The organism is Methylobacterium sp. CM6257 (genome assembly GCF_054611515.1).
In genome coordinates this window covers 5,707,904-6,158,996 of record NZ_CM137735.1, presented here as the reverse complement: position 1 = coordinate 6,158,996, position 451,093 = coordinate 5,707,904, and the positions used below count along the sequence as shown (strand labels likewise).

The window sequence follows — 451,093 nt, the reverse complement described above, 5'->3', positions numbered from 1 at the left end:
GCCTATAATCAATCTACCAATGATATTGGGAGGGAACACCATGCAAATCGATATCGCCGCAGCCGAATCAACTCCTAGTGCTGATCTTCACGGCCCTCCACTGACCGAGAATGTATGGTTGAGAAGCCTCGATAATGTAATCGGCTACATCGTCGAAATTCCTGCTGCACTGCTGGTGTTGGCTGAGATCATTGTGCTGCTCGCCGGCGTAGTAAGCCGCTATGTATTTCATGCGCCGCTGATATGGTCGGACGAATTGGCTAGTATTCTATTCTTGTGGCTCGCCATGCTAGGCGCAGTCGTCGCCTTTCGCCGCTCCGAGCATATGCGCATGACGGCTATCGTTGCTATGGCCAGACCGCGAATTCGCGCCTTCCTGGAGACGATTGCGCTAGTCGCCGGTCTGATCTTCGTCGCCTTGATGCTACACCCGGCCTACGAGTTCGCAGCCGAAGAGATGTTTGTTCAGACGCCTGCGCTGGAACTCAATAACGCGTGGCGGGCAGCGGCCTTGCCGGTCGGGCTTGGGCTGATGCTCATAATCGCAATCTTGCGCCTTCTCGAAACGACTGACTGGCGCCTGACGCTAGCCGCTCTGGTCCTTGGGATAGGCGCTGCAGCCGGACTTGTCGCTCTGCAGCCGCTGCTGGTTAGTCTCGGCAACCTCAACCTGCTGCTGTTCTTCGTCCTAGGCGTCGGCCTTCTGGTCTTCTCGGGCGTGCCGATCGCCTTTGCGTTCGGACTCTCCACCTTCGCCTATGTAACGCTGACCACGAAGTCACCATCCATGGTCGTTGTTGGGCGCATGGACGAGGGCATGAGTCACCTGATCTTGCTGGCAGTGCCGCTCTTCGTGTTCCTCGGCTTGCTGATCGAGATGACCGGCATGGCTAAGGCGATGGTCGGCTTTCTGGCCTCGCTGCTCGGTCACGTCCGCGGCGGCCTGCACTATGTGCTGGTCGGGGCGATGTACCTCGTCTCGGGCATCTCCGGGTCCAAGGCTGCCGACATGGCCGCAGTCGCGCCTGTGCTCTTCCCCGAGATGAAGGCGCGAGGCGCCAAGGAGGGTGACCTCGTGGCGCTGCTGGCCGCCACAGGCGCCCAGACTGAGACGATCCCGCCCTCGATCGTACTGATCACCATCGGCTCAGTCACCGGCGTGTCGATCACCGCCCTCTTCACCGGGGGTATGGTGCCGGGCTTCGTGTTGGCTGTCACCCTCTGCGCTCTCGTCTGGTGGCGCTACCGTGGCGAGGACTTGAGGCACGTCGCTCGACCCTCGGGTCGGGTCATCGGCAAGGCCCTCGTTGTAGCCTTGCCGGCCTTGGCACTGCCCTTCGTAATCCGCTTTGCGGTGGTCGAGGGCGTCGCCACAGCCACTGAAGTCTCGACCATCGGCATCGTGTACGCCGTATTGGCTGGCCTCTTGATCTACCGCCAATTCGACTGGCGGCGGCTCTACCCGATGCTGGTGACCACCGCTGCCCTGTCGGGGGCGATCCTGCTGATTATCGGGGCGGCGAGCGGTATGGCCTGGGCGCTCACGCAGTCCGGCTTCTCGCAGACGCTCGCGGTGGCGATGAAAAGCCTACCAGGCGGGGCGCTCGGCTTCCTGTCTGTTTCGGCGGCCGCCTTCGTCGTCCTGGGCTCGGTTCTGGAGGGCATCCCGGCCATCGTGCTGTTCGGCCCTCTTCTGTTCCCTATTGCCAAGGAAGTCGGTGTTCACGAGGTGCACTACGCAATGGTGGTGATCCTCGCGATGGGTGTCGGCCTGTTCGCCCCGCCCTTCGGCGTCGGCTACTACGCTGCTTGTGCAATCAGCCGGATCCATCCCGACGCCGGCATGCGACCGATTATTGGCTACATCGTTGCGTTGCTCGTCGGCCTCCTGGCAATCATCCTTGTGCCCTGGTTCTCGACTGGATTTCTTTGAAAACTTGTTACGGCGCAAATACTGCCGGGGCAACGCGGCTGGCTCGATGAGGGCGACGGGATGACAGCTGGCCCAGTCGAAACGCGCAAGCAGGACACACCGCGCTCGATTGCTACGGTAACGCGTGCAGCCGCCTTCGAGGCCCATGGCAACGCGATCATCACCGACCCTGACAAACGTGAACAACTTCCGCGCGATCTTGATCGCCTGACGCAACTCCCACAGAGGCGGCCGTCCGCGGCCGAGCCGACCATGCGCCGTCACCGCCATGCCAAGATCATCGCCACAGTCGGTCCCGCCAGTTCCTCGCCCGAGATGCTGCACGCCCTGTTCCTGGCCGGGGTCGACACCTTCCGGCTGAACTTCAGCCACGGCACCCAGGACGACCATGCCAAGGTCCACGCTGCCATCCGTGCCCTGGAGCAGGAGATCGGCCGCCCGATCGGCATCCTGCAGGACTTACAGGGCCCGAAGATCCGCGTTGGCACCGTGGCGGGAGGCCGGCTCGACGTGACACCGGGTGAGGTCATCCGCTTTGTCCTGGAAGGCTCTGACGGCGACAAGGGTGCGATCCCGCTGCATCACCCCGAGATCTTCGCCGCCGTTGCACCGGGCCAGGAGCTTCTGATCGATGACGGCCGCGTTCGCGTGAAGGTGGTTGGCCTCACCTCCGACAGCATCGATGCGGAGGTGGTGATCGGCGGGGTCATCTCGAACCGCAAGGGCGTGAACCTGCCCGGCACCCTTCTCGATCTCTCGCCGCTGACCGCCAAGGACCGTGCCGACCTCGCCTTCGGCTTGGAGCTCGGCGTCGACTGGGTGGCGCTCTCCTTTGTGCAGAAGCCCGCCGACCTGATTGAGGCCCGCGCCTTGATCGAGGACCGCGCTGGGGTGATGACCAAGGTCGAGAAGCCGCAGGCGCTGGAGCGGATCGACGACATCATCGGCCTTTCCGATGCCGTGATGGTCGCTCGCGGTGATCTCGGCGTCGAGATCCCGCACGAGGACGTGCCCGGCCGTCAGAAGGAACTGATCCGCGCCTGTCGCCTCGCGGTGAAGCCGGTCGTGGTGGCGACCCAGATGCTCGACTCGATGGTGGCGGCCCCGACCCCGACCCGGGCCGAGGCCTCGGACGTGGCGACCGCGATCTACGACGGTGCCGACGCGGTGATGCTCTCGGCCGAGTCCGCCACCGGCCGCTTCCCCGTCGAGACGGTGTCGATGATGGATCGCATTATCTGCCGGACCGAGGGACACAAGCTGTATCGTTCGCTCATCACTGCCTCGGGGCCAGGCGAAGAGGAGACGCCGCCGCATGCGATCGCGACCGCCACGGCGAGTCTGGCGGATGCGATCGGGGCGGCGGCGATCGTGGCCTACACGCTCAGCGGCACTACCGCCGCCCGCGTCGCGCGCAAGCGGCCGGCCGAGCCGATCCTGGCGCTCACGCCTGATCTCGCGACCTCTCGCCGTCTGTGCCTGCTCTGGGGTGCGCACAGCGTCCGGGCAGACGAGGTGAGCTCCTACGAAGAGATGGTGACGAACGCCGTCGCCCACGCGGTGGACGAGGAGTTCGCCAAGCCCAACGACCTCGTGGTCGTGGCCGCCGGCATTCCCTTCGCGGTGGCCGGGAACACCAACAACATCCGGATCGCTCAGGTCTGACCGGCTTGCCGATCTCTGTTCAACGACGAACCGGGAGAGAACCATCATGACCGCGATCACCAATATCAGCGCCCGCGAGATCCTCGACAGCCGCGGCAACCCCACGGTCGAGGTCGACGTGATCCTGGAGGACGGCTCCTTCGGACGCGCCGCGGTCCCCTCGGGCGCCTCGACGGGCGCGCATGAGGCGGTGGAACTGCGCGACGGCGACAAGAATCGCTTCCTCGGAAAGGGAGTGCTGAAGGCGGTCGAGGCGGCCCAGACCGAGATCCTCGACGCGATCGGCGGCATGGAGGCCGAGGATCAGGTCGCGGTCGACGAGGCGATGATCGAGCTCGACGGCACCCCCAACAAGGCGCGCCTCGGGGCGAATGCCATCCTGGGCGTGTCGCTGGCGGTGGCGAAGGCCGCGGCCGAGGCCTCCGGGCTGCCGCTCTACCGCTATGTCGGCGGCGTGCAGGGCCGGGTGCTGCCGGTGCCGATGATGAACATCATCAACGGCGGGGCGCATGCCGACAACCCGATCGACTTCCAGGAATTCATGATCATGCCGGTGGGCGCGGACTCGCTCGCCGAGGCCGTGCGCATGGGCTCCGAGGTGTTCCACACGCTCAAGAGCAAGCTGAAGAAGGCCGGCCACAACACCAATGTCGGCGACGAGGGCGGCTTCGCCCCGAACCTGCCGTCGGCCGAGGCCGCCCTCGACTTCGTGATGGACGCGATCAGCGCCGCCGGCTTCAAGCCGGGCCAGGACATCGCCCTGGCGCTCGACTGCGCCGCCACCGAATTCTTCAAGGACGGCGGCTACGCCTACGAGGGCGAGGGCACGACCCGCACCATCGAGGCGCAGGTCGACTACCTCGCCCAGCTCGTGGCCAACTACCCGATCGTCTCCATCGAGGACGGCATGTCGGAGGATGATTGGGCCGGCTGGAAGCTCCTGACCGACAAGATCGGTGACCGGTGCCAGCTCGTGGGCGACGACCTGTTCGTCACCAATGTCGAGCGCCTGTCCCGCGGCATCGCGGAGGGCACCGCGAACTCGATCCTGATCAAGGTCAACCAGATCGGCTCGCTCACCGAGACGCTGGCCGCCGTCGATATGGCCCAGCGCGCCGGCTACACCGCGGTGATGTCGCACCGCTCCGGCGAGACCGAGGATTCCACCATCGCGGACTTGGCGGTCGCCACCAATTGCGGGCAGATCAAGACCGGCTCGCTGGCCCGCTCGGACAGACTGGCCAAGTACAACCAGCTGATCCGCATCGAGGAAGGTCTGGGCCCGCAGGCGCTCTACGCCGGCGCGGCGGCGCTCAAGCAGCTCGCCCGCCGCTGATAAGCTCGATCAAGCGTTTGCCCTCAGCAACACTTAAAGGGCCAGCGTCCCAATAGGGCTTACGTTCATCGACCGTCCAACTGGCGTGAGCTACCTCGTCGGAGAAAACTATGGAAAGCCGACAGGTCGGTCAAACCGTATGTGGTGGGCCTGAAGCAGGCCAAAAGTGTCTGGAGAGCCTGTCGAGCAATCAAATGTCCGGAGAACGCTCTTACCCGGACGCTTCTCCCGCGCGCTGCGGAGGTCGGGGGGCAATCTGAGGCATTAAGTTCGACCGGTCCGAATGTCGGCTTACCTATGATCTGCTCCCCTAAGCTGACGGGCGGCTTCCGGCCAAGTTCGGTTATTCAGGGCCGCTCAGACTACCGGCAAGCAGACATTGCGCAGGTCTGAGACGGGTCGTGAGCGGGCGGCGCAGTGACGTCCGCTTTTCCAATACCCTGTCCAGAAGCGGACGAGCCTCAATCGGCCAGTCACGGTCGCCCTTGAGCGCCAGCGCAAGTGTCTCAGATGAATGGAACTGCGCCGGTCCGCTCTCGGCATCGTATAGCTGAAAGCAGACCTGGGGGCCGAAGATCACGATCCGGCGTACTGTCCTTCGGTGACCTGCTCCATCCATGTCACGGCCTTACCGTCCAACCGCTCCTGGATCGCGATGTGCGTCATCGACGCGGTCGCGGTGGCTCCATGCCAGTGCTTCTCGTTCGGCTCGAACCAGACGACGTCGCCGGGCGAGATCTCCTCGATGGGTCCGCCCTCGCGCTGAACCCATCCGCGCCCGAACGTGACGATCAGCGTCTGGCCGAGCGGATGCGTGTGCCACGCCGTCCGCGCACCCGGCTCGAACGTCACGCTCGCCATCGCAACACGGGCGGGGTCGGGCGCGCTGTGGAGCGGGTCGATCCGAACCGTGCCGGTGAACCACTCGGATGGTCCCGGGCCTGAGGGCTGGCTTCCGCTGCGCTTGATGTCCATTCGCTTGTTCCTCCGTCGTTTCGGAAACGCCGCTCAGAGCGACCAGCCGCCATCGACCGAGATCGACGCGCCGGTCACGAACGCACCGAGGTCCGAACACATCCACAGGACGGCCTCTGCAATCTCTTCGGGCTTACCCAGCCGCCCGACCGGCTCAAGGTCGATCGCCTTCTGGATGTCACCGCCCGTGAACCGGTCCATCATCGGCGTCTCGATGTTCCCGGGCAAAACGGCGCTCACCCGGATGTTCGCCTGCGCATAGTCGAGGGCGGCCGACTTGGTGAGGCCGATCAGGGCGTGCTTCGAGGCGGCGTAGCTCGCCCCTCCCGCCACACCTCTGACGCCCGCGCCGGACGACGTATTGACCACCACGCCGCCACCCTGGCGCAGCATCTGGCCGATCTGGTGCTTCATGCACACGAACGTGCCGCGCAGGTTGATGTCGAGGATCCGGTCCCACTCGTCGAGGGCGATCTCGTGGACGGGAGCGGCCTTGTTCTCGACGCCCGCGTTGTTGAAGGCGCAGTCGAGGCGGCCGAACCGCTCGACGGTGCGGGTCACTGCCGCTTCCACTTCCTCCGGCACCGACACGTCGCAGCGGATCGCCAACACGTCGCCGCCATTCGCTTCGATCTCGACGCGAAGTTGTTCCAGCGGAGCCTCGGTACGGTCGGTGATCGCCACTCGTGCGCCTTCCCGCGCAAAGGCGATGGCAGCGGCGCGGCCGATGCCGCTGGCCGCGCCCGTGATAAAGGCGACCTGCCCTGTGAAACGGCGCATGTCTCGATCTCTCCTCTGGCCTCGGTGAGGTGCCAGACGTAGACATCGCGTGAGCCGCGGATCAGCCGTTTGTCCCTCAACGGAACGATGAGCGGATCTCATCGTCGGACGATGGGGCTCCTACAGGCCGAGCGGCTTCACCTCCCGGATCAGGTCGATAAGGAGCCGCAATCCGGTCGGCAATTGGCGGCGTCCGGGATAGTAGAGGTGGAAGCCGGGCCCCATCGGTGCCCAGTCCGCCAGCACGACGCGAAGCTCGCCGCGGGCCACCGAGGGTTCGACACACGGCTCGGGAAGATAGGCCAGCCCGCCGCCCGCCACCGCCAGGGAGAGGGCGAACTGCGTGTTGTCAATGGTCACCGCACCGGGAACGTCGAGCGCGATCTGCTCATCCGCTCTCGCGAACTCCCACCGATAGAGGCTGTCGTCGCCGAGGCGGATGCGCAGGCATCGGTGAGCCGCGAGGTCGCGCGGGTGGACGGGCGTCCGATGCCGGTCGAGATAGGCTGGAGCGCCGACCACGACCCAGCGCAGATCTGCCGACAGGCGCTGCGCCACCATGTCCTGAGGGACCGTTCCGCTATATCGGATGCCCGCATCGGCTCCGGCATCCACAACGTCGAGCAGATCGTTGGACACTCGAACGTCAATCTCGACCTGCGGGTGGCGCTCGTGGAAGAGAGGCAGCACGGGGGCGAGCAACAGCGTGCTCGCATGTTCGAGCACGTTGAGGCGGATGCGCCCGGTCGCCTTCGTCGGTGCTCGGTGCTGGTTGAGTACGTCGAGCGCGGAGCCGATCGCCGCGAACGGAGCATCCAGCGAAGCGAGCAGATCTTCTCCCGCCGCCGTGAGCGTGACGCTGCGGCTGGTGCGGTTGACGAGGCGCACGCCGAGGCGCGCCTCCATCGCCTTGAGCGCGTGGCTGAGCGCGGAGGCGCTGACGCCAAGCTCCAAGCCCGCCCGCCGGAAGCTGCGATGGCGCGCGATGGCGAGGAAGGTCCCGAGATCAGCCAGTTCGGTTCGATTGATCCGCATCGAGGCAGTGGAAGGTCTGCTCGCGGGAAAGCAACCCGTCTCGGGTCATGACCGCGTCGGGCCGCTGCAGGGCCGTCCGCTTTTCCGGCAGCCCTTCTCCGAAGCAGCCATTTCGCTTACGGCCAGACTACGTCACACCGGATCGCCATCGCTCGCAGAATCGAAGGTTCGGCTTCGCGCCCATTTTAGCCGATACGGCAAGGTCCGCGCGCTCCCGATGGTGTCGAAAAACTCGGAAGGAGCGCCTCAGGCATTATCCAAGGCATCGATCTGGGGAATATTCATCTCTCGTCCGCGACACCGAACAACGATCGCGGCGGCTTCTGAGCAACGCAATAGCAGAAGCTTCTCCAGTTGCCTTTGTCGGCACCGCTGCTTCGACCCGCTTTCGAGTTTTTCAACACAATCTCCCGGAAGCAGACGTTAGAACTGAGACACCGGTAAGCCGCCCCATCGTCCCGAACGGGAGTCCAGCCAAATACGCGTTTCTGCGAGAATTTCGTCCGAAAGTGCTGGCTCTTCGCTAGGGCGCGACAGGACGCGATTTTCGACGGGAGCGGACCAATCACCAATAGAGGCACGCCGTATCGCCTGCGGATCCTTCAACTTGGCCTCCGGGCAAGCAGCTCGGTCTGGCTGTCTTAAGTCCTTCGTCATCGCCGCACGAAGTCTGGAGCGGTTGCCGGACCGCCTCCGCCGAAAGGGGCGCGACGGGGGGCGCCACCGCGGGTTCTGCCAGCGCTTCGGCGATCAGGTCGTCCTTCAGCGCGAAGTGCTTGTAGAAGCCATCATGAGTTAGTCCGTCGGCCTTCACCCCCGCGACGCTCACCGCCTTGACGCCACGCGCGAATGGGGCAGCCCGGATCGTCTGGCGGTTCTCCGCGACCTACTCTCGGCTGACCTTCGTGTGCGCAACCTCACCCTTACCGAAGAGGATTGCCTTGACCGCATTCATGATGATCCTCATCTTTAAATAACATGATGACCGTCATGTTTAACAGATGGGCCCTCCGACCATGAGCGACAAGTCCACCGTCCTGATCACCGGCGCCTCCTCCGGCATCGGCGCCACCTATGCCGACCGCTTCGCCCGCCGCGGCCACGACCTCGTCCTCGTTGCGCGGGACAATGCGCGCCTCACGGCTCTGGCGGACCGGCTGCGGTCCGAGACAGGCGTCGCCATCGACGTGCTCCCCGCCGATCTCACGGCCGAGGCCGATCTCCTGCGGATTGAGGCACGGCTCCGAGAGGATGCGCGCCTCGGTGTGCTGGTAAACAATGCCGGCGCAGCCGGGCACGGGGGCTTCCTCGATCAGGATCCTGCGGCGGCGGCAGCGCTCGTCGCGCTCAACGTCACCGCGCCAACGCGGCTCGCCAGCGCCGTCGCGCCGCGCTTCGTGCAGACGGGGTCAGGGGCCATCGTGAATATCGGTTCCGTCGTTGGCCTCGCCCCCGAGTTCGGCATGACCGTGTACGGGGCGACCAAGTCCTACATGCTGTTCCTGAGCCAGGGCCTCCAGCGCGAGCTTGGTCCGAAGGGCGTCTACGTCCAGGCTGTCCTGCCGGCGGCGACCCGGACCGAGATTTGGGAGCGCTCCGGGCGCGATGTGAACACGCTCCAAGGCGTGATGGAGGTTGGCGAACTCGTCGATGCGGCGCTCCAGGGCTTCGACCACCGCGAGGACGTGACGATCCCGCCGCTCCCCGATGCTGGCCAGTGGGCCGCCTTCGAGGCCGCACGGATCGCGATGGTCCCGAACTTCGCGCAGTCCCACGCCGCGGAGCGCTACCGCGCCTCCGCATGACCCGGGCCCGAGGCGGGCCGAGTCGCATCGCGCCGAGTTACTTGCATAATGAAAGTTACTCGGCCATCATGGGGCATGCAACGCACGCCCTTCGACCAGATGCCCTGTCCCGTCGCCCGTTCCCTGGAGCGGGTCGGCGAGTGGTGGAGCATCCTCATCCTCCGGGACGCCTTCTACGGGCTGACCCGGTTCGACCAGTTCGAGCAGAGCCTGGGGATCGCGCCGAACATGCTTACGCGGCGCCTCAAGGCCCTGTGCGAGGCCGGACTAATGGAGCGGCGGCTCTACCAGGAGCGGCCGCCCCGGTACGAATACGTCCTGACCGAGAAGGGCCGGGATTTCCGGCCGGTTCTCTGGACACTGTTCGCCTGGGGCAACCGCCACCTCGCCCCCGAAGGAGCAAGCGTGGTGCTGACCGACCCCGCCACGGGCCTGCCCGTCGATCCCGTAGTGGTGGACCGGCGGACGGGCCGTCCCCTGGAAGAGGGTGTCCGCGTGGCGGCGGGTCCGGCCGCCAGCGAGAGGCTTCGGAGCCGCTTCGAGCGGCCGACCACGATCTAAAACCGGAGGCCACGGGCATGGGCGAAGCCGCGACGATCGATGCGTTCGTGAAGAACGACAGCAAGGAGGGTCTCGCGGCACCCGGGCGGCCACTATCGCGCCAGCGCGCCGCGCTCAGCGGCTTCGCTCTCCTGGCGCTGGTTGGAGGCGGGCTCTACGGCCGCTTCTGGTGGGAGACCGGTCGGTTCATCGAGAGTACCGACGACGCCTATGTCGGCGGCGACGTCACGGTGATCGCTCCCCGGGTCTCGGGCGTCGTGGCCGAGGTGTTGGTCCGGGACAACCAGCGCATCCGCGCCGGCGACCTCCTCATCCGCCTCGACGACCGGGACTACCGCGCCGCCCTCGCCCGGACCGAGGCGTCGGTGGCGGGCCAGGACGCCACTCTCCTCAACCTCGCCGCCACCCGGCGCCTGCAGGATGCGGTGATCGCGCAGAGCCGCGCCGACCTGGCCGGGGTCGAGGCCGAGGCGGCCCGGACGCGGTTCGACGTCGACCGCTACCGCCAGCTCTCGGCGAAGAGCTACGCCTCCGAGCAACGTTTCCAGCAGGCCGATGCCGACGACAAGAAGGCCGCATCCGCCGTAGCCAAGGCCCAAGCCAGCCTCGATGCCGCCGAGCGGCGGATCGCCGTCATCGACACACAGAGCCGGCAGGCGGATGCCGCCCGGGCGCAGGCCGTGGCCGAGCGCGACGCCGCGCGGCTCAACCTCGGCTACACGGAGATCCGCGCGCCGGCCGACGGCGTGGTGGGCAACCGCAGCGCCCGCCTAGGTTCCTATGCCACGCCCGGCGCCGGGCTGATCGCTCTCGTGCCGGCCGACGGGCTCTGGGTCGACGCAAACTTCAAGGAGAGCCAACTCGCCGAGATGCGTCCGGGCCAGAGCGTCGGCATCGTGGCGGACGTGCTGCCGGGCGAGACCTTCACCGGCCATGTCGAGAGCCTCGCCCCGGCCACGGGAGCGCAGTTCAGCGTGCTGCCCCCGGAGAACGCCACCGGCAACTTCACCAAGATCGTCCAGCGAGTGCCGGTGCGGATCCGCCTCGACGGCACGGGTGGACGCCTCGGGCGCCTGCGCCCGGGCCTTTCGGTAACCGCCTCCGTCGACCGCCGGGGCGGATCGCCGGAGGGCGACGCGCCCGCGCCCGGCGCCGGGCTCGTCGTCGGGGCGCTGATCCGGTGAGCGCCGCCGGCCCCGCATCCCTGAGCGAGGCTCAGAAGGTCTTCGCCTTCGCGGTGATGTGCGTCGGCTTCTTCATCGCGCTCCTCGACATCCAGATCGTCTCGGCCTCCCTGAAGGAGATCGGCGGTGGCCTCTCTGCGAGCCCGGACGAGGTTGCCTGGGTGCAGACCAGCTACCTCATCGCCGAGATCATCGTGATCCCGCTCTCGGGCTTCCTCGCCCGGGTGATGTCGACCCGCTGGCTGTTCTGCGCCTCGGCCGCCGGCTTCACCGCCACCAGCCTGCTGTGCGGCTGGGCCTGGGACATCGAGAGCATGATCGCCTTCCGGGCGCTCCAGGGGTTCCTCGGCGGCTCGATGATCCCGACCGTCTTCACCACGGCCTTTGCGTTCTTCCCCGGCAAGCGGATGGTCGTGGCCGCCGCGACGATCGGGGCGCTCTCCTCCCTCGCCCCGACGCTGGGGCCGACGGTCGGCGGCTGGATCACCGACAATTACTCCTGGCACTGGCTGTTCTTCGTCAATCTCGTGCCGGGGATCTTCGTCGCCGTCGTGGTGCCGCTGATGGTGCGGGTCGACGAGCCGGAGCCGGCGCTCCTGAAGACCGCGGACTGGCTGGGCATCGCCCTGATGGCGCTGTTTCTCGGCTGCCTCGAATACACGCTGGAAGAGGGTCCTCGCTGGAACTGGACCGAGGATGCCACCATCCGCACGACGGCGTGGGTTTCGGGCGTTGCCGGGATCGGCTTCCTCTGGCGCAGTCTGACCTATGCCCACCCGATCGTTGACCTGACGGCCTTGAAGAGCCGAAACTTCGCCCTCGGCTGCTTGTTCTCCTTCGTCACCGGCATAGGCATCTTCGCCACGATCTACCTCACGCCGCTGTTCCTCGGCCGCGTGCGCGGTTTCTCGGCCCTGCAGATCGGGCTCGCCGTGTTCTCGACCGGCGTGTTCCAGGTGATGGCGATCCCGATCTACGCGATCCTTGCGAAGCGCATCGATCTGCGCTGGCTGATGATGTTCGGGCTTGGCCTGTTTGGCGTGAGCATGTGGTCGTTCACGCCGATCACCTATGATTGGGGCTGGCGCGAACTGCTCTGGCCGCAGGCGATGCGGGGCTTCGCGCAGCAGTTTGCTGTGGCGCCGACGGTCACGCTGACGCTGGGCGGCCTCGCCCCGGCCAAGCTGAAGCTCGCCTCCGGTTTGTTCAACCTGATGCGCAACTTAGGGGGCGCCATCGGCATCGCGGCCTGCGCGACGATCCTCAACGACCGCACCAACCTGCACTTCCTGCGGCTCGCCGAGCATCTCAATCCGACGAACCCGGCGATGCTCGCGAGCCTGCGCGGCATGGAGGCGCGGATTGCGAGCGGCTTCGCCGGCGACCCGGCCCACGGCCATGCGGCGGCCCTCAAGCAGCTCTGGTCGCTAACCTACCGGGAGGCACAGACCATGACCTACGCGGACGCCTTCGTCGTCATAGCGGCCTGCTTCGCCCTCGCCACCGCCCTCGTGCCGCTGATGCGCAAGGTCGGCCCTCCGAAAGGACCGGTCGCCGATGCCCACTGACACCCCCCTCGACCCCGCACCGCAGCGCCGTCGCGTCGTGGAATGGGCCGATCCCGCCGTCGTGGCGCGGGCCGGGCACAAACTCGACGGCCTCACCTTCCTGCGGGCGATGATGGCCGGGGAGGTGCCGCCTCCGCCGCTGATCGCCCTGCTCGGCATCGATCTCGTCTCGGCCGAACCGGGTGAGGTGACGATGCGGATGGAGCCGGGCGAGTATCTCTACAACCCGCTCGGCTCTATCCATGGCGGTGCGCTCGCATCCCTCCTCGACAGCGTGATGGGCTGCGCCGTGCATTCCACGCTGCCCCTGGGTCGCGGCTACACCACGCTTGAGATCAAGGTGAACTACCTGCGCGCAGTGACGGCCGCATCCGGGCCGCTCACGGCGGTCGGAGAGATCGTCCACGCGGGACGTCGGCAGGCGGTGGCCGAGGCGAGGCTCAGCGACGGGGCGGGCCGCCTCTGCGCCACGGCGAGCACCACCTGCCTTCTCCTGGACGCCGCGACCCGGAGCGACACGCCGCCCCCGGACATGGATCCGGTCCTCGAGGCGTGGACCCGGATCTCATGACGGACGCTCGGCAGCCCCCGGCGACGGGATCTGGGATCGTTCCCGGTCCGCGCGGTCCGGGCAGCGGGATGCCCCTTGCGCGGGACGTGCGGACGGAACGCCTGCTACGGGGGCCCGTCCTCGGAACCATGGCGCGCCTCGCTGGCCCCAACGTCCTGATGACCACGGCCCAGGCCTCGACTGGCCTGATCGAAACGTACTTCATCTCTCAGCTGGGCACCGATGCCCTGGCCGGCATGGCCCTGGTCTTCCCGATGCTGATGCTTGTCCAGATGATCTCGGCCGGCGCGGTCGGCGGCGGCATGCTCTCGGCCGTCTCGCGGGCGCTGGGCGGAGGCCGGCCGGAGGAGGCGAACGGTCTGGTCTGGCACGCGGTGGCGATCGCGCTCGGCCTCGGCGCTCTCACCACCGCCGCGGCCGTCCTGGCCGGCCCGCACCTCTACGCCGCCATGGGCGGGAGCGGAGCCTCGCTCGCGGCGGCGCTCGCCTACTCGAATGTGGTCTTCGCTGGCGCCTTGCTGCTCTGGCTGTTCAACGCGCTCGCCGCCGTGATCCGCGGCACCGGCAACATGCTGCTTCCAGCTGGGGTGATGTGCGCGGGCACAGCGGCCCTCATCCCGCTCTCCCCCGCGCTGATCTTCGGCCTCGGTCCCCTGCCGCGGCTCGGTGTGGTCGGCGGAGCGGTCGTGGTCCTTGCCTACTACGCGGCAGGTACCGTCGTCTTCGCCACCTACCTCTGGTCTGGGCGCGGAGTATTGCATCCTCCCGTCCGACCGCCGGTCCTGTCGAGCCGGGCGCTCGGGTCGATCTTGCGGATCGGTGTCGTATCCGCCGCCGTGAGCGCGACCACGAACGTGACTATCGCTACGGCCACAGGCCTCGTGGGCACGGCTGGGCCGGCAGCGGTGGCGGGGTACGGCACGGGGGCGCGGCTCGAATACCTGCTGGTGCCAATGGTGTTTGGCCTCGGGGCACCGTTGGCCGCGATGGTCGGAACGGCGGTGGGCGCGGGAGACACGGCCCGCGCCCAGCAGGTGGCCTGGACGGGGGCGGTGATTGCTGGCCTCCTCGCCGAAAGCATCGGGCTCGGCGCAGCGCTTCGGCCCGAGGTCTGGTTGCACCTGTTCGGCGAGGACAGCGGCATGCTCGCCGTGGGTGCGCAATATCTTCGTCTCGTCGGACCCTTCTATGGCCTCTTCGGCGTCGGGCTAGCCCTCTACTTCGCCGCCCAGGGTGCCGGACAGGTGGGTTGGCCGCTGGTGGCGGGCGTACTCAGGGTGACGGTCTCGCTCGTCGGCGGTGTGCTCGCCCTGCGCCTCGGCTTCGGACTGGCTGGCCTGTTCTTCGCCCTCGGGGCGGGCCTCGCCACCATGGCCCTCGTTAATGCCGGCACCTTGGCATCCGGGGCGTGGCTGAGACAGCACCGTGATGCGACCGCTCTGCCCCCGGCACCGCTTCGGACATGACTGACCCCCGGGGGTGCCAGTCGCTTACCCGGCGACCGCGAGGAGTGCGGAGCGGAGTTGAACGTCGAGATCACGGGCAACGAGATCGATGTTCGAGTCGCCGAATTGTCCGAAGGTCGTAGCCGGGCTGTCGTACTCGAACACAGCGCGACCGTCGGCATCCTCGCGCAACAGGACGCGGATCGGCGCATAGAGGGCGGCCGAGAGCGCGTGACGGGTCATGCGGGACGCCGTAAACGGATTGCCGATGTCGTACTGGATGGCCTTCCGCTCCAGTCCGGCGATCCGCAGCAGGGCCCCGTGATTCCGCGATCCGAAGATCGAGAGGGGCACGCCCTGCTCCAGGAGCGTCCGTGCGGCATCGGTCTCCCCACTCTCGACCAGGGTAGCGTATCGGGGATCGATGGGCGGGAGCGCGGCTTCCAGTGCCGTGCGAACCGCATCGAAGGAGCGGCCCGAGTGGATCACGACGTGCTCGATTGTGACGGTCGTCGATGTTGCTTGAGGTTTCACCGGGCTTGCTCCCGTAGGCGATGTGTCCTTTTGGCGCGTCCGGCGCCGAAACCGCTTGCCTGAAGGCCGTGAGGACGGAGTCGACGAGCAGGGCGCGACGATGGGGACGAGGGCGTGTCTGGGTCATTCTGCGTCGAGGGTGTTCGGGATCCCTCAAGTCGAACGCGCCTAGCGGATCGTACACCGTCACGGGCGGCTCGGCTTCGCCGCCTCAATGACGATGTCGGCGAACTCGCTCGGCCTCTCGACGGAGATGAAGTGTCCCGTCTTCGGCAGCGTCAGCACCTGGCGGGATGGCACTGCGCGCTCCACGCCGGCGCGATCCTCGAGGTTCGACCAGTCCTTGTCCCCCCACACCAGCGTGACCGGAACGCGGATGCGCGGATAGAGCTGCCGCGCGGCCACGAAGCTCGGCAGGGCTTTCATCACCCCGCGCGCAACCCGCGAATAGCCCGGCCGCTTGCCCACGCGGGCGAACTCGTCAAGGAGATCGGCCGGCCACACCTTCGGGTCGTGAACGCCTCCGCTCATGATGCCGGCCAGGATCTGGCGGTTCTCCAGCGCGGCGAAGATCGGGCCGACGACCGGTGCGCGGACGCTCTTCACAATGACCGAGGCCAGCAGGTTCGCCCGCTCCAGGCCCGGCCGGTAATCGTAGGTGTTGAACGCCACCACGCGGTCCACCGCGCTCCCGAGATCCGCGGCGATGGAAAGTGCCAGGGTCGCACCGATCGACTCGCCGACGAGGATCGGGTGCTCAATTCCCAGAATCGTCAGGGCGTCCTTGATCTTGGCGCGCAGGCTCGGCTCGTCGGGCACGGCATCGTCGTGGATGTCCGACCAGCCGAAGCCCGGCAGGTCGAAGGCGTAGACCGTGAATTGCTGGGCGAGGCGCGGGATGACGAACTGGAACAGATCGAGCTGCGTGCGCACGGTGTGCATCAGGACGAGGTCGGGTCCCGACCCGGTCTTCACGTAGCGCAGGCGCTCGCCCGTCCCCAGGCGCACGAACGTGACGGCGTCGGCGGACATCCAGCGGCGCGTATAGGTGAGATGATCATCGTCGACACTCATGGCTTGTCCTCCTGCCCTCACGATCAAAGCTGTATATGCAACAAACAGAGCACGAGCTTACGCGGGCTCTTCGTTGAACAGGCGGGTGCCGATCTCCGCCACCGCCCCGCTGCCCGCCGGCCCGAGCAGCGCCGTTGCCTGGACCTGCGCTTCGCGCCAGGCCGGAGCTGCCTCCGACAGGAGGTGCAGCCCTCGTTCGGAGACTTGCACGAGGCGCCCTTTGCCGTTCTTGTCCGGCACTTCGTCGATCCAGCCCTCGCGCAGCATGATCCGCAAGTTGCGGGTGAGCGTGGAGCGGTCCTGCTGGTTGACGCGAGCCATGTCGGCGCGCCGGGCGGGCCCGATCTTGGCGATCAGCACGAGAAGCGAAAACTGCGAGGCTTGGATTCGAAGGGGCCGCAACGTCTCGTCGTAGATCGCCGTCACGGCCCGGGACAGCAGCCGCGAGCGCGACAGAAAACAGTGCCGTGCCATCTCTTCGACGATCTCGGTCGGCATCCAAGCCTCAGCGTTCGGTCTTGCTGCGTGGACAATGAGGGGGCGACGCCAGTGGCGTTGCCCGGTCCCCGGTGACAGGATCACCGGGTTCGGAGGGTCACGGTCCGTCCGCCGTCAGCGCGTCGCCGATGCGGTCGCCGCTTCGAGCAACTCCTTCGCCAAGGCCTCGTCATCGACGGCGCGCGCCAGGACCACAGCGCCCACGAGCGTCGAGAGGGCGGCAAGGGATTGCTGGCGCCGCCGCTCCTTCGAGAGCCGTGGCGTCAGCCCGGCGAGGATGGAGGCGAGGCCCTCGACACCCTTCGTGAAGTGGGCCCGCATGGGGCTCCCCGGCGCCTCCCGCGCCACATCGTTCGCGAGGGCGGCGAGCGGACATCCCTTCCCCGGGTCCCGGACATGCGCGAGCGACAGGTAGGTCGGGATGAGGGCATCGCCCTTCCCCCGGCGCTCCTCCGCCAGCGCGGAGTCGAGGGCTTCGACCGCCAGGGCATCCTTGTTGGCGAACTGGCCGTAGAAGCCGCCATGGGTCAGCCCGGCGGAGGCCATGATGTCGACGACCCCGACCCCGTGCAGTCCGCGTTCACGAAACAGGGCCGCCGCCACCTCGACGACTCGCTGCCGGTTCAGTTTGGCCTGTTCCTGGGACACGCGGGGCATGGCCTGATCCTTCGGTAAGATCCTCTATATAGATGCGCGGCGTCATTTATTGAAGACGCCGCGCAGGGCACTTCGTCAGGACGCGAGGCCGGCCGGAGTGCCCGCTGCGGCGGCGACCTCCGCCGGGCGTGGCGCACGCCCCACCCGGAACCAGAGGGCGTAGAGGGCGGGCAGGAACAGCAGGGTGAGCAGGGTCCCAACCCCGACGCCACCGATCAGCACGTAGGCCAGCGCCCCCCAGAACACCGAATGGGTGAGCGGGATGAAGGCGAGCATCGCGGCAGCGGCCGTCAGGATGACCGGACGGGCCCGCCGCACCGTCGACTCGACGATGGCGTCGTAATCCGACAGGCCCGCCGCGCGGTCATGGTGGATCTGGTCCACCAGGATCAGAGTGTTGCGCATCAGGATGCCCGACAGCGCGATCAGCCCGAGGATCGCGTTGAAGCCGAAGGGCTGGTGGAAGATCAGCAGCGTTGGGACTGCGCCCACCAGGCCGAGGGGCGCGGTGGCGAACACCATGAACATGGTGGTGAACGAGCGGACTTGCAGCATGATGACGGTCAGCGTGACGATCAGCATCAGCGGAAACACCGCCACGAGCGCGTTCATCGCCTTGGCGCTCTCCTCTACCGCGCCAGCCGTGTCGATGCGGTAGCCGGGCGGCAGCTTCGCCTTGATCGCGTCGAGCTCAGGGAAGATCTGCGCGTGGACGTCCGGCGGCTGCTTGCCGTCGAGCACGTCGCCCTGGACGCGGATGTAGGTCTCGCGATTGTAGCGCTTGAGCACCGCGTCCTCGCTGCGGCTCTCAAGGCGGCCGACCTGCGAGACCGGCACTTGGCGCCCGTCGTGCGTGGTCAGGGTCAGGTCGCCTATCTCCCCGAGGGACCGCCGTTCCGGACCGGGGCTGCGCAGCAGCACGTCGACCGTGCGCAGATTCTCGCGGACTTGTGTCGCGGGCGTACCGTTGAGGTAGCTCTGCAGCTGCTGGCCGGCCTCCTTGGGCGTCAGGCCGATCAGACGCAGGCGCTCCTGGTCGAGGGCGAGGTGCAGGCTCGGCGTCCTGTCGCTCCAGTCGAGGTGCACCAGCCGCATGTTGGGGTTGGCCATCATGACGTCCCTGACCTCTGCGGCGATGCCGCGGATGACGTCGGGGTCGGGTCCGACAACCCGGAACGCGACGGGGAAGCGGATCGGCGGCCCGAAGACGATCTGCAGCACGCGCACCCGCGCCTCGGGGAAGAGCCCGTCGCTCACAAGCTTGCGAAGCTTGATGCGGAGCGCGTCGCGCGCGGCCGCATCGGCGGTCTGGACGACGATCTGCGCGAAGGCCGGATCCGGCAGCTCCGGGTCGAACGAGAGCACGAAGCGAGGCATGCCCTGGCCGATGTAGCTGGTGATCTCGCGCGCCTCCGGCAGTTGTCGGACGGCAGCCTCGACCTTCCTGACGCTGGCCTCGGTGGTGGCGAACGCGGAGCCGGTGGGCAGGGTCACCTCGACGATGAGTTCGGGGCGCTCGGAGTTTGGGAAGAACTGCTGCTCGACCTTGCCCATGCCGACGACGGCCGCCGCGAACAGGGCGACGGTGATACCGGCCGCCAGCCACTTATGATCGACGGAGGCGCGGACCACGCGGCGCAGCCGCTGGTAGTTCTTCGTGGCGTAGATCGCCTCGTGCCCGCCCTCCACCCGCTCGATGTCCGGCAGCAGCTTGACGCCGAGGTAGGGCGTGAAGGTCACGGCCACGATCCACGAGACGATCAGCGAGAAGCCGACCACCCAGAAGATGTTGCCGGCATACTCGCCCGCCGTCGAAGCGGCGAAGCCGACCGGCAGGAAGCCGGCGATGGTAACGAGCGTGCCGGTAAGCATCGGCGCCGCGGTGGCGCTCCAGGCGTGGGTCGCCGCCTCGATGCGGTCGGCACCTTCCTCCATGCGCACCACCATCATCTCGATGGCGATGATGGCGTCATCGACGAGCAGGCCCAGCGCAATGATCAGCGCGCCGAGCGTGATGCGGTCGAAGTCGCGACCGGTGACCATCATGACCACGAACACGGCAGCGAGGGTGAGCGGCACGGCGAGCGCCACGACGATGCCAACCCGAAGGCCTAGGGCGACGAGGCTGACAAGGATGACCACCGAGAGGGCGGTGAAGAACTTCACCATGAACTCGTGGATGGCATCGTCGATGACCTTCGCCTGGTCGGTGATCTTGGTGAAGGTGATGCCGGCCGGGAGTTCGTGGTGGATCGCCACTTCCTCGGCGTTCAACGCTTCGCCGAGGGCGAGACCGTTGAAGCCGGGCTTCATCACGAGGCCGAGCATCAGGGCCGGCTCGCCGTCGTTGCGGATTGCGAAGGTCTTCGGGTCCTCGTAGCCGCGCTTCACCTCCGCGATGTCGCCGAGCTTGAGGCTGCGCTCGCCCGCCGCCACCGGCAGGTTGCGGATCGCGTCGAGGCCGTCGATGGCGCCGTCGAGGCGCAGATACACTCGCGGGCCGTCGGCCTCGACGAAGCCGGCCGGCGTCACGTCGTTCTGGTTGGCCAGCGCCGCCAGCAATTGCTGGCCGGTGATGCCGAGCGTCGCGAGGCGCTGGTAGGAGACCTCGACGAAGATCTTCTGGGCCTGCTCGCCGAGGATGTTGATCTTCTCGACGCCGGGGACGCGCAGGAGGCGCTGGCGCAGGTCCTCAGCGCGCAGCACGAGGTGCCGGTGCGGCAGACCTTGCGCCTGGAGCGCGTAGAGCGCGAAGTAGACGTCCGAGAACTCATCGTTGAACAGCGGGCCGAGCACGCCACGCGGTAGGCCGGACGCCTGGTCGGAGAGCTTCTTGCGGGCTTGGTAGAACTGCTCCTGCAGCTTGGCCGGCGGCATGCTGTCCTTGAAGTAGACCTTCATCAGCATGACACCGGGCCGGACCGTAGTCTCGACCCGGTCGTAGTAGACGAGCTCCTGCAGGCGCTTCTCCAGCGGGTCGGCCACCTGCCGCTGGATCTCCGAGGTGGTCGCGCCGGGCCACGCGGCGGAGACCGCCATCGTCTTGACGGTGAAGGCCGGATCCTCGGCGCGGCCGAGCTTCTGGAAGGCGAAGAAGCCGGCGGCGGTCACCGCGATGATGAGGAAGAGCGTGACCGCCCGCTCCCGGACCGCCAGGGCGGAGAGGTTAAAGCCATTCATCGGACGACTCCCGTCAGGCTTGAGGGGGCCTGCCGCACTGCCTGGCCGGCCTTCAGGAGGTGAGCGCCGAGCGACACGATCCGGTCGCCGGGGCTGAGGCCGGAGACGACCTCGGCGCCCTCCTCGGACAGGCGGCCGACGGAGACCGGCTGGGCGGTGACGGTCTTGGTGTCGGCGTCGAACTTCCAGACCGCCGCGCCCTGTCCGATGTCGAAGAGGGCTCCGAGCGGTACGTCGACCGACGTCGTACGCCCGGCATCCGCCGGCTTGAGCCGGAGCGTCACGGTCGCCCCGAGCGGCGCATCCTCGCCCCCGCCCGAGAGGATGTAGCGCGCCCGGTACGTGCGGGTGGCCGGGTCGGCGGTGGCGGACAACTCGCGTAGCCGGGCCGTATAGGTGGTCTCACCCTCGGCGTAGAGCTCTGCGGAGGCCGTGCCTTGGGCCAGATGCCTGTTCGCCTCGGGCAGGAACACCTCAGCCTCACGAGCGCCGTCGCGCGCCAGCTTCACGACGGTCTGCCCAGCGGTCACCACCTGACCGGGTTCGGTCGGCACCTCCATTACGACGCCGTTGGCATCAGCCTGGAGCTCGGAATAGCCAGCTTGGTTGGCGACTTGGCTCGCCTGGGCCTCGGCGTTGGCGAATTGGGCTATGGCGGCGTCCGCCGCGGCCTTGTTCTGGTCGTAGGTCTGCTTAGACGTCCAGCCGTCGCCCACGAGTTTGCGGCTGCGTTCCTCGTCGGCCTTGGCCTTGATCATCTGCGCCCGGGCCGCCTCGACGGAGGCCCGGGCCGCGTTGAGCGCCAGGGTGAAGTCCGTCCGATCGAGGCGCATCAGGGGCTGACCTAGGCGCACATGGTCGCCCGGATCGACGAGGCGTTCGAAGATCTTGCCGCCGACCCGGAAGCTGAGGTTGCTCTCGGTGCGGGCCCGGATGACGCCGGTGTAGCGCGCGATGCCCACTGTTGCCGGGGCGACCTCGACGATCTGCACCAGCGGCGGCTCCGGAGGCACGGCGGTCTCGGCCGGCGAGCACGCCGCGAGAGCCAGTGCAGGAAGCCCAAGCAACCATCTCGCGTTCATCGCCCGCCTCCGCGGTAAGCGCTTAAATATGATGATCATCATTTATGTGGCCGCGCGCATCCGGTCAACGGGCCCTCCCGCTAGCTGTGTGGAGTCGCACTTGCGTCGCGCAGCCCTGGAGGACCGGTCAGCCGGGTCAGCATAGTCGGGGGCGGATCTAAGCTTCTGGGCCGCCGGAGTGGCCGCCGAGGCGGCGCCCGTTGCGCCCGCGAACGGGTCCTGCGCGCCAAGTGCGCTTAGGCAGCGCTTCGAGACCTTGCGAAGGTCTGCATGTTTGCTTTCGTTGACGGAGGCGGACTGACGGCTTTCGGCCAGACCCGTCACCCCTATGCCGCTTAGCCGAACTTCCCGGAAGCGGACGATCCAAGGACCTGCTTAGGGTATGAACTGACGCTTCAGCAGGGCTCCACAGGACCTTAACGACTCCGGCCGCGCGCCATCGCTAACCAAAAATGGGCCTTTTGTGCAGCGCTGGTGTGCCGCCGTCATTCGAGGCAAACCCCATTTCCGAATAAAAAGTCGGTCCCTTTTTAAGGGTGCACAACCGCGAGCGCGCAAGCAGCAGCAGAACCGCTCAAACGAGTGGCCCACCGCACTCGGCTTCGCTCACAGCCACGGTCGCGAACACGCCGCCGGTTTGAGACTTCGCTGCAGGAGGCGATCACAACGATCACAAGATCACCAACTGCCTGCCGGCCTCACGGGCCATTCCACATCGTTCGGCTTAGCGAACGCAGCATGCATAGCGGTCCAGTGATTCGTCTCCATGTGCACCCGAGCCGCTGAGGTACGCTGATTAGAGGCAGGCGACAATCGCAGCGACACCGTACTGCGTCCACGGTAGTCCACCCAGATCCATGGTCTTTGTTGGGGCCTAAGTTGGGGCCTTCACAATGATTGGCCAAAAAACACCAATCATGTCAGAGGGTTGGCCGCCTTAAATGGCGGAGACGGAGGGATTCGAACCCTCGATACCCATTTCTGGGTATGCTCATTTAGCAAACGAGTGCCTTCAGCCGCTCGGCCACGTCTCCGGCGCCTTGGCTCTAGAAGGTCGGATCGGGCGGGTCAACCCGATCCTGACGGGTGGCCGCCAAGCGACGGCGTTCGACGTGCTTGGCGATGCGCAGGTGCCGCGAGATCGCGTAATTCATCGCCGTCAGGAAGCCGTAGGTGCCGCGCACGAAATGGCGGCGCCCGAGATACGCCTTGAGGAAATTGCCCGGCAGCTCGACGAAGACCCGCCAGGTCGGGATCACCACGCCCCGCGCCTCCAGATCGTCCGCCTGCTGGTCGGAGTAGCGGTTGAGCTTGTCGAGCTGGTCGCCGAGCGAGCGCACCGAGAAATGGTGGACCACGCCCCTGAGCCGCCCGGGCGCCACCCCCGGCTCCAGCGCGACCCGGTCGTGGACCGGCGAGACCGAGTAGCGGCCCCGGTCCTTGCGGTAGAGCCGCACGGGCGTGAGCGTGTAGGCGAACGGGTGGGGTCGCGTCTCCCCGGGAAAGATCTCCGCGATGCCGATCCGCCAGGCGGGCCGGCGCGGCTCGCCCGCCGCGAACAGGCCGCGGATCTCCCGGGCGAGATCCTCCGGCACCACCTCGTCGGCGTCGAGGTTCAGGAGCCAGACATGCCGGCACTGATCCTCGGCGAAGCGCTTCTGCGGGCCGTAGCCGGGCCAGGGATTGTGGATCACCCGGGCCCCCAGAGAGGCCGCGAGCGCCTGTGTGCCGTCGGTGGAGCCCGAATCGACCACCACGAGGTCGTCCGTCAGGCTGCGCACCGCACGGATCGTCGCGCCGATCCGGTCCGCCTCGTTGTGCGCGATCAGGAAGATCGACAGGGGCAGGGGGCCGGCGGCGGCCGCCGGAGGCGCGGACGGGGACGCGCTCAGAGGTGCGCCGCTCACTCCAGCCAATCCGGCACCCGATCGAGGGCGATGAGCGCCTCGACGTCGACACGCGGGCGCACCACGGCGGCGCGGTCTCCCCGCACCAGCACCTCCGGCACCAGCGGCCTTGTGTTGTAGGTGCAGGCCTGGACCGCCCCATAGGCGCCGGCGCTCATCACGGCGATCAGGTCGCCGGGCTGCACCGACGGCATCTCGCGGTTGAGGGCGAGGTAGTCGCCGCTCTCGCAGACGGGGCCGACCACGTCGGCGATCAGGCGCGGCGTATCCGGTCCCGCCTCAAGGACGGGGCGCAGCCCGTGATACGCCTCGTACAGGGTCGGACGGATCAGGTCGTTCATCGCCGCGTCGACGATCACGAAAGTGCGCCCTTCCGTATGCTTCACGTAGAGCACACGGGTCATCAGGATCCCGGCATTGCCGGCGATCATCCGGCCGATCTCGAAGACCGGCCGCAGGCCCAGCGGGGCGAAGTGCGGCCGCAGGGTCGACGCCAGGGCAGCCGGGTCGGGCGGCGGGGCGTTGTCGTCGCGGTAGGGGATGCCGAGACCGCCGCCGAAATCGATGTGGCGGAGCGGATGGCCTGCCGCCATCAGCTCCCGGGCGAGGCTGGCGAGCAGCCGTGCCGCGTCGGCGAACGGGGCCAGATCGGTGATCTGGCTGCCGATATGCATGTCGACGCCGTGCACGGCGATGCCGGGCAGAGCCGCCGCGGCCGCGTAGACGGCCGGAGCCCGGGTGATCGGGATGCCGAACTTGTTCTCGTACTTACCGGTGGAGATCTTGGCGTGGGTGCCGGCATCCACGTCCGGGTTCACCCGGATCGAGACCGGTGCCGTCAGGCCGAGGCCTGCGGCCGTCTCGGACAGAGCCGCGAGTTCCGGCTCGCTCTCCACGTTGAAACAGTAGATGCCGGCTTCGAGCGCCGCTTCCATCTCGGCGCGGGTCTTGCCGACGCCGGAGAAGACGATCTTGCCGGGATCCACGCCGGCGGCCAGCGCCCGGTGCAGCTCGCCGCCGGAGACGATATCCATCCCGGCCCCCTGGGCCGCGAGCGTGCGCAGCACCGCCTGATTCGAATTCGCCTTCATGGCGAAGCAGACCAGCGCGTCGTCGCTCGCGAAGGCGTCCGCGAAGACCCGGTAATGCCGTTCCAGGGTGGCGGTGCTGTAGCAGTAGAACGGGGTCGCGACCTCCGCGGCGAGGCCCGTCAGATCGACGTCCTCGGCGTGCAGGCGCCCGTCGCGGTAGTGGAAGTGGTGCATCTCGGCCGTGTCTCGTCTGCGCGCCGGAGCGCGGGCTGCTTCCCGTGAAACACCCGGCCGCAGGCCGGCGCGGCCGTGCTCCGGCTCACCGGAAGGTACGGCACGACGACGGCGCGGAGCGGCGCTCCGGCCTCCGCCCTCTACAGCAGCGGATCCAGAATGAAAGGCTCCTTCGGGACGCGGTAGCCGCGCCGCGCGCCGCGGCTGGTCTGCACCGGCGCCTCGGTGCCGCCCGGCGGCACTGCCGTGACGGAGAGTTCGTCGCCTGCGCGCACCGCGGTTGGATCCGGCTCAGGCGCCCCGCCGCCGAGGCCCACGGAGACCGGGAGGGTCCTGCGGCCGCTCACCGTGTCCGAACCTGCCTGCGCGGATACGGGTGCAACCGGCGCCGAGGTCTGCGGCGGTTCGAGCGCGCCCCGCCGCCCACAGGCGGAGACCGCCAGGGCGATGAGGCCGGACGCGGCGAGGAGCTTCAGGGCGGGATTCGACAACATCGCGCGAGGGTCCGGCGGGCTCGGCGCCGGCACGCGAGGGCCGGCGGGAGCGCTACCTTAGCCGTTGCCGCGCTCCGGCGCGAGCGCGCACCCGCGACAGCGGGCTGTTCTCAGCCCCGTCGCTCCTTGCCGCCTTGCGAGCCCTGCCGGCCCTTGCCCGGCGCGGTCTGCTCCTGCTCGGCCTCGTAGGCATCGATGGCGCGGCGGCAGTTCTCGCTGAGCTTCTTCCAGTTCTTCTGGAAGCAGGCATCCGTGGCCGGATCGTCAGGCGCCAGATTGCCGCAATAGGTCAGGTAATCGCCGGTGCAGTACTTCTTCAGAGTCTCGTTGCCACGCTTGGACTGCTGTGCCGCTGCCGGCAGCGTCAGGGCGACGGCTGCCGCGGCGGCGAGGACGATCGGCTTCAGGCGCATGGGGATCCGTACCATCTGTCGAAATTGAGAACTGCAGGACAAGTCGGGTTGCGATGATGCCTTTGCGTGGTCGAAACAAGGCACGTGTCGCAGGTTTCCGGGCAGGATTTCGGGGCGAGGGCTCGCTTCGGCGGCGATCCCGGTCAAACGCGCTCGGGTTGCGGAACCGGGTGGGCTGCCCGGGGCATCTGACCCGGGCCCGTGAGGGCGTCGGCGACCTCCACGATGCGCCGGCGCAGTTCCGCGTTCTCCCGCTCGACACCGGATTGCCGATCCGCCAGCGTCTGGGCCAAGGCCTCCTCGGCCGCCTTCAGGCTGGCGCGCAGATCGTCGCGCTCGGCCGCGAGGGCCTCGGAATCGGGGCCGGGCGACGAGGCGGTGTTCCGGCGCAGCGCCAGCAGGCTGTCGAGGAGGTCGGCATGGGCCTCTTCGAGGGCCTGGAGGGTGGCGAGGCTCGCCGTGCCGTCCTCGCGGGCGACGATCAGCTCGGTCTCGAGCTCACGGGTCTTGGCCTGCGCCTGCGCGATCTCGGCGTCGCGGACGGCGATGTCGCGGGCGAGGGCTGCCGCCCGCATCGTGCCGGCCCCGATCGCCGCCAGGTCGGCCTGGCGCTTGGCCTCCACGGTCTCCACCCGGCGCTCCAGGCGGCGCTGCTGCACGGCGAACTGTGCCCGCAGGAAGTCGCGCTCGGCGGCAATCTCGGCCGGCGACAGGGGCAGGCGTGCCTCTGCCCGCCGCCGCGCCAGGCGCGCGGCGCGCGCGTTGAGGGCCGGGAGCAGCAGGAGGCCGCACAGGCTCGCCGCCAGGAAGCCCAGCGCGAAGATCATTACCGTTTCAATCACGAGGGAATAGCCCGCGCTTGCAGCCGGAATGCCCGGCCCGATCCCATATCTAGCCCAGGTCGGTGGCCAGGGTGAAATCCGGCCCCTCCTGTCAATCAGAACGGGTTCCAGGTCGGTTCCCGGGTGAATTTCAGATAACCGACATTGATGCCGAGGCGTGCCCCCACGCCGCTGCGGATCGGCACCACGATGATCCGGTCGTTCACCACCGCGGTCATGCCGAAGCCGCCGACCAGATAGGCCGAGCCGTCGACGCCCGCGAAGCGCCGGTACAGGTCGCGCACGTTCGGCAGGTTGTAGACCAGCATCATCGTACGCGCGCCGTCGCCGCCGACATCGAAGCCGAGGGAGGGGCCCTGCCAGTAGATGCGCCGCTGGCCGGCGTTGCGGGTGTAGAGCGTGCCCTCCCCGTAGCGGACGCCGGCCACCACCGCGCCCCCGCCCTCTTGGCCGAGGATGTAGCCGTTCGGCTCGCCCCAGCGCCGGCCCGCCTCCTCGACGGTGAGCGCGAGGCCGCGCGAGACCGTGCCGAAGAACCGGTGGCCGGATTCCACGATCTCGCCGGGGCGAAAGGTTTCGGGTGTGTCGCGATCCTCGCCGCGCGCCAGGGCTGCGCTGGGAGCGCCGAGGCCGGCCAGCGGGGCGCCGAGCGTCAGGGCGACGCCCGCGCGCAGCAGGTGGCGGCGGTTGGTGCCGCGATCGTCTCGTGCCGTCATCGTTGTCTCCTCGCCCGGTTCGATTAACGGTTCGCGCGATGGACCTGTGCCGCTCTCGTGCCGCCGGGCCGGCAGGCGGCCGGGCCGACGGCCCGGACGGCCTGGAGCTGTCATCCGTCCGAGCCTGCGCGCCGCGCGGGAACGGGCGGGTGAGTCGGACCAGCTTCTGAGGGAATTCGCAAGATGTGGTTAATGCGTCCTCACCCTGCAGCCGAGGTGCCGCGCGGGCCGAGGCTGGCTGTCGCGGCGCTTCTGATCGCCGTGCTGGGGTGCTCCCGCCCGGCGGGCGCGGAGCCGGCGAGGGCGCAGATCGCGCTGCTGACGCTCAACGGCTTCGATCCGGTCAGCTACTTCCTGGAGGGCGGTCCGCAGGCCGGAACCGCGCGCTTCGAATTGTCCTGGGGCGGACGGGTCTGGCGCTTCGCCAGCAGCGCCAACCGGGAAGCCTTCCGGGACGATCCGGCAGTCTACGCCCCGCGGCTCGGCGGCTACGACGCTGCCGGGATCCTGGAAGGCCGCCTGGTGGATGCCGATCCCCTGGTCTTCGCGGTGATCGGCGATCGCCTCTACCTGTTCCGGGACGGCGCGCGCCGCGCGCGGTTCCTCGCGGATCCCGGCCTGGCCGGGCAGGCGGAGGCGGCCTGGCCGGGCTTGCGCGACCAGCAGGATGGCCCGGCTATGGAGGCGCCGCGCTGAGCCGCGCCGCGCCGCTTCCGCAGGACGGGGGGAGGGCGAGCCGGGGAGCCAGGGCCGGGTCGCCGAGCGCCGCGAAGGGACCGTTGCGGTGGTCGGGCCCGCGTCGTCCGTAGCGGATCGGGCCGCCGCCCGGCACCACCACGCAGCCGCCCGCCGCCGCGACGATGTGATCGCCCGCGGCCGTGTCCCATTCCATGGTCGGGCCGCAGCGCACGTAGATGTCCGCCTCCCCGGCGGCGATCAGGCCGAACTTCAGGGCGGAGCCGACTTGGCGCGTCTCCAGAACGGGCAGCGCGGCGAGACAGAGGGCGGTCTCGGGATCGCCGTGGCGCCGGCTGCCCAGGGCCACGAGGCCGCCTTCCGGCACCGCGCGCGCATGGACGGGACGCCCGGCCCCCGGCCGCCCCGCGACGACGGCGGCCTCCGAGGTCGCCGTGCCCGCCCACCAGACCCGGCCGAGCCCGGGCGCCGCGAGCGCCGCTGCCACCGGGCGCTCGCCCGCCACCAGGGCGATGTTGACCGAGTAGTCCGGCGTTCCCGCCAGGAAATCGCGGGTGCCGTCCAGCGGATCGACCAGGAAGAAGTGATCGGTGGTCCTCGCGTCGGGCTCGCCGCTCTGCGCGCGCTCCTCCGCGACCACCGCGATCCCGGGGAAACGTCCGGCGAGGGCGGTGACGATCAGATCCTCGGCCTCGACATCGGCGGCGCTCCAGGGAGAGCCGTCGGGCTTCAGCGCGTGCGGGCAGGGGCCGCGATGATAGCCGCGCAGGATCTCGCCTGCCGCACAGGCGATCTCGGCGAGCACAGCGGCGATCCGCTCGCGCTCAGGCCCCGAGATCGTTGCCGCGCCTGTCATGGTCCCTCCCAAGGCCGTCCTGCATGCCCGAGAGGGCGCGGAATGTCGACGTCTTCCGGTGCGGGGGCAGGGCTGCGAACGCGGTTTGACGCGGCTCGGCATCGTGCCGTGCCGTCCGTTTTCTCGTCCCGGAATTGCCGAGCAGGGTCCGGATCCGCACCGCGTCCGGGGCTTTCTCCGGGCCGGTGGAGCGGCGGCCGAACCGGGTTCGGGATCCAGCAGCGGTGACGCCGCACAGCGGCTTCGCATCCCGGCCGCGCACTACCCCACCAGCGGCGGCAGCCGAGATGGCGCCTCTTCGGGCAGCGCCGTGCGGGCGACGTTCATGGTCATGGCCAGCAGCGCGTAGTAGCCGTTGATCCCCGTCAGATCGATCGCTCCCTGCTCGCCGAAGTGCGCGACCACGGCCGCGTAGGTGGCGTCGCTCACCGCGCGGTTGCGCATCAGCTCCGTCGAGAAGGCGTAGGCCAGGGCCTCGTCGGCGCTCATCGTGTCGGGGCGGCGCCCCTCGGCGAGCGCCTGGGCGGTCTCGGGCGCGACGCCGGCTTTCAAGGCGATCGGGTGGTGGATCGCCCACTCCACCGGTTGGCTCCATTCCCGCGCGACGATCAGGATCGCGAACTCGCTGATGCGCAGCGGCAGGGCGCTACCGTAGCGCAGGTATAGCCCCATCCGGCTCGCGCAGAGCATCAACTCGGGGCTGCGCAGGAGCGGCACGAACGGCCCGAAGACCGGAACGCCGCGCTCGGCCGCGAATGCCGCCGCGGCCTCGGCTTGCGCCGCCGACAGGCGTTCGGCCGGAATCTCCGGCATGCGCTCCGTGCTGGTCTGCCCGCTGCCCATGCGTTTCCACTCCCCTGCATCGTCCCCGGCACGCGACGTGCTCTGGATTTCCGGTTCCCGTGCGCCTAGACCGTTCAGGCTCACCGGCACGACCCGCGCCCCGACCGGGCCGCGATCCCTAACGCCAGCGAGGCTTACGGCTTTGGCCCTCCCCGTCAACGAACGCCGGCGCATCATGCTGCTCACGGGTGCAAGCCGGGGCATCGGTCACGCCACGGTCAAGCGCTTCTCCGCGGCCGGCTGGCGCGTGATCACCTGCTCGCGCCACGCCTTCCCGGAGAACTGCCCCTGGGAGATGGGCCCCGAGGACCATCTCCAGGTCGACCTCGCGGATGCGCAGGACACCGTCCGCGCCATCGAAGAGGTCCGCGGGCGGCTCGCAGCCGAGGGCGGTGTGCTGCACGCGCTGGTCAACAATGCCGGCATCTCGCCCAAGGGGCCAGGGGGCGAGCGGCTCGGTGCCCTGGCCACGGAATTCGACGAGTGGCAGCGGGTGTTCCAGGTCAACGTCTTCGCCACGATCCTGCTGGCGCGCGGCCTGCGCGAGGAACTCGCTCGGGCCAAGGGCTCGATCGTGAACGTCACGTCCATCGCGGGATCCCGGGTCCATCCCTTCGCGGGGGCCGCCTACGGCACCTCCAAGGCGGCGCTCGCCGGCCTGACCCGCGAGATGGCCGCCGATTTCGGGCCGCTCGGGGTGCGGGTGAACGCCATCTCCCCCGGCGAGATCGACACGTCGATCCTGTCGCCGGGCACCGAGAAGCTCGTCGAGCAGATCCCGCAGCGCCGGCTCGGCACCCCGGACGAGGTCGCCAAGGCGATCTACTTCCTGTGCACCGAGGCGTCCTCCTACGTGAACGGGGCCGAGCTTCACATCAATGGCGGCCAGCACGTTTGACCAGCCTGCATGCCGCGACGGAGATGACCGTCCTGGGTGAACGTCGGACCGCGCGGCGCCGAGGCCTGCGGGCGCTCCTGGGCGTGCTCCTGTGCGCGGCGCCGGTCGCCAGCGCGCAGGCAGAGCCCGGCATCCGGATCCTCGACCTGCCCTTCAAGGTGCGCGCGCTGCGCGGCTCCCGCAGCGAGGCCGCCGTCTCGGTGGCGACCTCCGGCCTGCTCCCGATCGCGGGCGCGAAGGTCGGCCAGCAGGCGGGCGACGAGGAGAGCGCACCCATCGCCGTGGTCTGGGGTGACGAGGGCGGCGCCGTGCTCGCCTTGGCGGACGGCAGCGTCACCGTGCGGCCGATCGGTCGCGAGGCGGTGGAGGGGCTCACCGCCGCCGAGACGCCGCGCGGGGCCCTGCCGGGCTCGCGCCGGGCGTTGTCCGGTCCCTTGAGCGCCTATCTCACCGGACGTACCCGCGCGCCCGACGGCAGCGAGGCCGCCGCCGTCCTGACGATCCGCGAACGCCAGCCGATGGCCGTCAGCACCGATCCGAAGCCCGTTCCGGTGGCCACCGCGACCGTGCCGGCGGGCAAGGATGCAGTCTTCGCCCCGCTCCGGCCCCGTCTGCTGCGCCTCTCGGATCGCCCGGCCCTGCTGGCGGCGACGCTGTCCGGCGGGGATGCGGGCGGTCTCGCGCTGATCGACCGTCCGGCCGGCGAACCGGGCGCGGCCTGGACCGTCACGGCGCGCACCCCGCCGCAGCCCGGGCCGCCCCTGAAGATCGCCGGCATCGCCGATTTCTCCGGGTCCGGCGCGCCGCAGGCCGCGACGGTCAGCGCCACCGGCCGGCTGCAGCTCTGGACGCTGCGGCCCGACCGGATCGAGCCTGCCGGCGAGGCCGCGGGCTACGCCGCGGGGGAGGGCGATTCGGACCTCGCCGTCACGGTTCCGGCCACCGGCAGCCCCGAACTCGTGCTGCCGGTGGCAGGCCGCCCCGAGATCGCGCTCGTGGCCGCCAAGGGCTCCCTGCACGAGCGCCTGCGCGTGCCGCTCCCGGCATCGGCCGAGACCGGAATCGTGGTCCTCGGCGAGGGCGCGGGCGCGCGGCTGCTGATCGGCCTGGCGGACGGGCGCGTGGCCGTCGTGGCGCCCGACGGAGGAAAACCTTGACCGCGCACACGACGGAGGCCGATAGCCGCCTGTTCCCGACCCGCCCCTTCGTGGGGGCCTCGATCGCGGTGATCCGGGGCGACCGCGTCCTGCTGGCGGCGCGGGCGAACGAGCCCATGCGCGGCGTCTGGACGCTGCCGGGCGGCCTCGTCGAGGCCGGCGAGTCGCTGGCCGAGGCGGCCCTGCGGGAATTATCCGAGGAGGTCGGCCTCCCGGCCGAAGTGGTCGGCGTGCTCTCACCCACGGAGATCATCGTCCGGGACGAGGCGGGCCGGGCCCGGCACCATTACGTCGTCCACCCGCACGCCGCCCTGTGGCGGGGGGGCGAACCGGTGGCCGGCCCGGAGGCACTGGGGACCCGGTGGGCGACGCTCTCCGAGGTGGCCGGCCTTCCGACGACCCCGGGATTGCTCGACACCCTGCAGGAGGCCTTCGCGCGGGTGCGGGACCGCGCGCGGATGCAGCAGGACGGGGAGGCGACCGCGTGAGGCGCCCGGCGACGATCCTGTGCCTGCTCGCGCTCCTGGCCGGGCCGGTCTCCGCACCGGTCCTGGCGCAGCAGCGCTCCGGCCGCCCGGCCGCGCCCCCGGCCAAGGATGCCGCGAAGGACGCGGCCAAGGAGGCGAACGCCCCCGCGGACGTGCCGGCCCCCTACGACCGCGACCTGTTGCGCATGTCCGAGATCATCGGCGCGCTGGCCTTCCTGCGGAGCCTCTGCAACGCCGCCGACGCCGCGGACTGGCCGGCCCGCATGAAGGCGCTGATCGAATCCGAGGGCGTGACCCCGGCCCGCCGCGACCGCCTGGCCGGCGCCTACAACCGCGGCTACCGGGGCTACGCGCTGACCTATCGGGTCTGCACGCCGGCCGCCCACGAGGCGGCCGCCCGCTACGTCGCGGAGGGCGACCGGCTGTCGCATGCCCTGGCCGGCCGTTTCGGAGGGTGATGCAGGCGCAACACACTCCTCGACGATGCCGGCGAAGCGTCGGATTTGAGCCCTCGCGTTAACCGATCCGAAATTCCCGGCTGGCCGAGCCGCCGGGACCTGCTTATCATCCGTTGCATCCGCCGGGTCCCGTGCCCGGCGCAATGGAAGTGTCGGGCCATGCAGCACATCTCTCACACCGCCCCCATCGAGGTCGATGTCGAGGAGAAACGCGTCGCGCTGAGTTACGTCTCGGAAGCGTTCGCGGAAGGCTGCCTCGACGGGCTCGACGGCGATTGCATGGCCCAGGCCGCGCTGTTCGCCGCGTTTCAGGAGTTGGTGACGACCTACGGCGAGGAAGCGACGGCCCGTTACGCGGAAGGCTTCCCGGAGCGCATCCGGGGCGGTGCCTTCACCACGACCCTCCAGCATTGAAGCCGTGATATCGGGCGGTTGAGGCACGGGCGGCCAGAGACTACGTCCCGGGCGCGCGGTTCGATACGCCGGACCGCCCGCCGTCTGAGGAAGAGCCCATCATGCCCGTCGCCCTGCTGCCGGACCGCGCCCTCGTCACCGTCACCGGACCGGATGCCGCGGCCCTTCTCCAGGGCGTGCTGACCTGCAACGTCGAGACGCTGCAGGCGGGTGAGGCGCGGCTCGGCGCCCTGCTGACGCCGCAAGGCAAGATCCTGTTCGACTTTCTCGTGTCGCGGATCCCGGAAGGGTTCCGGTTCGACGTGCAGGCGGATCGGGCCGCGGATTTCGCCAAGCGCCTGACGCTCTACCGCCTGCGCGCGCAGGTGACGATCGCGGCCGACCCGACCGTGGCGATTGCGGCGGCCTGGGACGGTGCCGCCCCGGCGTCGGCCGAGCCCGTCGCCGATTCCCGCCATGCCGAACTGGGTGCGCGGCTCTACGCCGCCGAGGGTGCCTTCTCGGCCGATGCCGCCGAGGCGGATTACCACGCGCACCGGATCGCGCTGGGTATCCCCGAGGGCGGGCGCGACTACGCCTTCGGGGACGCGTTCCCGCACGAGGCGCTGATGGACCAGCTCGGCGGCATCGACTTCAAGAAGGGCTGCTATGTCGGCCAGGAGGTGGTCTCGCGCATGCAGCACCGGGGCACCGCCCGGACCCGCATCCTGGTGGCCGCGTATCCGGAGGGCGCCGCGGCGCCCAGCACCGAGATCACGGCGTCCGGCAAGGTGCTCGGCACCACGGGCAGCGTCGCGGGCACGCGCGGCCTCGCCCTGGTCCGCCTCGACCGCCTGGGCGACGCGCTGGCCTCCGGCGAGACCCCGCGGGCGGGCGATCATCCGGTCAGTCTGGAACGTCCGGCCTTCGCGACCTTCGCGATGCCCGACGGTGCGACGAGCCAGGTCGGGTAGTTCGGATTGGGCCGCGAATGCGCCGCCGTATGTCCGCTCCGGCGATGGCGTTCTGCTCCTGTTCTCGTTAAACCGGGCCGATGTCCGAGACCGGCCTGATTGATCATCCCGACGGCTGCCCCCGGTGCTGGTGGGCCGGCCTCGACCCGCTCTACGTCGCCTACCACGACACCGAATGGGGCGTGCCCGAGCATGATGGCCGGGCACTCTACGAGAAGCTGATTCTCGACGGATTCCAGGCCGGCCTATCCTGGATCACCATCCTGCGCCGCCGCGAGGGCTTTCGTGCGGCCTTCGCGGGCTTCGATCCGGAGCAGATCGCGCGCTTCACCGAGGACGACGTGGCGCGGCTGATGCAGGATGCCCGCATCATCCGCAATCGCGCCAAGATCCAGGGCACCATCGCGGGCGCCCGGGCCTGGCTGCGGATCGAGGAGAGCGGCCCCGGCTTCTCACGCTTCCTCTGGGATTTTGTCGACGGACGGCCGATCCAGGGCACAGCCCGAACACGCGCCGAGATCCAGACCGAGACGCCGGTCTCCCGAGTGATCGGCACGGCCCTCAAGGCGGAGGGCTTCTCCTTCTGCGGCCCCACCATCGTGCACGCCTTCATGCAGGCGGTCGGCATGGTCAACGACCATCTCGTCGGATGCCACCGGCACGGGCCCTGCGCCGGGCTGGGGCGAGCACCGTGAGCGAGCCGGCCCCGCGCGCGTGGCAGCGGATGCTCTCCGGCCGCCGACTCGATCTCCTCGACCCGGCGCCCCACGACATCGAGATCGCCGACATCGCCCACGGTCTCGCCCGGGTCGCCCGCTGGAACGGCCAGACGCGGGGGCCCCACGTCTTCTCGGTGGCCCAGCACAGCCTGCTGGTCGAGGCGGTGGGCCGCCATATCGCCGCCGGATGCACCGATCCGGAGAGCCTGGAGCTGCTGCTACACGACGCGCCGGAATATGTGGTCGGGGACATCATCTCCCCCCTGAAGGCCGCGATCGGCGATGCCTATCGCGGCGTCGAGTTGCGCCTGCTCACCGCCGTGCGCTGCCGCTTCGACCTGCCGGCACCCACGCCCGCCCTGACAGCGCTGGTGAAGCGAGCCGACCGGATCGCCGCCCATCTGGAGGCGGTGCGCCTCGCCGGGTTCGAATCCGACGAGGCCGCGCTCTACTTCGGTCAGGCGGAGGATCTGCCCGAGCCGGTGCTGGCGCTGGCCGAGCCCTGGCCGACCGCCGAGGCCGAGGTGCGGTTTCTCGACCGTTTCCGCTTGCTGCGCCCGAGCCGATAAAGCCGCCCTCGATCCGTCACGATCGCCGGGCACTGGCGCGGTCACGATGCCCACGATCCACGTCTGCCCGCTCTCGCGCCTGCCCGAGACCGTCGTCGCCACCGGCGCGAGCCATGTGCTCACGCTGATCAATGTCGGCACGCCCCTGGAGCGGCCCGCCGTGATCGAGGCGGGCAACCACGTCGTCATCGGGGTCAGCGACATCGCGGCACCGCGCGACGGCCACGTTTTGCCGGCTGAAGAACACGTGGCCGGCATTCTGGCCTTCATCCGGGCCTGGCCACGGGAGAAGCCGCTGGTCATCCATTGCTATGCCGGGATCAGCCGCTCCACCGCAGCGGCCTATATCGCGGCCTGCGCACTGGCGCCGGAGCGCGACGAGGGCGTGATCGCCGACACTCTGCGGGCAGCCTCCCCGTCCGCCACACCCAATCCGTTGTTCGTGGCCATCGCCGACCGGATGCTCGGCCGCGAGGGCCGCATGGTCGCGGCCATCGCGCGGATCGGCCGCGGCGCCGACGCGTTCGAGGGCACGCCGTTCTGTCTGACGCTCACGTGAGCGCGCCCGCGACCATACGGACAAGGCGCCGCCCCGTCCCGGTGGCGGCGATGAGCCGGGTTTCCGGCAGCGCGCGGGAGTGTGGCGCAAACGCCGCCGCACCGCTCCAAAACGATGCGGAGCGGGCCGACGCCCCTTGCCCCTGGGTTGTAGCCGCGGGGGCTGCCGCCGTAGAACCTCTCCAAAGGAAGCATCTGGGATGAACGCGAGCAGACCCGAGGTGGCCCCGGCCGCCGGCGACCTGCCCTTCGAGAAGGCGCTGGAACAGCTCGAGGAAATCGTGCGCCGGCTCGAGCGGGGCGACGTTCCGCTCGACGAGTCGGTGGCCATCTACGAGCGCGGCGAGGTGCTGAAGAAGCATTGCGAGGCGCTGCTGAAGCGGGCCGAGGCGCGGATCCAGCGGATCACCCACGGCTCCGACGGGCGGCCCGAGGGCGTCGCCCCGCTCGACATGTCCTGAGGCTCGGCGGTCAAACCGATCCCATCCGTTAGAGGTTGATGCCGTGGCAATTTCCCCCGAGCAGAGCGCGCTTCTCGACCGTGTCCCGACTCCTGCGGCGCTGCGTGCGCTTCCGGAATCCGAGCTTCAGGCTGTGGCGGACGCGGTGCGCGCCGAGATGATCGACGCGGTGTCGGTCACCGGCGGCCATCTCGGCTCGGGTCTGGGCGTGGTCGAGCTGACGGTGGCGCTGCACCACGTGTTCGACACCCCCGACGACCGCATCGTCTGGGACGTCGGCCACCAGTGCTACCCGCACAAGATCCTCACCGAGCGGCGCGACCGCATCCGCACCCTGCGCCAGGGCGGCGGCCTGTCGGGCTTCACCAAGCGGGCCGAGAGCGTCTACGATCCCTTCGGCGCCGCCCACTCCTCCACCTCGATCTCGGCCGCGCTCGGCATGGCGGTCGCGCGCGACCTCGACACCGCCGCCGCCAAGGCGAAGGGCCGCACATCCAAGCGCCGCAACGCCATCGCGGTGATCGGCGACGGCTCGATGTCGGCCGGCATGGCGTATGAAGCCATGAACAATGCCGGCGCCCTGCACTCGCGCCTGATCGTCATCCTCAACGACAACGACATGTCGATCGCGCCCCCCGTGGGCGCCATGTCGGCCTATCTGGCCCGGCTCGCCTCGGGGGGCACCTACCAGTCCCTGCGCGAGACCGCCAAGCAGCTCGGCAAGCTCCTGCCCAAGGCCCTCTACCAGCGCGCCGCCGCGGCCGAGGAATACGCCCGCTCGCTGGTGGTCGGCGGCGGCACCATGTTCGAGGAGATGGGCTTCCACTACGTCGGTCCGGTGGACGGGCACAATCTCGACCACCTGCTGCCGGTGCTCAAGAACGTGCGCGACGCCGAGCACGGCCCGATCCTGCTGCACGTCGTCACCCAGAAGGGCAAGGGCTACGCGCCCGCCGAGGCGAGTGCCGACCGCTACCACGGCGTGGTCAAGTTCGACGTGGTCTCAGGGGTCCAGGCCAAGGCCAAGCCGAACGCGCCGGCCTACACGCGGGTGTTCGGCGAGAGCCTGATCAAGGCGGCGGATGCCGACGACAAGGTGGTGGCGATCACCGCCGCCATGCCGGGGGGCACCGGCATCGACCTGTTCGGCAAGGCGCATCCGGACAAGACCTTCGACGTCGGCATCGCCGAGCAGCACGCGGTGACGTTCGCGGGCGGGCTGGCCACGGAAGGCTACCGGCCGTTCGTGGCGATCTACTCGACCTTCCTGCAGCGGGCCTACGACCAGGTGGTGCACGATGTGGCGCTGCAGAACCTGCCGGTGCGGTTCTGCCTGGACCGGGCGGGTCTGGTCGGCGCCGACGGGGCGACGCACGCGGGCGCGTTCGATCTGGCCTACCTGTGCTGCCTGCCGAACATGACCGTGATGGCGGCCTCCGACGAGGCCGAGCTGGTGCACATGGTGGCGACCGCCCACGCGCATGATGCGGGCCCGATCGCGCTGCGCTACCCGCGCGGCGAGGGTGTGGGCGTGGAGCTGCCGGAGCGGGGCGAGGTTCTCGCGATCGGCAAGGGCCGGGTGGTGCGCCGCGACGCGGAGGCGCGGGTGGCGCTCCTGAGCCTGGGCACGCGCCTGGCGGAGGCCTTGAAGGCGGCGGATGCGCTCTCCGAGCAGGGCGTGGCGGTGACGGTGGCGGACGCGCGCTTTGCCAAGCCGCTGGACGAGGCGCTGGTGTTGGAGCTTGCCCGCGAGCACGAGGTTCTGATCACCGTGGAGGAGGGCTCGCGGGGCGGGTTCGGCGCGATGGTGCTGCATCTTCTCGCCGAGACGGGCGCGCTGGATGCGGGCCGGGTGCGGGTGCGGACGCTGACGCTGCCGGACGCCTACCAGGACCAGGACAGCCCGGAGAAGATGTACGCCGAGGCCGGGCTCGACGCCAAAGCCATCGTCAAATCAGCCCTCGATGCCCTGCCGGCGGCCTCCGGCAAGGCCGAGCCGGCGAGCAATGTGGTAAGCGTGCGCCGCCGCCCGCGCTGACTGCGCGTCTTCCAACGGCCCTCCGACCCGCACGCCTCAGGATGGGGGTGCGGGCGGGAGAAACCGCCTTCCTACCCGAGCGCCTCCGCCACCGCCTTGCCGCAGGCCTGCGTGTCCGCGTTGCCGCCGAGGTCGCGGGTGCGCAGCGTCCGCTCGGCCAGGACCCGCTCGATCCCGCTGACAATCTCGGCGGCCGCCGCGTGCTCCCCGAGATGCTCCAGCATCATCGCCCCCGACCAGATCTGGCCGATCGGGTTGGCGATCCCTTGGCCGGCGATGTCCGGCGCCGAGCCGTGGACCGGCTCGAACACCGAGGGATGCACCCGCTCCGGGTTGATGTTGCCGGACGGCGCGATGCCGATCGTGCCCGTGCAGGCCGGTCCCAGATCCGACAGGATGTCGCCGAACAGGTTGGAGGCGACCACCACGTCGAACCGGTCCGGGTTCAGGACGAAATGCGCGGTCAGGATGTCGATGTGGTACTGGTCCCACCGCACGTCCGGATAGGCCTTGGCCATTTCCTTCACCCGCTCGTCCCAGTACGGCATGGTGATCGAGATGCCGTTCGACTTCGTGGCCGAGGTCAGGTGCTTGCGCGGGCGCTTCTGGGCCAGCTCGAAGGCGAATTTCAGGATCCGGTCGACCCCGTGACGGGTCATGATCGTCTCCTGCATGGCGAATTCCCGGTCGGTGCCGGCGAACATCCGCCCGCCCGCGTTCGAGTACTCGCCCTCGGTGTTCTCCCGGACCACCCAGAAGTCGATGTCGCCGGGCTTGCGGTCTGCGAGCGGGCACTTCACCCCCGGCATCAGCCGCACCGGGCGCAGGTTGGCGTACTGGTCGAACTCGCGCCGGAAGAGGATCAGCGAGCCCCACAGGGAGATGTGGTCGGGCACGCGCTCCGGCATGCCGACGGCGCCGAAGTAGATCGCGTCGTGGGTCTCGATCTGCGGCTTCCAGTCCTCCGGCATCATCCGGCCGTGCTTCTCGTAGTAGTCGCAGCTGGCGAAATCGAACCAGTCGAGTTGGAGGCTGAAGCCGTGCCGCTTGGCCGCCCGCTCCAGCACGCGCACGCCCTCGGGCACCACCTCCTTGCCGATGCCGTCGCCCGGGATCACCGCGATGCGGTAGCTGCGCTGCTGGCTGCTGTGTTGGCCGGCCATGGGGTCCCTCATGTGTGTCGGGTCTCGGATCGCGACGCTCGGGCCTTCGCGAGGACCCATCGTATGATCCAGGGTTGTTGCACGCAGGTATCCGGTCAACGCGCCGGCCTGACAATCAGTCGGTTTCGCCCGCCATGGCCCGGCGTTGACGGTCGAGTTCCTCACTGTAGCGCTTGAGTGTGTGGCTCTCGGTGAGCAGACCCAGCACCTTGCGGGTCTCAGGTCCGTCGACGACCGCGAGCGCCTCACTCTCGGTGCGGTCGAAGGCGGCGGCGGCGTCCTTGGCGTTCATGCCCGGCGTAAGGAAATCGCCGGTGTGGAGCAGCAGGTCGGTGAGGGTCGGCCGTGCCCCGGTGACCGAATCCCGCGCGGCCGCGTGCACCTCGGGGACGTTCACCATCCCGGCGTAGCGCCCGCGCCCGTCCACGGCGATCACCCGGGAGGGCGAGCCCAGCGGATGAGCGCGTAGGAAGGTGGGCAGCGGCGTGTCGACCGCCACGGTGCCGGGGTCGCGGCGCATCAGCCGGCCCACGGTCAGCGAGCGGATCCAGCCGACATCGTGTGGGCTGCGGATGCTCTCGCCGCGCAGGTGGAAGCGCCAGGTGGCGAAGGAGTAGCCGAAGGTCTTCCGGACGGTGAGCGAGGACGCGATCACCGCCGCCAGCACGAGCCCGGCGATCGGCAGGCTGCCGGTGACCTCCAGCGCCAGGAACGTCATGGTCAGCGGGCCGCCGATGATCGCCACGGCGAGCGCGCTCATGCCGATCACCGCGTAGGCCAGCGGCGTGAGGCCGAAGCCCGCCAACGGCGGCACCAGCACCGGCGCGAGGGCGGAGAACAGCTTGCCCGCGATGGCGCCGAGGAACAGGGAGGCGAAGAAGAGGCCGCCCCGGAAACCGGAACCGATCGAGATCGCTGAGGCCACCGCCTTGGCGGCGAACAATCCGGCGAGCGCCGCGGCCCCGTGTCCCTGCTCCTCGGCCGCAAAGTGCATGTGCAGGGCGCCGTGGCCGCCCGAGAGCACCTGCGGCGTCGCCAGCAGCGCCAGCGCGCCGACGCACAGGCCCCCGAAGGCCGGAGCGGCCGCCCGTGGCAGCCCCGAGGCCTGGACCAGCCGCTCCACCAGGGTCACACCCCGCATGATCAGGATGCCCAAGGCCGCGCAGAACAGCCCGAGGGCGAGGCTCGGCAGGATCTCCATGCTGGTGACGTGCGATGTCGTGACCGCCTGCATGTCACCGAGATCGACCAGCGGCTGCGTCTCGATCAGCGACCGGGAGACGAGGTTGCCGCAGAGCGCCGCCACGACCACGGGCGTCAGCGTGGCGATGGAGTAGGTGCCGATGATCAACTCGAAGGCGTAGAACGCCCCGGCCAGCGGCGCACCGAAACCTGCCGCGATGGCGCCGGCCGCGCCGCAGCCCACCAGGGTCCGCAAGTCGCTCCTGCGCACCTCAAAGGCGGTTCCCAGCCGCGAGGCGAGGCCGGAGGCAATTTGTGTGTAGCCGGCTTCCAATCCCACCGAGGCGCCGCATCCATTGGAGATCACGTTCTGGAGGGCGAGGTAGACGCTGTCGCGCAGGGACATCCGCCCGCCATGCAGGGCGTTCGCCTCGATCGGATCGATAGCCGGGCGTTTGCGCGGGCCGCGGATGTAATGCATCGCGACGATCAGCGTCCCGAGCAGCGCGCCGCCGAGGCAGGGACCGATGAGCAGGAGCGCCGGCGTGACCGTGTCGGCCGCGCTGAGCCGCATCCCCGACGGAAGGAGGAAGAGCAACTCGCGCAGGCTCTGCGTCACCCAGGTCATGGCGGACACGGCCACACCGGCGACGCAGCCGACGAGGGTCGCCAGCGCGACGAGGCCGCCTTCGCTCCGGCGGACGAGGCTGCGCAGCCGGCCCGGCGCCTGGACGATCCCGATGACGGGCCAGCGCCGGCGGGCGCGTCCGCCCCGCCCCGCAGCCGTTCGGGCCGGCGTCTCCACCGGTTTCTGGGCTGGGCCTTGCCCCTCTCTCGCGGCCGCCGTCGGCTGTCGCGCGCTCACGGTCCGTCCCTTCGTCCCGGCCGACGCGGCCGCGCTCGGTACGGCGGCCTCGTGAGTGCACTTAGAGCGGTGCCGGAGCGCGTTGCAATCAGGGACCGCTCAAGCCTCTCGCTCTGTCCCGCCCGCGCGGTTCGAACTGGACCCCACAGCGGCAGCACCCATTCCGGAGAGCCGAAATCGCCCGGCTTCCACCGTCTTGGCGAACGCACGCATCGATCACCTTGAAAACTGCCGCGGCCCACGATACACCGCCCGCCAGTGCCGCCGTAGCTCAGTTGGTTAGAGCACCAGATTGTGGATCTGGGGGTCCCCCGTTCGAGCCGGGGCGGTGGTACCATCGAATTTCCGATGACGGGTGAAGGGGTTGGCTCAGCGCCAGCCCCTTTTCCGTCGTCTGCTTTGCTTCCTGAAAGTGGTGGCCAGGAAGCGAATAGGAAGCAAATGAGAAACCTTTGTCGCTCTTGAAGGGACGTGGGGGAGCAGATTGCTGAACCGCCATCCGCCGCGAGCGTGCCTCGAGCAGGTGTCGGGTCGCTCCCGCGTCTAACCACCGCGCTCTGCAGGATTGACGTCATCCGTCGCTTGCCTTTGGAAGCGATATGTCCTGCAGCAATCTGCCACGGCAGCCTCTTGCCTGTTTCTGGGCCTCGAATGATCCTCGGCCTTCGGCAGTACCGGGTTCAGCCTTCGGACCGCGAGCCGCTCGTCAGGTTCATGGTCGAAGGCCTTCGCGACGCAGGCTGCCGCATCATCTTCGCGTCGCCGCCAGATAGGGCTCCCTTCGTCATCACGTTCGAGACCCCCGCTGGTGAGCGTATGGGTGTTGTCGCCTACGCCTTCCTCGCCACTAGGACCCCCACCAAGAACCGGCCGCCTGACGAGCGGAGCTTTCAGATCAAGTATGGCCCGAAGCTGCGGGATGAGGACGGCTCACCCGTCCTGCACCGGCTATGGCAAGACCCGCTCGGGCTCTACACGACGCTTCTCGTCGGCATCGATCCTGTGCGCGGCTACTTCGTCTCGCTCGACCCCGAGATGCACAACCCGACGAAGTTTTACATCCGCATCGAGTTCAAGGACCATCACGCTGAGGCGATCCTGGACGGGGGATGGCATGCCTGGGAGCGGGAGCACAGAGGACCGTTCGCTGAGCCAACCGAGGTGCTCGTGGGTGGCCGGCGCAGCAAGCTCTTGGATTTGATCCGCTTCGAGCGAGGCGCATATGGTGTCTCGCAAGGCGATCGGGGGTTGCTGGCAGAGCGTCCAGAACTGGTGCACGAGGTCACCGCTGAGCCGGAGGGGCCGGTAGCCGTCGCCGACGTGACCACCCTCCACCCGCTGGCTGCGGAGCTAGAGCTTTCACCTGACAGGATCATGGAACTGATCGCGAGCGCCCGCCGCCTCAAGATGGCGGTGCGCGGATGGGTGGCAGAGGAGAAGCTACGCGAGGTCCTGGCCGCAACACCGGGCGTGTCAGATTGCGTGCGCCTCGATGAGGAGGGCGGCCCGGACCTTCGCCTGCGCTGGCGAGGCGGTGCGCCGATCACCGTCGAATGCAAGAACGTGCTCCGCAAGAAGAGCGCCGCTGGCCTACCGAAGATCGACTTTCAGAGGACGCGTGCCTCGAAAGGAGACCCTTGCTCGCGCTACTACGCCCCAGACGACTTCGACGTGGTGGCTGGGTGCCTTCACGCTGTGGAGGAGAGGTGGACTTTCCGCTACGCGCTGCCAAGCAGACTTGCCGAGCACGCGCGCTGCCCTGGCAAGATCGGTAACAATGTGTTGGTAGACCCTGCGCTGTGGATCGATGATCCCGGCCCCGTGTTCGAGGCCGCGCGCTCCAGAGTATGAGAGGCTGATGAGGACGCCCCTTGCGATCAGCCTCTTCAGCGGCGCTGGCGGCTTGGACCTCGGCTTCGAGGCCGCGGGCTTCCGTACCGCGGTCGCGCTTGAGTTGGACGCGCGCTGTGTAGAGACCTTGCGGGCAAACCGCTCGTGGCCGGTCATCGAGCGCGACATTGCCAAGGTGCCGACGAAAGAGTTGCTGCGGGTCGGCGATCTCAAACCTGGCCAGGCCGATGTCCTGATCGGTGGGCCGCCGTGTCAGCCGTTCAGCAAGGCAGGCTTCTGGGCGACAGGGCAAGCGCGCCGGCTTGATGATCCCCGTGCCTCGACGCTCGACCATTACCTCCGCGTGCTCGCTGAAGCTCAGCCGCGCACCTTCCTCCTGGAGAATGTCGAGGGTCTCGGCTTCCGAGGCAAAGACGAGGGGCTGCGCCTCGTCCGCGACGCTCTAGGCGCGATCAACGCCGCCACAGGGGCTCGCTACTCGGCCTCGGTGGCTGTGCTGAACGCCGCCGACTATGGCGTGCCGCAGCTGCGCCGGCGGCTCTTCATGGTTGGCGCGCGTGACGGGAGCCAGTTCCGCTTCCCAGCACCAAGCCATGCTGATCCGCTTTCCCTCGACTTGGCCACAAACGCCCACCGCTGGCGGACGGCTTGGGACGCCCTCCACGATGTGCCTGAGACAGATGATCCTGCGCTTCAGATGAAGGGCAAGTGGGCAGCGTTGATGCCCTCCATCCCCGAGGGGCAGAACTACCTCTGGCACACCGAACGAGGGGGCGGCGAGCCGCTGTTCGGTTGGCGCCGGAGGTACTGGTCCTTCCTGTTGAAGCTTGCCAAGGATCAGCCCTCATGGACCCTGGCCGCGCAGCCCGGTCCGGCAACTGGACCATTCCACTGGTCGGGCCGGCGCCTTTCTAAGCAGGAGATGTTGCGTCTCCAGACCTTCCCCGACGACATCGCGGTCGCAGGCTCACTTGCAGACGCACAGCGGCAGCTCGGCAATGCTGTCCCTTCGCTACTAGCTGAGGTCATTGCCAGGGCCATGCGAGTGCAACTGCTCAGGCTCCCCGTGCTGAACGAAGAGCCCACGCTCGCATTGCCAGTGGCCCTAACGCCAGCACCGCCGCCGCGCCGAGCAGCAAAGGTCCCTAGCGCCTACCACTCCCTGCGTGGCAACCACGACGCTCACCCCGGCACGGGCAAGGGCTACGCCGCCGCAACTCGTTCGCGCGGGTCAGGCAAGTTCATCGCTGCCGAGTAGAAAGGCCTGAAGGCGGTCGCGCAGAGCGCCAAAGTCCTTCAACTCACACTCCCAGAGCACAAGCACCCGCCAGCCGAGGGCCCGAAGCGCGGCCTCTGAACATGCGTCCCGTTCGACATTTCGGGCGAGTTTAGGGTGCCAGTAGGCGATACGCGAACGGGGAAGGGTGGCGTGACGGCATCCTGGATGCTGATGCCAGAAGCACCCATGAACCTGAATGGCCACCTTATGGCGTGGCAACACAATATCCGGCGTTCCAGGCAGGTCAGCCCTGTGAAGCCGAAAGCGGAAGCCCATGGCGTGCAACGCCTTGCGCACCACCATTTCCGGGATAGTGTTCTTTTTGCGTATTGCCCGCATGACATTTGATCGGGCACAAGCTGAGAGCGGCAATTTGCTTACTCAACCTCCACCAACATTCGCGGCACAGAGCGGTCGATCATTCTATTCCGCTACTGTTCCAACCTTCCTTGACGACGACCCTCATACCATCATTGGACGGCTCTCCAGCGGACATGCGAAATTCCACGCTGCCGCCGATGCTGAGCAACTCCGAGCATGGGATCGAGAGATCCACCTGCTCAAGGAAGCCCTACAACTGATCTCACAAACAACTGTCAATTGGACAGTTATGATTGAGTGCCCGCTTCTCAGGCTGGGTAAGCGCCTGGACACCGTTATCCTAGCGCCAGGCACCGTTATAATTATTGAGTTCAAAACAGGTCGCCAGCTTTCGAATAGCAGTGGTCGCACGCAAGTCGGTAGATATGCTCAGCTACTCCGAGATTTTCACGAGGTAAGCCAACAACAGCGGATCGTTCCGGTCCTATGTGTCGAGAACGCGAAGCACACGCCGATCAAGTTGCAGATTAAAGACGGCGTATCAAATCTCATAGCGGTGAACGGCAGAAGCCTCGCCGCCCTCCTGGAGCTGATTGCAAATGATCTAGATATCATTGAACCTCCTATCGACGCACTCACGTTCGATTTGTCGCCGTACCGGCCTACGCCAACAATCGTCCAAGCGGCGCAGTCTCTCTATGCAGGCCATCAAATCACCGAAATTAGCCGCGGCGACGCTGCCGACCTTGAATTGCTTGCCGCTGCGGCTTCCCTCCGCGAGGAAGCCGCGGTGGCGGAGAAGTTGCAACAGCATGTAATATGCTTTGTAACTGGCGCGCCAGGCGCGGGCAAAACATTGCTCGGGCTTGATCTCGCATTGAAGAGCCGACAGGCAACACATCCTGCTGCCTTCCTGTCTGGCAATCGACCACTTGTACATGTTCTAACTGAAGCGCTTGCCGATGACAAAGCGGAGCGAACACAAACACCCAAATCTGATGCAAGGTACGAAGCCGAAGCCGCCATACAGAACCTGCTCGGCTACCTGAAAGAACACACTGACGGAGCCACACCGCCGGAAAATATAATTATTTTTGACGAGGCTCAGAGAGCCTGGGACGAAATGGTCGGTCAAAAATTGATGGGACGGCCGACCTCCGAGCCTAAACTCTTCCTCGACATCCTAAGCCGACTTGATTGGGCGTGCCTGGTTTGTTTGGTTGGCGCTGGCCAGGAAATCAACCGTGGCGAGGGCGGCCTACCACTCTGGGGCAAGGCCCTGGCTAGCTCAGCGTCAGCCGGGCGCCGCTGGCGCGTGGTGGCTGCACCACAAGCCTTGGAAGGAGGACCCGACGTAGCGGGAGCTGGCCTGCTTGATGGGGCGAAACTCGAGCCGCCGAGCCTACGATCCCAGCCCCAGTTTCACCTTTCCAACTCGATGCGCACATACCGAAATCCACTGCACGGACAATGGGTAGCCGCATTACTGACGGGCAATCTCGTCAAGGCAAAAGAACTTGCACATCAGATGGCGGAACCGCCTGCGCGAATAACCAGGGATTTGTCAAACGCAAAGAACTGGTTAAGGCACCGCCGTATAGACGGGAGATCAGTTGGAATTCTGGCTAGTTCCGGAGCCGTCCGCCTTATCGGCGAAGGCCTTCCACCCGCCCCGCATTCCAAAGAATTAAATGCGATCGGTCACTGGTTCCTCCGACCAACCAGCGACTTTCGAAGTTCTAATGCTCTAGAATTGCCTATGAGCGAATTTGGATGCCAGGGTCTCGAATTAGATTACGCTGCACTCGTCTGGGGAGGAGACCTCATCTGGTCGGAAGGCAAGTGGACACCTCGAACCATGCTTTCACCAAAATGGAAAGTCATGCGTCAAGGCGAAAGACAACGATTTCGGCTAAACGGATACCGAGTTTTGCTCACGCGAGCGCGTGCCGGGCTTATCATTTGCGTACCTCCTGGCAGTGCGGACGATCCGACACGCTTGCCTGCCGAGGCTGACCTCATTGCGGCCGCCTTGATAGAAGCGGGCTGCGCTACAATCAGCGAGGGTAATTAGCACTTTAGTGCCAGCCGAGATTTCATACTATACTTTACCGCAGCCGCTCTAGAACTTGCCGCGCATTCCCAACTTCCAAAACTTCCGCACAGCAACTCTGGATGCGGACACTAATAACTTGCTGTGGAATTTCGCCGCGAACTGAGGGCACGGCCGCAACATCGAGAAACCTCAGGCTTTCCCGAGCTAAATTTAGGTCGAAGCGATGATGCTCATCATCTTCAAGAGTTGCACCGGCAGAAGCAAGAACATTTTCTCGCAGTGTGCGCCTCGCCTCGGGATCAGAGATCTGCGCCTCCAGTTCCGATAGAAGACCGAGGACACTACTTCCAACCGGGTCGCGTCGTACAACTATCGAAGCAACCCAAACTTCAAGCCCCTGGGGCGGCCGCAACTGCTCTAGTGCAAATTCATGCACGCGGTCAAAGTCGCGGCAACTCTTGACTTCCAATCCGAACTCCGTTCCCAGGAAGTCGAAACGTTCATGAGGATCCGCCCTCCAACGACGGAGCGCTAATAGCGGATCCCCCACTTCCTTGATGATTAATAACTCGGCCCAGAGCCCCTGAAGACGCTTTCGGCCTTCCTCCTCAAGTCTGCTCAACAAGTTGGTTAGCCGCTGGAGCCAAGCTGACACCGCTTGAGGGCTTGGATCGGCCCCCAATTCGCCGATCGCATCAGCATAGAGCCGGATAAAAAGGTCTGCGAGTGCCGGCACTTCCGCACGACAGATGATCAGGCTTCCATCTAAAACTCGGTCAGTTGTTCCGCCGGTACGGACCCGGCAGCGCACACCCTGCCGAACATCAAGGTTGCGCAACTGCACATCGGCGCCTATCTGCCGGCCGCGCGTTTCTATCAGCGCGCAAAGCTGACCAAGGTTCGATAGACCGAGGTGATATCGTTCGAAACCCGGCACCGGAAGCGCGACGATGGTGTCGGGTTCGCTTGATCGCGGCTCAGCCTCAAGCTGAACTCGAAGAGTTCTGAGTGATGAAAGCACTCTCAGTCCCGGGGTTGGAAAACACCATCGCGACGGTATTGCTCCGGCACGTATACGGCGACAACACGAACGTCAGAACCGCAATCCTTTTTGCTCTCCTTCTCATGTAGATCAAGATGGTGAACTTGGATCGTGAAGCGGCCCGAGGAGCGGATTTTATTATCGCCAGGATATCCGGTGCCTGGATTTGGGCCCTGGAAGATATTTTCGATCGCTCCGCTTCCGAGCACAGCACGACCTCTTCTGCGACCTCGGCTCATGAGGTACAGATCGCATAAGAGAGGCGGGTCACCAGGCTTGAGTGCATCAAGCGCAGCGCGAATTTGGAGCAACATCAAGGTAAAATCAAAAACATCCTCATCGTCCTCGAAGGACAGAGGCACCAGCAGGTTCTCATAAACATCTTCCAAAGGAAGTTCGCTCGCAACAAGATGCTGCTGAGCGCCAGTCCATCCGTTTTGCTGAGCTTCTGGATCGAGAACGAGCTGCCCTCCCAGTGCAGCAACAAAACGATCGATAACACCCCGATTATGCTCTGGATCCTCGACTGGCGTGTGAGGCCACACCCACTCCTTCGCGCGTCCTCTCATCGTATCCAGCGCCATCACCGAGCGCCGTGTAGGCCTCAGGCTGCTATCCAGAAAGAAGAGGCGTCTCCATGCCTTCAGAGGTTTGTCGCCATGGGCCTTAAGGGCCCCTCGAACACTTTCCTCATGCTCGACGTAGGCAGTGAAGGCACTCGCAACATCATCATCAACAAAAATTCGCAGCAGATTTAGATATTTCTGCTTGTAGCCGAAAAAACGCGCCCGCTGCTGTATCGTATCTGCAGTACCTGTACCCGCGCCACGCGGCATATAAGTGACAGTCAGGCCCTCAACCGTAAACCCACGATCGAGCCCGGCACCGCCGACTAGGATAAACCCGAAACTCTCGCTCCAAGGAAAGCTTGGAATACGGCCATTCACCGCATTAACAACTCTAACCATCGTATCTTCAAGCGCGTAGCTCAGTTCCGACCACAACTCTTCGAACGGCGGGAGTTCTCCCGTTGCTAGAAGATCATCATAGGCGGCCTCAAAGTCACGTCGCAGTTCCAGTTGGTCCGGCGACCCGACATCGCGAAGGACCAGCTCCCAATTCTGTTTGATGCGTCGAGCCCACGTTGCATACGCTTCGTGCATGGTCGTGAGATGGGAAGGGTGCACCATCATGGTGCGGTTCCCTTCCCGACCCTCAATCACCCCAACGGCGACACCCAAGAAGAAGAGGCGCATCGCCCTTTCGAGCGATGGTGGAGGGCCATCGGTAGGTTGATGGACACCGGGAAGATCCTCATTCGGGATCGGGCGAATATAGGGCGAGCCATCAAAGAAAAGGCTTTTGCCTCCAACGTATCCGTCACCCGGAATTAGCAAACGCTGGAAATCAGGCGAGAGAGCATCGATACGGCTGATGAGCAATGGCGCCTGAGGTGTCGCCGTATACTGCAGGTAGGTATGAAATGGTATCGTTCGTCTCAGATCCAGTATCGCTGCGTAGGTTGCGCTCTGGCCATTCTGCCGAGTTTTCGTGTTGAGACCCGCCTGGTCGCCCTCGTCGTCAATAATGATAGCTGCGGTGCGGGAAAGATCACAATCGCGGAGAAGGTCTTTGAGGTCCTCCAGACGAGTGGCATTTTTCATGACAACTATGAGGAGAGTGCGACAGCGCTCTTTGTTGTCCGGATAACGATCCCAGATCGCAAGCGCGCTCCTTACGCTATCCTTTTCAGCGGAGTTTGGCCTGGGGTTTACCAAAGTACGCCAAAACTTTCCGCGCGCGCCTAAAATTCCAAGGTCGCCGGTCAGCCGATCCTCATTTTGCCCGAGTAGGTTTGTTTTGGTTCCCGCCAAAACGATGACAAGTCGGTACCCATTGTCTCGCGCAAGCGCAGTCACTGTCGTGAAAGAGAGCGTCTTTCCGCTCTGTACATATCCGATGACCAGGCCTGTTCGACGTTCCCCATCTGCGCGCGGAGGCAAACAACGGCCGACGATCTCAAGGTTCTCCGTGAGGACCTTTTCTGCCGCCTGCGCACCAAAGCCCTTACGTTCCAAAAGAGAATTAGCTTCGATACCTACTGTGGGCTTCCAGAGGCGGCCGTCCGCCTCGGTTGCCTCGATGCTGATCGTTGCTGCGTTGCCCATTCTGCACTTCGCTCGTTAGATTAGCCCGCGAAATTTACACGCAGTAGTTCGTTCATCGAGGTTCGCACGCGACCCGCAAGCCGCGCGCCTCCATCGCGTGCCAATGTCTCCGACAGGACAAGTGCCATCGCGAGGCGGGCAAGCCCTTGAATTTGTACGTCATCACAACCGCTGAAGTACCGTTGTGTAAAAGGATGCAGCATGGCTATTCGCAAACCAAGCCTTCGAACTTCCCCGACGGTTTGCATCGCATGATCACTGATACGCAACCAGTCACAGGTTGGATCTTTATAGTCCAACGCAAGTTCCACCTGCCACTTGGATCCGCCGACATCAAACTCAAACCTCTGAGAGACGTCGTCCTCTTTTGCGCGCAAAATCTTTTGAGGCGCCTCGGACGACTTAGGCGCCTTCGCAATAACGTCCTGGATTTTTGATATTTTTTCTCCTAGCGATTTCGGCTCGATCTCCACATGCATCTTTGCGACGGCCTTTTGCGCAGCCGGCCTGCTTTCACGAGCCGCCTCCATCGATCGCCAATTATGCACCTGGTCAAGAATTGGCATCGGCTTGGAAGCCAAAACAGTCTTTAGCTTTGTAACAAATTCTTCTTCCGCTTCGTCCCAGCGGATGCCATCCTTGGTGTGACTTACTTTGAAGCCAACCAGATTGATCTCGCCAAATATGCGCTGGTAGGCAAAGGAATTTGCGGCTCCGAAAATTTCAGCCGGGCGGTATGTCTCATCCGCGCTGCCTTCTATGAGGCGATTGCGTCTCATGAGCGCGAAACCGGCTCTCGCTGTTGAGCCTCTTGCCCTAATTGCGACGAAGCCATCAGCTCGGCGTCCGCCCGATAAGTCGATACTAAATTCCTTTCGCCAAGTCTTAGGGCTTCCGCTCTTGTCCTTCCAATAGGGCGCGACGAGGATCTCTGGCTCTTCGTGCAAGAGCAATTCACCGTTTAACCGCAACTCGAGGTCACCTCGGCGCGTGAAGCAACGATATATACTAGCAAGATGGTCTCGAATTTTCGCCGTTGTCTTCGATTGCGGCATCTTGCGAACTTGATCAAGTACTATTTCTGTATAATGAAATTCGCGGTCTACCGTACGTGTTTCCACCTCGAGTTCCTCGATGGTGTCGCGCACGATGCGCTCGATGTCGAAACTGACAATTCTTTCGATATTTTCGCCAAGAGCTGACGTTCGCACAGACCACTTAGGGGAGAACCAAGCAGCAGCGCTTTTCATTCCCATTCCGAATTCGGACAGCCCGCTCGCGTCATGCGGGACCTCAGCCGGCCGGAATGCTCTAGGGAATGCGTCCGGTCCAATGCCGCCGGCGTTGTCACGAATGGTGATGCGCTCGGCAGCAGGATCAATGTCGATGTCGACGGACAGCGGAAACTTAGAACCTTCAAGTTCCCGCAAATCTTTGCGGCAGGCCAGGTAACTTTGCAGAGCGTTGTCGACAAATTCAGCCAGCGCGTACCACGGCTTGTAATTGAGGTGTGGCAGGACGGAAAGTATGCTGACGCCCGGACGAATACTAACCCGACTGATAGCATTCATCTGTTCGATCCTGCTGCCCTGATCATCGTTGCGATGTGGAGCAAATTCGCAGCAACTCGCTCTACTACACGTGCGTTGACTGCATTACCTAGCGCCCGAGTGGTTGGTCCCATCGCGCTTGGCAGATGCTTTAGTTCGCCGAGGTCCTGCAGTCTGGCCCGCTCAGAAGCAGTCATGTATCGCTTCTCCCAGGCAATGATAGGCACCTGGGACGAAGATCCCGCAACTAAGGTAGGCGCGCTGTCCGGTGATTTCGCACGAATACCAGAGCCGCGAAGTTGAACGACGGTCTCCCAGACCGATCTATGCCCGTCGAAGTTCCACTCGAATTTTTGGAAGCTATGATCAAAAGGGTGCAAGCGAGGCAGCCAGGGGTCGATCCAGTCTCTGTTTTGCTCGTAAAGATCGCGGTTTAGCTGGAGAAAGCGCCGCTTCCATTCGGGAAAAGGCTTAGCAGACCGAGCGTAAGTCGGCAGGCGAGAAGCTACCTCGTCCATGCTGGCTACGTTCAAACTCTGGCCGAATGCGCCACGGTAGTTCTGCAGGACCTCGAGGGGTACAGCCAGCGGCGCTGTCGTAGCAAAGGGATATGTCGCACCGAACTCGGCCGTCCATATTGGAAACCAAGGCTTTCGGCGGTCGTTTGGGTAAGCGTCGAGGAATGCTTGCCAAACCTCTAACGCATCCTCAACGCGTTTTGAGATCCGCGCGGCCTCTTTGGGATCCGTATCCAAAAGCGCACGAAGATCTGGCTGGCCCCCAACTCCCACTGGCCATGTGAAACTTTCGAGGCCGTCACGAGCGCCTACGATCAGCAGCCGCTCACGAATTTGCGGCACACCAAATTCGTGAGCAGAGAGCACCTTCGCATCGACGGCGTAACCTGCATGGCGAAGTTCAAGGCTCAGCCACCGCCATGTTCGCCCGTTGTCGTGACGTAGCAGGTTGGGAACGTTCTCCAGGATGAAATATTTTGGTCGTCGAGCCCGCAACCATCGAATTATCAGCGGGGCAAAATCGCCATTCTTTGGACAGTTGAGGCCCGTTTGTGGACCCGCCTTCGAGAAGGGCTGGCATGGAAACCCGGCGCAGAGAACATCAAATTCGGGAATGCCTTCAGGATCAATCGCGCGGATATCACCTTCGGCCTCGATGCCGAAATTTTTCTTATAGAGGCTCCGCAGCCCAGGATCGATTTCTGATGCGAGCACGCATTCATGACCGAGCCGTCGCAATGCGACGTGGAAGCCTCCCAGCCCCGCGAAAAGGTCTATGAACCGCAACTGAGACAACCCGACCAATCCGCGAGTGCGCCATGCCCTTAGTGAGTGCGCTCCGTGGCGTTAAGGTAGCGTGTTGGGAGTGAGGACGCCAAGGGGTCTAGTTGCGGCATCCCCAGCGGTGGCCTTCATCTGCCGCGGCGCGGGCCTCCTAAACTGCCCCTCCTTCGCAACGTGCATTCTCAACCATCCAGAGCGCCATTGTATGAGGTTGCGTCATACTGGTTAACGGCGAGGTGGGCTCGACATTCGGACGGGCCGCGCTGCGCAGCAGAACTTTCAGCTTGGCGGAGGCGAGTTCGAAGGGGTTGAAGTCGGGTCTGCAAGCGGGGGAGGTGCAGGACCCGAGTTTCCCGCTGCCAGCGCTGGGACGCGCCGGTCTCAACGGCATGGACACGCACTCGCGGAGGTCGACGGACGGGGCTGAGCACATCCGCGCTCTCCTTCTCCAATCAACCCCTAGACCTTTTATCCATTCAAACTCGCGCGGACAGCGTTCTTGGATGGGCAGTGGTTATTTTATTAGATCAAAATCTCCTCAGGTCGAACTATCTTCATTGTGAACTTTTGGAAAATTTTAGATCTGCAGCGTTAATACCATGGAAGCGAGGTAGGCCTGGAAGCCGGCCGTTGTGAAACGCGCGCCTCCGATCGCCGGGCCAACCGCTCGGGCGTACATCACCGCGAGGCGGCGGATCTCGATCGTGTTGCTGGTCTCCGTCCCAAAGTCTGCAGGCCGACACCGCGTCGATGATGCAGTTGCGGAAGTGACTTCGGCAGCTTCCTCGGGCGTGAACCGAACGAGCACCGACGTTCGGGCGGCCTCGAGAGCCGCTAGGCGCCTACTCAGGATCGGCGTCATACTGACGACAGAGCGCAAGGGGTGGTGGGCCTTTTTCCGAGCCCTAAGCTCGACTTTGGCCATTCATGCGGCGTGGCAGAGGGCATAGGCCCAGGGCGCGGGCAAACGGAAGCGGGGTTTTGTTCGGGCGCGTCGGCGCGGTGATGTTGCCAAAGTCCGCTCGCGCCAGATCGCGCAGCGCACGGCGGCCAGAGCATCGGCGAAGGTCGGGCGCGGTTTGGGGTACCACGCGGCGGCCGCGATCCGTCGCCGTTGGCGGGCCGGGAGCCGTGCGGCCAGCAGCGTGACGATCGAGAACAGGGCGAGCAGGCAGGGTGTGGTGCGGGCAATCGCCGTGTCGGACCACTGCCGCTGCGTCTCGACGCCGAGATGAGCGCGCACTTCCTGGAAGGTGACCTCGACGGTCCAGCGCCGCACGAACCACCCCACGATCTGCGTGGGCTCGCGCGTCGGATCAGTGCAGAGCAGGGCCTGGGGCGGGAAGCGTGCCTTGGGATCGCGGATGAGTACCCAGCGGATCGGCACGACCGGCAGACCGCCGTGCCGCCACACCGCGGTGTCCGAGGCGATCTCGATCGTGCGCTCGCCCGCCCCGTACCAGCCCGGCACCACGACCGCGTGCCAGCGCGTGTCCTTGGCCGCGAGGGTCGCGGCGAGCGTCGGCCGCCGAGCGCCTTTGGTCCGCGGGCGCCCGATCGTGCCGGGTGGCCGCGGCGGGGCGGGATCGTAGAGAGCAGCATCCAGCCGCAGGCGGGTGATTGCCGTGATGCGGGCGCGGCGCATCGCGTCGAGGAACAGCAAGGCCGAGAAGCCGCTGTCGCCCACCACCACGAGGTCGCGTGCGCGCAGCCAGCGGCGGGCCTGGAGGGCAAGTTGGCGTCCGACGTCGAGCAACGGCTTGTGCCGACGGCCCCGGTCGCGACAGGCGCGCTCTGATGGCACCAGCGCGGTCAGGAACGGCAGCGCCCAGACGCGCCCCGCCCAGGGGATCGGGGCGAGCAACATCAGGCTCATCCAGCGCAGCCCGCTCGCCTTGACGAAGTGGCTGTCGGAGGAGCGAACCGGATCACGGTAGATGCCCTTGGCGGCGATCCGCTTGCCGCGGCGGCGCTCAATCGTGTCGTCCAGTCCCAGGACCACGGGGCCGCGTTGCGCGAACGCGTCGACGAGGAACCCGAGCAAAATGCGGCTGCCGCTGCGCGGGCACCACGCCGCCCGGTTGAGGATGCGGTGGGCGTTCACGAACCGCCGCTCCTGCGCGCGGCCCATGATGCGCAGGACACTCGCCACCGTGCGGCGGCCCGGCGTCAGGATCGCGCCGATCAGCAGAAGCTGAGCATGGCGCCACGAGCGGTGGACGAACAGCGGCGCGAACGCCAGGATGATCCCGGCGAAGCGGGTGGGCAGGTCCAGCATGGCGGTGTCTCTTGGCGGGGACGCCACCAGCCTATCCGTCACACCCGCTTCGTCACCTCACATCCTCGACGACCCGTCCGATTGGCCAAAGTCGAGCTAAGAGCTGGCCGCCTTAGCTCTCTGCGCCCTGTGTGCTAGCGAAATTTTTGAAATTTCGATCAATGGCAGCACCCGGCCGAAACAGGGCGAGGAACTGCCGGAACCCACTGGCGGTGAACTTGGCCTCGCCCTGCATCAGGCTTTGGTTTTGGGCCATCCGACTGACCCAGACCATGGTGGCGAACTCGGCGCCGAGAGTTGTGCGCAGGTAGGCGAGCCAGCAGGCCTCCGCATCGAACGCCTCTCCATGCTTACTGGAGAGCCAGGCCAGGACGGCGCTGATCTGGTAGTGGCGCGGCTGGCCGACGGCCTGCCGGAACCACGACGCGGGCAGCTCGGCCGGACCAATGCCGCGATTGCGCCAAGTCGCGAACAATCCTCGATCGACCCCGACGGCCGTCACGATCTCCGTTGTGCTGACGACTGCCCACGGGGGCCGGCAACCAAAGCTCACCTGGCAGGCCCTCGGCAGGGACCGTAAGGTAGTCGACGGTTTAATGATAGCGGCCGCGTTCATTCCTCGGGGTTCTCCTCGTCCCAGATGGCATACTCGACCCACATCTCAGGCGTGATCGATCCGGGTGGCAGCCTGCATTCGATCTCGGCCGATGCCGCATCGAGCCAGCCAGCGGGCCGCTCGCTCTTCAGGGTCGCCATCACATCGATGGGTGCGGCAGCCTCCGCGTCCGCCGGTGCCTCGGCCTGCGAATTGGACGCGTTCTCGATCTCCTGGAGCATGGCGCTCTCGAAGATCTCCACCGCCCGCTGGCGGATCGCCTTGGGGCTCAAGCCGGTCTCCAAGACGTGGTAGGGGCTCACGCACTTGTCGTTGAGGCATCGGGCCAACGTCGGCACGTCGTCGATGTGGACGCCGGTCAACAGCGCGTAGACGCGCCGGTGAGCAGGGACCTTGGTTTTTCCCTTCTGGGGATCGCGCACTTCAGGAGTTGCGCGCTCGCCCTGGACGCTCCCGGCGCTGTTCCGCCAGCCATCGTATTCCGCCGGCACCGGGTAGGTTCGGAAGCGCCGCCGCTCCGGCCGGGTGTAGCCGGTCCATAGCCAGCAGGCGCAGTGCTCCCCGCCCGGCTCGATGGTGATCTTCTTCTGCAGGTTGGCCGGTAGCAGCGCGAACGGCCGGATGGTGTTGTTGGCTGCCGCAGGCCGCTCCGAAAATGTGGGGGGTGAGAAGGAGGTCTGATCCCCCTTAGTATCAATATCATTGTCACTAATGTTCATCTCTCCCCCCATCAAATAGTCAGATCACTCTCCCCCCACATCCCCAGAGAAAGAGAAAAGAAGAATAATCTAACTAAATCAGTCTCTTATCCCGCATGACGACGGCTATCAGGCGGTCCGCCATCCGGTCGCTGGCTCCTCCAACATCTGGCGGGTGATCGGCTCGGGGTTGGCATTCCGACCAAACAGCCCCTTCTTTTTGGCCGCCCGCTGCATGTCGGCCCGAACTTCTTCGCTGGCGGCGCTCTCGTTCGGCAGCCGGTGGCTGATGGCGAACAACAAGAAATGCGGGGAGATAAAGCCTCTCGAACCGGCGACATTGTTGTAATCGACCCTGGAATAGGCCCGCGTCAGATCCCGCATCACCAAGATTTTGTCGGAATTGGCCCACACGCTCTTCTTTGATGAAACGTGACCCAATATTATTTCCGCGAAGCAACAAGCATCTAAAAATCTGACGACGTGGTACTTTCCCTCTAATTTGAGCAGCTGCCGAGCCTGCTGTAGTTCGGGGCTGAGGTCTTCTTTTGGATCATACGCGCCGCGGCTCATCGGACGGTCCCCCGATCGAGCAACCGATCTAGTTCGGCGAGTGGAATGAGCACCTTGCCGCCGATCTTCGTGCGGGGCACGTGCCGGTCGATGAAGGTCAGGGACCAGCCAGTTTTTTCGCGGACCTGCTGGCGCGTTAGGTAGTTCCTGAGATCTTCCACGTGTGACACTCCTCTTCTGGAGGCCTTTACGTGTGTTCGTAGGCACGCCAGTGCAAGATCAACAAGTTCTTCACATCTTGTCACCCCCTAATTTTTAGGGGACTGATCTAAATCTTCGGAAGAACTCCGGACCTACCACTCGCGCGAGTTCTCGAGCGGCCTGATTGGTCGAAGTCGATCGCCGCCCTCTGGCAGCCCCGCGGCGGTCCTGTGTCCATACCTTGGTCTGTGGACCTCCCTTATGCGTGGGGTGCAGATTTTTACACCCTATGCCGCCCAACAGCGCGGGGGCTGCGTAACACCGTGCATGCCGCTGCCAAGCCAGCCATTCCCGGCCGATGATCCGGAGCAAGTTCGGGTGGTTTTTCCGGCCTTGGTGGCGTCACTCCTGGATGGTGGACGAGCCATCGCTCTCGGCCAGCCTGATCACTCCTTTTTCTAATACTTCTACTGAAGCTTACCTAACGTCCTGCCAGCCAAGTTTCGAGATCGGCTCGCCGTATGCCGATGCGCCGGTCGCTCAATTTGATGACGCGGGGTCCTCGACCTGTCGCGATCAAGCGCCGCATGGTGGAAACAGACAAATTCGCCATCTCGCACGCGCTGCGGAAGCTCAAAACGACTGGGTGAAGTTGCGGGGTTACGGGCGCGCGCAGGTGGCCTGCGGTCATGCCGTGCATGACGATCTCCAACTCTCAAGAGAGCTGGGTATCGGCCCGCGTTTCACGCTAGGCGTGTCGCCTGTGGGCCTCTAATCTGACCCGCACCCAGCATGCGAGCCCAAAATGTGATTAGGTGCTGATGATTGGAATTTGAACTGCTGCCGAGATAGGGCGCCACAACCGCTCATGCAAGATCACGACGGGTCAGAAGCCGTCAAATCCGGCGATAGATTACGCGGTCACGCTTGACCTATCTTCGGCAGTCAAAAGATGCGCACTAGAGATACAGCTGTAGATCACATACAAATCGCAAATAATTATTGGCTCTTTCAGCAACATTTTGATCCGGTTTGTACGAAACGTACTTTGGCCTCCTGCCCTTCAAAGGCCCATCTAGCCAAACATTTTTGTAGATCAAGACTTCCACATGCTCGAAAAATCGCGCATTGAACTCCCAGCCAATAATGTCCGCCGCGCTTATCGCCCAGACGTCGGCGTTTTTGGCCATGTAAAGTATGCCGCTCCCACATATGGATGAAATACTCCACGGCATTGTTGGAAGCGCAAATATTTGCATTTCTTTCACAATTTCTGATCTCCGGATCCTGCACATGCACCTGACTGACCAGTCTGTCCTAGCCCTTACTCGGCCGAAAGGCCGGCCGCAGATCTACGTGTTCGACGACGAAGTCCCAGGCTTCGGGGTGCGTATTGGCGCCAGGACACGGGTCTGGATTATCCAGTACCGGAACCTCGCCCGCCAGACGAAGCGCGAGACGGTCGGCAAGGTTGGGCGCCTGCCCGCCGCTGACGCCCGCAAGGCCGCAGCCGAGATGCTTGCGCGCGCCCGGCTTGGGCTTGAGCCACGTACCGAATACAAGGCGGCCTCCGCAGTCTTGACGATTGGCTCGCTAGTCCCTGGGTATTTAGCTGAGCGCGCTGAGCAGCTTAGCGAAAGCTATCTGGATGATTTGAAGCGATACCTTGAGGTTCGTCTAGAGCCACTGCATCGGAAGCCGCTACAGGAATTGACCCGCGCAGAAGTAAAAGCTTGGCTGCTGACGGTGCGCGGCATATCGGCAGCCAATCAGGCTCGGGCGGCCCTATCAAAACTTTACAGTTGGGCGATCGCAAGCGGTCTGGCCGAAAAGAACCCCGTCGCAGGCACCGAGAAACGTGGGCGGCAGGTGCGACGCGATCGCGTGCTGAAAGGGGATGAACTGAAGGCTGTGTGGTGCGCCTGCGCCGGGAGCGACGATTTCAGTCTGATCGTACGTCTTTTGATCCTCCTCGGGCAACGACGGGACGAGGTCGCCAGAATGCGGTGGGAGGAGATCGACTTTGCCGACGCGACCTGGTCGCTTCCCGGCGAGCGCACCAAAAACGGACTACCTCATGAGGTTCCCCTTCCTCCTCTCGCACTCAGAATTCTCCGACAGCGTGACGACCGAAGGCTCGTAGGTCGCCGTCATGTCTTCGGCGTATATGACAGCAACGGCTTCTCCGGCTTCTCGAAAGCGAAGGCCGCACTCGATGAACGCTGCGCCCTCAGGAGCCCATGGCGGCTGCACGATCTGCGCCGCACCTGCGCCACTCAGTTGGCCCGAATGCGTGTTCCACCTTATGTGATCGAGGCCGTGCTCAACCACGTCTCGGGCACCAAGGCCGGCGTGGCAGGCATCTACAACCGCCATCTATACGACATCGAGAAGCGCGAAGCCTTGGACATGTGGGCCCGACACATCGAGAATTTCGAGACGGAGGCCTAAACCGACTTCGGCCGATCGCGCGGCCTGGCAGAAGACGTAGGCCTGGACGAGGTAGGAAAGAGTGCCGTCTCGGTGTGCGGTTCTGACAACGGAGTATCATAGAAGCCTGTTCACGCCAGAGCGCGTAGCACACCGCCGTGAGGCGTCGGAAAAGGCCGGCTTCGGTCTCGCGGACCTTGCGGCCTAGCGAACGCCAGTTCGCCGTCCGGATCCGACACGCTGTGCCAAGCGCCTTCAGACCGCACCGCGTCCAGACCTAGAGCGTATTATGAACCTTGCACGAACGCTCTTCTGAGCGGCCGCCGAAACGACTTCCAAAGGGCGCTGATTGTGAAGGATTGATCGCCTCTGCGGGTGTCGGGCAGCCCCGGGCCGGATTTGCGGCCTTGCACTGCCAACTTACCGGTCGATCGAGGCTGGTAAAAATTCACCCGCTTCAATCAAGGATGGCAGCGCCGCACTGGGTCGAAAGAAAGCTCTCAATAACACGCTCTAGAAGCGAGCAGAACCATGAGACGATCTCGTCGTCGCACTGGAACTCCTCCATCGGAAGGAGATCGACATTACGCTCCCCAACGGTGGTGAGGTATCGCCCAAAATCCTTCTCGCTCACGGCACCGCGATCCCATGTGCATCGAGACGTGCTCGCGCCTTGAAGACAACTTCCGGCGGAAACCGGTGAGGATGCCGAACCACAACGTATTCACCCGTGAACTCCGGCAGCCCAGCTTCAACGAGAAGCGTGAAGCCAGGTGTCTCGGCACTGCTGGACGCCCAGTCGATCAGAGACTGCACAATGCCCTTGTTCTTGATTTTTTGACGGGTACGACCCGCAGGTTGATTGCGCCTGTTCTTCTCTGTCAGGAGTTGCTCGTAAGCGGCCAGGGTCGCGTGAAAGTCGCGGACAAGCGGATCATCTGGGTCGTCATTTTCATGGCCGGAAATTGCGCACATGCGACGGAAAACGTCCTGATAAACAGCGTCCTTTCCCTGCATTTTCGCCCGCTCCATCACGGTGCGGCACTCTGCAACCGTCTTGAGCGACCTCACGTCGTACATGTGCCTCTCCGCTCCCATTGTCACGTCTCCGCAGACTTATAAGGCGTAGGCCGGCCGAGCATGAACCGAAGCATCGCCTCGAACCTCTCTATGCGGGGCAATGCTTACCTTTAGCCAAACTTAGAATTTCGGCCACACTCATGAGCGCAACACATTATATAATGTCTTCGATAGCATCCTCTCTCGCACCGTAGACCCTCTCCTCCAGGACCCATCCCGCAACACTCTCAGGCCGGTTTAGGTGCGTATCGGGCGTGAGCGAACTCAAGTGGTATAAAAGGGCGTTGGCGGTGATATCAGTCGCGAGAACTAGCGGGTCATTCTTTCCTACGACCCGAACCGTCCCTAGATGGACTGCATCAAGCGGGAAGTCGCCGCTGCTGACGCGCATCGTGATCTTCGCTTTCCGGACCACAGGCTTTTTGAGGTCCGGATCAAACCCTTTGAAAGTGTAATCGCGACCAGAACTGAGGGTTCTCAGCCGATCTACGGTTTCCTGATAAATTTCAGCGAGATCAGTCTCGTCAAACAAAACATCGACGCGCTTACGACTGAAATCTGCGCATAGGCAGTCGAGTTTCAGCGAGAGCCCTGTCATCAGCGAGCCCTCGACACGTCTGTCGCTCGGTCGCTGGGATACCTTTATCCGTGAACGTCGCGCTGCCTTAATTTCATCAAGCCAACTCTGATGCATTTCGTGCGTCTCTCGATCCACCCGGAGCCGACGAGCCTCGTAGATGACAGGTAACATAAGTTCCTGAATGATTGAGAAGAATTCTTCTCGAACGCCGCGTGCGACTTCCGCCCAGGCCTCGTTTCCGGATTTAAATGCGTCGGTTATGTGTGGCTTTGCCCCTGCCGGCATCGCCGCGATGAAGCGGTCGTAGCCCGGGACGAACCGCGCCCGCATCTCATCGATGCGTTCGATCGGGAATGAGAGCGAGCAAAAAAGCCCTATCTCCTCGTCACGTTCGGCTGTCAGTCGTCGTGATAAACCTTTGCTTCCCGCCTCATCCACATAAGCAAGCACGTCGGTTTCCGAACTGGCAGCAAGTGCTCCAGCACCTTGGTGATGGCTGGCCAAAATCTTACTCCGAGATTTATGTGCAAATTTCTCTGCGCGCACTCATTATTTTGGATCGGCTGCCACTTTCCCGATAACCCGCGGGGCACCCTCTCCCTGAACAGGCAATTCTCGTACGCGAATACCCTTTTTCTCGTCGTCCTGAGCAAGAAATTTCACAATCAAATCACGGGCCTCAATGTTATCGTATGCCACTACTTCGTATTCGTCTATCCTTCCCTCGTAGCTTACTTCGGCGATACGGTGCATGAGTTTGCGCTGCGCCATCGTATACCCTTGCCTTCAGTGACGTCTCTGGGCGGTTAGCATCTACGTGTTCACCACTTTGGGCTACGCCGCACAGCATCCGCGATCCGGGAGTTCAATCTAACGATCACAACCGGGTATGTCTGCCCCAGGTTCAGGTAGGCATGCCCTGCGTATGTACGGGTGGGAAGCGGACCCAAGCTATGCCCCACGTAAACTTTGGCTTCCTCCCTGTTCAGCATTGCTGCCTCAACTCGACACATCCGATCCGGAAGAGATGCTTGGGCCCGCTGAATGTCGCCGATACGTGCAATTCCTGACAGAACGACATTAGAACGACCGCTTTCGGAGGCGAGGTAGAATAGCTTTGATCGCCATGTTCGGCCGCAAGCGAACGGCGACGAGCGCCAGCTTCCTCCCTTTGCCCCTCTCCTTCCAGACTTGGGACTAGCTCAACCCGAGCACGTGCGCGGCCCAGAGATCAAGAGCTTCTCGCTTCTCGCGAGCATAGGTCGCCCGGTTATAGATGCCGGCGACACCAGCCTTCGCGCCGGAGATGTGGTTCAGCACGGCTTCCACAACGTGAGGCAATACCCCGATGCCGGCCATGCCTGTGGCTGCCGTCCTTCGTAGATCGTGAAGTCGCCAAGGTTGCATCACGTTCCCGGACGCGGCGATCCGCTTGTCCATGCGCTCCTTCGAGTTCGACCATCCGCTGAAGGCTCCGACACCATGACCGAACAGAAGGCTGCGGCCCTCAGTCCTCGGCTGTGTCGCCAGAATTTCCAGCGCAGGACGGGATAGGGGCACCTCATGCACGAGACCATTCTTCGTTCGCTGAGCCGGAATGGTCCAAACGGCCGCTGCCAAGTCCAATTCGGCCTCACTCATTGAGCCCACCTCATCACGACGCTGGCCGGTGAGCAGGAGGAGCCGCACGATCCGGCCGTAGGTATCGTCCCGGCACGCTCGCCAGATGGCGCCCACCTCCGTGTCGTTCAGCACCCGGTCTCGCGCCTTCTCGTCGGCCGGCTTATTCGTGCCGACAACCGGATTGCCTTCTGCGAGCCCCTCACCCATTGCCCATGTGAACATGGCCGACAGCGCGGAACGAGCGCGAGCAGCTTTTACCCGGTGCCCGGCGGCTCCAATCGCGCTGAGCTGAGCGGCGACATTCGCTCGTTTGATCTCACTCACAGGCATGTTCGCGAGGGGCTGCCAGTCTCGCTTGAGATGCCGTTCAACCTGCTCAAAAGATCGTGATCGGAGCCGCCTCTCGGCCTGCTTCAGGTACGCTTCGGCGACAGTGCCGAGTGTCACCGCCGCCTGCACCTTGGCGGATGCCTTCTCGGCATGGGGATCGATGCCGACCTGAACACCGCTCAGAAGATCACGAGCGCGCTTCCGCGCTTCATCAAGCGTGAGCGTACCCACTTTGCCGACAACCACCCTGCGGGTGCGTCCATCCTTGGCGCGGTACTGGATCAAGTAGTTGCGTGATCCACCCACATTCAGCTTCACGCCGAAGCCCTTTAGCGTGTCGTCCCAGGCGTAGAGTTCGTTTTTGCCGACCGGCAGGGCCAACGCCTCGATCGACGTTTTGGTGAGCCGCACGGGACCATCTCCAGGAAGCAGACAGGAAGCAAGCGCGCGACATTCCTGGCATTTTCTGAACGCTTCTGGCTACCTCAGACTTGAGGGTCCCACGAAAAATCAACGACTTAGATCCGTTCTGGCAGCGCCTGAACTCATGCGCTCGCAGATTGTGGATCTGGGGGTCCCCCGTTCGAGCCGGGGCGGTGGTACCATCCATTCAGCTCGACAGCGCAAGGGGTTGGCGGATCGCCAGCCCCTTTTGCTTTGGCGGATCCGTAGAGACCGGTCCGCGCCCCGTCCGGCCAGGCTCGCCGACGCCGCGACGGAGGCAGGCGCTCCACGGCGGGCCGCGGGATCCCCTGGACTCTGCGCCGTATTCCCGGATCGGTGGTAATCACGGGTCGCGTGCCGGGAAGATTTCGCCCGGCAGCCCGCCGCAGACGAGGGTTCGGCGGCCTCTATCCGCCTTCCGGTTGTGGCGAATGTTATAGAAACGCCCTATTTGGCTGCCAGTCGTCGCCATTCCGTAGCTATTGACTGTCTCCATTTGTTCGAAAACCCGCATGGATCGCACGACACAGCAGGGTCAACTCGAGACCGTGAGCGCGCTGGCGGCCTCGCTCGCCGACCGGATGCTGATGGAACGCTTGGCTAGCGGAACCCTTCCGCTGGCCAATGCCAGTCGGCTCTGGACGGCATCGCTCCTTCTGGAGGAGCATCAGCGTCCGGTGCCCCGCATCGTGGCGGACGTTCTGGAGCAGTTCCGTCACGTCGAGCCGGCGGACGGCCGAGACGGGACGGATCCCGGGCCGGACGCGGCGTCGGAGGATCCGTCCGGGGAGCCGGCGCCCCGCAAGCGCCGGCTGAGCCGGCTTCTGCGCCCGTTTCGGCAGGCGGCCGAGGCCTGATCGGCCTACGCGGCCGGGCGGGCCGAAGCGCCTCGGGGTGACGCGGCCCCGCTACCGTCTCGGATCCGGAGTTTCCCCGGCGGCCCGGGGAGGCTAAGACCGTCGCCGACCGCGGCGGCGGATCCCGCCCCGCGAACGGGTTTCCGGAACACGTGAGATGAGCATCCCAGAACGGCGCGTCCGCACCCTGTTCGACGAGGCGGCGATCGCCAAGCGCAACGCCGAGCTGGCGCAGGAGATCGTGGCCGCGCGGCCGGAGAACCTCCTCGTCGTCGCGGTGCTCAAAGGCAGCTTCATGTTCGCCGCCGACCTGCTCCGGGCGCTGCACCGGGTCGGGCTCGCACCGCAGGTCGAGTTCGTGCACCTGTCGAGCTACCGCACCGGGACCATCTCCACCGGGCAGGTGGAGATCCTGCGCGACGTGCAGAGTGAGGTGCGCGGGCGGGATGTGCTGCTGGTGGACGACATTCTGGAATCGGGCCGGACCGTCGTCTTCGCCAAGGACCTGCTGATGGCGCGCGGCGCGCGGCGGGTGCTCACCGCCGTGCTGCTGGAGAAGCCGGGCAAACGCGCGGTGACGATCGACGCGGATTTCGTCGGCTTCACCTGCCCCGACGTGTTCGTCGTCGGCTACGGGATGGATGCGGCCCACGCCTTCCGGCAGCTGCCCTTCGTGGGGGTCGTCGACTACGGCAGCGGGGATCCGGACCTGTTCGACCGCGCTTGACCGGAGCGGCGGCCGGCGCGGCATTTTCGCCGCGGCGTTCAAGGATATGAATGTTTCCGGGCCAGGTCTCTTGACAGGGCCGCGGATCCATCTGTGATCTGGCGCCCATCAGCGCGTCCGACATTTCGTCACGACGGGACGCTGACGGAATCGAGGACGTTTACGGGACCACATGGCGCGCATCCTCCTGGTGGATGACGAAGAGACCGTTCGGGGCTTCCTGAAGCGGGGGCTGGAGATCGATGGGCACGCGGTCGTCACCGCCAATGACGGCAGCGACGGGCTCGACCGGCTCAACGAGGCGGATGGCGGCTTCGACCTGATGCTCACCGACATCCGCATGCCGCTCATGGACGGCATCGCGCTGGCGCTGGCCGCCAAACGCGATTTTCCGGATCTGACCATCCTGCTGATGACCGGCTTCGCCGATCAGCGCGAGCGGGCGCGCGGGCTCGACGCCATCGTCACCGACGTGCTGACGAAGCCCTTCTCCCTGGCGGACCTGCGCGCCACGGTGCGACGGGCGCTGGCGGCCTGACACGACCCGACGATGGGATGGCCCGGATCGCCCGCGCCACCGACCCGGCGGAAGCATGCCCGAAGCGGTGGGACATCCCCGGCAGTCCGATCTCTGCATTCAGCTGCCTTGAAGCATTCCCCTTAGTTCAAGCTTCGCGAAGGCATGTCAGCCGTTGTCTGACGAGATCAGACTAGGCTCAGCAAGATCATGTATCGCCGGGACAGCGACACGCGGCGCTACCCGGACCGATACGATTGGGACAGCGAGGAGGCGGGCTGGGACTAGGACCGCGACGACGCGCAGCGCCCGCGCAGGGGATTTTTCGGACGGGTTGTCTCGCTGCTGAAACTCGCGGTCCTGTTGCTGCCGGTGGCAATGTTCCTCTGCGACAGCTTCGCCGATTGCAGCGCATGGCCGGCAGGCTGGCTCGGCATAGTTGGAGCGAGCGCCTGCGCGCGCAGCGAGATGCTCGGCAACGTCCTCTCGATGCAGGACAATTTCGCTCTCCTGAAGCGGCTCATCGACTGAGCCCTTCGGTCGCCCCTGCCACGCGCTGCCGCCGCCGACCACGACGAGCCTGCCATGCCTAACCGCCCCGTCACTGCCGCGTCATCCGGCAGCGTCCACGAAGCCCTCGAGGAAGTCCGGTTCCGCGCCCGCATGGCACGGGTCGGTCCGGACGCGACGAACCGGGCGGAGCGCCGCAGCAGGCCGCCGGTCCGGGGCCGCGGCTTCCGGCTCGGCTGGAAGGGCTGGCTGGTCGTCGATTGCCTGATCGTGCTTCTGGTCGTTGCGGGCGTGGTCGCCTGGCCGCCGGTCCAGACCTGCCGGCAACAGGATCGGACGGTGGGGGTCTTCGCGGGCGATTCCGTCGACAGGTGCATCCGCCGCGGCATCGCCAGCCGGTTCGACACCGCCGACCAGCGCTTCAAGAGCCTGATCCGCGGCTTAGGCCGCTGAGACAGGGAGCCCGAGATCGTCGCGCTGCTCGGGTTGAGCGTCGGCACGACGGCTGGTAGCAAGCGTGTCGTGGGCCGGTGTAGCACAGCGGTAGTGCAGCGGTTTTGTAAACCGAAGGTCGGGGGTTCGATCCCCTCCGCCGGCACCAGAAGTTTCCTTATTTTTGGCGCAGGTGGAAGACCTTGAAGGCTTGCGGGGGGGGGCTCCCAGGTGCGACTTGGGGGTCGCTTTGGCTCGGAAGCTCCGCGATGCCGGGTGCCGTGTGGTGACGGTTCGCTGCGTTCGTGACTTCAGGCGCGATGGAGGCCTCTCTGGTACGTTCGGCGAAGCCCTGAGCACGCAAAGCCCCACTACGGCGGCAAAACGCACATCCGGAAGAGCCTCAAAACCCGGGATCTGAAGGTTGCCACTGCGGAGGCTGCCATGCTCGCCAGAGCCGATGATGTGCTCTGGGCCTCCCTGAAGGCGGACGATGGTCAAGACCGAATCACCCGCGACCCGGGAAGCGGCCAAGGCCTTCTGAGCGGCCCTGGATCTTGAGCCTCCCCGGGCCACCGGACCGCCGGGGCCGCCCTGAATCTCCTGGCTGGACCAGGGGCGCTATGTGAGCCCAACACCGCCGCGGAGGCGTTCGGAGGGCGACCTTGAGCAGCGTGCCGTCGGAACCCGCCAAGGCCTCTCAGAGTTTGTGCCGATACGCCCGATCCGGACCACCTATTGGACAGAGTGCCCATGAGTGCGCCTGTAAAGCCGTTCCTTGGCCTAGTGGCCGCCTTCGCAGGGGGAGTTGCTGCAACCGTGGCCTTTGTTGGCCACCAGGACAGGGCGCCGGAAACGGCCGCAGCGTCGAAGTCTGAAAAAGTTGCTTCGCTCGCAGCCTCGCCGAGCGCCTCCAACGATACTCCTGCGGCGCACGCCCAGCCTCCGTCTGGTACCGATAGGTGGGTCGATCCCACCAAGCACAGCACGCCAGCGCCGGCCGCTCACTCGTCTCTGCCCCCGCTTGTGTTCCATCTGGATGGGAGGCCTGAACACGCGAAGAGCGCCGCGTCGCAAAAGGGCGGGCAGGTTGGAGCCGGACAGGCACAGCATTCTATTGTGGCTCAGGTTTCTCCGCCTCCTCGGCCATCCGTGTCAGAGCTCAAGGCAGAGCCGGCAGGTCGTCCGGCCCCGGCCGCAAAACCGATTGACCGGCCTCCAACGTCGAAGCCCTCAGACGATCTGGCAGCCCGCAAGGCGCAGGCTCACCGGCTTACGGCAAGGCTAAGCCACAAATCTGAAGCCGCACGCATCGCCTCAACCGATAACTCTGAGGATGATGAGAGCCCCGCAGTCGAGCGGCAGATTCGCCGTGTTTACGTTCCGAGTCGTGGCTACGGTTACGCGGCAGGGCAGCCCTATGCGCACCGTTATGTCGAACTCTCCGATCGTTACGAGCGCGATACAGATAACGAACCAAGGCAGTATCGGAGGGAGGCGCCTTCCAGCCAAGCCAGTGGCGTCATGCGGTGGCTCGCTGAACGTTGAGAAAGGGCAGGATAGACAGGGCAATGACCAGCATGGCGCCTCTGAAGACACTTGTGGCTGGTGCAGTCGCCATCATGTTTGCTTCGCCTGCATTTGCCGTAAGTCCTCAGGAAATGAAGGATCGCACAGCGTTTATCGCTGAGCGCTACCTCCAAATCTGGTCTTCAAGCAATGTGAGGCCGGTCGCAGGGGTGCCCTACATGTATGGGCGAACCGTCCTGTTCTATGGAAAGCCGTACACTCAGGCCGATCTACAGGCAGAAAAGCAACGCGCCATTTCACAGTGGCCTGTCAGGCATTACGTCCACCGCCCTGGCACCATGCGGGTGATCTGCAACGTTGCAGCTAGGAAATGTGCCGCCCGCTCCGTCATCGATTTCACCGTTGCCAATCCCAGACGTGGGACTCGTAAGAGTGGATCGGCAAAGTTCGACCTCGGCGTCAGTTTCGCAGGTCCGCATCCGGTCATACTCTATGAGGGTGGCAGCTTGAACAGGCGACGTTCCTACGAGAGCGCAGAAGGCAACGGCGAGTAGCGCCCGTGCTACATTTGGCGCAACAGGCAACTTTACCCTCAATTCCGAGGCGCTAAACCTCAGCTCCTTAGGGCGCCTCATGGAGCCCATTGGGCCCTCCGCCGGCACCGCTGTCCTGCGCCGGCGCGCAGCGGCGGCCTAGCGCCTGCCCCCTCATCGATCATCGTCCTCAGACGGACCGCCCACGGGCTCGCCGGCTCGCGCGGCCGGTTGCCGCCGGATCTGCAGGCGCCCGCTTCCGCCACGCGCTCAGCTTCCGGTCAGATGCCGGCCTGGATATTTGCCACAGCCAAGCTAGAGCCAAGTATTTCTGGATTGTATCTGCGACTATCTGGTGTCGATCATCGATCAAGCTCGGCTATTCCAAGATTAAAATTGGATGAATGCCGGATTCAGAGCTGATTAAATCCGTCGCGCCTACCAGCGCCGCCGGAAGGCGATGAGACGCGTCTCCGCCGGGCCGGTTACGGGACCGGCGTGGCGGGCCGCCGGGCCCTCGGGCTGCATCGCGCACGGTTCGGAGCGCGACCATGATCGGGGACGAGGACCAGCAGGTGATCACGGCCTCCGCCGGAACGGTGGACACGGCCGCACCGGCTCCGCCGCGCCCGGCACATCAGCGGCGCGCGACCGCCCGGTCGATCGACCAAGCGGGACGAGATCGGATCGGGCGCGGTTTGCGCCTGCGCTATGCCGAGATCCTGGCGCTGCCGATCCCGGACCGGTTCCTGACGATGCTCGACGACCTCGCCGCCTGCTCCGATGCGGAGGCCCAGCGATGACCCTGATGCTGCAAGCAGCTCCTGCGGGGAGTGGATTGAGCCCGGCGCCCGCGGGCGCCGATGCCGAGATGCGAGACCTTCTGCTCGGAGCGATCCCGGCGCTGCGGGCCTTCGCGTTCTCGCTGACTTACGATCTCGATCGCTCGGACGATCTCGTGCAGGACACGCTGGTCCGCGCCTGGATCAACGCCGCCACCTTCCGCCGCGGGACGAATCTCACAGCGTGGCTGTTCACGATCCTTCGCAACCTGTTCTACTCGGAGCAGCGCAAGCGCAAGCGCGAGGTCGAGGATGCCGATGGCGTCCATGCCGGCCGGCTGACCGCCCTGCCGGAGCAGGAGGTGCGGATGGAGATGGCGCAGTTCCAGACCGCCCTGAATCGTCTGCCGCCGGCGCAACGGGAGGCGCTGGTCCTGGTCGGCGCGCAGAGCTTCACCTACGAGGAGGCGGCGGCGATCTGCGGCGTCGCCGTCGGCACGATCAAGAGCCGGGTCAGCCGCGCGCGCATGCGTCTGATCGAGGTTCTGGGCATGGACGGAACCGACGACATCGGCTCGGACGCCCAGACCCGCGCGGCGCTGGACGGGACCTGAGAGCGTTTCGCGAAGGATCGTCTTTCACTCGATCAGCCTGACGATCTCCCGGAAGCGGGGCTGCCGGGCGGTGCCGAACCGTTCGAACACCACCGTCTCGGTGGTGACGATCTCGGCGCCGCGCGCATCGGCCGAAACGGACGTGCCTCATACCCACTGGCGGCGCCCGCTTCCGAGCCCTCTCCGAAGTTCGGACATCCGCCTCCCGGAAGCCTGACACAGCGCTCCGTGACGATCCAGGTCGTGCCGCAGGGCCGAGCGCGAGACTTCTGGGATGGAGGCGGGCGGTCATCCGTAGACCGGGGATGCCATCCTCGGTCGATCGAGGAAGACGGGCAAAATGTCGCTCGGCTTCGGGGATCGCGTCCCACCGCGACGGCGGTCGGAGGGATCACCCCCAGGCCTTTGGACGGCCGCAGGCGCCCATCTCCGGCGCCAAGTTCAGTCGCTAAGCTCTGATGGCAAAAGCACGAGTCCGGATCCGCGGGGGCGCGCCGGCGCAACCGCCGCCGCAGGCGCACTAATCCACTTAGCCCTCTCGATCGCGGGCGATCCGACCGCTGGCCCGCCCGCACCACCATCGCCGGCCCTTGATTTCAGGAACGCCAGCCAGATTTCGCCCACGGTCTGAAAGCTGACAGACAGCGAGCGCCGAAGGGGACAGATCACCCGCCGCGATCCGGTGCCGGGGCGTCCAAGAGGCGGGAGCAGGTCGTGTCGGTTCCGCGACAGGGGGAACGCAGATGAACGAGATGACGGTCGACAAGACCGATACGACCACCTTCGAGATGACCGGCACCTGTCCGTTCGGCGGCGACCGGATCGGTGGCGCCTTTGGCGGCCGCCCCGCACTGGAGAACTGGTACCCGCACCGCCTGAGGGTCGAGCTCCTCCACCAGAACGGGCTGGCCGCCGATCCCCTCGGTCCGGACTTCGACTACGCCGCCGCGTTCGCCAGGATCGACTACGAGGCGCTCAAGCGCGACATCAAGGCGTTCCTGACCTCTTCGGTGGCGTGGTGGCCGTCCGACTACGGCCATTACGGCCCGCAGATGATCCGCATGGCGTGGCACTCGGCCGGCACCTACCGCATCGCCGACGGGCGCGGCGGCGCCGGCACCGGCATGCAGCGCTTCGCGCCGATCTCGAGCTGGTGGGACAACGGCAACACCGACAAGTCGCGCCGTCTCCTGCAGCCGATCAAGCACAAATACGGCAACGCCCTGTCCTGGGCGGACCTCATGGTCCTGACCGGCAATTGCGCCCTGGAACTCATGGGGCTGCCGACCTACGGCTTCGCCGCCGGCCGGCTCGATGCCTGGGAGGCGGACAACGCCACCTACTGGGGGCCGGAAGTCGTCGACATGGGTACGGTGTCGAGCTTCGACGACATGGTCAACCGCGACAAGCGCTGGCGCGGCAAGAACGGCGACGCCGATTACGGCCTGGAAAACCCGCTCGCGGCCTCCCACCAAGCGCTCATCTACGTCAATCCGGAAGGGCCCTATGCCAGCGGCGATCCCATGGCCTCGGCGCGCGACATCCGGGTCACCTTCACGCGCATGGCGATGAACGACGAGGAGACGGTGGCGCTGATCGCGGGCGGTCACGCCTTCGGCAAGAGCCACGGCATGGTGCCCGCCAAGGAGATCGGGCCGCCGCCCGAGATGGCGCCGATGGAGGCGATGGGCCTCGGTTGGCACAACCCGCAGGGGTCCGGCGCCGGCCGGGACACGATGACCAACGGCATCGAGGGCAGCTGGACGCCCGACCCGACGCAATGGGACAACGCCTACCTGGAGAACCTCTTCAAGTTCGACTGGGAGCAGACTAGGAGTCCGGCGGGTGCGCTGCAATGGACGCCGAAGGATCCCGACGCGCCCAGGACGCCCGACGCCCACGTCGAGGGCCGGATGCATCCCCTGATGATGATGACCTCGGACATCGCCCTCAAGGTCGATCCGGACTACCGCAAAGTCTGCGAGAAGTTTCTGGCCGACTTCGACGCCTTCACGCAGGCCTTCTCCAAGGCGTGGTACAAGCTCACCCACCGCGACATGGGGCCGAAGCACCGCTATCTCGGCCCGGAGGCTACGATCGAGGACGAGCTCCTGTGGCAGGACCCGCTCCCCGACGCGGCCTACGAGCCCGTCGGCGAGGCGGAGATCGCCGCGCTCAAGCGGGCGATCCTGGCCACGGACCTTTCGGCCTCCGACCTCGCCTTCACGGCCTTCTCGGCGGCCTCGACCTACCGCGACAGCGACAAGCGCGGCGGCGCCAATGGCGGCCGGCTGGCGCTCGCGCCCCAGAAGGACTGGACCGTGAACCGCCGCGCCGCGCCGGTGGTCGAGGCCCTGCGGGGCGTGATGGCGGGTTTCAGCGACGGGCGCAGCGACGGGAAGCGGGTCTCGCTGGCCGACCTCATCGTGCTCGGGGGCTGTGTCGCGGTGGAGAAGGCCGCCAGGGATGCCGGGGTTGAGACGACCGTGCCGTTCACGCCCGGCCGGGTCGACACGACCCAGGACCTGACGGACATCGAGATGTTCGAGTGGCTGAAGCCCGTCGTGGACGGCTTCCGCAACTACGTCGACGACGGGTTCGGGGCGATGGCGCAGAGCCTCTCGCCGGAGGAGCTGTTCCTCGACAAGGCCAACCTGATGACGCTGACCGCTCCGGAATGGACGGTGCTGACCGGCGGCCTGCGCGCCCTCAACGTCAACCACGACGGGTCGAAGCGGGGCATCTTCACCGATCGGGTGGGCGTGCTGACGACCGACTTCTTCCGCAACCTGACCGACACGGATCTGGTCTGGGAGAAGGCCGATGCGGGCGGGATGACCTTCGCCCTCAAGGATCGCGAGAGCGGGCAGACGAAGTTCGAGGCCACGCGCAACGACCTCGTCTTCGGGGCGAACGCGCAGCTGCGGTCCATCGCCGACGCCTACGCCGGCAGCGACGGCCACCGGCGGTTCGTGGCGGACTTCGTCCGGGTCTGGGACAAGGTCATGATGCTCGACCGCTTCGACGTGAAGGGTCACAAGCGCTACGCGCCCATGGCGGCCTGACCGCCGCGCAAGGGCGCTTCAGGACCTCGCCCCGTGATCGACAGGGGGTGAGGTCTCAGGGGCCGAACAGTGTCAAACTCTAGTAGGTGGCGAACAGATGGGCCACCGCTTCGGGCTCCGACGTGACGGTCAGCGCCAGAGCGAGCAGGATCCGGGCCTTCTGCGGGGTCAGATTGTCGGCGCTGAGGATGCCGCGGCTGCGCAGGCGGGTGGTGAGCGGGACCACGCCGCTGCCGGCCCGCGTCGACATCACCACCACGATCCCGTCGGCGGCGGCAGCCTCCAGGGCCTCGGTTTCCCCGGGCGGGGTCATGCCCGGGGCGAGACCGGCCGCGACGAGGCCGCGGGCGCCCGCCGCCCGGAACGCCCGGACCGCGGTGCCGTCGGCATCGGCATAACCGTAGGAAATATCGACCCGCGGCAGCGCCGCGAGAGACCGGATGTCGAAGGGCGTGCCCGGCGCGTGGGCGCGCTCCGAGCGGCGATAGTAGCGGACGCTCTCGCCGTCGACCTGGCCGAGCACGCCGAAATCCGGGGTCCGGAAGGTCTGAAGCCGGGCCACCGAGGTCTTGGTGACCTCGCGCGCCGCCTGGATCTCGTCGTTGAGCACCACGAGGACGCCGCGTCCGCGGGAGGCCGGCGCCGCCGCGGTGCGCACCGCCGCCACGAGGTTGAGCTTGGCATCGGTGGAGAGCGCGCTCATCGGCCGCTGCGATCCGACCAGCACCACCGGCACGTCCACCGTCAGGGTGAGGCTGAGCGCGTAGGCGGTCTCCTCCAGGGTGGCAGTGCCGTGCCCGATGACGATCCCGGCGAGGTCCGGGTGCTCGGCCGCGAGGCGCTCGCATAGCAGGACGAGGTCGCGCCATTCGGCGAACCCGATCGCCGGGCTCGGGACCGCCCGGAACGGGACCGGCACCATCGCGGCGACCGTCGCCAGTTCGGGGACCGCGTCCAGGATCGCGCCGGCATCGAGACGCCGGTCGGTGGCGGTGTAGTCGAGGATGTCGAGGGCGTCGCGCCCGAGGGAGGAGATCGTCCCGCCCGTGCCGATGAACGCGACCTTGGGCAATCCCGCCCCCTGTGCTGCCGCCATACCGAGTCTCCCGACCGCTTTCGGCCCCGCGCAGGGGCTCGCGGTGTGATGCCGCCTTGAGCGGCCGAGGTCGAGACCGCTGCGCGCAGGCGGGCGATGCACGCAGCGGCGAGCCTGCGCGGTCTCAGCTCTTGAAGTCGAACAGCAGGGCCGAGACGCTGGCCCCGGTGCTGGTGCCGCTCGCCCCAGATCAGACGCCGGCGGCCAGGCGCAGTGGCGGAGCCATCTCGGCCGGGCGCGCCGCCGGTGCGGCGTGACTGTAGAGGCCGCGATGCTTCGGGTGCGGGCTGAGCCGGTCGGTCAGGCCGATCACCGTCTCGGCCGCGCCGAGCAGAAGCGCGCCCTCCGGCGCGAGTTGTGCGGCGAGCCGCGCCAGGACGTCCGACTTCGTCGGCGCGTCGAAATAGATCAGCACGTTGCGGCAGTAGATCACGTCGAATTGGCCGAGCGATGCGAAGCTGTGCAGCAGGTTGAGCTGACGGTAATCCACCATCGACCGCAGGCTCTGGGCGATCTGCCACTGCTCGCCGACTTGCGTGAAGTACTTGATCAGCCACTGCACCGGCAGGCCACGCTGGACCTCGAAATGGCTGTAGAGCCCGAGCTTGGCCTTCTCGATCACCTCGGTGGAGAGGTCGGTGGCCACGATCTCGACCTGCCAGCCGGCGAGCCGCGGCGCCGCCTCCTGGAGCAGCATGGCGAGCGAGTACGGCTCCTGCCCGGTGGAGGCCGCCGCGCACCAGATCCGCAGCCGCCGCCGGCTGGCGTTGCGCACCAGTGCCTCCGGTAGGAGCGTGTCGCGGAACAGGTCGAACGGGATCCGGTCGCGGAAGAAGAAGGTCTCGTTCGTGGTCATCGCCTCGACCACGGCCCGCTCGATCCCGCCGTTCTGGGCGAGCTTGAGGGCCCCGATGAGGTCGCCCAGCCTCCCCAGACCGAAGCGGCGGCAAACCGGGGTCAGCCGGCTCTCCACGAGGTAACGCTTCTCCGGGGTCAGCGCGAGCCCGGAGCGCTGCTTCAGGAAGGCGCGCAGGAATTCGAACTCGAGCTCGGTCATGTCGGCTGACCCGTGATCAGGGCGCGGAGCGCCGACGCGAGTTCGGGGAGCGGCAGGACTGCCTCGGCGAGGCCGGCCCGCGCGACGCTGCCCGGCATGCCCCAGACGGTGCTGGTGGCCTCGTCCTGGGCCAGCACCGGACCGCCGGCCTCGGTCAGTGCCCGCGCGCCGTTGGTGCCGTCCGAGCCCATGCCGGTGAGGATCACGGTGGCAGTCGCGGCGCCGAAGACGGCGGCCGCATCCTTGAACAGCACGTCGACCGCGGGACGGCAGAAATTCACGGGCGGCCCGTCGGTGAGCTTGATGATGGGGCCGCTGGGCCCCGCCGCGAGTCCCATATGGCGGCCGCCCGGGGCCACGTAGATGCGGCCCGGCTCGACGCGCTCGTCGGTCTTGCCTTCGGCCGCCGGGAGCCCCGTGCGGGTGGACAGGTGCTCGGCGAACACCGCCGTGAAGATCGGCGGCATGTGCTGGACGATGAGGACCGGCAGGCGGCGCAGGGCCGCGGCGCCGATCCCCTCCAGCATCTCGCCCACCGCCCGCGGACCGCCCGTGGAGGAGCCGATCAGAAGGGCGCGGGGCGCCGTGCGGCTGCGCACCTTGGGCCGCAGGGTGAAGGGGATCGCGGGACGCGGTGCGGCCGGCGCCGGAGGGGCCGCCTGCGCGGGCGCGGGAGCGGCGGGAATCCCGGCGGGGCTCGGGGCCGGGCGCCGGGTCCGCGCGCGGGCAGAGCCGAACACGCGGACACGCTCGATCAGGTCGGCCCGGAACGTGTCCGAGGTGGTGACCCCGCGGCTGCTCTCGGGCTTGGCGATGTAATCCACCGCCCCGAGGGCGAGGCACCGCAGGGAGATGTCGGCGTTGCGCGTGGTCAGCGTCGACATCATCACGACCTGCACGGTCGGGCTCATCGCGAGCATGCGCGGGAGCGCGGTCGTGCCGTCGAGCTCCGGCATCTCGATATCGAGCAGCACCACATCCGGGTCGTGCTTGCCGATCATCTCCAGGGCGATGCGCCCGTTCGAGGCGGTACCGACCAGCTCGAACCCGGCCTCGCCGATCCAGCGGGCGACGAGGCCGCGCACCACGGCGGAATCGTCGGCGACCAGCACGCGAATCGCGGGCGCGGACGACGTGGTGCCTTGGGTGGGCAGCGTGCGCAGTGGGGCGACCGCGGGACTCAGGGCCATGGTGAATGCCTCGGGTGCAGGGGCCGCCGGGAAGAACCAGCGGGTCTCGGTGCGTGTAATCAGGCCGCGTCGGCGACGAGTCCGACCTGCTCGAGCTTGGCCGTTAGGATATCGCGGTCGAAGGGCTTCATGATGTACTCGTCAGCCCCGGCCCGGAGCGCCCGGGCGATCGCCCCGACATCGTTCTCGGTGGTGCAGAACAGGACCTTCGGCACTTCCCCTCCCTGGCTCTGACGCAGGGCCTGGAGGAAGGCGTAGCCGTCCATGTTCGGCATGTTCCAATCGAGCAGGATGGCGTCGGGCATGTTCGCCGCGCAGGCTTCGAGGGCGGCACTGCCGTCCTCAGCCTCGCTGACGTTCATGCCGAGGTCCTCGATGATCCGGCGGGCCACCTTCCGGATCACCGCGGAATCGTCCACCACCAGGCAGGTGGTCTCGTGCGGCGCCTTCATCGCCTTCTCCCTCAAGCCGCCTTGGCGCCGGCAGCCGTGAAGCCGAGGAGCGCGTCCACGTCGAGGATCACCAGGAGGCGACCGTCGAGCCGGTGGACGCAGGTGGCGAGGTCGCGCCAGCGGGGATCCAGATTGATCGGCACCGCCTCACGGCTGTCGGCGCCGAGCTTCAGCACCTCGCCGACGCCGTCGACCACGAGGGCGAAGGTCTCGCCGCCCTGTTCCAGGCCGATCGCCATCTTCGGATTGGCCCTGGTGCCGTCCGCCTCGGGCTCGGCGTCGGGCAGGCCCAGGCGCCGGCGCAGGCACAGGGCCGTGACCACGCGACCGCGCAGGTTCAGGAGGCCGACGATCTCGGCCGGGGCCAGGGGCACCGGAGTCACGCCGGACGGGACGAACACGTCGTGGACCCGCTCGATCGCCAACCCGAACAGGGTGTCGCCGACATAGACCGTGACGAAATCGTCGGTGGCACCGCTCTCGGTGCCGTTGGCGTTGGCAGCCTGCATCAGAACTCTCCGATTTCGATCGTGTCGATCTTTTCGATCGACTTGGGGCGGGCGGCTCTGGGATCAGGCGGCTTTCGAGATCGTCGCGGCGCCGAGCTCGGCAAGGGCCGCGATGAGGCCGCTGCGGTCGAACTTCGCTACGAGGTCGTTGATCGCCAGGGACCGGGCGCGCTCGACCGCGTCGGCGCCGATCGCGCCCGAGAGGCCGATCACCGGGAGGGCGGCGAGCCGGGGCTCGGCGCGGCGCATGGCGGCGACGAGGTCGAAGCCGCTGCGGCCCGGCATCTCCAGGTCGGTGACCACCACCTCGATCTTCGGATCGGACTGGAGGGTCGCTAGAGCCGCATCGGCGCTCGCCGCCGTGATCACCTGGAAGCCCGCGGCCTTCAGGACCGGGCTCAGCATGTCGCGGAAGAAGGCCGAGTCGTCCACCAGCAGGACCGTGGAGAGCTGCTCGGGCCGCTTCAGGCCGCGCGCCCAGTCGTCGTAGGCGAGCGGCAGGAAATGGGCGATGTTGATGATGTCGGTGGCCCGGCCCCGCAGGACCGCCGAGCCGATCAGATCCGAGCGGTCGGCCGCGATCTCGATGTCGAGGCGCTCCTCGACGATGTCGACGATCTCGTCCACCACGAGGCCCATGGCGCGCTCGCCGTCGGAGAACACCACCAGGGCCTGGGTCCCCTCCGACTTGATCGTGATCGCCGGGTCGGCCGGGACCAGGGGCATCAGCCGCCCGCGGTACTGGATCAGCGCGCGGCCGCCGAGCCACTCGACCTTGGCGCACTCGATCTCCTCGAGTCGCGTGACCAGCGACAGCGGCACCGCCTTGAAGCTGCCCTGGCCGCCCTTGAACACCAGGAGCGTGGTCTTGGTGTCGGCCACCTCCACCGCCTCGTCGACATCGGAGTCGATGTGGCCGCCGCTGCCCTGGACGCCCTGCGCCACCTGACGGGCCACGCCGTTGGGATCGACGATCAGCACGACGGCGCCGTCGCCCAGGATCGTGTTGCCGGCAAACATCGGGATGTGGCGCAGCTTCGCCGACATCGGCTTCACGACGATCTCCTCCGTGTGGAAGACTTCGTCGACGAGGATGCCGAAGCGCTCGCGCCCGACCTGGGCGACCACCACGAAGCCCGCCTGCTCGGTCTCCGTGCCGGGGCTCGACTGTCCGAGCAGGCCGGTGAGCGAGACGATCGGGAGCAGCCGCTCGCGCAGGCGCAGCACCGGCGAGCCGTTGATGTGCTCGACCCGCTGCGCGCCGGCATCGACCCGCACCAGTTCCAGTACGGCCACCTGCGGTAGGGCGAAGCGGTGCTCACCGGCCCGCACGATCAGGGCGGCGACGATGGCAAGCGTCAGCGGGATCTTGATGGTGAAGGTGGTTCCGCGGCCCGCCGTGGTGGCGATGTCGATCAGGCCGCCGATGGTCTCGATGTTGGTCTTGACCACGTCCATGCCGACGCCGCGGCCCGAGACCGAGGTCACCGCCGCCGCCGTCGAGAAGCCGGCGTGGAAGATGAACTTGGCGACCTGCGCGTCGGTCATCCGCTCGACATCGGCCTGGGAGGCCAGCCCGCGCTCCACCGCCTTCTTGCGGATGGCCGCGAGGTTCAGGCCCTTGCCGTCGTCGGCGATCTCGATCGTGATCGTGCCGCCCTCGTGATAGGCGGCGAGCCGGATCGTGCCGCGGGCGGGCTTGCCGGCGGCCACGCGCTCGGCGGTCGATTCGAGGCCGTGATCCGCCGAGTTGCGGACCATGTGGGTCAGCGGGTCCTTGATCACTTCCAGGACCTGCCGGTCCAGCTCGGTCTCGTTGCCGACCATCACGAGGTCGATCTGCTTGCCGAGTTCGGCCGAGAGGTCGCGCACCACGCGCGGCAGCTTCTGCCACGCGTTGCCGATCGGCTGCATGCGCGTCTTCATCACGCCTTCCTGCAGCTCGGCGGTGACGTGCGACAGCCGCTGCAGCGGGACCTTGTAGCTCGAATCCTCGTGCCGTCGGGCGATCTCCAGGAGCTGGTTGCGGGTCAGCACCAGCTCCGAGACCATGGTCATCAGGTGCTCGAGCGTGTCGACGTTCACCCGGATCGTCTGGTTCTTGGCGGCGGCGGTCGCCTCGCCCTCGGTACCCTCGGCCTTCTCGGCGCGGACCGGCTCGGCCTTCTCGGCCTCGACCGCCTCAAGCCGCTTGGGCTCGCTCTTCGTCGCAGCGGCAGGAGCCTCGCCCGGGACGGGTGCGGCCGCCATCGGGGCGACCGGCGGCGGCAGGAAATCCGATTCGTCGGGACCCGGAGCGGCCAGGAAGGCGGCCTCCAGCTCATCCAGCGACACCTCGCCGGGCTTGAGTTCGCGGGACACGGGCTCGGGCAGCACCGGCTCGGGCAGCGGCGGGGCCACCTGCTCCGGCTCGGACGCTCCTTCGGCCATGCGCTCCAGCGCGGAGATCAGGTCCTCGTCAGACCCCGACGGCTCGGTCCCGGTGGCTTCGAGATCGGCCAGGATCGCCTTCAGCCGGTCGAGCGTCAGCAGAATCAGCGTGACCGAAGCCGAGGTGGCGGGCAGGCCGTCGCGGAATCGACCCATCAAGGTTTCGGCAGCGTGCGCCAAGGCCTCCAGGCGCGGAAGGCCCAGAAACCCGCAGGTTCCTTTAATCGTGTGGACGAGACGGAAGATGTTCCGAAGAATTGTTTCGTTGTTCGGGTCCTGCTCAAACCGAACCAGTTCGGCATCGACCGTGTCGAGATGCTCCCCGCTCTCGGTCAAAAACTCGCGAAGCAGGTCGTCCATAGGCGCTACTCGTTACGCGGAGAAGGTCTCGCGCAACGTACTTACTCGCGCGGGGTTAGGGAAGCGTTTCGATTCCCGCCCCGCAGAGATGTTTTTCAGAACTTCACGCGAGCGCTGTGTCCGAAGCCTCACCATCGGTCACGGTGGGTGCTGCGATCACTGCGGGCGCGGCCGTGATCGTCACTTCATCATCCTGGATCGCGAACTGCACATCCATGCCGGCGGCCCGCGCGACGAGGCCGGCATAGAACGGCAAGATGCCGTGGGCGTCGACGGTGCCGCTCTCGGGGCGGGCGGCCATCAGTTCCTCCACGTGCGGCGGGATGCGGGCATGCGAGCCCTTGGCCTTGAGCACGAAGGTCGGCGCCTCGCCGTCGCCCGAGACGACGACGTCGATGAGGCCGCCCCGCGGGATCGCCGAAGTCGCGATCATCACGAGGTTGAGGAGCAGCTTGACCTTGTTCTTCGGAAACAGAGCCTGCGGCGCGCTCCAGGTCAGCTTGGTCTTGTCGTCGGCGAACATGCCCTTGGCCACGCTCTCGGCGTCGGCGAGGTCGATCGACGCGCCGGCCGAGCCGGCCGCCCCGAAGGCGATGCGGGCGAATTTCAGCCGCGCCGAGGCTTGCCGGGCGCTCTTGCCGATCAGCTCCAGCGCGAAAGTCCGCATCGATTCGTCCTGGTCGTCCTCCAGGACCTCGAGCCCGTTCACGATCGCGCCGACGGGGCTGATCACGTCGTGGCAGACGCGGGAGCAGAGCAGGGCCGCGAGATCGAGGCTGTCGAGGTTCAGGGTGGGCGAGTTCGGGGAGGACATGGTGCGCTCCGGGCGGATCTGGGATTCGGATGTCTGCGGGCCGGAGCTCCGATCGGAGCTTCCGGGTCTCGGGTGCCCGATCCCGCGATCGGGCACCCGAGAGACCCCGCACGGCCTGCAGGCCAGACCGGGGGCGATGGACCGGCCCGCACGGATAGACGCCACGGTCCGCTTTGAAAAGCGTTACCGGGATTGACGGAGCGGCCGGGCCGGCGCCCAGATCGCAGTCAGGGCCGCGGCCGGAAATACGGAACCGGACAGGAACGGGCAGGATCGGGTAAGGTGCCGGCCCCGTCGAGCCAGGGAGGAATCGGCGTGAGACATGAAACCGGGATCCGGCACGCCTCGGCCCTCGCCCGGGCACGCCCGCGCAGGACGCGCAGCCCCGGCGGCGTGCGGCGCCTCTGACTGGCCGGGCTGATCGCATGCAGACCGCCCGAACCCTGCGCGAGAGCCTGCGGCCCGGCCTCCGGCTCGCCGATCCGGAAGCCGCGCGGGCGCGGCTCGCCGAGATTGAGCCGGCCTTCCCGGCCGGCTTCCTGACCCCCCCGTGCCGCGACCTGCTGCTCGGGCTCGCCGATCATTCGCCCTTCCTCTGGCAGGCAGCGGCCCGGTCGCCGGATCGCCTCGTCGCGCTGCTTGGGCAGGAGCCGGAGGCGGCGAGCCGGGACATCATCGCGCGGCAGCGCGCGGTCGGCGCGTCCTGCGGGGTCAATCCCGACCTCGCCGAGGTCGGCCGGCGGCTGCGCGGCAACCGGGAGGCGTACGCCCTCCTGGTCGCGCTGGCCGATCTCGGCGGCTGCTGGGACCTCGATGCGGTCACCCGGGCGCTGTCCGCCTTCGCCGACGCGTCGGTGGGCGCGGCGGCCGAGGCCTTGCTCCGGCAGGGCATGGCGGCCGGGCGCTTCACGCCGGCGGACCCGGACCGGCCGCAGGACGGGTCCGGCCTCATCGTCCTGGGGCTCGGCAAGCTCGGCGGCTGCGAGCTGAACTATTCCAGCGACATCGACCTGGTGGTCTTCTACGAATCCGAGCGCGCCGCGGCCGCGACGGGCGGAGACCCCAAGGCGTTCTTCGTCAAGCTCGCGCAGGGCTTGGTGAAGCTCCTGTCCGACCGGACCGCCGACGGCTACGTCCACCGCATCGACTACCGCCTGCGGCCGGACCCGGGCTCCACCGCGGTGGCGCTCTCCACCGTCTTCGCCTTCGACTACTACCAGACCCTCGGCCAGAACTGGGAGCGGGCCGCCTTCATCAAGGCCCGGCCGATCGCCGGCGACATCCCGGCCGGCCAGGCCTTCCTGGCCGAGCTGGCACCGTTCATCTGGCGGCGGCATTTCGACTTCCCGGCCATCGCCGAGATCCACGCCCTGAAGCGGCAGATCCACATGGTCCGCGGTCACGAGACCATCGCGGTCGGGGGACACGACATCAAGATCGGCCGCGGCGGCATCCGGGAGATCGAGTTCTTCGTCCAGACACAGCAGCTCGTCTTCGGCGGCCGCAAGCCGCGGCTGCGAGGCCGCCGCACGGTCGAGATGCTCGCCGAGCTCGTCGCCGAGGGCTGGATCGACGGGCAGGCCCGGGACGAGCTGACCGCTGCCTACGCCTTCCTGCGCACGCTCGAGCACCGGATCCAGATGGTCCGGGACGAGCAGACCCAGCGCCTGCCCACCGGGACCGAGGCGCTGACCGCGCTGGCGCTGTTCTCGGGCTTCCCCGATCTGGCGGCGTTCGAGGCGGCGCTGCTCCACCATGCCGGCCAGGTCCAGGCCCATTACGCGCTCCTGTTCGAAGCCGAGCCGGAGGCCGGAGAGGATGGCGGCGCCCTGGCGTTCGGCGAGAACGAGCCGGAGCCCGCCACCCTGGCGCGGCTCGGCGCCTTCGGGTTCCGCGACCCACCCCTAGCCTGGGAGACCGTGCAGGGCTGGCACCGCGGCCGCCGCCCGGCGCTGCGCACTGGCCGGGCGCGGGAGATCCTCGCCGAGATGCTCCCGGCGCTGCTCCGGGCGCTCGGCGGCACCACCGATCCGGACGCGGCGCTGCTGGCCCTCGACCGGGCCTTCGCGCGGATGCCTGCGGTGGCGGAACTCCTCGCGATCCTGCGCTCCCACGAGCGCCTGCGGCTTCTCTTCGCCGATATCCTGGGGACAGCGCCGCGCCTCGCCGACACGGTCGGCCTCAGCCCGCACGTCCTCGACACGGTGCTCGACGCCGACTTCGTGACGCCCACCACGGATCCCGGACAGGTCCGCGCGCAGTACCGGGCCCTCGTCGGGCAGCCGGCGAGCCACGAGGAGTTCCTCGACCGCTGCCGGGACGCCACCCGACAAATGTCGTTCGTCACGGGGGCACGGCTCCTGTCGGGCATCCTCACGCCGCACCAAGCCGGCGAGGCCTACACGGCCATCGCCGAGGCGACGGTGGCGCTGAGCCTGGAGGCGGAGGAGCGCCGCTTCGCCATCGACCACGGCGCGGTGCCGAAGGGTCGGTGCTGCGTTCTCGCCCTCGGTCGGCTCGGGTCGCGGCAGCTCAGCGCGGAATCGGACCTCGACCTCGTGTTCCTCTACGATTTCGATCCGGAGAACCGCACGAGCGACGGTCGGCGCCCCCTCGACGCCGTGGTGGCCTACAACCGGCTGGCGCAGCGCCTCTTCGCGGCGCTCACCACCGCCACCCGGCGCGGCCGGCTCTACGCGGTCGACCTGCGGCTACGGCCCTACGGCAGTCACAGCCCGCCCGCCGTGCAGCTCACCGGCTTCGCCGCCTACCACCGCGACGAGGCTGAGCCCTGGGAGCACATGGCGCTCGCCCGCGCCCGGGTCATCGCGGGCGACGAGACTCTGAGCGCGGCAGTCACGGCTGAGATCGCCGGGACCCTCGCCCGCCCGCGCGACCCCGCTCAGGTCTGCGCCGAAGCGGGCGCTATGCGGGCCCTTGTCGCAAAGGAGCGTGGTCATGCCGGCCCCTACGACTTGAAGCTCGCGCCGGGCGCGCTGTTCGACCTCGATTTCCTGGCTCAGGCCATCGTGCTGAGTCACGCGCGGGACTGGCCCGCCTGCATCGGCCTCGGCGCGGAGGATGTCTTGCGCGGGGCCGGTGCGCGCGGCCTGCTGCCCGCCGCGACGGCTGAGCCCCTCGCCGAGACCTACGGGTTCCTCGACGCGGTCTACCAGTGGCAGCGGCTGGTGATGGCCGATCCCACCTCCGCCCCCTCCGATTCGGCGGCCCGGCAGATCGCCAAGGCCATGAACCTGCCGGATGCCCGCGGCCTCGCGGCGGAGCTGCGCCGGCACCGGCGCCGAAGCCGCGCGCTTCTCGCGCGGATCAGGCGGTCGGTGACCAAGGGGGTGAATCCCTAGAGGCGCCCCTGCGGATCCAGGGCTTCGCGTGCGGATGGGCGCGGTCGGACATGGATCGCCGGCGATCGTGCGCGGGCTCCCGCTCCACGATCCCGGAGCCGGGACCCAGCGGAAGAACCGCCACGCGGCGCCGCCGCTTGTGGCGCCGGCCGCTTCGGTCTAACCGTCCTCCCCCACGCGGGCGCCCGATGCGCGGCCCGCCAGCCCCCGAAAACCCGGCCGGACGAGAGCCATGGTCGCCCATACCCGCGCCGATACGGCGCCCAGCCCCCAGGATCCCGCACTGGTCGGTGCCCGAATCCTCGTCGTCGAGGCGCGTTACTACGACGTGATCGCCGACGAGCTCCTCGCCGGCGCCCGCGCGGCGATCGAGGCGGCCTCCGCGCAGGCCACCGTTGTGACCGTGGCGGGCGCCCTGGAGATCCCCGCCACCGTGGCGATCCTGCTCGACGCGGAGCCCTACGACGCCGTGGTGGCGCTCGGCTGCGTGATCCGCGGCGAGACCGGCCACTATGACATCGTGGCCGGGGAGAGCGCCCGCGCGCTCATGGACCTCTCGGTCGAGCGCCGCATTCCCCTCGGCAACGGCATCCTCACGGTCGAGACTGAGGCGCAGGCCCTGGCCCGGGCCCGGGTCGCCGAGATGAACAAGGGCGGCGGGGCGGCCGAGGCGGCGCTCGGTGTGCTCGCGCTCAAGCGCGCGGCCGAGACGGCGCGCCGGCGATGATGGAAACCGACATGACCGGGACCACCGATACTCCCGCCGAGGACGGCGCCAAGGCGGCCGACACGGCCAAGATCAGTCCGCGCAGCGGCGCCCGCCTTGCCGTGGTGCAGGCGCTCTACGAGATGGACATCTCCGGCAAGGGCGTCCTCGACGCGCTCGCCGAGTTCGAAGCCTTCTGGATCGGCCAGGAGGTCGACGGCATCGCCCATCCCCCGGCCGAGACCGCCTTCTTCCGCGACCTGCTCCGCGGCACGGTCGAGGAGCAGCGGGCCATCGACCCCAAGCTCGACCAGGCGCTCGCCCAGGGCTGGCCGCTGCGACGCATCGAGATCGTGCTCCGGGCGATCCTGCGGGCCGGGGCCTACGAGCTGATGTTCCGGCCCGACGTGCCGGTCGCTGCGGCCATCTCGGAATATGTCGACGTGGCCCACAGCTTCTACACGGCCGACGAGCCGGGCCTCGTCAACGCCGTGCTGGACCGGGTGGCCCGGGAGGTGCGGCCGGGCGAGGTCGGAGCCGCCAAGAGCTCCGGCAAGCCGGGTTCCTCCAAGCCGCTGCCCGGCAAGTCTCCCTCCGGGAAGCCGCCGGCCAAGAAGGCCTGAGCCTTGGCCGGGCCGGGCCGCACCTCCGAGGAGGGGCTGATCGCCCGCTACTTCGCCCCGCTGGCGGGGCCGGGTGCGGATGGGCTCCGCGACGACGCCGCGACCCTGACCCCGGCGCCGGGGCACGATCTCGTGCTCACCGCCGACGCCATCGTGGCCGGGATCCACTACTTCCCGGACGATCCGCCGGCCTCGGTCGCCCGTAAGGCGCTCGGCGTCAACCTTTCCGACATCGCCGCCAAGGGTGCCGTGCCGCGCGGGTTCCTTCTGACCCTGGCGCTCCCTGACGACTGGACGGAGGAGTGGCTCGCCGCCTTCTCGGCCGGCCTGGGCGAGGCCGCCGCTGAGGCGGGCTGTCCGCTGCTCGGCGGTGACACCGTGCGCGCCGGCGGCCCGGCGCTCATCGGGGTGAGCCTGATGGGCGAGGTGCCGACCGGCGCGATCGTCCGGCGCACCACGGCGCGGGTCGGGGACCGGATCTGCGTCACCGGCACCATCGGCGATGCGGCGCTCGGCCTGCGGCTCCGCCTCGAGCCCGAGGCGGCCTGGGCGTCCGCCCTCGATCTGGCGCAGCGGGCGGTGCTGGCCGATCGCTACCTGCATCCGCAGCCACGCCTCGCCGCTGCGCATGCGGTCCGCCGTCACGCCACCGCCGCCATGGACGTCTCGGACGGGCTCGCGGGCGACCTCGCCAAGATGCTGGGCAGGGGACGCACGGCCCGGATCGACGTGGCCGCCGTACCGCTCTCGGAGCCGGCGGGGCGCGCCTGCAGGGCGGATCCCACCTTGATCGACGCGGTCCTGACCGGGGGCGACGATTACGAGATCCTCTGCGCAGTTGCACCGGAGGACCTCGAAGCCGTCCGGGCCGAGATGGCGGAGGCCGGCGTCGCGCTCACCGCCATCGGCGCCGTCACGTCAGGCGACGGGCCGCCCCGATTTGAGCTGAGCGACGGCGCTACGCGCCTGTTCGCGGCCGGATCCTTCAGCCACTTCTGAGCCGGTCGCGGGCCGACCGGGTCCGGGCCGGCAGGGGGCCGCCCGGCTTGGCGCCTGCGCGGTCATCCCGGGATGGGGCAGGCGAACCCGGAATTCGCACGCGCCGCCGATGCACGGCCTGGTACCTCGGCGGCTCTGGATCTCCCGCTCCGCTGCGCGGTCCCGAGGTGACGGCCCGCCGGGTCATCTCGGCTCCCGAGAGCGGGAGGTCACGGCCGTCAATTCTGCATTCTGCAAGATAGTTCGCCGGCTTTGACAGTTCCGGCCTTGCGCAGCGCAGCATTCGTGCGTTGCGCTGCAAACAACGTGAAACTTGGCGTTTGCGCTCTCCGGCGAAGTTTGGCAATCAAGGCATTGTTCTGGGAAGGAAAGCCCCGAATCCGAGCACCACGTCCCATGGCCGTCGTCAGGCGGCCAAGCTCGACAATCACAAGCCCACGCCAGGCACGATAATAACAAGGACGGTCGAATGATTCCCTTGGTTCTGATCATCGTGGGCGGGCTCTGTGCCGTCGCCTACGGCATCGTCACGATCCTCGACGTGATGCGGCGCGACGCCGGTACCCAGCGCATGCAGGAGATCGCCGCCGCCATCGCGGAGGGCGCGCAGGCCTATCTCCGGCGGCAGTACACGACCATCGGCCTCGTCGGCGTGGTCCTGTTCGTGCTGCTCGCCGTCTTCCTCGGGATCAAGGTCGCCATCGGCTTCCTGATCGGCGCCGTGCTGTCGGGCGCGGCGGGTTTCATCGGCATGAACGTCTCGGTGCGGGCCAACGTGCGCACCGCCCAGGCCGCCTCGACCTCGCTCGGCGGCGGCCTCGACATGGCCTTCAAGTCGGGGGCGGTGACCGGCATGCTGGTCGCCGGCCTCGCGCTCCTCGGCGTCGCCCTCTACTATCTCTATCTCACCCGCGGCGCCGGCCTCGACCCGTCGAGCCGCGAGGTGATCGACGCCCTTGTGGCTCTGGGCTTCGGCGCCTCGCTGATCTCAATCTTCGCGCGCCTCGGCGGCGGCATCTTCACCAAGGGAGCGGATGTCGGCGGCGACCTCGTCGGCAAGGTCGAGGCCGGAATCCCCGAGGACGATCCGCGCAACCCCGCCACCATCGCCGACAACGTGGGCGACAACGTCGGCGACTGCGCCGGCATGGCGGCCGACCTGTTCGAGACCTACGCGGTCACCATCGTGGCCACCATGGTGCTGGCCGCGATCTTCTTCTCCGGCCCCACCGGCAGCGGCCGGGACGTGCTGGAGTCGATGATGCTCTACCCGCTCGCCATCGGCGCCGCCTGCATCGTCACCTCCATCGCCGGCACCTTCGCGGTGCGGCTCGGAGCCAACCAGTCGATCATGGGTGCGCTCTACAAGGGCCTGATCGCGGCCGGCGTCCTGTCGATCGCGGCCATCGCGCTGGTCAACATGACCCTGCTGGGTGGCTTCGCGACGTCCTTCACCACGTCGACCGGCGTCACCTTCACCTCGGCCGCCCTGTTCGGCTGTGCGGTGATCGGGCTCGCCATCACGGCGCTGATCGTGGTGATCACCGAATACTACACCGGCACCAATTTCCGCCCGGTGAAGTCGATCGCCACCGCCTCGGTCACCGGCCACGGCACCAACGTGATTCAGGGCCTGGCGATCTCCCTCGAAGCGACCGCGCTGCCCGCCATCGTGATCGTGGCCGGCATCATCAGCACCTATGCGCTCGCAGGCCTCTTCGGCATCGCCATCGCGGTCACCGCCATGCTGGCGCTCGCGGGCTTCATCGTGGCCCTCGACGCCTTCGGGCCGGTCACCGACAATGCCGGCGGCATCGCCGAGATGGCGGGCCTGCCCTCCGAGGTGCGCAAGTCGACCGACGCTCTCGACGCCGTCGGCAACACCACCAAGGCGGTGACCAAGGGCTACGCGATCGGCTCCGCGGGCCTCGGCGCGCTGGTGCTGTTTGCCGCCTACACGTCTGACCTCAACTACTTCATCGCCAATGCGAGCCCGACGCAGTACCGCTTCTTCCAGGGCGTCAGCGTCGATTTCTCGCTGTCCAACCCCTACGTGGTGGTCGGCCTGCTGCTCGGCGGCCTGATCCCGTTCCTGTTCGCCGGCATCGCCATGACGGCGGTCGGGCGCGCGGCGGGCGCGGTGGTCGAGGAGGTTCGGCGTCAGTTCCGCGCCAAGCCCGGCATCATGCAGGGCACGGACCGGCCCGATTACGGCCGGGCCGTCGACATGCTGACCCGGGCGGCGATCAAGGAGATGATCGTCCCGTCGCTGCTGCCGGTTCTGTCGCCGGTGGTGCTGTTCTTCGTGATCCAACTCATCGCCGGGAAGAACCAAGCCTTCGCCACCGTGGGTGCGAGCCTGCTGGGCGTGATCCTGACCGGCCTCTACGTGGCGATTTCGATGACCTCCGGCGGCGGCGCCTGGGACAACGCCAAGAAGTACATCGAGGACGGCCACCACGGCGGCAAGGGCTCGGAGGCCCACAAGGCGGCGGTGACCGGCGATACGGTGGGCGACCCCTACAAGGACACGGCCGGTCCGGCCGTGAACCCGGCGATCAAGATCACCAACATCATCGCCCTGCTGCTGCTCGCCGTGCTGGCGCACAGCTGAGGGCAGCTGAAACCCAGGCCTGCGATCAGGGCCGGGCTCCGAGCGGGCCCGGCCCTTCGCATGCCGGCATGTGCGCCCCCGCACGCCCCTGCCGTTCTTGCTGCATTGCACCTTGGCATCGCCGCGCCGCAGCGCCACCTCGGCGCCGGAATAAACCGGACGCGGCCTGCGCCGCACCAGCACGAGGTAACCCATGCCGTCCCTGCTCGACCCGATCCGTATCGGCGCCATCGAGGCGAAGAACCGGATCTTCATGGCGCCACTCACCCGCGGCCGCGGCACGCGCGAGCACGTGCCGACCCCCATCATGGCCGAGTACTACGCGCAGCGTGCCGGCGCCGGCCTGATCATCAGCGAGGCCACCGGCATCTCCCAGGAAGGGCTCGGCTGGCCGTTCGCGCCGGGCATCTGGTCCGACGCCCAGGTCGATGCCTGGCGGCCGATCGTGAGGGCGGTGCACGACAAGGGCGGCAAGATCGTCTGCCAGATCTGGCACATGGGCCGGCTGGTGCATCCGGACTTCCTCGATGGCGCCAAGCCCGTCTCGTCCTCCGCCACCACGGCGCCGGACCAGGCCCACACCTATTCCGGCAAGAGGCCCTATGCCGAGGCGCGCGCGCTCGAGGTCGCCGAGATCCCGCGGCTGCTCGCCGACTACGAGCGCGCCACCGCCAACGCCCTGGCGGCGGGCTTTGACGGCGTGCAGATCCACGCGGCGAACGGCTACCTGATCGACGAGTTCCTGCGCGACGGCACCAACCACCGCACCGACCAGTACGGCGGTTCCATCGAGAACCGCGTGCGGCTCCTGCGCGAGGTCACCGAGGCGGTGGCCAAGGTGGCCAAGCCCGAGCGCACCGGCGTGCGCCTCTCGCCGAACGGCGCAATCCAGGGCTGCAACGATTCCAACCCCGAGCCGCTGTTCGTGGCCGCCGCCCAGGCGCTCGCCGATGTCGGGATCGCCTTCCTGGAGATGCGTGAGCCGGGGCCGGACGGGACCTTTGGCAAGGCCGATCATCCGCCGATCGCCCCGGCGATGCGGCGCGTATTCCGCAACCCGATGATCCTGAACGCCGATTACGACGGGATCAGCGGCCAGAAGGTGCTGGATGCCGGCGAGGCCGACGCGATCGCGTTCGGGCGCACCTTCATCGCCAATCCCGACCTGGTCGAGCGGATCGCCAGGGGCGCGCCGCTCAACAAGGATAACGCCGCCACGTGGTACAGCCAGGGCCCGGAGGGCTACATCGACTACCCGACCCTCACCAAGGCCCGCGCGGCGTAAGGCGACCCGCGATCGGCCGCCGCGCCCCTCCTGTGCGCGGCGGCACCTAGGCAGGGGGGCGGAAGCAACTTATGTGAGGAACGGACCATGGATGTGCCGGCACCTCACGCGCTCGCGGCTTCCGAACCGACCGTCGGCGCCTGGAGCGCCGCGGATCGGATCGCGGAACTGCGCGATCTCGCGATCCTCGATTCCGAGCCGGAGCCGCTCTACGACGATCTCGTCCGGGTGGCCGCCCATGTCTGCCGCGCGCCCGTCGCCCTCGTCAGCCTGGTGGATGCCGAGCGGCAATGGTTCAAGTCGGAGGTGGGGCTCGGCAAGCGCGAGCTGCCGATCAACTGCTCGGTCTGTGCCCACACGATCGAGGCGGGCGACATGCTCGTCATCCCGGATCTCACGGCCGATCCGCGGACGGTCGAGAATCCGCTGGTCAGCGGTCCGCAGGGGTTCCGGTTCTACGCCGGCGCGGTGATCCGCGGCGGGCAGGGCATCCCGCTGGGCGCCCTCTGCGTGCTCGACCGGTCCCCGCGTCCGGACGGCCTCGATTCGGAGCAGACTGCCACGCTGATCGCCCTGGCGCGCCAGATCTCCAGCCTCCTCGAACACCGTCGGACGCTCGCCCAGGTGGCGGCCCGCGAGGCGGAGGTTGCCGCGAGCGAGCGCCGCTTCCGGGTGATGACCGCGGCGATGCCCCAGATGGTCTGGACCACCCTCCCGGACGGGTTCCACGATTATTACAACGACCGCTGGTACGAATTCACCGGGATGCCCTACGGCTCCACCGACGGGGCGGGCTGGAATGACGTGTTCCATCCTGAGGATCAGGAGCGGGCCTGGACGCGCTGGCGCCACTCGCTCGCCACCGGCGAGCCCTACGAGATCGAGTACCGCCTGCGTCATCGCAGCGGCACCTATCGCTGGACGCTGGGCCGCGCCATGCCGATCCGGGACGCCGAGGGGCGGATCGAGCGCTGGTTTGGAACCTGCACCGACATCGACGATCTGAAGCGGGCCGAGGCCGAGGCACGCAAGCTCGCGGTCATCGTCGAGACCTCCAAGGATTTCATCGGCCTTTGCACCCTGGAGGGCGAGATCACCCACCTCAACGAGGCGGCCCTGGCGCTCGTCGGCCTGCCCGACCTCGCCGCCGCGCGCCGGCACAGGATCCCGGACTTCTTTACCGACGACAGCCGCCGCGTCCTGGCCGGGACCGTGATGCCGGCGGTGCGCCGGGACGGCTACTGGGAGGGGGAACTGGCCTTCCGGCATTTCGCCACGGGCGAGCCGGTGGCGGTCCTGTACAACATTTTCCCGGTGCGCGACCCGACGGGGGCCGAGGTCGGCTACGCCACCGTCACCCGCGACCTGCGGGAGGTGAAGCGCGCCGAGGAGGCCCGTGACCTCCTGATCCGTGAGCTGTCCCACCGGATCAAGAACATCTTCGCGGTGGTCGGCGGCCTCGCCGTGCTCACCGCCCGCAGCGATCCGGCGGCCAAGCCGTTCGCGACCGCCTTCCGCGAGCGGCTCGGCGCCCTCGCGCAGGCCCATGAATATGTCCGCCCGCATTCGCCCGAGAGCGCCCCTGCGGTGGCGGGCCAGACGGTGTTCGGGCTCATGCGCCTGATCATGGCCGCCTACGCCGAGGGCGGTCGTCCCCGGGTCGTCATCTCTGGGGACGACGCCGAGATCGGCGAGCGCACCGCGACCGCCCTCGCGCTGATCATGCACGAGCAGGCCACCAACGCGATGAAGTATGGCGGGCTCTCCACCAAGGAGGGCGGCGTCTCGCTGAGCGGCCACCGGGAGGCGGACCGCTACACGCTGACGTGGCAGGAGGCGGGTGGACCGCCGGTCGCGGGCGCCCCGTCCCGGAAGGGGTTCGGCACGGTGCTGGCTGAGCGCAGCGTCGCCGGCCAGCTCGACGGCGTGCTGGAACATGACTGGGCGCCCGGCGGCCTCCTGATGCGCCTGAGCGTCCCGCTCGAGAATCTCCGGACCTGAGATGGCCCGGCAACCGGGTGTGCTCGGGCCGCGTCTCGTCGTCCTCGACTTCGACGGAACCCTCGCCGACAGCTTCGACTGGTTCTGCTCGGTCCTGAACGGGGTCGCCGACCGCTACCGTTTCTGCCGGGTCGAGGCCCACGAGGTCGAGGGATTGCGCCTTCAGGGGGCTCGCGCGATCGTGGCCCATCTCGGCATTCCGCGCTGGAAGCTGCCGTTCATCGCCCGCCATATGCACGCGCTGGCCGCGCGCGATGCCGCGCAGATCGCGCTGTTTCCCGGCATATCGGCGATGCTGGCCGAGATCGCGGCCGCCGGCGTGCCGCTGGCGATCCTGTCGTCAAATCGCGCCGACACGGTCCGCCGCGTGCTCGGGCCGGACAATGCGGCCCGCATCGGTGCCTATGCCTGCGGAGCCTCGGTCTTCGGCAAGGCGCGCCGGCTTCGGGCGCTCCTTGCGCGGACGGGGGTCGCTCCCGACCGGGCACTCTGCATCGGTGACGAGATCCGCGACTTGGAGGCGGCGCGCGCTCTCGGCTGCCCGTTCGGGGCCGTGGCCTGGGGTTATACCGATCCGCAGGCCCTGGCGGCGCTGGGCCCCGAGCATCTGTTCGCCGAGCCCGCGGAGATCGCCCGCCTCGTGGCGGGCGACGCGGCTTACATGCCGCGGTTCGCGCCCGGCACGACGCTGGCGCCGTTGCCGCTGCCGAACGGCTCGTAGCGGGTGAGGCCGCGGAACAGCTGGCTGAGGAAGGCCCGGTCGGCGCCGCTGGTCGGCGTGGTGCGCTCGATGAAGTCGAACACCTTCCCGTCCTGCAGGCCGTAGAGTGCGACGCGCTCGACCTTGAAGGCAGGGGTGAAGTAGACCGCCGTGACCTTCTGGTCCTCCACCTGCTCGCCGAGGAACATGATCGTCCGGCGGGTGTTCTGGGAGATGTAGTACCAGGATTTGTTGCCCACCGTGGACACCGTCGACGGCGTGCCGAGGATCTGCAGCACCTGCTCGGGGCCCATGCCGGGCTTGATCGTGGCGAGCGCCGCCTGATCGACCTGATAGCCGTGGCGCAGCTCTTCGCCGATGCAGCCGGACAGGCCGGCTCCCGCGAGGCCGAGCAGGGCGAGGCGCGCGAAGGACTGGACGAGACGGCGCCGCATCGGGCCCCCAGAGAACGTGTGGACGGACGGGGGCGCAACCGATGCCGCCGGCACGGGACTCCGACGGCGCTTGCGCCCTGGGCGTGGGTTGCCGTACCGCGGGGTTATGGCTTTGACAAGGCAAGCTTGGCCACAGGGGGCCGCCTCTCGCAGGGCGACCCGACCGGCCGGGATGGGACACCGATGATCGCCGGACTGTTCCGGCGGGCGAACGCGCGGCGGCGCGCCATCGAGGGGCTGCACCTCGCCCTGAGCATGGCCGCGCGCCGGCCGGGTCTGTATACGCGCCTCGGCGTGCCCGACACCGTGGAGGGCCGGTTCGAGGCCCTGTGCCTGCACGCCATCCTGATCCTGCGTCGGCTCAACCGGCTACCGCCCCCGGCCACCGAGGTTGCGCAGGATCTCGTGAATTCGGTCTTCACCCAGCTCGACGCCTCTCTGCGCGAACTGGGTGTCGGCGACATGGGCGTTTCGAAGCGGATGAAGAAGCTCGGTGCCGCCTTCTACGGTCGCGCCGAGGGCTACGACGCGGCCCTCAACGCCGGTGACGCCGCGGCCCTCGCGACGGTCCTCGGGCGCAACGTGCTCGGGGGCGAGGGTGATGGAGCGGGTCTCGCCGCCTACGTGCAGGCGGCCGACGCTGCTCTCGCCGGGGTCGATCTCGACGGGCTCCTCAGCGCCGCGCTGCCCTTTCCGGAGCCGGACGGCTTCGCACCCTCGCCGGGAGCGGCTGGAACCAGAGCAGGAGATATCGCGTGACCCGAGACAGCAGCCAGGACAACGGCCCGCTCTCGCGCTGGGTCAATGTCGAGCGCCTGCCTCAGGGGCGCGGCGCCGTGACCGTGGAGGCGAGCCCGGCCGAATGTGCGGCGCTCGCGGCCGATTTCGGCATCCCGGGCATCCGCGATCTGGTCGGTCGCTTCGCGATCGAGGGCCCCACCAGCCGCCTCACCGTGACCGGTACCGTGGAGGCTCAGGTGACGCAGGTCTGCACCGTCAGCCTTGAACCCTTCGAGGCGCCGGTTCGTGAACCGGTCGAGGTGGTGTTCACCGATACCGACCGGCTCGTCGGCACTGATGCCGAGGACGCCGACATCCCCGACCCGCTCGTGGGCGGGCGCATCGATTTCGGGGCGCTCACCGCCGAGTTCCTGGCCCTGGGCCTCGATCCCTATCCCCGCAAACCCGGCATCACCTTCGAGCCCGTCGTGGTGGGTGAGGATGCGGGGCCCTTCGATAGCCTCCGCAAGCTCCGTGACGGCGAGGGCTGAGGCTCCTGTTGGCCGCCCGGAACTGCGGGCCGCCCGATTTCATTTGCCCGCCGGGCCGGTATCGCTATGGTCCGCCGCGCCCGGCGGGGCCCGTCCCGCCTTTTCCCGCCGAGACCCGTGATCCGCTAACGACATGTCCCAACGCGTGTGCATCTCGCTCGACGCCATGGGCGGCGACCATGGGCCCTCCACGGTCGTTCCCGGCGCGGCCCTCGCCCGCGAGCGTCATCCCGGCACCACCTTCCTGATGTTCGGCGACGAGGCCGTGATCGCGCCGCTCGTCGCCAAGGAGCCCCGGCTCAAGGATTGCGTCGAGATCCGCCACACTAGCGTGGCGGTGGCGATGGACGACAAGCCGAGCCAGGCGGTGCGCCAGGGGCGGGGCAAGTCCTCCATGTGGCAGGCGATCCAGGCGGTGCGCGACGGGCAGGCCGATGCCTGCGTATCGGCCGGCAACACCGGCGCCCTGATGGCGATGTCGAAGATCTGCCTGAAGACGATGTCGGGCATCGAGCGTCCGGCCATCGCCTGCCTGTGGCCGACGGTGCGCGGCGAGAGCATCGTGCTCGACGTCGGCGCGACAATCGGCACGGACGCGGAGCATCTCGTCGAGATGGCCGTGATGGGCTCGGCCATGGCGCGCATCGTGTTCGATCTCGATCGGCCGACCGTTGGCCTGCTCAATGTCGGCACCGAGGAGATGAAGGGCAACGAGGCCGTCAAGGAGGCCGCCCGGATCCTGCGCGAGATGGACAGCCCGGGGCTCGCCTACCACGGTTTCGTGGAGGGCACAGACCTCGGCCGGGGCACGGTGGATGTCGTCGTGACCGAGGGTTTCACGGGAAACATCGCCCTCAAGACCGCCGAGGGCACCGCCAAGCAGATCGCCACCTATTTGCGCGCCGCCATGACCCGGACGCTGGCCGCCAAAATCGGCGCCCTGTTCGCCCGGCAGGCCTTCCGGGCGCTGCGGGAGAAGATGAACCCGAGCCGCGCTAACGGCGGCGTCTTCCTCGGCCTGGAAGGCATCGTCATCAAGAGCCACGGCTCGGAGAACGCGCAGGGCTTCGCGGCGGCCATCGATCTGGCGCACGACATGGCCCGGCACGACATGATCCGTACGATCCGCGAAATGCTCGACCAGACGGCGGCCCTGGCGCCGGCCTGACGGCCGGTGCCGGCCTGAACGCCCGTCGATGGACGGGATGGAAATCGGACGGTTGCGGCGACACAGCTGACGCTCGTGAAGCCGGCGCCGTCCGGGAAGGACAAATATGGCAACCCTCCGCACAGACCCCGCCCAGGCCCGGCGCGCGCCAGCCCTCCGCTCGGTGGTGGTCGGGACCGGGTCGAGCCTGCCCGAGCGGGTGGTGACGAACGCGGCCCTCGCCGAGCAGGTCGACACGTCGGACGAGTGGATCGTCCAGCGCACCGGAATCCGCCAGCGCCACATCGCAGCGGCCGACGAGACCACCTCGGTGCTCGGAACCCGGGCCGCCCGGGCGGCCCTGGACGATGCCGGGCTGACGGGCGACGACATCGACCTCATCATCTGCGCGACCTCGACCCCGGACCATACCTTCCCGGCGACCGCCACCCAGATCCAGGCGGCCCTGGGCATCGGCCAGGGCGCCGCCTTCGACCTGCAGGCGGTCTGCGCCGGGTTCGTGTTCGCGGTCTCGACCGCCGACAAGTTCCTGACCACCGGGGCGGCCCGCCGGGCGCTGGTGATCGGCGCCGAGACGTTCTCGCGGATCGTCGACTGGGAGGACCGGACCACCTGCGTGCTGTTCGGTGACGGGGCCGGAGCGATCGTGCTGGAGGCGCGCGAGGATGCGGACGGCCGCGGGGTCCTCAGCACCAGCCTGCGCTCGGACGGACGGCACCGCACGAAGCTCTACGTCGACGGCGGGCCGGGTTCCACCGGCACCACCGGCCACCTGCGCATGGAGGGCCGCGACGTCTTCCGGTTCGCCGTCGGGCAGGTCACCGACGTGATCGTCGAGGCCTTCGAGCAGGCCGGCATCACCGCGGCCGAGCTCGACTGGTTCGTGCCGCACCAGGCCAACCGCCGGATCATCGAGGCCTCGGCCGACAAGCTCGCCATCGCCCGGGAGAAGATCGTGCTGACGGTGGACCGCCACGGCAACACCTCGGCGGCCTCGATTCCCCTGGCTCTCGATGTGGCGCGGCGGGACGGTCGCATCCGCGCCGGCGACCTCGTGATGATCGAGGCCATCGGTGGGGGCTTCAGCTGGGGGGCGGCGCTGATCCGCTGGTGACCCCTCGGGTGACAGGCCCGCAACGATTCGGCGGCCAGGCGCGGTTGACCGGGGACGGAGCGCCGATTAGCGTGCCGGATCATAGGGATACGCCTTCAGCGTTCGGCGCGGCCGCGGGTGCCGCGCCCGACGCCATGGGGCGAGAGATGTGGGCGAGGGGACACGGCATGGCAGGCAAGACGGTGACGCGCGCCGACTTGAGCGAGGCCGTCTATCATCAGGTGGGCCTGTCGCGGACCGAGTCGGCTGCCCTCGTCGAGACCGTGCTCTCGGAGATCTGCGCCTGCCTGGCGGGCGGTGAGACGGTGAAGCTGTCCTCGTTCGGCTCCTTCGTGGTGCGCAGCAAGGGCAAGCGCGTCGGCCGCAATCCCAAGACCGGGGTCGAGGTCGCGATCGAGCCGCGCCAAGTGATGGTGTTCAAGCCCTCAAACGTGCTCAAGGCCAAGATCAACGGCCTCAACGGTACGGGCCAGCACGACGAATAGACCATGGCCCCTGCGCCGTGGCGATATCCGCACGCGGATCCAAGCGAGGGTTGAGCACGGGCGCGGGGAGCGGCAAGATCATGCCGTCCCGAGCCGATCCGCAAGACAGCCATGCCGCCAGCCCTCGCCGCCGAACAGACCGTCGACCAGAATGCCGGGAGTGGCGAGAAGAGCGCTCACGCCTTCCGCACGATCAGCGAGGTCGCCGAGGAACTCGACGTGCCCCAGCACGTGCTGCGGTTCTGGGAGACCCGCTTCGGCCAGATCCGCCCCGTGAAGCGGGCAGGGGGGCGGCGCTACTACCGGCCCCAGGACGTCGAACTCGTCGCCGGCATCCGGCACCTCCTGCATGTGCGGCGCTACACCATCGCGGGGGCACAGCGGGTGCTCAAGGAGAACGGAGTCCGCTTCGTTCAGGCGGTGGGTCGCGGCGAGGCCGTGGCAGCCGAGCCCCTGGTCCAAGACGTCGATGAGGCGGGGGCAGGTGCCCGGAGCCGGGGGCTCGGAGATTCGGACCGGGCGGCGCTCGCGGCGGCCCTGGCGGAGCTGCGCGCCTGCCGCGCCCTGCTCGACGGCCTGCGCGAGGTTCGCGACGACGCGCCGTGACGCTGCGGGCCGCGACTGCCCCAATCCGCCCGGCCGCGCTCTTGCACGGGGAAGGCGAACTTTCCGGCAGGAATTCGCGTTGTCGCCCGCATGGCCGTCCCCAAATCCAAGCTGTCGCCCAGCCAGGAACTGATGGCCCGCATCATGCGGATCGTCCGCACCTGCCCCGAGGCGGCCTCCGAAGTGCTGGAATTGATGTTCCTCGTCAGCCAGATCGAGGCCGCGACCAATGTCGACCGGGAGTATCGTGACGCTCGGCGCGTGATCAGCCGCCTGCGCAACCCGCTCTGGGAGATGGGTCCCACCGACCGGGAAAAATTACGCGCGGCGGCGGAGACGATCCGCCGCGTGTGCCGACTCGCCGAGGACGAGATTCCGCCTGTGCCCACCGCCGATGTCGGGGAGCGCGCCCGGGTGGAGGCGCGGCTCGCCGCCGCCCTGGCCGGTGAATTCGATGCCGCGCAGATCGCCCGCGTCACCGGAGTCGTCGCGGCGGTGCTGCAGAATTAAGCAGAGCCGGGTGCCCTCGACGGCCGCGCGCAGCGTCCCCACATGCTCTCGACCGAAGAAGGGGCACCCGGAGCCAAGTCCGGAGGCAGGCCCCGGATCGGCACCGGAGAGACGCCGTCATGATCGACCTTCGTCCCCTCGCCGCGTTGCTCGCTGGGAGCCTGATGCTCGCCGGGCCGGCGCTGGCCCAGGCCACGGCGACGCGGGCCAAGACGGTCGCGCCCGGAAAGACGGTGCGACTGGAGATCGCGCCTAACCTCAAAAAGGATTGTTCTCCTGGGCCGATGCCCGAGTTCAAGGTTTCCGGGCCGCCCAAGAACGGATCGGTGATCACCAAGGTTGGCAAGCTGAAGACCCCGGCGAGCTATCGCTGCCCCAACAAGGAAGCTGCGGTGCAGGCTCTGTTCTACCAGCCGAACAGCGGGTTCACCGGGACCGACGAAGTGACGTTCGAGGTGAAGAGCTCCGACGGGCAAGTCCAGACGCAGACCGTCAAGATCACGGTCGGGACATCGGCCTCCAAATCAGGGGACGAGTCCAAGAAAGAGGGCACGGATTTGTGAGCCGGGACGGACGTTCGCAATTCCGGTCCAGCTTTGCGGCTTCCGACACGCGTTCTGAGGCGGCACGGAGTCTCGTCTGTGCCGCGGTCAGGTCGCGGGAGTGTTGCAAGCAATCGACATGCCGACCGCCATGCTCGCCGCACTGCGACAAAAGCGGGCCTGTCGGTTGCATCCGAGCCGAGACAGGATGAAGCTGTCACGGTCTGAGAGGGTTATCGAATGCCCATGCATGCGACGAACGACCTTTTCCAGAGCTTCGCCCGAGGGTACGAGGCCCGCCGCGACACGGAGATGACGCTCTCCGAGTATCTGGAGGCCTGTCGCGACGAGCCCCTGATGTACGCCTCGGCCGCCGAGCGCATCCTCTCGGCGATCGGTGAGCCCGAATTCGTCGATACCTCCAAGGACTCGCGCCTCGGCCGGATCTTCATGAACCGGACGATCCGGACCTATCCGGCTTTCCGCGAGTTCTACGGCATGGAGGAGACGATCGAGCGGATCGTCTCGTTCTTCCGCCACGCCGCGCAGGGTCTGGAGGAGCGCAAGCAGATCCTCTACCTGCTCGGCCCGGTGGGCGGCGGAAAGTCGTCGCTGGCCGAGCGGCTGAAGTCGCTCATGGAGGTCCACCCCATCTACGTACTCAAAGCTGGGGACGAGGTCTCGCCGGTTTTCGAGAGCCCGCTGGGGCTGTTCGACCCCGAGACGTTGGGTGAGGAGATCCAGAAGCGCTACGGCATCCCGCGCCGGCGCCTCACCGGCCTGATGAGCCCCTGGGCGCTCAAGCGTCTCGACGAGTTCAACGGCGACATCTCGCGCTTCAAGGTGATCAAGGTCCGGCCCTCGCGCCTGCGCCAGATCGCCATCGCCAAGACCGAGCCGGGCGACGAGAACAACCAGGACATCTCGTCCCTGGTCGGCAAGGTCGACATCCGCCGCCTGGAGACCCTGTCGCAGGCCGATCCCGACGCCTACTCGTACTCGGGCGGCCTGAACCGGGCGAACCAGGGCATTCTCGAATTCGTCGAGATGTTCAAGGCGCCGATCAAGATGCTACACCCGCTGCTCACCGCGACGCAGGAGGGCAACTACGTCGGCACCGAGAATATCGGCGCGATCCCGTTCACCGGCGTGATCCTGGCCCACTCGAACGAGGCCGAGTGGCAGACCTTCAAGACCAACAAGAACAACGAGGCCTTCATCGACCGGATCTACGTGATCAAGGTCCCGTACTGCCTGCGCGTCACCGAGGAGCAGCGGATCTACGAGAAGCTGATCTCCGGCTCCGAACTGTCGGACGCGGCCTGCGCGCCCGGCACGCTGGAGATGCTGGCCCGCTTCTCGGTGCTCTCCCGCCTGCGGGAGCACGCCAATTCCAACGTCTTCTCGAAGATGCGGGTCTATGACGGCGAGTCGCTGCGGGAGGTCGATCCCCGAGCCCGCTCGATGCAGGAGTACAAGGACACGGCCGGCGTCGACGAGGGCATGGACGGGATCTCGACCCGCTTCGCCTTCAAGGTGCTGGCCGCGACCTTCAACCACGACACCACCGAGGTCTCGGCCGACCCGGTGCACCTGATGTACGTGCTGGAGCAGGCGCTCAAACGGGAGCAGCTCCCGCCCGAGACCGAGAAGCGATACCTGGAATTCATCAAGACCGAGCTGGCTCCGCGCTATGCGGAGTTCATCGGCCACGAGATCCAGAAGGCTTACCTCGAATCCTACCACGATTACGGCCAGAACCTGTTCGACCGGTATATCGACTATGCCGATGCCTGGATCGAGGACCAGGACTTCAAGGATGCGGAGACGGGCCAGCTCCTCAACCGCGAGTTGCTGAACCAGGAACTCACCAAGATCGAGAAGCCCGCCGGGATCGCCAACCCGAAGGATTTCCGCAACGAGGTGGTGAAGTTCGCCCTGCGCTCCCGCGCCCAGCATGGGGGCCGCAACCCGAACTGGACCTCCTACGAGAAGCTGCGCGAGGTGATCGAGCGGCGGATGTTCTCCCAAGTGGAGGAATTGCTGCCGGTGATCTCCTTCGGTTCGAAGAAGGACGGCGAGACGGAGAAGAAGCACGGCGAGTTCGTCGAGCGCATGGTCGAGCGAGGCTACACCGAGCGGCAGGTCCGCCGCTTGGTGGAATGGTACATGCGGGTGAAGCAGGCCGGCTGAGGGACGGGGAGCCCGGCCGAGTCACAGCCGGCCGGGCCAAGTTCCGACCCTCCGCCGCCACAGTTTCGGACGACCAGCCGGTGAGGTTCTCGGGCCTGCTGCGAAAGAGGGATCCATCCCTCGGGCAACAGCATGGTACGATCAGGGTCCGGGCCCGGCCGGAACACGCGGACGAGGGTTTTCGCAGCGGATGCACATCGTCGACCGACGTTTGAACCCGGGCGGCAAGAGCCTCCCGAACCGCCAGCGCTTCCTGCGCCGCGTGAAGGACGTGGCTCAGCGCGCGGTGCGCGAATCTGCCCGTGAGAAGGACATCAAGGATCTCGGCAAGGACGGCCGGGTGACCGTGCCGGCCGACGGCGTGCGCGAGCCCCGCTTCGCTCGCCAGCCGGGCACCGGCCTGCAGGACCATATCCTGCCCGGCAACAAAACCTACGTGGAGGGCGACACGATCGAGCGGCCCCCGGGCAGCGGCGGCGGTCGCGGCTCGGGCGAGGGGGGTGAGGGCGGCGAGAACAGCGAGGACGCATTCCGCTTCGTGCTCACCCGCGAGGAGTTTCTGGAGCTGTTCCTCGAAGACCTCGAGCTTCCGGACCTCGCCAAGCGCCGGCTCGCCGTGGTGGAGACCGAGGGGCTGCGCCGGGCCGGCTACACGGTGACGGGCTCGCCCGCCAACCTCGCGCTCACCCGGACCTTGCGCAACTCGATGTCGCGGCGGATCGCCCTCAGGCGCCCGAAGCCCGACGAAGTCGCGGCCCTGGAGGCGCGTCTTGCCGAGCTGAGCGAGGGCGATCCGGAGCGACCGGATCTCGAGCACGCGCTTCACAAGCTGCGCGAGCGGGCCAAGCGCATCCCCTATGTCGATCCGATCGACCTGCGCTTCCGCCGCTTCGAGCCCTATCCGCGGCCGATCGCCCAGGCCGTGATGTTCTGCCTGATGGACGTGTCCGGCTCGATGACCGAGCACATGAAGGACCTCGCCAAGCGGTTCTACATCCTGCTGCACATCTTCCTGACGCGCCGCTACCGCCACGTGGAGATCGTTTTCATCCGCCACACCGACCGGGCGACCGAGGTGGACGAGGAGACCTTCTTCGGCTCCCGCGAGACCGGCGGGACTTTGGTCTCCTCGGCGCTGGTGGAGATGAAGCGCATCATCGCCGAGCGCTACGATCCCAACGACTGGAACATCTACGCCGCCCAGGCATCGGACGGCGACAACGTCTCCTCCGACGGGCCGACCGCGACGGAGCTCTTGCGGTCCCATATCCTGCCGGCCTGCCAGCACTTCGCCTATCTGGAGGTCGGCGACGAGAACGGCCCCCGTGCCGGCTTCGTGGAGCACCGCACCACCCTGTGGCGGACCTACGAGGCGATCGCCAAGGCCGGGGGCCCGATCGCCATGCGCAAGGTCAACCATCGCCGGGAGATCTACCCGGTGTTCCGCGAGCTGTTCGGCCGCAAGGACGCGCGCGCCGAGGCAGAGGCGTAGTGTTCGGCCCCTCCTCTCAAGGGGGAGGGGCGGATGTCATGAGGGTTCCATGGTGACCAGCCTGAGCCGACCCAGGGTGAGCGCGCCGGCCGTCAAGGTCGACAAGCCGCTGTTCACCGGCAACGACTGGGACTTCGACACCATCCGGCGCATCCACGACGCCTGCGAGGCCGTCGCCGGGCCGCAGCTTGGCCTGTCCTGGTACCCGAACCAGATCGAGATCATCACCGCCGAGCAGATGCTCGACGCCTACGCGTCGATCGGCATGCCGCTGTTCTACAAGCACTGGTCCTTCGGCAAGCACTTCGCCCAGCACGAGGCCGGCTACCGACGCGGCCTCATGGGGCTCGCCTACGAGATCGTCATCAACTCCGACCCGTGCATCTCCTACGTGATGGAGGAGAACACGGCGACGATGCAGACGCTCGTCATCGCGCACGCCGCCTTCGGGCACAACCACTTCTTCAAGAACAACTACCTGTTCCGCCAGTGGACCGACGCGGAAGGGATCCTCGATTATCTCGACTTCGCCAAGGGGTTTATCGCCCGCTGCGAGGAGCGCTACGGCCATCAGGCGGTGGAGCAGGTGCTCGACGCCGCCCACGCGCTGATGAGCCAGGGTGTCCACCGCTACCCGCGCAAGAAGCGGCCGGACCTCGCCTCCGAGCAGCGCCGCGAGCGCGAGCGGATCGAGCACGGGGAGCAGATTTATAACGACCTGTGGCGGACCCTGCCGCAGAAGACCGGCGCGGTGCGGTCAGACGCCGCCGCCGAGCGGCGCAAGGCGCTGCTCGAACTGCCGCAGGAGAACATCCTCTATTTCCTGGAGAAGGTGGCGCCGCGTCTGCGCCCCTGGCAGCGCGAGATCCTGCGCATTGTCCGGCTGGTGGCGCAGTATTTCTACCCCCAGCGCCAGACCAAGGTGATGAACGAGGGCTGCGCCACCTACTGCCACTACCGGATCATGAATGCCCTCTCGGAATCCGGTCAAATCACCGAGGCGGCCTACCTGGAGTTCCTGCAGTCGCACACCAACGTCATCCGGCAGCCGAATTACGATGACCGCTCCTATGGCGGGCACAATCCCTACGCGATCGGCTTCGCCATGATGCAGGACATCGCCCGCATCGCCGAGCAGCCGACCGCCGAGGACCGCGACTGGTTCCCGGAGATCGCCGGAACCGGGGACGCCATGGCGGTGCTGCGCGATTGCTGGGAGAATTACCGCGACGAGAGCTTCATCCAGCAGTTCCTGTCGCCGAAGCTGATGCGCGACCTGCGCCTGTTCCACGTGGTCGACGATCCGGAGGAGCCGGAGCTGCGGGTCGAGGCGATCCACGACGAGCGCGGCTACCGCAAGCTGCGCCGGGCCTTCGCGCGCCAGTACGACGTGGCGTGGCTCGATCCCGACATCGAGGTGGTGGACGTCGATCTGGAAGGCGACCGGCGCCTGATCCTGCACCACAAGGCGCTCAACCGGATCACCCTGCAGAAGGACGACGCCAAGCGCGTCCTCCAGCACCTCGCCGACCTCTGGGGCTACGACGTGGTGCTCAAGGAGATCGAGCCGGGCACCGGCGCGGTGCTCGGCGAGATTACTGCCAGCGCGCGGCCGATCTTCTTCTGATCAGGGCTGCAGGCGGCTTGTCCTATCCGCGTCCTCATCCTGGGGTGCGGCACAGCCGCCTCGAAGGAGGCCTCCGGGGATCGCGCGGCCGGCTGGAGGGCTCCTTCGAGGCCTCCACTGCGCTCCGGCACCTCAGGATGAGGGGGATGGATGGGTTCAGCCTGATTGCCCCGCCACGCCGCCCATGCTGCAAGCGGGCATGACCGCCACGATCCTGAGCCTCGCGGAAACCACCGCCTTCCTCGACCGCGAATTCCCGCAGATGCAGGCCGGTGGGCGCGCCTACCATCTCGAGGCCGTGGGGCCGCTCTCGGCGCGGATGCGGCTCGAAGCCCATGAGCGCTTCCTGCGCCCGGGCGCGACGGTCTCGGGCCCAGCCATGATGGCGCTCGCCGACTACGCCCTCTACGCGGCGATCCTCGCCAATATCGGGCCGGTGGCGCTCGCCGTGACCACGAGCCTGACGTTCAACTTCCTGCGCAAGCCCGCCTCGGGCGATCTCCTGGCGGAGTGCCGGCTGCTGAAGCTCGGCCGCCGCTTGGCCGTCGGTGAGGTGCTGATCACTGCCGGTGGCAGCGCGGATCTCGTCTGCCACGCAACCGGCACCTACTCGATACCGCCGCGCTGAGGACGCTCAGGCCCGCGCCTCGGCGAGTCGGGCGGCGTAGCGGGCGATCAGGTCGACCTCCAGGTTCAGCCGGTCGCCTTCGCGGCGCTCACCCCAGGTGGTGACCTGCAGCGTGTGGGGGATCAGCAGGATCGAGAACAGGTCGCCCATGACCGAATTCACGGTCAGCGAGGTGCCGTCGAGGCAGACCGAGCCCTTCTCGGCGATGAATTTCGCCAGGGCTGCCGGCGCCCGCAGGGTGAAGCGCTCGCTCGGGCCCCAGGCGCCCGCCGTGACGCTCTCGCGCGCCACGATCTCGGCGAGCCCGTCGACATGGCCGGTGACCAGATGGCCGCCGAGTTCGTCGCCGATCTTCAGGGAGCGTTCCAAGTTGATCCGCCTGCCCGGGGTCCAGGAGCTCACGGTGGTGCGCGCCAGGGTCTCGGCGGCGGCGTCCACCGCGAAGACGCAGCCGTCCCCGACCGGCTCCACCGACACCGCTGTGAGGCACGGGCCCGAGCAGGCGATCGAGGCACCGAGCGCGATCGTGGCCGGGTCGTAGGACGCGCGGATTGCGATCCGGCGCAGGTCACCCTCGCCCGAGACCGAGACCACCGTGCCGACGTCGCTGACCAACCCCGTGAACATCGCTTACGTCCTGTTGCGTTCGTAGGTCACCGCCTCGTCGGGGCCGAGCCGGAGCCGCTCGGCCTCACGGAACCGGTCGCCCGCGAGGGCTTCCGTCAGGCCGGGGCCCAGCGCCGGCAGGCCGCCGGCCTCGCCCAGCTCCGCCGGCCCGGTGACCAGCGTGCAGGCATCGATCAGATCGGCCCGGGCGAGCGCCTCCGCAAGGCGGGGTCCCCCCTCGCTGCACAGACGCGTCAGGCCGCGCTCCCCCAGTTGGGCCAGGGCCGCCGGCAGGTCGATCCGGCCGGTGGCGTCCGCCGGCACGGTCGCGACCTCGACGCCGAGTGCTTCCAGGGCCCGGCGGGCATGGGCCGGGGCGGAGCGGGTGGTGAGGACCACGACCGGCGCGTCGCGGGCGGTCCGGGCGAGCACGCTCGCGGGCGAGAGCCGCAGATGCGTGTCGAGGACGATCCGCAGGGGCGAGCGCCCCGCCAGTCCCGGCAGCCGCACCGTCAGCGACGGGTCGTCGGCCCGGGCCGTGCCGATGCCGATGAGGATCGCGTCGGCATGGGCCCGCCAGAGATGGACTGCCCCGTCCGCCACCGGCCCGGTGATCCGCAGGCGCTCGGGGCCGGCCGCCGCGCAGAAGCCGTCGCGGGTGCGGGCGAGCTTGAGGTGCAGGGCCGGGCGACCGCGGAGGACCCGAGTGACGTGGCCGATATGGTCCCGGGCGGCCTCCGCGCACAACAGGCCGGTCTCAACGGCCACGCCCCCCTGCCGCAGGAGATCGTGGCCGCGCCCCGCCACGCGCGGATCCGGATCCTCGACGGCACTGACGACCCGGGCGATCCCGGCCGCCAGGATCGCGTCCGTGCAGGGCGGCGTGCGGCCGTGATGCGAGCAGGGCTCCAGGGTGACGTAGAGGGTCGCGCCCCGGGCGGCTTCTCCCGCAGCCGCGAGCGCCATGGGTTCCCCGTGCGGGCGCCCGCCCGGCGCCGTCGCCCCCGTCCCGAGGATATGCCCCGTCCCGGGCTCGACCACGACGGCGCCGACCGACGGGTTCGGCCAGGTGCTGCCGAGGCCGCGCCGGCCCAGCGCCAGGGCGAGGCGCATGAAATTGGTATCGTCGCTCATGAGCGTCCGGCGCGGCGCCGCCCCGGTGCCTCGGGGTCCGGCTCGGCCTCCGGCCCCGGCGCTTCCGACGGCACCAGAGTGCCGTCGCTCAGCGTGCCGAGCAGGTCCTCGAAGTCCTTCGCCTCGCGGAAATTCTTGTAGACGGAGGCGAAGCGCACATAGGCGACGTCGTCGAGACCTTTGAGCCCCGCCATCACCAGCTCGCCGATCGCCTCGGAGGTCACCTCGGGCTCGCCGGCACTCTCGAGCTGCCGGGTGATGCCGCTGACCAGCCGCTCGATCCGCTCCGGGTCGACGGCGCGCTTGCGAAGCGCCACGTCGATCGAGCGCTGAAGCTTGTCCCGGTCGAAGGGCACGCGCTTGCCGGAGCGCTTGAGCACCACGACCTCGCGCAACTGCACCCGCTCGAAGGTGGTGAAGCGGCCGGCACAATCCGGGCAGACCCGGCGACGCCGGATCGCGGCGCCGTCCTCGGAGGGCCGCGAGTCCTTCACCTGGGTCTCGGAGCCGCCGCAATAGGGACAGCGCATGGGTCTGTGTCTCGGGCATGAAAACGGCCGCGGACCGGTCGGATCCGCGGCCGTTTCCTAATCCACTCGGGGGCGAGCCGGAAGGCCGGCTCCGCTCGGACCTCAGCCGTAGATCGGGAACCGGTCCGTCAGCGCGTGGACGCGGCTCTTGACGTCGGCCTCGACCGCGCTGTCGCCCGCCTCGCCCTTGGCGGCCAGCCCGTCCAGCACCTCGACGATGAGGCCGCCGATCTGCTTGAACTCGGCAACGCCGAAGCCGCGGGAGGTGCCGGCCGGGGTGCCGAGCCGGATGCCCGACGTGATGGTCGGCTTCTGCGGGTCGAACGGCACGCCGTTCTTGTTGCAGGTGATGTGCGCCCGCGACAGCGCGGCCTCGGCGGCCTTGCCGGTCAGGCCCTTCCGCTGGAGGTCGACCAGCATCAGGTGGTTGTCGGTGCCGCCCGAGGTGATGTCGTAGCCGCCGGAGATCAGGGTGTCGGCGAGCGCCTTGGCGTTCTCCACCACCTGGCGGGCGTAGATCTTGAACTCGGGCTTCAGCGCCTCGCCGAAGGCCACGGCCTTGCCGGCGATGACGTGCATCAGCGGGCCGCCCTGGAGGCCGGGGAAGATCGCCGAGTTGAACTTCTTGGCCAGCGCCTCGTCGTTCGTCAGGATCATGCCGCCGCGCGGGCCGCGGAGCGTCTTGTGGGTCGTCGTGGTGGCGACGTGGGCATGCGGGAACGGCGACGGATGGACGCCGGCGGCCACGAGGCCCGCGAAGTGCGCCATGTCGACCATGAAGTAGGCGCCGACTGCGTCGGCGATCTCGCGGAACTTCGCGAAGTCCCAGTGACGCGGGTAGCCCGAGCCGCCCGCGATGATCACCTTCGGCTTGTGCTCGTGGGCGAGGCGCTCGACCTGCTCCATGTCGATGCGCTGGTCCTCACGGCGCACCGTGTAGGAGACCGGCTTGAACCACTTGCCAGAGACGTTCGGCGGAGCGCCATGGGTGAGGTGGCCGCCGGCGGCGAGGTCGAGCCCGAGGAACGTGTCGCCGGGCTGCATCAGGGCCAGGAACACGCCCTGATTGGCCTGGGAGCCGGAATTCGGCTGCACGTTGGCGAAGCCGCAATCGAACAGGCGCTTGGCGCGCTCGATGGCGAGATCCTCGGCGATGTCCACGAACTGGCAGCCGCCGTAGTAGCGCCGGCCCGGATAGCCCTCGGCGTACTTGTTGGTCAGCACCGAACCCTGAGCTTCCAGCACGGCGCGGGAGACGATGTTCTCCGAGGCGATCAGCTCGATCTCGTGCTGCTGCCGGCCGAGTTCCTTGGCCACCGCCTCGGCGATCTCGGGATCGGCCTCCGTCAGGGGGGCCGCGAAGAAGCTGTTGGAGAAGTGCTTGTCGGCGGCGGTACCGGCGCTCATGGTCTGCCTCTGTTCTGGTAGGGGCGATGCCCGGCCTTCGTCGGCGTGCACGGGCGGGCGTTGGAACGGGGATTCCTACACGCGCCGGCCGCTCAGGCCAAGCACAGGCATTTTGGCCGTACGCAAAGAATAATTTGCCGCAGGTGGATGCCTGCACGCCGTCAGCTGGCGATCGGCGCATTGTCCCGGCGAGATCGCGAATCGCTTAATATAAGGAAAAAATCATAGAATGAAAAGTGAACACGGTGGCCGGGCAGGGCCGCTATGCAAAGTCATGATCATGATGTGGCTTTGAATGACGCCGTTGCCGAAGTCCGACTTAATCTTTCTTTCACTGCTCTGCGCTTTCTGGAAATCAAGGCTGGGTTCAGGCAGGATCAGCTGCGCGGCTGCGATGGCAGGCGGTGCGGCGGCAGTGGCTCTGTCGTCGTTACGCAAAGGCAGGGCCGCCAAGCCGGCTTCGAGTGTTCAATAATCCCGATCTCGGATCTGACTGAAATCTATCCGGAGATAGACTTCGGAGGTCCTCGGGCTTTCGCCTGCGCGTTCTACTTCGCCACGTTTGCAGGCTGCGCCGGTACCTGGATGGCGGTCGCTGCCTGTGTGGAGCGATTGGGCGGCATCGCCTTCGACCCGCAAGAGGGCAAGCTGTTCGCCGCTGACGACGCCATCCGCCATGCCCACGACACATTGGCCAGCGTCGCAAGGTTGGAGGCGACTTTCAGCGGCCCCTCAGCCGGCTGAGGCAGTACCCGAAGGCCGGTCGTCGAGACCTATGTCAGCCCTGCGCCGTAAGGTTCGTCTCGATCAGCACCGTCTCGGTCTCGAAGGCGGCGGCATGCCACTCTCCGGCCGGAAAGTGAAACACGCTGCCGGTGGCGAACGGCTTGCGGCCCTGCTCGGTCTCCAGGACCCCCGAACCCGAGATGACCTGCACGAACTGCTCGTGATCGTGGCTGTGGCGCGGCGCCGAGACCCCTGCCGGCACCACCACGCGCACGAGGCTCGCGCCCACGCTCGGGATCTCGCGCTTGGCGACGCCGTTGCCGGCGAGGCTCTCCGCGCGATCAATCCAGGCGGTCAGATGATCGGTCATCGATGCATCTCCTCGGGGGCAGGACAGGCGACCCGGATCGGCCGCGTCAATGGCGGCCCGGCTCCGATCCCTGCGTCAACCGGTTCCGCCAGAGGGGCGTCCGCGCCGCGTCTTGGGAGCCGCCGGATCGCGGGCCGGCGCGTTGGCCTCGGGCGACGGGCTGCTCGTGGGCCAGAAGGTCTCGAACAGCTCCTGCATCGCCCGGATGTTGTTGCCCTGCACCTCGGCGCCGGTGCGGATCATCTGCTGGAGCATGTCGGAGCCGGCCTCGGCAGCCTTCATGTCCGATGGCTTGGGGGCAGGCTTTGCGGCCGGGACTGGGGCCGGCGGTTCGGCGACGGGCATCAGGGCCTTGGCCATCTCAGCCCAGACCGGCCCGAAGGGGAAGGGGATCGGCGGGGGCGGCGGGGCCGGCCGCGCCTGCGCGGTCTCGACCGGCGGCTGGTTCAGCATGACGTGGACGATGCTCGCCACGACAGCGCCTGCCATCATCGGCAGCATCTGGCGAAGGACCTGCGCGCCGACGCCGCTCGTGGCGGAGGCCTGCCGCAGCACCGCCTGCATCAGCTGGGCCGACCCGAACATCTGGCTGAGCGCGTCGAAGCCTTGCGGTGCGGCCGGCCGCGTCGCTTCGGGCATCCCGAACATCCGGGCGAAGCTGCTGGGATCCAGGCCGACGCTGCGCTGGAGACCGAGCGTCAGGGCCGGCATCAGCGCCTCGAAGGCGCGGGCTGTCTGCTCGGTCGTCAGGCCGAATTGCTGGGCCATGGCCTGGAGCCCGGCCTCACCCTGCGCCTGGAACATCTCGAGCGGGTTGAACATGACGCCTCGATCCTGTCCCGGTCGGACCGGCCGGGACGAAGCATCGTGATCCTTTGCGCGGGGAAATACCAGTTCCCGCGCGCGGAACTTTGCGCATGACCCAGTTCGGCTCGGTGGATCGGGCCGTATCGCCGCCGCGCCGCACCCGAATGGTCGAACGGCCGCCTCAGCTCACCGGCCCCGGATGGGCGTGGCCGGCCGGCAGCGGCACGGCCCGGTGAGGCGCCTCCGGCGCGCCCTCCGGCGCCCGGATCCGCGGACCCGTACCCTCCAGGCGGTCCACGGTGCGGCGGGCCAGCAGGATGCCGAGCGCTCCGAAGACCAGGGAGCCGAGACCCATGCCCGCCAGCACGCCGCGGGGGCCGTAGAGTGCTGCGCCCAGCATCGCGGGAGGCATGGTGCCCAGCGTTGCCCGACCCCAGTTGAGCAGGGTCGAGCGCACCGGGAAGCCGAGATTGTTGAAGGCGGCGTTGCCCAGGAACAGCAGGCCGTTGAAGAACCAGATCGCACCGCCGACGAGGCAGAAGAAGCCGAACAGCTCGGCCGCGACACCCTGCAGCCCGAACAGGGCCGCCAGCGGCCCCCGGGCGAGCGCGAGGACGAGCCAGACCAGAGCCACGTAGGCGAGCGTCACCCGGACCGACTCCCGAAGGACACCGCGCATCCGGTCGAACCGGCCCGCGCCCCAGTTCTGCGCCAGGATCGGCCCGATCGCCCCCGACAGGGCGAAGAGGCCGCCGAAGGCCACCGGCGTCAGGCGGTCGATCACGGCCGCGGCCGCGACGGCATCGGCGCCATAGCCGGCAAACAAGCGTGCCAGAAAGGCGCTCGCCACCGACGGAGCGAGGTTGGTCAGCACGGCCGGCCCGGCGACCGATCCCAGGGCGGCCCCGTGGGACGGCAGGTCGGCGAGGCGCGGAAGGCCGAGCAGCCCGTGACGGGCGACGCCGCGCAGGCCCACCGCCACGAAGGTCGCCCGCGCCACGCAGACGGTGATCGCCGCGCCCTCGAGACCGAGGCCCGCCCCGAAGATCAGCAGCGGATCGAGGAAGGCCGTGACGAGGGCGCCGGCCAGGGTCACCAGCATCGCCTGCCGCGCTGCGCCCACCGCGCGCAGCAGCCCGGTGAACAGCATGCCGGCGGCGAGCAGCACGTTCGACGGCAGGGTGATGTGCAGGAACAGCTCGGCCGCCCGCGCGGCTTCCCCTCTGGCGCCGATCAGGGCCAGCAGCGGATCCATCAGGACGGCGATCAGCGCCGCGATGAGGGCGGCCACGAGGCTGCCCAGGGCTAGGGCCGAGGCGGCGAGGCGCCGTGCCGCCGGGTCACACGCCCCCACCGCCCGGCCCACCAGGGCGCCGGCGGCGATCATCAGGCCGATATTCACCGCGGTGGCGAAGAACTGCACGATCCCCGCGAAACCGACCGCTGCGGTAAGGTTCGGGTCGCCGAGTTTCGAGACGTAGAACAGCGACAGCAGATCGACGACGAAGATCGCCATCAGCCCGACCGAGCCGGTGGCGGCCATCACGACCACGTGCCGGAGGATCGACCCGGTGACGAAGCGGCCCCTCTCCGCCGGGGGAGGACCGTCAGGCATCCGGGCCGTCACGCATCCCGGACGCTGCCTTCCGCCTCGAGCTCAGGATCCGCATCGCCCTCCGCCTCGGCGGCATCGGTCTCGTGCGGCGCGAGTGCGGGCTTCTCCAGGAGCCGCTCGGCCGCCTCGCGCCGGTCGCTGCCTACGAGGTCGCGGGTCTCGGTGCTGAGCGCCCGGGCGGGGCGTACGGGGGCGGTGAGCGGCTCGGGCTTCAGCCCCGCCGCGGCGCCGCGCATCCAGCTGGAGCCGTCCGGCAGGGCACCCGCCTGCTGCAGGACCAAGCGGGCGATGTCGCGCTTGCGCACGTCGTCGGCCCGGGCCGCGGCCGCCTCCGGCGACAGGCCGAGGCCCTCGAGCGCCGCCCGCCCGAAGGCGAGGGCGGATTCGGAAGTCTCGCGGATCTGGTAATCCACGTCCCGGTTCATCAGCTCGACCGCGTGCAGGCGGTCGTAGGCGCGCACGAAGGTGCGGACGCTAGAGAATTCCTCGTGCACGATGTCGACGATCTTGAGGGCGCCCTCACGGTCGTCGACGCAGATGCAGACCAGCTCGACGCGGCCGATCCCGGCGGCCCGCAGCACGTCGAGCCGGGTGCCGTCGCCGTAATAGATGCGGAAGCCGAAGCGCGAGGCCGCGCGCAGCTGCTCCACGTCCTTGTCGATCACCGTGACCGGGATGCCCTCGGCGAGCAGCACCTGCGTCAGCACCTGCCCGAAGCGCCCGAAGCCGATCACCAGCACCCGCGCGTCGCCGCTCTCGGCGAGGTCCGAAGAGGGTTCCTCCAGCTCGAGGGTGCTGCGGGCGTTGTGCCGCTCGATCAGCTTGTCGAGGCCCTTGGCGGCGATCGGCCCGATCAGCATGGTGAGCGCGGCGAGTGCCACCGCGAAGCGCGTCGCCGTGGCGCCGGTGAGCCCCAGACCCTCGGCCTGCGGCAGCAGCACGAAGGCGAACTCGCCCGCAGGCGCCAGGACCGCCGCGCCCCGGAGCGCCCCCAGCGTGTCCGAGCCGAACAGCCGGAACAGCCCGGCTACCAGGGCGACCTTCACGAGGATCGCCCCGAGGGTCGCTCCGAACAGCGCCGGCCAGACCTCGCGCACGAGGTTGCCGTCGATCGACATGCCGACGCTCATGAAGAACAGGCCGAGCAGCATGCCGCGGAACGGCTCGATGTCGGCTTCGAGCTGGTGGCGGAAGTTCGACTCGGCGAGCAGGATGCCGGCCAGGAACGCACCCATCGCCATCGACAGGCCGACCTGCTCCATCAGCAGCGCCGTGCCGAGCACCACCAGCAGCGCCGCCGCGGTCATCACCTCGCGGGCGCCGCTGGCCGCCAGCAGCCGGAAGAACGGGTTCAGGCCGTAGCGGCCGACCAGCACCACCGTGAGGATCGCGGCGAGCGCCTTGCCGGTGGAGACCGCTGCCTCCCCGAGCCAGGACGCGTCGGTCGCCTCGCCCGCCGAGGCCAGCAGCGGCATCAGGGCCAGGATGCCCACCACCGAGAGGTCCTGGAACAGCAGAACCGCGAAGGCCCGGCCCCCATAGGCGCTGCCGAGGTCGCCCCGCTCCTCGAGGAGCTGGAGCGCCACCGCTGTCGCCGAGAGGGCTAGCGCGAGGCCGATCACCGCGGCCGCGCCGAAACTGAGTCCCGCCAGCACGCCCGCGCCGCCGAGCACCAGGGCGCAGACGACGAGCTGCGCCGTCCCGAGGCCGAAGATGTCGCGGCGCATCGAGACGAGCTGCGACAGGTGCAGCTCCAGGCCGACGATGAAGAGGAGCAGCACGACGCCGATCTCGGCGACGCTGGCGGCGGTGTCGGGCTCGGCGATCAGCGACAGGCCGGACGGCCCGATCAGCACGCCGGCCACGAGGTAGCCGAGCACGGCGCTCTGGCCGATCAGCCGGAAGACCGGGACGCCGATCACGGCCGCCGACAGGAAGGTCAGGACCGGCGGCAGGAAGCTCGCATGTTCGACGGGGCTCGCCATGAAGATCGTCCCGGCGGTTCTTCTCGGTTCGCGCACGTGAGCCATCCGCTTAGCGCGCGCGGCGCCGGGATGCGAGCCGTGTCCGGGTGCCGTTCGGCACAAGCGGGCGATCACCCCAGAAAGCGCGACCGTGCCCGGCGCGAGCCGTCGATGAACTCGAAGCCGCCGGCCGCGCTCAGCATGTGCAGGCGCGAGCCGGGCCAGGCCGCCCCGGGGCCGAGGCGGGTCTCGACCCGCTGCGCGTAGCCACCCTCGTCGAGCCGCAGGATCCGGGCGAGGCCGAGCGCCGCGCCGTAGCCCCGGCGGCAATCCTGGACCGGCCGTATCAGGGCGCCGTCGCGCGCCACGATTGGGCCGGCGGCCCGCGCCGATCCGACATCGATCAGAACCGGATTGTGCCGGTGGGGCGTCCAGGGGCCGCGGAAATGCGACGCGTGCCAGAGGTGCAGCGTGTCGGAGTAGCTGCCTCCGCCCGCGCGCACGGTGGCGAACAGCCACCAGCGGGCGCCATGGTGCAGAAGCGTCGCGTCGCCCGCCACGACGCCGTCCACCAGCACCGCCTCGTGAACCCAGCCCCGGGGGAAGTCGGTGGCGCGATAGAGGTCGATCGTGCCGGAGGCGTGGGATTCCGGGATCATCCAGACCTGCCCGTCCGCCTCGAACACGAACGGATAGGACAGGTGCGTCTCGAGTTCCAGCACGGGTTCCGGCTGGCCGCGCGGTCCTCGCTCATCGAAGCCCACGGCCGCGATCACCCCCTTGCCGCGGCGGTAGTCGAACGATTCGACGAACAGGGTCACGTCCCCGCCGCGGGCGATGGCGAACGGGTCCGCGTAGAAGCGCCGTCCATCGTCGGGCAGGTCGGTCCAGCCGCTCTCCGGGTGCCGGCGCAGGTCGATCAGGTCGGGTCCCACGACCCGTCGCCAACCAACCCGCCATTGCGGGCTGTAGAAGCAGAGAGCGTAGAGCCTGCGGGCGATCTGCCGGGCGAGCCCTTCGGCGGCGCGGCGCCCGGCTCCGAGGCCGCCGAGGTCGAACGCCGTCGCCGGTTGCAGCGGCGCCTCGGTGCCGTCCGGAAGCGTCGGCGAGGCGGCTCCATCGAGGGCCGCGGCGATCAGCGTGATGGTCCGGGCGAGATAATCCTCGAAGGCGGCGAGCATCACGGTGTGCGACTCCGCGCCGAGGCGCCCGACCGCCAACGGCACGCCGTCCGGTCCGCGCAGGGCCGCCACCGGTGCCCGGTGGGCGAAGAGTGCGGCGAGCAGGCCGGCTTCGCCCGGCATTCCGTCGAAATCGAGCCGCCATATCGGCGTGGAGCCCGGTCCCGCGGGCGTGCCCGAGAGGTCGAGGATGAGGTCGGCCTCGCTGTCCTCACGGCCGGCATCTGGCGCTGCCTCGTAGGGCGCCAGCGCCACCGGCTCGGCCGCAGTCGCCAGGCCCGGGCGGGGCAGGCCGTGAATCGCCGCCTCCAGCCGGAACAGCAGTTCCGCGTTCGGGGGCAGCCCGTCCGTCCCCTTGGTCCAGGTGACCCGGACGCGGCGGTCGGGCCGCTGGCCTAGCTGATCGAGGAGACGGATGTGCCAGCCCCGCAGGGTCCGGCGGTCGAGCCGCACGATGACCGTCCGCACCGACGGGGATGAGCTGGCCACCCGCGGCTCTGGCCAGACCGGTGCTCGGCCGCCGCCGGCAGGCGGCCGGTCCACGCCTCCGATCGACCGCTCCATCAGCCGGATAGGCCCGCGCGCGGCGTGCCGGACTTCGTAGCGACCCTCACGGCGGACCGGGACCCTGAAATTACCCGACAATGACCGCGGATACGGGCGCTGCGGGTTAAGGAGCTATTGCTCCACGCTACGATCAAGCAAGTCTGGCTGCTTGTCTACCGGTCGGCCGCTTCAATCCAGAGCGATCTCTGCTGACTGATCCAGAACGTCAGTTAATACGTTAGATTTCGTACGCTGCGATAACCCGATGTTACGCCGCCGTGATATCGTGCCGCGCGGCGGTTGTGAGCCTTGCGCGGGAACCCCCCGTCAGCGAGGCCGTTCGCTCGGAAGATGTGTTGCGGAGACAGGACATGACGCGCAAGACGCTGACACTGCCGCTCGCGGCGGTGCTCATGGTCGGCATCCCCGGCGCGGCTTTCGCCTTCGGAGGCGGCGGCGGTGGCGGCGACAGCGGCAGCGGGCTCTCGCCCTACGCCGCACTCAGCGGCAACGACCGTTCGGCCGGGGTCAACAACGGCAACTATCGCGACCCGGCCCTCGACCCGTATATCCGGGCCTACGATCCGGAGGCCGCGGCCCGTTACGCCGCCCCGCCGGCGGCCCAGCCGCGCCTGCGCATGCGGCCCTATTACGGCTACCCCTACTGATCAGTCGATACCGCCGGGTGCCGCATGGCGCGTGCCCGGCGCCACCATCCGGACATCGTCAGGAGCGCGCGGGCCCGGTCGCGGTCCGGATTCGCTTGAGCGTCCACGCGCCCCCGGATGGCTTGCAGCCGGTGCCGCGGACGAAGCGGCTGCGCTCTGGCCCTATGACCGAGGCGAGGAAGTTGCGGCAGATCAGGTCCTCCGCAACATAGGGAAGGCCAGTCGGATTGACCGTGCCGTGGAGGCCGGTCTCGGGATTGTCCCACTTCACCGGGCGGCCGTTGCCCTGCGGATCCAGCGCCACGGTCAAGGCCGCGCGGGCGCGCCGCCAATCCTCCTCGGCAAGGTCATCCCCGAAGCTCACGGGTCGCTTCTCGATGCTGCCGGTGACCGCGGGCTCCTCGGCCACGCGCGGCGGCGCGGCCTCCCCCCGGAACACGAGCAACGGCTGGCTGCAGCCACAGAGGGCCGTGTTCAACATCAGGGCCGACATCGACGCAGCGATGCGCAACCTCCGGCTTGGCTCTTTACAGGCGCGTCGCCGCATTACACCTGACTCACGACGGGCTTTCCGCTCGACCGAACATGCCGATGTCGGTGCCCCCTCAGGCCCTTGACGCGGCAGGCAGGAGTCTTGGCGTGGATCAGTTAAGGACCGATGACCCGAAGAGCGCGGACTTCACCCTGAGCGACGACCCGGTCGCTCTGTTCGCCGCCTGGATGAAGGAGGCGGAGGCCGCCGAGCCCGAGGATCCGAATGCCATGGCGCTCGCCACGGCGGGGAGCGACGGGTTACCGGACGTGCGGGTGGTGCTTCTGAAGGGCTTCGACGCTCGCGGCTTCGTGTTCTACACCAATGCCCAATCCGCCAAGGGCGAGGAGCTGGCGCAGAACCCGCAGGCCGCCCTGGTGCTGTACTGGAAGAGTCTGCGCCGGCAGGTGCGCGCCCGAGGCCCGGTCTCGCCGGTGACGGCCGAGGAGGCGGACGCCTATTTCGCGAGCCGGCGACGCGAGAGCCGCCTCGGTGCCATCGCCAGTCAGCAATCCCGCCCGCTCGCCGACCGCGCGACCCTCATGAATGCGGTGGCCGAACTCGACCGGCGCTACGGCGACGGCCCGATCCCCCGGCCCGAGCACTGGACCGGCTTCCGCATCGCCCCGGTGAGCATCGAGTTCTGGCAGAACGGCGATTTCCGCCTGCACGACCGCGTCCGCTTCACCCGGGACGGCGCGGGCTGGAGCCGATCGCGGCTCTATCCCTGAAACGAAGAGAGCCCCGGCGGGGACCGGGGCTCTCGACAAGGCGCGGGATGCGACGAGGCTCAGGCCTCCCCGCCCTCCTTCTTCTCGCTCTCGGCTTCGGCCTTCTCCCCGGCCGCCTCGGTCGACTGCGCCTCGGCGATGGCGGCCTCCTCGGCCTCCACCTCAGCGCCCAGCACGGTCGGCGGCACGATGTTGGCCACCGGGTCGGTCGCCTCGCCGGTGTAGCTGCCGGCCGGGATCTTGATGTCGGAGACGTGGATCACGTCGCCGATCGCGCGGCCGGTCAGGTCGACCTCGATCGCGTCCGGGATCTGATCCGGGGCGACCTCAAGGCTCAGCGTGTGGGCCACGATGTTGAGGGTGCCGCCGAGCTTCTTGATGCCGGGAGCCGCGTCCTCGTTGACGAAGTGCACCGGCACCTCGACGGTGACGGTCTGGCCCGAGACGACGCGCAGGAAGTCGACGTGCAGCGGCACGCCGGTCACCGGGTCGAGCTGGAAGTCGCGCGGGATCGCGCGGATCTTCTTGCCGTCGGCGTTGATCTCGAACAGCGTGGTCTTGAAGCCGCCGGCGTAGATCAGGGTGCGGGTGCGGATGAGGTCGACCGCGATGGATTGCGGCGGCTGACCGCCCCCGTAGATGACGGCGGGAATCTGGCCCTGGCGACGAACGGCCCGGGCGGCCCCCTTGCCGACCCGGTCGCGTGCCACGGCCTCAAGCGTCTTCACAGCGCTCATGGCGTGATCCTTCGATTGCTGGAGCCGGAAAACGAAAAGGCCGCCCGTGACGGACGGCCGAGACTTCCCGGCGCGCCCCTGCCTCCAAGGGTGTCTCGGGGGCGCGCGGTGCGCTTACACGGATGGAGCCGGATTGGCAATTCGCGGATCGCGCCATGGTCATGCGGCGCCCGTGCGGCCGTGAGCCCCGGAGCCGGGTCCGGCGGGCGCGGGGGGCCTATCCCAACCCCGCCACCGCCCGCCGCGCCCGGCGCCTCTGCAGACACAGGGCGAGGCTGAGCGCCGACCCGATCACCAGCGCCGAGACGGCCGTGGTTACCGTGCCCAGCGCGTAGATCTCGGGCGTCGTCACCGTGGTGGTCAGGCCCTGCAGCTCCAGCGGCAGGGTGTTGCGGCCGCCGATCGCCTGACTGGTGCGGGCGAGCTCGTCGAACGACAGCGTGAAGCCGAACAGGGCGACGCCGACCAGCGCCGGGGCGAGGATCGGCGCCACCACGTGCCGGAGCGTCTGCGCGCCGGAGGCGCCCAGGTCGCGGGCGGCCTCCTCGTAGACCGGGTCGAAGCGGTTGAACACCGCGAACATGATCAGCAGGCCGAAGGGTAGGGTCCAGGTGAGGTGCGCCCCGAGCGCTGAGGTGAAGAGACCCATCAGGGTCCCGTGGTCCTGCAGCAAGCCCCAGCCGGTGGCGGCGGCGAGCGTCTTGATCCCATCGTCGAGGAGCCGGAATTCCAGCCCGATCCCGAGCGAGATCACGATGGAGGGCACGATCAGGCTCGACACCGCCAGCGCGAAGACGAGGCCGGCTCCCCGGAAACCCTTCCGGAAGGCGAGGCCGGCATAGAAGGCGAGGGTCACGGTGAGCGCCATCACCACGAGCCCGAGCACCAGGGAGCGGCGGAGCGCCGCCCAGATGTCGACGACCCCGACCCCCGCCCAGAGCTTGGCGAACCAGTGCGTCGAGACTCCGTTCATCGGGAAGGTCAGGCCGCCGGACGGACCCTGGAAGCTCAAGGCGAGGATCGTCAGGGTCGGCCCGTAGAGGAGCAGGACGTAGAGTGCGAAGACGCAAGCCAGCAGATAGAAGGCGAGGCCGCGGGGACGGTCCATCTAGAGCTCCCGGCGCAGGTCGATCATCCGGGTGAGCCCCAGGATCATCATCAGCACGACGGCGAGCAGGACCATCGCGTTGGCGGCCGCGGCCGGGAACTGCAGGTAGGCCATCTGCACCTGGATCACCTTGCCGACGCTGGCGATCTGCTGCCCGCCCATGACGCCGACGGTGACGAAGTCGCCCATCACCAGCGTGACCACGAAGATCGAGCCGATGGCGATGCCGGGCTTGGCCAGCGGCAGCACCACGTTCCAGAGGATCTGCGCCCCCGAGGCGCCGCAATCCCGTGCCGCCTCGATCAGCTGCCGGTCGATGCGCGCGAAACTGTTGAAGATCGGCACGATCATGAAGACCGTGTCGAGGTGCACGAAGGCCAGCACCACCGAGAAGTCCGAATAGAGCAGGCCCTCGATCGGCTCCCGGATCAGCCCGAGGCTCCGGAGCGTGTCGTTGACGAGCCCGTTGCGGCCGAGCAGCGGGATCCACGAGACCATGCGGATCACGTTCGAGGTCCAGAACGGGATCGTGCAGAGCAGGAACAGGCTCATCCGCACCGTGCCCGAGCGGACATGGAAGGCCAGGAAATAGGCGATCGCGAAGCCGAGCGGCAGGGTGATCGCGAGCGTCAGGGCGACGAATTTCAGCGTCGAGAGATAGGTGCGGACCGTGGTGCAGAGGTCGGCCGACAGGCAGCCGTCGAACACGTCCGCGTAGTTCTGCAGCGTCAGCGCCGGAATGATCTCATATTCATTGTACTCCCACAGGGAGACGATGCCGGTGAGCACCAGCGGGATCACCAGGAAGACCAGGAACACGAGGATGAGCGGGGCCGCCTGGAGATAGGTCAGGGCGCGCCGGCGTCGGGGCGACGTCGCGGCCGACGCAGGGGCCGCTCCCGTGGCCTCCAGGGCCGGAAGGGCAAGGTCGGTCACCGGAAGGCCCTCGACCGCGTCACGACTTCACTCCCCCTAGAGCGGGACATCGTCCCGGCCCATGCCGACGCGGGGGCGATCGCCCCACCGCTGCGGCCGCATGCCGGACCGCGCGCTGTCAGGCGTCGGCCACCGCGAGCGGCCTGCTCGCCAGGGCGTGCGTGCACAACTTGCGCCAAGCCTGCCGCTCGGCGGCAGAAACGTCGCGCTCAGGGCCGCGCATCGGATCGTCGGGTAGGGTGGGTGGGGCAATGTCGGGCCCCGGCTGCCGGTCGAGCGCACACCGTCATTCCGCGGGGACATCCGCGCGGGGAGGGGAGTCCGTGCCGCATCCGACTGTCCTCGTGAGAGGCACGTCATCGCCAAGACGGTGCCGACTGGGCCGAGCCTCATTCGTTCGGCCCAGTCGGGGGATCGATCGCGCTCCGGCGGCGGAACCGCTCATCTCGGAGGCAACGCTCCCGATCTCATCCCGCAGACCCGCGGGACCGTCGGAGCGGCGCGTGCCGCTCCGGGATGCAGCCTCAGGCCGCCTTGGCCGCCAGCGCGTGACGGTGGCCGTTCAGGCCGGCGCAGAGATCGTCGATCTCCGCGAGGTCCAGGGCCTCGCCGGTCTGGCCGGCGATCGTATCGATCAGATGGTCCTGGCGCGGGTCGAAGGGGTGCCCCTGCATCCGATAGAACTGGTAGTAGCGCAGGGCCGCCAAGACGGTGTCGCGCTCGCGGTCGGTTACGGTGAAGTGCTGCATGGGTAGTTGCTTCCCCTTGTGGCTTCAACGAACGCTCGGGAGGGCCGCGACGCCGAGCCCGAGCTTGGCCGTTGTAACCGGTGGGCAACTGTCCGAACAGTTCTTGACAGTTCGCGCGGATGTGATTCGCGTCATTTGAGACTTCGGTCCTGGCGCGAGGAAGCCGAGCGCGAATCGAAAATGCGAGCCCCCGCAGGCGTTTGCGATCGTCCCGGGGCGTTACAGCCCGAGATCCGCGAGGTAGCGCGGCAGCGCGGAACTCGCGGACCCGTAGCGGGCATCGTCGAACGCGTCGGCGTTGTCCGACGCCTCCAGGTTGATTTCGCACGTCGGGATGCCGCGGGCGCGCGCCGCCCGCACATAGCCCGCTGCCGGATAGACCGCCCCTGAGGTGCCCGCCGCCACGAACAGGTCGGCGCTCGCCAGCGCCGCATCGATCGCGTCCAGATGCATGGGCATCTCGCCGAACCACACGACGTCCGGTCGCATCCGGCCCGGCGTGCCGCAGGCCGGGCAGGATTCCGACCGGGTCAGGTCCGCGCGCCAGGGTGTGACCGTCCCGCAGGCGGTGCAGCGGGCCTTGAGCACCTCGCCGTGCATATGGATGACGGTCCGCGAGCCCGCCCGCTCGTGCAGATCGTCGACGTTCTGCGTGCACAGGAACAGCCGGCCGCCGCGGTCGGCGAGCCGCGCCTCGGCCTGCGCCAGGGCGGCGTGCGCGGCGTTGGGCTCGGCCGCGATCACGCCCCGGCGGCGATGGTCGTAGAAGTCGAGCACCGTGTCGGGATCGGCCGCGTAGGCTTCCGGGGTGGCGAGCCTCATCGGGTCGAACCGCGCCCAGAGGCCGCCCCGATCGCGGAAGGTGCCGAGCCCGCTCTCGGCCGAGACTCCGGCCCCGGTCAGCACGAAGATCGATCTGAGATCTGCCGTCACGCGCGTGCTCCCCTTCGCCCGATCCGGCCGTCGCGGCAAGGCGCACGCGGGTGGCCGGAAATGTCCGCTCCTTGGCGGTGCAGCTTCTTTCGCCCTCTGCTCCGAGAGCGGATGCTGCCCCGGCATCCAGTCCTCGGGAGACGCGAAATGTCCGATGTTGCGCTGCTAGTCATCGATGTCCAGGAATCCTTCCGTCACAGGCCCTTCTGGAGCGACGCGGATGTCCCGCCCTTCACCGAACGCCTGCAGGCGCTCATCGACGGCGCCGGGCAGCGCGGCATCCCGGTCCTGCAGGTGTTCCACGTGGCCGAGACGGGTCCGTTCGCCCTCGCCTCGGGTCATGTCCGCACCCTCGAGCCGGTGGTGATCGCCCCGGCCGCGATCTTCCACAAGCGCCGGCACAGCGCCTTGGTGGATAGCGGGCTCGCGGGCTGGCTGACGCAGCACGGCATCCGCCGCCTGATCGTGTCCGGCATCCGGACCGAGCAGTGCTGCGAGACCACGACCCGCCATGCCTCCGATTGCGGCTGGAGCGTGGACTTCGTCACCGAAGCCACCCTGACCTTCGACATGATCCACCCGGACGGACGCCGCTTCAGCGCGGACGACATCAAGGCCCGCACCGAGCTTGTGCTCACCGGCCGCTTCGCCCGCGTCGCCACGGTATCGGAGGCTCTGGCCGGTCCGGGGCTGCCGGTGGCCGCATGACCGGGGCAGCGACGCAGCGCATTCCGGTTCTGGTGGTCCTGCCGCCGCGCACGCTCCTTCTGGACCTCGCCGGCCCGGTGGAGGTCCTGCGGATCGCGGGCGCCGTCCAGGACCGGGTCACCTTCGCGCTCAGCTACGCCGCCCCGGAGGAACGCACCCGCTGCTCGATCGGCCTCGACCTGAGCGGGGCGGGGCCGCTCCCGTCGAGGATCGAGCCGGGCACCATCGTGCTCCTCCCCGGCTCCGCGACGCGCGTGCTCGGATCCGGGGCGGACCGGGCCGAGGACGCGGCCGCCGAGGCGCGGATCGTCGACTGGCTGCGCGGCGCGATCCAGCCGGGCCACACCGTGGTGACGGTCTGCGAGGGCGCGCTGCTGGCCGCGCGCGCCGGATTGCTCGACGGCTACGCCTGCACCACCCACCACGGGAGCTGCGCCCGCCTCGCCGCTCTGGCGCCCCGGGCGATGGTTCGGGAGAACCGGCTCTTCGTGCACGATCGGGACCGGTTCAGCAGCGCCGGCGTGACCGCCGGCGTCGACCTGATGCTGCATCTCGTGGCGGAGTGGGCGGGGCCGGCGGCGGCCGTCGCGGTGGCGCGGACGCTGGTCGTTTACATGCGGCGGGGTCCCGACGATCCCCAACTCTCCCCCTGGCTCGAAGGCCGCAGCCATCTCCACCCGGTGGTGCACCGGGCGCAGGACGCCATCGCCGCCGATCCGACCCGGGACTGGTCCCCCGCCTCCCTCGGCAGGCTCGTGGGCGCGAGCCCGCGCAATCTCGCCCGGCTGTTCCGGAGCCATGCCGGGATGACCGTGACGGATGCCGTCAACCGGGCCCGGGTCGCCTTGGCCGGGGACCTGATCGCGCAGACCGACCTGAGTCTCGAACATGTCGCGGAGCGGGCCGGCTTCGGATCCGCCCGGCACATGCGGCGCGTGTGGCGGCTCTTCCACCCGGCAGCCCCCTCCCGTCTGCGCGCCGCAACGGCTCGCTAGATTCCCGCTGCCGGCTGTGACCTCCTTTCCCGGCCGGCACGTCCGACCGAATCGGCGCGGACGATGCATCGGCCCGTCCCGAAGCGCGCCCGTCGGCGCGGAGGAGTGAACGGCATGCCCGAATTCGACCTGGCGATCCGCGGCGGCACGGTGGTCACGGCGAGCGACACGGTGCGGGCGGATGTCGGCGTGCGCGGCGGCCGCATCGTCGCGGTGGCCGAGAGGATCGCCGACGCCGCCCGGGTGATCGACGCCTCCGGGCTGCTGGTCCTGCCGGGGGGCATCGACAGCCACGTCCACATCGCCCAGGATCCGGGCCCCGGCATCGTCATGGCCGACGATTTCGCCAGCGCGACCCGGGCCGCGGCGGCGGGCGGCAACACCTGCGTGATGCCCTTCGCGGTCCAGCCCCGGGGCGCCTCGCTGCGCAAAGCGGTCGACGCCTATCGGGCCAAGGCCGAGGGCCAGTGCCATGTGGATGTGGCGATCCACATGATCATCTCGGACCCGAGCGAGGCCGTGCTTGGCCAGGAACTGCCGGCTCTGGTGGCCGACGGCTACACCTCGTTCAAGGTCTTCATGACCTACGACGACCTGGTGCTGAACGACCGCCAGCTCCTCGACGTGTTCCACGTCGCCCGGCGGCAGGGCGCCCGGGTGATGGTCCACGCCGAGGGCTACGACGCGATCCGCTATCTCAGCGACCGGCTGGAGCGGGCGGGCGAGACCAAACCCTACGGCCACGCCCTGTCCCGACCCGAGATCGTGGAGCGGGAGGCGGCCCACCGGGCGATCAGCCACGCCGAGCTGATCGACCTGCCCATCGTGATCGTCCACGTCTCGGGCCGGGAGGCCACCGAGCAGATCGCCTGGGCTCAAGGACGCGGCCTGAAGATCCGCGCCGAGACCTGCCCGCAATATCTCACTCTCACGGCCGAGCACATGAAGGGGCTCGGGCTCGACGACCCGATGGCGGGGGCGAAGTACGTCTGCTCGCCGCCACCCCGGGACGAAAGGAGTCAGGAGGCGGTCTGGTCGGGGATCCGCCGCGGGATCTTCGACGTGGTCTCCTCCGATCATTCGCCATTCCGCTACGACGACCCGCAGGGCAAGCTGAACCCGCGGGGGAAGACTTCCTTCCGCTGGATCCCGAACGGCATTCCGGGCATCGAGACCCGGCTGCCGGTCTTCTTCTCCGAGGGCGTGTCGAAGGGGCGGATCAGCCTCAACCAGTTCGCCGCGCTCACCGCCACGAACCACGCCAAGCTCTACGGGCTCTACCCGCGCAAAGGCTCGATCGCCCCGGGTTTCGACGCCGACCTCACCCTCTGGGACCCGAACCGGCGCGAGACGATCCGCCAGGAGAACCTCCACCACGGGTCCGACTACACGCCCTGGGAAGGGTTTGCGGTCACCGGCTGGCCGGTGGTGACCATCGCGGGCGGGCAGGTGATCGCCGAGGACGGCAGAGTCCTGTCCGAGCCGGGCCGCGGGCGGGTGCTCGACCGGGCGGTGGATCCGGCGGAGCGGCGGGACGCCTGACGGCCGCGCTGGCCCGCCCCTTGCATCACCGCGGCAGGGGAGCCTCGCATGAATGTCGAGCTGATCGGCCTGACCAAGCGTTACGGCATGGCGACCGCTGTCGACGCCATCGACCTGAAGGTGCCGTCCGGCGCGTATTGCTGCCTGCTCGGCCCCTCGGGCTGCGGCAAGACCACGACGCTCCGGATGATCGGCGGCCACGAGGGCGCCAGCGCGGGCGAGGTGGTGATCGGCCCGAAGGCGGTGGGCGACGCGGCACCGGCCGCGCGCGGCACGGCGATGATGTTCCAGAGCTACGCCCTGTTCCCGCATCTCGACGCGCGCGACAACGTCGCCTTCAGCCTCAGGATGCGCAGGATCGGGAAGGCGGAGCGCCGGGCGAAGGCCATGGCGATGCTCGACCTCGTCCAGATGGGCCACCTCGCCGGCCGTCTGCCGGCCCAGCTCTCGGGCGGCCAGCAGCAGCGCGTGGCGCTCGCCCGCGCCCTCGTCACCGGCCCGAAGGTGCTGCTGCTGGACGAGCCGCTCTCGGCCCTCGACCCGTTCCTGCGAGTGCGGATGCGGGTGGAGCTGAAGCGGATCCAGACCGAGCTGGGGCTCACCTTCATCCACGTCACCCACAGCCAGGAGGAGGCGATGGCCCTCTCCGACCTCGTGGTGGTGATGAATGCCGGCCGGATCGAGCAGGCCGCCGACCCGCGGACCGTGTTCGCGCGGCCCGCCACCGCCTTCGTGGCCCGGTTCATCGGCGGCCACAACGTCATCCGGCTGCCCGAGGGCCTCGTGGCCGTGCGGGCGGACCGGATGCGGCTCGGCGCCGAGGCCGGCCCCGCCGCGCTGCCGGCCCGGGTCGTAGCGGTCGAGTACCAGGGCACCAGCGTCCATGTCGGCCTCGACGCCGAGGGGCTGGAGCGCACCCCCGAGAGCCCCGCCGCCCTCACGGCGATCCTCAGCGACGCGGCGTTCGCGGCCCGCCCGCTCCGCCCCGGCGACACGATCCCGGTCGGCTGGGACGCGGCCGCCGCCCACCGCCTCGACGCCTGACAGCCCCGGAGACGACCATGGACCTGCCCCAGAAGCCGAGCCGGCGCACGCTCCTGAAGGGGGCGGCCGCGCTCGCCGCGACGCCGGTGACCGGCTTCCCGGCGGTGCACGCCGCCGAGCCCGTGACGCTGCGCTACCTCGGCACCGCGGTGAACCAGTCCGCCGACATCGCCCGGAAGGTGAAGGAGGATCTCGGCCTGACCATCGAGTACATCCCGGTGGTCACCGACGAGGTGACGAAGCGCGCCGTCACCCAGCCGAACTCCTTCGACCTGATCGACACCGAGTATTTCAGCCTCAAGAAGATCCTGCCCTCCGGCAACCTGCAGGGTATGGACGCCAGGCGGATCAAGCTCGCCGACAAGATCTCGTCGGTCTTCACCAAGGGCGAGGTGGCGGGCCGGACGATCGGCGACCAGGGCACGGCGCCTCGGAAGGTCTTCTACTTGGAGGGCTCGGACTCCAAGAAATTTGCCGGCAAAAAGACCGAGTGGATCTCGCTGATCCCCACCGTCTACAACGCCGATACGCTGGGCATCCGGCCGGACCTGATCGAGGTTCCGGTGACGAGCTGGAAGGAGCTACTGAATCCGGCCTTCAAGGGCCGCGCCTCGATCCTCAACATCCCGTCGATCGGCATCATGGACGCCGCCATGGTGGTGGAGGCGACCGGCGACTACACCTACGGCGACAAGGGCAACATGACGAGTCCTGAGATCGACCGCACCATCAAGGTGCTGATCGAGGCCAAGCGCGCCGGCCAGTTCCGCGCCTTCTGGCAGGACTTCAACGAATCCGTGAACCTGATGGCCTCGGGCGAGACGGTGATCCAGTCGATGTGGTCGCCGGCCGTGACCAAGGTGCGCGCGCAGGGGGTGCCCTGCACCTACCAGCCGCTCAAGGAGGGCTACCGGGCCTGGGCCTCAGGCTTCGGCATCCCGAAGACCCTGAGCGGCAAGAAGCTCGACGCCGCCTACGAGTTCATCAACTGGTTCCTGTCCGGCTGGGCCGGGGCCTACCTCAACCGGCAGGGCTACTACTCGGCGGTGCTGGAGACCGCCAAGGAGAACATGCAGCCTTACGAATGGGCCTTCTGGATGGAGGGCAAGCCCGCCGAGAAGGACATCCTCGGCCCCGACGGCACACTCATCGAGAAGGCCGGCACCACCCGCGACGGCGGCTCCTTCGACCAGCGCATGGGCTCGGTCGCCTGCTGGAATGCCGTGATGGACGAGAACACCTACATGGTGCGCAAGTGGAACGAGTTCATCGCCGCGTGAGCGGCGTGCCGGGCCTCGTCGGCGCCTGACGGATCCGGAAGATCCCGCCCCGCGGGTTGGGCTTCCTCCGCGCCACACGCGTCAGGGCACGGCCAGATCGAGCCGCACCTTCACCAGGCCCGGATCGTCCGGGTCGCGCCCCTGCGCGAAGCCGAGACGCCGGCAGACGGCCAGCATGGGCCGGTTTTCGGCCAGCACTGTGCCCTCGACGCGGCCGATCCCCTCGGAGCGCGCCCAGTCGATCATCAAGCGCATCAGGGCGAAAGCCAGCCCTGTCCCTCGGACGTCGCGCCCCACCGCGATGGCGTACTCGCCGCTCTCGTGGTTGGCATCGGCGTGCAGCCGCACCGCGCCGAGCATGCGCTCGCCGCCTCGCGGATCGACTTCCGTTGCCACGAACGCGATGGCTCGGGCGTAGTCGAGCTGCGTCAGGCGCGCCAGGAAGGCGTGGCTGAACTCGCGCACTGGCCCGAAGAAGCGCAGCCGCAGATCCTCCGGATCGAGGCCCTTGAAGAAGGTCAGGAACAGGCTCTCGTCCTCCGGCCGGACCGGGCGCACGCGGATTGTGCGGTTCTTCAGGTTCAGCGTCCGGACCCATTCCGCCGGATAGGGCCGGATGGCGAAGCGCGGATGGCCGCGGCCGTGCAGGCCCTTCTCGGCACGTCCGATCCGTACTTTGGCGTCGAGGGCCAGGACGCCGGTTTCGTCGGCGAGCAGGGGATTGATGTCGAGTTCGCGCACCTGCGGCAGGTCGGCGGCGAGCTGGGACAGTTTGACCAGCGTCAGCGCGATCGCCGCCTGGTCGGCCGCGGGCACGTCGCGATAGGCTTCGAGGCGCCGCGCGACCCGGGTGCGGCCGATAAGGTCGTGGGCGAGGATCAGGTCCAGCGGCGGCAGGCCGAGCGCGCGATCGTCGATCACCTCGACGGCAGTGCCGCCCCGGCCGAACACCACCACGGGCCCGAACACCGCATCCTCGGCGAGGCCTGCGATCAGCTCGCGGCGCTGGCCCCGGCGGATCATCGGCTGGACCGCGAAGCCGGTCACCCGGGCATCCGGCCGCTCGCGCCGCGCCCGGGCCAGGATGCGGCTCGCGGCGTCGCGGACATCGGCCTCGCTGGTGAGATCGAGATGGACGCCGCCGATATCGGATTTGTGCACCACGTCGGGCGAGACCACCTTGAGCGCCACCGCGCCCCCCGCCGCGATGATCGGCCAGGCGGCGGCCGCCGCGGCATCCCGGTCGGGCGCCAGGGTGATCGGCACGGTCGGGATGCCGTAGGCCTCCAAGAGGCCGTTCACAGCCACAGGATCGAGCCACGCGGATCCCTGGCGCAGGGCGCCGGCGATGATGGAGCGGGCGCGCGCCGTGTCGGGGGAGAAGTCCCGCGGCAGCGAATCCGGCGTGCGCATGAGGTCGTCCTGCGCCTCCCGATAGCGGACGAGGTGAAGGAAGCCCTCGATCGCCTCGGAATCCGTGGTGAAATGCGGGATCCCGGCCCGCGCGAAGGCTTCCCGTGCCGCCTCGGCGTCCCCCAGCGAGACCGCGAAGACCGGCTTCTTGCGCGTCTGGCCGGCGCGGGCCCGCTTGACCGTGTCGGCGATCGCGTCGGCGACCGCGCCGGCCTCCGAGCGGGCCGTGGGCACGTGGATCGCCAGCACGGCATCGCTCGTCCGATCCGCGAGCAGCGGCGCCAGGGCGGCCGAGAAGTCCGGGCCCGCCGCGTCGATGCCGAGGTCGAGGGGGTTGCCCGCCGGGCGTCCCTCCGCTTCGGCGGTCCCGGCCAGGATTCCCGATTGCTCGATCAGCCGGTCTGCGGCGAGCAGCCCGATGCCGCGGCCGTTCGACAGGATCGCGAGCCGGTCGCCCGGGAAGGGGCGCTGGCGCCCGAGAGTCTCGACCGCCGAGAACATCTCGTCGAGGTCCTGAACCGCCAGGAGCCCGGCCCGCCGGAATGCCGCGGCGTAGACGGCATCCGGGCGGGCGAGGGCGCCGGTATGGGTCACGGCGGCGCGCGTGTCGGGCCGGTGCCGGCCGGCCCGCAGGACCACGACGGGCTTTGCGCGGGCGGCGGCGCGGGCGGCCGACATGAAGCGGCGGGCATCCGCGACCCGGTCGAGACAGAGCAGGATCGCGCGGGTGCGATAGTCGGCGGCGTAATAGTCCAGGCAATCGGCCACGCCGATATCAAGGACGCTGCCGAGGGAGAGAACCGCCGAGAAGCCGGTCTCGTGCCGCGCCGCCCACTCGACGATCGCGGCGGCCACCGTCCCGGATTGCGAGACCAGGGCGAGGTCGCCCGCCGACGGAGCATGGGCGAACAGGCTGGCGTTGAGCTTGGCTCCCGGCACCGCAAGCCCGGCGCTGTCAGGACCGAGCAGGCGCAGGCCATGCGCCCGGGCGATGCGGTGCGCGGTCGGCCCGGGATCGTCCGGCCCGAGGCCGAGCCGAGCGGTGAGGATCACCGCCGCCCCCGCGCCGATCGCGGCGGCCTGCGCGACCACATCGGGGACGCTCGGCGGCGGCACGGCGATCAGGACGAGGTCCGGCGGGGTGGGCAGGTCCGCGATCCGGGGTACGCAGGGCAGGCCGTCGACGGTCTCCTGATCGGGCTGGACCGGCAGGATCGCGCCGGGAAAGCCCGCCCGGCGCAGGCTGTCCAGCACATTGCGGCCGAGGGAGCCCTCGTGTGCCACCGCCCCGACCAGGGCGATCGAGCGGGGGGCCAGCAGCTTGTCGAAGCGGTAGGTGCTCACGACCGGGCGCTCACGGTGCCGCCGTCACGGGCTCGTGTCCCGGAGGCCGTTCGTGCCGGCGCGCATGGAGTGCCCCTCGCTCACGTCAAGATCGGGCGGGCCGCCCGGGCGCGCCGCCCCTACCAGATGGCGCGCTCCGCCCCGCGCGCAACACCCAGTTTGTCCGGCTCCCGCGACGAAGGTGCGGTCCCGCGCCGAAGGGCTGAGCATGCCCCATTTGTCTAATATCCGGCGACATTTATCCTCATCAAAACGGCGTTTGTGGGCGTATGTAGATTGGACTTGCCATAAAATTCACATCACCATAGTAACTGCGCATTAACGGCCCTGTATCGGGCCGATCAGAGACAGATTCCGGCCGTCCAGCCTGCGATGGCGGCGGCGCGGGATCGAGAGGAGGTTGAGGGATGGATGCCACGGTCGAAGGGCAACCGGACTATCTCACGCTGTCGGTCGACATCGTTTCGGCCTTCGTGAGCAACAATCCGGTGCCCGCGCCGGAACTGCCTGGGCTCATCGCTGCGGTCCACGCCACCCTGCACGGGCTCACGCAGCCCCAGGCCGCGCCGGCGGAGGACTTGCGGCCCGCCGTTCCGGTCCGGCGCTCGGTCCAACCCGACTTCATCGTGTGCCTGGAGGACGGAAAGAAGTTCAAGTCGCTCAAGCGGCACTTGCGGACGCACTACAACATGACGCCTGACGAGTACCGGCAGAAGTGGGGTCTCTCGCCCGACTACCCCATGGTCGCACCGAACTACGCCGCCGCCCGGTCCAGTCTGGCCAAGAGCATGGGCCTCGGCCACCAGCGCCGGAAGGGCTGAGGGCGCCGCCCGCGTCCACAGCTTTCCGGTCGCGGTTAGGCATCGGGCAAGCCGCGCTTGCGAGGATTTGGGTCTCGTCCTTGCCCCCGAGACCCGATGCCCGGCAAGCCCAGTCCCGTTGCCCGCCTGTTCTGGACGGCCGTGATCGGCTGTCCTTTCGGGCTCTGGTACGGACCGCCCGCCCTCGCGGCCACGGGGGCCGCCCTGGGATTGGTGCTGATGCACCATCTCGGGCGCCCGCGCCGATTCCGGGCGCGGGTGCGCCGCATCGCCCGGGCGCACGGTGAGACGCTGGCGCTGCGGCGGCGTCAGGAGAGCTTCTGCGACGCCTACGGCAACTGGATCGAGGACGGGTGGCTACGCGAGCGGGAGTACTTCCTCGACCGCACTGTCCTGCCGCAGATCGGCCCGCGCTACGCCGATCTCACCCTCTCGGAACGGGAGCGGATGCTGGCGATCGTCGAGGCCGAGGCGGCGGCGGTCGCGCTGCCGGAGGAGGAGGACGCGCCGGAGGACGGGCTCGATTACGAGCGCTTCTGCGCCGACCGGCTCGCCCGGGCGGGCTGGCGGGCGCACAGGACCCCCGCGAGCGGCGACCAGGGCGCCGACATCGTCGCGGTGCGGGACGGCCTGCGCCTCGTGGTTCAATGCAAGCGGCTGACGAAGCCCGTCGGCAATGCCGCGGTCCAGGAAGCCGCCGCGGCCCTACGGTACTGGGCGGGCGACCGCGCCGCGGTGGTCTCGAATGCCGGCTTCACGCCGGCCGCGCGCCGGCTCGCGGCGGCAACCGGCGTGCTCCTGCTGCATCACGACGCCCTCGACGCGATCGATCTCGCGCAGGCGTGACGGTTCAGGCGAGTGGGCCGGGGATGGCGCTCTCCGCCTCGATGAGCAGCCGGGCCTCGTGGCGGCGCACGAACAGCCACAGGGCCAGCCCGCCGAACACCACCAGTGCCAGCAGCGTCAGGCCGACGGGACCCACGATGTGCTCGATGGAGCGCCCGCAATAATACGAGCCGATGCCCATGCTGCCCGCCCATATGACCCCGCCCAGGGCATTGAAGGCGAAGAACCGGCGGGCATCCAGGCGGTTCACCCCGGCGAGCACGGCTGCATAGGCGCGCAGCATCGCGGTGAAGCGTCCGAAGAACACGATCTTCCCGCCGTGTTGGCGGAACAGGTACTGGCCGAGCTTGAGCCGGCCGTGATCGAGCGCGATGACGTGGCCGTAACGCAGGAGCAGCGGCATGCCCCAGCGCCGCCCGGCCCAGTATCCGACATTGTCGCCCAGGATGGCGGCACCCGCGGCCGCGGCGATCACGAGGCCGATATCCAGGTTGCCGGTGCTGCCGGCATAGACGGCCGAGGAGATCAGCGCCGTCTCCCCAGGGCAGGGCACGCCGGCGCTCTCGAGGGTGATGATCACGAAGATCGCGATGTATCCGTAGTTCGCGATCAGCTCGGCGATGGGCAGGTCGTTCAGGAAGGCCATGCAATCCTCGGGGCCGGTTTCCGGGCGAAGCGCCCGGACAGAAGCGGAGGGAACGTGGCCTTTAGAGGGCCGCCCCGCGGCAAGGAGCGGCTCAGAGAACCTTCAGCAGCGCCTCAGCCCCCGAGGCCTCGGCCTTCGAGGGAGTCTCCTCCACGTTCAGAATCCGGACAACGCCGTCCTCGATCAGCATCGAGTAGCGCTTCGAGCGGGTGCCGAGGCCGAACCCGGTGCCGTCCATCTCCAGGCCGATGGCCTTGGCGAAATCAGCATTGCCGTCGGCCAGGAATTCGAGGCCCTCGGCGCCGCTCGCCTTCGACCACGCGTCCATGACGAACACGTCGTTGACGCTGGTCACCGCGATCGCGTCGATGCCTCGGGCGAGGATCTCGTCCTTGTGGGCGACGAAGCCCGGCAGGTGGTTGCGGTGGCAGCTCGGCGTGAAGGCGCCAGGCACGCCGATCAGCACCACGCGCCGGCCCTTGAACACGTCGTCGGTGGTGCGGGCGATCGGTCCCTCGGGGCCGATCGTCCGGAAGGTGGCCTGGGGCAGATGGTCGCCGACCTGGATCATCGCGGGTCCCTCTTAGCCGCGCGCCGGGATCGCGCGCGTGAGCAGCGCGCCTGACCTAGCGTGGCGAGTCGGGCCTGTCGAGGAAGTCGCGTCCTCTCGCGGGGACGCAGCACCGGCCAGCGCGCTTTGTCCGCTGGACAAGCCGAGGGGGCGGCGTAGCATGGGGACATGCAGAACCCAGCGACATCTGCGCGTTCCGCGCTCTCCGGCCCGAATTTCCTCGACGGGCAGTTCCTCGTGGCGATGCCCGGGATGACCGACGAGCGCTTCGCCCGCTCGGTGATCTACGTCTGCGCACATTCCGCCGACGGCGCGATGGGCATCATCGTCAACAAGGCGGCGACCGACATCAGCATGCCGGACCTCCTCGTCCAGCTCGACGTGGCGCCCGAGGCGGACGCGATCCGCCTGCGCGAGCGGGTCGGCCACATGCCGGTCTTGATGGGCGGCCCCGTGGAAGGACGGCGCGGCTTCGTGCTCCACAGCGACGACTTCCACATCCAGCAATCGACGCTGATCATCGACGACGGCATCTGCCTGACTGCCACCGTGGAGATCCTGCGCGCCATCGCCAGCGGCGAGGGGCCGGCGAGCGCCGTGCTCGCGCTGGGCTATGCCGGCTGGCAGGCAGGGCAGCTCGAGAGCGAGATCATGGCCAATGGCTGGCTCAACTGCCCGGCCGACCCGGCCCTGATCTTCAACGCCGATCTCGACGCCAAGTACGATTTGGCCCTGCGCGCCAACGGCATCGACCCCGCCATGCTGTCGATGACCGCTGGGCGCGCCTGAGGCCCGGGCGCTTCCTTATTCGGGCAGCGCCTCGCCGCCGCCGACCGCATCCGGGTTCATGCCCTCGACGGCTGGCTTCGGCCGGGGTCTGCGGGGGGCGGCTGCCGCGGTGGGAACGGCCGTGTTCGCGCCGAGCCGGGTGGCCAGCGCCAGGGCCCGGTTCTCCGTGACCCGCAGGTGGCAGAAGCCGTGCACGCCCTCGCGCGCGTAGGTGCGGCAGAGCTGCTCCCGGTCCGCCGAGAAGGCCGCCTGTTCGCTCACGATCGGCCGCACGTCCTCGCGCCGGGCGCGCTGGGTCATGAGCTTGTAATTGTCGCGCACGGCCTTGTCGGCCACGCCCCGGGCCGCATCGAACTCGCCGGCCCGCGGGATCAGGGTGGCGGCGGCCGGTCCCCAGAGGCCCACGGGGGTCGTGGCGCAATCGGCAGCCGAGAAATTGCAGGCCGGCCCCGAACCCAGCGTCGAGACCAGGACCCCGCCTTCGACCACATCGAAGCGCAGCGGGCACTCGGCGCCGGCCGCCTCGAAGCGCGGCACGCCCTCGGGCTTGCCCTCGGAACTCAGCGTGACGGGATTGCCCCCCGCGAGCGGCACCGTGCAGGACTCTGCCGGCTGCGAGATCTTGGTTCCCGGCAGCTTGATCCGCGCCGTGACGGCGGTCCCGGAGCGCTCCAGCTTGAGGGATCCGGAAAGCCCGTTGAGCTGGAGGTCCTGTCCGAGCACGCTGTCCTCGGAGGGCGTCTTCAGCACCACCGGGCGGGCCGGGGCGGGTGCGGGCCGCGGCGCCTCGGGGGCCGCCGGCTGACCGGCACCACCCGGCTCGCCCGGCGCGGCCGGAGGCGGAGCCTCGGGTACGCCGCGGGGCGGCACCGGTGGCCGCTCGGGCTTGATGCCGAAGAGACGCTCGAAGAAGTTCTGGGCGCGCGCCGGGGGCGCGGCGAGCATCGCGGGAGCCGCGACGGCGACCGCCAGGACGGGGAGCAGGAGGCTGCGGGTCGGGCGCATCGGACTCTACGACGGGGACACGAAGTGGCGGGGCCACGCGCAACCCCTTGTCGAAACGTTAACACACCGTCGATGGCGCGGTCGTGGCGGCGAAGCAACAAAATGCAGGCACGCCTTGCGGGCGGCTGGCGGCCCAAAGCGAGATCCTGCCGGAAACAGAAGAGGATAGAACGAAAGCGGACCGCCCGTCCGGACGCGCAGGCTTCGCCTTGCGAGCCCGCCGCGGGCTTCTTATATCGCCCTCGACGCGGGATTGCGCGCTGGATTTCAGCCGTTCACGGCCCTTGATCCGGCCCGGGTCCCATACTCACATCACTCCCGACACCGCCATGGGCCGAGCTGCTTCGGGGCTCGGCGGTCTGCTTGAACGCGACAGAAGAGGGATCCCACCATGGGTAAAGTTATCGGCATCGACCTGGGCACCACCAATTCCTGCGTGGCCGTGATGGAAGGCACGCAGCCCAAGGTTATCGAGAATTCAGAAGGCGCGCGCACCACGCCGTCCATCGTCGCCTTCACGGATGACGGCGAGCGGCTCGTCGGCCAGCCGGCCAAGCGCCAGGCGGTCACGAACCCCGAGCGCACGTTCTTCGCCATCAAGCGGCTCATCGGTCGCACCTACGACGACCCGATGACCCAGAAGGACAAGGGCCTCGTGCCCTACAAGATCGTCCGCGGCGACAACGGCGACGCATGGGTCGAGGCGGACGGCAAGAAGTATTCGCCCTCGCAGATCTCCGCCTTCACGCTGCAGAAGATGAAGGAGACCGCGGAGGCCCATCTCGGCCAGCCGGTCACGCAGGCGGTCATCACGGTCCCGGCCTACTTCAACGACGCGCAGCGTCAGGCCACCAAGGATGCCGGCAAGATTGCGGGCCTCGAGGTGCTGCGCATCATCAACGAGCCCACCGCGGCGGCGCTCGCCTACGGCCTCGACAAGAAAAAGACCGGCACGATCGCGGTCTACGACCTCGGCGGCGGCACTTTCGACGTGTCGATCCTTGAGATCGGCGACGGCGTGTTCGAGGTGAAGTCGACGAACGGCGACACCTTCCTGGGCGGCGAGGACTTCGACAACCGTATCGTCGAGTACCTGACGGCCGAGTTCAAGAAGGAACAGGGTATCGACCTGACCAAGGACAAGCTCGCCCTCCAGCGCCTCAAGGAGGCCGCCGAGAAGGCGAAGATCGAGCTGTCCTCGGCCACCCAGACCGAGATCAACCTGCCCTACATCACCGCCGACAACACCGGCCCGAAGCACCTCGCGCTGAAGCTCAGCCGCGCGAAGTACGAGTCGCTCGTCGACGATCTGGTGCAGCGCACGATCGAGCCCTGCCGCAAGGCGCTCAAGGATGCCGGCGTGTCGGCCAACGAGGTCGACGAGGTGGTGCTCGTCGGCGGCATGACCCGCATGCCCAAGATCCAGGAAGTGGTGAAGTCCTTCTTCGGCAAGGAGCCCCACAAGGGCGTCAACCCGGATGAGGTCGTGGCCATCGGCGCCGCCGTGCAGGCGGGCGTGCTCCAGGGCGACGTCAAGGACGTGCTGCTCCTCGACGTGACCCCGCTGTCGCTCGGCATCGAGACGCTGGGCGGCGTGTTCACCCGGCTCATCGACCGCAACACCACGATCCCGACCAAGAAGTCCCAGACCTTCTCGACGGCGGAAGACAATCAGAACGCCGTCACGATCCGGGTCTTCCAGGGCGAGCGCGAGATGGCGGCCGACAACAAGCTGCTTGGCCAGTTCGACCTCGTCGGCATCCCGCCGGCGCCCCGCGGCATGCCGCAGATCGAGGTGACCTTCGACATCGATGCCAACGGCATCGTCAACGTGACGGCCAAGGACAAGGCGACCAACAAGGAGCACCAGATCCGCATCCAGGCTTCGGGTGGCCTCTCGGACGCCGACATCGAGCGCATGGTCAAGGACGCCGAGGCGAATGCCGAGGCCGACAAGAAGCGGCGTGAGCTCGTCGAGGTGAAGAACCAGGGCGAGAGCCTGATCCACGCCACCGAGAAGTCGGTGGCCGAGTACGGCGACAAGGTCCCGGCGGCCGACAAGGGTGCGATCGAGACCGCGATCACGGCGCTGAAGACGGCGCTCGAGGGCGACGACGCCGAGACCATCAAGGCCCGCACCACGGACCTGATGCAGGCCTCGATGAAGCTCGGCGAGGCGATGTACGCCGCCAACCAAGCGGCCGGCCCCGACGCCGGTGCCGAGGCGGCCGCCTCCGAAAAGAAGGACGACGTCATCGACGCGGACTTCCAAGAGGTCGACGAGAAGGACCAGAAAAAGCGCGCCTAAGGCGCGGGTCCGACGCGACTGCGCGGGGCTGGAGCGATCCGGCCCCGCCTTCGCTTGACAGGCGCTGTTGCGCGGGCGCCGCAGGAGACCGGATAGTGCCCGACCTGAGTCTCGGGCCGGCCGGCCCGTGCTAGATCGCGAAGATCGCGAAGGTGCATCAGCCCGCATACCCTGCCGCCGACCTCATCCCGAGGTGCCCGCCCTGGCGGGGCTCGCGGGAGGGGGCCAGGGGGCACGGCGCCTTCTGGACGCCTCCTTCGAGGCGACTGCGCCGCGCCCCGGCACGAGGGCGCGGTTGGGATTGTCCGGAGACTGGGTGGGATGTCGAAGCGGGACTATTACGAGATCCTGGGGGTCACCAAGACCGCCACGGAAAGCGAGATGAAGGTCGCCTTCCGCAAGCTCGCGATGACCTACCATCCCGACCGCAATCCCGGCGACAAGGAAGCCGAGATCAAGTTCAAGGAGATCAACGAGGCCTATCAGTGCCTCTCCGACGGCCAGAAGCGCTCGGCCTACGACCGGTTCGGCCACGCGGCCTTCAGCCAGGGCGGCGGCGGACCCGGATTCGGCAACGAGTTCGGCGACTTCATGTCGGACATCTTCGACAATTTCTTCGGTGACGGACGCGGTGGCGGTCGCGGGCGCGGCGGCGCCCCGGGCCGCGAGCGCGGCGCCGATCTGCGCTACAATTTGGAGATCACTCTGGAGGAGGCCTTCACCGGCAAGGCCGAAACCATCCGGATCCCGACCTCCGTCACCTGCGAGGCCTGCGACGGATCCGGTGCCAAGCCCGGCTCGAAGCCTCGCACCTGCTCCACCTGTGCAGGCTACGGCCGGGTCCGAGCGGCGCAGGGCTTCTTCGCCATCGAGCGGACCTGTCCGAACTGCCACGGCCGCGGCGAGATCGTCGACGATCCCTGCACCGCATGCCAGGGCGCGGGGCGGGTCAACCGCGAGCGGACGCTCTCGATCAACGTGCCGGCGGGGGTCGATGACGGCCTGCGGATCCGGCTCGCCGGCGAGGGCGAGAGCGGCCTCCGGGGCGGCCCGGCAGGTGACCTCTACGTCTTCCTGTCGATCAAGCAGCACGAATTCTTCCAGCGCGACGGCGCAGACCTGTTCTGCCGCGTGCCGATCTCGATGGTCACGGCCGCCCTGTCGGGTGAGATCACCGTGCCGGTGATCGACGGCTCGCAGACGCAGGTGCGGATCCCCGCCGGCACGCAGACGGCCAAGCAGTTCCGGATCAAGGGCAAGGGCATGCCGGTCCTCCGTTCGCGCGAGGTCGGCGATCTCTACATCCAGGTCTTCGTCGAGACGCCCCAGAACCTGACCAAGCGGCAGCGTGAGCTGCTCCAGGAATTCGATCATTCGGCCTCGCCGGAGAATCATCCCGAATCCGCGGGATTCTTCTCCAAGGTGCGGGATTTCTTCGGAGGCGCGGTCCGTCCGTGAGGCCGGATCCGAAACCCCTGACGGCCGTTATGCATGCGGCCGGCGTGGCTCGCGCACCCTAGGCGCCGTCTCGGCTTGACTGTAAGACAGCGTCGTCCCTAGCCTTTCGTTCTCAACCGGCATCAAGGAACCCAGGACTTGCCGCCGCTCCGCCGTCCCAACGCGAAGGCTCCTGACACCGGGAGCGCGATTTTCGGGCCGCGGCGCGACCCACTTGAGGATGAGGCGCGGTTCCTGCGCTCCTGGCTCGAGCGGCCGCTCGTCACCGGCGCGGTGACGCCGTCGGGCAAGATGCTGGCTCGGACCATGGCCTCCTATGTCGACCCGCGCCTCGAAGGCCCGGTGGTCGAGCTCGGCCCCGGCACCGGCCCGGTGACTGAGGCGCTGATCCGGCGGGGCGTGGCCCCCGAGCGCCTGATCCTGGTCGAGTTCAATCCCGATTTCTGCCGCCTCCTGACCCGCCGCTTCCCCGGCGTGACAGTGATCCGCGGCGACGCTTACGACATGCGTGCGAGCCTGAAGGCCGTGCTGAAGGAGCCCGCCTCCGCCACGATCTCGAGCCTGCCGCTCTTCACGAAGCCTCTGGAGCAGCGACTCGATCTGCTCAACACCGCCCACGACCTGATGCGCCCGGGTGCGCCCTTCGTGCAGTTCACCTACGCGGTCGTTCCCCCGATCCCAGCCCGGTGCGAGGCCGGTAGCTACACCGCCGACCGCTCGAACCGGGTCTGGCTGAACCTGCCGCCGGCGCGGGTCTGGGTTTACCGCCGGCCCTGACCTGAACACGGCCTGAGCGAACAGGTCACGTTTGCGTCAACTCAAGGGATCCACACCTGGGAGACGGCCGGACGCGATCGCGCGTCTGGCGTGGCACAGGAGGACGCCGATGTTCACCAAGACCGCACGCAACCGCTTGGCCGCGGCCCTGACCGTCGGAGGCCTGGTCTTCGCGGCCCCGGCCGTGGCGGCGCCGCTGGGCGTCGATGCCGGAGTGCACCAGGGCTCGGGCGACATCGTCGCTGTCCAGTACGGCTACGGCCACCGTCACGGGTGGGGCCATCACGGCTTCGGGCCGCGCCATGACCGGGGCTGGGGCCACGGCCACCATTACGGCTGGGGTCGCGGGCACCATCACGGCTGGCGGCATCACGGCTTCGGCCCGCGCCACGGTGGATGGGGCCACCATCACGGCCATGGCCGCTGGTAGGCCCAACGGCGGGGCCGGGTTCTATCCGGCCCCGATACGTTCGATGATAGCCGGCCTCTCGGCGGGCGCCTCGCCCAACCGGTAGGCGGCGCGCAGCGCGGCCTCTGCCCGATCCGCGGAGGCTTCGTCGGCCGCGTGAACGATCCCGAGGAGCTCTCCGGACTCCCCCGGTCCGGCGAGCTCCGTGAAACCGACCCGCGGGTCGATGGCATCCTGCGGCCGGGTGCGGCCACCGCCGAGCCCGATTACCGCTAAGCCGATTGACCGCGTCGCGATCCCCGCAACCGTCCCGATTTGGCGGACCGGCCGCTGAACCGGCGCCTCCGGTAGATACTTTGCCGGCGCATCAATAAGATCGCCCGGGCCGCCGAGCGCCGCGACCATGCGGGCGAAGATCTCCGCCGCCCGCCCCGAGGTGAGGGCCGCCTCCAGCCTTTGCGTGGCGCTGTCGCGACCCGGTGCCAAGCCGCCGGCGACGAGCATTTCGGCCCCCAGTGCCAGCGTGACGGCGTGGAAGCGCGGCTCGCGCCGGGTGCCCGTGAGGTAATCGACCGCGTAGGCGACCTCGACGGCGTTGCCGGCCGCGCTGGCCAGCGGCGCGTCCATGTCGGTGATCAGCGCGGCGGTGCACAGCCCCGCGCCCTCCGCCACTGTGACGATGCTCTCGGCCAGCGCCCGCGCCTCGCCCAAGCTCTCCATGAAGGCGCCGGAGCCCTGCTTGACGTCCATCACCAGCCCGTCGAGTCCGGCGGCGAGCTTCTTCGACAGGATCGAGGCGGTGATCAGGTCGAGGGATTCCACCGTGCCGGTCACGTCCCGGATCGCGTAGAGGCGCCGGTCGGCCGGGGCCAGATCGGCGGTCTGGCCGATGATCGCGCACCCGATCTCTCCAACGACCCTACGGAAGACGTCGAGGCCGGGCGTCACATCGTAGCCTGGGATGCTGCCGAGCTTGTCCAGCGTCCCGCCGGTATGGCCGAGGCCGCGCCCGGAGATCATCGGCACGTAGCCGCCGCAGGCCGCGACCATCGGGGCGAGCGGCAGGCTCACCGCGTCGCCGATGCCGCCCGTGGAGTGCTTGTCGAGGACGGGGCCCGGCAGGTCCCAGGCCAGCACGCGGCCCGATTCCGCCATCGCGCGGGTCAGGGCGACCCGTTCCGGGAGCGAGAGACCGCGGAAGAACACCGCCATGGCGAAGGCGGCCGCCTGTCCCTCGCCCACCGTGCCGTCCGTGAGGCCGCCGATGAAGGCGCGGATCGCCTCCGGATCGAGGGGCAGGCCATCGCGCTTGGCCCGGATCGTCTCCTGCGGCAGCCGCACGCTCAGAGCCCCCGCGCCTGCATCAGGGCACCGAACAGGCTGCTCGCCCCGAGCCTGAAGGTCTTCGGGCCGACCCAGCCCGCACCCATGGTCCGGTCCGCCAGGGCGAGATAGGTCGCGGCGTCGGCGACGCTGCGCAGGCCGCCGGACACCTTGAGGCCGGCCGGCCGGCTGCTTGCCCGGATCTCGGCCAGCATCGCCTCCGCGGCCTCCGGGGTCGCCGAGACCGGGCTCTTGCCCGTAGAGGTCTTGAGGAAGTCGGCGCCGGCCTCCAGGGCGAGCCGGCTCGCGGCCCGGATCTGCGCGGGATCGACGATCTCGCCCGTCTCCAGGATCACCTTGAGGGTCGCGGCGCGGCAGACGTCGCGCACGGCCTCGACCATGTCGCGGGCAATGGCCGCGTCGCCCCGCAGGAATGCACGATAGGGCAGGACCAGATCGATCTCGTCCGCCCCGTCGCGCAGGGCTTCCGCGGCGTCGTCGGCAGCCCGGGCGCAATCCTCGCCCCCGGCGGGGAAGTTGATCACCGTGGCGACCCGGATGCCAGTGCCCTTCAGCGCCCGCACGCCCTGCGTGATGAAGCGCGGCCAGATGCAGATCGCCGCCACGCCGCCGCTCCTCGCGTCCCGGCAGAGGGTGTCGATCTTCGTCTCGGTGCAGCTGTCGCCGAGGTCGGTGAGGTCGAGGAGCGGCAGGGCCCGGCGGGCGACCGCGCCGGTGTCGAGATCGGTCATGGGAAGTCTCCGTCGGGCAGGCCGGCCACGAAGGCCCGGACGACGCGGCCGAGATCCGCCGCGGCCCGGGCCGCCACCGCCTTCGTCTCGGCGTGATGGGGGGCGCCCCCTGCGATCCCGGCCGCGAGGTTCGTCACCACGGAGATCGCCGCGACCGGCAGGCCGAGGAAGCGGGCGAGGATCACCTCGGGCACCGTGGACATCCCGACGAGATCGGCGCCCAGGATGCCCGCCATCCGGACCTCGGCGGGTGTCTCGAAGCTCGGGCCTGAGAACCACGCATAGATGCCCGCGCCGAGGGCCACGCGACAGGCGGCCGCCGCGGCTTGGAGCTGCGCGCGCAGGGCCGGATCGTAGGCGTCGGTCATCGGCACGAAGCGGGCATCGCTGGCCTCGCCGATCAGCGGGTTCATGCCCGACAGGTTGATGTGGTCGGCGAGCAGGACGAGGCTGCCGGGGCCGACGTCCGGCCGCAGCGATCCGGAAGCGTTGGTAAGCAGCAGGCGCCGCGCCCCGAGCTGCCGGGCACAGGCGAGCGGCACCCGCATCGCGGCGGCCGCGCCGCGCTCGTAGGCGTGGGCGCGTCCCTCGAAGACCAGCACAGGCCGCCCCGCGAAGCGCCCGCGATGCAGCCAGCCGCCGTGACCGCTGACGCCTGCCCCCGGAAATCCGGGGATCGCCCGGTAGTCGAGGGAGACCGGCTCCTCGAGGACATCGGCGATACCGCCGAGCCCGGTGCCGGTGACCAGAGCGCAGGCATAGGGCCCGGCGAAGCCGGCTGCCCGCAGAGCGTCGAGGGCAGCGGACTCACTCACCGAGGGTCTCCGGCCCGAACGATTCGGGCAGCAGCTCCGCCAGCGTGAAGGACCGGGCGACGCCCCTCGGTCCGGCCGCGTGGATCGGCGTGTCGGGCCCGGCAAATTCCCGGATGCGCTGGCGGCAGGCCCCACAGGGCGTCACCAGCCCGGACCCGTCGCCGTAGACGAGAATCGCCTCGATCCGCCGCCCGCCGCCCGCGACCATGGCGGCGATCGCCCCGGCCTCCGCGCAGGTGCCTACCGGATAGGCCGCGTTCTCGACGTTGCAGCCGGCGTGGATCGCCCCCCGCTCGTCGCGCAGCGCGGCGCCGACCCGGAAGCGGGAGTAGGGGGCGTGGGCGCGTTCGCGGACCGCCCGGGCAGCCTCCAGAAGGGCGGCGCGCCCATCATCCCCCGGACCTGAATCGTCGGCCTGCATGGCCGATCATTGGCACCGGCGGGGGCGGGCTGTCGAGGTCCCGGCTCGTGGTCAGTGCACCGCCGTGCCGGCGCCGAGGAGGTCCGCGGCCTGCCGCAGCGCCACGTCGTCGCGCGGACCGCTCAGAGCGTAGGCCGTGTCGCCTGCGTTCCACGAGAGCACATCGCCGTCATCCGAGCCGGTGAGCGTCGCAGGACCGCCGCGGATGCCGCGCGTTGCGAACAGCGACGCCTCGCCGAATGCGCCGGCCTCGAAGGCGATCTCGATCCCGGTGCCGTGCCGGGCGGGGAAGACCTGGATGTCGCGCACGCGCCAGCCCTCCGGCAGGGACGGGAGATCGATGCCGGTGATGGATTTCAGGCGCTCCCGGTCGTAGACCGCGTCGGACGGGCCGGCGATGCTCTTGCGCAGCTGCGCCACGGCGCGAGCCTGCCGGGCATCCGCCAGCAGGGCCGGATCCGGGGTTGAGGCGAGGGTGTCCGGCACGCCGAACCGGCCGATCTCGTCATGGGCGAGCCAGCCCGCGCCGACCAGCACCGCGATGGCCGCGGCCCGCTTCAGGCGCGAGGCGACCCGGCGCCAGCGCAGGTTCCGGTCGAAGCGGCGCGCCAGGGCGACGTTGCGGTCTGGCCCCGGCCCCGGGAGACGTTCGAAGCAGGCCCGCAGGGCGTCGCGATCGTGCATCTCGGCCATCACCCGGGCGGCCGTCTCGGGGTTGGCCGCCAGATGGGCCTCGACCTCAAGGCGGCGCATCGGGTCGATCTGGCCGTCGACGAAGCCGATGAGATCGTCGTCTGTGATCGGATCGATCATCGTGAAGTCCTCGAATCCAGCGTGCCCCGGGGGCGATCCGCCGGTCGCAATCGTCATTTCGCGTCGGTACCCTGCGGTGCCGGTCTGTCTCAGGCCTCCCCGGCGGCGCGCCGAAGGGGCCAAACGGGTTTAGGCCGCGGCTCATCGGATACGACGAGCCTCAAGGCGGAGGGCGGTCCGCGCCGGGCGCCGGACGGCTTCGGGCCGGCCTCCGTCTCGTCGGCGCCCCGGCCCGTCCGCGCACCTTCCTCGAACGCCCGGAGCGCGGCCCGACCGCGGCCGAGGCGGGACATCAGCGTGCCGATCGGGATGCCGAGCACGGCAGCCGCATCGGCGTAGGCCATCCCCTCCAGGGTGACGAGGTGCAGGGCGGCGCGCTGCTCCTCCGGCAGGGTCAGGAAGGCCTCCCGGATCTGCGCGAGACGCACCCGCCCCTCCTGGGCCGGCGGCGCGATATCCTCGGCCATGCGCACCAGCGTGTCGGCGTGGCGCGCCTCGACCTGCCGGCGTCGCTGCTCGTCGATGAAGGCGTTGTGCAGCACCGTCATCATCCAGGTGCGCAGGTTGGTGTTCGGGCGCAGGGTGCCCTGCATCTCCAGGGCGCGCACCAGGGTGTCGTGCACCAGATCGTCGGCCCTCAGCGCGTCGCGGGTCAGGGACCGGGCGTAGCGCCTCAGAGGCACCAGCAGGTCGAGGATGTCCGGGCGCTTGTGCTTGTCCGATGCCATAGGGTGTGAACGCGGGGGCGGCTGCGTTTAATCCCGCGTTCCGGCGCGGGGGCGCTCAGGTCCGGTCGAGGGCCGCCGCGATCCCCGAGATCACCCGCGGGTCGGTGGGTTCGACCTGTGTCGCGAAGGCCGCCGCGAGGCTGCCGTCGCGGGCGATCAGGTACTTGTGGAAGTTCCAGCGCGGCGTCTCGGCCGGACGCTCGGACGCGGCCCAGCGGTAGAAGGGATGGGCGCCCGGCATCCGGACATGGGTCTTGGCGGTGAGCGGGAAGGTCACGCCGTGGTTCTTGCGGGCGGCCTCCGCGATGGCGGGCCCGTCCAGCGGCTCCTGGTTGCCGAAATCCGGCGAGGGCACGCCGAGCACCGTGAGCCCCCGGTCGCTGAAGCGGGTCCAGAGGGCCTGGAGCCCGGCGAGCTGCCCGGCATAGCCGCAGGCGGTGGCGGTGTTGACCACGAGGATGGGCTTGCCCGCATAGGCCGAGAGCGGCATCGGCCCGCCCTCCGGGGTCTCGAAGGCGAAGTCCGTGGCCCGGGTGGCCTCGGCGGCGCGGGCGCCGCCGGCGAGGCCGGCGCCGATCAGGATCAGGGCCTCGCGGCGCAGCAACGTCATGGCAATCTCCGATGCGGACGTTCCGGATCCCTCAACGGACCGGATCGGAAAAGAATTGCCTATTGATATGCCTGCTGCAGGTCGGCCGTACAGTCTCGGCCGACTGCGTCATAATTCTCCGCGAGCCAGGACTGGGCGGCGGCACGGCCCTTGTCGCGCAGACGCTTGAACACGGTCCAGCGGGCGTCGAGCTTGGAGGCGGCTTTGTAATCCTCCAGGGCGTCGGTGCCGTCGATCCGGTGCACCAGCACCCGCCGATACTGCCCCTGCTCGAGGGTGCCCTCCTCGATCAGCCCGTCGAGGAAGTCGATGGCCCGCAATTCGCGCATCAGATTGGCGTTGAAGGTGATCTCGTTGAGCCGGTCGCGGATCTCGGCCTCCGTACGCGGGGTCTCGCGCCGCTCGACGGGGTTGATCTGCACGAGCACGATGTCGCGGGTCTGGGCGCCCCGGTGCAGGGGATAGAGCGGCGGATTGCCGAGATAGCCGCCATCCCAGTAGGGCACGCCGTCGATCTCCACCGCCTGGAAAACGGTCGGCAGGCAGGCCGACGCCATCAGGTGGTCGACGGTCAGGCGCTCGCGCTCGAACACCGCGAGCTTGCCGGTCCAGACATTGGTGGCCGAGACGAACAGACCCGCCGTTTCGGCCTCGCGCAGGCGGTCGAAATCGACCTGCTCGGCGAGCGCCTTGCGCAGCGGGTTGATGTTGAGCGGGTTCGACAGGTAGGGACTCGGCGAGAGCATCTTGGCCCAGAACTCGGCCACCGGGTTGCCCTTCCACAGGCTGAACAGACCGCTGACGAAGCTGCGCTGGGCCGGTCCGAGATCACCGTCGAGGCTGACCTCCCGCCAGAACCGCTCGAGTCCCTCGCGCGCCCCGTCCGGACCGCCCTTCAGCCAGCCATCCACCAGGACGACGGCGTTCATCGCCCCGGCGCTCGCCCCGGTCACGGCCTCAAAGGCGAGGCGCCCGTCCTCGATGAGGGCGTCGAGCACGCCCCAGGTGAAGGCGCCGTGCGCGCCACCGCCCTGGAGCGCCAGGGCGACCGGCTTCTCGGCCTTCGTGCCGGCCAGGATCTGCCGGGGCGGCTGGGCCTCGACCGCGTCCGAAACCGGCGATTCGGGAACCGCGGTCGCGGGGTTTTGCGGCGCGACGCCGCGGGATTGCTCGCTCATGTCGGCCTCCTGAGTCGCGTCCACTCTGGGTCACGCTCAAGATGGGATGCTGCGGTGCAGCATCAACCACGGACCAGGGTTGCAGGCCGCCGGCCGAGCGGGGCCGCGGCGAGCGAATCGGCAACAGAAGCCGACGAAAACCGGGCCGCGCCCGAGGCAAACTCGACATCCGCGTGCGGATACGACATGACAGCCGCGATGCTGTCCTGCGTGAGGCTGCCATGCACGGTGTCGGCTTGACGCCGGGCCGGCGCGTCCGCAGCTAACCCGCGACAGCCCCGAAGTTCCGGCGAGGCGCGTCCTCGGACAGGTCCGGCAGTCCCCGAAGGCGCCGGTGACCCGCGAGGCGCGCACGCGAAGGTCCACGATGGAAGTCATGGAATCCACCCGTTCCGAAATCCCCGCCGAGAACCCGCTGGCCGGCGGTGGTCCGGAGATCGCCGGCCCCGCCCCGCGCCACCGCACGGTCGGCGTCACGGTCGGCGAGGGCCAAGGTGCGGTCACGGTCGGCGGCGGCGCTCCGATCGTCGTCCAGTCGATGACCAACACCGACACCGCCGACATCGATGCCACGGTGGCGCAGGTCGCCCAGCTCGCCCGGGTCGGCTCGGAGCTGGTCCGAATCACCGTGGATCGGGATGAGGCGGCCGCCGCCGTGCCGAAGATCCGCGAGCGTCTCGACCGGATCGGCGTCCACGTCCCGCTGGTGGGCGACTTCCACTACATCGGCCACAAGCTGCTCGCCGACCATCCGGCCTGCGCCGAGGCGCTGGCCAAGTACCGGATCAACCCTGGCAACGTCGGCTTCAAGGACAAGAAGGACACGCAGTTCTCGGCCATCATCGAGCAGGCGATCAAGCACAACAAGACCGTGCGGATCGGCGCCAACTGGGGTTCGCTGGACGGTGAGCTGCTCACCCATCTGATGGACGAGAACGCCAAGTCGCCGCGGCCGATCGATGCCCGGGCGGTGATGCGCGAGGCGATGGTGCGCTCGGCGATCAGCTCCGCCGACCGCGCCGTGGAACTCGGCCTGCCGCAGAACAAGATCATCCTCTCGGCCAAGGTCTCGGCGGTGCAGGATCTGATCGCGGTCTACCGCGAAGTGGCCCGCCGCTCGAACTACGCGATCCATCTCGGCCTCACCGAGGCCGGCATGGGCTCGAAGGGCCTCGTGGCGGCCTCGGCCGCCATCGGCGTGCTGCTTCAAGAGGGGATCGGCGACACGATCCGCTACTCGCTCACCCCGGAGCCCGGCGGCGACCGGAGCCTGGAGGTCAAGGCGAGCCAGGAGCTCCTGCAGACGATGGGGTTCCGCACCTTCGTGCCGATGGTGGCGGCCTGCCCGGGCTGCGGCCGCACGACCTCGACCACCTTCCAGGAGCTGGCTCGCGACATCCAGAACTGGATCGTCACCTCCATGCCGGAGTGGAAGAAGACCTACCCGGGCGTCGAGGGTCTGAACGTCGCCGTGATGGGCTGTATCGTGAACGGCCCGGGCGAATCGAAGCATGCCGATATCGGCATCTCTCTGCCCGGCACCGGCGAAAGCCCGACCGCGCCGGTCTTCATCGACGGCAAGAAGGCGACGACGCTGCGTGGCCCGACGCTCGCGAAGGACTTCGAGACCATCGTGATCGACTACATCGAGCGTCGCTTCGGTCAGCAGGGCGGGGGCACCCGGACCGCCGCCGAGTAAGGGGCGCTGGCCGAACGTCCGCGGCGGAGACGCGATGCCGCGATCTTCGCGGATGCACACGGTTTCCGGCCGCATCAGGCCGTGATAGCAAGGTCGCACGATCCCGTGAGTGGTCGGCCCGGTGGCCGGCCCGCGCGGTTCGGCGGAGTCTTCGCGTTTCCTGCCCGGCCCCGACTGGCCCCTGAGCCGAACCGCGAAGCGCCGGCCACGCCCGAGCCTTCGACATCCGTATGAGCCACAATTTCGCACCGGGCGTCGCTGCCCAACCGGCGCCCGCCGCGCCCAATCCCGCCGCCACGACCGGCGAGACCGGCGCGACGCCTCCCGAGCAGGGGGCCGCGACGTCCGGATCTCTCGACGCCCCCGAGAAGGCGGAGACCCGGCAGGGTCACGCGGGCTTCTGGACGCTGCTGGTCGGCTCGGTGGGGGTCGTCTACGGCGATATCGGCACAAGTCCGCTCTACGCGTTCCGGGAGGCCCTCGTCCCGGCCCGCACCGACGGCATCCTGCTGCCCGAGGAGGTGATCGGCACCGTCTCGCTGATCCTCTGGGCGCTGTTCATGATCGTGACGGTCAAGTACGTGGCGATCCTGCTGCGCATGGACAACAACGGCGAGGGCGGCATCCTCTCGCTCATGGCACTGGCCCGGAAGGCGCTGGGCGGCTCGCGCATCGTGTTCATGCTCGGACTTCTCGGCGCCTCGCTGTTCTACGGCGACGCGGTGATCACGCCGGCAATCTCGGTGCTCTCGGCCGTGGAAGGGCTGAAGCTCGTCACCCCCACCCTCGACGATTACGTGCTGCCGATTACCGTGGTGATCATCGTCGCCCTGTTCCTCGTGCAGAACCGGGGGACCGGGAAGGTGGCGGCCTTCTTCGGGCCGTTGACCATCGTGTGGTTCCTCGCGATGGCGCTTGCGGCGCTGCCGCATATCGGCCTGCACCCGGAGGTGTTCCGGGCGGTCAATCCCTGGCACGCCGTGCTCTACCTGCTCGGCCACGGCACCGGCGCCCTGGTGGCGCTGGGCGCGGTGTTCCTGGCGGTGACCGGGGCCGAGGCCCTGTTCGCCGATCTCGGCCATTTCGGGCGCAAGCCGATCCAGGTCGCCTGGATCGGCCTCGTCTTCCCGGCGCTGGCGCTCAACTACCTCGGTCAGGCGGCCCTAGTGCTGGAGAAGCCCGACACCGCCGACCCGTTCTTCCAGCTGGTCCCGGCCTGGGGCCTGCTGCCGATGGTGGTGCTCGCCACGATCGCCACCGTGGTGGCGAGCCAGGCGGTGATCACCGGCGCCTTCTCGCTGTCCCGGCAGGCGATCCAGCTCGGCCTGCTGCCGCGGCTTGAGATCCGCCACACCTCCGAGTCGCATGCGGGGCAGATCTACCTGCCGCAGATCAACACGCTCCTGATGCTCGGCGTCGTGCTGCTCGCGGTGCTGTTCAAGACCTCGTCGTCACTCGCCTCGGCCTACGGCATCGCGGTGACCGGCACGATGCTGCTCACCGCCTCGCTGACCTTCCTGGTGATGTGGCGCATGTGGGGCTGGTCGCCGGTGGCGGCCGCCGCCGTGATGCTGCCCTTCATCGGGCTGGAATTCCTGTTCCTGCTCTCCAACCTGATCAAGGTCGTGGAGGGGGGCTACGTGCCCCTGCTGCTCGCGGGCGGCCTGATCATCCTGATGTGGACCTGGGTGCGCGGGGTCACGATCCTGTTCAACAAGACCCGCAAGACCGACGTGCCCCTCGTAGAGCTGGTCGGCATGCTGGAGAAGAGCCCGCCCCACCACGTGCGCGGCACCGCGGTATTCCTCACGAGCGACCCCGAGATCGCGCCGGCGGCGCTCCTGCACAATCTCAAGCACAACAAGGTGCTGCACGAGAAGAACGTGATCCTCACCGTCGAGACGGTGGACACGCCGCGCTCCAACGAGGCCGACAAGGTGCGGATTGAGCCGGTGGGCCCGCATTTCTACCGGGTCGTGATGAAGTTCGGCTACATGGAGACGCCGAACATCCCGAAGACCCTGGTGCTGCTGCGCCGGCAGGGCTTCAAGTTCGACATCATGGCGACGTCGTTCTTCCTGTCGCGCCGCTCGATCCGGCCGGCCGCCCATTCCGGCATGCCGCTCTGGCAGGACCGGATCTTCATCACGCTGGCCAAGAACGCCAACGACGCGACGGACTTCTTCCAGATCCCCACCGGGCGGGTGGTGGAGGTCGGCACCCAGGTGACGGTGTAGATGGAGGGGCGTGCGGACGCACGATGGATCCGGTGAAAACCCGGAGCAATACCTTATTGACATCGCCGTATTCTAAAAAGCTCAAAAACATTGTGAGGGAATCGGTATAAAATTCGTCTCTTTGCGGTCTCGATCTGAGGACGCGCGCGAGCAACAGTACGCTCTGCTGCCTGTAAGGCCAGCCGATTCCACGCCGAATTTTTGAGATCGAACCATGATTATTGCGGGGCGATCTCTCTCGATGCAGAGCGGATCCAAGCCCGATCCGTGCAAAATTACTATGCACGCTCCAGAAGATCGGACTCGGGCTTTATTCCAGCGCCTATCGCAAGGCGGGCATCCTGGTGTTCGAGAAACCCGGCGGAGGCTACGGATTTCCCATCCCGAAGAACGGGCGCGATCTTCTGATCGGGAACGACAAGATCTTCGACAGGTGAGCGTCGGACTGGCTCGGCTCGCGCCCCTGCCGGCTCCGTCGTTACGGACTGTGCAGCTCTGGCGGCGACCGCCACAGGCGCGGCGGCGCCGGATCGCTTCGCTCTCGTCGGCCCGGGATCCGGGCCTGTGATCGGCAGGTTGATCCTGCAACACTCGGCGGCGCGGCCGGACAGGCAGCGCCGGCCGAGCGGACACAATCGTTGGCTGTTCCCACTGCCGATCACATCATGTGCGCCCTCGCACGCGGCATGACCTGAGCGCAACCATGCGAGGATGACCGGCCCCGTCCGTGCGTTGCGCCCGTGACGAGGCCTGCTTTAGAACCCTTCTCATTCCGAGCCCAAGTGCCGGCTCAGCGGAGTTCCCGCACCGGCCGAGGTGCGAGCCGGCAGATCGGCCGATGCCTCCCGCCCGGCCCAGACCCGACTGAACGCCGCTCCGGCGCCGCCTAACAGGACGAAGCGATGATCAAACTCACCGTGAACGGGGCTGCGCGCAGCTTCGACGGCGACCCCGATATGCCGTTGCTGTGGTACCTCCGCGACGAGCTCGGGCTTACCGGCACCAAGTTCGGCTGCGGCGTTTCGCTGTGCGGGGCCTGCACCATCCATCTCGGCGGCGCGGCGACCCGCGCCTGCATCACGCCGATGTCGGCTGCCGAGGGCCAGGAGGTCGTCACCATCGAGGGGCTGTCGCCGGACGGCAACCATCCGGTGCAGGTGGCGTGGCGCGACCAGAACGTCGCCCAGTGCGGTTACTGCCAGTGCGGCCAGATCATGCAGGCCGCGGCGCTCCTGAAGGACACGCCGAAGCCCACTGATCAGGACATCGACGACACGATGAGCGGCAACATCTGCCGCTGCGGTACCTATCCACGCATCCGTGCGGCGATCCATCAGGCCGCCGGCCAGACGGCGCCCGCCAGCAAGGGAGAGCGCCTGTGATTCACGACGCGCAGATGATGGCGGATATCGCCAAGGCCAAGCCGGCCCTCGACAACGTCAGCCGCCGCGGCATCCTGGGCGGCGCCGGCGCCCTCGTGCTGGCGCTCAGCCTGCGTAGCCCGGCCCGGGCCGAGGAGGCCAAGGCCGAGGAGCAGAAGTTCGGCGCCGACGGCATGCCGCATGGCTGGCGCGACGATCCGAAGGTCTTCGTGGCCATTGCGCCGGACGGGACCGTCACGGTGACCAACCACCGCTCCGACATGGGTCAGGGCATCCGCACCTCGGTGGCCTTCACGGTGGCCGACGAGCTGGAGGCCGACTGGTCGAAGGTGAAGGTCGTCCAGGCCTGGGGTGACGAGACCCGCTTCGGCAACCAGGACACCGACGGCTCGCGCTCGACGCGCCACTTCTTCCAGCACTTCCGCCACGCCGGCGCCGCCGCGCGGTTGATGCTGATCCAGGCTGCCGCCAGGCAATGGGGCGTGCCGGCCTCCGAGGTGACGGCCGTCAACCACACCCTGACCCACGCCAAGTCAGGCCGGACCCTCGGCTATGGCGCGGTGGCCAAGGCCGCCGCCGAGTTGCCGGTGCCCACCGACGTCAAGCTGAAGGATCCGAAGGACTTCCGGTACATCGGCACCGGCAAGGTCGGGCTGATCGACAACTTCGACATCACGACGGGCAAGGCCGTCTACGGCCTCGACACCAAGCTCGACGGGATGCTCTACGCGGTCGTGGCCCGCCCGCCGGTCTACGGCGGCAAGGTGAAGGCCCTCGACGACAGCGAGGCCAGGAAGGTCGCGGGCGTCGTCAAGATCTTCAAGATCGACGGCGGCGAGATCCCCTCCGAGTTCATGCCGCTGGGCGGCGTCGCCGTTGTGGCCAAGAACACGTGGTCGGCCATGAAGGCCCGGGACGCCCTCAAGATCACCTGGGACGACGGCCCGAACGCCGGCTACGACACCGACGCCTTCCGCAAGGAACTGGAGGCCGCGGCCCGCAAGCCCGGCAAGGTCGTGCGCACCCAGGGCGACGTGGACGGCGCCATGGCCAAGGCCAAGACGAAGGTCCAGGCTGAGTACTTCGTGCCCCACCTCGCTCAGGCCCCCATGGAGCCCCCGGCTGCCGTGGCCCGGGTCAAGGACGGGTTCTGCGAGGCCTGGGCCTGCGTGCAGGGTCCGCAGGCGGCCAACGACCGCCTGATGAAGGCGCTCAAGCTGCCCGACGACAAGGTCAAGGTGAACGTGACGCTGCTCGGCGGCGGGTTCGGGCGCAAGTCCAAGCCCGATTACGTGGTCGAGGCGGCGCTCTGCTCGCAGGCCGTCGGCGGCGCGCCGGTCAAGCTTACCTGGACCCGCGAGGATGACCTCCATCACGGCTTCTACCACACGATCTCGGTGGAGCACCTGGAGGCCGGCCTCGACGACAAGGGCCTGCCGGTGGCCTGGCTGCATCGTTCGGTCGCGCCGACGATCGGCTCGATCTTCGCGCCCGATCCGAAGCAAGAGCTGCCGCTGGAGCTCGGCATGGGGCTGGTGAACACGCCCTTCAACGTGCCGAACCTCCGGCTGGAGAACCCGGAGGCCGCCGCCCATGTCCGGATCGGCTGGTTCCGCTCGGTCTCGAACATCCCGCATGCCTTCGCGATCCAGTCCTTCGTGTCGGAGCTGGCGCACGCCGCCGGCCGCGATCCGAAGGATTACCTGCTGGAGCTCATCGGCCCGGACCGGAAGATCGATCCGGCCGCGATCGGCGACGTCTGGAACTACGGCGAGGATCCGAAGCGCTACCCGATCGACACCGGCCGCCTGCGCGGCGTGATCGAGGCAGCCGCCAAGGGCGCCGGCTGGGGCCGGCAGATGCCCAAGGGCCGGGGGCTCGGCGTCGCCGGCCACTACAGCTTCGTCACCTACACGGCAGTCGCGGCCGAGGTGGAGGTCGACGACAAGGGGCAGGTGAAGGTGCAGGCGGTCGACATCGCGGTCGATTGCGGGCCGCAGGTGAATCCGGAGCGCATCCGGTCTCAGATGGAGGGCGCCGTGGTCATGGGGATGGGGCTCGCCCTCACCTCCGAGATCAGCTTCAAGCAGGGCCGGGCGGTGCAGAACAACTTCGACGGATACGAGATTATCCGGATCGACGCCGCGCCGAAGGTGGTCCGCGTGCACCTCGTCCCGACCGGCTCGTATGACGGGCCGCTCGGCGGCGTCGGTGAGCCCGGCGTGCCGCCCGTGGCACCGGCGATCGCCAATGCGATCTTCGCGGCCACCGGCCGGCGGGTGCGGCAATTGCCGATCCGCGACCAGCTCAGCGCCTGAACCGTCACGGGTTTCGGTGCGTTGGGGGCCGCGGAGAGATCTGCGGCCCCCTGTTTTTGAAAGAGTCCGACCCGATGATGCGTCCCGCTGCCCTCGCGACGTCCCTGACATTGGTCCTGATGGCGGCGCCCGCCCTGGCCTCACCCTGCTCGGAGCGGATCGACAGCATCTCGAAGCGCGTGCATTCCGAGCTGACCGAGGCTATCTCCGCCTCGACCAGCGGCCAGGGCAACGCCGCCAAGCGCGGAGGCGAGGGCGTCACCGGGACGGAGGGGCAGCGCGCGAACGAGTCGCCCCAGGCCCCGCCGGAGAAGTCGGCGCAGGCCGGGCAGGGGGCAGATGCCGCCCAGCAGGCGAAGGTTGCCCTGGAGGAGGCGCGCACGGCCGATTCCAAGGGGGACGCGAAGGGCTGTGAGGCGGCCGTCTCCCGCGCCGAGCAGCAGCTGAAGAAGGCGCCCTGAGGCCCTTCTGGAGCGTGCTGGCTTTTCACAGAACCGCCACACGCTCGACGTCTCTGCTCGCGCTTGATCGGGCAGGCACCGGCCGAGCGCGCTGATCTCGATCACGAACTTCCGGCGCAGCGCCCGCGAGACATCCCCGTAGCCGGTCACCGCCAGCAGGAACGCGCCCGGGCCGCCGATGACGTAGGCGCGATACCATTGCCCAGGCTGGTGCGCTCCTGCGGCAGCGGCGTTGGGAGCAGCCCGTAGCCGGGTGCCCGGTCGGCGCCGGCCCCGGACCACGTCGTTCTCGCCGGGCACCGGGATCGGCAGGCCGTTGACCGTCGCGCCGGTGGCCAGCAAGGCCCGGTGCGCGTCGGCGAGGCTGCTGGCGTCGGTGCACTTGTCGATCCCGTCACCCGAGACATCGACCACCATGCAGTCCGGGGAGGGCGGTCGCGCTCTCCCCGCGCCGATGACCGCTCGATGCCAAGGTTCCGGCGCGCTCCGGAACCGCATGGCCGGGTGGGGCTCAGCGGATAGGTTCGGCCGATTCTAAGCCGCGGCGCTCTGTCTTGGGCCTGGCCGCTGAAAGGCCGGCAGCCGCGGGTTTGGCCGCGAGGGCTCCCACCGGGGCGGTCTTGCCGCCGGCCGGCTCGGGATCCGCGGGCTTTGCCGCTGCCGGCTTCGTAGCAGGCGCCCTGGTGCCGGTTGCAACAGGCGGGATCGTACCCGTGGCGGCGGGCTCGGGAGCCGGCGTGTCGAGGTTGTAGATGTCGTCGCGGAAATGCGCCTTGCCGTCCGGGGTCGCATAGCCCGTGAGATACACGAACGTCACGGGGATCGGCTTGGCCAGCTTGATGTCGCGGCGCTCGCCGTCGGCGATGCCGGTCTCGATCTCGATCGGCCCCCAGCTGGTGCCGGGCCCGTTCGGCCCGTCCGTGCCCTGCAAGAGCCAGCCGACCAGCTCCTTCACCTGACCGACGCGCACGCAGCCGTGACTGTGGAAGCGCACGCTCGCGGCGAAGAGCGACTTCGCCGGTGTGTCGTGCATGTAGACGGCAAAACGGTTCGGCATGTCGATCCGCACTTGGCCGAGCGAATTGTCGAAGCCCGAATCCTGGCGCAGCGTGTAATTGACCGCCTTCTCGCCCGCCCAGTCGATCCGGGTCGGATCGACCTCGCCCGCCGGGCCGAGGATCCGAATGTGATTCTTGGCGAGATAGCCCGGATTCTTGCGCATCTGCGGGATGATCTCGTTCTTCACCACCGAGGCCGGCACGGTCCAGGTCGGATTGAAGTTGATGTCGGTGATCCGGGTCTCCACGGCCGGTGTCGCCTTGTCGGGGGAGCCGACCACCGCGACGTAGCGGCGGGCCACCGCACCGCTCTCCACCGCCTCGACGGCGGCAGACGGGATGTTGACAACGACGTAGCGCTCGCCGAACGGGAATTTCGAGCCCATCAGCCGGGCGGCCGAGGCGGCGAGCTGGCGCTGCCGTGTCTCGGCCGGCACGTTCAGGGCCTTGAGGGTGAGGCGGCCCAGGATGCCGCTGTCCGGCAGGCCGTGGCGGCCCTGGAAGGCGGCGATCGCCGCGATCAGCGGCGCGTCGAGGCGGTCGCTCGGCGGCGCGTCCGCCGGGAGGTCGCCGGTCAGCGTCAGGTGGTGGCGTAGCGCCGGGATTGCGGGGTTGCGCTCGCCCGGCTTCAGGCGCGCGAGATCCTCCGGCAACCGCTCCCAGCCGCCGGCCTCCGCGAAGGCGGCGTAGCGCTCGGCCGCCCGCAGCGTATCGAGGAAAGTGCGCGAGGTCAGCGTCGGGTTCGGGTCGGTAGAGACCTTGGCGTAGACCAGGGGCGCGGGCTCGCGGGACTTCTTCGCGGACTCCTGGGCTTTCGCCTGGGACGGCTTGGCCTCCGGGGCCGCGGCTTCCGCCGGTTTGGTTTCGGCCGGCTTCGCCTCAGGCAATTTCGTCTCCAGGCTCTTCGCGGCCGGGGCCACGGTATCCGGAGCCGGCGGCATCGACACCGGGACGGCGAGGGCCGGGACGGGGGCGGGACCAGCACCGGTCGGCGACGGCGCCGCCGCGGGGGTGCTCTGCGCCAGCGCCGCGGCGGGGGCGCCAAGCAGCGCCAGCAGGGACAGGCCTGCGCCGAGCGCGGCGTGCGGGCGGGCGTGACGGCGGGGAGGAACCGGGACCATACGCAACACTCCCGACGGCGCCCGGGGCGGCGCGGTCCGGCCGGATGATGGGGCGGCGTGGTTACCAATCTCCTCTGGTCCAGTGGACGCCCCACAGCGCGGATTCACCATCCGGTGATTGGTTCAGACACTCCGCGGCCATCGCGGATGCCGGCGCCCGCAAATGGCGCTACCTGTCCCGTGGTGCTGCGCAGCGAGATCGGCCTCCACCATGCGGGATCCCGGACCTCAGGTCCCCAGGGTGATGCCCTATCTGCCGCAGCTCGACGGGGTGCGGGCGCTCGCCATCCTGATCGTGTTCGCGGCCCATTGCGGCTACAGCCACATGGTGCCGGGCGGCTTCGGCGTCACAATCTTCTTCTTCCTCAGCGGCTACCTCATCACCACGCTCCTGCGGATCGAGCGGGCGCAGGCGGGCGCGGTGTCGCTCCCGGCCTTCTACCTGCGCCGGAGCCTGCGCATCCTGCCGCCCATGTACCTGACCCTGCTCGCCTCCGGGGCGCTCTATGCGGCCGGGTGGCTCGACTGGATGCGGGTCGAGCCCGCGGCGCTGCTCGGTCAGGCGACCTTCCTGACGAACTATCCCGGCCTGTTCGGCACCGAGGCGGTGCTGCCCGTGCCCCTCTGGAGCCTCGCCATTGAGGAGCACTTCTACCTGGTCTTCCCGCTGGTCTTCGTCCTGTGGCTCGGGCGCATGCGGCCGCGCGGGGCGGCGCTCGCCTGTCTCGCCATCTGCGGGCTGGTGCTGGCGATCCGCTGCCTCAACGTCTGGCGGCTCTCGGATTACAGCCTGAACTACAGCTGGACCCATACCCGCGTCGACGCGATCCTGTTCGGCTGCTGCCTCGGCCTGTGGAACAACCCGGTGATCCCGGCCGACCGGGCCTGGCGTCCCACGATCTGGCATGTCGCCGTCGGCCTCGCGGTGATCCTCGGCTCGCTGGCGGTCCGCGATCCCGCCTTCCGGGAAAGCCTGCGCTACACGCTCCAGAGCGCAGCCCTGTCCGTGCCCTTCGCATACCTGCTGCATGGGGAGGGGCCGCTGGTGCGGCTGCTCGCCAGCCGGCCGATGCGCCAACTCGGGCTGTGGTCGTACAGCTTCTATCTCACGCACATGACGGTGGTGGCGCTGGTGCTACACCTGATGCCCGGCCTGCACGGGCTCGGGCTGATGCTGGCGGCCTTTCCGACCACGCTGCTCTGGTGCTGGGGGATGTACGGCCTCGTCGAGCGCCCCTGCGCGCGCCTGCGCCGCCGACTGCTGGCGGGCCGCCCGCCCGAGCCTGTCCTGGCGGAGGGCGGCCGCCGGGCCGGCGTCACGCCCGCCTGAGCTTGTCCCGCGCCGTGGTGTGATCCGGCGCGGCCTCGAAGGCTGCCCGCATCGCGTGCCACAGGGGCTTGCGCCGGAACTGCGCGTCGAGCGGCAGGGCCCGCTGTGGAAGGCTGTCCGGACGCTTGCGATAGGGATGGTCGTTCAACCACGTGTCCGGGTCGTAGATGTCCCAGGTCACCACATCGAGCAGGGCGGGCTCGTCCAGCACCACGTCGAGGTAGCGCCGGGCGTAGTCGGCCACCCTCCGGTCGCGGGTGGCCACGTCGGACGGGAAGGCCCGATCGTCGATGTCGAGCTCGGTGACCTCGATGCCGAGCCCCATCTGGCCGATCTCCCGGAGGAATCGCCGCAACTGGCCCTGATCGATCGGGATCGTGCTGGTGAGGTGGGATTGCAGGCCGAAGCGCCGGATCGGCACCCCGCGGGAGCGCATCGCCTCCAGCCGGCGCAGGACCTTGGTGCGCTTGGCCTCCATCCAGGGCACGCCCTGCTCCACCGCATCCTCGTTCCAGGTGCCGGCGGCGGCCGGGTCGGTCTCGTGCAAGATGCGGAAGGCGAGATCGACGTAAGCAGGCCCGATCGAGGTGAGCCAGGGCGAGTCGCGCAGGCCCCCGCCGCGGTCGGGATCGGCCTCGTTGCCGAGGATCTCGTTGACCACGTCCCAGGCGACGATCTGGCCGCGGTAGTGGCCCGCCACCGTCTCGATCCAGCGCCGCATGAAATCCTCACCCTGGGCGGCGCTCGCCCGGGCCAGCAGCGGGCCGACCCACGGCGGCAGCGCGGCGTGCCAGACCAGGGTGTGGCCGCGCATGCGCTGGCCGTTGCCCCTGGCGAAGCGCAGGATCGCGTCGCCGCGGGCAAAGTCGGTCTTGCCGGGGGCTGGCAGCACCTCCTCCATCTTCATCTCGGTGCCGCAGACAAGGATTCCGCATTCCCGCGCCACCGCCTGCCGGTAGGCGGGCGTCGAGGCGAAGCGGTGGAACGGCACCTCGCAGCCATAGAGCAGGCCCTTGGCTGCCGCTGCCGCCTGGAGACTGTCCGCCGCCCAGGAGGGGCGGCCGAGCGGCCCGGAGCCGGTCTGGGCAGCCGCCGGAGCCAGGCCGGCGCAAGTCGCCCCGACGAGAAGCGACCGGCGGCTCGGAAGGGTCGGCATGCCGTGTCCTCGGGTTCCCGGAAGCGTTCCGGCGGGATCCGGCCCTGCTCGGTCCGAGGCCGGTGGGCTGGATCTCGTGTCGGGCCCATCAGAGCACGGGCGGGCTTCGGTTGCGATCCGCTGCTTCTGCTGGCCGGCGGACCTCCGATCCCGTGCTGGATGCGTGCCCCTTCAACTCGCCTTCGTTCCGGTTCGCCCCATCTGAAGGGCGCCATTCAGCCGAGGACAGAGTCATGAGCCAGCACCCCGCGATCAGTCCCGGCCGCAGCGCGGTCGTCACCGGCGGCGCGAGCGGCATCGGTCTCGCCGCCGCGCAGGCCTTCGCGCGGGCGGGCATGAACGTGTGGCTCGCCGACCTGCCCGGGCCGGCCCTGGAGGCGGCGCGGGCCGCCGTGGCCGAACTCGCGGCCGTCGAGGTCCGCGCCGTGCCGACGGACGTTTCCGACCGGGGTGCCGTGGAGGCGCTCGCCGCCGCGGTCGCCAAGGCCGGGCCGCCGGCCGTGGTGATGCTGAACGCCGGGATCGAGGCCGGCGGCAAACTATTCTCCGACGCCGATACCTGGGCCCGCATCCTCGGTACCAATCTTGGCGGCGTGGTCAACGGGATCCACGCCTTCGCGCCCGGCATGATCGAGGGGGGCAAGCCCGGCGCGATCATCGTCACGGGTTCGAAGCAGGGGATCACCACCCCGCCGGGCAACGCGCCCTACAACGTCTCGAAGGCGGGCGTGAAGGTGATCACCGAGGCGCTGGCCCACGAGCTGCGTAACCGGGAGGGCTGCCACACCACCGCCCACCTGCTGATCCCGGGCTTCGTCTATACCGGGCTCACGAAGGCGCGCGGCGTTGCAGAGAAGCCGGCCGGCGCCTGGACGCCCGAGGAGACCATGGCCTTCATGCTGGAGCGGCTGGCCGCGCAGGACTTCTACATCCTCTGCCCCGACAACGAGACCACCCGGGCGCAGGACGAGAAGCGGATCGCCTGGGCGTCGGGCGACATCATCGCGAACCGGCCCGCACTCTCGCGCTGGCACCCGGAATATGCCGAGGCGTTCAAGCAGTCCATGGAGAGATGAGGCCGCTCTTGCGAGCGTCGTGAAGCAAGCCCGGGCTCCGCGACGCTCGACGCGCTCACGGGCGGCCGGGATACAAGGCGCACCCGTCCGGGTTCATCGCCTCGACCCGGGCGAGCGTCTGCGTGCGTGAGCCCGCCGGACAGCCCTTGCCAGTCGCGCCGACAGCGTCGTGAGCCGGACAGCACAGGGCTGCGCCCCTCGTCTGGCGAAGCCCTTGCACACAGGTTAGGTCGGTGCGACGCAGCCGCCGCACGAGACCAGCGCACGACATCCGGGAGCCGCACGTGGCCACCATCATCCCTGTCGCTTCCTTCGACTGCGTCGTGTTCGGCGCCACCGGCGATCTGACCGCGCGAAAGCTTCTGCCGGCCCTGTTCTACCGTTTCCGGGACGGGCAGATCCCGGAGACCAGCCGGATCATCGGCGCTTCGCGCGCGGAGCTCTCGCTCGACGCGTTCCGCGAGCATGCCCGCGACGCCCTCAAGCGATTCGTGCCCGCCGCCGACCTGTCGGACGAGATGCTGTACCGGTTCCTCGACCACGTGGACTACGTCGCGGTCGATGGGGCAGGCGACAGCGGGTGGACCGACCTCGTGGCCAAGCTCAACGAGCGGCCCGACCAAGTGCGGCCCTACTATCTCGCCACCTCGCCCGATCTCTACGGATCGATCTGCCGCAACCTCGCGGCCCACGGTCTGGTCGGCGAGAAGTCCCGCGTCGTGCTGGAGAAGCCGATCGGCAAGGACCTGAAATCGGCCCGCGCGATCAACGATGCCGTCGGCGAGGTCTTCCCCGAATCGCAGATCTTCCGGATCGACCACTATCTCGGCAAGGAGACGGTGCAGAACCTGCTCAGCCTGCGCTTCGCCAACACCATCTTCGAGCGGCTCTGGACCGCGGACGTCATCGACCACGTCCAGATCACCGTGGCCGAGACGGTCGGCGTCGAGGGCCGGGCCGGCTACTACGACACCTCGGGCGCCATGCGCGACATGCTGCAGAACCACATGCTGCAGCTCCTGTGCCTCACCGCCATGGAGAGCCCCCTCAACCTCGAGGCGAACTCGGTCCGCGACGAGAAGCTGAAGGTGCTGCGCGCCCTCAAGCCGATCACGGCCCATGACATCCAATTCGCCACCGTGCGCGGTCAGTACGTGGCGGGGGCCGTCGACGGCAAACCCGTGGAGGGTTACCTCACCGAGCTCGGCCACGAGAGCCGGACCGAGACCTTCGTGGCCATGAAGGTCGAGGTCCAGTCCGGCCGCTGGGCCGGGGTGCCGTTCTACCTGCGCACCGGAAAGCGCCTGCCCCAGAAGCTCTCCGAGATCGTGGTGCAGTTCCGCGCCTCGCCCTTCTCGATCTTCCCCGAGGAGGCCTTCGGGCGCGAGCCGAACCGCCTCGTGATACGCCTCCAGCCCCAGGAGGGCATGAAGCTCGAGGTGATGACCAAGGATCCGGGGCCGGGCGGCCTGCGCCTGCGCCCGACCGATCTCGACATCTCCTTCGAGGAGACCTTCAAGCAGCGCTATCCCGACGCCTACGAGCGCCTGCTGATGGACGTGGTCCGCGGGAACGCCACCCTGTTCATGCGCCGCGACGAGGTCGAGGCCGCCTGGGCCTGGGCCGACGGCGTGCTCAAGGCCTGGGCTGACCGTCCGGAGGCGCCGCGGCCTTATCCGGCCGGGAGCTGGGGGCCGACGGCGGCCATCGCGCTGATCGAGCGCGACGGGCGGACCTGGCATGAGGAACTGCGGTAAGGAGGCGTCCCCAGCTTAAGGTCAAGCTGCCTTGATGCGGTCAAGCCAGATGTGAAATCTGTACTCGCCGCCGATCACCGTCCCGCAAGAGGGCGGATACGGCCATGCACAGGGGAACATCGCATGCTGGACACCAATCGGGATAGGGCTGCCTCGGCCGAGCGCCGCCTGGAGCGTTCTGTCGCGGCCGCCTTGCGGGTCATCGCGGCCGCCCATGTCGAGCGGCAGGCCCCTCCGGTCTCCGCCGCCCGGCGCCGCCTGAGCGAGGTCTACGGCGCCACCCGCCTCGCACGGCGCCTGGAGCAGGAGCGGTACAGCGCCTAGAGCGCCATCAGACAACCGCGTCCCAGGTTTCGCTCAGCGACGTGGCGTCGCGCACCAACCGGGCTCGCAGCACGACGTCGCCCGCCGGCATGCCTTGCGGCGGGCGCCACTCCACGTAGATGCGCCAGCCGCCCGTCTGCGGCACGAAGTTCGCCACCGGCTCGTGCATCGTGCCGGCGCTGGCCGAGACCTCCGCGGCCACGGAATCGTCGGGTCCCTTCGGCAGACCCGGCCCCTCGAAGTCGATCACGCAGAGCCGCCTCTGCGGAGCCGGCGGATTCGTGGGGCGCAAACGCTCCGCCGAGCCGAAGCGGGTCGAGGTCACCCGGGCCAGGGCCGCCTCCGGAATCGCGTCGACGGGCTCGGCCCCGACCGTGATCAGACGATAGGCGAGCCGCAGGGCCGCGCCAGGCTGCGCCGGCGCCGCCGGCACGAAGGCCGCCACGATATTGTCCATGTACTCCTCGCCCGAGGGGATCTCGTAGAGCTGGACGGCGCCCTCCGCGAAGACGCTGCCCGCGGGGTCCGGCGCAACCCACAGGCCGGGCCGGGCCTCGTGGCGCGCTTCCACGTCGAGATAGGCGGCGAAATTCCGCTCCCGCTGCAGCAGGCCGAATCCCGCCAGCGGCTTGGCCGCGAAGGCCGAGATCTGCGGCTGCGCGCGCCCGTTGACCAGGGGCCGCCAGAGCCGATCGAGCCGCGTCAGATCGTCCCCCGCCGCGACGCACAGCCCGTCGGAATCGTGCACCTGCGGCCGGAAGTCGTCGAAGGGCTTGGCGCCCCGGGCGCCGGGCCCGTTCTGGCCGTACAGGAACATGCTGGTGAGCGGTGCCAGCCCGAGCTTGGCGATCGTCCGGCGCGGATGGAGCGCCGCGGTGACGGCGATCCGGGCGGGGTCGCCGGGGGCGATCTCGAACCGGTAGGCGCCGGCCACGCTCGGGCTGTCCAGCAGCGAGAGCACCGTCAGGGTCCGTGCCTCGAGCTCGGGCTCACAGATCCAGTGGGCGACAAAATCGGGAAATTCCTCGCCCTCCGGCGCGCCGGTACCGATGGCGAGGCCCCGGCCCGACAATCCGTATTCCTGGTTGGATGCGCGCAGGCGGAAATAGGAGGCGCCGAGGAAGACTAGGAACTCCTCTTGGAAGCCCTCCGGGCGCCAAGCCGGCGTATCGGGGAAGGCGTAGTGCAGACGAAACCCCGCGAAGCCGAGATCCGGCGCGAAGCTCTGGCTGGACAGCTGCCGTCCGAGGTCGAACAGGCGGCTCTCGTAGGGGATCGGGCGCGCCGATCCGTTGCGCGGCTGCAGGTAAAGGGCCACGCGCTTGCGCTGCAGGAAGCCGCGATGAAAGAACTGGGCGCTGAAATTTCGGCCGAGATGCAGGCTCCCGGTCGGTCGGAAGGTGATCGCCCGGTAGCCGTCGTAGTCGAGGGCGGCGAGCGGCGGCGGCAGATCCGCGGGCGGCGCGGTATAGGGCGCGGCGGCGCGGCGCTCCGCCTCGGCCGACAGGGCCTCGAAGGTCATCGCGTCCCCCTGCGGCGGAAGCGCCGACCCGGCCCACGTTCTGGACCCATTCAGATCGGCCGCGCTAGGTAGGATCGTGCCGGCAGCCGCGGTCAGGACGGTCCGAAGAACGCGGCGTCGGGAGGGGGGATTGATCCGTTCGGCTTCCGGCGGCCCGTGCGGCCGGGTCGGCTCCGTGTCCTTGCCCCGTACATCGCTATCCAGGCTCATCGGTTCCCGGCCTCAGGCGGTCGGGCAGCCGGCAGCCTTCCACGGTCGAGTTCCTCGCGCCATGTCCTCACGCGTCACCTCCTCTGCCGAGCGGTCGCACCGGAACGCGTGCCCGGTCGCATCCGATCCGTCGACCGCCGTCTTACATCAAGAGGTCTGGACGGGCGCACGGCCGGGGCAGGCCCTGCGCGGCCGGCGCCTGGCCCTGGCAATCCCGAGTCTCGTCACCGCCGGCGGCCTCGCGTGGCTCGCCGCGCTGGCCTACCCGGCGGGTGTCAGCCCGCTCGCCTGGGCTGTTCTGGTGCTGTTCAGTCTCGTCATGGGCTGGCAGGCCTTCGTCGCCTGCCAATACGCTTACGGGCTCATCGCCGCTCTGCTGGGAGACCGGGCGAAGTCGGTGCTGGAGCGCAGCTCCGAGGACGGGGGGGGCGTCCCGGCCGGGACCGGACGCACCGCCGCCGTGGTGGCGATCCACGCGGAGGACGCGGTGGCGGTGTTCGCGCGCCTGCGGGTGATGGCCCGCTCTCTGGCCCGGGCCGGCGCCGAGGACATCGACATCTTCGTCCTCTCCGACACCCGGGACGGGGCGATCGCCGCAGTGGAGGAGCATGAATTCGCCCGCATCCAGGCCTGGGCGGCGGCCGACCCGGCCCTGCCGCGGATCCGCTACCGGCGCCGGACCGAAAATGTCGGCCGCAAAGCCGGCAACATCGGCGAGTTCTGCCGCAGTTACGGCGCCGAATACGCCTTCATGATCGTCCTCGACGCCGACAGCTTGATGACCGGCGACGCCATGACCCGGCTCGTGCGGCTCATGCACGCGAGCCCCCGCACCGGCTTGATCCAGACCGTCTCGTACGCGGCGGGCCGGGACACCCTCTTCGCCCGCATCCAGCAATTCGCCGTCCGCCTCTACGCGCCGCTGGCTTTGCGCTGCCTGGAAACTTGGCAGGGGCCGGAGGGGAGCTACTGGGGCCACAACGCGATCCTGCGGATCGAGGCCTTCGCGGAGAACGCGCAACTCCCCAGATTGCCGGGCCGGGAGCCATTGGGAGGCGAGATCCTGTGCCACGACATCGTCGAGGGCGCGATGATGGTTCGCGCCGGCTGGGAGGTGCGGCTGCTGCCCGAGATGGGCGGCACCTGGGAAGAGATGCCCACCAACCTCGTCGACCTGCTCGGCCGCGAGCGTCGCTGGTGCCAGGGCAATCTCCAGCACCTGCGGGTCCTGCCCTGGGCGGGGCTGCACGCCGCGAGCCGGTGGCACCTCCTGGTCGGCATCCTCTCCTACGGCGTGCTGCCGCTCTGGATCGCCTTCATCGGCCTCGCCGCCTGGCAGGCTGCCCGCACCGGCGATCTCGGCCTGCTGGCCTACGGGCTGACCGGGCAGGGCGCATGCGCCCACGCGCTCGCCGCCCTCAGCGTCGCCGTGCTCGCCCTGCCGAAGCTCCTCAGCCTCGGCTACGTGCTGGCGGCATCGGAGCGTCGGGCGGCCTTCGGCGGCACCCGGGCGCTGCTCGCGAGCGCCGCCCTGGAGCAGGCCGTGTGGGTGATCCTCTGGCCGGTCCTGACGCTGTTCACCGCCGGGGCCGTGGTCTCGACCTTCCTGGGCCGGGTGGTCCGCTGGGAGACCCAGGATCGCGACGACCGGCAGGTCTCCTGGGCGGAGGCGGTCCGGCTCCAGGCCGACGCCGTGGTGGTCGGCGGCCTGATTTGCTTCGCCCTGGCCATGGTCGGCAATGCGTGGCTCACCCTCTGGATGGCGCCGCTTGCGCTGGCGCTTCTCACCAGCCCGGCCCAGAGCGTCTGGACCAGCCGCGCCGATCTCGGCCGCGCTGCCCGAGCCCGCGGCCTGTTCCTGAACGCCGACGACACCGCGCAGGCGCCGGAACTCGCCGAACTCGCCCAGGTCCGCGGCCTACCGGCGGCGCCGGCCCTGGTTCGCCCGGTGCCCCTGGAGCCCGCCATCTGGCTCGCCGCCGACGAGGCCTGAGGAGCGGTATTCGCCTGCAAGACGAGGAAGTTGGTGCCCGGGACCACTGACGATCATCCCGGGCAATATGGCCAAGCTGCCACAGTGTTGCCATCGAGTCACGGGCTGGCGGAACTGGCCGAACGGGGCTGTTTCAGGCTTGGCTTTGGGGCGGGAGCGTTTACCCGTTGGCGAGGATCGGCACGGCATCGTGCGCCGGTAATTCGCCGCGTTCCCACCACATTCCGCGCCTGCCCCGAGAGGCTTTGATGCGTCGTTTCCTTCCCGCCCTGATCGGGCTCTTCGGCGCGGCCGCGTGCGCCGCGCCGGCTCTCGCCTACGAGATCGACCCGCTGACCCGCCAGCCGCTGAACGACGCGCTCACGGTGCGCGTGCGCCCGCAGGCCGTCGAGACCGTCGCGGTGCCGGTGGCCAACGCCTCCCTCAACCCCGCCGACCCGCTCAACGCCGACGCAGCCGTGCCGCAGATGTCGGCGATCCCGCGGGAGACCGTGGCGTATAACGGTCCCTACGGCGCCGGCACGATCGTCGTCTCTACGGCCGAGCGGCGGCTCTACTACGTGCTAGGTGGCGGGCAGGCCCTGCGCTACGGTGTCGGCGTCGGCCGCCCGGGCTTCACCTGGGGCGGCGTGCAGACCATCACGATGAAGCGCGAGTGGCCGGATTGGCGCCCGCCGGCAACCATGCTGCGCCGCCGTCCCGACCTGCCGCGCTACATGAAGGGCGGCATCGAGAACCCGCTCGGCGCCCGCGCCATGTATCTCGGCGGCTCGATCTACCGCATCCACGGCTCGAACGAGCCGGAGACCATCGGCACCGCCGTCTCCTCGGGCTGCATCCGCATGACCAACGACGACGTCATGGACCTCTACACCCGCGCCAAGGTCGGCACGAAGGTCGTCGTCCTGCGCTGATCGCGCGTCTCGGACTTTCGCGTGAGGGCCGGCCGCGAGGCCGGCCCTTCTGCGTTCAGGGGGCCGGCAGGGTCACCAGGGCGTCCGGGCGCTTCACTTCGATCTCCACGAAGGCGATCGGGTGGTCGGATCCGTTCATCACGTCGTGCCGGATGCCGGCGGGGCGCATGTAGGCTTGGCCGGCCGCGAGCGCGGTCTCGCTGACCGCCGCGCCGTCGTGGACGCGCAGGATCCCGTCCACCAGCATCACCACGAAATAGGGCCAGCCGTGCTCGTGCCAGCCCGTCACGGCGCCTGGCGGGAAGTCCCAGCGGGTGATGCGCACGGTGGCGTCGTCCTGCTGGATGGTGGGCGTCGCGGGAATGGTGCAGGCGAAGGCCATATCAGCTCCAGGGCAGGGGAGGGGGCGATCGGACGACGCCCGCGCCGACGCGATGCAAGCCCCCGGCCTGCTCGGTGGCTCGGTTCGGCCCGCGCCATCATCGCGAGCGGAGCGAAGCGACCCAGTGCTGCGCGGCTGGAGTGCTTCCTCGGCTCACGAGGATGATCTCAATGGCACCCGCAGGAGCCCGACCCGCATCCGCCGCCGGACTTGGCCGGCGCCTGCCGCACGGTGTCGCGGTCGAGGCCGCGCTCGGCGAGTTCGGAAAGGTAGGTGTTCCAGCGCGTCTCGTACTCGCGGCCCAGCGTGTGCAGGTACTCCCAGCCGTAGATGCCGGTATCGTGCATGTCGTCGAAGCCGAGCTTGACCGCGTAGTTACCGACCGGCTGCACCGCCAGGATCTCCACCGCTCGCTTGCCGCCGATCACCTTGCGCTCCAGCGGGGAGTGGCCCTGCACCTCGGCCGAGGGGCTCGACACGCGCAGGTACTCGGCCGGGAGGGCGAAGCGCGAGCCGTCCTCGAAGGCGACGTTGAGAACCCGCCGGTCGGACGACAGGCGGATCTCGGTCGGCCACAGATCCTCGCTCACGGGTCACACTCCTCACGCAATCTGGGGCTGCGGCCCGGGATCTGCTTGCCCGCGGCCGTCCGGGGCATCATATGCCGGACAATGCTCGATGACAGCTCCCTTACGCCGCAGGCGTTCGCGGCCGACGCGCCCACCGGGCCTGCGCCGCTGATCGACCCGTTCCAACGGGCGATCTCGTACCTGCGCATCTCGGTGACGGATCGCTGCGACCTGCGCTGCGCCTACTGCATGTCCGAGCACATGCAGTTCCTGCCCAAGCGCGACCTGCTGACCCTGGAGGAGCTGGACCGGCTCTGCGGCGTGTTCATTGCCCGCGGCGTGCGGAAGCTCCGGATCACCGGCGGCGAGCCGCTGGTCCGGCGCGACATCATGCACCTGTTCCGCCGCCTCTCCCGTCACCTCGACTCCGGAGCGCTGGAGGAGCTGACGCTGACCACCAACGGCACGCAGCTCACCCGGTACGCCGACGAGCTGGCGAGCCTCGGCGTGCGCCGGATCAACGTCTCGCTGGACACGCTCGACCCGGACAAGTTCCGGGACATCACCCGCCGGGGTGATCTCAAGGTCGTGCTCGACGGCATCGCAGCGGCGCGAGCCGCCGGGATGAGGGTGAAGATCAACGCGGTGGCCCTGCGCGATCTCAATGCCGACGAGATCCCCGACATGATCGCCTGGGCCCACGGCCTTGGCATGGACATGACGCTGATCGAGGTCATGCCGCTCGGCGAGATCGAGGCCGACCGCACCGACCAGTTCCTGCCCCTGTCGGTCGCTCGGCAGTGGCTGGAGACCCGCTACACGCTGACCCCGCTGCCCGACCGCACCGGCGGCCCGGCGCGCTACGTGCGGGTCGAGGAGACGGGGGGGCGGCTCGGCTTCATCACGCCGCTGACCCATAATTTCTGCGAGAGCTGCAACCGGGTTCGCCTGACCTGCACCGGCCAGCTCTACATGTGCCTCGGTCAGGAAGATTCGGCGGATCTGCGGGCGGTGCTGCGCGCCTCCCAGGACGATGCGGTCCTGGCTCAGGCTGTCGTCGAGGCGATCTCGCGCAAGCCCAAGGGGCACGACTTCGTCATCGAGCGCCAACGCCCGGCCGCCGTGCCGCGACACATGAGCGTCACGGGGGGCTGACCGGCTCGCGTTGGCGCCGCGCGCTCCCTCACCTGCACGGGAGAGGGGACCCGCGCCTCATCCGTATGCCGGCGCGGAGCCTGCCGCGGCAGGCTCCGGTCAATCTCCTTCAAACCTCCTCGTCGGCGTAGCGCGACTGAGACCGCCCGCGCTGCCCGGATCCCTTCCGCGGCGCCCCCGCGCTGATCCCCGCCACCAGATCGGCGATGTGGCGCAGCGTCTCCACCGACAGCGCCTTCTCGGCCTCGCCGCGGCCCTGCGGGATCAGCGCCCTGGCGAAACCGAGCTTCTGGGCCTCCTTGAGCCGGGAGCCGGCCTGCGCCACGGGACGGATCGCGCCCGACAGGCCGATCTCGCCGAAATAGACTGTCTCCGGCGGCAGCACGGCCCCCGATAGGGACGAGACCAGGGCGGCGGCCACCGCCAGATCGGCCGCCGGCTCGGTGATGCGCAGACCTCCCGCCACGTTGAGATAGACGTCGTGGCTTCCCAGCCGGATGCCGCCATGAGCCTCCAGCACCGCCAGCACCATCGACAGCCGGTTCGGATCCCAGCCGACCACCGCGCGCCGGGGCATGCCCAGCGAGGAGGGCGCCACCAGGGCCTGGATCTCCACGAGAAGCGGCCGGGTGCCCTCCATTCCGGCGAAGACCGCGGTGCCGGCGGCCTGATGGTCGCGGCCCGCCAGGAACAGGGCCGAGGGGTTCGGCACCTCGCTGAGGCCGGAATCGGTCATCTCGAACACGCCGATCTCGTCGGTCGGCCCGAAGCGGTTCTTCACGGCGCGCAGGATGCGGAAATGGTGGCCCTGGTCACCCTCGAAGGAGGCGACCGCGTCGACCATGTGCTCCACCACCCGGGGGCCGGCGATCTGCCCGTCCTTGGTGACGTGGCCCACCAGGATCACCGCCGTGCCGGTGGTCTTGGCGAAGCGGATCAGCGCCTGGGCGGAGGAGCGCACCTGCGTGACCGTGCCGGGCGCCGAATCCACCATCTCGGTCCACATGGTCTGGATCGAGTCGATAATCGCCAGAGCCGGCGGGCGACCCTGGCTCAGGGTCTCGACGATGTCCTCGACATTGGTCTCGGCGGCGAGCTGCACCGGACGATCGCTCAGGCCTAGCCGCTCTGCCCGCAGGCGCACCTGCCCGACGGCCTCCTCGCCCGAGATGTAGGCGACCCGCTCACCCGTTCCGGCCATGGCCGCGGAAGCCTGCATCAGCAGCGTCGACTTGCCGATGCCGGGATCGCCGCCGAGCAGGATCACCGAGCCGCGCACGAAGCCGCCGCCGGTCACCCGGTCGAGCTCGCCGATCCCCGAGGGGATGCGCGGCGCCTCCTTGGCCTCGCCGGTCAGCCCTTCCAGCGGGAAGACCCGGCCGCGGTGACGCGACGGCCGGGTCGCGGCCGGCCCGGACTGGCCGGGCGCCGAGGGTGCCTCCTCGACGATCGTGTTCCAGCCGTTGCACGCCTCGCAGCGCCCGCGCCAGCGGTTGTAGACCGCCCCGCAGGACTGGCAGACGAAGGTCTGGTGAATCTTGGCCATTCGGGTCCGAGCGCCGCCGGTGCGGGGTCCAGTTTCGTGTCCGGACTCGACGTCCGGGTCACCCTACATAAGTTCGAACATAACGTGAACCCAGCCCCGTCAGGATCTCGTAGCCGATCGTGCCGGCGGCACGGCCGACGGTGTCGATGTCGAGGCTGTCACCGATCAGGACCGCTGTGGCGCCGCGCTGCGCCGTAGGCGCCGCGGTGACGTCGAGGATGATCAGGTCCATGGAGACGAGGCCGAGGATCGGGCAGGGGACGCCGCCGACGAGCGCCTGTCCGCGCCCGCTGATCGCCCGTGGGAACCCGTCGGCATAGCCGAGCGAGAGCGTGGCGAGCCGGCTGGGGGCAGGGGCCGTCCAGCGCCCGTTATAGCCCGTGGTGGCGCCGGCCTCGACCGCCCGCACCTGCGCGATCATCGCCTCCAGCCGCACCACCGGGCGCATCGGGTTCGTCCCTGCCCAAGGCGTCGGGTTTCCGCCGAACAGGGCGTAGCCCGGCCGCAGGAGATCGTGGCGGGCGCCGTCGAGGAAGGCGCCCGACGAGTTCGCCAGGGAGGCCCGCAGGGCCGGATAGGCCGCCCGGACCCGGGCGAAGTCGGCGATCTGCCGGGCGTTGACCGGATCCTCGGGTTTCTCGGCGCTGACGAAGTGGCTGAGGATCAGGTCGATGCCGGCCGCGGCGATCCGCGGATCGCCCGCGAGATCCAGCGCCTCCGGCATCGGAAGGCCCAGGCGGTTCATGCCGGTATCCACGTGGAGCGCCGCCGGCAGGCGCCCGGCTGAGAACGCCGCCCAATCCGACAGCTCCTCGGCGCTGCCGAGCACGGGACGCAGGTCATGCGCTGCGAAAGCCTCGGACGCGCCCGGCGGCAGGCCGTTCAGGACGTAGATCGCGGCGTCCGCCAGCGCGGCCCGGGCCGCGACGCCCTCCGACAGGTGGGCGACGAAGAAGGTTCGGCATCCGGCCGCGAAGAGCGCCGGCCCCACACGGGCGATGCCGCAGCCATAGGCGTCGGCCTTCACCACGGCCGCGCAGGCGGCGCCCGCGCCGCGGTCGGCCAGCATTTGCCAGTTCGCCACGATCGCCCTGAGGTCGATCGTCAGCCGGGCGCCGTGGACGCCGATCTCCGTCACAGGTCCGGCACCAGCCACGCAGACCACCTCCCACCGCTCGCCACCGGGGTTCCGGAAGCACAAGCCGGACCCATAGCACCGGGACGGCACCCGGGTGGAGCCGGCCTGCCGGCAAGCCGCCTCGCGCCCATGAACCGGCGGGGCTGATGCATGGACGGCACAGGCTCGGGATGAGGCTGGTGCGCGAGGGTGACGGCCGAGGTCCGGCTTGGTATAAAACAACCGCGGTCCGGGGGAGCCGCACGGCCGACGCGGCATCCCCTCGGGTACCAAAAAGCTTAACGATGCCGTTTACCGTCCTGGATCTCGTCGTGCTTGGCATCGTCGCGGTGTCCGCGCTGCTCGCGGCCGTGCGCGGCGTCACCCGCGAGGTGCTGGCGATCGTCGCCTGGGTGGCGGCCGCCGCTGTCGCCTGGTCGCTCCATCCGCTGCTCCTTCCGACCGTGAAGCAGCACGTGAACAGCGACACCGTGGCGCTGGTCGCCTCCATCGCGTCGATCTTCCTCGGCACGCTGATCGTCGTCTCGATCATCACGGTGAAGATCTCGGATGTCGTCCTCGATTCGCGCATCGGGGCCGTCGACCGCTCGCTCGGCTTCCTGTTCGGGGCGGCCCGCGGCTTCCTGATTTGCGTGATCGGCTGGGTGTTCCTGTCCTGGCTGGTGCAGGGCAAGGTGCCGGACTGGGCCGCGCAGGCGCGCACGCGTCCGATGCTGGAGAAGTCCGGTGACGCTCTGGTGGCGCAGCTGCCCGAGAATCCGGAGGGCTTCCTGAAGCAGTTCAAGAAGCCGAAGGCCGTCACGCCGCCTAACGAGGCCGCCGACGCCCCCGCCGAGACCGACCCGGCGCCCCAGCGCCGCACCGAGACCGCACCGAGCCCGACGCGACGCTGATCTGCGGTATTCGCCGTAGGTCACTTCCCGCGGAACGCCTAGATAGCGGTTCCGGTGACGAACGGATTGTATCCGCGACGGGCCGGCGCGCCGGCCCGTCGCCGCCGGGACCCGTGAGTGATCAGCCGCACCATGTCACACGCCGCCGCTTCCGCCGCCCATCCCGGTTTCGATTTCGACCTCGACGGCGACACGCTCCGGGAGGAGTGCGGCGTCTTCGGCATCTTCGGCCATCCGGACGCCTCCGCCATCGTCGCTCTGGGCCTGCACGCCCTACAGCATCGCGGCCAGGAGGCCGCCGGCATCGTCTCCTTCGACGGCTCCGTGTTCCATTCCGAGCGGCGCCCCGGCCTGGTGGGTGATTCCTTCTCGGACGGCGAGACCATCGCCCGGCTCAAGGGCCGCGCCGCCATCGGGCACGTGCGCTACTCGACCACTGGCGGGACGATCCTGCGCAACGTGCAGCCGCTCTTCGCGGAACTCGCCAGCGGCGGCCTCGCGGTCGCCCATAATGGCAATCTCACCAACGCCCTGTCGATCCGCCGCGACCTCGTGCGCGACGGCGCGATCACCCAGTCGACCTCCGACACCGAGGTGATCCTGCACCTCGCGGCCCGCTCGCGGAAGCCGCGGATCATCGAGCGCTTCATCGACGCCCTGCAGGCGATCCAGGGCGCCTACGCGATCGTGGCACTGACCAACAAGAAGCTGATCGGCGCCCGCGACCCGCTGGGCATCCGTCCGCTGGTGCTCGGCGAGCTCGACGGCCGCTACATGCTGGCCTCCGAGACCTGCGCGCTGGACATCATCGGCGCCAGGTTCGTGCGCGACATCGAGAACGGCGAGATCGTGGTGATCTCCGAGGAGGGGATCGAGTCGATCCGCTTCGCCGACGCCGTGCCGATGCGGCCCTGCATCTTCGAGTACATCTACTTCGCCCGGCCGGACTCGGTGGTGAACGGCAAGAGCGTCTATGCGGTGCGCAAGGCGATCGGCCGGGAGCTGGCCCGCGAGGCCTCGGTGACCGCCGACATCGTCGTGCCGGTGCCGGATTCCGGCGTGCCGGCGGCGCTCGGCTTCTCGCAGGAGACCGGGATCCCGTTCGAGATGGGGATCATCCGCAACCACTATGTCGGCCGGACCTTCATCCAGCCGACCCAGTCGGTGCGCGAGCTCGGCGTGCGGATGAAGCACTCGGCCAACCGCGCGGCGATCGAGGGCAAGAGCATCGTCCTCGTGGACGACAGCCTCGTGCGCGGCACGACCTCGGTGAAGATCGTCCGGATGATGCGCGAGGCCGGCGCCGCGGAGGTCCATTTCCGGATCGCCTCGCCGCCGATCACCTACCCGGACTTCTACGGGATCGACACGCCGGAGCGCGAGAAGCTGCTCGCCGCGACCCACGATCTCGAGGCCATGCGCAAGTATATCGGTGCCGATTCGCTGGCCTTCCTGTCGATCCCCGGCCTCTACCGGGCGATGGGCGAGGAGGCGCGCAACGCGGCCTGCCCGCAATACACCGACCACTGCTTCACGGGCGACTATCCGACCGGCCTGACGGATCTCTCCATCGCCGGCCCGAAGCGCTTCGCCATGCTGGCTGAGGCGGACTGACAGGATCGGGGGTTCAGCGCGTGAACGGGCATCCCCTGCGCGCGGAAATGCGCTAGGTCCTGCGCATGGCTGAGTCTCAGAGACCTCTGGAAGGCCGCGTCGCGGTCGTCACCGGCGCATCCCGCGGCATCGGGCGCGCCGCCGCCCTGGCGCTCGCCGGCGCAGGCGCCCACGTGATCGCGGTGGCGCGCACGGTCGGCGCCCTCGAGGAGCTGGACGACGCGATCCGGGCCGCGGGATCCACCGCGACCCTCGTGCCCTTCGACCTCGCCGATTACGAGGCCATCGATCGCCTCGGCGCGGCGATCAACGAGCGCTGGAAGCGGCTCGACATCCTCGTCGGCAATGCCGGCATCCTCGGCGCACTCATGCCGATCGGCCACATCACCCCGAAGGTCTGGGGGCAGGTGATGGACGTGAACGTCACCGCCAACTGGCGCCTGGTCCGCTCGCTGGACCCGCTGCTGCGCATGTCGGATGCCGGCCGGGCGATCTTCGTTTCCTCGGGGGCGGCCTCGAAATGTCGGGCCTATTGGGGGCCGTACTCGGTCTCGAAGGCGGCGCTTGAGGCGCTTGTGCGCACCTACGCGGCCGAGAACGAGACCACGGCGATCCGCGCGATGCTGCTCAATCCGGGCCCGCTGCGGACCGGCATGCGCCGCTCCGCCATGCCCGGCGAGGATCCCGCGACCCTCCGGACTCCCGAGGATCTGGCGCCGCATTTCGTGCGTCTCGCCGCTCCGGACTGGACCGAGACCGGCAAACTCTATGATTTCCCCAGCGACCGGGTGCTGAGTTTCCGCGCACCCGAATGAGCCGGTACGCTGTTATTCGAACGCACATCCCACCGCCTCCCTCGTCCTGTGGTGCCGGAGCGAAGCGGAGGCCTCGAAGGAGGGCTCCAGACGTCGCGCGATCCCTGGAGCCGTCCTCCGAGGCCGGCTCCCGCGGGCACCTCGGGATGAGGGGTTGGATGGGACGGGCCGGATCTCCCTCTCTGAGTTCATCACGATGATCGATGTCCGCTGCATCTGTGCGATCGGCCTGCGGGGCCAGCTCGGCCTGAACGGGCACCTGCCCTGGGAGGGCAACACCGATCCGCTCTTCGTGGAGGACGTGACCCGCTTCTTCGCCCTCACGATGGGCCACGTGCTGATCGCCGGGCCGAAGACCGTGGCCTCGGTTCCCGAATTCGCGTTCAAGGACCGCACCATCGACGTGATCCGCAGCCACGAGGACCCCGAGCAGGTGCTCAAGCGCTATCCGGGCCGGCGGATCTTCGTGGGTGGCGGGATTGCGGTGTGGAACGTCTACGCCAAGTACATCCAGCACTGGGACATCACGCGCCTGCCCTACGACGGCGAGGCGGACCGCTGGTTCGATCCCGCCTGGCTGGTGGGTGGGCCGTTGCGCACAGCCTGAGCGGCACCTTCGCGCAGGCCGGCGCGTTGGCGCGGACGCATCGCGTTTCCGGAGACCACGATGAGCGCCCACAGCTACCGCTTCGGCATCGAGGAGGAGTACTTCCTCGCCGATGCCGAGACCCGCGGGACGCCGCGGGGCGACCTCGCCGCTTTCCACGCACGGGTGAAAGCGGAGCTGCCCGAGACCGGGCGGGAGCTGGTCGCCGCGCAGGTCGAAGTCTGCACGCCACCGCTCACCGAAGCCCGGGCGGCCCGGGAGAATCTCGGCGGCCAGCGCGCCCGGCTCGCGCAGATCGCGGCGGAGAACGGCCTGATGCTCCTCGCCTGCGGCACCCATCCCCTCGCGCGATGGTCCCGCCAGACCGCAACCGATGGCGCGCGGTACAAGGGCATCCTGTCGGATGTCGGCATCGCGGCCCGGCGGGCGCTGATCTGCGGCATGCATGTCCACGTGGAGGTGCCGGACGCCGACGCCCGCATCGACCTGATGAACCGGCTGCTGCCGTTCCAGCCGCTGCTCCTTGCGCTCTCGGCCTCGTCGCCGTTCTGGCAGGGCGAGACGACGGGACTGAGGGCCTATCGGCTCAGCATCTTCGGAGAGCTGCCCCGCAGCGGCCTGCCCGAGCTGTTCCCCGACGCGGCTGGCTACGAGCGGTTCGTGGCGATCATGACCCGCTCCGGGGCTATCGCGGATGCGAGCTTCCTGTGGTGGTCCCTGCGGCCCTCGATCAAGTTCCCGACCCTGGAGCTGCGCATCGCCGATGCCTGCACGCGGCTCGACGATTCGCTGTGCATCGCCGCCCTGTTCCGCTGCCTCGTGCGCCTGTGCGTGCGCCGGCCGGATCTCCATCGCGGTCTCGACGGCGTCTCGCGAGCGCTGGCCTCGGAGAATCTGTGGCGCGCCCAGCATAGCGGCGTGGGCGCCGCGCTCATCGACGAGGCTCGGGGGGAGGCGGTGCCGTTCCCCGAGGCGCTGGAGGCCGTCCTGTCCCTGGTGGCCGAGGATGCGGACGCGCTCGGCTGCGCCGCGGAGGTCGCCCGTGCCCGGACCATCGTCGCAGACGGGACCAGCGCGGACGGGCAGATCGCGGCCTTCGAAGCCGCCCTCGCCGGAGGAAAGGACGAGCGTGCCGCCCTCGCGGCGGCCGTGGATTGGATCGCCGATACGGCCCGCTAAAGCCCGTCCCGGTCGCGCGGCCCCGGTTCGGGACAGCAGACTGACAGCATGCGCCGGAGCCTCGGCGCCAACGGCCTCGTCCCGAGTGCCGGAGCGCAGCGGAGGCCTCGCAGGAGCCCTCCAGCCGGCCGCGCGATCCCCGGAGGCCTCCTCGAGGCTCGCTGACGCGGGCACCTCAGGATGAGGGGATCGGGTTGGGCGGGGCTACAGGGACAGCCCCTGCGCCTCAGCCCTTGTCGAACGGGTTCTGCGAGGTCCTGAGCGACAGCCGGATCGGCGTGCCCGGCAGATTGAAGGTCTCGCGCAGGCCGTTCACGAGGTAGCGCGTGTAGGATTTCGGCAGCGCGTTGAGCTGGTTGCCGAACAGCGCGAAATGCGGCGGCCGGCTCTTCACCTGCGTGGCGTAGCGGATCTTGATCCGCCGGCCCGACACCGCCGGGGGCGGGTTGCGGGAGGTGGCTTCGTTCAGCCAGTCGTTGATGCGCGAGGTCGAGATGCGGGTATCCCAGACTTCGGCGGCCTGCACCACCGCCTGCATCAGCTTGTCGACGCCCTCGCCAGCGAGGCCGGAGAGCGGCACCACCGCGACGCCGCGCACCTGCGGCAGCAGCCGGGTGCAATCCTCGCGCAGCTGCTTCAGCAGGCCCGGCTGGTCGGCCACGAGATCCCACTTGTTCAGGCCGATCACGAGGGCGCGGCCCTCGCTCTCCACCAAGTCGACGATCGTGAGATCCTGCTTCTCGAACGGGATCGTGGCGTCGAGGAGCACGACCACCACCTCGGCGAAGCGCACGGCGCGCAGGCCGTCCGAGACCGCGAGTTTCTCCAATTTGTCGTCGATGCGGGCGCGGCGGCGCATGCCGGCCGTATCGTGCAGCTTGATCCGCCGCCCCCGCCATTCCCAGTCGAGGGAGATCGAATCGCGAGTGATGCCGGCCTCGGGGCCGACGAGCAGCCGGTCCTCGCCCAGCATGCGGTTGATCAGGGTGGACTTGCCGGCATTCGGGCGGCCCACGATGGCGACCTTCAGGGCGCGGCCGCCGGGGGCGTCGTCCTCGTCCTCATCCGCGTCGGCGTCGCGTTGCGGCAGGGCGCCCTTCAGCGCCTCGTGCAGCTCGCCCAGGCCCTCGCCGTGCTCGGCCGAGAACGGGATCGGGTCGCCGAGCCCGAGGGTAAAGGCCTCGTAGGCCCCGGCGAGCCCGGTGCCACCCTCGGCCTTGTTGGCGATCAGGATGACGGGGCAGCCCGCCCGGCGCACCAGCTCGGCGAAGGGCTGGTCGGCCGGCAGCACGCCGGCGCGGGCATCGATGACGAACAGCACCACGTCGGCGGCGAGGATCGCCGCCTCGGTCTGCATGCGCATCCGGCCGGTGAGGGTCTGGGCGTCGGCCTCCTCGAGGCCCGCGGTGTCGATCACCCGGAAGTGGAGTCCGCCGAACGCGACATCGCCCTCGCGCCGGTCGCGGGTGACGCCGGGGCGATCGTCGACCAGCGCGAGCTTCTTGCCCACGAGCCGGTTGAACAGGGTCGACTTGCCGACGTTCGGCCTCCCGACGATCGCGACGGTCGGCATATCCATGGTGGTTCTCGAGCAGTCCGAACAGAAATCAGCGCGTGATCGGCGGGGGCGGGGCTGCCGCCTCGGGCTTGGCCTCGGTCACCGTGACGGGGCCGCCCGCGACGATCGCTGCATAGACCTCGATGCGCTCGCGCAGGTTCCGCGGGGTGTCGGGATCGGCCACGATCTGGTCGAACCAGCGGCCCGCCTCCTCGTAATCGCCCTTCTTGAGGGCAGCGAGGCCCAGCATCTCGCGGGCGGTGTGGCGGAACGGCGTGCCGGCGGCCAGCCCCTGGAGATTGGTCAGCGCCGCGTCCGGGTTCGGCCCATCGAGGCGCAGCAGCGCGGCGCGCAGGCGCGCGAGGTCGCGCAGGCCGTCGCCCAGCCGGGTGTCGTCGGCGAGCTTGTCGAACTCCGTCGCACCCGCCGCGGGGTCGCGCTTGCCGGTCTCCGCCGCCGCGCGGAACTGGGCGAGCAGGCGGTAGCCCGCCGGACCCTGCGCCTCCAGGGCGTCGAAGGCCTTGTCGGCCTCCGCGATCTTGCCGTCCTTGGCGAGCCGGTTCGCCGCGTCGAACTGCACCGAGGCGGTCTCGGCCGCCGCGCGCTGCTGGTTCTGCCAGTAGCGCCAGCCCGCGACACCCACCACCACGAGCACGGCGAGCGCGATGATCACGCCGCTGTAGCGCTTCCAGATCTGGAGGATCCGGTCGCGACGGTAATCCTCGTCGACTTCGCGGAGGAACTCGTTGTTCTCGGCCATTCTATCCCGGCCCGCATCTGACGGCGGACCACCTCGTACCTCTATCGGGCTCCGCGCCTAACACACGGGCGCCGGGTTGGCGACAGGCGGAGTCTCAGGCGGCGCCGGGCCAGACGGGCACGCCGATCACCGGATAGTGCAGGTAGCGGGCGAACACGAACCACGCCGCCGTGCCGATCACCACCGCCAGGATATCGTTGCGCCAGCCCTGCGGGGCGGCCGCCGGGCCAGCGTGCTGGGCGACTACGGCCCCCGGGGCCAGCGCCCGGCGCTTGGCGCTGATCCGGGCGGAGACTGCCCAGGCGAGGAAGCCACCGAACAGCAGGATCGAGCCGAGATCGCCGTTGGCGAGAAGATGGGCGGTCGCCCAGATCTTCACGGCGAGCAGCATCGGATGCTTGGCTCGCGCGCGGATATGCCCCGGCAGATAGGCCGCGGCGAGGCAGATGAAGGCGAGCCACACCAGGAGGAGCGCGAGGTGGCGCGTCCAGACGGGCGGATCCCAGACCGGGATGTAGCCGCTCAGCCGGTAATCGTGGAAGCCGACGCCGATGAGCACCAGCCCCAGCAGCGACAGGGCGGTGTATCCGAGTTTGTACCGACCCTCTCCGATCCGGCCGATGATCTCGGCGCGCCGGGCCCGGGCCATCGAGAAGGCATGCGTGCCGAGGAACAGCACGAGCCCGAGGATCAGAAGAAGCATGGGGGACTTTCGGTCGGGCCGCGGGGCGGCAAGCACTCTGTAAGGAGTCTCAAGCGAATCTCGCCCTGTTTGTCCAGGCGCGGCCGGGACGCACCTGGATGGCGAGCATGGGCTTGGCGGATTGGATCGCCGGGATGGGGCGGGGCGCCGGTGCGTTCGCCCTGCTCGCCCTTGTCTTCCTCGTTCCAGGGCCGGCCCCCGCCGCCACCGATCCGCCCCTGTCGGCCCTGACGCTGGTCGGGCCGCCCACTCTCGTGTTCAAGGCGGGCCGCGATGCCTGCGACGGCGCCGATGTCCCGGACGCGCCGGCGCGCGCCTTCCGCGACGCCGCGGGGGCTGTGGCGCTCTACGGGATGCATTACCGCAACCGCGCGCTGCGCGGGCCGGATCTCGGCCACCTCAAGCTCGACTGCACGGTGGTGCTCGATTCCGGCGAGAAGTCCGATCCGGCGGCCTACGACGACCGATCGTGGATCACCGCAACCTGGACCGAGGACGGAAGCCGCGTCGCCGCGCTCCTGCATCACGAGTACCAGGCCAACGAGCATCCGGGCCGCTGCCCGGCGGCCGCCTACATGGCCTGCTGGTACAACACGGTCACGGCCGCCGCCTCCGCGGATGGCGGCCGCAGCTTCCAGCGGAGGAATCCGCCCCTGGTGGTGGCCGGCGCGCCGTTCCGGCAGGAGGTGGACCAGGGCCGACACCGGGGCTTCTTCAACCCGTCGAACATCGTCTCCGACGGGCGCTGGCGCTATTTCCTCGCCTCGACCACCGGCTGGACCCGCCCCGGCAGCGATCAGGAGGCGGGGGTCTGCCTGTTCCGCAGCGACGATCCCGCCGACCCGGCCCGCTGGCGCGCCTGGACCGGCACCGGCTTCACAGCGTCCTTTCCCGATCCCTACCGCGCCGCCCGCCCGAACCCCGACACCTGCCGGCCGGTGGGACCGTTCCCGGGTCCGGTCGGGGCCGTGGTCCGCCACCGCGGCTCAGGGGCCTGGATCGCGGTGTTCATGGCCCACGCCGGCGATGGTTTCGACCGCTCCGGCTTCTACTGGACGACCTCCCGCGACCTGATCACCTGGGACAAGCCGCGGCTGCTCCTGGAAGGCGCGACGCTCTACGACGATCCCTGCATGGCGAGGGCGCCGCTCATCGCCTACCCGTCGCTGCTCGACCCGGACGCGCAAGGGCGCAACTTCGACGACGTCGGCGACGGCGCGATCCTGACCTACGCGCGCCTGCGCACCGAGGGCTGCACGATCACCTCCGACCGCGACCTGCTGCGCCGCCCGGTGGCGATCCGGGTCTGGCCCTGATCTGGCTTGACCGACCCGCGATCACCTTGCCACTCAGGCAGGCCCGCCACGAGGTTCGCATGGACGCCGAATCGCCTCCCCCGTCGACCATCCGTGACGCGGAGACGCTGCGCGCGCAGTTCGGCGCCGTGGGTCCGCTGGCCGCTGGGAAGGTGCTCGACCATATCGACGATTACGGTCGCCGGTTCATCGCGCTCTCGCCCTTCCTGGTGCTGGCAAGCGCCGACGCGGCGGGCAACCTCGATGCGAGTCCCCGCGGCGACGCGCCGGGCTTCGTGGCCGTTCCCGATGCGCGGACCCTGGTGATCCCGGACCGGCGCGGCAACAACCGCGTCGACACGTTCCTCAACCTGCTGGAGCGCCCCGGCGTCGGGCTGATCTTCCTTGTGCCGGGGATCAACGAGACCCTGCGGGTGAACGGCACCGCCGCGATGACGCAGGACCCCGCGCTGCTCGAACCGTTGAGCGCGCACGGCAAGGTGCCCGCCGCGGGTCTCGTCGTGCGGGTGCGGGAGGCGTTTTTCCATTGCGGCAAGGCGACGATCCGCGCACAGCTCTGGGATCCGGCGCATCACGTCGAGCGCAGCACCTTCCCGAGTCTCGGCCGCATCCTCGCCGAACAGACCGCGGCTGCGGATGTCGCGGACGCCGAGGCTACGATCGCCGACGCCTATCGCACGCGGCTCTACTGACCGGGTCGGACGAGCGACGGCCAGGGCGGCACGCCGGCCTCGGCCAAGCCGATCCGCTGGCAGAGTACGGTGCCCAGGGTCAGGCTCAGCATCAGCGCGGTGGCCGAGAGCAGCATCGTGGTCGCCCGGGCATAGGCGCGCCCGACATGGATCAGCAGGCAGCCGAAGGCGAAGATCGTGAAGGCCGGGAACAGGTGCTGCACGGGTGGCGTCCTCTCTGGCCGGCGGACGCGCGGTCCAGGCGGGCCGGGATCGGGGGTATCCTCCGGAGGCGGCGTGAAAACGCGGTTAACGTCGGGTATATGGATCCTCCCCATGGACCGGCAGCGAGGGCCCGCATGAGCGCATCGAGGGTTCAGGAGGAGATGGGCAGCCGCGGGGCGGAACCCGGACTCGTCCCGCCCCGCGATACGGCACTGCTCGGGGCGGGGGCCGTCGGGGTCGGCACGATGGGCGCCTCGGCCTTGGGCGCGCTGGCGCTCGGGGTCGCGGCGATCGGCACGGTGGCGCTCGGCGCCTTCGCGATCGGCCGCCTCTCGGTGGGCCGCGCCCGGGTCGGCGCCCTGAAGGTCGGAGCGCTGGAGATCGACACACTCACGGTCCGGTCGCTGCGCATGCCGGACCAAGATCGCGGGTAGGCGGGCTCGCCCGGCCGGCGCGGCCGAGCCGGCCGGTCGGAGCCGCCCACCCGTCGTACCGGACAGGAACGCGAGGACAGGCCGCGATGACGGATCCAAAACTTCCCTTCCGCCCCGCGGATGCCGTGGATATCCTCGGCGAGGTCGAGGGCGATTTCGTCCTGCCGCTCTGCCTGCCCCAGCCCAGCCTGCTGATCGGCGAGGATCTCGCCATGATCGTGCTCGACACGATCCACGGACAGCGGGTCGGGCTGCCGCTCAGTGCGCAGGGTGCGGCGGACTTGCACGCCGTGCTGGGTGAGGCCCTGCGGCTGCTGCAGGCGCGGGGGGGCGGCCAGGTCCAGTGACCATCGGTGCCTCGCGGGCGGGGGACCACGGCTAAGGCTTCGTTGAGGCGACGGGGGTAACCAGGGCGGCGAACCTCCCGCGTGGCGGCCCATGCGCGCTCCGTCCCTCCTCCTGCTGCTGTTCTGCGCCACGGCCGCGCAGGCCCGGCCCGCGACCTTCCTGGCGGTGCATGCTCTGGGCATGACCACCCTGCCGCCGGTCCCACAGGTCGCTACGCCGGGTGCGGCCGTGGAGGGGCGCGCTCGCTTCCTGCCGTTGATCGCCCGCGCGGTGGCGGGCACCGGCCTGCCCCTCGCCGTGGCCGATGCCGTCGCGCGGATCGAGAGCGGCTACGATCCTACCGTGGTGGGCAGTGTCGGCGAGATCGGGCTGATGCAGGTCAGGCCCACCACCGCGGCGATGCTCGGCTTCCGGGGCACGGCCGCGGAACTCGCGGCTCCGGAGGTCAATGTCCGCTACGGCGTGCGCTATCTTGCCGAGGCCTGGCGCCGGGCGGACGGTGATCTCTGCCGCGCCCTGATGAAGTACCGGGCGGGCCACGGATCGGAGCTGATGTCGCCGCTGTCGCAGCTCTACTGCGCCCGCGCCCAGGCAATCCTGGCCGATCCCGAGGCGCGGCACGCCGCGCCGGGCCGCCCCGTCGTCCCGGTCCGCCTGGCCGGTCGGCCGGAGGTCGCGGCGCATCGTGGGCAGTCAGCCGCCAGGCCGGCCACGCCGCGCTCATTCTGGGAGGTTCACCGGGCGCGGATCGCCCGGCTCAACGCCGCCGTGACGGCGCGCTGGCGTGCCCGCGGCTGGATGCCGGGTGCCCCCTCCGCCGCCGCGTCGACGCTGGACCGAGCGGGCGGCTGAGATCCGTTCAGACCTCCCGATCCGTCTCCGCCTCGGCTCCGTCCGATCGAGCGCCCCGCGCGACCTCCCGCATCGCCGCATCCGGCAACGGGCGCTGGAGGCGCAGCGCCTCCGCAGTGGGGGCCTCAAGCCAGGTCGCCCACTCCTCCGGCTTCGTGAGCAGGACCGGCATCGCCTTGGGATGGACCGAGCCGACGATTCCGTTCGCCTCCGTGGTCAGGAAGGAGAAGAGCCGGTGCTCCTGCGCCATCCGGTCGGGGTTCTCGCGCTTCGTGCCCCGCACGCCGGTCCAGGGGCGCCAGATCCCCGCGAAGGCGAAGAGCGGTCTGTCGTCGGCGAGGGCGAACCAGACCGGCGTCTTGCGCGGCCTGGTGTCGGCATATTCGCTGAAGGCGGTCACGGGCACGAGGCAGCGATGGGCAGGCCCGAGCCAAGGGCGCCAATGCGGGCTCGCGACGTTGCGGACATTCGTGACGGGGTGCTCGCCGAAGGCCTTCGGCCCCGGAATGCCCCAGCGCATCATGGCGAGTTCCCGGCCGGCTTCTCCGTTCAGCACCACGGGGGCCATCTGATCGGGGAAGATAGCCGGCAAAGGCGGCAAATTCCCGGTGTGGTCCTGCGCGACTTCGAAGGCCCGGCGCAGCTCGGCGGGGCCCGTGCGCAGGCTGTAGAGGTTGCACATCGCGGGTCCGGTCGGTTCGGGCGGCGCGCCGGTACTGGCGCTCAGCCGCCTATACACGATCCCACGCTGACGCGCCCCGCGGGACGCGCCGAGACCGACCCCGGAGCTGTGGGCGGCCCGGTCCCGGGGAAAGGCGCCCCGGCTAGATCAGACTCTGTGCGGCCTGCCGCAGCTTCTGCGTGGCCTCGTCAGCCTGTCCGGCAGAGGCGGCGATGACGCCGAGGCTCGCGGTGATTTCGCCGACGCCCTGCGCGGCCGCCTGCATGCTCGTCGACATCTCCCGTGTGACCGCGGACTGCTCCTCCACGGCCGTGGAGATCGCGCTCGCGACCTCGTTGAGCCTCATGATCGTGGCTTGAATCGCGCTGATCGCGCCCACGGCCTTCTGGGCCGCCTCCTGGGTTCCGGTGATCTGGACCCCGATCCGCTCGGTTGCCCGCGCCGTCTGATCGGCCAGCGCCTTCACCTCGCCGGCCACGACCGCGAAGCCGCGCCCAGCCTCACCGGCCCTGGCCGCCTCGATCGTGGCGTTGAGCGCCAGCAGATTGGTCTGGGCCGCGATGCTCTGGATCAGCGCCACGACCGCGCCGATCTGGACCGCGGCCTCGCTGAGACTGGTGATGATGTCCTGCGTCGCGTGAGCCTGATCCACGGCCTGCCCGGATATCTCCGATGCTTGTACGACCTGCCCGCTGATCTCGGCGACCGAGGCCGCGATCTGCTCCGCCCCCGAGGCCACCGCCTGGATGCCGCCGGAGACCTGCTCCGATGACTGGGCTGCCTCGCCGGCCTGCTGCGAGACCTTGGAGGACGCTGCCGCGATGGCGTTCAGGTCGCGCACCAAGGCGCTCTGCAATTCGGTCCGGCGTTGGCGGTCGAGCACCTGTGCCGTGACATCCGTGGCGAACTTGACCACCTTGAGCGGGCGCCCGTCCCGGTCGAAGATCGGATTGTAGCTGCCGAGGATGAAGACGACGCGCCCGCCTCTGGCGATGCGCCTGAACTCGGCCATCGTGTACTCGCCGCGGCCCAGCCGCTCCCAGAAGTCTCTGTATTCGGCGCTGTCGCGTGTCTCCGGATCGATGAACAGGCCGTGATGACGCCCCTGCACCTCCTCCAGCCGGTAGCCCATCGCGTCGAGGAAGTTGTCGTTGGCGGTCAGGATCGTACCGTCGAGCGCGAACTCGACCACGGCCTGCGCGCGGTTGATGGCCTTGATCTGACCCTCATAGGCGATTGTGCGCACCACCTGTTCCGTGACGTCGCTGGCGAATTTGACGATCTTGATGGGCTTGCCGGCGCGCCCGAGAATCGGATTGTAGGTGGCCTGAAGCCAGATTTCGCGGCCCCCTTTCCCGATCCGCTTGAACTCGCCTGCCCGGAACTCTCCACGCCGGAGATCCGCCCAGAACGCGCGATAGGCGTCGCTTTCCCGGTAGGCCGGATCGACGAGGCGCGCGTGCGGTTGGCCCTGGAGCTCCGCCAGTTCGTAGCCGAGCGCGTCCAAGAAGTTTCTGTTGGCCGCCAGGACCGTGCCATCCAGGGCGAACTCGATTATGGCCTGCGATCGATCCAGGGCCTGGACCTTGGAGTGCAGATCCCTGTCGAGCAGAAGTCCCATCGAACGAAGCCCCTCCGCCTTGCCCCGCGGCGTCATTCCGAAAGCCTTCGCACAATCCTGCTTCAGCTCGGGAAGGCGGGGCGATCTTATAGGGACGATTCGTCGAAGAGTTAAACTGGTCTTATGATCATGCAGATGTTGGGCTGCAGAATATGGTAATGTAACTCGACGTAAATTCTATGCAGAATTTCGAAATAGCTTGGAAAGTGCAATGATTATGTGTCAAAGCAATAAAAATATATTTTTTCGCAGGCTCCCAACGCACCGCCTCCTTCCCGGACGTTGTCGATCCTGAGCGACCGGCCGATCATGGAAGGGCGCACGCCGCGGCCGGATGCGGCCGCGGCGTGCTCTGTCTCAGTCGAGGTGGAACACCACCTTCACGCAGCCGTCCTTCTTGTCGCGGAAGGTCTTGTACAGGTCCGGTCCCTCGGCCAGGTTCTGCGATCGGTGGGTGATCAGGAAGGTTGTGTCGATCTTGCCCTCCTGGATCAGCTTGGTCAGCGGCTCGAGATAACGCTTCACGTGAGTCTGGCCGCTCTTGAGGGTCAGGCCCTTCTGCACGATTGAGCCCATGTTGACCGGCAGCGGACCGCCATAGACCCCGGGCACCGAGACGATGCCGCAGGGCCGCACCGCCTTGATCGCCTCGGCCAGCGCGTAGGGCCGCTCGGTGGCGGTCAGCTTCTCCTGGACCGTGGAGAGCATGCCGGTGATGCCACCGTGGCCGGCGCTCGCCTCCATGCCGACGCAGTCGATCACGGCGTCGGCGCCCTGGCCCTTGGTGATCTCCTTGATCCGCTCGAAGACGTCCTCGTTCATGAAGTCGATGATGTCGGTGGCGCCGGCCTTCTTGGCCAGCGCGATGCGCTCCGGCACCGTCTCGATCGCGATGATGCGCTCGGCGCCCATGATCTTGGCCGACTGGATGGTGAAGATGCCCACCGGACCCGCGCCCCAGACCGCGATGGTCTCGCCGCCCTGGATCTCGCAATGTTCGGCTGCCTGCCAGCCGGTGGGCAGGATATCAGTGAGGAACAGGACCGACTCGTCGTCCATGCCATCCGGGACCTTCATGGGCGCCACGTCCGCCATCGGCACCCGCACGTACTCGGCTTGGCCACCCGCGTAGCCGCCGGTGAGGTGCGAATAGCCGAACAGGCCGGCCGTGGTATAGCCGAACATCGCGGCCGCCATCTCGGCATTGCGGTTCGAGCGCTCGCAGACCGAGAAGTTGCCGAGCTTGCACTGCCGGCATTCGCCGCAATTGATGTTGAAGGGCACGATGATGCGGTCGCCCTTCTTGAACTTGGTGAAGCCCTGCCCGACCTCGACGACCTCGCCCATGAATTCGTGGCCGAGCACGTCGCCGCTCTTCATGGTCGGCATCAGCCCGTCCATCAGGTGCAGATCCGAGCCGCAGATCGCGCAGCTCGTCACCTTGATGATCACGTCGCGAGAATCCTCGATAACCGGATCCGGGACCGTGTCACAGCGGATGTCGTTTCGTCCGTGCCAGCACAGTGCCTTCATCGCAAGGGTCTCCAAGTGTCTCGAGGATCGTGGCCGTAGGGCCGCTCCGGGGTTAAGCCCGGGCCAGTACCGCCAAGTTCCGGCCGGAATCGACGAACAGGACGGCGGCCATTACTGCGTGGGGGCAGGCGATCCTCCGGCATCTACGGAACCCTCATCCGTCCTCCGCCGGTTGTCGGGCCGGCGGCGAGGATCTCGGATCCTCCGCCGAGACGCTGCGTCGCGACGCCCCGGCGCCTCTCCGGTCTTTCCTTCGCCGCCCGCCACTCCGACCCTCCAGCGAGTTGCCATGCCGAGCAGCGCGATCCTTCAGCGTGTCACCATCGGCGACCTCACCCTCAAGAACCGCGTCATGATGGCGCCGCTGACCCGAAACCGCTCGAACGACCAGGGCGTCACACAGGAATCCCGGGGCGTGCCGGACGGGGGCGACGTTCTCGACCTGCGCCGCCGGTTCAAGGGAGCTTCATCGGCAACAACGACCTGACGCTCGATCTCGCGGAGAAGGAGCTGGCCGAGGAGCGCGCCGACCTGTTCAGCTTCGGCCGGCCCTACCTTGCCAATCCGGACCTCGTCGGGCGGTTTGCCAGCGTCGCGCCCGTTGCCGAGGCATCGAAGGTGGATTGGTACGGCGGCGCCGCCAACGGCCATTCCGACTGGTCCGGCATGAACGGGCCGGTGCCGGTGGGGCATTGAGCCGGCGGACGCCGCGAAGCCGCGCGGCCGCGGGGAAGGGCGGTTTACAAATGTTTCACGTGAAACATCGGTCTTCACCGACTCTTCACGATTGAACGCGGTGATCCGGTCGCACGATTACCAGATCCGGCTCAGGCGACCCCGTCGATGCGGATCCGCATCTGCTCAGGGCCTCGCAGGGAGGCGCCGGGTCGATAAGGCGGGGGATCCTGCACCAATCGCGGGGCGACAAGGCGGCGGCTCAAGGCTACCAGGGCGATCTCGGCCTCGATCCGGGCCAGCGGCGCTCCGACGCAGTAATGCAGGCCGCCTCCGAACCCGAAATGCTCGGTGTCCGCACGGTCTGGATCGAACCGATCGGGCGCGGCGAACCGGCCGGGGTCGCGGTTGGCGGCGGCGAAGAGCAGGATCACGGGTGCCCCCTTCGGGATCGTCTCGCCCGCCACCGGGATCGATCCGAGTGCCTTCCGGGTCCGGAAATGCACCGGCGGCTCGTAGCGCAGCACCTCCTCGATCAACCGCGGGGCACGCTCGGGATCGGCACGCAGCCGCGCCAGCTCCTCCGGATGGCGGAGCAGAGTGAGCATGGCGTTGGTGATGAGATTCACGGTGGTCTCGTGACCCGCGACAAGCAGCAGGATCGCGGTGGCGATGAGGTCGAAATCGCTCATCTGCTTCCTGCCGCCCGGCCCGGGCGCAGCCAATCCGCTGAGCATGTCGTCGACCGGACGCCTGCGCTTCTCGCGGATGAGATCGCGCATGTAGTCCGAGATCGCATCGAAGGCTGCCACCGTGTGTCGGCGACTCTCCACGTCGTGCCGCGCGTCAGGCTCCAGGGCGGTGGCAAGCTGCGTCGCCCAGGACTGGAAGCGCGGCTCGTCCGATTCCGGCACGCCGAGCAACTCGCAGATCACCGAGACGGGGAGGGGATAGGACAGGTCGTCCACGAGGCAGATCTCGTTGCGCCCCCGACACGCATCGAGGAGCGTATCGACCTCGCGGGCCACGCGCTGGCGGAGCCCCTGGACCCGCTCGATCGTGAACTCGCGCATGACGGCGGCGCGCAGGGTGTCGTGATCCGGAGGATCGCGGAAGATCAGCGGACGGTGGGCGGTGGCGATGCGGCTCCGGATCGGGTTGATGATCCAGTCCCGGATCGGATTGCCGGTGGGCGGCCGCTGAAACGGCGGCAGGTCCTGCGAGCTGAGCCTCGGGTCGAAGATCAGGCCGCGGATCGCCGCATGGCTGCTCACCACATAGCTGCCGTCGCCCTGGCGCCAAACCGGGCGCTCCCGCAGCCGCGTATAGAGCGGATAGGGATCGGCCCGGTTGGTCGGGTTCATAACGGCGGCGAACAGGGCGTCGTCAGACATGGACACTCTCGGCGGCGCGCGGCGTCTGGGCAGCCGTGTACGGCTGCGGAAATCCCGGGGCGGCGATCTCGATGCGGATTTGGTCGGTGGCGTCGGTGATCGGCGGGAAGGCACTCCCATCTGCGAGGGCCTGCGCATAGGCTGGCAGCCACCGCGCCTGATCAAAGGAGACCGCCGCGATGCTCCGCCCGGAGCGGCCGTAGACAGCGAGGAACCGCCGGGAGGCGCGCGAACCCTGCACCACGGCGACCGCATCCGCGCCCTCGGTCAAGCCCACCAGCTTGATGTTGATCCCGAACTGGCTCGACCAGAAGGCCGGCACGTGCTCGTAGGGTCTCTGGTCGTCCGGATCGGCCAGCATGTTGCGCGCCGCATGAGCCGCCTGCTCGACGGCGTTGCCCCAGTGCTCCACCGAGACCAGCCGCCCGCCGTAGAGCCGGATCGGCCAGCGGGCGACGTCGCCGGCCGCGTAGATGTCCGGGCACGGCACTCCGTCGGCGTCGCGGGCCCGGCAGGCGGCGTCGCAGGTGAGGCCGCCCGGATCCGCCATCAGCCCGGCCCCGCGGAGCCAGCCGGTCGCCCGAGTCGCACCGAGCGCCGCGATGACGAGGTCGGCCTCGATGGCGCTGCCATCCGCCAGTCGGGCGCGGACCACGCGCCCGGCCCCGTCGCCCTCGAAGGTGCGCACCAGCGTGCCGGGTCGGAATTCGGCGCCGGAATCGCGCAGGCAGTCGGCGATGACCCCGCCGACGAAGGTTCCGAGGGCAAGGGCGAGAGGCGTCGGGTTGGGATCGACCAGGGTCACGGCGAGCCCGAGGTCGCGCAGGCACGAGGCCGCCTCACAGCCGATCAGGCCGCCGCCGACGATGAGGGCGCGTCGGGGCCCCGCCACCAGGGCGGCCCGCAAGGCGGCCGCATCGTCGCGGCCGCGCAGGGTAAAGATCCCCCTGAGCCCGCCGCCGGTCTCGGCCGGCCAGGGGCGGGCCTCGGCTCCGGTGGCGACGAGGAGCTTCTCGTAGGTCAGCGCCGTCCGGTCCGCGAGCCGGATCGTCCGGCTCCCACGATCGAGGGCCACCGCCGGGCTCCCGAGCCGCCAGCGGGCTTGCAGGGGCGCCAGCTCCGGCAGCCGGGTCGCATCCGCATCCAGCTCCCCGACGAGCACGTGCTTCGACAGGGGCGGACGATCATAGGGTCGGTACGGCTCCGCGCCGACCAGGGTCAGCGGCCCATCGTAGCCGCCCCGGCGCAGGGCCTCGGCGCCGCGCAGGCCTGCGAGCGATGCCCCCACCACGACGATGCCGGCGGCTTCTGGCGTCACGGCGTGTCTCCGTCGTCCGCACCGGCCTGAAGGCTGATGGCGCGGACCGGGCAGGCGTGAACCGCCCGCTCGATCGCGCCGCGCCGTGTGGCCGGCGGGGCCGGATCGTAGAACAGAATCTCGTGGCCGCGCAGGATGAAGGCGTCGGGCGCCGCGTAGCAGCACTGCGCGTAGCCCTGGCAGCGGTTGAGATCGACGACGACGCGCAACGTCGTGCGCTCGGACCCGGGCTTCATGCCGACCTCGCCTGCAGACCGGCGAGGCGTGCGCCGCCGCGCGCCGGCCCGGACCGGGCGAGATCGTCGACCGCCGTCAGGATGGACGCCATGGCGTCGCGAGCCGCGAAGGCCGCCCGCAGCGCCTCGGCACGCTGCCGGAATTCCGGTTCGTCGAGCACCCGCGCGACTGCCGCGCGCAGGGAATCGGGGTCGGGGGTGTTGGTCCCGAGGTTGAGGCCGACGCCGGACCAGCCGATCCGCGCGTTCACCTCCGCCTTGTCCTCAGTCAGCCCCGCCGAGACGATCGGTACGCCGGCAGCGAGCGCCTGCGAGACGCTGCCGTAGCCGCCATTGGTCACGAGAACCCGCACCCGCGGCAGCAGATCGCGGAACGGCAGGAAGCTGGAAACACGCGTGTTCACCGGGACTGGCCCGCGCAGCGCCTCGACGGGCCGCCCGCCCGTCGTGGCGAGGACGAGGAGATCGTCCCGATCGGCCAGGGCGGCCAGCGTCGGCTCGACCAATTCGCCGAAATCGGCGTTGGCCAGCGTCCCCTGGGTGACGAGCACGACCGGCTTGCCCGCCGCGTTCGCCTGTTCCAGTTCCGGCCACCACTGAGGCAGCGGCGCGGGCGGGGCGGGGGGCTGGAGCAGGCCGATGAAGCGCACGCCCGGCGGCAGCGTGCCGTAATCGTACTCGAAGCCCGGCACGGTGGGCTGGAGGAACAAGTCCGGCAGAACGACGACCGAGTGCGGCAGCGACGCCGGCAGCGGCGGCAGGCCGAGCCGGGCGAGCTGCCCGTCGGTGTAGGCCCGGACCGGGTTCGCGAAGGCCGCATCCATGCCGGCCTTCATAGCCGCGTAGCGGGCCCGCTCCGCCTGATCCCTGGCGGGCGGCAGGCCGAGACCGATGGGCGCGTGGTCGGGCCGCTCCAAGAACAGGAAGCTCACATTGACCGTCACGATCGGCGGCCGCGGAGCCGTGTCGAGGAGCAGCGGCAGGACGCCCAGGAACATACTGCCGGCCACGATCACGTCCGGCGCCTCTTCGGTGATCAGGCGCCGCAGCGTGGCCGCCTGCACCGGCATCGGATCGACGAAGCGACGCTCGAACTCGATCCGGTAGCGCTCCGGCCCGGCGGGCAGCTCAGTCTCGCGGAACTCGGCCGAATGATTGTCCGGATAGGCCGTGAAGCGCAGGCCCGACGCCTCCACCTTCGGCCGGAAGGCCGGATCGGTGAGGATCAAGACCTCGTCGCCACGGCGGGCGGCGGCGCGGCCGACGGCGAGCAGCGGGTTCACGTGTCCCGTGAGCGGTGTCGCGGCGATCAGGATCTTCATCACGGCCTCCTTGGGCGAGGCCAGCCGCGCCGGCCTCGCTCACCTTCCCGGGTTGCGCGCCGTCGCGCACAGACTGTTCCGGCACATCAGCATGCCGGTCTCATGGGGCAAATCGCCCATGGACCAGCAGAGTTACGAGACGCGCGACCATAACGAGAATAAGCGTGGTCCGGCTTTCCCAAATCATCATGGATCAGAATAGCATCGAGCTTGCCCCTCCCACCGTGAAAGGCGGCCTGCTCCGATTGGCGGGAGCGGCGGCGAAGGCTGCTCTTCCGGCTCAAGCGGGATCCGGTCGCTCATCACCATCACCGCGGAGTCGTGCGGTTCGACACGCCGCCCAGCGAACGCCGCTTGGCCGATAGCTGTGCCTGAGCTCCGCCCGCGGGCGCTCGGAGAGGGACCGCTCATCGCTGCTGCATTGCTGCCCGATACAATAACTCGCTCCTCAAATCGGTAGATCAAGGCGGATAATCGATCACAGGGATGGCATTTCTGCCGTAGCACAGTTGTTGATGCAAGTAGTGCTGCGAGATCTGGCAGTCTGATGTATATCTTCCGCGATCTGGTCTCGGGAATAAGTACTACTGAGATCTTATTTTATGAGTATCCATCGTTGTTGAGCATAGATTGTATATACTTGCTTGATAATAAGCACAAGTCGCTAGTAACTTAAGTGTTGCTAAATGAAAGTTGGCCGTCTATAGCAGGAGACGGGCGGACTTAGGCGGTAGCGCGAAAATTTCTTCAATAAAACGCGGTAAGTTTTCGACCATATTTGTTAAAAGCGCGCAACAATTATTAGGTTCGCAGAAGAGTTATATACGGCCGTCACATCAAGGCAGACATTTAAGATTAAACCGGACGATCATTCTCATGCAGCTGGGCAGTCAGGTCGCCGTCGTCACTGACGAGTTGGCGGGGTTGAACAAGGGCGGAGGTATCGGGACGTGTGCCCAAAGTCTAATACAAGGATTGTTAAAGGAACGATTTACAGTAGATATTGTCATAACGGACCCCGGATTTCCCGGTGAAACGCCGGAGTTCATGGGGTGCCGTGTAATTTCCGTAGTCGAACGGGCGCGAGATCGAGGCTATGGGATCATAGATCACGTCGGCAGTGCCTACTGCGTGCATGAGATTTTGTGTGAAACGAACTATGAGGCAGTCCATTTCAATGATTGGCGCGGAAGCGGCTATTTCTACGCCATGGCCAAGAGGCAGGGGCTGGTCAATGCGCGCGTGATCACGCACACCCACGGCCCACTGAAATGGGTACGGGCTTACAACCTGACCTTGTCCAGTCCGGAAGCGTCCGAGATCGAAACGCTGGAGATGAGTCAGGTCGAGAATTCAGACCTGGTATTAAGCCCTAGTCAGTATCTAATCGACTGGTATAAGAGTGCTGGGGTCAAGCTCCCCGCTGCACAGGTCTTGCGATGGCAACTGCCAGAGTGGTCAGGCAAGCCGCTGCTCGAACCTGACTGCGTCCTCGCCACCAAGCCAGTGGCGGCCGGCACCATCAAGGAAATCATATTCTACGGGCGACACGAACGGCGCAAGGGCTTCGGCAAGTTTTTGCGGGCCGTAGCTTCAAGAAGTGCGCTATCGAAGGTTGATCTCACCTTCCTGGGTCGTTTCGACCGAAGCGACCGTGAGTTCACCGGCTCAATGGTCTATCGACTGCTTCCCCGTCATGGCGGTGCCATCCGGTTCATCAATCGCCTCGGTCATCAGGAGGCCGTCGACCTTCTGGCAGGCCGCCCGCACGCCCTCGTGGTTACGCCATCGGAATGCGAGAACAGCCCGTGTACGGTCGGCGAGTGCTTCACTATCGGGATCCCCTTCTTGGCGACGTCTGCCGGCGGGACTCCGGAACTGTTCCTCGACGGCGCGCAGTCTCCAAATTTAATGAATAATACTGTCGAAGATATCGCGTCGAAACTGGAGGATGTTGTTGTGAACGGGCTGGGGAGCGTGAAGAGTGCGCTCAATCCAGTCAAAATCGCGGAAGCGTGGTCCGATCTGCACAGGAAGGTCAACCAGGGACATGCACGGCGTGACCTCACGACGCTCCCGCGCGTCAGCGTCTGTCTCGTCCACCACAATCGCATCGCCCTGCTGCGGAGAGCCTTGGGCGCACTCGCGCGACAGACATACAAAAATTTCGAAGTGGTCCTGGTCGATGATGGGAGCGATCTTGAAACGCAGCGCGAACTTGATCTGATTGAAGAGCAGGATTGGGGCTTCGACTTACGCCTCATCAGATCGGGCAACAACTATCTGGGGGCGGCAAGAAACCTGGCGGCGCGCCATGCGTCCGGTGAGTTTCTGATCTTCCATGATGATGACAACATCTCCGAGCCTGCGCAGATCGAAACCTTCGTCAGGGCCGCGGTCATTGGAAAGTACGATGTCCTGACATCGCAATATCTCGTCTTCGATGACCGGGAGGGACCTGCAAGCGCGAAGATAAAGTATTTCCCGATCGGGTCCGGGGGAGCATTCTCGTTCATGCGCAACGGGTTCGGTGACGCAAATGCCCTGGTCAGAAAGTCAACCTTTGAGGCGATCGGTGGGTTCAGTGAACTGAAGGGTGTGGGATGGGAAGACTGGGAGTTCTTCCTGCGATGCTATGCCCGCGGCGTGCGTCAAGGTTTGGTTCCGTTTCCCCTGTTTCGTTATCGGGCAAGCGGGGAAGGAATGCTGGCGACCACAGTGCCTGTCTTGAACCACGCGCGCATCCTCAGCGTGGCCTACGACACCGAAACGCGCTTGCCGCCTGAACTCCTGGAGTTCGCCAAGCGGGAGGCGATCGATAATCATGTTCTCGACAAAACATGGGCTCTCTTGGGCCGAGCCGAACATGCGACCCTGCATAGGGATCTCATGGCCTTGGACCCGAATTCAGATGCCGCACGCGAGAAGCTGATGGAGCTCGCGTTCGCAATGGGCCGCTACTCAGATGCGGTCGAAATCGGACTGGGTCTGCAAGACGGGTATCACCGTGTCAGGAACATACTCGATATCCTTTTGCCCAGACTGCGGGCTGCCAATAAGCGGATGCGGTCGGATGCAACGCTGCGCTTGGCCGCAACGCAGGCGCTCCTTTGCAGAGGGTGGATCGATTACGAGGGCGCCTGTCCGGACCTGAAATGCTTCAGAATTTCTGGTGATGCATTCAAAATCGATACTTTGCTGCTTGAGTATCGGCCGGATGTAAACGAGCATCTGAAAAAGACGGACTCTTTGCGCCGGGGCTTTCGAGCTGTCGCGGTTGCCGATCGGGATCGGTCCGGGGCCGAGGTGCCAATTCCAGATCATACCTTCGAAGTCGACTTGGCATCCGATCATTCTCAATACGGTATTGTTGCTGTACAATGTTTTGGAGATGCCAAGCTGTGCTCTGGCAAGGGATTTCTGGAGCTCATGATCCCAGGGCGTCTCTATGAGATGGATGTCGGTTCAGAAGATCCCGGTCCTTGGCTCAACCGCGCGATCATAATGGCCGAGCCGGGCCGGAAGATTTACACGATTCCAGAAGAGGCCTCCAAAATCGAGGAGGTGGTGCTCGACGATAAGGGGATGGCGAGTTTCGAGATATCATCCACTAGCGGAGGGGTCGTGCACCGGGACGCTTTGCAGAAGTTCAGGCTGTTTGTCGCGCCGGATGGTGTCGATCTCAGAATTGCACTCACACCGATCATGTAGGCAATGCGTGAGGCCGCAACTCTGCTCGAGACGCGGCTCAGCGACCCTGGCGCCCGCCGGTTGCGAGAGCCGCAGCGCACCCGAATCGTGGGCCTCGCGTTCGCGTCGCATTGGCCTCACGGTCCATCACGCCAGCGCGCGTGCGTGACGATCACCCGGTTCGGCAGCTCGTCCGGATCGTCGGGACCGGCCGGGAGATGGTCCGCCAGACAGGCCCCGACGCGTTCGACCGCGACGGTCAGGCCAGCCTCGACCTCGCCGCGCCCGAGGGCGCGGATGAGGTCGGCGAGAATGCCGTCCCAGGCCGTCGGGGGAATGTGCTGCAGGACACCGAGGTCGCTCACGATCTCCGCGTGGCGCTCGGCGAGCGACAGGTAGAGCAGGACGCCGGTCCGCGATCGGGTCAGGCTCAGGCCGCGCGACCAGAAGGCCCGCCGGGCCGCCTCCCGTGCCCGGGCGCGGCGCAGGCGCCGCGGCACCAGGGCGAGGCGCAGCCGCTCGTTCTGGCTCGCCACCAAGATCGCGGCCACGAGCGCCGCCTGCGCCAGCAGGATGGAAGCCGCGCTCCAGGTCGTCAGCGCGATCAGCGGCCAGGGCAGGAGTAGTGCCATCGCCAGCGTCGTGAGCAGGATGACCGAGCGATAGGCGCCCGCGCATCGACTCACCATCACGACGATTTCGCCGGACGTTCCGGCCTCGGCCTGCGCCACGATGCGGGCAAGGCGCCTCTGCGCCTCCGGCGTCAACACGTCTGCGCTACCAGTCACCGGAGGCTCCTCCGCCGCCCGAGGAGCCGCCTCCGCCGGAGAACCCGCCGCCGAAGCCGCCGGACGATCCCCCATCCGAGAAGCCGCCGCTCCAGCCGCCCGAGCCGGGGCCGGGCAGGATCACGATGCCGCCGCCCCGGCCCGCCCGGCCGACCCGTCCTCCGCCCCGGCTCATACGCCAGGCTACGAACAGCACGATCAGGAACAGGATGACGAAGGTCGCGACTTGGGCGGGATCAACCTCGTCGGCGCGCACCTGCGGCTTGCGCTGCCACTCCTGCGCGTCGCCGGCCAGGATCGACAGGATCCCGTCGACGCCCGCGTCGAGCCCACCGAAATAGTCGCCGGTCTTGAAGCGTGGCGTGATGGCGGTAGCGATGATCACCTTGGTGAGCGCGTCGGTGAGCGCACCCTCAAGCCCGTAGCCGACCTCGATCCGGACCTTGCGCTCGCTCGGCGCCACCAGCAGCAGGACGCCGTTGTTGGTCTTGGCCTGCCCGAGCTTCCAGTCCCTGAACAGCCGGTTGGCGTAGTCCTCGACCGTCGTGCCCTGGAGGTTCGGCACGGTCGCCACCACCACCTGATCCGAGGTCTTGTCCTCGTGCGCCTTCAACTTGGCTTCGAGACGGCCGCGCTGGTCCGGTGTCAGAATCCCGGCCGCATCGACCACGCGGCCGGTGAGCGGCGGGAAGGTCAGGTCGGCCGCCAGGGCGCCGACCGCGTAGATCGCCAGGCAGGCGGCGATGACGGCGAGCGCCAGGGCGAGCCGCACCCGCATCGGGATGCTCCGGCCCACGGACGGACCCCTAGAACTTCACGTTCGGCGGCCGGTCGGCGTTCGGCGTCGCCGTAAAGGTCTCCATGGGCTTGGCGTCGGGATACAGGATGGCGGCGATCCAGCGGCCGGGAATCGTGCGCACCTCGGTGTTGTAGGCCTGGACGGCGCCGATATAGTCCCGCCGCGCCACGGCGATGCGGTTCTCGGTGCCCTCAAGCTGCGATTGCAGGGCGAGGAAGTTCTGGTTCGACTTGAGGTCGGGGTATTTCTCCACCGTCACCAGCAGCCGCCCGAGCGCCCCGGAGAGCTGGTTCTGGGCGTCCTGGTATTCCTTGAACTTCTGCGGGTCGGTCACCGTCGAGGCATCGACCTTCACGCTCGACGCCTTGGCCCGCGCCTCGGTGACCCCGATCAGCACGTCCTTCTCCTGCTGGGCGTAGCCCTTCACGGTCTCGACGAGGTTGGGGATCAGGTCGGCGCGGCGCTGGTACTGGTTCTGAACCTCGCTCCAGGCGGATTTCGCCTGTTCCTGCAGGGTCGGCACCCGGTTGATCGCCCCGCAGCCCGACAGGCCGGCGGCTACCAGCATCACCGTGAGCACGCCGAGGAGGCGCGCCGCCGCGGATGTCGGGCGCAGGGCCCCGGCGTTCAGCGTCGTTCCCATCTCATCCCCCATTCCGTCCCCGTGCGCCGGGCAGGGCCCGGCATCGATCACGGAATCGAGAGATAAGGGCCGGAACCGTCAAGGTAAGGCCTCAGGCCCCGCGCCTTGACGGATTGTGGCGTCCCGCGGAAAGGGGCCACCGCGGCAACGGACCCGGCCGGAGCACGTTCGGGACATCGGAGCGGTGCCGCGCGGAGGCCGGGTATGGATGCAGAACTCGCCGACCACGTCAGGGCAGCCAGCGCGGCGGCGCGGCGGCACGCCCTGGTCTTCCAGGCGCCGGAGGGCAAGGACGCGCTGCCCTGGTCGGTCATCGAGGCCTTCGACGCGACGATCCGCGGCAATGTCGAGCGCGACCCGCGGATCGAGGACGAGCGCGACCGGGTGCTGATCGCCGCCGTCAAGCTCGCCGAGACGCCGGTCGAAGAGGGCGAGGACAGCATCGCGGCGGCGCGGGCGCATCTCGTCGATGCGATCGGCTACCTTGAGCAGGCGGTGCTGCGCTTCGGTCTGGTCAACCGCCAGGGGGCGAAGCTCGGTCACGGGATCTACGGCCAGCCGGTCGGATCGCGAGACTGAGCGCGCCGGCCGCCGACCGGGAGCGAGACCGGATGCCCGCAGACCTGCCCGCGGCGGCGGTCCTGAGCCGCCTCGACCTCAAGACGCTCCGCCTGTTCGCGGCGATCTGCGAGGAGGGCACGCTCAACGGCGCGGCCCGGCGGTCGGCGATCGCGCCCTCGGCGGTGAGCAAGCGGCTCGCCGAGCTGGAGCACGCCCTCGGCTGCACCCTGCTCAGCCGCGAGCCCCGCGGCATGCGCCTGACGCCGGCGGGCGAGACGCTGCTGCACCACACCCGCCGCATGCTGGCCAGTGCCGAGCAGATCGCCCTGGAACTCGCCGAGCATGCCCGCGGGGTGCGCGGCTTCGTGCGGGTGCTCGCCAATCTCTCGGCCATCGTCGAATTCCTGCCCGAGGACCTGCAGGCCTTCCTGGCCGGGCAGGCCGGGATCCGGGTCGATCTGGAGGAGCGCCCGAGCGGCGGGGTCGTGGCGGGCGTCGAGGAGGGACTCGCCGATCTCGGTCTCTGCGCGGGCGGAACCGACACGCGTTCGCTCGCCGCCTACCCGTACCGGACCGACCACCTCGTCCTGGTGATGCCGGCCGGCCATCCGCTCAGCGGTCGCGACGCTATCGCGCTGGCCGAGACGCTCGATTACGACCATGTCGGGCTGCACGCGGAGAGTTCGATCTACGCGGCCCTGCGGGACGAGGCGCGGCGCCTCGGCCGGCCGCTGCGCCTGCGCATGCACGTGCCGAGCTTCGACGCGATCTGCCGGATGGCGCAGGTCGGGATGGGCCTCGGCACCGTGCCGGAGCACGTCTACGCCCTGCTCGGGCCGCCGATGCGGCTCGCCGCCGTGCCGCTCACCGACCCCTGGGCGCAGCGCACGCTCAGCCTCGTCGTCCGCCCCGGCTTCCTGCCGCCGGCGGCTGCGCTCCTGCTGGAGCACCTGCGGGCGGCCGGGCGGTAAGGGCCTCTGCGTTCTCCCTGCGAGAACGCACGCTGGCGCATCGCGTTTGGACTCGGGGTCCCGAATGGCAGTATTTTTCGCGTCAACGATAGATGGAGGAGAGAATGTCCGGTCCGCTCAGCGGTATCCGCGTTCTTGAGCTTGGCCAGCTGATTGCCGCTCCCTTTGCCACCCGGCTGATGGCCGAATTCGGCGCGGAGGTGATCAAGGTCGAGCCGCCGGGTGAGGGCGACCCCCTGCGCAAATGGCGCAAGATGCACGAGGGCACATCGCTCTGGTGGTACCTGCAATCGCGCAACAAGAAATCGATCGCGGTCAACCTGAAGTCGCCGGAAGGGCTCGACGTCGTCAAGCGGCTCGCCAAGAGCGCCGATGTCGTGGTCGAGAACTTCCGCCCCGGCGGCCTGGAGAAGCTCGGTCTCGGCTGGGACGTGCTCTCGGCCCTCAACCCGAACCTCGTCCTGGTCCGGATCTCGGGCTACGGCCAGACCGGCCCCTACCGGGACCGGCCGGGTTTCGGCGCCATCGGCGAATCGATGGGCGGCATCCGCTTCACCACCGGCAGCCCGGATTCCCCGCCGGCCCGGGTCGGCGTCAGCATCGGCGACACCCTGGCCTCGCTCCACGGCGTCATCGGCGCGCTGATGGCCCTGCTGCGGGTGAAGACCGGGCAGGGGGCGGGCCAGGTCATCGATGTCTCGCTGGTCGAGAGCGTCTTCAACGTGATGGAGAGCCTCGTCCCCGAATACGACCTGCTGGGCGAGGTCCGCACCCGCACCGGCGGCGCGCTGCCCGGAATCACGCCGTCGAACACCTATCCGACGCGGGACGGCGGCTACGTGGTCATCGCCGGCAACAGCGATCCGATCTTCCGCCGCCTGATGACGGCGATCGGGCGGCCCGACCTCGCGGAGGATCCGGCCCTGCGCAACAACGAGGGCCGCTCCAAGCAATCCGCCATGCTGGACGGCACGATCGCCGACTGGTCCAAGACCAAGACGGTCGAGGAGGCGCTCGCCGTGCTCGACGCTGCCGACGTGCCGGCCGGCCGCATCTACTCGGTGGCCGACATCGTGGCCGACCCGCACTATCAGGCGCGCGACATGATCCTCCAGGCGGAGCTGCCCGGCGGGACGGCCGTGAAGATGCCCGGCATCGTGCCGAAGCTCTCCGACACGCCCGGCGAAGTCCGCTGGCAGGGACCGGCGCTTGGCGCCCACACGGATTCCGTGCTCGCCGAGCTCGGTCTCGACGCGGCGCGCATCGCCTCCTTACGCGAGAAGGGAGCCGTGGCATGAGCGGCGACGCGCTGATCGTCCAGGAGGTCGCGACCCGGGACGGCTTCCAGATCGAGCCGGTCTTCGTGCCGACGGACGAGAAGATCCGCCTGATTGACGCCCTCGCGGAGGCCGGTTTCAGCCGGATCGAGGTCTCCTCCTTCGTGTCGCCCAAGGCGGTGCCGGCGCTCGCCGACGCGGCCGAGGTCTTCGCGGGGATCCGGCGGCGGCCCGGCACGGTCTACGTCGCCCTGGTGCCGAACCCGAAGGGCGCCGAGCGGGCGCTGGCCGCCAAGGTCGACGAGGTCAATCTCGTGGCCTCGGTGAGCGAGACCCACAACCGCGCCAACATGGGCATGAGCCCGGCCGACTCGATCGCCGGCTTCGCGCGGATCATGGATTCGGTGCGCGGCGCCCCCGTCAGCACCAACGCCACGGTGGCGACCGCCTTCGGTTGCCCGTTCGAGGGCGACCAGCCGGCCGACAAGGTCGTCGCACAGGTGGAGCGCTACCTGTCGCTGGGCGTCGACGGCGTGACGCTCGCCGACACCACCGGCATGGCCAATCCCCGGCAGGTCAGCCGCCTCGTCGCGCGGGTCCTTCCGCTGGTCGGTCCCGGGCGCCTGACGCTCCACTTCCACAACACCCGCGGCCTCGGCCTCGCCAACGTGCTGGCCGCCTACGATGCGGGTGCCCGCCGCTTCGACGCCGCGCTCGGCGGCCTCGGCGGCTGCCCGTTCGCGCCCGGCGCCACCGGCAACATCTGCACCGAGGATCTCGTCAGCATGGCCCACGAGATGGGCGTACCGACGGGCCTCGACCTTCCGGCGCTGATCGGCCTGTCGCGGGACCTGCCGCGCCTCGTCGGCCACGACGTGCCCGGCCAGGTCGCCAAGGCCGGACGGCCCTGCGACCTCCACCCGGCGCCCGCCAAGGCGGCCTGAGACCTCGTTCACCCGGCGGCCGCGACCCCGCGCCGAGCGAGGGAGATTCTGGTCGCGCCCTCATCCTGAGGTGCCGGAGCGCAGCGGAGGGCTCGAAGGAGGCCTCCGGTCGGCCGCGCGATCCCTGGAGCCCTCCTTCGAGGCTGCTGCGCAGCACCTGGGGACGAGGGTCGGAGGGACTGGGGCGAGCCGAATCGAGAGGTCCCACGGAAAGCCGCTCGTCCGAAGGCGGCACCGCTCAACACGCGTACTTGAAAGCAGCACGGAGGAAACCATGACCGCAGCCCTGTCGGGGTCGCCGGCCGCCCTCGAGGCCGGCGCGGTGACGGAGACCAGCGTCGTCCGCAAGGTCGCGTGGCGGCTCATGCCGCTGATCATGATCTGCTACATGTTCGCGTTCTTCGACCGCATCAACATCAGCTTCGCCAAGTTCCAGCTCCAGAGCGACCTCGGCTTCAGCAACGTCGCCTACGGGCTCGGCGCGAGCATGTTCGTTGTCGGCTACGTGATCTTCGAGGTGCCCTCGAACCTGTTCCTCTACCGGGTGGGCGCGCGGCGCTGGATCGCCCGGATCATGATCTCCTGGGGCATCACCACGGCGCTGATGATCTTCATCCGGAGCGAGTGGCACTTCTACGCCCTGCGCTTCCTGATCGGCGCGATGGAGGCGGGCTTCGCCCCCGGCATCCTCTACTACCTGACCCTGTGGTTTCCGGCCTCGCACCGCGGCCGCATCACCTCGTTCATGTTCGTGGCCTCGGCCTTCTCGGGCATCTTCGGAGCGCCGGTGGCGGGCCTGATCCTCGGCGGCCTCAACGGGGTCGGCGGGCTCGCCGGCTGGCAGTGGCTGTTCCTGGCGGGCGGCCTGCCCTGCCTGATCCTCGGCCTCCTCGTGCTGACGCGCCTCGACGACCGGATTTCCGACGCACGCTGGCTCTCCGAGCCCGAGAAGGCGCTGCTGTCGAGCCGGATCGCCCATCACAACCGCGAGATCGGTGACCACTCGCTGATCGGGGCGATCAGGCAGCCGGGCTTCCTGCTGATCGCGCTGATCTATTTCCTCCTCCAGATCGGCTCCTACGGCCTCAACTTCTGGGGGCCGGACCTGATCAAGACCGCGAGCGGCGGCCAGGCGGCCTCGGTGGGTTTCCTGACGGCGATTCCCTACATCTGCGGCGCGATCAGCATGGTGGTGATCGGCCGTCTCTCCGACGCCTCGGGCGAGCGGCCGAAATTTGTCGCCTGCCTCGCCATCGCGGCGGCTCTGGGCTTCTTCGGCGCCGGCTTGTTTGACAAGCACATCGTGCCGCTGATGTGCGCCCTGGCGCTGCTTGGCGCCGGCATCGTCGCCTCAATCCCGACCTTCTGGACGCTGCCGGCCAAGCTGGTCACCGGCGTCGGCGCGGCGGGCGGCATCGCGCTGATCAACACGCTGGGCCAGTTCGGCGGCATCGTCAGTCCGGTGATGGTCGGCTGGGTCAAGGATCTCACCGGCTCGACGACGCCCGCCCTCTACGGCATCGGGGTGCTCTGTCTCGTGGCCGCCGGGCTGCTGCTCTTCGCCATGCCGGCGAGCCTGCGGCGCAGCGACCGCGCGGCCTGAGGCGGCCGCATCGGGCGTCCCGGGTCGGCGGACTACGGGGCGCCCACGAGAGCCGTTTGCCGGTAGGCCCGGGGCGTCAGGCCGAAGCGATCCTTGAAGCGCCGGGCGAAGTAGGCTTGGCTCGCGAAACCGCAATCGTAGGCCAACATCCCGATCGACAGGTGGGCGCAGGCCGGATCGGTCAGGCGCTTGGCGGCCACCGCCAGCCGGCGGTCCCAGATGTGATCGGAGATGTGCCGGCCGCGCTCATGGAACAGCTCCTGCAGCCGGCGCAGCGACACACCGAGCGCGGCAGCCAGGTGAGGCGGGTCGAGGCGCGGATCGCCGAGATGGGCTTCCACGTAGGCCTTGGCGCGCTGGACCACGACGCTGCCGTGGACGGAGCGGGGCACCTCCTGCGCCATGCGCTCAGCGAGGCTCGCCACGATCAGGTCGACGCCGATTCCGGCCATGCGGGCAGCCGCATCGGGGGGTAATGCAGAGCCGACCCGGATCAGCTGGCGGAAGAACGACGCCGTCAGCGATGTGGAGCCCGATTGCGTGTTCATCGTCAGGGCCGTGTAGAGGCGGGTCGGCCCGAGCACGCTCTCAAGGCGTTCCCGCGGCAATTCCAGGAACAAGGATCGGCTCCCCGCGCTCGTCGTCAGCACGGCCGGCCGATGGTCCAGCACGACGATGTCACCGGGCTGCTGCGTCGAGCTTCGGCCGTCCTGAACACTCGTCGAAGCCCCGGCGAGCTTGAAGATCACGACGACCATCCCGGACCGGTCGTGACGCTGCACCGCGTCGGGCGTGGTCTCGCTTCGCAGGGCACCCTGCGAGAGGCAGGACATGTGAAGCGGGCCGAGCGCGGCAACATCCAGCCTGCCCTCGAAGGGCGCATCGTCCAGAGGTTCGATCTCGATCGGCACGAGCCGATCAAACAGCATCTCACGCCAGAGCTTGAAGCCTCTCTGGGGATGAAGTCCGGAGGTCGAAAACAGCGGCTGCATGCGTGATCCTGCCTCTGTGCCTGCCGGCGAGGCCGGGTTCGGATGATCTGCCTGACGGCGGATTCGGGCGCGGCGCGGGGGAGCCCCGACCGCTCAAGGCGGAGGAGCGATCTGCCGGTACGGGCGGGGCGACAGGCTGGAGCGGTCCCTGAAGCGACGGGAGAAATGGGCTTGGCTGGCAAAGCCGCAGCCGAAGGCGCGCGTCCCGACCGAGCGATCGGCACAGCCCGGGTTGAGCAGCGCTCGGCTGCCGCTTCGCGTCGGCGCTCTGCGAGTCATCAGCAGGGGGGCGATCTCGACTTCGTCGAGCCTGCCTTCAAAGGGGCCGTCGTAGAGACGTTCCACCTTGGTAGGCAGGAGCCGCTCGACGAGAGCCTCGCGCCGCACTTTGGAAACTGATCCTGGGGTGAGGGCCGGCGATCGAAAACAGCGGCTGCATTAGTAAATTTACTCTTACCGCCTCCTGTTCGCGCAGCTGGGCAAAAAACCTCGCGCATCCGGACAAGCGCCTCGTTTTTCATATTGTATATTATCTGCATCCTCAAGAACCGCCGAAGGGCATACTTGAGGTAAACAGACATTCAGAGATGCAGACCGCCTTCGGAACCGGGCCGCCCTCTTGGAATTCGCGAATTCCAGAAAGGGCAACCGTCGGAGGTGAGCGGATGGACCACGAGCGGTGTTTCAGATGGAAAACCTCAGAGAAACGAACCCGACATTCATGCTGGAGAAGGTCGGCGCGATTGTCGCAGCCTATGTGTCCCGGAATGCGGTGGGAGTGGGGGAGCTGCCGCTCCTGATCGACCAGGTGCACACCGCGATCGCGGTCCTGCAGGGCAACGCGTCGGGCTCCGGCTCGAACCGTCCCGGATCGAACGCGGCGCAGATCGAGGCCTCGATCCAGCATGACGGCCTGATCAGCTTCATCGACGGCCGCTCCTACAAGACCCTGAAGCGCCATCTCACCGCCCACGGCCTCACGCCGGAGCGCTACCGGGCCAAGTATGGCCTGCCGGCCGATTACCCGATGGTCGCCCCGGGCTATGCCGCCAAGCGCTCCGAGATCGCCAAGGCGATCCAGCTCGGCTACGGCAAGGCGGCGTAAGCGATGGCGCGCTGCTCCCCGCAAGCCCAGGCGCTTGAGCCCGCGCTGCGCCCTGAGACGGCTCGCTCCGCAGACAGCCTGGAGCGCATCGCCACGGTGCTCGGCGTACCGGTCACGGCCTTCTTCCCGGAAGCCGACAGACCCGACGAGACGATCGCCCAGGCGGCCGATCTCGTGACCGCCTTCGCGGCGATCGGCAACCCGGCAGCGCGCCGAACCTGCCTCGCCTTCGTGCGGGCGATGTCGAGTTCCTGAGGCGTCGGGGGGCGCCGCAGCCGGCCGGGCCCGATACCGCGCGCTTCGTGCCGCACCGGCGCGGAACGCGGTGGACGGTCCGGCCGGCTGCGGTATCGGTGTCAGAACACGTGACGCAGGAGGAAGAACAGTACGGCGGCCAGCGTGATGGCGGCTGGGAGGGTCAGGATCCAGGCCAGCGCCATGTTGCGCACGGTGGCCATCTGCAGCCCCGAACCGTTGGCCGCCATCGTCCCGGCGATGCCGGACGACAGGATGTGGGTTGTCGAGACCGGCAGCCCGTAGGGGCGGGCGTGCCGGTGCGGACGCCGGACCCACTCCGGCTCTGAGGGAAAAGACCGACAGAAAGCCGGCTGTCACACGCCTGACGCGATCCGGCCGCTAGCGACCGGACCGCTCGCACGATCCAACGAGAGACCCGCATGATCGACGCCACGGTGCCGGCCCTGTCCCTCGGCGCGCTCCTGGCTCTCGTCCAGATCGGCAGCATCGCCGTCGCGGGTCGGCGCCTCGGCAGGAGCCATGGCCCGTCGTGCTTCCCGGCGCGCGCGCCCGTTTCGCTGATCCGTCCCCTCCGTGGCATCGAGGCGTTCAGCGAGGAGATGCTGACGCGCAGCTTCCGCCTCGATTATCCCTCCTACGAACTGATTTTCTGCGTAGCCGATCCGGGAGACCCGATCGTGCCGATGGTGAGGCGCCTGATCGAGGTCCACCCGCGGGTGCCCGCCCGCCTGATCCTCGGGGACGAGCGGGTCAGCGACAATCCGAAGCTGAACAACTGCCTGCGCGGCTGGCGGGCCGCCGCCCATGACTGGGTGGTGCTGGCCGATTCCAACGTGGCCATGCCGCCGGACTATCTCCAGCGCCTCCAGGCGGCGTGGCGGGACGAGACCGGCCTCGTCTGCTCGACCCCCGCCGGCGCCCGCCCGGGCAGCCTCATGGCGGAGGTGGAATGCGCCTTCCTGAACACCCTGCAGGCCCGCTGGCAATACGCCGCCGAGGCGTTCGGGCTAGGCTTCGCGCAGGGCAAGAGCATGCTCTGGCACAGGCCCTTCCTGGACCAGCGCGGTGGCCTCCAGGCGCTCGCGGCGGAGATCGCCGAGGACGCGGCGGCAACCAAGCTGGTGCGTGCCGCCGGCAAGCGCGTCCATCTCGTGGCAAGCCCGTTCGAGCAGCCGCTCGGACCGCGCGGCTTCCGGGAGGTCTGGGCGCGCCAGCTCCGCTGGGCGCGGCTGCGGCGGGTGACCTTCCCGCTGTTCTTCATCCCCGAGATCGGCAGCGGCGTCCTGCTGCCGGCGCTGCTGGTGGCCCTCTGGGCCGGCAGCCTTGCCGGCCTCCTCGGCGCTGCTTGCCTCGCCGCCCTGTGCTATGGCGCCGAATACCGGCTCGCCGTCCGCGCGGGCTGGCACCGTTCGCCCCGCATGCTGGCGGCCTTCCTCGTGCGCGACGCCCTGATCCCGGCGATCTGGCTGGGGGCCTGGGTCCAGAGCGCTATCGTGTGGCGCGGCAACGCCATGGATGTGCGGCCGCGCCGGGCCGCCGTCGACCGCCCATACGTGCCGACGGCCTGATGGCCGCGCCCGCAAACTCCGGAGGCCGAGACGTGACCCGCCGCTACGCCCTGTACTGGCTGCCCGCTCCGGGCTCCCGCCTCGACGCCTTCGGCAAGGCCGTGCTCGGCTACGACAACGTCTCCGGCGATACGGTGGCGCATCCGGCCGCGCTGGAGGACCTCGCGGCCGTCACGGCGGGGGCCCGGGTCTACGGCTTCCACGCGACACTCAAGGCGCCGCTGCGCCTCGCGGAAGGCACCACCGAGACCGATCTCGTGGCCGCCGCCCGGAGCCTCGCGGCAGCGCACCCGCCCGTGGCCGTGGGCCCGCTGGAGGTCGCGGCGATCGGACCCTTCCTCGCCCTGGTCCCGGAGGCTCCCCCGGCGGCGCTGGGGCTGCTCGCCGCCGAATGCGTCGCCGCCCTCGACCCGTTCCGGGCGCCGCTCACCGAGGCGGAGCGCGCGAAGCGTCGCGCCGACCGTCTCGGCCCGCGCGGACGGGCCCTCCTGGATCGCTGGGGTTATCCGTACGTGTTCGAGGCCTTCCGCTTCCACATGACCCTGACCGACGCCCTGCCGGACGCCGAGCGCGACGCTTGGCGCGCCCGCTTGACCGAGGCCTACGCCGCCTGCGGGCCCGAACCCCTGGTGATCGACGCCCTGTGCCTGTTGAGCCAGGACGGGTCCGAGCCGTTCCGGCTTCTGGCGCGCCTGCCCTTCGGAGACGCCCAGGGAGCCTCTCACGGAGACGTTCATGGCTGACCGCCCCCTCGGCCCCGAGCCGGCGGTCGATCCGAGTGCCCGGGTCGTCCATTGCCGGCTCGGCCGCTTCACCGAGGTCGGCGCCCGCACTCGCCTGACCGAGACGGCCTTGGACGATTATTCCTACATCGCCCAGGATGGCGAGGTGATCTACACGACAGTCGGCAAGTTCTGCTCGATCGCCGCGAGCGTGCGCATCAACCCGGGCAACCACCCGATGGAGCGCGCGTCGCAAGCGCATTTCACCTACCGGGCCCTTGCCTACTGGCCCGAGGAGGCCGACGAGCCGGCCTTCTTCGACCGGCGCCGGGCCAGCCCGGTGGCGATCGGCCACGACGTCTGGATTGGCCACGGTGTGGTCGTCCTGCCCGGCCGCACCATCGGCACCGGCGCGGTCGTCGGGGCGGGCGCGATCGTCACGCGGGACGTCGAACCCTACACGATCGTGGTCGGCAACCCCGCCAGGCCGGTCCGGCGCCGGTTTCCCGAGGAGATTGCCGCGCGGTTGGAGCGCTTCGCCTGGTGGGACTGGGACCATGAGCGCCTGCGCCGAGCGCTCCCGGATTTTCGCGCCCTCCCGATCGAAGCATTCCTTGACCGATACGGGTCCTGATGCCGTGATCGAGTGTAGACGTTGCGCCGGCAAACAACATTGAATCGTATTCGTCATCCAATCGTCGTGTAACTGGCGTTTAGCTTCGGCCATTCTCCGGCGGATGGATGCATGCTGGTCATCGAGGATCTGACGCGCCAATACGGCGCCCGGCGCGCCCTGGACGGCGTCTCACTGGAGATCGAGCCCGGCAGCTTCGTCGGAGTGATCGGCCGGTCCGGCGCCGGCAAGTCGACGCTGCTGCGACTCATCAACCGGCTGGCGGACCCGAGTTCGGGGCGCATCCGCCATGACGGGCACGACGTCACGACCCTGCGGGGTCGGGCCCTGCGGGCGTGGCGCACCCGCTGCGCCATGATCTTCCAGCAATTCAACCTCGTCGGACGCCTCGACGTGATGACCAACGTCCTGATGGGCCGGCTCAGCCACGTGCCGAGCTACCGGTCCCTGCTGCGCCAATGGTCCGAGGAGGACCGGGCGATGGCGTTGGCCGCGCTGGAGAGCTTCGACATGGGCGAATTCGCCGGCCAGCGGGCGGACGGTCTGTCGGGCGGCCAGCAGCAGCGCGTGGCCATCGCGCGCGCCCTGGTTCAGGAGCCCGAGATCCTGCTCGCGGACGAGCCCGTGGCTTCCCTCGATCCGCGCAACACCCGTCTCGTGATGGACGCGCTGGCCGAGGTGAACCGGCGCTACGGCATCACGGTCCTTTGCAACCTGCACTCCCTCGATCTCGCCCGTGCCTATTGCGACCGCCTCGTCGGCCTCGCCGCCGGCCGCGTGGTGTTCGAGGGCGGCCCCTTCGACCTTACCGAGGACGTGGCGCGCCGGCTCTACGGCCTGGAGGCCGGCGAGGTGCTCGACGATTCCGCCCAGCGCGAGGCGGAGCAGCGGGCGGCAATGCCGGGCCGGCCCGGCTTCGTGCCGGCGCGTCCGGTCCGCCAGGCTGCCATCGGCGCCTGAGCCGGGTTCGCCGGCCGCCGGCGCACCGGGCTTGAGGCCCCAACAACGACGGATCGGGAAACGCCCGCCGGCCTCGGCGGTCGGCCGAACCCTGCGCCACACGTAACCCAAGGGACGACATCATGATCACCCGACGCACCCTCGCTGGCGCCGCGGCGCTCACCCTCCTCGGCCTTCCGGCCGCCGCCCAGGACTGGAAGGCGCAGTATCCCGAACTGACGCTCGGCGTGATCCCGGCGGAGAACGCCACCGGCACCGCCGACCGCTGGGCGCCGCTCACCGCCTACCTGACCAAGACCCTGGGCGTGCCGGTGAAGCTGCGGGTGGCCAGCGACTACGCCGCGGTCATCGAGGGGCAGCGGGCCGGCAACATCCAGATCGCGTGGTACGGCCCGGCCTCGTTCTCGCGGGCCGTGATGACGGGCGTGAAGTTGGAGCCGATCGTCAACCAGAAGCACGAGACCGGCGCCTCGGGCTACTATTCGGTGGTCTACGTGCTGGCTTCGAGCCCATACAAGACCGTCGAGGACCTTAAGGGCAAGAACCTCGCCCTGGTCGACCCGAACTCCACCTCCGGCAACCAGGCGCCGCGCTTCTTTCTGAAGCGGGCCGGCTACGACGTGGAGAAGTTCTTCGGCAAGACCTTCTTCGCCGGCAGCCACGAGAACGCCGTCCTGGCGCTGACCCAGGGAACCGCCGACGCCGCCGCCAACCTGTGGAACTCCGAGACCGACACGATGGTCACCCGCATGGCCGCCAAGGGCATGCTGAAGAAGCCCGACGGCACGCCGATGCAGCAATCGGACTTCCGGGTCGTGTTCAAGTCCGACTTCCTGCCGGAGGGGCCCTTCGCCGTGCTGGCAAGCCTGCCGGACGACCTGAAGGCGAAGCTCCGCGCCGCCTTCATCGCCCTGCCGACGGACGACAAGGCCGCCTTCGACCGGCTCTCCGACGGCAAGGACCAGGGTCTCACCCCGGTGACCCTCAAGGATTACCAGCCGATCATCGAGATGCTGCGGTTCAACGACGAGCAGCGCAAGAAGTCCTGATCCGGAGGCACCGGCCTTGCGCGGCCCGACACCCTTGCCGCCGGAGCGGGAAGCCGCCCTCTCCGGCCTCTACGCGGCAGCGACCGGGGCCGCGCGCCGCCGCACCCTCGCGAGTTTCGCGGCGGTCGCGGCGCTGGCGGTGCTCGCCGGGCTCGCCGCCGAGGTGCGGCCGCTCGTCTTTGCCGAGAACATCGGCAAATTCACCGCCTACATCCAGCAGATCCTGCCGCCGATCGGCCTCGAGCACCCGATTGCGGACATGCGCGCCTGGTACTGGGGCCTACCCACTTGGCTGGCGCTGCTGAGCGAGACCCTGCTGATGGCCTATCTCGGCACGCTGCTCGGGGGACTGGCGGGCTTCGCCCTCAGCTTCGTCGCCGCCGCCAACCTCGTGCGGTCGCGCCTGATGCGCATCGGCGCCAAGCGTTTCCTGGAGGTGTGCCGCACCGTCCCGGACGTGGTGTTCGCGCTGATCTTCGTGATCGCTTTCGGCCTCGGGCCGATGGTCGGGGTGCTGGCCATCGCGATCCACACCACGGGGGCGCTGGGCAAGCTGTTCTCCGAGGTGGTTGAGAATATCGACATGCGGCCGGTCGAGGGGCTGTCCGCCTCGGGCGCCACCTGGATCGAGATTATCCGCTTCGCGGTTCTGCCGCAGGTGCTCTCGAACTTCGCCTCCTACGGGCTCCTGCGTTTCGAGATCAACGTGCGCGGGGCGGCCGTGTTGGGCTTCGTGGGGGCGGGCGGTATCGGCCAGGAGTTCCTGGCGGCGATCCGCAACTTCTACTATGCGGACGTGAGCGCGATTCTCGTGCTGATCATCCTGACCGTGTTCTGCATCGACCTCGCCACTGAGCGGGTCCGCCACCGGCTGATCGGCCCGGAGACGACACGATGAGCACGGCCCGTACCGGAGCCCTGCGGGCGGCGGCCCGGGTCGACCTCGCGCAGCTGCGCACCCGCTACCCGGAGCAGTTCCGCGCGGACCGGGCGGCGCGGGCGCGGTTCGTCATGGCGCTCGGCACTCTGGTCGGGCTCACCGCCCTGGCGTGCTGGCGCCTCGATGTCTCGGTTGCGCGGATTCTCCACGGACTCGGGCGGCTCGGCGCCTTCGCGGTGCTGATGCTGCCGCCCTCGCCGGAGGGGCATTTCTGGACCTTCCTGCACGCGCTGGGCGAGACGCTCGGGATCGCCTTCCTGGGCACGCTCACGGCGGCGCTCCTGGCCCTCCCGGTGGCGTTCCTGGCCGCCCGGAACGTCGTGCCCAACCCGTTCGCCCGGTTCGCCGTCCGCCGCGGCCTCGATGTCCTGCGCTCGGTGGACGTGCTGATCTGGGCGCTCGTCTGGATCAATGTCGTGGGGCTCGGCCCCTTCGCGGGCATGCTCGCCATCGCGTGCTCGGATGTCGGGGCGCTGGGTAAGCTGTTCTCCGAGGCGATCGAGACCTGCGACCGCCGCGCCGGCGAGGGCGTCGTGGCCGCGGGCGGCTCGGCCCTTCACCGCATCCGCTTCGGGCTGATTCCCGGGGTGCTGCCGGTGCTGGCGAGCCAAGTCCTGTACTTCTTCGAGTCGAACACCCGCTCGGCCACGATCATCGGCATCGTCGGTGCGGGCGGTATCGGTCAGTACCTCACCGAATTGATCCGCGTGCTGGAGTTGAAGCAGGTCGCCTTCCTGGTGCTGATGATCCTCGTCACCGTGGCCGCGATCGACTGGGTCTCGACCCGCCTGCGCCGGGCGATCATTGGGCCGGCAGCGCGCTGAGGCCGCCGCGGGCCGCGCGACGAGCCTCCGACCGACTCATCCTGAGGTGCCCGCGTCAGCGGGCCTCGAAGGAGCCCTCCAGAGAGCGCTGTGATCCCTGGAGCTCTCCTTCGAGGCGCCCGCTTCGCTTCGGAACCTCAGGATGAGGTGGAGGGATTGGAGGACCCATGTCGATACCTGCCGGAACGGCCGGTCCCGCCGCATGCTTAGCCGCCGATCACCAATTCGACCCGGTCGGCGGCGAACAGGGTTCGGTTCGCCTGGATCGGCACGCCCGCAGGATCGACGTTGACGCTCGACACCACCAAGACGACCCGCCCCGGCGCGATGTCGAGGCGCCCCGCCTCCAGCGCGTCCGCCGGGCGGGCGCGGATGCGCGTCGTGAGCCGGGTGTAGTCGTGGACGCCGCAGGCCGCGAAGGCCCGGGTGATCGAGCCGCGCTCCGCATAGGCTGCGGCGAAGCCGGAGAAGCGCGGCAGCGGCAGCCAGGTCAGCGCCGTCGAGATCGGGGCATCGTCCGCCCGGTGCGTCGTCACGAGTTCCAGCACCGGCGTACCGGGCGCGACTGCCAGTGCCGCCGCCTGCTCGGGCGCGGCCGGAACGGTGGCGGCGGCGAGCAGGTCGCCCCAGGCCTCACGGCCCGCCCCGGCGACGATCTCGGAGAAGCGGGTGCGCGTCCCGATCGGGTAGGACAGCGGTGCCCCCTCGACGAAGGTGCCGCGTCCCTGGCTCGCACGCACCAGGCCGCTCTCCGCCAGCGCGGCGAGCGCCCGGCGCACCGTGTGCCGGTTGACCGAGAACCGGACCGCCAAGGCGGTCTCGGTGGGCAGCTGCTGCCCCGCCGCGTACCGCCCCGCCCCGATGTCGGCCGTCAGCGCGTCGGCGATCTGCCGCCACGCCGTCAGACCCTCACCCCGGACAAGGCCGGGTGCCTGCTCCCGCGCATCCATCCTGTCATCCAAACTTCATTTGCGGTCGGCATGCCAGTTGTCTACACGACTATACAACAATCTTGCAGAGGGATTCGCGATGACGACGAGCCCGGGGACGGACGGTGAGATCGCCGCGCGACAGGCTGTGATGGCCCTCTGCGCCGATGCCGGGCGAGATGATCTCGAAGCCGCCGTTGCGGCGCTCGACGCCCCGGCGGCCGAGGATCTGCGACCCCCAGAGACCGGTCTGATCATGGCCACCGGCCGGATCGGCGGTGATGGGCGGCCGTTCAATCTCGGCGAGGTCAGCGTGACCCGGGCCGCGATCCGCCTCGACGGGGGCGCGAGCGGCTTCGCCTACCATCTCGGCCGCGACCGCACGAAGGCGCGTCTCGCCGCGATTCTCGATGCCCTTTGGCAGGATCCCGCCCGGCGCGCGGGCGTCGAGGCGGCGCTGGCGCCGGCCGCCCGGCGGTCCGAGGCTGCGCGCCGGCAGGCCGCCCGGCGCACGGCCGCGACCCGGGTCGATTTCCTGACCCTCGCCCGCGGGGAGGATTGAGCATGCTGGCCCCCGGTTTCGCCGACCCGGTCCACGACGCGCAGGGGACGTTCCGCGCCGTAATGGACGCGCTCGCCCGGCCCGGCCTGTCACGGCCGCTCGCCCCCGGTCTCGCGCCGCCCGCGCCCCTGACCCCGGAGCTCGCCGCCGTCGCGCTGACGCTCTGCGATGCCGACACGCCGGTCTGGCTCGACGCCGCCCTGGCCGGACGTCCTGAGGTCGCCGCGTATCTGCGCTTCCACACCGGTGCGCCGCTCACGGACGATCCGGCCCGCGCGGCCTTCGCGCTCATCCGGGAGCCCGCGCGCTGCCCGCCGTTCAGCCGCTTCGCGCCCGGCACGCCGGCCTATCCCGATACCTCCACCACCCTGGTGCTCGCCCTCGACGCCATCGTCCCGGGGCAGGGCCTTCGCCTCGCCGGCCCGGGCGTGACAGGCGCCGTCCGCGTTGCGCTGTCGCCCCTTCCGGACGGCTTCGTGGCGCAGCTCGCGCAGAACCGCGCGGACTTCCCGCTGGGCGTCGACCTGATCCTCACCGCTCCCGGCCAGGTCGCCGGCCTGCCGCGCTCGACCGCCGTGACGGAGGATTAGCCGATGTACGTGGCCGTGAAGGGCGGCGAGGCCGCCATCGACAACGCCCACCGGCTCCTCGCCGAGGCACGACGCGGCGACCTCGCCGTGCCGGAACTCTCCGTCGCGCAGATCCGCGAGCAGATGGCGCTGCTGGTCGACCGGGTGATGACCGAGGGCTCCCTGTACGATCCCGACCTCGCGGCGCTCGCCCTCAAGCAGGCCCGCGGCGATGTGGTCGAGGCGGTGTTCCTGGTCCGCGCCTACCGGACCACGCTGCCCCGGTTCGGCGCATCCGTGCCGCTGGAAACCGGCGCGATGGCGGTGGAGCGGCGGATCTCCGCCACCTTCAAGGATCTGCCGGGCGGCCAGGTGCTCGGGCCGACCTTTGACTACACGCATCGGCTGATCGATTTCGCCCTCGCCGCCGAGGGCGCTGTCGAGACCGCCGCCGAGGCCGAGCCGCGCCCCGACGCCGCCACCTGCCCGCGGGTCACCGATCTGCTGGCCCGGGACGGGCTGATCGAGCCCGCACCACCGGATGACGGGGCACCCGTGGGCGATCTCACCCGCGAGCCGGTGGATTACCCGGCCGACCGGGCCCTGCGCCTCCAGGCGCTCGCCCGCGGCGACGAGGGCTTCATCCTGAGCCTCGGCTACTCGACCCAGCGCGGCTACGGCCGCACCCACCCGTTCGTGGGTGAGATCCGGGTCGGCGCGATCGCGGTGGAGTTCGTGCCCGAGGAGCTGGGCTTCGCGGTGCCGCTCGGCCGGGTCCGGCTTACCGAGTGCCAGATGGTCAACCAGTTCAAGGGCTCGCGCGCGGCGCCGCCCCAGTTCACCCGCGGCTACGGGCTGAGCTTCGGGCAGAGTGAGCGCAAGGCCATGGCGATGGCCCTGGTGGATCGGGCGCTGCGCGCGGAAGAGCTCGGCGAGCCGGTGGCGAGCCCGGCCCAGGACCAGGAATTCGTCCTGGCCCATTGCGACAGCCTCCAGGCGACCGGCTTCGTCGAGCACCTGAAACTGCCCCACTACGTCGACTTCCAGGCGGAGCTGGAGCTGGTCCGGCGCCTGCGCGCCGAGTTCGAGCAGACCCAGGAGCGGGCCGAGATGCAGGAGGCCGCCGAATGAGCGCCGCGACCGCGCAGCGCCCGGGCAGCGAAGCGGGCTACAACTTCGCCTATCTCGACGAGGGCACGAAGCGGATGATCCGCCGGGCCATCCTCAAGGCCATCGCGGTGCCGGGCTATCAGGTGCCCTTCGCCTCCCGCGAGATGCCGATGCCCTACGGCTGGGGTACCGGCGGCGTGCAGGTCACGGCGGCGATCCTCGGCCGGTCGGACGTGCTCAAGGTCATCGACCAGGGCGCCGACGACACCACCAACGCGGTCTCGATCCGCCGCTTCTTCGCCAAGACCTCCGGGGTGGCCACCACCACCCGCACCGCGGAGGCGACGGTGATCCAGACCCGCCACCGCATCCCCGAGACGCCGCTCACCGAGGGGCAGACCCTGGTCTATCAGGTGCCGATCCCTGAACCCCTGCGCTTCCTCGAGCCGCGCGAGACCGAGACGCGCCAGCTCCACGCGCTCGCCGAGTACGGCGCCATGCACGTGAAGCTCTACGAGGACATCAGCCGCCACGGCCACATCGCCACCACCTACGCGTACCCGGTGGAGGTGGCGGGCCGCTACGTGATGGACCCGTCGCCGACGCCGAAATTCGACAATCCCAAGATGGACGATTGCCCGGCGCTCCAGCTCTTCGGCGCCGGCCGCGAGCGGCGGATCTACGCGGTGCCGCCCTACACGCGGGTGCACAGCCTCGACTTCGAGGACCACCCGTTCCGCGTGCAGGAATTCACGCAGCCCTGCGCCCTGTGCGGCGCCCGCGGCCACTACCTCGACGAGGTGGTGACCGACGATTCCGGAGGCCGGATGTTCATCTGCTCCGACACCGACATCTGCGAGACCCGCGTGGCGGAGGCCGGCCGATGAGCGCGCCGCTCCTCTCCGCCCACGGCCTGACCAAGGCCTACGGCAATCGCCTCGCCTGCGCGGGTATCGATCTCGACGTCACCGAGGGCGAGGTGCTCGCCATCGTGGGCGAGTCGGGCTCGGGCAAGTCGACGCTCCTGTCGCTGCTCGCGGGCGAGCTGGCGCCGGATGCGGGCGAGGTCCGCTACCGGATGCGCGACGGGCGGACCCGCAGCCTCGCCGATCTCGGGCCCGCCGAGTTGCGCCGGCTGATGCGCACCGACTGGGGCTTCGTCCGGCAGGATGCCCGCCAGGGCCTGCGCATGGCGGTCTCGGCCGGCGGCAATGTCGGCGAGCGGCTGATGGGCATGGGCGAGCGCCATTACGGCTGGATCCGTGGCCAGGCGCTCGACTGGCTCGACCGGGTCGAGATCGACGCGGGCCGGGTGGACGATCCGCCGAGCCAGTTCTCCGGCGGCATGCGCCAGCGGCTGCAGATCGCCCGCAACCTCGTCACCGGGCCGCGGCTGGTGCTGATGGATGAGCCGACCTCCGGACTCGACGTCTCGGTCCAGGCCCGGCTCCTCGACCTGATCCGGCGGCTCTCGGCGGAACTCGGGCTCGCGGTGATCATCGTGACCCACGACCTCGCGGTGGCGCGGCTGCTCTCGCACCGGATCGCCGTGATGCGGGCCGGCCGCGTCATCGAGACCGGCCTGACCGACCGGGTGCTCGACGATCCCGAGCACGCCTACACCCAGCTCCTCGTTTCCTCGGTGCTCGCCGCATGACCGCGCTTCTGACCTTCGAGGACGTCGCCAAGAGCTTCACCCTGCACCTGCGCGGCGGTGTCGTGCTGCCGGTGGTGGGCGACGTCAGCTTCGCCGTGGAGCCCGGCGAGTGCGTGGTGCTCGGCGGCCCTTCGGGCGCGGGCAAGTCCTCGCTCCTGAAGATGGCCTACGGCAATTACCGCTGCGATGCCGGCGCCATCCGGGTTCGCGACGGTGACGCCGTGGTGGACGTGGTCCGGGCCGATCCGCGGGTCGTCCTGGCGCTGCGGGCGCGGGTCATCGCCTACGTCTCGCAGTTCCTGCGGGTGATCCCGCGGGTCTCGGCCCTCGACGTGGTCGAGGCCGCGGGCCGCGAGGGCGGCCTGTCCGAGGCGGCGGCGCGCGGGCGCGCGGAGGACCTGCTCGCCCGGCTCAACCTGCCGGAGCGGCTCTGGGTCCTGCCGCCCGCGACCTTCTCGGGGGGCGAGCAGCAGCGGGTCAACATCGCCCGGGGCCTGATCGCCGACCGGCCGATCCTGCTCCTCGACGAGCCCACCGCCTCCCTGGACGCGCAGAACCGCGCCGTGGTGGCCGATCTCGTGCGCGAGAAGCTCCGGGCCGGGGCCGGGGTGCTCGGCATCTTCCACGACAGCGAGATGCGCGACGCTGTGGCGACCCGGGTGGTCGATGTCACCCGCTTCGCGCCGCGAGCCCGGGCAGCCTGAGGATCTTCACGATGGACGACTTCATCCTCGAGAACGCGACCCTGGTCCTGCCGGACCGGGTGCAGCGCGGCTGGCTCGCGGTGTCGGACGGGGCGATCGCCGAGATCGGCGAGGGCCGTGCGCCCGTGCGCGGCCTCGATCTCGGCGGCGACCACCTGATCCCCGGCCTGATCGAACTGCACACCGACCATCTGGAGAGCCATTTCGCGCCGCGCCCGAAGGTGCGCTGGCACCCCCTTGGCGCCGTTCTGGCCTACGACGCGCAGATCACCGCCTCGGGCATCACCACGGTGTTCGATTCGCTCCGCGCCGGCAGCGACCCGGACGGCAGCGGCCTCGGCTCCGAGCTGGAGCAGCTCGCCGGCGCCATCGCCACCGCGCGGGCCGGGGACCTGTTCCGGGCCGAGCACTTCACGCACCTGCGCTGCGAACTGCCCTCCCTGGACGTGCTCGACACGGTGGCGGCCTTCACGGCCCGCTACCCGGTAGGGCTGATCTCGCTGATGGACCACACGCCCGGCCAGCGGCAGTTCCGCGACATGGAGAAGTACTACACCTACGCCACACGGGGCGGCCGGCCCATGGAGGAGATCCGCGCCAACACCGAGCGCAAGATCCGCGACGGCCGGGCGCTGAACGCGAAGAACCGGCCGGCCCTGGTCCAGTTCGCCCGCGAGATGGGCATCCCGCTCGCGAGCCACGACGATACCACCCTGGCCGATGTCGACCTCGCGGTCGGCGAGGGCGTGCGGCTGGCCGAGTTTCCCACCACCCTGGAGGCGGCCGAGGCCGCGCACCGGCAGGGCATCACCGTGATGATGGGCGCGCCGAACCTGATCCGCGGCGGCTCGCATTCCGGCAACGTCGCCGCCCTGGCGCTGGCCGAAGCCGGGCACCTCGACATCCTGTCCTCGGATTACGTGCCGGCGAGCCTGCTGATGGCGGCGTTCCTGTTGCCCGAACAGGCGTCCGCGATCACGCTGCCGGAGGCGCTCGCAACTGTTACGGCCAACCCCGCCCGAGCGACGGGCCTGACCGACCGCGGCGCGCTGGAGCCCGGACTGCGGGCCGACCTCGTGCGGGTACGGCGCGCCGACGGTGTGCCGGTGGTCCGCGAAGTCTGGCGCGCTGGCCTGCGGGTCGCCTGATGCCGGGCTGCCTCGTCCTCGTGGTCGGCCCGAGCGGGGCCGGCAAGGACACGCTCATCCGCCTGGCCCGGGCGGCGCTGTCCGACGATCCTCGCTACGCTTTTCCCCGCCGCCTCGTCACCCGGCCTCCCTCGGCCGACGAGGACAACGACCAGATCGACGAGGCCGTCTTCGCGCAGGGTTGCGCGACCGGCCGCTTCACCCTGAGCTGGCGCGCCCACGGTCTGGGCTATGCCCTGCCGGCGGAAGCGGGACGTCTGGCCGCCGATGGGCACGTGGTGGTCTGCAACGTCTCGCGCCGCATCGTCGCGGAGGCCCGGATGACCTGTCCGCGGGTGAGCGTCGTCGAGATCACGGCGCCGCCCGCGATCCTGGCCCAGCGACTCTCGGCCCGGAACCGGCCGGAGGACGGCGACCTCGCGGCGCGGCTCGCCCGGCAAGCGCGCGTCGAGGCCGATCTCACCATCCTCAACACCGGCGCGCCGCAGGAGGCCGCCGAGCGGCTGGTCGCGCATCTGCGCGCCTGCTGAACGGCCTCGGTATCCCGTTCGGGGGCCGCGACGGCAGCCACGAGAAAGGGCGCGCTCCGGTCCCGGCGCGCGCCCTCGCAGGAATGTCCGGAAGGATCGCTCCCGGACGGTTATGACTCGCCGCTCTCAGTAGCCGCCGAACTTATAGTTGAAGCCGGCGCGGACGATGTTGCCCTCGGTCCGGAACCGCGAGACGTAGCCCGTGCCGACGCCGACGCCCGGGACCGCGCCGACGAGCACGTTCTGGCTGCCCAGGTCGTAGTGGACGTACTCGGCCTTGACCGTCAGGGCGTCGTACTTGATGCCGAGGTAGCGGCCGAGTGCGAAGGTGTTCAGGAAGCTGTCGGTGGGCAGGGCGAACTCGATGCCGCCGCCGTAGGCGAAGCCGGTCTGGAAATCGTCGTAGCGGCCCGCGAAGGCGAGGCGGCCGGCCGGCGAGAAGAAGTTGGCATCGTAGAACACGTTGCCGTAGGCGAGACCGCCGAGGCCGTACACCATGACGCGGTCGAAGGCGTAGCCGACGCGGCCGACGAGCGTGCCGATCCAGTCGGTGCCCTGACGGAAACCGCTCAGCGCGTTGGTGTTGCCGAGGTAGTAGCGGTTCTTGGCGAGATCCGTCCAGTCGATGCTGTTGGCGATGCCGACGACGATGCCCGAGCCCGGGGTGAACTGGTAGTTGAAGCCCGCGGTACCACCGATGTTGGCGAAGCCGTCATCGGAGATCCGGACGCCCGCAGGGCGGGCGCCGGTCGCCACGTTGGCGGCGTTGACCGGCGCGATGCCCACCGTGTTGATCCGCTGGCTGTCCGTGAAGGTGTAGGCCGTCTCGAGACCGCCGTAGAACCCCGACCAGGTGAAGACCGGCACCGGGGTGAAGACCGGCGGCGGCGCAGCGCGGCGCGGCAGGTCGGCGGCGATGGCAGCCGTCGAGACCAGGGCCGTCGCAGCGCTGGCGAGGAGGAACTTCTTCATCATGATGGCGGGACCCGACGTTGTGCGTTGTTGCCCGCAGTTAAGCTCGGCCGCGGCAATCCCGCTATGTCGCTGAGGCCACAGTGTGGCCCGAAAGCGTCCTCGGTGTTGCCGGACAGTGATATTCCCACGTTCACGGCTCGACGCCGCGGCTTGACAGCGATGCCGCTCTCCGGGGGGGGGCTCGTGCGCGCCGGACCTTGATCGCGGACGGCCGACCCTCTAAGCGAACCGCGTTTTTCGCCCCTTTCCGAGTTCGGGGCGGCCGACCAGGATCCGGGGCCCCGCGCGGTCCCCGCCGCAGGAACGGGAATCATGGCCAAGGAAAAATTCACGCGTTCGAAGCCGCACTGCAACATTGGCACGATTGGTCACGTTGATCACGGCAAGACGTCGCTGACGGCGGCGATCACGAAGGTTCTGGCGGAGACGGGCGGTGCGACGTTCACGGCCTACGACCAGATCGACAAGGCGCCGGAGGAGAAGGCGCGCGGGATCACGATCTCGACGGCGCACGTGGAGTACGAGACGCAGAACCGTCACTACGCGCACGTGGACTGCCCCGGCCACGCCGACTACGTGAAGAACATGATCACGGGCGCGGCGCAGATGGACGGCGCGATCCTGGTGGTGTCGGCGGCTGACGGCCCGATGCCGCAGACCCGCGAGCACATCCTGCTGGCGCGTCAGGTGGGTGTGCCGGCGCTGGTGGTGTTCCTCAACAAGGTCGACATGGTCGACGACGAGGAGCTGCTGGAGCTGGTGGAACTCGAGGTGCGCGAGCTTCTGTCGAAGTACGACTTCCCGGGCGACGACATCCCGATCACCAAGGGCTCGGCGCTGATGGCGCTGGAGGACAAGGAGCCGAAGATCGGCAAGGAAGCCGTCCTGAAGCTGATGCAGACGGTGGACGAGTACATCCCGCAGCCGGAGCGTCCGATCGACCTGCCGTTCCTGATGCCGATCGAGGACGTGTTCTCGATCTCGGGCCGCGGCACGGTGGTGACGGGTCGCGTGGAGCGCGGCATCGTGAAGGTGGGCGAGGAAGTCGAGATCGTCGGCATCCGGGCGACCACCAAGACGACGGTGACGGGCGTGGAGATGTTCCGCAAGCTGCTCGACCAGGGGCAGGCGGGCGACAACGTCGGCGTTCTGCTGCGCGGCACGAAGCGCGAGGACGTGGAGCGCGGCCAGGTCGTGTGCAAGCCGGGTTCGGTGAAGCCGCACGCCAAGTTCAAGGCCGAGGCCTACATCCTGACCAAGGAGGAGGGTGGCCGTCACACGCCGTTCTTCACCAACTACCGGCCGCAGTTCTACTTCCGCACCACGGACGTGACCGGGATCGTGACGTTGCCGGAGGGCACCGAGATGGTGATGCCGGGCGACAACGTGACCATGGACGTGGCGCTGATCGTGCCGGTGGCCATGGAGGAGAAGCTGCGCTTCGCCATCCGCGAGGGCGGCCGCACCGTCGGCGCCGGCGTCGTCGCCGCCATCAACGACTGAGCCTGAACAGACGGAGCGGCGTCCAGCGCCGCTTCGCCTTCATCGCGCCGGTCTCCGTCAGGACGGGGGCCGGCGTTGTTCGTCGGAGCCGCCTTTCGCGGCGCGTCCTTGTGCCGGGTCCGGGATCAAGTTCCGCCGTCGCTCCACCTGTCTGGGAAAAGCGCGCGGGGTGTTTGCGCGCACCCCTTTTTCCGGGCGAATGCGGCGCCGGCGGAATGCGGCTCGGGACCCGGCGCGGGTCTCGCGGCGAAAGTGGCTCCCCTTCACCGCCAGGCAATGCTGGTTCCGGCGCGCGACCCCTTGCCAGCCGGGCCGCGATGGGGCATTGGGCGGTGCGCTAGGAGTGTAGCTCAACTGGTCAGAGCGCCGGTCTCCAAAACCGGAGGTTGCGGGTTCGAGTCCCTCCACTCCTGCCAGACATCCTGCCCGATCCCGCGCGGTGGCCCGGTCGACAAGCCGGTGGAGTTGCGCTAGAGCGGGCGCAATCCGAGATCTGAAGCGACCGTCGGTGCGGGCCCATCCGGGTCCTCGGCGCCGACATTCGCATTCCCGGATGCGGTCTCTGCCTCGGGGCCGAACACGCACAGACACTGGCGCCATGGCATCGAACGAAGCGACCAAGAAGGTGGACCTGGTGCGCGGCGCAGCCCGCGGTCCCGCGAACCCGCCGCCGGCCCGGCCGGCGACGCCGACACGCGCGCCGCAGAAGCGCGCCACGCCGGGCGAGTTCTTCGCGCAGGTTCGAGACGAGGCGCGCAAGGTCACGTGGCCGACCCGCCGGGAGACCACGATCACGACGATCATGGTGTTCGTGATGGTGGTCGTCACCAGCCTGTTCTTCACGGTGGTCGATCAGGCCCTGCGCTTCGTGGTCGGCCTGATCCTGGGGCTCTGAGCCCCGGACACCATCGAACGAGGGCGACCTCGCGGACTTGTCGGAGTTGAACGGAACCGTGTCGAAGCGCTGGTACATCGTCCACGCCTACTCGAACTTCGAGAACAAGGTCGCCCAATCCATCAAGGACCAGGCGGCTCAACGCGGGCTGACCGAGCTGTTCGACGAGGTGATGGTCCCCACCGAGAAGGTCGTGGAGGTCCGCCGCGGCCGGAAGGTCGATGCCGAGCGCAAGTTCTTCCCCGGCTACGTGCTGGTGAAGTGCGACCTCACCGACGAGGTCTATCACCTCATCAAGAACACCCCGAAGGTCACGGGCTTCCTCGGGGCCGACAAGTCGAAGCCGGTGCCGATCCCGGACGCCGAGGCCGAGCGGATCAAGGGCCAGGTCGCCGAGGGCGTCGACCGGCCGAAGCCCTCGATCTCCTTCGAGATCGGCGAGACCGTCCGGGTCGCCGACGGCCCGTTCGCAAGCTTCAACGGCACCGTCGAGGAGATCGACGAGGCCCGCTCCCGCCTCAAGGTGGCCGTGTCGATCTTCGGCCGCGCCACCCCGGTGGAGCTCGAATACGCCCAGGTCGAGAAGGCCTGAGCCTTCGGAATTCGGCGGCCCATCGGCTGCCTGCCTTTCCCGGCCGTCGCTGAGCGGCGGCCGTGAAGCCGCCGCACTCGATTGAGGATGCGGCACCATCCGCGGGAGATCCGCCCGGCCTCGCCTCCGGGATCCACGGATCGCACCGCGACCTGCAACCGTCCGACCCGCCGCGCTTCAGGCCGCGTGGGGGCGGATCCTCATTGGGAGCAGTCCCATGGCGAAGAAGATCACGGGCTACGTGAAGCTTCAGGTCCCGGCCGGCGCCGCCAACCCGTCGCCGCCGATCGGCCCCGCGCTCGGTCAGCGCGGCCTCAACATCATGGAATTCTGCAAGGCCTTCAACGCGAAGACCGCGCAGATGGAGAAGGGTACCCCGATCCCGGTGATCATCACCGCGTATCAGGACCGCTCCTTCACCTTCGAGATGAAGCAGCCCCCGGTCACCTTCTTCCTCAAGAAGGCCGCCGGCCTGAAGCTCGGCAAGAAGCCCGCCTCCGGCTCCAAGACCCCGGGCAAGGGCCCGACGGTCGGCAAGATCACCGAGGCGCAGCTCCGCGAGATCGCCGAGAAGAAGATGCCCGACCTGAACTGCGACACGGTTGATTCGGCCGTCGCGATGATCCGTGGCTCCGCGCGAGCCATGGGCCTCGAAGTCGTCGCCTAAGGGAGGGCAGCATGGCTAAGGAAGGCAAGCGCATCCGCGCCGCCCGCGAGGGCATCGAAGTCACGAAGCTCTATCCCCTCGACGAGGCGATCAAGCTGGTGAAGGAGCGGGCGACCGCGAAGTTCGACGAGACCGTCGAGGTCTCCATGAACCTCGGAGTCGATCCGCGTCACGCCGACCAGATGGTCCGCGGCGTCTGCAACCTGCCGAACGGCTCCGGCCGGACGGTCCGCGTGGCGGTCTTCGCCCGCGGCGCCAAGGCGGACGACGCCCGGGCTGCGGGTGCCGACATCGTCGGCGCCGAGGACCTCCTGGAGATCGTGCAGGGCGGCAAGATCGAGTTCGATCGCTGCATCGCCACCCCGGACATGATGCCGCTGGTCGGCCGTCTCGGTAAGGTGCTGGGCCCGCGCGGTCTGATGCCGAACCCGAAGGTCGGCACCGTCACCATGGACGTGAAGGGCGCCGTCGCCGGCGCCAAGGGCGGCTCGGTCGAGTTCCGCGTCGAGAAGGCCGGCATCGTCCATGCCGGCGTCGGCAAGGTCTCGTTCGACGCCGACAAGCTCGTCGAGAACATCAAGGCCTTCGCGGACGCCGTCGCCAAGGCGAAGCCCGCGGGCGCCAAGGGCACCTACGTCCAGCGCATCGCCGTCACCTCGACGATGGGCCCGGGCGTGAAGGTCGAGCCGAGCACGGTCCTGACCGCCTGACACAACGCGAAGCGCCCACGCTACGGAACGCCCGGCCGGGAACGGCCGGGCGTTTTCCGTCGTGGGGGCGCGGACGGAGAGGCTGTCCCACGTCTGCATCGTGGCGAGCCGGCGGAACGGCACGCTCTATGCCGGCTCTAAGACGGATCTGGTGCGGAGGATCCGGGAACACTGCACCGGGATGCGGTCGGGATTCACGCGGGATTACGGCGTGATCCTGCTGGTCTGGTACGAGGTCCAGCCCGGATCATCGATGCGCGGGTGCGGGAATGCGCGATCAAGCGCTGGCGGAGGGCACGGAAGCTCGCGCTGATCGAGGCATTCAATCCTGCGTGGCGGGACCTGTACGACGATCTGGTTTGATGAGCCGCTCCGCGGCTGAGGCTTGTGCTGGGTCCCGGGTCGCATCTTGCTGGCGCCTCATGCCCGGGAGAGGGGTGGTGGAAAGTAAGCCCGCCCCTTTCCCGGACAGGTGGCGCGAAGCGGAGCCTGATCCGGGATCCAGCACAAGCCTCGCCGCGCAGCGGCACCGCGTCCCTCACACCATTCTGTACCGCGAAGGGGGGCGCCATCCGGCGCGGCTGTGCTAGATTAGCAGCCATGCGATGCACCCTGACGGTCACCTCCAAGCGACGCATCCTGTGCGTCTTTCCCGCCTACACGCCGTCCTTCGGGACATTCTCCCACGCCTACCCGCTGATGGGCGGCGTGAAGGCCTTCATGCCGCCGCAGGGGCTGCTGCTGATCGCGGCCTACATGCCGGAGGCCTGGGAATGCCGCTTCATCGATGAGAATATCCGCCGCGCGAGCCCGGCCGACTTCGGCTGGGCCGACGCGGTCTTCGTCTCCGGGATGCACATCCAGGAGCCGCAGATCCACGACATTCGCGACCGGGCGCGCGCCGTCGGCAAGGTCACGGTGCTGGGCGGCCCCTCGGTCTCAGGCGCGCCGGAGAAGTACGGCGACTTCGACTACCTCCACATCGGCGAGATCGGCGACGCCACCGACCAGCTCGTCGCCCGCCTCGACGCCGACATCGCGCCCCCGCCCGCCCAGGTCGTGCTGGAGACGAAGGACCGCCTCGCGCTCGCCGACTTCCCGGCCCCGGCCTACGACCGCGTCCCGCTCAAGCGCTACCTGATCGGCTCGCTGCAATTCTCCTCGGGCTGCCCGTATCGCTGCGAGTTCTGCGATATTCCGCAGCTCTACGGCCGCCAGCCGCGCCTGAAGAGCCCGGAGCAGATGTGCGCCGAGCTCGACGCTATCGTGAGCCAGCCGGGCCACCCGGCGGTGGTCTACTTCGTGGACGACAATTTCATCGGCAACCGCAAGGCGACCCGCGAGATGCTGCCGCATCTCGTGGAGTGGCAGAAGAGGAACAACTACCCGCTCCAGTTCGCCTGCGAGGCGACGCTGAACATGGCCAAGCAGCCCGAGATCCTTGAGCTGATGCGGCAGGCGAACTTCATGACGGTGTTCGTCGGCATCGAGACGCCGGAGGCCGAAGCGCTCAAGGGCATCGACAAGACTCACAACGCTGCCGTGCCGATGTACGAGGCCATCGAGACGCTGAACTCCTACGGGCTGGAGGTGACCTCCGGCATCATCCTGGGCCTCGACTCCGACACGGACCGGTCCGAGCAGAACCTGATCGACTTCATCGACCGCTCGGCGATCCCCGTGCTGACCATCAACCTGCTCCAGGCCTTGCCGAAGACGCCATTGTGGGACCGGCTGGAGCGCGAAGGGCGCCTCGTCCACGACGCGAGCCTCGAATCCAACGTGCTGTTCAAGCGCCCCCACGACACCGTGGTGGGGAGCTGGCGCCGCGCCATCGCGCATGCCTACGCGCCGGAGAAGATCTTCGAGCGCTTCAAGCACCAGTGCGATGTCACCTATCCGAACCGCATCATCACGCCGACGGCCGGCAAGCTGACCTTCACGAACCTGCGCCGGGGGCTGATCCTCGGCTTCAACATCATCACGCGCGTCGGGATCTTCTCCGACTACCGCAGGCCGTTCTGGAACGCCGCCGTCTACGCGATGAAGCGCGGACAGATCGAGGCGGTGTTCAACATGGGCTTCGTGGCCCATCACCTAATCCGCTTCACCCGCGAGGCGCTGCGGGGCGAGCACAACGCCTCGTTCTACGCCGCCAAGGCCGCGGAGGCGAAGGCCGCCCGGGATCGGAGCTGGTGGGAGGCGGCCAGGCGCAAGCTGGCGCCGGAGCGTGAGGCGGCGTAGCCGGGGATCCGAGCCCGCGCCGAGCGATGCAGCCGCGGCAAGCCTCCCCCGCAAGCCCTTGCCTGCGGCGGAAAAGTCGCGCTTCGGCCCTTGGCAGGCGGCTTGCTAGGCTCTATACACCGCGCCTCACGCATTTCATCCTCACGGAAGGAGACGGCCGATCGGCCGGTTTCCGCTTGAAATGTCGCCCGGGCAACCGGGTGGCACTGGCCGGAAGGATCCAGAGGGCGACGAGCCCCGCGGAGCCTTGTCCGGCCATGTCCTGTCCGAGACTGCAGGTGCCGGTTCGCCGGCTTAATCCGCCAGCCTGCACAGACGGGGAAGACCGAATTCAACAAGCCTCGCCTCGGCCTCGGTCGCGGAGGGGTGTCGGTTTGAACCAACTCGCCCGAGTCGGCCTCCAGGGGCGCGCGCGGGGACAGGGCCGCGAAGCGTCGTTCGGACGTTCCCGGTCTTCTGAAGGCCGAGACCACGTCCGGGCGGCATGTGCAACCGGCGGACCCGCAATGGGTTCCGCCAACCGGAGAGAGCCCAGTGGACCGGACAGCTAAAGCTGATCTCGTCTCGACGCTCAACGGCGTGTTCAGTCAGAGCGCCGTCGTCGTCGTGGCCCACTACAAGGGCCTCACGGTCGCCGACATGCAGAAGCTGCGTTCGCAGATGAAGCAGGCCGGCGCCACCGTGAAGGTCGCCAAGAACAGCCTCGCCGGCATCGCACTCGATGGCACGGACGTCGCCTCCATCAAGCCGCTCCTGAAGGGCCCGACCCTGCTCGCCTATTCCGGCGATCCGGTCGCTGCCGCGAAGGTCGCGGTCGATTTCGCCAAGGCCAACGACAAGCTCGTGATCCTCGGCGGCGCGATGGGGAAGACCGCCCTGAACCCGGACGGCGTGAAGGCGCTCGCCTCGCTCCCGTCCCTCGACGAACTGCGCGCCAAGCTCGTGGGCCTCATCCAGGCTCCCGCGACGAAGGTCGCCCAGGTCGTCAACGCGCCGGCGGCCAAGCTCGCCCGCGTGTTCGGGGCTTATGCCAAGAAGGACGAGGCCGCCTGAGGCCCTTCAAAAACCATCCGTTCGAACCGATATTGAGAGGAATTCACCATGGCTGATCTCGCCAAGCTCGTCGACGACCTGTCCTCGCTGACCGTTCTCGAGGCCGCTGACCTGGCCAAGATGCTCGAGGAGAAGTGGGGCGTCTCGGCGGCTGCCGCCGTCGCCGTCGCCGCTGGTCCGGCTGCCGGTGGTGGCGCTGCCGCCGCCGCCGAGGAGCAGACCGAGTTCACGGTCGTCCTCGCGTCCGCCGGCGACAAGAAGATCGAGGTCATCAAGGAGGTCCGCGCGATCACCGGCCTCGGCCTCAAGGAGGCCAAGGACCTCGTCGAGGGCGCGCCGAAGCCGATCAAGGAAGGCGTTGCCAAGGACGAGGCCGAGAAGCTCAAGGCCCAGCTCGAGAAGGCCGGCGCCAAGATCGAGCTCAAGTAAGTCGACGATGGGCCGGTCCCGGCCCATCACCCCACGGAGGTCCGTTCCGGGCCTGTCGTGACTGGAGCCCGCGGGTAGAGCGCCCGCGGGCTTTAGGCCGCTTCGGCGGATGGTCCCGGGAGGGACCGGCAAGAGATTCGGTTCGGTGGCGCGGCCCGGCGGGGCGCGCGTCACGGCCCGGCGCGGGAGGTCCCTTCGGGAACGCTTCCCCGGGCGCGAGGCACGCGGGTAGGAGCGAGGTCACATGGCCAACACGCTGGTCGGTCGCAAGCGCATTCGGAAGTTCTTCGGCAAGATCAAGGAAGTTGCCGAGATGCCGAACCTCATCGAGGTTCAGAAGGCGTCCTACGACCAGTTCCTGATGGTCGACGAGCCCGAGGGCGGGCGCGCCGACGAGGGGCTGCAGAGCGTGTTCAAGTCGGTGTTCCCGATCTCCGACTTCGCCTCCACGGCCCTCCTCGAGTTCGTGCGCTACACCTTCGAGGCCCCGAAGTACGACGTGGACGAGTGCCGCCAGCGGGGCATCACCTTCGCGGCCCCGCTGAAGGTCACGCTCCGCCTCATCGTGTTCGATGTCGATCCCGACACCCAGGCCAAGTCGGTCAAGGACATCAAGGAGCAGGACGTCTACATGGGCGACATGCCCCTGATGACGGAGAACGGCACCTTCATCGTCAACGGCACCGAGCGCGTCATCGTCTCGCAGATGCACCGCTCGCCGGGCGTGTTCTTCGACCACGACAAGGGCAAGACCCACTCCTCGGGCAAGCTCCTGTTCGCCGCCCGCATCATCCCGTACCGGGGCTCGTGGCTCGACGTCGAGTTCGACGCCAAGGACATCGTCCACGTCCGCATCGACCGGAAGCGCAAGCTGCCGGCGACGTCGCTGCTCTATGCCCTGGGCCTCGACGGCGAGGAGATCCTGTCGACCTTCTACAACAAGGTCGTCTACGACCGGGACGGCGCCGACTGGCGCGTGCCGTTCGACGCTGAGCGCATGAAGGGCATGAAGGCCACCGTCGACCTGATCGACGCCGATTCCGGCGAGGTCGTGCTCGAGGCCGGCAAGAAGCTCAACGCCCGCAACGCCCGCCAGATCACCGAGAAGGGCACCAAGTTCCTCAAGGCGACCGACGAGGATCTCGTCGGCCAGTACGTCGCCGAGGATCTGGTCAACACCCAGACCGGCGAGATCTGGGCAGAGGCCGGCGAGGAGATCACCGACAAGCTCCTCAAGAGCCTGGAGGATGTCGGCATCACCGAGTTGCCGGTGCTCGACATCGACCACGTCAATGTCGGTCCCTACATCCGCAACACGCTGGCGGTGGACAAGAACTCGAACCGCGAGGGTGCGCTGTTCGACATCTACCGGGTCATGCGCCCGGGCGAGCCGCCGACCCTCGAGACCGCCGAGGCGATGTTCCACTCGCTGTTCTTCGACGCGGAGCGCTACGACCTCTCGGCCGTGGGTCGCGTGAAGATGAACATGCGTCTCGATCTCGACGCCGCCGACACCGTGCGCACGCTGCGCAAGGAGGACATGCTGGCGGTCGTCAAGGCGCTCGTGGAACTGCGCGACGGCAAGGGCGAGGTCGACGACATCGACCACCTCGGCAACCGCCGCGTCCGCTCGGTGGGCGAGCTCATGGAGAACCAGTACCGCCTGGGCCTCCTGCGCATGGAGCGCGCCATCCGCGAGCGCATGAGCCAGGTCGATATCGACACGGTCATGCCGCAGGACCTGATCAACGCGAAGCCGGCGGCCGCGGCCGTGCGCGAGTTCTTCGGCTCGTCGCAGCTGTCGCAGTTCATGGACCAGACCAACCCGCTCTCCGAGGTGACGCACAAGCGCCGCCTCTCGGCCCTCGGCCCGGGCGGTCTGACCCGCGAGCGCGCCGGCTTCGAGGTGCGCGACGTGCACCCGACCCACTACGGCCGCATCTGCCCGATCGAGACGCCGGAAGGCCCGAACATCGGCCTGATCAACTCGCTCGCCACCTTCGCGCGGGTGAATAAGTACGGCTTCATCGAGACCCCGTTCCGGCGCGTGCGCGACGGCGTGGTCACCGACGAGGTCGCCTACCTCTCGGCCATGGAGGAGGCGAAGTACTACGTCGCCCAGGCGAACGCCCAGATGGACGAGAACCGCAAGCTGACGGAGGACCTCGTGGTCTGCCGCCGGGCCGGCGAGGTGATCGTCGTCGGGCCTGAGCGCGTCGACCTCATGGACGTGTCGCCGAAGCAGCTCGTCTCGGTCGCCGCGGCGCTGATCCCGTTCCTGGAGAACGACGACGCCAACCGCGCGCTCATGGGCTCGAACATGCAGCGCCAGGCGGTGCCGCTGGTCCGCGCCGACGCCCCGTTCGTGGGCACCGGCATGGAGGCGGTGGTCGCCCGGGATTCCGGCGCCGCCATCGCGGCCCGGCGGACCGGCATCGTCGATCAGGTGGACGCCACCCGTATCGTCATCCGCGCCACGGAAGAGGCCGACGCCAACAAGCCGGGCGTCGACATCTACCGGCTGCAGAAGTTCCAGCGCTCGAACCAGTCGACCTGCATCACGCAAAAGCCGCTGGTCCGCGTCGGCGAGTTCGTGAAGAAGGGCGAGATCATCGCCGACGGTCCCTCGACCGAGTTCGGCGAGCTCGCGCTCGGCCGGAACGTGCTCGTCGCGTTCATGCCGTGGAACGGCTACAACTTCGAGGACTCGATCCTGCTCTCCGAGCGGATCGTGAAGGATGACGTGTTCACCTCGATTCACATCGAGGAGTTCGAGGTGATGGCCCGCGACACCAAGCTGGGGCCGGAGGAGATCACCCGCGACATCCCGAACGTCTCCGAGGAGGCGCTCAAGAACCTCGACGAGGCCGGCATCGTCTACATCGGTGCCGAGGTGAATGCCGGCGACATCCTCGTCGGCAAGATCACCCCGAAGGGCGAGAGCCCGATGACGCCGGAGGAGAAGCTGCTCCGTGCCATCTTCGGCGAGAAGGCCTCGGACGTGCGCGACACCTCGCTGCGGGTGCCGCCGGGCGTCACCGGCACGATCGTCGAGGTTCGGGTGTTCAACCGCCACGGCGTCGACAAGGACGAGCGTGCCCAGGCGATCGAGCGCGAGGAGATCGAGCGGCTCGCCAAGGACCGCGACGACGAGCAGGCGATCCTCGACCGCAACACCTACGCCCGTCTGGCGGACGTGCTCATCGGCCAGGCGCCGGTGGCCGGCCCGAAGGGCTTCAAGAAGGACACCACGCTCACCCGCGAGCTGATCAACGACTACCCGCGCTCGCAGTGGTGGCAGTTCGCCGTCATCGACGACCGTCTCATGACCGAGATGGAGGCGATGCAGAAGCAGTACGACGAGTCGAAGAAGCGCCTCGAGCAGCGCTTCCTCGACAAGGTCGAGAAGCTGCAGCGCGGCGACGAGCTGCCCCCCGGCGTCATGAAGATGGTCAAGGTCTTCGTGGCGGTGAAGCGCAAGATCCAGCCGGGCGACAAGATGGCCGGCCGTCACGGCAACAAGGGTGTCGTGTCGCGGATCGTGCCGATCGAGGACATGCCGTTCCTGGAGGACGGGACGCATGCCGACATCGTGCTCAACCCGCTGGGCGTGCCCTCGCGCATGAACGTCGGCCAGATTCTGGAGACGCACCTCGGCTGGGCGGCTGCGGGCCTGGGTCGCAAGGTGTCGAAGGCGGTGGATGCCTATCTGAAGACGCAGGACATCGCGCCGCTGCGGGAGGAGATGAAGGCGATCTACTCCCCCGGCGAGCTCGACGGCCTCTCGGACGAGGAGCTGGCCGAGGCCGGCAACAACATCCGCCGCGGCGTGCCGATGGCCACGCCGGTGTTCAACGGCGCCAAGGAGGCCGACATCGAGCAGATGCTGGAGATGGCCGGTCTCGACCGCTCGGCGCAGTCGACGCTCTACGACGGGCGCACCGGCGAGCCCTTCGACCGCAAGGTGACGATGGGCTACATCTACATGCTGAAGCTCCACCACCTCGTGGACGACAAGATCCACGCGCGCTCGATCGGCCCGTACTCGCTCGTCACCCAGCAGCCGCTGGGCGGCAAGGCGCAGTTCGGCGGTCAGCGCTTCGGCGAGATGGAGGTCTGGGCGCTGGAGGCCTACGGCGCGGCCTACACGCTGCAGGAGATGCTCACGGTGAAGTCGGACGATGTGGCCGGTCGCACCAAGGTCTACGAGGCGATCGTCCGCGGCGACGACACTTTCGAGGCCGGCATCCCCGAGAGCTTCAACGTGCTCGTCAAGGAGATGCGCTCGCTCGGCCTCAACGTCGAGCTCACCTCCTCCAAGAAGGCGGCCAACGATCAGCTGGAGCCGCCGGCGGACGCTGCCGAGTAAGACAGAGAACCACACCTCCCGTGGCGGCGGATCACCGCCGCCACGGTCGAGCGGGAAGGGGAGGGGCCTTCGCGGTTCGACGACGGTGAGCAGCGCCCGCTCGGGGCGCGGCGCCGGATCTTTTTCAGGACGCGGTGGCCCGGCGCGGGGCTGCCGGCGTCAACAAGGAGTGGATCATGAACCAAGAGGTCATGAACCTTTTCAACCAGCAGACTCAGCCGGTCAGCTTCGACCAGATCAAGATCTCGATCTCGTCCCCGGAGAAGATCCTCTCCTGGTCGTACGGCGAGATCAAGAAGCCCGAGACCATCAACTACCGGACCTTCAAGCCCGAGCGCGACGGCCTGTTCTGCGCGCGCATCTTCGGGCCGATCAAGGACTACGAGTGCTTGTGCGGCAAGTACAAGCGCATGAAGTACAAGGGCGTCATCTGTGAGAAGTGCGGCGTCGAGGTCACCCTCGCGCGCGTCCGGCGCGACCGCATGGGCCATATCGAGCTGGCCGCCCCCGTCGCGCATATCTGGTTCCTGAAGTCGCTGCCCTCGCGCATCGGCCTGCTGCTCGACATGGCGCTCAAGGACCTTGAGCGGATTCTGTACTTCGAGTCGTACTGCGTCATCGAGCCGGGCCTCACCCCTTTGAAGGAGCGTCAGCTCCTGTCGGAGGAGGAGTACCTGCGCGCGCAGGAGGAGTACGGCGAGGACAGCTTCACCGCCATGATCGGCGCCGAGGCCATCCGGCGCATCCTGCAGGAGCTCGACCTCGACAAGATCGCCAACGATCTGCGCGAGGAGATCGCCGTCACCACCTCGGAGCTGAAGCCCAAGAAGCTCCTGAAGCGCCTCAAGATCATCGAGGCCTTCCAGCAGTCCGGCAACAAGCCGGAATGGATGATCCTCACGGTCGTCCCCGTGATCCCGCCGGACCTGCGCCCGCTGGTCCCGCTGGATGGCGGCCGCTTCGCGACCTCCGACCTCAACGACCTGTACCGCCGCGTCATCAATCGCAACAACCGCCTGAAGCGGCTGATCGAGCTGCGCGCGCCCGACATCATCATCCGCAACGAGAAGCGGATGCTGCAGGAGGCCGTCGACGCCCTGTTCGACAACGGCCGACGCGGCCGCGTGATCACGGGCGCCAACAAGCGGCCGCTGAAGTCGCTCGCCGACATGCTGAAGGGCAAGCAGGGCCGGTTCCGCCAGAACCTGCTCGGCAAGCGCGTCGACTACTCGGGCCGCTCGGTCATCGTGGTCGGCCCGGAGCTCAAGCTGCACCAGTGCGGCCTGCCCAAGAAGATGGCGCTGGAGCTGTTCAAGCCGTTCATCTACGCGCGCCTCGACGCCAAGGGCTTCTCGGCCACCGTCAAGCAGGCCAAGAAGCTCGTGGAGAAGGAGAAGCCGGAGGTCTGGGACATCCTCGATGAGGTGATCCGCGAGCACCCGGTGATGCTGAACCGCGCGCCGACGCTCCACCGCCTCGGCATCCAGGCCTTCGAGCCGAAGCTGATCGAGGGCAAGGCGATCCAGCTGCACCCGCTGGTCTGCGCCGCGTTCAACGCCGACTTCGACGGCGACCAGATGGCCGTCCACGTCCCGCTGTCGCTCGAGGCGCAGCTGGAAGCGCGCGTCCTGATGATGTCGACGAACAACATCCTGCACCCGGCCAACGGTCAGCCGATCATCGTGCCGTCGCAGGACATCGTTCTCGGCCTCTACTATCTGTCGATCGTGGCCGAGGGTGCGCCGGGCGAGTACACGCCGGGCAACTCCAAGAACCCGATGCAGGGCGTCTACGGCGACATGGGCGAGCTGGAGCACGCCCTGGCCGCCAAGGCCGTGTCGCTGCACTCGAAGATCAAGTGGCGCTGGACCGGCATCGGCCCGGACGGCGAGCCCCTGACCAAGACCTACGACACCACCCCGGGTCGCGTGATCCTCTCCGGCGCGCTGCCGAAGCACGCCAAGGTGCCCTTCGACGTCGTCAACAAGCTGATGACCAAGAAGGAGATCTCGGCGATGATCGACACCGTCTACCGCCATTGCGGTCAGAAGGAGTCGGTGATCTTCTGCGACCGGATCATGGCGCTGGGCTTCACCCACGCGTTCAAGGCCGGCATCTCGTTCGGCAAGGACGACATGGTCGTGCCGGAGAACAAGTGGTCGATCGTCGACACGACCCGCGCGCTCGTGAAGGATTACGAGCAGCAGTACAACGACGGCCTGATCACCCAGGGCGAGAAGTACAACAAGGTGGTCGATGCCTGGGCCAAGTGCTCGGACAAGCTGGCCGCTGAGATGATGGGCCGCATCTCCAGCGTCCAGAAGGACGAGCACGGTGCGGACAAGCAGGTCAACTCGATCTACATGATGAGCCACTCGGGTGCCCGTGGCTCGCCTGCCCAGATGAAGCAGCTCGCGGCGATGCGCGGCCTCATGGCCAAGCCGTCGGGCGAGATCATCGAGACACCGATCATCTCGAACTTCAAGGAAGGCCTGGACGTGCTGGAGTACTTCAACTCCACGCACGGTGCCCGTAAGGGCCTCGCCGACACCGCCCTGAAGACCGCCAACTCCGGCTACCTGACCCGCCGCCTCGTCGACGTGGCACAGGACGCGGTGATCCGCGAGGTGGATTGCGGCACGACGAGCGGCATCAAGATGCGCGCCATCGTGGATGCCGGCCAGGTCGTGGCGACGCTCGCCACCCGCATTCTCGGCCGCGCCGCGGCCGAGGATCTCGTGGCGGCCGACGGCACGGTGATCGTCAAGACCGGCGAGACCATCGAGGAGAAGCACCTGCCGGCGATCAACGCCGCTGGCATCCAGGAGGTGAAGATCCGCTCGGTGCTGGTCTGCGCCACCAAGAGCGGCGTCTGCGCCACCTGCTACGGGCGCGACCTCGCCCGCGGCACGCCCGTCAACATGGGCGAGGCCGTCGGCGTCATCGCGGCGCAGTCGATCGGCGAGCCGGGCACGCAGCTCACGATGCGCACCTTCCACATCGGTGGTGCGGCCCAGATCGCCGACTCCTCCTTCATCGAGTCGAGCTTCGAGGGCACGATCAAGATCCGCAACCGGGCGATCGCCAAGAACTCGGACGGGGATCTGATCGCCACCGGCCGCAACGTGGCGGTGGTCATCGTCGGGGCCGATGGGGTTGAGCGGGCGGTCCACCGCCTGCAGTACGGCGCCAAGCTCCGGGTCGACGAGGGTGACAAGATCAAGCGCGGGCAGCGGATTGCCGAGTGGGATCCCTACACCCGTCCGATCCTCACCGAGGTCGACGGCATCGTGGCCTACGAGGATCTGGTCGACGGCCAGTCCATGACCGAGACCACCGACGAGTCGACCGGTATCGCCAAGCGCGTCGTCGTCGACTGGCGCGGCTCGGCCCGGACGTCGGACCTGAAGCCCGCAATGGTCGTCGTCGACCGGGACGGCAAGGCGCTCAAGCTGCCCCGCGGCTCGGATGCCCGCTACTTCCTGCCGGTCGATGCCATCATCGGCTTCGACCCGGGCGCGCAGGTGAAGGCCGGCGACATCCTGGCCCGCGTCTCGACCGACTCGGCCAAGACCCGCGACATCACCGGCGGTCTGCCGCGGGTGGCGGAGCTGTTCGAGGCAAGGCGTCCGAAGGATGCGGCGATCATCGCCGAGAAGTCGGGCACCATCGCGTTCGGCCGCGACTACAAGAACAAGCGTCGGCTCACGCTGACGCCGCATGACGGCTCGGAGGCGGTCGAATACCTGATCCCGAAGGGCAAGCACATCCACCTGCAGGACGGGGACGTGGTGGAGCTCGGCGACTACATCGTCGACGGAAACCCGGCGCCGCACGACATCCTGGCGATCAAGGGCGTGGAAGAACTCGCGGCCTACCTCGTCAACGAGATCCAGGAGGTCTACCGGCTGCAGGGCGTGTCGATCAACGACAAGCACATCGAGGTGATCGTCCGTCAGATGCTGCAGAAGGTCGAGGTGACCGACGGCGGCGACTCGGACATCCTCTCGGGTGACCAGATCGATCGGACCGAGCTGACCGAGTACAACGAGAAGCTGCTCGCGGAAGGCAAGAAGCCGATCCAGGGCGTTCCGGTCCTGCTCGGCATCACCAAGGCGTCGCTGCAGACGAAGTCGTTCATCTCGGCGGCCTCGTTCCAGGAGACCACCCGCGTCCTCACCGAGGCGGCTGTCAACGGCAAGGTCGACACCCTGGAAGGCCTGAAGGAGAACGTCATCGTCGGCTCGCTGATCCCGGCGGGCACCGGCTCGATGGTGGCGGACATCCGGGCGATCGCCCGCCGCCGCGACGCGCTCATCCTGCAGCAGAAGCAGGCCGAGAGCGGTGCGATGCCGGTCGAGGAGCTTCCGCCCGCCGCCGAGTAAGGTTTCGGGCAGACTTGAGATGAGAGAGGGCGGTCTTCGGGCCGCCCTTTTTCGTGGCCGGCCTCCGAACCGGGACGCCGCCCGCGGCACAGACTTAACCGGGGCTCAACCATACCGGGCGATAAATCCCGGCCGGCCGCAGAAACACCCTGGAAACGGGGAGGATGGGGCCGGTTCAGGGGCATCGGTACAGGTCTGGCGTCGTGGGCACGAGACGAGGACGACGGGAATCGGGTCTGCGCTGGCTCTCGGCGGCCATGACGCCCTGGATGGTCGGGCTCGGCCTCCTGGTGTCGTTCACGGCCGATGCCGGCACGGAGAACGCCATCGGATCGAGCCGGCTCGCGGTGATCGACGCCGATACCGTCCTGCCCCTGCCGCCCGGCACGCTCCTGATCGGCTCCGCCCTGCGGCGCCTGAGCGACGAGCCGCCCCAGGCGGTGTTCAAGACCGGTGCCCACGTGTTTCCGGTGGTGCAGCGGGCCGGCAAGGGTAATCCGGCTCAGCCGCCGGCCGAGAGCTTCGCTCGCCGGGCCGCGAGTCTCCGGGAGACCGGTGGCGCCCTGGTGTTCGGCGACGTGACTGGCAGCGTCAGCGGCGTGCTGACCCAGGGTTCGGCGATCTGGGATCCGGAGTCCGAGCCGGAGGCCGCCTTCGTGCCGGTGCCTGATCTCGGCCTGACCACCGGCGCCGGCAGCGCCGCCTCGACCGGGGAGGGAACCGCCGACTTGACGGAAGATGGCGGTCCCGAGCGCTTCGACGGCTCGACCCCGCCGGTGCCCCGGGCCGTCGCCCTGTCATCCACCACGCCGGCGCCCGCGGACGCGATCCCCGTCGAAGTCGCGGCCGCGAGCCTCGCCCTGCCCGATTTCGCGGGCCGGCTTGGGGCGGGCGACAGCGCCCAGCCGGTTCCGGAGGATGCCCGCCGGCGCTACGCCGACCTTATCGACCCGGACGCTCTCGGCAAGGAGCAGCGCTGCCTGTCGGAGGCCGTCTACTTCGAGGCCCGGAGCGAGCCCGAGGCGGGGCAGGCCGCCGTCGCGCAGGTGGTGCTGAACCGCGTCAAGAGCGGCCTCTATCCGAGCAGCGTCTGCGGCGTCGTCTACCAGAACCGGCACCATTACATGGGCTGCCAGTTCTCCTTCGCCTGCGAGGGCAAGTCCCTGCGCATCACCGATGCCGGCGCCTGGGAGACGGCCACACGCATCGCGCGCTCGGTGATCGAGGGCCGGACCTATCTGGCCGAGGTCGGCGCCGCCACCCACTACCATGCGGATTACGTGCGGCCGGGTTGGGCACGCCGCCTGCGCAAGATGGATGTGATCGGCCGGCATATCTTCTACCAGCTCAAGCCCGGACAGACGTGACACAGCCCGCGGCCGTCCCGACTTCATAAGCGATCCTGTTCGCGTTCTGAATAATTCTACCTAGGTAGGCGGCGACTAAGCAGTCGAAATCGAGGGTTAATTTTACCCTCGTTTCCGATAATGCTTGCGCGCTGGGCAACGAGTCTGGCCTCTGGTGCGTCGAGACGGGCGCCGCCTTTCGCGCGGCGTCTCGCCAGTATTGCGTACCAGAGGACGTCTATGACCGTGCCGGTCGCTCGCACCACCTTTCTCGCCGCCGCTCTCGGCGGCCTGCTGTTCGCCGCACCGGCCCAGGCCGGCGGCTGCTACGGCACCGCATGCTACCGCCACGTCGTCACGCCGCCGGTCTACGACACCGTGCAGGAGAACGTCCTGGTCCGTCCGCCGCGCACGGTCTACCGCACCGTCCCGCCGGTCTACGAGACCGTGTCCGAGCGCGTGATGGTCTCGCCCGGCGGTCGGTTCTGGCAGACGAGCCGCGGTCCCGGCGGCGAACTGATCGGCTGCTGGGTCACCACGCCGCCGCGCTTCGCGGTGCGCACCCGGACCGTGCTGGTGCGTCCGGCGCAGTCCATCCCCGAGACGATCCCGCCGGAATACGCCACCGTGAGCCGGCGCGTCCTCGTGGCGCCGGCCCGCGCCGGCTGGGTGCCGGTCAGTGGCTACGGCTACCGTCCCGTCGCCTATGGCGGTCCTGTGGTCGGCTCGATCCCGGACGCACTCGGCATCACCGGCGCCAGCTCGTCCGACACTGGTGTCGCCCTCGGCTTCTCCTACGGCAGCCAGTACGAAGGGTACTGATCCGACCCCGGCCGCCTTGATTCCGGACGTCCCGGCGACACCTCACCGCGCGACACGGGAGGTGACGATGGGGACGTTCAAGGCCTGGGTGGTCGAGAGGAACGAGGCCGGCCAGAGCCTCGCGTTCCGGGATTTCGACGAAGACGACCTGATGGACGGCGACGTCACCGTGCGGGTGACGCACTCGACCCTGAACTACAAGGACGGCCTCGCGCTTACTGGCAAGTCGCCGGTGGTGCGCCGCTTTCCGATGATCCCCGGCATCGACTTCTCGGGGACCGTCGAAGCTTCGGACCATCCCGCGTACAAGCCGGGCGACGCGGTGGTCCTCACTGGCTGGGGCGTCGGCGAGACGCATCTCGGCGCCTACGCGCAGCGCGCCCGGGTCAGAGGCGACTGGCTGGTGCCGCTGCCCCAGGGCCTCACCGCCGAGCAGGCCATGGCGATCGGGACCGCAGGCTACACCGCAATGCTATGCTGCATGGCGCTGGATGATCACGGGGTCACGCCCGAGCACGGCCCGGTGATCGTCACCGGCGCTTCGGGCGGTGTCGGCTCCGTGGCGGTGACGCTGCTCGCGCGAGCCGGCTGGCACGTGATCGCCTCCACCGGCCGGGACGGCGAGGCCGATTATCTGAGAGGCCTCGGTGCCGCCGAGATCCTCGACCGGGCCGAGCTGTCGAAGCCCGGCAAGCCCCTGGGCAAGGAGCGCTGGGCGGCGGGCGTGGACGCGGTGGGCTCGACGACGCTGGCCAACGTGCTCGCCATGACCAAGGCCGACGGCGCCGTCGCCGCCTGTGGGCTGGCCCAGGGCATGGACCTGCCGACGTCGGTGGCGCCATTCATCCTGCGCGGTGTCTCGCTCCTGGGAATCAACAGCGTCACCACCCCTCAGACGAAGCGGCGCGCGGCCTGGGCGCGGCTCGCCCGCGACCTCGACCTTCGCAAACTCGCCTCCATGACGAGCCGGGTCCGCCTGGAGGAGGTCGGCCAGCTCGGGGAGAAGATCCTGGCCGGCAAGGTCCGGGGGCGGATCGTGGTGGACGTCGGCTAGATCTGGAAGGCGCGGAACCTTCGCCGTTGCAGCGGCGTTTCGTTCTTTATGAGCGTCGCATTCGTCAAAGAGCCCGAGGGTGGGGAAGCGTTCGAGAATCTGCCCGACCGGCCGATCTCGCCCCATCCCAACTTCGTGACCCCGGAGGGGCTGGCCCAGATCGAGGCCGAGGTCGCTCGCCTGGAGAAGGAGGTTGCCTCCCTGGATCGCGCCGACAAGGCCGAGGATTCCCGGATCGGGCGCGACCTGCGCTACTGGACGGCGCGCAAGAACACCGCGCAGCTCGTGGAGCCCAAGAGGGGCGACACGGTGCATTTCGGCGCCACCGTCACGGTAGTCCGCGAGGACGAGTCCGGGAAGGAGACTCGGCAGACCTTCCGGATCGTCGGGGAGGACGAGGCCGATCCGCACAAGGGGTCGATCTCCTACGTGGCGCCGCTCGCCCGGGCGATTACCGGCAAGAAGGTCGGCGATGTGGTCGAGGTCAACGGCCACGAGGTCGAGGTGGTCGAGATCCGCTGACCCGGGTCACCGGCCTTCGAAGCGCGGCCGCAGGGGCAGGATCGCTTCGGCGACATGATCCATGAAGACCCGGACCCGTGCCGCATGCCGCAGGTCCGGGTGTGTCAGTGCCCAGAGATCGGTTCCGAGTTCCGGATGCGGACCCGAGATTCGGCGCAGGATGGGGTCGGCATCGGCCCCGAAGCACGGCAGCGGGCCGATGCCGAGTCCGGCCGCGATCGCCGTATCGAGTCCCGTCACCGTGTTGATCCGCAGCCCGATCCGTTCGGCCGGCGCCCGCGATTCCACGAACCGCGCGAACAATCCGCCCGCCACGGTCGGGCCGGGACTGACCCAGGTTGCCTGCGTGAGGTCGCGGTAATCCTGCTCGGCCCGGCCGTAGACGGCCCATGCGATGCCGGTAAGCCGTCGCCCGACCAGGGTCTCGCTCGGGTCGCGGCTCGCGCGGATCGCCACGTCGGCGTCCCGGCGCGACAGATTCAGCGCCTCCTCGGCGAGGATCAGGTCGACGCGGATCTCCGGGTAGCGCGCCCGGAAGGCCGAGAGGATCGGCATGAGGAGGCTCGTTGCAAAGCTGGTCGGCGCCGTCACGCGCAACTCGCCGGACGGTGTCTCGCCCCGGCCAGCCATCGCACGCGCGAATTGCGTGACGTCCGTCTCGATCCGGTTCGCGGCCTCGATCATCATCCGGCCGGCAGGAGTCGGCACGTAGCCGGTGCGCAGGCGCTCAAACAGGCGCACGTCGAGCCGGGTCTCGAGCGCCCCGAGGCGCCGGAAAGCGGTCGAGTGGTTGATTCCGAGCTGTGCCGCGGCCGCCGTGAGGCCACCCCGGTCGGCCACTGCCTTGACGAACCGGAACTCGTCCCAGTCGAGCGACACGCGGATCCTTGCATCTATGCAAAGGCATTCTTGCACCCCAGGGCATTCTTGCAAGATGCAAAACGCGCGATGGAGACATCATCGCGCCGCCGGATGATCCGGCCGGCCGTCCGAGACGACAGACGGGAGATCACCGCATGGCCAAGGTTCTGGTGCTGTACTACTCGACCTACGGACACGTGGAGCAGATGGCCTACGCCGTCGCCGAGGGAGCTCGCGAGGCCGGGGCCGAGGTCGTCGTGAAGCGTGTGCCGGAGCTGGTGCCGGAGGAGATCGCCCGGCAGAACCACTTCAAGCTCGACCAGGCCGCACCGGTGGCCACCGTCGACGAACTCGCCCATTACGACGCGATCATCTTCGGCACGCCGACCCGCTACGGCAACATGGCCTCGCAGATGAAGCAGTTCATCGACCAGACCGGCGGCCTCTGGATGAAGGGCGCGCTGGTCGGCAAGGTCGGCTCGGTCTTCACCTCGACGGCCTCCCAGCATGGCGGCCAGGAGACCACGCTGACGAGCTTCCACACGGTGCTGTTCCACCACGGCATGGTGGTGGTGGGGCTTCCCTACAGCTTCCAGGGGCAGGCCGGTGTCGAGGCGGTCAAGGGCAACACGCCTTACGGCGCCAGCACCATCGCGGATGGCGACGGCTCCCGCCGGCCGAGTGCCGTGGAACTGGAGGGAGCCCGCTTCCAGGGACGCCACGTCGCCGGTATCGCGACGAAGCTGGCTTGATGCCGAAAGCTCAAGAAAAAAGGCTCGGATTGCTCCGAGCCTGAAAGGGAAAAGGCCATTGGGGGCTGAGAAGGCCTTTGTGATCAATAAACGGGTGGCGGCCAGGTCTGTTCCGCTGCCGGCGAAAAAAACCGCACCCTTATCGGGGGGCGGCGGCCCGGGCGAGGCGGTCGCGGATCGCCTCGCCAAGACCCTCCGGGGGGATCGGTGCCACCGCGATGGTGGTGGCTCCCGAAGCGTCGAGCTCGCGCAGGGCCCCGAACAGGCGGGCCGCCGCTTCGGCCAAGTCTCCGGTCGGGCTCAGGTTCAGCGCGGCGCGCGCCCGCGCGAGGCCCCTCGGCGGGGCGTTTCCGAACAGCAGCGCCGCCTCGTCGGCTTCGATGCTCTTCGCGTCGAGGCGCACGCGCGCTTGGGGTGCGTAGTGCGAGGCGAGCATGCCCGGTCCCACCGGCCGGTCGGGATCGAGGGCCAGGGGTGATTCCGGGTCGAGGTCCAGGACGTCGCGGAGTGCCGCGCGGGTGATTCCGCCCGGCCGCAGCAACCGCGGCGCGCCGCCGAGACAGGCCACCACAGTCGATTCGACGCCCACCTTCGTGTCGCCGCCGTCGAGAACCGCCGCGATCCGGCCTGCTAGGTCGTCGAGAACATGGCGCGCCCGGGTCGGGCTGACGCGTCCCGAGCGATTGGCCGAGGGTGCCGCCACCGGCCGGCCGACCGCGGCCAGCAGAGCCTGAGCGAGCGGGTGCGCGGGCACCCGCAGGGCAACGCTCGGCAGCCCGGCGCGGGCAAGATCGCAGACGCGCGTGCCCGGATGGGCCGGCACCACGAGGGTCAGCGGGCCTGGCCAGAAGGCTTCCGCGAGGCGGCGCGCATGGGTGTCGAACACGCCTTGCGCCCGCGCGGCATCCGCGTCGGCCAAGTGGGAGATCAGCGGGTTGAAGCGCGGTCGCTCTTTGGCGGCGAAAATCCGCGCCACCGCGGTGGGATCCGTGGCGTCCGCCCCGAGCCCGTAGACCGTCTCGGTGGGGAAGGCCACGAGGCCGCCGGCCCGCAGGATCGCGGCGGCCTCGGCGAGGCCGGCCGCGTCGGGTTCGAGCCGCCGGGTCGCGGCCGGGACCGTTGACCCGGGATCATTCATGCGGGAAGCCGTCTCCGAGGTGATGGCGGCGCCTGCATCGCGCGCCTATCCTCGGGCCGCCGTAGACCCGCTGCCCGGGCGCGGTCAAACCGGTCCCGGATCGAACGGGCGGATCGAGACGAGGGAGGATCGTATGAGTTACCGGGCCCCGGTCGCCGAGATGCTGTTCACCCTTCGGCACGTGGCCGGGCTCGATGCGGTCGATCCCGAGGATGCCGAGGCGATCCTGACCGAGGCCGGGCGGATCGCCGGCGCGGTGATCGCGCCGCTCAACCGCACCGGCGACCGGCACGGCACGCCCTTCGCCGACGGGCGCGTCACCACCCCGCCGGGCTGGCGGGAAGCCTACCGGACCTTCACGGAGGGCGGCTGGAACGGGCTCTCGGCTGAGGCCGATTGCGGCGGTCAGGGCCTGCCGAAGCTGATCGAGGCCGCCTGCACGGAGATGTGGAACGGCGCCAACCTCGCCTTCGGCCTCTGCCCGCTCCTGACCCAGGGCGGCATCGAGGCCCTGGCGGCCCACGGCTCCGACGAGCTGAAGACGCGCTACCTCGAGAAACTCGTCTCGGGGGAATGGCCCGCGACCATGAACCTGACCGAGCCGCAGGCCGGCTCCGACCTCGCCCTGCTGCGGAGCCGGGCCGAGCCCGCGGGCGACGGCACCTACCGGATCACCGGCTCGAAGATCTACATCACCTACGGCGAGCACGATCTCTCGGACAACATCGTCCACCTCGTGCTGGCGCGGCTGCCCGATGCTCCCGCCGGCACCCGGGGCATCTCCCTGTTCCTCGTCCCGAAGGTGCTGCCGGACGGCTCCCGCAACGACCTGCGCTGTTCCGGGATCGAGCACAAGCTCGGCATCCACGCCTCCCCGACCTGCTCCATGGCCTTCGGCGACCACGGCGGCGCCACGGGCTGGCTGATCGGGCAGGAGAACAAGGGCCTCGCCTGCATGTTCACGATGATGAACGCGGCGCGGCTCGGTGTCGGCCTGCAGGGCGTCGGCATCGCCGAGGCCGCGACGCAGCGGGCGCTCGCCTACGCGCAGGAGCGCCGGCAGGGCCGGGCCGTCGGCGGCGGCGAGGCGACGAGCCCGATCATCGCGCATCCGGACGTGCAGCGCATGCTGCTCACCATGAAGGCCTACACCGCCGCGGCGCGTGGCATCTGCTATCTCACCGCCGCCGCTCTCGACGCGGCGAAGGGGCCGGAGGGACAGGTGGCCCTCGACCGCGCCTCCCTGCTGACGCCGGTGGCGAAGGCCTTCTCCACGGATCTCGCCAACGAGGTGACCTCGCTGGGCGTTCAGGTCCATGGGGGCATGGGCTTCGTGGAGGAGACCGGCGCGGCGCAACTCATGCGCGATGCCCGCATCCTCGGCATCTACGAGGGCACCAACGGCATCCAGGCCATCGACCTCACCGCCCGCAAGCTGCCGCTGAACGGCGGCGCCACCGCCCGGTCGCAGATCGCCTGGATGCGCCGAGCCGCGGAGGGCCTGCTCAAGGCGTCCGATCCCGCCTTCGGCCACATGGCGGCGCGGCTGCGGGACGGGATCGGCAGCCTCGACCGGGCGACCAGCCACCAGCTCGCCGCGCTCGCCTCCAACCGCCCGGAGGCGGCGCTCGCCGGGGCGACCCCGTATCTGCGCCTGTTCGGCCTGGCCCTCGGCGGCGCCTGCCTCGCCCGGAGCGCGCTCGCCGCGAGCGCCGCCCTGAAGGCCGGGGAGACCGATCCGGCCCATGCCGCCCGCATCGCGCTCGCCCGGTTCTACGCCGAGAACTTGCTGACGGCGGCCGGCGGCCTGGAGCAGAGCGTGGTGGCGGGCGGCGCCTTCACGGACGACGCCGCGCTGGCACTGGCGGTTTGAGGGGATCCACATGGCCGACACGGTCGCGATCACGGATCTCGGAGGCGGCGTCCGCCTGATCACCCTGAACCGCCCGGAGAAGAAGAACGCGCTCACGGGCGCGATGTACGACGCCATGCGTGAGGCCCTGGCGGAGGCCGACGCGGCGGACCGGATCGGCGCCGTGGTGTTCGCCGGGCAGCCGGGGATCTTCAGCGCCGGCAACGACCTCGCGGACTTCATGGGCCACGCCGGAGACGGGTTCAGCGGCTCGCCGGCGCTCGCTTTCATCCGCCAGCTCGCCCGGACGCGCACCCCCATGGTAGCGGCGGTCGACGGGATCGCCGTGGGCATCGGCGCGACCCTGTGCCTGCATTGCGACCTCGTCTACGCGAGCCCGGCGGCGCGGCTGCGCATGCCCTTCGTGGAACTCGGCCTCGTGCCGGAGGCGGCGTCGAGCTACCTGCTGCCCCTGCGGGTCGGCCGGCTGAAGGCGACCGAGCTGCTCCTCCTGTCGCGACCGCTCGACGCCGACGAGGCGCAGGCGCTGGGCCTCGTCAACGCCGTTCTGCCGGCCGACATGATGCTGGAGCAGGCGATCGCCGAGGCCACGCGGCTCGCCGCCCTGCCGCGCGGGGCGCTGACGGCGTCGCGCGCGCTGATCCGGGGCGACCAGGCGCGGGTCGAGGCCGCGCTTGAGGCGGAGGCCGAGGCGTTCGACGCGCAGCTGCGCTCGCCGGAATCGCAGGAGCGCCTCGCCGCCTTCCTGTCGCGGTCGAAACCCGCCTCCTCGGCGTGAGCACGCCCGACCTGTCGCAGAAGATCTGCCTCGTGGCGGGCGCCTCACGGGGCGTCGGGCGGGGTCTCGCCCGGGCTTTGGGGGAGGCGGGGGCCACGGTGATCGTCACCGCCCGGTCCAGCGAGACCGGTGCGCGCACCGAGATGCGGTCCGAGGCGATCGAGGACACCGCCCGCTTGGTCGATGCCGCCGGCGGGCGCGGGCACCATTACCTCTGCGATCACCGCTCTGAGCGCGCCACCGACACGATGGTGCATTGGGTGCTGCGCCGCTTCGGCCGGATCGACGTGGCGGCCTGCAGCGTCTGGGGCGGCAACGAGGGCTATGACGGCGAGCGCTACCCGGACGGGGCCGGCTGGGGCACGCCGTTCTGGCGCCGCTCGGTCGAGCCGTATCTCGGCTTCCTGCAGAGTGGCCCCCTGCCTGCGCTGCTGCTCGCCCGCGCCGTCGCCCCGCCCATGGTGGCGGCACGCGCGGGCCTGATCGCGCTGGTCTCCTTCGGCACCGAGGAGTACCTCGGCGATGTCTTCTACGATTCCGCCAAGGCCGCCACCAACCGGCTGGCCCTGGCCTTCGCCCGGGAGCTCGCGCCGCACGGCGTCACCGCCCTCGGCCTCTCGCCGGGCTTCGTCGCTACCGAGCGGGCGCGCGACCTCGGGCAGGACGAACAGGCCACCGAGAGCCCCCTCTATGCCGGCCGGGCTCTCGCCGCGCTCGCCGCCGACCCGGACGTCGCCGCCCGTGCCGGCACGGTGCTGCACGCGGGCGACCTCGCCCGGGTCTACGGTTTCACCGATGCCGATGGGACGCAGCCGGCGCGTTTCCGGGTCGGACCGTGACGGGGCCGCGCCGCACGCTTGTCGCTGAAATGGCGCAGCGTCGCGACAATCGAACCGGACCCGGCAGCCGGGCCGCGCCACGGCCTTGATTAATCGATCCCGAGCGGGCGTCGTGTCGCGACAGCCGATCCGAATTGCTGCGGGAGCGAAAAACGGCCTCAATTCGCCCGCAGGTCAGGGATCGATCCTGTGCCCGGCTCAATCTCGATCGGGCCGGGGCGGCACGTGTGGAACGAGGGAAACTGGCATGTCGGATGCGAACACGGCCCCGCGCGTGCTGATGGTGTTTCCGAAGTTCTACGAAAACTCGATGTGGAACTTCAAAGAGGCCATGGAGCTGCAGGGCGCCCGCGCGCCCGCGCCCCCGCTCGGCCTGATCACGCTGGCCGCGATGCTGCCGCCGGCCTGGCAGGTGAAGCTGATCAATCGCAACTGCGAGGAGCTCACGGACGCGGAGATCCAGGCGGCCGACCTCGTGATGACCGGCGGCATGCTGCCTCAGGAGCCGGATTGTCTCGTCGTCATCGACCGCTGCGTCGCGCTCGGCACCCCGGTCTGCGTCGGCGGCCCCGCGCCGACCTCGACGCCCGAGGTCTACGACAAGGCCGATTTCCTGGTGCTGGGCGAGGCCGAGGGCATCCTCGACACCTTCGTGGCCGCCTGGGAGGCGGGTGAGCGCCGCGGCCGCTTCACGGCCGAGAAGTTCAAGGCGGACGTCACCAAGAGCCCGATCCCGCGCTTCGACCTCCTGACCTTCAGCCACTACCTCTATATCGGCGTCCAGTTCTCGCGCGGCTGCCCGTTCACCTGCGAGTTCTGCGACATCATCGAGCTCTACGGCCGCGCGCCGCGCACCAAGACCACGCCGCAGATGCTGGCCGAACTCGATCGGCTGTACAGCCTCGGCTACCGTGGCCATGTCGACTTCGTCGACGACAACCTGATCGGCAACAAGAAGGCGATCAAGCTGTTCCTGCCGCACCTGATCAAGTGGCAGGAGGCGCACGGCTACCCGTTCAAGTTCTCCACCGAGGCCTCGCTGAACCTCGCGGACGACGAGGAACTGCTCGGGATGATGCGGGACGCGAACTTCTTCGCCCTGTTTACCGGGATCGAGACGCCCGACGAGGCGACCCTTATCCAGACCCAGAAGAAGCAGAACACCAAGCGGTCCATCGCCGACAGCGTGCACAAGCTGTACGAGAACGGTATGTTCGTCACGGCCGGCTTCATCGTCGGCTTCGACACCGAGAAGGACAGCATCAGCAAGGCGATGTCGCTCTGCATCAGCCAGACCGGCATCCCGATCGCCATGGTCGGCCTGCTCTTTGCGCTGCCGAACACGCAGCTGTCGCGGCGCCTGCGCAAGGAGGGTCGCCTCTACGAGAACTATGCCCTGACCACCGCCGACCAAGGCGACCAGTGCACGCAGGGCCTCAACTTCGTGACCCTGCGGCCGCAGCGCGACGTGCTGGCCGATTACCGGGACGTCCTTCAGGAGATCTATGACCCGGCGAACTTCTTCGACCGGGTTCGGGTCGTCGCGCGGCGGGTGAAGCGGCCGAAATTCGCCGCGCACAAGGTCAATTGGCGGCACGTCGCCCACGACCTCTGGTCGCTGGCCCGGGTGTGCTGGCGGATGACCGTGCGGCGTCCGGAACTCGCCAAGCACTTCTGGAGCGTGTTCCTGGAGACCGCCCGCCGCAACCCGGCCGCCCTGGAGGCCGTGGTCACCAACATGGTGCTGTACCTGCACGTCTACCCGTTCTCGCGCTACGTCATCCGCGAGATCAACGGCCGGATCGCCGATCTCGACGCCGGCCGCTGGGTGCAGCCGCCGGTCCTGGCTCCTGACGAGTCCGGCTGCAAGGCGCCGCCGGTCGGCAAGGTTGTGGCCAAGACGGAGGTCAAGCACCTCGCAGCGGTGGCGTGAACGCAGAGCCGGTACGAGGCGGCTCATCCAACCCAACGCCCTCATCCTGGGGTGCGGCGAAGCTGCCTCGAAGGAGCCTTTCATAAGGCGCACGATCCTTGGAAGCCTCCGGTGCGTCCGCTGCGCGCACGCATCGGAGGATGAGGGTGTTGGACCGTAGATCCGTACGCCGGCAGCGTCACCGCAGCTCGCCGGGGCGCGGCCATTTCCGAAACCGCGCGGCGCTTGCGGGCGCAGCCCGGGGGCCTTAGCTGATCGCCCGCGAGGCCACGTCCTCCCCCCGGCGCACGGGGTACAAGTCCGGGACGGCCCGGCCCTGTCAGGAGGGCCGCCATGGCCTGGGTCTACCTCGTCAGTGCCGGTATTCTGGAAGTCGTCTGGGCCTTCGCGATGAAGCAGTCGGGCGGCTTCACGCGTCTGTGGCCGACGGCGATCACCGCGGTGTCGATGGCGGGCAGCGTCGGCTTCCTGGCGCTCGCCATGCGGACGCTTCCCCTGGGTACCGCCTACACGATCTGGACCGGCATCGGTGCCGTCGGCGCGTTCCTGGTCGGCATCGCCGTGCTCGGGGAGCAGGCGAGCGTCAGCCGGATCCTCGCGGCCTGCCTGATCGGTTCCGGGCTCGTGCTGATGAAGCTGTCGAGCCCGGGCTGAGCGTCAGGCCCCTGCCGTCACGCGGCCCGGACCGTCGCCAGGAAGGCGTCGATCTCCCGGCGCAACTCCGCGGATTGCGCGGAGAGGCTCGCCGCGGAGGTGAGCATCCGCGTGGCGGCGGTGCCGGTCTCCTCGGCGGCCCGCGCCACGTCGTCGATCGTGCCGGTGACCGCACCGGTTCCGGCTGCCGCCTCGGCGACGTTGCGGGCGATCTCCCGGGTTGCGGCTCCCTGCTGCTCGACCGCGGCCGCGATGGAAGTCGCCACGCCGTCGATCTCACGGATGCGCGCCGCGATCCCATCGATCGCGCCCACCGTCTGCCCCGTCGCCCCTTGGATGCGGCCGACTTGGCCGGCGATCTCCTGCGTCGCCTTGGCGGTCTGCTCAGCCAGCGCCTTCACCTCGGTGGCGACCACCGCGAAGCCGCGGCCAGCCTCCCCGGCCCGGGCGGCCTCGATGGTGGCGTTGAGCGCCAGCAGATTGGTCTGGCCGGCGATGTCGGAGATCAGCCGCACGACGTCCCCGATCCGGCCCGCCGCCGCGCTCAGTTCCTCCACGAGGCTCGCGGTTTCCCCGGCCTGGACCACCGCGACCCGAGCGAGATCGGCGGAGCCGTCCACCTGACGGCCGATCTCCTGGACGGAGGCGCCGAGCTGTTCCGCGGCCGCCGCCACCGTGCCGACATGCTGGGCGGCCTCCTGCGCCGCGCCCGCAACCGTTGCCGAGCGCTCGGCCGTGTGGGTGGCGGTGCTGGTCATCGCCTCGGCATCGGCCCGCAGCCCGACGGCGGCGTCGGCGACCCGTGCCAGCACGCCGCCGATTGCGGCCTCGAAGGATTCGGCCATCGCGTGAACGGCGCGCCGCCGCTGAGCCTCCACCCCCTCCCGGGCCAGGGCCGTCTCCCGCTCCAGCGCGCGGGTGCGGATCAGGTTGTCCTTGAAGACCTGCACGGCCGCCGCCATCGCGCCGATCTCGTCGCCGCGTCCCGTATGCGGGACCGGCACGGACTCGTCGCCCTCGGCCAGGCGCCCCATCGCGCCGGTCATGCGACGGATCGGCCGCGCGACGCCGAACACGGCGAAGAGCATCGCCGCCGCAGCAATCACCAGGGAGGCGGCGGTCGCCACCATCGCGGTAAGCTTGGCCGAGGTCGCGTCCCGCACCGTCGCGGCGACGTTCGCCTCGGTCTGCACGCGGGCCGACGCGATCGCCTTGCCGAGGCTCTCCACGGCGGCATCGTTCTGGGCGCCGGTAGCGGGGTCTAGGACCAGCGCGAGGGCGCCCGGCTTGTCGCCCGCGATCATCAACTCGACCACCTGAAGCTGGATGTTCTGGTAGGCGTTCCAGGCGGTGGTGAAGCGCTCGTAAAGTTCCCGGTCCTGCGGGTTGCTCAAGCGGTCCTGATAGGACTGGCGCAGCTCCGACAGGGCCGCGAGGCTGTCGGTGAGCGCCGTCTGGTTCTTGTCCAGGGCTGCGAAGTCCGGAGACGCCACCACGAGCCGGTAGAGCCTCAGACGCGCGTCGCGCACGGCCATGCCGATGGTTTCGGCTTGGTTCTGTGCGGGCAGCGCCTGCTGTGAGACCAGCGTGGCGTTCCGCTCGATCTGAGACAGACGAACGACGCTGATGATCCCCTGGCCGGCTCCGGCCAGCGCGAGCAGGCCGATCGCCCCGGACAGGACCAACGTGAGGGAGAGTCGCATGGGAGGTTCCGTCGCCGCGGACAGGCCGCGCTTCCAGAACCGACCATCTCCCAGGGAGCTGTTAACGTTTCATCTGCGGGTTGGAAAGAATTGGTCGTTAAAGCCACTTCTTCCAGCGGAAGAAAAAGTAGGGAAATACGGCTGCGACGACCATCATGATCAGCGCCATCGGGTAACCATACGGGAATTCTAGTTCCGGTATGGACTTAAAGTTCATGCCGTAGATCGAGGCGATCAGGGTCGGCGGCATGAATACGACGGCCATGACCGAGAACAGCTTGATGATGTTGTTCTGCTCTAGGTTGACGAGCCCCAGAGTTGCATCAAGTAGAAATTGAATCTTCGTGGACAGGAAGGTCGCGTGCTCCTCCAGCGACTGAAGATCGCGCAGAGTCGAGCGGACGTCTTCCCGCAGGTCGCGGGGGGCTTTGTTGGTTCGATACGTCGCCGAGAGCGAGAGCAGGATCCGCTCCATTGAGACGAGGCTCTCGCGTTGCTTGGAAATGAGGTCGCCGTGCCGCCCCAGGGCGCGCAGGGTGTCCTGCAGGGCGGTGTTGCGGGCGGAGGGATCCTCCTGCACCTCGAAGATCTTGCCGGACAGGCGGTCGATCCGCTCGCCCTGCAGCTGGAGCACGTCCGCGGCCCGGTCGATCACGGCCTCGATCAGACCGGCCAGGATCGTCTCGCCGGAGGTGGCGGAACTGCTGCCGTTGCCCATCGAGCGGCCAGCCCGCTGCGTGTACATCCGGAAGGCCTGCGGCTCCTCGTGGCGCACCGTCACGAGGCGGTTGCCGCGCAGGATGAAGGTGATGCCCGCCAGCCCCGGCTCCTCGGAGTCGCTCACCTTCGAGAGCACGCGCCCGGTCATGTAGCGGGCGCCGTCCTCGACATAGAGCAGTTCCGAGGGCTCGATGTCCTTCATCTCCTCGCGGGTCGGCACCTCGATCCCGGCGAACGACTCGACCTTGAGCTCCTCCTCGCGGCTCGGGCGGATCAGATCGAGCCAGACGGTGTCCTCGGGAATCGTGTCCTGGAGATCGATGACCCGGCGCTCAAGCAGTGTGGATCCGGCGCCGACGGCGGGCTGGTGGATGAAGATCACGAACGGGTCTCGGATGCGGAACGGTCACGGCGGGGCGCAGGCTTCAGCCCGCATCCGGCACAGCGACTCCCGACGCAAGCTGTGGCGCGGATGTGGCGGCGTTTTCTGACGCTTCCGTGACATCGCGACCCACCGCGCTGCGCGGCCGGGAACGCCGCGCAGGTGGATCGCTCCGCTCGAACAAGGCGACGGATGCGTCCCCGAACCTGTCAGCCCCGCATCCGATCAGTTGCAGCCGTCACAGATGCTGCGATCGATCTTGTCGGTCAGCGCGCGCTCGCGCTGCTGCTCCTGGCGGGAGGGCACCTCGCCGGGCCCCAGAGACGTGCCCGGCGGTTTGGTCACGCCGAGGCTGTTGGTGTTGGGTGCCGTGATCGTCGAGGTCGGACCGCCCCCGGTTCCGGTCTGGTCGGGGGCGACGGTCTGAGCGGCGAGCGTGGCGGGGAGGGCGAGGCTCAGTGCGGCCAGGAGCAGCGGGCGAGAGAATCCGCGGGTCATGGGACCTCCAGTCGTCGAGAGAACGTGAAGTCTCGCCGCAGGGGGCGCGATTTACAAGCGCCGCACGGGCGCGCGCCGGAACACGCCGACCATCTCTACGTGGCCCGAGTGGCGGAACTGGTCCACCGGCGTGACTGCCTCGAGGCGGTAGCCGCCGGCCACGAGCGTCGCCGCGTCCCGGGCGAAAGTGCCGGCGTCGCAGGCGACGCCGATCACGAGGGGCACCCGCGAGGCGGCGAGCTGGCGGGCCTGCGCCTCCGCGCCGGCCCGGGGTGGATCGAACACCACCGCGTCGAAGCCGTTCAGCTCGGTCGGGAGCAGGGGCCGGCGGAACAGGTCGCGGCGCTCGCTCGTGATCTGGCGCAGACCCGTGGCGCGGCGGGCAGACCGGTCTAGGCCAGCCAGGGCGGCCGCATCGGCCTCGACGGCGTGGACCGCCGCCCTCCGGGCCATCGCCAGGGTGAGCGGCCCGCAACCCGCGAACAGGTCCGCGACGCGCCGCGTGCGGGGACCAAGGGCGGCGAGGGTCAGTTCGGTGAGCACGGCCTGCCCGGCCGCGGTCGCCTGCAGGAAGCCTCCGGGGGCCGGGTAAAGGCGGGTCTCGCCGCCGGTCACTGAGACCGGCTCTGCCTCCATCAGGCGCTCGCCGTGGAGGGAGAGCCGGGCGAGGCCGAGTTCGCCGGCGATCCGTACCAGGGCGGCGCCGACGCCGGCGCTCATCGGCCCGTGGCCGCGCAGGTCGACATCGAGGCCCTGGTCGGTGACGGTCACGGCCACGTCGAGGGGCTTGCGCCCGTGCCCGAGGGGCCCTGCGAGGCGCCGCGCAACCTCCGGAGCCGGGTGCAGCGCCGGCACCGTGATCGGGCAATGGTCGATCGGCACCAGCGCGTGGCTGCGCGCCTCCATCAGCCCGGCCTGGGCTTGGCCGCCGATCTCCCGGACGTGCAGCGTGAGGCGGCGGCGCCCGGCGCCGTGCGCGTTGATCGTCGGGGCGGGCTCGACGTCGAGCCGCGCCTGCGACAGAGCCTGCGCAACGAGGCCGCGCTTCCAGGCGAGCTCGGCCTGCCGCGCGAGATGCTGCGTGCGGCAGCCGCCACAGCGCAGGAAATAGGGGCAGAACGGCTCGACCCGGTCGACGGAAGCCTGCTCGATGCCCAGCAGCTCGGCGCGCCGGCCCTCTCGGCGGATCGCCGCGCGCTCGCCCGGAAGCGTGTACGGGACGAGCGTCCCGTCCGCCGCGATGCCATCCCCACGGGCGCCCAGCTCCCGGATCGTGACCGTCTCGTTCATGGCGGCCTCGCTCATGCCAGCCTCGCGCCGATCAGGAATTCGGTATTGCCGTCGCCCCCGGGCACGGGCGAATCGACCAAGCCCAGGATCGCGGCGCCGAGCCCCTCCAGCACGGAGCGGACCGCCGCGCAGACCTCCGCGTGGACGGCCGGGTCGCGCACGAGGCCGCCGCGGCCGACGCGCGCGCGTCCGGCCTCGAATTGCGGCTTGATCAGCGCGACGAGGGCCGCGCCGGGCGCCAGAAGCGCCGGCAGGGTCGGCAGCACGAGACGCAGGCCGATGAAGCTCACGTCGACGCTGGCGAGGTCGGGGCGCGGTGCGAGCGCCGCCGGGTCGAGGCTGCGGATATCGGTGCCCTCCAGGTTCGTCACGCGCGGGTCTACGGCGAGGCGCGGGTGGAGCTGCCCCCGTCCCACATCCACCGCGTAGACATGGTGCGCGCCGCGGCCGAGCAACACATCCGTGAAGCCGCCCGTGGAGGCGCCGACGTCGAGGCAGATGCGGCCGCCCGGGTCGAGGCCGAAGGCGTCGAGGGCCGCCGCGAGCTTGAGGCCGCCGCGGGAGGCATAGGGATGCTCGGCGGCGGCCTCGACCCGGGCTCCCGGAGCGATCGGCTCGGAGGCGCGGGTGAGCGGCCGCCCGTCGACGCGCACCAGCCCGGCCCGGATCGCGGCCTGCGCCCGGGCCCGGCTCTCGAAATGGCCGTGCTCTACCAGGAACAGGTCGGCGCGCCGGGTGGACGGGTCGCGGTTTGCGGGCGCGGTGCGATCCGGTATGGGCCGGTCTCGGGTCATCAGGGCTTCGTAGGGTCCCGGCAGATCTGCGGCAGAGGTTCGAAGGCGCGGCCCTGTCGAAGGCCGCCGCGCTTCCTACCTAGACCGGGCCGGAATGGAGAGCCACCGCATGACCCGTACCCTGCCGCTGCTCGCATTGCTCGGGACCTTCGCCGCGAGCGGCGCCCTCGCGCAGGAGCCTCCGAAGGAAGCCGCCAAGGCGGCCGAGACCTACGAGGCGCCGATCAAGAACGCGAAGGGCGACGCGATCGGCACGATGGCGATCCGCGACGGAGCCAACGCCCTCGTGCTGCGCATCGCGATCCAGCCCGGCGGCCTGCCGCCCGGCTGGCACGGCCTGCACTTCCACGCCGTGGGGGATTGCTCGGACCCGAAATTCCTCAATTCCAAGGCCCACGTGAACCACGACCAGAGCAAGCACGGCCTGATCAACCCGGAGGGCCCCGACGAGGGCGATCTGCCGAATCTCTACGTGACGCAGGACGGCTCGGCCCAGGCCGAGGTGTCGAGCGAGACGCCGCTCAACGGCGAGGGCGGCCTCAGGGACGGGGACGGATCGGCGCTGGTCATCCACGCCAACGAGGACGACCACACCACCCAGCCCATCGGCGGCGCCGGCGACCGGATCGCCTGCGCGGTGATCAAGTAACCGCGGAGGGGGAGGGCACCGCCGGCGGGATCGGCCGCGGGCGGCCGGCTTCGTCGATGGCCACGAAGGTGAAGGTGGCCTGCGTCACCCGCTCGCGGACCTGGGTGCAGAAGCGCCGCGCCCAAGCCTCGACTTCGATCTTCATCGAGGTCCGGCCCACATGTGAGACCCGGGTGTAGACGCACAGCACGTCGCCCACCCGGACCGGCCGGATGAAGGTCATGGCGTCGAGCGCCACGGTGACGACCCGGCCCTGCGCCCGGTCCACCCCCGCGATGCCGCCGGCCTGGTCCATCTGCGAGAGCACCCAGCCGCCGAAGATGTCGCCGTTGGCGTTCGTGTCGCCCGGCATGGCGATGGTGCGCACCGTCAGGTCGCCCCGGGGCAGGTCGACCTCTGCGGCCGGCGCCGTCCCGGTCGATGCGAGTCCGACATGCTGCATGGCGTCCATCCGCTCGTCTCGCGCGCCGTCAGGAAAGGAGGCCGGCGAGCTTGAGGCCCGCCGCCAGCAGAACGGCGGCCGCGCTCAGGATGCATTCGAGCGGGATCGATTGCCAGAGGTCCCGCGGCGCCGCCGCGTGCTCGGCGCGCTGCGCGATATCGTTCATCGGGCCTCCTCCCGGGCGGGCCGATCTGTCGTCGCCCGTCCCATGCCATGCACAATAAAGCACAGACGCCGATCGCGCACCCCGGATCAGAGCATGAAAAAAGGCCCGGCGGCTCGGGAGAGCCGTCGGGCCGATCGTACTGGCGATCCGCTCAGTAGTAGAACCGGCGGCGCCAGTAGGGACGGCGCCAATAGGGGCGCGGGCCGTAATAGAACCGGCGGCGCCAGTAGGGGCGGCGCCAGTAGGGCCGCGGACCGTAGAAGTGACGACGGTAGTAGTACTGGGCCTTCTCGGCCACCGCCGGGGCAGCGTCGGCGGGCAGGGCGAGGCCCGGGCCGACGGGCGCGGCGGACGCTCCCTGCGGCGCCGCGGCCGCGAAGCCCAGCACCAGCAGGGCCGCGAGCAGGAATTTCCTCAGCACAGTCTCGACTCCCTTCGTGTGATTGCGTCTCAGACGCCGAACCGCACGGGAAGCGAGGGCCTCCGCCCGGTCCGAACCGCTGCAACGCACGGGCGACCTCTAGCGTTGCAGCGAAACCGCTGCGGCGTTTCGGACAGGGTTGATCGAGTCTTGAGCCGCTCCTGAGCGCGCCCAGTGTGCCCCTCAGGCAATCTTCGTGGTCATGTCCTCAATGCGGGCTTCGGCGCTCTGACGCACGAGGGCGATGCCGTGCTCACAATCCTCGCGGCGGATGTAGCCCTCTCCCGATTCGGCGATCACTTCGCCGTTGCGCGCCCGCAGGCGCCAGCGCCACTCGCCCTTCGCATCCCGGTAGAGTTCGAACCGCATGGTGCAGGCTCCTGTCCATCTCTTGAAGGAGATGGGTCGCGGTGCCCGCGAGAAAAGGATGGCCGGTCGGGCTCTTCCTGCGCGCGATGGCGAACACGTCGGATATCCGCTTCCGGCGTGGGAGCCGGCAGGAATCAGGCTCTCTGGGGCGCGCCGGCGGTCCGGTCAGGCCCCGCGCAGGCGAGGGCCGGCCTCGCTGGCGAAATCGCGGTAGCTGCGCGGGGCATGGCCAAGCAGGTGGGCGAAGCGTGCGACCTCGGCAGCCGACGCGGGAACACCAACCTCCTGGTGGCGACGCATCCTGCGCCTCACCGCGGCGCGCGCGAGACCGCGCCGCGGCGAGATCGTCCGGGTCGGCTTGCCCACACAAGAAGGCGCCCGAGACGTAATCGTCCCGGGCGCCTTTGCATGAGTCTTAGGAGCGGGGTGCGCGCTCCAGCCAGCCGATGCTGCGGCCCTCGCCGCCGGCGCCGCCGCGCGGACGGGCATCGGCGCGCTGTGGCCGGCCCTCGCGATTCGGGCGAGCTTGGTTCGGGCGCTCGCCCTGCGGCCGGGCGGGCCGGTCCGCGCGGACGTCACGGCCCTGCGGAGCGTGACCGCGGCCGTCGGCACGGCCTTCCTGAGGCCGGCCCTGCCGGGGCGCGCCGGGACCGCCGAAGCCACGTCCGCCCTCCGGCCGACCCTGCTGGGGACGCCCCTGCTGCTGCCGGGGCCGCTGGCCCGGGCGGCCGCCACCGGGACGCTGTTGACGCTCGGGACGGCGCTCCTCCTCGCGGGCGATCTCAGCCGCCTCCTGACGCGACGGCGGGCTGAAGCCCTCGGGGAAGCCCGCCACCGGCACCTTCTGCCGGGTGATGCGCTCGATATCGCGCAGGTAGGCCTTCTCCTCGTCGTTGCAGAACGAGATGGCGAGCCCGTCCGCACCCGCCCGGGCGGTCCGGCCGATCCGGTGGACGTAGCTTTCCGGGACGTTCGGCAGGTCGAAATTGACCACGTGGCTCACGCCCTCGACGTCGATGCCGCGGGCCGCGATGTCGGTGGCCACCAGAACCCGGCAGGAGCCGTCCTTGAAGGCGGCGAGCGCCCGCTCGCGCTGCGGCTGGCTCTTGTTGCCGTGGATCGCCGCCGCCGCGATGCCGACCTTGTCGAGGCCGCGCACCACGCGGTCCGCGCCGTGCTTGGTGCGGGTGAAGACCAGGACGCGGTCGATCGCCGGATCGCGCAGGATGTGGCCCAGCAGCGCCTGCTTGGCGCCCGTGTGGACGAAGATCACCTGCTGCTCGACCCGCTCGGCCGTGGTGGCGACGGGGGTCACCGCGACCTGCACCGGATCGGTGAGGTACTGGCTCGCGAGGCCCGCGATGTTCTTCGGCATGGTCGCCGAGAAGAACAGGCTCTGGCGCTTCTCGGGCAGCATCTTCACGATGCGCTTGAGGGCGTGGATGAAGCCGAGGTCGAGCATCTGGTCGGCCTCGTCGAGGACGAGGATCTCGACGCCCTCCAGCGTCAGCGAACGGCGATCAACGAGGTCGATCAGCCGGCCCGGTGTGGCGACCAGGATGTCGACGCCCGGCGCCAGCGCCCGCTCTTGGCGGCCGATGGTGACGCCGCCGAACACCACGGTGTTGGTGTAGGGTAGGTGGCGGCCGTAATCGGAGAAGGATTCGGCGATCTGGTTGGCGAGCTCGCGGGTGGGTGAGAGCACCAGCACCCGGCAGCCGCGGCGCGGAGCGCGGCGGTCCGAGAGCGAGAGCCGGTGCAGAATCGGCAGCGCGAAGGCCGCAGTCTTGCCGGTGCCGGTCTGGGCGATACCGCAGAGGTCGCGGCCCTCCATGGCGGGCCGGATAGCCTGGGCCTGGATCGGGGTTGGCGCGACGTAGCCAGCCTCGCTGAGCGCCCGCAGCACGGGCTGGGCGAGGCCGAAATCGGTGAATTGGGTCAAGGATGTATCCGATGCAGCAGGACCGGCCGGGCACCCCGCGCTTCTCGCAGGCGGCGCCGTGTTCGGAGCGGTCCGTTGGCAGAGAGCAACCCGCGTGATGGGGCGGCTCGGGTGCATGCACGTTATGAAGAGGGGGGCCGGATCACGCCGAAGGCGCCCGATCCGTCACGCAGCCCCCTCAAGCGGGCCATGGCGGCCGCTGACGCTGCAGTGCCGATATGCGGGTGTGCGACTGCGAAGTCAATGCAGCGCGCCCCGGGACGGTGCATGGCACCGATAACCAGCCGGCATGCCGGCGGCCTAGCCCGTGGAACGAAGTCCGTGAGGCGTCTCTGCGCCGTCACCTCGGCGCACGCACAGGTTTGCGCGCTCAGACCTTCCGGCCGAACGCGGAATCACGCAGCGATGGTCAGGTATCTGTTGGGTCGGGACCGTAAGCCTGCGCCTGCGGACCCCCTTCCGAGATCAAGCACCAACCGAAAAGGTTGGTGCGGCCAAGAGGACTCGAACCTCCACCCCTCGCGGGACTAGCACCTCAAGCTAGCGCGTCTACCAATTCCGCCATGGCCGCATCGGACGCGACGATCCGTGTCCGCTCGCTCGACCGATCCGACCCGCGGGAGAGATCCCGGAGGCCGTCACTACGTCGGGCGGCGCAGCGGATAACAGATCGTTCCGCCGCCGACAAGCGCCCCGCTCACGCGGGATCGTACCCGCTCTCCAGGAACGGCGCTGCCCCCTCGCCGATGCTGACCCCCGGCTCGACGATCGACGCCGCCTTGCGGATCAGTTCGGTCACCTCCACGGAGATGCGGTCGCCCGTCACGACGATCTGCCCGCGGGCGATCGGGTGGTCGTTGGCCAGGATCTCGACCATGTCGCTGTCGCTGGCTTCCAACTCGATCACGGCGCCGCGGCCCATGCGCAGCAACAGGTGCAACGGCATCCGCGCGCGGCCGAGCACCACCGTCAGATCGACCTTCAGGGTCTCGAAGACCGCCACAATCCGCCATCCCGTGTCGCGGCCGAAGCCTTGCAAGCGCCGGCCGCGGATGTTGAAGGCTTCGACCATCGATGCAGGATGGTGAACCCTTGGTAAACGCGCCCCGCCTCACGGTCAGCCCGCACGCCTTCCCGAAGCGGCCCGGCTCCGATCCGGTCTCGGGTTCCGTGGCGTGGCGGGTGAGTGATGCACCGGTCGGCTACGAGGCGGCGGTCGCCTGGATGGAGGCGCGCGCGGAGCGGATCGCCCGCGGTGCGGCGCCCGAATGCGTGTGGCTCTTGGAGCACCCGCCGCTCTATACGGCGGGCACGTCGGCCCGGCCGGAGGACCTCATGGCGCCCGGGCGCTTCCCGGTCCACGCCACGGGGCGGGGCGGCCAGTACACCTACCACGGCCCCGGCCAGCGGGTCGCCTACGTGATGCTCGACCTCGGCCGGCGCAGCCGCGACCTGCGCGCCTACGTGGCGAGCCTGGAAGCGTGGCTGATCGACACGCTGGCGGCCTTCAACGTCCGTGCGGAACGGCGCGAGGACCGGGTCGGCGTCTGGGTGCGCCGTCCCGAGAAGGGGCCGGGCGTCGAGGACAAGATCGCCGCCATCGGCATCCGGGTCCGCCGCTGGGTCAGCTTCCACGGCATCAGCCTGAACGTCGAGCCGGACCTGTCGCATTTCGACGGGATCGTGCCCTGTGGCGTGCGCGCGCACGGGGTGACGAGCCTCGTCGATCTCGGCCTCCCGGTGAGCATGCCGGAGGTCGACATGCAGCTGCGCGCCGCGTTCGAGGCGATCTTCGGCGAGACGGTGATCGAGCCGGCCGACTGAGTGAGGCCGGTCAGAAATCCGCGTGGAGCCGGGAGGCGAAGAAATGCGCCGGCCCGCGGTCCCGGTTGTAGCCGGGGTTGCTCACGAACTGGTAGTCGAAGGTCAGGGTCACGAACTTCGTGAGGTTCAGGGCATAGTAGGTCTCCAGCGCCCGTTCGGTGCCGTAGTTCAGCCTCCCGTCCCCGACCAGCAGCCCGTAATAGCCGGCCGCGAAGGCGGCGCGGTGCGAAGGCGACAGCCCGTTCATCGCCGCGCCGATGCCGATCGTGTCGTCCGGCCGGTCCCAGGCCTTGCCCTTCAGCGACAGACCGCCCGAGAAGCTCTGGTCGATGTCGGTGAAGGAGATGTTCTCGGTGCGGCCGTCGTTCAGGCTGGCGCGGGCGAACAGACCGAGTTCGGGCGTGAGCGCCTGCTCCAGGTTGATGTAGCCGCCGGTCTTGCGGCGGGGGCGCCGGGTCGCCGCGACGGCGTCGTTGATATCGTCGAAGAGGCCGAGCTGCGTCAGGGTGACGACCTCGCGGTTGTTGGCCGAGACGCCGACATTCGAGAAGAACCCGAGCCGCAGCTTGCCCGGCTGATCCAGACCCGGCAGGACGTAGCGCTGCTCGAATTCGGCGTTGAGCCCGGCGCGCCGGAACACCCGCGGATCGAGCACGTCGCTCGACGGCTCCTTGGGGACCTGCGTGTAGGCGGCGCGGATCGCGAATTCCGGTCGATTGTACTCGGCGTACACGCCCTGCGTGAATCCGGGCAGGTTCGCCGGGAAATCCCAGGCCGAAGAAGCCCAGAGCGACCAGTTGAAGAAGTCCACCCGCGGATCGTGGGCGTAGATGTTGCCGTCGAAGAAGTCGCCCAGGGCGAATTTCCCGGCGATCAGCGTGATCCGCTCCGCGTCATAACGGGTCGCGACCTGGTTCGGCCCGTCCGCCACATCCACCGTCTCGCCGCCGAGATTGATCGTCTGCTTCACGTAATAGCGGTTCGACCGGAGCTTCGGGAACGGCGCGCCCGCCTTCTGCGCTTCACCGTTGACGAAGCCCGCGACGCCGAGCGTGCGGGACAGGCCGAAGCCCTGGCTGAATTCGGGGTTATAGTAGACTTCAGTCGTGTCGGTGAGCTTCAGCCCGAGGAAGATCGTGGCCGTCGTAGTCTGCCGGGCTTGATGCGGGATCAGGCTCTGTGCGCCGACATAAGGCGCGTGGAAGCCCGGCACTCCTTGAGCGATCAGCGTCGTCTGGCCGTGCAGCGAGAACCGGCCGGTGTCGCCGTTGTCGGGATCGTGCGGGGCGGTCTCCTCCGGCTCGGGCGGCACCTTCAGCCCGTCCGGGAACCACATCAGCCGGGCGAACATCTGGTGCGAGGTGAAGCTCGCCCGGCTCGTGACCGGACCTCCCTCGGCTCCCGGCACGAAGCCCAGCGGGAAGCGCCGGCTCCCGCCGAGGTCGATGTAGCGGTAGTCGAGCCCGAGCGCGAGCGTATCGCTGATGGCGTATTGCACGCCCGCGCCGAGCGTGAAGCCGAGATAGCCGAGGTCCCGCCGCGCCGTGTTCTGGCCGCCGGTGTCGAGATCCGGATAGGTCGCCAGGATGCGCGCGTTGGCGCCCGCGAGACCGAAGCTTCCGTAGATCAGGTAGCGCGCGAAGCTGTAGCCGAGCCGGGCGCGCAGGGTCCCGTACAGGTCCGTCTTGGCGCGCACGATGTTGAAGGCCGGAACCGTATCCGCATAGCCGAAGCCCGCGATCGTCGAGGGCACCGGCCGCTTCAGGTTTGCTCCGTCGACACTGGCTTCCACGCCGTAGACCAATGGGCCGTTCTGCCAGTTCCAGCCGCCGAAGAGGCCGCCCGCCGCCGTGGTGGCGTTCCGCCCCTGATCGCTGCGACCGGTGGAATCGCCGCTCCTGAAGGCGGGAACGGGGCGGCCGCCGATCACCGTCGGGCCGAAATTGTACGCCCCGTAGGACCCGCCGGCACTACCCTCCAGGCCGACATAGCCGCCGGACCAGTCCGTGTACGAGGCGACCCCCGTCGTCGGGCGCGCGGACGCGAGGTCCGCCGCCGCGGCGGGCGCAGTCAGCGGCGCGGCCAGGATCAGGGCCGCGGCGCGGGCCAGGGGCGCGGGACGGAATCTCATGCGACTCACGGCAAGGTATAGCACTTGCTATAACGACGCGGTGCGTCGTGCAAGCCGCGGCACGCTGTCTCGGCAGATGCTGTGTGACGTGTCCGGTCCCGCGCCACGTTCTCGCCCGACTCCATGGCGGTGGCATGACGATCCGAGTTCAATCGACCCGTCAAGATCGTGCAGGTCACAGAGGAGTCAAAGATCTTCGCAGAGTACAGGATATTCGGCTGCATCCAGGCTCGGGGTGCGGAAATACGTGTCAGCACCGGACCAAGAATTTCAGATTAGAATTGTTATTATTTGAGGGCGCGTGATTCCTGTTTGAACTTCGCGCGCAACGGATTATGTGCGGAGCCATGCGCGCCTCGAACGTCCCGATTTTCCGCGGCCTCACCGCGGCCTCCCTCTTGGTGCTCGCGGGTGCGGCTGCAGCCAAGGAGGTGCCGATCGGCCCGCATGTGACCCGCAACGGCCTCGAGGTCGCCGCCGTCTATCTCCAGCCGATCGAGATGGAACCGGCCGGCATGATGCGCGAGGCTGCGCAGTCGGATATCCATCTCGAGACGGACATCCGTGCCGCCAAGGACAATCGCAACGGCTTTGCCGAGGGCGACTGGGTCCCGGCGCTCGATGTGCGCTTCGAGGCGGTGAAGCTCGACGGCGACAAGCTGACCGACCAGAAGGTCGCCGGCCTGCTGATGCCGATGGTCGCCAACGACGGGCCGCATTACGGCGACAACGTCAAGCTGTTCGGCCCGGGTCGCTACCGCCTCAAGGTCACCGTCGCGCCCCCCGGCAAGGACAGCCATTTCGGCCGCCACGTCGACAAGGAGACGGGGGTCGGCCCCTGGTTCGAGCCCTTCGACGTCACTCAGGACTTCACCTTCGCCGGCGTCGGCAAGAAGGGCGCCTACTGAAATCCGGAGATCTCCGTGTCTCGTCCGTCGCGTCTCGCCGTCACTGTCTTTATCGCCCTCGTCTGCGCGACAGTGAGCGCGCGCGCGGATGACATGCCGGTGATCAAGGTCGAGATGCGCGACGGCGTGATCCTTCCGGCGGTGATCGAGGTGCCGGCCAATGTCCGGTTCAAGCTGGAGATCTCCAACACCGGTCAGACGCCCGTGGAGTTCGAGAGCGTGGAACTCAAGCGCGAGAAGGCGCTCGCCGCCGGCTCGACCTCGGCGATCGTGTTTCGAACCCTCAATCCCGGCACCTACCAGGTGTTCGACGACTTCCACCCCGAGGCGAAGGCGACCTTGGTGGCCAAATGAGCGCGTCGACGACAGCGCCGGCCGTCCTCTCCCTCGCTCCCGTCACATCGCGCCGGGACGTGATCGATGCGCGGCTCGCCCGTTTCGGCGACTGGCTGCGCCGCCGCGGCCGGATCATTCGCGCCGTTCAGTGGCTGATCGTCGCCATCTATGCGGTGCTGGTGATCGTGCCCGCGCTGCTGCCGCTCCCCGGCAACGCCGCCCACATCTGGACCAACCTGACGCTCGCCGCGCAATTCGCCTTCTGGGGCATCTGGTGGCCGTTCGTGCTGGTGAGCATGGTGCTGGTCGGCCGGGCTTGGTGCGGCGTGCTCTGCCCCGAGGGGGCGCTGAGCGAGTTCGCGAGCCGCTGGAGCCGCGGCTATGCCGTGCCGCGCTGGATCACCTGGCAGGGCTGGCCGTTCCTGGCCTTCGCCGGCACCACGGTCTACGGGCAGATGACCAGCGTCTACGGCTACCCCAAGCCCGTGCTCGCCGTGCTGGGTGGCTCGACGCTGGCGGCGATCGGGGTCGGCCTGCTCTACGGGCGCAACAAGCGGGTCTGGTGCCGCTATCTCTGCCCGGTCAATGGCGTCTTCGCGGTCCTGTCGAAGCTCGCCCCCGTGAGCTTCCAGGTCGATCGCGCGGCCTGGGCGGCCTCGCCCAAGCCGGCCCGCGGGTCCGAGTCCTTCAACTGCGCCCCGCTCGTGCCGGTGAAGACGATGCGCGGCTCGGGGGCCTGCCACATGTGCGGGCGCTGCAGCGGCCATCGCGGGGCGGTGCGCCTCGCCCTGCGCTCGCCCAACCACGAGATCGTGCACGTGGCCGGCGACGAGCCGAGCCTCGACCAGACCATGCTGATCCTGTTCGGGATGCTGGCGCTGGCGGTGGGCGCCTTCCAGTGGTCGTCGAGCCCCTGGTACGTCGATGCCAAGCAATGGGCCGCCACCTGGCTCATCGACCGGGGCGTGACCTGGCCGCTGGAGGCTTCGGCGCCGTGGTTCGTGCTCACGAACTACCCCGACCGCAACGACGTCCTGACCCTCCTCGACGGCGCGCTGCTCCTCGCCTACATCGGCGCCGCGACGGTGATCCTCGGGCTTGTCCTGTCCGGCATCGTGGCGCTCGCGACCCTGTGCCTCGGAGGCTGGTCTCTGCGGCGCTTCCACCATCTGACGCAGACGCTGATCCCGGTGGCGGGCTGCGGCGTATTCCTGGGGCTGTCGGCGCTGACCGTCACGTTCCTGCGCGGCGACGGCATCGTGGTCCCCCATGTGGCGGAGATCCGCGCGGCCTTGCTCGCCGGCGCGAGCCTCTGGAGCGTCTGGCTCGCCTGGCGCGTCGCCGGCCTCAGCGCCGGCGGAGTCCGCCGGGTGACGGCCTCGGCCTGCATCGCCGGTGCGGCTGCCGTCTCGGTAGCCAACTGGGTGCTCCTGTTCTGGATCTGGTAGCGCGGTCCGCGCCACGCGTTGCAACCCTTCGCAAGTCTTGGAGACCGCCATGATCGGCGCCTTCGTCATCGCCTTCCGCGAGGTTATCGAGGCGGGCCTCATCATCTCGATCGTGCTGGCGGCGACCCGCGGCATCCCGGGCCGGATGCGCTGGGTCCTGCTCGGTGTCGCGGGCGGCCTTGGGGGCGCCGGCCTCGTGGCCCTGTTCGCCGAGAAGATCTCCGACGCCTTCGAGGGTAACGGGCAGGACATCCTCAATGCCGCGGTTCTGATCGTCGCGGTGCTGCTCCTCGTCTGGCACAACACCTGGATGAGCAAGCACGGGAAGGAACTGGCGGGCGAGTTGCGCGCCGCCGGTGCGGCGGTACGCTCGGGTGAGCGGGAGGCCGCGGCGCTCTCCATCGTGATCGGTGCCGCGATCCTGCGTGAGGGCGCCGAGCTGGTGCTGTTCCTCTACGGGCTCGTGGCTTCGGGCACCTCGGGCGCCGACATCCAGTTCGGTGCCGTCGCAGGTATCGGGGCGGGCGTGCTCCTCTCGGCGGTGACCTATCTCGGCCTCGCCTCGATCCCGAGCCGCTACGTGTTCTCGGTGACGAGCGTGCTGATCGTCTTCCTGGCCGCGGGGCTCGCCGCGCAGGCTGCCCAGTTCCTCGCCAATGCGGGGGTGGTGGACGTCCTCGGCCACACCCTCTGGAACAGCTCCGGGGTGATCGCCGAGACGTCCTGGCCGGGTCGCGTGCTGCACGCCCTCGTGGGCTACACCGACAGGCCGACCGCCCTGCAGGGTCTCGTCTACGTCGCAACGATCGCGGTCATGGTGGGGCTGATGCAGTGGAGCGCCGCCGACAAGCGCCGCGCCGTGCGGGCGGCGTAAGGCCAGGCAAGGTTGATCCCGGCCTCGCCACTGCGTCAGTCCGGGGTTTGTCGTCGATGCCCCGGACCGACACAGGCCGATCAGGCGGCGCGCTCAAGCGCCGGTCGCGACGGGCCGCACCGGATCGGCGCCCCACTCCGACCAGGAGCCGTCGTAGAGGCCGCGGACCGGCCGGCCCATGGTCTCCAGCGCCAGCGCGATGATCGCCGCAGTCACGCCCGAGCCGCAGGTGGTCACGATCGGCTTGTCCGGATCGACGCCGTTCTTCGCGAACACGCCCGTCAGCTCCTCAGGGCTCTTCATGCGGCCGTCGCGCTGCAGCGCTGCGTAGTGCAGGTTGCGCGCACCGGGCATGTGCCCGGGCCGTACGCCCGGTCGCGGCTCCGGCTCCTCGCCGCGGAACCGCGTGCCTGAGCGGGCATCGACCACCTGGGCCGAGCCGGTCTCCAGGGCGCGGGCGACGTCGTCGGCCTCCGCCACCGCGCCGTGGTCGAGGCGGGCAGTGAAGTGCCGGCGCTCGTGCGGGCGCGGCTCGCCGTCCTCGGTGGGATAGCCCGCCGCGATCCACGCCGGGAGGCCGCCATCCAGCACCAGGGCGTCGCGCACCCCGAAGGCCTTGAGCATCCACCAGACACGCGGGGCCGAGAACAGACCCTGCCCGTCATAGACCACGATCTGCATGCCGTCGCCGATGCCGAGCGCCCGCATCCGCGCGGCGAAGACCTCGGGGCACGGCAGCATGTGCGGCAGGCTCGATTCGGTGTCGCTCATGGCGTCGAGGTCGAACCGTCGCGCGCCGGGGATGTGGGCCGCGCGGAACTCGGCTTCGGGATCGCGGCCGGCGGCCGGTAGGTACCAGGAGGCGTCGAGCACCACGATGTCGGGGGCGGTGAGGCGCTCGTGCAGCCATTCGGGGGTCACGAGGGGCGCATGGGCCATGGTCGGCGGATCCGGTTCTGTTCGCGAAAGCCGGCAGCAAACCACAGGTCGCAACGGCTTGCACACCCCCGGGCCGCCGCCGCGGCGGAGCGTTGGGACGGTTTCGTCAGGCTTGGCGAATGCCAGTCGATACGGAGCGCGATTGCGGCGAGCTACGCATCCCGCACCGTGGTCCGATGCAGCCAATGCAGGCTGGTCTTGTTTTAAATTGCCGTAACCCCAGTTACGACAACATGATGACGCTGATCGCGTCGGCCGTCGAGGCCGGCATCGAGATGGCGCCCCGGATGCCGCTCCTACGGATGCGAGACGGGGCCGCTGCCTGACGGAAAGGCGTTCCACCCTCCCTGTCTGCCGGGGCCTCCGTACCCACCGAGCAGGATGCTTATTGAGCCGATCGACACCATGAATCAACTCGTCCGCATGTCCCAGATCGGCGATGCCGAGACCGTCGAGGAGCCGTCGGCCGACCTGCGCGTGCCTTTCGCGCAGTCGGGCGCCTTCGTGTGCAAGTACATCATCGGCGAGCCGAACGACCGCGCGGTCTGCTGCGGCGCGCCCGTGACCGACGGCAAGAGCTGGTGCGCCTACCACCGCCGGATCGTGTTCGAGCCAACCCGCCCGGGCCGCATCCGCTGAGCGGCCCTCACCCGGGCCGCCACGGTGGTCACTGCGTCCGCATGATTTGGATGACGGCCGGGGTGATGATGACGACGAACAGCACCGGCAGGAAGAACAGGATCATCGGCACCGTAAGCTTGGGCGGCAGGCCTGCCGCCTTCTTCTCGGCCTCGTTCATGCGCTGGTCGCGGCTCTCCTGGCTCAGCACGCGCAGCGCCTGGCCCACCGGGGTGCCGTAGCGCTCGGCCTGGATCAGGGCCGTCGCCACGGACTTCACAGGCTCGAGCCCGGTCCGCATCACGAGATTCTCGTAGGCCTGCCGTCGGTCGGGCAGGAACGACATCTCCGCGGTCATCAGGGCGAGTTCCTCGGCCAGCACCACCGAGGAGGTGGCGATCTCCGTGCTCACCTTCCGGAAGGCGTTCTCGATCGCCATGCCGGATTCGACGCAGATCAGCGTGAGGTCGAGCGCGTCCGGCCAGGCCTTCCGGATCTCCGTCTGCCGCTTCTTGGCGGTGTTGACCAAGAACAGCTCCGGCGCCTTGATGCCCCCGTAGGCCGCCCCGATCACCAGGCCGAACCGCATCAGGTAGGAGGCGTCGACGGCCTCCAGCACGAACAGATAGAACACAGCGGCGATCACGCAGGCCACCGGCACGACGAGGCGAAAGAACAGGAACGCCGTCTCCGCGCCCTGGCCACGGTAGCCTGCCATCATCAGCTTGCGCTTGGCCGTGTCGGTGCCGAGCCAGCGGCGCAGCTGGTACCGCTCGACGATCGACTTCATGTAGGCCTTGGGCTCGACGCGCAGCGTGGCCCGGCTGACCGTGCGGTCCAACTGTTGCCGCTCCCGTCGCCGGATCTGCTCGCGCTCGTCGCTGACGAGCTTCATCCGCTTGGCAAGCCTGTCGGTCTCAAGGAAGGGCTGCGCCACCGCGAAGGCGGTCGCGGCCGCCGCGACGGCAGTCAGCAGCGTGCCCATGAAGCGGGGATCGAAGAGCTTTTCCGCGATGACGTCGATCATGGGGGCGGGATCCGGCGAGAGGCGCACCGAGCCTCAGAACTCGAAGGCGATCATCTTCTTGATGGTGAAGATGCCGATTGACATCCAGATCGCCGCACCCACCAGCGCGACCTTGCCGGTATCGGTCGTCCAGAGCAGCGAGATGTAGTCGGGGCTCGTCAGGGTGGTGATGCCCGCCACCGCGAAGGGCAGGCAGGCGATGATCGAGGCCGAGGCCTTGGCCTCCATGCTCATCGCCTGAACCTTGCCGCGCATCTTGGCGCGATCGCGCAGCACCGTGGAGAGGTTGTTCAGCGCCTCCGACAGGTTGCCGCCCGATTGCTGCTGGATGTTGATCACGATGGCGAAGAAGTTCACCTCGGCGGTGGGGACGCGCTCGAACAGGCGAATGACCGCCTCGCCGAGCGACAGGCCCAGCGCCTGGGTCTCCACCACGGTCTTGAACTCGCTGCGCACCGGCTCCTCGGCCTCCCGCGAGACCATGCGGAAGCAATCGCCCACCGGGATACCCGTCCGGATGCCGCGCACGACCACGTCCACGGCGTTGGGAAGTTCCTTGTTGAACTTCGCAATCCGCCGGAGCCGCAGGTGGCGCAGCAGCCAGGCCGGCACGCCGAAGCCCCCCGCGAAGGCGGCTCCCAGGGCCGCAATCGGGCTGTCGGTGATCATGAAGAGCAGGAGCGCGAGGATCAGGGCGCTGCCGGCCGAGACCATGTAGAAGGTCTTCTTCGTCCAGGCGAGGCCGGCGCGGGCCAGCTTCAGGTCAAGGGTCGCCTTGGAGGCGCCCTTGGCCTTCGCCTCGATCTCGCTCAGCGTCTTGGCGACCTGCTCGCGCCGGTTGACCGTCACGCCCCGCACCGCCGCCCCCGAGGCGGAGACGCCGAGCGACTTCAGGCGCTTGTTCGCCCGGCGCTCGCCGCCGAGAAGCGGCAGGATTGCCACGTAGGCCACAGCCGCCACGGCGATGCCGACGAGGCCTGCGGCGATCGGCAGGTTGGAGGCGCTCGAGACGGGGACGGGCAGGTCCGGCATCAGGTCAGGCCCTGTCGACCACTTCGGCGGCGTCGAGCGCCTCGCCGAGCTTGCGCTCCAGGCCGTAATAGCGGGCGCGCTCCCAGAATTTCGGCCGGCCGACGCCGGTCGACCGGTGGCGCCCGACGAGCTTGCCGTTCGCGTCCTCGCCGATGATGTCGTAAAGGAAGATGTCCTGCGTGGTGATGACCTCGCCCTCCATCCCGAGCACCTCGGTGATATGGGTGATGCGTCGCGAGCCGTCGCGCAGGCGCATGGCCTGGATCACCACGTCGATCGAGCCGCAGATCATCTCGCGCAGGGTCTTCGAGGGCAGCGAGAAGCCGCCCATCGAGATCATCGACTCGATACGCGACAGGCACTCGCGCGGGCTGTTGGCGTGGAGCGTCCCCATCGAGCCGTCGTGGCCGGTGTTCATCGCCTGAAGCAGGTCGAAGGCCTCGGGTCCGCGCACCTCGCCCACGATGATCCGCTCCGGACGCATACGCAGGCAGTTCTTGACGAGGTCGCGCATGGTGACCTGGCCCTGGCCCTCCATGTTGGGGGGGCGCGTCTCCAGGCGGACCACGTGGGGCTGCTGGAGCTGAAGCTCGGCCGCGTCCTCGCAGGTGATGACCCGCTCGTCGTGCTCGATGAAGGCGGTGAGGCAGTTGAGCAGCGTCGTCTTGCCGGAGCCGGTGCCGCCGGAGATCACCACGTTGCAGCGCGACTGGCCGATGATCTTCAGGACCTCGGCCCCTTCCGGCGAGATTGCCCCGAAGCGCACGAGCTGCTCCAGGGTCAGCTTGTCCTTCTTGAACTTGCGGATGGTGAGCGCCGGGCCGTCGATGGCGAGCGGTGGCGCGATCACGTTGACGCGGGAGCCGTCGGGCAGGCGCGCGTCGCAGATCGGCGAGGCGTCATCGACGCGCCGGCCCACCTGGCTGACGATCCGCTGGCAGATGTTCATCAGCTGCTGGTTGTCGCGAAACCGCACGCTGGTCAGCTGGATCTTGCCGCCAACCTCGATGAAGGTCCGGTTGGCGCCGTTGACCATGATGTCGGCGATGTCGTCGCGGGCGAGCAGCGGCTCCAGCGGGCCGTAGCCCAGCACGTCGTTGCAGATGTCGTCGAGCAGCTCCTCCTGCTCGGCGATCGACAGGACGATGTTCTTGAGCCCGATGATCTCCGTGACGATGTCGCGGATCTCCTCGCGCGCGGTCTCGGCGTCGAGGCGCGAGAGCTGCGTGAGGTCGATCGCCTCGATCAGCGCCCCGAAGATCAGGCTCTTCGTGCGGTAATAGTCCTCGGAGCGCGCGGTCTTGACGATCACCGGGGTGGTTGGTTCCGGGCGCTTGGCCGGAGCCGCGGAGTCGCGCGCGATCGGGGCGGCCGGCGTCGCCGCCCGCGGCTGCGGGACCGGCGGCGGGGGCGCCGACGCGGTTCCGGACTGTCGCCTACCGAACATGGGCCAGATCCTGGGCGCTGTCCTGCGGAAGCTTCCGGGCGGTGCTCCCCGCCCGCATCACGAACCCTTGCGGCCGGCGAGCTTGGCGAGCAGCGGCTCCAGCAGGCTCGGGCGTCCGCGGCGGTTCTCCGGACGCCCCAGGGTCACCGCCGCCAGATCGTTGAACAGCTCCGCCACCTTCGATCCCGCCTGGATCTCGGCGATCATCTGGCCGTTGTTGGCGGCGGTGCCGAACAGGGTCGGCTCGAACGGGATGGTGAGGGCGATCGGAGCCTCCAGGGCCTTGGAGAACTCGGTGGTCCCGATCTCGGGTCGCTTCGGAACGCCGATCCCGTTCAGCAGGATGCGGGGCGGCTGGTCGTTCGGGCGCCCGTGCTTGAGCGCGCCGAGCAGGTTCTTGGTGTTGCGCAGGCAGGCGAGGTCGGGACCCGCCACGATCAGGATCTCGTCGGCCGCCGCGAGGACGCGCTTCGACCACGCGGTCCACTGGTGCGGAATATCGAGAACCACGCAGGGCACGCTTGCCCGCAGATACTCGATCAGCGCGTCGAAGGCCGGCTCCGACAGGTCGATGGTCCGGTCGAGGCTCGCCGGCGCCGAGAGCAGGCTCAGGTTGTCGCTGCACTTGGACAGCAGCCGCTCGACCAGGGCCGAGTCGAGACGCTCGGGGGCGAAGACCGCCTCGGCGATGCCCTGTGGCGGATCCTGATTGAAGTTGAGCGAGGCCGTGCCGAAGGCGATGTCGAGATCGGCGATGACCGTCTGGACGCCCTGGCTTCGGGCCACCGACCACGCAAAGTTGTGCGCCACCGTCGAGGCACCGATACCGCCCTTCACACCGTAGACCGCCACCGTGCGCCCCACCGGCTTCACGCCCGGCGCCGTGAACAGGTCGGAGATCGCCGCGATCAGGGTCAGCGGCTCCACCGGCGCCATCAGGTAGTCGGACACCCCGCGCTGGATCAGCTGCCGATAGAGCGTCACATCGTTGAGGTGGCCGATCACCAAGACCCGGGTGCCCTCGTCGCAGACCTCCGCCAGGGCGTCGAGGCACTCGATCGGCTTCGAGCGCACCCCTTGCGTCTCGATGACGATGACGTTGGGCGTCGGCGCGTGGCGGTAAGCCTCGATCGCGGCGGCGCCGCCGCCCATCCGGACCTTGACCTGCGCCTTGTGCATGCGCCGGTCGAGGGCGGCGCCCTCGATCATCGCGGCGGTCTCGCTGGTCTCGCAGAACGCCTGGATGGTGATCCGGGGCACCGGGGCGATCGTGCGCTCGGTTGTCTCGGACAGGTCTGCCATGACGGCGCTTTCGGGTTCGCGTTCGGGTCGCGGCGTTGGGGCCGGGACGAGGCGGTTCTAGTTGCCGACCTGGGACTTGACGGCTGTCTGACCATCTTGCCGCCATGTGGTTGACGGATCCTTGCCATCCCGCAACTGGCCGATGTCCCGCACCCGTTTGACCGTATCGATGCGGCCCTCGGGCCGGCCGCGCACGAGGTCGACCGGATCCGCGACCTGGGCGGCCACATTGGCCTGCATGGCGCAGCCCAGGTTCCAGCTCGGCCGGTTGCTGTAATCGAAGGCGAAGCTGCTGGTCCCGAGGTCCTGGGGCCAAAGGCCGCACTGGTCGGCCACCTTGGCCTGCATGCGCTGGAAGCTCAGACGGATCGGCGCGGCGAGGCTCGGCGCCGTCACGCCGTAGCCGGTCACCGCGATCTCGCGGGCACCCACGCCGTTCCGGATGCCGCGCTGGCCCAGCGCCGCCTCCGTCCGCGCCAAGGCCGCCGCCTGACTCGGCGGCACGCCCCTGGGTACTTCCATCAGGAGGACGCCCCGGCCATAGCGGCGGTATTCCAGCATGAAGGCATCGACATCGGCGGTCTGGCGTGGGTCGAGATGGCCGATCCCTGTGGGGAACACGTCGAGGCTTCGTGTGCCATCGGCCAGCACGATCGGGTGCCGCGCGCGGTAATCCGTCACGTCGATCCCCCCGGTGGTGGCGGGGTCGCCCTTGCAGGCGGTCGCCAGGGCGCCGAGCGCACAGGCGGCTAGCAGATTCCTGGCGCGGCGGGGCAAGGCGGGCGGGTGAGGTCCGGTCATGGGTCCGATCCTGGAGCGAGGCGGGGCGGCCACGCGGGGCGCTACTCGACGATGAAGCCGACGCGACCGCGATACGTGCGCGCGAGCGGGGCCGCGCCGACCGTGCCGTAGAGACGGTTGATCTGGCCGAGCAGCACGGCCTGCCCGTCGGTGGAATCGACGAAGTTGTCGTCCGGCCGGCTCGCCTGCTTCGGCTCCATCGCCCGGGCGATGTAAGGGGTGCACATGATCATCAGCTCGGTCTCTTGGCGCTGATAGTCCCGGGAGCGGAACAGGGCGCCGAGGACCGGCAGGTTGATCAGGCCGGGCAGGCCGCTGATCGCCTGCTTGTTCACCTGCTGGATCAGGCCGGCGGTCATCATCACGCCGCCCGAGGGCAGCTCGACGGTTGTCTCGGAGCGGCGCACCCGGGTTCCCGGCACCGCGACCGTGTTGTTGCCGACGACGTAGTTGAAGCTCTGCTGCGGATCGATCTCCGTCACGTCCGTGGCGACGCGGATGGAGATCCGGTTGTCGGCCAGCACCACGGGGGTGAACGACAGGGCGACGCCGTAGGGCTTGTAGGTGATCCCGGGGGTGCACAGGCCGCCGACCGCGCACGAGGCCGAGGACGGCACCGGGAACTCGCCGCCGGCCAGGAACTTCGCCGCCTCTCCGGAGATGGCGGTGAGCGTCGGCTCGGCCAGGATGCGCGAGACGCCCGCCTGCTCGAAGGCCTTCAGGGTCGCCTGCAGCGAGAAGCCTCCCGCCTTCACGGAGGCCTGGAGCTGGTTGCCGTTGGGGAAATTCGTGTTGATCGGGAACGGCAGGTTGTTGCTCAGCGCGGGCGAGGTCGCGGAACCGAGGGGGTTCAGCGCCGTCCAGTTGCCGGTCATGTTGATCCCGAACTGCTTCAGCACGCTGCGGGACACCTCCACCACGGTGACGCGGAGCATCACCTGGTCCTTGTTGCGGATCGTGAGGTTGTTGATCACCGCGCCCCGCGCGCCGGCCGCAACGCCGCCGCTCGGCGCCCCCGAGGCGGCGCCCGCGCTCCCGAGCCCGACGAAGGCGTTGGCGATGTCGATCGCCTGCTGGGCATCGGCCGAGGAGTTCACCGAACCCGACAGCAGCACCGAGGCACCGGACGAGCGCACGTCGAACCGCCCACCCGGGATGCTCTGGTTGAGCAGTTCGCGCAGCGTCCCGAGGTTCAGATCCCGGGCCACCGTCACGTCGAGGGCGGCGATCTGGCGGCCTTCGGCATCCATGATGAAGATCGAGGTCGCGCCGTCGGCCATGCCGATCACGAACACCTTGCGGGTCGAGCGGACCACGGCGTTGGCCACCGCCGGATTGGCGACGAAGACCTCCTTGGCGTCCCGCGGCAGGTCGATGATCACGGAGCGGCCGGCGGTCAGCTCGACCCGGCGGGTCGAGGCGGCCTCCGCGGAGCCGACCGTGAGCATCGGTGCGGGCCCGAGCGTCGGGCGATCCTGCGCGAAAGCCGGCCCATTCAGGGCGGCCACCAGGGCGAGGGCGCAGGCCGCCGGGCGGCGGGCCAGGCGGGCGTGGGGCAGCGGGGCGGTCATGGCGATCACGGCGTCTGCTGCCGCGCGACGCCGAAGCGCACTACGGTCAGGGCGGGTTCGGGCATCTGCGCCTGGGGCGCTTCGGCCTGCGGCAAGGTTTCGGGCGACTGCCCCGCATCCGCGAGGCTGCGCAGCGACAGGGAGAGGGCGCCCACCTTCTGGGCGAGCGCCAGGGTCTCGGCCTGGGCGGGCGTGACCGCGAGGGTCGCGGTCTCGCCGGTGACGACGTTGGTGCCGTTCTTCTCCTGGATCAGCTGACCGATCGCCAGGACGCGGATATCGGTCAGGATCGTCTGGGAGAGCTGGACGTCGCTGTTGTTGGCCCGCGAGTTGGCGTCGTCGCGGAACGTTCGGATCACGTCGACGCGGTCATTGGGCAGGATGAAGCCGCCGGCCGAGTTGGTGCCGCGGCTGTCGGTGACGATAGCGACCGCGCGCATCCCGGGCGGCAGGATCGCCGCCATGAATCCGCTCTCCGGGCGCACGAGCTTCTGCGCACGGATGGGCTCGCCCGCGAGAAATCCCGAGCGGACCGAGGCGCCTACGGTCTCGTCCAGAGCCTTCGGATTGCTCTTGCGGGTCATGTAGCCCGCAGCCACGGCGCCGTCTGGCCAGGGCTGCCAGCGCAGGTCCGCGGCCCGCAGCACCTGGCCCATGGGCATGTCGGTGGCGGCCACGAGCACATCGGTCATCGGCGCCGGCGGCGCCTCGGCCTTCGGCGGCGGAGGCGGCGGAGGCGGATCGCCGCCGCTCATCAGGAAGGCCGCCCCGCTGCCCGCCGCGAGGGCGATGCCGAGGACGGCGAAACGGGCTGGTTTCATCGCTTGGACACGCGCCAGAGACGGCCGAGTTGCCGTCCATGAGCGGAACCTGCGCGGGCATTCGTGTAATTATGGTTAAGCTATTCTAACCTCGCCTCTCGCGGCCGATCCGGAAACGGGTCGCTTCCCGAGCATGCGTCACAATCTGCGAAATCCTTCAGCATCCGACCGACCTTGGCCGTGGCGCATCACCCGTTCGTGATCTATCCTGCCTCCGCAACCGCCCGAGAAGCGGATACTCGGACAAACCCGGGGGGAGACATGATCAGGACAATCGGCGGCGCGGTGCTGGCGGCCGCCCTTGCGGGGACGGCGCTCGGCTCCGCGCCGGCTGCCGCACAAGGCGGTGCTGCGGGCGCCTTCTCGGGCGACGCGGTGCGCATCGGCATTCTCAACGACCAGTCGGGCCTCTACGCCGAGTACGGCGGCCAGGGCTCGGTCGAGGCCGCCCGGATGGCGGTGGAGGATATGGGCGGCAAGATCGGCAGCGTGCCGATCGAGATCCTCTCGGCTGACCACCAGAACAAGCCCGACATCGCCTCGGCGATCGCCCGGCAATGGTACGACCGCGACGGCGTCGACGCGATCATGGAGCTGACCACCTCCTCGGTGGCGCTGGCGGTCCAGGGCCTGTCGAAGGAGAAAAAGAAGATCACCATCACCACCGGGGCGGCGACCAGCGACCTCACCGGCAAGGCCTGCACGCCCTACGGTTACCACTGGGCCTTCGACACGCGGGCGCTGGCCGTCGGCACCGGTGGCGCGCTGACCCGGGCGGGCGGAAAAACGTGGTTCTTCCTCACGGCCGACTACGCCTTCGGCTCGGCGCTGGAGGCCGATACGAGCCGGGTGGTGGAAGCCAATGGCGGCAAGGTGGTGGGCAGCGTCCGGCACCCGCTCTCGACCCAGGACTTCTCGTCGTTCCTGCTCCAGGCGCAGGGCTCGAAGGCCAAGGTGATCGGGCTCGCCAATGCCGGCCTCGACACCTCGAACGCGATCAAGCAGGCGGCCGAGTACGGCATCGTCGAGGGCGGCCAGAAGCTCGCGGCGCTGCTGTTCACCCTCTCAGAGGTGCACGGGCTCGGCCTCAAGGTGGCGCAGGGCCTGACGCTCACCGAGGGCTGGTACTGGGACGCCAACGACGAGACCCGGGCCTTCGGCCAGCGCTACATGAAGCGCACCGGCCGGATGCCCAACATGATCCAGGCCGGCACCTACTCGGCGGTCCTGTCCTACCTGAAGGCCGTCAAGGCCGCGGGCACCGACGAGACCGACGCGGTCAACGCCAAGCTCAAGGCGCTGCCGGTGGACGACGTCTTCGCCCATGGCGGGGTCGTGCAGCCCGACGGCCTCATGGTGCACGAAATGTACCTGTTCGAGGTCAAGAAGCCCGCTGAGTCGAAGGGCGAGTGGGACCTCTACCGGCTGATCTCGACCATCCCCGGCAAGGAGGCCTTCGCGTCCCCGGCCGAGAGCGGCTGCCCGCTGACGGCGGCGGCGAAGTAGGGCTCACACGAGCCTTCTCGTCATCGCGCGCAGCGCGGCGACCCAGGGTAGCGCGACATCGAAAGGTGTGACGCTGCCGGGTTGCTGCGCTGCGCGCGCAAAGATGGCGGCGGTCCCGAGCCTCCGCCCCGACGCTTGGCTTACCCTGCCCAGACGCGGCGGTAGAGCGCCACGATCTCGTCGGCGGTGGGCTCCACCGGGTTGTTGGCCGGGGAGCCGGAGGCGAGCGCTTGGGCCGCCATGGTGGGGAGCAGGGCCTCCCAGCGGGCCGGGTCGATCCCGTATTCCCGGGGGCCGGGCACATCGAGATCGTCGTTCAGCGCCTCGAGTTCCGATACCAGGGCCGACACCGCGGACCGGTCGTCGGTCTCTGGGCCGGCGATCATCATGGCGCGGGCGCAGGCGGCGTAGCGATCGATGGCGGCCGGCGCCGAGAAGGCCGTGACCGCCGGCAGCAGCATCGCGTTCGAGAGTCCGTGCGCCACATGGAAATGCGCGCCGATCGGCCGGCTCATGCCGTGCACCAGCGCCACGGAGGCATTCGAGAAGGCGATGCCCGCCTGCGTCGCGCCGAGCATCATCGCCTCGCGCGCCGCCCGGTCGCCGGGATCGGTCCAGACCCTTCGCAGGTTCGGGGCGATCAGCTTCATCGCCTGGAGCGCCAGCCCGTCCGAGAACAGGTTGGACTTACGCGAGACATAGGCCTCGATGGCGTGGGTGAGCGCGTCGATGCCGGTATCGGCGGTGAGCCGCTTGGGCTTGGTGAGCGTCAACTCGTAGTCGACGAGCGCCGCAACCGGCAGGTAGGCCAGCCCGATGCACAGCATCTTCTCATCGGCGGCTTCGTCCGTGACAATGGTGAAGCGGGTCGCCTCCGAGCCGGTGCCGGCGGTGGTCGGGATCGCCACGATCGGCAGGCCGGGCTCGTCCTGCTGGCGCGGCGCCTTGTAGTCGCGCATGTGGCCGCCGTGGCGGGCGAGCACCGCCACCGCCTTGGCGGTATCCATCGGGCTGCCGCCGCCGAAGCCGACCACGCAGTCGAAATCGCCCGCCTGGAGCGCCGCGAGGGCCGCCTCGACGGAGGCCACGGTCGGATCCGGTACGGTGTCGGCAAAGATCGTCGCACGGGCGCCCGCGTTGGTCAGCCGTTCGAGCAGCGTCTCGGTGCGGCCGCTGCCGGCGAGGTAGGGGTCGGTGACCACGAAGGGGCGCGACAGGCCGAGCTGGCCGAGCACCTCCGGCAGGAGCCGTGAGGCTCCGGCGCCGACGCGCATCAGCCGGGGCAGGGCGATCGAGGCGACCATGGCGTGTTCCTCCACCCGGTGCCGTTCCTGGTCTGCCGGGACCGCCCGATCTTAGGCCGTGCGGCTGCACGGCGAAACCGCCGACGCTTACACCGCCGGCCCCGCGAACAGCGCACCGGACGCCTTCACCTCTGCGGCGATGAACCCCGCCACGGCGCGGATATGGGCGGCTTTCCGGTGGTCCTCGTGGATGTGCATGTGGAACGAGCGCGTCAGCGAGACCGCTTCGGGCAGAACCGGCACCAGGCCGGGATGGGCCGCCGCAATGAAGGCCGGGAGGATGCACAGGCCCGCTCCGGCCAGGGTCGCGTAGACCTGGGCGAGGAGGTTCGTGGAGCGCAGCCGCGCCGCTATCGTGGGGCCCAACGCGCCGAGGTAGTTCAGCTCGTGGGTGAACAGCATGTCCTCGATGTAGCCGACGAAGGGATGGTTCGAGAAATCCGCGATGTCGGCGACCGGCGCTGCCCCGGCGAGATAGGAGCGAGCCCCATAGACGAACAGCCGGTAATCGGTGAGCCGGCGCGCCACCACCCGCGCCTGCTGCGGGCCGGACAGGCCGATCACAATGTCGGCCTCGCGCTTCGACAGGCTGAAGATCCGGGCTGTGGCCATGATCTCGACTTCCAGCCCCGGATGTCGGGCGGTGAGCCGGTGCATCCGGGGGGCGAGGAAGACGCTCCCGAACCCATCCGGCGCGCCGATCCGCACCGTACCTGACACGGTTTGGGCGCCCGCCTCGGTGACGGCGCTCGCCGAGAGGAACGCGCTCTCCATCGTCTCAGCGACGCCGAGCAGGTTCGCCCCGTCCTCGGTGAGCGCGTAGCCGAGGTTGCTCCTGTGGAACAGGCGGGCGCCGAGCCCCTCTTCCAGGGCTCGGATCCGCCGCCCGACGGTGGTGTGCTCGGTCCCGGTGCGCGCCCCGGCGGCGCTCAGGGTCCCGGTCCGCGCCACCGCGAGGAAGAAGCGGAGGTCGTCCCAGTTCGGACCGCTCCTGGCCATGCTCGCACTCCCGCTGTGCATCGATGCACAACGGCTGTAAGCGCGTCCGGCTTTATCGCTCAAGCGATCCTGATAGGGTGCGCCAAAATCAAACGGCACACGACAGGGAGGCGCGCATGCGCACGATCGGGCATTTCATCGGCGGACGGAACGTCGGCGGCGAGAGCGGGCGATTCGCCGACGTGTACCACCCCTCCACCGGCGAGGTTCAGGCCAAGGTCGCGCTGGCCAGCAAGGCCGAACTGCGCGCCGCGGTGGAGAATGCCAAGGCAGCCCAGCCGGCCTGGGCGGCGACCAATCCGCAGAAGCGCGCCCGGGTGATGATGCGCTTCCTGGAGCTCATCCGCGCCGAGAACGATTCGCTCGCCGAGTTGCTCGCCTCCGAGCACGGCAAGACCGTGCCGGACGCCAAGGGCGACATCCAGCGCGGCGTCGAGGTGGTGGAGTTCGCCTGCGGCATCCCGCACCTGCTCAAGGGCGAGTACACAGAAGGAGCGGGGCCGGGCATCGACGTCTACTCCCTGCGTCAGCCGCTGGGCGTGGTCGCCGGCATCACGCCGTTCAACTTCCCGGCCATGATCCCGCTGTGGAAATGCGCCCCGGCCATCGCCTGCGGCAACGCCTTCATCCTGAAGCCGTCCGAGCGCGACCCGAGCGTGCCGATCCGCATCGCCGAGATCTTTCTGGAGGCGGGCCTGCCGCCGGGTATCCTCAACGTCGTCAACGGCGACAAGGAGGCCGTCGACGCGATCCTCGACGATCAGGATATCGCGGCGGTGGGCTTCGTCGGCTCCTCGCACATCGCCGAGTACATCTACGTGCGCGCCGCCGAGACGGGGAAGCGCGCCCAGTGCTTCGGCGGCGCCAAGAACCACATGATCATCATGCCGGACGCCGATATGGGCCAGGCGGTCGATGCCCTGATCGGCGCCGGCTACGGCTCGGCCGGCGAGCGCTGCATGGCGATCTCGGTGGCGGTGCCGGTGGGCGAGAACACCGCCGACCGCCTGATGGAGCGGCTGATCCCGCGGGTCGAGTCGCTCAAGATCGGCCCGTCGCATGACGGCTCGGCCGATTACGGCCCGCTGGTGACCGCCGAGGCGGTGGAGCGCGTGAAGAGCTACATCGACAAGGGCGTGGCCGAGGGTGCCCACCTCGCGGTCGACGGCCGCGGCTTCAAGCTTCAGGGCTACGAGAACGGCTTCTACATGGGCGGCTCGCTGTTCGACCGCGTGACGCCCGACATGACGATCTACAAGGACGAGATCTTCGGGCCGGTGCTCTCGGTGGTCCGGGCCAGGGATTACGAGGAGGCGCTGGCGCTGCCCTCGACCCACCAGTACGGCAACGGCGTCGCGATCTTCACCCAGGACGGCGACGCGGCGCGGGACTTCACGTCGCGGGTCAATGTCGGCATGGTCGGCGTCAACGTGCCGATCCCGGTTCCGATCGCCTACCACACCTTCGGCGGCTGGAAGCGCTCCGGCTTCGGCGACCTGAACCAGCACGGGCCGGACTCAATCCGCTTCTACACCAAGACCAAGACCGTGACGCAGCGCTGGCCGAGCGGCATCAAGAGCGGGGCGGAGTTCTCGATCCCGACGATGCGTTAGACCGCGACAGCGTTACAGTGAAGCGCGGGCCCCCTCTCCCGTTCGGGAGAGGGGGCCGTCGCGCCTCGGGCAGACCGCGTGTGCACCGCGCCAGTCTGGGAGGAGCGAACGGCGCCAGGTTCGGCGATGAATCGGAGGGCAGGCCCATGCGTTTCGGGCTCGACGAGGACCGGACCGCGATCCGTGAGATGGCCCTCGGCTTCGCGGCCGAGCACGTCGCACCCCACGCCCTCGACTGGGACCGGGACAAGACGTTTCCCATCGAGACCCTGCGGGCGGCGGCCGCGCTCGGCATGGCCGGCATCTACGTCCGCGAGGATGTCGGCGGCTCGGGCCTCACGCGCCTCGACGCGACGCTGATCTTCGAGGCGCTCAGCACCGGTTGCCCGACCGTGGCGGCGTTCCTGTCGATTCACAACATGTGCGCCTGGATGATCGACGCCTACGGCGACGCCGATCAACGCCAGCGCTGGCTCCCGTCCCTGATGGGGATGGAGCGGATCGCCAGCTACTGTCTCACGGAGCCCGGCTCAGGCTCCGACGCTGCGGCCCTGCGCACCCGCGCCGAGCGGGACGGCGACCATTACGTGCTAACCGGCGAGAAGCAGTTCATCTCGGGCGCCGGCGCCAGCGACCTTTACATCTGCATGGTGCGCACCGGCGAGGCCGGCCCCGCGGGCATCTCGGCCTTGGTGGTGGAGAAGGGCACGCCCGGCCTCTCCTTCGGGGCCGACGAGCGCAAGATGGGCTGGAATGCCCAGCCGACCCGCGCCGTGCGCTTCGACGGATGCCGCGTGCCGGTGGCCAACCGCCTGGGCGCGGAGGGCCAGGGCTTCCGGATCGCCATGAGCGGCCTCGACGGCGGACGCCTTAACATCGCCGCCTGCTCGCTCGGCGGGGCGCAGGCAGCCCTCGACAAGGCGTTGGCCTACATGGGTGACCGGCGCGCCTTTGGGGCCCGCCTCACCGACTTCCAGGCGCTGCAGTTCCGGCTCGCCGACATGGCCACGAGCCTCGAAGTGTCGCGCACTTTCCTGCGCCACGCGGCGTCCGCGCTCGACGCCCAGGATCCCGCCGCCACGCAGCTCTGCGCCATGGCCAAGCGCCACGTCACGGACGCGGCCTTCGAGGTGGCGAACCAGGCTCTGCAACTGCATGGCGGCTACGGTTACCTCGCCGAGTACGGGGTGGAAAAGATCGTCCGCGACCTGCGCGTGCATCAGATCCTCGAAGGGACGAACGAGATCATGCGGCTGATCATCGCCCGCGCGCTGACGGGGGGGCGCCGATGACGGACGTGATCGTCGAGCGGACCGGTGCCCTGGGGCGCCTGCGCCTCGACCGGCCGAAGGCCCTGAACGCGCTGACCCACGGCATGGTGCGGGAGATCGACAAGGCCCTCGATAAATTCTCCGCAGACCCCGGCATCGCGGCGGTGCTGCTGACCGGCGAGGGCGAGCGCGGGCTGTGTGCGGGTGGCGACCTCCGGAGCCTGTACGAAAGCCAGGGCACCGCCTTCGCCGAGACCTTCTGGCGGGACGAGTACCGCCTCGATGCACGCGTCGCCGGCTACGAGAAGCCCTTCGTGGCGGTGATGGACGGCATCACCATGGGCGGCGGCGTCGGCCTCGCGGGCCACGCGGCCTACCGGGTTGTCACCGAGCGGTCGCGCATCGCCATGCCGGAGACCGGGATCGGCTACCTGCCCGATGTCGGCGGAACCTGGCTGCTGCCCCACGCGCCCGGCGAGATCGGCACCTATCTCGGGCTGACCGGCGAGCCGGTCGGTGCCGCCGACGCGATCCTGTGTAAGCTGGCCGACGCGTTCGTGCCGGCCGCGGCGCTGCCCGATATGATCGCCGCGCTCTCGGCTCTCGACCCGGATGCAGAGGACGAGGGCGTGCGGGACGTGATCACGCGCCTCGCCAGGGACCCGGGCCCGGCGCCACTGGCGGCCCACCGGGCATTCATCGACCGCTGCTTCGCCTTCGACATGGTGGACGAGATCCTGTCCGCCCTCGACGCGGACGGCTCGGATTTCGCGGCTACGACCCGGAAGACGCTGCTGACCAAGGCCCCGTCGAGCCTCGTCCTCACCCTCTGCCTGCTGCGCCTCGGCCGCGGTGCACCGAACCTGGAGGCCTGCCTTGAGCGGGAGTTCCACGCCTCTCTGGCGCTCCTGGCGGAGGGCGATTTCCGCGAGGGCATCCGCGCCGCGGTGATCGACAAGGACAAGAGCCCGCGCTGGAACCCGCCGACCCTCGCGGCGGTCGATCCCGCCCGGATCGCCCGCTGGCTCGAGAAGCGGGCGGCGCCGGTTTTTCCGGTGTCGCGGACGGCGGCGGTCTGAGGAGGCGCCGTCTTTGTCCATTCGCACCTCAGGATGAGGGCGCGGGTGGGACGGACGAGAGAAGACAACGGGAGGAGTGGGATGGCGCAGACCATCGGGTTCATCGGTCTCGGCAATATGGGCGGGCCGATGGCGGCCAATCTCGTGCGGGCCGGCCACACCGTGCGCGGGTTCGATCTGGTGCCGGCCTCGCTCGAAGCCGCCCGCGCCGAGGGGATCGCGGTGGCGGGCTCGGCCCTGGAGGCGGTCGAGGGAGCCGAAGTCGTGATCACCATGCTGCCCGCCGGGCGGCACGTGGTGGAGGTCTGGACGCAACTCGCGGCCGCGCTGCCCGCCGGCACGCTGATGATCGATTCTTCCACGGTAGACGTCGAGAGCGCCCGCAAGGCCCACGGTCTCGCCGAGGCGCGAGGCTGCCTGTCGATCGACGCGCCGGTTTCCGGCGGGACCGGCGGCGCCAGGGCCGGGACGCTGACCTTCATGGCCGGCGGCGCCGAGGCGGCCTTCGCGAAGGCCGAGCCGCTCCTGAAGGCGATGGGCAAGAACGTGTTCCATTGCGGCGCGGCCGGGGCGGGACAGGCAGCCAAGATCTGCAACAACATGATCCTCGGCATCTCGATGATCGGCGTCAGCGAGGCCTTCGCGCTGGGCGAGAAGCTCGGCCTGTCGCACCAGTCGCTCTACGACGTGGCCTCGGTCTCCTCGGGCCAGTGCTGGTCGTTGACCACCTACTGCCCGGTGCCCGGCCCGGTGCCGACCTCGCCGGCCAATTCCGGCTACAAGCCGGGCTTCGCCGCCGCTCTGATGCTCAAGGACCTCCGGCTCGCTCAAGCTGCCGCCCTCGCGACGGGCGCCGCGACGCCGCTCGGTGCGGAGGCTGCACAGATCTACGGGCTGTTCGAGAGCGCCGGTCACGGGGGAGAGGACTTTTCCGCGATCATCCGTATGCTCCGGGGGCACGGAGGCGAGTCGTGACCGACGCGTACGAGACGATCCTGACGGAGACGCGCGGGCGCGTCCTGCTCATCACCCTGAACCGCCCGAAGGCGCTCAACGCCATCAACGCGCAGCTCACCCGCGAGGTAATCCGTGCGGCGACCGCGGCGGATGCCGATCCGGCGATCGGCTGCATCGTCCTCACCGGCTCGGCAAAGGCCTTTGCGGCCGGCGCTGACATCAAGGAGATGCAGCACGCCACCTATGCCGAGATGTATGGCGGCGACCGATTCGCCGACTGGGACCGGTTCACGGCCGTGCGCAAGCCGATCATCGCCGCGGTCGCGGGCTACGCGCTGGGCGGCGGCTGCGAGCTTGCAATGATGTGCGACATCATCCTGGCCGCCGACACGGCGCAGTTCGGCCAGCCCGAGATCAAGCTCGGCGTCATGCCGGGGATCGGCGGCAGCCAGCGGCTCACCCGGTTCGTCGGCAAGGCGAAGGCCATGGAGATGTGCCTGACCGGCCGGATGATGGACGCGGCCGAAGCCGAGCGCGCCGGCCTCGTCTCGCGGGTGATCGCCGCCGACCAACTCCTCGACGAGGCGATGAAGGCCGCCGAGACGATCGCGTCGATGTCGCTGCCGATCGCCATGATGACCAAGGAGGCGGTCAACCGCTCCTACGAGACCACCCTCGCCGAGGGCATCCGCTTCGAGCGGCGGGTCTTCCACGCGATGTTCGCCACCAAGGACCAGAAGGAGGGCATGGCCGCCTTCGTGGAGAAGCGGCCGCCGCGGTTCGAGAACACCTGACCGCAGCCATTCCCTTCCGGGGAAGGGGACGGACAGGGGCGGGACGCAGACGACAAACGACGGGAAACAATCATGCCGAGCTTCCGGGAGGCCCGCGACCTTCTGCTGGCCCACCGCACCGATTACGCCGCCGCCGTCGCGGCCTTCGCGTGGCCGGATCCGGTGCCGTTCAACTGGGCGCTCGACTGGTTCGACGCGGTGCTCGCGGGTCCCGAGAGCCGCGACCGCGCCGCGCTCCGGATCGTCGAGGCGGGCAGCGGCGCCGAGCAGAGCTTCACGTTCGGGCAGCTCGCCGCGCGCTCCAACCGCGTCGCCAACCACCTGCGGCGGCTCGGCCTGAAGCGCGGCGACCACCTGCTCCTGCTGCTGGGCAACGTCCCGGCCCTGTGGGAGACCATGCTGGCGGCGATGAAGCTCGGGGCCGTCGTCATCCCGGCGACCACCTTGCTCACCGCCGACGAGCTCTCCGACCGCCTCGCCCGCGGGCGCCCGCGCGCCATCGTGGCCGGGCCGGAGCAGATCGCCCGCTTCGCGGGCCTTGACACGGGCGGCGCCATCCGCCTCGTCACCGCGCCCGCGACGGAGGGCTGGTCGGCCTACGAGGACGGCTTCGCCGCGCCCGAGACCTTCGCGCCCGACGGGCCGACCGGGGCCGACGACCCGCTGCTCCTCTATTTCACCTCCGGCACGACGGCGAAGCCGAAGCTCGTGCGCCACAGCCACCGGTCCTACCCGGTGGGGGCACTCTCGACCATGTACTGGCTCGGGCTCCAGCCCGGGGACGTCCACTGCAACGTCTCCTCCCCGGGCTGGGCGAAGCACGCGTGGTCGTCGTTCTTCGCTCCCTGGAATGCGGGCGCCACGATCCTGGTGATCAACCAAGCGCCGTTCAACGCCGCAGCTCTGCTTGCCCAGCTGGAGCGCACCGGCGCTACCACGCTCTGCGCGCCGCCGACCGTCTGGCGGATGATCATCCAAGAGGATCTGACCGGCCGGACACTGGCGCTCCGGGAGGTCTGCGCCGCGGGTGAGCCCTTGAATCCCGAGGTGATCGAGCGGGTGAAGAGCGCCTGGGGCCTCACGATCCGCGACGGCTACGGCCAGACCGAGACCACGGCCCTGATGGCCAACACACCGGGCCAGCCGGTGGTGCCAGGCGCTCTGGGGCGGCCGCTTCCGGGCTACCGGGTGCGCGTCCTCGACCTGGACGGGCAGCCGGCGTCGGAGGGCGAGGTCTGCCTGGAACTCGGGGCGTACCGGCCCGCCGGCCTGATGCAGGGCTACGACGACGGCCAGGGCAACCTGTCCGGGGCGGACGGGGCGCTCTACCACACCGGCGACGTCGCTTTCGTGGACGGGGAGGGCTGCTATGCCTTCGTCGGCCGCGCCGATGACGTGTTCAAGTCGTCGGGCTACCGCATCAGCCCGTTCGAACTGGAGAGCGTCCTGATCGAGCATCCGGCGGTGGCCGAGGCGGCGGTGATTCCGGTGCCCGACCCGATGCGGCACACGATCCCGAAGGCCTATGTCTCCCTGGTGGCGGGCGCCTCGCCCGGTCCGGAGACGGCGCTCGACATCTTCCGCTTCACCAACGCCCGTCTGGCGACGTTCAAGCGCCTGCGGGGGCTCGAATTCGTTGCCGACCTGCCCAAGACTATCTCGGGCAAGATCCGCCGGGTGCAGCTGCGCCGCCTGGAGCACGAGGGCGTCACCGACGACCCGCATCGCGGCCGGGCCTACACGCAGGCGGATTTTCCGGAGCTGAAGGCCGAGGCGGAGCGCAAGCTCGACCAGACGGCGGGGTGAGCGGCGCTCCGGCGGCAACCCCTCGCCGCCCGCCGGGGTGCGCCATGGCGGATCAGCCTCGCCGGCATGGCGGCTGCGCCGCTCTCGAAAGGCTCCTCGAACCTTGAACGAACGCTCAAGGTTTCCGTTTTCCGAAGCCGAAGCCCCTGATTTACACGGCTTTTCAAGCCTCCCGTCGACGCTGTCGCGCGTCACCCGGCCCTGGCCGGCGAATCGATAAAATTGCACCCATCCGCTTCAGCGCCACGGAGGCTCTGCGGCGCAATCCTGGCTCCGACAAAGGGGACGGGTGCGATGAGCGCGGGGCTTCTCAGAACGGTTCGGGCGGTTGCGGCCGGTGCGGCGGCATTCCTCGGCCTTGCCGTTACCGCGCAGGCTCAGACGCTGGCGAGCCTTCCGACCGAGGCGGGCGCGAAGGTGCAGGGCGATGCCCGCCCGATCGCCGCCTGGGTGACGTTCTGCCAGAGCTACGCGGCCGAATGCGCGCTGGACCGGTCCGAGCCGGCGCGGATCAGCCTGACGCCGGCCACCTGGGCGGCGATCGTGTCGGTGAACCGGCGGGTGAACAAGGCGGTCGAGCCGATGACCGACCAGGATCACCTGCACGTGGCCGATCGCTGGGACCTGGCCGAGGACGGCATCGGCGATTGCGAGGACTTCCAGCTGCTCAAGCGCCACCTGCTGGCCGAGGCGGGCCTGCCGCGGCGGGCGATGCGCATGACCGTGGTGATCGACGAGAAGGGCGAGGGCCACGCGGTGCTGACCCTGCTCACCGACCGGGGCGATCTGGTCCTCGACAACAAGACCAGCGCGATCCTGCCCTGGCACAAGACCGGCTACGTGTTCATCAAGCGCGAGAGCCAGGACGCGGTCGCCTGGGTCTCGCTGGGCGGCGTCACCTCCCCGGTCACAACCGCAAACCGCTGAACGCCGCAATCGGGCGCCCCGCAGGACCGGGGCGCGCCGTCCCGCATCCGGGACCGCACCGAATCCGGCACGACCGGCGACCCATCAATCCCCGAAAAGATCCGGGCGCGCCGGATCGGCGTTCGATCAGGCCGCGCGGCTCAGCGAGGGCTGGGCGAGGCTGGCCACATACGCCTCCACCCGGCCGATGAAGGCGGCCAGATGGGGGGCGATGCCGCGGAGGCTGGCGAGATCCCGGACCAGGATGTCCCGGGACAGGGCCCTGTCGCCCTCGCTCGGAGCGCCGGCCAGATAGGCATCCACCGCGTGCTCCGCGATGTTGATTGCGCCGGCCCGGCCATCCTCGGCGAGCGCTCTGATCACCTGCTGGATGGCGGGCTGCATCAAGGTGTCCCTTTTCCTGGCTTGCGGTCCCAGTCCTGCACGGGACTGGCCGGGTTCTTGCGGCGCTGCTGGGCCCTTCGCGAATCTGAAGCAAGGGCCGCTTTGACAAGCCGGCAAAGCTCGCCCGAATCAAGGCCTTCCGGGCCGTTGCAGAGCGGGCATTCCCGTAGCGCATGCATTTCGCGGGAGATCTGCGGCTGCAACGCTCTCTTAAAAGGGAACTGATAGGGGACGTGGCGCGTTTGCTCGCCCCTCCCGACCCATTGTGCGTCGCAAATCGACGTGTCACCCTTCCGTCATCATCGGGCGGCGGGGACTTCAACCATGCGGCACGCAGATGGCGGTATCTCGTGTCAGGTGTTCGGCCCGCTGCAATGGCGAGGCTGGACCGAACCGGCGCGCCGGGCGCGCCAAATCGCGAGCTTCGCCCTCGTGGGTACGATCCTGACCCTGGGCGGGGCGACCACCCACGCCCATGCGCGCCTCGTCCTCCCGAACGAGGGAGCCGTCCCTGAGCCCACCGGCCCGGTGCGCCCCATTGCGGGCTGGACGGAGTTCTGCGCCCGGACGCCCCAGGAATGCGTCATCGACACGGCGGAGCCGGCCACGATCCCGCTGACCGTGGCGACCTGGCGGACGCTGCAGAGCGTCAACCGCCGGGTCAATGCCCGCATCCGTCCGATCACCGACCAAGCTCATTGGGGCGTCGTCGACCGCTGGGACTTCCCGGATGACGGGTCCGGCGACTGCGAGGATTATCAGCTGCTCAAGCGGCGGATGCTGGTGGAGCGCGGCCTGCCGCGGCGCGCCCTGCTGATGACCGTGGTGATCGACGAGACCAACGAGGGCCATGCGGTGCTGACTGTCCGCACGGATCGCGGCGACTTCATTCTCGACAACAAGACCGACGCGATCCGCCCTTGGCGACGCACCGGCTACAGCTTCATCAAGCGTGCCGGCCAGGACGGGCCGGCCTGGGTCTCCCTGGAGGGCAAGGACGGCACCGCCCAGGTGGCGACCGCCGAGCCCTGAAATCTCCGTTCAGGCTCCGACCAGCATCGCCGCGAGGTCGAGGGCGACACGGCCCGAGAGCAGGCTCCAGCCGCAGGCGATGGCGGTCGCCAGCATGACGAACGGCATCGGCCGGCCCTCGATCTTCCGGCCGCGTACGGTGTTGCGCAGGATGATGAACGGCGCCGAGAAAGCCAGCATCGGCAGAGCCGCCACGGCCGGCAGGCCGCCCCGCTCCAGCAGGCTGAAACTCGCCCGCCGCGCCGCGAACAGCTCGAAGGCGCTGGCGATCAGCCCGGAGAGCGCGAGGCCGATGCACAGGGTCCGGATCGATTCGAGGGCAGCGGGCGTGAGAACCATTATTCGCGCTCCTGTACAGGTCGCGCGCACTTTAGCCACGCCGTTTACCGGATGTTAAGCACTACCCTTGGTTAGCCTTAACCCGTGCACAGCCACGCGCTGGTGGAGTCAGACTCGCGGCACGGAGCGGTCGGACCTGCGTGCCTCAGGTGTCTTCCTCGAGGTCGATGTCCAGGATCGCCATCCGGAAGACGAAGGAATCGTCGCCGTCCTCCTTGTCGTCGGCGATCACGCCGATGGACTCGTCACCGATGAACACCTCGGCGGAGTCGCCGGTCTTCATTGCCATCAGGCGAATGTTGTTGTTCGCGAACTTACGGCGGAGATAATCCTGAAGCTTCGCGGTTTCGGCTTTGGTCACGCTGTCTGGTCTCCCTTGGCGGCGCTGGCGCCCCGATTGGGTGCTGGGCTTGCCACGCCTGCAGCGGAGCGGCAAGCGCGGCCGTGTGGGGCGGATCCGCGCCCCGCGCCCCGTCAGATCCCGTCGCCCAGGTGAATGAACTGGTCGAGGGCGACGAGCTGATCCATCGCCCGGGCCGGATCGTCGCAGCCGGCGGTGCCGACCACCCGGGCCGGTACGCCGACCACCGTGGTGTTGGGCGGCACCGGGCGCAGCACCACGGAGCCAGCCGCCACCCGGGCGCAGGCTCCGACCTCGATGTTGCCGAGGATCTTGGCGCCGGCCCCGATCATCACGCCGCGGCGGATCTTGGGGTGCCGGTCGCCACGCTGCTTGCCGGTGCCTCCGAGCGTCACCGCATGGAGGATCGACACATCGTCTTCGATCACCGCGGTCGAGCCGACCACGAGGCCGGTGGCGTGGTCGAGGAACACACCTCGGCCGATCCGCGCCGCCGGATGGATGTCGCACTGGAACACCTCCGAGACCCGACTCTGGAGGTAGAGGGCGAGATCGCGCCGCCCGCGGTTCCAGACATGATGGGCGAGCCGGTAGGCCTGGAGCGCGTGGAACCCCTTGAAGTACAGCACCGGCTCCAGCGCCCGCAGGGTCGCAGGATCGCGGTCGATCACCGCTCCGATGTCGGCGCGGAACGCCTGCCCGATCTCCGGATCGACCTGGATCGCCTCGTGGAAGGCGTGGGCGATCAGCTCGGCCGGGAGCGACGGGTGTCCGAGCCGGGCCGCGACCCGGTGGGAGACCGCGCCCTCCAGGGTGGCGTGGTTCAGGATCGTCGCGACGATGAAGGAGGCCAGTTGCGGCTCCGTGCGCAGCACGTCCTCGGCCTCCGCGCGCAGTCGCGACCAGACCGGGTCGAGAACCGCGAGGTCGTGGGCCTCGTGGGTGAAGGCTGGGCTTGCGCTCATGGGCGGATGCTCATGTCCGAGGCTCCGGGTTCGCTGTCCGCCGCTCCGGCGGCGGACGGGGCCCGTCGCCCGGCGGGCCGGACGGGACGCGGCGCTCCGCTGCGGGAACGGACGATTGGCCCCGCCAGCGCGAGGCCCTCCTCTGCCCCTAGCGTGGTGCGCTGCACCGCGCGGATCAAGGGGCCGCGCGGCGCTGAGGCTGCGTCGCGGGCATGGCTGTTGCCGGGCTGGAGCGGGCCGCGTCAGCCGGCCACCGGCACGGCCTGTCCGAACCGCGCCTCGATCGCCGCCGTTAGCCGGTCGAGCATCGTCTGCACCGGGATGTCGGAGGTATCCACGGTGGCGGGCGCCCGGGCGTAGAGCGGTTCCCGGCTCGCCAGCACGGCCCGCAGTTCCTGCATCGCCGAGGCATGGTCGCCGGTGATGGCGAGATGGCCCTGCTCGCGCACCCGGCTCATGTGCTCCTCGGGCTTCGCCCGCAGCCAGATCGTGTAGAAGGCCTGGAGCAGCAGGTCGAAGGTCAGGGGTTCGGCGACGATGCCGCCGCTGGTTGCCAGGATCAGTGGGCCGGGATGCTCGGTGAGGCGGCGCAGGGCCGCCTGTTCCAGCCGCCGGTAACCCTCCTGGCCATAGATCGCGAAGATCTCCTGTACCGAGAGCGCGTTCTCGCGCTCGATCTCGGCGTTCAGCTCCACGAAGGTCCAGCCCAGGCGCTCGGCCGCAAGCTTGCCGAGGGTCGACTTGCCGGCGCCGCGCAGCCCGATGAGCGCCACCCGCGGGCGGTTGCTCGATTCGGGCCGGCTGCCGCCGGAGAGAGCCTCCTTGGCGGCTGCGATCTGCGCCGGGGTCGCGTGGCTGAGGAGATCGCGCACCACCGGCCAGTCGGGCAGGGTGTCGTTGCCGGTGATCAGGTCATCCAGGCGAACGCCCATGGCATTGGCGACGCGCCGCAGCAGGATGATCGAGACGTTGCCCTGGCCGCCCTCGAGCTGCGCGATGTAGCGCTCGGACAGGCCCGAGGTCTGCGACAGGACCTTGCGCGAGAGCCCGCGCACGGTGCGCGCGTGCCTGACACGGCGCCCGAGGTCCGTGAGAAAGAGAGATTCCTGTTCCACCACGCCGGTCATGGCGCCGTCCGCTTTCCTGCCAGCTCGAAAGCAGAGTCCTTGCCCTGCATGTCTGCCGCTTCGAGATCAAATCGCACTTCGCGATCCCGGGCCGGGCAGCAAGGCTGCCCGAACATCCGCGCGAAGACCGGCGTGTCCTGCCCTGAGATCTGTCTTGTGCCGCCTGTATCCGGCCGCTTCGACCGGGCGCCGGTGCGTACCGGGCCGGCCCAACCACGTTGCTGGCGTGGGGCCTATGTGTTGCGGAACGCCCCGATGGTCAAGCCTTGGGCATGATCCTTATGTGGGCAGAAGCGCGGTATGCCCGGGCTGTCCGGATGCCCCGGAGGAGGTTCCATAGCGGCGCTACTCGACGGGCAGGGCTATGGCTTCCTGAACCGTCGCGCTGGCCGGTGCGCGCCGCGGCGCGGCGGCTGCGAGCATCTGGACGGACGGGCGACGGGGCGGCAGCGGCACTTCGACCGACTCGGCGGCCGGCGTCATCGGGGCCGGGGCGGTATCGGCCTGCGGCGAGAGGCGCAGCTCCGCTAACGCGGCCGGGGCCGCGGCCACGACGGTGCTGCCGAGGCCGGCGGGCCGGCGGGGCGGAAGGGGAACCTCCACGGCCTGGACCGGGGCCGCCTGCTCCGCCGGGACGGGGGCCGGGGCCGCGACGGAGGCGGCCGGCTCGATGGACAGGCTCGCGAGCTGCACGGTGCCGCCGCCGAGGGCGGCAGGCCGGCGCGGCGGCAGCGGCACCTCGACGGTCTCGATCGGTACCTCCGCGACCGCGGCGGCGGTCGGCGCGTAGGCCAGGGCCGAGGCGGCCGCAGACGTGCCGGGATTCGCTGCGCCGCCGCCGAACAGGCTCGCCAGGGCGCTCGCGGAGGCCGCCACCGGCGCCACCACCGAGGCGACCTCGGTGGAGATGCCCTGGCGCTTGGCGGCGTAATAGTAGCCGCGGTTGTAGTATTGATAAGCTTGGGTGAGGTTGCCCTGAGCCGTCCGGTAAGCGCCGGCAAGGTAGGCCACCCCGTAGCGCAGGTTGGTCGCCGGATCGAGGAGCCCCGCGGCGTCGCCGGTGTAGCCGAGGCTGCGCGCGGTGGCGTGCTTGATCTGCATGAGGCCCAGGGCGCTGCCGCCCTTCGCGTTCGGATTGTAGTTGCTCTCCCGCTTGACCACCGCGTGGACGAAGCTCGCGGGAACGCCGTTTGCCTTGGCCTGCTGCTCGATCAACGCGTCGATGTTGTCGCGCGCGGCCTGCCCGAAGGCGGCGGCGGGCACGACCGCGATGGCGGCTGCCAGGAGAAGGCGTTGCATTCCGAGACCCGGTGCTGCTTGTTCTGTGGTCAAGCTAGGTCGCGGGCAAATGAGGCCGGAAAGCGGCCTCGGCCCGGCGGCCTGTGGGCAACCGGCGCGTCGGGCGCGTCTGTGCTCCGCCGGTCACAGGCGTGCGCCGGCCTGGGAGGCCGGATGTTTATCCACAGGACGCGGTGCTGAGCCCCCGACGGGCGGCGTTCAGGGAAGGATGAAGCGCGCCACGCCGTGGGCGAAGCCGTCCGCGTCGTTGCCGTCCGTGACGGCCCGCGCGGCCGCCTTTACGGAATCCTCGGCATTGCCCATCGCCACCGAGAAGCCGCCCCGGGCGAACATTGGGCGGTCGTTGCCGGCATCCCCGAAGGTCGCAATCCGCTCGGGCGGGATGCCGAGATGGCCGCTCATCCAGGTGACGAATCGGCCCTTGTCGAGGTGCGGCGGCGTCACGTCGAGATAGTAGGACTGCGAGCGGTGCACGCTGGCCCGGCCTGCCAGCGCCGCCCCGATCCGCGACTCGCAGGCGGCCAGGTAGGCGTGATCCCGGCTCACGCCGACGATCTTCGCGGCGCGCCCCATGAGGCTGGCGAGGTCGGACACCACGCGCGGCTCCGTGCCGATCGTGCGGCGTTCGAGGTCCGTGTAGGGGCCGTGCGGATCCCTCAGGCACCAGGCGCCCTCGGCAAAGACCCAGACGTCGAGATCCGCCGCCAGCAGCTGATCGAGCGCCGCCCGGGCGGCGGCTGCCGGGATCATCTGCTCCTCGATGATCGACAGGTCCGGCCGGACCACGCTCGCGCCGTTGAAGGCGCCCATCGGCAGGTCCAAGTCCAGAGCGTCGACGAGGCCCCGCAGGCCGATCGGCGGCCGCGCCGAGGCAATGCTGAAGCCGATCCCGGCCGCGCGCAGGCACCGCACGGCCGCCACCGTCGCGGCTGTGAGGCGCTTGTCGCCCGTCACCAGGGTGCCGTCGACGTCCGAGATCACGAGGGCGATGCCCGATGCCTTCTGGAAGTCCGCTGCCATCGGCTTATCGCGCTCCTGCGGAGGCTCGGCCTTCCGCCGCGAGCTGCGCCACGACACGATCGGCGATCGCCTGCGGCGGCTCGGCGATCCCGACGGTGATCGGGTGCTCGTCGGGGCCCGGGATCTCCAGCGTGGCGAACTGGCTGTCCAAGAGGCGAGGCGCCATGAAGTGCCCCTGGCGCTCGGCGAGCCGCCCGGCGATCAGCGCCTTGTCGCCGTCCAGGTAGACGAGGCGCACCCGCCGGCTGCCTTGCGTGAGGACGTCCCGGTAGGCCCGGCGCAGGGCCGAGCAGACCACCACCCCGGACTCGCCCGCCTCGAGCCGCTGCCGGATCCAGGTCGCGATCCGGGCCAGCCAGGGGGCGCGATCCGCGTCGTCGAGGGCGTGGCCTGCCTGCATCTTCGCCACGTGCTCGGGGGTGTGGAAGCTGTCGCCGTCGACGAAGATCCAGCCGAGCGTCTCGGCGATCAACGCGCCGACTGTGCTTTTCCCGGAGCCCGAGACACCCATCACCACCAGAACCTGCGCCGCCTCGGCGCCGCTCGTCGTCCCCGTGCTGGAGGTCATCCGGACCCTCCTCGCTCCGACGCGCCCTCCGGCGCCGCCTCAGTCATCAATAGGACCGGCGGTCGGGAAGGGAAGAGCGCGGCGGAGCGAAGGCACCGCGGCCGATGCCGTGCGGAACCAGACGCGATGGGTGCCCGTTCTCCCTGCCGAAGGCGGAACATTTAGGGAACATGCATCACATGACCAAGTCAGCCGCGAAGGCAACCCAGAGTGCGGGATCGTCTCAGGACAACCCCAAGACGGATCCCAAGGACGTCTCGAACCAGATCAAAGATCCCGATCAGTGGACCACGGGCGGCGAGCCGATGACCGGGGCACAGGCGTCGTACCTCAAGACCCTGTCGGAGGAGGCCAAGGAGCCGGACGCCTTCGATCCCGATCTCGACAAGGCCGAGGCCTCGAAACGGATCGACGACCTGCGCCACAAGGCGGGCCACGCCTGATCCGATCGGGCGCGCCTGTCACGGCCCGGGGCACTTCGCCTCGCGTGTCGGGCCGGTGCACAACCCTGCTGCGGATCTCGGGGAGATGGTTTTCGAAGAACCCATTAAGCCCGCGGCAATGGCAGAGGCGCTAGGTCTGTCAGGGCGCGTCCGGCCGCTCCAGCGGCCGGACGCAGCGGGAAGGCGGTTTCGACGATGGGTGAGCCGAGTTGCGGTAGGGCAGAGACGGGCTCCGCGCGGATCCGGATCCAATCCGGCTTCGCGGGCCGGGCGATCGCCAGGTGCACACGGTTCGCGCGCGATGCACGCGGGTCCACGGCCATCGAATATGCGCTGATCGGCTCCCTCATCTTCGTGGTCGCGATCGGCAGCATCCGGTATTACGTTTCCCGGATGACCGGCGTCTACGGTCAGATCAACGCCGCGGTCACTCAATCGGACTGAGCGGGGCGGCGGCCGGTCCCCGCTCCACGCCTCTGGGGCCGGCGCGCTCTGTGCGAAGCCAACTTTATTTCCCGATATTGCTGACACCCTGCGTCGCGGCGGCATTTTTCACGCGTCTGCCGCGAAAAAGCTGTGCTTATCGAGGATGAAACGGAGGTCTCGGCCGTCGCGGCCAGAGTGTGGCCCACCCGCTACGGACACCCGGGCCGCCATGGGCTAGGCACGGGCTCGGCAATACCGATGGGCAACATCTGGATGCGCAAACTTCCCCTCGTCCTGCTCGCCGTCACGGCGATGTCGGGCTGCACGTACCTGCCTGCGGCGGGTCCGACGGCGAGCGCGATCCAGTCTGGGGCGGAGGTGGCCACGGCGGACGGGGGGCTTCTGGCCCGCTACGAGATCATCGACGTCACCCCCGCCGTGGTCGAGGCCCTGCGCGGCCGGCCTCTGGACAGCCTGCTCGCCTCGTTCGGCGACCACCGCCCCTCGGCCGAGCCGGTCATCGGCATCGGCGACATGGTCTCGGTCTCGATCTGGGAAGCCGGATCCGGCGGCCTGTTCTCGGGCCCGCTGGTCGCCGACCGGTTCTCGGCCGGCTCCAAATCCGCCCTGATCCCCGAGCAGCCGGTCGGGCGCGACGGCGCCATCTCGGTGCCCTATGCCGGGCGCATCAAGGTCGCCGGCCGCCGCACCCAGGACGTCCAGGCGCTGATCGAGAACGAACTGGCCGGCAAGGCCATCCAGCCGCAGGTGCTGGTCTCGGTCACCCGGCCGATCAGCCAGGCGGTCACCGTCACCGGCGAGGGCGCGGCCGGCGCGCGCCTGCCGCTGTCGGGCCACGGCGACCGCATCCTCGACGTGATCGCGGCCGCCGGCGGCAACCGCTCGCCGATCAACGAGACCTTCGTGCGGCTCTCGCGCGGGCCGGTCACCGCCACGGTGCCGCTGACCACGGTGGTGTCCAACCCGCGGGAGAACATCTACCTGCGGCCCAACGACGTGCTCACCCTGGTGCGCGACCCGCAGACCTTCATCGCGGTCGGCGCGCTGGGCAACAGCACCGAGCTGCCGTTCCAGGCCGACGGCATCACCCTGGCACAGGCGCTGGCCAAGGCGCGCGGCCTGTCGGACTTCGCCGCCGACCCGGCCGGCACGTTCATCTTCCGCTTCGAGCCGGCCAGCGTGGTGCGCCGGCTCAGCCCCGGCTCGCGGCTGCTCGGCACGCCGCTGGTGCCGGTGGTCTACCGGATCAACATGCGCGACCCCAACAGCCTGTTCGTCAGCCAGGCGTTCCGGATGCGCAACCGCGACCTGGTCTACGTCTCCAACGCTCCCTTCACCGAAGTCCAGAAGGCCCTGTCCGTGTTTACCTCGGTCACCGGGCCGGTCTCCTCCGCGGCGACCGCGTACTACTACGCCAAGTAAGGACGGAACGGCTCTCACGGCTGCTGCGGAAAAAAATCGCGTTTCCCCGCATCCTCGCCTATGAGCTTCGGGTGCATTGCGGGGATGCGGCACGGGAGCCGCATCCCCGCAATGCCTGTGGCTGCCGCGCGCAAGGATGCCTAGAAGAGCCCGATGAAGATCGGACGCGTCGTCCCCGACAGCGGGCTCTTCCGGCCCGCGCTGATCCCCCTGAGCCTGTGCGTCGCGCTCCTGTCAGCCGCCCCGGCGGCGGCCGACGTGGTGATCGGCGTGGCGGTCCCGCGCTCGGGTCCCTATGTCGCCGTGGGCGAGCAGGTGCTGCGCGGGGTTGAGGCCGCGGCCCGGGACGCCAACACCATGGGGGGACTCGACGGTCAGCCCGTGACCCTCGACGTGCAGGACGATGCCTGCGACTCGAACACCGCGATGGCGGTGGCCAACCACTTCGTGCGCTCCAACGTGCGCCTCGTCGTTGGCCATGTCTGCTCGAACGCCTCGATCGCCGCCTCCGACATCTACGCCCAGAACGGCGTCGTGATGATCACTGCAGCCTCGGTGGCGGCCCGGCTCACCGACCGGGGCCTGCCGACCGTCTTCCGCGTCTGTGGGCGTGACGACGACCAGGCCCGGCTCTCGGCTGCCGTGCTCGCCGAGCGGTTCCGCGACCGCAAGATCGCGCTGATCCAGGATCAGACCCCGGCATCCCGGACGCTCGCCGCCGCGACCAAGGACAACCTCAACCGCATCGGGGTCAACGAGGCGCTGTCGCTGTCGTTCTCGCCGAGCGACGCCGACGACGCCGCGCTGGCGGACCGCCTGAAGGGCGCGGGGATCGAGGTGGTCTATTACGGCGGGGATGCCGCCGAGATGGGTCGCCTCGTCAAGGTCGCCGCCGACCGGGGCTTTCGGCCCCAATGGTTCGGCACCTCGGCGATCGCCACGCCGGATTTCGCCAAGATCGCCGGGCCGGCGAGCAACGGCGTGCTGATGACCTTCTATCTCGATCCAAGCCGGCAGCCCGCCGCCGCGAACGTGGTGAAGGCGTTCAAGGCCGAGGGCATCGATCCCACGGGCTCGACCATCTACGGCTACGCCGCCATGCAGGCGCTGGTGGCGGCCGGCAACTTCGCCCATTCTGCCGAGCCCAAACCCTTGGCCCATGCTCTGCACACGGAACGGTTCGATCTCGTGCTCGGCACGGTGGGGTTCGACGCCAAGGGCGACGTCACCGCTCAGGGCTACGTGCTCTACGTGTGGAAGGACGGGAGCTTCACGCCGGCCGGGAAGTGAGAGAGACCCTGACGGGATCCGCCCCGGAGCCCGCGCTAGACGCTCGCCGCATCCACCTCCGCGCCGCGCCCCAGCCCGCGCAGCAGTTCGGCAAGGTGCGGCCGCACCTGCAACTGGCGCGCGTGCAACTGCCGGACCGCCTCGCTGAGCCGCCCCTCCCGGCCGAGCATCGCGTCCGCGAATCCGATCATGCGGGCATTGGGCCAGGCCGGCTCGCGCAGGGCATGGAGGCGCGCCACGAGCGCGTCGGCCGGACTCTCCGGCTCGGCCTGCGCGAACAGGGTGAGCAGCGCCGCCGTGGAGCGCGACAGGCCGTAATGGCAATGGACCAGGAGATGCGCCGGGCCGTCGAGGCCGCGCCCGAAATCCAGGATCGCCGCCACGTGCTCGGGTTCGGGCGGCACGAGGCCGTCGCCGGGGCCGAGGCAATCGTGGAAGCGCAGGGTCGTGCGGGCATGGGGACCGTAGGCGGCGAACGCCTCCGGATCCGGCGTGCCGGGGTCGAGCAGAGACAGGACGTGGCTGACGTCGCGGGCACCGTGGCCGGACAGTTCCTCCAGGCCGCAGACAGTGTGCAGGGTGACGGCGGGCTCGGATCGCATGCCGAGCGCCTAGCACGGGCGCCCGGCGGTTTCGAGCCGCGACGGAACCGCGCCCGCCGCCCGCGGCTTTCGAGAACCGGCGCGGACGTGTTACCTGCGGCCCCCGACCCCGCGCCGGCCGGATCGGACACGCTCGGACGAGATGCCGTTGGACGAGACTCACATCGCGCACCCCTCCACCTCAGGGACGCGGCGCCGGACCGTGCTGACCGCCGGCCTCGGCGCGGCCGCAGCTCTTGCCGGGCCGCTGGCGGCGCCGGCCCGCGCGGAGGGGGCACCCGAGCTGCGCTGGCGCTTGTCCTCGGCCTACGCCAAGAGTCTCGATATCCTGTTCGGAGCTCCCGAGGCGCTCAGCCGGATCGTCGCCGAGGCTACTGACGGGCGCTTCCAGATCCAGGTGCTCGGCCCCGGCGAGCCGGTCCCCGCGGAGGGATTGCTGGACGCCGTGGCGGCGGGCAGCGTGGAGATGGGCCACGGGCCGGCGACGCTGGGCATGGCCAAGGACCCGACCTTCGCGCTGGCCACCGCGATCCCGTTTGGCCTGAATGCGCGGGGCGCGGCCGCCTGGTGGTACGCCGGGGGCGCCGCCGAACTGTTCGCCGAGGTCTTCGCCAAGGCCGGGCTGGTCTGTCTTCCCGGCGGCAATACCGGCGCCCAGATGGGCGGCTGGTTCCGGCGCGAGATCAAGAGCCTCGCCGACCTCCAGGGACTCAAGTTACGGATCGACGGCATGGGCGGCCAGGTGCTCGCCAAGTTCGGCGTCCAGCCGCAGACGATCCCCGGTTCCGAGATCTACACGGCCCTCGAATCCAAGAAGATTGATGCCGCCGAGTGGATCGGCCCGTACGACGACGAGCGGCTCGGCCTTCAGAAGGTCGCGCCCGTCTACCACTATCCGGGCTTCTGGGAGGGCGGCGCGATGCTGCACTTCTGGTTCAACGCCGAGAAGTGGAAAGCGCTGCCGAAAACCTATCAGGCGATCCTGCGCGCCGCCGCCGCCGAGGTGGGCGCCGAGGTGCAGGCCAAGTACGACGCGCGCAACCCGCAGGCCCTGCGCCGGCTCGTCGCCGGCGGCGCCCAGCTGCGGCCTTTCCCCCAGGAGGTGATGGAGGCCGCCCTGAAGAACGCCAACGACGTCTACGGCGAGATCGCGACCAAGAACGCCGACTTTCGCCGCGTCTACGAGGCGATGCGCACCTTCCGCAACGAGGAATACCTCTGGTTCCAGGTGGCCGAGTACACCTACGACAACTTCATGATCCGGGCGCGGGCACGGGGATAGCGTCCGGGACGGTATCGGCGAGCGGGGAGGGCGGGACGGTCGGGGCGCTGAGGACTGGGCTGGTGGTGCTCGGGGTCGTACTGCCCCTCCAGGCTCACGCACAATCGTCCGCCAACCTGACGGCCCTGCGCGGCCTCATCCCGGTGGCGCGGCTGCAGGCCTCTCCGGAGGGCCGGGCGGCGCTGGATGCGAACCTCCGGGTCACCGGCGACATTCAGGCCGGCGATGCCAAGTCGCCGACCCTTCTGCCCTTCCCCGATCAGCAGCAGCTCGCCCTGCGGGACTGCTTCATCACGGACGGCAACGCCGCCAACCTCGCCGACGGCCTCGGCACGACGCTCGCTGCCGCCTACCAGGCCAAGGCCCGCTACGGCGACTACAAGACCTTCACCAGCATCGCCCCCACGGTCGCCGACCTGATCGGCTACACCAACAACGTGACGAAGTCGGATTCGAATTCCGGCAAATACTTCTTCGCCAACGCCACCACGAACGGCAAGCATCCGGTCTCGGCCGAGGCCGCCGCGCTTCTGGCCGACGGCGCCGTGCCCGACGTCTTCGGGAGGGCCTACGGCCGCCCGGCAGGCAGCCCAGGCTCCGATAGCTTCGGCAATGCGCGTCCGTTCCAGACGCTGCCACACCTCCAGGTCTATCGCGGCGCGGACTATTTCGGGGACGCCTCCCACAGCCTCGACTGGCTGCGCGGGCCCAAGCAGGATCTCATGAACAGCCCGTCCTATCCGAGCGGGCACACCACCTACGGCTACACGGAGTCGATGCTGCTCGCGCTCCTTGTGCCCGAGCGCTACCAACAGATGGTCGCTCGCGCCGCCGAGTACGGCAACGACCGGATCATCGTCGGGGCGCACTACGCCATGGACGTGATCGGCGGGCGGGCGACCTCGCTGCACGCCCTCGCTCATCTGCTGGCCAACGATCCCGCCTATGTCGGCCAGATCCGGAAGAACCCGGCCGTGCTCGACACGGCCGCGGCGGAGGCCGGCAAGCATGTGAGCGTGACGGATTACCGGGCCCTCCTCAAGGAGGCCCGCGCCGCGATGAGCGAGGCGCTGAAGGCGGGCTGCGGCGACGCGGTGGCAGCCTGCGCGGCGAACGATTCGGGGCGGTTCAAGGATCCATCCGCCAACGCGGCCTTCTATGCGGCGACCCAGACCTACGGCCTGCCCGTCGTGCATCCCGAGACCGCCGGCCGCCAGGAAGACGTGGGCAAGGTGGCGCCGGAAGCCGGCTACCTCCTCACCGCAGCCTTCCCGGCCCTGACCCTGGACGAGGCCAACGCCATCCTCACCGAGACGCAGGGACCGGGTGGCGGCTTCCTCGACGACGGCTCGGAATTCGGCCTTTATTCTCGGCTCGATCTCTATGCGGCGGCCGGCAAGGCTGCGGCTCTTGGTGCAAGTCGGGACGGGACGGGCTCCCCCACCCGCTGACGGCACGGTCGCCGAAGAACGCTCCGGTGCGCTGCTACCGGGGTGTTGCGGACGGAGGTCCCGATGTCTCGACGTGGCGGGCGAGGAAGTCGCGCGTCAGACGAGCGACTTCGTCGGTCGCTTCGTCCAGGGCGAAATGTCCGGCCCCCAAGATATGAAGCTCGGCCTTCGGCACGTCGCGCAGGTAGGCCTCGGCGCCCGGCACGAGGAAAGACGGATCGTAGCGGCCCCACAGCACAAGCGTCGGCCGTTGATGGCTGCGCATCCAGGCCTGCCACGCGGGGTAGGACGCGACGTTGGTGCGGTAGTCGTAGAGCAGCGCCGCCTGAATCTCCCGCTCGCCCGGGCGCGCCAGGATGGCGTACTCGTCGGTCCAGGTGTCCGGGTTGTACCGCTCCGGGTTGGGGCTCGTGCCGAGATGGCGCTGCTTGGCTCCTTCGAGCGAGGTGAACGCGTCGACCTGCTCGGGATGGGCTGCAGGATCAGCCCAGTACTGAGCGATGCCCTGCCATTTGGGACCAAGTCCCTCCGTGTAGGCATTGGCGTTCTGGACGATGAGGGCGCTGACCCGTTCTGGATGGGCCGATGCCATGCGGAAGCCGACCGGCCCGCCATAGTCCTGCAGGAAGAGTGTGTAACGCGCGATGCCGAGATGCGTAACCAGATCCGCCATGGTCTTGGCGAGATTGTCGAAGGTGTAGGCGTACTGCGCGGGCGTAGGCGCGTCGCTCTGCCCGAAGCCCGGGTAGTCGGGCGCGATCAGGTGGTAGCGGTCGGCCAGCAGCGGCAGCAGCGGGTCCCACTGCCGTGACGATGACGGATAGCCGTGCAGCAGCAGGATCGTGGGCGCATCGCGCGGGCCGGCTTCCCGGTAGAAGACCGAGACGCCGTTGATCGCGACGCGATGGTAGGTCGTGGTCGCCGAGACCGAGGGGAGCGGCTGCGCCGCCCCTTGCGCCAGCGCCAGAGCGGCTGTGAGGATTGTCTTCGTCGGCATTGACCTCCCTCCTCTACGAGCGAGGTAGCGCGTTCCGATCGAACGGTAAGCGCTCAGCTCATCCGATGCGCGCCGGCAGGCGACGGCATCCTCCCGGGTTGGTGCCGCCGCCAGCCACGGGCTCAGTTTCCGACGCGCCTCACGGCACCCGCTTGCGCAGCACGAAATTCCCCACTGCCAGGAACTTCTGCGCCCGCTTGCCGGTGTCGACCTCCGTGGTGAACACGTTGCCCTTCGAGTCGACGGCGAGGTTGTGGACCCAGTGGAACTGGCCCGCCATGCGCCCGTTGCGGCCGAAGGCGCCGACCACTTCGCCCGTAGCGCGCGAGAGCGTGCGGACCTCGTTGTTGGCGCCGTCGGCGTTGAGCAGGTAGGTCTCGTCGGCATCCGGCCACAGGGCCAGCTCCCAGACCGAGCCGTTGGCCCGGGTGTTCTTCTCGATGAAGAACTCCTTCACGAAGGTCCCATCCTTCCGGAACACCTGAATGCGGTCGTTGGTCCGGTCGCACACGTAGACCAGCCCGTCCCGGGCGATGCGCACGCAGTGGACCGGGTTGGCGAATTGCTGGGCCGGCGCGGCCGCAGGATCGTAGGGGCCGAGCCTGTCGTCGGTCGGCGGCTTCCCGTAGGCGCCCCACATCCGCTTGAACGCGCCCGTGTCCCGGTCGAACACGATGATGCGGTGGTTGTGGTAGCCGTCCGCGACGTAGACCTCGTTGGCCGCCATATCGAAGTCGACATTGGCGGGCCTGCCCAGGCGGCTGGTATCGCGGCTGTCGGTCTGCGGGCCGGACTTGCCGACCTGCAGGACGAACTTGCCCTCGGGGGTGAATTTCAGAAGCTGCCCGTCATGGTCCCCGTTGCCGGCGATCCAGACGAAGCCCTGGCCGTCGATCTGGATCCCGTGCTCGTTCGCCGGCCAGTCGTAGCCGGTACCCGGGCCGCCCCAGCTCCGGAGCAGCGTGCCGTCCTGATCGAATTCCAGCACCGGCGGGGCGGGCTTGCAGCACTTGGTGCGCGGCGGGTCGAGGCTCGCCGCCTTCTCGTCGTCGGTGAGCGTCCGCGGCCGCTGGATTACCCAGACATGGTCCTGGGCGTCCACCGCGACACCCGCGGCCTGGCCCATGATCCAGTCGTTCGGCAGCGGCTTCGGCCAGGACGGGTCGACCTGGAAGCGCGGCGCGTCCGCCGCCGGTACAGGGCCGACCAGGGCGAGCAGGCAGGCAAGCGCCGGCAGCGCGGTGAAAATCCTCATGGCGTGTCCTTCCGCGCCTGTCCCGGCGCTCACCGCCAGCATGGCGCCCGGTGCCGCCCGGATCCAGCCGGGCCGGCGCGCTCCGGTGACAAAGGCCGACCGGAGGCGGGGGACAAGAAAAAAGGCCACTCCCGAGGGAGCGGCCCGAAGTCTAGGGAGGAAACGCCCAAGAAGGGCAGCGGGAGGACGACGCCATCGCCCTCCCGCGCTGCACAATCTGCGCTCCTGGGTCAGAATTTCAAGGGGATCAGGACAGCAGGGCTGTCCTTTTGTGCGGCTGCACACGAATCCGTGGAGGCGTGTGTCGAAAATGTCGCAGGCTGTGCCGGCCGGTGCAAATCTGAATTTCTGCGTCGACGGTGGGGTGATCGCTCGGTAAGCCACTGATGAAGCGCGGATTTGTCCGATCCAACAGCGCCTCGCACCTGCGGTTCGATTGTGCCTCCCGTGTTCCTTTCTGCGGAGAGACGAATTCGTTGCCTGCTCTAGCTCCCGAGCCAAGTCTCCGGCGCGGCGGGCAAAGCAAGGATTCGGATGAGCATGGCGATTCAGGGTGAGCGGATCCGGGTTCTCAACGATCTCGAGCCCCGCGGAAACGGGGCTTATGTCTTGTATCTCCTGCAGCAGGCCAACCGGGCCCATTTCAATCCCGCCCTCGAATTCGCCATCGAGGAGGCGAACCGGCTGAACCTGCCGGTGGTGGCCTGCTTCGGCCTTCTCGACGGCGCCAGCGGCTTCCCCGAAGCCAATGCCCGGCACTACGCCTTCCTGCTCCAGGGGCTCGCGGACGCGAAGGCGGGCCTGGAGAAGCGCGGAATCGGCTTCGTGATGCGCAAGGCCTCGCCCGCGCGGGTCGCGATCGATCATGCCGCGGACGCCGCGCTCCTCGTGCTCGACCGCGGTTACCTCGCCATCCAGAAGCGCTGGTACCGGGAGATCACCAAGGCCGTGAAGATCCGGATCGTTCAGGTCGAGGGCGACGTGGTCGTGCCGGTGGAGGCGGTCTCGAAGAAGCACGAATACGCCGCCCGGACGCTGCGGCCGAAGCTGAACCGGCTCTGGGATCCGTTCATCGCGGAGCTGAGGCCCCGCACCGTGAAGCACAGGGCCGGAGGCCTGAAGCTCAAGAGCGCGGTCGACGTCTCCGATCCGGATGCGGTGCTGGCCGGCATGAGCCTCGACCGCTCGGTGGAACCGGTGAAGCGGTTCCTCGGCGGTGAGACGCAGGCCCGCAAGCGCCTGAAGGCGTTCCTGAAGGACGGATTCGCCGGCTATGGGGCGGGGCGCAACATGCCGGAGGCGGCCGCAGCCTCGCATATGAGCCCCTACCTGCATTTCGGGCAGATCTCGCCGGTGGATATCGCCCTGGCAGTGCGGGAGGCCGAGGACGGCGATGCGGACGACCGCGGCGCCTACCTGGAGGAGCTGATCGTCCGGCGCGAGCTCGCCATGAACCACGTGTTCTACACGGACGGGTATGACGACTACGACAAGGCCGTCCCGGACTGGGCACGCAAGACCCTGGCCGAGCACGCCAACGACGCGCGCCCGCACACCTACTCGGAAGACCAGCTCGCCGCCGGCGAGACCCACGATCGCTACTGGAATGCGGCGATGCGCGAGATGCGCGAGACCGGCTACATGCACAACCAGCTGCGAATGTACTGGGGCAAGAAGATCCTCGAATGGTCGCCCTCGCCCGAGGAAGGCTTCGCCCGGACGCTGCGGCTCAACAACCGCTATTTCCTGGACGGGCGTGACCCGAATTCCTTCACCAATGTCGCCTGGGTATACGGGCTGCACGATCGCCCCTGGCAGAGGCGGCCGGTCTTCGGCACGGTCCGCTACCAGAGCGAAAACTCGCTGAAGAAGTTCGATGCGAAGGCGTATGTGCGGGCGGTGGAGAAGCTCTGTGCTGCGGAGGAGGACGGGAAAGCATGACGCCGGTCGCCCGTGCCCGATGGATGCCCCGTTCAGCTCTGAGCAGCTTGCGACAGTGTCGTGTGGCGGTAGTCGCGCGGGCTGATGCCGTAACGGTCGCGGAAGCGACGAGAGAAGTGAGCTTGGTCGGCGAAGCCGCATCTGTAGGCGACTTCCCCCACCGGGACGTGAAAGCAGCCCGGATCGGATAGCTGTCGCGCGGCCTTTTCGAGCCGGCGCTGCCAGATCCAGGCGGCGATGTTGCGCCCGTCCTCGCGGAACAGCTCCTGCAGGTGGCGCAGCGACACGCCCACCGAGGCAGCGACCTGCGACGGCCCGAGGTCGGGAGCGCCGAGATTGGCTGCAATGTAAGCTTTGGCGCGCTGAACGATGAGCGTCCCGTGAAGGGCCTTGGGGGTTTCCATGGCCATGCGCTCGGCGAGGCTGGCCGCGATGAGGTCGATCGCCACCGAACTTATGCGTTCGGCTTCATGGCGGGAGAGCCGATCCCCCACGTTCAGCAGATTGTTCAGAAACGATCGCGCCAGGATTGTGACCGGTAGGTGCCCACCCACGGTCAATCCGGCGAAACGGCTGGTCGAGCCCAGCATGCCTTCCAACCGATCCCGCGGGATCTGAATGGCGAGCACTTCGCTGTATCCGCGGTGCTCGATCGTCCACGGCGTGTTTGTATCACGTATCGAGAAATCTCCGGCGCTATCGACAGCTGACCGATCGTACTGATCTGCGTGTACCGCACCAGATAGTACCATACTCATGAAGAGCTGATCGGTTTTGTTGTTTTCATGCCGGAGTGTTTGCGATGTTGTCGCTGCCCGTAAATTACTTAAGGAAAATTTTGTGAACTCAAGGTTTCCGATGCTCGCGCCTTCAATCACCGCATGAAACGGCCCGTCTCCCAGGGAGTTCTGGACCATGGGAACGAGGCGGTCTTCGCAGATGTCCCGCCATTGGCGGAACCGATCTTTCGAATCTGCTCCGCTGGTCGAGAAAATAGTTTGCATCGCGGTAGGCTTATGTGCCGCCTTGCTGTGGCCCGCAACTGTAACTATTCGTGCGTCGCTGCGACTCTTTGATCAGGTGCATTGATCAAAGGGTCGCAGCCGCTTGCGAGGCTGGAGTGTCATCCGCCGAAGCGATCGCCGGTCCGGCGAAGGCGCGCGTCAAGCCAGACGCTGCACGCCTCTCACGATGACGGAGCGGTCTGGGACGGTTCTGGACGAGGAGGTCCGGGCCTGACTCCCGGCGAGAGATCCAGATGTCGGGCCGGACATCCCCGGGCCCCGGATCGTGCTCCTCCCCGGCACCAGCACGTCGTGCCACCGGGCGCGGCCGTCGGAGGGCATTATGCGCCGTGGCATGGGCCATTCTCCGCCGGTTGCGCTATAGCGCGGGTTTCAGCGGCGCGGGTGCAGTTCTCTACCATGGTCGAAATGCGGGACGACGTGCGGGAAACGACCAGACCTCGCCGCCCGCGGCGCTCGCGCTATCGCCGCTCCATCGTCCGCCTGCGCTCCGCCTCGATGGAGGCGTACCCGCTCTGGCGCGGCCGGCTGCTGTTCCTGGTGGGCGGCATCGGGGTCGGGCTCGCCGCCGTGCTGATGGCCAAGGGCGCCGACCTCGCGCAGGATGGATTCCGGCGTCTCATTGCGCCCTCTCCGCTGATCGCTCTGGTGCTGACGCCGGCGGGGTTCGCCCTGGCCGCGCTGCTCGCCCGCACGGTGTTCCCGAACTCGCAAGGCTCGGGCATCCCGCAGGTGATCGCCGCCCGCCACGCCCGAGACGCGCGCTTCCGCTATGCGCTGATCTCGCCCCGGGTGGCCTTCGGCAAGGTGATGGTCCTGTTCCTGGGCCTCCTCTGCGGGGCCTCGGCCGGCCGCGAGGGGCCGACCGTGCAGGTCGGCGCAGCGATTATGGCGGCCTTCGGCCGCCTGACTCCAGACCGCCTGCCGGGGCTGCTTCTGGCGGGAGGCGCGGCCGGCGTCGCGGCGGCTTTCAACACGCCGCTCGCCGGCATCGTGTTCGGCATCGAGGAACTGGGCCGGGCCTACGAGGCGCGCTCGTCCGGTCTGATCGTCGCCGGTATCGTGGCCGCGGGCCTCACTTCCCTCTGGCTGCTCGGCAACTACACGTATTTTGGAACGACCCAGGCGGAGCTGCCGCTGGCAGCCGGCTGGATCGTGCCGCTGCTCGCCGTCGCCGGCGGCTTCGCGGGCGGCGTCTTCAGCCGCATCGTGATCCTGTTCGCCCGCGGGCTGCCGGGGGCCGCCGGCCGCCTGGTTCGGACGAGGCCGGTCATGTTCGCGGCCGCCTGCGGCCTGTGCGTCGCCCTCTGCGGGCTCGCCTCCAGCGGCACCGCCTACGGCACCGGCTATGAGGAGGCCCGGGCGATCCTTCATGGCGACGCAGCCGCGGGCTGGACCTACGCGCCGCTGAAATTCGCCGCCACCGTGCTCAGCTCGATCAGCGGCATCCCGGGTGGCCTGTTCGCGCCGTCGTTGGCCGTCGGGGCCGGGCTCGGCGGCACGGTCCACGGCCTCCTGCCGTACATGCCGGTGGGCGCCCTCGTGCTCATCGGGATGGTGGCCTACCTCACGGGCGTGCTCCAGGCGCCGATCACCAGCTTCGTCATCGTCACCGAAATGACCCAGAACCACACGATGGTGATCCCGCTGATGGTCGCGGCCCTGGTGGCCGATGCCGCCTCGAAGGTGGTCTGCCGCGGCGGCCTCTATCACACCCTCGCGGAGATCATGCTGGAGCGCGCCGACGTCCCGGCGCAGCCGGTGGCCAAGACGGCCTGACTCCTCTTGAGAATAAAAGCGGCAGGCGCCGAAATCCGCGGAACGGTCTCGCTTGGCGTCGGTTGAGGCAGCAGCCATCGGCCCGAAGCGCGGGCGCAGCCGGAGTAACGTCATGACCCTTCTGAAGTGGGCCCTCATCTGCTTCGTGATCTCGCTGATTGCCGGCGCCCTCGGCTTCACCGGGATTGCCTCGGGCGCGGGCTCGCTGGCGCGGATCCTGTTCGGCCTGTTCCTCCTGATCGCCATCGTGATCGTCGTCATCGCCTTTGCGGTCGGGCAGGCGGTGTTCTGAGGCGGCTGTGATGCCAGGCCGGGTCTGCCTCGTCACCGGGGCGACCAACGGCATCGGCTACGAGACGGCGCTGGGACTCGCGCGGCTGGGCGCGCGGGTCGCCGTCGTGGGGCGCGATGCGGCAAAGACGCGGGCCTGTGCCGAGCGGATCCGCGCGTCCGTGCCCGGTGCGGCTGTCGATCCGCACGTGGCGGATCTGTCGGCACAGGCGGAGATCCGGTGGCTCGCCGAATCGCTGCGTGGGGCCTACCCGCGCCTCGATGTGCTGGTGAACAACGCCGGGGCGATCTTCGACCGGCGCACGCTCACGGTCGACGGGATCGAGCGCACCTGGGCGCTGGACCATCTGGGCTACGTGCTCCTGACGCTCGAGCTTCTCGAGTCCCTGAAGGCCGCTGCGGCGTCCGGGGCCAAGCCGCGGATCGTCAACGTCGCCTCGGCGGCGCACTATCGGGGGCATATCGACTTCGACGACATCGAGGGCGCCCGCCGCTACGGGGCGATGCGGGCCTACGCGCAGGCCAAGCTCGGCAACGTGCTGTTCACCTATGCGCTGGCCCGGCGGCTGCGCGACAGCGGCATCACCGTCAACGCTGTGCATCCGGGCGTGATCAACACCGGCTTCGCCAAGAATACCGGCGGCCTGTTCGGCGCGGCCTGGTCGCTGATGCGGCCGTTCCTGACCAAGCCCGACAAGGGTGCCGAGACCTCGCTGCACGTGGCGAGCGCCCCCGAGCTCGACGGCGTCACCGGACGCTACTTCTCGCATGCCCGGCCCAAGACCTCCTCGGCCGAGAGCCGCGACGAGGCCGTGCAGGAGCGGGTCTGGGCGCTCAGCCTCGCCCAGGTAGGCCGGAGCGGCTGAGCGAGGCTGCGATCACCGGATCGAGCCCCGTGTCAGGAGTGCATCTCAGCCGCCCAAGACCGGAGTGACCGGGCAATCCTTCGGGGACTGCCCGGTCGCATCGGCTCAAGCCGCCGCCCGAACCGCGTGATCGCCCTGTTGCTGGATCTCGATGAACACCCGGGTCACCTCCGGGCTGCGCTGCTTCACCGCCCGGTCGAGGCGCGTCACGAGGCTCTCGACGTCACCCGCACTCAGGTCGTCGGCCATGTCGATGCTGAGATTGACCAGGATGTCGGAGGGACCGAGATGCTGGGTGAGCACCTCGTTCAGGTGGAGCACGTCGGGCTCGGCGCGCACCAGGTCCTCGATCGCCGTGACGATCTCGGGATCGGCCGCCTCGCCGATCAACAGGCCGTGGGTCTCGACCATCAGGAAGACAGCCATGCCGACGAGCACGAGGCCGATCCCCACGGAAGCCCAGCCGTCGAGGCTCGGCATCTCCAGGAGATGCGCGAAGGCGACGCCCGCGAGTGCGATCAGCAGGCCGATCAGCGCGGCGGTGTCCTCGACCAGGATCGTGAACAGGGTCGGATCCTTGCTGCGCCGGATTGCCCGCACCGCGGAGCGCTGGCCCTTCTCGGCCCAGAACTGGCGCATCGCCACGACCCAGGACGTGCCCTCGGCCGCGATGGCGAAGCCGAGGATCGCCACGTTGACCCAGATCCCCGGCAGCCGGTGGCCGAAGATCTCGGCGTCCACGTCCGGCTCTGGGTGGCGGACCCGCTCGATTCCCTCATAGATCGCAAAGAGGCCGCCGCCGAGGAAGATCATCAGCGCCACCACGAAGGCGTAGAAATAGATCTCGCGCCCGTAGCCGAAGGGGTGGCGGGCGTCGGCCGGCCGCTGCGCCCGCTTCATGCCGACGAGCAGCAGCACTTGGTTGGCCGTGTCGACCAGCGAATGCACGCCCTCGGCGAGCATCGCGGTCGAGCCGGTCAGCGCGCCCCCGAGGAACTTCGCCGCCGCGATGGCGAGATTTGCTCCGGCCGCCGCGTAGATCGCCCCCTTGCTCTCGTGCGCCATCCGGAACTCCGTGCTCGTTTGTCGAGGGAATCGTCGCGTTGCGGAAGCCGGCGGTCCCTTTCGGAACGACGTTGCGGCCGCGGCGGTGCAAGCGTTCCGGTGCGCGGCCGGTTCCCGTGTGGACGCGGACGGGTGCCCCGTGCAACCTGCGCCCGCTCAAGGATCCCCGGAGGCAGCATGGCCGAAGCCCGCTACGACCCCGACAACATCTTCGCCAAGATCCTGCGCGGCGAGATCCCGTGCCACCGTGTCTGCGAGGACGCGCACACCCTGGCCTTCATGGACGTGATGCCCCAGGGGGAGGGTCACACCCTGGTGATCCCGAAGGCGCCGGCCCGGGGCCTGCTCGATGCCGAGCCGGATTCGCTGGCCGCCCTGATGGCGAGCGTCCAGAAGGTTGCCCGGGCTGTGAAGGCGGCGTTCCAAGCGGACGGGCTGACAATCTTCCAGTTCAACGAGCCGGCCGGCGGTCAGACCGTGTTCCACCTGCACTTCCACGTCGTCCCGCGGCGGGAGGGTGTGCCGCTGAAGCGCCACGAGGGCGGGATGGCCGACAACGCGGTTCTGGCCGAGCATGCCGCGCGCATCCGTGCGGCGCTCGAAGGGCAGGGCTGACGCTCAGGCCGCGCTCGCCGCATCGCCCGACTGGGCCATGCTGGCGAGCAGCCGGCGGAGGGCTGCGTTCTCGGTCTCCAACTCGCTGACGCGCTTCAGCAGCATGGTCACGGAGGCATCCGCCGCAGCCGGATCGGGAGCCGCAGGCGCGGCGCCGGCCCGGGCCGGCTCCTCGAAGGTGACGCCGATGCCGTCCTCCCGGCGCCAGCGCAGGGTGGCCCGGTAGGTCCGGTCCTTCTGCGGGATGTAGAGATCGAACGCCCCCGGCAGCGTCGTGGCATCGCTCATGACGAGGCGGGCGCCGGAGGAGGACATGTCGCGTATCAGGCAGTCGAAGCTCGACGAGCCGTTGTTGAACACGATGCGACCCTTGAGGAAGACCCTCTGGCGCGCCTCTCTGCGATGCTCCGACATGCGGGCGGCTCCGGACTGCTGGCGATCCCGCACAGTCTGCATGCCAGCCCTTAAGGAATCTTCGTCGCGATACCGGAGTCGCGGCCGCCTTGGGCTCCGCATATGAACAGATTGAAAGAGAAGCGCGTTTTCGCGGTCCTTGAGACCACGAAGGGCCCGTCCCAGGCCGGCGGAAGACGCGAGACCTCGCCTCTCCCGCCTGTCCGCTCACGCAATGAAGCGCCGGTCCACGGTCTGGAACAGGTAGAAACCGTTGAACCGCACCGCCGTGTCGGCGGCCCGGTCGTCGAAGTCGAGGGGTGGCCGGCAGCCGTCGCAGAGTTTTCCGCCGAAGGTCCAGCGGCCGGCGCCGATGAAGGAGGGAATGGTGCTCGCCTCCGGCACTGCGCAGCAGAGGCCGTCCACATCCTTGAGCTGGAACAGGTTGTAGCTTCGCATCCGAAGTCCTCCGCCTGGCCGCCCTCGAAGCCAAATATTCCCAATACGAGATCTCGTATTGGGGAGAATCGGCTTGACCGTGCTCATAATGGCACAATCGGTCGAGTTTGTGTCGGTCAAGTTTCGGGGACGTTTCGGTTCAACTCCTCGATCCAGATCCGCGCCGAGCCGTCCGACGGGGCACGCCAGTCGCCCCGGGGCGACAGGGAGCCGCCGGCCGAGACCTTCGGCCCGTTCGGAAGCGCCGAGCGCTTGAACTGGCTGAAGCCGAAATAGCGGGTGAGGAACACGCCGAGCCAGCGGCGGATCTCGGCGAGGTCGTAGGCGACCCGCTTGGTCTCAGGGAAGTCCGGCGCCCAGGAGCCGCGATCCTTGTCGCCCCAGGCGTGGAGCGCCAGGAAGGCGATCTTCGAGGGCCGGAACCCGTAACGCAGCGTGTAGAACAGGTTGAAGTCCTGCAGCGCGTAGGGGCCGATTGTCGCCTCGGTGCTCTGCGGGCTGTCGTCTTGGTCCACCGGCACCAGCTCGGGGGAGATCTCGGTGTCGAGGATCGCCTGGAGGGTGCGGGCCTCGTCCGGCCCGACCTCGCCGTTGCCGATCACCCAGCGGATCAGGTGCTGGATCAGCGTCTTGGGCACGCCGGCATTGACCGCGTAGTGGCTCATCTGGTCGCCGACGCCGTAGGTGCACCAGCCGAGCGCCAGCTCCGAGAGGTCGCCGGTGCCGACCACGAGGCCGCCCGCGTGGTTGGCGAGCCGGAACAGGTAGTCGGTGCGCAGGCCCGCCTGCACGTTCTCGAACGTCACGTCGTAGACCGCTTCGCCCCGGGCGAAGGGGTGGTTCATGTCGGCGAGCATCTGCTTGGCGGCCGGGCGGATGTCGATCTCGGCGGCCGTGCAGCCCAGCGCCTTCATGAGCGCGTGCGCGTTGGTCTTGGTGGCGTTCGAGGTGGCGAAGCCCGGAAGCGTGTAGGCCAGGATGTCCGAGCGCGGGTAGCCGAGGCGGTCGAAGGCCTTGGCGATCACGATCAGCGCGTGGGTCGAATCGAGGCCGCCTGAGACGCCGATCACGGCCTTGCGGGTTCCGGTGGCTTCCAGGCGTTTGGCGAGCCCGGCGACCTGAATGTTGTAGGCCTCGTAGCAATCCTGCGCGAGACGCGACGGATCGGCCGGCACGAAGGGGAAGCGCTCGATCCGCCGGATCAGGCCGAGATCGGTGTCCGGTGGGTCGAGCCGGAACGGCACGCGGCGATAGGCGAGGGCGTGGCGCCGGGCGTCGTCGTCGAAGCTGCCCGCCTGGAGGCGGTCCTGGGCGATCAGGTCGAGGTCGATATCGGCGATCGTGGCCACCGGGCCCTCAGGGAAGCGCTGGCCCTCGGCGAGGCGCACGCCCAGTTCGTCGATGCTGGTCTGGCCGTCCCAGGACAGGTCAGTGGTCGATTCGCCCTGGCCGGCGGCGGCGTAGACATACGCGCAGGCCCCACGCATCGAGGCTGCCCGGGACAGCAGCGCCCGGGACTCCGCCCGGCCGACGGTGATCGGGCTGCCGGAGATATTGGCCAGCACCGTGGCGCCCGCGAGCGCCGCGCGCATGCCTGGCGGCTCCGGAACCCACAGGTCTTCGCAGATCTCCACCCCGACCACGAGGCCAGGCAGGTCCTCGGCCGGGAAAAGCAGGTCGGTGCCGAAGGGCGCCTCCCGATCGGCGACCCGGATGGTCTCGCCGGTGATGCCGGCCCCGGAGGCGAAGTGGCGCTTCTCGTAGAATTCCCGGTAGTTCGGCAGGAAGGTCTTCGGCACGGCGCCCAGAAGGCGGCCGCCCTGGATCGCCAGGGCGCAATTGTAGACGCGGTGGCGCCAGCGCAGCGGCGCGCCGACGATCAGCAGCGGCCGCAGGTTCGCCGATTCGGCGATCACCCGGGCGGCTGCCTCCTCCGCGGCGTCGAGCAGGGTCTGCTGGAGCAGAAGGTCCTCGATCGCGTAGGCTGAGAGGCCGAGTTCTGTGAAGACGGCGAGCGCGGCCCCCGAATCGTGGCAGGTCCGGGCGAGGTCGATCACCACGTCGGCATTGCGGGCGGGCTCCGCGGGATGGCTGCGGCCGGTGCAGGCCGCTACCCGGGCGAAGCCGTGGCGGTAGAGGGACCGGAAGTACGCCGGGCCGGTCGCGCGGGGATCGGCGAGGGAGAGGGAAGGTGGCTGGGTCACGGGCACCTGACCGGGGGAGGGGGCTTTCAGCCTAAGCAAACGCGCGTTGGCACGCCAAGGCTTCGTGCGATCACCGTTTTGATGGCCGCCAATTTTCGATGGGGAGCCGCATGGCCGGCGCTTCCCGCAGGGGATCTGCCTCTGCCTCGGCGGAAAGGCGTCCCCTGGGTTCGCTGCGGCACGGCCGCGATCGCCGTCATGGTTTCCGCGCCGCAGGGCCGCGACAAGCCTCCGTTAACGACGAATGGCCTAACTCAAGGACAGCCGCCGCGCGTCGGCGGATCCCTGTTTCGAGTATCGTTCGAGAACCCATGCGCGCATCGGGACGGCCTCCGTACTCCCACCGTGACCCCGCCCGGCCCGTCCGCGGCGGCGACCGTCCGGGCCTCTCCCTCGGAGCCCTGGCGCACCGTCTGATGGCGTTCCGCGCGAGCCTCGCACGGCGCCTGTCCGGCACGCCCGCGGGCCTGCCCGCCCGCCCGGCGTACGGCGTCCCCGGCCGACGGGCCGAGCCGAGCTGGCTGACCTCGCCCGCCGCCATGGTCGGCAGGGAGGGGCCGGAGCGCGGCCCGCGCGCGAGCAGCGTCGCGCCGCCCGAGCATATCTGGCCGGCGCAGGTCTTCGACGACCGGGCGAGCCTCGATGCGCTCGACGCACCGCCCGTCGAGAGCCGGATCGACCGCAGCGCCTCGTCGCCGGGCGTGCTCGTGCGCCAGCCGCGCCGGCCCGCCGCCATCGCTCCGGAAGATGCACCGATCCCCGCGCCGGTGCCGGCCGCCTCGCCTTCGGCCGTGCGCTGGACCCGTACCCCCGATTCGGTCCTGCAGGAGCGCCGTCAGCGCGCCCTGGACGCCGAGCGCGTCGCCCTGGAGCGCGCCCGCGCCGAGGCGCAGGCCGCAGCGCTGGCCCTCGAAACCGAGCGGGCTGCGCGCGAAGAGGCCGAGCGCGAGCAGGTGGCCCGCGCGGAGGCCGAGCGGGCCACCGTGTCCGAATCCCCGCTGCCCGAGACGGTCGTCGATCCGGCGGCCGATCCGGTCCCCCTGTGGCGCCAGCCGTTCGTCGCACCGCCGGGCGTCCGCTACTTCCGCACCCCCGACCGCCGGCCGGCGCGTCCCGCCGTCGAGCTGTCCGCTTCCACGGCCGTGATCGCTCCCGTGGAGGCGCCGCCGGCCGTCGAGGCCGCGGCCGAGGCGCCCGCCCGCGACTGGTCCGACCTGCCGGACTGGTCGGAGGTCCAGCCCTGGTTCGACAGCAGCGACTGGTCGTCCGTGGAGGCCTGGGCATCCTTGGAGCCCCAGTCCGCCGAAACCGGACCGGTACCGGTCCCTGGCGCCCCCGCGACGGAGACCGCTTTCGGCGAATCCGACGAGCGCTTCGTCTCGATGCCCCGCGACATCTCGCACCTGCGCTCCCTGCCGCCCCGGCCGGTCTATGTCCTCGACCGGCTCGTCCGGTTCGACCAGCCACCGCGCCCGGCGGACGGCCAGGACAACGGCCAAGGCACTGGCCAGGGGGCTGCCGACCGCGCCGAGGAGGCGGCGGCGATCCGCAACGCCTTCCTGCCGGCCGCTCCGGGGGACCAGGGCCCTGCGAAGCCCGCCCTGTCGCTGGTCTTCGGCCCGGGCAGCTTCCCCTCGGTCCCGGCTGCGCCGGTGGCCGAGACCCCGGTCCAGGCGCCCAGCCGCGCCCCCGTTCTCAGCGCGATGGCGGCCCGCGCGGCGATACGGTCGGCCGGGCAGCCGGTTGCGGCTCCGCCGGCACCGGCGCCCCAGCCCGAGGCTGCTCCCGCGCCGACGGCGGTCGCGCCCAGCGCCGACCGGACCGAAGCCGCGCGGGTGGTGATCCCGATGACCCCGCGGCCGGTCCTGCTCCGAGGCAAGCTGGCGCCCCAGCCCGAGCCGGCTCCGGCCGAGGTCGAGCCCGTCGCTGCCGCGACCGAGGCGGACGAGGTGATCGAGGCGGTCGAGGCGGTCGCCGCCCCGCCGGCCCCCGCGCCGGCCGCGGTCCCCATGGTCGCGCCCCGCGCGCACCTGATTCCCGCCGGCCGCCACCTTGAGATCGCCCCGATCGAGAGCGCGGATTACGAGCTGCCGTCCCTTGAGCTCCTCGCCCTGCCGGCGCCCGGCGGCAGCGAGGAGGTCGACGCGGACGTGCTGGAGCAGAACGCCCTCAACCTCCAGCAGACGGTCCAGGATTTCGGCGTGCGCGGCGACATCCTGGCGGTGCGGCCGGGCCCGGTGGTGACCCTCTACGAGCTCGAGCCCGCGCCCGGCACCAAGTCCAGCCGCGTGATCGGCCTGTCGGACGACATCGCCCGGTCGATGTCGGCGGTCTCGGCCCGCGTCGCGGTCGTACCCGGACGGAATGCCATCGGCATCGAGCTGCCGAACGAGACCCGCGAGACCGTCTATCTGCGCGAACTGCTCTCGTCGGCCGACTTCGCGGAGAGCAAGCACAAGCTGGCCCTGTGCCTGGGCAAGAACATCGGCGGCGAGCCGATCATCGCCGACCTCGCGCGCATGCCGCACCTGCTCGTGGCCGGCACCACCGGCTCGGGCAAGTCGGTGGCGATCAACACCATGATCCTGTCGCTGCTCTACCGGCTCAAGCCCGAGGAGTGCCGCCTGATCATGGTCGACCCGAAGATGCTGGAGCTGTCGGTCTATGACGGCATCCCGCACCTGCTCTCCCCCGTGGTCATCGACCCGAAGAAGGCGGTGATCGCCCTCAAATGGGCCGTGCGCGAGATGGAGGAGCGCTACAAGAAGATGGCCAAGATCGCGGTGCGCAACATCGACGGATACAACGCCCGGGTCGCCGAGGCGGCTGCCCGCGGCGAGGTGCTGACCCGGACCGTCCAGACCGGCTTCGACCGTCAGACGGGCGAGGCGATCTACGAGGACGAGGCGATGGACCTGGCGCCGTTGCCGTACATCGTGATCGTGGTGGACGAGATGGCCGACCTGATGATGGTGGCCGGCAAGGACATCGAGGGCGCGATCCAGCGGCTGGCGCAGATGGCGCGGGCGGCGGGCATCCACCTGATCATGGCGACCCAGCGGCCGTCGGTGGACGTGATCACCGGCACGATCAAGGCCAACTTCCCGACCCGGATCTCCTTCCAGGTGACCAGCAAGATCGACTCGCGCACCATTCTCGGCGAGATGGGCGCCGAGCAGCTTCTGGGTCAGGGCGACATGCTGTTCATGGCCGGCGGCGGGCGCACCACGCGCGTGCACGGGCCGTTCTGCTCGGACAGCGAGGTCGAGAGCGTGGTCGCCCACCTCAAGCGCCAGGGCCGGCCCAGCTACCTCGACGCCGTCACGGCGGACGATTCGCCAGAAGAGCCCACCAAGGAGAGTGGCCGGTCCGGCCGGGGCTCCAAGGCCGCCGCGGCCGACAAGACCGAGCGCGCCGACGAGCCCGAGGAGGAGGCCCCCGTCTTCGACATCGGCGCCTTCGCGGCGGCGACCGGTGGCGAGTCCGACGATCTCTACAAGCAGGCCATCGAGGTGGTCCTGCGCGATCAGAAGGCCTCGACCAGCTACATCCAGCGCCGCCTGCAGATCGGCTACAACCGCGCCGCCTCGATCATGGAGCGGATGGAGATCGAGGGCATCGTCGGGCCGGCCAACCACGCCGGCAAGCGCGAGATCCTGGTCGCGGGCGCGCCGCATATGTCGAGCGGGATGTACGACGACGAGTGAGATGCTGCGCCCCGGGCCGCCCCAAGCGGACCGGCCCGGGCGTCGCATCTTCGCCACAGGGCGGGGTTCTAAGCCTCGTGTCCCGCCCTCGTTTGCCGCCGGAGCCCGCCGACCGGGCGCCCAGGAGATTCTGCCGATGATCGGCCGCCGCATCCGCACAGCCGGCTCCCTGATTGCCGCCGGGCTGTGGCTCGCGACCGCCAACCCGGCTGACGCGCAGGTCGGCGCCTTCATCGACAGCCTGTTCGGCCACAAGGAAGAGCCCGCCCCGCAGCCCGAGGCCGCCCCGGCCCCCCCGCACCCGCCAGCCAAGAAGCCCGCCCCCAAGGCCAAGGAGGCGAGCAAGGAATCCGGCAAGGACTCGAAGGCTGGCAGCGCCAAGGCCGGCAAGGGCGGCGACAAGGCCGAGCACAAGGCGGCCGAGCCCAAGGTCGCGGCGGTCGGCGCGCCGACCGCGATCGCGCCCGCCGAGCCGGCCGATGCCGCGACGCTGCTGGCCCAGGCCAACGCCTACTTCAACGGGATCAACACGCTGACCGGCACCTTCATGCAGATCGGCGCCGACGGGCGGCGGATCGGCGGCAAGCTGACGCTCGCCAAGCCCGGCCGCCTGCGCTTCGACTACGACCAGCCCTCGCCTCTGGAGGTGGTCGCCGACGGCACCTCGGTGGCGGTGCGCGACCGCAAGCTCAACACGCAGGACCTCTACTTCATCGCCCAGACGCCGCTGAAATTTCTGCTCCGCGAGAAGATCGACCTCGCCCGCGACCTCACCGTGACCGATGTCGCCAACGATCCGGGCGGCGTGCGCATCAGCCTGGAGGACCGTGCCACCCTCGGCGGCACTTCGAAGATCCAGCTGTTCTTCGATGCCGAGATGAAGACCCTCTCGCAGTGGCGGATCACCGACCCGCAGGGTTACGTCACCACGGTGACGCTCTCGAACCTGCAGAAGGGCAAGGGCGTCGACGGCAGCCTGTTCTTCATCAATTACGGGCGCGCCGAGGACAAGGCGATGCAGCAGCAGATCCAGCAGTCGCAGCAGTAGCCGGCACCCTCACGCCGCCTTCGTCTCGAGCTCGCCGCGGCCGGTCCCGCGCCAGCGGTCGAGCTCCCGGTCGATCGCCCCTTCGGTGCCGCGCAGGAATTCCGCGGCCGGGAGGCCCGGGGCGACGGCGGCGAGGTAGCTCACCACCACGGTTCCGGCGCGGGTCGCCGCGCCCGCCGGCCAGAACAGACCGGAATTCAGCGCCACCGGCACCACCGGCAGGCCGAGCCGGCCGTAGAGCAGCTCGACGCCGCGCTTGAAGCGCAGCGGCGTGCCGATGCCGCCGCGGGTACCCTCCGGAAAGATCAGCACCGACCGTCCGGCCGCCACCGCCGCCCGGCCCTCGTCGATCATGGTGCGCAGGGCCTGGGTGCCGTTGCCGCGGTCGATGACGATCATCGGCGAGCGCCGCAGGAACCAGCCGACCACCGGGATCGCCAGCAGCTCCCGCTTGGCGACGATCGCCACATCCGGCACCAGCACCAGGAAGGCGAGGGTCTCCCAGGTCGACTGGTGGTTGGCCACAATCAGGCAGGGCGCGGCCGGCAGGTGCTGGCGCCCCTCCTCGACGTAGCGCAGCCCGACGATGCGCCGGAGCCCGGCCAGGATGCCCCGCGCCCAGAGGCGCGTCGCCCCTCGGATCGGCCGCTCGGGGGACCCGGACAGGAGGAAGATCGCCAGCGGCGCGAGGAACAGGGTCGTCCAGGCGGCCCAGTAGGCGGCGAACAGGAGCGAGCGGGCATGTACCATGACGGGGCCTCGACGAGGGGCCCGGGACAGGGCAGGGCACGGGCATAGCGCCTGCCGGGCGGGGACGCACGGCATTTCGCGCCGCCGGCGGTGAGCGGACTGTCGCGGGCCGCGAAATCGGCTATCGGAGCACAACTCAGTCCGAACCCCGGCTCCGCCCGTGCAGCTCACCGTCACGACCTGGAACATCAACTCGGTGCGCCTGCGCATCGACCTGGTGCTGCGCTTCCTGGCCGAGCACAAGCCGGACGTGCTCTGCCTCCAAGAGACCAAATGCCCGGACGACGCCTTCCCGCTGAAGGCCCTGCGCGGCTCCGGCTACGAGCACGTGATGTTCGCCGGGCAGAAGGGTTACAACGGCGTCGCGATCCTCTCGCGCTTCCCCCTGCACACCCGGGACGTGATGGGCTTCTGCGAGCGCCCGGACGCCCGCCACATCTCGGCGGTGCTCGGGCCGGAGGCGGGGGCGGCCGCCGGGATCGTGCTGCACGACTTCTACGTCCCCGCGGGCGGCGACGTGCCGGACCGCGACCTCAATCCGAAATTCGCCCACAAGCTCGACTTCCTGGCCGAGCTGCGTGCCTGGGGCGGTAAACGCGTCTCCGGCCCGGCGATCCTGGTAGGCGACCTCAACGTCGCTCCCCTGGAGCACGACGTCTGGTCGCACAAGCAACTCCTCGACGTGGTGAGCCATACGCCCGCGGAGACCGAGGCGCTGGAGATCCTGCGCGGGGAGGCGGGCTGGATCGACACGGCGCGCCATCTCACCCCGGAGCCGGAGAAGATCTACACGTGGTGGAGCTATCGCTCCCCCGACTGGGCGGCGGCCGACAAGGGGCGGCGCCTCGACCACGTCTGGGTCTCCCCGGACCTCGCCGGGACCGTCCGCAGGGTCGAGGTGCTGCGCGAGGCCCGCGCCTGGGAGCGCCCCTCCGACCACGTCCCGGTGACTCTGACCCTGGAGCTCTGAGGCAGATCTTCGACCGGCACACCGAGCGGAACCGCTTCGGTGCCTGAGCATTGCCCGCTCACGAAACCGTGACGCGAGCCGGCCCCATGCGCAAGATCCTGATCGCCCTCATCCTTCCGAAGGTCATCTCCTTCCTGCGTCGGCGTTACGGCGCCCCGCACACCGCCCGCGACCGCGCCTTCTGAGCCGGCATCCGTCCTCGGCCCCGAGTCCGTGTCGGCCGGGTTCAGGCGCCAGCAGCGAGAGCGATCTCGATCACGCGGATGCCGCCCGCCGGGGCGGCACACCCGGTGACCCGTGATCCGCGCGCCGCGGGCTCGCCGCCGGGCCTGGACGCCCGAATGATGCCGCGGCGTGGCCGTGGCGATGCAAGCCGGGCCGGCAAAGGGGTCGCTCGCTGGCCAGGGGGAAGCTCGTCTCCGGCGGCAGGCCGGGGGGCTGACGCACGGCACATGCCGGCCGGCCACCCATTCGGACGATACCCCTGGCCGAAAGAGGCGTCCGGCCCGGCTTGAGGACGGATCGCGCCCGGCGCGAAGATGCCCGGCGCGACCTGCCCCGCCTGCCGCTACGGACGCCCTTGATGAAGTACAGACGCGACATCGACGGTCTCAGGGCCGTGGCGGTGCTGCCGGTCGTCCTGTTCCATTTCGGTTTCGCGTCGATCTCCGGTGGCTTCACCGGCGTCGACGTGTTCTTCGTGATCTCGGGCTACCTGATCAGCGGCAGCATCCTGCACGATCTGGAGCGCGGCCGCTTCAGCCTGATCGACTTCTACTGGCGGCGCGCCCGGCGCATCCTGCCCGCCCTGTTCGCCGTCTGCCTGGCCTCGACGGTCGCGGCCCTGATTTTCCTGCTGCCGTCCGACGTCGTCGACTTCAGCCGCAGCATGGTCGCTGCGTCGACGTTCTGGTCGAACATCTATTTCTGGAAGACGACCAACTACTTCGCCATCGACGCCGGCCTGCGGCCGCTGCTGCACACGTGGTCGCTCTCGGTCGAGGAGCAGTTCTACATCTTCGCCCCGCTCCTGATCGCCGGCATCTATGCCTACGGGCGGAGGCATTGGCTGGCCGTGCTGGCGCCGCTCATCCTGTTGAGCTTCGCGCTGGCGGTCGCGGCGAACACCGTTGCGCCCGCGGCCGGGTTCTACCTGCTGCCGACGCGGGCCTGGGAACTCCTGCTCGGCGCGCTGTTGATGCTGCGGCCGCCGCCGCCCATCCGGAACCCGCACATCGCCAACCTTGCCGGGGCTGCCGGCCTCGTCCTCCTCGCCGTCGGCTACCTGACCGTCGCCGAGACCGACCCGTTTCCCGGGTACCGCGCCCTCTACCCGTGTCTCGGGGCGGCACTCCTGATCCATGTCGGGCAGGCCGTGCCCGGAGAGGGCGGCCGGCAGGCCCTGGCGACCCGGCTGCTCTGCCTGCGGCCCCTCGTCTGGGTCGGGATGATCTCCTACTCGCTCTACCTGATTCACTGGCCGATCAGCGCCTTCGACCGCTACCTGCAACTGCGCAATCCCGATCTCGCGACGAGCCTCGCGATGGTGGCGGCGAGCCTGCTGCTGGCCTACGGCTCCTGGCGCTTCGTCGAGCAGCCGTTCCGCCGTTCCGGCTCGCTGGCCTCGCGGCGGGTCACCTTCGGCCTCTCGGCGGCCGCCATCGCGGGCCTGTGCGCCTGCGGGGGCGTGGGCATCGTCAGCCAGGGTCTGCCAGAGCGCTACCGGGACTTCGCGGAGCAGCGCATCGATGGCGGCGACTGGCGGACCGGCACCTGCTTCAGCCTCGGCGGCGATTCCGGCCAGAGCTGGAACCTGCGCGACTGCACCCGGACCCACGGTCACGCCAAGACCGTCCTGCTGTGGGGCGACTCCTTCGCCGCCCACTACGTCTCCGGCTTCGCGGCCAACGCCGGGAAGCTGCAGGCCAACATCGTCCAGTACACCTATGCGGGCTGCCCGCCGATCCTGTCATACTTCTCGTATGCGCGCCCGGGCTGCACCACCTTCAACCGCCGCGCCCTGGACGTCATCCGCGAGGCGGGCATCTCGACGGTGATCCTGAGCGGCCGCTGGAGCGATTACGGCACGCGGGGCTTCGCCGGACTCCAGGAGACCATCGACGTCCTGCGGAACCGGGGCGTCGAGGTCTTCGTCATCGGCCAGTCGCCAGAATTCATCACGGACGTCCAGAAGATCGCCTTCTTCATGCGGCGCCGGAACATGCCGGGCGAATCCTGGCCCATGGCCATGGACCGCACCATCAACGCGCGCGTGGCCGCCTTCGCGGAGCGCGCGACCTTCATCGATCCCCTGAAGGCCCTGTGCTCGGACGGACGCTGCCCGTACGCCAGCGCGCACGCGTACCTCTACTTCGATTACGGACACTTCTCGGGACTCGGAGCCGCGCGGGCGATCGCCGCCTACTGGCCCTCCTTCCGGTGACCGATTCGATCGCCTGCACCGGGGCGGCGCCCCGGCGCCGAAACAAAAAACCCGCCGCGCGGGGCGGCGGGTCTCCGGGCCGGCAAACGGCCTAGAACGGGATGTCGTCGTCGAGGTCGTAGCCGCCGCGGCCGCCACCGCCGCCCGAGGAGGCCGGAGCCGGACGGCGTTCGCCGCCCTGGGCGCGGCCGCCACCAAAATCGCCCCCGCGGTCGCCGCCGCGACCGCCGCCGAAGTCGCCGCCGCGGCTGATCTGGCCGCCGCCCTCGTCCTCGCCGGCGAAGTCACCACCGCCGCCGCGCCCGTCGAGGATCGTCATCTCGCCGCGGAAGCGCTGGAGCACGACCTCGGTGGTGTACTTCTCGACGCCGGAATTGTCCGTCCACTTCCGGGTCTGGAGCTGGCCCTCGATATAGACCTTCGAGCCCTTGCGCAGGTACTGCTCGGCCACCCGGGCCAGGTTGTCGTTGTAGATCACGACCGAGTGCCACTCGGTCTTCTCCTTGCGCTCGCCGGTCGCCTTATCCTTCCACGACTCGGAGGTGGCGAGCCGCAGGTTGCACACCGGGTCGCCCGAGCCGAGGCGGCGCATCTCAGGGTCGCGCCCGAGATTGCCCACCAGAATCACCTTGTTGACGCTGCCCGCCATCGCTCTCTCCTCACCGTACGGATCTCACAGGGCATCTGCCCGGCGGCGCGCGAACCATGCGCCCGGGCCTCCGGAGCGGCAACCTGCGGGGCGAGCTTGTGCCCGCTTTCCGCAGCGCCGCCGGGTCCGTTTGTTCTATATCCGTTCCAGAACGGCGGCAAGCTGCCCTCAGGACACGCGCACGACCAGCTTGCCGAAATTCCGGCCCTTCAACAGGCCGATGAAGGCTTCAGGCGCGTTCTCCAGGCCCTCGACCACGTCCTCGCGGTAGCGGACCCGGCCCTCCTGGATCCAGCCGCCGACCTCCTTCCGGAAGGTCGCCGCCTGATCGGCGAAGTCCCAGACGATGAAACCCTGGATGTGCAGCCGGTTGGTCAGGACCGAGCGCATCAGCCCGGGCAGGCGGTCGGGCCCGGGCGGGACCTCGGTGGCATTGTAGGCCGAGACGAGGCCGCAGACCGGGATCCGCGCGAAGGGGTTCAGGAGCGGCATCACGGCGGCGAAGACCGCGCCGCCGACATTCTCGAAATAGACGTCGATGCCCTTCGGGCAGGCCGCGGCGAGCGCCTCCGGCAGGTCGGCGCCGCGATGGTCCACGGCGGCGTCGAAGCCGAGCTCCTCGGTGAGGTAGCGGCACTTGTCCGGGCCCCCCGCGATCCCGACGGCGCGGGCGCCTTTCAGCTTGGCGATCTGCCCGACCAGCGAGCCTACGGGGCCGGCCGCGGCCGCCACCACGACGGTCTCGCCGGGCTTCGGCTGGCCGATGTTGAGGAGGCCGGTATAGGCGGTCATGCCGGGCATGCCGAGTACGCCCAGTGCCGTCGAGGGCGGAGCGGCGGAGGGATCGACCTTGCGGGAGCCCTTCCCGTCCGTGACGAAGTACTCCTGCCAGCCGGCGAAGGCCGTGAGCAGGTCACCGACGGCGTGGTCCGGGTGGTTCGAGGCGACGACCTCGCCGACCGTCTCGGCGGTGATCGGCGCGCCGATTTCCACGGGCGCCGCGTAGGATTTCGCGTCGCTCATCCGGCCGCGCATATACGGGTCGAGGGACAGCCAGCGGGTGCGCAGGAGGACCTGTCCGGGGCCGGGCTGCGGCACCGGCACCTCCTCCAGGCGGAAGTTCTCGGGGCGCGGCTCGCCGTGCGGACGCGAGGCCAGGACGATGCGGCGGTTCATGACGGTCATGGCGGACTCCCGGATGCTGGCTGTCGCCCCCGATCTGGGGCGCCGGACGGCAGCGGCAAAGGCGCGGCCGTGATCTCCAGGGACGATCGTGCGTTGGTCGTCTCTGGAGCAGGGGAAGGCTGCATGCGGATGACGGCACTCAGTCTCGGATTTGCGGTCCTGGCGGCGGGGCCTTCGTCCGCTGGCCCGCTCGACGCCTATCGGGATCGCGCCCGGGTGCTGGTGCTGTCGGCGCCCGATGTCGCGGACGCGCACCTCAAGGCGCAGCGGGCCGCCCTGAGGGCGGTCCGCCCCGGCCTGGCCGAGCGCGACCTCGTTGTGCTGGAGGCAGTCGGCACCGGCCCGGACGCGCGGGCCCTGCGCGCGCAGCTCGGCCTGCCGGCGGGGAGTTTCCGGGCCGTGCTGGTCGGGAAGGACGGAGGCGCCAAGCTCGACGCAGAGGAGCCGGTCGCGCCCCAGAAACTCTTCGCCACCATCGACGCGATGCCGATGCGGCGCGCCGAGATGCGGGCGCGCCGGTAGGGGCGAGGGCCCTGGATCCCTGTGCAGTGTGCAGGGCGCGGACACCAACGGTTAAGCCTACCGGCCTATCACCGAAGCGTGTTGACGGCCGCTCCCGGCCGTCCGTTGAGGCCCGCCGGACGCCCGAACGAGACGCTCGAATCGATGACCCGACAACAAGTTGCCGCCGCCATCCGTCGCCTCGTCGCCTCGCAGGTCGAGGATATCGAGCGCGCGGTCCGCGACGGTCACAAAACCATCGCGCTGAACGAGCTGGCGGATCTGAACCGCCAGCTCAAGGCCTTCGCAGCCGCTCTCAAGAAGGCGCCGGCCCGCATCTGAGCCGCGCCCTTACCAGCGGGGCCCGCCCCAGCGGTGGGGCGGGATGTCCTCCGGCGGCGGGGGCGGCCCGCGGTCGAGGGCCGGCTCGTCGCAGATTCGAACCCGGCGCAGCACCGGCGCGCCGTCCGGATCGAACCGGCGCCGGAAGAATTCCCGGCAGGCCTCAGGCGGAGCTGCCGTGAAGTGGGGCCGGGGGAACTCCGGTTCAGGCTGCGGTGGCGGCGGCCGGTGCTCCGGCTCATCGTCCTGGACCGGCCCGCCATAGCCGTGGCCCGGCGGCCGATAGGGGCCGTCGAAATCGGCGGCGCGCGCCGGGCCGGCGGCGAGGAGCAGGATGCAGAAACCGGCACGCGCAAGGAAGCGAGGGGAGGGCAAGATTCGGCCTCGGCTTGAGCTGGCGCGCGGGGATCGCGGCCATCCTCAGCAGAGACTGCGCCGGCCCGACTGAACCCTCACCCTGCTGCCTTGTCGGCTACCGTTCAGCCGGCTCACTTCTGCATGGCGTTGATTTCGCACTGCGCGTAGTCCGCGCTCGCCTTCACGTAGGCGTTGAGCTTCTGGACGTAGGCCTCGGCGATCGGCCGGAAGGCCTGCGCCTGCAGGTTATAGGCCTTGATCGCGTCATTGTAGCTGTAGGCCTCCCATCCGGGGCACCCGCCCTTGGCGTCGAGGCAGGCGGGCTTCTCCGGCAGGGTGGGCTTCGTCGGGCGAGCCGAGGTTGGTGGTGCCTCCGGCGGCGTGCAGGTCGCGACCGCCGGGCTCGGGGGTGGGGCGGCCGGAGCCGCCTTGGCTGCGGGTTTCGCGGCCGGGGCGGACGAGGGAGTGGGCGGGGCCGCAAGGACGACCGTCGGTGCGAGCAAGCCCGCGATGAGGAGAAGCGTGCCGCGCATGTCCGTCTCGGGGAGCTCCGCTGCGGCCCGGAACCGCCGATGGCGGGGGCCGCGGCGGGTTCTGCGGCATCAGGCCGGCGGCGACAAGGGCTCCCGGGCGGAGGCTCGACGCGGTGCGCCGGCCGGCGGCTTCAGGGGCGAGCGGCCACCAGCGCGGCTCCCCGCGCCGCGCACGGACGCGATGGCGGGCAGGGACAGACCGATCGCCAGGACCCACCAGGCCGGCCGGATCGGTCCGGAGAAGTCGAGGTTGGCGGCGAGCACGAGGTTGGCCGGGACGCCGCTGGCGAGCCCGTACCAGGCTGCCTCCAGCCCCGCTGTCGCGAGCCCGGCGAGGACCGCGAGGAGCAGGAGCGACCACGGCCGCTCCGGCCACTTGAAGCGCCGCATCACCCGCCATCCCATCAGCAGCAGGAACAGCCCGGTCCAGAATACCGGATCGGTGACGTCGATCTTCGACTGCAGGAAGTAGTGGGCGAACGCCAGCACGGCGATCGTGTAGACGAGCCGGTGCAGCCGGTGCCAGTTCGGCCCCATGTTGCGGATCGCCGCGTCGGTCGAGGTCAGCCCCAAGGTGATCAGCCCGATCAGCGCCACGAAGCCGATGGTCAGGTAGAACCGCAGAGCGATCTCCGAGGCCACCTTGGTGAGGATCAGGTTCTGGTCGACCGCATAGAGGGTGAGATGGGCCACCGCGTAGGCCATCACGGTGACGCCGAGCATGCGCCGGACGACGATGACCTTCGGCCAGTCAGCGATGCGGCGGAGCGGCGAGATCGCGAGCGACAGGAGCAGGAAGCGCACCGCCCAGTCGCCTGTGGCGTGGATCAGCGCCGTGATGGGCTTGGCACCCAGCGCATCGAGCCGGTAGGCGCCCGCGAGGTACAGGGCCGGGGCGACGCAGGCCAGGAACACCGCGAGTTTCAGCCATGAGAGGCGTCCGGCCCGGTCGAGCCAGGGAAGGGGAACGGCCAGGCTATCTGTCATGGGTCTCGAACAGGGCGCTCTCGCGTGTGACGGCGGCGGTTTGCTCCCGGCAAGAACGACCGCCCTGGGGCGTCGGTGCCGGCACGGGTCGGTTCGCCGCGGCCCCGGCCCGGTTACACGTGGTGGTTGACCTCGGCCGTCCCGCGGCGAGATAGCGAGGCGACGGACACCGGAAGGATCCCATGCAGTACCGCAATCTCGGCCGCTCCGGCCTCAAGGTCTCGCCGATCTGCCTCGGCACGATGATGTTCGGCGGCCCCACCGACGAGGCCACGGCGGGCCGCATCGTCGGCAGTGCCCGGGAGGCGGGGATCAATTTCATCGACACGGCCAACGTCTACACGGACGGCCGCTCGGAGGAGATCACCGGCCGCGCCATCAAGGCCGACCGGCACGCCTGGATCCTGGCCACCAAGGTCGCCAACCCGACGGGCCCCGGCGTCAACGACCGTGGCCTCTCGCGCGTCCACGTGATGAAGGCCGCCGAGGACAGCCTGCGCCGCCTCGGCACCGACTTCATCGACATCTACTACCTTCACAAGGAGGACCACGACACGCCGCTGGCCGAGACCGTGCGGGCGATGGCCGACCTCGTGCGGGCGGGCAAGATCCGTCATTTCGGCGTCTCGAACCACCGGTCCTGGCGCGTCGCCGAGATCTGCCGGCTCTGCGACGAACTCGGCATCGACCGGCCTGTGGTGAGCCAGCCCTACTACAACGCCTTCAACCGCATGCCCGAGACCGAGCACCTGCCGGCCTGCGCGCATTACGGCCTCGGTGTCGTACCCTACTCGCCGCTCGCCCGCGGCGTGCTCACCGGCAAGTACGATCCGGCCGCCCCGCCGCCGGCCGAGTCCCGCGCCGGCCGCCAGGACACCCGGATGATGCAGACCGAGTGGCGGCCCGAATCCCTGCGCATCGCCCGGACCCTCAAGGAGCACGCTGAGGCACGGGGCATCACGGCGGGCCAGTTCGCCACCGCCTGGGTACTGAACAACCACCTCGTCACCGGCGTCATCGCCGGGCCGCGCACCGAGGCGCAGTGGCAGGAGTACCTCGGCGCCCTCGACTACGCCTTCACCCCGGAGGACGAGGCGCTGGTGGACGGGTTCGTGGCGGCCGGCCACCCGACCACGCCGGGCTACAACGATCCGGCCTATCCGCTGGAGGGGCGGGTGCCACGCAGCGGCACGGCCTGAGCGCCGTCAGGCGAGCGCCCATAGGAAGCACGCGCCCGCCAGGGCGCCGAGCGCCGACCGCACCGCGTGGAGGACGTTCCACCGCCTCACCCGGGCGCGAGTGGTGGCGTCCGCCGCATCCGGTGCGGTCGCCATCAGGATCCGGTTCGTCGGCAGGATCGCCAGGATCGTCCAGGGCCAGTTCGCCAGCATGAGCACCGCGCCGGCCAGGAAGCCGGCGCGGCCGCTCGTCGACCACGCCGCAGTCCCGAGCAGGAAGCCGATCACGGCAAGGGGCGCCTGAAGCGCGAAGCCGCGCTTGTAGGCCGGCTTCCACTCCGTCAGCAGTGCGCGGTCATCCAGGGCCAGGCGGGCCGGCTGCTCGACGAGGTTGATGTAGAGGGCCGCTCCTGTGAACAGCGCCGCGATCGTGAGTGCGAGGAGGCCGGTCAGCATGGGCGCCGGGGTATCACCGGCGAGTGACGATCGCACGCCTCACCGGATGAAACGGTCTTGAACTTCCCACGATCCGCGGCTATCTGACGTTCAACAGTTCTGATGGCAGTCGAAGGGCTGCGGTTCGGGAGTGGGCCCCACCGGGTCCGCTCTTTTTTTTCGCCGCACCAGTCTTTCGCCGCACAAGGCCGCACGCCGCGGGCGGGCCACGCAGAACGCCGCGAAGGTTGCGCGCTTACCGTCCATGTCCTCCGAGATCGAAGCGGATCTGTCCGAAAAGCGCCTCGTCCGAGAGGCCGGTGTCGCCGCGCGCGTCGCGCAGGTGATCGAGGGGCCCCTCGCGGGCCTCGGCTTCCGGCTGGTCCGGGTGAAGATGTCCAACATCAACGGCTGCACCGTGCAGATCATGGCGGAGCGGCCGGACGGCACCTTCACCATCGACGATTGCGAGGCGGTGAGCCGGGCGATCTCGCCGATCCTCGACGTGGACGATCCGGTGGGGGGCGCCTACAATTTGGAGGTTTCCTCGCCGGGGATCGACCGGCCGCTGGTGCGGGTTTCGGACTTCGCCCGCTGGGAGGGCTACGAGGCCAAGATCGAGCTGAGCCCGCCGCTCGACGGGCGCAAGCGCTTCCGCGGCATCCTCGGCGCGCCCGATCTGGGCAGGATGACCGTCCCGATCGATTTGCCCGACGTGAAGGAGGGGCTGCCGAGCCGCATCGACCTGCCGCTCAAGGACCTTGCCGAGGCCCATCTCGTCCTCACCGACGAGCTGATCCGCGAGTCGCTCCGCCGCGGCGGTCCGCCCGCCGGGGACGAGGCCGACGAGGCCGAGAACGAAGAGCTCTCCGAGGAGGGCGCGGCGCCGCCGGCGCGCAGCCCGTTCCGCCCGAAGGGCCCCAAGAAGGCCAGCCCCGCGGCCAAGCCCCAGACGCCGGCCAGGACAGGTCCCAGGAAGCCGGTCGTGACCAAGGCGTCCCGGCTCAAGGACCGCGACTCGCTGCATTGAGACCACATCGCCGGCCGCCGCGCGGTCGGCACGAAGCTTTGACGGAAGAGAAGGACCGAAACCGATGGCCGTCGTCAGCGCCAACAGGCTCGAACTCCTCCAGATTGCCGACGCGGTTGCCCGCGAGAAGGTGATCGACCGCTCCATCGTCATCGACGCGATGGAGGAGGCCATCGCCAAGGCCGCGCGCTCCCGCTACGGCGCCGAGACGGACGTTCACGCCGAGATCGACCCGAAGACCGGCGCTCTGCGCCTCTCGCGTCACCTCCTGGTCGTCGATCAGGTGGAGAACGACGCCCGCGAGATCACCCTGGAGCAGGCTCGCCGCTACAACCCCGGCGCCCTGGTCGGCGACGTGATCTCCGATACCCTGCCGCCCTTCGACTTCGGCCGCGTGGCCGCGCAGTCGGCCAAGCAGGTCATCGTCCAGAAGGTGCGCGACGCCGAGCGCGCCCGCCAGTACGACGAGTACAAGGACCGCATCGGCGAGATCCTCAACGGCATCGTGAAGCGGGTCGAGTACGGCAACGTCATCGTGGATCTCGGCCGCGGCGAGGGCATCGTGCGCCGGGACGAGATGATCCCGCGCGAGACCTTCCGGCCGGGCGACCGCATCCGCTCCTACCTGTTCGACGTGCGCTCGGAGGTCCGCGGGCCGCAGATCTTCCTGTCGCGCTCGCACCCGCAATTCATGGCCAAGCTGTTCGGCCAGGAAGTGCCCGAGATCTATGACGGCATCGTCGAGGTGAAGGCGGTCGCCCGCGACCCCGGCTCCCGCGCCAAGATCGCGGTGATCTCCCGCGACGGCAGCATCGACCCGGTCGGCGCCTGCGTCGGCATGCGCGGCTCGCGCGTACAGGCGGTGGTCGGCGAGCTCCAGGGCGAGAAGATCGACATCATCCCGTGGTCGGAGGATGAGGCGACCTTCATCGTCAACGCCCTCCAGCCCGCCGAGGTGGTGAAGGTGGTGCTCGACGAGGAGGCCGACCGCATCGAGGTGGTGGTGCCCGACGATCAGCTGTCGCTGGCCATCGGCCGCCGCGGCCAGAACGTCCGCCTCGCCTCGCAGCTCACCGGCTGGGACATCGACATCCTCACCGAGGCTGAAGAATCGGAGCGCCGCCAGAAGGAGTTCGCCGAGCGGACCCAGGTGTTCATGGAGGCGCTGGACGTCGACGAGACCGTGGGCCAGCTGCTCGCGGCCGAAGGCTTCCGCAACGTCGAGGAAATCGCCTACGTCGACCTGCAGGAGCTGTCCGGCATCCAGGGGCTCGACGAGGAGACCGGCGCCGAGATCCAGGCCCGCGCCCAGGACCACCTCGCCCGGATCGAGCAGGCCCACGACGCCCGCCGCACCGAGCTCGGCGTCTCCGACGAGCTGCGCGAGATCGAGGGCATCACCACGCCCATGATGGTGGCGCTCGGCGAGAACGACGTGAAGACGGTCGAGGACCTCGCCGGCTGCGCGACGGACGACCTCGTCGGCTATACGGAGGGACGCGGCCCCGACGCCGTGCGCCATGCCGGTTACCTCGACGGGTTCGACCTGTCCCGCGCCGAGGCCGAGGCCCTGATCATGGCCGCGCGCTTGAAGGCGGGCTGGATCGAGGCCCTGCCGGAGCCGGAGGTCGAGGAGGGCGCCGAAGGGGCTGCCGAAGGCGAGGAGACCGCCCCCGCCCAGGCCGAGGCCTGAGTCGAGAGCCGGCGGCGGAGGCGCGATGGTCGCGGTCGAGACGACCCTGCCCGAGGACGGGCTGGAAGCCGGGGGGCTCGATGCCGGCCCCGGCCGCCGCTTGCCCGAGCGGACCTGCATCGTCACGCGCGTCGCCCAGGCGCCGGACGGGATGATCCGGTTCGTGCGCGGGCCGGACGGCAGCGTCGTGCCCGATCTGCGCGCCAAGCTCCCCGGCCGCGGCGCCTGGGTCAGCGCCCGGCGCGAGGCCATCGCCACCGCCGTGCGCAAGAACCTGTTCTCGCGGGCCTTCAAGGGGCCGGCCCCGGCCGCCCCCGACCTCCCGGACCGGATCGCCGCGGCGCTCCGGGACGACCTGCGGCAGGCGATCGCGCTGGCCAACAAGGCGGGCTGCATCGTCGCGGGCTTCTCGAAGGTTGAAGCGGCCATCGGCGGCCAGCCCGGCGCCATCGCGGTGATCCATGCTGCTGAGGCGAGTCCGGACGGGCGGCGGAAGATCGCGTCAGCCTTGCACCGGCGTCACGGTGAGGCCATGTCAAGGATACCGATCATCGACGACCTGTCCGAGGATGAATTGGACATGGCCTTAGGTCGGGATCATGTGATACATGCTGCGCTCGTCGCAGGAGCCGGAGCCGCCGGCTGCCTGTCGCGTTGGCGTCGGCTACGCTCCTTCGAGAGCGCCGCCGCGGCGACCGAGGAGCCCGATCTAGCCCGAATCGGCCGGATCGACCAAGCCTCACGTTGACGACGCACCAGGACGAATTTGGCCGGCGCCACCGGGCGTCGGTTCACGGGACGATGGAAACCCTCAGGGTTCAGGCTGAATGAGCGATACGAACAACCCGGGCGACAAGACTCTGAACCGGACTTCCCCGAAGCCGCTCTCCCTCAAGCGGCCGATCGAGGCGGGCACCGTGCGTCAGAGCTTCTCCCATGGCCGCTCCAAGCAGGTCGTGGTCGAGACGGTGAAGCGCCGCGTCATCGGCGCGGCGCCGGCCGCTCCCGCCCGTGAGCCTGCGCCAGCGCCGCGCCCGGCACCTGCTGCGACCGCTCCGGCGGCGCCGCGTCCGGCCCAGAGGGCCGCATCGGGTGTGGTTCTGCGCACGCTGAGCGAGCAGGAGAGCGCCGCCCGCGCCGCCGCCCTCGCCGACGCACAGCGCCGCGAGGCCGAGGCCCGCCGCAAGGCCGAGGCCGAGGCCGAGGCGCGCCGCCGGGAAGCCGAGGAACAGGCCCGCCGCGAGCGCGAGGCCGCCGAGGCTCGCCGCCGCGAGGAGGAGGAGCGCAAGGCTGCCGCTGCCGCCGCTGCCGCCGCGGAAGCCGCGAAGGCGGCCGAGGCTTCGGCCGCCGCGGCGCCCGCTGCGGCCCCGGCGCGTCCGGCTCCGGCACCTCAGCCTGCTGCGACTCCCGCGCCCGCTCGTCCGGCCGCTGCCGCGGCGCCGGCCCGGCCGGCCGCCGCTCCCGCGCGGCAGCCCGAGTCTGCCCGTCCTGCGGCCGCGCGTCCGGCGCCCGGCGCGGCGGCTCCGGCTGCACCCGCGCCGCGCCCACCGCTGACGCCGCGACCCTCCACGGGCGAGCCGCGCCGCACGATCACGGCCGACTCGCGCAAGCCGCGCGACCTGAACTTCATGGCCCGTCCGGCCCCGGCGCCCGAGCCCGAGAAGAGCGCCACGCCGGCCACCGCCGCGCGTCCCGCCGGGGCGGCCGCCACGGCGCGCCCCGCCGGCCGCGGTGCCCAGACCAACGACGACGAGTCCGAGACGAAGCGGGTGATCCGCCGTCCGGGCATGCCGCTCAAGATCATCACCCCGCCCAAGACCCCGAAGTCGCCGGGCGGTGATCGCAACCGTGGCCGCCTGACCATCGCCAACGCCACAGCGGGTGAGGAGGAGCGCACGCGCTCGGTCGCCTCGTTCCGCCGCCGCCAGCAGCGCATGAGCGGCCACCGGCAGGTGGAGCAGAAGGAGAAGCTGTCCCGCGAGGTGACGATCCCCGAGACGATCACCATCCAGGAACTCGCCAACCGCATGTCGGAGCGGGCCGTGGACGTGATCCGTCTGCTGATGAAGCAGGGCCAGATCCACAAGATCACCGACGTGATCGACTCGGACACCGCGCAGCTCATCGCCGAGGAGCTCGGCCACACTGTGCGCCGCGTCGCCGAGTCCGACGTCGAGGAGGGCCTGTCCTCCGACGAGCCGGATCTGGAGGAGGATCTCGATCCCCGTCCGCCGGTGGTCACGATCATGGGCCACGTCGATCACGGCAAGACGTCGCTGCTCGACGCGCTCCGCAAGGCGAACGTCGTGGAGGGCGAGGCCGGCGGCATCACCCAGCACATCGGCGCCTATCAGGTCGCGGCCCCGTCCGGGGACATGATCACCTTCATCGACACCCCCGGCCACGCGGCCTTCACGTCGATGCGCGCCCGCGGCGCCAAGGTGACCGACATCGTGGTGATCGTGGTGGCGGCCGATGACGGCGTCATGCCCCAGACCATCGAGGCGATCCAGCACGCCAAGGCGGCCGGCGTCCCGATGATCATCGCGATCAACAAGATGGATAAGCCGGACGCGAACCCGCAGCGGGTCCGCACCGAGCTGCTCCAGCACGACATCCAGGTGGAGTCGATGGGCGGCGAGACCCTCGAGTTCGAGGTCTCGGCCAAGACCGGCACCGGCCTGCCGGAGCTTCTGGAGGGCATCCAGATCCAGGCCGAAATCATGAACCTGCGCGCCAACGAGAAGCGCGACGGCGAGGGTACGGTCATCGAGGCCAAGCTCGATCGCGGTCGTGGCCCCGTAGCGACGGTCCTGGTCCAGCGCGGCACCCTGTTCACCGGCGACATCGTCGTCGCGGGCGCCGAATGGGGCCGCGTGCGCGCCCTGATCGACGACCTCGGCGAGAACGTGCAGTACGCCGGGCCGTCGGTGCCCGTCGAGGTGCTGGGCTTCAACGGCACGCCCGATGCCGGCGACCGGGTCATCGTGGTGCCCAACGAGGCCCGTGCCCGCGAAGTCACCGAGTATCGTGCCCGCGTGAAGCGCGAGCGCCTCGCGGCCCGGACCGGCGGTGCCAACCGCTCGCTCGTCGACATGATGCGCGACCTCAAGGAAGGCGCCGGCCGCAAGGAGCTGCCGATCGTCGTCAAGGGCGACGTGCAGGGTTCGGTCGAGGCCATCTCGGGTGCGCTCGAGAAGCTCGGCAACGACGAGGTCGGGGCCCGCATCCTCCTGTCGGGCGTCGGCGGCATCACCGAGTCAGACATCACCCTGGCGCAGGCCTCGAAGGCCGTGGTGATCGGCTTCAACGTGCGCGCCCACAAGGAGGCCCGCGAGGCTGCCGAGCGGGCCGGCATCGAGATCCGGTACTACAACATCATCTACGACCTCGTGGACGACATCAAAGCCACGCTGTCGGGGATGCTGCCGCCGACCCTGCGCGAGGAGCGCCTCGGCGAGGCCACCGTGCAGGAGGTCTTCGAGGTCTCGAAGGTCGGCAAGGTCGCCGGTTGCCGTGTCACCGACGGTATCGTGGAGCGCGGCGCCCATGTCCGCCTGATCCGCGACAGCGTCGTGATCCACGAAGGCAAGCTCAAGACGCTCAAGCGCTTCAAGGACGACGCGAAGGAAGTCACCTCCGGCCAGGAGTGCGGCATGGCCTTCGAGAACTTCGAGAACATGCGCGCGGGCGACGTGATCGAGTGCTACCGGGTCGAAGAGATCCGCCGCACGCTCTGAGAGTTCGGACCCGTCCGGACAGGGCGGTCGCGGCACCCGCCGCGGCCGTCTTTTCTTTTTTCAGGACGTGAGCCGGCCGCCCCGGGGCGCCGGCCCGAGACAGAATGGCCCAGAAACCGACTTCCACCGGCCCCTCGCAGCGCCAGCAGCGCGTGGCCGAACTCGTGCGGCACGCGCTGGCCGAGGTGCTCCAGCGCGGCGACATCCAGGATCCGGTGCTCGGCACGCATGTCGTGACCGTGCCTGAGGTGCGGATGTCGCCGGACCTGAAGCTCGCCACCGCCTACGTCATGCCGCTCGGCGGCCTCGACGAGGCGCCGGTGATCGCCGCCCTGGAACGGCACCGCAAGGTGCTGCGCCAGGAGGTGGCGCGGCGCGTGAACCTGAAATTCGCGCCCGAGCTGCGCTTCCGTCGCGACGAGACCTTCGACGAGGCGGCGCGGATCGACAGGCTGCTGCGGGACGAGCGCGTGCAGCGCGACCTCGGCCAGGACCGGGATGGCGACCTGCGGGGCGGCGACGAACCGGAGACCGGATCGGGGCATTGATCCCCGACAACGAACAGAAAGGGACGGGGCACGACCCCGGGGGACACGAGGACATGACGGTTTCCATCGAAGACTATCCGCAGGCGGAGCGTCCGGCTCCCGGCCCGGCCGGCGAGCGCCGGGGTCCTGAGGGGCGCCGCCCGCAGCGCGGCCCGCGTCCCGATCGGCCCAAGCGCCGGGACGTGTCGGGCTGGGTGATCCTCGACAAGCATGTCGGCATGACCTCCACCCACGCGGTCGCGGTGGTGAAGCGCGCCTTCAACGCCAAGAAGGCCGGCCATGCCGGCACACTCGATCCGCTGGCCTCCGGCATCCTGCCGATCGCCCTGGGCGAGGCGACCAAGACCGTCCCCTTCGTCATGGACGGCCGCAAGGCCTACCGCTTCACCGTGCAGTGGGGCGTCGAGACCGACACCGACGATGCCGAGGGGCGCCCCGTCGCCACCAGCGACGCCCGGCCGGACCGGGCGGCGGTCGAGGCAGCGCTGCCGGCCTTCGTGGGAGCGATCGAGCAGGTGCCCCCGCGCTACTCGGCCATCAAGATCCAGGGCGAGCGCGCCTACGACCTCGCCCGCGAGGGCGAGACCGTGGAGCTGGTCGCCCGGCCGGTGCAGATCGACCGGCTCGCCGTGGTCGAGCATGACGGCGAGCATACTGTGATCGAGGCCGAGTGCGGCAAGGGGACCTACGTCCGCGCCCTGGCGCGCGACCTCGGCCGGGCCCTCGGCTGCTACGGCCACGTCTCGTCCCTGCGCCGGACCCGCGTCGGGCCGTTCTCCGAGAGTGAGGCCTGCTCGGTCGCCGCCCTCACCGAAGGGAGCCCCGAGGCTGCCCTTGCGCATCTGCGTCCGGTGGAGACTGCCCTCGATGCAATCCCGGAGGTCGCGGTTTCCCGTGACCTGGGCCTGCGCCTGATGCGCGGACAGCCGGTGATCCTCCGGGGCCGCGATGCCCCCGTGGAGGGCAAGGCCTTCGCCACCTGCGCCGGCATCCTCGTCGCTGTCGGTGACGTGGAGCGCGGCGAGTTGGTCCCCCACCGCGTGTTCCACCTCGGCGGCACTGCGCCCGGCCGCAGCGTGTGAGCCCGGCGCCCCGGACGGCCCATCGCGGCACGTGCGGGGTTCCGGCCGGTCCGGGCCGGCCTGAGGCGCGAGCGCGCAGGTGGAACGAACCTGAGCGGTGAGACTTTGGCCCCGGCAGACGGTCCGGGGCGATGATGCGCGAGCTCGACTACGACGTGGCAGTGATCGGTGCCGGGACGGCCGGCATCGCCGCGCACCGCGCCGCGGCGGCCGCCGGTGCGCATTGCGTGCTGATCGAGCGCGGTCCCGGCGGCACCACCTGCGCGCGGGTGGGTTGCATGCCCTCCAAGCTGCTCATGGCGGCCGCCGCTGCTGCCCATGGGGCACGCAGCGCCGGCCTGTTCGGCATCCGGGTCTCCGGCGTCGCGGTGGATGGGCCTGCGGTGCTGGGACGACTCCGCACCGAGCGCGACCGGTTCGTCGCCGGCGTCTTCGCGGGGCTCGAAGAATGGCCCGACAGTGCCCGGCTCGCGGGCAGCGCGCGTTTCGAGGACGGCCGGACCCTCGCAATCGACGATCACACACGGGTCCGGTTCCGCGCCGCCGTCATTGCCACCGGCTCCAGCCCGATCGTGCCGGAGCCCCTGCAGGGGCTCGGCGCGCGCGTCCTGACCACCGATACCCTGTTCGAGATCCCCGACCTGCCGGATACGCTGGTGGTTCTCGGGGCCGGTGCGGTCGGGATCGAGATCGCCCAGGCCATGGCGCGGCTCGGCGTCGCCGTCACGGCGATCGATGCGGGCGACACCGTCGCCGGGCTATCCGAGCCGGATCTCGCCCGGCAGGCCGCGGAGATCTTCGGCGCGGAGCTGGATCTGCATCTCGGTGCCCACGTTCAGGCCGCCACGCCGGACGGCGACGGCGTGCGCCTCGCGTGGACCGACCGGCACGGTGCCGCGCACGTTACGCGAGCGGCCCGGGTGCTCGCCGCCACCGGCCGGTCGCCGAACCTCGACGGGATCGGGCTCGAGGCGGCGGGCTTATCCATCGGCGAGAGCGGCGTGCCGGAATTCGATCCCCGCAGCCTCGTCTGCGCGGGCGCGCCGATTCTGATCGCTGGCGACGCCGATGCCTGGCGGCCGGTGCTGCACGAGGCGAGCCGCCAAGGCAGGATCGCCGGCGCCAATGCGGCCGCCCTGGCCGCAGGCCGTCCGGTCGAGGCGCCCGCGCCGTGGACGAGCCTCGCGATGGTGTTCACCCATCCCCAGGCTGCGGTGATCGGGGCACCCTACGATCCGGATGCCGACCGCGTCATCGGCGCGATGAATTTCTCCGACCAGGGCCGCGCCCGGATCGAGGGCCGGAACTGGGGTGGCATCCGGATCTGGGCCGATCGAACCGGCCGCCTGCTCGGTGGCGAGATGCTCGGCCCAGCCGTGGAGCACCTCGCGCATGAGTTGACCTATGCAATTGCCGAGGGGCTGCCCGTACAGGATGTAGAGGACCGACCCAAATATCATCCCACGGTTGAGGAAGGACTTGGGAGCGCTGTGACCGAAATAAAACAGACACTGTCTCGATCTTCATCCTGTCACAACCGCACGCATTGCGCTTGATCGATCTCCCCGCCATACCCGTCGCAATGAGCCGGTTTCATTCCTGATGCCGCCGAGCAAAGACTCCGCCCGCGGCGTCGATCTCGACGGGCTCGCGCCCGAGGCGCTGGATCGCCTGGACCAGAGCATCATCGGGCTCGATGCGTCCGGCACCGTCGTGGCGTTCAGCGAGGGGGCGAGCGCGATCTCCGGGCTCTCGCGCGAAGCGGTGCTGGGGCGCGACTACTTCCGCGACGTGATGCCGGGGACCAACGTGCCTGGCTTCAGGGGCCGGTTCCTCGCGGGCGGCCGCCGCGGCGGGCTGGACGAGAGCTTCGATCACGTGTTCGGCCGGCTGCCGCAGCCGCTGCGGGCCAGGGTCCGCATGCGGAACGGGCAGATGGCGGACGGCCGTCCGGTCACGTGGCTGACGATCGATCCGGTGGAGAGCCTGGGGGCCGGTCTGTCGCGCGAGGCCGTGATGGCGGCGATCGGGCGGCGGATCCGCGCGGAGCCGGTGGATGCCAGTCTCTGCGAGCGCGAGCCGATCCACATCCCGGGCTCGATCCAGCCCAATGCCGTGATGCTCGCCGCCGATGCCGGCACGCTGCGCGTCCTCGCCTACTCGGCCAACGTGTCCGAGATCGTCGATCCGGTCGAGCCGCCGCTGGCGGGCCGGCCTCTCGCCGACGTGCTGCCGGCGGATTTCGTCGATGCCATCCGGGCCCGCCTCGCGGCCGGGACGCTGGACGACGGCCGCTCCATTCGGCGCCGGCTGATCCTCCTGGGCCGCGGCGCGACCTACTTCGCCGTCGCGCATGCCCATGGCGGCCGTCTCATCGTCGAGTTGGAACTGGAGCCCGACTCGGCCGAAGATTTCCCCACCGCGAGCCAGGTCGACACGGAACTGGCCGTGGGACGGCTGCGCGAGGCCGAGACCCTGGCCGATGCCGCACGGATCGCTGCCCTGGAGATCCGCGCGCTCACCGGGTTCGAGGCGGTGCTGGTCTATCGGTTCGACGCGGACTGGAACGGCGAGGCGGTGGCCGAGGACAAGGTCCCCGACTGGTCGCGCAGCCTGCTCGGCCTGCGCTTTCCCGCCTCCGACATCCCCGCTCAGGCGCGGGCCCTCTACACCAAGGCGAAGAGCCGCTTCGTGATCGATCGCGACAGCGTTCCGGTGGGTCTGGTGGCCGCGCCGGGCGCCGGCAACGGGCCGATCGACCTGACCTTCGCCCAGCACCGGACGCTGTCGCCGATCCACCTCGAGTACCAGCGCAATCTCGGCGTGAACGGCTCGATGTCGATCTCCATCATGGTCGAGGGCCGGCTCTGGGGCTTGATGATCGGCCATCATCGCCGCCCGCACTACGTCACGCCGGAGACCCGCTCCGCCGCCGCCGTGCTCACCGATGCCTTCGCCATGCGGGTGCAGGAGATCGAGTCGCGCCGTCTCTGGGCCGAACGGCAGGCGCATCTCGACGTCGAGGGGCGCCTTGTACGCGGCCTGACCCGCTCCGACGACTTCGTGGCGGCCCTGACCGGCGGCGCCAGGACCCTCCTCGATCTGTTCAGCGCCACCGGGGCCGGCATCGTCTCGGGGGATCGCGTGACGCTCATCGGCCGGGCGCCCCCACCCGAATCCGTCTCGGCGATCGCGGGCTGGCTGCGGGAGCGGGTCCCGACCGGAGAGACCGGCTACAGCAGCGACAGCTTCACTACCGAATACCTGGAGGCCGCCCCGTACCGGGAGGTCGCCAGCGGCCTTCTGGCGGTCTTCGTGGACGAGTCGCGCGAGAACCTCCTGGTCTGGTTCCGCCCGGAGGTGCCCAGCACGGTCACCTGGGGCGGCGATCCGCGCAAGCCGGTGCTGGCCGGCAGCGGCCCCGTGGCCGTGTTGCCGCGCCGTTCCTTCGAGCGCTGGGTCGAGGAGCGTACCGGCTTCGCAACCCCCTGGGCCGAGTGGCAGGTCCAGCTCGCCGGCTCCTTGGCCGAGGCCGTGGAAGGCGTGGTGCTGCGCCAGCGCCGTAAGATCGACGAGCTGACCAGTCTGCTGGCCGAGAAGGAGCGCCTGCTCGAGCAGAAGGACCTGCTCACCCGGGAGATCGACCACCGGGTCAAGAACTCCCTGCAGATCGTCTCGGCCTTCCTGCAGATGCAGCGCCGCCAGATCGCCGACGGCGAGGCCCGGCAGGCCTTCGCCGATACCTCGGCGCGGGTGATGAGCGTCGCGCGCGTGCATGACAGCCTGTATCAGGCCGAGCGCTTCGACGAGGTCGATCTAGGCCAGACGATCGAGAGCCTGTGTAACGACCTCGCGGGTCTGGCGGGCGAGGGCCACGCCGTCGACCTATCGGCGGAGGCCGGCCTGATGGTGCCGTACCGCAAGGCGGTGGCGCTCTCGCTCATCGCCACGGAACTCGTCACCAACGCGTTCAAGTACGCCGCGAACCCGAGCGGCATCGGGCGCGTGGAGGTCAGCGTCTCGGCCTCCGGCCCCGGCGAGATTCAGCTCCGGGTCTGCGACGACGGCGCCGGCCTGCCCGACGACTGGGCCGACGCCCGCGCCCGCGGCAAAGGTTCGGGCCTGGGCATGAAGCTGATCCGGGCCATGCTCGATCAGATCGACGCCCGGCTCGACGTCGCCAACAATCCCGGCGCCTGCTTCACGATCACCGCGTGACGGCCTCCGCCACCAGCGATCGCGGCAGCCTGCATGCCCGGCTGCGTGCGGCGACCGACCCGGCGCACCGCGCCCTCGAGGATGACCTCGACTGGCGCGCCCGGGTGGCGACGCTGCCTGGCTACCGCGCGCTGCTGGAACGGCTCTACGGATTCCACGCCGCCTGGGAGCCGGCGATCGGCCTGGGTCTCGCCGACGAGCCGTTCCTCGGGCCGCGCCGCCGCCTCGCCCTCCTAGCCGCCGATCTCGACCATCTCGGGCTTGTTCAGGAGGCGATCGCGGCGCTCCCGCGACCGGCTTCCCCGACCCTGGAGGGGACCGCCGCCGCGACGGGGGCGCTCTACGTGCTGGAGGGCTCGACGCTGGGCGGTCAACTGATCGGCCGGCACATCGCCGGCCTGCACGGTTTCTCTGGCGACGGGCTCGCCTATTACCGGGCGCACGGCGCCGGAGCGGGGGCGATGTGGGCGGCCTTCCGGGCCCGGCTCGAAATCTTCGCGGAGGATCCCGCCGCGGAGGCCGCGCTCATCGCGGCGGCCGTGACGACCTTCGCGGCGCTGCGGGTGTGGCTCTGCACCGCACAGGGCGAGACGGCCGCCAGCTGAGATCGCCGGCTGGGCGGGATTTGCCAGCTGCTTCGTCGGACTCGGCTGCATGACGCTCCTGGCTGCCGCCCTGCGCGACCCGGTGCCTGGGGCGAGCGTGGCGGGGCGCATCCCGTGGTGGACCTGGAGCGGCATCCTTTTCGGCACGCTCTTCATCGGGCTTGCGATCTTACTTGTCCCGAAGCTCGGCGCCCCGACCTTCTTCGCCCTCCTGGTGACCGGGGCCAGATGCTCGCCTCGGTGGCGTTCGATCAGGCCGGCCTGCTTGGCCTCGCGCAGCGGCCCGTAGACCTGCCGCGCCTTCTCGGCGTCGGGCTCCTGGTCGGCGGGGTCGTACTGACCCGCCGGTAGGGAGGGGGGCCGATCCTACGAGACCTCCGCCAGCAGGCCTTCGACGAACTGCGCCAGCCCGGTGCGGCGCGCGCGCTTGAGCCGCTCGGCCGCCAGGATCCCCTGAAGAGCCTTGAAGGCGTTCTGCAGGTCGTCGTTGACGATGACGTAATCGTACTCGACCCAGCGCTGGATCTCGGTCCGGGCGTTGGCGAGGCGCTTCTCGATCGTCTCGGCGGAATCCTCTGCCCGGCGCTCCAGGCGCTGACGCAGCTCGGCCATGCTGGGCGGCAGGATGAAGACCGTCACGACATCCTGGGGGAGCTTGGACCGCACCTGCCGGGTGCCCTGGTAGTCGATGTCGAAGATCATGTCCCGGCCGGCCCCGAGCACCTTCTCCACCGGCCGGCGGGGTGTCCCGTAGAAATTGCCGTGGACCTCGGCCCATTCGAGCAGGTCGTCGCGGGCGCGCAGGTCCTCGAAGGCCTCGCGGTCTATGAAATGGTAGTGCCGCCCATCGATCTCGGACGGACGGCGGGCCCGGGTGGTCACGGAGATCGACAGGTCGAGCGCCCAGGCGGGATCCTGCGCGATCGCCCGCGTCAGCGTGGTCTTGCCGGCCCCGGAGGGCGAGGACAGGATCAGGATCAGCCCGCGCCGGGCGATGGTTTCGGAGACGCTCCCCGCCGGTTCGGTCATGCGCGTGGCTCCGCGGCGTTTCGCATCCGTGCCCTCACCATTCGGTCGGTCATTCGATGTTCTGGACCTGCTCGCGGAACTGCTCGACCACGGCCTTCAGGTCGAGTCCGATCCGCGACAGGCTGATGTCGTTGGCCTTGGCGCACAGGGTGTTGGCCTCGCGGCCGAATTCCTGAGCCAGGAAATCGAGGCGCCGGCCGATCGCGCCGCCGGCCGCCAGCAGCTCGCGGGCACTGGTGACGTGGGCGCGAAGCCGATCCAGCTCCTCGCGCACATCCGCCCTGGCGGCAAGCAGCATCGCTTCCTGGTGCAGGCGGTCCGGGTCGAGGCCGCTGCCGCCCAGGGCTTCCACGGCAGCTTCCAGCCGGGCCCGAACCGCCTCGGGCCGGCGCGCCGGGTTGTCCTCCGCGGCCTGCGTCAGCTCGGCGATCCGGGCGACCTGCGCGGTGACGATCTCCTCCAGCTGCCGCCCCTCGGCGCGGCGGGCCTCGACAAGGTCCGCCACCAGCTGGACGACGCCCTCGGCGAGGTCGCGGGCAAGCGATTCAGTATCCGCCGCCTCGTCCTCGGTCTCGACCACGCCGCGTACGCCGAGCAGCCCGTCCAGGGTGGCGGGCGCGACGCCATCGGGGACCGGTACCCGGGCCACGGCCTGCGCGAGGCTCGCCAGCAGCGTCTCGTTGATCCGAACCCGCGTGGACGCGTCCGGTTTGGTGAGCGTCAGGGTCAGCTGGCACTGGCCGCGGGTCAGCGTCTTCTGCAGGGCGGTGCGGGCGGTCTCGCCGAGGCCGTCATAGCCGGCCGGAACGCGGGTGCGCACGTCGAGGCCGCGGCCGTTGACGCTGCGGACCTCCCAGGCCCATTGCACCGGCCCCGTGGTGCCCGCCGTCCGGGCGAAGCCCGTCATGCTCGCGATCTGGGCCATGCCGACCCCCGTCCTCGTGAAGATCGGGGCCTGTAGCACGGATCTTCACGCTGGGAAGAGGTCGATCAATTTGTCGGCCTCCTCGAAAGCGTGCCTTCAGGGCTTCGTGACAGGATGCGTGCGTGAATGGGAGGGATCCATGATGCGAATCGCGCGCAGCATCCCGGCTTTCGTCTGGCTCGCGGCCTTCATCCTGCACGGGCACGCTTTCCAGGCCCATGCGGCCGAGAGGCCGGCGAGCGGGGACCGGCCCCGGCCGGCGGATGTCGTGCGGGCGCCTCGGAACCATGAACCGGGCGCGCCGCAATCGGCCGCCGCGGCGCGCGAGGACCTCTCTGCCTGCCAATCCCGCAAGATCGTCGGGACCGGCGCCGGCTTCTGCATGATCAACTGAGCCCCGGACGCGCCGGCACGGGAGAGGATGACCCGGCCTAGAGCGTGATGGGGGGAAGCGGAACCCGGCTTTCCGAGACCATCATGTGATCGCAAGGACCTAACGTCGGCCGCGCGGCGCCGGCGCCGGAGCGCTGAGCGCCGGTACGGTCTTGGGTGAGCCCAGATCGTAGCTGCGGTTCTTCAGCGGATCGAGCCGCGTGCCCTCGGAGGCGTCGAAGGCCCGCGAGCTCGGCGCGCCGCTGTCGAGGGCGAAGGCCGCGTTCGTGTTGACCTCGCCACCCGCGGGCGCGCCGCCCGGCGCATAAGCCGAGGCGCGTCCCGGCGTGGCCTGATCAGGGCCCGGCTCGACCTTGTCGACGGCGTCCGGCGAGGTCTGGCGGCTCTTCTCCACCGCGCGCCAGCGAGCGACGTTGCGCTGGTGCGCCTCCAGCGAGTCGGCGAAGGCATGGCCGCCGCTGCCGTCCGCGACGAAGTAGAGATCCTTGGTCCGGGAGGGATTGGCCACCGCTTCCAGGGCGGCCTTGCCGGGATTGGCGATGGGGCCCGGCGGCAGGCCCTCGATCACATACGTGTTGTAGGGCGTCGGCCGGTCGATCTCGGAGCGCAGGATGCCGCGGCCGAGGGTCCCGCGGCCGCCCACGAGCCCGTAGACGATCGTCGGGTCGGATTGCAGCTTCATACGCTTGTTGAGGCGGTTGATGAAGACGCCCGCCACCCGCGGTCGCTCGTCAGCGCGGCCGGTCTCCTTCTCGACGATGGAGGCCAGGGTGACCATCTCGGCCGGGGTCCGCACCGGCACGTCGGCACTGCGCCGGAGCCAGATCTGGTTCAGGACCTCGCGCTGCTTGGCCTTCATCAGGTTGACGATCTGCTGGCGGGTGGCGCCGCGCTCGAATTTGTACGTGTCGGGCAGGAGCGTGCCCTCCGCGGGGATCTCGTTGATCTCGCCGGTGAGCACGTCGTTGTCGTTGAGCCGGTTCACGATCTGCTCGGAGGTCAGGCCCTCCGGGAACGTGATGGCATGCTGCACCTGCCGGCCGGTGGCGATGGTGTCGAGCGCGTCGGAGATGCTCGCATGCGCCTTGAACATGTACTCGCCGGCCCGGAGCGGCGGCCGGCCGCCGAAGCGGGCGGCGAACTCGAACAGGCCGGTATGGTCGATCACGCCTTCACGCTTCAGGGCCTCGGCGATCTCGCCGGTGCCGCTGTGAGTGGGGATCACCACGACCTTGTCGGCCGCGAGCGGTCCCGGCTCGCGCACCTGCCGCTGGAACAGCGTGATCCCGATCATCGCCGCGATGGCGATGACCACCGCGAAGGTCAGAGCACCGCTGACGATGCCCACGAGCCCGCTCCGCTCGCGCTCGGGCTTCTCCGGCGGCGGGGGGGCGACGGTCGGCTTGATCGCCTCGCCCGGCGAGCGCGGCGAGAGGCGTTGCGGCAGGGCGGGCTCGTCCGTCGGATCCTGCGCGGTGGTCTCAGGCGCGGGTGGCTTTGAACGGCGGAAGAACATCGGGATCCTGTCTGGGTCCGCGCGACCCGTCTCGCGCTGCGGGCCGGGATCGGCTGCCCGCAACCGGGTGTGCACGTCGAGGAATGCGACCCTAGCCGGGTTTGTGGCGAAAATGCCATTCCGCGGCGCGAGAGGCGGCGATTGTCGCGGTCACCCCGGGGGCTGGCAGGCCGTGCAGAAGAAGGTGGACCGGTTGGCCTGCACGATGCGGGTGATCGCGCCAGCGCATCCCGGCCGGCTGCAGGGCAGGCCGACCCGATCGTAGACCCGGAAGGCGTGCTGGAACGCGCCCGCGCTGCCGTCCGTATGGGCGTAGTCGCGCAGTGTCGAGCCGCCGGCCTCGACGGCCTCCTCCAGAACCTTCACGATCGCCTTCGCCAGCGCGTTGGCCTTTGTCGTCGGCCGGCCGTCGGGTCGGGCGAGGCTCCCGGCCGGCGTCTCCGGGTGCAGGCGGGCCCGGTGGAGGGCTTCGCAGACGTAGATGTTGCCCAGGCCCGCGATGAGGCGCTGGTCCAGGAGCGCGGCCTTCAGTGGTGCAACCTTGTTGCGGAAGAGCTGCGCGATCACCGCACCCGTCAGCCCGTCGAGGGGCTCGATGCCCATCTTGGCGAAGTGGCGGCAGGCGGCGAGGTCCCGGCTGGGGACGAGGTCCATGAAACCGAAGCGGCGGGCATCATTGTAGGTGACGGTGGCGCCCGTGCTCATCGCCATGACCACATGGTCGTGCTTGGGCGCGCCCAGCGCGCCCTCGAGGTAGAAGTCGCCCGGCGAAACGTTGCTACCGTCGGGCAGCGCCACGTCGAACCGGCCGCTCATGCCGAGATGCATGATCAGCGTCTCGCCCGAGTCGAGATCGGCCGTGAGGTACTTCGCCCGGCGCGCCAACCCCGTCACGGTACGGCCTTCCAGGCGGGCGGCGAATCGCTCCGGGAACGGAAAGCGCAGGTTGGCCCGGCGCAGGGTCACACGGCTGAACCGGGCGCCGACCATGGCGGGCGCCAACCCCCGCCGCACCGTCTCGACCTCGGGAAGTTCCGGCATCTCTCTCGCGGCTTGTCTGCAGGGCGCCTCGTGCGCCGGCTCCGGATATCGGCGCGATCGGCTAGGGCCGCAACCGCGCGGGCCCGATGCGGTTTGCCGCGCGAGGCTGCGAAACGGTTCCGAGCCGTCTAGCGGCGCCGCAGACGGACGTAGAGCGCGCCGGCGCCGCCATGGTGGCGGGCGGCCTCCTCGAAGCCGAGGACGATGCCGCGCAACTCCGGCCCCCGCAGCCAGTGCGGCACGCTGCGGCGGAGCACGCCGCGCTCGGCGAAGGCATCGGAATATCCCGGTCCGCCCTTGCCGGTCACGACCAACACATAGGCGTGGCCGGCAGCCCGTGCCCGCAGCAGGAAGCCCGTGAGGGCGGCATGGGCCTCCGCCTGGATCATCCCATGCAGGTCGATCCGCGCCTCGATCGCCAGCCGCCCACGGCGCAGGCCCACCTGGGCGGTCCGCTCCAGCCCCGTGTTCGGGGCGTGCCGCTGGGGTGGGGCTTGGTACGGCGCGGCGGTTGCCGGACGCGGCGGCTCCGGCTGCGGCTTGGGCGAATGCTTCGCGCGCGGCCGCTTCGCAGCCGGCGGCGCGCTCGGCTTGAGGATCGGGGCGGTCAGCGCCGGCATGGTGGCGGTGGGGGGCGCCGGGGCAGGGGTGGTTTCCGGAATCGGATGGGCGCGGCCGGGCAGCGGCGTCACCAGCTTGGCGATCGCGTCCCAGAGCCGGGCCTCACCGGCGGTGAGGCGGCGCCCACGGCGCGGCGCCCTCATGGCGCGTTCTCCCGGGCCGCGGCGCGCTGGGGCAGCAGGACCACGAAGCCGACCGCGTCGCGGAGGTTGCCCGCCGCGACGCCGGCCTGCGCGCCGGTCCCGACGAACAGGTCGCCCCGGGCGGGTCCGACGATCGCCGATCCCGTATCGGCGGCGATCACGAGGCGACCGGCTTCGCCCGGAGCCGCGCCCGGGAGCGGACCCGCGAGCCAGAACGGCAGCCCGTAGCGCCACAGAGCCGCGTCCACCGCGAGGCTGCGGCCTGGGCTGAGGGGCGCATTCGCGGCGCCCGGCGGACCGAGCGCCGGATCCGCCACCTCGGCGAGGCGGAAGAAGATGTAGGAGGCGTTGGCGCGGATCAGGCGTCTGGCGATGTCGGGATGCGCCCGCAGCCACTCTGTCCAGCGGGAGAGCGTCAGACCTTCGAGGGGTAGGTGTCCCTCCTGCACGATCAGCTTGGCCACGGCCGTGTAGGGCTGCCCGTTGCGCCCATCGTACAGGACCCGGACCGCGCGCCCGTCGGGCAGGCGGACGCGCCCGGAGCCTTGAACCTGAAGGACCAGCAGGTCGACCGTATCGCGCAGCCACAGGATCGGCCGTGCATGGGCGCCGAGGGCCCCGTCCTCAATCGCGGCGCGGGCGGGATAGGGTGCGAAACCGTCCGCGGTGGCTCGGGCAGCGCGCAGGCTCGGATCGAGACCGGGGCGGGTCTCGCCGGGACCGAGGGAGACGAGGTCGTCGGGGCGAGCGAGCACCGGCGTGGGGAAGTCCGGTCCGGCCTCCAGGGAGCCCGTGAGTTCCGGCTCGAAATAGCCGGTGAGGAAGCCGGGGCGCTCCGCGCCCGGCCGCTCGACCCGGAAGGCTGCGAATCGGTCCCGGAAGAAGGTGGCCGCATCCGGCACGTCCCCCGCGGCAGCCGTGCAGGCCTCAGCCAGCGCCGCCGGATCACCCGCTACGCTCGCGGGCTGCGGAAGGGTAGGGGCCGGGGCGGCACAGACCCGGCGGAAGGCGTCGAGGGCGGCGGTCGGGTCGGGTCCGGGGAAGCCCGGAAGCGCCTCGAACGCGACGGGTGTCAGAACCGCGCCGCCGACCGGCTCCGGTCCCGCGGCTGCGGTGCCGGCCAGGACCGTCGCGAGGAGGGCGGCCGGGGCTCGTCCGGACCAGGCACGCAGGATCGGCACGGCAAGGCTGTCACGAAGTCAGGCGCCGGCCTCGGTGGCCACGAGCTGCCAGTTCGGGTCGCGCGAGCCCAGGGTGCGGGAGAAGGTCCACACGTCGGGCACCTCGACCACGGTCTCGGCGCTGCCGTCCACCACCTTGCCCTCCGCGTTGCGGGTGGCGGTGATGAGGTTGGACAGGAAGCGCACGGTGATGTGGGCCACGCGGTTGCGCACCTCGACGGCCACGATTTCCGCCTTGTCGATGGAGACGAAAGTGGTCTCCAGGGTCTGCCGGTTGCGCTCGCGTTCGGCGATCGCCCGCTCAAAGGCCTCCCCGACCTCCTTCGACAGGAGACCGCGCAGGGTCTTTCGGTCGCCCTTGGCGAAGGCGATCATGATGGTCTCGTAGGCGGATTTCGCCCCCTCCAGGAAGGCGCGCGGATCGAAGCCGGGCTCCGCCTGGACGCACGCTTCGAGGCCGCGGGCGACCTCGGATCCGGGATCGGCGATCCCCCGCCAGTCGCGCGGCGCGGCGGCGGGGGACGGCGCGGGCTGAACCCGATCGGCGCCGGGCAGACGGACGACATTGTCCCCGTCGGAGCGCGCCTGCGGCTCGGTTCGGCTGCGGTCGACGGGCTTGAACGGCGAGCGCTCCGCGCCGGTCTTCTGGCCGAGGACGGAGCGCAGACGCCAGATCACGAAGACCGCCAGCGCGAGGAAGATGATCGTCGTAACGTCGAAACTGTCCTGCATCACCGATCCGATGGTGGCCGCGGTGGGACCCTGGGCCCCTTGCTCAGGTCGTGCGCGGTGCGGCGCCGGCAAAGCGCGCATAGGTCCTGGCAACTCATATCCGACCAACGCGCAAGGAGCGAGCCGGTTGTATCCGGTTGCGGAACCCGATCCCGCCCTTACGTGCGATATGGGTCGCGCAGGCCGCGGCCGCCAGTTCGCTTGTTCGTGCCGGGCGCCCGTGTTAGCGGCCCTGCCGTTTGGGCAGTTCCGCGGCATGGTCAGCGGCTCCCGCCGCAACAACCCGCGCCGGCCCTGCCGGCCCATCGAGAAGGATGATCCGCATGGCCGACTCTCCGGCAGCGAACGGCAACGGCGGCGGCATGCCGCAGGGTGACGTGCCGACGATCAACGCCCTGGCGCAGTACACGAAGGACCTCTCCTTCGAGAACCCGAACGCACCGCGCTCGCTGCAGCCCAAGGAAGGCCAGGGGCCGCAGATCAATATTCAGGTCAACGTCAACGCGCAGCAGCTCTCCGAGACGGATTTCGAAGTGGAGCTGAAGCTTGAGGGCGATGCCAAGGTCCAGACCGAAGTGCTGTTCGCCTTCGAGGTGACCTATGCGGGCGTCTTCCGGCTCCTGAACATCCCGGCCGACCAGATCCATCCGGCCGTGATGATCGAGTGCCCGCGCCTGCTCTTCCCCTTCGCCCGCCAGATCGTGGCCGAGGCGGTGCGCAACGGCGGCTTCCCGCCCCTGTACATCGATCCGATCGATTTCGTCGGGCTCTACCGGCAGAAGATGATGGAGCAGCAGGGCGCGCAGGGCCCGCTCGCCTCCTGATCCCGTGACCGGCGGCCTTCAGCGGCCGCCGGCACCGCGATAGGCCGCTGCCAGTGCCCGCAGAGCTTCCGCCGGACGCCCGGTGAGCCGGCGGGCGCGCAGCACGATCCAGGTGCGGGGCAATTCGGGCAGGCCGAAGCGCGCGCCGACTTCCACCGCGCCCGGCGGTGCGGTGCTCGGCGCCAGCGCCGCCACCGCGAGTCCGGCCATGATGGCCGCCCCGACGGCCAAAACCCCGCCGCCGACGAACACCTCGGTCCAGGACCGGCCCGCCGCGTCGAGGACGCGCGCCGCCGCCGCCCTGACGTTGCAGGGTCCGGCGAGGCCTGCGAGCCGCAGGGGCTCGTCCGCGCGGGGAACCGGGAAATCCGGCGCGGCGAACCAGCCCAGGCGCTCCTCCGCCAGAACCGTCCCGCCGCGCTCGGGCGGCTCCTCGCTGCGCAGGATCACGGCGTCGTAGCCGCCCTCACCGGCCGAGTCGAAGGCCGCCGCAAGGTCCCGCGAGGGGACGATCCGCACCTCTGTGATGAGACCTCCCCGGTCCAGGCCGAGCCGCCGCAGCAGCGCGGGAAGATCCGGCCCGGCGACGTGGTCGCTGATGCCGAGGCTCAGGCGCGCCGGTGCCTCGCCGCCTATGTCGGTCAGGGCGCTATCGTGCGCCTCCAGAAGGCGCCGCGCCGCCGGCAGAAAGAGTTCGCCCTGCCGGGTCACGGCCACGTGCCGGGGCGTCCGGTCGAGCAGCCGTGTGCCGAGCCTGTCTTCGAGACGTCTCAGGCGCAGGCTGATCGCCGCCTGCGAGATGGCCAGCGCCTCGGCGGCCCGCGTGAAGCTGCCAAGATCGACCACGCGCACGAAGGCAAGAACGCCGTCGATATCGAGGGGACGGGCAAAAACCATAACAGTCCGTTATGATAGATATCTACTGCAATATCTGGTTGCTATCGAACTCCCGTGCAAGCCTGTCGGTGTGAACAGGGAGTGCACGATGCTGATCACCCGATACCGGCACCGTCTGCCGGCCGACTACGCCATGGACCGGATACGCGCCCGAGTTGCCGAGCGGGCGCCCGCCTGGGACGCGATACCGGGCCTCGTCTTCAAGGCCGTCACGATCGAAGAGCGGTCGCGCGGGGCTGCGACCAATGCCTACAGCTCGCTCTACCTCTGGTGGGACCCCGGCGCGGCCGCGGATTTCCTCGCCAGCCCCGGATTCCGGGCCGTCGTGGAGAGCTTCGGCCGGCCCCGCATTGAGACTTGGCTGGCCATCGCCCAGGGGTTCGGGAAAGCCGAGACGGCCCGCGCCCTCTCCGAGGAGACACGGCCCGTCGCTCCGGAGGCTGATCTCGCGCGGCTGCGCGAGGGCGAGCGGAGTCAGGGTCACGCCATCGCGGAGCAGCGCGACGTCCTGGCCTCCGTGGCCGGCCTTGACCCGGAAGGCTGGCGGCTCACGCGCTTCATCCTCCGCGCCGAGCCGGCCGCCGCACCCGGAGCCGAGATCGCGCATCTCGCATCCCCCGGTCTCGCGGCCGCGCGCAGCCTCTGATCCCTCGGACCCGGAGTGAATCGATGCCCCTGACCCGCATATCCCTGCGCGCCGGAACAACGGAGGCGTACCGCGCGGCCCTCGTGTCCGGTGTCTATGCCGCGATGCGCGAGACCTTCGCGGTTCCAGAGGGCGACCTGTTCGCCCTCGTCCATGAGCACGGCGCGGCGGATCTCGTCTTCGGAGCCGATTATCTCGGCGTCTGCCGCAGCGAGCGCCTCGTGATCATCCAGATCACCGCCAACGCCACCCGCAGCACGGCGCAGAAGCGGGCCCTCTATGCCGCCATCGTCCGTAATCTCGGGCGCGAGCCAGGGGTTCAACCCGCGGATGTCTTCGTCAACCTCGCGGAGGTCGCCCCCGAGAACTGGTCGCTCGGCGACGGGCTTATGCAGTACGGACCGCCGAACCCGTGAGGGGAGGCGCGCCCGATCGACCCATCGGGCAGGGCGGCGCGATGCGTCAATGCTGCCGCCGGCCCGGGCTTGACCGTTCGGGGTCCAACGCCAGGTCCGGGGCCCGAAGCCCCTCCAGGATCGCATGGCTCCCACCGCTAACCTCGCCCTGATCAACCTGTTCATCGGCGACATCCAGGGCGGCCTCGGCCCCTTTCTGGGGACGTGGCTCGCGCAGGCGGCCTCGTGGAGTCCCGCGCGGGTCGGCTTCGTGGTCACGCTCGTCGGGCTCGGCACGCTGTTTCTGAGTGGCCCGTTCGGAGCCCTGGTCGACCGCCTGCCCCGTCCCCGCCTGCTGATCGCGCTCGCCTGCGGAGGAATCCTCACCGGCACCCTGCTGCTGCTGCCGGCACGCAGTTTCCCCGCGGTGCTGTTCGCGCAGCTGCTCGCCGCGGCTGGGGGTACCCTGCTTCTGCCCGCCGTCGCCGCCCTCACGCTCGGGATCGTCGGGAAGGACCGGTTCCCCAAGCAGCAGGGCCGCAATCAAGCCTTCAACCATCTCGGCATCCTGATCGCGGCCGGCGGCATCAGCCTCGGCACCGGCGTCTTCGGACCCGCGATCGCCTTCTGGGTTCTGGGTGGCATGGCGGTCGCCGCGATCATCGCGACGTTGACAACGCCGGCGGGGGCCTGGAACCGCCGCCGCGCGGTCGGCTGGAAGGAGGATGCGGAGGATGAGCCGGAGCGCAGCGGGATCCGCCAGGTCCTGGGCAATCGCCGCCTGCTGGTGCTGACGGTGGCGCTGACCCTGTTCAACCTCGGCAATGGCGGCATGCTCTCGCTGCTCGGCCAGAAGCTCGTCGCCACGGCCGCCGACGCGACCACTTGGACGGCCCGCTACGTGATGGTGGCGCAGCTCGTGATGGTGCCTGTGGCCCTGTTCGCCGGGTCCCTGGCGGATCGGCGGGGGCGGCGCCAGCTCCTGATGGTCGCCTTCGCGGTGTTGCCGGCCCGCGCCCTCATGTCGGGCCTGATCGACGATCCGGTCTGGCTCATCGCCGCGGAGGTTCTCGACGGCGTGGCTTCGGGGATCGTCGGAGTTGCCGTGCCGGTGGTCGTGGCAGACCTCACCTGGGGGTCCGGGCGCACCCAGACGGCTCTGGGCAGCGTCAACGCGGTGCAGGGGATCGGGGGCGCCCTGTCGGGCTGGTACGGGGGGCTCTCCTACAGCCTTTTCGGCTGGACGGGCGCGTTCCTCGCCCTCGGGGTGCCGGCCATGGCCGCGCTGGGGCTGGTGGTCTGGCTCGACGCAACACCCGAGCCCGGTCAGCGCAGGCGTCGGCGAGAGCGGCGCGATGCAGCGATGCAGGGTGCCTGAAGCCCCGCATGCGCGGCCCCTGAAGCGGGAAGAGCCCGGCATCGGCCGGGCTCCATGGATGATCTGCTTCGCCGGGGCGATCAGCCGATATGCGGGCTGCCGGTCGCGGCCGGGAACCGGTCGGCCAGGGCGCGACGCAGCTTCTCCAGGGCGCGGTTCTCGATCTGGCGCACCCGCTCCTTCGAGATTCCGAGGCGTTGCCCAAGCGCTTCGAGCGTTGCCTGATCCTCGGCGAGCCGCCGCTCGCGCAGGATGCGCAGCTCGCGTTCGGAGAGCACCGTTAGGGCCTGCTGCAGCCAGCTGAGGCGACGTTCGCCGTCGACCGTGGCGCTCACGGTCTCGTCCGGAAGGTCGGCGCCGTCGACGAGGAAGTCCATCCGCTCCGAGGAGGCGTCGCTGTCCTCGCCAACAGGGGCATTGAGCGACATGTCAGGGCCGGACAGGCGCGCGTCCATCAGGGCGACGTCGTCGCGCGAGACGCCGATGGCGCTGGCGATGCGGCTGTGGATCTCGTCGCCGACATGCTCCTCGGTCGACTGCATCAGGCGGGCGCGCAGCCGGCGCAGGTTGAAGAACAGGGCCTTCTGGGCCGAGGAGGTTCCCCCGCGCACGATCGACCAGTTGCGCAGGATGTAGTCCTGGATCGACGCACGGATCCACCATGTCGCGTAGGTCGAGAACCGGACGTCCCGCTCCGGCTCGAACCGGGCGGCGGCCTCCATCAGGCCGACATGCCCCTCCTGGACAAGATCGGCCATCGGCAGGCCATAGTGACGAAAACGCCCCGCCAGAGCGATGACGAGGCGCATATGGGCCGAGATCAGGCGGTGCAGGGCGCGCTCGTCACGATTGTCCTTCCAGCGGACGGCGAGACCGCGCTCCTCCTCCCGGGCCAGGAAGGGTGCCTCCATCGCAGTCCGTATGAACTGCCGTCGAATTCCCGCGATCTCAGCCATCCCGCCTGCCTCTTGTTGCCGAGTGCTGTTGCGGCGCCGAGCCTGGTGCCCGGCGCACAGGCGCCGCCGCGAAGCGACGCCAGGCCAGCGACAACGGAAGGCAAAACGGGAAAGTTCCGCCCCATTGCCCCACAATGCGACAACCGGACGGGCACGTTTTCGTGTTCCTCAGGGTGACATGGAGCTTGGCGCGACGCCGTCCAGTCCCACGTCCCCGCGGAATCTGCGGATGTGCCGCGTGACCCGGACGGCGCGGCCCATGAAAAACCCGGCCTCAAAGGCCGGGTTTCGTGTTGTCAGAACTGAAAAGCGGGCCTCAGGCGGCCTCTTCCTGCAGATCGTCGCCCTCGCCGTCACCCTCGGCCTCGGGCTCCGCCTCGCTCTTGGCCCGGCGGGGCGACTTGGCGAGGCTCTGCTCGATGAGCTTCAGGGCTTCGGTCTCGGTGATGCGGTTCACTGAGGAGATCTCGCGCACGATCCGGTCGAGGGCCGCCTCGTAGAGCTGGCGCTCGGAATAGGACTGCTCGGGTTGCGCCTCGGAGCGGTAGAGGTCGCGTACCACCTCGGTGACCGCAAGCAGGTCGCCCGAGTTGATCTTGGCCTCGTACTCCTGGGCGCGGCGCGACCACATGGTGCGCTTGATCCGGGCGCGGCCGGTCAGCAGATCCAGCGCCTTCTTCACCAGTTCCGGCTCGGCGAGCTTGCGCATGCCGACGCTGTTGGCCTTCGCGGTCGGTACGCGCAGGACCATCTTGTCCTTCTCGAACGAGACGACGAACAGCTCCAGCTTATAGCCCGCGATCTCCTGCTCCTCGATCGCGGTGATGCGGCCAACGCCGTGAGCCGGATAAACGACAGCTTCGCCGGTCTTGAAGCCCTGCCGGCCTGCGGTCGTCGTCTTCTTGGCTGTGGTCATGCGAGAAGGGCCTCCACTGGCGCGCAGCTTTCGACGCCGCGCGAAACCGTGTTCTTCCGGGCGGGACACCCGGCTTGCCTCGCCGCTCCCGGGATTCTCGCCCGAGGCGAGACCCCGGGCATTCCCCGGCGCGGCCGTGCAAACGCCTGGAGCGCCCGCCGAAGGTGACTTCGGCGGCCGATCGCGTACTACTCCTAACCAACGAAAATCGAAGGCGTTTCAGCCGGAGGGAGCACGTCAGGCGCGAGCGACGGCAGGCGGATTGTCTACCACAATCCGGCGCGCAGATCAAAGCATCCCTGAAGACGCGCGCGCAGGCGATGCGCGGCGCCAAAGAGTTTTACACCGGCGCAGCCGGACAGAAATGACCTAATCGCGCATCAGGGCTTCGCTTGACGCAGGCCAACCGTTGCCTTGAGCCCTGGAGAACCGCCCACAGTGCTTTTCTCAAGCTTGCAGGCCGGGGGCGACCGGGCGTCAGATCCTGTGGATCGACCGGCTTGCTCAGTCGCCGGTACCCGGGTTGGGCGAGAAGTGCGCCTCAAGCTTTCCGGCCTTCCCGTCCCACTCCTTGGCGTCGGCCGGAGCTTCTTTCTTCTGCGTGATGTTGGGCCAGGTCTTGGCGTAGTCGGCGTTCAGCTTCAGCCACGTGTCGAGATTCGGCTCCGTGTCGGGTTTGATCGCCTCGGCCGGGCATTCCGGCTCGCACACGCCGCAATCGATACATTCGTCCGGATGGATGACGAGCATATTCTCGCCCTCATAGAAGCAATCCACCGGACAGACCTCGACGCAGTCCGTGTACTTGCACTTGATGCAATTGTCGGTGACGACGTAGGTCATCGGATGTCTTCGTCCTAAACACGACTTGGCCCGGGCGGAGCCCTGGACGGCCCGCACGCCCGGGTGGCGCTTCGAGGGGGACGCCGTGAAGTCCGGCACGGAGCCGGGCTTCGGAGGTCAACGGCTCTAGACTCTGCCTTCCGGGCTGACAAGCGCGCGGGCGCCGCATGTCGACATTGCCCGGTCGCTCTCCGGGCCGCTGTGGCCCGGCCTCATCACTCCGGCGCTTCGTCCGGCGCCGAGACGGCTGACAGGTCCTCGTAGAGGAGGCGCGCTTCCGGGGCCGGTCCCCGCCGATCGCCGAGGCCGCGCACCCGCACGGTCAGCGTCGCGTGCGGCGCAGCCACCGTGATCACGTCGCCGATGCCGATCCCCTTCGCGGGGCTCTCGGCCCGAGTTCCGTTCACCCGCACGAACCCGTCCGAAGCGAGCCGGGCGGCCAGAGATCGGGTCCGCGCGAAGCGCGCGAACCACAGCCACTTGTCGAGCCGTTGCCGATCGTCCCGCATGCGCGGGGATCAGCGCTTCCCGCCGTCGCCGGCTTCGAGTTGCGCCTTGAGCGCCGCCAGCTTGGCGAAGGGCGAATCCGGATCGGGCGCCCGCTCGCGACGGGGCGGCCGCTGGTCGGGCCGCGGACCGGAATGGCGCTGCTCGGCGGCGCGCTGGTCGTCCCGGCGCTCCGGCCGACCGCCTTCGAAGCGGTCGCGGCGGGGACCGCGGTCCCGTCCGTTGCGGGGGGCGCCCTCGGCGCCCTCGGCGCGGCGATGCTCCGGACGGCCGCCTTCCGGACGCCCCGATCCGTGGTGCTGACCTTGCTGGCCGCCCTCGCGGCCGCGACCGGCGCCGCGCGGCCGGTTCTGAGGACGCTGGTGGGCCGGGCGCTGATGGCGCTGCAGACGCCACACCTCAATCTGCGGGACTTCGGCGGCCGGCTCGCCCGCCGCGGCAGCGGCTTCCGGAGAAGCCGGCTCGGCTGCTGCGGTGGCTTCGGCCGGCTCCGCATCGGCCGTCACGGGCGCGGCTTCGCCATCCGGGGTCCCGGGCTCGGTCGCCTGCGCCGCCTCGACGGGCGCTTCGGCCGGCTGCTCTGCCTTCGCGGGCGCTTCCTCGGCGCCGGGTGCGGCGGCTGCAGGCTCTTCGGCGACCGTCTCGGCGGCCGGGCTGTGAACCTCGGCAGGAGCCGCATCGGCCGCGGCCTCACCGGTGGGCGCCCGGGCTTCCTCGCCGGGCATCTCGGTCCCCTCCGGGGCTTCAGCGGCCGGAGCCTCGTCGCCGGTAGGCTCGGCCGCAGCGGCCTGCGCATCGATGGCCTCGTCGGAGGACGCGTCGGTCGGCGTCACCGGTGCGGCCGGCGTGGTTGCGGCGGCCGGAACGAGCGGTACCGTGATGGCGGGACCAGGGCGCGTCTCTGCCGTGTAACCCAGCGATTTCAGGATCGACGCGAAATCTTCGCCCGAGCAGCCGACCAGCGAGGTCATGCCGACGGTGGCCACGAACCCGTCGCCGTCGGCCGCACCGTCGGGCGGGGCGCCCGGCGTGGTCCCAGGCCGGTAGGCGATCGCCGGGCGGATCTGGTCGGCGAGACGCTCCAAGATGTCGACGCGCACCGCCCGCTCGCCGCTGACCCGGAAACCGGCCGCGCGGTAGAGGCCCTTGGCGATCTCGCGGTCGACCTTGATGGACGTGCGCCCGGAGCCGGCCAGATGCGCGATCTCGTCAAGGCCGCGCTGGTCGAGGCCACCGTTGCGCAGGGCCCAGAGCTGCGCCGCGAGGGTGCGCGGCGCCGGTTTCAGGAGGGCCGGCAGGAAAATGTGGTAGGCGCCGAAACGGACGCCGTGACGGCGGAGCGCGCCGCGGCCGTCCTGATCGAGGCTGCGCATCTCCTGCGCCACCTTCGAGCGCTCCAGTACGCCGAGCGCCTCGACCACCTGATAGCCGATCCCTTTAGCCAGACCCGTGAGGTCGGCCGCGGTCTCGATTTCCATGAGCGGGCCGAGCAGGCGCACGATGTGGGCCTTGAGCCATGCATCGAGGCGCGCCTCGACCTTCTCGCGATGCGCACCAGTGAGGCTGTCATCGGCCAGCAGACGGATCTGCGGGGCGAACAGCTTCTCCCCGGGCGTGAGCTTGGCGACAGGCGCGCCGGTCCAGCGGATGGTGCCGTCGTGCGAGAGCACGAGGGTCGAGTCGGCGGTGGCCGCGAAGCGGTCTGCCCGCGCCTCGATCTCGCCGGAGAGCGCCTTTTCGGCGGCGCTCCTCAGAGTCTTGGCCTCGTGCCCCTCCGCGCTGGCATCGGGAACGAACAGGAATCCGTGAAGGTGGCCGACATGCTGACCCTCGACGGTGACGTCACCGTCGGCGGTGATCTGGGCTTCGAGCATCGTGTTCTCTCTCAGGCGCCGCATCAGGACGCTTGTGCGCCGGTCGACGAAGCGGCTCGCGAGGCGTTCGTGCAGGGCGTCGGACAGCCTGTCCTCTACCCGACGTGTCTCGCCCTGCCAATGTTCCGGGTCGCGCAGCCAGTCTGGACGGTTCGCCACGAAGGTCCAGGTGCGCCCTTGGGCGATCCGGCGGGACAGCGTGTCGATGTCGCCGTCGGTCCGGTCGATCATAGCCACCTGCTCGGCGAACCATTGATCGGGGATCCGCCCGGCCATGCCCCGCATCAGGAATCGGTAGAGCTGCGCCACCAGATCGGCATGCACCTGAGGATGGACCTTGCGGTAATCCGGCACGCCGCAGACGTCCCAGAGCCGCCGCACCGCGGCCTGGCTCCGCGCGAGGTCGCGGATGTCCTCCTCGCGCATCAGGATCTCAAGGGCCTGCTGGTCCTCGCCCATGGGGGCCCGGGTGAGACCCGATTCGCGCGGATGCTCGTCGAGGCTGGCCTGGAGGTCTTCCAGGCTGCCGAAGCTGAGATCCGGGTTGCGCCATTGCAGGATGCGCAGGGGATCGAAATCGTGGTTTTCCAGGCGCTCCACCAGTTCGGCCTCGAAAGGCGGGCAGCGACCGGTGGAGCCGAAGGTCCCGTCTGAGAGGTGGCGCCCGGCGCGGCCGGCGATCTGGCCCATCTCGGCGGGGGTAAGCTTGCGGAAGCGGGTGCCGTCGTACTTCCAGTTCGCCGCGAAGGCGACATGGTCGACATCGAGGTTGAGGCCCATCCCGACCGCGTCGGTGGCGACGAGGTAATCGACGTCGCCCGCCTGGTACATCTCGACCTGGGCGTTGCGGGTCCGGGGTGAGAGTGCGCCCAGCACCACCGCAGCGCCGCCCCGTTGGCGGCGGATCAGCTCCGCGATGGCGTAGACCTCCTCGGCCGAGAAGGCGACGATGGCGGTGCGCCGGGGCAGGCGCGACAGCCGCTTCTCCCCCGCGAAGGCGAGCTGCGAGAGCCGCGGCCGGGTCGTGGTGTGGACGTTGGGGATCAAGTCCTGGACCAGCGGCAGCATGGTCGAGGAGCCGATCAGCAGGGTCTCCTCCCGGCCGCGCACGTAGAGCAGGCGGTCGGTGAAGACGTGGCCGCGATCCATGTCGGCGGCGAGCTGGATCTCGTCGATGGCGACGAACGCCACGTCGAGGTCGCGCGGCATCGCCTCGATGGTGCAGATCCAGTAGCGCGGCCGGTCCGGCTTGATCTTCTCCTCGCCGGTGACCAGCGCGACCTTCTCGGGGCCGACCTTGGCGACGACGCGCAGGTAGACCTCGCGGGCGAGCAGCCGCAACGGCAGCCCGATCATGCCGGTCGGGTGCGCGAGCATCCGCTCGATGGCGAGATGCGTCTTTCCGGTGTTGGTCGGCCCGAGAACCGCGGTGACGCCGCGGGCACGGGCATCGCGGGAGAGCGACCGGCGGGGGGAGGGGCGAAGCAGCGCGTCGATGGTCGGCGGTTCCTTCGGATGGGAAGGCCGTCGCGGCGCCGTGATGGCGCGGGCGGGGAAGAGGCTGGGTCGGCCGGTCGCGTCAGGGACGGTCGGGCCGGAACGGTCTACCCCCATATGGGATGCCGCCGCCTCCAGGTCCAACCTGCGGCGTGACCTGTGGGTAGATGTCGATCTGCGTCGTTGGCTTGCCCGGCTGGGGTGCGACATCGGCACAGAGCGTGTCGGGAACCGTGACGAGCGGCCCGTGGCGCGGCGGGCGGTGCTCTAGGACCTCGGCGGACGAGAAGGCGTCGCCGCCGCAGTCGGAAGCCGCGGTGCCGGCGGTCAGCGGCGCCGCGGCGGCCGGTCCGGTGAGTGCGGCCAGGACAAGGACGATTCGGAGAAGGATCCGACGCATCCTCCGATCATGGCCTCGGACCGTGAAGATTTCGTCGTGCGTCCGCGGCCCATGCTCCGCCGAGCCGCGCGGGACACGCCCTTCGGTTCCGTCAGTCGACTCCCTCGACCAGCACCACCTCGCCGATGCCCGCCGGCCGGCGCTTCTCGACGGCGGCCTGGTACTCGGGCGAGAAATAGTAGGTGCGCGCCGCCTCGTAGGATTCGAATTCCAGCACGACGTTGCGGGGCCGGGCCTCGCCTTCCAGGGCCTCGCTGCGCCCGCCGCGCACCAGCGGTTTGCAGCCGTATTTGCGCATGGCCTCCGAGGCCATGGCGGCATAGTCCTTGTAGGTCTCCCGATCGGTGACCGTCATCCGGACGATGATGTAGCCCTTGGGCACTGGCTGACCTCCCTGGCGCGGCTGCCGCGCCGGTCGGGAGTGCCGGGAAAACGGCCGCCGGTCAAAGCCGGCGCGCTACTGCCCGGGCAGGCTGGCCTGCGCGACGCTGGCGCCGGCGGCTCCGGCCGTGCCGGTGGTCCCGGCGGTGCCGCCCTGGCTCCAGCGCGTCGCCTCGATGATGTTGGTGCCGATGGTGGTGAGCACCGAGATGCGCAGCGGGATCAGCACCCGCGTCCCCTCGACGGGCGCGAGCCAGACCGACATCTCCCGGTTCTCCTCCATGAACTTCACCCCCGGCCGGTCGGGTCGGTGACCGGCCACTGCCTGGTAGCGGGCGTTGCAGACGAGGACCTGTCCGGCATAGCCGGGCTTCTGCACCGGGCGGGTCTCGGCGTAGCTCAGCACCACGTTGAAGCGGGTTGCGCCATCGAAGACCGGCAGGGTCCGGTTGCAATTGTCCGGATCGAGCGGCTCGCCGCGCCCCTGGGTCGGCATCAGCAGGGCGCTCACCGGGTCGATGATGCCGCGCTTGTTGGCGGCCGTGACCGGAACCCGGTCCTGCATGTCGACGAGCGGCGGCGTGATCTCGGCCTGCACCACGTTCCCGTGGGCCAGCGCCATGCGGACGGCGATGCCGGAACTCGCCGTATGGGTCGCGATGGCGAAGGCGCCCGGTTGCGGGGCCTTCGCGAAGGTCCCGGAGGCCCGGGCCGATCCCTTGCCGCCGGTGATCGCGCCCACGAGGCCGGTGAGCACCGCCGACACGTCCATGACGTAGCGGTCGCGCTCGAAGGAGCCTGCGAGGCGCGCAGTGCCGATCGGCAGTCCGGCGAGGTTGATCCCGTAATCGACCGCCACGGTGGCGGGCGCCGCGGCCATCCTCTTCGACCGGCCCGCGCGCGTCGCAGCGTCGGCCGGCGCCGCGAGGGCCGCGACGGCGAGGACGCACACCGCGAGGCGGCCGACGGCGTGCTTCGTCAGCGGCTTGATCGTCCGATGGGCAGGCGTGACGCTCATGATCCGGATCGCATCCCAGGAAGAGCGGCCCAAGACATGGTCCTGAGCCCGCCCTCTCGAACACACCCGCTCGGCGGCATCCTCTCGACGCCCGAAGCAGGGAGAGGCGCCTTCCTGCGGGTGGAAGAAGGCTATATCCCGGCATCGTGGTTAACAGACCGTTGGATCGCCGGGGCTGGCCGGCCGTCCGCCGGCCGGTGCCTTGACGCGGCGCACCTCCGTCGCCTATAGGCTCGCGCCTTCTACAGGACTCCGCCGGACCTGGAACACGCCACGAGCGCCGCTCGCGGTGAAGCAGATCGCGCCGGCCGCGATCGGGTCTTTTCGGGCGGAACGAGACGGGATCTTAAGTCATCATGGCGCGCCGCTGCGAACTCACCGGCAAGGCCGTTCAGGTCGGCCACCTCGTGAGCCACTCGAACCGCAAGACCAAGTGCCGGTTCCTGCCGAACCTGTGCAACGTGACCCTCCAGTCCGACGCGCTAGGCAAGCGCGTGCGCCTGCGGGTCACCGCGCATGCCCTGCGCTCGGTGGAGCACCGCGGCGGCCTGGACGCCTTCCTGATCAAGGCCGGCGAGGGCGACCTGTCGCAGACCGCGCGCCTCCTGAAGCGCGAGATCCACAAGAAGCTCGCCGAGACCCAAGCCGCCGCGGCCTGAACCTTCGGGCTTCACGCCATCCTTCATCGGACGGTTCGAACCGCCGTGGCTCCCGAGGCCGCGGCGGTTGACGCTTGCGCGGTGTCGGCCTGTCGATCCTCGCACATGATCCGGACCGTCCAATCCACGGCCTCAGCCTGAGGTGCCCGCATCACCGGGCCTTGAACGAGGCTTCCAGGGGGCGCGGCTCGCTGGAGACCTCCTTCAAGGCTTCCGCTGCGCTCCGGCACCTCAGGATGAGGGTCCGGATTTCACGGACCAATGGCCGGAGAGGCCGTTATGCCGAGCTGGCGGTCAGCGCCGGCCACCCGCCACACGCAGCATCCGGCTCGTCGGTGCCGGAGCGCCGTTCTCCTCGAACAGCTCCGCGAGCTTCTCGGTCATCGCGCCGCCGAGCTCCTCGGCGTCGATGATCGTCACGGCGCGTCGGTAGTACCGCGTCACGTCGTGGCCGATGCCAATGGCGAGCAGTTCCACAGGCGAGCGCGTCTCGATCTCCTCGATCATCCAGCGCAGGTGCCGCTCCAGGTAGTTTCCGGCATTCACCGACAGGGTCGAATCGTCGACCGGCGCGCCGTCGGAGATCACCATCAGGATCTTGCGCTGCTCCGGCCGCCCGAGCAGCCGCTTGTGCGCCCAGTCCAGCGCCTCGCCGTCGATGTTCTCCTTGAGCAGGCCTTCGCGCATCATCAGGCCGAGGTTCTTGCGCGCCCGGCGCCACGGCGCGTCGGCGGCCTTGTAGACGATGTGGCGCAGGTCGTTCAGGCGGCCCGGGTTCGGCGGCTTGCCGGCGGCGAGCCACGCCTCGCGGCTCTGGCCGCCCTTCCAGGCGCGTGTGGTGAAGCCCAGGATCTCCACCTTCACGCCGCAGCGCTCCAGCGTCCGCGCCAGGATGTCGGCGCAGGTCGCCGCCACGGTGATCGGCCGCCCGCGCATCGAGCCCGAATTGTCGAGAAGCAGCGTGACGACCGTATCACGGAAGTTGGTGTCCTTCTCCTGCTTGAAGGAGAGGGGCTGGTAGGGGTCGATGACCACGCGGACGAGCCGCGCCGGGTCGAGCTGACCCTCCTCCAGATCGAAATCCCACGCACGGTTCTGCTGAGCCAGCAGGCGGCGCTGCAGACGGTTGGCGAGGCGCCCGACCACGCCCTGCAGATGCGAGAGCTGCTTGTCGAGATAGGATCGCAGGCGCGACAGCTCGTCGGCGTCGCACAACTCCTCGGCGTGGATGACCTCGTCGAATCGGGCGTTGAACACGCGGTACTCCGGCCCGCGCGTCTCGTTGCTCTGACGCTGCGGCGGCCGCGACGCCTCCGAGGCTTCCTCGGATTCCGCGTCCTCGGCCTCCTCCGGCAACTCGCCCGAGGGCGCGTCGGCGGATTCCTGAGCGCCCTCCTCGATCTCGTCGGAGGCCTCCTCGGAGGTCTCGATCTCGGTGCGCTCGCCCTGGCTCTTCTCCTCCGAATCACCCTCGCTGGGGTTCTGCTCGTCGTCCTGGGTGTCGTTCTCGTCGTCGTTCTCGTCGTCCTCGGCGTCGAACGGCGTCTCGTCCGACATGTCGAGCGAGGTGAGAAGGTCGCGGACCGAGCGGGCGAATTTCCGCTGGTCCTCGATCGAGCCGAGCAGGCCGTCAAGATTCGGGCCGGCCTTCGCTTCGATATGGTCGCGCCACAGGTCGACGATCTTGGCGGCGGCCTGGGGCGGCTTCTGGCCGGTGAGGCGCTCGCGCACCATCAGGGCGACGGCGTCCTCCATCGGGGCGTCGGCCCGGTCAGTGATGGTCTCGTACTTGCCGCCGCGGTGATAGCGATCCTCCAGCATCGCGGAGATGTTGCTGGCGACGCCCGCCATCCGGCGCGAGCCGATGGCCTCGACCCGGGCCTGCTCCACCGCGTCGTAGACCGCGCGCGCGGCGGCATTCTCGGGCGCGAGCCGGCGGTGCACCGCCACGTCGTGGCAACCGAGCCGCAACGCCATGGCATCGGCATTGCCGCGCAGCACCGCGACGTCCTGCGCCGAGAGCTTGCGCGGCGGCTCGGGCAGCCGGGCCTTGTCGCCGGTGAGCGCCGGCCGGTCGGTGGCGTAGGTGACCTCGACCTCGGAGCGCCGGGCGATGGCGCGCAGGCACCCGGCCACCGAGCGCTTCAGGGGCTCGGCCACGGGTTCGCGGCGCTCGCCGGGCTTGCGGTTGGAGATGGACATGCGGGGCTACCGGTCGGCCTCGAACTCGAAGGGGCGGTTCAGGATCTCGTCCCAGTCGAAGGGATCAATGTCGTGGCGCATGCGAACGGCGGCAGAGGGGAGCCCCCCATCGCATCCGCCCGGCCGCACGCACCACGGCCTCCTCCATGCGCTCAGCTGAGCGCGACGTTCACCGCGCTCTCGGGCAGCTCCTTGCCGAAGGCGCGCTGGTAGAATTCGGCCACCAGGGTCCGCTCCAGCTCGTCGCACTTGTTCAGGAAGGTCACCCGGAAGGCGAAGCCGATATCCTGGAAGATGTCGGCATTCTCGGCCCAGGTGATCACCGTGCGCGGGCTCATGACGGTGGAGAGGTCGCCGTTCATGAAGGCGTTGCGGGTGAGATCCGCGACCCGCACCATGCGGTTGACGATGTCGCGGCCCTGGTCACCCCGGTAGTGGGTGGCCTTGGAGAGCACGATGTCGACCTCGCGGTCGTGTGGCAGGTAGTTCAGCGTCGTGACGATCGACCAGCGGTCCATCTGACCTTGGTTGATCTGCTGCGTGCCGTGATAGAGGCCGGACGTGTCGCCGAGCCCCACCGTGTTGGCCGTGGCGAAGAGCCGGAAGGCGGGGTGCGGGCGGATCACGCGCTTCTGATCGAGGAGCGTCAGGCGGCCCGAGAGCTCCAGCACGCGCTGAATCACGAACATCACGTCCGGACGGCCGGCATCGTACTCGTCGAACACAAGAGCGACGTTGTTCTGTAGCGCCCAGGGCAGGATGCCGTCCTGGAAGGCAGTGACCTGCTTGCCGTCCTGCAGGACGATGGCGTCCTTGCCGACGAGGTCGATGCGCGAGACGTGGCTGTCGAGGTTGATGCGCACGCAGGGCCAGTTCAGCCGGGCGGCGACCTGCTCGATATGGGTCGACTTGCCGGTGCCGTGATAGCCCGTGACCATCACGCGCCGGTTGCGCGCGAAGCCGGCCAGGATGGCGAGCGTCGTCTCCCGGTCGAAGATGTAGTCGGGATCGAGATCGGGGACGTGCTCCTCGGGCTCGGAATAGGCCGGAACCTTGAGGTCGAGGTCAATGCCGAAGACCTCGCGGACGGAGACGGTGCGGTCAGGCAGCGCGGCGGGCGTGTCGTCAGAGAGCATTCGGAACCTCGTGAGGCGCGGAAACTCCACACCGAAACAAGTGGAACATCCGCGCGGAAGAACATCGAGCCGGGCATCCGCGGCGTCGCGGAGCCCTCCTTAAACGGCGGCGTGGCGGGGCGCCACCGACAGGCATCCGCTCCATATAGGGTCGCGCCGTGCGGTTTTCCCTATCCTGGGATTGAACCGGCGTGCATCCTTCGTGCCGTTCAGCAGAGCCCGGCGGCGCGGAGCACGTCGTGGGCGCGGATGATGTCGCGCAGCCGCTCCTCGAAGGAGCGATCCCCGCCGTTCGCGTCCGGGTGGAAGCGCTTCACCAGCACCTTGTACTGCGCCTTGATGGCGGCCGTGTCGGCACCCTCCTCAAGACCCATCACATCGAGGGCGCGGCGGACCGTCGCCGAGTGGCGGGGCTTCTGCGGCTCCGGCTGGCGGGCGCGCCGTCGCGCGTCGCCGACGCCCTCGCCGCGCAGGATGCCCAGCGGGTCGACATAGGCCCAGTCGCGAGCCGGCTCGTTGGCCGGCTTGGCTTGGCCATTCCGGTTCACGCCCATCGCCCAGGTGGGCCGGTGCCCGATGATCGCGTCCTTCTGGTACGCCTGGACGGCGGCATCGTTCATGCCGTCGAAGTAGTTGTAGGTCGCGTTGTAGGCGCGGACGTGATCGATGCAGAAGCGCCAGTACTGGCCCTCCGCCTTCCGGCCCTTCGGGGCCCGGTACAGGCCCGGCTGCGCACAGCCCGGGCTCTCGCAGACGGCCTCGGCCGCGGCCTTCGGCTCGTCGCAGGACGGTTTGATCCGGATGCTGTCGAACAGGCGCGAGTTGAGATCCATGACGGGCCGATTATGAGGGGGCGGACCTGAGACACAAGGGCACCGGGCCTGATGACGCATGCGCGGGATCGGGCTTGACGGAGGCCCACGAACACGACGCGAGGGCGCGATGGCTGACGATGCGGGCGCGGGCGGCACCCTGCGGGACTGGATGGAGGCGCGGCTGCGGGAGCAGCTCGCGCCGGCGCGCCTCGACGTGATCGACGAGTCGCATCTGCATGCCGGCCATGCCGGGGCACGGCCGGGGGGCGAGACCCATTACCGGCTCGACATCGTCGCGTCGGCTTTCGAGGGCAAGAGCCGCGTGGAGCGGCACCGGCTGGTGAACGCGCTTCTCGAGGAGGCGTTCAAGCGCGGTCTCCACGCCCTCGCCCTGCGCGCGCGCACGCCGGCCGAGGCCGCCTGAACCTTACGCCGCCGGGCATCGTTGCTGACGAAACCCTGCGCCGCACAGGAGGGAATATGGCGATCGTGATCTCGGTCCGCACCCCCGGGATCGCCCTTCCCGTGCCCGGATATGCGGCTTGCCGCGCGCCCGAAACGCCCCGCCGGAGGCTCCCATGCCCCTGCGGGTAACGCCGCGCATCGCCATCGACGACGACGAGATCGAGCTGTTCTTCATGCGCGCCTCGGGGGCGGGGGGCCAGAACGTCAACAAGGTCGAGACGGCCGTGCAGCTCCGCTGGCCGGTCCTGGACTCGCCGTCCGTGGATGACCGCGTCAAGGCGAACTTGGTTCGCCTCGCCGGGCGGCGGATGACCAAGGATGGCGTCCTCGTCCTCGCCGGCCAGCGCCACCGAACGCAGGAGCGCAACCGGGCGGACGTCCTGCAGCGCCTCGTCGATCTCGTGGCGGAGGCCGCCAAGCCGCCGCCGCCGATCCGCCGCCCGACGAAACCCACACGGGGTTCGCAGGAGCGGCGCATCGGGGCCAAGAAGAGCCGCTCCGCCATCAAGCAGGGCCGGGGCAGCGTCCGGGATTCGGACGGCTGACCATCTCTCCCATCGGCAGCCCCGCTCAGTGGATCGCGTCGATCACCTCGGCCTTCGGGCTCGCGTCGGGGGCGGGCGACGAGCCCGCGACCAGGGTGCTGCCCGGCTTTGCGACGGTGAGCGCGATCGCGATCAGCGCCAGGATGGCGGCCAGGGCCGCCGGGAACAGGAAGGCCGATTCGCCGTAGCGGATGTCGAGCAGGCCGCCCAGGACGGCGCCGGTGGTGAGCCCGGCCCAGAGCGGCGCCTGAAGCCAGAAGGAGGGCGCCACCGTGCCGAGCAGGAGGTTGGCGCAGCCGGTGCCGAAGCGCACCACGGCGCCGGTGACGTAGGTGAGCGCGAGGGAGCGGCCGCCCTCGTCCTGCAGCGTCGCGTTCTGGAGGCCGAGCGCCAGCACGATCGGATAGGCATGCAGCGGGTACGCGAAGGTGCCCCAGGGCATCAGCAGCCCGCCGGCGAGCAGCAGTGCCTGCAAAGTCAGAAGGACGGCCAGACGCCAGCGCCCGACCCAGGCGGCGATCAGGGTGCCCAGGAACGCGCCGAAGCAGAAGATGCTGATGGTGCTGGCGACCCGGGTGACGTTCTCCCAGTCGCCATTGGCCACCGCCACGCCGAACCGCGTGGTGTTGCCCGACATGAACGACATGAAGAGCTGCGAGAATTCCAGGAAGCCGATGGAATCGGCACAGCCCGCGAGCGTGGCCAGCGCGATGGCGAAGGGGATGCGGGTTCGCGGATCAGCCGGGAAAGAACGGTCTGCGGGCAGGTCGGGCTTGCGCTCGGGTGGTGCGCCGCGACCTGTCCTGTTGCCGTAATCCGCCATGCTGATCCCCCGATGCAGCGGCCGCGCCCGTCGCGGCCGACTGACAATGGACGAACAGCAAAGCGGTTTCATGCCGCTGTGCGGCGCAACACAACGACGCGTCCGGGCACCGGCCGGCCCCCCTCCCGCCGGACATCGGCGGGACGCAGGGTGAGGATCTCGAGCGCAGCGTCAGCGGCCGATGCCGCGATATGGGCATCCCCATGAGCATAGCGTCCGTCGGCGCCGAGGATCGTGCCCGCGCCATCGTGGGACTGCACCGTGAAGGCTCCGAGGCCACCCGGTCGCAGGACCCGACCGATCCCCGCCAAGAACGAGCCGAGATCCGCCACGTAGATCAGGACATCCGCGGCGAGGCAGAGATCAGTGGATTCCGGTGGCTCGCCCGCCAGGAAGGCGCTCAGGTCACCGTCCACCAAGCGGTCGTAGAGCGGGCGGTCCTGCCAGGACTTGGCGCGGGCCAGGGCCAGCATCCCGGGCGAGAGGTCGATACCGGCGAGGTGCCCGACCCGGTCGCGGATCGCCCCGCCCATCAATCCGGTGCCGCAGCCGAGGTCGAGGGCGACGGCGAATCGCCCCGGGGTGACGGGCAGCGCGTCGCGGACGAGTTGCGGGCCGACATAGCCGAGGCCGTCCACCAAGTGACGCTCGAAGCGGGGCGCGTAGCCGTCGAACAGGGTCCGGACGTAGGCGGGCGAGAGGGCCGGCAGGCTGTCGCCGACCCCGAGGCGCACAAGGTGCGCCCGCACACCCAGGGTGTCGTCCGGATCGATGTCGAGGGCGCAGGCATAGGCGCGGGCGGCCGAAGCGCGGAGTTCGGGCGCGCGATCCGGGGCGGCCAGTCCCTCCCGCGCCCGCCCGAGCAGCAGCCAGGCCGGCGCGTAGCGGGGAGCGATCTCCAGCGCCTGCTCGGCGAGATCCGCGGCCCCGGCGTAGTCGCCCTCGGCCAAGCAGGCTTCGGCGTAACGATAGCGGCGGTCGGCGAGGAGATCGCCGGAACTGAGCTGCGAGGCCATGCGTCTGCCGGGTCGGGGGCGCCTATATACCGGGGCCACCGGCGGACTCCACCGGCAACACGGGCCCGATGCCGATACGCGCCAGCGATCTCCTCACCCTGACCCGCGAGGGTCTCTACTGCCCCCTCGGGCGCTTCCACGTCGATCCGACCTGGCCGGTGGAGCGCGCGCTGATCACCCACGGGCACGCCGACCACGCCCGCGCGGGCCACGGCCAGGTGCTGGCGACGCCCGAGACCCTGCGCATCATGGCGGTGCGCTACGGTGGGGATGTCTGCCGCCAGCGGCAGGAGGCGCAACTCGGCGCGGCGCTCCGCGTCGGCGACGTCACCGTGCGCTTCGCCCCGGCCGGCCATGTCCTCGGCTCGGCGCAGATCGCCATCGAGCGGGACGGGGTCCGGGTCGTGGTCTCGGGCGACTACAAGCGCGCGCCGGACCCGACCTGCCTGCCCTTCGAGGTCGTGCCCTGCGACGTGTTCATCACCGAGGCGACCTTCGGCCTGCCGGTCTTCACCCATCCCGACACGCGGGGCGAGGTCCGCAAGCTCCTCGATTCGGTGAGTCTGTTCCCGGAGCGCGCCCACATCGTCGGCGCCTACGCGCTCGGCAAGGCGCAGCGGGTCATGGCGCTGCTGCGCGAGGAAGGCTGGGAGCGGCCGATCCACCTGCACGGGGCCATGGAGAAGCTGACCACCCTGTACAAGGAAGAAGGCGTGCCGCTCGGCGACACGCCGAAGGTGGTCGCGGCCGAGCGCAAGGATCTGCACGGGGCGATCGTGATCTGCCCGCCCTCCTCGATCCAGGACCTGTGGTCACGCAAGTTCCCCGACCCGGTGACCTGTTTCGCCTCGGGCTGGATGCGGGTGCGCGCTCGCGCCCGCCAGAAGGGCGTCGAACTGCCCCTCGTGATCTCCGACCATTCCGACTGGCCGGACCTGTGCCGCACCATCCGCGACACCGGGGCCGGGGAGGTCTGGGTCACGCACGGGCAGGAGGACGCGCTGGTCCATTGGTGCGGGACGCAGGGCATCCGGGCAAAGCCGCTGCACCTGCTCGGTTACGGCGACGACGGCGAGGCCGAGCCCGGCATCGAGGCGGAGGCGGCCGCGTGAACGATTTCGCCCACCTCCTCGACCGCCTCGCCTACGAGCCGCGCCGCAACGCCAAGCTGCGCCTGCTCCAGGATTTCTTCGCGCGCACTCCCAATCCCGAGCGCGGCTACGCGCTCGGCGCCATGACCGGCACGCTGAGCTTCCGCGAGGCCAAGCCGGCCCTAATCCGGGGGCTGGTGGAGGAGCGGATCGACCCGGTCCTGTTCCGGCTCTCGCACAACTACGTCGGGGACCTAGCCGAGACCACCGCGCTGATCTGGCCGGGCCCGGCAGAGACGCCGCGCGAGCCGGGCCCCGGCCACAACAACCCGCCGCCGCATGTCCCGACCCTGGCGGAGGTCGTCGAGACGCTGGCGACCATCCCGAAACGGGAGCTGCCCCGCCATCTCGCAGACTGGCTCGATGCCCTCGACGAGACCGGACGCTGGGCGCTGCTGAAGCTGGTCACCGGCAATCTCCGCGTTGGCGTCTCGGCGCGGCTCGCCAAGACCGCGGTGGGCGCGCTGGGCGGCCATGAAGCCGACGCCGTGGAGGAGGTCTGGCACGGGCTCGCGCCCCCGTTCGAGACCCTGTTCGCCTGGGTCGAGGGGCGCGGCGAGCGACCCGAGACGCTGAACCCGGCCCCGTTCCGGCCGCCGATGCTGTCGCACCCGATCGAGGAGGAGGCGGATCTCGAGAAGCTGGAGCCCGAGGCGTTCTCGGCCGAGTGGAAGTGGGACGGGATCCGCGTGCAGCTTGTCGGCGGCCGGGACCGGGCCGGCCATCAGGTCGGGAAGATCTATTCTCGCACCGGGGAGGATATCACCGGCGCGTTCCCGGACCTCGCCGAGGCGATCACCTTCACCGGCGCCCTCGACGGCGAGTTGCTGATCCTGCGCGAGCGCCGGGTGCAGAGCTTCAATGTTCTCCAGCAGCGCCTGAACCGGAAGGCGGTGACGGGGAAGCTATTGGAGGAGTTCCCCGCCCATGTGCGGGCCTACGATCTCCTCACCCTCGACGGCGAGGATCTGCGGGCCGAGCCCTTCTCAGCGCGCCGGGAGAAGCTCGAGGCCCTCGTCACGCGCCTCGACCACGCGCGAATCGACATCTCGCCGCTGGTGCCTTTCTGCGATTGGGAGACGCTCGCCGCCGCCCGGGCGGACCCCGCTTCCATCGGGGCCGGCGAGGATGCCGATGCCATCGAGGGCGTCATGCTCAAGCGTCTGAACAGCCCCTATCAGCCCGGTCGGCCCAAGGGACCGTGGTGGAAGTGGAAGCGCGAGCCCCACATCGTCGACGCCGTGATGATGTACGCCCAGCGCGGCCACGGGAAACGCTCGTCCTTCTACTCGGACTACACGTTCGGTGTCTGGCGGGAGGCCCCCGAGGGCGGGGACGAGTTGGTGCCGGTGGGCAAGGCCTATCACGGCTTCACCGATGCCGAGCTCGCCAAGCTCGACCGCTACGTCCGCAACAACACCACCAAGCGCTTCGGACCGGTGCGCGAGGTCGCCCACGGGCGCGACGCGGGGCTCGTCCTGGAGATCGCCTTCGAGGGCGTGCAGCGCTCGACCCGGCACAAGTCGGGTGTGGCGATGCGCTTCCCCCGGGTCAGCCGCATCCGCTGGGACAAGCCCACCGCGGAGGCCGACCGGATCGACGTGCTGGAACGCATCCTCGCCCGCGGCGAGCGCGAGATCGCGCCGGGCGCGACGCTGTTGGAGAAGAGCGCATGACTCAGGGCAAGATCGGGCCGGTGGAGCAACTCGCCTCCGGCGCCGTGCAGCGCCATGCGAGCGGGCGCTTGACCATCACGACGGCGGGGCAGGGGTTCACCGATTTCACCGGCGCGGTGGCGGCGTTCGTGCGCGGCAGCGGCGTCCGGGACGGGCTCGTCACGGTGTTCTGCCGTCACACCTCGGCGTCGCTCACCATCCAGGAGAACGCCGATCCGGACGTGCAGACCGACCTGATGGCCGCGCTGGACGGCTTCGCTCCGCGTAATGCCGGCTATGTGCACGGCGCCGAGGGGCCGGACGACATGCCCGCCCATATCCGCACGATGGTCACCGATTCCGCCTTGAGCATCCCGCTGCTCGACGGCCGGCTCGCGCTCGGCACGTGGCAAGGCGTGTACCTGATCGAGCACCGCGACCGGCCGCATCGGCGTGAGATCGTGCTGAGCGTGATCGGCGCGTGATCCTGAAACATTGCGTCCGCTCGACGAGGCGGGCCGGTTCGACCGACGCCGGCTCACACGCGGGCGTCGCCAGCAACACGGCGCCACACACCGGCGGTTAACCATAGCGGGCGCTTATGGACGCTCGTGGGATCGCCTCCTGTGCCGGTCTCGCGGACGGAGACCCCGATGGGCCTTTTCGCTGCGCTCTCGAACTCGATATCCGGCGCCTCGGCGCAGTCGCTGGCTCTCAACAACATCTCCGGGAACATCGCCAACACCCAGACGGCGGGGTTCAAGACCACGGAGACACACTTCGCCGACATGCTCGCCCAGACCGAGGGTGGCACGCAGCCCGCCGGGGGCGTGGCGTCGAACACCCGCAACACCCTTGGCATCCAGGGCACGGTGCAGTCCACCGGCGTGTCGACCAACCTCGCCATCTCGGGCAACGGCTATTTCATCGTCCGGGAGAATTCCGGGACGGACCAGAGCCCCAGCTTCACCGGTGAGACCGGCTACACACGGCGCGGCGATTTCGCGCCGGACGCCAACGGCTATCTGGTCAACGGCGCGGGCTACTACCTCTTCGCCGGCCCCTCGGCGGGCGCGCCGGTGCAGGTCCCGACCGGCGCGAACACGCTGTCGAGCCTCATCGTCTCGCCCGCAGGGACGCTCACCGGCACCGGCGCGGACGGCAACCCCGTGGCGCTCGGCTCGCTGACGCTTGCGCAGTTCGGCCTGCAGGACAACCTGTCCTCCCTCGACGGTGGCACCTACGTGGCCAACGGCCAGTCCGGCACGCCGACCTACGGCCTCAACGGCGCGACCATCGCCGCCGGCTCGCTGGAGCAGTCGAATGCCGGAATCGCGGACCAGTTCTCGAAGATGATCGAGACGCAGCAGGCCTACACGGCCAACACCAAGGTCATGAGCACCACCGACCAGATGCTGCAGGACGCCATCGCGATGTATGCGTGACGCGGTCGGATCCGCGTCACAGGAACTTCAGCGGGTCCTTCTCGGGCGGGGGCGGAGCCACATCGGCGCGGTTCCACCAGCCGCCGCCGAGCGCCACGAACAGCGCCGCGGTGTCGGCGTACTGAGTTGCGCGCGCGCCCGCCGAGGTGACCAGGGCCGAGAGGTAGCCCTGCTGGGCGATCAGCACCTGCGAGGAGGTGATCGCGCCTGCCGTGTACTGCTTGCGGATCAGCGCGAGGCTCTGGTTGGTGGCACTCACTGCGGCATCCGCGGCGGCCACGGCCTTCGCGTCCGCCTGGAGCGCCCGCAGGGCGTCGGCGACGTTCTGGAAGGCGGTGATCACGATCGCCTTGTACTGTGCCTGCGCCTGGGTCAGCGATTCCTCGGCGGCGCGCTGACGCCGGAACAGGGTACCAGCGTCGAAGATCGGCGCCGTCGCCTGCCCGATGATCGTGAAGAACGCCGCCCCCGGATTGGTCACCTGCGCGATCCGCGTGGCGCTGGAGCCGCCCGTGGCCGTCAGGCTGAACTGCGGCAGGCGGTTGGCCACCGCGACGCCGACATTGGCGCTCGCCTGCTGCACCAGGGCCTCGGCCGCCTTCACGTCGGGCCGCTGCTGAACGAGCCGCGACGGCAGGCTCACCGGGAGCTTGGTCGGCAGCCGCAGGGCGGCGAGATCGAAGGTTTCGGGGATCTCATCGGAGGGCAGCCGGCCGGCGAGGGCGGTGAGCAGGTTGCGCTGCAGCGCGAGCTGTTTCTCCAGCGGCGGCAGCAGCTGCTGCGACAGGGCGAGCGCCGCCTGCTGCTGCACCACGTCGGCCCCGGCGATCTGTCCCAGGGAGAGCTGCTTGTTGTAGAGTTGCAGGACCTCGGTCTGCGCCTGGATCACCTTGCGGGTCGCGTCGATCTGCGCCCGGAGAGAGGCCTCCTGGATAGCGGCGGCGACGACGTTGGCGGTCAGGCTGAGATAGGCCGCCTCCAGCTGGAAACGCTGGTTCTCGGTGGTGGCCTCCAGGGATTCGATCTGCCGGCGGTTCCCACCGAACACGTCCGAATTGTAGGCGACCACCGCCTGCGGCGTGACGAGACTGTAGAGGTACTGGTTCTGGTTCTGCAGCGGCGATTGCAGGTCGAGGCCGGGCGCCAGGGCGCCCTGGACCTGCGGAGTCGCGGTCAGGGTCGGGTAGAGCGTGCCCTTCTGGGCAAGCACATTCTGCTGCGCGACCCGGAGCGAGGCCTGGGCGGCCTCGAGGTTCGGGTTGTTGGCCAGTGCCTGCTCGACCAGGCGGTTCAGCGCCTTCGAGTGGAACAGGGTCCACCACTGGCCCGGGATGTCGGCGCCGGAGACGAAGCTCTGGTCGGCCGAGCCGCCCTGCCGGGTGCGGATGTTGTCGGCCGCCGAGGGGTTCTTCAGCGGCTCCTTGGTGTAGCGGCTGACCGGCGGATCCTCGGGGGGTGCGAAATTCGGGCCGACCGCGCAGGCCGACAGGGACAGGGAGGCCGCCAACCATGCGGCCACCCGTCCGCACCTGCTCGGCGCCAAGCTCACCATCCCGCCCCCGAAAACCTCACCCTGGTAGAGCCGCGCGGCGCGCTTCCAAGTCAATGCGGCCGTCCCCGGATCGCGCGCGCGGGGTTGGCGTTGTGGCGCCCCTGCAACGTGCGGCCTATCGGCTCCCGTGCTCGCGAAGCGGCTCACGCGGCGGCCCGAGCCTCGGCCCGTCCCCGCCGCGCCTCCGGATTGGGCTTTCTCCGGGAGAACAGGGAGATCAGAACCGGCACGACCACCAGGATCAGGTTCGGCGCCAGGATGATGCCGCCGACCACCACGAGCGCCAGCGGCTTCTGCACCTGCGAGCCGATGCCGGTTGAGACCGCCGCCGGCAGAAGGCCGACGCAGGCGGCCACGCAGGTCATCATCACGGGGCGCATGCGCACCACCGCGGCCTGCCAGACCGCGTCCTGACGCCGCCAGCCCTCGTCGAGGAGCTGGTTGTAGTAGGCGAGCAGGATCACGCCCTCCATGGTGGAGATGCCGAACAGCGCGATGAAGCCGATCGCCGCCGAGATCGAAAACGGCGTGCCGGTCAGCGCCAGGGCGAAGATGCCGCCGATCATCGCCATCGGGATCACCGAGAGCGTCAGCAGCATGTCGGCCACCGACGAGAAGTTGATGTACAGCAGCAGCGCGATCAGCAGCAGGGTGACCGGCACCACGAGGCTGAGCCGGGCCGCCGCCTCCTTGAGGTTCGTGAACTGCCCGACCCATTCCAGGCGGTAGCCCGGCGGCAGGTCCACCGCCTCGGCGACCTTGCGCTGCGCCTCGATGACCGCGCTGCCGAGATCGCGGCCCCGCACCGAGAACTTCACCGGGATGTAGCGCTGCTGGTCCTCGCGATAGATGAACGAGGCACCCGAGACGAGGTCTACGTCGGCGATCTCGGAGAGCGGCACCTGGATCACGCCGCCATTCGGGTTCTGGGCGCCCACCGCGATGTTGCGGATGCCGGCCAGCGACGAGCGGAACTCTTTGGCGAGCCGCACACGCATGGGGAAGTGGCGGTCGGAGCCGTATTCATAGAGGTCACCCGCGGTCTGGCCGCCGATCGCCGCCTGGATCGTGGTGTTCACGTCGCCGATGGACAGGCCGTAGCGGGCGGCCTTGTGGCGGTCGACGTCGATCCGCACCGTGGGCTGGCCGAGGGATTCGAAGACCGACAGGTCGGTGACGCCGGGGACTGTGGCCAGGGTCGCCTTGACCGCGTTGGCGGTCTTGGTGAGCTGAACAAGATCGTTGCCGTAGATCTTGACCGAGTTCTCGCCCTTCACGCCCGAGGCCGCTTCCTGGACGTTGTCCTCGATATACTGCGAGAAGTTGAACTCGATACCTGGAAATTCCGCTTCCAGCTTCTTGCTGAGGTTCTGGATGAGCGTCTCCTTGTCGAGCCCCTTCCGCCATTGGTCGATAGGCTTCAGGGGCGCCAGGATCTCGACGTTGAAGAAGCCGGTGGCGTCGGTGCCGTCATTGGGGCGGCCTTGGTGCGACAGGACCGTGGTGACCTCCGGGACCTCCTGGAAGATCTTCCGTAGGCGCTGGACGTAGGCGTTGCCGGCCTCCAGCGAGATCGAGGACGGCATGGTGCCGCGCACGTAGAGATTGCCCTCTTCGAGCCGGGGCAGGAACTCCAGGCCGAGATTGCGCGCCACGAGCCCCGAGACGAGGAGGATCGCCAGCATCACGGCGAGCGACAGGATGCGGTTGCGCAGGCCGAAGGCCAGGATGCGCTCGTGCCCGATGCGCAGCACGCGCACGATGAGCGTGTCGCGCTCCTCCAGCTTCTTGGGAAGGATCAGCGCCGAGAGCGCGGGTGAGACCGTGAAGGTGGCGAGCAGGCCGCCGAGCAGCGCGTACGCGTAGGTCTTGGCCATCGGCCCGAAGATGTGACCCTCGACGCCGGTCATCGTGAACAGCGGCAGGAAGCCGACGATGATGATCGTGGCCGAGAAGAAGATCGCCCGGTTCACCTCGCGCCCGGCGATCGCGATTGTGCCCAGCCGGCCCGTCAAGCCGGCGGGCGGAGCCTCGCCCGTCACGTGGTCGGGCTCGGCGATGTGGCGGAAGACGTTCTCCACCATGATCACGGTGGCGTCGACGATCAGGCCGAAATCGATGGCCCCGAGCGACAGCAGGTTGGCCGAGTCGCCGCGCACCACCAGGATCAGGATCGCGAAGCCCAGCGCGAACGGGATCGTGGCCGCCACGATGATCGCGCTGGTGAGCGAGCCCAGGAACAGCCACTGCACCACGAAGACCAGCACCACGCCGAAGACGAGGTTGTGCATCACCGTGTGGGTGGTGGTGTGGATCAGGCCCGAGCGGTCGTAGATCCGCTCGATCTTCACGTCGGGCGGCAGGATCGTGGAGCTGTTGATCTTGTCGATCTCGGCCTCGACCCGCTCCAGCGTCGGCAGGCTCTTGCCGCCGCGGGTCATCAGCACGATGCCCTCGACGACGTCCGGCTGGTCGTCGTGGCCGACGATGCCGAGCCGCGGCGCGTTCGAGACCCGCACCTCCGCCACGTCCCGCACCAGCACCGGCGTGCCGTTGACGAGGCTGATCATCGTGTCCTTGATGTCGTCCATGTCGCGGATCAGGCCGATGCCGCGCACCACCGCCGATTGCTGGCCGACGTTCAGCGTCTGCCCGCCGACGTTGATCGAGGCATTGTTCAGGGCCGTGGTGAGCTGGACCAGGGTCAGCCCCTGCGCCTGGAGGCGGTTGAGATCGACCGCGACCTCGTACTCCTTGGCCTTACCGCCGAAGGCCGTGACGTCGACGACCCCCGGTATCGCCTTGAACCGGCGCTGCAGCACCCAGTCCTGCAGGGTCTTCATGTCCATGGGCGAGTAGCCCGCGGGCCCGACGAGCTTGTAGCGCATGATCTCGCCCACCGGGCTCGTCGGCGAGATCTGCGGCGTGGCGCCGTTCGGGAGCGGCGGAGCCTGCGAGAGCCGGTTGAGCACCCGCTGCAGCGCCTCCTCGTACGTGTACTCGTAGTTGAACTGGACCTTCACGTCGGAGAGGCCGAACAGCGAGATCGTGCGCACCACCTGGGCGTTGGGGATGCCGGCCAGCGCCACTTCCAGGGGGATCGTGATGTAGCGCTCGATCTCGTCGGCGGACTGGCCCGGATTCTGGGTGATCACATCGACCAGCGGCGGCACCGGGTCGGGATAGGCCTCGATGTTGAGCTGGGTGTAGGCGCCGTAGCCGATGCCCAGCATCACCACGAACAGCAGCACCACCAGCACGCGCTGGCGGAGCGAGAAGGCGATCAGGCTGTTCATCGGACCGGATCCTCGCTCAGGACGCCTTGTCGCCTGTGGCTGCCCGGTCGATGAAAAGGGCTCCGCGGGTCACGACCTCTTCACCCGGCCGCAGGCCCTGGACGACTTGGGCGTTGTCGCCGTTGATCACGCCGAGCTTGATATCCCGCGCCTCCACGGCGCCGTCCGGCCGGGCCACCCAGACATGCGTGCGGTCGCCCTCGTACACGATGGCGGCCACCGGCACGCTCGGGCTCGGCTCGCCCTTGCCGGTGATGATCGTGTAGGTGGCAAACATCTCCGGGCGCAGGACCCGGTCGGGGTTGTCGACCTCGCTGCGTACGGCGAGCCGGCGCGTGGCCGGGTCGAGGCTGGAGGCCATGTAGTTCACCCGGGCCTTGAACACCCGCGCACCGAAGCCCGCCACCTTGGCTTCGACCTCCTGGCCGATGCGGATCTTCGGGATCTCGCTCTCGCGGACATTGGCGATGAGCCAGACCGTCGATAGATCGCCGATCACGAAGACCGGGTCGCTGGAGGCGGAGAGGTACTGCCCGATGCCCACTTTCCGCTGGACGATCGTGCCGGCGATCGGCGCCCGGATCTGGGTCTCCGGGCTCAGCGTGCCCTTCTTCTCGTAGGCGGCGATCTCGGCGTCTGTCTTGCCCAGCAGCCGCAGGCGGTTCTTCACCGCGTCCAGGGCGGCCTCGGCGGTCTTCAGGTCGCTCTGGGCGGCGATCACGTCGTTCTGCGCCGACTGGTAGTCCTTGAGGGCCGTGGCGTGGGCCTGGAACAACTCCTGCTGGCGCTGCGCGATGGTCTGGTCGAGCTTCAGCAGCGCCTGCTGCTTCTGGAGATTGTTCAGGGCCGCCTGATAATCGTTCTGCGCCTGGACCATGTCGGTGGCCTCAAGGGTCAGAAGCACGTCGCCGGCCTTCACGTCGTCGCCCGCGCGGACCAGCACCTTCGTCACCCGGCCCGCATAGGGCGAGACCACCGGCACGTTGTCGTCCTCGTTGAGGGCGATGCGTCCCTCGGCGGCCCCTTCCGGACGGAACACCTGCGTGGCCACCGGCAGGATCTCGAAAGCCGCGCGCTGCTCCTTGGTGGGCCGGAAGATCCGCTCCACCGGCCCGGCCTTCTCCGCATCGACGGCCGGCTCCGGGTTGCCCGAAGCGAAAAGGCTGGTCAGCGAGACCAGGACCCCGGAGGCGGCCTCACGGGCACGGTCCGGAAAGGCGAACGCCAAGGCTCCCGCGGCTGCGAGGAGCGCCACGACGAGGAGAGGACCCCGCCACCGGCGCCTGCGCGGAGATGCGGTGACGGCCTCCTCCTGTTCGAGCGGATTTCGGGCGTCCATGGGAATGATCTTCTAAGTCCGGGCGAAGAGACCGGGCTGACGGATACGGGTACGATTCGCGCCGGGACGTCGCCCAGATCAATGCGATCGCTGGTGCTTTTCTATGGCGTACCGCGCGGGTAGGCCCCGGCGGCTTCCTGTGCCTAGAGCAAAGCTTGTCCCACGCGCAATCGATCGGGAGCCCCGGTCGCGAAACCGTGTGATCCCGTCTTCCTTTGACGGGATTTGTTACAATATGACAACGCTCATGGGTGTGCAGCCCCTTCCGACCCCCTTGGACCCGATCGAAGAACCCGACATGACCGACATGAGCCCTGCTTCCGCCCAAGCTGGATCGACCGCCGGGAAGATCCCGGTCACCGTGCTCACCGGCTATCTCGGCGCGGGCAAGACCACGCTCCTCAACCGGATCCTCACGGAGAACCATGGCAAGCGCTACGCGGTGATCGTCAACGAGTTCGGCGAGATCGGCATCGACAACGATCTCGTCGTCGGCGCGGACGAGGAAGTGTTCGAGATGAACAACGGCTGCGTCTGCTGCACCGTGCGTGGCGACCTGATCCGGATCATGGACGGGCTGGTGAAGCGCCGGGGCAAGTTCGACGCGATCATCGTCGAGACCACGGGTCTCGCCGATCCGGCGCCCGTGGCGCAGACCTTCTTCGTCGATCAGGACGTCGGCGAGGCCGCCCGACTGGATGCCGTGGTGACTGTGGCGGACGCCAAGTGGCTGTCAGACCGCCTCAAGGACGCCCCGGAGGCGCGCAACCAGATCGCCTTCGCGGACGTGATCCTGCTCAACAAGAGCGATCTCGTCTCGCCGGCCGATCTCAACCGGGTCGAGGCCGAGATCCGCACCATCAACCCGCTGGCCAAGCTCCACCGCACGCAGAACTGCGCCGTGCCGCTTGACGCCGTGCTGGAGCGCAACGCCTTCGATCTCGACCGGATTCTCGATGTGGAGCCCGACTTCCTGGAGGAGGGCCACCACCACCATCACGATTCCGACATCCGGTCGATCTCGGCCCGGATCGACGGGGAGGTGGATCCGGAAAAGTTCATGCCCTGGATCTCGAACCTGACCCAGGTCCAGGGGCCCGACATCCTGCGCTGCAAGGGGATCGTCGCCTTCCCGAACGAGCCGAAGCGCTTCGTCTTCCAGGGCGTGCACATGATCCTCGACGGGGACGTACAGGGCGACTGGGGGCCGAACGAGCCGCGGGTCTCGCGCGTGGTGTTCATCGGGCGCAACCTCGACGAAGCGGCGATCCGGGCCGGCTTCGAGAGCTGCCGGGCCTGATCCCGAAACGCGTGCGCCCTCCCTCGCCCGCATAGGGAGAGGGAGGGCACGTCGCGTCCACCAAGGGCGGGCGCGAGGGTTCATCTTACGAATGGCGGCCGCAGACGCCGCTCACGCCTTCATGGCGTCGGCCTTCTCGATCAGCGCCTCGGCCATGCGGATCGAGGCGATGTCGATAAGGCGGCCGTCCAGCGATACGGCGCCCCGGCCGGCCTTGGCGGCCTCCTCCATGGCCTGGAGGATGCGGCGGGCCTTGGTCACCTCGGCCTCCGACGGGGTGAAGACCTGGTTGGCCAGCTCGATCTGGCTCGGGTGGATCGCCCACTTGCCCTCGAAGCCGAGCGCCGCGCAGCGCTTGGCCGCCGAGATGTAGCCGTCCGGATCCGAGAAATCGCCGAAGGGGCCGTCGATCGGGCGCAGGCCGTAGGCGCGGCAGGCCACCAGCATGCGGTTCTGGGCGAAGAGCCACGGGTCCTGCCAGTGGGTCTGGCGGTTGCCGGCCTCGTCCTTGTCAGTTAGCACCGAGAAGTCGGGGTTCACGCCGCCGATCACCGTCGAACGGGCGCGGGTCGAGGCCGCGTAGTCGGCCACGCCGAACGACATCGCTTCCAGGCGCTTCGAGGACTGGGCGATCGCCTCGACATTGGCCATGCCGAGCGCTGTCTCGATCAGCACCTCGAAGCCGATCGCCTTGTCGCGCTTCTTGGCCTGCTCGATCTGGGTGACCAGCACGTCGATGGCGTAGACGTCCTGCGGCACGCCGACCTTGGGGATCAGGATCATGTCGAGGCGCGGGCAGGCTTCGACGATGTCGACCACGTCGCGGTACATGTAGTGGGTGTCGAGACCGTTGATGCGGATCATCATGGTCTTGTTGCCCCAATCCAGGTCGTTGAGCGCCTGGATGATGTTGGTGCGGGCCTTCTCCTTGTCGTCCGGCGCCACCGCGTCCTCGAGGTCGAGGAAGATCACGTCGGCGGCCGAGGAGGTCGCCTTCTCCATGAAGGTCGGGTTGGAACCCGGCACGGCCAGTTCGGAGCGGTGCAGGCGGGCCTTGGCCTGCGGGATCAGGGTGAAGCTCATCGTGGGGTCTCTCTCCTGGTGGCGGTTCTGATGCCGTTGCGGGATGCGATCCCGTTCATCGGCGGCAAATGGCGCGTCCACGGTTCCCTGACAGGGCGCGGGCGCGCGTTTCGGTCTGCTGGACGTGCATCAGTCCGAGGCGCGGGTTCTCTCTGTTGCCATGTCGTCCCGCACGAGGCGCGACGGGCTCCCTCTCCCTCCAAGGCAGGGGCTCGCGCCCTATTCTGAGAACCTGCGGCCGAACCCCATCTACGGATCGGCCCGCCTGGGCGGAGAGAGCAGGGTGCGGCCTCCTCACCCGGTCGCCCCGAAGCCGACCGCGATGCAGTTGATCGACAGAAGCAGGGCCGACTTCACCGCCTCGCGCCGGTCCTCGTCGGTCTCGGCGCGGTAGCGGGCGAGCAGCTCCACCTGCTCGCGGCTGACCTGGTTGATGGTGGGCAGCCGGCCCTTCAGGCGGTCCCGGAACAGGGGGAAGCGCTCGGCCAGCTCCGCGCCGCCGCTCACGCGCAGGACCATCTCGCGAGTCAGGGCGTACTCGGCCTCGATCATCGAGAAGATCCGGTCGCGGACGCCCGCATCCGGGACGAGGCCCGCATAGGCGCGGGCGATGTCGAGATCCACCATCATCAGCGTCTTCTCGACCTCGTCGAGGACGAGGCGGAACACGCGCGAGTCCTGGAACAGGCGCTGCAGGGTCGCCTCGCCCTCCCGGCCGCGCACGTCCAGGAAGCTCGCCAGTCCGGAGCCGACCCCGTACCAGCCGGTGATCACGTGCCGGTTCTGCGACCACGCGAACACCCAGGGGATCGCCCGCAGATCCGAGAGCGAGCGTGCGCCGAAGCGACGGGCCGGGCGCGAGCCGATGTTCAGGAGCGCGATCTCGTCGAGCGGGCTCGCAGCCTGGAAATAGTCGACGAGACCGTCGGTCTGGAGGAGCTGCACGTAGGCCGCCCGCGAGGCGCCGGCGAGCGCCTCCAGGGCATCATCGTGCCCCGGCCCGGCCCGCTCGCCGTCGCCGGCCAGCGCGTGCTCGAACACGGAGGCCGCCAGCAGCTCCATCTGGTAGGCGGCGGTGCCGCGGTTGGCGTATTTGAACGAGACCACCTCGCCCTGCTCGGTGGTGCGGAAGCGCCCGCGGATCGAGCCCGGCGGCTGGGCCATGATGCCCCGGTGGGTCGGCACGCCGCCGCGACTCACCGAGCCGCCGCGCCCGTGGAAGAAGGCGATGCCCACGCCGAGTTCCTGGCCGAGCCGGGTCAGCTTGCTCTGCGCCTTGTACAGCTCCCAGTTGGCCGCGATGAAGCCGCCATCCTTGTTGGAGTCGGAGTACCCGATCATCACCTCCTGAACTCCACCCTGCCAGCGGGTGGAGCGGCGCACCACCGGCACGGCGAGCAGCGCCCGCATGATCGCCGGGGCGGCGCGCAGGTCGTCGATGGTCTCGAACAGGGGCACGATCGGCAGCGGGCAGATCTCGGTGCCGGCCGCGTCGAGGAACACCCCCGCCTCTTTGGCCAGCAGGTAGGCGCCCAGCACATCCTCGACCGAGTGGCTCATGGACAGCACGAAGGCGCCGAACGCCTCGCGGTCGAGGGCCTCGCGCATCTCGGCGACCAGGGCGAAGGTAGCCAGCGTCTCGCGGGCGGCGTCGGGCAGGTTCTCGAAGGAGCGGTCCGGATCACGGGGCCGGGCGAGTTCCGCGTCGAGCCACTGGCGCCAGGCCGCCGACCCGAGGGCGGGGGGCTCGCCCTCGCCGTTGCGCTGCCGCCAGAGCGCCTGCAGCGTGTCGGTGGTGCGCGTGGTGTTCTCGCGCAGGTCCAGCCGGACCGTCGAGAAGCGGAAGATCTCGACCATGCGCCGTACCGGGCGGACGAGGTCCCGGGCCAGCGCCCCGCACTTGGCGTCTGTCAGGCCGCGCTCCAGGACCCGCAGGTCCTCGATCAGGCCGTCCGCGCTGGCATAGTCCGGGCCGGATGGATGCTCACCCTCGTTGCGGGCGATCGTCGCCTCGATCTTGCGCAGGACGCAGGAGAGGTACTGGCGATAGGGTTCGCCCGGGTTGCGCCGGGTAATGGCCCGGGCCTGGCCGCTCTCGGCGAGCTGCCGGTCGAGCTCCTGCCGGAAGTCCGCCGGCAGCGGCAGCGAGCGCTCGGTCAGCGAGAGGGTGCGCCCCAGCTCGCGCACGCCGTCGCGGTAACGGGAGAGCGAGGCCTGGGCGTTCCGGAGCAGGGCCTGCCGGGTCACGGCGGCCGTGACGTAGGGGTTGCCGTCCCGGTCGCCGCCGATCCACGAGCCGAACTGGAAGAACGGCGGCACCTTGAACGCCGTGCCCGGATAGGCCTCCGCCAGGGATTCCTCCAGGGTCTCCATGGTCTCGGGCAGCATCTCGAACAGGGTCTCGTCGAAGAAGTGCAGCCCCCAGGCGACCTCCCGCTCGACGGTGGCCTTCTCCAGGTGCAACTCCCCCGTCATCCAGACCAGCTCGATCTGGTCGCGCAGCTCGTTCATGAGCCCGTTGCGCTCGCGGTCGGTCCAGCGCGGCATCTCCAGTTCGCGCAGCACGAGGTAGATCCGCCGGAATTTTTCGAGGACCGTGACGCGCTTGCCTTCGGTGGGGTGGGCTGTGAGCGTCGGGCGGATGCGCAGGTCGCTGAGCAGCGCCTGGATTTTTTCAGGGGGCACGCCTTGCCGGCGGGCATCTGAAAACACCTTGGCGAAGGAGCCGCCGAGCGCGGCCCGCCCTTCCGTACGCTCCACGTGGCGGCGGCGGCGCATCGCGGCGTTCTGCTCGGCGATGGAGATCAGCTGGAACCAGATGCCCTGCACCTGGAGCGCCCGGGCGAGCATCTGCGGCGAGAAGCGCGAGATGTCAGCCGTTCCGTGCAGCACGGCTTCCAGGTCCGGATCGTGCCTGCGGGCAACATCGAGCAGCGCCTGGAACAGGATGTCGAGGGCCTGCTCGGCGGAGGTGCCGGTGATCACCGGCGGCGCGAAGGCGGTGGCGTCCGCGAGGCTGGGCGTTGCGTGAAGGGTACGGGTCATGGGGCCACCTCGTGGCGCATGGTTTTCAATCGAGTGCGACGCTCTCCCTCCCCTTAGCCGGGGAGGCACACGCATCGCCCTGTGCTGGGCTCGACGTCGGGGTGAGGGCGGAGAACTCTCCGAGAAGGACACGCCATCGTCGCGCGTTCAGGTCGAGCCTTCTCCGGTCAGGTCCCACACCTCACCCGGCCCTTTGCGAGAGCAGACCTCTCCCTCCAGGGGAGGGGACCCGCGCCGCGTCCTGAAACCTGTCGGCCGGAGCCGAAGGGGGATCCCTCGGCTCCGCGTGCGTGCGGTCGCGCGCGGCAGGTACAGCCGTGCTTACGCCGCCCGGGCCAGCACGTCGGCCACCGTCTGCCCGAAGGACCCGGGATCGGGCGCTACGGTCAGGCCGTAGGAGCGCATGATCTCAGCCTTCTCGGCGGCGCTGTCGCCGGCCGCCGAGATGATCGCGCCGGCATGGCCCATGCGCCGACCCTTCGGAGCGGTCAGCCCGGCCACGAAGCCGATCACCGGCTTCGACATGTTCTCGCGGATCCAGGCCGAGGCCTCGGCCTCCTGCGGGCCGCCGATCTCGCCGATCATCAGCACCGCATCGGTGTCCGGATCGGTCTCGAACAGGGCGAGGTGATCGAGGAAGGACGAGCCGTTGATCGGGTCGCCGCCGATGCCCACCGAGGTCGAGATCCCGAGGCCGAGTTCCTTGAGCTGCGAGGCCGCCTCGTAGCCGAGCGTGCCCGAGCGCGAGATCACCCCGACATTGCCCTTGAGGTAGATGTGGCCGGGCATGATGCCGAGCATCGCCTTGCCGGGCGAGATGATGCCGGCGCAGTTCGGGCCGACCACCATGGTCCGCCGCTCCTTGGGATAGCGGTAGAGATAGCGCTTCACCCGCATCATGTCCTGGGCGGGGATGCCGTCGGTGATCGAGCAGACGAGCCGCAGGCCGGCATCGGCCGCCTCCATGATGGCGTCCGCCGCGAACGGAGGCGCCACGAAGGTGATCGAGGTGGTGGCCCCGGTGGCTGCGACGGCCTCCTTGACGGTGTTGAACACCGGCAGGCCGAGATGGGTGCGGCCGCCCTTGCCGGGGGTGACGCCGCCGACCACGTTCGAGCCGTAGTCCAGCATCTCCTTGGCGTGGAAGGTGCCCTTGTCGCCCGTGATGCCCTGGACGATGATCGGGGTGGTCTCGTCGATGAGGATGCTCATGGCGCGGTCTCCCCCTCAGTGATGCGTCTTGGCGGTGCCGCAGGCATCCACCGCCTTCCGGGCCGCCTCCGCCAGCGTGTCGGCGGTGATCAGGTCGAGGCCGCTCTCAGCCAGGATCTTCTTGCCAGCCTCCACGTTCGTTCCGGCGAGCCGCACCACGAGCGGCACGTCGATCTTTACCTCGCGGGCGGCCTTGACCACGCCCTCCGCGACCCAGTCGCAGCGGTTGATCCCGGCGAAGATGTTGACCAAGATCGCCTTGACGTTGCGATCCGAGAGCACCAGCCGGAAGGCTGTGGCCACGCGCTCGGGCGAGGCGCCGCCGCCGACATCGAGGAAGTTCGCCGGCTCGCCGCCCGCGTGCTTGATCATGTCCATGGTGGCCATGGCGAGGCCGGCGCCGTTGACGATGCAGCCGATCTCGCCCTCGAGGCCAATGTAGCTGAGGTTGTGCTCGGCGGCCTGGGCCTCGCGGGGATCGCTCTGCGACGGGTCGTGCATGTCGGCGATGCCCGGCCGGCGGAACATCGCGTTGTCGTCGAAGCTCATCTTGGCGTCGAGCGCCAGCACCCGGTCATCCTTGGTGACGACCAGCGGGTTGATCTCCAGCATCGTGCCATCGCAGTCGCGGAACGCCCGGTAGGCGTTCATGATGGTCTTCACCGCGGCCGAGACCTGCTTGATGTTGAGCCCAAGCTGGAAGGCGATCTCCCGGGCCTGGAACTGCTGCAGACCCACCGCCGGCTCGACCACCACCTGGATGAGGGAGGCCGGCTCCTTGGCGGCGATCTCCTCGATGTCCATGCCGCCGCGCTGGCTTGCGATGACCCGAACGCGCTCGGCCTTCCGGTCCAGCACGTAGCCGAGGTAAAGCTCGCGCTCGAACGGGTCGGCAGTCTCCACGTAGACCCGCTGCACGGGCTTGCCCTCGGGGCCGGTCTGATGCGTGACGAGGCGCTTGCCGAGGAGGTCCTTCGCAGCGTCGCGGACCTCGTTATAGGTGCGGCACAGCTTGATGCCGCCGGCCTTGCCGCGGGCGCCCGCGTGGATCTGCGCCTTCACGGCCCAGAAGGAGCCACCGAGTTCGGTTGCGGCATAGACGGCTTGGTCCGGGCTGAACGCGATGGCGCCTTTCGGGACGGCCACGCCGAAGCTCGCGAGCAGCTCCTTGGCCTGATACTCGTGGACGTCCATTCGGCGCCTCCTCCGCGGTTCGTTGCCGCCGTTGTCGCCATCTACTTTAGTTGAGTCGCAAGATTACGCCCGTCAAATTTTTTGATCTCCGGCTTCACGACGACTTTTTCGCGGGCGCAACATAGATCGCACTAGATGCTGCAATGCGACATAGAGAAAAACAGGAAGGCCGGGGCATGATGCACCCGGCCTCGACTGTCGATGGTTTGCCGGCGCCAGGATCAGGCGCCGTGCGCGTCAGCTCACTTTGGCCTTCACCACTCCGTAGACCTTCTCGGTGAGCGCGCCGGCCTCCGAGAGCAGATCTTCCAGTTCCTTCAGCCGCTCGTCGGCGAAGTCGCGGTCCTCGAGACCCTTCGCGTTGACGTAGACGTTGAGGGCCGCGCTGCGCAGCCCGGCATAGGCCGAGAGCACCGCCACGCCGGCATCCGACACCACGTTGAGATTGCCCTTCTCGGCGGTGATCGCCGCAAGATCGATCACTGCGCGGCAGGCCCGGCAGCAGGCGAGCGGCACGTCGCAGGCGGTCTTGAGCGCGGCCTGGATCTTCTCCGCGCGCGCCGCCTTCTCGTCGTCGGTGGCCTTGGGCAGGCCGTAGGCGCCCATGACGGCGTCGAAGGCCTGGACATCCTCGCCGATCATGCCGGTGAGGACGACTCGAAGGTCCTCGGACCTGGCGAGCACGTCCTTCAGCTCGGCCTCGACCTCGACGTACTTCTTCTTGCCGATGGTGAGATTGCAGACCATCGACACCAGGGCCGCGCCCATGGCGCCGGAGATCGCCGCCGCGCCGCCGCCCCCGGGGGTCGGGGCGGCGCTCGCCAGCTCCGTCAGGAAGGTCTGGATGGTCGCGGTCTCGGGCGGTTGCGTGTCCGACATGGGCGCGTCTCCCGTCAGGCCATTTTCTTGGCGAGGGCGTAGATCTCCTCGGCGTCGAGCACCTGCTCGGTGCTCTCGAAGAGCTGGCCGACGCAGGCCCGGTGCAGCTTGAGCTTCAGCCCGCCGATGCCGAGCGCGCCGAAGGCCTTCTTGCCGTTGCGGTCCTTGCCCTTGTCCATCACGTCGATACCGCCGATGCCGGTCGGGGGCTGGGCGTTGTAGTCGGCCACGTACTCGACAGCCGAGTCCTGGGCCCAGGCGGATTCGGGCAGCAGCTCGACGCCGATGGCGCCGGCCGTGAACACGATGTTCTTGCCCTTCACGAGGGCGATGCGGGAGGCCTCGTCCGGCGTCGCGGCGGCCTTCACGTTCACCTTGAAGCGCTTGTTGATCTGGTCGGCGGCGGCCTGGGTCTTGTCCAGCGCGCGGCCCGCGATGGTCACGTCGGCGCCCTCGCCGGCGAGCAGAGCGGCCGAGCGCATGCCGACCGGACCGGTGCCCGCCAGCACGACGGCGCTCTTGCCCTGGAGCGAGCCCGCGGCCTTGGCCACCAACGCCACACCGGCCGCCGCCGTGGTGTTGGAGCCGTTGGAATCGAGCATGCACGAGACCCGGAACGGGCCGAAGAAGCGCTTCTTGACCGCCGCGAACAGCGCCTCGCCCGCCGCCATGTTGCCGCCGCCGACGAAGATCGCCGTCGACTTCTTCTCGGAGCCGCCGCGGGTGTAGATCGTGCCGTCGACCAGCGCGCCGACGTTGTCAGGCGTCACACTGCCGTAGCCGGTGATGTGGTCGGCGCCACCGTCGTACCCGACCACCGTGTCGAACACGTTCGGCACCGGATCGGTATCGAACAGGAACAGCAGCTTCTTCGTCATTTCCTACCTCGGCCCGCAGCGGGCTTTAGGGTTCTCAGGACTTGCGCGCCGTCATTCCGGGGCCGCGAAGCGGTGCCCGGAATCCAGACGCGCAGATGGTTCTCGGCCTGAGCCGCCGGCGGTTCCGGATTGCCCGCCTCCGGCGTGCCCCTTCGGGGCCGGGCTCGCCTGCGGCGCCCCGGAATGACGGGGCTCAAAACGCTCCGCCTCAGGCCTCGACCACGTTCTGCGGCTTGCCCGCCACGAAGGCTTCGACGTTGTCGACGAGCTGATCGGCCAGGATCTGCATCGCCTCCTTGCTCGCCCAGGCCACGTGCGGCGTGACGATCAGGTTCGGCAGGTCGGCCTCGCACAGGATGTTGCCGTCCTTGGGCGGCTCCTGCGCGACCACGTCGAAGCCTGCCCCCGCGATGGTGCCGTCCCTGAGTGCGGCCAGCAGCGCCGCCTCGTCCACGAGCCCGCCCCGGGCCGTGTTGATGAGGATGGCGTTCTTCTTCATCTTCTTGAGCTCGGCCGCGCCGATCATCCCCTTCGTGTCGGGGGTCAGCGGCACGTGCAGCGTGATCACGTCGGACTGGGTCAGGATCGTCTCGAAATCGACGAGCCCCTCCTGCGGGAACACGTCGTAGGCGAGGACCTTCATGCCGAGCGCCTCGGCGCGCTTGCCGATCGACTTGCCGAGCGCCCCGTAACCGACGATGCCGAGCGTCGAGCCGGCGATGTCGTAGATCGGGTAGTCGAAGTAGCAGAATTGCGTGGATTTCGCCCAGTCGCCGCGCCGCACCGAATTGGCGTAGGGCACGATCGCCCGGCGCAGGGCGAACATCAGCCCGACCACGTGCTCCGGCACGGTGTTGAAGGCGTAGTTGCGGATGTTGACGACGGTGATGCCCTGCGCCTTGGCCTGGGCCTTGTCGACCACGTCGGTGCCGGTGGCGGCCACCGCGATCAGCTTCAGGTCGGGGAGCTGCTTCAGCGTCTCGGCCCGCATCGGGACCTTGTTGATCAGCGCGATCTCGGCGCCCTGCAGCCGGGACACCGTGTCCTCCGGCGTCCAGGTCGACTCGTACTCGACGTATTCGTGCGGGAAGTTGAACGGTCGGACCCTGGCATCGAGGGATTCACGGTCCAGGAATACGATCTTCTTGGTCATAGGACCCCTCTCGGACGACGGGCGGCTTCCTCGATAGTCTTGTTCTTACTCGCGCGCCGGGGCGGGACCGGCAACCCGACCCCGCCCCGGCGGCGTGCGCCATTCACGCCTTATGCAGCGGATTCTCGCGCAGGTAGCTCGACGCGGCAGCGACGCCGGAGCCGGGCGTGACCTTCACGCCGCAATCGATGAGCGCCATCTCGGCACCGGCGATGCCGCCGAGCAGCGACAGCTCGTTGAGGTCGCCGAGGTGGCCGATGCGGAAGACCTTGCCGGCGACCTTGGACAGGCCGGTGCCCAGCGAGAGATTGTAGCGGTCGTAGGCGTGGCTGATCACCTTGGCGGCATCGACGCCCTCCGGCACCACGATCGCCGTGACCGTGTCGGAGTTCCACTTCGGCTCCTTGGCGCAGGGCTTGAGGCCCCAGGCCGCCACGGCCTGGCGGGTCGCCTCGGCGAGCACGTGATGGCGGTGGTAGATGTTCTCCAGCCCCTCCTCCTTCACGATCTCCAGGGCCTCGCGCAGGCCATAGAGCAGCGGCAGGGCCGGCGTGTAGGGGAAGTAGCCGGTGGCGTTGGCGGCGAGCTGGTCCTTCCAGGCAAAGTATGCGTGGCCGAGCCGGTCGTTGCGCCCGGTGCCGCCCTCGGCGATCTTGAGCGCCTTCGGGCTGATGCAGATCAGGCCGAGGCCGGCCGGCAGCATGAAGCCCTTCTGCGAGCCCGCGATGGCGCAGTCGACGCCCCACTCGTCCATCTTGAACGGCAGCGAGCCGATCGACGAGATGCCGTCGACGAAGAGCAGCGCCGGGTGACCGGCGGCGTCGATCGCCTTGCGCACCGCGCCGATGTCGCTGGTGACGCCCGTGGCGGTCTCGTTGTGGACGACCATGACAGCCTTGATGGCGTGGTCCTTGTCGGCCCGCAGGGCCTCCTCGATCTTTTGCGGATCGGCGCCGGTGCCCCACTCCTCCTCCTGGACGATCACGTCGAGCCCGAGGCGCTGGGCCATGTCGACCCAGAGGTGGCTGAACTGGCCGTAGCGGGCGGTGAGTACCTTATCGCCGCGGCAGAGGGTGTTGGAGAGGGCCGATTCCCAGATGCCGGTGCCCGAGGACGGGAACAGAATGATCGTCCCGTTAGTCGAGCCGAACACCATCTTGGAGTCCTGGAGCAGCGGCTTCACCAGATTCGGGAAGCTCGGCGAGCGATGGTCCTCGGACGGCACGTGCATGGCGCGCAGCACGCGCTCCGGGATGTTGGTGGGGCCGGGAATGAAGAGGTGGTTACGACCGGGGCGCCGGGTTGCGGCCATGATGTTTCCTCCGAATAGTCCATTGCGCGCGGGCCAAGCCCGCGCCGGGTTGTCCAAGCGTCCTCGGGAGTCGGTCCGGCGTCGTCGGCCGCGGCTTGGGCCGCGCCCCCTCGAACGCCATCCTCTGCCGTGGATCGGGGGGGGCGCAACGGAGCGGCAGGCGGCTTCACGCCGCTCGCGTCGCGGCACGCCCCCGCGCGCCGGTCGCCTCCGAAATGCCGTCCCGTTCAACGGCCCAAGGGCCGTCCTCGCCGCCTTCCTGTCTACGCCCGGCTCAGCTCGGGCCGAGCCGCCGGTCATCTGGTATTATGAGCGGGCGGCGCTGGAAAGGAAAACCGGAAAAACTTCCGGAACTTGGCAAAAAAATTTTTTGTGCAGTGCAGCGACGGCGATCCTCGGTTGAAAGGCTTCGCCGCACCGCACGCGCCGTCCGGGCGCGGCCCTGAACGGCGCGTCATCAAACTGAGATGGGATCGCGCTCTGGATTCCGGCACCGTTCAGCCGCCGGGAGAGGATGCCGTGGCCGAGGTTGAGGAGATGCCGGTCCGCGTGCGGACGCTGTTCCTGTCCGACCTGCATCTCGGCACGCGTGGCTGCCAAGCCGGGCTGCTGCTGGCGTTCCTGAAGGACTACGACGCCGACACGATCTACCTCGTCGGCGACATCGTGGACGGCTGGCAGCTGCGCTCCGGATGGTACTGGCCGCAGGAGCACAACGACGTTGTGCAGAAGCTCCTGCGCAAGGTCCGCAAGGGCGCCCGCATCGTCTACCTGCCGGGCAACCACGACGAGTTCCTGCGCGACTATGTCGGCACGAGCTTCGGCGGGATCGAACTGGCCGAGACCGCGATCCACGCGGCTGCGGACGGGCGGCGCTACCTCGTGATCCACGGCGACCAATTCGACATGGTTGTGCGCCATTCGCCCTGGCTGGCCCATCTCGGGGACGGTGCCTACACCCTGGCGCTGACCCTCAACACCGTGATCAACAAGGTGCGGCGGCGGCTCGGCCTGTCCTACTGGTCGCTCTCGGCCTGGGCGAAGCTGCGCGTGAAGAACGCCGTCAGCTTCATCGGACGCTTCGAGACGATCCTGGCCGAGGAGGCCCGCCGCCAGGGCGCCGACGGCGTCATCTGCGGTCATATCCACCATGCGGCGGACCGGCCGATCGGCGACTTGCGCTACCTCAATACCGGCGATTGGGTGGAATCCTGCACCGGTCTGGTGGAGCATTACGACGGCCGCATCGAGGTGCTGCACTATCCGAGCCTCCTCAGGGCGCGCGCGACAGAGGCCGTGCCGCAGCCGCTGCCGGGCCGGCGCGCGGTGGCGTGAGGGACCACGCGTGAAGCTCCTCATTACCAGCGACGCGTGGCACCCGCAGGTCAATGGCGTCGTGCGCTCCCTGGAACAGATGGTGCGCCGCGCGCCCGAGCACGGGTTTGAGGTCGCGCTGCTCTCCGTGGCGGATTTCCGCTCGCTGCCGCTGCCGGGCTATCCGGAAATCCGCCTCGCCTATGCCGGGCGGGAGCGGGTCGCGGCGCGCTGGAGATCGGAGCGGCCGAGCCACGTCCATATCGCGACGGAAGGCCCAGTCGGCCTCGCCGCGCGGCGCCACTGCCTCGCCCACGACCTGCCCTTCACGACGAGCTACCACACGCGGTTTCCCGAGTACCTCGCGGCCCGCGCTCCGGTGCCCGAGGCGTGGTCCTACGCGTACCTGCGCCGGTTTCACGGCGCGGCCCGGGGCACGATGGTCAGCACCGCCTCGCTCCAGGGGGAGCTCTCGGCCCGGGGGTTCGCCCGGCTGATGCGCTGGACCCGGGGCGTCGACACGGAGCGGTTCCGGCCGGCCGCGCCCGGCGCGCCGGTGCCGGCGGACCTCGCCGGCCTGCCCCGGCCACTGTTCCTGTATGTCGGGCGGCTGGCGGTGGAGAAGAACGTCGCGGCCTTCCTGAGCCTCGATCTCCCCGGCACCAAGGTCGTGGTCGGCGATGGGCCGGACCGGGCCCGTCTCCAGGCGCTGGCGCCCGGGGCGCGGTTCCTCGGGACCCGCACCGGCGCGGCGCTCTCGGCGACCTACGCGGCCTGCGACGTGTTCGTGTTCCCGAGCCTCACCGACACGTTCGGCATCGTTCTGTTGGAAGCCCTGGCCAGCGGCCTGCCGGTGGCGGCTTTCCCCGTGCCGGGCCCGAACGACGTGGTCGGCGGCACCCGGGGCGGGATCCTCGACCGCGATCTGCGGGCCGCCGCGCTCGCCGCCCTCGACCTGTCGCGCGCCGAGTGCCGGGCCGAGGCGATGCGCTGCGGCTGGGACCTGAGCGCGCGCCAGTTCTTCGGCAACATCATCGAGGCGCATGGCAGCGAACCCGGGACCCGGGACGCCGCCTGACCGGTGACGGCGCCCGCGCGGGATGGCAGGAGGGCGCCATGCCGCCTGCCAGGAAGACTTCGCCCGCCGCGACCTCGCCGTTCGATCCGGCCCGCGCTGCGGATTACCCCGCCATCGTCGGATGCGACGAGGTCGGGCGCGGCGCACTCTGCGGGCCCGTGATCGTGGCCGCGGTCTGGTTCGATCCGGCGGCGATTCCGCCGGCGCTGCTCGCCGCCCTCGACGATAGCAAGCGCGTGCCCGAGCCGGTTCGCGAAAAGCTGGCGCCCCTGATCCGCGCGGAGGCGCGGGTCGCGGTGGCGGCGGGCTCCTGCGCGCTGATCGACCGGATCAACATCCGCGCGGCGACCTTGGACGCCATGGCGCGGGCGGTCGCCCGCCTCGGGATTGCGGCGCCGGTCTTGGTCGACGGGCGGGACGCTCTGCCCGGCCTGCCGGGCCGAGCCGTGATCGGCGGCGACCGGCTCGTGCCCCAGATCGCCGCCGCCTCGATCGTCGCCAAGGTGTTCCGCGATGACCTCATGCGACGCCTCTCGGAACGCCATCCCGGCTACGGCTGGGACCGCAATGTCGGATACGGCACCGCCATCCACCGGGCCGGGCTGACGAGACTCGGCCGCAGCCCACACCACCGCCTCAGCTTCACCCGCGGGTACGGCTAAGGCCGGCGCGAGAATTGGGCCGGAGCGCGCGATCTGCCGCTCCGGGTTCGCCCTGTCGGGCACGCAGCAGTCTCACGCCGTCCGGATGGTGGTCAGGAAGCGGTCGACCTCGGCGGTGAGCCGCTCAGATTGGCGCGACAGGGCGCCGGCGGCGGTGAGCACGTGATCGGCCGCCGCCCCCGTCTCCTCCGCGGCATCCGCCACGCCGACGACGTTGCCGGTCACCTGCTTCGCGCCCGCTGTGGCCTGGACGATGTTGCGCACGATTTCCCGGGTGGCCGAATCCTGCTGCTCCACGGCTGCCGCAATCGAAGCGGCAACCCCGTTGATCTCCCGGATCCGGCCCGTGATCGTACCGATCGCGCCCACCGCCTCGCCGGTCGCGTTCTCGATGCGGCTGATCTGAGCCGCGATGTCGTCGGTGGCCCGGGCCGTCTGCCCGGCCAGTTCCTTGACCTCGGCGGCCACCACCGCGAAGCCCCGGCCCGCATCGCCGGCACGGGCCGCCTCGATCGTGGCGTTCAAGGCCAGCAGATTGGTCTGGGCTGCAATCGACGAGATCAACTGCACGACGTCACCGACCTTGGCGGTTGCGGCGCTGAGCTCCATGACCAGCACGGCGGTCTGGTCTGCCTCGTCGGCAGCCTTCTGTGTCAGGTCGGAGGAACCGGCCACTTGGCGGCCGATCTCTTCGATCGAACCGCCGAGCTGCTCGGCGGCGGCCGAGACCGTGTTGACGTTGATCTCGGCCTGTTCGGCGGCGGATGCCACTGTGGCGGACTGGACGGCGGTCTCCTGTGCGGTGGCCGACATCTGGCGGGCGGTGCTCTCCAATTCGGCGACGGCGGAAGAGACCTCGGCGACGATGCTGCCGACCGCCTGCTCGAAGGCGCCGGCCACCTGATGCATGACCGTCCGGCGCTGTTCCTCGGCGGAGCGGTGGGATTCCGCGCGCTCCTCCTCCAAGGCTCTCTTCCGGATCAGGTTATCCTTGAACACTTGGACCGCCGCCGCCACGGCGCCGATCTCGTCGCGGCGCGCCTGGGCGGGGATCGCCACGCTGGCGTCACCCCCTGCGAGCGCTTGCATCGCCTGGGTCATGGCCCGGAGCGGTCGGAGCACCCGACGGAACACGGCGATCGTACCGCCAACCGCCAGCAGAGCGGAGACGGCCAGGAACAGCACAGCACCGAGAAGCGCGTGCTGCGACTCGGTGGCCAGGACCTGGGCCCGGCCGATCATCGTGTCGAGAGCCGCGAAGGCCAGATCGAGCATCGTCTTTCCATCGGCGATGTCGCGCCTGCGCAAATCCTCGGCCTCAATGCCGGGCTGCCTGCCCTGGCTGAGCGCGTCCGTGACCTCCACGCGTCGCCTCGCCGACTCGCCTTCGAAGTTGCTGGTACCCGCCTTATGGAAGGCGGCCCGAAGGGAAGTCGGGACATCGCCCGTCATCCTATCGACGACGCCGGTCCAGGCCGCGAACAGGCGTGCCCGCTCCTCGGCAGCCGCGATGATCTCGGCTTGCGACCAGGCGGACCTGGCGGCCACCGAGGTTTCGATTCGGACCCAGGAATTGCCGAGTGCGATCCGCGTCGCCCAGGCGGCGCGCTTGATGTCGAGGGCCTGCGCGACCGCCTCGTCCCGGCGCGGGATGGCGGCGTCCACCGCATTGTTGGTTGCCGCGAAGGCGCTGAGGAGGTCGGTGACGACCGTCTCGAAGGTCTGTGGGAACGCGCCGTCGCGGCGATCCTTCGGGAGCGCAACGATCACGTCGACCTGTGGACGCAGGGCGGCCAAGGCCTCCTGCGCGTGCCGAAGTGGTTCCAGCGTCACTTGCACCGACGGCACGTCGAGGCCGTGCACGAGACTCCAGAATTCCTTCCCCGTTTCCACCAGGATTTGCCGCTCGGACAAGTACTCCGCCCTGTTGGCGTTGGAGATCGGCTCCTCGCCGGCCAGGGCCGCCTTGACGGTGCCCCGCGCCATGCGGGTCGCGATCACCGACCGGAGCAGGGCGCGGCTCACTTGTGTGAGAGTGACGACGCGTTGTTCTTCGCGCGCCTGCTCCACCGCGCTGAGAAGTGTATCCGTCCGCGTCAAAAGTAGCATGGCGCCCATGCTGACCAAAATCGCGACAAGTATTAGACTGATTGAGAGCCTGAGATGATTATTCAACGACAAGTTCCTTCGCGTCAAATTCAAAGAAACTGGCTGCACAGAAGACAAAAACGCGTGTCTGTCAACCTCGAATTTATGATTCAATCTACGTATGTAGAATTTATGCCAAAACTAAACCTAGAATAAATGGCAATACGTTGAGCGTATCGCCTGCGCTGCGATGGATGGCGGCTGCAAAGGCTCGCAGTCTTGGTGAATGAGACCACGCTCAATATTTTGAGATGACTGAGCGTATCCAGGGTCGATCTGACCCTGAAGGTGCTGCATCCACGCGGTTCTGTGCGCGCTCGGATCCACGCCGTGCCGGCTCAGAACAGCGTCAACTGTCCTCGCGGACTCCGAAACGCCGACCGATTCAAGTCCATCCGCCCGAACGCGAAGCCGAGCCGCGTGCCCGACAGCCGGACCCGCTGGCCGATCATCGCCGCGTAGGGGCCCTCGCCGCGGAAACGGTGGCCGAAGCGGGGATCGTTCTCGCGGCCGCCCCGAGCCTGCGCGAGCAACCCGAAAGTCCGGGCCTTCCGCTCGGGATAGTGTTCGGCGAACCAGTCGGCCATGAGGTCGGCAACCTCGCCTGGAAGCCGCAGCAGCGCGTGGCCGACGCGACTCGCACCATTCTCCCGGGCGCGCGCCAGGATCGCCTCGATCTCGTGATCGGTCAGGCCCGGGATGATCGGCGACAGGTTGACCATCACGGGCACCCCCGCCGCGCTCAGGCGCTCCATCGCGGCGAGCCGCTTCTCCGGCCGGGGCGCGCGTGGATCGAGGCGGCGGGCGAGGCCCGGGTCCAGGGTTGGCAGCGAGATGGCGACGAGGACGAGGTTCCGTGCGGCCATCTCGGTCAGGATGTCGAGGTCGCGCAGGACCAAGTCGGACTTCGTGGTGATGCCCACGGGATGTCGCGCGTCCTGCAATACCTCGAGCACCGCGCGGGTGATGCGGTGCTCCCGCTCGAGCGGCTGGTAGGGATCGGTAGCCGTGCCGAGCGCGATCGTCTCCGCACGATAGCCCGGCGCCGCGAGTTCGCGGGCGAGGAGCCTGGCGGCCTCCGGCTTGGCAAAGAGCCGCGATTCGAAATCGAGCCCGGGCGACAGGCCGAGCCAGGCGTGCGTCGGGCGCGCGTAGCAGTAGATGCAGCCGTGCTCGCAGCCGCGATACGGGTTGATTGAGCGGTCGAACGGGATGTCGGGCGACGTGTTGCGGGCGATGATCCGAGCGGTCCGCTCCGGCGTGACCTGGGTCCGCAGGGGTGGCGGATCGTCGGCGTCCCAGTCGGGATTGTGGAACGCCTCGCGCCGGGCTGCTTCGAAACGGCCTGTGGGATTGGCCGTGGCACCGCGCCCGCGGCGTGCGCCCTCGGGCGGCGTGCTGGTCTCGAGGCGCAGCGAAGCGCCAGATCTGGATCCGTCCCGCAGCCCCGGCATGGTGAGTCGCCCCCGTGTTTCCTATAGAACATATAGCGAACACGATGCGGCCAAACGCCTAATTTTGCGGCAAATCCGGCTCGGGCGCGCGTCTCGGTCGCCCCGACGCCTTCGAGAGGTGGATCAACGGTTTACGGCGGCGCAAAATCGTCTATGGGCGCGCTCATGCTCTCCGCGGTGACCTATCTGGCCGACCCGGCCGATTCGGACGCGATCGATCGCCTCGCCGACACGCTCAGCGTGCTCGTGTCCGGGGTGGCCGGCGGCCTGATCGGCGATGCCGTGATCGTGGCGGGGACCGAGAGCGAGGCGGTGGCGGCCGTGGCGGAGGCGACCGGTGCGACCCTCGTCCTTCATCGGGGCGGCAATCCCTACGCGGCGGGGGCCGCCGCGGCCCGCCGGGACTGGATCCTGTGCCTGGAGGCGGGCGACGTCCCGGCCGAGGGCTGGATCCGTACCCTCGACCGCTTCGTCGGGACCGTCCGGCCGGAGACCGGGCTCGGCCGCCTGCACCGTCCGGCCGCCGGCTGGCTCGGCCGCCTCGTCGGCCGGATCGAGGTCCTGGCCGGTGCCCGGCAGGCGCGGGCCGGGGACGTCGTGCGACGGGAGGCCCTGCGCGCCGGGGCCGTGTTCGCACCCCGCCTCAAGGTCAAGCCGCTGATCGTCCGAATCGACCGGGCCTGACTGGCAAAATCTTGTGCCGGCGCTTGTTGTTGTCGGTCGCTCCTCCTCTACAACTCTCGAAGTGCGGCAGACACTTTGCCGGCCCGGTGCGTCTGGGAGCGCGCTGAACCGCCCCCCTGGAAGGATGGTGCAATGGATTCGTCGGGCCTGATGGGGCGCAAATCGGTCGACGACATCCTTGAGAGCGGCGAGGGCGAGCAGCAGCTCTCGAAATCGCTGGGCGCCCTCTCGATCACCGCGATGGGGATCGGCGCGATCATCGGCGCCGGCATCTTCGTGCTTACCGGCACGGCCGCGGCCCAGTATGCCGGGCCTGGGATCATGCTCTCCTTCGTGCTCGGCGGTATCGCGTGCGCCTTCGTGGGCTTGTGCTACTCCGAGATGGCGGCGCTGATCCCGGTGGCCGGGTCGAGCTACACCTATACCTACGCGACGCTCGGCGAGTTCTTCGCGTGGCTGATCGGCTGGGACCTGATCCTCGAATACGCCATGGGAGCGGCCACCGTGGCGGTGGGCTGGTCGGGCTACGTCACCAGCATCCTGAAGGATGTCGGAATCGTGATCCCGGCGCAGTTCGCCCACGCGCCCGGCACGCCGATCGACGGCGGCGGCACCGCCCTGTTCAACCTGCCGGCCGTGCTGATCGTGGCACTCATCACGATCCTGCTGATGCGCGGTACCAAGGAATCGGCGCGCTTCAACAACATCATGGTGGCGGTGAAGCTCACCGTCGTGGTGGCCTTCATCATTCTGGGCTGGGGCCATATCGACACGGCCCACTGGAGCCCGCTGATCCCGCCGAACGACGGCACCTTCGGGCATTTCGGCTACAGCGGTATCCTGCGCGGCGCCGGCGTGGTGTTCTTCGCCTTCATCGGCTTCGATGCGGTCTCGACCGCCGCCCAGGAGGCGCGCCGGCCCCAGAAGGACATGCCCATCGGCATCCTGGGCTCGCTGGCGATCTGCACGATCCTCTACGTGCTCGTGGCCGCCGTGCTCACCGGGCTCGTGCCCTACAAGGACCTGAACGTCCCCGACCCGATCGCCAAGGGCGTCGACGTGATCGGCATCGGCTGGTTCGCCCTGCTGATCAAGCTCGGGGCGCTGGCCGGCCTGACCACCGTCATCCTGGTCCTGCTCTACGGCCAGAGCCGGATCTTCTTCACCATGGCCCAGGACGGCCTGCTGCCGAAGATGTTCTCGCACGTCCACCCGACCTACCAGACGCCGTATCGGAGCCAGGCGCTCATCGGCGGCGCGGTCGCGCTGGTGGCGGCGCTGGTGCCGATCAACATCCTGGGCGAGATGGTGAGTATCGGGACGCTCGCCGCCTTCATCCTGGTCTGCGGTGCGGTGATCTACCTGCGCCGGACCGACCGCCACATGAAGCGGCCGTTCCGGGCGCCCGCCGTGCCGGTGGTGCCGATCCTCGGCATCCTGTTCTGCCTGCTGCTGATGATCGGCCTGCCGCTCGACACGTGGCTGCGGCTGGTGATCTGGATGGCGATCGGGCTCACCGTGTACTTCTTCTACGGCCGCAGGCACTCGGTCCTGCGCCGCAAGGAGGGGAACGCGGTCGGCTGATGCCGATGGCCTATTTGACCTCGAAAACCGCCTTCGGCCGAGACTTCAGGCGGCAGATCGCCAACCCGCCCCCTCATCCTGAGGTGCCGAAGCGCAGCGGAGGCCTCGAAGGAGCCTTCTAGGAATCGCGGTGCTATCCGGAGGACTCTTTCGAGCCCCGCTGACGCGGGCACCTCGGGATGAGGTTCAGGATGGGAGCATCCCAGTCACACAGGCTCTCATGCCGTAATGCTCGCCCCACGCCGCAGATGCTCGTCGAGCCGCGGCATGATCTCCACGAAGTTGCAGGGGCGGTGCCGGTAGTCGAGTTGCTGGGCCAGGATCCCATCCCAGGCGTCCCGGCAGGCACCCGGCGAGCCCGGCAGCACGAACACGTAGGTTGCCTGCGCGACCCCGGCGGTGGCGCGGGACTGCAGGGTCGAGGTACCGATCTTGTCGTAGGAGATCCGGTGGAACACGGCCGAGAAGCCGTCCATCCGCTTCTCGAACAGGGGCTCCAGCGCCTCCGGGGTGACGTCGCGGCCGGTAAACCCGGTGCCGCCGGTGGTCAGCACCACGTCGACTCCCGGATCGCGCAGCCACGCCTCGACCTGGCCGCGGATCGCCGGGATCTCGTCCGGGACGATGGCCCGGGCGGCCAGACGGTGCCCCGCCTCGGTGAGGCGCTGGCTCAGCGTGTCGCCCGACCGGTCATCCTCAAGGCGGCGGGTATCCGAGACAGTGAGCACCGCGATGTTGAGGGGGATGAAGCGGCGGGCGTCGGGCTGGTCGGCCATGGCGGGGGTTCTCCGGGATAGGCGCCCGATATGGGCTGGCCCCATCCGGTTGTCGCCCCCCGGCCCGCCTCTTGCGGCGCGGCACAAACTCGGCTGTGCTCTCCCGATCCCGTCGGAGATCCCGTCCCATGCACATGTACGGCAACTGGCGCTCGGCCGCCGCCTTCCGAGTTCGGATCGCGCTCAAGCTGAAGGGCATCGCCTACGAGGAGACTTTCATCGACCTCGACGCGGGCGACCAGCACAAGCCGGAATTCCGCACGATCAATCCGCAGGGCGCAGTGCCCGCCCTGTTCGACGGCGATGGACCGCCGCTCACCCAGTCGCTCGCCATCCTCGACTACCTGGAGGAGACGAAGGGCGGCGTGCGGCTCCTGCCCGAGGATCCCCGGGCCCGGGCCCGGGCGCGCTCCCTGGCGCAGGTCGTCGCCTGCGACACGCACCCGCTTTACGTGCCGCGGGTGCGCACCTTCCTGATGGACCATTACGGTCTGCCCCGGGAGCGGATGCTCGACTTCCTGCGCAACGCCTTCGAGACCGGGCTGCGGACCCTCGAAGCGCGGCTCAGCACCGAGCCGGGAACCGGCCGATTCTGCCAGGGCGACGCGGTGAGCCACGCCGATCTCTGCCTCGTCAGCCTCTGGGTCGGGACAGGCATCTTCGGCGTCGACACGGCACCCTACCCGACGGTGGCACGGATCGCGCAGTCCTGCCTCGCCCTGCCGGAGGTCGCGGAGGCCCACCCGCTGCGCCAGCCCGGTGCACCCCAGGGTTGATCCTTCGCGCGCCCTCTGGTCACGGGTGCCGTCGGAAGGCAGATGTGGCAATCGGTCACCCAGGACGTGTAAGCAGGCCGGCGTTTTAATCCCGGTTCGGGGGAAGAAAGAGTGTCGATGGCATCCGTCGAGAACGAGTCCGGCCTGCATCGCATCGTCGTGGTCGGCGGGGGGGCCGCCGGACTGCAGTTGGTGACGAAGCTCGGCGACAAGCTCGGGCGCGGCAAGCGCGCGCATGTGACGCTGGTGGACCGCGCCCGCACGCACATCTGGAAGCCGCTGCTCCACGAGGTCGCGGCCGGCAGCCTCGACGTGGGCCATCACGCCGTCGATTACCTGCACCACGCCCATATGCACGGCTTCCGCTATCGGATCGGGCGCATGACCGGTCTCGACCGGCAGGCGCACACGATCCAACTCGCCGCGAGCCACGATGCCGAGGGGCGCGAGGTTACGCCGGAGCGCTCGGTTCCCTACGACACGCTGGTGATGGCGGTGGGATCCACCACCAACGATTTCGGGACTCCCGGGGTGGCCGAGTACGCGATCGCCCTCGACACCCAGGATCAGGCGGTGCGCTTCCACCAGCGCCTCGTGAACGCGTCCTTGCGGGCGCACACGCAGGCCGGGCCGGTCCGCCCCGGCCAGCTGCACGTCACCGTGATCGGCGCAGGCGCCACCGGGACCGAGCTCGCCGCCGAGCTGCACCGGACCCTGCGCCACGTGGTCTCCACGGGCCTCGATAAGATCGACCCGGGCAAGGACATCCGCATCACCCTCGTCGAGGCCGCCGACCGGATCCTCCCGGCGGTGCCACAGCGCCTCTCGGCGGAGGTGATGCAGCTCCTCAACAAGATCGGCGTCGACGTGCGGGTGAAGGCGCGGGTGACCGAGGTGCGGGCCGACGGCGTGCAGCTCGCCGACGGCACCTTCATCCCATCCGAACTGGTGGTCTGGGCGGCGGGCGTGAAGGCGCCGCCGTTCCTGCAGGGCATCGGCGGGCTGGAGACCACGCGGACCAACCAGCTCGTGGTCACCCCGACGCTGCAGACGACCCGCGATCCCGACATCTTCGCGATCGGCGACTGCGCCTATCTGGTCGAGGCCGGCTCCGACACGCCGGTGCCGCCCCGCGCACAGGCGGCGCATCAGCAGGCGAGCCATCTCATCGGCCAGATCCAGGCCAAGATCGACGGCAAGCCGCTGAAGCCGTTCAAGTACAAGGATTTCGGCTCGCTGGTGTCGCTCGGCGAGTACTCGACCGTGGGCAGCCTGATGGGCTTCGTCCGCGGCAAGAACATGCTCATCGCCGGGCTGTTCGCCCGGATGATGTACCGCTCGCTCTACAAGATGCACGAGCGGGCACTCCACGGGACCGCCAAGACGGCACTCGACACCGTGGCGCGCGCGCTCACCCGCCGCACCGAGCCGCGGGTGAAGCTGCACTGAGACCATCCCGAAACCCGGATGCTCCGGGTGCCGCAACAGGGAGAAGGACCGACATGATCCTGGTGAGCGTGATGTATCCGGCCGGGCCGAGCTTCGACATGGGCTATTATCTCGGCCACCACATGCCGCTGGTGCGCGAGCGCTGGTCGTCGCTCGGCCTCCACGAGGCGAAGGTGGTCAAGGGCGCCGGCACGCCGGACGGCGGCACCGCCCCGTTCCAGGTGATGGCCCTGCTCACCTTCGAGTCGGTCGACGCGTTCAAGAAGGCCGTGGCGGCCCACGGCGAGGAGATCTTCGCCGACATCCCGAACTTCACCCAGGCCCAGGCCCAGGTACAGATCAACGACTTCGCGGAAAGCCCGTGATCGACGTCATCAAGGCGGTGCAGGAGGCCGACCCCGGCCTCGGCACCTACGTCATCGTGCTGCGCGGCGATGCCCGCGCCCTCGATGGCCCGGAGCGCTTCACCCCCGACGCGCAAGCCTGGATCGCCGCCAATGCCCCGGGCGGCCGTCTGGCCCGCGTGCGGATCCAGCTGGCTCCCTATCCCGGAGCCGAACCGGCCGACCGCGACGTGACCGTGGCAGCCTTCGCGGATGCGCGGGAACTCGCGGCCTTCGCCACGACCTGGACGGGCGATCCCCTGCCGGAGGATTCCGAAGAGCCTGTCTGACCTGGCTTTCCCGACCCTCGGCATCGTCCTGAGGTGCGGCGCAGCCGCCTCGAAGGAGCCCTCGAGCATCCCGGTGATTTCTGGAGGCCTCCTTCGCGGCCTGCGCTTCGCGTCGGCGCCTCAGGATGAGGGGGTGATCGGGAGAGCTGTCGGTCGGGATCGGCGCTCGCTCGGGAGCCCGATCGCACAACGCTCCCGAACGCGCGTTTCGAGAGGGTTACGCGCTCAGGCCGCGCGCAACTGGCGGATGGTGCGCAGGGCGGTCGCCCGCTGCACCTCCAGGCGCCGGATCAGCGGCATCAGGTCGGCGCCCGCATGGGCGGCAGCCTCCACCTCGCGGCACAGGCGCGACAGGCCGACGAAGCCCAAGAGGCCCGCCGCCGCCACCAGGGCATGCGCGTCGTGAGCGATCTGGAGCCGGTCGGTCTCGCTCGGCCGGAACCGCTCCGACAGCTCGTTGGCCAGGAGGTCCAGCAGCGCGCCCACGCGGTCCGCGCCGAAGCTCGCCTCCATCTCGGTGAGCACAGCAGCATCGAGGACAGCGGAATCGACCTGCGGGACGCGGCGCGGCTCCTCCGCGCGCGGCGGGCGGCGGGCGCCCGGTGCCGTCCAGCGGCTGATCGTGGCGAAGAGGTCGGCCCGGCGGAACGGCTTGCCGACGTAGTCATCCATCCCGGCCTCGCGCAGTTCCTCGATCTGCGCGGGCAGGACGTTGGCGGTCATGGCCACGATCGGGACATCGCAGGCCGGCGGCGCCAGCGCGCGGATCCGGCGAGTCGCGGTGAGCCCATCGACACGGGGCATCTGCACATCCATGAGGACGAGGTCGTAGGCGCGTCCGGCCGCGACGGCCGATCCGACGGCCGTGATCGCCTCGGCCCCGTCCCCCGCCACATCCACCGCGTAGCCCTGCGATTCGAGCACGGCACAGGCGAGTTCCTGATTGAGCGGAACGTCCTCCACGAGGAGGAGCCGCAGCGGCGGCGCGGCGGCCGGCGTCTCGGATACACCGGCCGGGACTGCCGGCGGTCGCAGCTGCGCCGTGGCTCCCCCGTCGGCACCCTGCGCGCTTCGCGGCAGGACCAAGCGGAACCAGAAGGTCGACCCTGCGCCTTCGCGACTCTCCACGCCGATCTCGCCGCCCATGAGCGTCACGAGGTGCCGGGAGATCGCGAGGCCGAGCCCGGTCCCGCCGAAGCGTCGGCTGATCGAGCCGTCCACCTGGCTGAAGCGCTTGAACAGCCGATCCTGCTGCGCCGGCGCTATGCCGATACCCGTGTCGGTCACCGCGAAGCGGATCACGTCGCCGGATCGGCCATCGGCGGCGATACTCTCGCCCTCCCGCTGCACGGTCACGGTCACCGACCCCTCGGGCGTGAACTTCACGGCGTTGTTCAGCAGGTTGAGAAGCACCTGCCGCAGGCGCCCCGGATCGCCGACCACAAAGTTCGGCAGCGTCGGATCGATCTGCGCCTCGATAGCGAGGCCGCTGCGCAGCGCGCTGCCGCGCACGATCGAGACGGTCGCGTCCACGGTCGAGACGAGGGGGAAGGTCACGGGATCGAGGATCAGCTCGCCGGCCTCGATCTTCGAGAAGTCGAGGATGTCGTTGACGACGGTGAGGAGTGCCGCGCCGGAACTCTGGATCAGCTCCAAGCGGCGCCGGTCCTCGTTCTGGATGGTGCTCTCGTCGAGAAGCAGCTCGGCATAGCCGAGGATGCCGTTGAGTGGCGTGCGGATCTCGTGGCTCATGGCGGCGAGGAACTCGCTCTTGGCCTCGCTCGCCCGCTCCGCCTCGGCGCGGGCTGCCTCCGCGTCCCGGGTGGCCGCCCGCAGGGCCGCCTCGGCCGTCTTGCGCTCGGTGATGTCGAGGTGCAGGCCGACCATGCGCTGCGGCTGGCCATCGGGCCCGCGGAGGGTGCGCCCCCGCGCGTAGAGCCAGCGCTCACCCACCCGGAACTCGGCCGCGTAGGCAGTGGATGTCTCGACCGCGCGCCGGACCTCGTTCCAGACATCCCCGACATCCTCGGGATGAAGCAGCGCCGTCCAGTCGGCGGCCGCGAGCACATGAGAGCCGCCGATATCCGGCAGCCCGTGCATGCGCGCGCTCTCGGGGCTCAGACTGGCGAGCCCGGTGCGCATATCCCAGTCCCAAGTCCCGGCCTCGGCGGCGTCCAGGGCGATCCCCAGCAGACCGCGGGCCTCCTCGACGGCAAGCCGTGCCGTGACGATGTCGTCCACGTCGAGGGCGGTGCCGAGCCACTCCGCCACGGCGCCGTCCGCCGGATCGAGGCGGATCGGGATCAGCGAGATCTTGTGCCAGCGGTAGACGCCGTCATGCCGCCGGATCCGCCACTGGCCGCTATAGCCCGTGCCGGTCGCGATCGCACGGTTCCAGGCCGCCTCCATGGCCGCGGCATCCTCCGGGTGGTTGCGGGCCAGGCGCTCGGTCCGTTCGAGCCCGATCGGCCCGTAATAGGTCTGGAACTGCGCGTTGGCGTAGGTGGCCTGCCCGTCGCCGACCCGCATGGTCCAGACCAGAAGCGGCAGCGCCTCGGCCAGGCCGCGGTAGCGCAGCTCGCTGCGGCGGACCTCATCCTCGGCGCGGCGCCGCTCGGTCACGTCGATCAGCACGCCGAAGAGTCCGGCGGCCGCGCCGTCGCCGCGGTACATGCCGCGGACGACTACGTCGCGGACAGCCCCGTCGGGCCGCAGCAGCCGCGCCTCGAAGTCGAAGCGCGTCCCGCGGGCGATCGCGTCGGCGACGATCGCTTCGAGCCGCTGCCGATCGTCGGGATGGTAGATCTGCGCGAAATCGGAGAGCGGGGGCGGGGGCGTCGCCGGATCGCGGCCGGCGATCGCATAGAGACTGGTCGACCAGACCGGCTGGCCCTCGGCGAGGTCCACGCGCCAGTGGCCGACGCTGGCGAGCTGCTCGGCCATGGTGAGCTGGTGGTTCGCCGCCTCCTGGGCGCGCGCCCGGGCGTTGATCTCGCGGTGCTGCTCGCGGATCAGGGCCTCGCGGATTGCCGCCTGCTCGATCTCGCGACCGCGGCGCGCATTGGCCTCCGTGAGCCGCAGATGGGCCACGACGATCTCGGCGAGGTCGCGGAAGGCAGCCGCCTCCGTCTCGGAGAGCCCGTCCCGGGGTTCCGGATCGATGAGGCAGAAGGTGCCGATCCGCAGGCCCGGCCGCAGGCTCAGGGGCAAACCGGCGTAAAAACGGAAGCCGCCTTCGGCGGCGACCCCGGCCAGATCGCGGAAGCGCGGATCGGCCCGCGCATCCGGCACGACCAGCAGATCGTCGTTGCGGATCGTGTGATGGCAGATGCTCTGCTCGCGCGGGATCGCTCCCGGCACGTCGACGCAGGGCGTCTTGGGCCACAGCTCCGCCTCGTCGATGAGGGCCACGAGAGCGCTGCGCACGCCGAACAAGCGGCGCGCGGTGCGGCAGACGGCGTCGAAATGCGGCTCCGGCGGCGTCCCGAGGATTCCGAGGGCGTATAGGGCCGCGAGCCGATCCCCATCGTCGTCCGGCTGTATCGTCACGTACCGTCTCCGGATGCGGATGGGCCGTTCGGGGATCGTCTCCGCCGCGGACCAGCGATGGCGCGGCCGCGGCCACGTTTCAAGCGAGTCGGCCCTGCGACCTGGCCACGCGTAGTCGTGCAGCTTCCAGCGCCCAGACCATGCCGAGCATCATGTAGACGTGGCGCCACTTCTCGATGTCGATCTGGAAGGCCTGCAGGAAGAACATCAGCAGCGCCGGCCAGACGATCTGCGCATGCGTCCGGAATGGCGACGGCCGCGCCAGCAGCCGGAATCCGACGACGCTCGTGGTCAGCACCAGGCCGATGAACACCGCGCCTCCCAGCCAGCCGCCATTGGCGAAGGAGCCGATGTAGGAGTTGTGCGGCTCCAGCCCGAAGACCAGCCGCCAGTGCATGGGACCCATCCCGAACGGACGCTCCAGCAGCATGGCAATGCCCCGGATCTGGTTGCCGAAACGGCCGGTTTCGCCCTGGTCGTAATCCTGGGTCAGGGCGGCACGGGTCTCGAACATCTTGTGCACGTGCTCGACCGACAGCAGGCCGATCACCGCGATCGTACCGAGCACGACCGTCGCGAGGGTCAGGAGGACGATGCGGCGGCGCAGGCGGACGGAGCGGCTGCCCGCGTAGACCGAACCGACCATGAGGAGCACGGCCACGACGCTTCCGCCCCAGGACCCGCGCGAGAACGACAGGAAGATGCCGGCCATGATGATCAGCAGGCCGGCGAGCGACGCCAGCGGCCGCCGCGCGGTGCCGGTGAGCAGGCCGTGCATCAGGTAGAGGGCGCCGAGCGTCAGGAACGAGCCGAACACGTTCGGGTCCTGGAAGGTCCCCGAGGCGCGGTCGTACTTGTAGAACAGGTCCTCGATCCCGAGCCATTGCAGGTAGCCGACGATGCCGAGTGCGGCCGAGAAGACGCAGCTCGCCGTATAGGCCTTGAGCGCCAGCTCCATCCGGGCGTGGGTGTCGTCCGCGAAGAACATCGCGAAGAAGAGGCAGGTGACCGCGAGGTAGATCAGCTGGACCGTCCAGGTGACCGGGAAGTCTTCGTTCAGGTACGGAAGCAGCGCCGTGACGATCGCCGCGAGATAGAGCAGCAGGAGCGCCAGCAGCGGCAGGGCACCCCGGTACAGGCGCACGCCGAGGCAGAGCCACAGCAGGATCGTCGGGATCGCCACCGCGTCGTAGGGCGAGGTTTCCGAGAAGGCGAAGCAGGCGAAGAAGATGAAGGCCGCGAACAGCGCCTTGGCCAGTCCCTCGACGGCTGCGAGGAGCGGAATTCCGGCCGCGAGTCCGGACGAGACCGGGCTTGCGGGCGCTGCGGTGTTGGCCATGGATACGCGGGCTCCGCGGGCCGGTTACGCAGGCCCGCCATTGCCGTCATGACAGTCAATCGTTGAAAATCGGCTTCGCCTTCGAGCTCGACGGGCCGCGTCTCCAAAACGTCCAGCCCGACCGCTCGTTCAGAACGGTCGCGCGTCCGGCAGTCGCGCGGCCGCGATCTCGGCGGGTGTCGGGTCGCGACGGACCACGATTCCTCCCGACCTGTCCGCCTCGATCAGCCCGAGCCGGGCGAACCCGTCGAGCCAGCCATCCATCGGCCAGAAGCCGTGACGGGCGTGGAAGCGGGCGGCATTGACGACGATATCGCGGAAATGCTGCAGCGGCGGATCGTAGCCCGGATGATGCTGGTGATAGGCCCGCGGGCCGCCGAGGAACAGGATCGGCACGCCGGCCCTGTCCGCCCGGAAGGCGAGGTCCGTATCCTCCGCCCCATAGCCCGAGAACGTTTCGTCGAAGCCGCCGAGCCGGTCGTAGGTGGCGGCGCGCACCGCGAAGGCCAGCGACCAGAAGAGGCCGGGCTGCGGCGCCGGCGCCACCGCGCCCGCGGAGGGAAAGGACCGGACCGGGTGCGGCCAGCCGAGCCGCTCCAGGTCGGCCTCGCGCCAGTCATCCGTGACGGCGCCGGCCGGCAGGTAGCCGATCTCGCAGCAGATCAGGCCATCACGCTCGGCCGCCGCCCGAGACAGGCCGGCGACGAGGCCCGCGGAGGGGATGCAATCGACATCGAGGAAGATCAGCGTGTCGGCCCGGGCCGCCCCGCGACCGGCATTGCGCGCTGCCGCCAGCGGCAGGCCGGCATGCGGGAACGGCACCCGCTCGACCGGGAAGGGCAGGGGCGGGAAGGGCGCGTCGTCGCCGCCGATCTCCACGACGATACAGATGTCGGGCGGCGCGCCGCGGCCGAGGCCTTCGAGCAGGCGGGTGAGATGCGCGCGCCGGCCCTTGTTGAGGGTGATGACCGCCGTGCTCACGCCCCGGCTCCGGCGCGCAGGACGTCGATCCGGTAGTCGGGCGTCCGGGACTGGTGCAGGACCTCGGCGAACGGCGCGGCCAGTTGGATGAAGGCCGCGGCGGCGGCGTCGCCCGATTGCGGGAAGTCGGTCTCGCCGAGCCAGTGCACCAGTACCATGTCGCCGCCCGGCTCGATCGTCTCGCCGACGCGGCGCACCAAGTCCGCCAAATCCGGGGACGCCAGGAAATACAGGAACTCGGACAGCACGATCAGGTCGAACCGGCCTTCGGGCCAGTCGGCCGGCACGGCACCCTGCCGGATCTCGACGTTCAGCCGGTCGGCGCAGCGGGCCCGGGCGGCCTCCGCGGCCGCCGGGACCAGATCGGTCGCGAGCAGCCGGTCGCAGCGCTCGGACAGGGCACGCGTGAACACCCCGATCGAGCAGGCCGGCTCGAAGGCGGACCGGTAGCGCGGGCGCGGCAAGCACCCGAGCGTCGCCGCGTACTTGTCGCGCTCGTAGGGTGAGGTGGCGAAGCGCCATGGGTCCGGGTCGCCGTTATAGATGCCGACGAAGTAGTCGCCCGGCACGGTTTCCGTGCGCCGGGTCATGCGGCAACCGCGACGAAGCGCTCGTAGGGTCCGCAGAGCCGGTCGATCATCGCGGGCTCGAGCCGGAATCCCTGGGGATCGTCCGAGATCAGGTCGGTGGTCTGTGATTCGTGGGCTGCCACCGCGCGGGCCTTGGTCTCCCGGTAGGCGGCGACGTCGAGGCGCGCGCCCGCCGGTGCGGCTCCGACCTCGGTCTCGGGCGGCAGCGTCCAGCCCCAGACCGGGTACTCGTAGACCCGCACGCCCGGCATCTGCGGCCGTGCCAGGCCGACGATGGCGGCGGCGGCCTTGTGGTCACAATGGGGATCGTGCCGCCACGTCACGAAGACCGCGCTGGCGCCGCGGGCGACCACCGCCTGCGCGACCGCGCCGGCGGCTGCTTCGGCCGCCTGCCCTTCGCTCGGCACGTGGGCATCGGGCAAGCGCAGGAAGGTGACATCGGCCGCCGAGAGGCCGAGAACCGCCACCGCCCGCACGGTCTCGGCCTCACGCAGAGCGCGCAGCTTCTCGGGCGGATAAAGGCGGGAATGGGTGTGCGAACCGCAGCCGTCGCTCACCACGACGAGGTGCACGTGCCGTCCGGCTGCCCGCGCCGCGGCGATCAGGCCGCCGCAGCCCAGACTCTCGTCGTCGGGATGGGGGGCGACGACCACGAGGCCGCCGGGCCCCACCAAGTCGTCGAGGCTCGCCAGGGGAAGCGCGTCCGCGGCCGCCAGGAAAGCGTCGGCGCGCATCAGCGAGCCGCCTTCTGCACCGCGACGAGAGCGGAACGGGCGCCGTTCCGGAACAGGTTGTTGAGGGAGTCGGTCACGGATCGCTCCAGGGACGGCGAGCAGGTTGACCGGCCCGCTATCCGCCTCGGCGGCTGAACGCGCCATGAGCGGCGCGTTCGGGTTCCCGAAGCCGCTACCGGTCGTTCTCGGTGGTGAGCGCGTCGGGGCGGGTCCCCTCGTCGGGACCTGACCGGGCCGCGAGATGGACGCCCGGACTCGGCTCTTCGGAGAACACGATCCCGGCCGCGCAGAGCGCGCTCCGCAGGGCCTCGATCTGCCCGCTCGGCGCGTCGCCGTACCCGCCCTCGAAGTCGCGCACGAGCCGCTCGTCGAGGCGGACCTTGGCGGCGAGGTCCGCCTCGGACCATCCGAGCAGCCCGCGGGCCGCCCGCGACTGCGCGGGGCTCATCACGCGTGGGCTCGTCCCGCTCTGCGCGCCCTCGTCCGATCCTGCCAAAGCCACCCCTCCTGATCCGCGATGATCAACAACGACGTCCGCCGCCGATCGTTTCCGAGCGGACGCAGACGAAGCACGACCATAATTGTGCTGAAATCCTGTCGCATCCGCCACAACGCATGGATTCGGAACAGCCGCCATGCGAGGCACGGGACGTGCCGCAGGTGCGGCACTTCCGAGCTGGGGATGACCTGAGCGCAGAGCGCGCGAGATGGGGACTGAACGATGAGAGGGGTGCTGATCGCGACCTTGGCCTGTGCCGTGCTGGCTCTGGACCTATCCGCGGCGACACAGGCGCAGGCCCAGATGGGCGGTTCCCCGACGGGCTTCGGCCGCGGCAATCGCCGCCCCGGCGGCGAGGACGAGAAGAAGCCGCAATATGTGCCGCAGGCGAAGGCCAGCGAGAAGATGTTCCCGCTCGATTCGACCTGGACGGCCGTGAGCCTCAACGGCAAGCCGTTCACCGGCGGCGACCGTCCGAGCTTCATCATCGACAAGCAGTACCGCGCCCGCGGCTACGGCGGTTGTAACACCTTCGCGGCCACCGCCTTCCCGCTCAAGGAGCAGCACATCGCGGTCGGCCCGCTCGCGCTGACCAAGAAGAGCTGCGACAAGGGTCTGGCGGCATCCGAGCAGGCCTTCTTCATCGCCCTGCGCACGTCGGCGGTGTGGGACATCGTCGGCTCGCAGCTGGTCCTGAAGAGCCCCAACGGCGAGCTGAAGTTCGACCGCGCCCTTTAGGGCATCGTTCTAGGGCATCGTCCCGAAGCCCGATCCCGTCCTTCGGGCGAAGGCGATGCATGACGAGGACGTCGCGCATCGCCCTGGTGCCGATACGCGGAACGAGGCGGTCAAGGATCGGTTTACCACGCCACGCGAAGGCGGCCGCCGATTCAGACGGTCTTGAGTGTCACCGAGCCTAACTCCTCGACGAGCGAGGAGGCGACGGATGCCAGTCGGGATCGGTATCGGACGCGAGGAGAACCTGCGCCCCGGCGTGACGCGGACCCTGCGTTTCACCGGGCCGGCGGGCTTTCATCCCGGCGCGCTGTGGCTCGCCACAGCCGTTCCGGTGCTGGCGACGCTTCTTCTGATTGCCCGGCTCGCTGCCTGACCGCGGGCGCGCTCTCGGCAGAGCCCTACCCGCTCAGCGCAAGCCCGATGCCTCTCGGTCGGTCTCGGATTCGCGTGGCGTGCCAGTCTCGGCCGTGCTCTGGCCGTGTGACGATACGGGTGGAAACAGTGTCGCCAGGGCCGCCGCGACCCCGTACAGGACCGGATCGGCGTCCGGACCTGTCTGGGGGGGCACCAGATCACTTTTCAGCATGGTTTGCTCGCGGTTCGCGCACGCCTTCGCGAGCATTTTTCCGCGTCCCTGACTCTAAAAATCGACTGTTCGAGAACATTTAATGCGCCCTCCTGCGTTTTGTTGCCGCGGGAGCCGGGAATCTTTCTGGTGGAAAATTGATCGTGCGCTGGTGGCGCCGCGTCGGAGCGTTCTGAAATCTCAGCCCCGCCGCCGAAGGACGGTGACCGGCCGTGCATCGGAGCGTCGGCAGGCCGCCGGAACGACGCTCATGATTGCGGCGCTCGGGCAGAGCGCCCGGCATTTCTGTGCCGCTTCGATCTGGTCACCGCCACAGGCCTCGGCGTAGCAGAAGGTTCCGAGATCCTCGCAGGTCGCATTGAAGCCGCTGGCGGGCCGAACCTCGCGCAGGTCCGCTGCCGAGACCGGCTGCGCCAGCAGCAGCCCCAGGAAACCGATCGGTGCCGAGCGCCGCATCATCCGCCTCGATCCGGCTGCCACCTGCCGCCCGCGCGGGCTTCAGGTGAGAAGGCCAACACATCATACGCCTCGGCGACCGGTGTGCGGCGGTCTTCCTCCACCGCAGCGCCCGGCCCGATTGCGAGCCGTGCTTAACATTGGCAGGCCGGCGGATCCTGTGCCATTCCGGCGACAGGCGATGATCCTCGGACCCGATCCCGTCCGTTGCGGGACCCGGAGCCGCCGGACGCCCAGTCCCCGCGCTTCAGCTCCTACGAAAGCCAGCCATGCCGCTCTACGCCCTCGACGATCACGTGCCGGCTCTCGCCGATCCCGACCGGGTCTGGATCGCGCCCGACGCGCAGGTGATCGGCCGCGTCCATCTCGGCCTCGATGTCGGGATCTGGTTCGGCGCGGCCCTGCGCGGCGACAACGAGCCGATCCGCATCGGCGACCGCTCCAACGTTCAGGAGGGGGTGATCATGCATGTCGACCCCGGCTTCCCGTTGAACATCGGGGAAGACGTGACGGTGGGCCACGGGGCGATCGTCCACGGCTGCACGATCGGCGACGGCAGCCTCATCGGCATGGGCGCGACGGTGCTCAACGGGGCCGTGATCGGCCGCGGCTGCCTCGTCGGCGCCAACGCGCTGGTCACCGAAGGCAAGACCTTCCCGGATCACAGTCTCATCGTCGGGGCGCCGGCCAAGGCCGTGCGCACCCTCGACGAGGCCGCCACCGAAGGGTTGCGGCAGGCCGCCCAACGCTACGTGGAGAATGCCCGGCGCTACCGGGCCGGGCTGCGCCGCATCGACGGTTGAGCGCGAGCGGCCGCTCCCCGCGGAGGAGCGGCCGGCTCCGGTTACTTCTTGGCCTTGCCGCGCTCGATCGCCTCTTCGATCAGCCGGTGGGCCTCCTCCTTGTCGCCCCAGCGGACGAACTTGACCCACTTGCCGGGTTCCAGATCCTTGTAGTGCTCGAAGAAGTGCTGGATCTGGTGGATCGTGATCTCGGGCAGGTCAGTGTAGTTCTCGACCCGATCGTAGCGCTTGGTCAGGTGGCGGGAGGGGACCGCGATGATCTTCTCGTCCTCGCCGCCCTCGTCCTGCATCACCATCACGCCCACGGGCCGCGCGCTGATGATCGCGCCCGGCACCACGGCGCGGGTGTTAGCCACCAGCACGTCGCAGGGGTCGCCGTCGCCCGACAGGGTGTGGGGGATGAAGCCGTAATTTCCCGGGTAGAACATCGGCGTGTAGAGGAAACGGTCGACGACCAGCGCCCCGGATTCCTTGTCCATCTCGTACTTGATCGGCTCGCCGCCGAGCGGCACCTCGACGATCACGTTGACGTCGTGCGGCGGCTTCTTGCCGAGCGGGATGGCGTCGATCTTCATGGCGTGTCGCTTCCGGAACGCGGGCTGCTCCGCTTCCCCGCCGTCTTAGAGACTAGGCCCGGCGATGCAAATCTGAATTGGGCGCGAGCCGGCAACGCGGGCTGGAAAACGTCAGCCGAACAGGTAGCCAACCTTGGGCAGCGCGATCCCCGCCACCCGGTCCATCACCCGCGGGCCGGCCCGGCCGCCGAGCCCCTCGTAGAAGGCGCCGGCGCGGACATTCTCCTCCAGGCTCCAGACCCCGAGTTGAGTTAAGCCGTGGTCCGTGAGGTCGTTGCGTACCGCCCGGAACAGGCGACGGCCCAGGCCGAGACCCTGATATTCCGGCAGGAGGTAGAGCTCGTCGATCTCGGCCTCCGTGCCGAGCGCGCGGCTGCGCGTGCGCCCGTAGGCCGCGTAGCCGACCACGAGATCGCCCGTCTCCACCACGGCGATCGGCCGTCCGCGGCGCAGGGCGCCGCGCCACCAGGCGCGGTCCCGACCGGCGATCAGCCGCTCCAGGGCGACGCCCGGGATGATGCCGCGATAGGCCTCGCGCCACGACGCATCGAACACCTTCGACAAGCCGCCGAGATCGGCCTCGCGGGCCCGGCGGATGCTCGTGGTGCGCGTGCTCATGGGCTTCCGGCCTCCCGTGGTCCGACCGGCGGATAACCCGCGCGGTCCGCCCAGGTTCGATGCCGATCCGGGCGGAGTGAAGGCAAGATCGGCGCCGGTTTCCGGGAGCGCCGGCGGAGGGCGGGACGCCGGCGCGAATTGCGGCCGTTCCGGGTGGCTGGTAGAGCCCGGGTTCGTTCCCTCGGCAGCAAGCCCGTGTTCAACCGCCTTCTCAAGCCCGAGACGCGCTACGCGCGGCGCATGGCCCGGATCGCCCGCTTCGAGCGGCCGATCGCGGGGCCCGGCGACCGGCTGAGGGCCTGGGCGAACATGCTGCTGATGGATCACGGCGTGTTCCGCCTCGCCTATCTCAACCGTCACCGGGTGGGTTCGGGCGAGCTCTGGCGCTCGGCCCAGCCCGGCCCGCATCAGCTCGCCCGGTTCCGCGCCGAGGGGGTGCGGACGATCATCTCCCTGCGCGGCGGCCGCGAGCACGGGTCCTGGCCGCTGCAGCGCGAGGCCTGCGAGCGCCACGGCCTCATCCTGCGGGAATTCGTGCTGCGCTCCCGGGAGGCTCCCGACCGGGACACTATCCTGGGCGCAAAGGCCTTCTTCGCAAGCGTCGAATACCCGGCCGTGATGCACTGCAAGTCGGGCGCCGACCGGGCCGGCCTCGCCTCGGCCCTCTACCTGATCCTGCACGAGGGCCGTCCGGTGGCCGAGGCCGCCCGGCAGCTCTCGGCCCGCTACGGCCATCTCCGCTTCGCCAAGACCGGCATCCTCGACGCCTTCTTCGCCCGCTACCGCCTGGAAGGGGAAGCCAAGGGCATCGATTTCCTGACCTGGGTCGAGACCGTCTACGATCCGGAGGCGCTCAAGCGCGACTTCCGGCCGGGCTTCTGGTCGGATCTGGCCGTGGACCGGGTGTTGCGGCGGGAGTAGCGGGCGCTACTCCGCCGCCGGCCGCGCCGCCTCGCGGAACGGGTGGGCCGGGTAGGTGCCGATCACCCGCAATTCGCGGGAGAAGAAGCTCAGCTCGTCCAGCGCCCGGCTTAGGCCGGGATCCTCAGGATGGCCGTCGACCTCGGCGTAGAACTGCGTGGCGGTGAACTCGCCGTCCATCATGTAGCTCTCGAGCTTCGACATGTTGACGCCGTTCGTCGCGAAGCCGCCGAGCGCCTTGTAGAGCGCGGCCGGGATGTTGCGGACGCGGAAGACGAAGCTCGTCACGCAGGGCTCGGTCCCGGGCGCGACCGGCTCGGGCTCGGGGGAGAACACCACGAAGCGGGTGGTGTTGTGCGCCTCGTCCTCGACGTCGCGCTCCAGGATGTCGAGGCCGTAGACCTCGGCGGCGAGGGCGGGCGCCAGCGCGGCCCGGCTCGGGTCGCCGATCTCGGCGATCTCGCGCGCCGCGCCGGCTGTGTCACCCGCCACAACGGCCTTCAGCCCGAGGCGACGAATGATCCGGCGGCACTGGCCCAGGGCGTGGACATGGCTGTGGACACTCCGCAGCGCCTCGACCTTCGTGCCCGGCAGCACCATCAGCTGGAAGTGGATCGGCAGGAAGTGCTCGGCCACGATGTGCAGCGGCGAGAGCGGGATCAGGTGGTGGATGTCGGCGACGCGGCCCGCGATCGAGTTCTCGATCGGGATCATCGCCCGCTGGGCCCGGCCCTCGGTCACGGCCGCGAAGGCGTCCTCGAAGGTGTTGCAGGGCAGCGGCGTCCAGTCCGGATACGCCTCCGCGCAGATGATGTGTGAGTTGGCCCCGGGCTCACCCTGATAGGCGATGGTGCGGTCTGTCATCTCGGCCAGGATTCGTTCGCTGATTCAGTTCAGCCGGCGGCTCTGGAGCAGGGCGCGGGCGCGCTCCAGATCGGCGGGGGTGTCGACGCCCAGCGGCAGGTCGTCGACGATGGCGGCGTCGATGCGCATCCCGGCTTCCAGCGCCCGCAGCTGCTCGAGCTTCTCCCGGACCTCCAGCTCGCCCGGGGGCAGGGCGACGAAGCGGCTCAGCGCCGGGCGGCGGTAGGCGTAGAGGCCGATATGGTGCCAGAGCGGCCCGTCGCCCCAGGGGGCGCGGGCGCGGGTGAAGTAGAGCGCGCGCAGACGCCCGGGGCCGACCGTGTGACCCACCAGCTTGACCACGTTCGGGTTGTCGGCCTCGTGCGGGTCGGTGATCGGCGCGCACAGGGTGACGATATCCACCGTCCGGTCGGCGAGCGGCGCGACGGAAGCCCCGATGATCGCCGGGTCGATGGTCGGGAGGTCGCCCTGCACGTTGACGACCACGTCATGGCGCCCCTCCGGATCGACGATCTCCAGCGCCTCGGCGAGCCGGTCGGAGCCGGACGGGTGGTCGGCCCGGGTCATCACCGCGAGGCCGCCCGCCGCCTCCACGGTCCGGGCGATCTCCGCCGTATCGGTGGCCACCACCACGGGTCCGATGCCGGCCTCCACGGCCCGGCGCCAGACATGGACGATCATGGCCTCGCCGGCGATGTCGGCGAGCGGCTTGTTCGGCAGGCGCGTCGCGGCGAGGCGGGCCGGAATCAGGACCAGGGGATCGGACATGGGGAATCGGACCTGGGAGCGCACATCCGGGACAGCGGGCCCGCAGGCCGCCTCCGCATGTGGGGCGGCTGCTTAACAGGCTGGCTCCCGGTTGTCGTCCCCCGCGGCCGCCGGGCGCCGGGCCGGAGAAAAGATGCCGTTCGGTGACAGCTTGGCCGATTCGGTTGAACAATCCTGCGCCGGAGCGCCGCGGACCGCTCTGGCGGCATTGTCAGGAACCGCCTGGAACCGCTAAGGCAACCGCGAAATCTTCCAATGTCCGGTGTCCGAGCCTGCTCGCCCGAACCAGGCGCGCGATCGGTCCGGGCCGAGTCGCGAGAAGAGCATGAACTCGTTCGAGGTGAACAAAGTCCTGGGCGCCGTGCTCGGGGCCCTGCTGTTCGCGGCCGGATCGGGGTTCGTGGCCGAATTGATCTACCATCCAAGGCCGGCCGGCAAAGCCGGCTACGATCTGCCCGAGCCGCAGCCGGAGGCTGCCGCGGCGGCCCCGGAGGCCAAGGTCGAGCCGATCGCGGTGCGGCTGGCCAGCGCCAATGTCGAGAAGGGCGAGGCCGGCACCAAGGCCTGCCATGCCTGCCATAATTTCGAGAAGGGCGGCCCCAACAAGGTCGGCCCGGATCTCTACGGCGTCGTGGAGCGGCCGAAGGGCTCGCATCCCGGCTTCGATTACTCGGCGGCCCTGAAGGAGAAGGGCGGCGCCTGGACCTACGCGGATCTCGACGCGTTCCTCGCCAATCCAAAGGCTTACGTGAAGGGCACCAAGATGGCGTTCGCCGGCATCGCTTCGCCGCAGGAGCGCGCCAACGTCATCGCCTACCTGCGTTCCAACGCGGATGATCCCAAGCCGCTGCCAGCCGTCGAGAAGAGCGATGCAGCCCCGGCGGCCGCTCCGGCGGCGGCGAAGCCCGAGGACAAGCCCGCCGGCGACAAGCCGTCCGCCGCGAAGCCCGCCGCGTCCAAGCCGTCCGACGGCAAGGACAGCCCGGCCAAGCCGGCCGATACCAGCACCGCCAAGCCGGTCGAGGAGAAGTCTCCCGGCAGCCCGCGTACGACCGGCGAGTCGAGCGATCGCAACGCGCCGTCGCCGCCGGCCAGCGCCCATGACAGCGACCAGCAGGGCGCTCCGTCGAGCCTGATCCCCCCGGAGCCGACCGCGCCTTCGTCGCCGGTCGCCAAGGAGCCGCCAGCCCAGGCCAATCCCGAGGCGGTCGATCGGGCGAAGGATCTCGAAGTCGGCGGCCCGACCAAGGACATGAACGCGCCCCTGCCGACCCCGAAGGAGTAGGGGCCGGCCGGGCTCCGAGGGCATTGAACCGGGAGGGCTGAGGTCGTGCGCGTCAGGCGCGTTCTGGCGGCATGGCTCCGGGCCCGGCCTTTGCCTTAAAGCGGCCGCGCCCCGAAATCTGTCCGGGCCGCAGAACCGCGAAGGATCTCCCTTGCCAGAGCGAAGTCCCGATGCGGGGGAGCGCCGGGCTCCCCTGCCGCTGCTCGTCGCTGTGACCATGACCGGGACGGTGGCGCTGCACATCTTCGTGCCGGCGCTCGCTGCCGCCGCCGCCGACCTCGGCACCAACGCGTCCGGCGCACAACTCACGATCACCGTCTACCTGATCGGGCTAGCGGGCGGTCAGCTCCTCTACGGACCGCTCTCGGACCGGTATGGACGGCGGCCGATCCTGATTGGCGGGCTGGGTCTCTATCTCGCCGGGCTTCTGGTCGCGATCCCCGCGCCGAATATCGGCGTGCTCCTCGTCGCGCGCGTCCTGCAATCGCTCGGGGCCTGCGGCTCGCTGGTGATCGGCCGCGCCATGGTGCGCGACGTCTCGACCCGTGAGGACGCGGCCCGGAAGCTCGCGATCCTGACCACCGCGATGACGCTTACCCCGGCGCTGGCTCCCGCCATTGGTGGGGTGGTGAACGAGGCCTTCGGCTGGCGGGTCGTGTTCGTGGTGCTGGCCATCCTCGTGGCCGTGCTGGGCGCGCTGGTTGTGTTCACCCTGCCCGAGACCAACCGGCACAAGGTGGCCCTGCCGGGCTTCGCGGCGGTGCTCTCGGGCTACCTGCGGCTCGCGCGGATCCCGGTCTTTCGCGCCTACTTGGTGGCGGGAGCCTGCGGCGGCACGAGCCTCTACGCCTTCCTGGCGGTGGCGCCGTTCCTTCTCGTGGACCGGCTCGGGCGCTCCTCGCAGGAGGTCGGGTTCGACTGCCTGATCGTGGTATTCGGGATGGTCGGCGGCGCGGTGCTGGCGAGCCGGCTCGCCGCGCGGGTGCCGATCCGCAGGGCGGCGCGGAGCGGCAATCTCCTCTGCATCGTTTCGGCGCTGACGCTGCTGGTGGTGGACCGCACCGGGATGCTCGGCGTCGTGAGCCTGATCGTTCCGCTCATCGCCTACGCCGTGGGCGTCGGGCTGCTCAGCCCCAACGCGGTGGCCGGGCTGATGAATGTCGATCCGCACGCGGCCGGCTCCGCCTCCAGCCTCTACGGCTTCACGCAGATGACCTTCGGGGCGCTGTTCACGGCCGCGGCCTCCGCCTGGCCGGCGACCTCGGCGACACCGGTGGCGCTGGCCCTGTTGTCGGCCGGACTGATCGCGGCGCTGGCGCTCCGGCGGGCGTGAACGCGGCGGGCCGGGGCCGGACGGCTGAGCCGCAAGCTCGGAACGGTCTCGGCGGGTCGGGCATTGAGAGGCCCTAACTCACAGGAGACATGCCATGCAGCGCTTGCCGATCATCGTCCTCGCTACGTTGGCCCTCGGCGGAAGCGCCTTCGCGGCCGAGCAGGGTGCATCGTCCCGGACACCGGGTCACGAGATGCAGGAGCACGGGAGTAAGGCGGGCAGCCCCGGCGCATCCGGTTACGCGCCTGGCCATGAGATGAAGTCCGGCACCTCGGAGTCGACCGGCTCGACGTCGCGGATGGGCGGCTCGGGAACCGGGACCTCGGGCACTTCCGGGACCAGCGGTTCCGGCACGCACCGCTAGCGGCAGAACGGCCGCCCCGCCCGATCGCGTGATCGGGCGGGGGGTCATTCATGCAGGGAGGCCCGGGCCCCCAGCGCGCACGGCCTCGACGAGGCCGGAGACGCGTTCGCGAAAGCCCGCTTCCAGCTCCAGCCACAACAGGCGCGCCGGATCGACCGGGCCCGGCAGCACCAAGCGTCCCGGCGGGACCGGCGTGAACCCAAAGCGCGCGTAGTAGGGCGCATCGCCCACCAGGATCACCAGACCCTCGCCGGCCTGACGGGCCGCCTCGATCGCCGCGCGGGTCAGGGTGCTGCCGATCCCGCGGCCCTCGAAGCTCGGATCCACCGCCAGCGGACCGAGCATCACAAAGGGCGTCGTTCCGGTCCGCACCGGACCCATCCGCACCGAGCCGACCAGGAAGCTGCCCACCGAGGCAGTGACGCCGAGATCCATTCGCTCGACCGCGCCCTCGCGGAGGCGGTAGGCGGTTCGGGCGAAGCGGCCGGGGCCGAAGGCCCGGGCCTGGAGACGGTCGATGGCGGGGGCGTCCTCCGGCCGCTCAGGCCGGATGACGAGGGACAATTCGGTCACGGGGTGCTCGCGGGTCGGATTGCCGCCGCGCGTAGCAGCGTCGGCCCGGACCCGCAAACGGCCCTGCTACTCCGCGGCCGCCAGGGTGGGCCGCCCGCCGCCCTGCGTCAGTTTGAGGAAGCCGAGCGCCGAGAGCCAGATCACGGCTCCGCAGGCGGAGGCGACGCCGAGGACCAGCGCGAAGCCGCCGCGATCGTGCAGGAGCGCGATGGCCGGCACCACGAAGCCGCTCGCCGTGAAACCCACAAAGTAGCGCACGCTGTAGGCCCGCGCCCGATAGGCGGGCGGCACGTAGCGGGCGATCATCGCGTCATTGATCACCACCTGCCCGTAGATCGCCGTCATGGCGAGGACGAGCCCGGCGAGCAGCGGCAGGCCGGTGGCGACGGACGCGATCCCGAGCCCCAGCGGCTGCAGCACCGAGAGCGCCACGAACAGGGACGGCAGGCTGTAGCGGTCAATCAGGCGGCCCATCGCCAGCTGCATCAGCGCGCCGAATAGGAACACCAGAGTCGCGAGCGAGCCGGTGAGGGCCAGCGGCAGCGCCTGGCCGATCCCTTCGTCGATCACCTTGGGCAGACTGATTGTCGTCAGGTTGAAGGTCAGGCCGCCGGCGAAGATCGACAGGGCGAACATCGCCATCAGCGCCCACGGTCGGGTCACCGGAATGACAGCCGCGCCCCCGGCCTTCTTGCCTGCGGTCTCGCCGTCGCCCGGCACCAGCGCCAGGAAGGCGGCCCCGCAGGCGAGACAGACGAGGCCCGGCACCACGAAGGCCGCGCGCCAACCGGCGGTGGCGGCGAGCAGCGCGGTGACGCCGGACGCCGAGGCTGCACCGAAATTGCCCCAGACGCCGTTGATGCCGAGGTCGCGCCCGAGCCGGCGTGCATGGGTGACCAGCATGGTCGAGCCCACCGGGTGGTAGATCGCCGAGGCGAGGCCGAGCACGCAGAGCCAGAGGGCGAAGCTCAGCGGCGTCGAGGCGCTCGCCACGCCGAGGCAGGACAATCCGTAGCCGAGAAAGAAGACCGCCAGCATGGTGCGGCGTCCGAACCGGTCCGCGAGCCAGCCCATCGGCAGCGAGCACAGGCCGAAGGCCACGAAGGCGCCGGTGGCGAGCCCGATGAGCTCGCCGTAGCCCAGTCCCGTCTGGGCGGCGATGGCGATGACCGCCGTCGGGTAGATCAACAGCACGAAATGGTCGAGGGCGTGCGCGATGTTGACGAAGCGCAGGGTGCGGCGGGACAGCGTATCCGAATCCATCGCGGCGTATCCTCCGGGATCCCACGCTGATAGCGTGACCCGATGGAGGTGTCGGGCCGGATATGTATGCGAACGGGCCATTCTCGTCGGCGACAGGCGCTCATGCCGGGCGCTCGACCGATGCTGCCGACTATCAGGACGTGCCCCGGCCCGTCGCGGTGATGCCGAAGGCCTACGCCGCCGGGATGCACCTTGATCGGCACTTCCACCCGCGGGCGCAGCTCCTCTACGCGACCGCCGGCCTGATGATGGCCTTCGCTGATGACGGCACCTGGGTCGTGCCCGAGGGCCATGCGCTGTGGATCCCGCCGCGCCTTCCCCACGCCGTGGCGACCCACGGGCCGGTGGCGTTGTGCTCGGCCTATCTCGACCCAGCGGCGGTGGCGTCCTTCCCGCGGAGTTGCCGGGTCATCGCGGTCTCGCCGCTGCTCGCCACCGCCCTCGCCGCGCTGGCGGAGGAGCCGGTCCTTTACGAGGAGGCCGGCCGCGGCGGCCATCTCGCCGCCCTGGTGCTCGACGAAATCGGGCGCGCCCCCGCCACGCCGCTCGCCCTGCCGCTCCCGCGCGACCCGCGCCTGCGCCGGGTCTGCCTCGGGCTGATCGAGGACCCGGCCTCGGAGGACGATCTCGACGCCTGGGCCGACCGCGCCGGTGCGAGCCGGCGCACGCTGACCCGCGGGTTCCGCTCCGAGACCGGATTGAGTTTCGGCGACTGGCGAGCGCGAGCCCGGGTGATCCGGGCCCTGGCGCTGGCCGCCGACGGCCGGCCACCGCGGGCGGTGGCGGCCGCGGTGGGCTACCGGAGCGCCCAGGCGCTGCGCGCGACCGTGGCGCGGGTGCTGGGCCCGGAGCGCGCCCCGGGCCTGCCGGACTGAGCGCCGCTCACGCCGCCTGCCGCGGTTCTTCGATCAGCTCATCCGCCGGACCGAAGAACTCGAAGCGAATACGCTCGGCCGGGATGCCCTGCCGCTGAAGCCCGGTTACCAGCGCGCTGAGGAACGGCTTGGGACCGCAGAGATAATAGGTGGCCTCCTCACGGGGCGTCTGCGCCACGAGCCAGTCTGCGCTGATCAGGCCGGTTGCGTCGTAGTGATCGCCCTGCCGATCATGCGCCTCCGGCTCCGCGTAGAAGGTGTGTAACCGGACCTTCTCGTTGCCGGCGGTCAGCGCCTTCGCGTGATCACGCATCGCGTGCACACGGCCGTTGAGCGCCCCGTGGACGTACCAGGTCGGCCGGTCCGGGCTCTCCGCCGCGATGGTCTCCAGCATGCTGATCATCGGGGTCAGCCCGACGCCGCCGCTGACAAGCACAACCGGGGCGTTCGACGCCCGGTCGAGGAAGAAGTCACCGGCCGGTGGTGCCGCGCGAAGCACCGTCCCGTATCTGGCGTGATCGTGCAGCCAGTTCGAGACGATCCCGGCCGGCTCGTCTGCCGCGCCCTCGCGCTTGACGGTGATGCGGTAGGCCCGGTCGTTCGGCGCGCAGGAGATCGAGTAGTTCCGCTTCAGGACACCGCGCCCCGGCAGGTCGAAGAGGAAACCGAGATACTGCCCCGGCTGGTGGCGCAGCACCGGGCCGCCATCGGCAGGCACCAGGACGAAGGAGCGGATCGTCTCGCTCTCCCGCGCCACGCTCTCGACCACAAAGTCACGCCAGCCGTTCCAGCCGCCCGGCTTGGCCGCGAGATCGCGATAGATCGTGGCCTCCCGCCCGATCAGCAGTTCCGCCAGGAACCAGTATGCCTCGCCCCAGGCCGCGCAGATCTCAGGCGTGGCAGCCTCCCCGAGCACGTCGCCGATCGCGCCCAGCAGGGCATCGGCCACGTAGGGGTAGTGCTCCGGCAGAATGTTCAGCGCGACATGCTTCTGCGCGATGCGCTCGACCGCCCCCGCGAGGACGCCGAGATTGTCGATGTTGCGCGCATAGGCGAGCACCGCCTGGGCCAGGGCTTTCGGCTGCGAGCCGGTCTCGCCGTGATGGGACTGGTTGAAGAGGTCGCGGATCGCCGCGTTCTGGAAGAGGCGCTCGTACATGCGCTTCGTGATGGTCAGGCCGTGAGCCTCAAGGGCCGGCACGGTGGCCTTGATGATCGCGACGGTGGCGGGAGACAGCGGAGCGGGCATGTCACAGCTCAAAAGGTGTATCGAACATGAATCTTTTAGCGGGGGCCTCGAAAAGATGCAAGGCGAATACATCTTATATCGATGGCCATTGTCACTGCGCCGACGGTGGTGCCGGGCTATCACACCACGTCCGGATCGGAGCCGTGGCGCCACGCGCATCGCACCACGGTACGGCTAGTCTTCTGGAGTTGAGATGCGTCTGACCCGCTACACGGACTACGCTCTGCGCACCCTGATTTACGTCGGCCTGCACGAGCCCGAGCAGAGTTCGATCGCCGCGATCGCGCGCGCCTACGGCATTTCGGAGAACCACCTGACCAAGGTGGTTCATCAACTGGGACGGCTGGGCCTGATCCGGACGATCCGCGGTCGGGGCGGAGGCCTTCGGCTGGCGAAGCCGCCGGGGGAGATCGTTGTCGGCGCGGTCGTGCGCCAGACCGAGGATGATCTGGTGCTGGTCGAGTGCTTCGGCGGGGGGGCCTGCGCGATCACGGCCTCGTGCCGGCTCCGGAGGGTGCTGAGCGAGGCGCTGGCGGCATTCCTCGCGGTGCTCGACCGCTACACGCTGGCGGATCTCCTGGGCGGACCGGACGGGGATGCGATCGCGCAGCTCCTGGGCTTGGCCGCTCCTGCCGCTGCGGACGGAGCGCCTGCGGCCGCGGTCGCGGATCTGCCGGAGGGTTGACGGCAGGTCTTCAGGTCGCCCGCGCGGAGAAATCGATGCGTGGATCAATCCAGACGTAGATCAGATCCGAGAGCAGGTTCACCGCGAGCCCGAGCAGCGAGAAGATGTAGAGCGTGGCGAACACCACCGGATAGTCGCGGCCGACGATCGCCCGGAAGGACAATTCGCCGAGTCCATCGAGGGAGAAGATCGTCTCGATCAGGAGCGAGCCGGTGAAGAATGCCGAGATGAAGGCGCCGGGAAAGCCCGCGATCACGATCAGCATGGCGTTGCGGAAGACGTGGCCGTAGAGCACACGCCGCTCGGAGAGGCCCTTCATCCGCGCGGTCAGCACGTACTGCTTGCGGATCTCGTCGAGGAACGAGTTCTTGGTGAGCAGGGTCGAGGTGGCGAAGGCGCCGATCACCAGGGCGGTGAGCGGCAGCACCATGTGCCACGCGTAGTCGGTGACCTTGTGCCAGGTGGAGAAGCCCTCCCAGCCCTCGCTGGTCAGTCCGCGCAGCGGGAACCACTGGTAGAAGGAGCCGCCCGCGAACAGGATGATCAGCATCAGGCCGAACATGAAGCCCGGGATCGCGTAGCCGATGATCACCACGAAGGAGGTCCAGCGGTCGAACCGCTCACCGTCCTTCACGGCCTTGCGGATGCCGAGCGGGATCGAGATCGCGTAGGACAGGAGCGTCATCCACAGGCCCAGCGAGATCGAGACCGGCAGGCGCTCCTTGATGAGCTGGATCACCGTCACGTCGCGAAAATAGCTGCGCCCGAAGTCGAAGCGGACGTAGTCCCACAGCATCTTGGCGAAGCGTTCCGGCGCCGGCTTGTCGAAGCCGAACTGCTTCTCCAGCTTGGCGATGAATTCCGGGCTCAAGCCTTGCGCGCCGCGATAGCGGGAACTCGCCTCGCCCCCGCCGCCCGACGGCCGGCTACCGCCGCCGAGGTCGCCGGAGCCGCCGGTCACGCGCGACAGCGTGCCGTCGCGCTGGCCCTGCAGCTGTGACAGCACCCGCTCCACCGGGCCGCCGGGGGCGAACTGCACGATGGTGAAGGTGATCAGCATGATCCCGAACAGGGTCGGGATCATCAGGCCGATGCGGCGCAGGATGTAGGCGAGCATGGCGTCACTCCCGCCCGATGCGCTTGGCCTTGTCGGCGTCGAACCACCACGTGCCCGGGGCGCCGAGGTCGTATTTCGGCGGGTTGGCCGGGCGGCCGTACACGTCCCAGAGCGCGAGGCGATGGGTCGAGGCGTACCACATCGGCACCCAGTAGCGCCCGGCCCGCAGCATCCGGTCGAGGGCCCGGCAGGCTGTGGTGAGCTCCGCCCGGGACTTGGCGTCGGCCATGGCGGTGAGGAGCGCGTCGATCGCCGGATCCGCGATCCCCGACAGGTTGTTGGACCCCGCGGTCCTGGCCGCCCGGGAGCCGTAGGTCTCGCGCAGCTCCGCCCCCGGCGTCACGCCGCTGCTGTAGCGGCGTGCGGTGAGATCGAAGTCGAAATCCTTGAGGCGGGCCTGGTACTGCGACGGATCGACGGTGCGCAAACTCGCCTTGATTCCCAGCAGCCCGAGATTACGGATGAAGGGTTGGGTGACCGCCTGGAAGACCGGATCATCGTCCAGGAATTCGAGGGTCAGGGGCTGGCCACCGGGCAGCGTGAGGTTGCCCCCTTGGCGGGTGCAGCCCGCCTCCCGCAGCAATGCGTCGGCGCGCTTGAGCAGGGCCCGGTCCTGGCCGGACCCGTCCGAGACAGGAGGCCCCCAGGCCTCGCCGAACACCTCGGGGGGAAGGTCCTTGAAGGGCTCCAGCAGGGCGAGTTCCTCGGCCGAGGGCTTGCCCGTCGCCTTGAGGTCGGAATTCTCGAAGAACGAGGCGGTGCGCGTATAGGCCCCGTACATCAGATTCCGGTTCGACCATTCGAAGTCGAAACACAGCCCGATCGCCTCGCGCACCCGGGGATCGCGGAAGGCCTCCCGGCGGGTGTTGATCCACCAGCCCTGCGTGCCGCTCGGCCGCGCATCCGGCACCATCTCGCGGACGACGCGGCCCTCGGCTAGGGCCGGGAAGTCGTAGCCTGTGGCCCAGACCCGGGCGGTGAATTCCTCGCGGAACGTAAAGGCGCCGCTCTTGAACGCCTCGAACGCCACGGTCCGGTCGCGAAAGTACTCATAGCGGATCGTGTCGAAGTTGTTCTGGCCGACATTCACAGGCAGGTCGGCCGCCCAGTAATCCGGCACCCGCTCCAGACCGATGGAGCGGCCGGGGTCGACCGTGCCGACCCGGTAGGGGCCCGAGCCCAGCGGGGCCTCCAGCGTCGAGGCCTCGAAGTCGCGGCCGCCGTAATAGGCCGCCGAGAAGATCGGCAATTGCGACACGAACAACGGCAGGTCGCGTGCACGGTCCTGCGCGAAAGTGACGAGCAGCCGGTCATCGCCCTCGGCCCGCGCATCGGTCATGGCGCGGATCACCTCGGCGATCTCCGGGTGGCCCTTCTCGCGCAGGAGCTTGAGGCTGAAGGCGGCATCCCGCGCGGTGAGCCGCGAGCCGTCGTGGAACCGGGCCTGCGGGCGGAGAGAGAACGTGTAGGTCAGGCCATCCGGGCTCACCGAGACGGAGCGCGCCGCTAGCCCGTAGACGGCGTCCGGCTCGTCGAGAGCGCGGACCATCAAGCTGTCGAAGGTCAGGTTCATCCCGGCGGCACCCTCGCCGCGCAGCACGTAAATGTTGAGCGTATTGAAGGTGTTAAGCGCTTGGTTGCCGATCGACGACGAGAGCTGGCCCGAGAAGCGACCGCCGCGGGGCGCCATCGGGTTCACGTAGTCGAAATGCTCGAAGCCAGGGCCGTATTTCAGCTCGCCGAAGCTGGAGAGGCCGTGGCGCTCCGCTTCGGCTGCCCAGGCCCGGCGCGCGGGCCGGATCGCCGCGAGGGCACCGGCGCCGAGGACGAAGCCGCGCCGGCTCGGCCTCCAGAGACCGCCCCTCAACGGGGCACCCCGGTCTTGGCGGCGAGCTTCTCGTCGTACCACCACGTCGTCGGGAAGCCGGAACTGGCGTAGAGCGGCAGGATCGCCGGGTGGCTGAACCGGTTCCAGCGCAGGGTCCGCTGCTGGTTCGAGGACCATTGCGGCACGACGTAATCGTGGGCGAGCAGCACCCGGTCGAGCGCCCGCGTCGCCGCGATCACGGTGGGCCGGTCCTTGGCGAAGATCACCTTCTCGATCAGGGCGTCGATGCCAGGATCCTTGATGCCGATCAGGTTGCGCGAGCCGGGCTTGTCGGCCGCCGCCGAGCCCCAGTACTCGCGCTGCTCGTTGCCCGGCGAGAGCGACTCGCCCCAGCTCGACGTGGTGACATCGAAGTCGAAGTTGCGAATGCGGTTCTGGTACTGGGCCTGGTCGATCACCCGCAGGGTGGCGTCGATGCCGATGAGCTTCAATTGGGCCGAGAACGGCAGGATCACCCGCTCGAAGGTGTTCTGGAATTCCAGGAACTCGACCGTGAGTGGCTCGCCCGTGGCCTTGTTGACCATCTTGCCGCCGCGCAGCTCGTAGCCCGCCTCGCGCAGCAGGCCGACGGCCTCGCGCAGGTTCTTGCGCACGGCCTCGGGGCCGCCGTTCACCGGGTTGGTGTAGGGCGTGGTGAAGACCGACGGCGGGACCTTGTCCTTGACGCTCTCGAGGATCGCCTTCTCCTCGCCTTCCGGCAGACCCGAGGAGGCCAGTTCCGAGCCGAAGAAGTAGGAGTCGATCCGCTTGTACAGACCGTAGAACAGGGCCTTGTTCATCTCCTCGTAGTTCATCGCGAGATTGAAGGCCCGGCGCACGCGCGGGTCCTTGAACTTGTCCCGGCGGGTGTTGAATACGAAGGCCTGCATGATGCCCATGCCGCGGTCGGGGAACGCCTCCTTGATCAGGCGCCCTTCCTTCACGGCCGGGAAATCGTCGTAGGCCGTGGCCCAGTTCCGGGCGATGTTCTCGACGCGGAAATCGTAGAGGTCACCCTTCAGCGCCTCGACCAGCACGGTGCCGTCGCGGAAGTACTCGTAGCGCTCGGTGTCGAAGTTGTAGCGCCCGGCATTCACCGGCAGGTCCTTGCCCCAGTAATCGGGCACGCGGGTGTAGGTCGCGGTGCGGCCGGGCTCGAACTTGGCGAGCCGGTACGGGCCGGAGCCGAGCGGCGGCTCGAGGGTGGTCTCGGTGACGCTGCGGGGTTTCCCGTTGGCGTCCTTGGCGGTCCACCAATGCTTCGGCAGGACGCGGAGCTGCCCGATCACCTGCGGCAACTCGCGGTTGCCGATTTCGGTGAAGGTGAAGGTGACCTCGTGCGGCCCGGTCACCTCGGCCTTGGCCACGGTCTGGTAATAGGCGGCGTAGAACGGACTGTTGGCCTTCAGCACGTCGAAGGACCAGACCACGTCCTCGGGCGTGATCGGCTTGCCGTCGTGCCAGCGGGCGTTCTCGCGCAGCCGGTACGAGACGGAGCCGAGATCGGGGGCGACCCGCACCGCCTCGGCGAGCAGCCCGTAGGAAGTGAACGGCTCGTCCGAGGACTCGGTCATCAGCGTATCGTAGATCTGCTGGACGCCGCCTTCGAGGTCGCCCTTCAGGCCGGACACGACGATGTTGAAGTTGTCGAACCCGCCCTGCGCGCCGAGGCGCACCGTCCCGCCCTTGGGTGCGGCCGGGTCGGCATAGTCGAAATGCTTGAAGTCGGGGCCGTATTTCGGCTGACCCATCAGCGTGATCGCATGGGTCCACTGCCCGTTGGCGGCCGGCGGGGTGGCCGGCGTCGACGGCATCGCGGCCGGTTCCTGCGCATGGGCCGGGGCGAACTGGAGACAGGCGACGAGGAGCGTCGCAGCGAGGAGGCGTCCAGTCACGGTCTGCGCTGTCACGGGCAGGCTGTCTCCGTTGCGTCGGGCCGCGCGGGGCGCGGGTTTCATCGGGTCACCGAGGGTGCTCATAGGGCGGCAGCTTCCCGCCGTCGACCGTGCGCACCCGCACAGCACCGGCCCGTGGCACCGCTTCGATCACCCGACGAGGCGCGAGGCCCCCCGCACCTAAGTCGGGCCTGCCCGACTTGGGCTCTCGGGTGCGGATCTCGGGCAGGCCGGGGATCCGTCGGAAGAGGGGGCATGTCGCGGCACGGTTCCGATCGAGGAGAAGCCGGTCACACTGCCCGCCCACGTCTGCCCTCGACCAGCCACATGGCGAGGAGAGCCGCCGCCAGCGCCGCCAGGGCGGCGAGGCCCAGCGCCAACGGATAGACCTCGACGCCGCGGATGTTGGCGCTGTCGCTCGGCCGGAAGCCGATCCAGTCGCCGCCCGCCAAGCGGCCGCTGCGCACCAGCGCGAGACGCGGCACCTGGGTGCCACCACCGGCCTCGGCGACCCGGCGGACCGAGCCGCCCGAGCCCTCCGCGACCGCCTTCAGGCGCTCGGTGTCGCTGAACACGTCCGCGAGTTCGCGCGGATTGGCCGGGCCGACGCTGACGAACGCCACGAGGTTGCCCGCGCGCAGGGTGTGCAGTCCCAGCGTCTCGGCGTCGAAGGTGGCGGTGAACAGGCCGGGCTCGCTGGGCTTGAGCGTCAGCGTCGTCACCTTGCCGGTGGGGCCGGTCACGGTGACGGGCTCGGCCTGATCCGACATGGTCTGGCGTTCGACGCGCACCTCTCGGCCGCGGCCGGTGGTCTGGGCGCGCAGAGCCTCTTCCTCCAGGGCCGGTTCTTTCATCAGCCAGTGGGCGAGCCGGCGCAGCAGGTCGAGATAGGGGCCGCCTTCCTGGTAGCCCCGGGCCCAGAGCCAGGCATGGTCGGACAGGAGCAGGGCGACCCGGCCCTTGTCCTCCCGCGACAGGGCCAGCAGCGGCAGGCCCTCAGTCCCCGACAGGATCGGCTGGATGCCGGGCCGGGTGCGCGCCTCGACGATCCGCAGCCAGTCGCCCCAGGCGGGCGGGTTCGCGTCCGACCCCGGCAGGGCGCGGGTGACCGGATGACGCTGGCCGACCTGCGTCGGTGTCGCCTTGTAGGGCCGCTCGACGACGCGCCCGTCCGGGTCGCCCGGCAGGATGCCGGCGAGCCGCGTGCGGGCGAGGCTTGCCGGCCCGGCGAATTCGGGCCCGGCCGCGATCAGCAGGGCGCCGCCCTCCCGGACGTAGCGGACGATGTTGTCGAAATAGGCCTGCGGCAGCACGCTCTGGTTGGCGTAGCGGTCGAAGATGATCAGGTCGAAGTCCTTGATCTTCTGGACGAACAGCTCGCGCGTCGGGAAGGCGATCAGGGAGAGTTCCGAGATCGGCGTGCCGTCCTGCTTCTCCGGCGGGCGCAGGATGGTGAAGTGCACGAGGTCGACGTTGGCGTCCGACTTCAGCAGGTTGCGCCACGTCCGCTCGCCCTGGTGCGGCTCGCCGGAGACGAGCAGCACCCGGAGCTTCTCGCGGATGCCCTCGATGGGCAGCACCGCACGGTTGTTGACGGTGGTGAGCTCGCCCGGCAGCGGCTCGACCTCGATCTCAACCACGTTCGGCCCGCCGTGCTCGATCCGGGTGGTGAGCGAGAACGGCTTGTCGGTGGCCACGTCCCGCCGGCCGATCTCCTCGCCGTCGCGGCGCACGGTCACGACCGCGTGGCCGGTGCCGCCGCGCTCCATCACCTCGGCGCGGATCGTCAGGTCCTTGCCGACGATACCGAAGCGGGGCGCCTCCAAGAGCTTGATCTGCCGGTCACGCTCGTCCGGATGACCGGTGACGAGGACGTGGAGCGGCGCCTTGATGCCGAGCTGGGCCATGGAGGCCGGGATGTCGTGGACCACGCCGTCCGTGAGCATCACGATCCCGGCGAGCCGCTCCGGCGGAACGTCGGCCAGCGCCTGGCCCAGTGCCGTGAACAGCTTGGTACCGTCGTCGCCGTCCTTGGCGTCGGGTACGTCGATGAAGCGCGGCTCGATGTTGGCAAGGGCTCCGAAGCGGCGCTGCAACTCGGCGCGGACCGCATCGGTCATCTGCGGGCGGTCGCCGAGCTGCTGGGATCCGGACCGGTCGACCACGATGGCCGCCACATCCTTCACGGGCTCGCGGTCCTCGCGCACCAGGGCGGGGTTGGTCAACGCCGCCAGCACCAGGGCGAGAACCAGGGCGCGCAGCAGCGCGGTCCGGCCCCGGGCCAGGATGGCGAACACCGCCAGGACGGCGACGATGACGCCCAGGACGATCAGAATCGGCCAGGGCAGGAGCGGGGTGAAGCTGAGGCTCAGCATGACGATCCGGCCTCTGTGATGTGTGTGATCCGGACGGCGGTATCCTTGTCAAACTCCCTCATCCTGAGGTGCCGCGTCAGCGGCCTCAAAGGAGGGCTCCAGGGGTCGCACGGCCATCTGGAGGCCTCCTTCGAGGCCTCCGCTGCGCTCCGGCACCTCAGGATGCGGTGATCTGACGGAGGCAGGCATCGCCCGGCGAGTCTGTTGTGTTCAGCCCTCACTGCCCCAGCCGCTCCAGCAGCGCGGGCACGTGGACCTGATCCGCCTTGTAGTTGCCGGTCAGCGTGTACATCACGATGTTCACGCCCCCGCGGAATGCCATCTCGCGCTGGCGCTGGTCGCCGCCCACCACCGGGTAGAGCGGCTCGCCCCGGCGGCCCACCGCCCAGGCGGCGGCGAGGTCGTTGCCCGTGATGATGATCGGGCTCACCCCGTCGCCGGCCCGGGCCGGGCGGCGCTCGGCACCCTCGGCAGCCGGCGGCAGGGCCTCCACCCAGGTCTGGCCGGTGGCGTAGCGGCCCGGAAAGCTGTCCACGAGGTAGAACGCCTTGGTCAGCACGTGGTCAAGGGGTACCGGCTCCAGCTCCGGCACCTCGAGCGTTGCCAGCATCTTGCGGAGATAGGCGGCCTCCGGGGAGGGCGGTCCGCCGGGCCGGGCGGTGAGCGCGTCGCGGGTGTCGAACAGGACGGTGCCGCCGTTGCGCATGAACGCGTCGATCTTGCGGATCGCGGCTTCCGAGGGCTGCGGCCGCGAGGGCGCGATCGGCCAGTAGATCAGCGGATAAAAGGCCAGTTCGTCCTTGGCGGGATCGATCCCGGCGGGCTCGCCCGGCTCCAGAGCGGTGCGGGAGGCCAGCATCTGCGTCAGGCCGGTGAGCCCCGTCCGGCTCGCCTCGTCGATGGCGGCGTCGCCCGTGACCACGTAGGCGAGGCGCGTCACCAGCGCCGATTCGATGCCGTTCGGCCGGTTGGCCGGCGGCTCCTCGGCGCGCACGGGCTGTCCCGGCAGGGCGGCGAACACCATCAGGCCCGCAAGCGCCAGGACGGCCGCGCGCCCGCGCAGGCGGGTCGCCAGTCCGCCGCGGCGCAGGAAGCCGCCGAGCCAGAGGCCCGCCAGCGTGTCGAGGGCCAGCAGCAGCAGCGCCAGGGTGAACAGGGCCGGGCGCAGGTCCAGGGTCTCGGCTCCGGCCAGCGAACCGATGCGGGCGCCTTCCAGGGCCGCCGTGTCCAGGGGCTTCAGCCGGTCGTCCGGTTTGAGGGCGTTCACGCTGATGCCTCCGTCCGGCGGACCGTAGAAGCCCGGCGGGTGTTCGGAATTCGCCCGGTCGGCGTAGTCCGCCGCCACCGCGGTGGCCGAGGCCGGAGGGGAGCCGAGCGCCCCGAACCCGTCGAGGGTCACCCGGGGGGCGAGGACCGGGGCGGCCGCCCGTGGAGTCTCGCCCTGGGGCGGGGCCGTCGTGCCGGCGAGCGCCACGACGCGCCGGAGCATATCGATGAACAGGCCTGAGAGCGGCAGATTCGACCAGGTCGTGTCGGCGGTCACATGGAACAGCACGATCGTTCCCTGGCCGCGCTTCTGCGCGGTCACGATCGGGGTGCCGTCCTGGAGCGACGCCCAGGTCCGGTTCGGCAGGTCACCGTCCGGCTCGGCCAGGATCTGGCGGCGGACGCCGATATCGGCCGGCGGCTTCAGGCCCGCGAAGGGGCTCTCGGGCGGGAAGGGCGCCAGGGTCTTGGGGCTGTCCCACGAGAGGGTTCCGCCGAGAGTCCGGCCGCCGCGACGCAGGCGCACGGGCACCAGCGGATCGCTGCCGGCGGCGAGCCGCGGGCCGGCGAAGCGCAGCAGCATCCCGCCCTCCTTCACGAAGGTCTCGATCCGGGCCGTCGTCCTCTCGTCCAGCGCGCCGACATCGGCGAGCACGAGGACCGAAACCTGATTGTCGAGGAGCTGGTTGATCGAGTCCGCCGTGCCCTTGGCGCCCCGCGGCTCCTGCACGTCCGCGAAGGGCTGGAGCGCGCGGGACAGGTAGTAGGTCGGCGCCAGCAGGGGCTGGGCCTGGTCGAGGGTGCCGCCGAAGACGAGGCCGACCCGGCGCCGCTTGCCGCGCTCGTCCTGTAGCACCACGGCGCCGGCCGAGCGCTCGCCCGCGATCTCCAGGCGGCTGATGCTGTTGCGCAGCTCCACCGGCATCTCGAAGGTCGCGTCCGCCTCGGTGGCGTCGATTGCGAAGGCGAAGTCGCGCTCGGCGAGGGGAAGGCCCTTCTGGTCCAGCGCCCGGATCACTCCGGCGTCCCGCCCGTTCGGGGCCGCCCGCAGGACATGCGTGACGAGCTTGCCGGCATTTTCGGTGGCGGTGAGGGCGAGGGCGGGCGGCTTGTCTGCGCGCAGCACGGTGAGGGCGCCGCCGCTGCCGCCGACGAGGTCGGCGAGGCCCTTTGCGAAGCGGTCGTCGTTGGCGCCGGCGACGCCGTCGCTGATCCAGACGAGGCCGGCAGCCTGATTCTTCTCCAGGAAGGCGCCGATAGTCGCGAGATGCGCGTCCCGCGCGGGCAGGATCGGGCGCGGCGCGATGGCGCGCAGCCGCTCCAGGGCGGCGGCCGGCGTCTTCGCCTCGAACGCCGCAGGGACGTCCGCGAGGCCGATCACCGCCACCGGCCGGCCGTCTCGGGCCGCGCCCTCCACGGCGTCGGTGGCGACGCGCAGCCGGTCGCGCCAGTCGTGGGCGGCGGGAAAGCCGTTGTCGAGGAGCACGAGGAGCGCGCTGCGGCCGCTGCCGGCCCCGATGCCCCCGGCGTTCCAGACCGGGCCGGCCACCGCCAGGATCAGGGCGGCGGCGATTAAGAGGCGCAGGATCAGCAGCCAGGGCGGCGTGCGCGCGGGCGTCTGCCGCTGCGGGATCAGATCGGCGACGAGCTTGAGCGGCGGGAAGTTGATCCGCCGCGGGCGCGGCGGCGTGACCCGCAGCAGGAACCACAGGGCCGGAAGGCCGATCAGGGCGGCGAGCGCCAGGGGCGCCGCGAAGGTCAGACCGAGCATGGCGGCTTCAATCCGTGCCGCGCGCGGCGATCAGCGTGGCGAGCCGCAGGGCCGCCTCGCTCGCCGGCCGGTCCGTGCGGTGGATCGTCAGCGTCCAGCCCTGCCCGCGGGCGATGGAGGCCAACGCAGCCCGGTGTTCGGCGATCCGGGCGCGGTAGCGCGCACCCCAGGCATCGGCGTCGCCGATATCCAGGCTGAGGCTGCCTTCGAGGTCGTGCAGCACGGCCTGCCCTGTGAAGGGGAATGTCTCCTCGATCGGGTCCACCACCATCAGCAGGTGGCCGCGGCTGCCGCGGCCGGCGAGGCTCTGCACCGAGGCCGCGATCCTGTCGGGCGCAGTGAGGAAGTCGCCAATCAGGACCACCTCGTCGAAACGGGCGGGGTTCGCCCGGGGCGGCAGGTCCTGATTAAGGCCGGCACTGTCGGCGACGAGGGCCTGGGCCATCCGCTCGACAATACCCCGGGAGGCGGTGGCCCGGGTGAGGCCGAGGAGACCGACCCGCTCGCCACCCTCCACGAAGGCGTCGGCCAGCGCCAGACCGAGGATGAGCGCCCGCTCGACCTTCGGCGCCGACGCGAGGTCCGATGCGAAGCCCATGGAGGCCGAGCGGTCGATCCAGAGCCATATGTTGTGGGCGGCTTCCCATTCGCGCTCGCGCACGTAGAGCCGGTCGTCCCGGGCGGAGCGGCGCCAGTCGACCCGCGCGGCGGCCTCGCCGGTGACGAAGGGGCGGAACTGCCAGAAGCTCTCGCCAGGCCCGGCCCGGCGGCGGCCGTGGAGGCCGTGGGCCAGCAGGCTCGAGACGCGCCGCGCTTCCAGGACGAGGCGGGGCATCTTGTCCGACAGGGCGGTCGCGCCCTCGCTCTCGCGCCTGCCGGGTACGCGCCTGCCAGCGTCGAGGGCGTTCGTCGCAACCAAAGTCAGAGCTTCTCCGCGAGCTTGGCGATCAGGCCCTCGATGGTCTCGCCGTCGGCGCGGGCGGTGTAGCTCAGCGCCATCCGGTGCTTGAGCACCGGCTCGGCCAACGCCTTCACGTCGGCTACGGAAGGCGCGATCCGACCCTCGATCAGCGCCCGGGCGCGGGCGGCCAGCGTCAGCGCCTGGCTGGCGCGGGGACCGGGCCCCCAGAGGAGCTTGCCCTTCACGATCGCGTCGCCACTGTCCGGTCTGGCCGCACGGACGAGGTCGAGGATCGCCTCGACGACGGCCTCGCCCACCGGCAGGCGGCGCACGAGGCGCTGGGCGGTGAGAAGCTGCTCGGTGGACATGACGGCGCGGGGGCGCGCCTCGTCGACGCCGGTGGTCTCGATCAGGATCCGGCGCTCGGCGGCGCGGTCGGGGTAGCCGACGTCGATCTCCAGGAGGAAGCGGTCGAGCTGCGCCTCGGGCAGCGGGTAGGTGCCCTCCTGCTCGATCGGGTTCTGCGTTGCCAGCACGTGGAACGGCCGCGGCAGGTCGTGGCGGGCGCCCGCCACCGAGACGTGGCCCTCCTGCATGGCCTGGAGCAGGGCCGACTGCGTCCGTGGGCTCGCCCGGTTGATCTCGTCGGCCATCAGGAGCTGGGTGAAGACCGGCCCCTGCACGAAGCGGAACGAGCGGCGGCGCTCGGCATCCTCCTCCAGGATCTCGGTGCCGAGAATGTCGGACGGCATGAGGTCCGGGGTGAACTGCACGCGCCGCGCGTCGAGCCCCAGCACGGTGCCGAGCGTTTCCACGAGCTTGGTCTTGGCGAGGCCGGGCAGGCCGACCAGCAGGCCGTGACCGCCCGCCAGGATGGTCACGAGTGCGAGATCGACGACCTTCTCCTGCCCGAAGATCACCCCGTGGATCGCCTCCCGCGCCGCACCGACGGCGGCGAGGCAGCTCTCTGCGGCCGCCACGATGCCGTCGTCGAGGGTGGTGGCCGGGCTGATCGCCTGCGTCATGCCGATGTCCATCTCCTGCCCGAGGCCCCGCGGGACCTCGCCGGTCATTCCGACAAGTGTGGGGCTTCTCATGCCGGGCTGGCAAGGTCGGGATCGCCGCACGCCGTTTCGCGGTCGCAACCGGGCATCAGAGCCAGAGCGCGGTGCTGTGCGGGCCGGGTCCGGATCGCGCAGCTCAACGGCGCAGGGGATGACCGCCAGATAGCGGGCGGCGCGCTAGGTCCAGTGGCTCGACGGTGGAGGCCTGATCCCAGGACCGGCCGTGCCCCTAATGTCCCGGCATCGTCAGAACCAGCGGTCCGCTGCGTGTCGCCACGACGGTGTGCTCGTACTGAACCGTCGGAGCCCTTGGCCGGCTGTAGAGGGTCCAGGGATCGTCGCCATCCTCGGCGAATTCGGCGCCCAGCGACAGGAACGGCTCGACAGTGAACACGAGCCCCTCCGTCATGATCCGGCGCTCAGAGGCGTCGGGCCACGTCGCGATCTCGGTCGGCTCCTCGTGGAGCGACAGGCCGACGCCGTGGCTGGCGAGATTGCGCACCAGCGTGTAGCCATTTTTGCGCGCGAAGTCGCCGATCGCCCGGCCGATGCCTGCCAGCGGCTTGCCGGTGCCGACCTGACGCAGTCCCGTCCACATCGCCCGGCGTCCGTCCTTGCAAAGCCGCTCGACCCTGCGGGTCACCGGCGGAACGGCAAACGACGCTCCCGTGTCGGCGAAGTAGCCGTCCTTCTCTGCGGAGACATCGATGTTGACCAAGTCGCCCGGCCTGATCCGGCGGTCACCCGGGATGCCGTGCGCGATCCGCTCGTTGACGCTGATGCAGGTCGCGCCGGGAAAGCCGTAGACCATCTCGGGCGCCGGGCGGGCCCCGGCCGCGTCCAGGTAGTCTCGTCCGATCCGATCGAGTTCGCGCTCGGTGATACCGGGCTCGATAGCCTTGCCCATCATCTCCAGCGTATCGGCGACGATGCGCCCGATCCTCTTCAATCCGATCAGGCCATCTTCGCTGGATACGGTCACGGCATCTCTTTTCGCAAAACCTCACGCGGTCCGATTTCGGCGAACCTGAACGGCCGCTTCCCGCAAACGCGCTCGTGTCTGCGGCCCACCCGCCGGTTCGGACACTGGACAGGCGAACGCTTTCCGAGCCGGGCAGAGAAGGGTCCGACCGAAAGCGCGGACCCTTCTCCAGTGTCGGCCGGGGAACCCGTCAGATTTTCCCTTCGAGGCCCATCTTGTAATACTTGTGCACGATCTTGTCCTGGTTCTCCAGGAGCCAGTCGATCGACGGCTCGTTGGTCATGGCCTTGCGGATCGCCTCGGTCATGCCCTTGCGCTGGATCTCGAACAGCGCCTTGTGGTCGACCGTCTCGGCCTCGATCACGCCGGGGCTCAGCCAGACCGAGCAGATGATGCCGAGGTCGTTGGCTTTCTCCTTCGGGATGTAGCCCGCCCGCACGGCGTCGAGCACGCCGTTGGCGATGGCGAACTGCACCGTGCCCATCAGGATCGACGTGTACTTGCTCTCGGTGACGCTGACCTTGGAGACGCAGAGCGTCACCGGGCGGACCGTGATGTCGGTGTTCAGCAGCGCGAAGACGCGGCTGTGGCCCACCACTTGGTCGCCCGTCAGCGTCGCGAGTGCGGTGCCGACCGGCCCGTCGAGTTCACCGATGATGACTTCCGGCTCGGAGGCCGTGTTCGGAGGGCCGCCCGCCACAAGAGCTTCGCCGGCGCGGAGGATGATGCGTTCGCTCATAGCAGTAGGCTCCATCGGTTGGGGCGCTAGGGACGGCGGCCCGCGTCCGTCAAGTCGGGCGGACCATCGCTTCGGGCTCGGTCAGCATGTTCAGCGGCTTCCCGGCCGGCAGTCCGTCCTTGAGGACGAGGCCAGCCACCGGGCGGCTCTCCTTCCAGGCGCGCCGCGCGCCCGGGAACGCGCCTCGTATACGAATGGGACGGCGGCCGGATAGGCGATCGGCTGATTTTTCGGGGGTCGACGCCCTGACGGCGCGCGGCCGTTCCGGCGGCGGTCCCACATGGGAGGGTGCGGCGCCGCCGATCCGGACCCGGGGCGGGGGAGCATCGGCTTCCGGACCGCCGGCCTGCCCTGCACAGCCCTGGGTCTTGGCGCGGGCCGGCCGGACCATTAGGAAGGCGCCTGAGCCGGGGCGGTCGTGCCCGCGATCGCCGGCCGAACCCCCTGATGTCTCTCGCGGATCGCGGCGTGGGCAGCTTTGCGGGCTTCCCGCGTATCCGGACGATGCCATGCGCCTTCGAGATGTGTTCGCCGCCGGGTCTTCGGAGAGCGCCGGCCTCGCCGGGGCCGCCCAATCCCTCGCGCGCCCGCTCACCCGGCGCCTGAAGCGGCGGCGCCGCAGCGAGCCCCGGCAGGCCGATCTTGTCCGGGCCGTGAAGGAGTCGGGTCTGTTCGACGCGGCCTGGTACGCGCGGCGCTATCCCGACGTGGTCGGCGAAGGCCTCGATCCCGCGCTCCACTACGCGGTCCATGGCGGGCGCGAGGGGCGCTGGCCGCACCCGCTGTTCCACGGCGACCTCTACCTCGACGCCGTACCCGGGCTGCGCGCCGAGGGTGTGAACCCGCTAATCCACTATGTCGAGCGAGGTGCCGAGGCCGGCATCAAGCCCAACCCGCTGTTCGATCCGGACTGGTACGCCGAGCGTCATCTCGGCGGTGCCGAGCACCGCGCCCAGGCGTTCTTCCACTTCCTGAAGAGTCCCGATGCCGACCCGTCGCCGCTCTTCGACACCGCTTGGTACCGCTCCCGCTATCCGGATGCCCGGGCGGCGGGGGGCAACGCCCTCAGCCACTACTACGAGACCGGCCGGAAACAGGGTTACCTGCGCAACCCGGAGGAGTTCGCCGGGCTGTCGCGTCACGTCGACCTGATCCGCCGGTCGGGCCTCTTCGACGCCGAGTTCTACCGCGCGCGCTGCCCCGAGGCCGAGACGAGCGGCCTCGAGCCCCTGGAGCACTACGTCATGGCCGGCGGCTACCGCCGGTACGCGCCCCATCCGCTGTTCGATCCCGACTGGTACGCCGCGCAGGCCCCCGCGGTGCGGGCCGAGAGCCTCAACCCGCTCGTGCACTTCCTGGAGCACGGTGCCGCTGAAGGACTCGATCCGGGGCCCTGGTTCGACACCCGCTGGTACACCGAGACATATCTCGCGGACGACGAGACCGGGCAGAACCCGCTTTCCCACTTCCTGGCCGACAAGGGCGTGCACACCAGCCCGTCGCCGCGCTTCGACGCGCCGTGGTACCTGGCGCGCTACCCGAAGGTCGCCGTGCTCGGCCTCAATCCGCTGGTCGACTATGTGACGACCGGGCTGGAGGCGGGGCGCCTGACCCGACGCGTGGCCTCCGCTTCGGTGACCGAAGCCGCCGAGGCTCGCATCTCCTGCCTGAAGCGGGAGCCGCGGCAGCACGGCCGCACGGCCCTGTTCATCACGCACGCGCCGGACGGCCGGATCCGGGGCCATGTCGAGCCCTACCTGAAGGCCCTCGCGGAGAACGGCGCCGATATCGTCCTGATCATCGCCGCCGACCAGCACAAGAACGCGGTCCCGCAGGCGATCCTGGATCTCTGCGCCTCTGTCTACCTGCGCGAGAACCGGGGCTTCGACTTCGCCGCCTGGGCGCATGTCCTCCTTGAGGACGACGACATTCTCGATTCCGAGACCCTCTACCTCGCCAATGACAGCCTCGTGGGCCCCCTCGACAATCGGGATTTCGCCGGGCTTCTCGCCAAGATCGATTCCTTCCCGGAGGCGGTGGTCGGGCTCGCCGACAATTTCTACTACAGCCATCATCTGCAGAGCTTCTTCCTCGCCCTGAAGAAGCGCTGCCTGTCATCCTACGCGTTCAGCCACTTCATCCAATCGGTCGCGAACTGGCCGGACAAGAACTCGGTCATCACCGAGTACGAGCTGACCTTCTCCGGCCGGATGCGGGCGGCGGGGCTGGGGATGCGCAGCCTGTTCTCGGCCCAGAACAAGCACATGACGCTGGTCAACGACCCGCGCAACAACCGCACTCTGTTCGACTGGGAGAACATGCTCGGCCAGGGCTTCCCGTTCGTGAAGCGCTCGCTGCTCGGCGAGCATGCCGCGATCGGCGGCGAGGCGGTGCGCGAGGCGATCGCCGAGCGCGGCTTCGACCTGTCCCGGCTCGACGTGACCTACACGTATCCGGGCCGCAAGCTCTGGGCGGACCTGCGCGCCCCGCAGGCTCCGGAGCGGCCCCTGCGCGTGTCGTTCGTCTCGCCGATGAACTACGCCAACGGCCTCGGTGTCGCGGCCCGCAGCTACGCCCGGGCGCTCCACCGGACGCCCTTCGCGCTGAACATCCACCCTATGGAGCGCCCGTTCCACGTCCATGCCCGGGTGGCGCCGGCCTGGCAGGCCCGGACCTTCTCGGGCCCGGCGGACGTCGCCCTGGTGCATTTCAACGGGGACAGCTGGCACTCGCTGATGAGCGAGCGGCAGCAGGCGATCGCGGCGAGCGCGCGGCTGAAGATCGGGCTGTTCGTCTGGGAGACCTCCCACGTGCCCGGGGGCTGGCTCCCCACCGTCGATGGTCTCGACGCGATCTGGGCGCCCACTGAGTTCTGCGCGGCAATCTTCCGGCAGATCACCGACATTCCGGTCGATGTCGTCCCCTACGTGGTCGAGAACGAGCCGGGCGAGCCGGCGAGCGCCGCCGCCAAGGCCAACCTGCGCAAGACGTTCGCGATTGACCCGGCCAAGCGGGTGATCCTCTACGCCTTCGACGGATCGAGCTATCTGGCCCGCAAGAATCCGCACGCGCTGATCCGGGCCTTCCGGGCGGCCGGGCTGGCGAAGGCCGGCTGGCAGCTCGTGCTCAAGACCAAGCACGTCTTCGACCTGCCCGAGGAGGGCAAGAAGCTGCTGGACCTCGTCGGCACGGCCGGGGACGTGGTGGTAATCGACCAGCCGCTCTCGCAGAACGAGCTCGGCGCCCTGTTCGAGCTCTGCGAGATCTACGCCTCGTCGCACTCCTCCGAAGGCTTCGGCCTGACGATCGCCGAGGCGATGGAGATGGGCAAGATCGTGGTCGCCACCGATTACGGCGGCTGCCGCGACTTCCTCGACGCCGCCTGCGGCTTCCCCGTCAAGGCCGAGGTCACGGCGCTCGATCAGACCTACGGCCCGTACCTGCGCGGCGCCGAATGGGGGCAGGTTGACGAGGCCGACCTCGCCCGCGCCCTGGCGGACGCGGCCCGGGCGGTGACGGGCGGGGACGCGGCCCGGATCGGCGCCGCCGCCCGGGCGCGCATCCGCGAGCGGCTGTCCATCGGCGCGGTGGCAGCTGCCATGGAGGCGAGCCTGACACGCCTGCTCGCCGCCGAGCGATCCTGACGCCCCGGAGACGCGACCCGTGTTGAAGAAGAAGCCGGTTCCGGCCCCGTCGGCCTCGTGGACTACGCTCGCTTGGCCGGCCGAGATCCTGCCTCTGCCCCTCGACGCGCAGGTCCGTCCGCTCGACGAGCGCCGGCTCGGCCAGATCGCCGCCGGCCAGATCCCGTCCTGCCGGGCGGTCTTCGTGGCCCCGGCGGCCTCGGAGCTGCGCCCCGATCTCATCGTGCATCTCCGGTCGGCGATGGCCGAGCGGCCCGATATCGGCATCTTCTACGGCGATGACGCCGTGGTGGACGGCACGAGTCAGGTCCGGAGCGTCCATTGCAAGCCGGCCTTCAACCCGGCCCTGCTCATGGCCGACGATTACATCGGATTCCCGCTCCTCATCCGCACCTCGGCCCTCGCGAGCCTGACCCCGGATTTCCCGCGGCGCCACGGGAGCGCCGCCTGGTTCAGGCTCCTGCTGGACGCGATCTCCGCAGGCATCGGTATCGACCGTATCCCGCAGACCCTGATCGCTTCGCCCCTGGAGCGCCCCAAGGCGACGCGGACCGCCCGTGCCCATACCCTCGACCGGTGGTTTGAGGCGGCCGGTGCGCCCCTGCGCACGGCCTCGGGCCTGACGCCGGACACGCTGGAGATCCGCCGGACCCTCGACACGCGGCCGCCCGTAACCCTCGTGGTGCCGACGAACCAGAGCCGACCCAAGGACGATCAGGGCCGCGTCGTGGATGGGGCCAAGCCTCACGTGATCAACCTGCTCGACAGTCTGGGCCGCAGCACCTACCCGGCCGACCGGATCCGGGTGCTGATCGGCGACGATGTGGCTGACGACGCGATCTACCGCGGCCGATCGGACCGGTTCGCCGTGACCCGCCTGCTGACCACGCGGGCACCGGGCGAACGGTTCAACTACGCGGCCAAGATGAACACGCTCTGGCGCGCGGCCGAGACCGACCTCGTCATCCTGATGAACGACGATCTCGTGGTGCGGCGGCCCGGCTGGATTGAGGCGCTCCTGACTTTCGCCCTCGACCGCGGCGTCGGCGGCGTCGGCGGCCGGCTGCTGTTTCCCACCGGCAAGATCCAGCATGCCGGCATGACCGGCGGCATCTTCGATGTCTTCGCCCATCCCTGGTACAACCGGGACGCGGCCGAGCCGACCTACGGCGACTGGGCGCTGACGCAGCGGGATTGTTCGGCGGTGACCGGCGCGCTCTTCGCCACCCGCAAGGCGGCGCTGGAGGCCGTGAACGGGTTCGACGAGGGCTTCGCCCTCGACTTCAACGACGTCGACCTGTGCCTGAAGATGCGCCAGCTCGGCTATCGCATCGTCTACACGCCCTTCGCCGAGATGGCGCACCACGAGAGCGCCTCGCGGCAGACCAGCTTCGCCCCAGGCTCGCAGATCGCGCGCTTCCTGCGCCGCTGGCACGACGTGCTCGCGGAAGATCCAGCCTACAGCCCGCAGTTGCGCACCGACACCGACGTGGTCGCCCCCCGGGCCGACGCCACGCGCTGGATCACGGAGCGGCGGGGGGAGGCCGCGGCTTAGCGCATCTTTCGCTCAGGGCCACGCCGTTAGAAGAACGCCTGTGCGCCGGCCTTTTCCACCCCCGACCTCATCAGGATGAGGGCGAGGGTGGCACGTCGCCACGCCGCCTTCGAGCCGCAGATGGGCGTCAGCGGCGCGCGAACTCCCCTGGCCCGCACCGGGCAGGAGGCCCATCGCGATCGCCTAGAGCGCCTCGCCGCGCATCAGCCGCGGCCGCGACCCACGCGAAGCCGCGGCCTCGCCGATGAAGAAGCGCTTAAGCCCCGGTAGCCGGTCCACGATCCCGAGGCCGAGGTCGCGGGCGAGCCGCAGCGGCAGGGCGTCGTTCGAGAACAGGCGGTTCAGCCCGTCGGTCGCCGCCGCCATGGCGAAGCTGTCGAAGCGCCGGGCGCGCTCGTAGGCACGCAGGACGTCCGGGCTTCCGGGATCGAGGCCGAGCCGCAACGCGCCCGTCATCGCCTCTGCGAGGGCCGCGGCGTCCGCGAGGCCGAGATTGAGGCCCTGGCCGGCGATCGGATGGATCACGTGGGCGGCGTCGCCCAGCAGCGCGAGGCGCTCGGCGCGGAACGCCCGAGCGATGCCGAAGGCCAGCGGATGCCGGCTCGGGCCGTGTTCCAGCGCGATCGTCCCGAGGTCCAGGGTGAACCGGCGCTCAATCTCCGCCAGCACCTCGTCGGGCTCCCCGGAGAGCAGAGCGTCGGCCTCGTCCGACCGCTCGGTCCAAACGATGGAGGAGCGATGGCCCAGGGAGCCTCCGTCCCGCAACGGCAGGATCGCGAAGGGTCCGGATGGCAGGAAGTGCTCGAAGGCGCGTCCCCCGTGCGGGCGCGCATGACCGATGGTCGCCACGATCCCGACCTGCGGATAGGACCAGCCGACCCAGCCGATCCGCGCCGCCTCCCGCAGGCGCGAGCGCGCCCCATCGGCAGCCACCAGCAGGTCGCCCCGGAGCTTGTCGCCGGTGGTCAGGACCGCGCGGATCGCGGCGCCATCCGGTGTCGCCCGCACCACGCCCGCCGTGACGAAGGTCACGCCCGCCACCCGGCAGGCCTCCGCCAGGGCCTCGGCCAGGGGCTCGGCCTCGACCATATGGGCGAAGGGCTCGTCCGTCGCGTGCGCGTCCTCGTCCTCCCGGCCGAAGGTGAGGAAGACCGGCCGCACCGGGTCGGCGAGGCGGCTGTCGCTGATCACCATCTCGGTGATCGGCTCGGCCGCGGCTGAGACCCGGTTCCAGAGGCCGAGCCGCTCCAGCATCCGCCGCCCGCCCGCGGCCAGCGCGTAGGCGCGGCCCCGGTGCCGTACAGGATCGGCGGCGCCCGGATCGATCACCGTCACGGCGAGCGCCGGCCCGTGAGCCTGTTTGAGGGCTAGAGCCAGGGCGAGGCTGGGCAGGCCGCCGCCGGCGATCAGGAGGCTACGGCTGCCGGGGCGGGGCATCTCGGCCGTCATCGTCGCGGATCTCCGGTGTGTGTCCCGCGTGGGGGACGCGTGGATCGTTACGTCTGAAAAGCCTATGTCGCACGCGGGCAACGAACGGAAACCCCGCGGGCCATGACCGACGCCAACACCGACGCGATGACGGATGCCGTCGCCGAGCTGATCGCCATCCTCGACTTGGAGCGCTTGGAGGTCGACCTGTTCCGGGGCCAGAACCCAAAGACGGGCTGGCGGCGGGTTTTCGGCGGGCAGGTGGTCGCGCAGGCCCTGGTCGCCGCCACCCGGACCGTGCCGGATGACCGCCCAGCCCACTCGCTGCACGCCTATTTCTTGCTGCCGGGCGATCCCCGCACGCCCATCGTCTAC

General features: G+C 69.3%; 418 protein-coding genes, 5 tRNA genes and 4 pseudogenes (1 of these 427 only partly in view). 220 read left to right on the top strand and 207 right to left on the bottom strand.

Going from position 1 to position 451,093, the window contains the following annotated elements:
* The first annotated feature begins 40 nt into the window (after positions 1–40).
* The 3 genes from ACYCO6_RS29960 (at position 41) to eno (ending at position 4,934) form a co-directional block, all read left to right on the top strand.
* The gene (locus tag ACYCO6_RS29960; RefSeq protein ID WP_459766177.1) at positions 41–1,933 is read left to right on the top strand and encodes a TRAP transporter large permease; all 1,893 of its coding nucleotides are present in this window, start codon (positions 41–43) and stop codon (positions 1,931–1,933) included.
* A 252-nt stretch (positions 1,934–2,185) separates the two neighbouring features.
* Positions 2,186–3,598, top strand: a complete 1,413-nt coding sequence (pyk, locus tag ACYCO6_RS29955) for a pyruvate kinase (protein ID WP_459766175.1) — start codon at positions 2,186–2,188, stop codon at positions 3,596–3,598.
* A 46-nt stretch (positions 3,599–3,644) separates the two neighbouring features.
* Positions 3,645–4,934, top strand: a complete 1,290-nt coding sequence (eno, locus tag ACYCO6_RS29950; RefSeq protein ID WP_459766173.1) for a phosphopyruvate hydratase — start codon at positions 3,645–3,647, stop codon at positions 4,932–4,934.
* Positions 4,935–5,510: 576 nt separating this feature from the next.
* Here the strand turns inward: eno and ACYCO6_RS29945 are convergent.
* The 3 genes from ACYCO6_RS29945 to ACYCO6_RS29935 all read right to left on the bottom strand — a co-directional run bounded on the left by ACYCO6_RS29945 (position 5,511) and on the right by ACYCO6_RS29935 (position 7,724).
* On the bottom strand, positions 5,511–5,909 hold the full coding sequence (locus ACYCO6_RS29945; RefSeq protein ID WP_459766170.1) for a (R)-mandelonitrile lyase: 399 nt from the start codon (positions 5,907–5,909) through the stop codon (positions 5,511–5,513).
* 33 nt (positions 5,910–5,942) lie between these two features.
* On the bottom strand, positions 5,943–6,689 hold the full coding sequence (locus tag ACYCO6_RS29940; RefSeq protein WP_459766168.1) for an SDR family NAD(P)-dependent oxidoreductase: 747 nt from the start codon (positions 6,687–6,689) through the stop codon (positions 5,943–5,945).
* A gap of 120 nt (positions 6,690–6,809) precedes the next feature.
* Positions 6,810–7,724, bottom strand: coding sequence for a LysR substrate-binding domain-containing protein (locus ACYCO6_RS29935; RefSeq protein ID WP_459766166.1), 915 nt, complete (start codon positions 7,722–7,724; stop codon positions 6,810–6,812).
* A gap of 1,016 nt (positions 7,725–8,740) precedes the next feature.
* On the opposite strand from ACYCO6_RS29935, the gene ACYCO6_RS29930 reads away from it, so the two are divergent.
* From ACYCO6_RS29930 to ACYCO6_RS29905, 6 genes are all read left to right on the top strand, one after another.
* A complete protein-coding gene (locus ACYCO6_RS29930) occupies positions 8,741–9,529 on the top strand; it encodes an SDR family NAD(P)-dependent oxidoreductase (protein ID WP_459766164.1) in 789 nt (262 codons plus the stop codon).
* 75 nt (positions 9,530–9,604) lie between these two features.
* Positions 9,605–10,090 (top strand): winged helix-turn-helix transcriptional regulator, encoded by a 486-nt coding sequence (locus ACYCO6_RS29925; protein WP_459766161.1) that lies wholly within the window; start codon positions 9,605–9,607, stop codon positions 10,088–10,090.
* Between the two features lie 17 nt (positions 10,091–10,107).
* Positions 10,108–11,274 (top strand): HlyD family secretion protein, encoded by a 1,167-nt coding sequence (locus ACYCO6_RS29920; protein ID WP_459766159.1) that lies wholly within the window; start codon positions 10,108–10,110, stop codon positions 11,272–11,274.
* Entirely contained in the window at positions 11,271–12,842 is a 1,572-nt protein-coding gene (locus ACYCO6_RS29915; protein WP_459766157.1) for a DHA2 family efflux MFS transporter permease subunit, read from the top strand. Before ACYCO6_RS29920 ends, ACYCO6_RS29915 begins: the two co-directional genes overlap by 4 nt.
* On the top strand, positions 12,832–13,413 hold the full coding sequence (locus ACYCO6_RS29910; RefSeq protein WP_459766155.1) for a PaaI family thioesterase: 582 nt from the start codon (positions 12,832–12,834) through the stop codon (positions 13,411–13,413). The genes ACYCO6_RS29915 and ACYCO6_RS29910 overlap by 11 nt, the downstream gene beginning before the upstream one ends.
* 128 nt (positions 13,414–13,541) lie before the next feature.
* The gene (locus ACYCO6_RS29905) at positions 13,542–14,879 is read left to right on the top strand and encodes an MATE family efflux transporter (protein WP_459766153.1); all 1,338 of its coding nucleotides are present in this window, start codon (positions 13,542–13,544) and stop codon (positions 14,877–14,879) included.
* A gap of 24 nt (positions 14,880–14,903) precedes the next feature.
* On the opposite strand, the gene ACYCO6_RS29900 is transcribed toward ACYCO6_RS29905, so the two are convergent.
* The 13 genes from ACYCO6_RS29900 to ACYCO6_RS29840 form a co-directional block, all read right to left on the bottom strand.
* The gene (locus ACYCO6_RS29900; RefSeq protein WP_459766151.1) at positions 14,904–15,392 is read right to left on the bottom strand and encodes a DUF302 domain-containing protein; all 489 of its coding nucleotides are present in this window, start codon (positions 15,390–15,392) and stop codon (positions 14,904–14,906) included.
* 186 nt (positions 15,393–15,578) lie between these two features.
* Positions 15,579–16,466, bottom strand: coding sequence for an alpha/beta fold hydrolase (locus ACYCO6_RS29895; RefSeq protein ID WP_459766149.1), 888 nt, complete (start codon positions 16,464–16,466; stop codon positions 15,579–15,581).
* Positions 16,467–16,523: 57 nt separating this feature from the next.
* Entirely contained in the window at positions 16,524–16,964 is a 441-nt protein-coding gene (locus ACYCO6_RS29890; RefSeq protein ID WP_459766142.1) for a MarR family winged helix-turn-helix transcriptional regulator, read from the bottom strand.
* 114 nt (positions 16,965–17,078) lie between these two features.
* Complete coding sequence (locus ACYCO6_RS29885; RefSeq protein WP_459766140.1) at positions 17,079–17,621, bottom strand: TetR/AcrR family transcriptional regulator; 543 nt, start codon at positions 17,619–17,621, stop codon at positions 17,079–17,081.
* Between the two features lie 75 nt (positions 17,622–17,696).
* Complete coding sequence (locus tag ACYCO6_RS29880; RefSeq protein ID WP_459766138.1) at positions 17,697–20,801, bottom strand: efflux RND transporter permease subunit; 3,105 nt, start codon at positions 20,799–20,801, stop codon at positions 17,697–17,699.
* The gene (locus ACYCO6_RS29875; protein ID WP_459766136.1) at positions 20,798–21,883 is read right to left on the bottom strand and encodes an efflux RND transporter periplasmic adaptor subunit; all 1,086 of its coding nucleotides are present in this window, start codon (positions 21,881–21,883) and stop codon (positions 20,798–20,800) included. Before ACYCO6_RS29875 ends, ACYCO6_RS29880 begins: the two co-directional genes overlap by 4 nt.
* Before the next feature lie 942 nt (positions 21,884–22,825).
* Positions 22,826–22,917: transfer RNA gene (locus ACYCO6_RS29870), tRNA-Ser, on the bottom strand.
* Between the two features lie 12 nt (positions 22,918–22,929).
* Complete coding sequence (locus tag ACYCO6_RS29865; RefSeq protein WP_459766134.1) at positions 22,930–23,790, bottom strand: glycosyltransferase family 2 protein; 861 nt, start codon at positions 23,788–23,790, stop codon at positions 22,930–22,932.
* Complete coding sequence (gene lysA, locus ACYCO6_RS29860) at positions 23,787–25,055, bottom strand: diaminopimelate decarboxylase (protein WP_459766132.1); 1,269 nt, start codon at positions 25,053–25,055, stop codon at positions 23,787–23,789. Before lysA ends, ACYCO6_RS29865 begins: the two co-directional genes overlap by 4 nt.
* Before the next feature lie 140 nt (positions 25,056–25,195).
* Positions 25,196–25,549 carry an LPS translocon maturation chaperone LptM gene (gene lptM / locus ACYCO6_RS29855; protein ID WP_459766128.1) on the bottom strand — a complete coding sequence of 118 codons (354 nt, stop codon included), beginning with the start codon at positions 25,547–25,549 and terminating at the stop codon, positions 25,196–25,198.
* Between the two features lie 110 nt (positions 25,550–25,659).
* Positions 25,660–25,962 (bottom strand): 3',5'-cyclic-nucleotide phosphodiesterase, encoded by a 303-nt coding sequence (locus ACYCO6_RS29850; RefSeq protein ID WP_459766126.1) that lies wholly within the window; start codon positions 25,960–25,962, stop codon positions 25,660–25,662.
* Positions 25,963–26,105: 143 nt separating this feature from the next.
* Entirely contained in the window at positions 26,106–26,789 is a 684-nt protein-coding gene (locus tag ACYCO6_RS29845) for a hypothetical protein (RefSeq protein WP_459766124.1), read from the bottom strand.
* Positions 26,790–26,899: 110 nt separating this feature from the next.
* Positions 26,900–27,520 (bottom strand): DUF1134 domain-containing protein, encoded by a 621-nt coding sequence (locus ACYCO6_RS29840; RefSeq protein WP_459766122.1) that lies wholly within the window; start codon positions 27,518–27,520, stop codon positions 26,900–26,902.
* Positions 27,521–27,712: 192 nt separating this feature from the next.
* Here ACYCO6_RS29840 and ACYCO6_RS29835 point away from each other — a divergent pair, with 192 nt between their 5' ends.
* Positions 27,713–28,216, top strand: a complete 504-nt coding sequence (locus ACYCO6_RS29835) for a YHS domain-containing (seleno)protein (RefSeq protein WP_459766120.1) — start codon at positions 27,713–27,715, stop codon at positions 28,214–28,216.
* Here the strand turns inward: ACYCO6_RS29835 and ACYCO6_RS29830 are convergent.
* Together ACYCO6_RS29830 and ACYCO6_RS29825 are read right to left on the bottom strand one after the other, a co-directional pair.
* Complete coding sequence (locus tag ACYCO6_RS29830; RefSeq protein WP_459766118.1) at positions 28,197–29,072, bottom strand: 3'(2'),5'-bisphosphate nucleotidase CysQ family protein; 876 nt, start codon at positions 29,070–29,072, stop codon at positions 28,197–28,199. The two genes, ACYCO6_RS29835 and ACYCO6_RS29830, sit on opposite strands and share 20 nt — an antisense overlap.
* A 261-nt stretch (positions 29,073–29,333) precedes the next feature.
* Positions 29,334–29,915 carry a carboxymuconolactone decarboxylase family protein gene (locus ACYCO6_RS29825; RefSeq protein ID WP_459766116.1) on the bottom strand — a complete coding sequence of 194 codons (582 nt, stop codon included), beginning with the start codon at positions 29,913–29,915 and terminating at the stop codon, positions 29,334–29,336.
* A 175-nt stretch (positions 29,916–30,090) separates the two neighbouring features.
* Between ACYCO6_RS29825 and ACYCO6_RS29820 the strand changes: the two genes are divergently transcribed.
* The 11 genes from ACYCO6_RS29820 (at position 30,091) to dxs (ending at position 38,628) form a co-directional block, all read left to right on the top strand.
* Positions 30,091–30,813 carry an SDR family NAD(P)-dependent oxidoreductase gene (locus ACYCO6_RS29820; protein WP_459773782.1) on the top strand — a complete coding sequence of 241 codons (723 nt, stop codon included), beginning with the start codon at positions 30,091–30,093 and terminating at the stop codon, positions 30,811–30,813.
* A 23-nt stretch (positions 30,814–30,836) separates the two neighbouring features.
* Entirely contained in the window at positions 30,837–31,970 is a 1,134-nt protein-coding gene (locus ACYCO6_RS29815; protein WP_459766114.1) for a hypothetical protein, read from the top strand.
* Positions 31,967–32,458: an NUDIX hydrolase gene (locus ACYCO6_RS29810; protein WP_459766112.1), complete on the top strand. Its 492-nt coding sequence runs from the start codon at positions 31,967–31,969 to the stop codon at positions 32,456–32,458. The genes ACYCO6_RS29815 and ACYCO6_RS29810 overlap by 4 nt, the downstream gene beginning before the upstream one ends.
* Entirely contained in the window at positions 32,455–32,916 is a 462-nt protein-coding gene (locus ACYCO6_RS29805; protein WP_459766110.1) for a TIGR02301 family protein, read from the top strand. The genes ACYCO6_RS29810 and ACYCO6_RS29805 overlap by 4 nt, the downstream gene beginning before the upstream one ends.
* A 159-nt stretch (positions 32,917–33,075) precedes the next feature.
* A complete protein-coding gene (locus ACYCO6_RS29800) occupies positions 33,076–33,330 on the top strand; it encodes a hypothetical protein (protein ID WP_447718657.1) in 255 nt (84 codons plus the stop codon).
* Between the two features lie 101 nt (positions 33,331–33,431).
* Entirely contained in the window at positions 33,432–34,283 is an 852-nt protein-coding gene (gene ygfZ / locus ACYCO6_RS29795; RefSeq protein ID WP_459766107.1) for a CAF17-like 4Fe-4S cluster assembly/insertion protein YgfZ, read from the top strand.
* Positions 34,284–34,363: 80 nt separating this feature from the next.
* Positions 34,364–34,978 carry a DNA-3-methyladenine glycosylase I gene (locus ACYCO6_RS29790; protein ID WP_459766105.1) on the top strand — a complete coding sequence of 205 codons (615 nt, stop codon included), beginning with the start codon at positions 34,364–34,366 and terminating at the stop codon, positions 34,976–34,978.
* 29 nt (positions 34,979–35,007) lie between these two features.
* Positions 35,008–35,571, top strand: coding sequence for an HD domain-containing protein (locus ACYCO6_RS29785; protein WP_459773781.1), 564 nt, complete (start codon positions 35,008–35,010; stop codon positions 35,569–35,571).
* Between the two features lie 46 nt (positions 35,572–35,617).
* Positions 35,618–36,130, top strand: a complete 513-nt coding sequence (locus ACYCO6_RS29780) for a tyrosine phosphatase family protein (protein WP_459766103.1) — start codon at positions 35,618–35,620, stop codon at positions 36,128–36,130.
* A gap of 199 nt (positions 36,131–36,329) precedes the next feature.
* Positions 36,330–36,590: an exodeoxyribonuclease VII small subunit gene (locus tag ACYCO6_RS29775; RefSeq protein WP_459766101.1), complete on the top strand. Its 261-nt coding sequence runs from the start codon at positions 36,330–36,332 to the stop codon at positions 36,588–36,590.
* 43 nt (positions 36,591–36,633) lie between these two features.
* Positions 36,634–38,628 carry a 1-deoxy-D-xylulose-5-phosphate synthase gene (dxs, locus tag ACYCO6_RS29770; RefSeq protein WP_459766099.1) on the top strand — a complete coding sequence of 665 codons (1,995 nt, stop codon included), beginning with the start codon at positions 36,634–36,636 and terminating at the stop codon, positions 38,626–38,628.
* 71 nt (positions 38,629–38,699) lie between these two features.
* Here the strand turns inward: dxs and ACYCO6_RS29765 are convergent, their stop codons facing one another.
* Both ACYCO6_RS29765 and ACYCO6_RS29760 read right to left on the bottom strand, forming a co-directional pair.
* Positions 38,700–39,791 carry a tartrate dehydrogenase gene (locus ACYCO6_RS29765; protein WP_459766097.1) on the bottom strand — a complete coding sequence of 364 codons (1,092 nt, stop codon included), beginning with the start codon at positions 39,789–39,791 and terminating at the stop codon, positions 38,700–38,702.
* 115 nt (positions 39,792–39,906) lie between these two features.
* A complete protein-coding gene (locus ACYCO6_RS29760; protein ID WP_459766095.1) occupies positions 39,907–41,838 on the bottom strand; it encodes a chloride channel protein in 1,932 nt (643 codons plus the stop codon).
* Positions 41,839–42,098: 260 nt separating this feature from the next.
* Between ACYCO6_RS29760 and ACYCO6_RS29755 the strand changes: the two genes are divergently transcribed.
* The 3 genes from ACYCO6_RS29755 (at position 42,099) to ACYCO6_RS29745 (ending at position 44,947) form a co-directional block, all read left to right on the top strand.
* Positions 42,099–42,175 (top strand) — tRNA-His (locus ACYCO6_RS29755).
* Positions 42,176–42,489: 314 nt separating this feature from the next.
* Positions 42,490–43,689, top strand: a complete 1,200-nt coding sequence (locus ACYCO6_RS29750; RefSeq protein ID WP_459766093.1) for a hypothetical protein — start codon at positions 42,490–42,492, stop codon at positions 43,687–43,689.
* A 7-nt stretch (positions 43,690–43,696) separates the two neighbouring features.
* The gene (locus ACYCO6_RS29745) at positions 43,697–44,947 is read left to right on the top strand and encodes a DNA cytosine methyltransferase (RefSeq protein ID WP_459766091.1); all 1,251 of its coding nucleotides are present in this window, start codon (positions 43,697–43,699) and stop codon (positions 44,945–44,947) included.
* Here the strand turns inward: ACYCO6_RS29745 and ACYCO6_RS29740 are convergent.
* The gene (locus ACYCO6_RS29740) at positions 44,921–45,271 is read right to left on the bottom strand and encodes a very short patch repair endonuclease (RefSeq protein ID WP_459766089.1); all 351 of its coding nucleotides are present in this window, start codon (positions 45,269–45,271) and stop codon (positions 44,921–44,923) included. The genes ACYCO6_RS29745 and ACYCO6_RS29740 overlap by 27 nt on opposite strands.
* On the opposite strand from ACYCO6_RS29740, the gene ACYCO6_RS29735 reads away from it, so the two are divergent.
* The gene (locus ACYCO6_RS29735; protein ID WP_459766087.1) at positions 45,243–47,363 is read left to right on the top strand and encodes a DNA/RNA helicase domain-containing protein; all 2,121 of its coding nucleotides are present in this window, start codon (positions 45,243–45,245) and stop codon (positions 47,361–47,363) included. The two genes, ACYCO6_RS29740 and ACYCO6_RS29735, sit on opposite strands and share 29 nt — an antisense overlap.
* A gap of 34 nt (positions 47,364–47,397) precedes the next feature.
* Here the strand turns inward: ACYCO6_RS29735 and ACYCO6_RS29730 are convergent, their stop codons facing one another.
* The 9 genes from ACYCO6_RS29730 to ACYCO6_RS29690 form a co-directional block, all read right to left on the bottom strand.
* The gene (locus ACYCO6_RS29730; RefSeq protein ID WP_459766085.1) at positions 47,398–48,366 is read right to left on the bottom strand and encodes a PD-(D/E)XK motif protein; all 969 of its coding nucleotides are present in this window, start codon (positions 48,364–48,366) and stop codon (positions 47,398–47,400) included.
* Positions 48,367–48,368: 2 nt separating this feature from the next.
* Positions 48,369–50,555, bottom strand: coding sequence for a Z1 domain-containing protein (locus ACYCO6_RS29725; protein ID WP_459766083.1), 2,187 nt, complete (start codon positions 50,553–50,555; stop codon positions 48,369–48,371).
* Positions 50,556–50,575: 20 nt separating this feature from the next.
* Entirely contained in the window at positions 50,576–52,126 is a 1,551-nt protein-coding gene (locus ACYCO6_RS29720; RefSeq protein WP_459766081.1) for an ATP-binding protein, read from the bottom strand.
* The gene (locus ACYCO6_RS29715) at positions 52,123–53,418 is read right to left on the bottom strand and encodes a DNA cytosine methyltransferase (protein WP_459766079.1); all 1,296 of its coding nucleotides are present in this window, start codon (positions 53,416–53,418) and stop codon (positions 52,123–52,125) included. The genes ACYCO6_RS29720 and ACYCO6_RS29715 overlap by 4 nt, the downstream gene beginning before the upstream one ends.
* 913 nt (positions 53,419–54,331) lie before the next feature.
* The gene (locus ACYCO6_RS29710) at positions 54,332–55,684 is read right to left on the bottom strand and encodes an IS701 family transposase (protein ID WP_459763495.1); all 1,353 of its coding nucleotides are present in this window, start codon (positions 55,682–55,684) and stop codon (positions 54,332–54,334) included.
* Positions 55,685–55,796: 112 nt separating this feature from the next.
* On the bottom strand, positions 55,797–56,300 hold the full coding sequence (locus ACYCO6_RS29705) for a hypothetical protein (protein ID WP_459766077.1): 504 nt from the start codon (positions 56,298–56,300) through the stop codon (positions 55,797–55,799).
* On the bottom strand, positions 56,297–57,031 hold the full coding sequence (locus ACYCO6_RS29700; protein WP_459766075.1) for a hypothetical protein: 735 nt from the start codon (positions 57,029–57,031) through the stop codon (positions 56,297–56,299). Before ACYCO6_RS29700 ends, ACYCO6_RS29705 begins: the two co-directional genes overlap by 4 nt.
* Before the next feature lie 96 nt (positions 57,032–57,127).
* The gene (locus ACYCO6_RS29695; RefSeq protein ID WP_459766073.1) at positions 57,128–57,571 is read right to left on the bottom strand and encodes a hypothetical protein; all 444 of its coding nucleotides are present in this window, start codon (positions 57,569–57,571) and stop codon (positions 57,128–57,130) included.
* Positions 57,568–57,732, bottom strand: coding sequence for a hypothetical protein (locus ACYCO6_RS29690; RefSeq protein WP_459766071.1), 165 nt, complete (start codon positions 57,730–57,732; stop codon positions 57,568–57,570). The genes ACYCO6_RS29695 and ACYCO6_RS29690 overlap by 4 nt, the downstream gene beginning before the upstream one ends.
* A gap of 392 nt (positions 57,733–58,124) precedes the next feature.
* Between ACYCO6_RS29690 and ACYCO6_RS29685 the strand changes: the two genes are divergently transcribed.
* Together ACYCO6_RS29685 and ACYCO6_RS29680 are read left to right on the top strand one after the other, a co-directional pair.
* Positions 58,125–58,487: a hypothetical protein gene (locus tag ACYCO6_RS29685; protein WP_459766069.1), complete on the top strand. Its 363-nt coding sequence runs from the start codon at positions 58,125–58,127 to the stop codon at positions 58,485–58,487.
* Positions 58,488–59,005: 518 nt separating this feature from the next.
* A complete protein-coding gene (locus ACYCO6_RS29680) occupies positions 59,006–60,163 on the top strand; it encodes a tyrosine-type recombinase/integrase (RefSeq protein WP_459766067.1) in 1,158 nt (385 codons plus the stop codon).
* Positions 60,164–60,599: 436 nt separating this feature from the next.
* On the opposite strand, the gene ACYCO6_RS29675 is transcribed toward ACYCO6_RS29680, so the two are convergent.
* The 5 genes from ACYCO6_RS29675 to ACYCO6_RS29655 all read right to left on the bottom strand — a co-directional run bounded on the left by ACYCO6_RS29675 (position 60,600) and on the right by ACYCO6_RS29655 (position 64,166).
* On the bottom strand, positions 60,600–60,776 hold the full coding sequence (locus tag ACYCO6_RS29675; RefSeq protein ID WP_459766065.1) for a hypothetical protein: 177 nt from the start codon (positions 60,774–60,776) through the stop codon (positions 60,600–60,602).
* Positions 60,773–61,222 (bottom strand): hypothetical protein, encoded by a 450-nt coding sequence (locus ACYCO6_RS29670; protein ID WP_459766063.1) that lies wholly within the window; start codon positions 61,220–61,222, stop codon positions 60,773–60,775. Before ACYCO6_RS29670 ends, ACYCO6_RS29675 begins: the two co-directional genes overlap by 4 nt.
* Before the next feature lie 154 nt (positions 61,223–61,376).
* The gene (locus tag ACYCO6_RS29665) at positions 61,377–62,306 is read right to left on the bottom strand and encodes a hypothetical protein (protein ID WP_459766061.1); all 930 of its coding nucleotides are present in this window, start codon (positions 62,304–62,306) and stop codon (positions 61,377–61,379) included.
* A 45-nt stretch (positions 62,307–62,351) separates the two neighbouring features.
* Positions 62,352–62,573, bottom strand: a complete 222-nt coding sequence (locus ACYCO6_RS29660) for a hypothetical protein (protein ID WP_459766059.1) — start codon at positions 62,571–62,573, stop codon at positions 62,352–62,354.
* A 426-nt stretch (positions 62,574–62,999) separates the two neighbouring features.
* Positions 63,000–64,166: a tyrosine-type recombinase/integrase gene (locus ACYCO6_RS29655; RefSeq protein WP_459766057.1), complete on the bottom strand. Its 1,167-nt coding sequence runs from the start codon at positions 64,164–64,166 to the stop codon at positions 63,000–63,002.
* A 545-nt stretch (positions 64,167–64,711) separates the two neighbouring features.
* Between ACYCO6_RS29655 and ACYCO6_RS29650 the strand changes: the two genes are divergently transcribed.
* The 11 genes and pseudogenes from ACYCO6_RS29650 to katG all read left to right on the top strand — a co-directional run bounded on the left by ACYCO6_RS29650 (position 64,712) and on the right by katG (position 73,766).
* Complete coding sequence (locus ACYCO6_RS29650) at positions 64,712–65,056, top strand: hypothetical protein (RefSeq protein WP_459766055.1); 345 nt, start codon at positions 64,712–64,714, stop codon at positions 65,054–65,056.
* Positions 65,057–65,213: 157 nt separating this feature from the next.
* Entirely contained in the window at positions 65,214–65,783 is a 570-nt protein-coding gene (gene hpt, locus ACYCO6_RS29645) for a hypoxanthine phosphoribosyltransferase (RefSeq protein ID WP_459766053.1), read from the top strand.
* A 172-nt stretch (positions 65,784–65,955) separates the two neighbouring features.
* Complete coding sequence (locus tag ACYCO6_RS29640) at positions 65,956–66,321, top strand: response regulator (protein WP_007567202.1); 366 nt, start codon at positions 65,956–65,958, stop codon at positions 66,319–66,321.
* 351 nt (positions 66,322–66,672) lie between these two features.
* Positions 66,673–66,831, top strand: coding sequence for a hypothetical protein (locus ACYCO6_RS29635; protein WP_459766050.1), 159 nt, complete (start codon positions 66,673–66,675; stop codon positions 66,829–66,831).
* 54 nt (positions 66,832–66,885) lie between these two features.
* Positions 66,886–67,263, top strand: a complete 378-nt coding sequence (locus tag ACYCO6_RS29630) for a hypothetical protein (RefSeq protein ID WP_459766048.1) — start codon at positions 66,886–66,888, stop codon at positions 67,261–67,263.
* Positions 67,264–67,336: 73 nt separating this feature from the next.
* Positions 67,337–67,411: transfer RNA gene (locus ACYCO6_RS29625), tRNA-Thr, on the top strand.
* A 173-nt stretch (positions 67,412–67,584) separates the two neighbouring features.
* Positions 67,585–67,803: pseudogene (locus tag ACYCO6_RS29620) on the top strand (DUF6538 domain-containing protein); the annotation flags it as partial.
* A gap of 1,010 nt (positions 67,804–68,813) precedes the next feature.
* Complete coding sequence (locus ACYCO6_RS29615; protein ID WP_459766046.1) at positions 68,814–69,326, top strand: hypothetical protein; 513 nt, start codon at positions 68,814–68,816, stop codon at positions 69,324–69,326.
* A 530-nt stretch (positions 69,327–69,856) separates the two neighbouring features.
* Positions 69,857–70,108 (top strand): NepR family anti-sigma factor, encoded by a 252-nt coding sequence (locus ACYCO6_RS29610; protein ID WP_459766044.1) that lies wholly within the window; start codon positions 69,857–69,859, stop codon positions 70,106–70,108.
* Positions 70,105–70,701 carry a sigma-70 family RNA polymerase sigma factor gene (locus ACYCO6_RS29605; RefSeq protein WP_459766042.1) on the top strand — a complete coding sequence of 199 codons (597 nt, stop codon included), beginning with the start codon at positions 70,105–70,107 and terminating at the stop codon, positions 70,699–70,701. Before ACYCO6_RS29610 ends, ACYCO6_RS29605 begins: the two co-directional genes overlap by 4 nt.
* Positions 70,702–71,444: 743 nt before the next feature.
* Positions 71,445–73,766, top strand: coding sequence for a catalase/peroxidase HPI (gene katG, locus ACYCO6_RS29600; RefSeq protein WP_459766040.1), 2,322 nt, complete (start codon positions 71,445–71,447; stop codon positions 73,764–73,766).
* 79 nt (positions 73,767–73,845) lie between these two features.
* Here the strand turns inward: katG and ACYCO6_RS29595 are convergent, their stop codons facing one another.
* The 7 genes from ACYCO6_RS29595 to chpT form a co-directional block, all read right to left on the bottom strand.
* Complete coding sequence (locus ACYCO6_RS29595; RefSeq protein ID WP_459766038.1) at positions 73,846–74,862, bottom strand: asparaginase; 1,017 nt, start codon at positions 74,860–74,862, stop codon at positions 73,846–73,848.
* Positions 74,863–75,052: 190 nt separating this feature from the next.
* Entirely contained in the window at positions 75,053–75,919 is an 867-nt protein-coding gene (locus ACYCO6_RS29590; protein WP_459766036.1) for a CheR family methyltransferase, read from the bottom strand.
* Positions 75,916–77,109 carry a chemotaxis-specific protein-glutamate methyltransferase CheB gene (cheB, locus tag ACYCO6_RS29585; protein WP_459766034.1) on the bottom strand — a complete coding sequence of 398 codons (1,194 nt, stop codon included), beginning with the start codon at positions 77,107–77,109 and terminating at the stop codon, positions 75,916–75,918. The genes ACYCO6_RS29590 and cheB overlap by 4 nt, the downstream gene beginning before the upstream one ends.
* A gap of 59 nt (positions 77,110–77,168) precedes the next feature.
* Positions 77,169–77,561, bottom strand: coding sequence for a response regulator (locus ACYCO6_RS29580; RefSeq protein WP_459766032.1), 393 nt, complete (start codon positions 77,559–77,561; stop codon positions 77,169–77,171).
* Between the two features lie 11 nt (positions 77,562–77,572).
* On the bottom strand, positions 77,573–78,070 hold the full coding sequence (locus tag ACYCO6_RS29575; RefSeq protein ID WP_459766030.1) for a chemotaxis protein CheW: 498 nt from the start codon (positions 78,068–78,070) through the stop codon (positions 77,573–77,575).
* A 63-nt stretch (positions 78,071–78,133) separates the two neighbouring features.
* Entirely contained in the window at positions 78,134–80,860 is a 2,727-nt protein-coding gene (locus tag ACYCO6_RS29570; RefSeq protein WP_459766027.1) for a hybrid sensor histidine kinase/response regulator, read from the bottom strand.
* 103 nt (positions 80,861–80,963) lie between these two features.
* On the bottom strand, positions 80,964–81,674 hold the full coding sequence (gene chpT / locus ACYCO6_RS29565; RefSeq protein WP_459766025.1) for a histidine phosphotransferase ChpT: 711 nt from the start codon (positions 81,672–81,674) through the stop codon (positions 80,964–80,966).
* Between the two features lie 425 nt (positions 81,675–82,099).
* Between chpT and ACYCO6_RS29560 the strand changes: the two genes are divergently transcribed.
* The 8 genes from ACYCO6_RS29560 to ACYCO6_RS29525 all read left to right on the top strand — a co-directional run bounded on the left by ACYCO6_RS29560 (position 82,100) and on the right by ACYCO6_RS29525 (position 93,985).
* A complete protein-coding gene (locus ACYCO6_RS29560) occupies positions 82,100–85,036 on the top strand; it encodes a bifunctional [glutamine synthetase] adenylyltransferase/[glutamine synthetase]-adenylyl-L-tyrosine phosphorylase (protein ID WP_459766023.1) in 2,937 nt (978 codons plus the stop codon).
* A gap of 232 nt (positions 85,037–85,268) precedes the next feature.
* Positions 85,269–85,763, top strand: a complete 495-nt coding sequence (gene ribH, locus ACYCO6_RS29555; RefSeq protein WP_459766021.1) for a 6,7-dimethyl-8-ribityllumazine synthase — start codon at positions 85,269–85,271, stop codon at positions 85,761–85,763.
* An 11-nt stretch (positions 85,764–85,774) separates the two neighbouring features.
* The gene (nusB, locus tag ACYCO6_RS29550) at positions 85,775–86,365 is read left to right on the top strand and encodes a transcription antitermination factor NusB (protein ID WP_459766019.1); all 591 of its coding nucleotides are present in this window, start codon (positions 85,775–85,777) and stop codon (positions 86,363–86,365) included.
* Positions 86,366–86,368: 3 nt separating this feature from the next.
* Positions 86,369–87,364 carry a thiamine-phosphate kinase gene (gene thiL, locus ACYCO6_RS29545; protein WP_459766017.1) on the top strand — a complete coding sequence of 332 codons (996 nt, stop codon included), beginning with the start codon at positions 86,369–86,371 and terminating at the stop codon, positions 87,362–87,364.
* 469 nt (positions 87,365–87,833) lie between these two features.
* Positions 87,834–89,978: a sodium-translocating pyrophosphatase gene (locus tag ACYCO6_RS29540; RefSeq protein WP_459766015.1), complete on the top strand. Its 2,145-nt coding sequence runs from the start codon at positions 87,834–87,836 to the stop codon at positions 89,976–89,978.
* A gap of 193 nt (positions 89,979–90,171) precedes the next feature.
* Entirely contained in the window at positions 90,172–91,263 is a 1,092-nt protein-coding gene (locus ACYCO6_RS29535) for an alkene reductase (RefSeq protein ID WP_459766013.1), read from the top strand.
* An 87-nt stretch (positions 91,264–91,350) separates the two neighbouring features.
* Entirely contained in the window at positions 91,351–93,264 is a 1,914-nt protein-coding gene (locus ACYCO6_RS29530) for a PAS domain S-box protein (protein WP_459766011.1), read from the top strand.
* Between the two features lies 1 nt (position 93,265).
* Positions 93,266–93,985: an HAD hydrolase-like protein gene (locus ACYCO6_RS29525; RefSeq protein ID WP_459766009.1), complete on the top strand. Its 720-nt coding sequence runs from the start codon at positions 93,266–93,268 to the stop codon at positions 93,983–93,985.
* Here the strand turns inward: ACYCO6_RS29525 and ACYCO6_RS29520 are convergent.
* Positions 93,922–94,419, bottom strand: a complete 498-nt coding sequence (locus tag ACYCO6_RS29520; protein WP_459766007.1) for an outer membrane protein assembly factor BamE — start codon at positions 94,417–94,419, stop codon at positions 93,922–93,924. The genes ACYCO6_RS29525 and ACYCO6_RS29520 overlap by 64 nt on opposite strands.
* A gap of 183 nt (positions 94,420–94,602) precedes the next feature.
* Between ACYCO6_RS29520 and ACYCO6_RS29515 the strand changes: the two genes are divergently transcribed.
* The 12 genes from ACYCO6_RS29515 (at position 94,603) to ACYCO6_RS29460 (ending at position 106,055) form a co-directional block, all read left to right on the top strand.
* On the top strand, positions 94,603–95,178 hold the full coding sequence (locus tag ACYCO6_RS29515) for a ubiquinol-cytochrome C chaperone family protein (protein WP_459773779.1): 576 nt from the start codon (positions 94,603–94,605) through the stop codon (positions 95,176–95,178).
* The gene (locus ACYCO6_RS29510; RefSeq protein WP_459766005.1) at positions 95,175–95,690 is read left to right on the top strand and encodes a YceD family protein; all 516 of its coding nucleotides are present in this window, start codon (positions 95,175–95,177) and stop codon (positions 95,688–95,690) included. The genes ACYCO6_RS29515 and ACYCO6_RS29510 overlap by 4 nt, the downstream gene beginning before the upstream one ends.
* Before the next feature lie 133 nt (positions 95,691–95,823).
* Complete coding sequence (gene plsX, locus ACYCO6_RS29505) at positions 95,824–96,858, top strand: phosphate acyltransferase PlsX (protein WP_459766003.1); 1,035 nt, start codon at positions 95,824–95,826, stop codon at positions 96,856–96,858.
* Positions 96,859–96,964: 106 nt separating this feature from the next.
* Positions 96,965–97,972, top strand: a complete 1,008-nt coding sequence (locus ACYCO6_RS29500) for a beta-ketoacyl-ACP synthase III (protein ID WP_459766001.1) — start codon at positions 96,965–96,967, stop codon at positions 97,970–97,972.
* A 167-nt stretch (positions 97,973–98,139) separates the two neighbouring features.
* Entirely contained in the window at positions 98,140–98,457 is a 318-nt protein-coding gene (locus tag ACYCO6_RS29495) for an integration host factor subunit alpha (RefSeq protein WP_459765999.1), read from the top strand.
* Between the two features lie 111 nt (positions 98,458–98,568).
* Positions 98,569–99,063, top strand: coding sequence for a MerR family transcriptional regulator (locus ACYCO6_RS29490; protein ID WP_459765997.1), 495 nt, complete (start codon positions 98,569–98,571; stop codon positions 99,061–99,063).
* Positions 99,064–99,153: 90 nt separating this feature from the next.
* Positions 99,154–99,573 (top strand): hypothetical protein, encoded by a 420-nt coding sequence (locus ACYCO6_RS29485; RefSeq protein ID WP_459765995.1) that lies wholly within the window; start codon positions 99,154–99,156, stop codon positions 99,571–99,573.
* A 119-nt stretch (positions 99,574–99,692) separates the two neighbouring features.
* Entirely contained in the window at positions 99,693–100,136 is a 444-nt protein-coding gene (locus ACYCO6_RS29480; protein WP_459765993.1) for an Ig-like domain-containing protein, read from the top strand.
* A gap of 219 nt (positions 100,137–100,355) precedes the next feature.
* Entirely contained in the window at positions 100,356–102,308 is a 1,953-nt protein-coding gene (locus ACYCO6_RS29475) for a PrkA family serine protein kinase (RefSeq protein WP_459765991.1), read from the top strand.
* Between the two features lie 190 nt (positions 102,309–102,498).
* A complete protein-coding gene (locus ACYCO6_RS29470) occupies positions 102,499–103,800 on the top strand; it encodes a YeaH/YhbH family protein (protein ID WP_459765989.1) in 1,302 nt (433 codons plus the stop codon).
* Positions 103,801–103,849: 49 nt separating this feature from the next.
* Complete coding sequence (locus ACYCO6_RS29465; RefSeq protein WP_459765987.1) at positions 103,850–105,427, top strand: SpoVR family protein; 1,578 nt, start codon at positions 103,850–103,852, stop codon at positions 105,425–105,427.
* A 199-nt stretch (positions 105,428–105,626) separates the two neighbouring features.
* Positions 105,627–106,055 (top strand): PaaI family thioesterase, encoded by a 429-nt coding sequence (locus tag ACYCO6_RS29460; RefSeq protein ID WP_459765985.1) that lies wholly within the window; start codon positions 105,627–105,629, stop codon positions 106,053–106,055.
* Between the two features lie 6 nt (positions 106,056–106,061).
* Here ACYCO6_RS29460 and ACYCO6_RS29455 read toward each other — a convergent pair whose 3' ends face one another.
* The 4 genes from ACYCO6_RS29455 to glyA all read right to left on the bottom strand — a co-directional run bounded on the left by ACYCO6_RS29455 (position 106,062) and on the right by glyA (position 109,732).
* Positions 106,062–106,682: a riboflavin synthase gene (locus ACYCO6_RS29455; protein WP_459765983.1), complete on the bottom strand. Its 621-nt coding sequence runs from the start codon at positions 106,680–106,682 to the stop codon at positions 106,062–106,064.
* Between the two features lie 3 nt (positions 106,683–106,685).
* Positions 106,686–107,795, bottom strand: coding sequence for a bifunctional diaminohydroxyphosphoribosylaminopyrimidine deaminase/5-amino-6-(5-phosphoribosylamino)uracil reductase RibD (gene ribD / locus ACYCO6_RS29450; RefSeq protein WP_459765981.1), 1,110 nt, complete (start codon positions 107,793–107,795; stop codon positions 106,686–106,688).
* Positions 107,792–108,325, bottom strand: coding sequence for a transcriptional regulator NrdR (gene nrdR, locus ACYCO6_RS29445; protein ID WP_459765979.1), 534 nt, complete (start codon positions 108,323–108,325; stop codon positions 107,792–107,794). Before nrdR ends, ribD begins: the two co-directional genes overlap by 4 nt.
* 102 nt (positions 108,326–108,427) lie before the next feature.
* Positions 108,428–109,732, bottom strand: a complete 1,305-nt coding sequence (gene glyA, locus ACYCO6_RS29440) for a serine hydroxymethyltransferase (RefSeq protein ID WP_459765977.1) — start codon at positions 109,730–109,732, stop codon at positions 108,428–108,430.
* A 291-nt stretch (positions 109,733–110,023) separates the two neighbouring features.
* Here glyA and ACYCO6_RS29435 point away from each other — a divergent pair, with 291 nt between their 5' ends.
* On the top strand, positions 110,024–110,476 hold the full coding sequence (locus ACYCO6_RS29435) for a hypothetical protein (RefSeq protein WP_459765974.1): 453 nt from the start codon (positions 110,024–110,026) through the stop codon (positions 110,474–110,476).
* 34 nt (positions 110,477–110,510) lie between these two features.
* On the opposite strand, the gene ACYCO6_RS29430 is transcribed toward ACYCO6_RS29435, so the two are convergent.
* The 5 genes from ACYCO6_RS29430 to ACYCO6_RS29410 all read right to left on the bottom strand — a co-directional run bounded on the left by ACYCO6_RS29430 (position 110,511) and on the right by ACYCO6_RS29410 (position 116,959).
* Positions 110,511–110,828 carry a cupin domain-containing protein gene (locus ACYCO6_RS29430; protein WP_459765972.1) on the bottom strand — a complete coding sequence of 106 codons (318 nt, stop codon included), beginning with the start codon at positions 110,826–110,828 and terminating at the stop codon, positions 110,511–110,513.
* Between the two features lie 75 nt (positions 110,829–110,903).
* The gene (locus ACYCO6_RS29425) at positions 110,904–111,650 is read right to left on the bottom strand and encodes a DUF937 domain-containing protein (protein WP_459765970.1); all 747 of its coding nucleotides are present in this window, start codon (positions 111,648–111,650) and stop codon (positions 110,904–110,906) included.
* 166 nt (positions 111,651–111,816) lie between these two features.
* Positions 111,817–113,250: an MATE family efflux transporter gene (locus tag ACYCO6_RS29420; RefSeq protein ID WP_459765968.1), complete on the bottom strand. Its 1,434-nt coding sequence runs from the start codon at positions 113,248–113,250 to the stop codon at positions 111,817–111,819.
* 8 nt (positions 113,251–113,258) lie between these two features.
* The gene (locus tag ACYCO6_RS29415) at positions 113,259–115,235 is read right to left on the bottom strand and encodes a monovalent cation:proton antiporter-2 (CPA2) family protein (RefSeq protein ID WP_459765966.1); all 1,977 of its coding nucleotides are present in this window, start codon (positions 115,233–115,235) and stop codon (positions 113,259–113,261) included.
* A 110-nt stretch (positions 115,236–115,345) separates the two neighbouring features.
* Positions 115,346–116,959 carry a glucosamine inositolphosphorylceramide transferase family protein gene (locus tag ACYCO6_RS29410; RefSeq protein WP_459765964.1) on the bottom strand — a complete coding sequence of 538 codons (1,614 nt, stop codon included), beginning with the start codon at positions 116,957–116,959 and terminating at the stop codon, positions 115,346–115,348.
* A gap of 353 nt (positions 116,960–117,312) precedes the next feature.
* Between ACYCO6_RS29410 and ACYCO6_RS29405 the strand changes: the two genes are divergently transcribed.
* Positions 117,313–117,609: a hypothetical protein gene (locus tag ACYCO6_RS29405; protein WP_459765962.1), complete on the top strand. Its 297-nt coding sequence runs from the start codon at positions 117,313–117,315 to the stop codon at positions 117,607–117,609.
* Between the two features lie 58 nt (positions 117,610–117,667).
* Here the strand turns inward: ACYCO6_RS29405 and ACYCO6_RS29400 are convergent, their stop codons facing one another.
* A complete protein-coding gene (locus ACYCO6_RS29400; protein WP_459765960.1) occupies positions 117,668–118,090 on the bottom strand; it encodes an RT0821/Lpp0805 family surface protein in 423 nt (140 codons plus the stop codon).
* Between the two features lie 158 nt (positions 118,091–118,248).
* Between ACYCO6_RS29400 and pdxH the strand changes: the two genes are divergently transcribed.
* The gene (pdxH, locus tag ACYCO6_RS29395; protein ID WP_459765958.1) at positions 118,249–118,872 is read left to right on the top strand and encodes a pyridoxamine 5'-phosphate oxidase; all 624 of its coding nucleotides are present in this window, start codon (positions 118,249–118,251) and stop codon (positions 118,870–118,872) included.
* 59 nt (positions 118,873–118,931) lie between these two features.
* On the opposite strand, the gene ACYCO6_RS29390 is transcribed toward pdxH, so the two are convergent.
* The 5 genes from ACYCO6_RS29390 to ACYCO6_RS29370 all read right to left on the bottom strand — a co-directional run bounded on the left by ACYCO6_RS29390 (position 118,932) and on the right by ACYCO6_RS29370 (position 123,335).
* Entirely contained in the window at positions 118,932–119,609 is a 678-nt protein-coding gene (locus ACYCO6_RS29390; RefSeq protein ID WP_459765956.1) for a 50S ribosomal protein L25/general stress protein Ctc, read from the bottom strand.
* A gap of 217 nt (positions 119,610–119,826) precedes the next feature.
* The gene (locus ACYCO6_RS29385) at positions 119,827–120,717 is read right to left on the bottom strand and encodes an ABC transporter permease (RefSeq protein ID WP_459765954.1); all 891 of its coding nucleotides are present in this window, start codon (positions 120,715–120,717) and stop codon (positions 119,827–119,829) included.
* On the bottom strand, positions 120,718–121,653 hold the full coding sequence (locus tag ACYCO6_RS29380; protein ID WP_459765951.1) for an ABC transporter permease: 936 nt from the start codon (positions 121,651–121,653) through the stop codon (positions 120,718–120,720).
* Positions 121,654–122,177: 524 nt separating this feature from the next.
* Positions 122,178–122,402, bottom strand: coding sequence for a hypothetical protein (locus ACYCO6_RS29375; protein ID WP_459765949.1), 225 nt, complete (start codon positions 122,400–122,402; stop codon positions 122,178–122,180).
* Between the two features lie 219 nt (positions 122,403–122,621).
* Complete coding sequence (locus tag ACYCO6_RS29370; protein WP_459765947.1) at positions 122,622–123,335, bottom strand: SIR2 family NAD-dependent protein deacylase; 714 nt, start codon at positions 123,333–123,335, stop codon at positions 122,622–122,624.
* 147 nt (positions 123,336–123,482) lie between these two features.
* Between ACYCO6_RS29370 and ACYCO6_RS29365 the strand changes: the two genes are divergently transcribed.
* The 5 genes from ACYCO6_RS29365 to ACYCO6_RS29345 all read left to right on the top strand — a co-directional run bounded on the left by ACYCO6_RS29365 (position 123,483) and on the right by ACYCO6_RS29345 (position 128,904).
* Complete coding sequence (locus tag ACYCO6_RS29365; RefSeq protein WP_459765945.1) at positions 123,483–124,043, top strand: isochorismatase family protein; 561 nt, start codon at positions 123,483–123,485, stop codon at positions 124,041–124,043.
* A complete protein-coding gene (locus tag ACYCO6_RS29360) occupies positions 124,040–125,038 on the top strand; it encodes a GlxA family transcriptional regulator (protein ID WP_459765943.1) in 999 nt (332 codons plus the stop codon). Before ACYCO6_RS29365 ends, ACYCO6_RS29360 begins: the two co-directional genes overlap by 4 nt.
* A gap of 114 nt (positions 125,039–125,152) precedes the next feature.
* A complete protein-coding gene (gene hydA, locus ACYCO6_RS29355; RefSeq protein WP_459765940.1) occupies positions 125,153–126,580 on the top strand; it encodes a dihydropyrimidinase in 1,428 nt (475 codons plus the stop codon).
* A gap of 48 nt (positions 126,581–126,628) precedes the next feature.
* Positions 126,629–127,624, top strand: a complete 996-nt coding sequence (locus tag ACYCO6_RS29350; RefSeq protein ID WP_459765938.1) for an ABC transporter ATP-binding protein — start codon at positions 126,629–126,631, stop codon at positions 127,622–127,624.
* 17 nt (positions 127,625–127,641) lie between these two features.
* Positions 127,642–128,904 carry an ABC transporter substrate-binding protein gene (locus ACYCO6_RS29345; RefSeq protein ID WP_459765936.1) on the top strand — a complete coding sequence of 421 codons (1,263 nt, stop codon included), beginning with the start codon at positions 127,642–127,644 and terminating at the stop codon, positions 128,902–128,904.
* 81 nt (positions 128,905–128,985) lie between these two features.
* On the opposite strand, the gene ACYCO6_RS29340 is transcribed toward ACYCO6_RS29345, so the two are convergent.
* On the bottom strand, positions 128,986–131,661 hold the full coding sequence (locus ACYCO6_RS29340; RefSeq protein ID WP_459765934.1) for a bifunctional acetate--CoA ligase family protein/GNAT family N-acetyltransferase: 2,676 nt from the start codon (positions 131,659–131,661) through the stop codon (positions 128,986–128,988).
* 407 nt (positions 131,662–132,068) lie between these two features.
* Between ACYCO6_RS29340 and ACYCO6_RS29335 the strand changes: the two genes are divergently transcribed.
* Both ACYCO6_RS29335 and ACYCO6_RS29330 read left to right on the top strand, forming a co-directional pair.
* On the top strand, positions 132,069–132,482 hold the full coding sequence (locus tag ACYCO6_RS29335) for a Ros/MucR family transcriptional regulator (RefSeq protein ID WP_459765932.1): 414 nt from the start codon (positions 132,069–132,071) through the stop codon (positions 132,480–132,482).
* A gap of 96 nt (positions 132,483–132,578) precedes the next feature.
* Positions 132,579–133,328 carry a restriction endonuclease gene (locus ACYCO6_RS29330; RefSeq protein ID WP_459765930.1) on the top strand — a complete coding sequence of 250 codons (750 nt, stop codon included), beginning with the start codon at positions 132,579–132,581 and terminating at the stop codon, positions 133,326–133,328.
* A 4-nt stretch (positions 133,329–133,332) separates the two neighbouring features.
* Here the strand turns inward: ACYCO6_RS29330 and ACYCO6_RS29325 are convergent, their stop codons facing one another.
* Both ACYCO6_RS29325 and ACYCO6_RS29320 read right to left on the bottom strand, forming a co-directional pair.
* Entirely contained in the window at positions 133,333–133,974 is a 642-nt protein-coding gene (locus ACYCO6_RS29325) for a DedA family protein (RefSeq protein ID WP_459765928.1), read from the bottom strand.
* Positions 133,975–134,065: 91 nt separating this feature from the next.
* Positions 134,066–134,545 carry a redoxin family protein gene (locus ACYCO6_RS29320; protein ID WP_459765926.1) on the bottom strand — a complete coding sequence of 160 codons (480 nt, stop codon included), beginning with the start codon at positions 134,543–134,545 and terminating at the stop codon, positions 134,066–134,068.
* Between the two features lie 168 nt (positions 134,546–134,713).
* Here ACYCO6_RS29320 and ACYCO6_RS29315 point away from each other — a divergent pair, with 168 nt between their 5' ends.
* Entirely contained in the window at positions 134,714–135,334 is a 621-nt protein-coding gene (locus tag ACYCO6_RS29315) for a YqgE/AlgH family protein (protein ID WP_459765924.1), read from the top strand.
* Positions 135,335–135,349: 15 nt separating this feature from the next.
* Here ACYCO6_RS29315 and ACYCO6_RS29310 read toward each other — a convergent pair whose 3' ends face one another.
* On the bottom strand, positions 135,350–136,339 hold the full coding sequence (locus tag ACYCO6_RS29310; RefSeq protein WP_459765922.1) for a hypothetical protein: 990 nt from the start codon (positions 136,337–136,339) through the stop codon (positions 135,350–135,352).
* A 391-nt stretch (positions 136,340–136,730) separates the two neighbouring features.
* Between ACYCO6_RS29310 and dnaK the strand changes: the two genes are divergently transcribed.
* The 4 genes from dnaK to ACYCO6_RS29290 all read left to right on the top strand — a co-directional run bounded on the left by dnaK (position 136,731) and on the right by ACYCO6_RS29290 (position 141,312).
* On the top strand, positions 136,731–138,647 hold the full coding sequence (gene dnaK / locus ACYCO6_RS29305) for a molecular chaperone DnaK (protein WP_459765920.1): 1,917 nt from the start codon (positions 136,731–136,733) through the stop codon (positions 138,645–138,647).
* A 321-nt stretch (positions 138,648–138,968) separates the two neighbouring features.
* A complete protein-coding gene (dnaJ, locus tag ACYCO6_RS29300; protein ID WP_459765918.1) occupies positions 138,969–140,105 on the top strand; it encodes a molecular chaperone DnaJ in 1,137 nt (378 codons plus the stop codon).
* Positions 140,106–140,243: 138 nt separating this feature from the next.
* Complete coding sequence (locus tag ACYCO6_RS29295; protein ID WP_459765916.1) at positions 140,244–140,882, top strand: class I SAM-dependent methyltransferase; 639 nt, start codon at positions 140,244–140,246, stop codon at positions 140,880–140,882.
* 109 nt (positions 140,883–140,991) lie between these two features.
* Positions 140,992–141,312, top strand: coding sequence for a hypothetical protein (locus ACYCO6_RS29290; protein ID WP_459765914.1), 321 nt, complete (start codon positions 140,992–140,994; stop codon positions 141,310–141,312).
* 21 nt (positions 141,313–141,333) lie between these two features.
* Here the strand turns inward: ACYCO6_RS29290 and deoA are convergent, their stop codons facing one another.
* From deoA to ACYCO6_RS29250, 8 genes are all read right to left on the bottom strand, one after another.
* Entirely contained in the window at positions 141,334–142,632 is a 1,299-nt protein-coding gene (gene deoA, locus ACYCO6_RS29285) for a thymidine phosphorylase (RefSeq protein ID WP_459765912.1), read from the bottom strand.
* Positions 142,633–142,634: 2 nt separating this feature from the next.
* Entirely contained in the window at positions 142,635–143,366 is a 732-nt protein-coding gene (gene deoC, locus ACYCO6_RS29280) for a deoxyribose-phosphate aldolase (RefSeq protein WP_459765910.1), read from the bottom strand.
* Positions 143,363–144,181, bottom strand: a complete 819-nt coding sequence (locus tag ACYCO6_RS29275) for a purine-nucleoside phosphorylase (protein WP_459765908.1) — start codon at positions 144,179–144,181, stop codon at positions 143,363–143,365. The genes deoC and ACYCO6_RS29275 overlap by 4 nt, the downstream gene beginning before the upstream one ends.
* A complete protein-coding gene (locus ACYCO6_RS29270) occupies positions 144,174–144,602 on the bottom strand; it encodes a cytidine deaminase (protein ID WP_459765906.1) in 429 nt (142 codons plus the stop codon). The genes ACYCO6_RS29275 and ACYCO6_RS29270 overlap by 8 nt, the downstream gene beginning before the upstream one ends.
* A gap of 51 nt (positions 144,603–144,653) precedes the next feature.
* Positions 144,654–145,415, bottom strand: a complete 762-nt coding sequence (locus ACYCO6_RS29265) for an anti-sigma factor (protein WP_459765904.1) — start codon at positions 145,413–145,415, stop codon at positions 144,654–144,656.
* A gap of 89 nt (positions 145,416–145,504) precedes the next feature.
* Positions 145,505–146,143 (bottom strand): sigma-70 family RNA polymerase sigma factor, encoded by a 639-nt coding sequence (locus ACYCO6_RS29260; protein WP_459765902.1) that lies wholly within the window; start codon positions 146,141–146,143, stop codon positions 145,505–145,507.
* A 55-nt stretch (positions 146,144–146,198) separates the two neighbouring features.
* Positions 146,199–146,753 carry a glutathione peroxidase gene (locus ACYCO6_RS29255; RefSeq protein ID WP_459765900.1) on the bottom strand — a complete coding sequence of 185 codons (555 nt, stop codon included), beginning with the start codon at positions 146,751–146,753 and terminating at the stop codon, positions 146,199–146,201.
* Between the two features lie 59 nt (positions 146,754–146,812).
* Complete coding sequence (locus ACYCO6_RS29250; protein ID WP_459765898.1) at positions 146,813–147,931, bottom strand: patatin-like phospholipase family protein; 1,119 nt, start codon at positions 147,929–147,931, stop codon at positions 146,813–146,815.
* A 367-nt stretch (positions 147,932–148,298) separates the two neighbouring features.
* Between ACYCO6_RS29250 and ispG the strand changes: the two genes are divergently transcribed.
* The 5 genes from ispG (at position 148,299) to ACYCO6_RS29225 (ending at position 156,028) form a co-directional block, all read left to right on the top strand.
* Positions 148,299–149,630, top strand: a complete 1,332-nt coding sequence (ispG, locus tag ACYCO6_RS29245) for a flavodoxin-dependent (E)-4-hydroxy-3-methylbut-2-enyl-diphosphate synthase (protein WP_459765896.1) — start codon at positions 148,299–148,301, stop codon at positions 149,628–149,630.
* A gap of 230 nt (positions 149,631–149,860) precedes the next feature.
* Complete coding sequence (locus tag ACYCO6_RS29240; protein WP_459765893.1) at positions 149,861–151,867, top strand: potassium transporter Kup; 2,007 nt, start codon at positions 149,861–149,863, stop codon at positions 151,865–151,867.
* Between the two features lie 902 nt (positions 151,868–152,769).
* The gene (locus ACYCO6_RS29235; protein ID WP_459765891.1) at positions 152,770–153,249 is read left to right on the top strand and encodes a (2Fe-2S)-binding protein; all 480 of its coding nucleotides are present in this window, start codon (positions 152,770–152,772) and stop codon (positions 153,247–153,249) included.
* Positions 153,246–155,567: a xanthine dehydrogenase family protein molybdopterin-binding subunit gene (locus ACYCO6_RS29230; protein ID WP_459765889.1), complete on the top strand. Its 2,322-nt coding sequence runs from the start codon at positions 153,246–153,248 to the stop codon at positions 155,565–155,567. Before ACYCO6_RS29235 ends, ACYCO6_RS29230 begins: the two co-directional genes overlap by 4 nt.
* Positions 155,568–155,641: 74 nt before the next feature.
* Complete coding sequence (locus ACYCO6_RS29225) at positions 155,642–156,028, top strand: hypothetical protein (protein WP_459765887.1); 387 nt, start codon at positions 155,642–155,644, stop codon at positions 156,026–156,028.
* A gap of 147 nt (positions 156,029–156,175) precedes the next feature.
* Here ACYCO6_RS29225 and ACYCO6_RS29220 read toward each other — a convergent pair.
* Together ACYCO6_RS29220 and ACYCO6_RS29215 are read right to left on the bottom strand one after the other, a co-directional pair.
* Positions 156,176–156,445 (bottom strand): annotated as a pseudogene (locus ACYCO6_RS29220) (DUF1194 domain-containing protein); the annotation flags it as partial.
* A gap of 94 nt (positions 156,446–156,539) precedes the next feature.
* The gene (locus ACYCO6_RS29215) at positions 156,540–158,207 is read right to left on the bottom strand and encodes a L,D-transpeptidase family protein (protein ID WP_459765885.1); all 1,668 of its coding nucleotides are present in this window, start codon (positions 158,205–158,207) and stop codon (positions 156,540–156,542) included.
* A gap of 244 nt (positions 158,208–158,451) precedes the next feature.
* Between ACYCO6_RS29215 and ACYCO6_RS29210 the strand changes: the two genes are divergently transcribed.
* Positions 158,452–159,537: an acyltransferase family protein gene (locus ACYCO6_RS29210; protein ID WP_459765883.1), complete on the top strand. Its 1,086-nt coding sequence runs from the start codon at positions 158,452–158,454 to the stop codon at positions 159,535–159,537.
* Here ACYCO6_RS29210 and ACYCO6_RS29205 read toward each other — a convergent pair.
* Entirely contained in the window at positions 159,524–160,693 is a 1,170-nt protein-coding gene (locus tag ACYCO6_RS29205; RefSeq protein ID WP_459765881.1) for an endo-1,4-beta-xylanase, read from the bottom strand. The two genes, ACYCO6_RS29210 and ACYCO6_RS29205, sit on opposite strands and share 14 nt — an antisense overlap.
* Positions 160,694–160,926: 233 nt before the next feature.
* On the opposite strand from ACYCO6_RS29205, the gene ACYCO6_RS29200 reads away from it, so the two are divergent.
* The 3 genes from ACYCO6_RS29200 to ACYCO6_RS29190 all read left to right on the top strand — a co-directional run bounded on the left by ACYCO6_RS29200 (position 160,927) and on the right by ACYCO6_RS29190 (position 163,850).
* Positions 160,927–161,769 (top strand): SDR family NAD(P)-dependent oxidoreductase, encoded by an 843-nt coding sequence (locus ACYCO6_RS29200; RefSeq protein WP_459765879.1) that lies wholly within the window; start codon positions 160,927–160,929, stop codon positions 161,767–161,769.
* Between the two features lie 284 nt (positions 161,770–162,053).
* Positions 162,054–163,526 (top strand): glucose-6-phosphate dehydrogenase, encoded by a 1,473-nt coding sequence (gene zwf, locus ACYCO6_RS29195; protein ID WP_459765877.1) that lies wholly within the window; start codon positions 162,054–162,056, stop codon positions 163,524–163,526.
* Positions 163,527–163,649: 123 nt separating this feature from the next.
* Entirely contained in the window at positions 163,650–163,850 is a 201-nt protein-coding gene (locus tag ACYCO6_RS29190; protein WP_459765875.1) for a hypothetical protein, read from the top strand.
* Positions 163,851–163,857: 7 nt separating this feature from the next.
* Here ACYCO6_RS29190 and ACYCO6_RS29185 read toward each other — a convergent pair whose 3' ends face one another.
* Positions 163,858–165,372 (bottom strand): glucan biosynthesis protein, encoded by a 1,515-nt coding sequence (locus ACYCO6_RS29185; protein WP_459765873.1) that lies wholly within the window; start codon positions 165,370–165,372, stop codon positions 163,858–163,860.
* Between the two features lie 271 nt (positions 165,373–165,643).
* Between ACYCO6_RS29185 and mdoH the strand changes: the two genes are divergently transcribed.
* Positions 165,644–167,575: a glucans biosynthesis glucosyltransferase MdoH gene (gene mdoH, locus ACYCO6_RS29180; protein ID WP_459765871.1), complete on the top strand. Its 1,932-nt coding sequence runs from the start codon at positions 165,644–165,646 to the stop codon at positions 167,573–167,575.
* Positions 167,576–167,823: 248 nt separating this feature from the next.
* Positions 167,824–168,489 carry a L,D-transpeptidase gene (locus ACYCO6_RS29175; protein WP_459765869.1) on the top strand — a complete coding sequence of 222 codons (666 nt, stop codon included), beginning with the start codon at positions 167,824–167,826 and terminating at the stop codon, positions 168,487–168,489.
* A gap of 55 nt (positions 168,490–168,544) precedes the next feature.
* Here the strand turns inward: ACYCO6_RS29175 and ACYCO6_RS29170 are convergent, their stop codons facing one another.
* Both ACYCO6_RS29170 and ACYCO6_RS29165 read right to left on the bottom strand, forming a co-directional pair.
* Positions 168,545–168,871: a cupin domain-containing protein gene (locus tag ACYCO6_RS29170; RefSeq protein ID WP_459765867.1), complete on the bottom strand. Its 327-nt coding sequence runs from the start codon at positions 168,869–168,871 to the stop codon at positions 168,545–168,547.
* 167 nt (positions 168,872–169,038) lie between these two features.
* A complete protein-coding gene (locus ACYCO6_RS29165; RefSeq protein ID WP_459765865.1) occupies positions 169,039–169,461 on the bottom strand; it encodes a gamma-butyrobetaine hydroxylase family protein in 423 nt (140 codons plus the stop codon).
* A gap of 81 nt (positions 169,462–169,542) precedes the next feature.
* On the opposite strand from ACYCO6_RS29165, the gene moaA reads away from it, so the two are divergent.
* Positions 169,543–170,595, top strand: a complete 1,053-nt coding sequence (gene moaA, locus ACYCO6_RS29160; RefSeq protein ID WP_459765863.1) for a GTP 3',8-cyclase MoaA — start codon at positions 169,543–169,545, stop codon at positions 170,593–170,595.
* 109 nt (positions 170,596–170,704) lie between these two features.
* Here moaA and radA read toward each other — a convergent pair whose 3' ends face one another.
* Positions 170,705–172,141, bottom strand: coding sequence for a DNA repair protein RadA (radA, locus tag ACYCO6_RS29155; protein ID WP_459765861.1), 1,437 nt, complete (start codon positions 172,139–172,141; stop codon positions 170,705–170,707).
* Between the two features lie 58 nt (positions 172,142–172,199).
* A complete protein-coding gene (gene alr / locus ACYCO6_RS29150) occupies positions 172,200–173,297 on the bottom strand; it encodes an alanine racemase (RefSeq protein ID WP_459765858.1) in 1,098 nt (365 codons plus the stop codon).
* A 266-nt stretch (positions 173,298–173,563) separates the two neighbouring features.
* Between alr and ACYCO6_RS29145 the strand changes: the two genes are divergently transcribed.
* From ACYCO6_RS29145 to ACYCO6_RS29125, 5 genes are all read left to right on the top strand, one after another.
* Positions 173,564–174,172, top strand: coding sequence for a CvpA family protein (locus ACYCO6_RS29145; protein WP_459765856.1), 609 nt, complete (start codon positions 173,564–173,566; stop codon positions 174,170–174,172).
* A 132-nt stretch (positions 174,173–174,304) separates the two neighbouring features.
* Positions 174,305–175,786 (top strand): amidophosphoribosyltransferase, encoded by a 1,482-nt coding sequence (gene purF, locus ACYCO6_RS29140; RefSeq protein WP_459765854.1) that lies wholly within the window; start codon positions 174,305–174,307, stop codon positions 175,784–175,786.
* Positions 175,787–175,851: 65 nt separating this feature from the next.
* Entirely contained in the window at positions 175,852–176,601 is a 750-nt protein-coding gene (locus ACYCO6_RS29135; protein WP_459765852.1) for an SDR family NAD(P)-dependent oxidoreductase, read from the top strand.
* 196 nt (positions 176,602–176,797) lie between these two features.
* The gene (locus tag ACYCO6_RS29130; protein ID WP_459773778.1) at positions 176,798–177,208 is read left to right on the top strand and encodes a dihydrofolate reductase; all 411 of its coding nucleotides are present in this window, start codon (positions 176,798–176,800) and stop codon (positions 177,206–177,208) included.
* Positions 177,209–177,268: 60 nt separating this feature from the next.
* A complete protein-coding gene (locus tag ACYCO6_RS29125; protein WP_459765850.1) occupies positions 177,269–178,387 on the top strand; it encodes a carboxylate-amine ligase in 1,119 nt (372 codons plus the stop codon).
* A gap of 226 nt (positions 178,388–178,613) precedes the next feature.
* On the opposite strand, the gene der is transcribed toward ACYCO6_RS29125, so the two are convergent.
* The 3 genes from der to ACYCO6_RS29110 all read right to left on the bottom strand — a co-directional run bounded on the left by der (position 178,614) and on the right by ACYCO6_RS29110 (position 181,408).
* A complete protein-coding gene (gene der / locus ACYCO6_RS29120; RefSeq protein WP_459765848.1) occupies positions 178,614–179,966 on the bottom strand; it encodes a ribosome biogenesis GTPase Der in 1,353 nt (450 codons plus the stop codon).
* Between the two features lie 28 nt (positions 179,967–179,994).
* Positions 179,995–180,705 (bottom strand): tetratricopeptide repeat protein, encoded by a 711-nt coding sequence (locus ACYCO6_RS29115; RefSeq protein WP_459765846.1) that lies wholly within the window; start codon positions 180,703–180,705, stop codon positions 179,995–179,997.
* A gap of 94 nt (positions 180,706–180,799) precedes the next feature.
* The gene (locus tag ACYCO6_RS29110) at positions 180,800–181,408 is read right to left on the bottom strand and encodes an NnrU family protein (protein WP_459765844.1); all 609 of its coding nucleotides are present in this window, start codon (positions 181,406–181,408) and stop codon (positions 180,800–180,802) included.
* A gap of 107 nt (positions 181,409–181,515) precedes the next feature.
* On the opposite strand from ACYCO6_RS29110, the gene ACYCO6_RS29105 reads away from it, so the two are divergent.
* Both ACYCO6_RS29105 and ACYCO6_RS29100 read left to right on the top strand, forming a co-directional pair.
* Positions 181,516–182,724: a hypothetical protein gene (locus ACYCO6_RS29105; RefSeq protein ID WP_459773776.1), complete on the top strand. Its 1,209-nt coding sequence runs from the start codon at positions 181,516–181,518 to the stop codon at positions 182,722–182,724.
* Between the two features lie 59 nt (positions 182,725–182,783).
* The gene (locus ACYCO6_RS29100) at positions 182,784–183,416 is read left to right on the top strand and encodes a pyridoxamine 5'-phosphate oxidase family protein (protein WP_459765842.1); all 633 of its coding nucleotides are present in this window, start codon (positions 182,784–182,786) and stop codon (positions 183,414–183,416) included.
* On the opposite strand, the gene ACYCO6_RS29095 is transcribed toward ACYCO6_RS29100, so the two are convergent.
* Complete coding sequence (locus ACYCO6_RS29095; RefSeq protein WP_459765840.1) at positions 183,410–183,619, bottom strand: hypothetical protein; 210 nt, start codon at positions 183,617–183,619, stop codon at positions 183,410–183,412. The two genes, ACYCO6_RS29100 and ACYCO6_RS29095, sit on opposite strands and share 7 nt — an antisense overlap.
* Before the next feature lie 135 nt (positions 183,620–183,754).
* Here ACYCO6_RS29095 and ACYCO6_RS29090 point away from each other — a divergent pair, with 135 nt between their 5' ends.
* The 3 genes from ACYCO6_RS29090 to ACYCO6_RS29080 all read left to right on the top strand — a co-directional run bounded on the left by ACYCO6_RS29090 (position 183,755) and on the right by ACYCO6_RS29080 (position 185,254).
* Positions 183,755–184,054, top strand: coding sequence for a hypothetical protein (locus ACYCO6_RS29090; protein ID WP_459765837.1), 300 nt, complete (start codon positions 183,755–183,757; stop codon positions 184,052–184,054).
* A gap of 86 nt (positions 184,055–184,140) precedes the next feature.
* Entirely contained in the window at positions 184,141–184,401 is a 261-nt protein-coding gene (locus ACYCO6_RS29085) for a hypothetical protein (protein ID WP_459765835.1), read from the top strand.
* Between the two features lie 91 nt (positions 184,402–184,492).
* On the top strand, positions 184,493–185,254 hold the full coding sequence (locus ACYCO6_RS29080; RefSeq protein ID WP_459765833.1) for a lytic transglycosylase domain-containing protein: 762 nt from the start codon (positions 184,493–184,495) through the stop codon (positions 185,252–185,254).
* A 7-nt stretch (positions 185,255–185,261) separates the two neighbouring features.
* Here the strand turns inward: ACYCO6_RS29080 and ACYCO6_RS29075 are convergent, their stop codons facing one another.
* From ACYCO6_RS29075 to ACYCO6_RS29065, 3 genes are all read right to left on the bottom strand, one after another.
* Complete coding sequence (locus tag ACYCO6_RS29075; protein ID WP_459765831.1) at positions 185,262–185,936, bottom strand: SOS response-associated peptidase; 675 nt, start codon at positions 185,934–185,936, stop codon at positions 185,262–185,264.
* Positions 185,937–186,078: 142 nt separating this feature from the next.
* Positions 186,079–187,557, bottom strand: a complete 1,479-nt coding sequence (locus tag ACYCO6_RS29070; protein WP_459765829.1) for a methyl-accepting chemotaxis protein — start codon at positions 187,555–187,557, stop codon at positions 186,079–186,081.
* 357 nt (positions 187,558–187,914) lie between these two features.
* Positions 187,915–189,090: a zinc-dependent alcohol dehydrogenase gene (locus ACYCO6_RS29065; protein ID WP_459765827.1), complete on the bottom strand. Its 1,176-nt coding sequence runs from the start codon at positions 189,088–189,090 to the stop codon at positions 187,915–187,917.
* A gap of 289 nt (positions 189,091–189,379) precedes the next feature.
* On the opposite strand from ACYCO6_RS29065, the gene ACYCO6_RS29060 reads away from it, so the two are divergent.
* On the top strand, positions 189,380–189,577 hold the full coding sequence (locus ACYCO6_RS29060) for a hypothetical protein (protein WP_459765824.1): 198 nt from the start codon (positions 189,380–189,382) through the stop codon (positions 189,575–189,577).
* Between the two features lie 340 nt (positions 189,578–189,917).
* Here ACYCO6_RS29060 and ACYCO6_RS29055 read toward each other — a convergent pair whose 3' ends face one another.
* Genes ACYCO6_RS29055 through ACYCO6_RS29040 form a run of 4 tightly spaced genes read right to left on the bottom strand, consistent with a single transcriptional unit; the run spans position 189,918 to position 194,035 of the window.
* Positions 189,918–191,159, bottom strand: coding sequence for a cytochrome P450 (locus ACYCO6_RS29055; RefSeq protein ID WP_459765822.1), 1,242 nt, complete (start codon positions 191,157–191,159; stop codon positions 189,918–189,920).
* Positions 191,152–192,477, bottom strand: a complete 1,326-nt coding sequence (locus ACYCO6_RS29050; RefSeq protein WP_459765819.1) for an NAD(P)/FAD-dependent oxidoreductase — start codon at positions 192,475–192,477, stop codon at positions 191,152–191,154. The genes ACYCO6_RS29055 and ACYCO6_RS29050 overlap by 8 nt, the downstream gene beginning before the upstream one ends.
* A complete protein-coding gene (locus ACYCO6_RS29045; RefSeq protein WP_459765817.1) occupies positions 192,474–192,713 on the bottom strand; it encodes a ferredoxin in 240 nt (79 codons plus the stop codon). Before ACYCO6_RS29045 ends, ACYCO6_RS29050 begins: the two co-directional genes overlap by 4 nt.
* Positions 192,710–194,035 (bottom strand): glycosyltransferase, encoded by a 1,326-nt coding sequence (locus ACYCO6_RS29040; protein ID WP_459765815.1) that lies wholly within the window; start codon positions 194,033–194,035, stop codon positions 192,710–192,712. The genes ACYCO6_RS29045 and ACYCO6_RS29040 overlap by 4 nt, the downstream gene beginning before the upstream one ends.
* An 876-nt stretch (positions 194,036–194,911) precedes the next feature.
* On the opposite strand from ACYCO6_RS29040, the gene ACYCO6_RS29035 reads away from it, so the two are divergent.
* A complete protein-coding gene (locus tag ACYCO6_RS29035; RefSeq protein WP_459765813.1) occupies positions 194,912–197,746 on the top strand; it encodes a glycosyltransferase in 2,835 nt (944 codons plus the stop codon).
* A gap of 116 nt (positions 197,747–197,862) precedes the next feature.
* Here the strand turns inward: ACYCO6_RS29035 and ACYCO6_RS29030 are convergent, their stop codons facing one another.
* From ACYCO6_RS29030 to ACYCO6_RS29020, 3 genes are read right to left on the bottom strand one after another with little or no spacing between them, the layout of a single operon-like run.
* Positions 197,863–198,513, bottom strand: a complete 651-nt coding sequence (locus tag ACYCO6_RS29030) for a TPM domain-containing protein (RefSeq protein ID WP_459765811.1) — start codon at positions 198,511–198,513, stop codon at positions 197,863–197,865.
* On the bottom strand, positions 198,503–199,291 hold the full coding sequence (locus tag ACYCO6_RS29025) for a TPM domain-containing protein (RefSeq protein WP_459765809.1): 789 nt from the start codon (positions 199,289–199,291) through the stop codon (positions 198,503–198,505). Before ACYCO6_RS29025 ends, ACYCO6_RS29030 begins: the two co-directional genes overlap by 11 nt.
* A gap of 28 nt (positions 199,292–199,319) precedes the next feature.
* Entirely contained in the window at positions 199,320–199,880 is a 561-nt protein-coding gene (locus tag ACYCO6_RS29020; protein ID WP_459773775.1) for a LemA family protein, read from the bottom strand.
* Positions 199,881–200,159: 279 nt separating this feature from the next.
* On the opposite strand from ACYCO6_RS29020, the gene ACYCO6_RS29015 reads away from it, so the two are divergent.
* The 5 genes from ACYCO6_RS29015 (at position 200,160) to ACYCO6_RS28995 (ending at position 205,311) form a co-directional block, all read left to right on the top strand.
* Positions 200,160–200,534, top strand: coding sequence for a hypothetical protein (locus ACYCO6_RS29015; protein WP_459765807.1), 375 nt, complete (start codon positions 200,160–200,162; stop codon positions 200,532–200,534).
* Between the two features lie 32 nt (positions 200,535–200,566).
* Positions 200,567–201,487, top strand: coding sequence for a LysR substrate-binding domain-containing protein (locus tag ACYCO6_RS29010; RefSeq protein ID WP_459765805.1), 921 nt, complete (start codon positions 200,567–200,569; stop codon positions 201,485–201,487).
* A 104-nt stretch (positions 201,488–201,591) separates the two neighbouring features.
* Positions 201,592–202,785: a CaiB/BaiF CoA transferase family protein gene (locus tag ACYCO6_RS29005; protein WP_459765803.1), complete on the top strand. Its 1,194-nt coding sequence runs from the start codon at positions 201,592–201,594 to the stop codon at positions 202,783–202,785.
* Entirely contained in the window at positions 202,782–203,708 is a 927-nt protein-coding gene (locus tag ACYCO6_RS29000) for a hydroxymethylglutaryl-CoA lyase (RefSeq protein ID WP_459765801.1), read from the top strand. Before ACYCO6_RS29005 ends, ACYCO6_RS29000 begins: the two co-directional genes overlap by 4 nt.
* A 274-nt stretch (positions 203,709–203,982) precedes the next feature.
* The gene (locus ACYCO6_RS28995; protein WP_459765799.1) at positions 203,983–205,311 is read left to right on the top strand and encodes an MFS transporter; all 1,329 of its coding nucleotides are present in this window, start codon (positions 203,983–203,985) and stop codon (positions 205,309–205,311) included.
* 32 nt (positions 205,312–205,343) lie between these two features.
* Here the strand turns inward: ACYCO6_RS28995 and ACYCO6_RS28990 are convergent, their stop codons facing one another.
* The gene (locus ACYCO6_RS28990; protein ID WP_459765797.1) at positions 205,344–206,303 is read right to left on the bottom strand and encodes an AraC-like ligand-binding domain-containing protein; all 960 of its coding nucleotides are present in this window, start codon (positions 206,301–206,303) and stop codon (positions 205,344–205,346) included.
* A gap of 93 nt (positions 206,304–206,396) precedes the next feature.
* On the bottom strand, positions 206,397–206,690 hold the full coding sequence (locus ACYCO6_RS28985; RefSeq protein WP_459765795.1) for a hypothetical protein: 294 nt from the start codon (positions 206,688–206,690) through the stop codon (positions 206,397–206,399).
* Positions 206,691–206,991: 301 nt separating this feature from the next.
* On the opposite strand from ACYCO6_RS28985, the gene ACYCO6_RS28980 reads away from it, so the two are divergent.
* Together ACYCO6_RS28980 and ACYCO6_RS28975 are read left to right on the top strand one after the other, a co-directional pair.
* Entirely contained in the window at positions 206,992–207,408 is a 417-nt protein-coding gene (locus ACYCO6_RS28980) for a Ros/MucR family transcriptional regulator (protein ID WP_459765793.1), read from the top strand.
* A 3-nt stretch (positions 207,409–207,411) separates the two neighbouring features.
* Complete coding sequence (locus ACYCO6_RS28975; protein ID WP_459765791.1) at positions 207,412–207,663, top strand: hypothetical protein; 252 nt, start codon at positions 207,412–207,414, stop codon at positions 207,661–207,663.
* A 101-nt stretch (positions 207,664–207,764) separates the two neighbouring features.
* Here the strand turns inward: ACYCO6_RS28975 and ACYCO6_RS28970 are convergent.
* Positions 207,765–207,956 (bottom strand): annotated as a pseudogene (locus ACYCO6_RS28970) (inorganic phosphate transporter); the annotation flags it as partial.
* Between the two features lie 129 nt (positions 207,957–208,085).
* On the opposite strand from ACYCO6_RS28970, the gene ACYCO6_RS28965 reads away from it, so the two are divergent.
* The 7 genes from ACYCO6_RS28965 to phnE (ACYCO6_RS28935) all read left to right on the top strand — a co-directional run bounded on the left by ACYCO6_RS28965 (position 208,086) and on the right by phnE (ACYCO6_RS28935) (position 214,363).
* Complete coding sequence (locus ACYCO6_RS28965) at positions 208,086–209,234, top strand: glycosyltransferase (protein WP_459765789.1); 1,149 nt, start codon at positions 208,086–208,088, stop codon at positions 209,232–209,234.
* Positions 209,235–209,266: 32 nt separating this feature from the next.
* Positions 209,267–209,977, top strand: coding sequence for a DUF1045 domain-containing protein (locus ACYCO6_RS28960; RefSeq protein ID WP_459765787.1), 711 nt, complete (start codon positions 209,267–209,269; stop codon positions 209,975–209,977).
* Positions 209,970–210,590: an LbetaH domain-containing protein gene (locus ACYCO6_RS28955; RefSeq protein WP_459765785.1), complete on the top strand. Its 621-nt coding sequence runs from the start codon at positions 209,970–209,972 to the stop codon at positions 210,588–210,590. Before ACYCO6_RS28960 ends, ACYCO6_RS28955 begins: the two co-directional genes overlap by 8 nt.
* 111 nt (positions 210,591–210,701) lie before the next feature.
* Complete coding sequence (phnC, locus tag ACYCO6_RS28950) at positions 210,702–211,550, top strand: phosphonate ABC transporter ATP-binding protein (protein ID WP_459765782.1); 849 nt, start codon at positions 210,702–210,704, stop codon at positions 211,548–211,550.
* 122 nt (positions 211,551–211,672) lie between these two features.
* Positions 211,673–212,599 carry a phosphonate ABC transporter substrate-binding protein gene (phnD, locus tag ACYCO6_RS28945; RefSeq protein ID WP_459765780.1) on the top strand — a complete coding sequence of 309 codons (927 nt, stop codon included), beginning with the start codon at positions 211,673–211,675 and terminating at the stop codon, positions 212,597–212,599.
* Positions 212,600–212,615: 16 nt separating this feature from the next.
* A complete protein-coding gene (gene phnE, locus ACYCO6_RS28940; protein ID WP_459765778.1) occupies positions 212,616–213,497 on the top strand; it encodes a phosphonate ABC transporter, permease protein PhnE in 882 nt (293 codons plus the stop codon).
* Positions 213,494–214,363: a phosphonate ABC transporter, permease protein PhnE gene (gene phnE, locus ACYCO6_RS28935; RefSeq protein ID WP_459765776.1), complete on the top strand. Its 870-nt coding sequence runs from the start codon at positions 213,494–213,496 to the stop codon at positions 214,361–214,363. Before phnE (ACYCO6_RS28940) ends, phnE (ACYCO6_RS28935) begins: the two co-directional genes overlap by 4 nt.
* Positions 214,364–214,569: 206 nt before the next feature.
* Here phnE (ACYCO6_RS28935) and phnF read toward each other — a convergent pair whose 3' ends face one another.
* Positions 214,570–215,313 (bottom strand): phosphonate metabolism transcriptional regulator PhnF, encoded by a 744-nt coding sequence (gene phnF / locus ACYCO6_RS28930; protein ID WP_459765774.1) that lies wholly within the window; start codon positions 215,311–215,313, stop codon positions 214,570–214,572.
* 79 nt (positions 215,314–215,392) lie between these two features.
* Here phnF and phnG point away from each other — a divergent pair, with 79 nt between their 5' ends.
* The 8 genes from phnG to phnN are packed head-to-tail and all read left to right on the top strand — an operon-like array spanning position 215,393 to position 221,572.
* Positions 215,393–215,854, top strand: coding sequence for a phosphonate C-P lyase system protein PhnG (gene phnG / locus ACYCO6_RS28925; protein ID WP_459765772.1), 462 nt, complete (start codon positions 215,393–215,395; stop codon positions 215,852–215,854).
* Between the two features lie 2 nt (positions 215,855–215,856).
* On the top strand, positions 215,857–216,444 hold the full coding sequence (phnH, locus tag ACYCO6_RS28920; RefSeq protein ID WP_459765770.1) for a phosphonate C-P lyase system protein PhnH: 588 nt from the start codon (positions 215,857–215,859) through the stop codon (positions 216,442–216,444).
* 3 nt (positions 216,445–216,447) lie between these two features.
* Positions 216,448–217,554, top strand: coding sequence for a carbon-phosphorus lyase complex subunit (locus ACYCO6_RS28915; protein WP_459765768.1), 1,107 nt, complete (start codon positions 216,448–216,450; stop codon positions 217,552–217,554).
* A complete protein-coding gene (locus ACYCO6_RS28910; protein WP_459765766.1) occupies positions 217,551–218,420 on the top strand; it encodes an alpha-D-ribose 1-methylphosphonate 5-phosphate C-P-lyase PhnJ in 870 nt (289 codons plus the stop codon). The genes ACYCO6_RS28915 and ACYCO6_RS28910 overlap by 4 nt, the downstream gene beginning before the upstream one ends.
* Positions 218,417–219,190, top strand: coding sequence for a phosphonate C-P lyase system protein PhnK (phnK, locus tag ACYCO6_RS28905; protein WP_459765764.1), 774 nt, complete (start codon positions 218,417–218,419; stop codon positions 219,188–219,190). Before ACYCO6_RS28910 ends, phnK begins: the two co-directional genes overlap by 4 nt.
* Positions 219,187–219,894, top strand: coding sequence for a phosphonate C-P lyase system protein PhnL (gene phnL / locus ACYCO6_RS28900; RefSeq protein ID WP_459765762.1), 708 nt, complete (start codon positions 219,187–219,189; stop codon positions 219,892–219,894). The genes phnK and phnL overlap by 4 nt, the downstream gene beginning before the upstream one ends.
* An 11-nt stretch (positions 219,895–219,905) precedes the next feature.
* Positions 219,906–221,042: an alpha-D-ribose 1-methylphosphonate 5-triphosphate diphosphatase gene (locus ACYCO6_RS28895; RefSeq protein ID WP_459765759.1), complete on the top strand. Its 1,137-nt coding sequence runs from the start codon at positions 219,906–219,908 to the stop codon at positions 221,040–221,042.
* The gene (phnN, locus tag ACYCO6_RS28890) at positions 221,042–221,572 is read left to right on the top strand and encodes a phosphonate metabolism protein/1,5-bisphosphokinase (PRPP-forming) PhnN (protein ID WP_459765757.1); all 531 of its coding nucleotides are present in this window, start codon (positions 221,042–221,044) and stop codon (positions 221,570–221,572) included. Before ACYCO6_RS28895 ends, phnN begins: the two co-directional genes overlap by 1 nt.
* 126 nt (positions 221,573–221,698) lie before the next feature.
* Here the strand turns inward: phnN and ACYCO6_RS28885 are convergent, their stop codons facing one another.
* Positions 221,699–222,547, bottom strand: a complete 849-nt coding sequence (locus tag ACYCO6_RS28885; RefSeq protein WP_459765755.1) for an outer membrane protein — start codon at positions 222,545–222,547, stop codon at positions 221,699–221,701.
* 312 nt (positions 222,548–222,859) lie between these two features.
* Between ACYCO6_RS28885 and tuf the strand changes: the two genes are divergently transcribed.
* The 16 genes from tuf (at position 222,860) to greA (ending at position 243,138) form a co-directional block, all read left to right on the top strand.
* A complete protein-coding gene (gene tuf / locus ACYCO6_RS28880; protein WP_459765753.1) occupies positions 222,860–224,050 on the top strand; it encodes an elongation factor Tu in 1,191 nt (396 codons plus the stop codon).
* A 339-nt stretch (positions 224,051–224,389) separates the two neighbouring features.
* Positions 224,390–224,466: transfer RNA gene (locus ACYCO6_RS28875), tRNA-Trp, on the top strand.
* A gap of 182 nt (positions 224,467–224,648) precedes the next feature.
* On the top strand, positions 224,649–224,945 hold the full coding sequence (secE, locus tag ACYCO6_RS28870) for a preprotein translocase subunit SecE (RefSeq protein ID WP_459765751.1): 297 nt from the start codon (positions 224,649–224,651) through the stop codon (positions 224,943–224,945).
* Positions 224,946–225,003: 58 nt separating this feature from the next.
* Entirely contained in the window at positions 225,004–225,537 is a 534-nt protein-coding gene (gene nusG / locus ACYCO6_RS28865; RefSeq protein ID WP_459773774.1) for a transcription termination/antitermination protein NusG, read from the top strand.
* 217 nt (positions 225,538–225,754) lie between these two features.
* The gene (gene rplK, locus ACYCO6_RS28860) at positions 225,755–226,204 is read left to right on the top strand and encodes a 50S ribosomal protein L11 (RefSeq protein ID WP_459765749.1); all 450 of its coding nucleotides are present in this window, start codon (positions 225,755–225,757) and stop codon (positions 226,202–226,204) included.
* Positions 226,205–226,215: 11 nt separating this feature from the next.
* Complete coding sequence (gene rplA, locus ACYCO6_RS28855) at positions 226,216–226,914, top strand: 50S ribosomal protein L1 (protein ID WP_459765747.1); 699 nt, start codon at positions 226,216–226,218, stop codon at positions 226,912–226,914.
* 61 nt (positions 226,915–226,975) lie between these two features.
* Positions 226,976–227,227 (top strand): GIY-YIG nuclease family protein, encoded by a 252-nt coding sequence (locus ACYCO6_RS28850; protein ID WP_459765744.1) that lies wholly within the window; start codon positions 226,976–226,978, stop codon positions 227,225–227,227.
* A 287-nt stretch (positions 227,228–227,514) separates the two neighbouring features.
* Positions 227,515–229,158: a B12-binding domain-containing radical SAM protein gene (locus ACYCO6_RS28845; protein ID WP_459765742.1), complete on the top strand. Its 1,644-nt coding sequence runs from the start codon at positions 227,515–227,517 to the stop codon at positions 229,156–229,158.
* A 534-nt stretch (positions 229,159–229,692) separates the two neighbouring features.
* Complete coding sequence (gene rplJ, locus ACYCO6_RS28840) at positions 229,693–230,211, top strand: 50S ribosomal protein L10 (protein ID WP_459765740.1); 519 nt, start codon at positions 229,693–229,695, stop codon at positions 230,209–230,211.
* Positions 230,212–230,259: 48 nt separating this feature from the next.
* Complete coding sequence (gene rplL / locus ACYCO6_RS28835) at positions 230,260–230,640, top strand: 50S ribosomal protein L7/L12 (RefSeq protein ID WP_459765738.1); 381 nt, start codon at positions 230,260–230,262, stop codon at positions 230,638–230,640.
* A 244-nt stretch (positions 230,641–230,884) separates the two neighbouring features.
* Positions 230,885–235,009 (top strand): DNA-directed RNA polymerase subunit beta, encoded by a 4,125-nt coding sequence (gene rpoB, locus ACYCO6_RS28830; RefSeq protein ID WP_459765736.1) that lies wholly within the window; start codon positions 230,885–230,887, stop codon positions 235,007–235,009.
* A 176-nt stretch (positions 235,010–235,185) separates the two neighbouring features.
* Entirely contained in the window at positions 235,186–239,394 is a 4,209-nt protein-coding gene (gene rpoC, locus ACYCO6_RS28825; RefSeq protein ID WP_459765734.1) for a DNA-directed RNA polymerase subunit beta', read from the top strand.
* 269 nt (positions 239,395–239,663) lie between these two features.
* Complete coding sequence (locus ACYCO6_RS28820) at positions 239,664–240,761, top strand: cell wall hydrolase (RefSeq protein WP_459773773.1); 1,098 nt, start codon at positions 239,664–239,666, stop codon at positions 240,759–240,761.
* A 219-nt stretch (positions 240,762–240,980) separates the two neighbouring features.
* Positions 240,981–241,562, top strand: a complete 582-nt coding sequence (locus ACYCO6_RS28815; protein WP_459765732.1) for a hypothetical protein — start codon at positions 240,981–240,983, stop codon at positions 241,560–241,562.
* 67 nt (positions 241,563–241,629) lie between these two features.
* On the top strand, positions 241,630–242,616 hold the full coding sequence (gene acuI, locus ACYCO6_RS28810; protein WP_459765730.1) for an acrylyl-CoA reductase (NADPH): 987 nt from the start codon (positions 241,630–241,632) through the stop codon (positions 242,614–242,616).
* Positions 242,617–242,664: 48 nt separating this feature from the next.
* Positions 242,665–243,138 (top strand): transcription elongation factor GreA, encoded by a 474-nt coding sequence (gene greA, locus ACYCO6_RS28805; protein ID WP_459765728.1) that lies wholly within the window; start codon positions 242,665–242,667, stop codon positions 243,136–243,138.
* A 6-nt stretch (positions 243,139–243,144) separates the two neighbouring features.
* Here greA and ACYCO6_RS28800 read toward each other — a convergent pair whose 3' ends face one another.
* Positions 243,145–244,017 (bottom strand): LysR family transcriptional regulator, encoded by an 873-nt coding sequence (locus ACYCO6_RS28800; RefSeq protein ID WP_459765726.1) that lies wholly within the window; start codon positions 244,015–244,017, stop codon positions 243,145–243,147.
* 137 nt (positions 244,018–244,154) lie between these two features.
* On the opposite strand from ACYCO6_RS28800, the gene wrbA reads away from it, so the two are divergent.
* Positions 244,155–244,751, top strand: coding sequence for an NAD(P)H:quinone oxidoreductase (gene wrbA / locus ACYCO6_RS28795; protein ID WP_459765724.1), 597 nt, complete (start codon positions 244,155–244,157; stop codon positions 244,749–244,751).
* Between the two features lie 139 nt (positions 244,752–244,890).
* Here wrbA and ACYCO6_RS28790 read toward each other — a convergent pair whose 3' ends face one another.
* Positions 244,891–245,889, bottom strand: a complete 999-nt coding sequence (locus ACYCO6_RS28790) for an L-threonylcarbamoyladenylate synthase (protein WP_459765722.1) — start codon at positions 245,887–245,889, stop codon at positions 244,891–244,893.
* Between the two features lie 133 nt (positions 245,890–246,022).
* Between ACYCO6_RS28790 and ACYCO6_RS28785 the strand changes: the two genes are divergently transcribed.
* From ACYCO6_RS28785 to ACYCO6_RS28765, 5 genes are all read left to right on the top strand, one after another.
* The gene (locus ACYCO6_RS28785) at positions 246,023–247,762 is read left to right on the top strand and encodes an acyl-CoA dehydrogenase (RefSeq protein WP_459765720.1); all 1,740 of its coding nucleotides are present in this window, start codon (positions 246,023–246,025) and stop codon (positions 247,760–247,762) included.
* A 10-nt stretch (positions 247,763–247,772) separates the two neighbouring features.
* A complete protein-coding gene (locus tag ACYCO6_RS28780) occupies positions 247,773–248,540 on the top strand; it encodes an enoyl-CoA hydratase-related protein (RefSeq protein ID WP_459765717.1) in 768 nt (255 codons plus the stop codon).
* Between the two features lie 32 nt (positions 248,541–248,572).
* The gene (locus ACYCO6_RS28775) at positions 248,573–249,379 is read left to right on the top strand and encodes an SDR family NAD(P)-dependent oxidoreductase (protein WP_459773772.1); all 807 of its coding nucleotides are present in this window, start codon (positions 248,573–248,575) and stop codon (positions 249,377–249,379) included.
* Positions 249,380–249,626: 247 nt separating this feature from the next.
* Entirely contained in the window at positions 249,627–251,312 is a 1,686-nt protein-coding gene (locus ACYCO6_RS28770) for a B12-binding domain-containing radical SAM protein (RefSeq protein WP_459765715.1), read from the top strand.
* Between the two features lie 333 nt (positions 251,313–251,645).
* Entirely contained in the window at positions 251,646–251,966 is a 321-nt protein-coding gene (locus ACYCO6_RS28765; RefSeq protein WP_459765713.1) for a DMT family transporter, read from the top strand.
* Positions 251,967–251,983: 17 nt separating this feature from the next.
* Here ACYCO6_RS28765 and ACYCO6_RS28760 read toward each other — a convergent pair whose 3' ends face one another.
* The 5 genes from ACYCO6_RS28760 to ACYCO6_RS28740 form a co-directional block, all read right to left on the bottom strand.
* The gene (locus ACYCO6_RS28760) at positions 251,984–253,669 is read right to left on the bottom strand and encodes a methyl-accepting chemotaxis protein (protein ID WP_459765711.1); all 1,686 of its coding nucleotides are present in this window, start codon (positions 253,667–253,669) and stop codon (positions 251,984–251,986) included.
* Positions 253,670–253,766: 97 nt separating this feature from the next.
* Positions 253,767–254,771: a magnesium transporter CorA family protein gene (locus tag ACYCO6_RS28755; protein ID WP_459765709.1), complete on the bottom strand. Its 1,005-nt coding sequence runs from the start codon at positions 254,769–254,771 to the stop codon at positions 253,767–253,769.
* A gap of 225 nt (positions 254,772–254,996) precedes the next feature.
* Positions 254,997–255,269, bottom strand: a complete 273-nt coding sequence (locus ACYCO6_RS28750) for a hypothetical protein (protein WP_459765707.1) — start codon at positions 255,267–255,269, stop codon at positions 254,997–254,999.
* Between the two features lie 51 nt (positions 255,270–255,320).
* The gene (locus ACYCO6_RS28745) at positions 255,321–256,574 is read right to left on the bottom strand and encodes a class I SAM-dependent RNA methyltransferase (RefSeq protein WP_459765705.1); all 1,254 of its coding nucleotides are present in this window, start codon (positions 256,572–256,574) and stop codon (positions 255,321–255,323) included.
* Positions 256,571–257,353 (bottom strand): TlyA family RNA methyltransferase, encoded by a 783-nt coding sequence (locus ACYCO6_RS28740; protein ID WP_459765703.1) that lies wholly within the window; start codon positions 257,351–257,353, stop codon positions 256,571–256,573. Before ACYCO6_RS28740 ends, ACYCO6_RS28745 begins: the two co-directional genes overlap by 4 nt.
* A gap of 109 nt (positions 257,354–257,462) precedes the next feature.
* Here ACYCO6_RS28740 and ACYCO6_RS28735 point away from each other — a divergent pair, with 109 nt between their 5' ends.
* The gene (locus ACYCO6_RS28735; RefSeq protein ID WP_459765701.1) at positions 257,463–258,002 is read left to right on the top strand and encodes a superoxide dismutase family protein; all 540 of its coding nucleotides are present in this window, start codon (positions 257,463–257,465) and stop codon (positions 258,000–258,002) included.
* On the opposite strand, the gene ACYCO6_RS28730 is transcribed toward ACYCO6_RS28735, so the two are convergent.
* The 8 genes from ACYCO6_RS28730 to ACYCO6_RS28695 form a co-directional block, all read right to left on the bottom strand.
* Entirely contained in the window at positions 257,995–258,444 is a 450-nt protein-coding gene (locus ACYCO6_RS28730) for an acyl-CoA thioesterase (RefSeq protein WP_459773770.1), read from the bottom strand. The two genes, ACYCO6_RS28735 and ACYCO6_RS28730, sit on opposite strands and share 8 nt — an antisense overlap.
* Positions 258,445–258,472: 28 nt before the next feature.
* Positions 258,473–258,610, bottom strand: a complete 138-nt coding sequence (locus ACYCO6_RS28725) for a hypothetical protein (protein ID WP_459765699.1) — start codon at positions 258,608–258,610, stop codon at positions 258,473–258,475.
* A 151-nt stretch (positions 258,611–258,761) separates the two neighbouring features.
* Complete coding sequence (locus ACYCO6_RS28720) at positions 258,762–259,031, bottom strand: hypothetical protein (protein WP_459765697.1); 270 nt, start codon at positions 259,029–259,031, stop codon at positions 258,762–258,764.
* Positions 259,032–259,214: 183 nt separating this feature from the next.
* Complete coding sequence (locus ACYCO6_RS28715) at positions 259,215–259,400, bottom strand: YegP family protein (RefSeq protein WP_091721601.1); 186 nt, start codon at positions 259,398–259,400, stop codon at positions 259,215–259,217.
* A gap of 165 nt (positions 259,401–259,565) precedes the next feature.
* Positions 259,566–259,700, bottom strand: coding sequence for a hypothetical protein (locus ACYCO6_RS28710; protein ID WP_459765695.1), 135 nt, complete (start codon positions 259,698–259,700; stop codon positions 259,566–259,568).
* A 115-nt stretch (positions 259,701–259,815) separates the two neighbouring features.
* The gene (locus ACYCO6_RS28705; protein WP_459765692.1) at positions 259,816–261,342 is read right to left on the bottom strand and encodes a DEAD/DEAH box helicase; all 1,527 of its coding nucleotides are present in this window, start codon (positions 261,340–261,342) and stop codon (positions 259,816–259,818) included.
* A 486-nt stretch (positions 261,343–261,828) separates the two neighbouring features.
* A tRNA-Leu gene (locus ACYCO6_RS28700) sits at positions 261,829–261,913 on the bottom strand.
* A gap of 126 nt (positions 261,914–262,039) precedes the next feature.
* Positions 262,040–262,345, bottom strand: coding sequence for a FliM/FliN family flagellar motor switch protein (locus ACYCO6_RS28695; protein WP_459773769.1), 306 nt, complete (start codon positions 262,343–262,345; stop codon positions 262,040–262,042).
* Positions 262,346–262,434: 89 nt separating this feature from the next.
* Between ACYCO6_RS28695 and lipB the strand changes: the two genes are divergently transcribed.
* Entirely contained in the window at positions 262,435–263,166 is a 732-nt protein-coding gene (gene lipB / locus ACYCO6_RS28690; RefSeq protein WP_459765690.1) for a lipoyl(octanoyl) transferase LipB, read from the top strand.
* 10 nt (positions 263,167–263,176) lie between these two features.
* On the opposite strand, the gene ACYCO6_RS28685 is transcribed toward lipB, so the two are convergent.
* Positions 263,177–265,297 (bottom strand): carbohydrate porin, encoded by a 2,121-nt coding sequence (locus ACYCO6_RS28685; RefSeq protein WP_459765688.1) that lies wholly within the window; start codon positions 265,295–265,297, stop codon positions 263,177–263,179.
* A gap of 347 nt (positions 265,298–265,644) precedes the next feature.
* Here ACYCO6_RS28685 and ACYCO6_RS28680 point away from each other — a divergent pair, with 347 nt between their 5' ends.
* Genes ACYCO6_RS28680 through ACYCO6_RS28665 form a run of 4 tightly spaced genes read left to right on the top strand, consistent with a single transcriptional unit; the run spans position 265,645 to position 268,863 of the window.
* The gene (locus ACYCO6_RS28680) at positions 265,645–266,205 is read left to right on the top strand and encodes an iron transporter (RefSeq protein WP_459765686.1); all 561 of its coding nucleotides are present in this window, start codon (positions 265,645–265,647) and stop codon (positions 266,203–266,205) included.
* Between the two features lie 15 nt (positions 266,206–266,220).
* A complete protein-coding gene (locus tag ACYCO6_RS28675; RefSeq protein WP_459765684.1) occupies positions 266,221–266,559 on the top strand; it encodes a cupredoxin domain-containing protein in 339 nt (112 codons plus the stop codon).
* Positions 266,556–267,989, top strand: a complete 1,434-nt coding sequence (locus ACYCO6_RS28670) for a 4Fe-4S binding protein (protein ID WP_459765682.1) — start codon at positions 266,556–266,558, stop codon at positions 267,987–267,989. The genes ACYCO6_RS28675 and ACYCO6_RS28670 overlap by 4 nt, the downstream gene beginning before the upstream one ends.
* 49 nt (positions 267,990–268,038) lie before the next feature.
* The gene (locus ACYCO6_RS28665; protein WP_459765680.1) at positions 268,039–268,863 is read left to right on the top strand and encodes an FTR1 family iron permease; all 825 of its coding nucleotides are present in this window, start codon (positions 268,039–268,041) and stop codon (positions 268,861–268,863) included.
* A 93-nt stretch (positions 268,864–268,956) separates the two neighbouring features.
* Here the strand turns inward: ACYCO6_RS28665 and sseA are convergent, their stop codons facing one another.
* Positions 268,957–269,802 (bottom strand): 3-mercaptopyruvate sulfurtransferase, encoded by an 846-nt coding sequence (sseA, locus tag ACYCO6_RS28660; RefSeq protein ID WP_459765678.1) that lies wholly within the window; start codon positions 269,800–269,802, stop codon positions 268,957–268,959.
* 119 nt (positions 269,803–269,921) lie between these two features.
* Here sseA and ACYCO6_RS28655 point away from each other — a divergent pair, with 119 nt between their 5' ends.
* Positions 269,922–270,128: a hypothetical protein gene (locus ACYCO6_RS28655; RefSeq protein ID WP_459765676.1), complete on the top strand. Its 207-nt coding sequence runs from the start codon at positions 269,922–269,924 to the stop codon at positions 270,126–270,128.
* Between the two features lie 79 nt (positions 270,129–270,207).
* Positions 270,208–270,441, top strand: coding sequence for a GcrA family cell cycle regulator (locus tag ACYCO6_RS28650; protein WP_459765674.1), 234 nt, complete (start codon positions 270,208–270,210; stop codon positions 270,439–270,441).
* Between the two features lie 28 nt (positions 270,442–270,469).
* On the opposite strand, the gene ACYCO6_RS28645 is transcribed toward ACYCO6_RS28650, so the two are convergent.
* The 7 genes from ACYCO6_RS28645 to cpaB are packed head-to-tail and all read right to left on the bottom strand — an operon-like array spanning position 270,470 to position 278,421.
* Complete coding sequence (locus tag ACYCO6_RS28645; protein WP_459765672.1) at positions 270,470–271,447, bottom strand: type II secretion system F family protein; 978 nt, start codon at positions 271,445–271,447, stop codon at positions 270,470–270,472.
* Between the two features lie 33 nt (positions 271,448–271,480).
* Positions 271,481–272,479 carry a type II secretion system F family protein gene (locus ACYCO6_RS28640; RefSeq protein ID WP_459765670.1) on the bottom strand — a complete coding sequence of 333 codons (999 nt, stop codon included), beginning with the start codon at positions 272,477–272,479 and terminating at the stop codon, positions 271,481–271,483.
* 4 nt (positions 272,480–272,483) lie between these two features.
* Entirely contained in the window at positions 272,484–273,926 is a 1,443-nt protein-coding gene (locus tag ACYCO6_RS28635) for a CpaF family protein (RefSeq protein ID WP_459765668.1), read from the bottom strand.
* Positions 273,927–273,983: 57 nt separating this feature from the next.
* Positions 273,984–275,228 (bottom strand): AAA family ATPase, encoded by a 1,245-nt coding sequence (locus ACYCO6_RS28630; RefSeq protein WP_459765666.1) that lies wholly within the window; start codon positions 275,226–275,228, stop codon positions 273,984–273,986.
* A gap of 57 nt (positions 275,229–275,285) precedes the next feature.
* Positions 275,286–276,029 (bottom strand): CpaD family pilus assembly protein, encoded by a 744-nt coding sequence (locus ACYCO6_RS28625; protein ID WP_459765664.1) that lies wholly within the window; start codon positions 276,027–276,029, stop codon positions 275,286–275,288.
* Positions 276,030–276,070: 41 nt separating this feature from the next.
* Positions 276,071–277,600, bottom strand: a complete 1,530-nt coding sequence (locus ACYCO6_RS28620; RefSeq protein ID WP_459765662.1) for a type II and III secretion system protein family protein — start codon at positions 277,598–277,600, stop codon at positions 276,071–276,073.
* A 5-nt stretch (positions 277,601–277,605) separates the two neighbouring features.
* Positions 277,606–278,421: a Flp pilus assembly protein CpaB gene (gene cpaB / locus ACYCO6_RS28615; RefSeq protein WP_459765660.1), complete on the bottom strand. Its 816-nt coding sequence runs from the start codon at positions 278,419–278,421 to the stop codon at positions 277,606–277,608.
* A gap of 261 nt (positions 278,422–278,682) precedes the next feature.
* Between cpaB and ACYCO6_RS28610 the strand changes: the two genes are divergently transcribed.
* The gene (locus ACYCO6_RS28610; RefSeq protein ID WP_459765658.1) at positions 278,683–279,927 is read left to right on the top strand and encodes an ABC transporter substrate-binding protein; all 1,245 of its coding nucleotides are present in this window, start codon (positions 278,683–278,685) and stop codon (positions 279,925–279,927) included.
* A 140-nt stretch (positions 279,928–280,067) separates the two neighbouring features.
* Here ACYCO6_RS28610 and ACYCO6_RS28605 read toward each other — a convergent pair whose 3' ends face one another.
* A complete protein-coding gene (locus ACYCO6_RS28605) occupies positions 280,068–281,231 on the bottom strand; it encodes an iron-containing alcohol dehydrogenase (RefSeq protein ID WP_459765656.1) in 1,164 nt (387 codons plus the stop codon).
* Between the two features lie 87 nt (positions 281,232–281,318).
* A complete protein-coding gene (locus ACYCO6_RS28600; protein ID WP_459765654.1) occupies positions 281,319–282,230 on the bottom strand; it encodes a LysR family transcriptional regulator in 912 nt (303 codons plus the stop codon).
* A 116-nt stretch (positions 282,231–282,346) separates the two neighbouring features.
* Here ACYCO6_RS28600 and ACYCO6_RS28595 point away from each other — a divergent pair, with 116 nt between their 5' ends.
* From ACYCO6_RS28595 to ACYCO6_RS28565, 7 genes are all read left to right on the top strand, one after another.
* Entirely contained in the window at positions 282,347–283,843 is a 1,497-nt protein-coding gene (locus tag ACYCO6_RS28595) for a CoA-acylating methylmalonate-semialdehyde dehydrogenase (RefSeq protein ID WP_459765653.1), read from the top strand.
* A gap of 146 nt (positions 283,844–283,989) precedes the next feature.
* A complete protein-coding gene (locus ACYCO6_RS28590; RefSeq protein WP_459765652.1) occupies positions 283,990–285,135 on the top strand; it encodes an isobutyryl-CoA dehydrogenase in 1,146 nt (381 codons plus the stop codon).
* The gene (locus ACYCO6_RS28585; RefSeq protein WP_459765651.1) at positions 285,132–286,193 is read left to right on the top strand and encodes an enoyl-CoA hydratase/isomerase family protein; all 1,062 of its coding nucleotides are present in this window, start codon (positions 285,132–285,134) and stop codon (positions 286,191–286,193) included. Before ACYCO6_RS28590 ends, ACYCO6_RS28585 begins: the two co-directional genes overlap by 4 nt.
* A gap of 81 nt (positions 286,194–286,274) precedes the next feature.
* Positions 286,275–287,168 carry a 3-hydroxyisobutyrate dehydrogenase gene (gene mmsB / locus ACYCO6_RS28580; protein ID WP_459765649.1) on the top strand — a complete coding sequence of 298 codons (894 nt, stop codon included), beginning with the start codon at positions 286,275–286,277 and terminating at the stop codon, positions 287,166–287,168.
* Complete coding sequence (locus ACYCO6_RS28575; RefSeq protein ID WP_459765647.1) at positions 287,165–287,944, top strand: enoyl-CoA hydratase; 780 nt, start codon at positions 287,165–287,167, stop codon at positions 287,942–287,944. Before mmsB ends, ACYCO6_RS28575 begins: the two co-directional genes overlap by 4 nt.
* Positions 287,945–288,016: 72 nt before the next feature.
* The gene (locus ACYCO6_RS28570) at positions 288,017–289,750 is read left to right on the top strand and encodes an AMP-binding protein (RefSeq protein ID WP_459765645.1); all 1,734 of its coding nucleotides are present in this window, start codon (positions 288,017–288,019) and stop codon (positions 289,748–289,750) included.
* A 294-nt stretch (positions 289,751–290,044) separates the two neighbouring features.
* The gene (locus ACYCO6_RS28565; RefSeq protein ID WP_459765643.1) at positions 290,045–290,677 is read left to right on the top strand and encodes a transglutaminase-like cysteine peptidase; all 633 of its coding nucleotides are present in this window, start codon (positions 290,045–290,047) and stop codon (positions 290,675–290,677) included.
* A 126-nt stretch (positions 290,678–290,803) separates the two neighbouring features.
* On the opposite strand, the gene ACYCO6_RS28560 is transcribed toward ACYCO6_RS28565, so the two are convergent.
* On the bottom strand, positions 290,804–291,061 hold the full coding sequence (locus ACYCO6_RS28560; RefSeq protein ID WP_459765641.1) for a hypothetical protein: 258 nt from the start codon (positions 291,059–291,061) through the stop codon (positions 290,804–290,806).
* A gap of 324 nt (positions 291,062–291,385) precedes the next feature.
* Between ACYCO6_RS28560 and ACYCO6_RS28555 the strand changes: the two genes are divergently transcribed.
* The gene (locus ACYCO6_RS28555; protein ID WP_459765639.1) at positions 291,386–292,093 is read left to right on the top strand and encodes a transglutaminase-like cysteine peptidase; all 708 of its coding nucleotides are present in this window, start codon (positions 291,386–291,388) and stop codon (positions 292,091–292,093) included.
* A gap of 9 nt (positions 292,094–292,102) precedes the next feature.
* On the opposite strand, the gene ACYCO6_RS28550 is transcribed toward ACYCO6_RS28555, so the two are convergent.
* From ACYCO6_RS28550 to ACYCO6_RS28520, 7 genes are all read right to left on the bottom strand, one after another.
* Positions 292,103–292,432 carry a DUF6949 family protein gene (locus ACYCO6_RS28550; RefSeq protein WP_459765637.1) on the bottom strand — a complete coding sequence of 110 codons (330 nt, stop codon included), beginning with the start codon at positions 292,430–292,432 and terminating at the stop codon, positions 292,103–292,105.
* Positions 292,433–292,577: 145 nt separating this feature from the next.
* Complete coding sequence (locus ACYCO6_RS28545) at positions 292,578–292,793, bottom strand: DUF3126 family protein (RefSeq protein WP_459765635.1); 216 nt, start codon at positions 292,791–292,793, stop codon at positions 292,578–292,580.
* A gap of 113 nt (positions 292,794–292,906) precedes the next feature.
* Complete coding sequence (gene cysE, locus ACYCO6_RS28540; protein WP_459765633.1) at positions 292,907–293,758, bottom strand: serine O-acetyltransferase; 852 nt, start codon at positions 293,756–293,758, stop codon at positions 292,907–292,909.
* 242 nt (positions 293,759–294,000) lie between these two features.
* Positions 294,001–294,885 (bottom strand): helix-turn-helix transcriptional regulator, encoded by an 885-nt coding sequence (locus ACYCO6_RS28535; protein ID WP_459765631.1) that lies wholly within the window; start codon positions 294,883–294,885, stop codon positions 294,001–294,003.
* 345 nt (positions 294,886–295,230) lie between these two features.
* Positions 295,231–296,184 (bottom strand): lytic transglycosylase domain-containing protein, encoded by a 954-nt coding sequence (locus ACYCO6_RS28530; RefSeq protein WP_459765629.1) that lies wholly within the window; start codon positions 296,182–296,184, stop codon positions 295,231–295,233.
* 198 nt (positions 296,185–296,382) lie between these two features.
* Positions 296,383–297,204: a Cof-type HAD-IIB family hydrolase gene (locus tag ACYCO6_RS28525; RefSeq protein WP_459765627.1), complete on the bottom strand. Its 822-nt coding sequence runs from the start codon at positions 297,202–297,204 to the stop codon at positions 296,383–296,385.
* A 4-nt stretch (positions 297,205–297,208) separates the two neighbouring features.
* On the bottom strand, positions 297,209–297,772 hold the full coding sequence (locus ACYCO6_RS28520; protein WP_459765625.1) for a gluconokinase: 564 nt from the start codon (positions 297,770–297,772) through the stop codon (positions 297,209–297,211).
* A gap of 179 nt (positions 297,773–297,951) precedes the next feature.
* Between ACYCO6_RS28520 and ACYCO6_RS28515 the strand changes: the two genes are divergently transcribed.
* From ACYCO6_RS28515 to ACYCO6_RS28500, 4 genes are all read left to right on the top strand, one after another.
* The gene (locus ACYCO6_RS28515; RefSeq protein ID WP_459765623.1) at positions 297,952–298,215 is read left to right on the top strand and encodes a DUF3072 domain-containing protein; all 264 of its coding nucleotides are present in this window, start codon (positions 297,952–297,954) and stop codon (positions 298,213–298,215) included.
* 195 nt (positions 298,216–298,410) lie between these two features.
* Positions 298,411–298,659, top strand: coding sequence for a Flp family type IVb pilin (locus tag ACYCO6_RS28510; protein ID WP_459765621.1), 249 nt, complete (start codon positions 298,411–298,413; stop codon positions 298,657–298,659).
* A gap of 255 nt (positions 298,660–298,914) precedes the next feature.
* Positions 298,915–300,084, top strand: a complete 1,170-nt coding sequence (locus tag ACYCO6_RS28505; RefSeq protein ID WP_459765619.1) for a polysaccharide biosynthesis/export family protein — start codon at positions 298,915–298,917, stop codon at positions 300,082–300,084.
* A 153-nt stretch (positions 300,085–300,237) separates the two neighbouring features.
* Positions 300,238–301,374 (top strand): branched-chain amino acid ABC transporter substrate-binding protein, encoded by a 1,137-nt coding sequence (locus ACYCO6_RS28500; RefSeq protein ID WP_459765617.1) that lies wholly within the window; start codon positions 300,238–300,240, stop codon positions 301,372–301,374.
* 35 nt (positions 301,375–301,409) lie between these two features.
* Here the strand turns inward: ACYCO6_RS28500 and ACYCO6_RS28495 are convergent, their stop codons facing one another.
* The gene (locus tag ACYCO6_RS28495) at positions 301,410–301,976 is read right to left on the bottom strand and encodes a tyrosine phosphatase family protein (RefSeq protein WP_459765615.1); all 567 of its coding nucleotides are present in this window, start codon (positions 301,974–301,976) and stop codon (positions 301,410–301,412) included.
* 142 nt (positions 301,977–302,118) lie between these two features.
* Here ACYCO6_RS28495 and ACYCO6_RS28490 point away from each other — a divergent pair, with 142 nt between their 5' ends.
* Together ACYCO6_RS28490 and ACYCO6_RS28485 are read left to right on the top strand one after the other, a co-directional pair.
* Entirely contained in the window at positions 302,119–303,258 is a 1,140-nt protein-coding gene (locus ACYCO6_RS28490) for a TRAP transporter substrate-binding protein (protein ID WP_459765613.1), read from the top strand.
* Between the two features lie 62 nt (positions 303,259–303,320).
* The gene (locus tag ACYCO6_RS28485; RefSeq protein WP_459765611.1) at positions 303,321–304,709 is read left to right on the top strand and encodes a phosphatase PAP2 family protein; all 1,389 of its coding nucleotides are present in this window, start codon (positions 303,321–303,323) and stop codon (positions 304,707–304,709) included.
* 34 nt (positions 304,710–304,743) lie between these two features.
* Here ACYCO6_RS28485 and ACYCO6_RS28480 read toward each other — a convergent pair whose 3' ends face one another.
* Positions 304,744–305,706 carry an alpha/beta fold hydrolase gene (locus tag ACYCO6_RS28480; protein WP_459765609.1) on the bottom strand — a complete coding sequence of 321 codons (963 nt, stop codon included), beginning with the start codon at positions 305,704–305,706 and terminating at the stop codon, positions 304,744–304,746.
* Between the two features lie 139 nt (positions 305,707–305,845).
* Entirely contained in the window at positions 305,846–306,961 is a 1,116-nt protein-coding gene (locus tag ACYCO6_RS28475; RefSeq protein ID WP_459765607.1) for an NHL repeat-containing protein, read from the bottom strand.
* A gap of 540 nt (positions 306,962–307,501) precedes the next feature.
* On the opposite strand from ACYCO6_RS28475, the gene ACYCO6_RS28470 reads away from it, so the two are divergent.
* Positions 307,502–308,902 (top strand): deoxyribodipyrimidine photo-lyase, encoded by a 1,401-nt coding sequence (locus ACYCO6_RS28470; RefSeq protein ID WP_459765605.1) that lies wholly within the window; start codon positions 307,502–307,504, stop codon positions 308,900–308,902.
* Positions 308,903–308,934: 32 nt separating this feature from the next.
* Here the strand turns inward: ACYCO6_RS28470 and ACYCO6_RS28465 are convergent, their stop codons facing one another.
* On the bottom strand, positions 308,935–309,906 hold the full coding sequence (locus tag ACYCO6_RS28465) for a helix-turn-helix domain-containing protein (protein ID WP_459765603.1): 972 nt from the start codon (positions 309,904–309,906) through the stop codon (positions 308,935–308,937).
* 420 nt (positions 309,907–310,326) lie between these two features.
* On the opposite strand from ACYCO6_RS28465, the gene ACYCO6_RS28460 reads away from it, so the two are divergent.
* The 3 genes from ACYCO6_RS28460 to ACYCO6_RS28450 all read left to right on the top strand — a co-directional run bounded on the left by ACYCO6_RS28460 (position 310,327) and on the right by ACYCO6_RS28450 (position 312,863).
* Positions 310,327–311,706 (top strand): chloride channel protein, encoded by a 1,380-nt coding sequence (locus ACYCO6_RS28460; protein WP_459765601.1) that lies wholly within the window; start codon positions 310,327–310,329, stop codon positions 311,704–311,706.
* Positions 311,707–311,818: 112 nt separating this feature from the next.
* Positions 311,819–311,998 carry a DUF1328 domain-containing protein gene (locus ACYCO6_RS28455; RefSeq protein ID WP_459765599.1) on the top strand — a complete coding sequence of 60 codons (180 nt, stop codon included), beginning with the start codon at positions 311,819–311,821 and terminating at the stop codon, positions 311,996–311,998.
* A gap of 10 nt (positions 311,999–312,008) precedes the next feature.
* Positions 312,009–312,863: an SDR family oxidoreductase gene (locus tag ACYCO6_RS28450; RefSeq protein WP_459765597.1), complete on the top strand. Its 855-nt coding sequence runs from the start codon at positions 312,009–312,011 to the stop codon at positions 312,861–312,863.
* 105 nt (positions 312,864–312,968) lie between these two features.
* Here the strand turns inward: ACYCO6_RS28450 and ACYCO6_RS28445 are convergent, their stop codons facing one another.
* Entirely contained in the window at positions 312,969–313,928 is a 960-nt protein-coding gene (locus ACYCO6_RS28445; protein ID WP_459765595.1) for a cation diffusion facilitator family transporter, read from the bottom strand.
* Between the two features lie 177 nt (positions 313,929–314,105).
* On the opposite strand from ACYCO6_RS28445, the gene ACYCO6_RS28440 reads away from it, so the two are divergent.
* A complete protein-coding gene (locus tag ACYCO6_RS28440; RefSeq protein ID WP_459765593.1) occupies positions 314,106–314,543 on the top strand; it encodes an HIT family protein in 438 nt (145 codons plus the stop codon).
* 3 nt (positions 314,544–314,546) lie between these two features.
* On the opposite strand, the gene ACYCO6_RS28435 is transcribed toward ACYCO6_RS28440, so the two are convergent.
* The 3 genes from ACYCO6_RS28435 to ACYCO6_RS28425 all read right to left on the bottom strand — a co-directional run bounded on the left by ACYCO6_RS28435 (position 314,547) and on the right by ACYCO6_RS28425 (position 317,599).
* Positions 314,547–314,957, bottom strand: coding sequence for a PilZ domain-containing protein (locus tag ACYCO6_RS28435; RefSeq protein WP_459765591.1), 411 nt, complete (start codon positions 314,955–314,957; stop codon positions 314,547–314,549).
* 207 nt (positions 314,958–315,164) lie between these two features.
* Positions 315,165–315,395 (bottom strand): hypothetical protein, encoded by a 231-nt coding sequence (locus ACYCO6_RS28430; RefSeq protein WP_459765589.1) that lies wholly within the window; start codon positions 315,393–315,395, stop codon positions 315,165–315,167.
* Between the two features lie 116 nt (positions 315,396–315,511).
* Positions 315,512–317,599: an NAD(+) synthase gene (locus tag ACYCO6_RS28425; protein ID WP_459765587.1), complete on the bottom strand. Its 2,088-nt coding sequence runs from the start codon at positions 317,597–317,599 to the stop codon at positions 315,512–315,514.
* A gap of 311 nt (positions 317,600–317,910) precedes the next feature.
* Between ACYCO6_RS28425 and ACYCO6_RS28420 the strand changes: the two genes are divergently transcribed.
* Positions 317,911–321,306 (top strand): DNA translocase FtsK, encoded by a 3,396-nt coding sequence (locus tag ACYCO6_RS28420; RefSeq protein ID WP_459765585.1) that lies wholly within the window; start codon positions 317,911–317,913, stop codon positions 321,304–321,306.
* 136 nt (positions 321,307–321,442) lie between these two features.
* Complete coding sequence (locus tag ACYCO6_RS28415) at positions 321,443–322,354, top strand: LolA family protein (protein WP_459765583.1); 912 nt, start codon at positions 321,443–321,445, stop codon at positions 322,352–322,354.
* Positions 322,355–322,363: 9 nt separating this feature from the next.
* Here ACYCO6_RS28415 and ACYCO6_RS28410 read toward each other — a convergent pair whose 3' ends face one another.
* Positions 322,364–323,104, bottom strand: a complete 741-nt coding sequence (locus tag ACYCO6_RS28410) for a lysophospholipid acyltransferase family protein (RefSeq protein ID WP_459765581.1) — start codon at positions 323,102–323,104, stop codon at positions 322,364–322,366.
* A 160-nt stretch (positions 323,105–323,264) separates the two neighbouring features.
* Between ACYCO6_RS28410 and xth the strand changes: the two genes are divergently transcribed.
* Positions 323,265–324,074, top strand: a complete 810-nt coding sequence (gene xth, locus ACYCO6_RS28405) for an exodeoxyribonuclease III (RefSeq protein WP_459765579.1) — start codon at positions 323,265–323,267, stop codon at positions 324,072–324,074.
* A gap of 583 nt (positions 324,075–324,657) precedes the next feature.
* Entirely contained in the window at positions 324,658–326,517 is a 1,860-nt protein-coding gene (locus ACYCO6_RS28400; protein WP_459765577.1) for an acyltransferase family protein, read from the top strand.
* Positions 326,518–326,608: 91 nt separating this feature from the next.
* Here ACYCO6_RS28400 and ssb read toward each other — a convergent pair whose 3' ends face one another.
* Complete coding sequence (gene ssb, locus ACYCO6_RS28395) at positions 326,609–327,166, bottom strand: single-stranded DNA-binding protein (protein ID WP_459765575.1); 558 nt, start codon at positions 327,164–327,166, stop codon at positions 326,609–326,611.
* A gap of 168 nt (positions 327,167–327,334) precedes the next feature.
* Entirely contained in the window at positions 327,335–328,351 is a 1,017-nt protein-coding gene (locus ACYCO6_RS28390; RefSeq protein WP_459765573.1) for an NADP-dependent oxidoreductase, read from the bottom strand.
* 123 nt (positions 328,352–328,474) lie between these two features.
* Here ACYCO6_RS28390 and ACYCO6_RS28385 point away from each other — a divergent pair, with 123 nt between their 5' ends.
* Positions 328,475–328,873 carry a DUF4174 domain-containing protein gene (locus ACYCO6_RS28385; protein ID WP_459765571.1) on the top strand — a complete coding sequence of 133 codons (399 nt, stop codon included), beginning with the start codon at positions 328,475–328,477 and terminating at the stop codon, positions 328,871–328,873.
* A gap of 144 nt (positions 328,874–329,017) precedes the next feature.
* Positions 329,018–329,194: a hypothetical protein gene (locus ACYCO6_RS28380; RefSeq protein WP_459765569.1), complete on the top strand. Its 177-nt coding sequence runs from the start codon at positions 329,018–329,020 to the stop codon at positions 329,192–329,194.
* 9 nt (positions 329,195–329,203) lie between these two features.
* On the opposite strand, the gene ACYCO6_RS28375 is transcribed toward ACYCO6_RS28380, so the two are convergent.
* The 3 genes from ACYCO6_RS28375 to ACYCO6_RS28365 all read right to left on the bottom strand — a co-directional run bounded on the left by ACYCO6_RS28375 (position 329,204) and on the right by ACYCO6_RS28365 (position 331,071).
* A complete protein-coding gene (locus ACYCO6_RS28375) occupies positions 329,204–329,569 on the bottom strand; it encodes a hypothetical protein (RefSeq protein ID WP_459765567.1) in 366 nt (121 codons plus the stop codon).
* 113 nt (positions 329,570–329,682) lie between these two features.
* Positions 329,683–330,084 (bottom strand): hypothetical protein, encoded by a 402-nt coding sequence (locus ACYCO6_RS28370; RefSeq protein ID WP_459765565.1) that lies wholly within the window; start codon positions 330,082–330,084, stop codon positions 329,683–329,685.
* A 69-nt stretch (positions 330,085–330,153) separates the two neighbouring features.
* On the bottom strand, positions 330,154–331,071 hold the full coding sequence (locus ACYCO6_RS28365; RefSeq protein WP_459765563.1) for a protein-methionine-sulfoxide reductase heme-binding subunit MsrQ: 918 nt from the start codon (positions 331,069–331,071) through the stop codon (positions 330,154–330,156).
* Positions 331,072–331,253: 182 nt separating this feature from the next.
* Between ACYCO6_RS28365 and ACYCO6_RS28360 the strand changes: the two genes are divergently transcribed.
* Positions 331,254–332,270, top strand: a complete 1,017-nt coding sequence (locus tag ACYCO6_RS28360; protein ID WP_459765561.1) for an aldo/keto reductase — start codon at positions 331,254–331,256, stop codon at positions 332,268–332,270.
* A gap of 6 nt (positions 332,271–332,276) precedes the next feature.
* Here the strand turns inward: ACYCO6_RS28360 and ACYCO6_RS28355 are convergent, their stop codons facing one another.
* Positions 332,277–332,705 (bottom strand): DUF1772 domain-containing protein, encoded by a 429-nt coding sequence (locus ACYCO6_RS28355; RefSeq protein WP_459765559.1) that lies wholly within the window; start codon positions 332,703–332,705, stop codon positions 332,277–332,279.
* A 244-nt stretch (positions 332,706–332,949) separates the two neighbouring features.
* On the opposite strand from ACYCO6_RS28355, the gene rimP reads away from it, so the two are divergent.
* From rimP to ACYCO6_RS28305, 10 genes and pseudogenes are all read left to right on the top strand, one after another.
* The gene (rimP, locus tag ACYCO6_RS28350; protein ID WP_459765557.1) at positions 332,950–333,714 is read left to right on the top strand and encodes a ribosome maturation factor RimP; all 765 of its coding nucleotides are present in this window, start codon (positions 332,950–332,952) and stop codon (positions 333,712–333,714) included.
* A 64-nt stretch (positions 333,715–333,778) separates the two neighbouring features.
* On the top strand, positions 333,779–335,407 hold the full coding sequence (gene nusA / locus ACYCO6_RS28345) for a transcription termination factor NusA (protein ID WP_459765555.1): 1,629 nt from the start codon (positions 333,779–333,781) through the stop codon (positions 335,405–335,407).
* A 25-nt stretch (positions 335,408–335,432) separates the two neighbouring features.
* Positions 335,433–336,155, top strand: coding sequence for an RNA-binding protein (locus ACYCO6_RS28340; RefSeq protein ID WP_459765553.1), 723 nt, complete (start codon positions 335,433–335,435; stop codon positions 336,153–336,155).
* Positions 336,156–336,234: 79 nt separating this feature from the next.
* Positions 336,235–339,147 carry a translation initiation factor IF-2 gene (gene infB, locus ACYCO6_RS28335; protein WP_459765551.1) on the top strand — a complete coding sequence of 971 codons (2,913 nt, stop codon included), beginning with the start codon at positions 336,235–336,237 and terminating at the stop codon, positions 339,145–339,147.
* 104 nt (positions 339,148–339,251) lie between these two features.
* Positions 339,252–339,695: a 30S ribosome-binding factor RbfA gene (gene rbfA / locus ACYCO6_RS28330; protein ID WP_459765549.1), complete on the top strand. Its 444-nt coding sequence runs from the start codon at positions 339,252–339,254 to the stop codon at positions 339,693–339,695.
* Positions 339,696–339,748: 53 nt separating this feature from the next.
* Entirely contained in the window at positions 339,749–340,777 is a 1,029-nt protein-coding gene (gene truB / locus ACYCO6_RS28325; RefSeq protein ID WP_459765547.1) for a tRNA pseudouridine(55) synthase TruB, read from the top strand.
* 134 nt (positions 340,778–340,911) lie between these two features.
* A complete protein-coding gene (locus ACYCO6_RS28320) occupies positions 340,912–342,333 on the top strand; it encodes a dihydrolipoyl dehydrogenase (protein WP_459773768.1) in 1,422 nt (473 codons plus the stop codon).
* A 46-nt stretch (positions 342,334–342,379) separates the two neighbouring features.
* Positions 342,380–344,995 (top strand): histidine kinase dimerization/phosphoacceptor domain -containing protein, encoded by a 2,616-nt coding sequence (locus tag ACYCO6_RS28315; protein WP_459765545.1) that lies wholly within the window; start codon positions 342,380–342,382, stop codon positions 344,993–344,995.
* Complete coding sequence (locus ACYCO6_RS28310) at positions 344,992–345,600, top strand: biliverdin-producing heme oxygenase (RefSeq protein WP_459765543.1); 609 nt, start codon at positions 344,992–344,994, stop codon at positions 345,598–345,600. Before ACYCO6_RS28315 ends, ACYCO6_RS28310 begins: the two co-directional genes overlap by 4 nt.
* Position 345,601: 1 nt before the next feature.
* Positions 345,602–345,951, top strand: a pseudogene (locus tag ACYCO6_RS28305) (DMT family transporter).
* A gap of 15 nt (positions 345,952–345,966) precedes the next feature.
* On the opposite strand, the gene gmk reads toward ACYCO6_RS28305, so the two are convergent.
* Positions 345,967–346,629, bottom strand: coding sequence for a guanylate kinase (gene gmk, locus ACYCO6_RS28300; RefSeq protein ID WP_459765541.1), 663 nt, complete (start codon positions 346,627–346,629; stop codon positions 345,967–345,969).
* A gap of 49 nt (positions 346,630–346,678) precedes the next feature.
* Positions 346,679–347,554 (bottom strand): YicC/YloC family endoribonuclease, encoded by an 876-nt coding sequence (locus ACYCO6_RS28295; RefSeq protein ID WP_459765539.1) that lies wholly within the window; start codon positions 347,552–347,554, stop codon positions 346,679–346,681.
* Between the two features lie 139 nt (positions 347,555–347,693).
* On the opposite strand from ACYCO6_RS28295, the gene ACYCO6_RS28290 reads away from it, so the two are divergent.
* Complete coding sequence (locus ACYCO6_RS28290) at positions 347,694–347,948, top strand: hypothetical protein (protein WP_459765537.1); 255 nt, start codon at positions 347,694–347,696, stop codon at positions 347,946–347,948.
* Between the two features lie 99 nt (positions 347,949–348,047).
* Here the strand turns inward: ACYCO6_RS28290 and mltG are convergent, their stop codons facing one another.
* From mltG to ACYCO6_RS28265, 5 genes are all read right to left on the bottom strand, one after another.
* Positions 348,048–349,463, bottom strand: a complete 1,416-nt coding sequence (mltG, locus tag ACYCO6_RS28285; protein ID WP_459765535.1) for an endolytic transglycosylase MltG — start codon at positions 349,461–349,463, stop codon at positions 348,048–348,050.
* A gap of 150 nt (positions 349,464–349,613) precedes the next feature.
* On the bottom strand, positions 349,614–350,504 hold the full coding sequence (mutM, locus tag ACYCO6_RS28280; protein ID WP_459765533.1) for a bifunctional DNA-formamidopyrimidine glycosylase/DNA-(apurinic or apyrimidinic site) lyase: 891 nt from the start codon (positions 350,502–350,504) through the stop codon (positions 349,614–349,616).
* A gap of 128 nt (positions 350,505–350,632) precedes the next feature.
* Complete coding sequence (locus ACYCO6_RS28275; RefSeq protein WP_459765531.1) at positions 350,633–351,268, bottom strand: Smr/MutS family protein; 636 nt, start codon at positions 351,266–351,268, stop codon at positions 350,633–350,635.
* Positions 351,265–352,449, bottom strand: a complete 1,185-nt coding sequence (gene mltA, locus ACYCO6_RS28270) for a murein transglycosylase A (RefSeq protein WP_459765529.1) — start codon at positions 352,447–352,449, stop codon at positions 351,265–351,267. Before mltA ends, ACYCO6_RS28275 begins: the two co-directional genes overlap by 4 nt.
* Positions 352,450–352,467: 18 nt before the next feature.
* On the bottom strand, positions 352,468–353,181 hold the full coding sequence (locus ACYCO6_RS28265; protein ID WP_459765527.1) for a Tim44/TimA family putative adaptor protein: 714 nt from the start codon (positions 353,179–353,181) through the stop codon (positions 352,468–352,470).
* Positions 353,182–353,504: 323 nt separating this feature from the next.
* Here ACYCO6_RS28265 and secB point away from each other — a divergent pair, with 323 nt between their 5' ends.
* Positions 353,505–354,005 carry a protein-export chaperone SecB gene (secB, locus tag ACYCO6_RS28260; protein ID WP_459765525.1) on the top strand — a complete coding sequence of 167 codons (501 nt, stop codon included), beginning with the start codon at positions 353,505–353,507 and terminating at the stop codon, positions 354,003–354,005.
* Positions 354,006–354,023: 18 nt separating this feature from the next.
* On the opposite strand, the gene ACYCO6_RS28255 is transcribed toward secB, so the two are convergent.
* Positions 354,024–354,902 carry a LysR family transcriptional regulator gene (locus tag ACYCO6_RS28255; RefSeq protein ID WP_459765523.1) on the bottom strand — a complete coding sequence of 293 codons (879 nt, stop codon included), beginning with the start codon at positions 354,900–354,902 and terminating at the stop codon, positions 354,024–354,026.
* Between the two features lie 88 nt (positions 354,903–354,990).
* On the opposite strand from ACYCO6_RS28255, the gene ACYCO6_RS28250 reads away from it, so the two are divergent.
* From ACYCO6_RS28250 to ACYCO6_RS28240, 3 genes are all read left to right on the top strand, one after another.
* Entirely contained in the window at positions 354,991–355,548 is a 558-nt protein-coding gene (locus ACYCO6_RS28250; RefSeq protein WP_459765521.1) for a DUF4865 family protein, read from the top strand.
* Positions 355,549–355,571: 23 nt separating this feature from the next.
* Positions 355,572–355,964 (top strand): tautomerase family protein, encoded by a 393-nt coding sequence (locus ACYCO6_RS28245; protein WP_459765519.1) that lies wholly within the window; start codon positions 355,572–355,574, stop codon positions 355,962–355,964.
* 124 nt (positions 355,965–356,088) lie between these two features.
* On the top strand, positions 356,089–357,321 hold the full coding sequence (locus ACYCO6_RS28240; protein ID WP_459765517.1) for an MFS transporter: 1,233 nt from the start codon (positions 356,089–356,091) through the stop codon (positions 357,319–357,321).
* Between the two features lie 80 nt (positions 357,322–357,401).
* Here the strand turns inward: ACYCO6_RS28240 and ACYCO6_RS28235 are convergent, their stop codons facing one another.
* The 8 genes from ACYCO6_RS28235 to ACYCO6_RS28200 form a co-directional block, all read right to left on the bottom strand.
* Positions 357,402–358,277, bottom strand: a complete 876-nt coding sequence (locus ACYCO6_RS28235) for an RNA polymerase factor sigma-32 (protein ID WP_459765515.1) — start codon at positions 358,275–358,277, stop codon at positions 357,402–357,404.
* A 316-nt stretch (positions 358,278–358,593) separates the two neighbouring features.
* The gene (locus ACYCO6_RS28230; protein WP_459765513.1) at positions 358,594–359,193 is read right to left on the bottom strand and encodes a CarD family transcriptional regulator; all 600 of its coding nucleotides are present in this window, start codon (positions 359,191–359,193) and stop codon (positions 358,594–358,596) included.
* A 504-nt stretch (positions 359,194–359,697) separates the two neighbouring features.
* Complete coding sequence (fdxA, locus tag ACYCO6_RS28225) at positions 359,698–360,036, bottom strand: ferredoxin FdxA (protein ID WP_459765511.1); 339 nt, start codon at positions 360,034–360,036, stop codon at positions 359,698–359,700.
* Between the two features lie 215 nt (positions 360,037–360,251).
* Entirely contained in the window at positions 360,252–360,545 is a 294-nt protein-coding gene (locus ACYCO6_RS28220) for an RNA-binding S4 domain-containing protein (protein ID WP_459765509.1), read from the bottom strand.
* Between the two features lie 9 nt (positions 360,546–360,554).
* Positions 360,555–364,031 carry a helicase-related protein gene (locus ACYCO6_RS28215; protein ID WP_459765507.1) on the bottom strand — a complete coding sequence of 1,159 codons (3,477 nt, stop codon included), beginning with the start codon at positions 364,029–364,031 and terminating at the stop codon, positions 360,555–360,557.
* Positions 363,997–364,314 (bottom strand): hypothetical protein, encoded by a 318-nt coding sequence (locus tag ACYCO6_RS28210; RefSeq protein ID WP_459765505.1) that lies wholly within the window; start codon positions 364,312–364,314, stop codon positions 363,997–363,999. The genes ACYCO6_RS28215 and ACYCO6_RS28210 overlap by 35 nt, the downstream gene beginning before the upstream one ends.
* Positions 364,315–364,405: 91 nt before the next feature.
* The gene (locus tag ACYCO6_RS28205) at positions 364,406–364,696 is read right to left on the bottom strand and encodes a DUF1330 domain-containing protein (protein ID WP_459765503.1); all 291 of its coding nucleotides are present in this window, start codon (positions 364,694–364,696) and stop codon (positions 364,406–364,408) included.
* A gap of 75 nt (positions 364,697–364,771) precedes the next feature.
* Positions 364,772–365,713, bottom strand: a complete 942-nt coding sequence (locus ACYCO6_RS28200; protein WP_459765501.1) for a DUF3108 domain-containing protein — start codon at positions 365,711–365,713, stop codon at positions 364,772–364,774.
* Positions 365,714–366,069: 356 nt separating this feature from the next.
* Between ACYCO6_RS28200 and rpmB the strand changes: the two genes are divergently transcribed.
* On the top strand, positions 366,070–366,372 hold the full coding sequence (gene rpmB / locus ACYCO6_RS28195) for a 50S ribosomal protein L28 (RefSeq protein WP_459765499.1): 303 nt from the start codon (positions 366,070–366,072) through the stop codon (positions 366,370–366,372).
* Between the two features lie 294 nt (positions 366,373–366,666).
* On the opposite strand, the gene cobT is transcribed toward rpmB, so the two are convergent.
* From cobT to ACYCO6_RS28175, 4 genes are all read right to left on the bottom strand, one after another.
* A complete protein-coding gene (cobT, locus tag ACYCO6_RS28190; protein ID WP_459765497.1) occupies positions 366,667–368,574 on the bottom strand; it encodes a cobaltochelatase subunit CobT in 1,908 nt (635 codons plus the stop codon).
* A 6-nt stretch (positions 368,575–368,580) separates the two neighbouring features.
* Positions 368,581–368,703 carry a hypothetical protein gene (locus tag ACYCO6_RS28185; RefSeq protein WP_459765495.1) on the bottom strand — a complete coding sequence of 41 codons (123 nt, stop codon included), beginning with the start codon at positions 368,701–368,703 and terminating at the stop codon, positions 368,581–368,583.
* A gap of 23 nt (positions 368,704–368,726) precedes the next feature.
* Positions 368,727–369,710: a cobaltochelatase subunit CobS gene (gene cobS, locus ACYCO6_RS28180; RefSeq protein ID WP_459765493.1), complete on the bottom strand. Its 984-nt coding sequence runs from the start codon at positions 369,708–369,710 to the stop codon at positions 368,727–368,729.
* Positions 369,711–369,919: 209 nt separating this feature from the next.
* Complete coding sequence (locus tag ACYCO6_RS28175; RefSeq protein WP_459765491.1) at positions 369,920–370,543, bottom strand: J domain-containing protein; 624 nt, start codon at positions 370,541–370,543, stop codon at positions 369,920–369,922.
* A gap of 109 nt (positions 370,544–370,652) precedes the next feature.
* Between ACYCO6_RS28175 and ACYCO6_RS28170 the strand changes: the two genes are divergently transcribed.
* Together ACYCO6_RS28170 and arfB are read left to right on the top strand one after the other, a co-directional pair.
* The gene (locus ACYCO6_RS28170) at positions 370,653–370,949 is read left to right on the top strand and encodes a BolA family protein (RefSeq protein ID WP_459765489.1); all 297 of its coding nucleotides are present in this window, start codon (positions 370,653–370,655) and stop codon (positions 370,947–370,949) included.
* Between the two features lie 154 nt (positions 370,950–371,103).
* Positions 371,104–371,535 carry an alternative ribosome rescue aminoacyl-tRNA hydrolase ArfB gene (gene arfB, locus ACYCO6_RS28165; protein ID WP_459765487.1) on the top strand — a complete coding sequence of 144 codons (432 nt, stop codon included), beginning with the start codon at positions 371,104–371,106 and terminating at the stop codon, positions 371,533–371,535.
* Between the two features lie 25 nt (positions 371,536–371,560).
* On the opposite strand, the gene ACYCO6_RS28160 is transcribed toward arfB, so the two are convergent.
* Positions 371,561–372,358 carry a YoaK family protein gene (locus ACYCO6_RS28160; RefSeq protein ID WP_459765485.1) on the bottom strand — a complete coding sequence of 266 codons (798 nt, stop codon included), beginning with the start codon at positions 372,356–372,358 and terminating at the stop codon, positions 371,561–371,563.
* Positions 372,359–372,426: 68 nt separating this feature from the next.
* Positions 372,427–373,374 (bottom strand): methyltransferase domain-containing protein, encoded by a 948-nt coding sequence (locus ACYCO6_RS28155; RefSeq protein WP_459765483.1) that lies wholly within the window; start codon positions 373,372–373,374, stop codon positions 372,427–372,429.
* A gap of 68 nt (positions 373,375–373,442) precedes the next feature.
* Here ACYCO6_RS28155 and ACYCO6_RS28150 point away from each other — a divergent pair, with 68 nt between their 5' ends.
* The 4 genes from ACYCO6_RS28150 (at position 373,443) to ACYCO6_RS28135 (ending at position 377,625) form a co-directional block, all read left to right on the top strand.
* The gene (locus ACYCO6_RS28150) at positions 373,443–374,486 is read left to right on the top strand and encodes a ligase-associated DNA damage response exonuclease (RefSeq protein ID WP_459765481.1); all 1,044 of its coding nucleotides are present in this window, start codon (positions 373,443–373,445) and stop codon (positions 374,484–374,486) included.
* The gene (locus tag ACYCO6_RS28145) at positions 374,483–376,201 is read left to right on the top strand and encodes a cisplatin damage response ATP-dependent DNA ligase (RefSeq protein WP_459765479.1); all 1,719 of its coding nucleotides are present in this window, start codon (positions 374,483–374,485) and stop codon (positions 376,199–376,201) included. The genes ACYCO6_RS28150 and ACYCO6_RS28145 overlap by 4 nt, the downstream gene beginning before the upstream one ends.
* Positions 376,198–376,665 (top strand): secondary thiamine-phosphate synthase enzyme YjbQ, encoded by a 468-nt coding sequence (locus ACYCO6_RS28140; RefSeq protein WP_459765477.1) that lies wholly within the window; start codon positions 376,198–376,200, stop codon positions 376,663–376,665. The genes ACYCO6_RS28145 and ACYCO6_RS28140 overlap by 4 nt, the downstream gene beginning before the upstream one ends.
* A gap of 168 nt (positions 376,666–376,833) precedes the next feature.
* Entirely contained in the window at positions 376,834–377,625 is a 792-nt protein-coding gene (locus ACYCO6_RS28135) for a flagellar hook basal-body protein (protein WP_459765475.1), read from the top strand.
* Between the two features lie 16 nt (positions 377,626–377,641).
* Here ACYCO6_RS28135 and ACYCO6_RS28130 read toward each other — a convergent pair whose 3' ends face one another.
* From ACYCO6_RS28130 to ACYCO6_RS28120, 3 genes are all read right to left on the bottom strand, one after another.
* Entirely contained in the window at positions 377,642–379,177 is a 1,536-nt protein-coding gene (locus ACYCO6_RS28130; RefSeq protein WP_459773766.1) for an efflux transporter outer membrane subunit, read from the bottom strand.
* A gap of 143 nt (positions 379,178–379,320) precedes the next feature.
* The gene (locus ACYCO6_RS28125) at positions 379,321–382,473 is read right to left on the bottom strand and encodes an efflux RND transporter permease subunit (RefSeq protein WP_459765473.1); all 3,153 of its coding nucleotides are present in this window, start codon (positions 382,471–382,473) and stop codon (positions 379,321–379,323) included.
* Positions 382,474–382,489: 16 nt separating this feature from the next.
* Positions 382,490–383,812, bottom strand: coding sequence for an efflux RND transporter periplasmic adaptor subunit (locus ACYCO6_RS28120; protein ID WP_459765471.1), 1,323 nt, complete (start codon positions 383,810–383,812; stop codon positions 382,490–382,492).
* Positions 383,813–384,110: 298 nt separating this feature from the next.
* Between ACYCO6_RS28120 and ACYCO6_RS28115 the strand changes: the two genes are divergently transcribed.
* Positions 384,111–385,112, top strand: coding sequence for a CobW family GTP-binding protein (locus tag ACYCO6_RS28115; RefSeq protein WP_459765469.1), 1,002 nt, complete (start codon positions 384,111–384,113; stop codon positions 385,110–385,112).
* Positions 385,113–385,223: 111 nt separating this feature from the next.
* On the opposite strand, the gene ACYCO6_RS28110 is transcribed toward ACYCO6_RS28115, so the two are convergent.
* The 8 genes from ACYCO6_RS28110 to ACYCO6_RS28075 all read right to left on the bottom strand — a co-directional run bounded on the left by ACYCO6_RS28110 (position 385,224) and on the right by ACYCO6_RS28075 (position 395,868).
* The gene (locus ACYCO6_RS28110; protein ID WP_459765467.1) at positions 385,224–386,195 is read right to left on the bottom strand and encodes an HpcH/HpaI aldolase/citrate lyase family protein; all 972 of its coding nucleotides are present in this window, start codon (positions 386,193–386,195) and stop codon (positions 385,224–385,226) included.
* 294 nt (positions 386,196–386,489) lie between these two features.
* Positions 386,490–389,240: a phosphoenolpyruvate carboxylase gene (locus ACYCO6_RS28105; protein ID WP_459765465.1), complete on the bottom strand. Its 2,751-nt coding sequence runs from the start codon at positions 389,238–389,240 to the stop codon at positions 386,490–386,492.
* A 321-nt stretch (positions 389,241–389,561) separates the two neighbouring features.
* The gene (gene sucD, locus ACYCO6_RS28100; protein WP_459765463.1) at positions 389,562–390,452 is read right to left on the bottom strand and encodes a succinate--CoA ligase subunit alpha; all 891 of its coding nucleotides are present in this window, start codon (positions 390,450–390,452) and stop codon (positions 389,562–389,564) included.
* A gap of 15 nt (positions 390,453–390,467) precedes the next feature.
* On the bottom strand, positions 390,468–391,646 hold the full coding sequence (locus ACYCO6_RS28095; protein ID WP_459765461.1) for a malate--CoA ligase subunit beta: 1,179 nt from the start codon (positions 391,644–391,646) through the stop codon (positions 390,468–390,470).
* A 237-nt stretch (positions 391,647–391,883) separates the two neighbouring features.
* Positions 391,884–392,525: a methenyltetrahydrofolate cyclohydrolase gene (gene fchA, locus ACYCO6_RS28090; protein ID WP_459765459.1), complete on the bottom strand. Its 642-nt coding sequence runs from the start codon at positions 392,523–392,525 to the stop codon at positions 391,884–391,886.
* Between the two features lie 14 nt (positions 392,526–392,539).
* On the bottom strand, positions 392,540–393,403 hold the full coding sequence (locus tag ACYCO6_RS28085) for an NADP-dependent methylenetetrahydromethanopterin/methylenetetrahydrofolate dehydrogenase (protein ID WP_459765457.1): 864 nt from the start codon (positions 393,401–393,403) through the stop codon (positions 392,540–392,542).
* 208 nt (positions 393,404–393,611) lie between these two features.
* Positions 393,612–394,556, bottom strand: a complete 945-nt coding sequence (locus ACYCO6_RS28080; protein ID WP_459765455.1) for a D-2-hydroxyacid dehydrogenase — start codon at positions 394,554–394,556, stop codon at positions 393,612–393,614.
* Between the two features lie 103 nt (positions 394,557–394,659).
* The gene (locus tag ACYCO6_RS28075) at positions 394,660–395,868 is read right to left on the bottom strand and encodes an aminotransferase class V-fold PLP-dependent enzyme (protein WP_459765453.1); all 1,209 of its coding nucleotides are present in this window, start codon (positions 395,866–395,868) and stop codon (positions 394,660–394,662) included.
* A 519-nt stretch (positions 395,869–396,387) separates the two neighbouring features.
* Between ACYCO6_RS28075 and ACYCO6_RS28070 the strand changes: the two genes are divergently transcribed.
* The 3 genes from ACYCO6_RS28070 to ACYCO6_RS28060 are packed head-to-tail and all read left to right on the top strand — an operon-like array spanning position 396,388 to position 398,922.
* On the top strand, positions 396,388–397,203 hold the full coding sequence (locus ACYCO6_RS28070) for a UDP-2,3-diacylglucosamine diphosphatase (RefSeq protein ID WP_459765451.1): 816 nt from the start codon (positions 396,388–396,390) through the stop codon (positions 397,201–397,203).
* Positions 397,204–397,213: 10 nt separating this feature from the next.
* Positions 397,214–398,260 carry a glycosyltransferase family 4 protein gene (locus tag ACYCO6_RS28065; protein ID WP_459765449.1) on the top strand — a complete coding sequence of 349 codons (1,047 nt, stop codon included), beginning with the start codon at positions 397,214–397,216 and terminating at the stop codon, positions 398,258–398,260.
* A 38-nt stretch (positions 398,261–398,298) separates the two neighbouring features.
* Positions 398,299–398,922 (top strand): ribonuclease HII, encoded by a 624-nt coding sequence (locus tag ACYCO6_RS28060; RefSeq protein ID WP_459765447.1) that lies wholly within the window; start codon positions 398,299–398,301, stop codon positions 398,920–398,922.
* A 72-nt stretch (positions 398,923–398,994) separates the two neighbouring features.
* Here ACYCO6_RS28060 and ACYCO6_RS28055 read toward each other — a convergent pair whose 3' ends face one another.
* A complete protein-coding gene (locus ACYCO6_RS28055; RefSeq protein WP_459765445.1) occupies positions 398,995–401,031 on the bottom strand; it encodes a methyl-accepting chemotaxis protein in 2,037 nt (678 codons plus the stop codon).
* Between the two features lie 377 nt (positions 401,032–401,408).
* Positions 401,409–402,524, bottom strand: a complete 1,116-nt coding sequence (locus tag ACYCO6_RS28050) for a PA0069 family radical SAM protein (protein ID WP_459765443.1) — start codon at positions 402,522–402,524, stop codon at positions 401,409–401,411.
* Positions 402,525–402,677: 153 nt separating this feature from the next.
* Here ACYCO6_RS28050 and ACYCO6_RS28045 point away from each other — a divergent pair, with 153 nt between their 5' ends.
* On the top strand, positions 402,678–403,208 hold the full coding sequence (locus ACYCO6_RS28045; RefSeq protein ID WP_459765441.1) for a hypothetical protein: 531 nt from the start codon (positions 402,678–402,680) through the stop codon (positions 403,206–403,208).
* A gap of 132 nt (positions 403,209–403,340) precedes the next feature.
* The gene (locus tag ACYCO6_RS28040) at positions 403,341–404,792 is read left to right on the top strand and encodes an amino acid permease (protein WP_459765439.1); all 1,452 of its coding nucleotides are present in this window, start codon (positions 403,341–403,343) and stop codon (positions 404,790–404,792) included.
* 218 nt (positions 404,793–405,010) lie between these two features.
* Here the strand turns inward: ACYCO6_RS28040 and moaB are convergent, their stop codons facing one another.
* Complete coding sequence (moaB, locus tag ACYCO6_RS28035) at positions 405,011–405,568, bottom strand: molybdenum cofactor biosynthesis protein B (RefSeq protein ID WP_459765437.1); 558 nt, start codon at positions 405,566–405,568, stop codon at positions 405,011–405,013.
* A gap of 128 nt (positions 405,569–405,696) precedes the next feature.
* On the opposite strand from moaB, the gene maiA reads away from it, so the two are divergent.
* From maiA to ACYCO6_RS28015, 4 genes are all read left to right on the top strand, one after another.
* A complete protein-coding gene (gene maiA, locus ACYCO6_RS28030) occupies positions 405,697–406,344 on the top strand; it encodes a maleylacetoacetate isomerase (protein ID WP_459765435.1) in 648 nt (215 codons plus the stop codon).
* A gap of 117 nt (positions 406,345–406,461) precedes the next feature.
* Positions 406,462–407,793 carry an NAD(P)/FAD-dependent oxidoreductase gene (locus ACYCO6_RS28025; RefSeq protein ID WP_459765433.1) on the top strand — a complete coding sequence of 444 codons (1,332 nt, stop codon included), beginning with the start codon at positions 406,462–406,464 and terminating at the stop codon, positions 407,791–407,793.
* A 53-nt stretch (positions 407,794–407,846) separates the two neighbouring features.
* Positions 407,847–408,158, top strand: a complete 312-nt coding sequence (locus tag ACYCO6_RS28020; protein WP_459765431.1) for an EthD family reductase — start codon at positions 407,847–407,849, stop codon at positions 408,156–408,158.
* A complete protein-coding gene (locus tag ACYCO6_RS28015) occupies positions 408,155–408,466 on the top strand; it encodes a hypothetical protein (RefSeq protein WP_459765429.1) in 312 nt (103 codons plus the stop codon). Before ACYCO6_RS28020 ends, ACYCO6_RS28015 begins: the two co-directional genes overlap by 4 nt.
* A 225-nt stretch (positions 408,467–408,691) precedes the next feature.
* Here the strand turns inward: ACYCO6_RS28015 and ACYCO6_RS28010 are convergent, their stop codons facing one another.
* The 6 genes from ACYCO6_RS28010 to ACYCO6_RS27985 all read right to left on the bottom strand — a co-directional run bounded on the left by ACYCO6_RS28010 (position 408,692) and on the right by ACYCO6_RS27985 (position 416,155).
* Entirely contained in the window at positions 408,692–412,015 is a 3,324-nt protein-coding gene (locus ACYCO6_RS28010) for a PAS domain-containing protein (protein ID WP_459765427.1), read from the bottom strand.
* A 79-nt stretch (positions 412,016–412,094) separates the two neighbouring features.
* The gene (locus ACYCO6_RS28005; RefSeq protein ID WP_459765425.1) at positions 412,095–413,354 is read right to left on the bottom strand and encodes an O-antigen ligase family protein; all 1,260 of its coding nucleotides are present in this window, start codon (positions 413,352–413,354) and stop codon (positions 412,095–412,097) included.
* 129 nt (positions 413,355–413,483) lie between these two features.
* Positions 413,484–414,335, bottom strand: coding sequence for a glycosyltransferase family 2 protein (locus ACYCO6_RS28000; protein WP_459765423.1), 852 nt, complete (start codon positions 414,333–414,335; stop codon positions 413,484–413,486).
* On the bottom strand, positions 414,332–414,925 hold the full coding sequence (locus ACYCO6_RS27995) for a class I SAM-dependent methyltransferase (protein ID WP_459765421.1): 594 nt from the start codon (positions 414,923–414,925) through the stop codon (positions 414,332–414,334). Before ACYCO6_RS27995 ends, ACYCO6_RS28000 begins: the two co-directional genes overlap by 4 nt.
* Positions 414,922–415,659, bottom strand: coding sequence for a PIG-L deacetylase family protein (locus ACYCO6_RS27990; protein WP_459765419.1), 738 nt, complete (start codon positions 415,657–415,659; stop codon positions 414,922–414,924). The genes ACYCO6_RS27995 and ACYCO6_RS27990 overlap by 4 nt, the downstream gene beginning before the upstream one ends.
* Positions 415,660–415,831: 172 nt before the next feature.
* Entirely contained in the window at positions 415,832–416,155 is a 324-nt protein-coding gene (locus ACYCO6_RS27985) for a helix-turn-helix domain-containing protein (RefSeq protein ID WP_459765417.1), read from the bottom strand.
* 225 nt (positions 416,156–416,380) lie between these two features.
* Here ACYCO6_RS27985 and ACYCO6_RS27980 point away from each other — a divergent pair, with 225 nt between their 5' ends.
* Both ACYCO6_RS27980 and ACYCO6_RS27975 read left to right on the top strand, forming a co-directional pair.
* Positions 416,381–416,896 (top strand): META domain-containing protein, encoded by a 516-nt coding sequence (locus ACYCO6_RS27980; protein ID WP_459765415.1) that lies wholly within the window; start codon positions 416,381–416,383, stop codon positions 416,894–416,896.
* 208 nt (positions 416,897–417,104) lie between these two features.
* Positions 417,105–417,269 (top strand): hypothetical protein, encoded by a 165-nt coding sequence (locus ACYCO6_RS27975; protein ID WP_459765413.1) that lies wholly within the window; start codon positions 417,105–417,107, stop codon positions 417,267–417,269.
* Positions 417,270–417,302: 33 nt separating this feature from the next.
* Here ACYCO6_RS27975 and ACYCO6_RS27970 read toward each other — a convergent pair whose 3' ends face one another.
* A complete protein-coding gene (locus tag ACYCO6_RS27970) occupies positions 417,303–417,482 on the bottom strand; it encodes a hypothetical protein (RefSeq protein ID WP_459765411.1) in 180 nt (59 codons plus the stop codon).
* A 180-nt stretch (positions 417,483–417,662) separates the two neighbouring features.
* Positions 417,663–417,941, bottom strand: coding sequence for a hypothetical protein (locus ACYCO6_RS27965; protein ID WP_459765409.1), 279 nt, complete (start codon positions 417,939–417,941; stop codon positions 417,663–417,665).
* A gap of 266 nt (positions 417,942–418,207) precedes the next feature.
* Between ACYCO6_RS27965 and ACYCO6_RS27960 the strand changes: the two genes are divergently transcribed.
* Positions 418,208–418,741, top strand: a complete 534-nt coding sequence (locus ACYCO6_RS27960; protein WP_459765407.1) for a gamma carbonic anhydrase family protein — start codon at positions 418,208–418,210, stop codon at positions 418,739–418,741.
* Between the two features lie 41 nt (positions 418,742–418,782).
* On the opposite strand, the gene ppa is transcribed toward ACYCO6_RS27960, so the two are convergent.
* Together ppa and ACYCO6_RS27950 are read right to left on the bottom strand one after the other, a co-directional pair.
* Positions 418,783–419,316 (bottom strand): inorganic diphosphatase, encoded by a 534-nt coding sequence (ppa, locus tag ACYCO6_RS27955; RefSeq protein WP_459765405.1) that lies wholly within the window; start codon positions 419,314–419,316, stop codon positions 418,783–418,785.
* 111 nt (positions 419,317–419,427) lie between these two features.
* Complete coding sequence (locus ACYCO6_RS27950; RefSeq protein WP_459765403.1) at positions 419,428–419,934, bottom strand: N-acetyltransferase family protein; 507 nt, start codon at positions 419,932–419,934, stop codon at positions 419,428–419,430.
* Positions 419,935–420,129: 195 nt separating this feature from the next.
* Here ACYCO6_RS27950 and ACYCO6_RS27945 point away from each other — a divergent pair, with 195 nt between their 5' ends.
* Positions 420,130–420,855, top strand: coding sequence for a tyrosine-protein phosphatase (locus ACYCO6_RS27945; RefSeq protein WP_459765401.1), 726 nt, complete (start codon positions 420,130–420,132; stop codon positions 420,853–420,855).
* A gap of 6 nt (positions 420,856–420,861) precedes the next feature.
* On the opposite strand, the gene ACYCO6_RS27940 is transcribed toward ACYCO6_RS27945, so the two are convergent.
* Both ACYCO6_RS27940 and ACYCO6_RS27935 read right to left on the bottom strand, forming a co-directional pair.
* A complete protein-coding gene (locus ACYCO6_RS27940; protein WP_459765399.1) occupies positions 420,862–421,719 on the bottom strand; it encodes a prephenate dehydratase in 858 nt (285 codons plus the stop codon).
* A 24-nt stretch (positions 421,720–421,743) separates the two neighbouring features.
* Positions 421,744–422,487, bottom strand: coding sequence for a 3-deoxy-manno-octulosonate cytidylyltransferase (locus ACYCO6_RS27935; RefSeq protein WP_459765397.1), 744 nt, complete (start codon positions 422,485–422,487; stop codon positions 421,744–421,746).
* Between the two features lie 325 nt (positions 422,488–422,812).
* Here ACYCO6_RS27935 and ACYCO6_RS27930 point away from each other — a divergent pair, with 325 nt between their 5' ends.
* The 3 genes from ACYCO6_RS27930 to ACYCO6_RS27920 all read left to right on the top strand — a co-directional run bounded on the left by ACYCO6_RS27930 (position 422,813) and on the right by ACYCO6_RS27920 (position 425,469).
* Complete coding sequence (locus tag ACYCO6_RS27930; RefSeq protein ID WP_459765395.1) at positions 422,813–423,772, top strand: c-type cytochrome; 960 nt, start codon at positions 422,813–422,815, stop codon at positions 423,770–423,772.
* Positions 423,773–423,923: 151 nt separating this feature from the next.
* Complete coding sequence (locus ACYCO6_RS27925) at positions 423,924–425,105, top strand: multidrug effflux MFS transporter (RefSeq protein ID WP_459765392.1); 1,182 nt, start codon at positions 423,924–423,926, stop codon at positions 425,103–425,105.
* Positions 425,106–425,199: 94 nt separating this feature from the next.
* Complete coding sequence (locus tag ACYCO6_RS27920) at positions 425,200–425,469, top strand: hypothetical protein (RefSeq protein ID WP_459765390.1); 270 nt, start codon at positions 425,200–425,202, stop codon at positions 425,467–425,469.
* A 48-nt stretch (positions 425,470–425,517) separates the two neighbouring features.
* On the opposite strand, the gene ACYCO6_RS27915 is transcribed toward ACYCO6_RS27920, so the two are convergent.
* Together ACYCO6_RS27915 and ACYCO6_RS27910 are read right to left on the bottom strand one after the other, a co-directional pair.
* The gene (locus ACYCO6_RS27915; protein WP_459765388.1) at positions 425,518–426,042 is read right to left on the bottom strand and encodes a GNAT family N-acetyltransferase; all 525 of its coding nucleotides are present in this window, start codon (positions 426,040–426,042) and stop codon (positions 425,518–425,520) included.
* Between the two features lie 66 nt (positions 426,043–426,108).
* A complete protein-coding gene (locus ACYCO6_RS27910; protein ID WP_459765386.1) occupies positions 426,109–427,305 on the bottom strand; it encodes an MFS transporter in 1,197 nt (398 codons plus the stop codon).
* Between the two features lie 62 nt (positions 427,306–427,367).
* On the opposite strand from ACYCO6_RS27910, the gene ACYCO6_RS27905 reads away from it, so the two are divergent.
* Positions 427,368–428,180: an AraC family transcriptional regulator gene (locus ACYCO6_RS27905; RefSeq protein WP_459765383.1), complete on the top strand. Its 813-nt coding sequence runs from the start codon at positions 427,368–427,370 to the stop codon at positions 428,178–428,180.
* 7 nt (positions 428,181–428,187) lie between these two features.
* Here ACYCO6_RS27905 and hmpA read toward each other — a convergent pair whose 3' ends face one another.
* The gene (gene hmpA / locus ACYCO6_RS27900; RefSeq protein ID WP_459765381.1) at positions 428,188–429,429 is read right to left on the bottom strand and encodes an NO-inducible flavohemoprotein; all 1,242 of its coding nucleotides are present in this window, start codon (positions 429,427–429,429) and stop codon (positions 428,188–428,190) included.
* Between the two features lie 193 nt (positions 429,430–429,622).
* Between hmpA and ACYCO6_RS27895 the strand changes: the two genes are divergently transcribed.
* Positions 429,623–430,114 carry an Rrf2 family transcriptional regulator gene (locus tag ACYCO6_RS27895; protein ID WP_459765379.1) on the top strand — a complete coding sequence of 164 codons (492 nt, stop codon included), beginning with the start codon at positions 429,623–429,625 and terminating at the stop codon, positions 430,112–430,114.
* Positions 430,115–430,124: 10 nt separating this feature from the next.
* Here the strand turns inward: ACYCO6_RS27895 and ACYCO6_RS27890 are convergent, their stop codons facing one another.
* The 9 genes from ACYCO6_RS27890 to ACYCO6_RS27850 all read right to left on the bottom strand — a co-directional run bounded on the left by ACYCO6_RS27890 (position 430,125) and on the right by ACYCO6_RS27850 (position 444,091).
* The gene (locus ACYCO6_RS27890; protein WP_459765378.1) at positions 430,125–431,231 is read right to left on the bottom strand and encodes a microcin C ABC transporter permease YejB; all 1,107 of its coding nucleotides are present in this window, start codon (positions 431,229–431,231) and stop codon (positions 430,125–430,127) included.
* A 4-nt stretch (positions 431,232–431,235) separates the two neighbouring features.
* Positions 431,236–433,098, bottom strand: coding sequence for an extracellular solute-binding protein (locus tag ACYCO6_RS27885; RefSeq protein ID WP_459765376.1), 1,863 nt, complete (start codon positions 433,096–433,098; stop codon positions 431,236–431,238).
* Positions 433,095–435,008 (bottom strand): extracellular solute-binding protein, encoded by a 1,914-nt coding sequence (locus tag ACYCO6_RS27880; protein ID WP_459765374.1) that lies wholly within the window; start codon positions 435,006–435,008, stop codon positions 433,095–433,097. Before ACYCO6_RS27880 ends, ACYCO6_RS27885 begins: the two co-directional genes overlap by 4 nt.
* A 275-nt stretch (positions 435,009–435,283) precedes the next feature.
* Positions 435,284–437,368, bottom strand: a complete 2,085-nt coding sequence (locus ACYCO6_RS27875; RefSeq protein WP_459765372.1) for a hypothetical protein — start codon at positions 437,366–437,368, stop codon at positions 435,284–435,286.
* A gap of 217 nt (positions 437,369–437,585) precedes the next feature.
* Positions 437,586–440,405 carry a DUF4159 domain-containing protein gene (locus ACYCO6_RS27870; RefSeq protein WP_459765370.1) on the bottom strand — a complete coding sequence of 940 codons (2,820 nt, stop codon included), beginning with the start codon at positions 440,403–440,405 and terminating at the stop codon, positions 437,586–437,588.
* A gap of 7 nt (positions 440,406–440,412) precedes the next feature.
* Complete coding sequence (locus ACYCO6_RS27865; protein ID WP_459765368.1) at positions 440,413–441,324, bottom strand: DUF58 domain-containing protein; 912 nt, start codon at positions 441,322–441,324, stop codon at positions 440,413–440,415.
* A gap of 2 nt (positions 441,325–441,326) precedes the next feature.
* Positions 441,327–442,331: an AAA family ATPase gene (locus ACYCO6_RS27860; protein ID WP_459773764.1), complete on the bottom strand. Its 1,005-nt coding sequence runs from the start codon at positions 442,329–442,331 to the stop codon at positions 441,327–441,329.
* Positions 442,332–442,599: 268 nt separating this feature from the next.
* A complete protein-coding gene (gene map / locus ACYCO6_RS27855; RefSeq protein WP_459765366.1) occupies positions 442,600–443,352 on the bottom strand; it encodes a type I methionyl aminopeptidase in 753 nt (250 codons plus the stop codon).
* 190 nt (positions 443,353–443,542) lie between these two features.
* On the bottom strand, positions 443,543–444,091 hold the full coding sequence (locus ACYCO6_RS27850; RefSeq protein ID WP_459765364.1) for a formaldehyde-activating enzyme: 549 nt from the start codon (positions 444,089–444,091) through the stop codon (positions 443,543–443,545).
* A gap of 509 nt (positions 444,092–444,600) precedes the next feature.
* Between ACYCO6_RS27850 and ACYCO6_RS27845 the strand changes: the two genes are divergently transcribed.
* Both ACYCO6_RS27845 and ACYCO6_RS27840 read left to right on the top strand, forming a co-directional pair.
* Positions 444,601–447,735, top strand: coding sequence for a rhamnan synthesis F family protein (locus ACYCO6_RS27845; RefSeq protein WP_459765362.1), 3,135 nt, complete (start codon positions 444,601–444,603; stop codon positions 447,733–447,735).
* A gap of 19 nt (positions 447,736–447,754) precedes the next feature.
* The gene (locus tag ACYCO6_RS27840; RefSeq protein WP_459765360.1) at positions 447,755–449,290 is read left to right on the top strand and encodes a glycosyltransferase family 2 protein; all 1,536 of its coding nucleotides are present in this window, start codon (positions 447,755–447,757) and stop codon (positions 449,288–449,290) included.
* 183 nt (positions 449,291–449,473) lie between these two features.
* Here the strand turns inward: ACYCO6_RS27840 and ACYCO6_RS27835 are convergent, their stop codons facing one another.
* Entirely contained in the window at positions 449,474–450,739 is a 1,266-nt protein-coding gene (locus tag ACYCO6_RS27835; RefSeq protein WP_459765359.1) for an FAD-dependent monooxygenase, read from the bottom strand.
* A 102-nt stretch (positions 450,740–450,841) separates the two neighbouring features.
* On the opposite strand from ACYCO6_RS27835, the gene tesB reads away from it, so the two are divergent.
* Positions 450,842–451,093 carry the beginning of an acyl-CoA thioesterase II gene (tesB, locus tag ACYCO6_RS27830; protein WP_459765358.1) on the top strand. Its footprint extends 648 nt past the window's final position, so only the first 252 of its 900 coding nucleotides appear in the window; its start codon is at positions 450,842–450,844; the stop codon falls past the right edge of the window.

Bases quoted from the DNA above. Each gene is read 5' to 3' on its own strand.
- ACYCO6_RS29960 (WP_459766177.1), top strand. From the start codon at position 41: ATGCAAATCGATATCGCCGCAGCCGAATCAACTCCTAGTGCTGATCTT.
- pyk (WP_459766175.1), top strand. From the start codon at position 2,186: ATGCGCCGTCACCGCCATGCCAAGATCATCGCCACAGTCGGTCCCGCC.
- eno (WP_459766173.1), top strand. From the start codon at position 3,645: ATGACCGCGATCACCAATATCAGCGCCCGCGAGATCCTCGACAGCCGC.
- ACYCO6_RS29945 (WP_459766170.1), bottom strand. From the start codon at position 5,909: ATGGACATCAAGCGCAGCGGAAGCCAGCCCTCAGGCCCGGGACCATCC.
- ACYCO6_RS29940 (WP_459766168.1), bottom strand. From the start codon at position 6,689: ATGCGCCGTTTCACAGGGCAGGTCGCCTTTATCACGGGCGCGGCCAGC.
- ACYCO6_RS29935 (WP_459766166.1), bottom strand. From the start codon at position 7,724: ATGCGGATCAATCGAACCGAACTGGCTGATCTCGGGACCTTCCTCGCC.
- ACYCO6_RS29930 (WP_459766164.1), top strand. From the start codon at position 8,741: ATGAGCGACAAGTCCACCGTCCTGATCACCGGCGCCTCCTCCGGCATC.
- ACYCO6_RS29925 (WP_459766161.1), top strand. From the start codon at position 9,605: ATGCAACGCACGCCCTTCGACCAGATGCCCTGTCCCGTCGCCCGTTCC.
- ACYCO6_RS29920 (WP_459766159.1), top strand. From the start codon at position 10,108: ATGGGCGAAGCCGCGACGATCGATGCGTTCGTGAAGAACGACAGCAAG.
- ACYCO6_RS29910 (WP_459766155.1), top strand. From the start codon at position 12,832: ATGCCCACTGACACCCCCCTCGACCCCGCACCGCAGCGCCGTCGCGTC.
- ACYCO6_RS29905 (WP_459766153.1), top strand. From the start codon at position 13,542: ATGGCGCGCCTCGCTGGCCCCAACGTCCTGATGACCACGGCCCAGGCC.
- ACYCO6_RS29895 (WP_459766149.1), bottom strand. From the start codon at position 16,466: ATGAGTGTCGACGATGATCATCTCACCTATACGCGCCGCTGGATGTCC.
- ACYCO6_RS29890 (WP_459766142.1), bottom strand. From the start codon at position 16,964: ATGCCGACCGAGATCGTCGAAGAGATGGCACGGCACTGTTTTCTGTCG.
- ACYCO6_RS29885 (WP_459766140.1), bottom strand. From the start codon at position 17,621: ATGCCCCGCGTGTCCCAGGAACAGGCCAAACTGAACCGGCAGCGAGTC.
- ACYCO6_RS29880 (WP_459766138.1), bottom strand. From the start codon at position 20,801: ATGAATGGCTTTAACCTCTCCGCCCTGGCGGTCCGGGAGCGGGCGGTC.
- ACYCO6_RS29875 (WP_459766136.1), bottom strand. From the start codon at position 21,883: ATGAACGCGAGATGGTTGCTTGGGCTTCCTGCACTGGCTCTCGCGGCG.
- lysA (WP_459766132.1), bottom strand. From the start codon at position 25,055: ATGCACCACTTCCACTACCGCGACGGGCGCCTGCACGCCGAGGACGTC.
- lptM (WP_459766128.1), bottom strand. From the start codon at position 25,549: ATGTTGTCGAATCCCGCCCTGAAGCTCCTCGCCGCGTCCGGCCTCATC.
- ACYCO6_RS29850 (WP_459766126.1), bottom strand. From the start codon at position 25,962: ATGCGCCTGAAGCCGATCGTCCTCGCCGCCGCGGCAGCCGTCGCCCTG.
- ACYCO6_RS29845 (WP_459766124.1), bottom strand. From the start codon at position 26,789: ATGATCTTCGCGCTGGGCTTCCTGGCGGCGAGCCTGTGCGGCCTCCTG.
- ACYCO6_RS29840 (WP_459766122.1), bottom strand. From the start codon at position 27,520: ATGACGGCACGAGACGATCGCGGCACCAACCGCCGCCACCTGCTGCGC.
- ACYCO6_RS29835 (WP_459766120.1), top strand. From the start codon at position 27,713: ATGCGTCCTCACCCTGCAGCCGAGGTGCCGCGCGGGCCGAGGCTGGCT.
- ACYCO6_RS29830 (WP_459766118.1), bottom strand. From the start codon at position 29,072: ATGACAGGCGCGGCAACGATCTCGGGGCCTGAGCGCGAGCGGATCGCC.
- ACYCO6_RS29825 (WP_459766116.1), bottom strand. From the start codon at position 29,915: ATGGGCAGCGGGCAGACCAGCACGGAGCGCATGCCGGAGATTCCGGCC.
- ACYCO6_RS29820 (WP_459773782.1), top strand. From the start codon at position 30,091: ATGCTGCTCACGGGTGCAAGCCGGGGCATCGGTCACGCCACGGTCAAG.
- ACYCO6_RS29815 (WP_459766114.1), top strand. From the start codon at position 30,837: ATGACCGTCCTGGGTGAACGTCGGACCGCGCGGCGCCGAGGCCTGCGG.
- ACYCO6_RS29800 (WP_447718657.1), top strand. From the start codon at position 33,076: ATGCAGCACATCTCTCACACCGCCCCCATCGAGGTCGATGTCGAGGAG.
- ygfZ (WP_459766107.1), top strand. From the start codon at position 33,432: ATGCCCGTCGCCCTGCTGCCGGACCGCGCCCTCGTCACCGTCACCGGA.
- ACYCO6_RS29790 (WP_459766105.1), top strand. From the start codon at position 34,364: ATGTCCGAGACCGGCCTGATTGATCATCCCGACGGCTGCCCCCGGTGC.
- ACYCO6_RS29785 (WP_459773781.1), top strand. From the start codon at position 35,008: ATGCTCTCCGGCCGCCGACTCGATCTCCTCGACCCGGCGCCCCACGAC.
- ACYCO6_RS29780 (WP_459766103.1), top strand. From the start codon at position 35,618: ATGCCCACGATCCACGTCTGCCCGCTCTCGCGCCTGCCCGAGACCGTC.
- ACYCO6_RS29775 (WP_459766101.1), top strand. From the start codon at position 36,330: ATGAACGCGAGCAGACCCGAGGTGGCCCCGGCCGCCGGCGACCTGCCC.
- ACYCO6_RS29765 (WP_459766097.1), bottom strand. From the start codon at position 39,791: ATGGCCGGCCAACACAGCAGCCAGCAGCGCAGCTACCGCATCGCGGTG.
- ACYCO6_RS29750 (WP_459766093.1), top strand. From the start codon at position 42,490: ATGATCCTCGGCCTTCGGCAGTACCGGGTTCAGCCTTCGGACCGCGAG.
- ACYCO6_RS29745 (WP_459766091.1), top strand. From the start codon at position 43,697: ATGAGGACGCCCCTTGCGATCAGCCTCTTCAGCGGCGCTGGCGGCTTG.
- ACYCO6_RS29735 (WP_459766087.1), top strand. From the start codon at position 45,243: ATGGCGTGCAACGCCTTGCGCACCACCATTTCCGGGATAGTGTTCTTT.
- ACYCO6_RS29740 (WP_459766089.1), bottom strand. From the start codon at position 45,271: ATGGTGGTGCGCAAGGCGTTGCACGCCATGGGCTTCCGCTTTCGGCTT.
- ACYCO6_RS29725 (WP_459766083.1), bottom strand. From the start codon at position 50,555: ATGGGCAACGCAGCAACGATCAGCATCGAGGCAACCGAGGCGGACGGC.
- ACYCO6_RS29720 (WP_459766081.1), bottom strand. From the start codon at position 52,126: ATGAATGCTATCAGTCGGGTTAGTATTCGTCCGGGCGTCAGCATACTT.
- ACYCO6_RS29710 (WP_459763495.1), bottom strand. From the start codon at position 55,684: ATGCTGGACCTGCCCACCCGCTTCGCCGGGATCATCCTGGCGTTCGCG.
- ACYCO6_RS29705 (WP_459766077.1), bottom strand. From the start codon at position 56,300: ATGAACGCGGCCGCTATCATTAAACCGTCGACTACCTTACGGTCCCTG.
- ACYCO6_RS29700 (WP_459766075.1), bottom strand. From the start codon at position 57,031: ATGGGGGGAGAGATGAACATTAGTGACAATGATATTGATACTAAGGGG.
- ACYCO6_RS29695 (WP_459766073.1), bottom strand. From the start codon at position 57,571: ATGAGCCGCGGCGCGTATGATCCAAAAGAAGACCTCAGCCCCGAACTA.
- ACYCO6_RS29685 (WP_459766069.1), top strand. From the start codon at position 58,125: ATGGTGGACGAGCCATCGCTCTCGGCCAGCCTGATCACTCCTTTTTCT.
- ACYCO6_RS29680 (WP_459766067.1), top strand. From the start codon at position 59,006: ATGCACCTGACTGACCAGTCTGTCCTAGCCCTTACTCGGCCGAAAGGC.
- ACYCO6_RS29670 (WP_459766063.1), bottom strand. From the start codon at position 61,222: ATGTACGACGTGAGGTCGCTCAAGACGGTTGCAGAGTGCCGCACCGTG.
- ACYCO6_RS29660 (WP_459766059.1), bottom strand. From the start codon at position 62,573: ATGGCGCAGCGCAAACTCATGCACCGTATCGCCGAAGTAAGCTACGAG.
- ACYCO6_RS29650 (WP_459766055.1), top strand. From the start codon at position 64,712: ATGGATCGCACGACACAGCAGGGTCAACTCGAGACCGTGAGCGCGCTG.
- hpt (WP_459766053.1), top strand. From the start codon at position 65,214: ATGAGCATCCCAGAACGGCGCGTCCGCACCCTGTTCGACGAGGCGGCG.
- ACYCO6_RS29640 (WP_007567202.1), top strand. From the start codon at position 65,956: ATGGCGCGCATCCTCCTGGTGGATGACGAAGAGACCGTTCGGGGCTTC.
- ACYCO6_RS29630 (WP_459766048.1), top strand. From the start codon at position 66,886: ATGCCTAACCGCCCCGTCACTGCCGCGTCATCCGGCAGCGTCCACGAA.
- ACYCO6_RS29615 (WP_459766046.1), top strand. From the start codon at position 68,814: ATGACCAGCATGGCGCCTCTGAAGACACTTGTGGCTGGTGCAGTCGCC.
- ACYCO6_RS29610 (WP_459766044.1), top strand. From the start codon at position 69,857: ATGATCGGGGACGAGGACCAGCAGGTGATCACGGCCTCCGCCGGAACG.
- ACYCO6_RS29605 (WP_459766042.1), top strand. From the start codon at position 70,105: ATGACCCTGATGCTGCAAGCAGCTCCTGCGGGGAGTGGATTGAGCCCG.
- katG (WP_459766040.1), top strand. From the start codon at position 71,445: ATGAACGAGATGACGGTCGACAAGACCGATACGACCACCTTCGAGATG.
- ACYCO6_RS29595 (WP_459766038.1), bottom strand. From the start codon at position 74,862: ATGGCGGCAGCACAGGGGGCGGGATTGCCCAAGGTCGCGTTCATCGGC.
- ACYCO6_RS29590 (WP_459766036.1), bottom strand. From the start codon at position 75,919: ATGACCGAGCTCGAGTTCGAATTCCTGCGCGCCTTCCTGAAGCAGCGC.
- cheB (WP_459766034.1), bottom strand. From the start codon at position 77,109: ATGGCCCTGAGTCCCGCGGTCGCCCCACTGCGCACGCTGCCCACCCAA.
- ACYCO6_RS29580 (WP_459766032.1), bottom strand. From the start codon at position 77,561: ATGAAGGCGCCGCACGAGACCACCTGCCTGGTGGTGGACGATTCCGCG.
- ACYCO6_RS29575 (WP_459766030.1), bottom strand. From the start codon at position 78,070: ATGCAGGCTGCCAACGCCAACGGCACCGAGAGCGGTGCCACCGACGAT.
- ACYCO6_RS29570 (WP_459766027.1), bottom strand. From the start codon at position 80,860: ATGGACGACCTGCTTCGCGAGTTTTTGACCGAGAGCGGGGAGCATCTC.
- chpT (WP_459766025.1), bottom strand. From the start codon at position 81,674: ATGTCCTCCCCGAACTCGCCCACCCTGAACCTCGACAGCCTCGATCTC.
- ACYCO6_RS29560 (WP_459766023.1), top strand. From the start codon at position 82,100: ATGCAGACCGCCCGAACCCTGCGCGAGAGCCTGCGGCCCGGCCTCCGG.
- ribH (WP_459766021.1), top strand. From the start codon at position 85,269: ATGGTCGCCCATACCCGCGCCGATACGGCGCCCAGCCCCCAGGATCCC.
- nusB (WP_459766019.1), top strand. From the start codon at position 85,775: ATGACCGGGACCACCGATACTCCCGCCGAGGACGGCGCCAAGGCGGCC.
- ACYCO6_RS29540 (WP_459766015.1), top strand. From the start codon at position 87,834: ATGATTCCCTTGGTTCTGATCATCGTGGGCGGGCTCTGTGCCGTCGCC.
- ACYCO6_RS29535 (WP_459766013.1), top strand. From the start codon at position 90,172: ATGCCGTCCCTGCTCGACCCGATCCGTATCGGCGCCATCGAGGCGAAG.
- ACYCO6_RS29530 (WP_459766011.1), top strand. From the start codon at position 91,351: ATGGATGTGCCGGCACCTCACGCGCTCGCGGCTTCCGAACCGACCGTC.
- ACYCO6_RS29525 (WP_459766009.1), top strand. From the start codon at position 93,266: ATGGCCCGGCAACCGGGTGTGCTCGGGCCGCGTCTCGTCGTCCTCGAC.
- ACYCO6_RS29520 (WP_459766007.1), bottom strand. From the start codon at position 94,419: ATGCGGCGCCGTCTCGTCCAGTCCTTCGCGCGCCTCGCCCTGCTCGGC.
- ACYCO6_RS29515 (WP_459773779.1), top strand. From the start codon at position 94,603: ATGATCGCCGGACTGTTCCGGCGGGCGAACGCGCGGCGGCGCGCCATC.
- plsX (WP_459766003.1), top strand. From the start codon at position 95,824: ATGTCCCAACGCGTGTGCATCTCGCTCGACGCCATGGGCGGCGACCAT.
- ACYCO6_RS29500 (WP_459766001.1), top strand. From the start codon at position 96,965: ATGGCAACCCTCCGCACAGACCCCGCCCAGGCCCGGCGCGCGCCAGCC.
- ACYCO6_RS29495 (WP_459765999.1), top strand. From the start codon at position 98,140: ATGGCAGGCAAGACGGTGACGCGCGCCGACTTGAGCGAGGCCGTCTAT.
- ACYCO6_RS29490 (WP_459765997.1), top strand. From the start codon at position 98,569: ATGCCGCCAGCCCTCGCCGCCGAACAGACCGTCGACCAGAATGCCGGG.
- ACYCO6_RS29485 (WP_459765995.1), top strand. From the start codon at position 99,154: ATGGCCGTCCCCAAATCCAAGCTGTCGCCCAGCCAGGAACTGATGGCC.
- ACYCO6_RS29480 (WP_459765993.1), top strand. From the start codon at position 99,693: ATGATCGACCTTCGTCCCCTCGCCGCGTTGCTCGCTGGGAGCCTGATG.
- ACYCO6_RS29475 (WP_459765991.1), top strand. From the start codon at position 100,356: ATGCCCATGCATGCGACGAACGACCTTTTCCAGAGCTTCGCCCGAGGG.
- ACYCO6_RS29470 (WP_459765989.1), top strand. From the start codon at position 102,499: ATGCACATCGTCGACCGACGTTTGAACCCGGGCGGCAAGAGCCTCCCG.
- ACYCO6_RS29465 (WP_459765987.1), top strand. From the start codon at position 103,850: ATGGTGACCAGCCTGAGCCGACCCAGGGTGAGCGCGCCGGCCGTCAAG.
- ACYCO6_RS29460 (WP_459765985.1), top strand. From the start codon at position 105,627: ATGACCGCCACGATCCTGAGCCTCGCGGAAACCACCGCCTTCCTCGAC.
- ACYCO6_RS29455 (WP_459765983.1), bottom strand. From the start codon at position 106,682: ATGTTCACGGGGTTGGTCAGCGACGTCGGCACGGTGGTCTCGGTCTCG.
- ribD (WP_459765981.1), bottom strand. From the start codon at position 107,795: ATGAGCGACGATACCAATTTCATGCGCCTCGCCCTGGCGCTGGGCCGG.
- nrdR (WP_459765979.1), bottom strand. From the start codon at position 108,325: ATGCGCTGTCCCTATTGCGGCGGCTCCGAGACCCAGGTGAAGGACTCG.
- glyA (WP_459765977.1), bottom strand. From the start codon at position 109,732: ATGAGCGCCGGTACCGCCGCCGACAAGCACTTCTCCAACAGCTTCTTC.
- ACYCO6_RS29430 (WP_459765972.1), bottom strand. From the start codon at position 110,828: ATGACCGATCATCTGACCGCCTGGATTGATCGCGCGGAGAGCCTCGCC.
- ACYCO6_RS29425 (WP_459765970.1), bottom strand. From the start codon at position 111,650: ATGTTCAACCCGCTCGAGATGTTCCAGGCGCAGGGTGAGGCCGGGCTC.
- ACYCO6_RS29420 (WP_459765968.1), bottom strand. From the start codon at position 113,250: ATGCCTGACGGTCCTCCCCCGGCGGAGAGGGGCCGCTTCGTCACCGGG.
- ACYCO6_RS29415 (WP_459765966.1), bottom strand. From the start codon at position 115,235: ATGGCGAGCCCCGTCGAACATGCGAGCTTCCTGCCGCCGGTCCTGACC.
- ACYCO6_RS29410 (WP_459765964.1), bottom strand. From the start codon at position 116,959: ATGGAGCGGTCGATCGGAGGCGTGGACCGGCCGCCTGCCGGCGGCGGC.
- ACYCO6_RS29405 (WP_459765962.1), top strand. From the start codon at position 117,313: ATGACGCGCAAGACGCTGACACTGCCGCTCGCGGCGGTGCTCATGGTC.
- ACYCO6_RS29400 (WP_459765960.1), bottom strand. From the start codon at position 118,090: ATGTTGAACACGGCCCTCTGTGGCTGCAGCCAGCCGTTGCTCGTGTTC.
- ACYCO6_RS29390 (WP_459765956.1), bottom strand. From the start codon at position 119,609: ATGAGCGCTGTGAAGACGCTTGAGGCCGTGGCACGCGACCGGGTCGGC.
- ACYCO6_RS29385 (WP_459765954.1), bottom strand. From the start codon at position 120,717: ATGGACCGTCCCCGCGGCCTCGCCTTCTATCTGCTGGCTTGCGTCTTC.
- ACYCO6_RS29375 (WP_459765949.1), bottom strand. From the start codon at position 122,402: ATGCAGCACTTCACCGTAACCGACCGCGAGCGCGACACCGTCTTGGCG.
- ACYCO6_RS29365 (WP_459765945.1), top strand. From the start codon at position 123,483: ATGTCCGATGTTGCGCTGCTAGTCATCGATGTCCAGGAATCCTTCCGT.
- ACYCO6_RS29360 (WP_459765943.1), top strand. From the start codon at position 124,040: ATGACCGGGGCAGCGACGCAGCGCATTCCGGTTCTGGTGGTCCTGCCG.
- hydA (WP_459765940.1), top strand. From the start codon at position 125,153: ATGCCCGAATTCGACCTGGCGATCCGCGGCGGCACGGTGGTCACGGCG.
- ACYCO6_RS29350 (WP_459765938.1), top strand. From the start codon at position 126,629: ATGAATGTCGAGCTGATCGGCCTGACCAAGCGTTACGGCATGGCGACC.
- ACYCO6_RS29345 (WP_459765936.1), top strand. From the start codon at position 127,642: ATGGACCTGCCCCAGAAGCCGAGCCGGCGCACGCTCCTGAAGGGGGCG.
- ACYCO6_RS29335 (WP_459765932.1), top strand. From the start codon at position 132,069: ATGGATGCCACGGTCGAAGGGCAACCGGACTATCTCACGCTGTCGGTC.
- ACYCO6_RS29330 (WP_459765930.1), top strand. From the start codon at position 132,579: ATGCCCGGCAAGCCCAGTCCCGTTGCCCGCCTGTTCTGGACGGCCGTG.
- ACYCO6_RS29325 (WP_459765928.1), bottom strand. From the start codon at position 133,974: ATGGCCTTCCTGAACGACCTGCCCATCGCCGAGCTGATCGCGAACTAC.
- ACYCO6_RS29320 (WP_459765926.1), bottom strand. From the start codon at position 134,545: ATGATCCAGGTCGGCGACCATCTGCCCCAGGCCACCTTCCGGACGATC.
- ACYCO6_RS29315 (WP_459765924.1), top strand. From the start codon at position 134,714: ATGCAGAACCCAGCGACATCTGCGCGTTCCGCGCTCTCCGGCCCGAAT.
- ACYCO6_RS29310 (WP_459765922.1), bottom strand. From the start codon at position 136,339: ATGCGCCCGACCCGCAGCCTCCTGCTCCCCGTCCTGGCGGTCGCCGTC.
- dnaK (WP_459765920.1), top strand. From the start codon at position 136,731: ATGGGTAAAGTTATCGGCATCGACCTGGGCACCACCAATTCCTGCGTG.
- dnaJ (WP_459765918.1), top strand. From the start codon at position 138,969: ATGTCGAAGCGGGACTATTACGAGATCCTGGGGGTCACCAAGACCGCC.
- ACYCO6_RS29290 (WP_459765914.1), top strand. From the start codon at position 140,992: ATGTTCACCAAGACCGCACGCAACCGCTTGGCCGCGGCCCTGACCGTC.
- deoC (WP_459765910.1), bottom strand. From the start codon at position 143,366: ATGACCGATCTCGACACCGGCGCGGTCGCCCGCCGGGCCCTGCCGCTC.
- ACYCO6_RS29270 (WP_459765906.1), bottom strand. From the start codon at position 144,602: ATGCAGGCCGACGATTCAGGTCCGGGGGATGATGGGCGCGCCGCCCTT.
- ACYCO6_RS29265 (WP_459765904.1), bottom strand. From the start codon at position 145,415: ATGATCGATCCGATCACAGACGACGATCTCATCGGCTTCGTCGACGGC.
- ACYCO6_RS29260 (WP_459765902.1), bottom strand. From the start codon at position 146,143: ATGGCATCGGACAAGCACAAGCGCCCGGACATCCTCGACCTGCTGGTG.
- ACYCO6_RS29255 (WP_459765900.1), bottom strand. From the start codon at position 146,753: ATGACGTTGCTGCGCCGCGAGGCCCTGATCCTGATCGGCGCCGGCCTC.
- ACYCO6_RS29250 (WP_459765898.1), bottom strand. From the start codon at position 147,931: ATGAGCGAGCAATCCCGCGGCGTCGCGCCGCAAAACCCCGCGACCGCG.
- ispG (WP_459765896.1), top strand. From the start codon at position 148,299: ATGGAAGTCATGGAATCCACCCGTTCCGAAATCCCCGCCGAGAACCCG.
- ACYCO6_RS29240 (WP_459765893.1), top strand. From the start codon at position 149,861: ATGAGCCACAATTTCGCACCGGGCGTCGCTGCCCAACCGGCGCCCGCC.
- ACYCO6_RS29235 (WP_459765891.1), top strand. From the start codon at position 152,770: ATGATCAAACTCACCGTGAACGGGGCTGCGCGCAGCTTCGACGGCGAC.
- ACYCO6_RS29225 (WP_459765887.1), top strand. From the start codon at position 155,642: ATGATGCGTCCCGCTGCCCTCGCGACGTCCCTGACATTGGTCCTGATG.
- ACYCO6_RS29215 (WP_459765885.1), bottom strand. From the start codon at position 158,207: ATGGTCCCGGTTCCTCCCCGCCGTCACGCCCGCCCGCACGCCGCGCTC.
- ACYCO6_RS29210 (WP_459765883.1), top strand. From the start codon at position 158,452: ATGCCCTATCTGCCGCAGCTCGACGGGGTGCGGGCGCTCGCCATCCTG.
- ACYCO6_RS29205 (WP_459765881.1), bottom strand. From the start codon at position 160,693: ATGCCGACCCTTCCGAGCCGCCGGTCGCTTCTCGTCGGGGCGACTTGC.
- ACYCO6_RS29200 (WP_459765879.1), top strand. From the start codon at position 160,927: ATGAGCCAGCACCCCGCGATCAGTCCCGGCCGCAGCGCGGTCGTCACC.
- ACYCO6_RS29190 (WP_459765875.1), top strand. From the start codon at position 163,650: ATGCTGGACACCAATCGGGATAGGGCTGCCTCGGCCGAGCGCCGCCTG.
- ACYCO6_RS29185 (WP_459765873.1), bottom strand. From the start codon at position 165,372: ATGACCTTCGAGGCCCTGTCGGCCGAGGCGGAGCGCCGCGCCGCCGCG.
- mdoH (WP_459765871.1), top strand. From the start codon at position 165,644: ATGTCCTCACGCGTCACCTCCTCTGCCGAGCGGTCGCACCGGAACGCG.
- ACYCO6_RS29175 (WP_459765869.1), top strand. From the start codon at position 167,824: ATGCGTCGTTTCCTTCCCGCCCTGATCGGGCTCTTCGGCGCGGCCGCG.
- ACYCO6_RS29170 (WP_459765867.1), bottom strand. From the start codon at position 168,871: ATGGCCTTCGCCTGCACCATTCCCGCGACGCCCACCATCCAGCAGGAC.
- moaA (WP_459765863.1), top strand. From the start codon at position 169,543: ATGCTCGATGACAGCTCCCTTACGCCGCAGGCGTTCGCGGCCGACGCG.
- radA (WP_459765861.1), bottom strand. From the start codon at position 172,141: ATGGCCAAGATTCACCAGACCTTCGTCTGCCAGTCCTGCGGGGCGGTC.
- ACYCO6_RS29145 (WP_459765856.1), top strand. From the start codon at position 173,564: ATGCCGTTTACCGTCCTGGATCTCGTCGTGCTTGGCATCGTCGCGGTG.
- purF (WP_459765854.1), top strand. From the start codon at position 174,305: ATGTCACACGCCGCCGCTTCCGCCGCCCATCCCGGTTTCGATTTCGAC.
- ACYCO6_RS29135 (WP_459765852.1), top strand. From the start codon at position 175,852: ATGGCTGAGTCTCAGAGACCTCTGGAAGGCCGCGTCGCGGTCGTCACC.
- ACYCO6_RS29130 (WP_459773778.1), top strand. From the start codon at position 176,798: ATGATCGATGTCCGCTGCATCTGTGCGATCGGCCTGCGGGGCCAGCTC.
- ACYCO6_RS29125 (WP_459765850.1), top strand. From the start codon at position 177,269: ATGAGCGCCCACAGCTACCGCTTCGGCATCGAGGAGGAGTACTTCCTC.
- der (WP_459765848.1), bottom strand. From the start codon at position 179,966: ATGGATATGCCGACCGTCGCGATCGTCGGGAGGCCGAACGTCGGCAAG.
- ACYCO6_RS29115 (WP_459765846.1), bottom strand. From the start codon at position 180,705: ATGGCCGAGAACAACGAGTTCCTCCGCGAAGTCGACGAGGATTACCGT.
- ACYCO6_RS29110 (WP_459765844.1), bottom strand. From the start codon at position 181,408: ATGCTTCTTCTGATCCTCGGGCTCGTGCTGTTCCTCGGCACGCATGCC.
- ACYCO6_RS29105 (WP_459773776.1), top strand. From the start codon at position 181,516: ATGGGCTTGGCGGATTGGATCGCCGGGATGGGGCGGGGCGCCGGTGCG.
- ACYCO6_RS29100 (WP_459765842.1), top strand. From the start codon at position 182,784: ATGGACGCCGAATCGCCTCCCCCGTCGACCATCCGTGACGCGGAGACG.
- ACYCO6_RS29090 (WP_459765837.1), top strand. From the start codon at position 183,755: ATGAGCGCATCGAGGGTTCAGGAGGAGATGGGCAGCCGCGGGGCGGAA.
- ACYCO6_RS29085 (WP_459765835.1), top strand. From the start codon at position 184,141: ATGACGGATCCAAAACTTCCCTTCCGCCCCGCGGATGCCGTGGATATC.
- ACYCO6_RS29080 (WP_459765833.1), top strand. From the start codon at position 184,493: ATGCGCGCTCCGTCCCTCCTCCTGCTGCTGTTCTGCGCCACGGCCGCG.
- ACYCO6_RS29075 (WP_459765831.1), bottom strand. From the start codon at position 185,936: ATGTGCAACCTCTACAGCCTGCGCACGGGCCCCGCCGAGCTGCGCCGG.
- ACYCO6_RS29070 (WP_459765829.1), bottom strand. From the start codon at position 187,557: ATGGGACTTCTGCTCGACAGGGATCTGCACTCCAAGGTCCAGGCCCTG.
- ACYCO6_RS29065 (WP_459765827.1), bottom strand. From the start codon at position 189,090: ATGAAGGCACTGTGCTGGCACGGACGAAACGACATCCGCTGTGACACG.
- ACYCO6_RS29060 (WP_459765824.1), top strand. From the start codon at position 189,380: ATGCCGAGCAGCGCGATCCTTCAGCGTGTCACCATCGGCGACCTCACC.
- ACYCO6_RS29055 (WP_459765822.1), bottom strand. From the start codon at position 191,159: ATGTCTGACGACGCCCTGTTCGCCGCCGTTATGAACCCGACCAACCGG.
- ACYCO6_RS29045 (WP_459765817.1), bottom strand. From the start codon at position 192,713: ATGAAGCCCGGGTCCGAGCGCACGACGTTGCGCGTCGTCGTCGATCTC.
- ACYCO6_RS29040 (WP_459765815.1), bottom strand. From the start codon at position 194,035: ATGAAGATCCTGATCGCCGCGACACCGCTCACGGGACACGTGAACCCG.
- ACYCO6_RS29035 (WP_459765813.1), top strand. From the start codon at position 194,912: ATGCAGCTGGGCAGTCAGGTCGCCGTCGTCACTGACGAGTTGGCGGGG.
- ACYCO6_RS29025 (WP_459765809.1), bottom strand. From the start codon at position 199,291: ATGCGGGTGCGGCTCGCCCTGGCGCTCGCCGTCATCGCCGCCTGCCTG.
- ACYCO6_RS29020 (WP_459773775.1), bottom strand. From the start codon at position 199,880: ATGCTGGTAGCCGCCGGCCTGTCGGGCTGCGGGGCGATCAACCGGGTG.
- ACYCO6_RS29015 (WP_459765807.1), top strand. From the start codon at position 200,160: ATGGATGCAGAACTCGCCGACCACGTCAGGGCAGCCAGCGCGGCGGCG.
- ACYCO6_RS29010 (WP_459765805.1), top strand. From the start codon at position 200,567: ATGCCCGCAGACCTGCCCGCGGCGGCGGTCCTGAGCCGCCTCGACCTC.
- ACYCO6_RS29005 (WP_459765803.1), top strand. From the start codon at position 201,592: ATGTCCGGTCCGCTCAGCGGTATCCGCGTTCTTGAGCTTGGCCAGCTG.
- ACYCO6_RS29000 (WP_459765801.1), top strand. From the start codon at position 202,782: ATGAGCGGCGACGCGCTGATCGTCCAGGAGGTCGCGACCCGGGACGGC.
- ACYCO6_RS28995 (WP_459765799.1), top strand. From the start codon at position 203,983: ATGACCGCAGCCCTGTCGGGGTCGCCGGCCGCCCTCGAGGCCGGCGCG.
- ACYCO6_RS28990 (WP_459765797.1), bottom strand. From the start codon at position 206,303: ATGCAGCCGCTGTTTTCGACCTCCGGACTTCATCCCCAGAGAGGCTTC.
- ACYCO6_RS28980 (WP_459765793.1), top strand. From the start codon at position 206,992: ATGGAAAACCTCAGAGAAACGAACCCGACATTCATGCTGGAGAAGGTC.
- ACYCO6_RS28975 (WP_459765791.1), top strand. From the start codon at position 207,412: ATGGCGCGCTGCTCCCCGCAAGCCCAGGCGCTTGAGCCCGCGCTGCGC.
- ACYCO6_RS28965 (WP_459765789.1), top strand. From the start codon at position 208,086: ATGATCGACGCCACGGTGCCGGCCCTGTCCCTCGGCGCGCTCCTGGCT.
- ACYCO6_RS28955 (WP_459765785.1), top strand. From the start codon at position 209,970: ATGGCTGACCGCCCCCTCGGCCCCGAGCCGGCGGTCGATCCGAGTGCC.
- phnC (WP_459765782.1), top strand. From the start codon at position 210,702: ATGCTGGTCATCGAGGATCTGACGCGCCAATACGGCGCCCGGCGCGCC.
- phnD (WP_459765780.1), top strand. From the start codon at position 211,673: ATGATCACCCGACGCACCCTCGCTGGCGCCGCGGCGCTCACCCTCCTC.
- phnE (WP_459765776.1), top strand. From the start codon at position 213,494: ATGAGCACGGCCCGTACCGGAGCCCTGCGGGCGGCGGCCCGGGTCGAC.
- phnF (WP_459765774.1), bottom strand. From the start codon at position 215,313: ATGGATGCGCGGGAGCAGGCACCCGGCCTTGTCCGGGGTGAGGGTCTG.
- phnG (WP_459765772.1), top strand. From the start codon at position 215,393: ATGACGACGAGCCCGGGGACGGACGGTGAGATCGCCGCGCGACAGGCT.
- phnH (WP_459765770.1), top strand. From the start codon at position 215,857: ATGCTGGCCCCCGGTTTCGCCGACCCGGTCCACGACGCGCAGGGGACG.
- ACYCO6_RS28915 (WP_459765768.1), top strand. From the start codon at position 216,448: ATGTACGTGGCCGTGAAGGGCGGCGAGGCCGCCATCGACAACGCCCAC.
- ACYCO6_RS28910 (WP_459765766.1), top strand. From the start codon at position 217,551: ATGAGCGCCGCGACCGCGCAGCGCCCGGGCAGCGAAGCGGGCTACAAC.
- phnK (WP_459765764.1), top strand. From the start codon at position 218,417: ATGAGCGCGCCGCTCCTCTCCGCCCACGGCCTGACCAAGGCCTACGGC.
- phnL (WP_459765762.1), top strand. From the start codon at position 219,187: ATGACCGCGCTTCTGACCTTCGAGGACGTCGCCAAGAGCTTCACCCTG.
- ACYCO6_RS28895 (WP_459765759.1), top strand. From the start codon at position 219,906: ATGGACGACTTCATCCTCGAGAACGCGACCCTGGTCCTGCCGGACCGG.
- phnN (WP_459765757.1), top strand. From the start codon at position 221,042: ATGCCGGGCTGCCTCGTCCTCGTGGTCGGCCCGAGCGGGGCCGGCAAG.
- ACYCO6_RS28885 (WP_459765755.1), bottom strand. From the start codon at position 222,547: ATGATGAAGAAGTTCCTCCTCGCCAGCGCTGCGACGGCCCTGGTCTCG.
- tuf (WP_459765753.1), top strand. From the start codon at position 222,860: ATGGCCAAGGAAAAATTCACGCGTTCGAAGCCGCACTGCAACATTGGC.
- secE (WP_459765751.1), top strand. From the start codon at position 224,649: ATGGCATCGAACGAAGCGACCAAGAAGGTGGACCTGGTGCGCGGCGCA.
- rplK (WP_459765749.1), top strand. From the start codon at position 225,755: ATGGCGAAGAAGATCACGGGCTACGTGAAGCTTCAGGTCCCGGCCGGC.
- rplA (WP_459765747.1), top strand. From the start codon at position 226,216: ATGGCTAAGGAAGGCAAGCGCATCCGCGCCGCCCGCGAGGGCATCGAA.
- ACYCO6_RS28845 (WP_459765742.1), top strand. From the start codon at position 227,515: ATGCGATGCACCCTGACGGTCACCTCCAAGCGACGCATCCTGTGCGTC.
- rplL (WP_459765738.1), top strand. From the start codon at position 230,260: ATGGCTGATCTCGCCAAGCTCGTCGACGACCTGTCCTCGCTGACCGTT.
- rpoB (WP_459765736.1), top strand. From the start codon at position 230,885: ATGGCCAACACGCTGGTCGGTCGCAAGCGCATTCGGAAGTTCTTCGGC.
- rpoC (WP_459765734.1), top strand. From the start codon at position 235,186: ATGAACCAAGAGGTCATGAACCTTTTCAACCAGCAGACTCAGCCGGTC.
- ACYCO6_RS28820 (WP_459773773.1), top strand. From the start codon at position 239,664: ATGGTCGGGCTCGGCCTCCTGGTGTCGTTCACGGCCGATGCCGGCACG.
- ACYCO6_RS28815 (WP_459765732.1), top strand. From the start codon at position 240,981: ATGACCGTGCCGGTCGCTCGCACCACCTTTCTCGCCGCCGCTCTCGGC.
- acuI (WP_459765730.1), top strand. From the start codon at position 241,630: ATGGGGACGTTCAAGGCCTGGGTGGTCGAGAGGAACGAGGCCGGCCAG.
- greA (WP_459765728.1), top strand. From the start codon at position 242,665: ATGAGCGTCGCATTCGTCAAAGAGCCCGAGGGTGGGGAAGCGTTCGAG.
- wrbA (WP_459765724.1), top strand. From the start codon at position 244,155: ATGGCCAAGGTTCTGGTGCTGTACTACTCGACCTACGGACACGTGGAG.
- ACYCO6_RS28790 (WP_459765722.1), bottom strand. From the start codon at position 245,889: ATGAATGATCCCGGGTCAACGGTCCCGGCCGCGACCCGGCGGCTCGAA.
- ACYCO6_RS28785 (WP_459765720.1), top strand. From the start codon at position 246,023: ATGAGTTACCGGGCCCCGGTCGCCGAGATGCTGTTCACCCTTCGGCAC.
- ACYCO6_RS28780 (WP_459765717.1), top strand. From the start codon at position 247,773: ATGGCCGACACGGTCGCGATCACGGATCTCGGAGGCGGCGTCCGCCTG.
- ACYCO6_RS28770 (WP_459765715.1), top strand. From the start codon at position 249,627: ATGTCGGATGCGAACACGGCCCCGCGCGTGCTGATGGTGTTTCCGAAG.
- ACYCO6_RS28765 (WP_459765713.1), top strand. From the start codon at position 251,646: ATGGCCTGGGTCTACCTCGTCAGTGCCGGTATTCTGGAAGTCGTCTGG.
- ACYCO6_RS28760 (WP_459765711.1), bottom strand. From the start codon at position 253,669: ATGCGACTCTCCCTCACGTTGGTCCTGTCCGGGGCGATCGGCCTGCTC.
- ACYCO6_RS28750 (WP_459765707.1), bottom strand. From the start codon at position 255,269: ATGACCCGCGGATTCTCTCGCCCGCTGCTCCTGGCCGCACTGAGCCTC.
- ACYCO6_RS28745 (WP_459765705.1), bottom strand. From the start codon at position 256,574: ATGAGCGAGGCCGCCATGAACGAGACGGTCACGATCCGGGAGCTGGGC.
- ACYCO6_RS28740 (WP_459765703.1), bottom strand. From the start codon at position 257,353: ATGACCCGAGACCGGCCCATACCGGATCGCACCGCGCCCGCAAACCGC.
- ACYCO6_RS28735 (WP_459765701.1), top strand. From the start codon at position 257,463: ATGACCCGTACCCTGCCGCTGCTCGCATTGCTCGGGACCTTCGCCGCG.
- ACYCO6_RS28730 (WP_459773770.1), bottom strand. From the start codon at position 258,444: ATGCAGCATGTCGGACTCGCATCGACCGGGACGGCGCCGGCCGCAGAG.
- ACYCO6_RS28725 (WP_459765699.1), bottom strand. From the start codon at position 258,610: ATGAACGATATCGCGCAGCGCGCCGAGCACGCGGCGGCGCCGCGGGAC.
- ACYCO6_RS28715 (WP_091721601.1), bottom strand. From the start codon at position 259,400: ATGCGGTTCGAACTCTACCGGGATGCGAAGGGCGAGTGGCGCTGGCGC.
- ACYCO6_RS28710 (WP_459765695.1), bottom strand. From the start codon at position 259,700: ATGCGTCGCCACCAGGAGGTTGGTGTTCCCGCGTCGGCTGCCGAGGTC.
- ACYCO6_RS28685 (WP_459765688.1), bottom strand. From the start codon at position 265,297: ATGAGATTCCGTCCCGCGCCCCTGGCCCGCGCCGCGGCCCTGATCCTG.
- ACYCO6_RS28680 (WP_459765686.1), top strand. From the start codon at position 265,645: ATGCGCGCCTCGAACGTCCCGATTTTCCGCGGCCTCACCGCGGCCTCC.
- ACYCO6_RS28670 (WP_459765682.1), top strand. From the start codon at position 266,556: ATGAGCGCGTCGACGACAGCGCCGGCCGTCCTCTCCCTCGCTCCCGTC.
- ACYCO6_RS28665 (WP_459765680.1), top strand. From the start codon at position 268,039: ATGATCGGCGCCTTCGTCATCGCCTTCCGCGAGGTTATCGAGGCGGGC.
- sseA (WP_459765678.1), bottom strand. From the start codon at position 269,802: ATGGCCCATGCGCCCCTCGTGACCCCCGAATGGCTGCACGAGCGCCTC.
- ACYCO6_RS28655 (WP_459765676.1), top strand. From the start codon at position 269,922: ATGCCAGTCGATACGGAGCGCGATTGCGGCGAGCTACGCATCCCGCAC.
- ACYCO6_RS28650 (WP_459765674.1), top strand. From the start codon at position 270,208: ATGAATCAACTCGTCCGCATGTCCCAGATCGGCGATGCCGAGACCGTC.
- ACYCO6_RS28645 (WP_459765672.1), bottom strand. From the start codon at position 271,447: ATGATCGACGTCATCGCGGAAAAGCTCTTCGATCCCCGCTTCATGGGC.
- ACYCO6_RS28640 (WP_459765670.1), bottom strand. From the start codon at position 272,479: ATGCCGGACCTGCCCGTCCCCGTCTCGAGCGCCTCCAACCTGCCGATC.
- ACYCO6_RS28635 (WP_459765668.1), bottom strand. From the start codon at position 273,926: ATGTTCGGTAGGCGACAGTCCGGAACCGCGTCGGCGCCCCCGCCGCCG.
- ACYCO6_RS28630 (WP_459765666.1), bottom strand. From the start codon at position 275,228: ATGGCAGACCTGTCCGAGACAACCGAGCGCACGATCGCCCCGGTGCCC.
- ACYCO6_RS28625 (WP_459765664.1), bottom strand. From the start codon at position 276,029: ATGACCGGACCTCACCCGCCCGCCTTGCCCCGCCGCGCCAGGAATCTG.
- ACYCO6_RS28620 (WP_459765662.1), bottom strand. From the start codon at position 277,600: ATGACCGCCCCGCTGCCCCACGCCCGCCTGGCCCGCCGCCCGGCGGCC.
- cpaB (WP_459765660.1), bottom strand. From the start codon at position 278,421: ATGAAACCAGCCCGTTTCGCCGTCCTCGGCATCGCCCTCGCGGCGGGC.
- ACYCO6_RS28610 (WP_459765658.1), top strand. From the start codon at position 278,683: ATGATCAGGACAATCGGCGGCGCGGTGCTGGCGGCCGCCCTTGCGGGG.
- ACYCO6_RS28605 (WP_459765656.1), bottom strand. From the start codon at position 281,231: ATGGTCGCCTCGATCGCCCTGCCCCGGCTGATGCGCGTCGGCGCCGGA.
- ACYCO6_RS28600 (WP_459765654.1), bottom strand. From the start codon at position 282,230: ATGGCCAGGAGCGGTCCGAACTGGGACGACCTCCGCTTCTTCCTCGCG.
- ACYCO6_RS28595 (WP_459765653.1), top strand. From the start codon at position 282,347: ATGCGCACGATCGGGCATTTCATCGGCGGACGGAACGTCGGCGGCGAG.
- ACYCO6_RS28590 (WP_459765652.1), top strand. From the start codon at position 283,990: ATGCGTTTCGGGCTCGACGAGGACCGGACCGCGATCCGTGAGATGGCC.
- ACYCO6_RS28585 (WP_459765651.1), top strand. From the start codon at position 285,132: ATGACGGACGTGATCGTCGAGCGGACCGGTGCCCTGGGGCGCCTGCGC.
- mmsB (WP_459765649.1), top strand. From the start codon at position 286,275: ATGGCGCAGACCATCGGGTTCATCGGTCTCGGCAATATGGGCGGGCCG.
- ACYCO6_RS28570 (WP_459765645.1), top strand. From the start codon at position 288,017: ATGCCGAGCTTCCGGGAGGCCCGCGACCTTCTGCTGGCCCACCGCACC.
- ACYCO6_RS28565 (WP_459765643.1), top strand. From the start codon at position 290,045: ATGAGCGCGGGGCTTCTCAGAACGGTTCGGGCGGTTGCGGCCGGTGCG.
- ACYCO6_RS28560 (WP_459765641.1), bottom strand. From the start codon at position 291,061: ATGCAGCCCGCCATCCAGCAGGTGATCAGAGCGCTCGCCGAGGATGGC.
- ACYCO6_RS28555 (WP_459765639.1), top strand. From the start codon at position 291,386: ATGCGGCACGCAGATGGCGGTATCTCGTGTCAGGTGTTCGGCCCGCTG.
- ACYCO6_RS28550 (WP_459765637.1), bottom strand. From the start codon at position 292,432: ATGGTTCTCACGCCCGCTGCCCTCGAATCGATCCGGACCCTGTGCATC.
- cysE (WP_459765633.1), bottom strand. From the start codon at position 293,758: ATGAGCGCAAGCCCAGCCTTCACCCACGAGGCCCACGACCTCGCGGTT.
- ACYCO6_RS28535 (WP_459765631.1), bottom strand. From the start codon at position 294,885: ATGACCGGCGTGGTGGAACAGGAATCTCTCTTTCTCACGGACCTCGGG.
- ACYCO6_RS28530 (WP_459765629.1), bottom strand. From the start codon at position 296,184: ATGCAACGCCTTCTCCTGGCAGCCGCCATCGCGGTCGTGCCCGCCGCC.
- ACYCO6_RS28525 (WP_459765627.1), bottom strand. From the start codon at position 297,204: ATGGCAGCGGACTTCCAGAAGGCATCGGGCATCGCCCTCGTGATCTCG.
- ACYCO6_RS28520 (WP_459765625.1), bottom strand. From the start codon at position 297,772: ATGACCTCCAGCACGGGGACGACGAGCGGCGCCGAGGCGGCGCAGGTT.
- ACYCO6_RS28515 (WP_459765623.1), top strand. From the start codon at position 297,952: ATGACCAAGTCAGCCGCGAAGGCAACCCAGAGTGCGGGATCGTCTCAG.
- ACYCO6_RS28510 (WP_459765621.1), top strand. From the start codon at position 298,411: ATGGGTGAGCCGAGTTGCGGTAGGGCAGAGACGGGCTCCGCGCGGATC.
- ACYCO6_RS28505 (WP_459765619.1), top strand. From the start codon at position 298,915: ATGCGCAAACTTCCCCTCGTCCTGCTCGCCGTCACGGCGATGTCGGGC.
- ACYCO6_RS28500 (WP_459765617.1), top strand. From the start codon at position 300,238: ATGAAGATCGGACGCGTCGTCCCCGACAGCGGGCTCTTCCGGCCCGCG.
- ACYCO6_RS28495 (WP_459765615.1), bottom strand. From the start codon at position 301,976: ATGCGATCCGAGCCCGCCGTCACCCTGCACACTGTCTGCGGCCTGGAG.
- ACYCO6_RS28490 (WP_459765613.1), top strand. From the start codon at position 302,119: ATGCCGTTGGACGAGACTCACATCGCGCACCCCTCCACCTCAGGGACG.
- ACYCO6_RS28480 (WP_459765609.1), bottom strand. From the start codon at position 305,706: ATGCCGACGAAGACAATCCTCACAGCCGCTCTGGCGCTGGCGCAAGGG.
- ACYCO6_RS28475 (WP_459765607.1), bottom strand. From the start codon at position 306,961: ATGAGGATTTTCACCGCGCTGCCGGCGCTTGCCTGCCTGCTCGCCCTG.
- ACYCO6_RS28470 (WP_459765605.1), top strand. From the start codon at position 307,502: ATGGCGATTCAGGGTGAGCGGATCCGGGTTCTCAACGATCTCGAGCCC.
- ACYCO6_RS28465 (WP_459765603.1), bottom strand. From the start codon at position 309,906: ATGCAAACTATTTTCTCGACCAGCGGAGCAGATTCGAAAGATCGGTTC.
- ACYCO6_RS28460 (WP_459765601.1), top strand. From the start codon at position 310,327: ATGGTCGAAATGCGGGACGACGTGCGGGAAACGACCAGACCTCGCCGC.
- ACYCO6_RS28455 (WP_459765599.1), top strand. From the start codon at position 311,819: ATGACCCTTCTGAAGTGGGCCCTCATCTGCTTCGTGATCTCGCTGATT.
- ACYCO6_RS28450 (WP_459765597.1), top strand. From the start codon at position 312,009: ATGCCAGGCCGGGTCTGCCTCGTCACCGGGGCGACCAACGGCATCGGC.
- ACYCO6_RS28445 (WP_459765595.1), bottom strand. From the start codon at position 313,928: ATGGCGCACGAGAGCAAGGGGGCGATCTACGCGGCGGCCGGAGCAAAT.
- ACYCO6_RS28440 (WP_459765593.1), top strand. From the start codon at position 314,106: ATGGCCGAAGCCCGCTACGACCCCGACAACATCTTCGCCAAGATCCTG.
- ACYCO6_RS28435 (WP_459765591.1), bottom strand. From the start codon at position 314,957: ATGTCGGAGCATCGCAGAGAGGCGCGCCAGAGGGTCTTCCTCAAGGGT.
- ACYCO6_RS28430 (WP_459765589.1), bottom strand. From the start codon at position 315,395: ATGCGAAGCTACAACCTGTTCCAGCTCAAGGATGTGGACGGCCTCTGC.
- ACYCO6_RS28420 (WP_459765585.1), top strand. From the start codon at position 317,911: ATGCGCGCATCGGGACGGCCTCCGTACTCCCACCGTGACCCCGCCCGG.
- ACYCO6_RS28415 (WP_459765583.1), top strand. From the start codon at position 321,443: ATGATCGGCCGCCGCATCCGCACAGCCGGCTCCCTGATTGCCGCCGGG.
- ACYCO6_RS28410 (WP_459765581.1), bottom strand. From the start codon at position 323,104: ATGGTACATGCCCGCTCGCTCCTGTTCGCCGCCTACTGGGCCGCCTGG.
- ACYCO6_RS28400 (WP_459765577.1), top strand. From the start codon at position 324,658: ATGAAGTACAGACGCGACATCGACGGTCTCAGGGCCGTGGCGGTGCTG.
- ssb (WP_459765575.1), bottom strand. From the start codon at position 327,166: ATGGCGGGCAGCGTCAACAAGGTGATTCTGGTGGGCAATCTCGGGCGC.
- ACYCO6_RS28390 (WP_459765573.1), bottom strand. From the start codon at position 328,351: ATGACCGTCATGAACCGCCGCATCGTCCTGGCCTCGCGTCCGCACGGC.
- ACYCO6_RS28385 (WP_459765571.1), top strand. From the start codon at position 328,475: ATGCGGATGACGGCACTCAGTCTCGGATTTGCGGTCCTGGCGGCGGGG.
- ACYCO6_RS28380 (WP_459765569.1), top strand. From the start codon at position 329,018: ATGACCCGACAACAAGTTGCCGCCGCCATCCGTCGCCTCGTCGCCTCG.
- ACYCO6_RS28370 (WP_459765565.1), bottom strand. From the start codon at position 330,084: ATGCGCGGCACGCTTCTCCTCATCGCGGGCTTGCTCGCACCGACGGTC.
- ACYCO6_RS28365 (WP_459765563.1), bottom strand. From the start codon at position 331,071: ATGACAGATAGCCTGGCCGTTCCCCTTCCCTGGCTCGACCGGGCCGGA.
- ACYCO6_RS28360 (WP_459765561.1), top strand. From the start codon at position 331,254: ATGCAGTACCGCAATCTCGGCCGCTCCGGCCTCAAGGTCTCGCCGATC.
- ACYCO6_RS28355 (WP_459765559.1), bottom strand. From the start codon at position 332,705: ATGCTGACCGGCCTCCTCGCACTCACGATCGCGGCGCTGTTCACAGGA.
- rimP (WP_459765557.1), top strand. From the start codon at position 332,950: ATGTCCTCCGAGATCGAAGCGGATCTGTCCGAAAAGCGCCTCGTCCGA.
- nusA (WP_459765555.1), top strand. From the start codon at position 333,779: ATGGCCGTCGTCAGCGCCAACAGGCTCGAACTCCTCCAGATTGCCGAC.
- ACYCO6_RS28340 (WP_459765553.1), top strand. From the start codon at position 335,433: ATGGTCGCGGTCGAGACGACCCTGCCCGAGGACGGGCTGGAAGCCGGG.
- infB (WP_459765551.1), top strand. From the start codon at position 336,235: ATGAGCGATACGAACAACCCGGGCGACAAGACTCTGAACCGGACTTCC.
- rbfA (WP_459765549.1), top strand. From the start codon at position 339,252: ATGGCCCAGAAACCGACTTCCACCGGCCCCTCGCAGCGCCAGCAGCGC.
- truB (WP_459765547.1), top strand. From the start codon at position 339,749: ATGACGGTTTCCATCGAAGACTATCCGCAGGCGGAGCGTCCGGCTCCC.
- ACYCO6_RS28320 (WP_459773768.1), top strand. From the start codon at position 340,912: ATGCGCGAGCTCGACTACGACGTGGCAGTGATCGGTGCCGGGACGGCC.
- ACYCO6_RS28315 (WP_459765545.1), top strand. From the start codon at position 342,380: ATGCCGCCGAGCAAAGACTCCGCCCGCGGCGTCGATCTCGACGGGCTC.
- gmk (WP_459765541.1), bottom strand. From the start codon at position 346,629: ATGACCGAACCGGCGGGGAGCGTCTCCGAAACCATCGCCCGGCGCGGG.
- ACYCO6_RS28295 (WP_459765539.1), bottom strand. From the start codon at position 347,554: ATGGCCCAGATCGCGAGCATGACGGGCTTCGCCCGGACGGCGGGCACC.
- ACYCO6_RS28290 (WP_459765537.1), top strand. From the start codon at position 347,694: ATGATGCGAATCGCGCGCAGCATCCCGGCTTTCGTCTGGCTCGCGGCC.
- mltG (WP_459765535.1), bottom strand. From the start codon at position 349,463: ATGTTCTTCCGCCGTTCAAAGCCACCCGCGCCTGAGACCACCGCGCAG.
- mutM (WP_459765533.1), bottom strand. From the start codon at position 350,504: ATGCCGGAACTTCCCGAGGTCGAGACGGTGCGGCGGGGGTTGGCGCCC.
- ACYCO6_RS28275 (WP_459765531.1), bottom strand. From the start codon at position 351,268: ATGAGGGCGCCGCGCCGTGGGCGCCGCCTCACCGCCGGTGAGGCCCGG.
- ACYCO6_RS28265 (WP_459765527.1), bottom strand. From the start codon at position 353,181: ATGCAGGACAGTTTCGACGTTACGACGATCATCTTCCTCGCGCTGGCG.
- secB (WP_459765525.1), top strand. From the start codon at position 353,505: ATGGCCGACTCTCCGGCAGCGAACGGCAACGGCGGCGGCATGCCGCAG.
- ACYCO6_RS28255 (WP_459765523.1), bottom strand. From the start codon at position 354,902: ATGGTTTTTGCCCGTCCCCTCGATATCGACGGCGTTCTTGCCTTCGTG.
- ACYCO6_RS28250 (WP_459765521.1), top strand. From the start codon at position 354,991: ATGCTGATCACCCGATACCGGCACCGTCTGCCGGCCGACTACGCCATG.
- ACYCO6_RS28245 (WP_459765519.1), top strand. From the start codon at position 355,572: ATGCCCCTGACCCGCATATCCCTGCGCGCCGGAACAACGGAGGCGTAC.
- ACYCO6_RS28240 (WP_459765517.1), top strand. From the start codon at position 356,089: ATGGCTCCCACCGCTAACCTCGCCCTGATCAACCTGTTCATCGGCGAC.
- ACYCO6_RS28235 (WP_459765515.1), bottom strand. From the start codon at position 358,277: ATGGCTGAGATCGCGGGAATTCGACGGCAGTTCATACGGACTGCGATG.
- ACYCO6_RS28230 (WP_459765513.1), bottom strand. From the start codon at position 359,193: ATGACCACAGCCAAGAAGACGACGACCGCAGGCCGGCAGGGCTTCAAG.
- fdxA (WP_459765511.1), bottom strand. From the start codon at position 360,036: ATGACCTACGTCGTCACCGACAATTGCATCAAGTGCAAGTACACGGAC.
- ACYCO6_RS28220 (WP_459765509.1), bottom strand. From the start codon at position 360,545: ATGCGGGACGATCGGCAACGGCTCGACAAGTGGCTGTGGTTCGCGCGC.
- ACYCO6_RS28215 (WP_459765507.1), bottom strand. From the start codon at position 364,031: ATGGGGGTAGACCGTTCCGGCCCGACCGTCCCTGACGCGACCGGCCGA.
- ACYCO6_RS28210 (WP_459765505.1), bottom strand. From the start codon at position 364,314: ATGCGTCGGATCCTTCTCCGAATCGTCCTTGTCCTGGCCGCACTCACC.
- ACYCO6_RS28200 (WP_459765501.1), bottom strand. From the start codon at position 365,713: ATGAGCGTCACGCCTGCCCATCGGACGATCAAGCCGCTGACGAAGCAC.
- rpmB (WP_459765499.1), top strand. From the start codon at position 366,070: ATGGCGCGCCGCTGCGAACTCACCGGCAAGGCCGTTCAGGTCGGCCAC.
- cobT (WP_459765497.1), bottom strand. From the start codon at position 368,574: ATGTCCATCTCCAACCGCAAGCCCGGCGAGCGCCGCGAACCCGTGGCC.
- cobS (WP_459765493.1), bottom strand. From the start codon at position 369,710: ATGCTCTCTGACGACACGCCCGCCGCGCTGCCTGACCGCACCGTCTCC.
- ACYCO6_RS28175 (WP_459765491.1), bottom strand. From the start codon at position 370,543: ATGGATCTCAACTCGCGCCTGTTCGACAGCATCCGGATCAAACCGTCC.
- ACYCO6_RS28170 (WP_459765489.1), top strand. From the start codon at position 370,653: ATGGCTGACGATGCGGGCGCGGGCGGCACCCTGCGGGACTGGATGGAG.
- arfB (WP_459765487.1), top strand. From the start codon at position 371,104: ATGCCCCTGCGGGTAACGCCGCGCATCGCCATCGACGACGACGAGATC.
- ACYCO6_RS28160 (WP_459765485.1), bottom strand. From the start codon at position 372,358: ATGGCGGATTACGGCAACAGGACAGGTCGCGGCGCACCACCCGAGCGC.
- ACYCO6_RS28155 (WP_459765483.1), bottom strand. From the start codon at position 373,374: ATGGCCTCGCAGCTCAGTTCCGGCGATCTCCTCGCCGACCGCCGCTAT.
- ACYCO6_RS28150 (WP_459765481.1), top strand. From the start codon at position 373,443: ATGCCGATACGCGCCAGCGATCTCCTCACCCTGACCCGCGAGGGTCTC.
- ACYCO6_RS28140 (WP_459765477.1), top strand. From the start codon at position 376,198: ATGACTCAGGGCAAGATCGGGCCGGTGGAGCAACTCGCCTCCGGCGCC.
- ACYCO6_RS28135 (WP_459765475.1), top strand. From the start codon at position 376,834: ATGGGCCTTTTCGCTGCGCTCTCGAACTCGATATCCGGCGCCTCGGCG.
- ACYCO6_RS28130 (WP_459773766.1), bottom strand. From the start codon at position 379,177: ATGGTGAGCTTGGCGCCGAGCAGGTGCGGACGGGTGGCCGCATGGTTG.
- ACYCO6_RS28125 (WP_459765473.1), bottom strand. From the start codon at position 382,473: ATGAACAGCCTGATCGCCTTCTCGCTCCGCCAGCGCGTGCTGGTGGTG.
- ACYCO6_RS28120 (WP_459765471.1), bottom strand. From the start codon at position 383,812: ATGGACGCCCGAAATCCGCTCGAACAGGAGGAGGCCGTCACCGCATCT.
- ACYCO6_RS28115 (WP_459765469.1), top strand. From the start codon at position 384,111: ATGACCGACATGAGCCCTGCTTCCGCCCAAGCTGGATCGACCGCCGGG.
- ACYCO6_RS28110 (WP_459765467.1), bottom strand. From the start codon at position 386,195: ATGAGCTTCACCCTGATCCCGCAGGCCAAGGCCCGCCTGCACCGCTCC.
- ACYCO6_RS28105 (WP_459765465.1), bottom strand. From the start codon at position 389,240: ATGACCCGTACCCTTCACGCAACGCCCAGCCTCGCGGACGCCACCGCC.
- sucD (WP_459765463.1), bottom strand. From the start codon at position 390,452: ATGAGCATCCTCATCGACGAGACCACCCCGATCATCGTCCAGGGCATC.
- ACYCO6_RS28095 (WP_459765461.1), bottom strand. From the start codon at position 391,646: ATGGACGTCCACGAGTATCAGGCCAAGGAGCTGCTCGCGAGCTTCGGC.
- fchA (WP_459765459.1), bottom strand. From the start codon at position 392,525: ATGTCGGACACGCAACCGCCCGAGACCGCGACCATCCAGACCTTCCTG.
- ACYCO6_RS28085 (WP_459765457.1), bottom strand. From the start codon at position 393,403: ATGACGAAGAAGCTGCTGTTCCTGTTCGATACCGATCCGGTGCCGAAC.
- ACYCO6_RS28080 (WP_459765455.1), bottom strand. From the start codon at position 394,556: ATGACCAAGAAGATCGTATTCCTGGACCGTGAATCCCTCGATGCCAGG.
- ACYCO6_RS28075 (WP_459765453.1), bottom strand. From the start codon at position 395,868: ATGGCCGCAACCCGGCGCCCCGGTCGTAACCACCTCTTCATTCCCGGC.
- ACYCO6_RS28060 (WP_459765447.1), top strand. From the start codon at position 398,299: ATGCCGCCTGCCAGGAAGACTTCGCCCGCCGCGACCTCGCCGTTCGAT.
- ACYCO6_RS28055 (WP_459765445.1), bottom strand. From the start codon at position 401,031: ATGCTACTTTTGACGCGGACGGATACACTTCTCAGCGCGGTGGAGCAG.
- ACYCO6_RS28050 (WP_459765443.1), bottom strand. From the start codon at position 402,524: ATGCCGGGGCTGCGGGACGGATCCAGATCTGGCGCTTCGCTGCGCCTC.
- ACYCO6_RS28045 (WP_459765441.1), top strand. From the start codon at position 402,678: ATGGGCGCGCTCATGCTCTCCGCGGTGACCTATCTGGCCGACCCGGCC.
- ACYCO6_RS28040 (WP_459765439.1), top strand. From the start codon at position 403,341: ATGGATTCGTCGGGCCTGATGGGGCGCAAATCGGTCGACGACATCCTT.
- moaB (WP_459765437.1), bottom strand. From the start codon at position 405,568: ATGGCCGACCAGCCCGACGCCCGCCGCTTCATCCCCCTCAACATCGCG.
- maiA (WP_459765435.1), top strand. From the start codon at position 405,697: ATGCACATGTACGGCAACTGGCGCTCGGCCGCCGCCTTCCGAGTTCGG.
- ACYCO6_RS28025 (WP_459765433.1), top strand. From the start codon at position 406,462: ATGGCATCCGTCGAGAACGAGTCCGGCCTGCATCGCATCGTCGTGGTC.
- ACYCO6_RS28020 (WP_459765431.1), top strand. From the start codon at position 407,847: ATGATCCTGGTGAGCGTGATGTATCCGGCCGGGCCGAGCTTCGACATG.
- ACYCO6_RS28005 (WP_459765425.1), bottom strand. From the start codon at position 413,354: ATGGCCAACACCGCAGCGCCCGCAAGCCCGGTCTCGTCCGGACTCGCG.
- ACYCO6_RS27995 (WP_459765421.1), bottom strand. From the start codon at position 414,925: ATGACCCGGCGCACGGAAACCGTGCCGGGCGACTACTTCGTCGGCATC.
- ACYCO6_RS27990 (WP_459765419.1), bottom strand. From the start codon at position 415,659: ATGCGCGCCGACGCTTTCCTGGCGGCCGCGGACGCGCTTCCCCTGGCG.
- ACYCO6_RS27980 (WP_459765415.1), top strand. From the start codon at position 416,381: ATGAGAGGGGTGCTGATCGCGACCTTGGCCTGTGCCGTGCTGGCTCTG.
- ACYCO6_RS27975 (WP_459765413.1), top strand. From the start codon at position 417,105: ATGCCAGTCGGGATCGGTATCGGACGCGAGGAGAACCTGCGCCCCGGC.
- ACYCO6_RS27970 (WP_459765411.1), bottom strand. From the start codon at position 417,482: ATGCTGAAAAGTGATCTGGTGCCCCCCCAGACAGGTCCGGACGCCGAT.
- ACYCO6_RS27965 (WP_459765409.1), bottom strand. From the start codon at position 417,941: ATGATGCGGCGCTCGGCACCGATCGGTTTCCTGGGGCTGCTGCTGGCG.
- ACYCO6_RS27960 (WP_459765407.1), top strand. From the start codon at position 418,208: ATGCCGCTCTACGCCCTCGACGATCACGTGCCGGCTCTCGCCGATCCC.
- ppa (WP_459765405.1), bottom strand. From the start codon at position 419,316: ATGAAGATCGACGCCATCCCGCTCGGCAAGAAGCCGCCGCACGACGTC.
- ACYCO6_RS27950 (WP_459765403.1), bottom strand. From the start codon at position 419,934: ATGAGCACGCGCACCACGAGCATCCGCCGGGCCCGCGAGGCCGATCTC.
- ACYCO6_RS27940 (WP_459765399.1), bottom strand. From the start codon at position 421,719: ATGACAGACCGCACCATCGCCTATCAGGGTGAGCCCGGGGCCAACTCA.
- ACYCO6_RS27935 (WP_459765397.1), bottom strand. From the start codon at position 422,487: ATGTCCGATCCCCTGGTCCTGATTCCGGCCCGCCTCGCCGCGACGCGC.
- ACYCO6_RS27930 (WP_459765395.1), top strand. From the start codon at position 422,813: ATGAACTCGTTCGAGGTGAACAAAGTCCTGGGCGCCGTGCTCGGGGCC.
- ACYCO6_RS27920 (WP_459765390.1), top strand. From the start codon at position 425,200: ATGCAGCGCTTGCCGATCATCGTCCTCGCTACGTTGGCCCTCGGCGGA.
- ACYCO6_RS27910 (WP_459765386.1), bottom strand. From the start codon at position 427,305: ATGGATTCGGATACGCTGTCCCGCCGCACCCTGCGCTTCGTCAACATC.
- ACYCO6_RS27905 (WP_459765383.1), top strand. From the start codon at position 427,368: ATGTATGCGAACGGGCCATTCTCGTCGGCGACAGGCGCTCATGCCGGG.
- hmpA (WP_459765381.1), bottom strand. From the start codon at position 429,429: ATGCCCGCTCCGCTGTCTCCCGCCACCGTCGCGATCATCAAGGCCACC.
- ACYCO6_RS27895 (WP_459765379.1), top strand. From the start codon at position 429,623: ATGCGTCTGACCCGCTACACGGACTACGCTCTGCGCACCCTGATTTAC.
- ACYCO6_RS27890 (WP_459765378.1), bottom strand. From the start codon at position 431,231: ATGCTCGCCTACATCCTGCGCCGCATCGGCCTGATGATCCCGACCCTG.
- ACYCO6_RS27875 (WP_459765372.1), bottom strand. From the start codon at position 437,368: ATGCTGAGCCTCAGCTTCACCCCGCTCCTGCCCTGGCCGATTCTGATC.
- ACYCO6_RS27870 (WP_459765370.1), bottom strand. From the start codon at position 440,405: ATGCTCGGTCTGACCTTCGCGGCGCCCCTGGCGCTCGCCGCCCTGATC.
- ACYCO6_RS27860 (WP_459773764.1), bottom strand. From the start codon at position 442,331: ATGACGCAGGCGATCAGCCCGGCCACCACCCTCGACGACGGCATCGTG.
- ACYCO6_RS27850 (WP_459765364.1), bottom strand. From the start codon at position 444,091: ATGAGCGAACGCATCATCCTCCGCGCCGGCGAAGCTCTTGTGGCGGGC.
- ACYCO6_RS27845 (WP_459765362.1), top strand. From the start codon at position 444,601: ATGCGCCTTCGAGATGTGTTCGCCGCCGGGTCTTCGGAGAGCGCCGGC.
- ACYCO6_RS27835 (WP_459765359.1), bottom strand. From the start codon at position 450,739: ATGACGGCCGAGATGCCCCGCCCCGGCAGCCGTAGCCTCCTGATCGCC.